Origin of the sequence: Bradyrhizobium sp. CCBAU 53421 (assembly GCF_015291625.1) — a bacterium.
Taxonomy (GTDB): Bacteria; Pseudomonadota; Alphaproteobacteria; order Rhizobiales; family Xanthobacteraceae; genus Bradyrhizobium.
Map to the genome: position 1 here is coordinate 1,249,580 of NZ_CP030047.1, position 450,081 is coordinate 1,699,660.

Annotated in this window: 430 protein-coding genes, 3 tRNA genes, 1 other RNA gene, 13 pseudogenes and 2 riboswitches (2 of these 449 only partly in view); of the genes and pseudogenes, 249 read left to right on the forward strand and 198 right to left on the reverse strand. The window is 64.8% G+C overall.

Translation table 11 applies throughout. From position 1 onward, the window contains the following. From fba to tkt, 4 genes are all read right to left on the reverse strand, one after another. Window positions 1-208, reverse strand: partial view of a class II fructose-bisphosphate aldolase gene (gene fba, locus XH92_RS05795; RefSeq protein ID WP_194458383.1) — the 5' end (the start) only. 860 nt of this gene lie to the left of the window's left edge; only the first 208 of its 1,068 coding nucleotides appear in the window; its start codon is at window positions 206-208; its stop codon lies off the left edge, out of view. 158 nt (window positions 209-366) lie between these two features. Continuing rightward, window positions 367-1,563: a phosphoglycerate kinase gene (gene pgk / locus XH92_RS05800; protein WP_194458384.1), complete on the reverse strand. Its 1,197-nt coding sequence runs from the start codon at window positions 1,561-1,563 to the stop codon at window positions 367-369. A 145-nt stretch (window positions 1,564-1,708) separates the two neighbouring features. Next, window positions 1,709-2,716, reverse strand: coding sequence for a type I glyceraldehyde-3-phosphate dehydrogenase (gene gap / locus XH92_RS05805; RefSeq protein ID WP_194458385.1), 1,008 nt, complete (start codon window positions 2,714-2,716; stop codon window positions 1,709-1,711). A gap of 163 nt (window positions 2,717-2,879) precedes the next feature. After that, window positions 2,880-4,862 carry a transketolase gene (tkt, locus tag XH92_RS05810; protein WP_194458386.1) on the reverse strand — a complete coding sequence of 661 codons (1,983 nt, stop codon included), beginning with the start codon at window positions 4,860-4,862 and terminating at the stop codon, window positions 2,880-2,882. A gap of 336 nt (window positions 4,863-5,198) precedes the next feature. Between tkt and XH92_RS05815 the strand changes: the two genes are divergently transcribed. The 6 genes from XH92_RS05815 (at window position 5,199) to XH92_RS05840 (ending at window position 8,464) form a co-directional block, all read left to right on the forward strand. After that, window positions 5,199-5,519, forward strand: coding sequence for a DUF4164 domain-containing protein (locus XH92_RS05815; RefSeq protein ID WP_194458387.1), 321 nt, complete (start codon window positions 5,199-5,201; stop codon window positions 5,517-5,519). Further along, window positions 5,516-5,899 (forward strand): cell division protein ZapA, encoded by a 384-nt coding sequence (locus XH92_RS05820; protein WP_194458388.1) that lies wholly within the window; start codon window positions 5,516-5,518, stop codon window positions 5,897-5,899. Before XH92_RS05815 ends, XH92_RS05820 begins: the two co-directional genes overlap by 4 nt. 250 nt (window positions 5,900-6,149) lie before the next feature. Next, window positions 6,150-6,310: non-coding RNA, 6S RNA (ssrS, locus tag XH92_RS05825), on the forward strand. A 199-nt stretch (window positions 6,311-6,509) separates the two neighbouring features. Beyond that, a complete protein-coding gene (locus tag XH92_RS05830) occupies window positions 6,510-7,088 on the forward strand; it encodes a 5-formyltetrahydrofolate cyclo-ligase (protein ID WP_194458389.1) in 579 nt (192 codons plus the stop codon). Window positions 7,089-7,090: 2 nt separating this feature from the next. Beyond that, entirely contained in the window at window positions 7,091-7,915 is an 825-nt protein-coding gene (locus tag XH92_RS05835) for a TIGR00282 family metallophosphoesterase (protein WP_194458390.1), read from the forward strand. 27 nt (window positions 7,916-7,942) lie between these two features. Continuing rightward, window positions 7,943-8,464 (forward strand): hypothetical protein, encoded by a 522-nt coding sequence (locus XH92_RS05840; protein WP_194458391.1) that lies wholly within the window; start codon window positions 7,943-7,945, stop codon window positions 8,462-8,464. Window positions 8,465-8,695: 231 nt separating this feature from the next. Here the strand turns inward: XH92_RS05840 and XH92_RS05845 are convergent, their stop codons facing one another. Both XH92_RS05845 and XH92_RS05850 read right to left on the reverse strand, forming a co-directional pair. After that, window positions 8,696-10,120, reverse strand: coding sequence for a methyl-accepting chemotaxis protein (locus tag XH92_RS05845; RefSeq protein WP_194458392.1), 1,425 nt, complete (start codon window positions 10,118-10,120; stop codon window positions 8,696-8,698). 231 nt (window positions 10,121-10,351) lie between these two features. Then, a complete protein-coding gene (locus XH92_RS05850) occupies window positions 10,352-12,109 on the reverse strand; it encodes a methyl-accepting chemotaxis protein (protein WP_194458393.1) in 1,758 nt (585 codons plus the stop codon). Between the two features lie 210 nt (window positions 12,110-12,319). Here XH92_RS05850 and XH92_RS05855 point away from each other — a divergent pair, with 210 nt between their 5' ends. The 8 genes from XH92_RS05855 (at window position 12,320) to XH92_RS05890 (ending at window position 18,285) form a co-directional block, all read left to right on the forward strand. Then, on the forward strand, window positions 12,320-13,066 hold the full coding sequence (locus XH92_RS05855) for a YebC/PmpR family DNA-binding transcriptional regulator (RefSeq protein WP_194458394.1): 747 nt from the start codon (window positions 12,320-12,322) through the stop codon (window positions 13,064-13,066). A gap of 180 nt (window positions 13,067-13,246) precedes the next feature. Then, a complete protein-coding gene (ruvC, locus tag XH92_RS05860) occupies window positions 13,247-13,774 on the forward strand; it encodes a crossover junction endodeoxyribonuclease RuvC (protein ID WP_194458395.1) in 528 nt (175 codons plus the stop codon). After that, entirely contained in the window at window positions 13,771-14,388 is a 618-nt protein-coding gene (gene ruvA, locus XH92_RS05865) for a Holliday junction branch migration protein RuvA (protein ID WP_176533597.1), read from the forward strand. Before ruvC ends, ruvA begins: the two co-directional genes overlap by 4 nt. Further along, window positions 14,385-15,434, forward strand: coding sequence for a Holliday junction branch migration DNA helicase RuvB (gene ruvB / locus XH92_RS05870; protein ID WP_194458396.1), 1,050 nt, complete (start codon window positions 14,385-14,387; stop codon window positions 15,432-15,434). The genes ruvA and ruvB overlap by 4 nt, the downstream gene beginning before the upstream one ends. Window positions 15,435-15,661: 227 nt before the next feature. Then, window positions 15,662-16,579 (forward strand): metallophosphoesterase, encoded by a 918-nt coding sequence (locus XH92_RS05875; RefSeq protein ID WP_194458397.1) that lies wholly within the window; start codon window positions 15,662-15,664, stop codon window positions 16,577-16,579. 74 nt (window positions 16,580-16,653) lie between these two features. Beyond that, window positions 16,654-17,103 carry a tol-pal system-associated acyl-CoA thioesterase gene (gene ybgC, locus XH92_RS05880; protein ID WP_050629733.1) on the forward strand — a complete coding sequence of 150 codons (450 nt, stop codon included), beginning with the start codon at window positions 16,654-16,656 and terminating at the stop codon, window positions 17,101-17,103. A gap of 80 nt (window positions 17,104-17,183) precedes the next feature. After that, the gene (locus tag XH92_RS05885; protein WP_194458398.1) at window positions 17,184-17,651 is read left to right on the forward strand and encodes a nuclear transport factor 2 family protein; all 468 of its coding nucleotides are present in this window, start codon (window positions 17,184-17,186) and stop codon (window positions 17,649-17,651) included. A gap of 157 nt (window positions 17,652-17,808) precedes the next feature. Further along, complete coding sequence (locus tag XH92_RS05890) at window positions 17,809-18,285, forward strand: hypothetical protein (RefSeq protein WP_194458399.1); 477 nt, start codon at window positions 17,809-17,811, stop codon at window positions 18,283-18,285. A 240-nt stretch (window positions 18,286-18,525) separates the two neighbouring features. Here XH92_RS05890 and XH92_RS05895 read toward each other — a convergent pair whose 3' ends face one another. Continuing rightward, window positions 18,526-19,170, reverse strand: a complete 645-nt coding sequence (locus XH92_RS05895; protein WP_194458400.1) for a glutathione binding-like protein — start codon at window positions 19,168-19,170, stop codon at window positions 18,526-18,528. A 99-nt stretch (window positions 19,171-19,269) separates the two neighbouring features. On the opposite strand from XH92_RS05895, the gene XH92_RS05900 reads away from it, so the two are divergent. The 4 genes from XH92_RS05900 to XH92_RS05915 all read left to right on the forward strand — a co-directional run bounded on the left by XH92_RS05900 (window position 19,270) and on the right by XH92_RS05915 (window position 21,849). Then, window positions 19,270-19,929, forward strand: a complete 660-nt coding sequence (locus XH92_RS05900) for a TetR/AcrR family transcriptional regulator (RefSeq protein WP_194458401.1) — start codon at window positions 19,270-19,272, stop codon at window positions 19,927-19,929. A gap of 91 nt (window positions 19,930-20,020) precedes the next feature. Continuing rightward, entirely contained in the window at window positions 20,021-20,668 is a 648-nt protein-coding gene (locus XH92_RS05905; RefSeq protein WP_194458402.1) for a dihydrofolate reductase family protein, read from the forward strand. 289 nt (window positions 20,669-20,957) lie between these two features. Next, window positions 20,958-21,377, forward strand: a complete 420-nt coding sequence (locus XH92_RS05910) for a helix-turn-helix transcriptional regulator (RefSeq protein WP_194458403.1) — start codon at window positions 20,958-20,960, stop codon at window positions 21,375-21,377. Continuing rightward, window positions 21,358-21,849, forward strand: a complete 492-nt coding sequence (locus XH92_RS05915) for an SRPBCC domain-containing protein (RefSeq protein WP_210345538.1) — start codon at window positions 21,358-21,360, stop codon at window positions 21,847-21,849. The genes XH92_RS05910 and XH92_RS05915 overlap by 20 nt, the downstream gene beginning before the upstream one ends. Window positions 21,850-22,029: 180 nt before the next feature. On the opposite strand, the gene XH92_RS05920 is transcribed toward XH92_RS05915, so the two are convergent. Next, window positions 22,030-22,995, reverse strand: a complete 966-nt coding sequence (locus XH92_RS05920; RefSeq protein ID WP_194458404.1) for a glyoxylate/hydroxypyruvate reductase A — start codon at window positions 22,993-22,995, stop codon at window positions 22,030-22,032. 89 nt (window positions 22,996-23,084) lie between these two features. Here XH92_RS05920 and XH92_RS05925 point away from each other — a divergent pair, with 89 nt between their 5' ends. The 6 genes from XH92_RS05925 to XH92_RS05950 all read left to right on the forward strand — a co-directional run bounded on the left by XH92_RS05925 (window position 23,085) and on the right by XH92_RS05950 (window position 27,053). Further along, window positions 23,085-23,372, forward strand: coding sequence for a hypothetical protein (locus tag XH92_RS05925; RefSeq protein ID WP_194458405.1), 288 nt, complete (start codon window positions 23,085-23,087; stop codon window positions 23,370-23,372). 156 nt (window positions 23,373-23,528) lie between these two features. Next, complete coding sequence (locus XH92_RS05930; RefSeq protein ID WP_050419610.1) at window positions 23,529-23,897, forward strand: YciI family protein; 369 nt, start codon at window positions 23,529-23,531, stop codon at window positions 23,895-23,897. Next, on the forward strand, window positions 23,894-25,171 hold the full coding sequence (locus XH92_RS05935; RefSeq protein ID WP_194458406.1) for an RNA polymerase sigma factor: 1,278 nt from the start codon (window positions 23,894-23,896) through the stop codon (window positions 25,169-25,171). Before XH92_RS05930 ends, XH92_RS05935 begins: the two co-directional genes overlap by 4 nt. A 352-nt stretch (window positions 25,172-25,523) precedes the next feature. Then, the gene (locus XH92_RS05940; protein ID WP_194458407.1) at window positions 25,524-25,934 is read left to right on the forward strand and encodes a DoxX family protein; all 411 of its coding nucleotides are present in this window, start codon (window positions 25,524-25,526) and stop codon (window positions 25,932-25,934) included. Window positions 25,935-26,027: 93 nt separating this feature from the next. Beyond that, window positions 26,028-26,564: an SRPBCC family protein gene (locus tag XH92_RS05945; protein WP_194458408.1), complete on the forward strand. Its 537-nt coding sequence runs from the start codon at window positions 26,028-26,030 to the stop codon at window positions 26,562-26,564. A gap of 78 nt (window positions 26,565-26,642) precedes the next feature. Then, complete coding sequence (locus XH92_RS05950; RefSeq protein ID WP_194458409.1) at window positions 26,643-27,053, forward strand: VOC family protein; 411 nt, start codon at window positions 26,643-26,645, stop codon at window positions 27,051-27,053. Between the two features lie 193 nt (window positions 27,054-27,246). Here the strand turns inward: XH92_RS05950 and XH92_RS05955 are convergent, their stop codons facing one another. Next, on the reverse strand, window positions 27,247-27,651 hold the full coding sequence (locus XH92_RS05955; protein WP_246788526.1) for a hypothetical protein: 405 nt from the start codon (window positions 27,649-27,651) through the stop codon (window positions 27,247-27,249). A 115-nt stretch (window positions 27,652-27,766) separates the two neighbouring features. After that, on the reverse strand, window positions 27,767-28,780 hold the full coding sequence (gene cobT / locus XH92_RS05960; protein WP_194458410.1) for a nicotinate-nucleotide--dimethylbenzimidazole phosphoribosyltransferase: 1,014 nt from the start codon (window positions 28,778-28,780) through the stop codon (window positions 27,767-27,769). Window positions 28,781-28,890: 110 nt separating this feature from the next. On the opposite strand from cobT, the gene cobS reads away from it, so the two are divergent. After that, window positions 28,891-29,643, forward strand: coding sequence for an adenosylcobinamide-GDP ribazoletransferase (cobS, locus tag XH92_RS05965; RefSeq protein ID WP_194458411.1), 753 nt, complete (start codon window positions 28,891-28,893; stop codon window positions 29,641-29,643). Window positions 29,644-29,790: 147 nt separating this feature from the next. On the opposite strand, the gene XH92_RS05970 is transcribed toward cobS, so the two are convergent. Next, window positions 29,791-30,669, reverse strand: coding sequence for a hypothetical protein (locus tag XH92_RS05970; protein WP_194458412.1), 879 nt, complete (start codon window positions 30,667-30,669; stop codon window positions 29,791-29,793). 235 nt (window positions 30,670-30,904) lie between these two features. Between XH92_RS05970 and XH92_RS05975 the strand changes: the two genes are divergently transcribed. Next, window positions 30,905-31,474 (forward strand): histidine phosphatase family protein, encoded by a 570-nt coding sequence (locus tag XH92_RS05975; protein ID WP_194458413.1) that lies wholly within the window; start codon window positions 30,905-30,907, stop codon window positions 31,472-31,474. 158 nt (window positions 31,475-31,632) lie between these two features. On the opposite strand, the gene XH92_RS05980 is transcribed toward XH92_RS05975, so the two are convergent. The 3 genes from XH92_RS05980 to XH92_RS05990 form a co-directional block, all read right to left on the reverse strand. Then, a complete protein-coding gene (locus tag XH92_RS05980) occupies window positions 31,633-32,421 on the reverse strand; it encodes an SDR family NAD(P)-dependent oxidoreductase (protein ID WP_194458414.1) in 789 nt (262 codons plus the stop codon). 190 nt (window positions 32,422-32,611) lie between these two features. Continuing rightward, window positions 32,612-32,944, reverse strand: coding sequence for a GIY-YIG nuclease family protein (locus XH92_RS05985; RefSeq protein WP_194458415.1), 333 nt, complete (start codon window positions 32,942-32,944; stop codon window positions 32,612-32,614). A gap of 240 nt (window positions 32,945-33,184) precedes the next feature. Beyond that, entirely contained in the window at window positions 33,185-34,855 is a 1,671-nt protein-coding gene (locus XH92_RS05990) for a PAS domain-containing methyl-accepting chemotaxis protein (RefSeq protein WP_194458416.1), read from the reverse strand. A gap of 489 nt (window positions 34,856-35,344) precedes the next feature. Between XH92_RS05990 and XH92_RS05995 the strand changes: the two genes are divergently transcribed. From XH92_RS05995 to XH92_RS06035, 9 genes are all read left to right on the forward strand, one after another. Continuing rightward, a complete protein-coding gene (locus XH92_RS05995; RefSeq protein ID WP_194458417.1) occupies window positions 35,345-35,998 on the forward strand; it encodes a glutathione S-transferase family protein in 654 nt (217 codons plus the stop codon). Between the two features lie 200 nt (window positions 35,999-36,198). Continuing rightward, window positions 36,199-36,570 (forward strand): nuclear transport factor 2 family protein, encoded by a 372-nt coding sequence (locus XH92_RS06000; protein ID WP_194458418.1) that lies wholly within the window; start codon window positions 36,199-36,201, stop codon window positions 36,568-36,570. Window positions 36,571-36,639: 69 nt separating this feature from the next. Continuing rightward, a complete protein-coding gene (locus XH92_RS06005) occupies window positions 36,640-37,845 on the forward strand; it encodes a serine hydrolase (RefSeq protein ID WP_194458419.1) in 1,206 nt (401 codons plus the stop codon). A 123-nt stretch (window positions 37,846-37,968) separates the two neighbouring features. Continuing rightward, window positions 37,969-38,385 carry a YciI family protein gene (locus tag XH92_RS06010; protein ID WP_194458420.1) on the forward strand — a complete coding sequence of 139 codons (417 nt, stop codon included), beginning with the start codon at window positions 37,969-37,971 and terminating at the stop codon, window positions 38,383-38,385. A 125-nt stretch (window positions 38,386-38,510) separates the two neighbouring features. Next, window positions 38,511-38,936 (forward strand): YciI family protein, encoded by a 426-nt coding sequence (locus tag XH92_RS06015; protein WP_194458421.1) that lies wholly within the window; start codon window positions 38,511-38,513, stop codon window positions 38,934-38,936. An 81-nt stretch (window positions 38,937-39,017) separates the two neighbouring features. Beyond that, window positions 39,018-39,383, forward strand: a complete 366-nt coding sequence (locus tag XH92_RS06020; protein ID WP_194458422.1) for a YciI family protein — start codon at window positions 39,018-39,020, stop codon at window positions 39,381-39,383. Window positions 39,384-39,683: 300 nt separating this feature from the next. Then, window positions 39,684-40,385: a TetR/AcrR family transcriptional regulator gene (locus XH92_RS06025; protein WP_194458423.1), complete on the forward strand. Its 702-nt coding sequence runs from the start codon at window positions 39,684-39,686 to the stop codon at window positions 40,383-40,385. A gap of 130 nt (window positions 40,386-40,515) precedes the next feature. Continuing rightward, window positions 40,516-41,007: a DUF2852 domain-containing protein gene (locus XH92_RS06030; RefSeq protein ID WP_157347849.1), complete on the forward strand. Its 492-nt coding sequence runs from the start codon at window positions 40,516-40,518 to the stop codon at window positions 41,005-41,007. Window positions 41,008-41,177: 170 nt separating this feature from the next. Further along, complete coding sequence (locus XH92_RS06035) at window positions 41,178-41,942, forward strand: serine acetyltransferase (RefSeq protein WP_194458424.1); 765 nt, start codon at window positions 41,178-41,180, stop codon at window positions 41,940-41,942. A 32-nt stretch (window positions 41,943-41,974) separates the two neighbouring features. Here XH92_RS06035 and XH92_RS06040 read toward each other — a convergent pair whose 3' ends face one another. The 3 genes from XH92_RS06040 to XH92_RS06050 all read right to left on the reverse strand — a co-directional run bounded on the left by XH92_RS06040 (window position 41,975) and on the right by XH92_RS06050 (window position 45,484). Beyond that, window positions 41,975-42,733, reverse strand: coding sequence for a haloacid dehalogenase type II (locus XH92_RS06040; protein WP_246788270.1), 759 nt, complete (start codon window positions 42,731-42,733; stop codon window positions 41,975-41,977). Window positions 42,734-43,076: 343 nt separating this feature from the next. Continuing rightward, window positions 43,077-44,150: a tartrate dehydrogenase gene (locus tag XH92_RS06045; RefSeq protein ID WP_194458425.1), complete on the reverse strand. Its 1,074-nt coding sequence runs from the start codon at window positions 44,148-44,150 to the stop codon at window positions 43,077-43,079. A 20-nt stretch (window positions 44,151-44,170) separates the two neighbouring features. Next, window positions 44,171-45,484, reverse strand: a complete 1,314-nt coding sequence (locus XH92_RS06050; protein ID WP_194458426.1) for an MFS transporter — start codon at window positions 45,482-45,484, stop codon at window positions 44,171-44,173. A 247-nt stretch (window positions 45,485-45,731) separates the two neighbouring features. Here XH92_RS06050 and XH92_RS06055 point away from each other — a divergent pair, with 247 nt between their 5' ends. The 11 genes from XH92_RS06055 to XH92_RS06105 all read left to right on the forward strand — a co-directional run bounded on the left by XH92_RS06055 (window position 45,732) and on the right by XH92_RS06105 (window position 54,516). Then, complete coding sequence (locus tag XH92_RS06055) at window positions 45,732-46,649, forward strand: LysR family transcriptional regulator (RefSeq protein ID WP_194458427.1); 918 nt, start codon at window positions 45,732-45,734, stop codon at window positions 46,647-46,649. Between the two features lie 219 nt (window positions 46,650-46,868). Continuing rightward, a complete protein-coding gene (locus XH92_RS06060) occupies window positions 46,869-47,177 on the forward strand; it encodes a hypothetical protein (protein WP_194458428.1) in 309 nt (102 codons plus the stop codon). 413 nt (window positions 47,178-47,590) lie between these two features. Next, entirely contained in the window at window positions 47,591-47,785 is a 195-nt protein-coding gene (locus tag XH92_RS06065; RefSeq protein WP_194458429.1) for a hypothetical protein, read from the forward strand. Between the two features lie 3 nt (window positions 47,786-47,788). Then, entirely contained in the window at window positions 47,789-48,547 is a 759-nt protein-coding gene (locus tag XH92_RS06070; protein WP_194458430.1) for a metal ABC transporter ATP-binding protein, read from the forward strand. 5 nt (window positions 48,548-48,552) lie between these two features. After that, entirely contained in the window at window positions 48,553-49,422 is an 870-nt protein-coding gene (locus XH92_RS06075) for a metal ABC transporter permease (protein WP_194458431.1), read from the forward strand. 5 nt (window positions 49,423-49,427) lie between these two features. Continuing rightward, window positions 49,428-50,300: a metal ABC transporter substrate-binding protein gene (locus tag XH92_RS06080; protein ID WP_194458432.1), complete on the forward strand. Its 873-nt coding sequence runs from the start codon at window positions 49,428-49,430 to the stop codon at window positions 50,298-50,300. 109 nt (window positions 50,301-50,409) lie between these two features. After that, complete coding sequence (locus XH92_RS06085; RefSeq protein ID WP_194458433.1) at window positions 50,410-51,462, forward strand: GTP-binding protein; 1,053 nt, start codon at window positions 50,410-50,412, stop codon at window positions 51,460-51,462. After that, window positions 51,462-52,481: a WD40 repeat domain-containing protein gene (locus XH92_RS06090; RefSeq protein ID WP_194458434.1), complete on the forward strand. Its 1,020-nt coding sequence runs from the start codon at window positions 51,462-51,464 to the stop codon at window positions 52,479-52,481. The genes XH92_RS06085 and XH92_RS06090 overlap by 1 nt, the downstream gene beginning before the upstream one ends. Before the next feature lie 33 nt (window positions 52,482-52,514). Next, on the forward strand, window positions 52,515-53,231 hold the full coding sequence (locus XH92_RS06095) for an MgtC/SapB family protein (protein WP_194458435.1): 717 nt from the start codon (window positions 52,515-52,517) through the stop codon (window positions 53,229-53,231). Window positions 53,232-53,312: 81 nt separating this feature from the next. Beyond that, window positions 53,313-53,645, forward strand: coding sequence for a hypothetical protein (locus XH92_RS06100; RefSeq protein ID WP_194458436.1), 333 nt, complete (start codon window positions 53,313-53,315; stop codon window positions 53,643-53,645). 130 nt (window positions 53,646-53,775) lie between these two features. Further along, the gene (locus XH92_RS06105) at window positions 53,776-54,516 is read left to right on the forward strand and encodes an acetoacetate decarboxylase (RefSeq protein WP_194458437.1); all 741 of its coding nucleotides are present in this window, start codon (window positions 53,776-53,778) and stop codon (window positions 54,514-54,516) included. A gap of 113 nt (window positions 54,517-54,629) precedes the next feature. Here the strand turns inward: XH92_RS06105 and XH92_RS06110 are convergent, their stop codons facing one another. The 6 genes from XH92_RS06110 to XH92_RS06135 all read right to left on the reverse strand — a co-directional run bounded on the left by XH92_RS06110 (window position 54,630) and on the right by XH92_RS06135 (window position 59,596). Next, on the reverse strand, window positions 54,630-56,072 hold the full coding sequence (locus tag XH92_RS06110; RefSeq protein ID WP_194458438.1) for a homospermidine synthase: 1,443 nt from the start codon (window positions 56,070-56,072) through the stop codon (window positions 54,630-54,632). Between the two features lie 40 nt (window positions 56,073-56,112). Next, the gene (locus tag XH92_RS06115) at window positions 56,113-56,502 is read right to left on the reverse strand and encodes a RidA family protein (RefSeq protein WP_194458439.1); all 390 of its coding nucleotides are present in this window, start codon (window positions 56,500-56,502) and stop codon (window positions 56,113-56,115) included. Between the two features lie 104 nt (window positions 56,503-56,606). Then, window positions 56,607-56,774, reverse strand: coding sequence for a hypothetical protein (locus tag XH92_RS06120; protein ID WP_194458440.1), 168 nt, complete (start codon window positions 56,772-56,774; stop codon window positions 56,607-56,609). Window positions 56,775-56,784: 10 nt separating this feature from the next. Beyond that, entirely contained in the window at window positions 56,785-57,402 is a 618-nt protein-coding gene (locus XH92_RS06125; protein WP_194458441.1) for a GNAT family N-acetyltransferase, read from the reverse strand. 130 nt (window positions 57,403-57,532) lie between these two features. Further along, a complete protein-coding gene (locus tag XH92_RS06130; protein WP_194458442.1) occupies window positions 57,533-58,675 on the reverse strand; it encodes a type III PLP-dependent enzyme in 1,143 nt (380 codons plus the stop codon). Between the two features lie 660 nt (window positions 58,676-59,335). Further along, on the reverse strand, window positions 59,336-59,596 hold the full coding sequence (locus tag XH92_RS06135; protein WP_371817955.1) for a hypothetical protein: 261 nt from the start codon (window positions 59,594-59,596) through the stop codon (window positions 59,336-59,338). Between the two features lie 130 nt (window positions 59,597-59,726). Between XH92_RS06135 and XH92_RS06140 the strand changes: the two genes are divergently transcribed. From XH92_RS06140 to XH92_RS06150, 3 genes are read left to right on the forward strand one after another with little or no spacing between them, the layout of a single operon-like run. After that, a complete protein-coding gene (locus XH92_RS06140; RefSeq protein WP_194458443.1) occupies window positions 59,727-61,802 on the forward strand; it encodes a M3 family metallopeptidase in 2,076 nt (691 codons plus the stop codon). Window positions 61,803-61,816: 14 nt separating this feature from the next. Beyond that, window positions 61,817-62,455: a DUF1007 family protein gene (locus XH92_RS06145; protein WP_194461131.1), complete on the forward strand. Its 639-nt coding sequence runs from the start codon at window positions 61,817-61,819 to the stop codon at window positions 62,453-62,455. Then, complete coding sequence (locus XH92_RS06150) at window positions 62,452-63,564, forward strand: nickel/cobalt transporter (protein ID WP_371817956.1); 1,113 nt, start codon at window positions 62,452-62,454, stop codon at window positions 63,562-63,564. The genes XH92_RS06145 and XH92_RS06150 overlap by 4 nt, the downstream gene beginning before the upstream one ends. Window positions 63,565-63,701: 137 nt before the next feature. On the opposite strand, the gene XH92_RS06155 is transcribed toward XH92_RS06150, so the two are convergent. Further along, window positions 63,702-64,100: an MAPEG family protein gene (locus XH92_RS06155; RefSeq protein ID WP_097676667.1), complete on the reverse strand. Its 399-nt coding sequence runs from the start codon at window positions 64,098-64,100 to the stop codon at window positions 63,702-63,704. Between the two features lie 179 nt (window positions 64,101-64,279). On the opposite strand from XH92_RS06155, the gene hemH reads away from it, so the two are divergent. The 3 genes from hemH (at window position 64,280) to XH92_RS06170 (ending at window position 66,990) form a co-directional block, all read left to right on the forward strand. Next, window positions 64,280-65,317: a ferrochelatase gene (hemH, locus tag XH92_RS06160; RefSeq protein ID WP_194458445.1), complete on the forward strand. Its 1,038-nt coding sequence runs from the start codon at window positions 64,280-64,282 to the stop codon at window positions 65,315-65,317. 183 nt (window positions 65,318-65,500) lie between these two features. Then, window positions 65,501-66,502 carry an SPFH domain-containing protein gene (locus XH92_RS06165; RefSeq protein ID WP_194458446.1) on the forward strand — a complete coding sequence of 334 codons (1,002 nt, stop codon included), beginning with the start codon at window positions 65,501-65,503 and terminating at the stop codon, window positions 66,500-66,502. A gap of 41 nt (window positions 66,503-66,543) precedes the next feature. Continuing rightward, window positions 66,544-66,990, forward strand: a complete 447-nt coding sequence (locus tag XH92_RS06170) for an NfeD family protein (protein WP_194458447.1) — start codon at window positions 66,544-66,546, stop codon at window positions 66,988-66,990. A 195-nt stretch (window positions 66,991-67,185) separates the two neighbouring features. On the opposite strand, the gene XH92_RS06175 is transcribed toward XH92_RS06170, so the two are convergent. Next, window positions 67,186-67,512: a helix-turn-helix domain-containing protein gene (locus XH92_RS06175; RefSeq protein WP_194458448.1), complete on the reverse strand. Its 327-nt coding sequence runs from the start codon at window positions 67,510-67,512 to the stop codon at window positions 67,186-67,188. Between the two features lie 104 nt (window positions 67,513-67,616). On the opposite strand from XH92_RS06175, the gene XH92_RS06180 reads away from it, so the two are divergent. Next, a complete protein-coding gene (locus XH92_RS06180; RefSeq protein ID WP_194458449.1) occupies window positions 67,617-68,156 on the forward strand; it encodes a carboxymuconolactone decarboxylase family protein in 540 nt (179 codons plus the stop codon). Window positions 68,157-68,293: 137 nt separating this feature from the next. On the opposite strand, the gene XH92_RS06185 is transcribed toward XH92_RS06180, so the two are convergent. Beyond that, window positions 68,294-69,304, reverse strand: a complete 1,011-nt coding sequence (locus XH92_RS06185) for an SIS domain-containing protein (RefSeq protein ID WP_194458450.1) — start codon at window positions 69,302-69,304, stop codon at window positions 68,294-68,296. A gap of 189 nt (window positions 69,305-69,493) precedes the next feature. Between XH92_RS06185 and XH92_RS06190 the strand changes: the two genes are divergently transcribed. After that, window positions 69,494-71,239: an outer membrane beta-barrel protein gene (locus tag XH92_RS06190; protein WP_194458451.1), complete on the forward strand. Its 1,746-nt coding sequence runs from the start codon at window positions 69,494-69,496 to the stop codon at window positions 71,237-71,239. 178 nt (window positions 71,240-71,417) lie between these two features. Here the strand turns inward: XH92_RS06190 and XH92_RS06195 are convergent, their stop codons facing one another. Both XH92_RS06195 and gltB read right to left on the reverse strand, forming a co-directional pair. After that, the gene (locus XH92_RS06195) at window positions 71,418-72,875 is read right to left on the reverse strand and encodes a glutamate synthase subunit beta (RefSeq protein WP_194458452.1); all 1,458 of its coding nucleotides are present in this window, start codon (window positions 72,873-72,875) and stop codon (window positions 71,418-71,420) included. 135 nt (window positions 72,876-73,010) lie between these two features. Further along, entirely contained in the window at window positions 73,011-77,747 is a 4,737-nt protein-coding gene (gltB, locus tag XH92_RS06200) for a glutamate synthase large subunit (RefSeq protein WP_194458453.1), read from the reverse strand. A gap of 487 nt (window positions 77,748-78,234) precedes the next feature. Between gltB and XH92_RS06205 the strand changes: the two genes are divergently transcribed. Next, window positions 78,235-79,050: a hypothetical protein gene (locus tag XH92_RS06205; protein ID WP_194458454.1), complete on the forward strand. Its 816-nt coding sequence runs from the start codon at window positions 78,235-78,237 to the stop codon at window positions 79,048-79,050. A gap of 95 nt (window positions 79,051-79,145) precedes the next feature. On the opposite strand, the gene XH92_RS06210 is transcribed toward XH92_RS06205, so the two are convergent. Beyond that, window positions 79,146-79,616, reverse strand: coding sequence for an Hsp20 family protein (locus XH92_RS06210; RefSeq protein WP_050405799.1), 471 nt, complete (start codon window positions 79,614-79,616; stop codon window positions 79,146-79,148). A 220-nt stretch (window positions 79,617-79,836) separates the two neighbouring features. On the opposite strand from XH92_RS06210, the gene XH92_RS06215 reads away from it, so the two are divergent. Beyond that, window positions 79,837-80,784, forward strand: coding sequence for an alpha/beta fold hydrolase (locus XH92_RS06215; protein ID WP_194458455.1), 948 nt, complete (start codon window positions 79,837-79,839; stop codon window positions 80,782-80,784). 27 nt (window positions 80,785-80,811) lie between these two features. On the opposite strand, the gene XH92_RS06220 is transcribed toward XH92_RS06215, so the two are convergent. Together XH92_RS06220 and XH92_RS06225 are read right to left on the reverse strand one after the other, a co-directional pair. Then, entirely contained in the window at window positions 80,812-81,471 is a 660-nt protein-coding gene (locus tag XH92_RS06220; RefSeq protein ID WP_194458456.1) for a hypothetical protein, read from the reverse strand. Window positions 81,472-81,531: 60 nt separating this feature from the next. Then, a complete protein-coding gene (locus tag XH92_RS06225; RefSeq protein ID WP_194458457.1) occupies window positions 81,532-83,331 on the reverse strand; it encodes an adenylate/guanylate cyclase domain-containing protein in 1,800 nt (599 codons plus the stop codon). A 239-nt stretch (window positions 83,332-83,570) separates the two neighbouring features. On the opposite strand from XH92_RS06225, the gene XH92_RS06230 reads away from it, so the two are divergent. Then, the gene (locus tag XH92_RS06230; protein WP_194458458.1) at window positions 83,571-84,206 is read left to right on the forward strand and encodes a LysE family translocator; all 636 of its coding nucleotides are present in this window, start codon (window positions 83,571-83,573) and stop codon (window positions 84,204-84,206) included. Window positions 84,207-84,275: 69 nt separating this feature from the next. Here XH92_RS06230 and XH92_RS06235 read toward each other — a convergent pair whose 3' ends face one another. Next, complete coding sequence (locus XH92_RS06235) at window positions 84,276-85,028, reverse strand: sulfite exporter TauE/SafE family protein (protein WP_194458459.1); 753 nt, start codon at window positions 85,026-85,028, stop codon at window positions 84,276-84,278. A 91-nt stretch (window positions 85,029-85,119) separates the two neighbouring features. Between XH92_RS06235 and XH92_RS06240 the strand changes: the two genes are divergently transcribed. Both XH92_RS06240 and XH92_RS06245 read left to right on the forward strand, forming a co-directional pair. Further along, on the forward strand, window positions 85,120-86,013 hold the full coding sequence (locus tag XH92_RS06240) for a LysR family transcriptional regulator (RefSeq protein WP_194458460.1): 894 nt from the start codon (window positions 85,120-85,122) through the stop codon (window positions 86,011-86,013). 18 nt (window positions 86,014-86,031) lie between these two features. Beyond that, entirely contained in the window at window positions 86,032-86,679 is a 648-nt protein-coding gene (locus XH92_RS06245; RefSeq protein ID WP_194458461.1) for a glutathione S-transferase family protein, read from the forward strand. On the opposite strand, the gene XH92_RS06250 is transcribed toward XH92_RS06245, so the two are convergent. The 3 genes from XH92_RS06250 to XH92_RS06260 all read right to left on the reverse strand — a co-directional run bounded on the left by XH92_RS06250 (window position 86,676) and on the right by XH92_RS06260 (window position 89,979). Continuing rightward, on the reverse strand, window positions 86,676-87,674 hold the full coding sequence (locus tag XH92_RS06250; RefSeq protein WP_371817958.1) for a tripartite tricarboxylate transporter substrate binding protein: 999 nt from the start codon (window positions 87,672-87,674) through the stop codon (window positions 86,676-86,678). The two genes, XH92_RS06245 and XH92_RS06250, sit on opposite strands and share 4 nt — an antisense overlap. A gap of 76 nt (window positions 87,675-87,750) precedes the next feature. Then, on the reverse strand, window positions 87,751-88,530 hold the full coding sequence (gene hisN / locus XH92_RS06255; RefSeq protein WP_194458463.1) for a histidinol-phosphatase: 780 nt from the start codon (window positions 88,528-88,530) through the stop codon (window positions 87,751-87,753). 561 nt (window positions 88,531-89,091) lie between these two features. Further along, window positions 89,092-89,979: an N-formylglutamate amidohydrolase gene (locus XH92_RS06260; protein ID WP_194458464.1), complete on the reverse strand. Its 888-nt coding sequence runs from the start codon at window positions 89,977-89,979 to the stop codon at window positions 89,092-89,094. Window positions 89,980-90,284: 305 nt separating this feature from the next. Between XH92_RS06260 and cpdR the strand changes: the two genes are divergently transcribed. The 4 genes from cpdR (at window position 90,285) to XH92_RS06280 (ending at window position 91,838) form a co-directional block, all read left to right on the forward strand. After that, window positions 90,285-90,644, forward strand: a complete 360-nt coding sequence (cpdR, locus tag XH92_RS06265) for a cell cycle two-component system response regulator CpdR (protein WP_016843340.1) — start codon at window positions 90,285-90,287, stop codon at window positions 90,642-90,644. Window positions 90,645-90,723: 79 nt separating this feature from the next. Then, a tRNA-Val gene (locus tag XH92_RS06270) sits at window positions 90,724-90,798 on the forward strand. 442 nt (window positions 90,799-91,240) lie between these two features. Continuing rightward, window positions 91,241-91,528 (forward strand): DUF5658 family protein, encoded by a 288-nt coding sequence (locus tag XH92_RS06275; RefSeq protein ID WP_194458465.1) that lies wholly within the window; start codon window positions 91,241-91,243, stop codon window positions 91,526-91,528. A 133-nt stretch (window positions 91,529-91,661) separates the two neighbouring features. Beyond that, on the forward strand, window positions 91,662-91,838 hold the full coding sequence (locus XH92_RS06280; RefSeq protein WP_194458466.1) for a hypothetical protein: 177 nt from the start codon (window positions 91,662-91,664) through the stop codon (window positions 91,836-91,838). A 721-nt stretch (window positions 91,839-92,559) separates the two neighbouring features. Here XH92_RS06280 and XH92_RS06285 read toward each other — a convergent pair. From XH92_RS06285 to XH92_RS06295, 3 genes are all read right to left on the reverse strand, one after another. Beyond that, window positions 92,560-93,396, reverse strand: coding sequence for a hypothetical protein (locus tag XH92_RS06285; RefSeq protein WP_194458467.1), 837 nt, complete (start codon window positions 93,394-93,396; stop codon window positions 92,560-92,562). Next, a complete protein-coding gene (locus XH92_RS06290; protein WP_194458468.1) occupies window positions 93,393-94,823 on the reverse strand; it encodes a bifunctional diguanylate cyclase/phosphodiesterase in 1,431 nt (476 codons plus the stop codon). Before XH92_RS06290 ends, XH92_RS06285 begins: the two co-directional genes overlap by 4 nt. A gap of 360 nt (window positions 94,824-95,183) precedes the next feature. Beyond that, window positions 95,184-95,615 carry a hypothetical protein gene (locus tag XH92_RS06295; RefSeq protein WP_194458469.1) on the reverse strand — a complete coding sequence of 144 codons (432 nt, stop codon included), beginning with the start codon at window positions 95,613-95,615 and terminating at the stop codon, window positions 95,184-95,186. Window positions 95,616-95,967: 352 nt separating this feature from the next. Here XH92_RS06295 and XH92_RS06300 point away from each other — a divergent pair, with 352 nt between their 5' ends. From XH92_RS06300 to XH92_RS06325, 6 genes are all read left to right on the forward strand, one after another. Then, a complete protein-coding gene (locus tag XH92_RS06300) occupies window positions 95,968-97,638 on the forward strand; it encodes a peptidoglycan-binding domain-containing protein (protein WP_194458470.1) in 1,671 nt (556 codons plus the stop codon). 161 nt (window positions 97,639-97,799) lie between these two features. Beyond that, window positions 97,800-98,234: a hypothetical protein gene (locus XH92_RS06305; protein ID WP_194458471.1), complete on the forward strand. Its 435-nt coding sequence runs from the start codon at window positions 97,800-97,802 to the stop codon at window positions 98,232-98,234. An 881-nt stretch (window positions 98,235-99,115) separates the two neighbouring features. Beyond that, complete coding sequence (locus XH92_RS06310) at window positions 99,116-100,003, forward strand: helix-turn-helix domain-containing protein (protein ID WP_246788272.1); 888 nt, start codon at window positions 99,116-99,118, stop codon at window positions 100,001-100,003. A gap of 336 nt (window positions 100,004-100,339) precedes the next feature. Next, window positions 100,340-106,066 carry a calcium-binding protein gene (locus XH92_RS06315; protein ID WP_371817959.1) on the forward strand — a complete coding sequence of 1,909 codons (5,727 nt, stop codon included), beginning with the start codon at window positions 100,340-100,342 and terminating at the stop codon, window positions 106,064-106,066. Next, window positions 106,063-106,641 (forward strand): invasion associated locus B family protein, encoded by a 579-nt coding sequence (locus tag XH92_RS06320; RefSeq protein WP_194458473.1) that lies wholly within the window; start codon window positions 106,063-106,065, stop codon window positions 106,639-106,641. The genes XH92_RS06315 and XH92_RS06320 overlap by 4 nt, the downstream gene beginning before the upstream one ends. 79 nt (window positions 106,642-106,720) lie before the next feature. Further along, window positions 106,721-107,407, forward strand: coding sequence for a hypothetical protein (locus tag XH92_RS06325; RefSeq protein ID WP_194458474.1), 687 nt, complete (start codon window positions 106,721-106,723; stop codon window positions 107,405-107,407). 31 nt (window positions 107,408-107,438) lie between these two features. Here the strand turns inward: XH92_RS06325 and XH92_RS06330 are convergent, their stop codons facing one another. Both XH92_RS06330 and XH92_RS06335 read right to left on the reverse strand, forming a co-directional pair. Continuing rightward, entirely contained in the window at window positions 107,439-108,179 is a 741-nt protein-coding gene (locus tag XH92_RS06330; RefSeq protein WP_194458475.1) for an SDR family oxidoreductase, read from the reverse strand. 51 nt (window positions 108,180-108,230) lie between these two features. Next, window positions 108,231-108,797 (reverse strand): TetR/AcrR family transcriptional regulator, encoded by a 567-nt coding sequence (locus XH92_RS06335; protein WP_194458476.1) that lies wholly within the window; start codon window positions 108,795-108,797, stop codon window positions 108,231-108,233. A 195-nt stretch (window positions 108,798-108,992) separates the two neighbouring features. On the opposite strand from XH92_RS06335, the gene XH92_RS06340 reads away from it, so the two are divergent. The 10 genes from XH92_RS06340 (at window position 108,993) to uca (ending at window position 120,949) form a co-directional block, all read left to right on the forward strand. Beyond that, on the forward strand, window positions 108,993-109,865 hold the full coding sequence (locus tag XH92_RS06340) for a helix-turn-helix domain-containing protein (protein WP_194458477.1): 873 nt from the start codon (window positions 108,993-108,995) through the stop codon (window positions 109,863-109,865). A 120-nt stretch (window positions 109,866-109,985) separates the two neighbouring features. Further along, window positions 109,986-111,182, forward strand: coding sequence for a CaiB/BaiF CoA-transferase family protein (locus XH92_RS06345; RefSeq protein WP_194458478.1), 1,197 nt, complete (start codon window positions 109,986-109,988; stop codon window positions 111,180-111,182). 64 nt (window positions 111,183-111,246) lie between these two features. Next, on the forward strand, window positions 111,247-111,990 hold the full coding sequence (locus tag XH92_RS06350; RefSeq protein WP_194458479.1) for an SDR family NAD(P)-dependent oxidoreductase: 744 nt from the start codon (window positions 111,247-111,249) through the stop codon (window positions 111,988-111,990). A 4-nt stretch (window positions 111,991-111,994) separates the two neighbouring features. Next, window positions 111,995-112,639, forward strand: coding sequence for a glutathione S-transferase family protein (locus tag XH92_RS06355; protein ID WP_194458480.1), 645 nt, complete (start codon window positions 111,995-111,997; stop codon window positions 112,637-112,639). 300 nt (window positions 112,640-112,939) lie between these two features. Beyond that, a riboswitch (guanidine-I (ykkC/yxkD leader) is annotated at window positions 112,940-113,050 on the forward strand. A gap of 78 nt (window positions 113,051-113,128) precedes the next feature. After that, window positions 113,129-114,202, forward strand: coding sequence for a putative urea ABC transporter substrate-binding protein (locus XH92_RS06360; protein ID WP_194458481.1), 1,074 nt, complete (start codon window positions 113,129-113,131; stop codon window positions 114,200-114,202). Between the two features lie 60 nt (window positions 114,203-114,262). Continuing rightward, window positions 114,263-115,081 (forward strand): ABC transporter permease, encoded by an 819-nt coding sequence (locus XH92_RS06365; RefSeq protein WP_194458482.1) that lies wholly within the window; start codon window positions 114,263-114,265, stop codon window positions 115,079-115,081. After that, window positions 115,078-115,911, forward strand: a complete 834-nt coding sequence (locus tag XH92_RS06370) for an ABC transporter ATP-binding protein (RefSeq protein WP_194458483.1) — start codon at window positions 115,078-115,080, stop codon at window positions 115,909-115,911. Before XH92_RS06365 ends, XH92_RS06370 begins: the two co-directional genes overlap by 4 nt. Next, window positions 115,908-116,753 (forward strand): urea amidolyase associated protein UAAP1, encoded by an 846-nt coding sequence (locus XH92_RS06375; RefSeq protein ID WP_194458484.1) that lies wholly within the window; start codon window positions 115,908-115,910, stop codon window positions 116,751-116,753. The genes XH92_RS06370 and XH92_RS06375 overlap by 4 nt, the downstream gene beginning before the upstream one ends. Further along, complete coding sequence (locus XH92_RS06380) at window positions 116,750-117,403, forward strand: urea amidolyase associated protein UAAP2 (RefSeq protein ID WP_194458485.1); 654 nt, start codon at window positions 116,750-116,752, stop codon at window positions 117,401-117,403. Before XH92_RS06375 ends, XH92_RS06380 begins: the two co-directional genes overlap by 4 nt. A 3-nt stretch (window positions 117,404-117,406) precedes the next feature. Continuing rightward, complete coding sequence (uca, locus tag XH92_RS06385) at window positions 117,407-120,949, forward strand: urea carboxylase (RefSeq protein WP_194458486.1); 3,543 nt, start codon at window positions 117,407-117,409, stop codon at window positions 120,947-120,949. A gap of 51 nt (window positions 120,950-121,000) precedes the next feature. Here uca and XH92_RS06390 read toward each other — a convergent pair whose 3' ends face one another. Continuing rightward, the gene (locus XH92_RS06390; protein ID WP_194458487.1) at window positions 121,001-121,618 is read right to left on the reverse strand and encodes a GNAT family N-acetyltransferase; all 618 of its coding nucleotides are present in this window, start codon (window positions 121,616-121,618) and stop codon (window positions 121,001-121,003) included. A 68-nt stretch (window positions 121,619-121,686) separates the two neighbouring features. Here XH92_RS06390 and XH92_RS06395 point away from each other — a divergent pair, with 68 nt between their 5' ends. After that, a complete protein-coding gene (locus XH92_RS06395) occupies window positions 121,687-122,601 on the forward strand; it encodes a LysR family transcriptional regulator (RefSeq protein WP_194458488.1) in 915 nt (304 codons plus the stop codon). 78 nt (window positions 122,602-122,679) lie between these two features. Here XH92_RS06395 and XH92_RS06400 read toward each other — a convergent pair whose 3' ends face one another. The 6 genes from XH92_RS06400 to XH92_RS06425 form a co-directional block, all read right to left on the reverse strand. Further along, window positions 122,680-123,375: an ABC transporter ATP-binding protein gene (locus XH92_RS06400; protein ID WP_194458489.1), complete on the reverse strand. Its 696-nt coding sequence runs from the start codon at window positions 123,373-123,375 to the stop codon at window positions 122,680-122,682. Further along, window positions 123,375-124,124: an ABC transporter ATP-binding protein gene (locus XH92_RS06405; RefSeq protein ID WP_194458490.1), complete on the reverse strand. Its 750-nt coding sequence runs from the start codon at window positions 124,122-124,124 to the stop codon at window positions 123,375-123,377. Before XH92_RS06405 ends, XH92_RS06400 begins: the two co-directional genes overlap by 1 nt. After that, window positions 124,121-125,413, reverse strand: coding sequence for a branched-chain amino acid ABC transporter permease (locus tag XH92_RS06410; protein ID WP_194458491.1), 1,293 nt, complete (start codon window positions 125,411-125,413; stop codon window positions 124,121-124,123). The genes XH92_RS06405 and XH92_RS06410 overlap by 4 nt, the downstream gene beginning before the upstream one ends. Beyond that, a complete protein-coding gene (locus XH92_RS06415) occupies window positions 125,410-126,357 on the reverse strand; it encodes a branched-chain amino acid ABC transporter permease (RefSeq protein WP_194458492.1) in 948 nt (315 codons plus the stop codon). Before XH92_RS06415 ends, XH92_RS06410 begins: the two co-directional genes overlap by 4 nt. Before the next feature lie 135 nt (window positions 126,358-126,492). Then, window positions 126,493-127,731, reverse strand: a complete 1,239-nt coding sequence (locus XH92_RS06420; protein WP_194458493.1) for a branched-chain amino acid ABC transporter substrate-binding protein — start codon at window positions 127,729-127,731, stop codon at window positions 126,493-126,495. A gap of 413 nt (window positions 127,732-128,144) precedes the next feature. Next, entirely contained in the window at window positions 128,145-129,371 is a 1,227-nt protein-coding gene (locus XH92_RS06425; protein ID WP_246788278.1) for a TetR/AcrR family transcriptional regulator, read from the reverse strand. A 121-nt stretch (window positions 129,372-129,492) separates the two neighbouring features. On the opposite strand from XH92_RS06425, the gene XH92_RS06430 reads away from it, so the two are divergent. From XH92_RS06430 to XH92_RS06455, 6 genes are all read left to right on the forward strand, one after another. Further along, complete coding sequence (locus XH92_RS06430; RefSeq protein WP_028332920.1) at window positions 129,493-130,557, forward strand: ketopantoate reductase family protein; 1,065 nt, start codon at window positions 129,493-129,495, stop codon at window positions 130,555-130,557. 520 nt (window positions 130,558-131,077) lie between these two features. Further along, entirely contained in the window at window positions 131,078-131,419 is a 342-nt protein-coding gene (locus XH92_RS06435) for an adenylate cyclase (protein WP_194458494.1), read from the forward strand. 99 nt (window positions 131,420-131,518) lie between these two features. Continuing rightward, window positions 131,519-132,868 carry an efflux RND transporter periplasmic adaptor subunit gene (locus XH92_RS06440; protein ID WP_194458495.1) on the forward strand — a complete coding sequence of 450 codons (1,350 nt, stop codon included), beginning with the start codon at window positions 131,519-131,521 and terminating at the stop codon, window positions 132,866-132,868. Window positions 132,869-132,883: 15 nt separating this feature from the next. Next, on the forward strand, window positions 132,884-133,615 hold the full coding sequence (locus XH92_RS06445) for an ABC transporter ATP-binding protein (RefSeq protein WP_194458496.1): 732 nt from the start codon (window positions 132,884-132,886) through the stop codon (window positions 133,613-133,615). After that, window positions 133,612-134,847: an ABC transporter permease gene (locus tag XH92_RS06450; protein ID WP_194458497.1), complete on the forward strand. Its 1,236-nt coding sequence runs from the start codon at window positions 133,612-133,614 to the stop codon at window positions 134,845-134,847. Before XH92_RS06445 ends, XH92_RS06450 begins: the two co-directional genes overlap by 4 nt. A 128-nt stretch (window positions 134,848-134,975) precedes the next feature. Beyond that, on the forward strand, window positions 134,976-135,170 hold the full coding sequence (locus tag XH92_RS06455; protein ID WP_194458498.1) for a hypothetical protein: 195 nt from the start codon (window positions 134,976-134,978) through the stop codon (window positions 135,168-135,170). A 271-nt stretch (window positions 135,171-135,441) separates the two neighbouring features. Here XH92_RS06455 and rnk read toward each other — a convergent pair whose 3' ends face one another. The 3 genes from rnk to XH92_RS06470 all read right to left on the reverse strand — a co-directional run bounded on the left by rnk (window position 135,442) and on the right by XH92_RS06470 (window position 137,238). Further along, window positions 135,442-135,861, reverse strand: a complete 420-nt coding sequence (rnk, locus tag XH92_RS06460; protein ID WP_246788280.1) for a nucleoside diphosphate kinase regulator — start codon at window positions 135,859-135,861, stop codon at window positions 135,442-135,444. A gap of 283 nt (window positions 135,862-136,144) precedes the next feature. Next, window positions 136,145-136,675, reverse strand: a complete 531-nt coding sequence (locus tag XH92_RS06465) for a chromate transporter (RefSeq protein ID WP_194458499.1) — start codon at window positions 136,673-136,675, stop codon at window positions 136,145-136,147. Continuing rightward, window positions 136,672-137,238: a chromate transporter gene (locus XH92_RS06470; RefSeq protein ID WP_194458500.1), complete on the reverse strand. Its 567-nt coding sequence runs from the start codon at window positions 137,236-137,238 to the stop codon at window positions 136,672-136,674. Before XH92_RS06470 ends, XH92_RS06465 begins: the two co-directional genes overlap by 4 nt. Window positions 137,239-137,351: 113 nt before the next feature. On the opposite strand from XH92_RS06470, the gene XH92_RS06475 reads away from it, so the two are divergent. Continuing rightward, a complete protein-coding gene (locus tag XH92_RS06475) occupies window positions 137,352-138,269 on the forward strand; it encodes a LysR family transcriptional regulator (protein WP_194458501.1) in 918 nt (305 codons plus the stop codon). A gap of 180 nt (window positions 138,270-138,449) precedes the next feature. Then, the gene (locus XH92_RS06480) at window positions 138,450-138,998 is read left to right on the forward strand and encodes a carboxymuconolactone decarboxylase family protein (protein ID WP_194458502.1); all 549 of its coding nucleotides are present in this window, start codon (window positions 138,450-138,452) and stop codon (window positions 138,996-138,998) included. A gap of 80 nt (window positions 138,999-139,078) precedes the next feature. Here the strand turns inward: XH92_RS06480 and XH92_RS06485 are convergent, their stop codons facing one another. Further along, window positions 139,079-140,074 carry a GlxA family transcriptional regulator gene (locus XH92_RS06485; RefSeq protein ID WP_194458503.1) on the reverse strand — a complete coding sequence of 332 codons (996 nt, stop codon included), beginning with the start codon at window positions 140,072-140,074 and terminating at the stop codon, window positions 139,079-139,081. A 64-nt stretch (window positions 140,075-140,138) separates the two neighbouring features. On the opposite strand from XH92_RS06485, the gene XH92_RS06490 reads away from it, so the two are divergent. Continuing rightward, window positions 140,139-140,849 carry a DJ-1/PfpI family protein gene (locus tag XH92_RS06490; protein WP_194458504.1) on the forward strand — a complete coding sequence of 237 codons (711 nt, stop codon included), beginning with the start codon at window positions 140,139-140,141 and terminating at the stop codon, window positions 140,847-140,849. 9 nt (window positions 140,850-140,858) lie between these two features. On the opposite strand, the gene XH92_RS06495 is transcribed toward XH92_RS06490, so the two are convergent. Then, window positions 140,859-141,338 (reverse strand): hypothetical protein, encoded by a 480-nt coding sequence (locus XH92_RS06495; protein ID WP_194458505.1) that lies wholly within the window; start codon window positions 141,336-141,338, stop codon window positions 140,859-140,861. A 234-nt stretch (window positions 141,339-141,572) separates the two neighbouring features. Between XH92_RS06495 and XH92_RS06500 the strand changes: the two genes are divergently transcribed. From XH92_RS06500 to XH92_RS06520, 5 genes are all read left to right on the forward strand, one after another. After that, on the forward strand, window positions 141,573-142,637 hold the full coding sequence (locus XH92_RS06500) for an amidohydrolase family protein (protein ID WP_194458506.1): 1,065 nt from the start codon (window positions 141,573-141,575) through the stop codon (window positions 142,635-142,637). A 9-nt stretch (window positions 142,638-142,646) separates the two neighbouring features. After that, the gene (locus XH92_RS06505; protein ID WP_194458507.1) at window positions 142,647-143,759 is read left to right on the forward strand and encodes an amidohydrolase family protein; all 1,113 of its coding nucleotides are present in this window, start codon (window positions 142,647-142,649) and stop codon (window positions 143,757-143,759) included. A 228-nt stretch (window positions 143,760-143,987) separates the two neighbouring features. Next, window positions 143,988-144,401: a Rieske (2Fe-2S) protein gene (locus XH92_RS06510; RefSeq protein ID WP_194458508.1), complete on the forward strand. Its 414-nt coding sequence runs from the start codon at window positions 143,988-143,990 to the stop codon at window positions 144,399-144,401. Window positions 144,402-144,555: 154 nt separating this feature from the next. Next, window positions 144,556-145,173, forward strand: a complete 618-nt coding sequence (locus XH92_RS06515) for a glutathione S-transferase family protein (RefSeq protein ID WP_194458509.1) — start codon at window positions 144,556-144,558, stop codon at window positions 145,171-145,173. 61 nt (window positions 145,174-145,234) lie between these two features. Continuing rightward, window positions 145,235-147,310: a pyridoxamine 5'-phosphate oxidase family protein gene (locus tag XH92_RS06520; RefSeq protein ID WP_194458510.1), complete on the forward strand. Its 2,076-nt coding sequence runs from the start codon at window positions 145,235-145,237 to the stop codon at window positions 147,308-147,310. 41 nt (window positions 147,311-147,351) lie between these two features. Here the strand turns inward: XH92_RS06520 and XH92_RS06525 are convergent, their stop codons facing one another. After that, on the reverse strand, window positions 147,352-147,708 hold the full coding sequence (locus XH92_RS06525; protein ID WP_194458511.1) for a hypothetical protein: 357 nt from the start codon (window positions 147,706-147,708) through the stop codon (window positions 147,352-147,354). Window positions 147,709-147,839: 131 nt separating this feature from the next. Further along, window positions 147,840-148,415, reverse strand: coding sequence for a TetR/AcrR family transcriptional regulator (locus XH92_RS06530; RefSeq protein ID WP_194458512.1), 576 nt, complete (start codon window positions 148,413-148,415; stop codon window positions 147,840-147,842). A 124-nt stretch (window positions 148,416-148,539) separates the two neighbouring features. Between XH92_RS06530 and XH92_RS06535 the strand changes: the two genes are divergently transcribed. Continuing rightward, a complete protein-coding gene (locus tag XH92_RS06535; RefSeq protein ID WP_194458513.1) occupies window positions 148,540-149,517 on the forward strand; it encodes a zinc-dependent alcohol dehydrogenase family protein in 978 nt (325 codons plus the stop codon). Between the two features lie 69 nt (window positions 149,518-149,586). On the opposite strand, the gene XH92_RS06540 is transcribed toward XH92_RS06535, so the two are convergent. The 3 genes from XH92_RS06540 to XH92_RS06550 all read right to left on the reverse strand — a co-directional run bounded on the left by XH92_RS06540 (window position 149,587) and on the right by XH92_RS06550 (window position 153,476). Beyond that, a complete protein-coding gene (locus XH92_RS06540; RefSeq protein ID WP_246788282.1) occupies window positions 149,587-151,587 on the reverse strand; it encodes a hypothetical protein in 2,001 nt (666 codons plus the stop codon). Window positions 151,588-151,888: 301 nt separating this feature from the next. Then, window positions 151,889-152,737: a substrate-binding domain-containing protein gene (locus XH92_RS06545; RefSeq protein ID WP_194458514.1), complete on the reverse strand. Its 849-nt coding sequence runs from the start codon at window positions 152,735-152,737 to the stop codon at window positions 151,889-151,891. Between the two features lie 40 nt (window positions 152,738-152,777). Continuing rightward, window positions 152,778-153,476, reverse strand: coding sequence for an ABC transporter permease (locus XH92_RS06550; RefSeq protein WP_194458515.1), 699 nt, complete (start codon window positions 153,474-153,476; stop codon window positions 152,778-152,780). Between the two features lie 126 nt (window positions 153,477-153,602). On the opposite strand from XH92_RS06550, the gene XH92_RS06555 reads away from it, so the two are divergent. Together XH92_RS06555 and XH92_RS06560 are read left to right on the forward strand one after the other, a co-directional pair. Further along, entirely contained in the window at window positions 153,603-154,415 is an 813-nt protein-coding gene (locus XH92_RS06555) for a uridine kinase (RefSeq protein WP_194458516.1), read from the forward strand. A gap of 14 nt (window positions 154,416-154,429) precedes the next feature. Beyond that, window positions 154,430-155,254: a molybdenum storage protein subunit alpha gene (locus XH92_RS06560; RefSeq protein ID WP_194458517.1), complete on the forward strand. Its 825-nt coding sequence runs from the start codon at window positions 154,430-154,432 to the stop codon at window positions 155,252-155,254. Between the two features lie 207 nt (window positions 155,255-155,461). Here XH92_RS06560 and XH92_RS06565 read toward each other — a convergent pair whose 3' ends face one another. Together XH92_RS06565 and XH92_RS06570 are read right to left on the reverse strand one after the other, a co-directional pair. Continuing rightward, window positions 155,462-155,842, reverse strand: a complete 381-nt coding sequence (locus XH92_RS06565; protein ID WP_246788285.1) for a hypothetical protein — start codon at window positions 155,840-155,842, stop codon at window positions 155,462-155,464. 73 nt (window positions 155,843-155,915) lie between these two features. Then, window positions 155,916-156,524: a TetR/AcrR family transcriptional regulator gene (locus XH92_RS06570; RefSeq protein ID WP_194458518.1), complete on the reverse strand. Its 609-nt coding sequence runs from the start codon at window positions 156,522-156,524 to the stop codon at window positions 155,916-155,918. A gap of 112 nt (window positions 156,525-156,636) precedes the next feature. Here XH92_RS06570 and XH92_RS06575 point away from each other — a divergent pair, with 112 nt between their 5' ends. The 8 genes from XH92_RS06575 to XH92_RS06610 all read left to right on the forward strand — a co-directional run bounded on the left by XH92_RS06575 (window position 156,637) and on the right by XH92_RS06610 (window position 163,667). Then, on the forward strand, window positions 156,637-157,332 hold the full coding sequence (locus XH92_RS06575; RefSeq protein ID WP_194458519.1) for a PspA/IM30 family protein: 696 nt from the start codon (window positions 156,637-156,639) through the stop codon (window positions 157,330-157,332). Between the two features lie 55 nt (window positions 157,333-157,387). After that, window positions 157,388-157,663: a YiaA/YiaB family inner membrane protein gene (locus XH92_RS06580; protein ID WP_194458520.1), complete on the forward strand. Its 276-nt coding sequence runs from the start codon at window positions 157,388-157,390 to the stop codon at window positions 157,661-157,663. A gap of 368 nt (window positions 157,664-158,031) precedes the next feature. Next, window positions 158,032-159,099, forward strand: a complete 1,068-nt coding sequence (locus XH92_RS06585) for a hypothetical protein (RefSeq protein ID WP_246788287.1) — start codon at window positions 158,032-158,034, stop codon at window positions 159,097-159,099. Beyond that, on the forward strand, window positions 159,096-159,971 hold the full coding sequence (locus tag XH92_RS06590) for a ThiF family adenylyltransferase (RefSeq protein ID WP_194458521.1): 876 nt from the start codon (window positions 159,096-159,098) through the stop codon (window positions 159,969-159,971). The genes XH92_RS06585 and XH92_RS06590 overlap by 4 nt, the downstream gene beginning before the upstream one ends. Then, window positions 159,968-161,167, forward strand: coding sequence for a hypothetical protein (locus tag XH92_RS06595; RefSeq protein ID WP_194458522.1), 1,200 nt, complete (start codon window positions 159,968-159,970; stop codon window positions 161,165-161,167). The genes XH92_RS06590 and XH92_RS06595 overlap by 4 nt, the downstream gene beginning before the upstream one ends. Then, window positions 161,164-162,285 carry a GNAT family N-acetyltransferase gene (locus XH92_RS06600; RefSeq protein ID WP_194458523.1) on the forward strand — a complete coding sequence of 374 codons (1,122 nt, stop codon included), beginning with the start codon at window positions 161,164-161,166 and terminating at the stop codon, window positions 162,283-162,285. The genes XH92_RS06595 and XH92_RS06600 overlap by 4 nt, the downstream gene beginning before the upstream one ends. Further along, complete coding sequence (locus XH92_RS06605; RefSeq protein ID WP_194458524.1) at window positions 162,282-163,277, forward strand: hypothetical protein; 996 nt, start codon at window positions 162,282-162,284, stop codon at window positions 163,275-163,277. Before XH92_RS06600 ends, XH92_RS06605 begins: the two co-directional genes overlap by 4 nt. A 183-nt stretch (window positions 163,278-163,460) precedes the next feature. Continuing rightward, window positions 163,461-163,667, forward strand: a complete 207-nt coding sequence (locus XH92_RS06610; RefSeq protein ID WP_035651034.1) for a hypothetical protein — start codon at window positions 163,461-163,463, stop codon at window positions 163,665-163,667. Between the two features lie 211 nt (window positions 163,668-163,878). Here the strand turns inward: XH92_RS06610 and XH92_RS06615 are convergent, their stop codons facing one another. Together XH92_RS06615 and XH92_RS06620 are read right to left on the reverse strand one after the other, a co-directional pair. Beyond that, entirely contained in the window at window positions 163,879-164,454 is a 576-nt protein-coding gene (locus XH92_RS06615; protein ID WP_194458525.1) for a DUF2478 domain-containing protein, read from the reverse strand. A gap of 90 nt (window positions 164,455-164,544) precedes the next feature. Further along, window positions 164,545-165,954: an aldehyde dehydrogenase family protein gene (locus tag XH92_RS06620; protein WP_194458526.1), complete on the reverse strand. Its 1,410-nt coding sequence runs from the start codon at window positions 165,952-165,954 to the stop codon at window positions 164,545-164,547. 177 nt (window positions 165,955-166,131) lie between these two features. Here XH92_RS06620 and XH92_RS06625 point away from each other — a divergent pair, with 177 nt between their 5' ends. Further along, complete coding sequence (locus XH92_RS06625) at window positions 166,132-166,512, forward strand: hypothetical protein (RefSeq protein WP_194458527.1); 381 nt, start codon at window positions 166,132-166,134, stop codon at window positions 166,510-166,512. 379 nt (window positions 166,513-166,891) lie between these two features. Here the strand turns inward: XH92_RS06625 and XH92_RS06630 are convergent, their stop codons facing one another. Beyond that, on the reverse strand, window positions 166,892-167,743 hold the full coding sequence (locus XH92_RS06630; RefSeq protein WP_194458528.1) for an SDR family oxidoreductase: 852 nt from the start codon (window positions 167,741-167,743) through the stop codon (window positions 166,892-166,894). Between the two features lie 193 nt (window positions 167,744-167,936). Between XH92_RS06630 and XH92_RS06635 the strand changes: the two genes are divergently transcribed. Beyond that, a complete protein-coding gene (locus tag XH92_RS06635) occupies window positions 167,937-169,433 on the forward strand; it encodes an aldehyde dehydrogenase family protein (protein ID WP_194458529.1) in 1,497 nt (498 codons plus the stop codon). A 430-nt stretch (window positions 169,434-169,863) separates the two neighbouring features. On the opposite strand, the gene XH92_RS06640 is transcribed toward XH92_RS06635, so the two are convergent. Next, complete coding sequence (locus tag XH92_RS06640) at window positions 169,864-170,247, reverse strand: winged helix-turn-helix domain-containing protein (RefSeq protein ID WP_194458530.1); 384 nt, start codon at window positions 170,245-170,247, stop codon at window positions 169,864-169,866. 102 nt (window positions 170,248-170,349) lie between these two features. Between XH92_RS06640 and XH92_RS06645 the strand changes: the two genes are divergently transcribed. Continuing rightward, window positions 170,350-171,477 (forward strand): alkene reductase, encoded by a 1,128-nt coding sequence (locus XH92_RS06645; protein ID WP_194458531.1) that lies wholly within the window; start codon window positions 170,350-170,352, stop codon window positions 171,475-171,477. Between the two features lie 223 nt (window positions 171,478-171,700). Then, window positions 171,701-172,216: a GFA family protein gene (locus tag XH92_RS06650; RefSeq protein WP_246788289.1), complete on the forward strand. Its 516-nt coding sequence runs from the start codon at window positions 171,701-171,703 to the stop codon at window positions 172,214-172,216. A 54-nt stretch (window positions 172,217-172,270) separates the two neighbouring features. Here the strand turns inward: XH92_RS06650 and XH92_RS06655 are convergent, their stop codons facing one another. Continuing rightward, window positions 172,271-173,755 carry a hypothetical protein gene (locus XH92_RS06655; protein WP_194458532.1) on the reverse strand — a complete coding sequence of 495 codons (1,485 nt, stop codon included), beginning with the start codon at window positions 173,753-173,755 and terminating at the stop codon, window positions 172,271-172,273. 305 nt (window positions 173,756-174,060) lie between these two features. On the opposite strand from XH92_RS06655, the gene XH92_RS06660 reads away from it, so the two are divergent. Beyond that, window positions 174,061-175,725, forward strand: a complete 1,665-nt coding sequence (locus XH92_RS06660) for a thiamine pyrophosphate-binding protein (protein ID WP_194458533.1) — start codon at window positions 174,061-174,063, stop codon at window positions 175,723-175,725. A 189-nt stretch (window positions 175,726-175,914) separates the two neighbouring features. Here XH92_RS06660 and XH92_RS06665 read toward each other — a convergent pair whose 3' ends face one another. Next, entirely contained in the window at window positions 175,915-177,300 is a 1,386-nt protein-coding gene (locus tag XH92_RS06665) for an LLM class flavin-dependent oxidoreductase (protein WP_194458534.1), read from the reverse strand. A 239-nt stretch (window positions 177,301-177,539) separates the two neighbouring features. Here XH92_RS06665 and XH92_RS06670 point away from each other — a divergent pair, with 239 nt between their 5' ends. The 3 genes from XH92_RS06670 (at window position 177,540) to XH92_RS06680 (ending at window position 181,445) form a co-directional block, all read left to right on the forward strand. Then, a complete protein-coding gene (locus tag XH92_RS06670) occupies window positions 177,540-178,925 on the forward strand; it encodes a M20 family metallopeptidase (RefSeq protein ID WP_194458535.1) in 1,386 nt (461 codons plus the stop codon). Window positions 178,926-179,127: 202 nt separating this feature from the next. Further along, window positions 179,128-180,414: an MFS transporter gene (locus XH92_RS06675; protein WP_194458536.1), complete on the forward strand. Its 1,287-nt coding sequence runs from the start codon at window positions 179,128-179,130 to the stop codon at window positions 180,412-180,414. A 185-nt stretch (window positions 180,415-180,599) separates the two neighbouring features. Then, a complete protein-coding gene (locus XH92_RS06680; protein WP_194458537.1) occupies window positions 180,600-181,445 on the forward strand; it encodes an IclR family transcriptional regulator in 846 nt (281 codons plus the stop codon). 203 nt (window positions 181,446-181,648) lie between these two features. On the opposite strand, the gene XH92_RS06685 is transcribed toward XH92_RS06680, so the two are convergent. The 3 genes from XH92_RS06685 to XH92_RS06695 all read right to left on the reverse strand — a co-directional run bounded on the left by XH92_RS06685 (window position 181,649) and on the right by XH92_RS06695 (window position 184,752). Beyond that, window positions 181,649-183,157: a tripartite tricarboxylate transporter permease gene (locus XH92_RS06685; RefSeq protein ID WP_194458538.1), complete on the reverse strand. Its 1,509-nt coding sequence runs from the start codon at window positions 183,155-183,157 to the stop codon at window positions 181,649-181,651. 6 nt (window positions 183,158-183,163) lie between these two features. After that, window positions 183,164-183,649 carry a tripartite tricarboxylate transporter TctB family protein gene (locus tag XH92_RS06690; protein ID WP_194458539.1) on the reverse strand — a complete coding sequence of 162 codons (486 nt, stop codon included), beginning with the start codon at window positions 183,647-183,649 and terminating at the stop codon, window positions 183,164-183,166. A gap of 152 nt (window positions 183,650-183,801) precedes the next feature. Then, the gene (locus XH92_RS06695) at window positions 183,802-184,752 is read right to left on the reverse strand and encodes a tripartite tricarboxylate transporter substrate binding protein (RefSeq protein WP_194461139.1); all 951 of its coding nucleotides are present in this window, start codon (window positions 184,750-184,752) and stop codon (window positions 183,802-183,804) included. Between the two features lie 167 nt (window positions 184,753-184,919). On the opposite strand from XH92_RS06695, the gene XH92_RS06700 reads away from it, so the two are divergent. The 8 genes from XH92_RS06700 (at window position 184,920) to XH92_RS06735 (ending at window position 190,875) form a co-directional block, all read left to right on the forward strand. Further along, window positions 184,920-185,069 (forward strand): hypothetical protein, encoded by a 150-nt coding sequence (locus XH92_RS06700; RefSeq protein ID WP_194458540.1) that lies wholly within the window; start codon window positions 184,920-184,922, stop codon window positions 185,067-185,069. An 84-nt stretch (window positions 185,070-185,153) separates the two neighbouring features. Next, the gene (locus XH92_RS06705) at window positions 185,154-185,570 is read left to right on the forward strand and encodes a hypothetical protein (protein ID WP_194458541.1); all 417 of its coding nucleotides are present in this window, start codon (window positions 185,154-185,156) and stop codon (window positions 185,568-185,570) included. Beyond that, window positions 185,567-186,430, forward strand: a complete 864-nt coding sequence (locus XH92_RS06710; RefSeq protein ID WP_210345539.1) for an alpha/beta fold hydrolase — start codon at window positions 185,567-185,569, stop codon at window positions 186,428-186,430. The genes XH92_RS06705 and XH92_RS06710 overlap by 4 nt, the downstream gene beginning before the upstream one ends. 30 nt (window positions 186,431-186,460) lie before the next feature. Then, window positions 186,461-187,378: an amino acid ABC transporter substrate-binding protein gene (locus tag XH92_RS06715; RefSeq protein ID WP_194458542.1), complete on the forward strand. Its 918-nt coding sequence runs from the start codon at window positions 186,461-186,463 to the stop codon at window positions 187,376-187,378. A gap of 151 nt (window positions 187,379-187,529) precedes the next feature. Further along, the gene (locus XH92_RS06720) at window positions 187,530-188,261 is read left to right on the forward strand and encodes an amino acid ABC transporter permease (protein ID WP_194458543.1); all 732 of its coding nucleotides are present in this window, start codon (window positions 187,530-187,532) and stop codon (window positions 188,259-188,261) included. Window positions 188,262-188,263: 2 nt separating this feature from the next. After that, window positions 188,264-188,956, forward strand: coding sequence for an amino acid ABC transporter permease (locus tag XH92_RS06725; protein ID WP_194458544.1), 693 nt, complete (start codon window positions 188,264-188,266; stop codon window positions 188,954-188,956). 69 nt (window positions 188,957-189,025) lie between these two features. After that, window positions 189,026-189,757 (forward strand): amino acid ABC transporter ATP-binding protein, encoded by a 732-nt coding sequence (locus tag XH92_RS06730; RefSeq protein WP_194458545.1) that lies wholly within the window; start codon window positions 189,026-189,028, stop codon window positions 189,755-189,757. Between the two features lie 257 nt (window positions 189,758-190,014). Continuing rightward, a complete protein-coding gene (locus tag XH92_RS06735) occupies window positions 190,015-190,875 on the forward strand; it encodes a D-amino-acid transaminase (protein ID WP_194458546.1) in 861 nt (286 codons plus the stop codon). Window positions 190,876-191,031: 156 nt separating this feature from the next. Here XH92_RS06735 and XH92_RS06740 read toward each other — a convergent pair whose 3' ends face one another. From XH92_RS06740 to XH92_RS06750, 3 genes are all read right to left on the reverse strand, one after another. Next, a complete protein-coding gene (locus XH92_RS06740; protein ID WP_194458547.1) occupies window positions 191,032-191,490 on the reverse strand; it encodes a carboxymuconolactone decarboxylase family protein in 459 nt (152 codons plus the stop codon). A 36-nt stretch (window positions 191,491-191,526) separates the two neighbouring features. Beyond that, entirely contained in the window at window positions 191,527-193,146 is a 1,620-nt protein-coding gene (locus XH92_RS06745) for an MDR family MFS transporter (RefSeq protein ID WP_194458548.1), read from the reverse strand. Window positions 193,147-193,642: 496 nt separating this feature from the next. Then, window positions 193,643-194,791, reverse strand: a complete 1,149-nt coding sequence (locus XH92_RS06750) for an HlyD family secretion protein (protein WP_194458549.1) — start codon at window positions 194,789-194,791, stop codon at window positions 193,643-193,645. A gap of 142 nt (window positions 194,792-194,933) precedes the next feature. Between XH92_RS06750 and XH92_RS06755 the strand changes: the two genes are divergently transcribed. The 4 genes from XH92_RS06755 to mctP all read left to right on the forward strand — a co-directional run bounded on the left by XH92_RS06755 (window position 194,934) and on the right by mctP (window position 198,889). Continuing rightward, a complete protein-coding gene (locus tag XH92_RS06755) occupies window positions 194,934-195,845 on the forward strand; it encodes a LysR family transcriptional regulator (protein WP_194458550.1) in 912 nt (303 codons plus the stop codon). Between the two features lie 244 nt (window positions 195,846-196,089). Beyond that, window positions 196,090-197,058 carry a tripartite tricarboxylate transporter substrate binding protein gene (locus XH92_RS06760; protein WP_194461141.1) on the forward strand — a complete coding sequence of 323 codons (969 nt, stop codon included), beginning with the start codon at window positions 196,090-196,092 and terminating at the stop codon, window positions 197,056-197,058. A gap of 144 nt (window positions 197,059-197,202) precedes the next feature. Continuing rightward, complete coding sequence (locus XH92_RS06765; protein WP_194458551.1) at window positions 197,203-197,388, forward strand: DUF3311 domain-containing protein; 186 nt, start codon at window positions 197,203-197,205, stop codon at window positions 197,386-197,388. Window positions 197,389-197,398: 10 nt separating this feature from the next. Then, complete coding sequence (gene mctP, locus XH92_RS06770) at window positions 197,399-198,889, forward strand: monocarboxylate uptake permease MctP (protein ID WP_194458552.1); 1,491 nt, start codon at window positions 197,399-197,401, stop codon at window positions 198,887-198,889. On the opposite strand, the gene XH92_RS06775 is transcribed toward mctP, so the two are convergent. Beyond that, window positions 198,860-202,504 (reverse strand): indolepyruvate ferredoxin oxidoreductase family protein, encoded by a 3,645-nt coding sequence (locus XH92_RS06775; RefSeq protein WP_194458553.1) that lies wholly within the window; start codon window positions 202,502-202,504, stop codon window positions 198,860-198,862. The genes mctP and XH92_RS06775 overlap by 30 nt on opposite strands. 156 nt (window positions 202,505-202,660) lie before the next feature. On the opposite strand from XH92_RS06775, the gene XH92_RS06780 reads away from it, so the two are divergent. Further along, a complete protein-coding gene (locus XH92_RS06780; protein WP_194458554.1) occupies window positions 202,661-203,116 on the forward strand; it encodes an Lrp/AsnC family transcriptional regulator in 456 nt (151 codons plus the stop codon). Window positions 203,117-203,259: 143 nt separating this feature from the next. Here XH92_RS06780 and XH92_RS06785 read toward each other — a convergent pair whose 3' ends face one another. Together XH92_RS06785 and XH92_RS06790 are read right to left on the reverse strand one after the other, a co-directional pair. Further along, window positions 203,260-203,784 carry a hypothetical protein gene (locus XH92_RS06785; RefSeq protein WP_246788291.1) on the reverse strand — a complete coding sequence of 175 codons (525 nt, stop codon included), beginning with the start codon at window positions 203,782-203,784 and terminating at the stop codon, window positions 203,260-203,262. 76 nt (window positions 203,785-203,860) lie between these two features. Beyond that, window positions 203,861-204,214, reverse strand: coding sequence for a hypothetical protein (locus XH92_RS06790; RefSeq protein WP_246788293.1), 354 nt, complete (start codon window positions 204,212-204,214; stop codon window positions 203,861-203,863). A 192-nt stretch (window positions 204,215-204,406) separates the two neighbouring features. Between XH92_RS06790 and XH92_RS06795 the strand changes: the two genes are divergently transcribed. Continuing rightward, window positions 204,407-205,327, forward strand: a complete 921-nt coding sequence (locus XH92_RS06795; RefSeq protein WP_194458556.1) for a LysR family transcriptional regulator — start codon at window positions 204,407-204,409, stop codon at window positions 205,325-205,327. A 301-nt stretch (window positions 205,328-205,628) separates the two neighbouring features. Here XH92_RS06795 and XH92_RS06800 read toward each other — a convergent pair whose 3' ends face one another. From XH92_RS06800 to XH92_RS06810, 3 genes are read right to left on the reverse strand one after another with little or no spacing between them, the layout of a single operon-like run. Beyond that, a complete protein-coding gene (locus XH92_RS06800) occupies window positions 205,629-206,417 on the reverse strand; it encodes a fumarylacetoacetate hydrolase family protein (RefSeq protein ID WP_194458557.1) in 789 nt (262 codons plus the stop codon). 12 nt (window positions 206,418-206,429) lie between these two features. After that, a complete protein-coding gene (locus XH92_RS06805) occupies window positions 206,430-207,794 on the reverse strand; it encodes an LLM class flavin-dependent oxidoreductase (RefSeq protein ID WP_194458558.1) in 1,365 nt (454 codons plus the stop codon). 24 nt (window positions 207,795-207,818) lie between these two features. Continuing rightward, complete coding sequence (locus XH92_RS06810; protein WP_194458559.1) at window positions 207,819-208,871, reverse strand: Ldh family oxidoreductase; 1,053 nt, start codon at window positions 208,869-208,871, stop codon at window positions 207,819-207,821. 403 nt (window positions 208,872-209,274) lie between these two features. Between XH92_RS06810 and XH92_RS06815 the strand changes: the two genes are divergently transcribed. Next, the gene (locus XH92_RS06815; protein ID WP_194458560.1) at window positions 209,275-213,393 is read left to right on the forward strand and encodes a GAF domain-containing protein; all 4,119 of its coding nucleotides are present in this window, start codon (window positions 209,275-209,277) and stop codon (window positions 213,391-213,393) included. Here XH92_RS06815 and XH92_RS06820 read toward each other — a convergent pair. From XH92_RS06820 to XH92_RS06830, 3 genes are all read right to left on the reverse strand, one after another. Then, window positions 213,367-213,708, reverse strand: coding sequence for a hypothetical protein (locus XH92_RS06820; protein ID WP_194458561.1), 342 nt, complete (start codon window positions 213,706-213,708; stop codon window positions 213,367-213,369). The two genes, XH92_RS06815 and XH92_RS06820, sit on opposite strands and share 27 nt — an antisense overlap. A 57-nt stretch (window positions 213,709-213,765) precedes the next feature. Beyond that, entirely contained in the window at window positions 213,766-214,005 is a 240-nt protein-coding gene (locus XH92_RS06825; protein ID WP_194458562.1) for a DUF2171 domain-containing protein, read from the reverse strand. A gap of 72 nt (window positions 214,006-214,077) precedes the next feature. Continuing rightward, entirely contained in the window at window positions 214,078-214,548 is a 471-nt protein-coding gene (locus tag XH92_RS06830) for a cupin domain-containing protein (protein ID WP_246788294.1), read from the reverse strand. 219 nt (window positions 214,549-214,767) lie between these two features. On the opposite strand from XH92_RS06830, the gene XH92_RS06835 reads away from it, so the two are divergent. Continuing rightward, entirely contained in the window at window positions 214,768-215,367 is a 600-nt protein-coding gene (locus XH92_RS06835; protein ID WP_194458563.1) for a DUF1080 domain-containing protein, read from the forward strand. A gap of 58 nt (window positions 215,368-215,425) precedes the next feature. On the opposite strand, the gene XH92_RS06840 is transcribed toward XH92_RS06835, so the two are convergent. From XH92_RS06840 to XH92_RS06860, 5 genes are all read right to left on the reverse strand, one after another. Next, complete coding sequence (locus tag XH92_RS06840; protein ID WP_246788295.1) at window positions 215,426-216,928, reverse strand: hypothetical protein; 1,503 nt, start codon at window positions 216,926-216,928, stop codon at window positions 215,426-215,428. 193 nt (window positions 216,929-217,121) lie between these two features. Next, the gene (locus XH92_RS06845) at window positions 217,122-218,228 is read right to left on the reverse strand and encodes a glycoside hydrolase family 5 protein (protein WP_194458564.1); all 1,107 of its coding nucleotides are present in this window, start codon (window positions 218,226-218,228) and stop codon (window positions 217,122-217,124) included. Window positions 218,229-218,562: 334 nt separating this feature from the next. After that, entirely contained in the window at window positions 218,563-219,510 is a 948-nt protein-coding gene (locus tag XH92_RS06850; RefSeq protein ID WP_194458565.1) for a DUF5996 family protein, read from the reverse strand. A gap of 171 nt (window positions 219,511-219,681) precedes the next feature. After that, window positions 219,682-220,281 (reverse strand): NAD(P)H:quinone oxidoreductase, encoded by a 600-nt coding sequence (wrbA, locus tag XH92_RS06855; protein WP_194458566.1) that lies wholly within the window; start codon window positions 220,279-220,281, stop codon window positions 219,682-219,684. An 88-nt stretch (window positions 220,282-220,369) separates the two neighbouring features. Beyond that, window positions 220,370-221,068 (reverse strand): pirin family protein, encoded by a 699-nt coding sequence (locus XH92_RS06860; RefSeq protein WP_194458567.1) that lies wholly within the window; start codon window positions 221,066-221,068, stop codon window positions 220,370-220,372. Window positions 221,069-221,195: 127 nt separating this feature from the next. Between XH92_RS06860 and XH92_RS06865 the strand changes: the two genes are divergently transcribed. From XH92_RS06865 to XH92_RS06875, 4 genes and pseudogenes are all read left to right on the forward strand, one after another. Next, entirely contained in the window at window positions 221,196-222,110 is a 915-nt protein-coding gene (locus tag XH92_RS06865) for a LysR family transcriptional regulator (protein WP_194458568.1), read from the forward strand. A gap of 193 nt (window positions 222,111-222,303) precedes the next feature. Further along, complete coding sequence (locus XH92_RS06870) at window positions 222,304-224,736, forward strand: hypothetical protein (protein ID WP_194458569.1); 2,433 nt, start codon at window positions 222,304-222,306, stop codon at window positions 224,734-224,736. Window positions 224,737-224,842: 106 nt separating this feature from the next. Then, window positions 224,843-224,944, forward strand: a pseudogene (locus tag XH92_RS42905) (tripartite tricarboxylate transporter substrate binding protein); the annotation flags it as partial. Between the two features lie 129 nt (window positions 224,945-225,073). Next, window positions 225,074-225,439 carry a hypothetical protein gene (locus XH92_RS06875; RefSeq protein ID WP_194458570.1) on the forward strand — a complete coding sequence of 122 codons (366 nt, stop codon included), beginning with the start codon at window positions 225,074-225,076 and terminating at the stop codon, window positions 225,437-225,439. Between the two features lie 3 nt (window positions 225,440-225,442). Here XH92_RS06875 and XH92_RS06880 read toward each other — a convergent pair whose 3' ends face one another. Genes XH92_RS06880 through XH92_RS06895 form a run of 4 tightly spaced genes read right to left on the reverse strand, consistent with a single transcriptional unit; the run spans window position 225,443 to window position 228,437 of the window. Then, entirely contained in the window at window positions 225,443-225,928 is a 486-nt protein-coding gene (locus XH92_RS06880) for a YbaK/EbsC family protein (RefSeq protein WP_194458571.1), read from the reverse strand. 5 nt (window positions 225,929-225,933) lie between these two features. Next, window positions 225,934-226,677, reverse strand: a complete 744-nt coding sequence (locus tag XH92_RS06885) for a haloacid dehalogenase type II (protein WP_194458572.1) — start codon at window positions 226,675-226,677, stop codon at window positions 225,934-225,936. After that, window positions 226,674-227,516 (reverse strand): dienelactone hydrolase family protein, encoded by an 843-nt coding sequence (locus XH92_RS06890; protein ID WP_194458573.1) that lies wholly within the window; start codon window positions 227,514-227,516, stop codon window positions 226,674-226,676. Before XH92_RS06890 ends, XH92_RS06885 begins: the two co-directional genes overlap by 4 nt. A gap of 36 nt (window positions 227,517-227,552) precedes the next feature. Then, window positions 227,553-228,437 (reverse strand): amidohydrolase family protein, encoded by an 885-nt coding sequence (locus XH92_RS06895; RefSeq protein ID WP_194458574.1) that lies wholly within the window; start codon window positions 228,435-228,437, stop codon window positions 227,553-227,555. A 453-nt stretch (window positions 228,438-228,890) separates the two neighbouring features. On the opposite strand from XH92_RS06895, the gene ykgO reads away from it, so the two are divergent. Beyond that, window positions 228,891-229,016, forward strand: coding sequence for a type B 50S ribosomal protein L36 (gene ykgO, locus XH92_RS06900; protein WP_002718645.1), 126 nt, complete (start codon window positions 228,891-228,893; stop codon window positions 229,014-229,016). A 162-nt stretch (window positions 229,017-229,178) separates the two neighbouring features. Further along, on the forward strand, window positions 229,179-229,769 hold the full coding sequence (locus tag XH92_RS06905) for a tetratricopeptide repeat protein (RefSeq protein ID WP_371818065.1): 591 nt from the start codon (window positions 229,179-229,181) through the stop codon (window positions 229,767-229,769). Between the two features lie 96 nt (window positions 229,770-229,865). On the opposite strand, the gene XH92_RS06910 is transcribed toward XH92_RS06905, so the two are convergent. Further along, window positions 229,866-230,042, reverse strand: coding sequence for a hypothetical protein (locus tag XH92_RS06910; protein WP_167351865.1), 177 nt, complete (start codon window positions 230,040-230,042; stop codon window positions 229,866-229,868). A gap of 371 nt (window positions 230,043-230,413) precedes the next feature. On the opposite strand from XH92_RS06910, the gene XH92_RS06915 reads away from it, so the two are divergent. After that, window positions 230,414-231,409: an alpha/beta fold hydrolase gene (locus XH92_RS06915; protein ID WP_194458576.1), complete on the forward strand. Its 996-nt coding sequence runs from the start codon at window positions 230,414-230,416 to the stop codon at window positions 231,407-231,409. 83 nt (window positions 231,410-231,492) lie between these two features. After that, window positions 231,493-233,229 (forward strand): ubiquinone-dependent pyruvate dehydrogenase, encoded by a 1,737-nt coding sequence (poxB, locus tag XH92_RS06920; RefSeq protein ID WP_194458577.1) that lies wholly within the window; start codon window positions 231,493-231,495, stop codon window positions 233,227-233,229. A gap of 105 nt (window positions 233,230-233,334) precedes the next feature. On the opposite strand, the gene cycA is transcribed toward poxB, so the two are convergent. Further along, window positions 233,335-233,727 (reverse strand): cytochrome c-550 CycA, encoded by a 393-nt coding sequence (gene cycA, locus XH92_RS06925; RefSeq protein ID WP_194458578.1) that lies wholly within the window; start codon window positions 233,725-233,727, stop codon window positions 233,335-233,337. A gap of 249 nt (window positions 233,728-233,976) precedes the next feature. Here cycA and XH92_RS06930 point away from each other — a divergent pair, with 249 nt between their 5' ends. Then, on the forward strand, window positions 233,977-235,470 hold the full coding sequence (locus XH92_RS06930) for an FAD-linked oxidase C-terminal domain-containing protein (RefSeq protein WP_194458579.1): 1,494 nt from the start codon (window positions 233,977-233,979) through the stop codon (window positions 235,468-235,470). Between the two features lie 157 nt (window positions 235,471-235,627). On the opposite strand, the gene XH92_RS06935 is transcribed toward XH92_RS06930, so the two are convergent. Further along, complete coding sequence (locus XH92_RS06935) at window positions 235,628-236,041, reverse strand: hypothetical protein (RefSeq protein ID WP_194458580.1); 414 nt, start codon at window positions 236,039-236,041, stop codon at window positions 235,628-235,630. A 365-nt stretch (window positions 236,042-236,406) separates the two neighbouring features. Here XH92_RS06935 and XH92_RS06940 point away from each other — a divergent pair, with 365 nt between their 5' ends. Then, complete coding sequence (locus XH92_RS06940; protein WP_246788296.1) at window positions 236,407-237,552, forward strand: acyltransferase; 1,146 nt, start codon at window positions 236,407-236,409, stop codon at window positions 237,550-237,552. 46 nt (window positions 237,553-237,598) lie between these two features. Here the strand turns inward: XH92_RS06940 and XH92_RS06945 are convergent, their stop codons facing one another. Then, the gene (locus XH92_RS06945; RefSeq protein WP_246788298.1) at window positions 237,599-238,084 is read right to left on the reverse strand and encodes a putative quinol monooxygenase; all 486 of its coding nucleotides are present in this window, start codon (window positions 238,082-238,084) and stop codon (window positions 237,599-237,601) included. Between the two features lie 318 nt (window positions 238,085-238,402). Here XH92_RS06945 and XH92_RS06950 point away from each other — a divergent pair, with 318 nt between their 5' ends. From XH92_RS06950 to XH92_RS06965, 4 genes are all read left to right on the forward strand, one after another. Continuing rightward, window positions 238,403-239,641: an FAD-binding protein gene (locus tag XH92_RS06950; protein WP_194458582.1), complete on the forward strand. Its 1,239-nt coding sequence runs from the start codon at window positions 238,403-238,405 to the stop codon at window positions 239,639-239,641. After that, window positions 239,638-240,954 (forward strand): glycolate oxidase subunit GlcF, encoded by a 1,317-nt coding sequence (glcF, locus tag XH92_RS06955; protein WP_194458583.1) that lies wholly within the window; start codon window positions 239,638-239,640, stop codon window positions 240,952-240,954. The genes XH92_RS06950 and glcF overlap by 4 nt, the downstream gene beginning before the upstream one ends. Window positions 240,955-241,167: 213 nt before the next feature. Further along, window positions 241,168-241,554 carry a histone gene (locus XH92_RS06960; protein ID WP_194458584.1) on the forward strand — a complete coding sequence of 129 codons (387 nt, stop codon included), beginning with the start codon at window positions 241,168-241,170 and terminating at the stop codon, window positions 241,552-241,554. Between the two features lie 382 nt (window positions 241,555-241,936). Next, window positions 241,937-242,926: a TorF family putative porin gene (locus XH92_RS06965; protein ID WP_194458585.1), complete on the forward strand. Its 990-nt coding sequence runs from the start codon at window positions 241,937-241,939 to the stop codon at window positions 242,924-242,926. 142 nt (window positions 242,927-243,068) lie between these two features. Here XH92_RS06965 and XH92_RS06970 read toward each other — a convergent pair whose 3' ends face one another. Further along, window positions 243,069-244,811 (reverse strand): ABC transporter ATP-binding protein/permease, encoded by a 1,743-nt coding sequence (locus tag XH92_RS06970; protein ID WP_194458586.1) that lies wholly within the window; start codon window positions 244,809-244,811, stop codon window positions 243,069-243,071. A 309-nt stretch (window positions 244,812-245,120) separates the two neighbouring features. On the opposite strand from XH92_RS06970, the gene XH92_RS06975 reads away from it, so the two are divergent. Both XH92_RS06975 and XH92_RS06980 read left to right on the forward strand, forming a co-directional pair. After that, window positions 245,121-246,791 carry an L-lactate permease gene (locus tag XH92_RS06975; protein ID WP_194458587.1) on the forward strand — a complete coding sequence of 557 codons (1,671 nt, stop codon included), beginning with the start codon at window positions 245,121-245,123 and terminating at the stop codon, window positions 246,789-246,791. Between the two features lie 198 nt (window positions 246,792-246,989). Next, window positions 246,990-247,406, forward strand: coding sequence for an META domain-containing protein (locus XH92_RS06980; protein WP_194461146.1), 417 nt, complete (start codon window positions 246,990-246,992; stop codon window positions 247,404-247,406). A gap of 18 nt (window positions 247,407-247,424) precedes the next feature. On the opposite strand, the gene XH92_RS06985 is transcribed toward XH92_RS06980, so the two are convergent. Next, window positions 247,425-248,051: a hypothetical protein gene (locus XH92_RS06985; RefSeq protein WP_194458588.1), complete on the reverse strand. Its 627-nt coding sequence runs from the start codon at window positions 248,049-248,051 to the stop codon at window positions 247,425-247,427. Between the two features lie 317 nt (window positions 248,052-248,368). On the opposite strand from XH92_RS06985, the gene XH92_RS06990 reads away from it, so the two are divergent. Both XH92_RS06990 and XH92_RS06995 read left to right on the forward strand, forming a co-directional pair. Continuing rightward, a complete protein-coding gene (locus XH92_RS06990; RefSeq protein ID WP_194461147.1) occupies window positions 248,369-249,007 on the forward strand; it encodes a bifunctional transcriptional activator/DNA repair enzyme AdaA in 639 nt (212 codons plus the stop codon). Next, window positions 248,959-249,426, forward strand: coding sequence for a PaaI family thioesterase (locus tag XH92_RS06995; RefSeq protein WP_194458589.1), 468 nt, complete (start codon window positions 248,959-248,961; stop codon window positions 249,424-249,426). The genes XH92_RS06990 and XH92_RS06995 overlap by 49 nt, the downstream gene beginning before the upstream one ends. 158 nt (window positions 249,427-249,584) lie before the next feature. Here the strand turns inward: XH92_RS06995 and XH92_RS07000 are convergent, their stop codons facing one another. Next, window positions 249,585-250,112, reverse strand: coding sequence for an ester cyclase (locus XH92_RS07000; RefSeq protein ID WP_194458590.1), 528 nt, complete (start codon window positions 250,110-250,112; stop codon window positions 249,585-249,587). Window positions 250,113-250,360: 248 nt separating this feature from the next. On the opposite strand from XH92_RS07000, the gene XH92_RS07005 reads away from it, so the two are divergent. Continuing rightward, window positions 250,361-250,558, forward strand: coding sequence for a hypothetical protein (locus tag XH92_RS07005; protein WP_194458591.1), 198 nt, complete (start codon window positions 250,361-250,363; stop codon window positions 250,556-250,558). 19 nt (window positions 250,559-250,577) lie between these two features. On the opposite strand, the gene XH92_RS07010 is transcribed toward XH92_RS07005, so the two are convergent. Continuing rightward, on the reverse strand, window positions 250,578-251,777 hold the full coding sequence (locus XH92_RS07010; protein ID WP_194458592.1) for a hypothetical protein: 1,200 nt from the start codon (window positions 251,775-251,777) through the stop codon (window positions 250,578-250,580). A 106-nt stretch (window positions 251,778-251,883) separates the two neighbouring features. Beyond that, window positions 251,884-252,360 (reverse strand): MarR family winged helix-turn-helix transcriptional regulator, encoded by a 477-nt coding sequence (locus XH92_RS07015; RefSeq protein ID WP_194458593.1) that lies wholly within the window; start codon window positions 252,358-252,360, stop codon window positions 251,884-251,886. Window positions 252,361-252,456: 96 nt separating this feature from the next. Here XH92_RS07015 and XH92_RS07020 point away from each other — a divergent pair, with 96 nt between their 5' ends. Continuing rightward, window positions 252,457-252,825 carry an antibiotic biosynthesis monooxygenase gene (locus XH92_RS07020; RefSeq protein WP_194458594.1) on the forward strand — a complete coding sequence of 123 codons (369 nt, stop codon included), beginning with the start codon at window positions 252,457-252,459 and terminating at the stop codon, window positions 252,823-252,825. A 47-nt stretch (window positions 252,826-252,872) separates the two neighbouring features. On the opposite strand, the gene XH92_RS07025 is transcribed toward XH92_RS07020, so the two are convergent. From XH92_RS07025 to XH92_RS07035, 3 genes are all read right to left on the reverse strand, one after another. Next, window positions 252,873-253,157 (reverse strand): hypothetical protein, encoded by a 285-nt coding sequence (locus tag XH92_RS07025; RefSeq protein ID WP_194458595.1) that lies wholly within the window; start codon window positions 253,155-253,157, stop codon window positions 252,873-252,875. A gap of 94 nt (window positions 253,158-253,251) precedes the next feature. Continuing rightward, window positions 253,252-254,886, reverse strand: a complete 1,635-nt coding sequence (gene groL / locus XH92_RS07030) for a chaperonin GroEL (protein ID WP_076864933.1) — start codon at window positions 254,884-254,886, stop codon at window positions 253,252-253,254. Window positions 254,887-255,066: 180 nt separating this feature from the next. Then, window positions 255,067-255,363 carry a co-chaperone GroES gene (locus XH92_RS07035; RefSeq protein ID WP_018269780.1) on the reverse strand — a complete coding sequence of 99 codons (297 nt, stop codon included), beginning with the start codon at window positions 255,361-255,363 and terminating at the stop codon, window positions 255,067-255,069. A 318-nt stretch (window positions 255,364-255,681) separates the two neighbouring features. Here XH92_RS07035 and XH92_RS07040 point away from each other — a divergent pair, with 318 nt between their 5' ends. Next, the gene (locus tag XH92_RS07040) at window positions 255,682-256,200 is read left to right on the forward strand and encodes a hypothetical protein (protein ID WP_194458596.1); all 519 of its coding nucleotides are present in this window, start codon (window positions 255,682-255,684) and stop codon (window positions 256,198-256,200) included. A 200-nt stretch (window positions 256,201-256,400) separates the two neighbouring features. Further along, window positions 256,401-257,161 (forward strand): annotated as a pseudogene (locus tag XH92_RS07045) (IS5 family transposase). Window positions 257,162-257,305: 144 nt separating this feature from the next. Here XH92_RS07045 and XH92_RS07050 read toward each other — a convergent pair. From XH92_RS07050 to XH92_RS07060, 3 genes are all read right to left on the reverse strand, one after another. Beyond that, window positions 257,306-257,569, reverse strand: coding sequence for a hypothetical protein (locus tag XH92_RS07050; RefSeq protein ID WP_194461148.1), 264 nt, complete (start codon window positions 257,567-257,569; stop codon window positions 257,306-257,308). A 175-nt stretch (window positions 257,570-257,744) separates the two neighbouring features. After that, on the reverse strand, window positions 257,745-258,221 hold the full coding sequence (locus XH92_RS42910) for a hypothetical protein (protein ID WP_246788300.1): 477 nt from the start codon (window positions 258,219-258,221) through the stop codon (window positions 257,745-257,747). A gap of 481 nt (window positions 258,222-258,702) precedes the next feature. Further along, window positions 258,703-259,479: a protein phosphatase CheZ gene (locus XH92_RS07060; protein ID WP_194461149.1), complete on the reverse strand. Its 777-nt coding sequence runs from the start codon at window positions 259,477-259,479 to the stop codon at window positions 258,703-258,705. A gap of 311 nt (window positions 259,480-259,790) precedes the next feature. Between XH92_RS07060 and XH92_RS07065 the strand changes: the two genes are divergently transcribed. Then, window positions 259,791-260,600, forward strand: coding sequence for a L,D-transpeptidase (locus XH92_RS07065; protein WP_194458597.1), 810 nt, complete (start codon window positions 259,791-259,793; stop codon window positions 260,598-260,600). A 224-nt stretch (window positions 260,601-260,824) separates the two neighbouring features. On the opposite strand, the gene XH92_RS07070 is transcribed toward XH92_RS07065, so the two are convergent. The 6 genes from XH92_RS07070 to XH92_RS07095 form a co-directional block, all read right to left on the reverse strand. Further along, the gene (locus tag XH92_RS07070) at window positions 260,825-261,655 is read right to left on the reverse strand and encodes a DUF2076 domain-containing protein (RefSeq protein ID WP_194458598.1); all 831 of its coding nucleotides are present in this window, start codon (window positions 261,653-261,655) and stop codon (window positions 260,825-260,827) included. Between the two features lie 136 nt (window positions 261,656-261,791). Next, window positions 261,792-262,634, reverse strand: a complete 843-nt coding sequence (locus tag XH92_RS07075; protein ID WP_194458599.1) for a ChbG/HpnK family deacetylase — start codon at window positions 262,632-262,634, stop codon at window positions 261,792-261,794. Further along, entirely contained in the window at window positions 262,631-263,677 is a 1,047-nt protein-coding gene (locus XH92_RS07080) for a glycosyltransferase family 2 protein (RefSeq protein ID WP_194458600.1), read from the reverse strand. The genes XH92_RS07075 and XH92_RS07080 overlap by 4 nt, the downstream gene beginning before the upstream one ends. Window positions 263,678-263,758: 81 nt before the next feature. Further along, window positions 263,759-264,736 carry an ATP phosphoribosyltransferase gene (gene hisG, locus XH92_RS07085; RefSeq protein ID WP_194458601.1) on the reverse strand — a complete coding sequence of 326 codons (978 nt, stop codon included), beginning with the start codon at window positions 264,734-264,736 and terminating at the stop codon, window positions 263,759-263,761. Further along, entirely contained in the window at window positions 264,733-265,893 is a 1,161-nt protein-coding gene (locus tag XH92_RS07090) for an ATP phosphoribosyltransferase regulatory subunit (protein ID WP_194458602.1), read from the reverse strand. Before XH92_RS07090 ends, hisG begins: the two co-directional genes overlap by 4 nt. Window positions 265,894-266,255: 362 nt before the next feature. Then, a complete protein-coding gene (locus tag XH92_RS07095) occupies window positions 266,256-267,053 on the reverse strand; it encodes a 16S rRNA (uracil(1498)-N(3))-methyltransferase (RefSeq protein ID WP_194458603.1) in 798 nt (265 codons plus the stop codon). 458 nt (window positions 267,054-267,511) lie between these two features. Between XH92_RS07095 and XH92_RS07100 the strand changes: the two genes are divergently transcribed. Together XH92_RS07100 and ubiA are read left to right on the forward strand one after the other, a co-directional pair. After that, window positions 267,512-268,243, forward strand: coding sequence for a hypothetical protein (locus tag XH92_RS07100; protein WP_194458604.1), 732 nt, complete (start codon window positions 267,512-267,514; stop codon window positions 268,241-268,243). A gap of 25 nt (window positions 268,244-268,268) precedes the next feature. Then, window positions 268,269-269,201, forward strand: coding sequence for a 4-hydroxybenzoate octaprenyltransferase (gene ubiA / locus XH92_RS07105; protein WP_194458605.1), 933 nt, complete (start codon window positions 268,269-268,271; stop codon window positions 269,199-269,201). A gap of 402 nt (window positions 269,202-269,603) precedes the next feature. Here ubiA and XH92_RS07110 read toward each other — a convergent pair whose 3' ends face one another. After that, window positions 269,604-270,128, reverse strand: coding sequence for a DUF6101 family protein (locus XH92_RS07110; RefSeq protein ID WP_194458606.1), 525 nt, complete (start codon window positions 270,126-270,128; stop codon window positions 269,604-269,606). Between the two features lie 276 nt (window positions 270,129-270,404). Here XH92_RS07110 and XH92_RS07115 point away from each other — a divergent pair, with 276 nt between their 5' ends. The 6 genes from XH92_RS07115 (at window position 270,405) to lpxK (ending at window position 275,990) form a co-directional block, all read left to right on the forward strand. Further along, the gene (locus XH92_RS07115; protein WP_194458607.1) at window positions 270,405-271,793 is read left to right on the forward strand and encodes a TldD/PmbA family protein; all 1,389 of its coding nucleotides are present in this window, start codon (window positions 270,405-270,407) and stop codon (window positions 271,791-271,793) included. After that, complete coding sequence (locus XH92_RS07120; RefSeq protein WP_194458608.1) at window positions 271,780-272,589, forward strand: 3'(2'),5'-bisphosphate nucleotidase CysQ; 810 nt, start codon at window positions 271,780-271,782, stop codon at window positions 272,587-272,589. Before XH92_RS07115 ends, XH92_RS07120 begins: the two co-directional genes overlap by 14 nt. A 130-nt stretch (window positions 272,590-272,719) precedes the next feature. Further along, complete coding sequence (locus XH92_RS07125; protein WP_050628541.1) at window positions 272,720-272,968, forward strand: DUF4170 domain-containing protein; 249 nt, start codon at window positions 272,720-272,722, stop codon at window positions 272,966-272,968. Continuing rightward, on the forward strand, window positions 272,965-273,678 hold the full coding sequence (locus XH92_RS07130; RefSeq protein WP_194458609.1) for a lysophospholipid acyltransferase family protein: 714 nt from the start codon (window positions 272,965-272,967) through the stop codon (window positions 273,676-273,678). Before XH92_RS07125 ends, XH92_RS07130 begins: the two co-directional genes overlap by 4 nt. Continuing rightward, a complete protein-coding gene (locus tag XH92_RS07135; protein WP_194461150.1) occupies window positions 273,641-274,975 on the forward strand; it encodes a 3-deoxy-D-manno-octulosonic acid transferase in 1,335 nt (444 codons plus the stop codon). The genes XH92_RS07130 and XH92_RS07135 overlap by 38 nt, the downstream gene beginning before the upstream one ends. Next, window positions 274,968-275,990 (forward strand): tetraacyldisaccharide 4'-kinase, encoded by a 1,023-nt coding sequence (lpxK, locus tag XH92_RS07140; RefSeq protein ID WP_194458610.1) that lies wholly within the window; start codon window positions 274,968-274,970, stop codon window positions 275,988-275,990. Before XH92_RS07135 ends, lpxK begins: the two co-directional genes overlap by 8 nt. Before the next feature lie 14 nt (window positions 275,991-276,004). Here lpxK and XH92_RS07145 read toward each other — a convergent pair whose 3' ends face one another. Further along, window positions 276,005-276,232, reverse strand: coding sequence for a DUF2093 domain-containing protein (locus tag XH92_RS07145; RefSeq protein ID WP_016848019.1), 228 nt, complete (start codon window positions 276,230-276,232; stop codon window positions 276,005-276,007). Between the two features lie 187 nt (window positions 276,233-276,419). Here XH92_RS07145 and XH92_RS07150 point away from each other — a divergent pair, with 187 nt between their 5' ends. After that, window positions 276,420-277,247, forward strand: a complete 828-nt coding sequence (locus XH92_RS07150) for a dienelactone hydrolase family protein (RefSeq protein ID WP_194458611.1) — start codon at window positions 276,420-276,422, stop codon at window positions 277,245-277,247. A gap of 55 nt (window positions 277,248-277,302) precedes the next feature. Here XH92_RS07150 and xseA read toward each other — a convergent pair whose 3' ends face one another. After that, a complete protein-coding gene (gene xseA, locus XH92_RS07155; protein ID WP_194458612.1) occupies window positions 277,303-278,925 on the reverse strand; it encodes an exodeoxyribonuclease VII large subunit in 1,623 nt (540 codons plus the stop codon). A gap of 165 nt (window positions 278,926-279,090) precedes the next feature. Between xseA and purD the strand changes: the two genes are divergently transcribed. Further along, complete coding sequence (purD, locus tag XH92_RS07160; protein WP_194458613.1) at window positions 279,091-280,368, forward strand: phosphoribosylamine--glycine ligase; 1,278 nt, start codon at window positions 279,091-279,093, stop codon at window positions 280,366-280,368. A 96-nt stretch (window positions 280,369-280,464) separates the two neighbouring features. Here purD and XH92_RS07165 read toward each other — a convergent pair whose 3' ends face one another. Next, a complete protein-coding gene (locus tag XH92_RS07165) occupies window positions 280,465-281,697 on the reverse strand; it encodes an acyl-CoA dehydrogenase family protein (protein WP_021077295.1) in 1,233 nt (410 codons plus the stop codon). A gap of 116 nt (window positions 281,698-281,813) precedes the next feature. Between XH92_RS07165 and XH92_RS07170 the strand changes: the two genes are divergently transcribed. Continuing rightward, window positions 281,814-282,719, forward strand: coding sequence for an alpha/beta fold hydrolase (locus XH92_RS07170; protein ID WP_194458614.1), 906 nt, complete (start codon window positions 281,814-281,816; stop codon window positions 282,717-282,719). Between the two features lie 222 nt (window positions 282,720-282,941). Here the strand turns inward: XH92_RS07170 and XH92_RS07175 are convergent, their stop codons facing one another. Continuing rightward, window positions 282,942-283,400 (reverse strand): nucleoside deaminase, encoded by a 459-nt coding sequence (locus XH92_RS07175; protein ID WP_035631686.1) that lies wholly within the window; start codon window positions 283,398-283,400, stop codon window positions 282,942-282,944. 127 nt (window positions 283,401-283,527) lie between these two features. Between XH92_RS07175 and XH92_RS07180 the strand changes: the two genes are divergently transcribed. The 3 genes from XH92_RS07180 (at window position 283,528) to XH92_RS07190 (ending at window position 287,051) form a co-directional block, all read left to right on the forward strand. Beyond that, entirely contained in the window at window positions 283,528-285,579 is a 2,052-nt protein-coding gene (locus XH92_RS07180; RefSeq protein WP_194458615.1) for a pseudouridine synthase, read from the forward strand. A 198-nt stretch (window positions 285,580-285,777) separates the two neighbouring features. Beyond that, entirely contained in the window at window positions 285,778-286,335 is a 558-nt protein-coding gene (gene rsmD / locus XH92_RS07185; protein WP_194458616.1) for a 16S rRNA (guanine(966)-N(2))-methyltransferase RsmD, read from the forward strand. 98 nt (window positions 286,336-286,433) lie between these two features. After that, on the forward strand, window positions 286,434-287,051 hold the full coding sequence (locus XH92_RS07190; RefSeq protein ID WP_194458617.1) for a hypothetical protein: 618 nt from the start codon (window positions 286,434-286,436) through the stop codon (window positions 287,049-287,051). A gap of 251 nt (window positions 287,052-287,302) precedes the next feature. Here XH92_RS07190 and mutL read toward each other — a convergent pair whose 3' ends face one another. Then, a complete protein-coding gene (gene mutL / locus XH92_RS07195; protein ID WP_194458618.1) occupies window positions 287,303-289,120 on the reverse strand; it encodes a DNA mismatch repair endonuclease MutL in 1,818 nt (605 codons plus the stop codon). A gap of 232 nt (window positions 289,121-289,352) precedes the next feature. Here mutL and XH92_RS07200 point away from each other — a divergent pair, with 232 nt between their 5' ends. Then, window positions 289,353-289,664, forward strand: a complete 312-nt coding sequence (locus tag XH92_RS07200; protein WP_194458619.1) for a ribbon-helix-helix domain-containing protein — start codon at window positions 289,353-289,355, stop codon at window positions 289,662-289,664. A gap of 108 nt (window positions 289,665-289,772) precedes the next feature. Beyond that, complete coding sequence (locus XH92_RS07205) at window positions 289,773-289,979, forward strand: hypothetical protein (RefSeq protein ID WP_194458620.1); 207 nt, start codon at window positions 289,773-289,775, stop codon at window positions 289,977-289,979. An 86-nt stretch (window positions 289,980-290,065) separates the two neighbouring features. Here the strand turns inward: XH92_RS07205 and XH92_RS07210 are convergent, their stop codons facing one another. From XH92_RS07210 to XH92_RS07225, 4 genes are read right to left on the reverse strand one after another with little or no spacing between them, the layout of a single operon-like run. Then, window positions 290,066-291,634: a GMC family oxidoreductase gene (locus tag XH92_RS07210; RefSeq protein ID WP_194458621.1), complete on the reverse strand. Its 1,569-nt coding sequence runs from the start codon at window positions 291,632-291,634 to the stop codon at window positions 290,066-290,068. Window positions 291,635-291,658: 24 nt separating this feature from the next. Beyond that, window positions 291,659-292,207 carry a gluconate 2-dehydrogenase subunit 3 family protein gene (locus tag XH92_RS07215; RefSeq protein ID WP_194458622.1) on the reverse strand — a complete coding sequence of 183 codons (549 nt, stop codon included), beginning with the start codon at window positions 292,205-292,207 and terminating at the stop codon, window positions 291,659-291,661. Between the two features lie 31 nt (window positions 292,208-292,238). Continuing rightward, complete coding sequence (locus tag XH92_RS07220; protein WP_194458623.1) at window positions 292,239-292,634, reverse strand: VOC family protein; 396 nt, start codon at window positions 292,632-292,634, stop codon at window positions 292,239-292,241. Then, window positions 292,635-292,955, reverse strand: coding sequence for a cytochrome c family protein (locus XH92_RS07225; protein WP_194461151.1), 321 nt, complete (start codon window positions 292,953-292,955; stop codon window positions 292,635-292,637). A 237-nt stretch (window positions 292,956-293,192) separates the two neighbouring features. Here XH92_RS07225 and XH92_RS07230 point away from each other — a divergent pair, with 237 nt between their 5' ends. Then, complete coding sequence (locus XH92_RS07230) at window positions 293,193-293,666, forward strand: hypothetical protein (protein WP_246788302.1); 474 nt, start codon at window positions 293,193-293,195, stop codon at window positions 293,664-293,666. A gap of 97 nt (window positions 293,667-293,763) precedes the next feature. On the opposite strand, the gene arfB is transcribed toward XH92_RS07230, so the two are convergent. The 8 genes from arfB to XH92_RS07270 all read right to left on the reverse strand — a co-directional run bounded on the left by arfB (window position 293,764) and on the right by XH92_RS07270 (window position 303,475). Then, window positions 293,764-294,183 carry an alternative ribosome rescue aminoacyl-tRNA hydrolase ArfB gene (gene arfB, locus XH92_RS07235; protein ID WP_194458624.1) on the reverse strand — a complete coding sequence of 140 codons (420 nt, stop codon included), beginning with the start codon at window positions 294,181-294,183 and terminating at the stop codon, window positions 293,764-293,766. Window positions 294,184-294,500: 317 nt separating this feature from the next. Continuing rightward, complete coding sequence (locus XH92_RS07240) at window positions 294,501-295,865, reverse strand: M16 family metallopeptidase (RefSeq protein WP_371817965.1); 1,365 nt, start codon at window positions 295,863-295,865, stop codon at window positions 294,501-294,503. Next, entirely contained in the window at window positions 295,862-297,253 is a 1,392-nt protein-coding gene (locus XH92_RS07245) for a pitrilysin family protein (protein WP_194458625.1), read from the reverse strand. Before XH92_RS07245 ends, XH92_RS07240 begins: the two co-directional genes overlap by 4 nt. Window positions 297,254-297,408: 155 nt before the next feature. After that, window positions 297,409-298,140, reverse strand: a complete 732-nt coding sequence (locus tag XH92_RS07250) for a hypothetical protein (protein WP_194458626.1) — start codon at window positions 298,138-298,140, stop codon at window positions 297,409-297,411. Window positions 298,141-298,240: 100 nt separating this feature from the next. Further along, the gene (lspA, locus tag XH92_RS07255) at window positions 298,241-298,762 is read right to left on the reverse strand and encodes a signal peptidase II (RefSeq protein ID WP_194458627.1); all 522 of its coding nucleotides are present in this window, start codon (window positions 298,760-298,762) and stop codon (window positions 298,241-298,243) included. Continuing rightward, a complete protein-coding gene (gene ileS, locus XH92_RS07260) occupies window positions 298,735-301,734 on the reverse strand; it encodes an isoleucine--tRNA ligase (RefSeq protein WP_194458628.1) in 3,000 nt (999 codons plus the stop codon). Before ileS ends, lspA begins: the two co-directional genes overlap by 28 nt. Before the next feature lie 212 nt (window positions 301,735-301,946). Next, window positions 301,947-302,474, reverse strand: coding sequence for a sugar O-acetyltransferase (locus XH92_RS07265; RefSeq protein ID WP_210345575.1), 528 nt, complete (start codon window positions 302,472-302,474; stop codon window positions 301,947-301,949). 17 nt (window positions 302,475-302,491) lie between these two features. After that, a complete protein-coding gene (locus XH92_RS07270; RefSeq protein ID WP_194458630.1) occupies window positions 302,492-303,475 on the reverse strand; it encodes a bifunctional riboflavin kinase/FAD synthetase in 984 nt (327 codons plus the stop codon). Between the two features lie 214 nt (window positions 303,476-303,689). On the opposite strand from XH92_RS07270, the gene XH92_RS07275 reads away from it, so the two are divergent. Beyond that, entirely contained in the window at window positions 303,690-304,085 is a 396-nt protein-coding gene (locus XH92_RS07275; RefSeq protein WP_016844467.1) for a response regulator, read from the forward strand. Window positions 304,086-304,431: 346 nt separating this feature from the next. On the opposite strand, the gene XH92_RS07280 is transcribed toward XH92_RS07275, so the two are convergent. The 7 genes from XH92_RS07280 to uvrC all read right to left on the reverse strand — a co-directional run bounded on the left by XH92_RS07280 (window position 304,432) and on the right by uvrC (window position 311,512). Beyond that, window positions 304,432-305,286, reverse strand: a complete 855-nt coding sequence (locus tag XH92_RS07280; protein WP_194458631.1) for a TIGR01459 family HAD-type hydrolase — start codon at window positions 305,284-305,286, stop codon at window positions 304,432-304,434. 15 nt (window positions 305,287-305,301) lie between these two features. Next, window positions 305,302-306,714, reverse strand: a complete 1,413-nt coding sequence (locus XH92_RS07285; RefSeq protein WP_194458632.1) for an EAL domain-containing protein — start codon at window positions 306,712-306,714, stop codon at window positions 305,302-305,304. Between the two features lie 175 nt (window positions 306,715-306,889). Further along, window positions 306,890-307,849, reverse strand: coding sequence for a 50S ribosomal protein L3 N(5)-glutamine methyltransferase (gene prmB / locus XH92_RS07290; protein ID WP_194458633.1), 960 nt, complete (start codon window positions 307,847-307,849; stop codon window positions 306,890-306,892). Then, entirely contained in the window at window positions 307,849-308,316 is a 468-nt protein-coding gene (locus tag XH92_RS07295) for a molybdenum cofactor biosynthesis protein MoaE (protein ID WP_194458634.1), read from the reverse strand. The genes prmB and XH92_RS07295 overlap by 1 nt, the downstream gene beginning before the upstream one ends. Before the next feature lie 8 nt (window positions 308,317-308,324). Continuing rightward, window positions 308,325-308,576, reverse strand: coding sequence for a molybdopterin converting factor subunit 1 (gene moaD, locus XH92_RS07300; RefSeq protein WP_194458635.1), 252 nt, complete (start codon window positions 308,574-308,576; stop codon window positions 308,325-308,327). Continuing rightward, window positions 308,573-309,187 carry a CDP-diacylglycerol--glycerol-3-phosphate 3-phosphatidyltransferase gene (gene pgsA, locus XH92_RS07305; protein ID WP_194458636.1) on the reverse strand — a complete coding sequence of 205 codons (615 nt, stop codon included), beginning with the start codon at window positions 309,185-309,187 and terminating at the stop codon, window positions 308,573-308,575. Before pgsA ends, moaD begins: the two co-directional genes overlap by 4 nt. 192 nt (window positions 309,188-309,379) lie before the next feature. Continuing rightward, window positions 309,380-311,512 carry an excinuclease ABC subunit UvrC gene (gene uvrC, locus XH92_RS07310; protein WP_194458637.1) on the reverse strand — a complete coding sequence of 711 codons (2,133 nt, stop codon included), beginning with the start codon at window positions 311,510-311,512 and terminating at the stop codon, window positions 309,380-309,382. Between the two features lie 267 nt (window positions 311,513-311,779). Here uvrC and XH92_RS07315 point away from each other — a divergent pair, with 267 nt between their 5' ends. Further along, window positions 311,780-312,403 (forward strand): outer membrane protein, encoded by a 624-nt coding sequence (locus XH92_RS07315; protein WP_194458638.1) that lies wholly within the window; start codon window positions 311,780-311,782, stop codon window positions 312,401-312,403. Between the two features lie 271 nt (window positions 312,404-312,674). On the opposite strand, the gene XH92_RS07320 is transcribed toward XH92_RS07315, so the two are convergent. The 4 genes from XH92_RS07320 to XH92_RS07335 form a co-directional block, all read right to left on the reverse strand. Continuing rightward, a complete protein-coding gene (locus XH92_RS07320; RefSeq protein WP_016844477.1) occupies window positions 312,675-312,887 on the reverse strand; it encodes a cold-shock protein in 213 nt (70 codons plus the stop codon). Window positions 312,888-313,148: 261 nt separating this feature from the next. Continuing rightward, the gene (locus XH92_RS07325) at window positions 313,149-314,009 is read right to left on the reverse strand and encodes a 23S rRNA (adenine(2030)-N(6))-methyltransferase RlmJ (RefSeq protein WP_194458639.1); all 861 of its coding nucleotides are present in this window, start codon (window positions 314,007-314,009) and stop codon (window positions 313,149-313,151) included. A 239-nt stretch (window positions 314,010-314,248) separates the two neighbouring features. Next, on the reverse strand, window positions 314,249-314,872 hold the full coding sequence (locus tag XH92_RS07330; protein WP_246788527.1) for a ribonuclease T2: 624 nt from the start codon (window positions 314,870-314,872) through the stop codon (window positions 314,249-314,251). Window positions 314,873-315,046: 174 nt separating this feature from the next. Then, complete coding sequence (locus XH92_RS07335) at window positions 315,047-315,523, reverse strand: hypothetical protein (protein ID WP_194458641.1); 477 nt, start codon at window positions 315,521-315,523, stop codon at window positions 315,047-315,049. Between the two features lie 166 nt (window positions 315,524-315,689). Between XH92_RS07335 and XH92_RS07340 the strand changes: the two genes are divergently transcribed. From XH92_RS07340 to XH92_RS07350, 3 genes are read left to right on the forward strand one after another with little or no spacing between them, the layout of a single operon-like run. Then, on the forward strand, window positions 315,690-315,989 hold the full coding sequence (locus XH92_RS07340) for a hypothetical protein (RefSeq protein WP_194458642.1): 300 nt from the start codon (window positions 315,690-315,692) through the stop codon (window positions 315,987-315,989). Window positions 315,990-316,032: 43 nt separating this feature from the next. Then, entirely contained in the window at window positions 316,033-316,563 is a 531-nt protein-coding gene (locus tag XH92_RS07345; protein WP_194458643.1) for a DUF3617 family protein, read from the forward strand. 49 nt (window positions 316,564-316,612) lie between these two features. Next, window positions 316,613-316,762, forward strand: coding sequence for a hypothetical protein (locus XH92_RS07350; RefSeq protein WP_194461717.1), 150 nt, complete (start codon window positions 316,613-316,615; stop codon window positions 316,760-316,762). Window positions 316,763-316,788: 26 nt separating this feature from the next. Here the strand turns inward: XH92_RS07350 and XH92_RS07355 are convergent, their stop codons facing one another. From XH92_RS07355 to XH92_RS07365, 3 genes are read right to left on the reverse strand one after another with little or no spacing between them, the layout of a single operon-like run. Further along, window positions 316,789-318,174, reverse strand: coding sequence for an ATP-binding protein (locus XH92_RS07355; RefSeq protein ID WP_194458644.1), 1,386 nt, complete (start codon window positions 318,172-318,174; stop codon window positions 316,789-316,791). A gap of 8 nt (window positions 318,175-318,182) precedes the next feature. Then, window positions 318,183-318,884, reverse strand: coding sequence for a response regulator (locus XH92_RS07360; protein WP_371818066.1), 702 nt, complete (start codon window positions 318,882-318,884; stop codon window positions 318,183-318,185). Window positions 318,885-318,907: 23 nt separating this feature from the next. Next, the gene (locus XH92_RS07365; RefSeq protein ID WP_092124108.1) at window positions 318,908-319,456 is read right to left on the reverse strand and encodes a MarR family winged helix-turn-helix transcriptional regulator; all 549 of its coding nucleotides are present in this window, start codon (window positions 319,454-319,456) and stop codon (window positions 318,908-318,910) included. A gap of 330 nt (window positions 319,457-319,786) precedes the next feature. On the opposite strand from XH92_RS07365, the gene XH92_RS07370 reads away from it, so the two are divergent. The 4 genes from XH92_RS07370 (at window position 319,787) to XH92_RS07385 (ending at window position 323,541) form a co-directional block, all read left to right on the forward strand. Continuing rightward, entirely contained in the window at window positions 319,787-320,866 is a 1,080-nt protein-coding gene (locus XH92_RS07370) for a branched-chain amino acid aminotransferase (RefSeq protein ID WP_194458645.1), read from the forward strand. A 271-nt stretch (window positions 320,867-321,137) separates the two neighbouring features. Continuing rightward, window positions 321,138-322,652, forward strand: coding sequence for a histidine--tRNA ligase (gene hisS, locus XH92_RS07375; RefSeq protein WP_194458646.1), 1,515 nt, complete (start codon window positions 321,138-321,140; stop codon window positions 322,650-322,652). 113 nt (window positions 322,653-322,765) lie between these two features. Then, window positions 322,766-322,969, forward strand: a complete 204-nt coding sequence (locus tag XH92_RS07380) for a tautomerase family protein (RefSeq protein WP_044538952.1) — start codon at window positions 322,766-322,768, stop codon at window positions 322,967-322,969. 161 nt (window positions 322,970-323,130) lie between these two features. Next, window positions 323,131-323,541, forward strand: a complete 411-nt coding sequence (locus tag XH92_RS07385) for a thioesterase family protein (RefSeq protein ID WP_194458647.1) — start codon at window positions 323,131-323,133, stop codon at window positions 323,539-323,541. A 177-nt stretch (window positions 323,542-323,718) separates the two neighbouring features. On the opposite strand, the gene proC is transcribed toward XH92_RS07385, so the two are convergent. After that, window positions 323,719-324,597, reverse strand: coding sequence for a pyrroline-5-carboxylate reductase (proC, locus tag XH92_RS07390; RefSeq protein WP_194461155.1), 879 nt, complete (start codon window positions 324,595-324,597; stop codon window positions 323,719-323,721). A gap of 126 nt (window positions 324,598-324,723) precedes the next feature. After that, complete coding sequence (locus XH92_RS07395) at window positions 324,724-325,224, reverse strand: YbjN domain-containing protein (protein WP_194458648.1); 501 nt, start codon at window positions 325,222-325,224, stop codon at window positions 324,724-324,726. A gap of 444 nt (window positions 325,225-325,668) precedes the next feature. Then, window positions 325,669-325,823, forward strand: a riboswitch (FMN riboswitch). A gap of 78 nt (window positions 325,824-325,901) precedes the next feature. On the opposite strand from XH92_RS07395, the gene XH92_RS07400 reads away from it, so the two are divergent. The 10 genes from XH92_RS07400 (at window position 325,902) to XH92_RS07445 (ending at window position 336,016) form a co-directional block, all read left to right on the forward strand. Beyond that, window positions 325,902-326,483 (forward strand): 6,7-dimethyl-8-ribityllumazine synthase, encoded by a 582-nt coding sequence (locus XH92_RS07400; RefSeq protein WP_194458649.1) that lies wholly within the window; start codon window positions 325,902-325,904, stop codon window positions 326,481-326,483. A 101-nt stretch (window positions 326,484-326,584) separates the two neighbouring features. After that, complete coding sequence (locus XH92_RS07405; protein WP_194458650.1) at window positions 326,585-327,781, forward strand: MHYT domain-containing protein; 1,197 nt, start codon at window positions 326,585-326,587, stop codon at window positions 327,779-327,781. 174 nt (window positions 327,782-327,955) lie between these two features. Further along, window positions 327,956-328,819 (forward strand): xanthine dehydrogenase family protein subunit M, encoded by an 864-nt coding sequence (locus XH92_RS07410; RefSeq protein WP_194458651.1) that lies wholly within the window; start codon window positions 327,956-327,958, stop codon window positions 328,817-328,819. 10 nt (window positions 328,820-328,829) lie between these two features. Beyond that, window positions 328,830-329,330, forward strand: a complete 501-nt coding sequence (locus XH92_RS07415) for a (2Fe-2S)-binding protein (RefSeq protein WP_194458652.1) — start codon at window positions 328,830-328,832, stop codon at window positions 329,328-329,330. Further along, a complete protein-coding gene (locus XH92_RS07420) occupies window positions 329,327-331,753 on the forward strand; it encodes an aerobic carbon-monoxide dehydrogenase large subunit (RefSeq protein ID WP_194458653.1) in 2,427 nt (808 codons plus the stop codon). Before XH92_RS07415 ends, XH92_RS07420 begins: the two co-directional genes overlap by 4 nt. Further along, window positions 331,750-332,622, forward strand: coding sequence for a MoxR family ATPase (locus XH92_RS07425; RefSeq protein WP_194458654.1), 873 nt, complete (start codon window positions 331,750-331,752; stop codon window positions 332,620-332,622). Before XH92_RS07420 ends, XH92_RS07425 begins: the two co-directional genes overlap by 4 nt. Next, entirely contained in the window at window positions 332,619-333,830 is a 1,212-nt protein-coding gene (locus tag XH92_RS07430; protein WP_194458655.1) for a VWA domain-containing protein, read from the forward strand. The genes XH92_RS07425 and XH92_RS07430 overlap by 4 nt, the downstream gene beginning before the upstream one ends. Continuing rightward, a complete protein-coding gene (locus tag XH92_RS07435) occupies window positions 333,830-334,663 on the forward strand; it encodes an XdhC family protein (RefSeq protein WP_194458656.1) in 834 nt (277 codons plus the stop codon). The genes XH92_RS07430 and XH92_RS07435 overlap by 1 nt, the downstream gene beginning before the upstream one ends. 8 nt (window positions 334,664-334,671) lie before the next feature. Then, the gene (locus XH92_RS07440) at window positions 334,672-335,133 is read left to right on the forward strand and encodes a carbon monoxide dehydrogenase subunit G (protein WP_194458657.1); all 462 of its coding nucleotides are present in this window, start codon (window positions 334,672-334,674) and stop codon (window positions 335,131-335,133) included. A gap of 76 nt (window positions 335,134-335,209) precedes the next feature. Continuing rightward, a complete protein-coding gene (locus XH92_RS07445) occupies window positions 335,210-336,016 on the forward strand; it encodes an SDR family NAD(P)-dependent oxidoreductase (protein ID WP_194458658.1) in 807 nt (268 codons plus the stop codon). A gap of 169 nt (window positions 336,017-336,185) precedes the next feature. On the opposite strand, the gene XH92_RS07450 is transcribed toward XH92_RS07445, so the two are convergent. The 6 genes from XH92_RS07450 to XH92_RS07475 form a co-directional block, all read right to left on the reverse strand. Next, window positions 336,186-337,139, reverse strand: a complete 954-nt coding sequence (locus XH92_RS07450; protein WP_194458659.1) for a ribose-phosphate pyrophosphokinase — start codon at window positions 337,137-337,139, stop codon at window positions 336,186-336,188. A 180-nt stretch (window positions 337,140-337,319) separates the two neighbouring features. Then, window positions 337,320-337,937 carry a hypothetical protein gene (locus tag XH92_RS07455; protein WP_194458660.1) on the reverse strand — a complete coding sequence of 206 codons (618 nt, stop codon included), beginning with the start codon at window positions 337,935-337,937 and terminating at the stop codon, window positions 337,320-337,322. Between the two features lie 121 nt (window positions 337,938-338,058). Continuing rightward, window positions 338,059-338,826, reverse strand: a complete 768-nt coding sequence (gene pgeF, locus XH92_RS07460) for a peptidoglycan editing factor PgeF (RefSeq protein ID WP_194458661.1) — start codon at window positions 338,824-338,826, stop codon at window positions 338,059-338,061. Continuing rightward, window positions 338,823-339,881, reverse strand: coding sequence for a class I SAM-dependent methyltransferase (locus tag XH92_RS07465; RefSeq protein ID WP_194461156.1), 1,059 nt, complete (start codon window positions 339,879-339,881; stop codon window positions 338,823-338,825). The genes pgeF and XH92_RS07465 overlap by 4 nt, the downstream gene beginning before the upstream one ends. 84 nt (window positions 339,882-339,965) lie before the next feature. Continuing rightward, window positions 339,966-340,808: a prolipoprotein diacylglyceryl transferase gene (gene lgt / locus XH92_RS07470; RefSeq protein ID WP_194458662.1), complete on the reverse strand. Its 843-nt coding sequence runs from the start codon at window positions 340,806-340,808 to the stop codon at window positions 339,966-339,968. Window positions 340,809-340,824: 16 nt separating this feature from the next. Further along, a complete protein-coding gene (locus XH92_RS07475) occupies window positions 340,825-341,559 on the reverse strand; it encodes a dienelactone hydrolase family protein (RefSeq protein WP_194458663.1) in 735 nt (244 codons plus the stop codon). Window positions 341,560-341,736: 177 nt separating this feature from the next. Here XH92_RS07475 and XH92_RS07480 point away from each other — a divergent pair, with 177 nt between their 5' ends. The 4 genes from XH92_RS07480 (at window position 341,737) to ychF (ending at window position 344,789) form a co-directional block, all read left to right on the forward strand. Continuing rightward, window positions 341,737-341,997, forward strand: coding sequence for an accessory factor UbiK family protein (locus XH92_RS07480; RefSeq protein ID WP_038388183.1), 261 nt, complete (start codon window positions 341,737-341,739; stop codon window positions 341,995-341,997). A 244-nt stretch (window positions 341,998-342,241) separates the two neighbouring features. Then, window positions 342,242-342,961 carry a 50S ribosomal protein L25/general stress protein Ctc gene (locus XH92_RS07485; RefSeq protein ID WP_194458664.1) on the forward strand — a complete coding sequence of 240 codons (720 nt, stop codon included), beginning with the start codon at window positions 342,242-342,244 and terminating at the stop codon, window positions 342,959-342,961. Between the two features lie 55 nt (window positions 342,962-343,016). Beyond that, window positions 343,017-343,631: an aminoacyl-tRNA hydrolase gene (gene pth / locus XH92_RS07490; RefSeq protein ID WP_194458665.1), complete on the forward strand. Its 615-nt coding sequence runs from the start codon at window positions 343,017-343,019 to the stop codon at window positions 343,629-343,631. A gap of 60 nt (window positions 343,632-343,691) precedes the next feature. Then, window positions 343,692-344,789: a redox-regulated ATPase YchF gene (ychF, locus tag XH92_RS07495; protein ID WP_194458666.1), complete on the forward strand. Its 1,098-nt coding sequence runs from the start codon at window positions 343,692-343,694 to the stop codon at window positions 344,787-344,789. 226 nt (window positions 344,790-345,015) lie between these two features. Here the strand turns inward: ychF and XH92_RS07500 are convergent, their stop codons facing one another. Next, window positions 345,016-345,291 (reverse strand): metal-sensitive transcriptional regulator, encoded by a 276-nt coding sequence (locus tag XH92_RS07500; RefSeq protein ID WP_194461157.1) that lies wholly within the window; start codon window positions 345,289-345,291, stop codon window positions 345,016-345,018. Window positions 345,292-345,356: 65 nt separating this feature from the next. Between XH92_RS07500 and XH92_RS07505 the strand changes: the two genes are divergently transcribed. Beyond that, window positions 345,357-347,810 (forward strand): heavy metal translocating P-type ATPase, encoded by a 2,454-nt coding sequence (locus XH92_RS07505; RefSeq protein ID WP_194458667.1) that lies wholly within the window; start codon window positions 345,357-345,359, stop codon window positions 347,808-347,810. Between the two features lie 175 nt (window positions 347,811-347,985). On the opposite strand, the gene XH92_RS07510 is transcribed toward XH92_RS07505, so the two are convergent. The 3 genes from XH92_RS07510 to trxB all read right to left on the reverse strand — a co-directional run bounded on the left by XH92_RS07510 (window position 347,986) and on the right by trxB (window position 351,361). Further along, window positions 347,986-348,900, reverse strand: a complete 915-nt coding sequence (locus XH92_RS07510; protein ID WP_194458668.1) for a 4-hydroxy-tetrahydrodipicolinate synthase — start codon at window positions 348,898-348,900, stop codon at window positions 347,986-347,988. 572 nt (window positions 348,901-349,472) lie between these two features. Continuing rightward, window positions 349,473-350,393 (reverse strand): LysR family transcriptional regulator, encoded by a 921-nt coding sequence (locus XH92_RS07515; RefSeq protein WP_028344089.1) that lies wholly within the window; start codon window positions 350,391-350,393, stop codon window positions 349,473-349,475. A gap of 2 nt (window positions 350,394-350,395) precedes the next feature. Next, a complete protein-coding gene (gene trxB / locus XH92_RS07520; protein ID WP_194458669.1) occupies window positions 350,396-351,361 on the reverse strand; it encodes a thioredoxin-disulfide reductase in 966 nt (321 codons plus the stop codon). A 282-nt stretch (window positions 351,362-351,643) separates the two neighbouring features. Here trxB and XH92_RS07525 point away from each other — a divergent pair, with 282 nt between their 5' ends. Beyond that, on the forward strand, window positions 351,644-352,123 hold the full coding sequence (locus XH92_RS07525) for an Lrp/AsnC family transcriptional regulator (RefSeq protein ID WP_092124130.1): 480 nt from the start codon (window positions 351,644-351,646) through the stop codon (window positions 352,121-352,123). 114 nt (window positions 352,124-352,237) lie between these two features. Here the strand turns inward: XH92_RS07525 and XH92_RS07530 are convergent, their stop codons facing one another. Next, window positions 352,238-353,443: an alpha/beta hydrolase gene (locus XH92_RS07530; protein WP_194458670.1), complete on the reverse strand. Its 1,206-nt coding sequence runs from the start codon at window positions 353,441-353,443 to the stop codon at window positions 352,238-352,240. 409 nt (window positions 353,444-353,852) lie between these two features. Here XH92_RS07530 and XH92_RS07535 point away from each other — a divergent pair, with 409 nt between their 5' ends. The 4 genes from XH92_RS07535 to XH92_RS07550 all read left to right on the forward strand — a co-directional run bounded on the left by XH92_RS07535 (window position 353,853) and on the right by XH92_RS07550 (window position 356,349). Next, the gene (locus XH92_RS07535) at window positions 353,853-354,395 is read left to right on the forward strand and encodes a GDSL-type esterase/lipase family protein (RefSeq protein WP_246788306.1); all 543 of its coding nucleotides are present in this window, start codon (window positions 353,853-353,855) and stop codon (window positions 354,393-354,395) included. 198 nt (window positions 354,396-354,593) lie between these two features. Then, window positions 354,594-355,178 (forward strand): protein-S-isoprenylcysteine O-methyltransferase, encoded by a 585-nt coding sequence (locus XH92_RS07540; protein ID WP_194458671.1) that lies wholly within the window; start codon window positions 354,594-354,596, stop codon window positions 355,176-355,178. A gap of 180 nt (window positions 355,179-355,358) precedes the next feature. Further along, window positions 355,359-355,553 (forward strand): hypothetical protein, encoded by a 195-nt coding sequence (locus tag XH92_RS07545; RefSeq protein ID WP_092126756.1) that lies wholly within the window; start codon window positions 355,359-355,361, stop codon window positions 355,551-355,553. Window positions 355,554-355,818: 265 nt separating this feature from the next. Further along, window positions 355,819-356,349, forward strand: coding sequence for a hypothetical protein (locus XH92_RS07550; protein WP_246788529.1), 531 nt, complete (start codon window positions 355,819-355,821; stop codon window positions 356,347-356,349). A gap of 220 nt (window positions 356,350-356,569) precedes the next feature. Here the strand turns inward: XH92_RS07550 and XH92_RS07555 are convergent, their stop codons facing one another. The 5 genes from XH92_RS07555 to XH92_RS07575 all read right to left on the reverse strand — a co-directional run bounded on the left by XH92_RS07555 (window position 356,570) and on the right by XH92_RS07575 (window position 362,610). Next, on the reverse strand, window positions 356,570-356,965 hold the full coding sequence (locus XH92_RS07555) for a DoxX family protein (RefSeq protein ID WP_194458672.1): 396 nt from the start codon (window positions 356,963-356,965) through the stop codon (window positions 356,570-356,572). A gap of 342 nt (window positions 356,966-357,307) precedes the next feature. Next, window positions 357,308-357,781, reverse strand: coding sequence for a transcription elongation factor GreA (greA, locus tag XH92_RS07560; RefSeq protein ID WP_089025704.1), 474 nt, complete (start codon window positions 357,779-357,781; stop codon window positions 357,308-357,310). 198 nt (window positions 357,782-357,979) lie between these two features. Further along, on the reverse strand, window positions 357,980-361,444 hold the full coding sequence (gene carB / locus XH92_RS07565) for a carbamoyl-phosphate synthase large subunit (RefSeq protein WP_194458673.1): 3,465 nt from the start codon (window positions 361,442-361,444) through the stop codon (window positions 357,980-357,982). Between the two features lie 323 nt (window positions 361,445-361,767). Next, a tRNA-OTHER gene (locus XH92_RS07570) sits at window positions 361,768-361,843 on the reverse strand. 77 nt (window positions 361,844-361,920) lie between these two features. Beyond that, window positions 361,921-362,610, reverse strand: a complete 690-nt coding sequence (locus XH92_RS07575) for a class I SAM-dependent methyltransferase (RefSeq protein ID WP_194458674.1) — start codon at window positions 362,608-362,610, stop codon at window positions 361,921-361,923. A 126-nt stretch (window positions 362,611-362,736) separates the two neighbouring features. On the opposite strand from XH92_RS07575, the gene XH92_RS07580 reads away from it, so the two are divergent. Then, window positions 362,737-363,276, forward strand: a complete 540-nt coding sequence (locus XH92_RS07580) for a Dps family protein (RefSeq protein ID WP_194458675.1) — start codon at window positions 362,737-362,739, stop codon at window positions 363,274-363,276. 170 nt (window positions 363,277-363,446) lie between these two features. Here the strand turns inward: XH92_RS07580 and XH92_RS07585 are convergent, their stop codons facing one another. The 4 genes from XH92_RS07585 to carA form a co-directional block, all read right to left on the reverse strand. Then, window positions 363,447-363,968, reverse strand: a complete 522-nt coding sequence (locus tag XH92_RS07585; protein WP_194458676.1) for a hypothetical protein — start codon at window positions 363,966-363,968, stop codon at window positions 363,447-363,449. A 72-nt stretch (window positions 363,969-364,040) separates the two neighbouring features. After that, window positions 364,041-365,138: a mandelate racemase/muconate lactonizing enzyme family protein gene (locus XH92_RS07590; protein ID WP_194458677.1), complete on the reverse strand. Its 1,098-nt coding sequence runs from the start codon at window positions 365,136-365,138 to the stop codon at window positions 364,041-364,043. Window positions 365,139-365,262: 124 nt separating this feature from the next. Beyond that, window positions 365,263-365,760: a PaaI family thioesterase gene (locus XH92_RS07595; protein WP_194458678.1), complete on the reverse strand. Its 498-nt coding sequence runs from the start codon at window positions 365,758-365,760 to the stop codon at window positions 365,263-365,265. 148 nt (window positions 365,761-365,908) lie between these two features. Next, window positions 365,909-367,102: a glutamine-hydrolyzing carbamoyl-phosphate synthase small subunit gene (carA, locus tag XH92_RS07600; RefSeq protein ID WP_194458679.1), complete on the reverse strand. Its 1,194-nt coding sequence runs from the start codon at window positions 367,100-367,102 to the stop codon at window positions 365,909-365,911. Between the two features lie 161 nt (window positions 367,103-367,263). Here carA and XH92_RS07605 point away from each other — a divergent pair, with 161 nt between their 5' ends. The 5 genes from XH92_RS07605 (at window position 367,264) to XH92_RS07625 (ending at window position 372,385) form a co-directional block, all read left to right on the forward strand. Next, a complete protein-coding gene (locus XH92_RS07605) occupies window positions 367,264-367,965 on the forward strand; it encodes an alpha/beta fold hydrolase (protein WP_194458680.1) in 702 nt (233 codons plus the stop codon). A gap of 58 nt (window positions 367,966-368,023) precedes the next feature. Beyond that, window positions 368,024-368,479, forward strand: coding sequence for a GatB/YqeY domain-containing protein (locus XH92_RS07610; RefSeq protein WP_194458681.1), 456 nt, complete (start codon window positions 368,024-368,026; stop codon window positions 368,477-368,479). A 170-nt stretch (window positions 368,480-368,649) separates the two neighbouring features. Continuing rightward, window positions 368,650-369,117, forward strand: coding sequence for a hypothetical protein (locus XH92_RS07615; RefSeq protein ID WP_194458682.1), 468 nt, complete (start codon window positions 368,650-368,652; stop codon window positions 369,115-369,117). An 80-nt stretch (window positions 369,118-369,197) separates the two neighbouring features. Continuing rightward, window positions 369,198-370,718: an FAD-dependent oxidoreductase gene (locus XH92_RS07620; RefSeq protein ID WP_194458683.1), complete on the forward strand. Its 1,521-nt coding sequence runs from the start codon at window positions 369,198-369,200 to the stop codon at window positions 370,716-370,718. A 56-nt stretch (window positions 370,719-370,774) separates the two neighbouring features. Beyond that, window positions 370,775-372,385 carry an acyl-CoA synthetase gene (locus XH92_RS07625; RefSeq protein WP_194461160.1) on the forward strand — a complete coding sequence of 537 codons (1,611 nt, stop codon included), beginning with the start codon at window positions 370,775-370,777 and terminating at the stop codon, window positions 372,383-372,385. Window positions 372,386-372,431: 46 nt separating this feature from the next. Here the strand turns inward: XH92_RS07625 and XH92_RS07630 are convergent, their stop codons facing one another. Genes XH92_RS07630 through XH92_RS07645 form a run of 4 tightly spaced genes read right to left on the reverse strand, consistent with a single transcriptional unit; the run spans window position 372,432 to window position 374,208 of the window. Beyond that, complete coding sequence (locus XH92_RS07630; protein WP_194458684.1) at window positions 372,432-372,944, reverse strand: SRPBCC family protein; 513 nt, start codon at window positions 372,942-372,944, stop codon at window positions 372,432-372,434. A 32-nt stretch (window positions 372,945-372,976) separates the two neighbouring features. Then, window positions 372,977-373,444 (reverse strand): SRPBCC family protein, encoded by a 468-nt coding sequence (locus XH92_RS07635; RefSeq protein ID WP_194458685.1) that lies wholly within the window; start codon window positions 373,442-373,444, stop codon window positions 372,977-372,979. Continuing rightward, the gene (locus XH92_RS07640; protein ID WP_194458686.1) at window positions 373,437-373,901 is read right to left on the reverse strand and encodes an SRPBCC family protein; all 465 of its coding nucleotides are present in this window, start codon (window positions 373,899-373,901) and stop codon (window positions 373,437-373,439) included. Before XH92_RS07640 ends, XH92_RS07635 begins: the two co-directional genes overlap by 8 nt. Further along, window positions 373,894-374,208, reverse strand: coding sequence for a helix-turn-helix transcriptional regulator (locus XH92_RS07645; RefSeq protein ID WP_194458687.1), 315 nt, complete (start codon window positions 374,206-374,208; stop codon window positions 373,894-373,896). Before XH92_RS07645 ends, XH92_RS07640 begins: the two co-directional genes overlap by 8 nt. A 120-nt stretch (window positions 374,209-374,328) precedes the next feature. Here XH92_RS07645 and XH92_RS07650 point away from each other — a divergent pair, with 120 nt between their 5' ends. The 3 genes from XH92_RS07650 to XH92_RS07660 all read left to right on the forward strand — a co-directional run bounded on the left by XH92_RS07650 (window position 374,329) and on the right by XH92_RS07660 (window position 377,142). Then, window positions 374,329-375,771: an LVIVD repeat-containing protein gene (locus tag XH92_RS07650; protein ID WP_194458688.1), complete on the forward strand. Its 1,443-nt coding sequence runs from the start codon at window positions 374,329-374,331 to the stop codon at window positions 375,769-375,771. A 7-nt stretch (window positions 375,772-375,778) separates the two neighbouring features. Further along, window positions 375,779-376,321: a hypothetical protein gene (locus XH92_RS07655; RefSeq protein ID WP_194458689.1), complete on the forward strand. Its 543-nt coding sequence runs from the start codon at window positions 375,779-375,781 to the stop codon at window positions 376,319-376,321. Between the two features lie 203 nt (window positions 376,322-376,524). Further along, window positions 376,525-377,142 carry a LysE family translocator gene (locus XH92_RS07660; protein WP_050426284.1) on the forward strand — a complete coding sequence of 206 codons (618 nt, stop codon included), beginning with the start codon at window positions 376,525-376,527 and terminating at the stop codon, window positions 377,140-377,142. A 29-nt stretch (window positions 377,143-377,171) separates the two neighbouring features. On the opposite strand, the gene XH92_RS07665 is transcribed toward XH92_RS07660, so the two are convergent. The 3 genes from XH92_RS07665 to XH92_RS07675 are packed head-to-tail and all read right to left on the reverse strand — an operon-like array spanning window position 377,172 to window position 381,444. Continuing rightward, the gene (locus tag XH92_RS07665; protein ID WP_194458690.1) at window positions 377,172-378,095 is read right to left on the reverse strand and encodes a xanthine dehydrogenase family protein subunit M; all 924 of its coding nucleotides are present in this window, start codon (window positions 378,093-378,095) and stop codon (window positions 377,172-377,174) included. After that, complete coding sequence (locus tag XH92_RS07670; protein WP_194458691.1) at window positions 378,092-380,773, reverse strand: molybdopterin-dependent oxidoreductase; 2,682 nt, start codon at window positions 380,771-380,773, stop codon at window positions 378,092-378,094. Before XH92_RS07670 ends, XH92_RS07665 begins: the two co-directional genes overlap by 4 nt. Continuing rightward, window positions 380,770-381,444 (reverse strand): TetR/AcrR family transcriptional regulator, encoded by a 675-nt coding sequence (locus XH92_RS07675; protein WP_194458692.1) that lies wholly within the window; start codon window positions 381,442-381,444, stop codon window positions 380,770-380,772. Before XH92_RS07675 ends, XH92_RS07670 begins: the two co-directional genes overlap by 4 nt. A gap of 192 nt (window positions 381,445-381,636) precedes the next feature. Here XH92_RS07675 and XH92_RS07680 point away from each other — a divergent pair, with 192 nt between their 5' ends. From XH92_RS07680 to XH92_RS07695, 4 genes are all read left to right on the forward strand, one after another. Continuing rightward, window positions 381,637-381,870, forward strand: coding sequence for a hypothetical protein (locus XH92_RS07680; RefSeq protein WP_097671814.1), 234 nt, complete (start codon window positions 381,637-381,639; stop codon window positions 381,868-381,870). A gap of 9 nt (window positions 381,871-381,879) precedes the next feature. After that, the gene (locus tag XH92_RS07685; RefSeq protein WP_194458693.1) at window positions 381,880-382,059 is read left to right on the forward strand and encodes a hypothetical protein; all 180 of its coding nucleotides are present in this window, start codon (window positions 381,880-381,882) and stop codon (window positions 382,057-382,059) included. 284 nt (window positions 382,060-382,343) lie between these two features. Continuing rightward, a complete protein-coding gene (locus XH92_RS07690) occupies window positions 382,344-383,432 on the forward strand; it encodes a PepSY domain-containing protein (protein ID WP_246788531.1) in 1,089 nt (362 codons plus the stop codon). A 7-nt stretch (window positions 383,433-383,439) separates the two neighbouring features. Beyond that, entirely contained in the window at window positions 383,440-383,622 is a 183-nt protein-coding gene (locus XH92_RS07695) for a hypothetical protein (RefSeq protein WP_194458695.1), read from the forward strand. Between the two features lie 34 nt (window positions 383,623-383,656). Here XH92_RS07695 and XH92_RS07700 read toward each other — a convergent pair whose 3' ends face one another. Both XH92_RS07700 and XH92_RS07705 read right to left on the reverse strand, forming a co-directional pair. Next, the gene (locus XH92_RS07700) at window positions 383,657-384,133 is read right to left on the reverse strand and encodes an MOSC domain-containing protein (protein WP_194458696.1); all 477 of its coding nucleotides are present in this window, start codon (window positions 384,131-384,133) and stop codon (window positions 383,657-383,659) included. 291 nt (window positions 384,134-384,424) lie between these two features. Beyond that, window positions 384,425-385,222: an N-formylglutamate amidohydrolase gene (locus XH92_RS07705; protein ID WP_194458697.1), complete on the reverse strand. Its 798-nt coding sequence runs from the start codon at window positions 385,220-385,222 to the stop codon at window positions 384,425-384,427. A 104-nt stretch (window positions 385,223-385,326) separates the two neighbouring features. On the opposite strand from XH92_RS07705, the gene XH92_RS07710 reads away from it, so the two are divergent. The 3 genes from XH92_RS07710 (at window position 385,327) to XH92_RS07720 (ending at window position 387,571) form a co-directional block, all read left to right on the forward strand. Further along, entirely contained in the window at window positions 385,327-386,229 is a 903-nt protein-coding gene (locus XH92_RS07710) for a transglutaminase family protein (RefSeq protein WP_194458698.1), read from the forward strand. 2 nt (window positions 386,230-386,231) lie between these two features. Continuing rightward, window positions 386,232-387,041 carry a transglutaminase family protein gene (locus tag XH92_RS07715; protein WP_194458699.1) on the forward strand — a complete coding sequence of 270 codons (810 nt, stop codon included), beginning with the start codon at window positions 386,232-386,234 and terminating at the stop codon, window positions 387,039-387,041. Window positions 387,042-387,172: 131 nt separating this feature from the next. After that, complete coding sequence (locus XH92_RS07720; RefSeq protein WP_194461161.1) at window positions 387,173-387,571, forward strand: gamma-glutamylcyclotransferase; 399 nt, start codon at window positions 387,173-387,175, stop codon at window positions 387,569-387,571. A gap of 5 nt (window positions 387,572-387,576) precedes the next feature. On the opposite strand, the gene XH92_RS07725 is transcribed toward XH92_RS07720, so the two are convergent. Further along, window positions 387,577-388,131: a chlorite dismutase family protein gene (locus tag XH92_RS07725; RefSeq protein ID WP_194458700.1), complete on the reverse strand. Its 555-nt coding sequence runs from the start codon at window positions 388,129-388,131 to the stop codon at window positions 387,577-387,579. A 210-nt stretch (window positions 388,132-388,341) separates the two neighbouring features. On the opposite strand from XH92_RS07725, the gene dnaG reads away from it, so the two are divergent. Both dnaG and rpoD read left to right on the forward strand, forming a co-directional pair. Continuing rightward, window positions 388,342-390,351, forward strand: a complete 2,010-nt coding sequence (dnaG, locus tag XH92_RS07730) for a DNA primase (RefSeq protein WP_194458701.1) — start codon at window positions 388,342-388,344, stop codon at window positions 390,349-390,351. A gap of 366 nt (window positions 390,352-390,717) precedes the next feature. Further along, entirely contained in the window at window positions 390,718-392,850 is a 2,133-nt protein-coding gene (rpoD, locus tag XH92_RS07735; RefSeq protein WP_194458702.1) for an RNA polymerase sigma factor RpoD, read from the forward strand. Window positions 392,851-393,209: 359 nt separating this feature from the next. Here the strand turns inward: rpoD and XH92_RS07740 are convergent, their stop codons facing one another. Then, on the reverse strand, window positions 393,210-393,446 hold the full coding sequence (locus XH92_RS07740) for a hypothetical protein (protein WP_194458703.1): 237 nt from the start codon (window positions 393,444-393,446) through the stop codon (window positions 393,210-393,212). A gap of 182 nt (window positions 393,447-393,628) precedes the next feature. Beyond that, a complete protein-coding gene (locus XH92_RS07745; protein ID WP_194458704.1) occupies window positions 393,629-396,448 on the reverse strand; it encodes a CHAT domain-containing protein in 2,820 nt (939 codons plus the stop codon). A gap of 521 nt (window positions 396,449-396,969) precedes the next feature. Between XH92_RS07745 and XH92_RS07750 the strand changes: the two genes are divergently transcribed. The 5 genes from XH92_RS07750 (at window position 396,970) to XH92_RS07770 (ending at window position 401,335) form a co-directional block, all read left to right on the forward strand. After that, complete coding sequence (locus XH92_RS07750) at window positions 396,970-397,380, forward strand: ester cyclase (protein WP_194458705.1); 411 nt, start codon at window positions 396,970-396,972, stop codon at window positions 397,378-397,380. Window positions 397,381-397,583: 203 nt separating this feature from the next. Continuing rightward, on the forward strand, window positions 397,584-398,477 hold the full coding sequence (locus tag XH92_RS07755) for a DUF4231 domain-containing protein (protein WP_194458706.1): 894 nt from the start codon (window positions 397,584-397,586) through the stop codon (window positions 398,475-398,477). A gap of 78 nt (window positions 398,478-398,555) precedes the next feature. After that, a complete protein-coding gene (locus XH92_RS07760; protein WP_246788308.1) occupies window positions 398,556-399,497 on the forward strand; it encodes a DUF817 domain-containing protein in 942 nt (313 codons plus the stop codon). Window positions 399,498-399,552: 55 nt separating this feature from the next. Then, complete coding sequence (locus XH92_RS07765; RefSeq protein ID WP_194458707.1) at window positions 399,553-400,359, forward strand: lytic transglycosylase domain-containing protein; 807 nt, start codon at window positions 399,553-399,555, stop codon at window positions 400,357-400,359. Window positions 400,360-400,486: 127 nt separating this feature from the next. Beyond that, complete coding sequence (locus tag XH92_RS07770) at window positions 400,487-401,335, forward strand: FRG domain-containing protein (RefSeq protein WP_194458708.1); 849 nt, start codon at window positions 400,487-400,489, stop codon at window positions 401,333-401,335. A 223-nt stretch (window positions 401,336-401,558) separates the two neighbouring features. Here the strand turns inward: XH92_RS07770 and XH92_RS07775 are convergent, their stop codons facing one another. Further along, entirely contained in the window at window positions 401,559-402,443 is an 885-nt protein-coding gene (locus tag XH92_RS07775; RefSeq protein ID WP_194458709.1) for an SDR family oxidoreductase, read from the reverse strand. A 171-nt stretch (window positions 402,444-402,614) separates the two neighbouring features. Here XH92_RS07775 and XH92_RS07780 point away from each other — a divergent pair, with 171 nt between their 5' ends. From XH92_RS07780 to XH92_RS07795, 4 genes are all read left to right on the forward strand, one after another. Next, window positions 402,615-403,016 (forward strand): response regulator, encoded by a 402-nt coding sequence (locus XH92_RS07780; RefSeq protein WP_194458710.1) that lies wholly within the window; start codon window positions 402,615-402,617, stop codon window positions 403,014-403,016. 225 nt (window positions 403,017-403,241) lie between these two features. Further along, window positions 403,242-403,853, forward strand: coding sequence for a LysE family translocator (locus XH92_RS07785; protein ID WP_194458711.1), 612 nt, complete (start codon window positions 403,242-403,244; stop codon window positions 403,851-403,853). A gap of 729 nt (window positions 403,854-404,582) precedes the next feature. Continuing rightward, window positions 404,583-405,797, forward strand: a complete 1,215-nt coding sequence (locus XH92_RS07790) for a GGDEF domain-containing protein (protein ID WP_194458712.1) — start codon at window positions 404,583-404,585, stop codon at window positions 405,795-405,797. A gap of 36 nt (window positions 405,798-405,833) precedes the next feature. Continuing rightward, on the forward strand, window positions 405,834-406,451 hold the full coding sequence (locus XH92_RS07795) for a peptidoglycan recognition family protein (RefSeq protein ID WP_194458713.1): 618 nt from the start codon (window positions 405,834-405,836) through the stop codon (window positions 406,449-406,451). A 356-nt stretch (window positions 406,452-406,807) separates the two neighbouring features. Here XH92_RS07795 and rpoH read toward each other — a convergent pair whose 3' ends face one another. Together rpoH and XH92_RS07805 are read right to left on the reverse strand one after the other, a co-directional pair. Further along, window positions 406,808-407,704: an RNA polymerase sigma factor RpoH gene (gene rpoH / locus XH92_RS07800; protein ID WP_021077401.1), complete on the reverse strand. Its 897-nt coding sequence runs from the start codon at window positions 407,702-407,704 to the stop codon at window positions 406,808-406,810. 216 nt (window positions 407,705-407,920) lie between these two features. Continuing rightward, on the reverse strand, window positions 407,921-408,901 hold the full coding sequence (locus XH92_RS07805) for an RluA family pseudouridine synthase (RefSeq protein WP_194461163.1): 981 nt from the start codon (window positions 408,899-408,901) through the stop codon (window positions 407,921-407,923). A 65-nt stretch (window positions 408,902-408,966) separates the two neighbouring features. Here XH92_RS07805 and XH92_RS07810 point away from each other — a divergent pair, with 65 nt between their 5' ends. The 3 genes from XH92_RS07810 to XH92_RS07820 all read left to right on the forward strand — a co-directional run bounded on the left by XH92_RS07810 (window position 408,967) and on the right by XH92_RS07820 (window position 411,980). After that, window positions 408,967-409,302 carry a hypothetical protein gene (locus XH92_RS07810; protein ID WP_194458714.1) on the forward strand — a complete coding sequence of 112 codons (336 nt, stop codon included), beginning with the start codon at window positions 408,967-408,969 and terminating at the stop codon, window positions 409,300-409,302. 127 nt (window positions 409,303-409,429) lie between these two features. Then, window positions 409,430-410,077, forward strand: coding sequence for a ubiquinol-cytochrome c reductase iron-sulfur subunit (locus tag XH92_RS07815; protein ID WP_194458715.1), 648 nt, complete (start codon window positions 409,430-409,432; stop codon window positions 410,075-410,077). Window positions 410,078-410,249: 172 nt separating this feature from the next. Next, complete coding sequence (locus tag XH92_RS07820) at window positions 410,250-411,980, forward strand: methanol/ethanol family PQQ-dependent dehydrogenase (protein WP_194458716.1); 1,731 nt, start codon at window positions 410,250-410,252, stop codon at window positions 411,978-411,980. 468 nt (window positions 411,981-412,448) lie between these two features. Here the strand turns inward: XH92_RS07820 and XH92_RS07825 are convergent, their stop codons facing one another. Beyond that, window positions 412,449-414,764: a molybdopterin cofactor-binding domain-containing protein gene (locus XH92_RS07825; RefSeq protein WP_194458717.1), complete on the reverse strand. Its 2,316-nt coding sequence runs from the start codon at window positions 414,762-414,764 to the stop codon at window positions 412,449-412,451. 1 nt (window position 414,765) lies between these two features. Then, window positions 414,766-415,218 (reverse strand): (2Fe-2S)-binding protein, encoded by a 453-nt coding sequence (locus XH92_RS07830; protein ID WP_092124185.1) that lies wholly within the window; start codon window positions 415,216-415,218, stop codon window positions 414,766-414,768. Between the two features lie 527 nt (window positions 415,219-415,745). Here XH92_RS07830 and XH92_RS07835 point away from each other — a divergent pair. Continuing rightward, window positions 415,746-415,820, forward strand: a tRNA-Glu gene (locus tag XH92_RS07835). An 826-nt stretch (window positions 415,821-416,646) separates the two neighbouring features. Here the strand turns inward: XH92_RS07835 and XH92_RS07840 are convergent. The 4 genes and pseudogenes from XH92_RS07840 to XH92_RS42915 all read right to left on the reverse strand — a co-directional run. Beyond that, window positions 416,647-416,952 (reverse strand): hypothetical protein, encoded by a 306-nt coding sequence (locus tag XH92_RS07840; RefSeq protein WP_194458718.1) that lies wholly within the window; start codon window positions 416,950-416,952, stop codon window positions 416,647-416,649. Between the two features lie 95 nt (window positions 416,953-417,047). Then, window positions 417,048-417,707 (reverse strand): annotated as a pseudogene (locus XH92_RS07845) (IS66 family transposase); the annotation flags it as partial. Continuing rightward, window positions 417,610-419,286, reverse strand: a complete 1,677-nt coding sequence (locus tag XH92_RS07850; protein WP_371817969.1) for a recombinase family protein — start codon at window positions 419,284-419,286, stop codon at window positions 417,610-417,612. The gene XH92_RS07850 and the pseudogene XH92_RS07845, both read right to left, overlap by 98 nt. Beyond that, a pseudogene (locus XH92_RS42915) lies at window positions 419,207-419,647 on the reverse strand (recombinase family protein); the annotation flags it as partial. The gene XH92_RS07850 and the pseudogene XH92_RS42915, both read right to left, overlap by 80 nt. A gap of 368 nt (window positions 419,648-420,015) precedes the next feature. Here XH92_RS42915 and XH92_RS07855 point away from each other — a divergent pair. From XH92_RS07855 to XH92_RS07890, 8 genes and pseudogenes are all read left to right on the forward strand, one after another. Then, window positions 420,016-420,225, forward strand: a complete 210-nt coding sequence (locus tag XH92_RS07855) for a hypothetical protein (RefSeq protein WP_194458720.1) — start codon at window positions 420,016-420,018, stop codon at window positions 420,223-420,225. Then, a pseudogene (locus XH92_RS07860) lies at window positions 420,219-420,998 on the forward strand (reverse transcriptase domain-containing protein); the annotation flags it as partial. The gene XH92_RS07855 and the pseudogene XH92_RS07860, both read left to right, overlap by 7 nt. A 130-nt stretch (window positions 420,999-421,128) precedes the next feature. Further along, window positions 421,129-421,497 (forward strand): hypothetical protein, encoded by a 369-nt coding sequence (locus XH92_RS07865; protein ID WP_246788310.1) that lies wholly within the window; start codon window positions 421,129-421,131, stop codon window positions 421,495-421,497. Between the two features lie 86 nt (window positions 421,498-421,583). Further along, window positions 421,584-421,931 carry a hypothetical protein gene (locus XH92_RS07870; protein WP_210345541.1) on the forward strand — a complete coding sequence of 116 codons (348 nt, stop codon included), beginning with the start codon at window positions 421,584-421,586 and terminating at the stop codon, window positions 421,929-421,931. Further along, window positions 421,928-422,299 (forward strand): helix-turn-helix domain-containing protein, encoded by a 372-nt coding sequence (locus XH92_RS07875; RefSeq protein WP_194458721.1) that lies wholly within the window; start codon window positions 421,928-421,930, stop codon window positions 422,297-422,299. Before XH92_RS07870 ends, XH92_RS07875 begins: the two co-directional genes overlap by 4 nt. A gap of 233 nt (window positions 422,300-422,532) precedes the next feature. Then, complete coding sequence (locus XH92_RS07880) at window positions 422,533-423,315, forward strand: ImmA/IrrE family metallo-endopeptidase (RefSeq protein ID WP_194458722.1); 783 nt, start codon at window positions 422,533-422,535, stop codon at window positions 423,313-423,315. Then, the gene (locus XH92_RS07885) at window positions 423,312-423,998 is read left to right on the forward strand and encodes a C1 family peptidase (RefSeq protein ID WP_194458723.1); all 687 of its coding nucleotides are present in this window, start codon (window positions 423,312-423,314) and stop codon (window positions 423,996-423,998) included. Before XH92_RS07880 ends, XH92_RS07885 begins: the two co-directional genes overlap by 4 nt. Further along, the gene (locus XH92_RS07890; protein ID WP_210345542.1) at window positions 423,970-424,752 is read left to right on the forward strand and encodes a hypothetical protein; all 783 of its coding nucleotides are present in this window, start codon (window positions 423,970-423,972) and stop codon (window positions 424,750-424,752) included. The genes XH92_RS07885 and XH92_RS07890 overlap by 29 nt, the downstream gene beginning before the upstream one ends. Here the strand turns inward: XH92_RS07890 and XH92_RS07895 are convergent. The 3 genes from XH92_RS07895 to XH92_RS07910 form a co-directional block, all read right to left on the reverse strand. Then, on the reverse strand, window positions 424,725-425,429 hold the full coding sequence (locus XH92_RS07895; protein WP_194458724.1) for a uracil-DNA glycosylase: 705 nt from the start codon (window positions 425,427-425,429) through the stop codon (window positions 424,725-424,727). The genes XH92_RS07890 and XH92_RS07895 overlap by 28 nt on opposite strands. After that, window positions 425,426-426,601, reverse strand: coding sequence for a nucleoside triphosphate pyrophosphohydrolase family protein (locus tag XH92_RS07900; RefSeq protein WP_194458725.1), 1,176 nt, complete (start codon window positions 426,599-426,601; stop codon window positions 425,426-425,428). Before XH92_RS07900 ends, XH92_RS07895 begins: the two co-directional genes overlap by 4 nt. A gap of 318 nt (window positions 426,602-426,919) precedes the next feature. Continuing rightward, entirely contained in the window at window positions 426,920-427,666 is a 747-nt protein-coding gene (locus XH92_RS07910) for a hypothetical protein (protein ID WP_194458727.1), read from the reverse strand. 272 nt (window positions 427,667-427,938) lie between these two features. On the opposite strand from XH92_RS07910, the pseudogene XH92_RS07915 reads away from it, so the two are divergent. Next, window positions 427,939-429,069, forward strand: a pseudogene (locus XH92_RS07915) (IS3 family transposase). 457 nt (window positions 429,070-429,526) lie between these two features. Then, window positions 429,527-430,955 (forward strand): annotated as a pseudogene (locus tag XH92_RS07920) (IS701 family transposase). Between the two features lie 98 nt (window positions 430,956-431,053). Here XH92_RS07920 and XH92_RS07925 read toward each other — a convergent pair. The 3 genes from XH92_RS07925 to XH92_RS07930 all read right to left on the reverse strand — a co-directional run bounded on the left by XH92_RS07925 (window position 431,054) and on the right by XH92_RS07930 (window position 434,471). Then, on the reverse strand, window positions 431,054-433,213 hold the full coding sequence (locus tag XH92_RS07925; RefSeq protein WP_194458728.1) for a peptidase domain-containing ABC transporter: 2,160 nt from the start codon (window positions 433,211-433,213) through the stop codon (window positions 431,054-431,056). A 279-nt stretch (window positions 433,214-433,492) separates the two neighbouring features. Next, window positions 433,493-433,627 (reverse strand): hypothetical protein, encoded by a 135-nt coding sequence (locus XH92_RS43575; RefSeq protein ID WP_256437603.1) that lies wholly within the window; start codon window positions 433,625-433,627, stop codon window positions 433,493-433,495. A 520-nt stretch (window positions 433,628-434,147) separates the two neighbouring features. Beyond that, window positions 434,148-434,471: a transposase gene (locus XH92_RS07930; RefSeq protein ID WP_194458729.1), complete on the reverse strand. Its 324-nt coding sequence runs from the start codon at window positions 434,469-434,471 to the stop codon at window positions 434,148-434,150. 176 nt (window positions 434,472-434,647) lie between these two features. Here XH92_RS07930 and XH92_RS07935 point away from each other — a divergent pair, with 176 nt between their 5' ends. Both XH92_RS07935 and XH92_RS07940 read left to right on the forward strand, forming a co-directional pair. Next, complete coding sequence (locus XH92_RS07935; RefSeq protein WP_194458730.1) at window positions 434,648-434,995, forward strand: hypothetical protein; 348 nt, start codon at window positions 434,648-434,650, stop codon at window positions 434,993-434,995. Between the two features lie 194 nt (window positions 434,996-435,189). Next, window positions 435,190-435,330, forward strand: coding sequence for a hypothetical protein (locus XH92_RS07940; protein WP_194458731.1), 141 nt, complete (start codon window positions 435,190-435,192; stop codon window positions 435,328-435,330). A 109-nt stretch (window positions 435,331-435,439) separates the two neighbouring features. Here the strand turns inward: XH92_RS07940 and XH92_RS07945 are convergent. From XH92_RS07945 to XH92_RS07955, 3 pseudogenes are all read right to left on the reverse strand, one after another. Then, window positions 435,440-436,532: pseudogene (locus tag XH92_RS07945) on the reverse strand (IS3 family transposase). Between the two features lie 79 nt (window positions 436,533-436,611). Further along, window positions 436,612-436,704: pseudogene (locus XH92_RS07950) on the reverse strand (transposase); the annotation flags it as partial. A 68-nt stretch (window positions 436,705-436,772) separates the two neighbouring features. Continuing rightward, window positions 436,773-437,638 (reverse strand): annotated as a pseudogene (locus XH92_RS07955) (IS5 family transposase); the annotation flags it as partial. A gap of 262 nt (window positions 437,639-437,900) precedes the next feature. Here XH92_RS07955 and XH92_RS07960 point away from each other — a divergent pair. The 3 genes and pseudogenes from XH92_RS07960 to XH92_RS07970 form a co-directional block, all read left to right on the forward strand. Beyond that, window positions 437,901-438,348 (forward strand): annotated as a pseudogene (locus XH92_RS07960) (ATP-binding protein); the annotation flags it as partial. 703 nt (window positions 438,349-439,051) lie between these two features. Continuing rightward, window positions 439,052-439,603, forward strand: a complete 552-nt coding sequence (locus tag XH92_RS07965; RefSeq protein WP_246788312.1) for a tyrosine-type recombinase/integrase — start codon at window positions 439,052-439,054, stop codon at window positions 439,601-439,603. A 121-nt stretch (window positions 439,604-439,724) separates the two neighbouring features. After that, a pseudogene (locus tag XH92_RS07970) lies at window positions 439,725-439,957 on the forward strand (ATP-binding protein); the annotation flags it as partial. Window positions 439,958-440,203: 246 nt separating this feature from the next. Here the strand turns inward: XH92_RS07970 and XH92_RS07975 are convergent. Further along, window positions 440,204-440,442, reverse strand: a pseudogene (locus XH92_RS07975) (IS5/IS1182 family transposase); the annotation flags it as partial. A gap of 230 nt (window positions 440,443-440,672) precedes the next feature. Then, window positions 440,673-441,551: a LysR family transcriptional regulator gene (locus XH92_RS07980; RefSeq protein ID WP_194458732.1), complete on the reverse strand. Its 879-nt coding sequence runs from the start codon at window positions 441,549-441,551 to the stop codon at window positions 440,673-440,675. A gap of 241 nt (window positions 441,552-441,792) precedes the next feature. Here XH92_RS07980 and XH92_RS07985 point away from each other — a divergent pair, with 241 nt between their 5' ends. The 3 genes from XH92_RS07985 to XH92_RS07995 all read left to right on the forward strand — a co-directional run bounded on the left by XH92_RS07985 (window position 441,793) and on the right by XH92_RS07995 (window position 446,173). Further along, a complete protein-coding gene (locus XH92_RS07985; protein WP_194458733.1) occupies window positions 441,793-442,776 on the forward strand; it encodes an ABC transporter substrate-binding protein in 984 nt (327 codons plus the stop codon). A gap of 546 nt (window positions 442,777-443,322) precedes the next feature. Continuing rightward, the gene (locus XH92_RS07990; protein WP_194458734.1) at window positions 443,323-445,011 is read left to right on the forward strand and encodes a methyl-accepting chemotaxis protein; all 1,689 of its coding nucleotides are present in this window, start codon (window positions 443,323-443,325) and stop codon (window positions 445,009-445,011) included. A gap of 139 nt (window positions 445,012-445,150) precedes the next feature. Continuing rightward, window positions 445,151-446,173, forward strand: coding sequence for a PDR/VanB family oxidoreductase (locus tag XH92_RS07995; RefSeq protein WP_194458735.1), 1,023 nt, complete (start codon window positions 445,151-445,153; stop codon window positions 446,171-446,173). Between the two features lie 416 nt (window positions 446,174-446,589). Here XH92_RS07995 and XH92_RS08000 read toward each other — a convergent pair whose 3' ends face one another. Both XH92_RS08000 and XH92_RS08005 read right to left on the reverse strand, forming a co-directional pair. Beyond that, complete coding sequence (locus tag XH92_RS08000; RefSeq protein WP_194458736.1) at window positions 446,590-447,609, reverse strand: aromatic ring-hydroxylating dioxygenase subunit alpha; 1,020 nt, start codon at window positions 447,607-447,609, stop codon at window positions 446,590-446,592. A gap of 218 nt (window positions 447,610-447,827) precedes the next feature. Further along, complete coding sequence (locus tag XH92_RS08005) at window positions 447,828-448,130, reverse strand: hypothetical protein (protein WP_194458737.1); 303 nt, start codon at window positions 448,128-448,130, stop codon at window positions 447,828-447,830. A gap of 158 nt (window positions 448,131-448,288) precedes the next feature. Here XH92_RS08005 and XH92_RS08010 point away from each other — a divergent pair, with 158 nt between their 5' ends. Together XH92_RS08010 and XH92_RS08015 are read left to right on the forward strand one after the other, a co-directional pair. Next, a complete protein-coding gene (locus XH92_RS08010; protein ID WP_194458738.1) occupies window positions 448,289-449,449 on the forward strand; it encodes a mandelate racemase/muconate lactonizing enzyme family protein in 1,161 nt (386 codons plus the stop codon). A gap of 35 nt (window positions 449,450-449,484) precedes the next feature. Further along, a protein-coding gene (locus tag XH92_RS08015; RefSeq protein WP_194458739.1) for a Xaa-Pro peptidase family protein crosses the window boundary here: on the forward strand, window positions 449,485-450,081 show its 5' portion. Its footprint extends 582 nt past the window's final position; 597 of the gene's 1,179 nt are visible here — the first part of the coding sequence; the start codon lies at window positions 449,485-449,487; its stop codon lies beyond the right edge, outside the window.

The window sequence follows — 450,081 nt, forward strand, 5'->3', positions numbered from 1 at the left end:
TGACGGCGTCCATCATGTGCTTGAGCATGACGTCGTTGGCGTAGGACCGCGCGCCGCGCGAGGCCTGGATGATGACGGGCGCATCGACCTCGGAGGCCGCCGCCATGATCGACAGCGCCTGCTCCATGTTGTTGATGTTGAAGGCAGGTACGCCGTAATCATGCTCGGCCGCGTGGTCGAGCAGTTGCCGCAACGTGATGCGAGCCATTCCATTTCTCCCTGGTGTACGTGTTCGCGGATTTGAAGCGCGATGAGCTCAGATCGATTTTCATCGCGCTTTTGCTCATTGTTTGAGCATGATCTTTTCGGAAAACCACTTCGCACTTTGCGCTAGCGCGGCCCTCCGGGTCCGGATCATGCTGTGGATCAACGGTTTTTCAGTACTTCGACGCCCGGCAGCGGCTTGCCTTCCATCCATTCAAGAAACGCGCCGCCCGCGGTCGAGACGTAGGAAAAATCACCGGCCACGCCCGCCTGGTTGAGCGCCGCGACGGTATCGCCGCCGCCGGCGACCGAGATCAGCTTCTTGGCCCGGGTGCGCTCGGCGGCATGCTTGGCCGAAACCACGGTGCCGCGGTCGAACGGCGTCAGCTCGAAGGCGCCGAGCGGTCCGTTCCAGACCAGCGTCGCGGCGTCGTCGATCGCGGCATGGATGCGCGCGATCGATTGCGGGCCGACGTCGAGGATCATGCCGTCGGCCGGGATCGCGTCGAGGCCGTAGGCATGCGACGGCGCATTGGCGGCGAACTGGTTGGCGACCACGGCGTCAACCGGCAGGATGATCGCGCAATTGGCCGCGTTGGCCTTCTCCATGATCCGCAGCGCGGTCGCGGCGAGGTCCTTTTCGGCGAGCGACTTGCCGACCGCGACGCCCTGCGCGTGCAGGAAGGTGTTGGCCATGCCGCCGCCGATCACCAGCGCGTCGACCTTGTTCACGAGGTTTTCCAACAGGTCGATCTTGGTCGAGACCTTGGCGCCGCCGATGATCGCGATGACAGGCTTGGTCGGGGCTTCCAGCGCCTTGCCGAGCGCGTCGAGCTCGGCCTGCATGGTGCGGCCGGCATAGGCCGGCAGCTTGTGGCCGAGGCCTTCGGTCGAGGCGTGCGCGCGATGCGCGGCGGAGAAGGCGTCGTTGACCCAGATGTCGCCGAGCTTTGCCAATTCAGCGACGAAGCCGGCGTCGTTCTTTTCTTCCTCCTTGTGAAAACGGGTGTTTTCCAGACAGAGGATGTCACCATCCTTGAGGGCAGCGACCGCGTTGGCTGCGGGCTCGCCGATGCAATCCTCGGCGAACGCGACCGGGCGCTTGATCACCTTCGACAGCGCCTCGGCGACCGGCTTCAGCGACTCCTTGGCGTCGCGTCCCTTGGGCCGGCCGAAATGGGCGAGCAGGATCACCTTGCCGCCCTTGTCGGAGATTTCAGTGATGGTGGGCGCGACGCGCTCGAGCCGTGTGGCGTCGGTGACGCGGCCGCCTTCCATGGGGACGTTGAGGTCGACGCGCAGCAGCACGCGCTTGCCCTTCACGTTGACGTCGTCGAGGGTGCGGAACGATTTGGTCATGAGCGTTTCCTGTGCGGCCGGACACAGCCGTCCGGCGGACGGCGTCGCTTTCGCTTGCCGATGTCGCGGCCGTTGGGGCCGCGAATGCGAGGGGCAAACACGCAGATGCCCGGCTTTGGGGGCCGGGCATCACGAACAGTCGAACTTAAATCAGCTTGCCGATCGCGACGGCGGTGTCGGCCATGCGGTTCGAGAAGCCCCACTCATTGTCGTACCAGGCCATCACGCGCACCAGCGTGCCGTTCTGCACCTTGGTCTGGTCCATGTGGAAGGTGGCCGAATGCGGATCGTGGTTGAAGTCGATCGAGACGTTCGGCGCGGTGGTAAAGCCCAGGATGCCCTTGAGCTGCTGCTCGGAGGCGCGCTTCATCGCCTCGTTGATTTCCTTGGCGTCGGTGGCGCGCTTGGCGACGATCTTGAGGTCGATCACCGAGACGTTCGGGGTCGGCACCCGGATCGAGACGCCGTCGAGCTTGCCCTTCAGCTCCGGCAGCACCAGGCCGATGGCCTTCGCCGCACCGGTCGAGGTCGGGATCATCGACATCGCCGCGGCGCGGCCGCGATAGAGGTCCTTGTGCAGGGTGTCGAGCGTCGGCTGGTCGCCGGTATAGGCGTGGATCGTGGTCATGAAGCCGGTTTCGATGCCGACCGTCTCGTTCAACACCTTGGCAACCGGCGCCAGGCAGTTGGTGGTGCAGGAGCCGTTGGAGACGACGAGCTGATCCTTGTTCAGCGTGTCATGGTTGACGCCGTAGACGATGGTGGCGTCAGCGCCATCGGCCGGGGCCGAGACCAGCACGCGCTTGGCGCCGGCGGTGAGGTGCGCGGAGGCCTTGTCCTTGGCGGTGAAGATGCCGGTGCATTCCAGCGCAATGTCGACGCCGAGGGCCTTCCACGGCAGCTTGGAGGGATCGCGCTCGGCCGAGACCTTGATCTTGTTGTCGCCGAGGCTGATCGAGTCGCCGTCGACGGTCACGGTGCCCGGAAAGCGGCCGTGCACGGAATCGAAGCGCAGCAGGTGCGCGTTGGTCTCGACCGGGCCGAGGTCGTTGATACCGACCACCTCGATGTCCTTGCGGCCGGACTCGGCGATGGCGCGCAACACATTGCGGCCGATGCGTCCAAACCCGTTGATCGCGACGCGGATTGCCATGCTGTGTCTCCTCTAAAAGCTGCTGCCGGCCCCGCGGGAGGTGTCCCACGAGGGTTTTACGGCGGAACGCCCGGTTCAGCCGGACGCGAGCGGAAAAGATGGAGCTTTGGTAATCCTTTTTCGCGGCAAGCTCAACCTTCGACCGGCGGGTGTCAGGCCAGCGTCAGACGCGCTTCAGGGCAGCGTTAACGACAGCCTCTGCAGTAATGCCGAAATGCGGGAAAAGGTCCTTCGCCGGGGCGCTGGCGCCGAATCCGTGCATGCCGATGAATTCGCCGTCATGGCCGATCACGGCATCCCAGCCCCAGCGCACCGCGGCCTCGATCGCGATCTTGACCGGAGCATTGCCGATAATGGCCTTTTGCCGCTCGGCGGGCTGCGCCAGCAGCAATTCCAGCGACGGGACTGAGACGACCCGCGTCGCGATGCCGCGTCCGGCAAGCTGCTTCTGCGCCTCGACCGCGATCTGGACTTCGGAACCGGTGGCGAACAATGACACTTTTGCGTCGCCTTGGGCGGCGACCAGCTCGTAGGCGCCGTGGCTGCACGGGTTGTCGTTCGGCGCCGTGGTGCGGAGCTGCGGCAGGTTCTGGCGGGTCAGCGCCAGCACCGTCGGGCCGTCCACGCGGTTGAGCGCGAGTTCCCAGCACTCGGCGGTCTCGACCGCGTCGCAGGGACGGAACACGCGCATGTTGGGGATCGCGCGCAGCGCGGAGAGGTGCTCGACCGGCTGGTGGGTCGGGCCGTCCTCGCCGAGGCCGATCGAGTCGTGGGTCATGACATAGACGACGCCGGTGCCCATCAGCGCCGACAGCCGCATCGCGGGGCGCGCATAATCGGTGAACACCAGGAAGGTGGCGCCGTTCGGCGCGAAGCCGCCATGCAGGAAGATGCCGTTGAGGCACGCCGCCATGCCGTGCTCGCGGATTCCGTAGTGGATGAAGCGGCCCTTCGGCGTCTTGGCGCCGAACGCCGTCGCCGACTTGGCCTTGTTGTTGTTGGAGCCGGTGAGGTCGGCGGAGCCGGCCACGAACTCCATCGGCATCGCAGCCGCAATCACCTCGATCGCAGCTTCCGACGATTTGCGGGTCGCGACGTTGAGCGGGTTTTCCAGCAGGCCCTTCTTGAAGGCGCGCAGACCCTTGGCGAGCGACTGCGGCCGCTCGTGACGGATCCGGCGCTCGAATTCGGCGCGCTTGCGGTTGCCGAGCTGCGCGAACTGCTCGTCCCATGCCTTGTGCTCGGCGGCGCCGCGGGCACCTGCCTCGCGCCAGGCCTTCAGCACGTCGTCGGGCACCGAGAACGGCTCGAGCGAGATGCCGAGCTTTTCCTTGGCGCCCTTGAGCTCAGCGGCGCCGAGCGCTTCGCCGTGCGCCTTGGCGGTGCCGGCCCTGGTCGGCGCGCCGTAACCGATCGTGGTCTTGCAGGCGATCATCGTCGGCTTGCTGGACTTCTGCGCGCGGGTGATCGCAGCGGCAATCGCCTGCGGATCATGGCCGTCGATCAATTCGGCGGCCCAGCCGGCGGACTTGAAGCGCTTCACCTGATCGACCGAGTCGGAGATCGAGGTCGGGCCGTCGATCGAGATGCCGTTGTCGTCGTACAGCACGATCATCTTGTTGAGCCGCCAGACACCGGCGAGCGCGATCGCTTCCTGCGAGATGCCTTCCATAAGGTCGCCGTCGGAGGCGAGCACATAGGTATGGTGGTTGACGATCTTCTTGCCGAACTCGGCGGCGAGCATCTTCTCGGCGAGCGCCATGCCGACCGCGGTCGCAATGCCCTGGCCGAGCGGACCGGTGGTGGTCTCGATGCCCTTGGTGTGGAAGTTCTCGGGGTGTCCCGGCGTCAGCGATCCGAGCTGGCGGAAATGCTTGAGCTGGTCGAGCGTCATGTCCTTGTTGCCGGTGAGGTACAGCAACGCATAGAGCAGCATCGAGCCGTGGCCGGCCGACAGCACGAAGCGGTCGCGATCGGGCCACGCCGTGTCGGCGGCATCGAATTTCAGAAATTTCGTGAACAGCACGGTCGCGATCTCGGCGGCGCCCATCGGCAGGCCGGGATGGCCGGAATTCGCCTTCTCGACGGCGTCCATGGCAAGGCCACGGATCGCATTGGCCATACGGGTGTGATCGACCTGCGTCATGATGAAAAGTCCGCCTGGAATGAGGAGCTGATTGCTGGACGTATCGGGGCGGGCAGCCGCGATGCGCGCGTGGGAGGCCTTACGGGTTGGAGGGTGGATTAGCACCTCAATTCCGCAAGTCCAAGGCGATGAAACGCCCCAAAACGGGGAAAAGTTGCCCAAAACGGCCCAATTTCATTGAACGGTGCATAGTTCTGCGCCGCCGTTGCGCTTCCCTCGCTTGCCACGTAAATTTCGTCCGCTAAACGCTTGCCGAACCGCCGCTTTTGCCGTGAGGCAGGCCTGTCTCCAGCAGGCTACCCAGCCGACCGACTAGAAGGGTCCACACCGCGTGTCATGAGTGATCGTCTCGCCAACGGGTCTGGCAATACCGAGGCACCGCTTGCCGATATCGATGCTGCGACAAAGCGGCTGATGGCCGCGCTCGATGCGCTGGAGAGCTCGGTCGAGCGCCGCCGCGAGGCCGACCGCGACGAGAACGAACTGGCGGCGCGGATCCAGGCGCTCGGCGCCGATCGCTCACGGCTTGCCGACGAGCTCGACGGATCGCTGGTGAAGACGCGCAAGCTCGAGCGCGTCAATCGCGACATCGCAGAAAAGCTCGACGCGGCGATCGGCACCATTCGCGCCGTGCTCGATGGCGGAGAAGGCAGATGAGCCACATCAACGTCACCATCAATGGCCGGCAATACCGGATGGCCTGCGAGGAGGGCCAGGAGGTGCGGCTGTTGAAGCTCGCGGAAAATCTCCAGCAGCGCGTCGAATCCCTGCGCGGCAAGTTCGGCGAGATCGGCGATGCCAGGCTCACCGTGATGGCGGCGCTCACCGCCTGCGACGAATTGGTCGATGCGGGCGCGCGCATCCGCAGCCTCGAGGAAGAGATCGAACAGCTGCGCAACGCCCGCACGGCCGCCACCGACCGCGCCCGCGCCACCCAGACCGCGGTCTCCAACGCGCTCAACGCCGCCGCCGAGCGGATCGAGCGCACCACGCAGGTGCTCAACCGCACCATCGGCGGCGGCATCGCGATCGGGTGATCTTGCTCCACCCTCCCCTGGAGGGGGAGGGTCGTATCGCATCGCGCGAAGCAAGATGCGATACGGGGTGGGGTGAAAGTCTCTCCACCTGTGGACCGCCCGTGTTGAGAGATCACCCCACCCCGTCTCACATTCGCTTCGCTCATTGTGAGCCGACCCTCCCCCTCCAGGGGAGGGTGAAGGGAAAGCATGAGCTCTGCGTCTTCCTTACCGCTGGCGAATTGCGACAACGATAGCTAGATTAGCCCCCGCGAAGCTGCGTCGTGCGTCAGGAGCCATATATCCCCGGGGCCTTATCGATCCTTTAGGGAACTGTCCCTGGCCGGGTCCGTGGACCCGGACATATGGTGCCCACCTACTTTCGTAGGGAACTCCGGGATCGAGTGCTTCAACGGCCTCTGCGGCTTCGCACTGATTTTTGCTGTTGCCTTGTCGTCGCGCTGCGGCGGTTTGATTAGCAGTTTCCCCGCAACGGGTCTCGTCATCGGCTCGCCCGCTGGCAGGCTCTCGCGGGGCGTCCAGTGCGCCGCGGCCTGGTCAAACGAATGCTAGCGTTTCTGGAGTGCCGGCTCGTTCGCGTTTTGCGGACGATGACAGCGGAAGATGGATCATGCACGCAGCTCCATCGAAGGCCGAGCTTCGGGCGCTTGCCCTCGCCAAGCGCGACGCGCTGAGCGATGAGCAGCGCGCGACGGCTGCCGAAGCGCTCGCCAAGCGCGGCGCGCCGTTCGAGATCACGCAAGGCATGATCATCTCGGGCTATGCGCCGATCCGCAGCGAGATCGATCCGACGCCGTTGTTGAAGAAGCTGGCGGACAAGGGTGCGCGGCTTGCGCTGCCCTGCATCAATGCGCGCGGCCAGTCGCTGACGTTCCGCAGCTGGTCGCCGCAGGACCGGCTGATGCTCGGGCCGCTCGGCATTCCCGAGCCGTCGCCGGCCGCCGCCGAGGTGCATCCCGACGTCATGCTGGTGCCGCTCGCGGCATTCGATAAGCTCGGCCACCGCATCGGCTATGGCGCCGGCTATTACGACTATACCTTTGCGCATCTGCGCAAGGCCAAGCATGTGATCGGGGTGGGGGTCGCCTTTGCTGCACAGGAAACCAAGGCCATTCCGGCGCTGTCCCACGACGTCCCGCTCGATTATGTGCTAACGGAGCGCAAGACGTTCGATTTCCGGAGTAGCTAGCCTTGCGTATTCTCTTCGTTGGTGACGTCGTCGGCAGGACCGGCCGCACCGCCATATCAGACCATCTTCCCGGCATGATCAGAGACTGGTCGCTCGATCTCGTCGTCGTCAATGGCGAGAACGCCGCCGGCGGCTTCGGCATCACCGAGGCGATCTATCAGGAGCTGCTCGATGCCGGCGCCGACGCGATCACGCTCGGCAACCACGCCTGGAATCAGAAGGAGGCGCTGGTGTTCATCGAGCGTGCGCCGCGCCTGATCCGGCCGTTGAATTTCCCGCGCCATTCGCCGGGCCGCGGCGCCACGCTGGTCGACACCAAGAGCGGCAAGCGCGCGCTGATCATCAACGCGATCGGCCGCGTCTTCATGGAGCCGTCCTCGAACGATCCGTTCAGCGCGATCGAGCGCGAGCTCGAGGCCTGCCCGTTGCGCGAGGGCTGTGACGCCATCGTGCTCGATTTCCATGCCGAGGCTACCTCCGAGAAGCAGGGCGTCGGCTTCTTCTGCGACGGCCGCGTCAGCCTCGTGGTCGGGACCCATACCCATGTGCCGACCGCCGATCATCAGGTGCTGCCCGGCGGCACTGCCTATATGAGCGATGCCGGCATGACCGGCGACTATGATTCGGTGATCGGCATGCAGAAGGAGGAGCCGCTGCAGCGCTTCCTCACCGGCATTCCTTCCGGCCGTTTCGAGCCAGCCGGAGGCGTTGCGACGCTGAGCGGCGTCGCGGTCGAGACCGACGATGCGACCGGGCTTGCGGTCAAGGTCGCGCCGGTGCGCGCCGGCGGGCGGCTCGAGCCCACCGTGCCGGGGTTTTGGACCTGATCAATATTGCGGATTGGTGATCACGATATGAGTGTCTCGGCGAAGTGGCTGAAGGGACTTATCGAGACCGAGCTTGCAACAATTGATCATGAGGCCACCGTGGCCTTCATCAGACAGCGGTTAGTCGAACCGCATGCCGTCATGAGGGACTGGGACTATGGCTCGTCAGCGCAGCAATATCCGTGCTGGACTGCATTCGAGGACCGCAGCTGGGACTTGGCGTTGGCCTATTGCAATGAAGGCCACGGTCCTCAAAGACCGTGGGGAATGGTGTCGATTAGCGAGAGTGGGCCGCTCGCATCAATAGGAATGGACACGAGCTGGCATCCTGGCTTCGTTGCCGCGTTTCTCGACAGTGGGGTCGCATCAGAATTGCCGATATGGCGTGTCTATCGACAAAATGATGATCTAACCTTCACGCCCCTTACGTCGTCTGGTGAGTGGAAGGCGGCGTGGGAGAGCCGGGATCATTTTGCAGAACACCCTAAGGAAAACCGCTTCTTCGTGTTGGACGCCCTGCGAGATCCAAATCAGTGGTTGGCGCCCTAATTCGAAGGCTGCCGAGATCAAGAAGGGCTGCGACGGATAGCTCGCTGACCTTTGATTTCGTCCTGCGGACGGCTCGAGCCCGCAGTGCCGGGGTTCGCACTATTTCGGAATAATAGAAGAGTACGTCTGAGTTGCCCGACGTGTCAAGCGCCATGCCGGGCGCCGGCAGCTGCCGGCTACTGTGCATGGGGTTGTTTTGCATTTTTTGGCAATGCCGGCCCGGGGGCTGGCCTAGCTTTGCCGGAATCCCATCCGGAATGCGCCCCAGTGGCGGCCGCCGACGATGATCGGTGACGACAGATCCTTCATCAGCACGAAATTACCGCCGCCCATGTCGCGGCGATAGGTCTGCAGAAGGAACGGCTTGGTGTTGGCCGCGACCTTGCTCACCGCGCGGTCGTTGAACAGCCGGCGGTTGCGGCAATTGGCGTTGTTCCACACCGGGTCCGGTCCCTGCGGCAGCCGGTAGTTCGGATTGTGGGTCGGCAGATAGCCGCTCCGCGCCCAGGCGACGCAGAACACGATGCGCGGATCGGTCTTCTGGATCGGATCCTGGATCGCGGGCAGCACGCGGTCGGTGAAGCTGACATAGTCGGTCAGGTATTGCTTCGGATTGGTGCCGGCGATCTCGCGATAATTCTCGTCCATCAACTGCGCGAGCGTGATCTCGCCGCGTGCGACGGCATTCTCGAACAGCTCCGAGATCTGTCTTGCGGTGTCGATCACGACGCGGATCAGCGGCGCATCGCTGGTCTCGACGCCGCTGTCGGCGATGGTCACGATCAGGCTCTCGGAGAGCTCGAGCAGCTTCGCGACGCGGCCGTCGGCGTGCTTGAGGTCGCGCGAGGAGAGGTCGACGCCCTTTGCGAGCTCGTTCAGCTCCGCGATCACGGTGTCGCAGTGACCGAGATTGGAGGTCGCGGCGCGCGCCACGCTGCCGATCTCGGCGCCGACCGATGAAAAGCCCTCCTGCACGCGCACGATGATGCTAGATATCTGCTGGGCGCCTTCGCCGGCGCTTTTCGCGCGCAGCGAGGCATCGCTGCTCTCGCCGATCAGGCTGCCGATCTGGCCGTCGAGATCGCGCACGGTGTCGGAAATCTGATGCGTCGCCTGGCGCGTTGCTTCCGCAAGGTTCTTCACCTCGCTCGCGACCACGGCAAAGCCGCGGCCGGCATCGCCGGCGCGCGCGGCCTCGATGGTGGCGTTGAGCGCCAGCAGATTGGTCTGCTTGGCGATTGCCTCGATCGAACCGGAGACCTTGGCGACCTGGCTCAGTGCGGAGCCGACCGCGGCGAGCCGCGCCTCGATCCGGCCCACCGCCGCGACGAGCTCCGCGATATGGCTGACCGCCGTCTCGACCGCGCTCCGCGATTCCGCGATCTGGCCGACCGCGGCGGATGCGGTCGTTTGCACCGCCTGCGATGCGTTGGCGATGTCGTGATTGGCCGAGACCATCGTCTCGGCGGTCTGCTGCAGATGATGGAACCGGTCCGACTGGCTGCTGACGCGGTTGGCGACCTCCTGGACGTTGCCGGCGATGTCGGCAAGCTCGACCCCGAGGCCGCCGATCCGGTCGGCAAGCTGGTCGACCAGCCGTTCGGCCAGCGTCCGGTTCGATGATGTATCCAGCACTGCAAGCTGCGCAGCCGACATGTCACGTTTCCTCCGTTACGGCAGGCCGTCGCGCCGCCGCAGCATTCCCCATTCCGATTCAAAGCGTGATTCGGGCCGCCGGTCTTGCCTGAGCGCGCAGTGCGTAGCCCGGATGCGGCGCAGCGAAATCCGGGGTTCTCGTTCGCGTGCACACTGGTCCCGGATTACGCGGAGCCTGTCATCGGGCGCGCATTCGCGCGACCCGTTGGCTGCATCCGGGCTACGAAGCGTTCAGAGCTTGTAGGCGGTGCGGAAGGCGCCCCAGTGCCGGCCGCGCACGCGGATCGGCACGTCGATCTCGCGCATCATCACGGTGGTGCCGTTGCCCATGTCGCGCGCATAGCTTTGCACCAGATAGGCGCGCTCATTGTGCGCGGCGGCGAGGCCCGCGGGATCGTTGAAGATACGACGATTGCGGCAATTGGCGGTGTTGTAGGCGACGTCGCCCGGCCGCTGCGGCTGCGAGTAGATCTTGTTGTGGACCGGCAGATAGCCGTTGCGGTCGACCGTCGCGCAGAACGCCAGGCGGTTGTCCCTGGCGAGGAATGCCTCGAGCGAGGCGGGCAGCGCGCGATCCGCCCAGTCCAGCATTCTGGTGCGGTATTGCACCGGATTGGTGCCCGGTATCTCGACATAGCCGGTGTCGAACATGTCCGCGATCGTGATCGCGCCGCCTGCCAGTCCGTCCTCGAACAGTCTGCTCAGCGCGCGGCCGGCTTCCATCGCGCGGGTGACGAGCTCGGCGTTCTCCTCGTGGATCGCCCACATCCGGTCTTCGATCTTTTCGCGCAATTCGGCGGTCGCGGCCTCGAAGCGGGCCTGGCTGCCTGCCTTGGAGCGGTCGCCGATCCTGATCCGGCAGGCGCCGATATCCCGCAAGGTCGCGCTCAGGGTCTCATGGGCCGGCAGCCTCTCGGCATCGGGCCCGCCGATCAGGATGCCGTCCATCGCGATCTCGTAGACCGGCGCGGTGACGATGCCGCGCGCGGTCGTGATCTCGATCTTGAGGCTGCAGGGCAGCCGCTCGTTCTTGCGCGGATCGCAGCGCTCGTCCTGGCGCAGCAGCACCGCGCAGCGCGCCTTCAGCTTCTGGGCGAAGGCGGTCACCGCCTTGCCGGCCTTGGCGACATTGTCGCCATGCGCGGCGGCTTCGCGCGTCGCACTGTCGATCTCGCCGGCGCTGGTGCCGACCGAGACGATGAAATGGGAGGCGGAGGCCGCGTTCTGGCCCATCTCGCCGGTGATCTGGTTCTGCTCGGCGACCGCGCCGTTGACGTTCTCGAACACCGGCCGGATCGCTTCGATCGCCTGCGAGATGCGGTGGACCGCATCCGCCGATCCGGTGGCGTCCTTCTGCAACGCCTCGATCTTGCGGGTGATCTCCTCGGTCGCGCTCTGGGTCTGCACGGCGAGCGCCTTGACCTCGGTGGCGACCACCGCAAAACCCTTGCCGGCGGCGCCGGCGCGCGCCGCCTCAATGGTCGAGTTGAGCGCGAGCAGCGTGGTCTGCCGCGCGATCTGCGCGATCAGATTGACGACGTTGCCGATCGCGGCCGAGGATTCGCGCAGGCGATCGACATTGGCGGTGGCCTCGCGCGCAGCGGCCGCGGCATCATCGGCGAGCTGGCTCGCGCTGCGCACCTGCGCGCCGATACCTTCGGCGGAATGGGTGAAGCGGTCGGCGGCCTCGGAGAACGTCGTCGCGGTACTCTGCGCGTCGCTGCTGCGGCCGGTCAGCGCGTCGGTACGGGCGCGGATGGTCGCAAGCTTGGCGGCCGTCGCCTCGGCGCCGTCGGCCACCGAGCCTGCGGCGCGCTCGAGCTGGCGGATCATCGCGCCGAGCTCGAGTTCCAGCAATTCCAGGATTTCCTTCGACGAATCCTTGGCCGAATCAGTCTCGGTCGAGACATCAGCCGCGGTTGGAACCTGCGGCGCGCCAGCGGGCGCAGCCGGCTCCGGCACTTGCTTTCGAAACAAACCGAACGCCATGGGGGCTCTATGGGGCTGTTGGAAGTTGCGGCGGGACGGGCGATCCTCGCATCCGGGCGTGAAGTCATGGTTAACAAGTGCCTCATATTCCGGCTTGCGGTAGTATTCCCCTGCCGGACGGCCCCTGCCGACCTTTGATTTTGACCGCCAGGGGCCTATAAGGCCGCGTTTTCCACCCCTGTTCAGACCCTACGCTCGAAGAGACGTCGCATGGCCGGCCATTCCCAATTCAAGAACATCATGCACCGCAAGGGCCGGCAGGATGCCCAGAAGTCGAAGCTTTTCGGCAAGCTGGCCCGCGAAATCACCGTCGCGGCCAAGCTCGGCACCCCGGACCCGGCGATGAACCCGCGGCTGCGCGCTGCCGTGGTCGCAGCCCGCGCCGAGAACATGCCCAAGGACAATATCGACCGCGCCATCAAGAAGGCCGCGGGCAATGAGGGCGAGAACTATGACGAGATCCGCTACGAGGGCTACGGCCCCGGCGGTGTCGCCGTGATCGTCGAAGCGCTGACCGACAACCGCAACCGCGCCGCCTCCGACATCCGCTCCTTCTTCACCAAGTCGGGCGGCAATCTCGGCGAAACCGGCTCGGTCGCCTTCATGTTCGACCGCACCGGCATCATCGAGTACGACGCCAAGGTCGCCTCCGACGACGCCATGCTGGACGCCGCGATCGAGGCCGGTGCCGACGATGTCGTCTCGAGCGAAGCTGGCCACGAGGTCTACGCCTCGCAGGACACCTTCCGCGAAGTGGCAAAGGCGCTGGAAGCGAAGTTCGGCGAGCCGCGCAAGGCGGCGCTGACCTGGAAGCCGCAGAACACCGTCGCGGTCGACGACGAAACCGGCGAAAAGCTGCTCAAGCTGATGGACCTGCTCAACGAGCACGACGACGTGCAGAACGTGTACGCCAATTTCGAGGTCTCCGACGCGCTGCTCGCGAAGATGGGCGGTTGACGGTTTGCTCGGCCGTCATTGCCGGGCTTGACCCGGCAATCCATCAAAAGCAAAAGCGCTTTCTTAATCGATGGATGCGCGGGTCAAGCCCGCGCATGACGACTGTAGGTGTTGTGCTTTCCCGGGTATGACCGCGCCGTTTGTGTTTCGTTCTCCCGGCGCAGGCGGTATCACTTCCCCATGACATCGCAGCCGATTCGCTCTCCCGTCCGCATCATCGGTATCGATCCGGGTCTCCGCCGCACCGGCTGGGGTGTGATCGAGACCGAGGGCAACCGTCTGGTCTATATCGGCTGCGGTTCGGTCGAGCCACCGGACGATCTGCCTCTGGCGAGCCGGCTGCTCGCGATCCATGAGGGGCTGGCCGCCGTGCTCGGCGACTACCGGCCGGCGGAAGCCGCGGTCGAGCAGACCTTTGTCAACAAGGACGGCGTTGCCACGCTGAAGCTCGGCCAGGCCCGCGGCGTCGCCATGCTGGCGCCCGCAATGTTCGGTATCTCGGTCGCCGAATACGCGCCGAACCAGGTCAAGAAGACCGTGGTCGGCGCCGGTCATGCCGAGAAGAATCAGATCCAGGTGATGCTGAAGATCCTGCTGCCGAAAGCCGAGCCGCCGTCCGCCGACGCCGCCGACGCGCTCGCGATTGCGATCACCCACGCCCATCACCGCCAGAGCACCGCGCTGCGGCTTCGGGTGGCGAACCTATGATCGGCAAGCTGAAGGGCCTGATCGATTCCTATGGCGAGGATTATGTGATCCTCGACGTCGGCGGCGTCGGTTATCAGGTGCATTGCGCGAGCCGCACCTTGCAGGCGCTGCCACAGCCGGGCGGCGCGGCGGTGCTCTCGATCGAGACCTATGTCCGCGAGGATCAAATAAAACTGTTCGGCTTCCGCTCGGATCTCGAGCGCGAATGGTTTCGCCTGCTGCAGACCGTGCAGGGCGTCGGCGCCAAGGTCGCGCTTGCGGTGCTCGGCACGTTGCCGCCGACCGATCTCGCCAACGCCATCGCGCTGCGCGACAAGGCGGCGGTGGCGCGCACGCCGGGGGTCGGGCCGAAGGTCGCCGAGCGCATCGTCAGCGAATTGAAGGACAAGGCGCCGGGCTTTGCCGACGTCGATCCGGCGGTGGTGCATCTGTCCGGCGCGATTGACAATAACCGCGCGCCGCGTCCGGTCACTGATGCGATCTCCGCGCTGGTCAATCTCGGCTACGGCCAGCCGCAGGCGGCCGCCGCCATCGCCGCCGCCTCGCGCAGTGCCGGCGAGAAGGCCGAGACCGCGCAGCTGATCCGGCTGGGCCTGAAGGAATTGTCGAAGTGAACACGCCCTCGCGCATGGTCTCGCCCGAACGCCGCTCCGACGATGTCGGCGACACTGCGCTGCGTCCGCAGTCGCTGACGGAATTCGTCGGCCAGGCCCAGGCGCGCAAGAACCTCTCGATCTTCATCGAGGCCGCCAAGAAGCGCGGCGAGGCGCTCGATCACGTGCTGTTCGTCGGTCCCCCCGGCCTCGGCAAGACCACGCTGGCGCAGATTGTCGCGCGCGAGCTCGGCGTCGGCTTCCGTGCCACCTCCGGTCCCGTGATCGCCAAGGCCGGCGACCTCGCGGCGCTGCTCACCAATCTGGAAGAGCGCGATGTGCTGTTCATCGACGAGATCCATCGCCTGAGCCCAGCGGTCGAGGAAGTGCTCTATCCCGCGATGGAGGATTTTCAGCTCGATCTGATCATCGGCGAAGGTCCCGCAGCGCGCTCGGTGAAGATCGAGCTGTCGAAATTCACCCTGGTCGGCGCGACGACGCGCGCGGGCCTGCTCACCAATCCGCTGCGCGACCGCTTCGGCATTCCGATCCGGCTCAATTTCTACACCGTGGAAGAGCTGGAGAAGATCGTCACCCGCGGCGCCCGTGTGCTCAATATCGGCATGAGCGCTGATGGCGCCAACGAGATCGCGCGCCGCGCCCGCGGCACGCCGCGGATCGCCGGGCGCCTGCTGCGCCGGGTGCGCGACTTTGCCTCCGCCGCGGATGCCGACGCCATCGATCGCGGCATCGCCGACCGGGCGCTGAGCGCGCTCGAGGTCGACAGCGCCGGGTTAGACGCGATGGACCGGCGTTATCTCTCCACCATCGCCTTGAACTATGGCGGCGGTCCGGTCGGCGTCGAGACCATGGCGGCGGCGCTGTCGGAGCCGCGCGATGCGATCGAGGACATCATCGAGCCTTATCTGATCCAGTGCGGCTATCTGCAGCGCACCCCGCGCGGCCGGCTGCTGACCTCGCACGCCTTCCGCCATCTCGGCCTCGCCGAGCCGAACCGCGATCCCTCGCAGTTCGGCCTGTTCGGCGGCAATGGCGACGAGGACTGAGGCATGATCCGGAAAAGTGCGAAGCGGTTTTCCGGAGAAGATCATGCCCAAACAAAGGTCTCGCTCTCGAAGACGTGAAGAGACGTGTTGATGCGGCGCGTCACGGCCGACGGTAACCTTGCCCGCTAACCATTGCGAAGTCTCTGCAGCTTGTCTGCACAAACGTGGCCCAATTTCGCTCCAATCAAAGGGCCTATCATGGATCAGGCATCACCGGTCACACGTCCATGATTTCACGTCGTCATTTACTACGCGGGTTCGGCGGATTGACCGCCGCCACCGCCTCGACCGCGGCCTATGGTCTGAGCGAGCCGGTCGTCCGCCTCACGCTGACGCGTTACGACCTGTCGCCGCGGCAATGGCCGGCGGACTTTCCGCTGAAGATCGTAGCGCTCGCCGACATTCACGCCTGCGATCCTTGGATGTCGCTCGATCGCATCGCCGAGATCGTCGAGCGGACCAATGGGCTGAACCCCGACATCGTCGTGCTGCTCGGCGACTATGTCGCGGGGCTGCGCCACGTCACCCGCTTCATTCCGGCATCCGAATGGGCCGCGGTGCTCAAGGACCTGAAGGCGCCGCTCGGCGTCCATGCCGTGCTCGGCAATCACGATTACTGGGAAGACAAGACGGTGCAGCGCCTTGGGCAGGGCACACCGGTCGCGCGCCGTGCGCTGGAGCGCGCGGGCATCCCGGTCTACGAGAACGACGCGGTGCGGCTCGTCAAGGACGGCCGCCCGTTCTGGCTCGCCGGTCTCGGTGACCAGCTCGCCTTTATGGCGGCGCGGCGCTATCGCGAGATCAGGCGCATCGGCGTCGACGATCTCAACGGGACGCTGGCAAAAGTCACCGATGATGCGCCGGTGATCCTGCTGGCGCACGAGCCCGACGTCGCGCTCCGCGTGTCCTCGCGCGTCGCGCTGCAGCTGTCCGGCCACACCCATGGCGGCCAGATCCGGCTGCTCGGCTGGTCGCCGGCGGTGCCGGTCAAGCACGGCATGCGGCTCGCCTATGGCCATATCAAGCTGAAATGCGACGTCGTCGTCTCCGGCGGCCTCGGCTGCAGCATCATGCCGTTCCGCCTCGGCGTGCCGCCCGAGATCGTGCAGGTGACGCTCGGCGCGAAAGGGCCGGTGGTGTCCTGACCGCGCTTGCGTGATCAAGCAATTTGCGCAAAACGATTGTCGTTCCAGTTCCGAGGGCAATCGAGGGGCCGCAATTGACCTTACCCCATATCGACGGCGCGATCCGCGATGGCCGACACCATATGCAGGTCCGTGTCTACTACGAAGACACCGATTTTTCCGGCATCGTCTACCACGCCAATTACCTGCGCTTCATGGAGCGCGGGCGCACCAATCATCTCCGGTTGATGGGCGCCGAACAGAACGCGCTGTTCGAGGAGGCGCAAGAGGAGACCGGCGGCTTCGCCTTTGTCGTGCGCTCGATGACGCTGGACTTCCTCAAGCCCGCGCGGATGGACGACATGCTCGACGTCGTGACCTGGCCGATCGCGGTGAAGGGCGCCTCCATCATGCTGGCGCAGGAGGTCAGGCGCGGCGATGACGTGCTTGTGAAGGCGCAGGTGCGCGTCGCCTTCGTCAGCGGTGGCCGTGCACAGCCGATTCCGAAGTCCATCCGCGCATTAATGAAGGCCGATCTGGCTTAACTATTGGCCGATAGGAAACGCCCCATCGACTCTGCGCGGCGCGGCGATAGATTTGCGCTCTGAACAATGAGGGATCGCCGATGTCACGCCCGCCGCTGCCGCCTTTCACCCGCGAGACCGCCGCGCAGAAGGCGCGCATGGCGGAGGATGCCTGGAATTCGCGCGACCCGGTTCGGGTTGCCGGCGCCTATACCGAGGACAGCCGCTGGCGCAATCGGTCGGAGGTGTTTGCCGGCCGCGAGGCGATCGTGGCCTTCCTGACCCGCAAATGGGAAAAGGAGCTGGAGTATCGCCTGATCAAGGATCTCTGGGCGTTCGACGGCAACCGCATCGCGGTGCGCTTCCAGTACGAATGGCACGATGCCGCCGGCAACTGGTTCCGCTCCTACGGCAACGAGCAGTGGGAGTTCGACGAGCACGGCCTGATGCGCCGGCGCGAGGCCTCGATCAACGACATCGCGATCGCGGAGAAGGACCGCCGTTTCCACTGGCCCGCGCCCGGTCCGCGTCCGGCCGATGTGCCCGGGCTGGGGCAGGAGCCATTCTAGTCGTCGTCCGGCCTTCGCCGGGACGACACATGCTAAGGTGCATAGCCCGGATTTCGCTTCGCTTCATCCGGGCTACAGAAAGCGTTTGCGGGTCTCGACGAGGACTGGTTTATGCTGGTCCGCGCTGCAACCTCACCGCTTCCGCCGGACCCACTACATGCCGATTGAACGTTCCGCCGCCATCGCGCTCGCAGGCTTCTTCTTCGCGATTGCCTTCATCGTTTTCCCGATCCAGCCAAGCGCAGCGAAAGACAAGATGCGCGGGCCCGAGACCTGGGGGCCCATATTCAGACATCAAGTCGAGAGGTGTTGGCGGAAACCTGTGCGCGCCGCGGGCGATACCGCGAGCATGAAGGCCGAGGTCATGATCGAGCTGACGCGAGAAGGCAAGCTGGATGGGCAACCCGTCTTGTCTTCGGGGAGCAATTCAGCAACGTCAGAATCGGCTCGGGCCTATCAACAGAGCGCGCTCCGAGCGATTACCGACTGCCAACCCTACACCTTGCCGGCGGAATACTACGATCAGTGGAAGAAGTTCATGCCGGTCTTTACTGATACGCCGCTCGATCGCACCGGGAAGCCTGTCAGTGGGGAGCTCGATACCCGGAAGCTCTCGATCTGCCGGGGCTGCTGACTGCGGCGTCGGGTCTGCGCTGAAGGCGAGGCGCGAGCCGGGCCGTCGTGCTTCGAGACGCGCGTTCCGCGCTCCTCAGCATGACGGGCATGAGATTGAGTGTTCAGCTAGCGTTAAGCGCGCAGATTTTCGCTCAGTCACCCCCGCGCAAAGGCTTCGCCTTTGTCGCTGGAGGTGCGAGCGGAGTGAGTCTCGAAGGGTGGACGGCCCCGCGCTCGGGGGCCGCCACTTTATTGCATCCTACGCCGCTGCCTTGTGGCGGGCGATCTCGGCCTTGTAGAGCTCGAACTCTTCCGCGACCGCTTTCGCGACCGACGGCCGGGTGCGCAGGCGCTCGTAATAGGCCTTCAGCGCCGGCCATTTCGCGAGCTCGATCGGCGGCGTCGCCATGGTCCAGTTGATCACCGTGACGAGATAGGCGTCGGCGACGCTGAAATGATCGAGCAGATAGTCGCGGCCCTTCAGGTGGTCCTCGACATAGTCGAGCCGCGAGACGTATTTCTCCAGCGCGTAGGTCTTGGCCTCCGGCGGCGCCTTCTTGTCGAGCAGCGGCAGGAACAGGCCCTTGTGCAGCTCGGTGCCGATGAAGCACAGCCATTGATGCAGCTTCGAACGCTCGGCATTCGACGCGGTGCCGAGGCCGGCCCGCGGGAACTGGTCGGCGACATATTGCAGGATCGCCGCGTTCTCGGTCAGCACGACGCCATCGTCGGTGCGCAGCGTCGGCACCAGCCCGAGCGGGTTGACCTTGTTGAAGTCGGTGCCGTCGTTGCGCACCTGTTTGGTCTTCGGATCGACCTCGAGATAATTGGCCGGCTGGCCCGCTTCGTACAGCGCGACGCGGGTCGCCATCGAGCAGGCGAGCGGCGAGAAATAAAGGTCCATGGTGCCTCCTTGGGGCGGGTCTGGCGCGGGTGTCCCGGCCATTATTGATTTTTGTACTGTCTTGGATAATATTGGTGACGTCAAGGAATTAAATGCGAAATGGTACAAAAAAGTAAGAAGCCGCCATCTGCTGCCAAGATTGACGCTCCGGTCGCACCGAAGCGGCGCGGGCGGCCGCGCGCCTACGAGCCCGACGTCGCGCTCGGCAAGGCGCTCGACCTGTTCCGCCGCGACGGCTTTGCCGCGACATCGCTCGATGATCTCAGCGCGGCGACCGGCATGAACCGGCCGAGCCTCTATGGCGCGTTCGGCGACAAGCGCGAGCTCTACATCAAGAGTTACCAGCGCTACCGCGACGACGCGCGCGCGGCGATGGTCGACATTTTCCGCGCCGACGCGCCGCTGCGCGAGCGGCTGGAGCGCATCTATCGGATCGCGCTCGACATCTATCTCTCCGGCGAGTCCGGCCCGCGCGGCTGTTTCACGGTGATGACGGCGGCGTCCGAGGCGGTGTCGGATCCGGATATCCGCGGCATGGTGGTGGAGGGCCTGACCGAGCTCGACAAGGCGTTCGGCATTTGCTTCCGCCATGCCAGGGAGCGCGGCGAGCTGCCCGAGGGGGCCGATCCGGCATCACTGGCGCATCTCGCCTCCGCCACCATCCACACCATCGCGATCCGTGCCCGCGCCCGCGTGCCGCGCGGGGAACTCGAGGCGATCGTGAAGGGCGCCATCGACGTGATGTGCCGGGCCAAATAGAAGCGGCGAAATTTCTTGCCGACCAAATGTCGGTCGCTGTTTTTCGCGTCCGTCTTCCGTAAGGTTCCTCAACTCACGGAAGCGGAATATCATGGGAAAAGTCAGGACTTCAGCATTCTCGGTCTCGATCGACGGATTTGGCGCCGCGCCACGGCAGAGCCTGCAAAATCCATTCGGCGAAGGCGGCATGGCGCTGCCAGGCTGGTTCCTCCAGACGCGAACGTTTCGCCAGACGTTCGGCCAGGATGGCGGCAGCACCGGTCTCGATGACGAGGTCGCGCGCAAATCGATGGAAAATATCGGCGCCTGGATCCTCGGGCGGAATATGTTCGGCCCGATCCGCGGGCCGTGGCCGGATCATGCCTGGAAAGGCTGGTGGGGCGACAATCCGCCGTATCACACGCCGACTTACGTGCTGACCCATCACGCGCGGCCCGACATCGAAATGGAAGGCGGCACCACGTTTCACTTCGTGACCGACGGCATTGACGCCGCGCTCGAGCGGGCGCGCGCCGTTGCGGGGGACAAGGACATCCGGGTCGGCGGCGGCGTGTCGCTGGTGCGGCAATTCCTTCAGGCGCGGCTGCTCGACGAGGTGCAACTGGCGCTGTCGCCGGTGCTGCTCGGCGCCGGCGAAAATTTGTTCGCTGGCATCGATCTGCCCGCGCTCGGCTATGCCGTCGTTTCGCATGTCGCGAGCCCGAACGCCACGCACGTCACCTTCGCGCGTAAGACTTAAAGTCAAGAACGTCAGTTCAAATTGAGCGACGGACTCTGCTTCACCTCGCCCCGCTTGCGGGGAGAGGTCGGAATGCATCGTGAGATGCATTCCGGGTGAGGGGGAGTCTCCTCAAATGCAGCTATTTCCGCATATGCGGAGGCGGCCCCTCACCCCAACCCTCTCCCCGTAAGAACGGGGAGAGGGAGCGCAACGTCACGCCTGCGTCAACGGCCGAAAATTGGCCGTTGACGCGACCGCCTTTTGGTCGTACTTAACCCAAAGGTTATTTAACCGATGAGCTAAGTACATGCCGCTCGACCCCCTCAGTTCGACCTTCGCGGCGCTGGCCGATCCGACCCGGCGCGCGATCCTGGCACGGCTCGCGTTAGGGGAGACCTCGGTGATGGAGCTGGCAAAGCCGTTCGACATGAGCCTGCCGGCGATCTCCAAGCATCTGAAGGTGCTGGAGCATGCAGGCCTGATCTCGCGCGGGCGCGAGGCGCAGTGGCGGCCGTGCCGCATCGCGCCGGACTCGTTCAAGCGAGTCGACGGCTGGCTCGGGAATTTCCGCCGTTTCTGGGACGAAAGCTTCAACCGCCTCGACGGTCTGCTCGAGGAGATGAAGGCGGAGGAGGCCGCGAAGGCCCCGCCGCGCAGCAACCGCAAGGTCAGCAACCCTAAAGTCAGAGTAACCAAGGAGAAGCAACGTGGACGCACGCGTGGATAAGACGCTGAGGATCACGACCCCATCGGATTTCGAGTTCGCCATGACGCGCCAGTTCGACGCGCCGCGGCGCTTCGTGTTCGACGCCATGACGAAGCCGGAATATCTGGTGCGCTGGCTCGGCTGCGAGCAGCTCACGATGCCGGTGTGCGAAGTGGATCTCCGAGTCGGTGGCGCCTATCGCTTCGTGTTCCGGTCGTCCGAGGGCATCGAGCATGAATTGACCGGCACCTATCGCGAGGTGGTGCGCCCGGAGCGGCTGACGTTCGGCGAAACCTTCTCGATGCCCGGCTTCACCAGCGACGAATATCTCGTCATCTCGACCTTCGTCGAGGAAGGCGGCACCACCACGCTGACCACCACCATCCGCCATCCCACCAAGGAGGCGCGTGACGGTCATCTCAATTCCGGAATCGACAAGGGCGTCGAGCCTGCCTACGACCGGCTCGCGGAGGTGGTTGCCGGGATGGGCTGAGGCCCTGGCCTCTCCACTTGTCGTCCCGGCCGAGTGCGCGCTTGCGCACGGAGCCGGGACCCATAACCACAGGACATCGTTGCTGTGCAGGATGCCTCCCCGCATGCTCCAATGAGGGGCCGCGGAGATGGGTCCCGGCCTGCGCCGGGACGACACTCTGTGTGGGGTGACGGTTCAGCGCTAATAACCCCGCTTGCGATCGACGAGATTTTCGAGCGCACCACCTTGCTCATATCGCGCGATCTGCTGCGCGACGTATTTCGATATCTCGTCGGCGTCGGTGTCGGCGGCGTTGTGCGGGGTCAGCACCACCTTCGGATGGCTCCAGAACGGGCTCGCCTCGGGCAGCGGCTCGGTCTCGAAAACGTCGAGCGAGGCGGCGCCCAGCGTGCCGTCGTCGAGCGCGCGCAGGATGTCCGCTTCGTTCTGCAATGCGCCGCGGCCGGCGTTGATGATGACCGGCGCGCCGAGCGGGCTCTCGCGGTTCAGTTTCGCGAACGCATCGCGGTTCAGCACATGCCGCGTGTCCGGCGTCAGCGGCAGCAGGCAAACCAGGATGTTGGTCGCGCGCAGGAACGCGTCCAGCCCCTCGGTGCCGTGATAGCAGGTGACGCCGTCGATCCGCTTCTCGCTGCGGCTCCAGCCGACGACGCGGAAGCCGAGCGCGCGGAGCGCCTGCGCCGAGGCCGCCCCGAGGGTGCCGAGCCCCATCACGCCGACGGTGATCGCGCTTGCCGCCCATTGATAGTCCGGCGCCCAGCGCTTCGCCCGCTGCGACTCGCGCAGATAAAGCTCCTGGCGGTGATGCATCAGCACATGCAGCACGACATATTCGGTCATGCGATCGGTGAGATCGGAGACCGAAACCCGCACCAGCGGCACGTCGGGCAGCGAGCGGTCGGCCATCAGCGCGTCGACGCCGGCGCCGAGGTTGAAGATGACGCGCAGGTTCTTGAACGCCGCGAGCTCGCCCGGCTTCGGCTTCCACACCGCGGCATAGTGCACCTCGGCGGGATCGAGCGCGCCGTCCGGCAGCAGCACCACGCGACGGTCCGGGCAGACCGAGTCGAACCGCGCCTTCCAGCGCGCCGACGACCAGTTTTCCGAGCCGCCATTGATCAGCAGCGCCAGTGCGCCCTTACCCATCCCGATACCTCCAATTTCAATGTGATTTGCGTCACAGAGCGGGTCAGACCCGCGCCTTAGTCTCCTGCCATCAACCGGGGAGAACTTCCATGCGCAAGCTGATCCTGATCGCGGCTTTCATCGCAGCCACCGCCACCACAGCGCAGGCCGGCCAGAGCCGCGGCCTCGTGCTCGCAAACGCCGACACGCCGCCTCAGGCGCAACCGGCCGTTGCGCCTGAGCCGGCCGAGGCCCAGCCGGTGCCGTCGCAAGCCCAGCCGGCAGAGGCGCCGCGGCCGCAGGCGTCGCATCCGGTGAAGCGGAGCCAGGCCAGTCGCCGTGAGAGTGACGAAGCCAAGGCGCGCCGGATCGCGGCGCGTTACGGGGTCTATTGGTGATCGCAGCATCGTCGTCACGGTGATGACCTGACGCGCGATCGTCGCGGCGTCATCTCTCGCTCCACCGCCGGCATCCGGAACCTAAATTTCTTTCGCGCGCCCTGTCGGCAGCGGGCATAATCGTTCGTTCTTGCAATGAACGGAGATGCCTTTTCGATGCTGTACGCCATCCTCTGCTATCATGACGAAGACATGGTCGGTTCCTGGAGCAAGGAGCACGACGCGTCGGTCATGCAGAAATTGTCCGTCGTGCAGGACAAGCTCGCCAAGCAGGGCAAGCTTGGTCCGGTGGCGCGGCTGTTGCCGACCACCGCGGCGACCACGCTGCGCAAGGAAAACCCGCCGCTGGTGCTCGACGGCCCGTTCGCCGAAACCAAGGAGCAGCTGCTCGGCTTCTATCTGGTCGAGGGCAAGAACCTCGACGAGGTGCTCGACATCGCGCGCGACCTCGGCGAGGCCAATCCTGGCGGCACCTATGAGATCCGCCCGGTCGGCTACTTCACCCCGGGGAGCGCCAAGACGTGAGCGTGACCGACACCGCCTGGATCGATGCCGCGCTGACGTCGGCGCGTCCCCAGGCGGTTGGCGCATTGCTGCGCTACTTCCGCAATCTCGATACCGCCGAGGAAGCCTTCCAGAACGCCTGCCTGCGGGCGCTGAAGAGCTGGCCGCAGAACGGCCCGCCGCGCGATCCCGCGGCGTGGCTGATCATGGTCGGCCGCAATGTCGCGATCGACGACATCAGGCGCAGCAAAAAGCAGGAGGCGTTGCCCGACGACGACCAGGCGATCTCCGACCTCGGCGATGCCGAGGAAGAGCTCGCCGAGCGGCTCGACGGCTCGCATTACCGTGACGACATCCTGCGGCTCTTGTTCATCTGCTGCCACAAGGACCTGCCGCCAACCCAGCAGATCGCGCTCGCGTTGCGCATCGTCTCCGGCCTGTCGGTGAAGCAGATCGCGCGCGCCTTCCTGGTCTCGGAAGCCGCGATGGAGCAGCGCATCACGCGGGCCAAGGCGCGCGTCGCCGATGCCAATGTGCCGTTCGAGACGCCGGGCGCGGTCGAGCGCAGCGAGCGGCTCGCCTCGGTCGCGGCGATGATCTATTTGATATTCAACGAGGGCTATTCGGCGAGCGGCGACACCGCCGAGATCCGCTCGCCGCTGTGCGAGGAGGCGATCCGCCTCGCCCGCCTGCTGTTGCGGCTGTTCCAGAGCGAGCCGGAGATCATGGGGTTGACGGCGCTGCTGCTGTTGCAGCACGCCCGCGCCGCGGCGCGCTTCGACGCCGATGGCCAGGTGATCCTGCTCGACGACCAGGACCGCAGCCTGTGGAACGAGAAGCTGATCGCCGAAGGTCTCGCCCTGATCGACAAGGCGATGCGCCATCGCCGCAGCGGCCCGTATCAGGTGCAGGCCGCGATCGCCGCCCTCCACGCCCGGGCGGAAAAGCCCGAGGATACCGACTGGACCCAGATCGACCTGCTTTATGGTGCGCTCGAGATCATGCAGCCGTCGCCGGTGATCACGCTCAACCGCGCCGTTGCGGTCTCCAAGGTGAAGGGGCCCGAAGCCGCGCTCGAGATGATCGAGCCGTTGGCGCCGCGGCTTGCCAGCTACTTCCATTATTTCGGCGTGCGCGGCGCCTTCCTGATGCAGCTCGGCCGCAACGAGGAGGCCCGCGTCGCCTTCGACCGCGCCATCGCGCTCGCCAATACCACCGCCGAAGCGGCCCATATCCGCATGCATATCGACCGCCTGATGCGCGACAGCCAGCCGCGCAACGTGAAGGCGAAGTAGCGGTCAGAACTTGCGTCGCTCACGTTCAGTCTGAGAGACTTCCCGGGTGAACCCCTCTCCCTAACCCTCCCCCGCAAGGGGGGAGGGAACCCTTCCGCCGGTGGCTTCCTCACGTAGGATTATCTGCGCTGAATTTTGTGAACGAGCGCGAGTGAGATGAGCACCGCAATCAGGCTCCCTCCCCCCTTGCGGGGGAGGGTGGGGAAAGGGTGGCCCCGGGCGAGGCGATCGATGTTGCGCAACCCTCGCGCAACTCTTGTCGCGCTCCCGAAAAAATCTTCACCCCCTTGTCGACCTTGCATCCCTCCGTTCGTCATAAGGCAGAGCATCACCACACCTTGGGGAGCAAGCCATGCCGACGATCGTCGACACCGAAGTCTCGAAGCCCGCCCGCATCACCGGCCGCGTCCTGAGCGGGGTGGTCGTCCTTTTCCTGCTGTTCGATGGCGCGATCAAGCTGCTGCCGTTGTCCGTCGTCACCGAGACCATGGACAAGATGGGCTACGGCGCGAGCGATACGCTGGCGCGCAGCCTCGGCATCATCACCATCGTCTGCACGCTGCTGTACTCGGTGCCGCCGACCTCGATCCTCGGCGCCATCCTGCTCACCGGCTATCTCGGCGGCGCGATCGCCTCCCATGTGCGGATCGGCAGCCCGCTGTTCACCCACACGCTGTTCGGGCTCTATCTCGGCCTGATGGTGTGGGGCGGGCTCTATCTGCGCGACGGCAATCTGCGCGCGCTGCTTCCGTTCCGCCGCTGAGCTTCTTGTTTGCCGCGTTTTCTTCACGCGAACCGGTACCCACTTCGCTTGAAAACGCTTCCGTTGTCCAAATTCATCTAGGTGGAGACTGTCATGTTCGAGACCATTGCCATCGTCGCCGTCGTCCTTGCGCTCGCGATTGCCGTCATCCTCGTCCTTGCGGCGACCAAGCCGAGCACGTTCCGCGTCACGCGTGCGACCAGCATCAACGCGCCGGCGGAGCGGATCTTTCCGTTGATCGACGATTTCCGCCTGTGGACGGTCTGGTCGCCCTACGAGAACCGGGATCCGGACATGAAGCGCACCTATGGCGGCGCCGGGCGCGGGCAGGGGGCGGTCTATGCCTGGGACGGCAACAAGAATGTCGGCACCGGCCGCATGGAGATCCTGCAGTCGTCCGCGCCGTCGAAGGTCGTCATCAAGCTCGACTTCCTCAAGCCGTTCGAGGGCCACAACACCGCCGAGTTCACAATGCTGCCGCAGGGAAATGCGACCAGCGTCACATGGACCATGTATGGTCCGGCCGTCTTCATGTCGAAGGTGATGCAGGTGTTCATGAACCTGGATCACATGATCGGCAAGGATTTCGAGGCCGGTCTCGCCAATCTGAAGAAGTTGACGGAAAAATAGCGCGTTTTCGAGCGAAGTGGTTTAACGGTTCGCGTGAAGAAAACGCGTCAGAACCAGAATCCACCCAGGGAGCATGTGATGCAGGTCAACCCCTATCTCTCCTACGACGGCAATTGCGGCGCGGCGCTGAACTTCTACCAGAAGGTTCTCGGCGCGCGGATCGAGGAAACCTTCCCTTACGGCGAGGGCAATGCGGAGATGCAGACGCCGCCCGGCTGGAAGGACAAGATCATGCACGCCCGCCTGACGATCGACGGCGAGATCATCATGGCCTCCGACGCTCCGCCCGGCCACTTCCAGAAGCCGCAAGGCTTTCACGTCGCGCTGCAGGTCGAGGATCCCACGGAGGCCGAACGCCGCTTCAAGGCGCTGTCCGAAGGCGGCACGGTCACCATGCCGTTCGGCAAGACCTTCTTCTCCAACGGCTTCGGCATGTGCGTCGATCAGTTCGGCATCCCCTGGATGGTGAACTGCCCGCAGCAGATGTAATGCCGAGCAACTGGCTGGACCGTCATCCCCGCGCAACGGCTCCGCCGTTGTCGCTGGAGGTGGCCGCTCCTTCAGCGGCCCTCGAAGGATCGACGGCCCGGCTGGTGGCCGTGCATCCTTCGAGGCTCGCTCCGCTCGCACCTCAGGATGACGGAAGCAATAGCTTGACTCGTCGAGGCCATGAAGGTCGCAACTACCGGCACCGCGGATAGATCGCGGCGAGCTCGCGGCCGCGCAGCAGCAGCAGGTGCGAGGTCAAACCGCCGCGGCGCACGATCCAGCTGCGCACCGGCGCCGGGTAGGCCTGCAGCACGGCGACGGAGGCCTCGGGCTCCGCATAGGTGCGGCCGCGCTGGTCGATCGAGCGCGCGGCGTGGAAGCCGAGCACGGCGCGCCGGGTCACGCAGATGCGGTCGCCCGGCACCATCGAGAGCACCAGCGTGCAGGCCGACAGGCACGGCCCGTCGATTACCACGCGCTCGCCGGACTCGCGCACCTTGTCGAACAATTCGATGAACGGACCGACCTGCCCGCCGGGGCTGGCGAGGATGCGGACGTCGGCTTCCGCGCCGGAGACGCCGGCAAGCAGCGCTGCCATCCCCAAGATCGTCGAGATCGTCGAGATCGTCCAGATCGCCCCGATGCGCATGCGGCGGTTCCTTCCGTTGACGTCGCTCCGGCTCAGTTACGCTAGCGCATGCGGCGAGAGTTTGTCAGCCTTTGCCGGAGACGCCGGCCTCGGCGAAGGTCGCCATGCCGCCATGACAGGCGAGCGCCGCGCGCAGCAGCAGGATCGCAACCCCTGCGCCGGAGGCTTCGCCGAGCCGCATCTCGAGATCGAGCAGCGGCGCGAACGCGAGTTCACGCAACAATTCGCGGTGACCGAGCTCGGCCGAGACATGCCCGGCGCGGCAATGCGCGAGGCTGCTCGGTTGAAGCCGTGCCAGCGGCAGCACCGCCGATGTCGCGACGAAGCCGTCGAGCAGCACCGGGATCGATCTTGCCCGCGCTGCCAGCACGGCGCCCGCGATCGCCGCGAGCTCGCGCCCGCCGAGCGCGACTGCGACGGCGAGGGGATCGTCGAGCAGGTTGCGGTGCATCTTCAGCGCGGTGTCGATCGTGGTGCGCTTGCGCAGCAGGCCGGCATCGTCGACGCCGGTGCCGCGGCCGGCCCAGCGCGCGCCGCGCCCGCCCATCAATGCCGCGCACAGCGTCGCCGCCACCGTGGTGTTGGCGATGCCCATCTCGCCGACCACCAGCAGATCGCATTGCTCGGGCACCGTGCGCCAGCCGGTGTCGAAGGCGACGAGGAAATCGGCGCCATCCATCGCCGGCGCCATCGTGAAGTCGCGGGTCGGACGCGCGAGCTCGAGCGGCTCGACGCGCAGCTCGGCCCCGGCAAGCCTTGCGATCTGGTTGATCGCAGCTCCGCCCGCGGCGAAGTTCGCGACCATCTGCGCAGTGACTTCTGAGGGAAAGGCGGAGACGCCGCGCTCGGCGATGCCGTGATTGCCGGCGAACACGGCGATCGTGACCTGGTCGAGCCGGGGGATCTCGCGCCGCTGCCAGCGCGCCAGCCAGATCGCAACCTCTTCCAGCCGGCCGAGGCTGCCCGGGGGCTTGGTCAGGTTCTGCTGGCGCAGGGTGGCCGCCGCAGCGCTCGCCTCGTCGCCTTCGGGCAGCTCGCGACAAAAGCTGCGGATGTCGTCTAGAGTATTGAACTGCATGCGATTCCCTCGTCGAGCGGGCCGCAAATAAAGCACGATCCGGAAAAGTGTGAAGCGGTTTTCCGAAAAGATCGTGCTCAAACAAAAGCTTCAAATTTCAGGCCTTCACCATGAGTCAATGGCTCGACGATCTCAGGACCGCCACCGCCTTTTTGACCCGCCTGCCGATGCCGCATCCGGACGGCGCGCGGCCGGACGGTTTTGCCCGGGCGCAGCGGCTGTTTCCGCTGGTCGGGGCGGGCATCGGGGCGGCGATCGGCCTGTTCTGCCTGCTGCTGCGGACGATCGGCGTGCCGGACCTTGCCGCGGCGGCGCTGGCGCTCGGCGCTGGCGCGCTGTTGACCGGCGCGCTGCATGAGGACGGGCTTGCCGATGTCGCCGACGGGTTCGGCGGCGGCCGCGATGTCGCCGCCAAGCTCGAAATCATGCGCGACAGCCGGCTCGGCACCTATGGTGCGCTGGCATTGGTGGTGAGCTTTGCCACCAGGCTCGCGGCACTGGCCGCGCTGCCCAACATTGTGGTGGTGCAGAGCCTGATATCGGCGCATGCGCTCGGTCGCGGCGTGCTGCCGTGGATCGCGATCAGCCTGCCATACGCGCGCAAGGATGGGCTCGCGGCCAATGCCGGCCGGCCCGATGGCACGATCGCGGCGGTCGCAGCCGGCATCGCGCTGGTGATCGCGATCCTCGTGCTGCCCTTCGGCGGCGCGTTGCTGGCGGCGATCGCGGCAGGCGCCGGCGCATTGATCATGGCGCTGCTGGCAAAACGGCAGATCGGCGGCCAGACCGGCGACGTGCTCGGCGCGGCCGAGCAGATTGCGGAGACCGCGATCCTGGTGCTGCTTGCCGCGCGCTTCGGTTAGAACTTTTCGAGCGAAGCGGAGACCGGTTCGCCTGAAGATGATGCTGACCCCACGCAACGGCCGGCGCGAAATTCCGCTACGGGCCAGAAGCTGCGCCGATCGAGGCGCTGTTGCGGGACAAGACATCGATCAGCAATGCATCGACCGTCACCATTCGTCGTAGAGCCACTCCCTGGGGATCGGCGGCCGCGCTCTTGCATATGGCGGCTGAGACGTCCGCTCGGGCTTGCGCACGCTTGGTGTCGGCGGTGTCGGCGGCGTCGGAAGCGGTAACGGCTTCGGCTCGGAGACCTTCGCCAGCGTCCGTTTCATTTCTTCCTGGCTCGCCTTGAGTTCCTCAATGGCTTTGGAGCTCGCGCGGGCCATCTGTTGCTGGTCCGCCTTGAGCTGCTCGATGCTTCGCTCCACATTTTCGAGGTTGCGGGCGATCGTTTGCAGCAGCTGCGCCTGGTCGGGAAGAGCTGCATTGGCTGTCGGCGCGGCGTCCTGCGGCGGTGCGGTCTGAACCGGGGGCGTCGCTTGGGGCGGAGCGGCGTCCGCCGCTGCGGCCTGAACGGTGGGTGGAGCGGGCTGTGCCGCAAGCGGCGGATTATCCGGGGGCAGTGATGGAGTCGAAACGAGCTGAGGCACCCAACGGGCGACAACCTGCTTGGCTCCTCTCCCATACGAGGACTGCAAAGCCAGTGCAGCGACAACGATACATGCTGCCAGCGCCAAGCCGGCGAGAGCGCGGAACACTGGCATTCGGCGCGGCGATCGCGAGCGAGTTCCGGAAGAGGTGGGGCCAGGTCCGGAAGCGGCAGGGTTGGGTCCGCCCGAAGGCGGGGCGGGTTGCGCCGGAGCCGGGGACGCGGCATCGCGCTCCATTCTCGCAAGCTGTTCACTCAAACGCGCGAGCTCTTCATTGGCGCGCGTGATCTCCTTGTGGGTTTCTGCGAGCCTTTCGTCGGCGCGCGTGGTCGGGCCATCGTTCGATTCGACTGGGTTCGGGGTGGGGGTGGAGTTCACTGGCGCTTCCCTTTCCATCCAATGTCACCCAAGCGTGCCGAGACGGTTATCCGTCAGGGTCGATCAGCCCCCAGCACTCCCGTCAGTCTTGTCCAAAAAATGGCCGGATGATAGCGGGCTTGAGGTCTCGTGATATTGGAAGGGGGACCAGCTCGTGCCGTGCACGCTAACGCATTTCCGCCTTGCCCGATAAATCAGGCATCGACTGTCCATGAGTACACGCCCCGATCAAAATGGAAGGGCTTCTGCCGCGATGGACCGCGAAACGCATCTTTGGCTGATCCGCCACGCGCCGGTCGACGGTCCGCGCGGCGTGATCCATGCGCCGAATGCGCCCGCGGATCTCGGCGATGCCACAGCCTTCGCAGCGCTAAAGGCGCGGCTGCCGGCCGGCGCTTTCGCGGTCTGTAGTTCGGCGCGGCGCACAAGCGAGACCGCAGCAAAGCTCGGCCTCACGGCAACGGAAGACGAGGCCTTTCGCGAACAGGATTTTGGCGACTGGACCGGCCGCCGCCACACCGAGATCGAGAGAAAGCTCGGCGCCGCGGCCTATCGTGCCTTCTGGCAATCGCCGGGGACCAACCGGCCGCCCGGCGGCGAAAGCTTCGCCGATCAGATCGCGCGGGCGCGGACAGGGCTGGCGCGCTTGCCGGCCGGCGACGTCGTGCTGGTCGTGCATTCCGGCACCATCCGCGCGATTCTCGCAATCGCACTCGAGCTGGCGCCGGAGCATGCGCTGCGCTTCGTCATCGATCCGCTGTCGCTGACCCGGATCGATCGGCTTGAGAATGCCTGGCGCGTCGTCGCGGTGAACGAGCGCTGATGCGTGCGCCGCTCTCGATCCGTCATCCTGAGGTGCGAGCGGAGCGAGCCTCGAAGGATGAATCGGCCCCAGTCGGGCCGTCGACCCTTCGAGGGCCGCTGAAGAAGCGGCCACCTCAGGGTGACGGTGATAGAGTGGGGTTGCTTCTACAAAAATGCTCACCCATTCCGCCGCTGGCCGCGCAGGGTCGGCAGGCCGATGCCGGCGGCGTCGAAGCCGCCGTCGACGGCGAGGATCTGGCCGGTGATGTAGCTGGCGCGATCCGAGCACAGGAAGAAGATCGCTTCCGCCAGCTCCTCCTCCAGCCCGTAGCGGTTGAGCGGGATCGCGTCGTGGTAGTCGGCGCGGATCTCCGGCGTGTGCACGGCTTTCGCCATCGCGGTCTCGACCGGCCCGGGCGCGACGCCGTTGACGCGGATGCCGAGCGAGGCGAGCTCCACCGCGAGCTGCTTGGTGAGGTGCGCGAGGCCCGCTTTGCTGGTGCCGTAGGCCGAGCGCAGCGTCGAGGCGCGCACCGCCGAGATCGAGGTGATGTTGACGATCGCGCCGCCGCCATGCTCGCGCATGACAGGCGCGGCCGCCTTGGTGCACAGGAACGGGCCGCTGAGGTTGACCGCCATGATCCGGTTCCAGTCGGCGTCCGAAGTCTCCAGCACCGGCGCGAATACGGCCGTGCCGGCGTTGTTGACCAGCGCGTCGAGCCGGCCGAACCGGTTCACGATCGCGGCAATCGCGGCTGTCACGCCAGCGGCATCGGATACGTCGCAGGTCAGCGCCAGCGTGGTGTCGGGCTGCTTCAACGCCGCGACCGCGGCGCGCAGCAATTCACCCTCGATGTCGAGCAGCGCGACGCGCCAGCCATCAGTAAGAAAGCGCTTCGCTGCGGCAAGCCCGATGCCGCGCGCGGCGCCGGTCACGAGTGCGACTTTTTGTGCGGAGGAAGTCATCGGGAGGTCCATCGGTTCGGGCAGGAAGTCCCGACCGTCTGCGACCTTTACTTTGGCGTGTCAACCGGCCCCTTTCCCCGTCACCCTGAGGTGCGAGCGGAGCGAGCCTCGAAGGGTGCACGGCCACCAGCCGGGCCGCACATCCTTCGAGGCTCAGTCAACGCCGCAAGTGCGGCGCTGACCTCGCACCTCAGGATGACGGGGAGGGATTGGTATCTGGTGCGGCGCGTGGTGCACCGCCTCGACGACGCGCCAAACGACTGACTGAACTCCAGTCTGATCGTATCAGGGCTTCCTTCTTGGCCCGGCTCCAGCCCTTGATCTTGCGTTCTGCCGCGATGCCGTCAGTGATGCGGTCGAAGTACTCCGACCAGACGAGGACAACTGGTCGCCGGTTGAAAGTGTAGCCCGGATAGGCGCCGGAATTGTGCTGTTCAATTCGCGGCGTGAGATCATCGCCCGTGGCACTGCCGACATAGAAGGAGTTGTCGGCGCAGCGAAGCATGTAGACAAAAATGCCCATCGCGATGATCCGGTGCGTTCTTGCGTTCGCCGACGATGATGCAAATCTGGCTCTGGTCAATAGCGAATAGGCGTGATCGTTCGTCGCGCTCTCTTCCCGTCACCCCCGCGCAACGGCAAAGCCTTTGCGCGGGGGTGACGGGAACGGACTTCATTTCGTGATGAAGCTCGCAAAGGTGCGTCTCGAAGGATGTACGGCCCCCAGCCCGGGCCGTCCATCCTTCGAGGATCGCACCGCTGCCTACGCTGCGAGCTCGGCGGAGGCGCGCTGCATATTGGTCGACATGTCCTGCGTGACGATGCTTTGCTCCTCGACCGCGGCGGCGGTGGAGGTGATGTATTCGTTGACGCCGGCGATGGCGGCCTTGATCTCGGACAGCGAGGTGACCACCTCGGCGGCGATCGAGTTCAGCGCATCGATCTCCGAGGAGATCGTGTCGGTCGCCTGCTTGGCCTGGTTGGCGAGGCTCTTCACCTCGGAGGCCACCACCGCGAAGCCGCGTCCGGCTTCGCCCGCCCTCGCCGATTCGATCGTGGCGTTGAGCGCGAGCAGGTTGATCTGCCCGGTGATGCTCGAAATCATCTCGACGATGCCGCTCATCGCCTGCGCCGCGGCATTGAGCTTCTGCGCCTGTCCGTCGGCAGCCTCGACGCGGCCGGTGGCGACCGCGGCGTTCTGCTTCGACTTGGTCATGGTCTCCGAGATCTCGCGGATCGAGGCACTCATCTCCTCGCTGCCGGCGGCGACCGCCTCGATCAGGCCGCGCGCGCTGTCGGCCTTCTTGCGGCCGATCGCCTGCGCGGTGATGTCGGTCGCGTATTTCACCACCTTGTAGGGCTTGCCGTTGAGGTCGAGGATCGGGTTGTAGGACGCCTGGATCCAGATCTCGCGGCCGCCCTTGGCGATGCGCTTGTATTCGGCGGCCTGGAATTCGCCGCGGTTCAGTGCGCCCCAGAAATCGCGGTAGCCCGCCGAGCTCGCCTCGACCGGCTCGACGAACATGCTGTGATGCCGACCCTGGATCTCGGCGAGCGAATAGCCCATCGCGGCGAGGAAGTTCGGGTTCGCGGTGCGGATCGTGCCGTCCATGTTGAACTCGATCACCGCCTGCGACTTGCCGATGGCGTCGATCTGGCCGTCGTTGTCGGCGGCCTTCAGCTTCTGCTGGGTGACGTCGGTGGCGAACTTGACGACCTTGAACGGCTTGCCGCGGTCGTCGAGGATCGGGTTGTAGCTGGCGAGGATCCAGATCTCCTTGCCGCCCTTGGCGAGGCGCTTGAATTCGCCGGACGCGAGCTCGCCGCGGTTCAGCCGCGCCCAGAAATCGCGATAGGCCGGATTGTCGCGGTCGGCCGGCGGCATGAAGATGCTGTGATGCTTGCCCTGGAGCTCGGCGAGCGAGTAACCCATCGCGCCGAGGAAGTTCTCGTTGGCATTGACGATGGTGCCGTCCATGTTGAACTCGATCACCGCCTGCGCCCGGCCGATCGCGGCGATCTTGCCGGCGTCTTCCATGCTGTGGATCTTCTGCGCGGTGATGTCGGTGGCGAACTTGACGACGCCGACCGGCTTGCCGTTCTTGTCCAGGATGGGGTTGTAGGAGGCCTGGATCCAGACCTCGCGGCCGCCCTTGGCAAGGCGCTTGTACTGCGCGGCCTCGAATTCGCCGCGGTTCAGCTTCGCCCAGAACGCGCGATAGTCGTGGCTGTCGCGATACGCCGGCTCGACGAACATGCTGTGGTGCTTGCCCCTGATCTCGTCGAGCGAGTAGCCCATCGCGTTCAGGAAGTTCTCGTTGGCGGTGATGATGGTGCCGTCGAGCTTGAACTCGATCACCGCCTGCGACTTGCCGATCGCTGCGGCCTGCGCCAGCGCATTGTCGATGTTTGCCTTGTTGCTGAAACTGAACATCAGGGCTCCGTGAGGGGTCAAATGAAACGGGATGGAAAAGCAGATCGCGGCAACTCACGGAAAGGTTGCAGCGAGCCGTTTAGCATCGGTAAAGCTTGCGGGCTGGCACGGACTGCATAAGGCGATGCGGCGCGGGCGCATCTATCTCAGATCGCGAAGTAATTTTTCGATGTGTACGTTATCATCCATAGTCGTGATACGACGTTCACCGTAATCTTACGGACGAAAATCGATGACGACTTTGGTCTGATGCGGATGATCGCAACGCGTCGACTTTAGCGACGCTGATAGACCTATTACGAACGTTGATATTGCTGACGGTTTCACGGATCGATTCAGCACCGCGATTCGCGCGCTCGACGAATGTTCGTCGCATCGATGGCGCTCTGCTTCCGGTGCCGGGCGCCGGCCAAAATAATCGCCACACGGGATGTCGGCAGGGCGGTCTCCGATTCGTCCTCCGGGCACTGGTTCCATGATGGAGTTCTGATGTCACTGACCTTGCATTACCACCCGCTGTCCTCCTTCTGCTGGAAGGCGCTGGTCGCGCTCTACGAGAACGGCGCGCCGTTCACGCCGAACATGGTCAATCTCGGCGATCCGGCCGAGCGCGCGGCGCTGCTTGCGCTGTGGCCGATCGGCCGCTTTCCCGTGCTGCGCGACGAGGCGCGCGGCGAGACGGTGCCTGAATCGAGTATCGTCATCGAATATCTCGACCGGCACTACCCTGGTGCCGTCAGGTTGATTCCCGACGACGCGGAGCTTGCGCTGCAGACCCGGCTGCGCGACCGCTTCCTCGATCTCTACGTCCATCTGCCGTTGCAGAAGATCGTTGGCGACCGGCTGCGTCCGGCGGACAGCAAGGATCCGCACGGCGTCGCCGAGGCGCGAGCGCAACTCCGCGCCTCCTATGCAATCCTCGACCAGCAGCTTGCGCATGGCGGCTGGATGATGGGTGAGCAGGTCTCGCTGGCCGACTGCGCCGCAGCGCCGGCGCTGTTCTACGGCAACAAGGTCGAGCCGATCGGGGAGGGACATCCACATCTGGCGGCCTATCTCGAGCGGCTGAAGGCACGGCCGTCGTTCGCGCGCGTCCTCAAGGAAGCCGAGCCCTATTTCGGCATGTTCCCCAAGGAAAGCTGAAGAGGAAAGCTGAAGAGGAAAGCTGAAGAGGAAAGCTGAAGAGGACAACTGAAAGGGAACCTGAAGCTCGATCAGGGCCCTGAAAATAAATCGTGACGCGGTGTCGCTTTCGCGCCGCCCCGTTCGTCTTCTCCCTGAAGCCCGGGTTCTGGAGCGCCGGTCGCGCCCTGGGGCCCGGGCGACATCTGTGTGGAGACGACATGGCTGCAGCTGGCAACAGGGCGGAGACTATCCGCGCGATCTTCGCCGCTTATCTCGCCAATGACCGCGCGAGCGTCGAGGCCGCCTTCGCGGAGGATTTCCGCTTCTCGACGCCCTATGGCGAGAACATCGACAAGCCGCGGTATTTCGCCGAGTGCTGGCGCGACTCGGGCTGGATCGGCCGCCACGAGATCGAGCGCATCATGGTCGACGGCGCTGAGGCCTTCGTCACCTATCGCTGCGTCGCCCGCGACGGCAAGAGCTTCCGCAACACCGAGTTCTTCGTGTTCGACGGCGACAAGGTGTCGCGCATCGACGTCTATTTCGGCCCATCACATCAGGATGGCGAACTCGTCAGGCAGGATCGATGAGGCTGCCGCGGTGATATCGCTCGATCGTCGTCGCCGGCGGGCGCGAATTCTGCGAAGGAAACCTGGAAAATGTCCATTGCAAGTGAAGTCAGCGGCCTGTCGCAGGCACGGCTCGGACGGATGCACGAGGTGCTGGCGCGCCATGTCGATGGTGGCGATGTTCCAGGCCTCGTGGCGCTGGTCAGCCGTCGCGGCGAGATCCATGCGGATGTGCTTGGACGCATGGCGGTGGGCGGGCCGCCGATGCAGCGCGACACCATCTTCCGCATCGCCTCGATGACCAAGCCGGTGACGGCGGTCGCCGCGATGATCCTTGTCGAGGAATGTCGGCTCAGGCTCGATGATTCCCTCGATCGCTGGCTGCCCGAGCTCGCCGATCGCCGCGTGTTGCGCACCATCGAGTCCGAGATCCATGACACGGTGCCGGCGAGGCGCGCGATCACGCTGCGTGACCTTCTGACCTTCCGTCTCGGGCTCGGCATGATCCCGGTGTTTCCGGCGCGTTACCCGATCCAGATGGCGATCGCGGATGCCGGCTTCGCGCCCGGGCCGGTGTTTCCGTCGTTTCCGCCGGACGAATTGCTGCGCCGTTACGGCACGCTGCCGCTGGCCTATCAGCCCGGCGAACGCTGGCTCTACGACACGGGCAGCCTGATCCTTGGCGTCCTGATCGCGCGTGTTGCCGGAACCTCGTTCGCGGACTTCCTGCAGCAGCGGATCTTCGGACCGCTCGGCATGAACGACACGGCTTTCCACGTGCCGCAGCACAAGTTGTCGCGGTTCGCGACGTGCTATGGCGGCGATCCAGCGACCGGCACGCTGAAAGTGTTCGACGAACCCGCGACCGGCAAATACGCGGCGCCGCCGGCGTTCGAGAACGGCGCTGCCGGGCTGGTGTCGACCGCGGATGATTTCAACGCTTTCGCGCAGATGCTGCTCAATGGCGGTCGGCTCGGCACCGAGCGCATCCTGTCGCGTCCCTCGGTCGAGCTGATGACCTCGAACCAGATCACGCCGGACCAAAAGCAGGGATCCGAATTCCTCCTCGGTGCGCGCGGCTGGGGTTTCGGGGTGTCGGTCGCCACCGCGCGCGACGATCTATGTGATGTGCCGGGCCGCTACGGCTGGGACGGCGGCTATGGCACCTCCTGGTATTCCGACCCGAGCGAGGCGATGACCGGAATCCTGCTGACCCAGCGCATGATGGATTCGCCGCAGCCGCCGACGGTATTCGCCGATTTCTGGACGCTCGCCTATCAGGCGATCGACGACTAGCGTGGAGCGCGCGTCAATGACCTCGGAAATAATTTCAAGCGCCGTGTCGGGATCGCAGACTCTGCATCGTCGTTCAATCGAGCGCCGGTGCTGAGATCGGCTCAGAGACAACGGAGCACGACGATGAAATTCATGGTGATCGTGAAGGCGAACAAGGATACCGAGGCCGGCGTGATGCCGAGCACCGAGATGCTCGCCGCGATGGGCAAGTTCAACGAGGAGATGGTCAAGGCCGGCGTGATGCAGGCCGGCGAGGGCTTGCATCCGACCAGCAAGGGCGCACGCGTCAAATATGCCGGCGGGCAAAGCGCCGTGAGCCGCGGACCGTTCAGTGTGAGCGGCGATCTGGTCTGCGGCTTCTGGCTGATCGAGACCAAATCGCTCGATGAAGCGATCGGCTGGATGAAGCGCGCGCCGTTCGACGATGGCTCGGAGATCGAGATCCGCCAGGTGTTCGCCGCGGAGGATTTTGGCGAGGCGCTGACGCCCGAACTGCGTGAGCAGGGTGAGCGCCTGCGCGAGCAGGTGGGAATGAAGTAGTATTCGACGGTCATTCCGGGGCGGCCCGTTGGGCCGAACCCGGAATCCCGAAGTCGTTGCACGAGATTCCGGGTTCGATGCTGCGCATCGCCCCGGAATGACATCAAACCAAAGGATGCCAACCAATGCGTTTCATGATGCTGATGATCCCGCTCGGCTACGAGTCCGCGCCGGCCAAGCTCGAGCTCGACCCGGAACGGGTCGCCGCGATGATGCGATACAATCAGGCGCTGAAGGATGCCGGCGTGCTGATCACGCTGGAAGGCCTGCATCCGCCCGCGTTGGGCGCGCGCGTCAAGTTCGACACCGGCGAGCCCATGGTGGTCGACGGCCCCTTCACCGAGGCCAAGGAAGTGATCGGCGGCTTCTGGATGATCGAGGTCGCCTCGCGCGCGGACGCGATCGCATGGGCCAAGAAGTGCCCGGCCTCCGCCAACGAGATAATCGAGATCCGCCAGGTGCAGGAGATGGCGGATTTCTCCGAGGAGGTGCAGCAGGCCGCCGCGACCTTCGAGCATCCGCAGGGCGGCTGGGGCAAGGCGCTGCGCTGAATCCAAATCGAGAACCGATGCCGTCGCAAGACGGCGTCGTGCCACCGAACGATCGTCAAACCACCACAACGGAGAAGCACGATGAGCACCAACACCTTCCTCGCGGTCTATCTCGGCGGCGGCAAGACCGGCAAGCGGATGGAAGCCTGGAACGCGCTGCCGGAAGCCGAACGGCGTGCCAAGGAGCAGCAGGGCATGGCCGCCTGGGGCGCCTGGGTCGAGAAGCACCACGACGTGATCGTCGAGATGGGCGGTCCGCTCGGCAAGACCAAGCACGTCGGGGCCGGCGGCACCGCCGACATCGCCAATCTGATGACCGGCTTCACCGTGGTGCGCGCGCCTTCGCATGAGGCGGCGGCAAAGCTGTTCGAGAACCACCCGCATTTTTCGATCTTCCCCGGCGAGGCCGTGGAGATCATGCCGGTGCTGCCGATCCCGGGGCGGTAGTCCCGCGGGGCGGGAAGGCAGGAGCATTCAGCTCCCCTTGAAAAGGGGAGGTCGCTTTGCTCGCCAGAGCAAAGCGGGTGGGGATCTGCTCTTCCGGCATATAGCGTCGCCTGCGGCTGACCCCCATCCCGTCCTTCCCCCTTTCAGGGGGAAGGGGAAGATACGGAGGCATTGGCTTGAGCCGGGCTACTCAGGTCGAGCGAGAGCAGTGTGCTTCGCGTCACCGATCCGTTAATCTTGATTGACCGCCCGCCTGGCCGCTAGTGACCTTTACTGCCGGCTCATGTAAAAGCCGTTCACATGAGCTGGCGCAAGGACCAAGGCCGCGCCGAGCGCGGCTATCATCACGGCAATCTCAAAGAGGCGTTGCTGCAGGCCGCCCTCGACCTGATCTCGAAGAAGGGGCCGGCCGGCTTCACCTTCGCCGATGCCGCGCGCATGGCCGGCGTCAGCCCCGCCGCGCCGTACCGGCACTTCCGCGACCGCGACGAACTGATCGCCAGCATCGCACAGCGCGGCTTCGAGCAGTTCGAGTCGCTGCTGACGCAGGCCTGGGACGACGGCCGCCCGGATACCGTGACGGCGTTCGAGCGGGTCGGCAAGACGTATCTCGCCTTCGCGCGCGAGGAGCCGGCGTTCTACTCCGCGATGTTCGAATCCGGCCTGCCTGTCGATTCCAATCCGACCTTGATGGCGGCGAGCGAGCGCGCCTTTGCGATCATCCGCGCCGCCGCCGAGCGGCTTGCGGCGCTGGCGCCGCCCGGCATGCCGCGCCCGCCGGCGATGATGATGGCGCTGCACATCTGGGCGATGTCGCACGGCGTCGCCTCGCTGTTCGGCCGCGGCGACGCCGCGCGGCGCAAGCTGCCGATGTCGCCGGAGGATCTGCTCGAGGCCGAAGTGCTGATCTATCTGCGCGGCCTCGGCTTCCCGACCGACCGCAGGCCGGGAACCGCGGCCGCCGACGACAAGCCGGCAGGTCCGTGGGGCAAGCCGAAATAAGGTTCAACGCCTGGCCTAAAAATAATCCGAGGGGTGCGTCATCCGCGCTGCTTGACTTTCCCGAGGGATCGGCTACCTATGTAAATGTTATTTACATTCACAACGGCGTGATGCCGTGATGGAGAAGGAAATGGCCTACACCGCTGATGTCAATCGCTGGCGCGGCCCCGTCGAAGAGCCCTACCGTCCCTACTTCTACGCGACGCCGTGGCATCCCCTGAAGATCGCCGGGATCATCCTCGGCTTCATGATCTGGTGGCCGATCGGCCTCGCCCTTCTCTTTTTCACACTCGGGAGCAGAAAAATGGCGTGTTGGAGTCACAACGACATGGATCGCTGGCAGAACAAGATGGAGCGCATGCAGGACAAGATGGAGCGGATGAAGAGCCGCATGGAGCGCCGCGGCTTCCCGTTCGGCGGCTTCGGCCCGCCCTCCAGCGGCAACCGCGCCTTCGACGAATACCGCCAGGACACGCTGCGCCGGCTCGAGGAGGAGCAGGTCGAGTTCAAGAACTTCCTCGATCGCCTGCGCCACGCCAAGGACAAGGAAGAGTTCGACGCCTTCATGGCACAGCACAAGACCCGTCCGACCCCGCCGAACGACCAGCCGCCCCAAGGCTAATTTTGAAGGCTGGCTGATCCCGCGAGGCAAGCACTGAGCCTTCAGGCGATGTGCCCCCATAGAACCTGATGGCCCCGAGCCGCCCGTTTGCGACAAGCAAGCGGGCGGTTTGCATTTTGCGGATGCCATGCCCACTCTACCGTTTGGGGTCGGGGTGATGAGGTGAAGTGATGGCGGCATCCGCGGCGGCGAGTTCTGACGATCTCTGGCTTGCGATCCGGCGCGAGGCGGAAGCTGCTGTTGTCGCCGATCCTTTTCTGGAAGCGTCGGCTGCCTTCATCCTCGATCAGGGCGATCTCGGCGGCGCGCTCGCCTTCCTGATCGGCCGGGCTATCTGCCGCGCCGAGGCCGATCGCGCGCAGTTCGTGCGGACCGCCCGCGAGGCGTTCGCCGCCGAGCCCGCGCTGGTCGATGCCGCGGCGATCGATCTCACCGCCATCGTGCGCCGCGATCCGGCGATATCAGGCCTGCTGGCGCCGCTCCTCAACTTCAAGGGCTACGTCGCGCTGCAAGCCTGGCGGGTCTCGAACTGGCTGTGGCGCCAGGATCGCCCCGATCTTGCGCTCATGATGCAAAGCGCCGCGGCGGATCAGTTGCAGATCAGCATTCACCCGTCGGCGCAAATCGGGACGGCGGTTTTCCTCGATCACGGCACCGGCATCATCATCGGCGCGCTGGCGTCGGTCGGCGACGAGGTCACGATCCTGCAGAACGTCACCATCGCGCGGCATCAGGATGACCCGCGCCACGCCCCGACGATCGGCCGTGGCGTGCTGCTCAGCGCCGGCGCTACGGTGATCGGGAATCTCTCCATCGGCGATTTCGCCAAGGTCGGCGCCGGCGCGCTGGTGACGTCGGACGTACCGGCCGGCTGCACCGCGATCGGCGTGCCGGCGCGGCTGACCAATTGTGCGGATGCGGGTACGATTTCGTGAGGTGAGCGCACCGAGCGGGTCGCGTTGGGTCGCTACGCCGGGACGAGCATGTCGGCGAGTTGGGTAAAACTGTCCGCGTGGAGGTCGATCCAGCTTTCCCGCGCCACGTCGACCTTCGCCGCCGGCCCGAACTCCAGCGGACGGGCGACGAACGCGGTGCGCATGCCGAACGCACGCGCCGCCTTCAGGTCGTATTTGTGGCAAGCGACCATCAGGATCTTGTCCGCGGGATAGCCGAGGTAGTCGACGGCGAGTTGATACACCGCGGGTGACGGCTTGTAGCTGCGCGCAAGCTCCGCGGTCAGCACGGCGTCGAACGGCAGCCTGGCGTGCTTGACCACCGCCACCACGGCGGCCATGCCGGCATTCGACAATGTCGAGGTCACGAACCGGCTGCGCAGGCGTGCAAGGCCTTCGACGCTATCGGGCCAGGCGTCGAGCTTGCTCCACACCGTGTTCAATTCGTCGCGCTCGTCCCGGGAGAATGCCTCCGAGAGGCCGTGACGATCGAGCAGCACATCCAGCGCCTCGCGATAGATGCGATCGACCCGCATCCACGGGCGCTTGCCGGCGATCACCTCGTCGAGCGCGGCGCGATAGAGATCGCGCCATTCGCTCGAGAGGCGAGCCCAGTCGAGCGCGAGTCCCTTGGCGGCATTCACGGCCTGCCCGGCTCGCAGGATCGGCTGATAGAAATCGACGCACGTCCCCTGGACGTCGAACGCGATCGCGCGGATCTCATCGCGCCATGTCGCGGCGCCAGCCGGCCGTATCCCCGTCATCGCAGCCATGATCGATAGTCCTCCAGCGGTGATGAAATGTCGTCTGGTCAGATCGGGTAGCACGGTTGGTTCCCCGGTTGTGGGTATTGGAAGCAGGCGCACCTTCGTGAGGCGGGCACCCTGGTTGGGCTCCCTCTCCCCCTGCGGGAGAGGGTGGGGAGAGGGGTGGCCCCGGGAGTGATGCGAGAGGTAGGTTCGACTACATCAACACACCTCGAACACCTGAGAGGGCCTGTCTTTCTCAATCAGCAGCGGAGCAAGCGGTACCCCTCTCCCCAACCCTCCCCCGCAAGGGGGGAGGGAGCCTGGGCAGCGTGCTCACCTCACCGACATGATGCGGCGACGCGTTCCCCTACACATTCGATCCATGGATCGCGTCGATCACCGCGTCGGTCACTTCCTTCGTCGTCGCCTTGCCGCCGACGTCGGGCGTCAGCACGCCGGCCGCGCACACCTTCTCGACCGCGGCCATCAGGCGCGCTGCGGCGTCCTTCTCGCCGAGATGCTCCAGCATCTGCGCGCCGGTCCAGAAGGTCGCGACCGGGTTGGCGATGCCCTTGCCGGTGATGTCGAAAGCCGAGCCGTGGATCGGCTCGAACATCGAGGGGAAGCGGCGCTGCGGGTCGATGTTGCCGGTCGGCGCGACGCCGAGGCTGCCGGCGAGGGCACCTGCGAGGTCGGACAGGATGTCGGCGTGCAGATTGGTCGCGACGATGGTGTCGAGGCTCTTCGGATTGAGCGTCATCCGCACCGTCATGGCGTCGACCAGCATCTTGTCCCAGGTCACGTCGGGGAATTCCGTCGCCACTTCGGCCGCGATCTCGTCCCACATCACCATGCCGTGGCGCTGCGCGTTCGACTTGGTCACCACGGTGAGGAATTTGCGCGGCCGCGACTGCGCGAGCTGGAACGCATAGCGCATGATCCGCGTCACGCCGACCCGGGTGAAGACCGCAACTTCGGTCCCGACCTCTTCCGGCAGGCCCTTGTGCGCGCGGCCGCCCATGCCGGCATATTCGCCTTCGGAATTCTCGCGCACGATCACCCAGTCGAGATCGCCGACGCCGACATTGCGCAGCGGCGAGGCGACGCCGGGCAGGATCTTGGTCGGCCGCACATTGGCGTACTGGTCAAAACCCTGGCAGATCGGCAGGCGCAGGCCCCACAGCGTGATGTGGTCGGGCACGTCGGGCGCGCCGACCGCGCCGAAATAGATCGCGTCGAAGTTCTTCAGGTCTTTGAGCCCGTCGGCCGGCATCATCACGCCGTGCTTCTTGTAATAGTCCGAGCCCCAGTCGAAGGTCTTGACGTTGAAGCTGATGTCGCCCGAGCGCTTGGCCAGCGCCTCGAGTACGCGGACACCCGCGGAGATCACTTCGGGGCCGATGCCGTCGGCGGGAATGGCGGCGATGGAATGGGTACGCATGGGTCTCTCCGGATGGGTGGTTAGCGAGTTTGCACGGGATTGGGTTGCGGTTCGGCCTGCGCCGGCGCGGCTTGCGCGCGCGACAGCAGCAGCGTGAGCACGGCCGACAGCACCAGCAGGCCGGCGACGAAATAGAGGCCGCCGTCGAAGCTGCCGGTGCGTTCCTTGATCCAGCCGATCATCGCCGGGCCGACGAAGCCGCCGAGATTGCCGATCGAGTTGATGGTGGCGATCCCGGCCGCGGCGGCCGAGCCCGACAGGAACATGGTCGGCATGCTCCACAGCGGCGGCTTCGACGAGGAGATGCCGATATTGACCAGGGTCAGGGCCGCGATCACCGCGGCAAGGCCGGTCCACAATCCGGCCAGCGCGAGGCCCGCCGCTGCCATCAGGCAGGCCAGCACCACGTGCCAGGTGCGTTCGCCGGTGCGATCCGAATGCCGCGCCCACAGCACCATCGCGATCACGGCGATGGTCGCCGGCACCGCGTTGAGGAAGCCGACCTGGATCGACGACAGGCCGAACGCCTTGATGATCTGCGGCGCCCACACGCCGAGTGTGTAGAGCCCGGCCGAGGTCCCGAAATAGACCAGCGCCAGCGCCAGCACGCGCGGATCGGCGAGGCCGCGCCAGATGCTGTGGCTCGCGGTTGAGGCCTTGCCGTCGGTCTCTGCCTTCATGGTCCTGACCAGCCAGGCGCGCTCATCGTCGGCGAGCCATCGCGCCTGCTCCGGCCGGTCGGTCAGGAAGCCGAGCACCACGAAGCCGAGCAGCACGGCCGGTATCGCCTCCAGCACGAACAGCCATTGCCAGCCCTTGAAGCCGAGCAGGCCGTCCATCTCCAGCAGCGCGCCCGAGACCGGCGAGCCGAGCACGGTCGAGAGCGGTGCCGCCGCCATGAACAGCGCGGTGACGGCGGCGCGCTGCCGCGCCGGGAACCAGTAGGAGAGGTAGAGGATGATGCCGGGGAAGAAGCCGGCTTCGGCGGCGCCGAGCAGGAAGCGCAGCACGTAGAAGCTGGTCGCGCCCTGCACGAGCGCCATCGTCGCCGAGACCAGGCCCCAGGTGATCATCACCCGCGCGATCCAGATCCGTGCGCCGATCTTGTGCAGGATGATGTTGGAGGGCACCTCGAACAGGAAGTAGCCCCAGAAGAAGATACCGGCGCCGAAACCATAGACAGTCGGCGACAGGCCGATGTCCTTGTTCATGGTCAGCGAGGCGAAGCCGATATTGACGCGATCGATGAAGGCCACGAAGTACAGCAGCATGATGAACGGCACGATGCGCAGTGAGATCTTGCGCAACACGCGCGTGCCAAGCTGGCTTTCCATGGGCTTCCTCAGGGGTTCGTCTTGTTTGTTGGGACGGCGCATGTCGCCGCGCCACCGGCAAGCCTAGAAGCCCGCGCCCTTCCGCTTCAACCCGCGCCGGTTTATACAAAAAAATGATATAATCGTTCGCCATCGCCCGTCATTGCGAGGAGCGCATGCGACGAAGCAATCCATCTTTCCACGCGTGCGGAGAGATGGATTGCTTCGCTTGCGCTCGCAATGACGGCAGGTGAGAAGGAAACCCAGCTTGGAACTGCACCAGCTTCGCTGCTTCGTGGCGGCTGCCGAGGAACTGCATTTCGGCCGCGCCGCGCAGCGCCTCCAGATGATGCCCTCGGCGCTCGGCCGCCACATCAAGCTGCTGGAGGAGGATCTCGGGGTGCGGCTGTTCGCGCGCACCACGCGCGCGGTGTCGTTGACCGAGGACGGCGCTGTGCTGCTGCGCGAGGGGCGGGCGCTACTCGGCCGCGCCGAGGCGATCGAGAACGGCTTTCGCCGCCGGCTGCGCAAGCCGCAGGCGCGGCGCTTCCGGATCGGCGCGATCGACAGCGCCGCGGCCGGCCTGTTGCCGCCGCTGCTGCGCGACCTCCGCGCCACCCATCCGGACGTTGCCGTGCAGCTGCTGGAAGAGAAGACCATCCGGCTGCTGCCGAAGCTCTTGTCCGGCGCGCTCGACCTCGCGTTCGTGCGCCCGCCGGAGCGGCCCGACCGCCGCATCGAGTTCGTCGCGCTGCTGCAGGAAACCGCGGTGGTGGCGCTCTCGCACAAGCATGCGCTGGCGCGGCGCAAGCAGATCGTGCTGCCCGACATCGCCGATCAGCCCCTGATCGTACCGGAGCGCCGCTCGCGGCCGCACAGCCACGACCTCACGACAAAACTGTTCGACGAGGCTGGGCTGACACCGCGCATCCAGGAGATCGCCGACGAGAAGCAGACCATCGTCAACATGGTCGCAGCAAGGCTCGGGGTTGCCATCGTGCCGCGCTGGACCGCGCGGATGGCGATCCCGGGCGTCCGCTTTGTGCCGCTACGCCTCAAGCGTGGCAGCGCCGCCGGCCGCCTGCCGCTCGCCGCCGCCTGGCTGAAAGGCTCCCGCGACCCCGTCCGCGACCAGGTGATCGCGGTGCTGGAGGCGAGGTTGAAGAGTTACGCGCGCGAGGCGTGACGACGCCTCGTCGCCCTGGTCCGCTTCGCTGCACCAACGACCATCTTCTTGCGCAGGTGCGGCAGATGACGCGATGGGCTAAAAGGCGTGTCCGTCCTGCAGAGGACTCGCAAAGCAAGTGTCATATTGGCCTGCTAGCGATTCCGTCGCGGCTCGTTGTGCGCTTCGCGCGCCGGAAGCCGCCCGACGCTTCGCCGGCATTCTTTGACCGGAGGGATCATGCTTCGCATCGTCACGTGTCTGACGCTTTTGATTTCCCTTCATGCGGCCGCGGCACAGGACAGGGCCCCTGGCGCTTCATCGCAGCCCTATTTGGGAGGCTCAATAACGCCGCCGACCGATCTGCCGTCCGGGATCGGCAGTTATTGCATCTACGAAAACCTCATCTTCTCGATCGGCTCGCCGATGTGCGTCGGCAAGACGAGCTACGTATGTGCTCCCGCCACAAACGACGCGGAGCTCGGTCAGCGGGGGTATTGGTCGGCAAGACCAGCCGACCCGAAACTGACCGCGCCGGTGTGCCAGTAGACTGGCTCCCCGTCCTGCGGGTGCACAAGACTCGGACAATCTATGTCGCGAGAACGTCGTGGCAGGTCCTCGGCACCGTCTGAGATTGATTTGCCCCGTCATCCTGAGGTGCGAGCGCAGCGAGTCTCGAAGGATGCGCGGCCCGGCTGGTGGCCGTCGATCCTTCGAGGCTCGCCGAAGAGGCTCGCACCTCAGGATGACGGAATTGACAGCTGCGCGCTGATGATGGGTCCCGGCCTTCGCCAGGACGACGATGGAGAGTGCACGGGTCTGCTTTCGCCCGGTGCTGACAGCCGACGGTTCCATCGGGGTGGGTTTTGGCCGGCGCAGCCCGAATCTCCCCCGGATTTGCGGATCGGCCATGAGTTCCTCGTTTGTAGACTCGCGTTATGTTATAATATAACAACTTGGTCATGGCGCATACGCACACCCACGACCACGCCCACCATGGCCACGGCCATCCCCACGGGCACAGCCACGGCCCGCACGCCCATCCGGCCCAGGCCGCGCCCTGGTCGATCCTGCGCATGCCGGTGCCGGCCCGGCTGGCCGCGGCGCTCGCGGTCTCTGCCTGCCTGTGGGGCGTCGTCTGGCTGGCGATGAGGTGAACGATGGGGTCTCCGCTGGTCACCTTCCGCGACGTCACGCTCGGCTATGACCGCCATCCGGCGGTGCACCATCTCAACGGCGCGGTCGAGGCGGGCGCGCTGCTGGCCGTGATCGGCCCGAACGGCGCCGGCAAGTCGACGCTGTTGCGCGGCATCGCCGGCGTGCTGAAGCCGCTGTCGGGCGTGATCGATCTCGACGGGCTCGAGCATCGCGACATCGCCTATCTGCCGCAGTCCGCCGACATCGACCGTACGTTCCCGATCTCGGTGTTCGATTTCGTCGGCACCGGGCTGTGGCGCGCGACCGGCTTCTTCGGCGGCATCGGCAGGGCCGCGCGTGGCAAGATCCTGGCGGCGCTGGCCGCGGTCGGCCTCAACGGCTTCGAGAACCGGCCGATCGGCACGCTGTCCGGTGGCCAGACCCAGCGCATGCTGTTCGCGCGGGTGCTGCTGCAGGACGCCCGCCTGATCGTGCTCGACGAGCCGTTCAACGCCATCGACGCCAAGACCACCGCCGATCTGCTGGCGCTGGTGAAGCGCTGGAACGGCGAGGGACGCACGGTGCTGGCGGCGCTGCACGACCTCGACATGGTGCGCAACAATTTCCCGGAAACGTTGCTGCTGGCGCGGGGCCCGGTGGAATGGGGGCCGACCGCGGAGACGCTGACGGCGGACAATCTGACGGTCGCGATGCGGATGTGTGAGGCCTTCGACGACAGCGCCGCGGCCTGCGCCGCCGATCCGCGCTCACGGGCCGCCTGACGCCGATGCTATCCGACGCGCTGATCACGCCCTTCACCGAATTCGAGTTCATGCGCCGCGCGCTGGCGGCCGTGATCGCGCTGTCGCTCGGCGGCGCGCCGATCGGCGTATTCCTGATGCTGCGGCGGATGAGCCTGGTCGGCGATGCCATGGCGCATGCGATCCTGCCGGGCGCCGCGATCGGCTTCCTGCTGTCCGGGCTCAACCTGTTCGCGATGACGACCGGGGGCCTGATCGCGGGCTTTGCGGTGGCGCTGCTCGCGGGCCTCGTCGCCCGCACCACCGAGCTGAAGGAAGATGCGTCGCTGGCGACCTTCTACCTGGTCTCGCTGGCGCTCGGCGTTACCATCGTCTCCATCAAGGGCACCAATATCGACCTGCTGCATGTGCTGTTCGGCAACATCCTCGCGATGGACGACCAGACCCTGCTGGTGATCGCGTTCAATGCCACCATCACGCTCTTGGTGCTCGCGGTGATCTATCGCCCGCTGGTGATCGAATGCGTCGATCCGGTGTTCCTGCGCACCGTGAGCCGGGCCGGCGCGCCGGCACATCTCGCCTTCCTCGCGCTGGTCGTGGTCAATCTCGTCAACGGCTTCCATGCGCTCGGCACGCTGCTCGGCGTCGGGCTGATGATCCTGCCCGCCGGCATTGCACGGTTCTGGTCGCGCGACATCACCACCATGATCTGCATCGCGGTCGCGAGCGCGATGCTGTCGGGTTATGCCGGGCTTGTGCTGTCGTACCAGACCCGGATTCCTTCCGGCCCCGCGATCATCCTGGTCGCGGCCGGGCTCTACATTGTGTCGCTGCTGTTCGGCAATGTCAGCGGCCTGGTGCGGCAGCTGTTCCCCGGCCGCCATCTCGAGGCGTGAGGACGATGCGGCGGTTGTTCGGTCTGATTTGCTTGGCACTGCTGCTGGCGGGCGGCACGGCGCGCACTCAGGAGCGTGTCAACGTCGTCGCCAGTTTCTCGATCCTCGCCGACATGGTGCGCAATGTCGGCGGCAACGACGTCGACGTGGTGGCGCTGGTCGGGCCCGACGGCGACGCGCATGTCTATGCGCCGACGCCGGCGGATGCCAAGAGAGTCGCCGATGCCAGGCTGCTGGTCATCAACGGCCTCGGCTTCGAGGGCTGGCTGCCGCGGTTGTTGCAGGCCTCCGGCAGCAAGGCGCCGGTTGTGGTGGCAACCAAGGGGATCATGCCGCGGAAGATGGGCGGCCATGACGATCCGCATGCCTGGCAATCCGTCGCCAATGCGAAGATCTATGTCGTCAATATTCGCGACGGGCTGATCGCAGCGGCGCCTGACCGGGCCGGCGTCTTCAAGGCCAATGCCGACGCCTATCTGGCCAAGCTGGAGGCGCTCGACCGCGAGGTGCATGAGGCGCTGGGACGGGTACCGGAGGCGCGGCGCAAGGTGATCTCGACCCATGGCGCCTTCGGCTATTTCGCTGATGCCTACGGGGTCACGTTCTTCTCGCCGCAGAGTGTCTCCACCGATTCCGAGCCCAGTGCGCGCGATATCGCCGCCATCATCGCCCAGATCAAGGTTGCGAAAATTCCGGCAGTTTTTCTCGAAAATATCAGCGATCCCCGCCTGGTCGAGCGGATCGCCGCCGAGACCGGCGCCAGGGTCGGCGGGACCCTGTATTCGGACAGTTTGACGGGCGAAAAGGGCCAGGCACCCACTTACATTGATATGGTCAGGCACAATATAAAGGCCCTGACCAGCGCGCTCGCCAACTAGGGCAGGGGCCTCCCTGTCTGGCTGAGCGCCGACCAGCATGATCCGGAAAAGTGGGGTCCGGTTTTCCGATAAGATCATGCTCAAACAAAGAGTTCCTTTCGGAGTTGTTATGGCTGAAGCTTCGCAAAAAATTCCTGTGACCGTGCTGACGGGCTATCTCGGCGCCGGCAAGACCACGCTGCTGAACCGCATCCTGTCGGAGAACCACGGCAAGAAATACGCCGTCATCGTCAACGAATTCGGCGAGATCGGCATCGACAACGACCTCATCATCGGCGCCGATGAGGAAGTGTTCGAGATGAACAATGGCTGCGTCTGCTGCACGGTGCGCGGCGATCTCGTCCGCATCATGGACGGGTTGATGAAGCGCAAGGGCAAGTTCGACGCCATTATCGTCGAGACCACGGGCCTTGCCGATCCGGCGCCGGTCGCGCAGACCTTCTTCGTCGACGAGGACGTGCAGAAGAACGCCCGGCTCGATGCTGTCGTGACCGTTGCCGACGCCAAATGGCTGAGCGACCGCCTCAAGGACGCGCCGGAAGCCAAGAACCAGATCGCGTTCGCCGACGTCATCGTGCTGAACAAGACCGACCTGGTCTCCAAGCCCGAACTCGCCGAGGTCGAGGCCCGCATCCGCGGCATCAATCCGTACGCAAAACTGCACCGCACCGAGCGTTGCCAGGTCGGGATCACTGACGTGCTGGAGCGCGGCGCGTTCGACCTCGACCGCATCCTTGAGATCGAGCCTGACTTCCTCGAGGCCGGCGACGATCACGACCATGACCACGATCATCATGATCATGACCATCACCACCATCATCATGATCACGACCACGGCCATGGCCTGAAGCACTATCACGACGAGGACATGCAATCGCTGTCGCTGCGCTCGGAGAAGCCGCTCGATCCGACCAAGTTCATGCCCTGGCTGCAGAACCTCGTCGCCACCGAGGGCCAGAAGATCCTGCGCTCGAAGGGCATCCTTGCCTTCACCGGCGACGACGACCGCTACGTGTTCCAGGGTGTCCACATGATGCTGGAGGGCGACCACCAGCGGAAATGGAAGGATGGCGAGAAGCGCGAAAGCCGCGTCGTGTTCATCGGTCGCGAATTGCCGGAGCAGGCGATCCGCGACGGCTTCGAGCAGTGCATCACCACGTGATGAAAGAGTTCGATCCGGGCGAGGCCCCTTCTTCCATCGTTTCGATCACCGACCGCGTCAGGCAGCTTCCGCTTGGTGCTGCGGTCGGTTCGGTGCATTTCCTCGGCGACCGCGCGTTCTTCGTCGGTGCCGAGGAGAACGTCGCGATCGCGACTATCGACGGCGAGATCACGCGGACAGAGACGCATTTCGGCGCCATCCTGTGCGCGGCCTCCGACGGCAAGCGGCTCGTCACCGGCGGTGACGACGGCAAGCTGATCGCGATCGATGCCAAGGGCGAGACCGCTGTCATTACGACCGACGCCAAGCGGCGCTGGATCGACAATGTCGCCTTGCACGGCGACGGCACCGTGGCGTGGTCGGCGGGCAAGACTGCGTTCGTGCGCAATCCCAAGGGCGAAGAGAAAACCTTCGAGGTGCCGTCGACCGTCGGCGGGCTGGCGTTTGCGCCGAAGGGCCTGCGGCTTGCGATCGCGCATTACAACGGCGTGACCTTGTGGTTCCCCAACATGGCCGCCAATCCGGAATTCCTGGAATGGGCCGGCTCGCATCTTGCCGTGATGTTCAGCCCGGACAACAAATTCCTGGTCACCGCGATGCACGAGCCGGCGATGCATGGCTGGCGGCTCGCCGACAACAGGCATATGCGGATGAGCGGCTATCCCGGCCGCGTGCGCTCGATGTCATGGAGCGTCGGCGGCAAGGGCCTCGCGACCTCGGGCGCCGACACCGTGATCGTCTGGCCGTTCACCAGCAAGGACGGCCCGATGGGCAAGGAGCCGGCGATGCTGGCGCCGATGCCGGCCCGGGTCGCGGTGGTCGCCTGCCATCCGAAGAACGACATCATGGCGGTCGGCTATGCCGACGGCACCGTGCTGATGGTTCGGCTCGAGGATGGCGCCGAGATCCTGGTGCGCCGGAATGCCGGTACCGCGGTGTCCGCGCTGGGATGGAATGCCAAGGGCACGCTGCTCGCCTTCGGAACGGAAGATGGTGACGCGGGCATCCTGGAAATGTAAGAGATCGCTGCATCCACCCGGGACTGCAGCGTTATGCGATTTCTCACCACATTCCAGCTCGCCGACTTCCTCGACACGCTGGTCAGCCTGACGTCAGCCTTTGTGCTCGGCACGCTGATCGGGGCCGAGCGGCAGTACCGGCAGCGCACCGCGGGGCTGCGCACCAATGTGCTGGTCGCGGTCGGCGCGGCCGCCTTCGTCGACCTCGCGATGCATCTTGCGGGCGCCGACGGCGCGGTGCGGGTGATCGCCTATGTGGTGTCGGGGATCGGCTTCCTCGGCGCCGGCGTCATCATGAAGCAGGGCATGGACGTGCGTGGCCTCAACACCGCGGCGACGCTGTGGGCCTCGGCCGCGGTCGGCTCCTGTGCCGGCGCCGATCTGGTTGCGCAGGCGGCGGCGCTGACCGTGTTCGTGATCGCCGGCAACACGCTGCTGCGTCCGCTGGTCAACGCCATCAACCGCATCCCGCTGAACGAGAAGGCGCTGGAGGCGACCTATTACTTCAAGCTCGCGGTGACCCCCGAGGCGTTGCCCGACATGCGCGACCGCCTGGTCGAGAAGCTCGAGGCAGCGAACTATCCGGTCGCCGATGTCAACGTGGTCGAGGCCGGCGACGACTTCCTCGAGATCGTGGCGGAGCTGGTCTCGACCGCGGTCGAACCCAACGAGCTGAATGCCGTGGTGGTCGACCTGCAGCATCAGCCCGGCGTGCGGCACGCGACCTGGGAAATCAGCACAACGGATTGACGCGAGGTTCCCGCGCGGCTGCGCTCAGGAACCATGCGTCGGCCGGATCGTTGACCTCGCTGACAATCGCGGGTGAACGAGATGGCTGCGGATCGGACCAGGCTGCGAAACGACATGCTGATCGCGTCCACATTGGTGGCGGCGGGCGTTGCGATCGCAGCGCTGTCGATACACGCGATCAACGCCGGCCCGCCGCAGGAGATGGCGCAGGCAACGCAGCCGTTGCAGGCGACGCCTACGCCGGAGCCGCAGAAGACGACAGCGCCGGCCGAGTCGAAGCCGGGCGGCGAGCGGCCCACCACGCCGGCGCCGGAGCCGGCGCGTCCCGACGCTGAGGCGCAGAAGGCCGGGGCCAAGCCGGTGCTGCCGCCGGCGCCCGCCGAGAAGACCGCGCCACCGATCGAGAAGAAGTAGCCGCGAGCCGGTCCGTCGAGGACCTGCATTGTGACGCGCATTTGACTGATGCTGCCGATTATACGGTCTCGCCTCCGCCGCCCGCGCCCGCCATAATCCCTCGTCTTGCCAACGACAGATGGGGCCTTTCATGAAGATCGAGGACGTCCGGCGCACCGCCTATTCGATGCCGCTCACCAACCCGTCGTTTCCGCCGGGGCCGTACCGGTTCTTCGACCGCGAATATTTCATCATCACCTACAAGACCGACCCCGAAGCACTTGCGGCCGTGGTGCCGGAGCCGCTCGAGGTCGCCGAGCCTGTCGTGAAGTATGAATTCATCCGCATGCCGGACTCGACCGGCTTCGGCGACTACACCGAGACCGGGCAGGTGATCCCGGTCCGCTTCAGGGGCGAGGTGGGTGCCTATACCCACGCGATGTATCTCGACGACGAGGCCCCGATCGCCGGTGGCCGCGAGCTGTGGGGATTTCCGAAGAAGCTGGCGCGGCCCAAGATCGCGGTCGAGAGCGACGTGCTGGTCGGCTCGCTGCATTACGGCTCGGTGCTCTGCGCTTCCGCCACCATGGGCTACAAGTACCGCAAGGTCGAGCACGAGACGGTCCTGAACGCGATGAAGGCGCCGAACTTCATCCTGAAGATCATCCCGCATGTCGACGGCAGCCCGCGGATCTGCGAGCTGGTGCGCTTTCATCTCGACGACATCGTGCTGAAGGAAGCCTGGACCGGCCCCGCCGCGCTCGGCCTGTTTCCGCACGCGCTATGCGACGTCGCCCGCCTGCCGGTGCGCGAGGTGGTCTCCGCGCTGCACTACAAGGCGGACCTGACGCTCGGGCTCGGCTCGGTGGCGTTCGACTATATGGCGCGGTGAACGGCTGTCATTCCGGGTCTGGCCCTTCAGGCCATCCCGGAATGACGAGAGCCAGCCCCTCTCGCCGGCTACTGTGCATGGGGTTGTTTTCGAGATTTTGCCTGGAAGGCCTCTCAGCGCACCAGGATATTCTTGAACTGCCAGGGATCGCTGGTGTCGATGTCTTCCGGGAACAGTCCCGGACGATCCGTCAGCGGGGTCCAATCGGTGTAGAAACCCTTCACCGGGCCGAGATACGGCAGCTGGATCTCCAGCAGGCGATCGAAGTCCATCTCGTCGGCTTCGACGATGCCTTCGTTCGGGTTCTCCAGCGCCCACACCATGCCGCCGAGCACGGCGGAGGTCACCTGCAGGCCGGTCGCGTTCTGATAGGGCGCGAGCTTGCGGGTCTCTTCGATGGAGAGCTGCGAGCCGTACCAGTAGGCATTGTTGTCGTGGCCGAACAGCAGCACGCCGAGCTCGTCGATGCCATCGACGATCTCGTTCTCGTCGAGGATGTGGTGCTTCTCCTGCATCCTGGCTGCGCGGCCGAACATTTCATGCAGCGACAGCACGGCATCGTCAGCCGGATGATAGGCATAATGGCAGGTCGGCCGATAGATCGCCGTGCCCGATGCGTCGCGCACCGTGAAGTAATCGGCGATCGAGATCGACTCGTTGTGGGTGACGAGGAAGCCGTACTGCGCGCCGCGAGTCGGGCACCAGGTCCGCACGCGCGTGTTGGCGCCGGGCTGCATCAGATAGATGGCCGCGCCGCAGCCGGCCTCGTGGGTATGCGCATTCTCGGGCATCCATTTTTCATGGGTGCCCCAGCCGAGTTCGGACGGCTGCACGCCTTCCGACAGGAAACCTTCCACCGACCAGGTGTTGACGAAAACATCGGGCTCCTTCGGCGACTTGGAGCGCTGGGTGTCGCGCTCGGCGATGTGGATGCCCTTGACGCCGGCCTGCCGCATCAGGTCCGCCCATTCGGCCTTGGTCTTCGGCTTGGGAGCATTGAGCTTCAGATCGGCGGCGACATTGAGCAGCGCCTGCTTGACGAAGAACGAGACCATGCCGGGATTGGCGCCGCAGCAGGAGACGGCCGTGGTCGAGCCCGCGGGACGCGCCTTCTTGGCGGCCAGCGTCACTTCTCGCAGCGCGTAATTGGAGCGCGCCTCGGGACCCTTCGAGGAATCGAAATAGAAGCCGAGCCAGGGCTCGTTGACGGTGTCGATGTAAAGCGCGCCGACCTCGTTGCAGAGCTCCATGATGTCGGTCGAGCCGGTATCGACCGACAGATTGACGCAGAAGCCCTGGCCGCCGCCTTCGGTGAGCAGCGGGGTCAGCAACTCGCGATAATTGTCCTTGGTCACGGCCTGCTGGATGAACTTGACGTTCTGCTTCTCGCAATGTGCCTTGCGGCCCTCATCCTTGGGATCGATCACGGTGACGCGCGACTTGTCGTAATCGAGATGACGCTCGATCATCGGCAATGTGCCTTTGCCGATCGAGCCGAAGCCGATCATGACAATGGGGCCGGTGATTTTCGCGTAGATCTGCGAGGAGGGGCTCATCATTTTCTCCAGGAGAGTGCCTAGCGGCGGATAGAGTGGATCAGGGGGTACGTTGCTTCGCGGTGACTTCGATCTCGACCTTCATCTCGGGCTTGTAGAGCCCCGCGACGATCAGCAGCGTTGCGGCCGGGCGGATGTCGCCGAGAACCTCGCCGCAGACCGCGAAATGGGCTTCCACGTCACTGATGTCGGTGAGGTAGTAGGTCGCACGCACGATGTCGGCCATCGCAAAGCCTCCCTCTTTCAGGGCAGCCTCGATGGTCTTGAAGCAGTTCCGTGACTGGCTCGTGACATCTGATGGCATGGTCATCATGGTGTAGTCATAGCCGGTGGTTCCGGCGACGAAGGCGAAGTCGCCATCGATTACGGCGCGGCTATAGCCCGCGGTCTTCTCGAACGGCGAGCCGGTGGAAATCAGGCGGCGGGACATCTGGGACCTCGGCTGAAATGGCTTTGCGCGGGGTTTACGGGCATTTTTAGCGCCCGCGCAACCCCTTGGAGTTTGCCCCGGGATTCTGACCCGGCGGCCGCCGGTTAGTGGGACTGCAGCGTGGTGTCCGGCGGCGACGGCGGCGTGCCGGTCCAGCGCCGGATCAGGATGTCCCTGACGATCATGACCGAGATCAGGACCAGCATGACCGTGGTGACGAGGCCGCGCCAACGCGGGCGCGCGCCATCGGTTGCGGGAAGGTGCTCCGACATGGCCGCCGCCTTACGCCGCGTGCGGCACGGCGAACGGTGCCTTCCGGTTGCGGGTTGCCTTGGTCGTTGCCTTGATCTTGGGCAGCGGTGCGCCGGACGGCGAGATCATGCCCCATGCGCCGTCAAGCGCGCCCTCGACCAGCTCGAGGCCGAGCAGCCGGTCGCGCTCGAAAGCGCCGGGCAGCGACAGCTCGCCGGTCTTGCCGGCGGAGAAGCCGAAACGGGCGTAGTAGGGCGCATCGCCGAGCAGGATCACAGCCCCATGGCCGCGGGCCTTCGCTACGGCCAGCGCGCGCTGCGTCAGCGCGGCGCCGACGCCGAGGCCGCGGCAGTCGTCATCGACGGCCAGCGGCCCCAGCATCAGCGCGCTGCGGCCCCCCGCGCTGACGTGCCACAGCCGCACGGTTCCAACCAGCCGGCCGTCCTGGCGCACGGCCGCAAGGCTCAGGCCTTGGGCGGGCGCACGTCCGTCGCGCAGGCGCTGGCAAGTGCGGGCATGGCGGTTCTCGCCAAAGCAGGCATCCAGCAGCGCTTCGCGCGCGACGACGTCCGAGGCACGCTCCGCACGGATCGCGAACGGGGCGGCTTCCCGGATGAGGGCAACGGGGGTGTTCCGTTTTGCAGTCATGGCACGTCAGTCCCCGCTTGCAACGGCATGGCGTAAGCCGCGGCAAGCGTCGTTCAGGAAAATCAAAAATGATCGGGAAGGAGCCGGCGGGGCCGGCTCCCGGTTCATCAGGCCTCGAAAAGGAGGCGGCTTAGATGTGGTAGGTCTTCAGCGGCGGAATGCCGTTGAACGCCACCGACGAATAGGTCGACGTATAGGCGCCGGTGCCTTCGATCAGCAGCTTGTCGCCGATCTCGAGCGTCACCGGGAGCGGATACGGCAGCTTCTCGTACAGCACGTCGGCGCTATCGCAGGTCGGGCCCGCGAGCACGCACGGCGTCATGTCCGCGCCGTCATGCGGCGTGCGGATGGCATAACGGATCGACTCGTCCATCGTCTCGGCGAGACCGCCGAACTTGCCGATGTCGAGATAGACCCAGCGCACCTCGTCCTCGTCGCTCTTGCGCGAGATCAGCACGACCTCGGTCTCGATCACGCCCGCATTGCCGACCATGCCGCGGCCCGGCTCGATGATCGTCTCCGGGATCTGGTTGCCGAAATGCTTGCGCAGCGCGCGGAAGATCGACCGGCCATATTGCAGAACCGGCGGAACGTCCTTGAGATACTTGGTCGGGAAGCCACCGCCCATGTTGACCATGGTGAGGTTGATCCCGCGCTCGGCGCAGTCACGGAACACGGTCGACGCCATCGCCAGCGCACGGTCCCACGCCTTCACCTTGCGCTGCTGCGAGCCGACATGGAACGAGATGCCGCACGGCTCCAGCCCAAGGCGCTTGGCGAGGTCGAGCACCTCGACCGCCATCTCCGGATCGCAGCCGAACTTGCGCGACAGCGGCCACTCGGCGCCGGCGCAATCATAGAGGATGCGGCAGAACACCCTGGCGCCGGGAGCGGCGCGCGCGACCTTCTCGACCTCGGCGGCGCAATCGACCGCGAACAGGCGAATGCCGAGCGCGAAGGCACGCGCGATGTCGCGCTCCTTCTTGATCGTGTTGCCATAGGAGATGCGGTCCGGCGTCGCACCGGCGGCCAGCGCCATCTCGATCTCCGCGACGGTCGCGGTGTCGAAGCAGGAGCCGAGCGAGGCCAGCAGCGACAGCACTTGGGGCGCAGGGTTGGCCTTCACGGCGTAGAACACGCGGCTGTCCGGCAGCGCCTTCGCGAAGGTCTGGTAGTTGTCGCGCACGACTTCGAGATCGACGACGAGGCACGGCTCGGTGTCGAGACCATCCTGGCGGCGGTTGCGCAGGAATTCCTGGATACGTTCAGTCATGGCACTCTCCAACGGCCCCAGCGACGGGATCCGCATCAACGTGACGTCGGGTCAAAGCGCTTCGGCCACATCGCGCGATGGAGGCGCGTTGAGGCCAAGAGACTCAAACCAGACTGTGCTGCCGTGGATTGGTTGGGAGAGTTTCCCGCCCGCACACCTGGCAATGAAGGACAAGCCTTTTCAGTAGCCCGCGCCGGCGTTGGACTGCCGGTAGAGACCAAAAAAGCCCGATCCGTCGTTGCTTTAAGTCGCGTCCCCCGTTGAGAGCGGGGTGCGCCGGTTCGCCTCCGGCTGCCAGTCACGGTTGCAAAGAGTGGTGAGACCTTCAACGGCATCCCTGGAGAGAGATGCTGGCCGCCTCGTGTCCTGACGGACGTAAGCGACCCTCGGTTCTTCCACCCCTTGGCGGCTGTCCGGCCTCTTGTCCGGATACCTACCGACTGACACACGACCACAGGCACGTGCGAAATTGGGCAAGGCAGGAAATAAGTCTTTTGAATTCGCGGCGCAAGAATTTTTTTGCGATAGCGACAAATTTCCCTAACGCGTGCTTGCGATCTCGTGCGCAGCAGGCGTTGAAGATGAACGGCTGTTAAGAATGACTAACGAAGCGTGTGCGTTTTAGCCCTGTGCCGCAGCGCTTTCTTGAATCGCTTCAGCTCACGCGCGACGCGTGAACGGTTCGACGCGCTGAGCTGCGCGGATGAAGGCGATCATGATCAGGACGCCGACGCCGAACAGCGTGGCCTGCAGGATGTGTGCGCCGAGATCACCGAGCCCAAGCGCGATCGCGAGTGCCCAGCCGCCGGCGAAGGCCGCGCCGAACACTTCCGCGCCGATCAGGATCGCCGCCGAGATGACGGTGATGACGCTCGGCCAGGCGATGGCGCGGTTGCCTGAGGTGGAAGGCTGCATGGTCATGAAATAGGTCCTGTTCAGGGGGCGCAATCTCTCCGAAAAGTGCCCATCTATCAAGCGCAAAAGGCCCAAAAATGCCGTATCGCGTGATATAGATTGGGCCGCATTTTCAAGGCGAAAAACGGGACATTCGATGTCAGAAACCAGCGCAGAGGCTCAAGCCAACCCCCTCCTGAAGGCGTGGCAGACGCCGCTCGAGACGCCGCCTTTCGCCGAGATCAAGCCGGAGCATTTCCTGCCCGCCTTCGAGCAGGCCTTCGCCGACCATTCGGCTGAAGTGGCTGCGATCACCCACGATCCGGCGCTGCCCGACTTCGACAACACCATCACGGCGCTGGAGCGTTCCGGCAAGCTGCTGTCGAAGGTCTCGGCCGTGTTCTACGATCTGGTCTCGGCCCATTCGAGCCCGGCGATCCTGGAGATCGACAAGGAGGTGTCGCCCCGAATGGCGCGGCACTGGAATCCGATCATGATGAACGCTGTGCTGTTTGGCCGCATCGCCATGCTGCATGAAAAGCGCGCCTCGCTCGGCCTGACCGGCGAGCAGATGCGGCTCCTGGAGCGCACCTACACCCGCTTCCGCCGCTCCGGCGCCGGGCTCGACGACGCGGCCAAGGCCCGCATGGCCGAGATCAACGAGCGCCTCGCCCATCTCGGCACCTCGTTCAGCCACCATCTGCTCGGCGACGAGCAGGAGTGGTCCATGGAGCTCGGCGAGGGCGATCGCGCCGGCCTGTCCGACACATTTGTGGCGGCGGCCAAGGCTGCGGCGGAAGAGCGCGGCATGGCCGGCAAGGCGATCGTGACGCTGTCGCGCTCCTCGGTCGAGCCGTTCCTGCAGAGCTCGTCGCGGCGCGACCTGCGCGAGAAGGTCTACAAGGCCTTCACGGCCCGCGGCGACAACGGCAACGCCAACGACAACAATGCGACCATCGTGGAGATCCTCAGGCTGCGCGAGGAGACCGCGAAGATCCTGGGCTTCCCGACCTACGCCGCCTATCGCCTCGAGGATTCCATGGCCAAGACGCCGGAGGCGGTGCGCGGCCTGCTGGAGCGGGTCTGGAAGCCGGCGCGGGCGCGGGCGCTCGCCGACCGCGATGCGCTGCAGGCGCTGATCACCGAAGAGGGCGGCAATTTCACTTTGGCGGCCTGGGACTGGCGCTACTACGCCGAGAAGCTGCGCCAGGCCAAAGCCAATTTCGACGATTCCGCGATCAAGCCGTACCTGGTGCTCGATCACATGATCGAGGCCGCGTTCGATTGCGCCACCCGCCTGTTCGGCGTCACCTTCGCCGAGCGCAAGGACGTCCCGGTGTGGCATCCGGATGTGCGGGTCTGGGAGGTCAAGGGCCGCGACGGCCAGCACAAGGCGCTGTTCTACGGCGATTACTTCGCGCGGCCGTCGAAGCGCTCCGGCGCCTGGATGACTTCACTGCGCGATCAGCAGAAGCTCGACGGCGACGTCGCGCCGCTGGTCATCAATGTCTGCAACTTCGCCAAGGGCGCCGACGGCGCGCCGTCGCTGCTGTCGCCGGACGAAGCGCGGACCCTGTTCCACGAGTTCGGCCATGGCCTGCACGGCATGCTCTCCAACGTGACCTATCCGTCGCTGTCGGGCACCTCAGTGTTCACCGACTTCGTCGAGCTGCCCTCGCAACTCTACGAGCACTGGCAGGAGCGGCCCGAGGTGCTGCAGCGCTTCGCCCGCCACTACCAGACCGGAGAGGCGCTGCCCGACGACCTGCTCAAGCGCTTCCTCGCCGCGCGCAAGTTCAACCAGGGCTTTGCCACCGTGGAGTTCGTCTCCTCGGCGCTGGTCGACCTCGAATTCCACACCCAGCCGGCGGCGGCGAGCTGGGACGTCCGCGCCTTCGAGCAGAAGGAGCTGGAGAAGATCGGTATGCCCGCCGAGATCTCGCTGCGGCACCGGCCGACCCAGTTCGGCCACATCTTCTCCGGCGACCACTATGCGTCCGGCTACTACAGCTACATGTGGTCGGAGGTGATGGACGCCGATGCGTTCGGCGCCTTCGAGGAGGCCGGCGACATCTTCGATCCCGCGACCGCCAAGCGGCTGCATGACGACATCTATTCGTCGGGCGGCTCGCGCGATCCGGAGGAGGCCTATGTCGCGTTCCGCGGCCGCGAGCCCGAGCCGGATGCGCTGCTGCGCCGGCGCGGCCTGCTCGAGACGCCTGAGGCGGCCTGACGGTGCGGCAGCCCGTGAATCGCCTGGTCGCCTGGCTCGTGCTTGCGGTGTCCGTCGCGCTCGGCACGGCGGCCGCCGAGGCCCATCCGCATGTCTGGATCGTCGCCAAAAGCGAACTGATCTACGCGCCCGACGGCACCATCACCGCGGTCCGCCACGCCTGGACCTTCGACGACATGTTCTCGACCTATGCGCTGCAGGGCATCGAGGCCAAGGTGAAGGGGACCTACAGCCGCGAGGAGCTCGCGCCGCTGGCGCAGACCAATGTCGAGTCGCTGAAGGAATACGCCTACTTCACCTTCGCCAAGGGCGACGGCAAGAAGCAGAAGTTCACCGAGCCGGTCGACTACTTCCTCGAATACAAGGATTCGGCGCTGACACTGCACTTCACCCTGCCGGTGAAGACGCCGTTCAAGGCGAGGCAGCTCGCGCTCGAAGTGTTCGACCCGACCTACTTCATCGACTTCCAGTTCGCGGAGAAGGAGCCGGTCAAGCTGGTCGGCGCCGCTACCGACTGCAAGATGCAGTTCGAGCGGCCGAATAGTGACGGCACTGCCGCCGCGCAGAAGCTCGGCGAGCAGAACTTCCTCGACGGCGGCAACGCCAATTTCGGCATGATGTTCGCCAACAAGATCACGGTGGATTGTCCATGATGCCGATCGCCTCCCGCGCGATGCGTGGCCTTGCCATGTCCGCTGCGGTCTTGGTCGCAGTCGCGGTGCTCGACGGTGCGGTTCATGCGCTGCTGGCACAGAATCCGTTCGGCGCGCCGCGCGCGGCGGAGCCGCAGGGCGGCATTGTCGGCTGGCTGTTGGCAAAGCAGTCGGAGTTCTATCGCGAGATCTCGCAGGCGATCCGCGCCGCGAAATCCGACGGTTCGGCGGTCTGGACGCTGCTCGTGATCTCGTTTGCCTACGGGATTTTCCATGCCGCCGGCCCCGGCCACGGCAAGGCGGTGATCTCGTCCTATATGGTCGCCAATCGCGAGACCGCGCGGCGCGGCATCGTGCTGTCGTTCGCCTCGGCGCTGATGCAGTCGCTGGTCGCCGTTCTGATCGTCGGGGTCTGCGCCTGGCTGCTCAACGCGACGGCGAAGACCATGTGCGGGGCGGAGAAGGCGATCGAGATCGCAAGCTACGCGCTGATCGCAGCATTCGGCGCCCGGCTGGTCTGGGTCAAGGGCGGCGGCTTCTTCCGCGCGCTGCAGGCGCCGCGGCCGGCGCTGGCGATGGCCGGCGCGCATCATCACGACCACGGCCACCATGACCACGATCACCATGGCCATGATCACCATCATCGCCACGCGCATGACGATCATGGCCATCATCATCACGGCCACGGTCACGAGCATGACGCGCAGCACGTGCATGACGAGCATTGCGGCCATTCGCACGGGCCGACGCCGGCCGAGCTCGCCGGTCCCGGCGGCTGGCGGCGCGGCCTCGGCGCGATCCTGACCGTAGGAATCCGCCCGTGCTCGGGAGCGATCCTGGTGCTGGTGTTCGCGCTGGCGCAGGGCCTGTTCTGGGCCGGTATCGCCGCGACCTTCGTGATGGGGCTCGGGACTGCCATCACCGTGGCGGCAATCGCGCTGGTCGCGGTGTCGGCGCGCGGCCTGGCCGAGCGGCTGAGTGCGGCGCGCGACGGCGGCGGCACGGTGATCATGCGTGGCCTGGAGTTCGCCGCCGCGGGCCTCGTGCTGCTGTTCGGACTCGGGCTGTTGTTCGGTTACGTCGCGGCCGAGCGGGCGACGTGCCTGTAGGGCTCCACTCTACGTGATCCGTCACCCTGAGGAGCGCGTAGCGCGTCTCGAAGGGTCGACGGCCACCGGCCGGGCCGTGCATCCTTCGAGACGCGCTACGCGCTCCTCAGGATGACGGTGAGGGAGCAAACTGACGCTCAACTCGTCAGATAGCCCCTGATCGCCGGCAGCAGGAAGATCGCGATGTTGATCGCAAAGCCGATGCTCCAGAGGATCGAGCGCAGCGTCGGGCGGTTGCCGATATAGGTGAAGACGTAGGCGATCCGCACGATCAGGAACAGCACGGCGAGCTCGTCGATCAGCCGCAGCGGGCCGACGCGGAATTCGGCGAGCAGCACGGCGAAGGCGAAGAACGGGAAGGCCTCGATGCCGTTCTGGTGGGCGCCGAGCGCCCGCGAGCGGATCGGGTCGTCGTAGAAATCCGGATCGCGAGGTTTCGAATTGTCGAAACCGCGGATGCCGGCCCATTTCACCGATACGATCGTCAGCAGCGAGAGCAGCAGCGTCCCGAAGACGCACCATTCGGCGATCGTCATGGTTCCTCCCAGAAGCGTTTTCGAGCGAAGTGGGACCCGGTTCGCGTCAAGAAAACGCGTCAAAACAAAAGCTCTGCTTCGGGACGGGAACGTAGCCAACCGGCACTCGGCTTGACAAGGTTGGAGCAACGCGCGAAGCCCAAAGCCCCCAAGCGAAGGACTTCAGGCGCAAGGCCATCATGAGCACGGTGATCCCGTTCGAGAGCGCGAAGCCTGCCGCGGCGCCGAAGCCGGAGCGCGTCGGCGTGCTGCTGGTCAATCTCGGCACGCCGGATACGGCGGATGCCGCCGGCGTGCGGGTCTATCTAAGGGAATTCCTGTCCGATCCGCGGGTGATCGAGGACCAGGGCCTGCTTTGGAAGCTGATCCTCAACGGCATCATCCTGCGCGTGCGCCCGGCCCGCAAGGCGCAGGACTATCTGAAGATCTGGAACACCGAGAAGAACGAGTCGCCGCTGAAGACCATCACGCGCTCGCAGGCCGACAAGCTGGCGGAGGCGATCGCCGATCATGACCATGTCGTGATCGACTGGGCGATGCGCTACGGCAATCCGTCGATCAAGGAGCGCATCGAGGCGCTTGCGGCACAGGGCTGCGGCCGGCTGCTGCTGGTGCCGCTCTATCCGCAATATTCGGCGGCGACGTCGGCGACCGTCTGCGACGAGGCGTTTCGCGTGCTGGCCGGCATGCGCGCGCAGCCGATCCTGCGGGTGACGCCGCCTTACTACGATGATCCTGATTACATCGAGGCGCTCGCGGTCTCGATCAACGCGCATCTCGCGACATTGCCGTTCCAGCCCGAGATCATCCTCGCCTCGTTCCACGGCATGCCGAAGGAATATGTCGACAAGGGCGATCCCTATCAGGTGCAGTGCATCGCCACGACCAACGCGCTGCGCAAGCGGCTCGGGCTCGATCCTTCGCGGCTGATCCTGACCTTCCAGTCGCGCTTCGGCAATGCCGAGTGGCTGCAGCCCTATACCGACAAGACGGTCGAGAAGCTGGCCAGGGACGGCGTGCGGCGAATGGCCGTGGTGACGCCCGGCTTCTCCGCGGATTGCCTGGAGACGTTGGAGGAAATCGCGCAGGAGAACGCCGAGATCTTCCGGCACAATGGCGGCGAGCAGTTCGCAGCCGTCCCCTGCCTCAACGACAGCGACGGCGGCATGGACGTGATCCGCCAGCTCGTGCTGCGCGAGCTTCAGGGCTGGATCTGAGAATACCGGATCTGATTGTTAACGATCGGTGACGGCGGACGCGGCTATTCGCTCGCCCCTGGTAGTCGGACAGCAGCTTCCTATGTGCTAGGGAGAACAACAGCCGGCTGAACCGGCGAAGCGGTCCTGCCGACCAATGCACGACCGCGCTGGCGACGGTCTCGCTGGGCCCTGGAGGACTTCATGACTGGCTTCGACGTTTTCGCGATCGCATTTGTTCTTCTCGTCATCGTCACGCTGTTCGCCGGGATCAAGACCGTTCCGCAGGGCTTCGACTGGACCATCGAGCGGTTCGGCAAATACACCCGCACGCTGTCGCCCGGCCTCAATCTCATCGTGCCGTATTTCGATCGCATCGGGCGCAAGATCAACATGATGGAGCAGGTGATCAACATCCCCGAGCAGGAGGTGATCACCAAGGACAACGCCACCGTCACGGTGGACGGCGTCGCCTTCTACCAGGTGTTCGATGCCGCGAAAGCGAGCTACGAGGTTGCCAATCTCAACCAGGCTATCACCGTCCTGACCATGACCAACATCCGCTCGGTGATGGGCTCGATGGATCTCGACCAGGTGCTGTCGCATCGCGACGAGATCAACGAGCGGCTGCTGCGCGTGGTCGACGCCGCGGTGTCGCCGTGGGGCGTCAAGGTCAACCGCATCGAGATCAAGGACATCGTGCCGCCGGCCGACCTCGTCGAGGCGATGGGCCGGCAGATGAAGGCCGAGCGCGTCAAGCGCGCCGACATCTTGCAAGCGGAAGGTCAGCGGCAGTCCGAGATCCTGCGCGCCGAAGGCGCCAAGCAGGGCCAGATCCTCCAGGCCGAGGGCCGCCGCGAGGCCGCCTTCCGCGACGCCGAGGCGCGCGAGCGTCTCGCCGAGGCCGAGGCCAAGGCGACCCAGATGGTGTCGGAGTCGATCGCCAAGGGCGATGTCGCCGCGCTGAACTATTTCATCGCCGACAAGTACATCAAGGCGTTCGGCCAACTCGCGGAGTCGCCGAACCAGAAGGTCCTGATGCTGCCGATCGAGACCTCGAGCGTGCTGGGCTCGCTGGCCGGCATCGGCGAGATCGCCCGCGCCACCTTCGGCGAGAGCGCGGCATCCGCCACGGCCGCGGCCCGGCGCGGCGGCTCGGTGCCGCCGGCAGGTCCCACCCCGCCGCCGCCGGTGCCGCAGCGGTAAGGGTGTGATGGCATCGCGCACGCAATGATAGAGGTCACGTCATGGCCGAGATGTTTTCGACATTGGGTACCTGGAACTGGCTGATCTTCGGCTTCATCCTGATGGCGCTGGAGCTCGCGGCGCCCGGGGTGTTCCTGTTCTGGCTCGGGCTCGCGGCGCTCCTGGTCGGCCTGCTGTCGTTCGTGTTCACACCGTCCTGGCAGATGCAGCTCCTGATGTTCGCGGTGTTCGCCGCGCTCGCGGTACCGGCGTGGCGGCATTTCGCGAAGGGAGCCACCGAGGCGAGCAAGACCAACCCGTTCCTCAACCGCCGCAACGAAGCGCTGGTCGGCCGCGAATTCACGCTGGAGAGGCCGATCGTCGATGGATCGGGCACGGTGCGGATCGACGACACGGTCTGGCGCGTCGCCGGCCCCGATGCGCCGGCCGGCAGCCGGGTGAAGGTAGTCCGCGCCGACGGCGCCAGCCTGACGGTGGCCGCGGTCTAGCCCTTATCGAGCGACGCTCTTGCTTTCACCTCTCCCCGCCTGCGGGGAGAGGTCGGATCGCATCGTCAGATGCGATCCGGGTGAGGGGGTACAGGTCCCAACGATCGGCTCGCTCGCGGAGGGAGCCCCTCACCCCAACCCTCTAAGAGCGAGCTTCGCTCGTCTCGACCCGTAAGAACGGGGAGAGGGAGAAAATTAGAGCTTGCTCCAGCGCTCGGCGAAGCGGTTGAGCGGGGTGAAGGTCTGGAACAGCTCCCGGCCGAGCGCGGTGAGGCTGTAACCATCCTCCGTCAGCTCGACGAACCCCGACTCGCGCAGCTCGGTCAACCGCGTCTGCAGGATGGTCGGTGAGGCCTCGTCGCAGGCGGTGCGCAGCGCGCGCGAGGTCAGCGCGCTCTCGCGCAGCTCCCAGACGATGCGCAAGGTCCAGCGCCGCCCCAACAGATCGAGCAGCGCCATGATCGGGCGGCCGGTCCGCGAGCCGCGGACGCCGGGTCTTGCGGTCGGAGCCTGCTGCGCCATGTCGCGAATCCCTCTTCAATATCGCTTGCGCGAATCTCTCTTGCGGCGATCGCTACAGATATTGTAGCGTTTCGCTACAGTAAATGTAGCAACGAGATCAGCCCATGTCACGCATTGCGCCACTCGATCCGCCCTACGCGGCGGACGTTCAACAGCATTTCGACCGCATCATGCGCGGAAAGCCGCCGCTGGTGCTGTTCCGCATGATGGCGGCCCATCCGCGCGCTTGGGAGAAGTTCCGCGGCGGCGGCCTGCTCGACCGCGGGCCGCTGCCGTTGCGGGAGCGCGAGATCGTGATCGACCGCACCTGCGCGCTCAACAAATGCGAATACGAATGGGGCGTACATGTCACCGCGTTCGGCGCCGCCGCCGCCCTGTCGGAGCAGCAGGTCCACGCCACCGTGCGCGGTGCGGCCGATGCCGATTGCTGGTCGCCGGCCGAACAGGCGTTGATCGCCGCGGTCGATGCGCTGCATGCGCGCGCGACGCTGGATGATGCGGAATACGCGTCCCTGTCGGCGCATTACGACGACGATCAGGTGCTGGAGATCATCCTGCTGTGCGGCTTCTACCGCACCGTCTCCTACCTCGCCAACGCGCTGGCCCTGCCGCTGGAGGCGACGGCGGCAAGATTTCCGACATAACCGTCGTCATTGCGAGGAGCGAAGCGACGAAGCAATCCATGCCTCCGCAAGAGAAGAGATGGATTGCTTCGCGGAGCCTGTCATCGGGCGCGTGTTCGCGCGACCCGTTGGCTCGCAACGACGGAGCGAAGCGTGGCCTACGCCACGCCGGCGCGCAGCAGATCGTGCAGATGGATGATGCCGACCGGCTTCTTCGCATCGGTCACGATCAGCGTCGTGATCTTCGAGGCGTTGAGCAGCTCCAGCGCTTCGCCGGCCAGCGTGTCGCGGCCGATCGTCTTCGGGGTTTTGGTCATGACCTCGTCGACCGACAGCGTCAGCAGGTCAGCGCGCGTCAGCTGCCGGCGCAAATCGCCGTCGGTGACGATGCCGGCGAGATGGCCGTGGCGGTCGACGATGCCGACGCAGCCAAAGCCCTTGGATGTCATCTCGACCAGCGCGTCCGACATCTTGGTGCCGAGCGGCTTCAGCGGCAGCGCGTCGCCGCTGTGCATGAGGTCGCGGGCATATTTCAGCAGCGCGCCGAGCTTGCCGCCCGGATGCAGCACGCTGAAATCGGTCGAGGTGAAGCCGCGGCCTTCGAGCAGCGCGATCGCCAGCGCATCGCCGAGCGCCAGCATCATCAGCGAGGAGGTGGTCGGGGCGAGATTGTGCGGGCAGGCCTCGCGGGCCTTGGGCAGCGTCAGCTGCACGTCGGCCGCCTTGCTCAGCGTCGAGTCCTTGTCGGCGGTCATCGCGATCAGCGGGATGCCGAAGCGCGCGGCGTAGGCGATCAGGTTGCGCATCTCCGGCTGCTCGCCGGACCATGACAGCGCCAGGATCGCGTCGTCGGCCGTGATCATGCCGAGATCGCCGTGGCTCGCCTCGGCGGTGTGCACGAAGAAGGCCGGCGTGCCGGTCGAGGCGAAGGTCGCGGCGATCTTGCGGCCGATATGGCCCGACTTGCCGAGCCCGGTGACGATCAGCCGGCCCCTGGCCTTGCAGATCAGCTCGGCCGCCGCCGTGAACGCCGCGCCGAGGTCGGACTTAAGTGCCGCGGAGAGCGCAGCGACGCCGCTGGCTTCAGCATCGAGGGTGCGGAGCGCCGACTGAACGGCGCCGTCATCGGGGCCGGATGATTTGGTCATCAGCGGTTTCGGTTTGGCCATTTCGGATTCCAGGGGAGGGGTTTTGCACCCGGGTGTCTCCCTTAGCACGTTCGATTCCGCGATGCGACGCGCGGCGGCGGATCCTCAACGGCTCATTAACCATAATTGTTTTAACTCCATTAACGACGTTTTTCGCCGCCCGGCGAGATGCGTACGTCAAGTGCATGAATTCGTTGGGGTATTTCCATCGTGTGGCGGCGGCCAGCAAGCGGCCCAAATCGGCGCGGACGCCTCGTTCGCGTGGTCTTGCCATGCCTTTTGCCGACTGCTCTTGCGCTGAGCGCGACGACCGGGACCGCCAACGCCCAGACCGTGACGCCCGATCTGTTCAGCCCTAACCGGCAGAGCCAGATCGTCACCCAGGACTCGCCGCTGCGCCGGACCACGGCCGATGCCATGGATCCGCTCAACGGCCTGCAGCTGCCGGACGCCGATCCAAGCCGGCGTGCCTCGTCGTCGTCATCGCCGGAGCGCGTCGGACAGGTGCCGACCTATGGCCTGCCGGCCGCCAACGGCGCCGCGACATCCGGCTATGACTCGCTCAACCGGAAGCGCCTCAAGCCGAAATATTATCCGGGCCAGGCCAAGCCGAAGCCGCCGCCGGGACCGGGCTCGCCGGTGCCCACGCCGCCGCCATTGACCGCGGCCGGGCAATTGCGGCTGTCGATCCCGCCCTCGGAGACCGCCAGCAAGCCGCCGCTGCCGCCGGCGATGGCCGGCACCATCGTCGGCCAGCCGGCGCGCAGGCGGCTCAAGCTCGACGACGATCCGTTCGGTGCGGTCGGCGATTACGCCGGCTCGTTCATGGTCAAGACCGCGGTCGAGGTGATGGCGGGCTACGACACCAATCCGGGCCGCTTGAATTCGCCGCAGGGCAAGGCGTTCTACATGGTCGCGCCGGAATTCGTCGCGATGTCGGACTGGGAGCGTCACGCCGTCGTCGCCGATCTGCGCGGCTCGTTCACCGGCTACGGCTCCCAGCTGACGCCGATTGACGGCACGCCGTTGTCGGCGCCGCTCGACATCGATCGCCCGAGCTTCACCGGCCATATCGACGGCCGCATCGATGTCAGCAAGGACACGCATCTGACGGCGCAGGCCCGCATGCTGGTCTCGACCGACAATCCCGGCAGCCCGAACGTGCAGGCCGGCCTTGCCAAATATCCGCTCTACTCCACGGTCGGCGGTACCTTCGGCATCGACCAGCATTTCAACCGCATGCAGGTCTCGCTCGGCGCCACCGTCGACCGCACCGATTATCAGTGGTCGAAGCTGACCGACGGCACCTCGTCGTCGAACGACGACCGCAACTTCTCGCAATATGGCGGCATCGGCCGCGTCAGCTACGAGCTCAACCCGGCGGTGAAGCCGTTCATCGAGGTGCAGGGCGACAGCCGCGTCCACGATCTCTTCCTCGATCGCGCCGGTTACGCGCGCGATTCATCGGGCGGCTACGCCAAGGCCGGAACCTCGTTCGAGTTCACGCGGCTATTGTTCGGCGAGGTCTCGATCGGCTATGCGATGCGCGACTATGCCGACACGCGGCTCAACCGGCTCGAGGGGCTGCTGACCACGGCCTCGCTGACCTGGACCGCGACGCCGTTGACCACGGCGAAATTCTATTCCGACACCCAGCTCGGCGAGACCACGCTGCCCGGCACCTCCGGCGTGCTGTCGCGCACCTACACCGTCGAGGTCGACCACGACTTCCGCCGCTGGCTGACCGCGATCGGCAAGTTCACCTACGGCACGCTCGAGTACAAGGGCGACAACCGCAACGACACCATCTACTCGGTGTCCGCCGACCTGATCTACAAGATGACCCGCAGCCTTTGGATCAAGGGCACCATCCGCCGCGACTGGCTGGATTCGAACCTCGCGGGACAGAGCTCGGCATCGACGGTGGTGATGCTCGGCGTGCGGGTGCAGAATTAGCGGCGAGGATGCGCAAGCCGCATCTCAATGAGGTGTCGTGCCCCGCGAAGGCGGGGCACCCGGTACGCTGCGGCCTCTCCGTTCAAGCCCTGACGTCTCTGGAATACTGGATCGCCCGCTTTCGCGGGCGATGACAGTTCGGTTTGTGATGTGCAGTCCAGCGCAACGGCCGGAGCGCTTACCCCGGCAAATCCGTCTTGCCCATCAGGAAGCTGTCGATCGAGCGCGCGCACTGGCGGCCTTCGCGGATTGCCCAGACGACCAGCGACTGGCCGCGGCGCATGTCGCCGGCGGAGAAGATTTTGGCGCGCGAGGTCTGGTAGTCGTGCAGCGAGGCGCGGACGTTGCCGCGCTGGTCGAGATCGACGCCGAGCGTCTTGAGCAGGCCCTCGTGCACCGGATGGACGAAGCCCATCGCCAGCAGCACCAGCTCGGCGTCGAGCGTGAACTCGGTGCCGGGCAGCGGCTTGAACTTGTCGTCGACCTTGACGCAATGCAGTTTTGTCACTTTGCCGTCGACGCCTTCGAACTTCGTGGTCAGCACGGCGTATTCGCGCACCGCGCCTTCGGCCTGGCTCGACGAGGTCCGCATCTTCAGCGGCCAGTTCGGCCAGGTCACGCCCTTGTTCTCGTGCTCGGGCGGCGCCGGCATGATCTCGAGCTGAGTCACCGACTTCGCGCCCTGCCGGAACGAGGTGCCGATGCAGTCCGAACCGGTGTCGCCGCCGCCGATCACGACGACATGCTTGCCGCCGGCGAGGATGTCGGCTGTGCCGTTCAGCGGCTCGCCGGAGACGCGGCGGTTCTGCTGCGGCAGGAAGTCCATCGCGAAGTGGATGCCGGCGAGGTCGCGGCCCGGGATCGGCAGGTCGCGCGGGGCTTCCGCGCCGCCGGTCAGCGCCACGGCGTCATACTGCTTGGCGAGCTCCTGCGGGTCGATCGCACCTGGCGTCGAGCCGCCCACGGCCTTGCCGTAGTGGAAGGTGACGCCCTCGGCTTCCATCTGCTGAACGCGGCGGTCGATGATGCCCTTCTCCATCTTGAAGTCGGGAATGCCGTAGCGCAGCAGGCCGCCGGCCTTGGCGAACTTCTCGTAGACATGCACCTCGTGGCCGGCGCGCGCGAGCTGCTGCGCGGCGGCGAGGCCGGCCGGGCCGGAGCCGATCACGGCGACCTTCTTGCCGGTCTTCTGCGCAGCGATCTCCGGCTTCAGCCAGCCATTGGCCCAGGCGCGGTCGACGATCGCGCATTCGATGGTCTTGATGGTGACCGGGTTGTCGTCGATGTTCAGCGTGCAGGACGCTTCGCACGGCGCCGGGCAGATGCGGCCGGTGAACTCGGGGAAATTGTTGGTCGAGTGCAGGTTGCGCGAGGCCTCTTCCCAGTTGCCCTGATAGACGAGGTCGTTGAAATCGGGGATCTGGTTGTTGACCGGGCAGCCCGGCGTGCCCGGCGCTGTCGAGCCGGTGCCGTGGCAATAGGGGATGCCGCAATTCATGCAGCGCGCGGCCTGGTCGCGCGTGTCCTTCTCGCTCAGCGGAATGACGAACTCGTTGAAGTTCTTGAGCCGCTCGGCGACCGGCTCGTACTTGCGGTCATGCCGCTCGATCTCGAGAAAACCTGTGATCTTGCCCATTGAAACCCGATGCCCCTGCATCTCAGTTGTTCCGTCATTCCGGGCTGCGCTGCGGGCGCAGACCCGGAGTCTCGTAGTGGCTTGGCGAGATTCCGTGTTCGCGCTTCGCGCGCCCCGGAATGACGCCTGGTGATATTACGCGCCGATCGCGATTTTCGGCTCGGCGTCGGCGTTGGCCTTCATTTCCTTCAGCGCGCGGCGGTACTCCACCGGCATCACCTTGCGGAATTTCGGCAGCCAGGCCTTCCATTTGGCGAGGATCTCGGCCGCCTTCTTCGAGCCGGTCAGCTTGGCGTGACGCGTGATCAGGACGTGCAGCCGCTCCACGTCGGAGTCGAGCAGATTCTGGAACACGTCGACCCGGCCATGCGCCTCGAGATCGCCGGAGTGGTGGTAGGTGTCGGCGTTGATCATCTCCTCCGACAGCACCGGCTCCAGCTCGACCATCGACAGGTTGCAGAGCTTGTCGAAGTCACCGGTCTCGTCCAGCACATAGGCGATGCCGCCGGACATGCCGGCCGCGAAGTTGCGTCCGGTCTTGCCGAGCACCACCACGATGCCGCCGGTCATGTATTCGCAGCAGTGGTCGCCGGCGCCTTCGACGACCGCGACCGCGCCGGAGTTGCGCACCGCGAAGCGCTCGCCGGCGATGCCGCGGAAGTAGCACTCGCCCGCGATCGCGCCGTACATCACGGTGTTGCCGACGATGATCGATTCCTCCGGCACGATGCCGGAGATCTTCGGCGGCTTGACGATGATGCAGCCGCCCGAGAGGCCCTTGCCGACATAGTCGTTGCCTTCACCCTCGAGCTCGAAGGTGACGCCCTTGGCGAGCCAGGCGCCGAACGCCTGTCCCGCCGTGCCCTTCAGGCCGACATGGATGGTGTCGAGCGGCAGGCCGGCATGGCCGTAGATCTTGGCCACCGCGCCCGACAGCATCGCGCCGGCGGAGCGGTCGGTGTTGTTGATCTCTTCCTCGATCTTGACCGGTGCACCGCGATCGAGCGCGGCCTGCGCCTGCTCGATCAGCCGGCGGTCGAGCACGGTTTCCAGATGGTGGTTCTGGCTTTCCGAGTGATAGATCGTCTGGCCCTTCTCCTCCTTCTGCCGCACGAACAGCTTGGAGAAGTCGAGGCCCTTGGCCTTCCAGTGCGAGACCAGCGCGGTCTGGTCCAGCATCTGGACCTGGCCGACCATCTCGTCGAACGTCTTGTAGCCGAGCTGCGCCATGATCTCGCGCACTTCCTCGGCGACGAAGAAGAAGTAGTTGATGACGTGCTCGGGCTGGCCGGTGAAGCGCTTGCGCAGCACCGGATCCTGGGTCGCAACGCCGACCGGGCAGGTGTTGAGATGGCACTTGCGCATCATGATGCAGCCTGCCGCGATCAAGGGCGCGGTGGCGAAGCCGAACTCGTCGGCCCCTAACAGCGCGCCGATCACCACGTCACGGCCGGTGCGGAAACCGCCGTCGACCTGGACCGCTATGCGGCTGCGCAGCCGCTGGCGCACCAGCGTCTGATGGGTTTCGGCAAGGCCGATCTCCCACGGCGAGCCGGCATGCTTGATCGAGGTCAGCGGCGAGGCACCGGTGCCGCCCTCGAAGCCCGCGATGGTGACATGGTCGGCGCGCGCCTTGGCGACGCCGGCGGCAACCGTGCCGACCCCGACCTCGGACACCAGCTTGACCGAGACCTGGCCGTCGGGATTGACGTTCTTGAGGTCGTAGATCAGCTGGGCGAGGTCTTCGATCGAGTAGATGTCGTGATGCGGCGGCGGCGAGATCAGGCCGACGCCCGGCGTCGAGTGCCGGACGCGCGCGATCGTCGCGTCGACCTTGTGGCCGGGCAACTGGCCGCCTTCGCCGGGCTTGGCACCCTGCGCCATCTTGATCTGCATCATGTCGGAGTTGACGAGATATTCCGTCGTCACGCCGAACCGGCCCGAGGCGACCTGCTTGATCGCCGAGCGCATCGAGTCGCCGTTGGGCAGCGGCTTGAAGCGGTCGGATTCCTCTCCGCCTTCGCCGGTGTTGGACTTGCCGCCGATCCGGTTCATCGCGATCGCGAGCGTGGTGTGCGCCTCGCGCGAGATCGAGCCGAACGACATCGCGCCAGTGGAGAACCGCTTGACGATGTCCTTGGCCGGCTCGACGTCCTCGAGCTTGACCGGCTTGCGCTTGTCGTCCTCGGCGCTCTTGATCCGGAACAGGCCGCGCAGCGTCAGCAGACGCTCGGACTGCTCGTTGAGGGTCTTGGCGAACGCCCGGTAGCGCTCCTGCGAGTTGCCGCGCACGGCATGCTGCAAGGTCGAGACCGATTCCGCGGTCCAGGCGTGGTCCTCGCCGCGGGTGCGGTAGGCATATTCGCCGCCGACATCGAGCGCGCTCTTGTAGATCTGGCCGTCACCGAACGCGTCGGTGTGGCGCCGCACGGTCTCCTCGGCGATCTCGCCGAGGCCGACGCCCTCGATCCGGGTGTGGGTGCCGGCGAAATACTTGGCGACAAAGTCCGCCTTCAGGCCGACCGCGTCGAAAATCTGCGCGCCGCAATAGGACTGGTAGGTCGAGATGCCCATCTTGGACATCACCTTGAGCAGGCCCTTGCCGATCGACTTGATGTAGCGCTTGACGATCTCGTAGTCGTCGAGCGCGCCAGGCAGCCGGTCCTTCATCGCGAGGATGGTCTCGAACGCGAGATAGGGGTTGATCGCTTCGGCGCCGTAGCCGGCGAGGCAGGCGAAGTGGTGCACTTCGCGCGGCTCACCGGATTCCACGACGAGGCCGACCGAGGTGCGCAAACCAGTGCGGATCAGATGATGATGCACGGCGGCGCAGGCCAGCAGCGACGGGATCGGAATCCGGTCGGTGCCGGTCATGCGGTCCGACAGGATGATGATGTTGATGCCTTCGCGCACCGCGCCCTCGGCGCGCGCGCACAGCTCATCGAGCACCTGCTCCATGCCCGCCGCGCCGAAGCCGGCGTGGAAGGTGGTGTCGAGCGTGCGCGACTTGAAGTGGGTCTCGGCGACGTCGGAGATCGAGCGGATCTTTTCCAGGTCCGCATCGGTCAGGATCGGCTGCCGCACTTCGAGGCGCTGGGTCGAGGCGACGCCCTGCAGGTCGAACAGGTTCGGCCGCGGCCCGATGATCGAGACGAGGCTCATCACGATCTCTTCGCGGATCGGGTCGATCGGCGGGTTGGTCACCTGCGCGAAGTTCTGCTTGAAGTAGGTGAACAGCTGCTTCGGCTTGTCCGACAGCGCCGAGATCGGCGTGTCGTTGCCCATCGAGCCGGCGGCCTCCTCACCAGTGGCCGCCATCGGCGTCATCAGGATCGCGATGTCTTCCTGGCTGTAGCCGAACGCCTGCTGGCGATCGAGCAGCGGCAGGTTGGAGCGCACGCCCTTGGCCGGCGCATCCGGTAGCTCCTCGAGCTGGATCTGGGTGCGATGCAGCCAGTCGCTGTAGGGATGGCTCTTGGCGAGGTCGGCCTTGATCTCGTCGTCGGGAATCAGGCGGCCCTGCTCGAGGTCGACGAGCAGCATCTTGCCGGGCTGCAGCCGCCACTTGGTGACGATCTGGTCCTCCGGAATCTTCAGCACGCCCATTTCGGACGCCATCACGATGCGGTCGTCCTTGGTGACGAGATAGCGCGCCGGGCGCAGGCCGTTGCGGTCGAGCGTTGCGCCGATCTTGCGGCCGTCGGTGAAGGCGATCGCGGCCGGGCCGTCCCACGGCTCCATCAGGGCGGCGTGATATTCGTAGAAGGCGCGGCGCTGCTCATCCATCAGCGGATTGCCGGCCCACGCTTCCGGAATCATCATCATGACAGCGTGCGGAAGGGAATAACCGCCCTGCACCAGGAATTCGAGCGCGTTGTCGAAGCAGGCGGTGTCGCTCTGGCCTTCATAGGAGATCGGCCACAGCCGGCTGATGTCCTTGCCGTAGAGCTCCGAATGCACGGAAGCCTGCCGCGCCGCCATCCAGTTGACGTTGCCGCGCAGCGTGTTGATCTCGCCGTTATGGGCGATCATCCGGTAGGGATGCGCCAGCGACCAGGTCGGGAAGGTGTTGGTCGAGAAGCGTTGATGCACCAGCGCCAGCGCGCTGTCGAAATCCGCTTCGTGCAGGTCGGGATAGTACTTGCCGAGCTGGTCGGCGAGGAACATGCCCTTGTAGATCACGGTGTGGCACGACAGCGAGCACGGGTAGTAGCCCGCCATGCCGCGATCGCGGCGCTGATAGATCGCCTGCGAGATCGACTTGCGCAGGATGTAGAGCCGGCGCTCGAAATCGTCCTCGGTCTTGACGACATTGTTGCGGCCGATGAAGACCTGCATGTGGTAGGGCTCGGTCGGCTTCACGGTGACGCCGAGCGAGGAATTGTCACTGGGCACATCGCGCCAGCCGAGCAGCTTGAAGCCCTCGTTCTTGATCTCGTCGGCGATGATGCTCTTGATCACGTTCCGCCACGCGGCATCGCGCGGCATGAACAGCGCGCCGATGGCGTATTCGCCGGGCTGCGGCAGCTTGAAGCCGAGCTCCGCGGTCTTGCGGGCGAAGAAGGCGTGCGGGATCTGCACCAGGATGCCGGCGCCGTCGCCGGCGCGCGGGTCGGCGCCGACGGCGCCGCGGTGCTCGAGATTGCACAGGATGCTCAGCGCGTCGGAGACGATCTGATGCGACTTCTGGCCCTTGATGTTGGCGATGAAGCCGACGCCGCAGGAGTCCTTCTCCAGGCTCGGATCAAACAGGCCTTCGGCTTCAGGACGCCATGTATGCAGCTCACGCGCGGGTTCGGCGGCTTTCGAGTCCGCGGTCGCCGACAGCATGCCTGTCACGATGGTTTCGCGCTCGAATTCCGACCCGCTCATGTGTCCTCTCCCTTGCGTAAGGGGCCTCACCGTATTTGGCGCACCTTGGACGTTGCGGCACCCACCGGGCCACCGCTCGTCCGCCGCGAGCCGCATTTTCCTAAATTCAGGCGACGGGCGTTTCAACGTCCCCTAGGGGACGGCCCTGCCTGCAGCATTCTCGGAGCCCGGGGCGCCGAGGTCCTCCTTGCGAAGGTCTCGTTGCAATCCCCATGCCGGGATGGCCTCGAAATTGAGACAGCCTTACTGTCCTAACCTCGACCTTGCCAAATTTTTGTCTATCACACAAGCGCGAGGAAGTCCTCGCCTGCATGCTGGAAACGAACGGCTCGGCGAGCCGCCGCGCCCCCGATTCGAAGCAAACACGCCGTGATCCGGCCCAAGGAGCGACCAAGGACCGCCGAATTTCAGACTGAAGTTTTGCCCCGGGCAAGCCGGCAAGAGAGAGCGGGAACGCTCCCAGGGCGGGGTAACAGGAGTTACGGCGATGAAGTTGTTCACAGGTTCGGTTGCAGCCGCCGCGCTCGCGCTCAGTGCAGCCTCGGCCCAGGCGCAGCTCGTGACATCACTCCGGATCGGTAGCCCGGCTCTCGTCAGGGTATCCGACATGGACGGGCCCTACGCCGCCATGCCCGAGGTTCCGCCGCCGCCGCGCTTTGGCCGGGTCCCCAGCCTGTTGCCGCCGGTCGAGATCTACACCGTGCTGCGCGAGAACGGCTATCTGCCGCTCGGCGCCCCCCAGCAGCGCGGCTTCGTCTACACGATCTCGGTGATCGATCAGGGCGGCGACGACGGCCGGCTGGTGATCGACGCCCGCGACGGCCACATCATCCGCTTCACCCCGGCCTATCGGCTCGGCGACAATTACGAGGAGGAGATGAGCGCGACCTACGGCCCGGTCGGCCCGATGCTGCGGCCAATCCAGGCGAGGGTGCCGCGGCCGCCGCTCCCGATCCCGCATGTCGCAAGCCGCGTGCCGAAACGCAGCCCGCTTTCGGCCAAGGCGCAGGCTCCTGCGGCGGCCCAGGCTCCTGCCCCGGCAGCCCAGGCTCCTGCTCCCGCGGCGGCCCAGGCCGCTGTCCCGCAGACAGCAGCGCCGCAGCCGGTGCCCGCCCAGGCAGCCGCACCCGCGCCAGCCGAGCAGGCGGTCGCCGCACCGAAGCCGGTCGAGGCCCAAGCAACCCAGGCCCAGGCGGCGCCGCAGGCGGTCAAGCAAGCCGAGGTCCCGACCGTCGGTCAGGCAGCTCCCCCGCCGGCGATCCTGCCGACCCAGGAGATGCCCAAGGTGCAGGGGCTGGAGTGAGCAACGTGGCTGCGTCACCACGGCAACAAAAAACGCCCCGGTTTCCCGGGGCGTTTTCGCGTCTAGCCAATATCTGCTGACGCGGGGGGCATTGCTTAGGCCGCGACCTTCGAACCGTCGACGACCTGGGGGGCCTTCTCGCCGCCGCCGATCGGAATGCTGCGGGGCTTCTTGGCCTCGGGAATCTCGCGGACGAGATCGACGTGGAGCAGGCCGTTCTCGAGCGAGGCGTTCTTCACCTGCACGAAGTCGGCAAGCTGGAAGACGCGCTCGAAGGCGCGCGAGGCGATACCGCGATAGAGCACTTCGGAGCCGTTGCCGGAGTTCTCGTTGGCGGATTTCTCGCCCTTGATCGTCAGCGTGTTCTCCTTCGCGACGATCGAAAGCTCGGCCTGCGAGAAGCCGGAGACCGCAACGCTGATCCGGTAAGCATTCTCGCCGGTGCGCTCGATGTTGTAGGGGGGATAGCCGGGGCTGCCGTCCGAGGTCACCTGATCGAGCAGGTTGAAGAGGCGGTCGAAGCCGACGGTGGAACGATAGAACGGAGTGAGGTCGTAGCTACGCATAGGGTAGTCCTCCAATGAGCGACTGTTTCAGTTACCCGCCCGCCATCGGGCCGGGCTTAGATGTGTGCAGCCTCATGTTCCGGGTCCGAAACACTGGTAGCGGCCTGCACTGAGGTGATATGGGAGGGGTCACGTCGCGTTCAAGAGGCGGAAACCGCGTCGCTTATTTCGGCGCAGGCGTCCTTGATCTCCACCCTGTCCCACCACGCCGGTCCCCTTCATGACGCTCGTCTCGATCCCCGCCAACCCGGTTCCGGACGACGTTGTCAGTGGCACCATCAAGACACCCGACGGGGCCGAGCTGCGCTTCGCGCGCTGGGCGCCGCCGCCCGGCCGCAAGGGTACGGTTTGCGTGTTCAGCGGGCGCGGCGAGATGATCGAGAAATACTTCGAGACCGTACGCGACCTGCGCGACCGCGGCTTTGCGGTGGCGATGATCGATTGGCGCGGGCAGGGCCATTCGTCGCGGCGGCTGCGCGATCCGCGCAAGGGTTACGTGCGCGACTTCGCCGACTACGAGGTCGACGTCGAGACCTTCGTGCAGCAGGTGGTGCTGCCGGACTGTCCACCACCCTATTTCGCGCTGGCGCATTCGATGGGCGGCGCGGTGATGCTGCGCCTCGCGCATGCCGGCAAGCGCTGGTTCGACCGCATGGTGCTGTCGGCGCCGATGATCGACCTGCCGCGCCGCCGCGTGTCGTTCTTTCCGAGCGCGCTGCTCAGAATCATGCGCCTCGCCGGGCAGGGCGGCCGCTACGTTCCGGGCGGCAACGACGAGTTGGTCGGCCTCGCGCCCTTCATTGGCAATCCCGTCACCAGCGACCCGGTGCGCCACGCCCGCAATGCGGCGATCCTGGAGGAAGACCCGACGCTCGGCATCGCGGCGCCGACGATCGCCTGGGCCGACACCGCGTTCACCGCGATGCGCACCTTCCGCGGCATGACGTATCCAACCGAAATCCGCCAGCCGATCCTGATGCTGGCGGCGAGCAATGACGAGGTGGTGTCGACGGCGGCGATCGAGGAGTTCGCCTATCATTTGCGCGCCGGCTCGCATCTCGTGATCGCCGGCTCCAAGCACGAGATCCTGCAGGAGCAGGACCGCTATCGCGGGCAATTCTGGGCGGCGTTCGACGCCTTCGTGCCGGGCACGCCGCTGTTCAAGTGAGCAGTCTATTGCCGTGGAGCTCGCGGCTCAGCCGTTGAGCAGCGCGACGATCCGATCGGGAAAACGCTTTTCCACGAACAGGGTCCGGACCTCGGCGACGCTGAGATAGCGGTCCTTGCCTTCGCCCTTGCCCATGATGTCGAGCAGCACCGGCCACTCGCCGAGCATCAGCAGCGGATAGTAGCAGTGCAGGATCACATAGGACGGCGGATGCTCGTCCTTGGCGCGCTGGAAGTTGGCCGCCATGAAGGTCTTGATCTCGGCGGCCGACAGCCCGCGTTCGATGCTGCCGTCGGGCGCCTTGTAGTCGCTGCCGAAGGTCGCGAGCCGCGCGATCTCGTCCTCATGCACGACGGCATACTGGTCGAGAATGCGCGAGCCGGCGCCGTGCTTGTCGAGCGGGCCGTTGCGCAGCTCGTCGAGGATCGCGCCCTGCAACAGGCTGCGCACCTGGCTGAACGGGCCGATGCCGTTGGCCATCTGCGCGACCATGAAGATCTTGGCGCCGGCGCTGAGCGCGGGCAGGCCGCTCTTGCCGGTGGCGCGGTCGATGGTTTCGGTCAGCTCCGGCAGCGGCACGATGTGGCCGCCGACATAGTTGCCGGCGACCAGCGCACGCAGGAACGGGCAGGGATTGTCAGGGGAAACCTGCGGGGCGGTCGCCGCGTTTGCAGCCGTATCGGACATCAAACCACATCCTGAAAAGCTTCAGCTTAAAAAGCATCCATTACTGGTGGATGAATTCGCTCAGGAATCAGCGGCGAATTTCGAGTTGGATGCAACCAGAGCGAGTTTGCCGAACGGGAGGCCGGCTTTCAAGAGGCCATCGCGATAGAGCGCGATGTCGGCCGGGTTCTTCCAGTGGAAATTGCGCAAGTGACGCTCGACCGTGAGGTCGGGATGGTTGGCGAGCAGCGCCTCGGCGGCCTGCGCGGCTTCGTCGGCGCGGCCGAGCTGGGCGAGCGCGGCGGCGCGCACCGCCAGGCACTGCAGATGGTTCGGGTTGAGATACAGCCCCTCGCGCGACCACGACAGCGATGCATCATATTGCCCGAGAAGATAATGGCTGAACGCGTTCAGCGCGGCCCATTGGTAGCGCGGGTCGCTGTTGCCGCGCTGGACCGCCGTCGAGAACAGCTCGACCGCCTTGCGATGGTCGCCGATCACCATATGGCAAATCCCGAGCACGCCGCGGGCGCCCATGTCGTAGGGATTGAGCTCGATCGCCCGCTTGATGGCGTCCATCGCGGCTTCGTAATGGCCCTGCATCGCATGCAGATAGGCCAGCAGCGAAAATGCGAACGAGGAGCGCGGGTCGAGCCGGACGCTGCTCTCGGCCAGGCTGACCGACGAGGCCCACAACTCGCGCGTGCTCGGAATCCAGCCGAACTGGATGCTCTGGATCTGGATCAGCGCGAGATAGGCGCGTGCGATCGACAGCGCGGGGTCGAGCTCGATCGCCTCCTTGAACAGCGCGATCGCGGTTTCGCAATCGACCTTGGTCTGGTGATAGTAGTGCGACAGACCCTTCAGGAAGCGATCCCACGCGGTCAGCTCGGCGTTCGGCGAGCGCGCCGGCGCCGAGGCCTCGGCACGGTAGATCTCCTGGGCCACCGCGGCGGAGAGGTTGGCGGTGATCTCGTCCTGCATCGCGAACAGGTCGCCCATGTCGCGGTCGTAGCGGCCGGTCCACAGCTGCTCGCCCTTCTCGGGCGCGATCAACTCGGCGGAGACGCGGATCTTGTTGCCGGCACGGCGCACCGAGCCCTGAATCAGGTAGGTCGCGTCGATCTCGCGCGCGATCAGGCGGGTCGAGACGTTCTTGCCCTTGTAGGCGAAGGTCGAGTTGCGGCTCAGCACGCGGTAGAAGGATTGCAGCGACAGCGCGTGGATCAGATCCTCGGTCAGGCCGTCGGAGAAATATTCGTCCGCGCCGCCGCTCAGATTGTCGAACGGCAGCACACCGACGATCGCGGTCCGGTATTGCCCCGGCAGATGCGGGCCGTCGTCCGGCGCCTTCTCGTGGAGATCGGATCCGGCCGGCACCCAGGTCCAGACATGGACCGGTTCGGTGATGTTCTTGAAGCGGTGCGGGCCGGCATCGAGCAGGGTGACGGCAAGCCGCCGTCCCGCCTCGGTGCGGGCCTTGTCCGACACCGCGATGCCGCCGGGCACGGCGACCGTCTCGAGGCGGACCGCGATGTTGACGTCGTCGCCGAACACCTCGTCCTCGTCGGCCATGACGTCGCCCATATGGACGCCCATCCGGAAATGCATGGCGCGGTCGGCCGGCAGATGTTCGTTGCGCTCGGCCATCAGGGTCTGCATCGCGACGGCAGCCTCGATCGCCCCGATGATGCTCGGAAATTCCAGCAGGAAGCCGTCGCCGGTGTTTTTGACGATTCGGCCGCCGTGGTTGAGGATGATCGGGTAGATCGCGCTGCGGTGCGCCTTGAACGAGGCATGCGTCCCCGCCTCGTCGACACCCATCATGCGGGAATAGCCGGCGATATCAGCGCAAAGAATGGCAGCGAGCCGTCTTTCCATCTCTCCTGTGCCCTGGAATGGCCACTTAGCCGAGGTGACCGAATCCGGTACTTACAAGACAGGCCGGGTCGGGCGGAAGCTCGGTTTACGGGCACCTATAATGCATAGTAGCAGGAATTGGCATGCGACCAACGGATCGTACAGTCCGTTTCTCTACTGAATTCGTGTGTCGCCGGGATGGCGCAGCTTGGCTGACCCTCCTTTCCGGTTCGTTACTTACATAGGTCAATGTGGGCGCAATGCTGGGAATTCACGAGCTTTGGCTGTTTGTCCTGTCCGGGCTGCTGCTCAACGTCACGCCGGGGCCGGATACCGCTTATATCATAGGGCGCACGATTCAGCACGGATGGCGCGGCGGCGCCGCTGCGGCGATCGGTATCAGCTGCGGCTGCCTGGTCCACGTCCTGGGCGCGGCGATCGGGCTGTCGGCGCTGCTGATGGCGTCGTCGACCGCGTTCCTGGCCGTCAAGCTGATCGGCGCGGCCTATCTGGTGCTGACCGGGCTGCAGATGCTGCTCTCGCGCGCCAGGCCGATCGCTGACATCGCCGGGCAGGGCGGCGAGACCTCGATCTCGCGTGTGTTCTGGCAGGGGGCGCTGACTAACATCCTCAATCCCAAGGTGGCGCTGTTCTTCCTGGCATTCCTGCCGCAATTCGTGGCGGCGGATTCGCCGCACAAGACGCTCGCCTTCCTGGTGCTCGGGCTGATCTTCATCACCGGCGGCACGCTGTGGTGCCTTGGCCTCGCGGCCTTTGCGGCGCGGGCCGCCGGCCGCATCCGGCAATCGACCGGCGTGATCGCCTGGATCAACCGTTCGCTCGGCGCACTCTTCATCTATCTCGGCGTCCGCGTCGCCATGCTGGAGGCGCGCTAGTTCTCGCCTGCGCGTTTTCGAGCGAAGTGGCTTACCGGTTCGGGTGAAGAAAACGCCTCAAACAAGAATCTAGCCGTGGATCTTGAGCAGCGCGCTGCCGGCCAGATAGATGCCGAGCAGGATCATCGCGATCAGGAACCAGCGGCGGAAAACGTCCGGTTGCATCCGGGTGCGGACCGCCTGGCCGATGAACATGCCGATGAACGATGCCACCATCGCCACCGCGCCCGGCAGCGCGGTGGCCGCGGTCAACAGGCCCGAGGCCGTGAGGTTGAAGGCGAGCGCCACGGTCGCGGTGGTGAAGAAGACGCCGAGCGCCTGCACCAGTTCGTCCCGCTCCATGCCGATCGCCTGCATGAACGGCATCGAGGGAATGACCTGGACGCCGGTTGCCGCCGAGATCAGCCCGGTGATGACGCCGACGATGCCGCCGATCCATTTCTCGTCGTGCCGCCTGACCTTGAAGTTGAATCGGCTCAGGCCGACGATCGCGTAGATCACCAGCAGCGCGCCGAGCACGACGGTGCCGTAAGCCGCGTACGGCCCGGTCAACAGCCCGGCATTGATCCAGATTCCGGCGACGGTGCCGAGCATCAGCGGCCACAGCCGCCTGAGGATGTCGCGCAGATAGGGGCCGACGAAGGTCTGCCAGATGTTGGTGACGATCGCCGGCACGATCACGATTGCAATCGCCTGACCCGGCGCCATCGTGGTCGCCAGCAGTCCCATCGCGACCGTCGGCAGACCGAGGCCGAGCGTACCCTTGACGAAGCCGGCGAGCAGGAAGGCGAAGGCGATGAAGATCAGGAGATGGTCGACCATGGCTGAACATTGACCGATCGACGCGATCGGCACAATCTGGAGGTTACGGAGTTAGCCTTCGGACGGTCCGAAGGGCGGGGCGGGAAACGTCATGCGGTTCGACCTGATCGACTTGCAATTGTTCATCGCAGTTTCGGATGCGCGCAGCATCACCCAGGGCGCGGCGCGCGCGAACATGGCGCTAGCCTCGGCCAGCGAGCGAATCAAGGGGCTCGAGGAGGCGCTCGGCGTCGCGCTGCTCAAGCGCGGCCGTCGCGGCGTCGAACTGACGGCGGCCGGCGAGAGCCTGCTCGGTCACGCGCGGATCGTGTTGCATAATGTCGAGGCTTTGCAGAGCGATCTCGCCGCTTATGCCAGCGGCGTCCGCGCCAACGTGCTGCTGCTCGCCAACACTTCGGGCCTGTCGGAGCATCTGCCGCGGGCGCTGGCGGCGTTCCTGCACGAACATCCCGATATCAGCGTCGATGTCGAGGAGCGCGAGAGCACCGATATCGCGACCGCGATCGCCAGCGGCGCCGCCGATCTCGGTTTCGCCGCCGAACACGCGCTGCCCGACAGCGTCGAGCGTTTCCTGTTCAGCGAGGACCGCCTGATGCTGGTGGCGTCGCGGCGCAGCGATCTCGGCGGCCGCCGCCAGATCGACTTCCAGGAGGTGGTCGGCCGCGATTTCGTCGGCCTCACGGCAACGTCCGCATTGCAGGTCCATATTTCGCGGCACGCGGCAAAGCTTGGGGCGCGGCTGCGCTTCCGTGCCCGCCTGCGCGGCTTCGACGCCATCTGCCAGATGGTCGCCGCCGATGTCGGCATCGCGGTGATCCCGGAAACCGCGGCGCGGCGCTGCGCGGCGGCGATGCCGATCACGACGATCAGGATCCGCGACGCCTGGGCCAACCGCCGGCTGACGATCTGTGCGCGCAGCTTCAAGGCGCTGCCGCGCGCAGCCAAGCAGCTCGTGGAATATTTGCGCGCCGAAGCGCAACGCTGACGAAGCGAGGAGAGTGCGATGCTCAGGGTCTGGGGACGGCGCAGTTCGTTCAACGTGCAGAAGGTGATGTGGCTGATCGGCGAGCTAGATCTGGCGCATGAGCACATCGATGCCGGCGGTGCGTTCGGCGGGCTCGATGCGCCGGCGTTCCTCGCGATGAACCCGCATGGCCGCGTGCCTGTCGTGAGGGACGACGACGCGACCGTCTGGGAATCCCACGCCATCCTGCGCTACCTCGCCGCGCGCCACGGCAACGGCCGCTTCTGGTCCGACGATCCAATTGTCCGGGCCCGGGTCGATGGCTGGATGGACTGGTCGCAGACCGCGTTGCAGCCGGATTTCCTCGGCGGCGTGTTCTGGGGATTTTTCCGCACCCCCGAGAACCAGCGCGACTGGCCGGCGATTCACAGGGCGCTCGCCCGTTGCGAGCAGCATTTTGCGAAACTCGAACGGCTTCTCGAAGCCACGCCGTTCCTGCTCGGCGAGACGCTGTCGCTCGCGGACATCACCGCGGGAACTTCGCTCTATCGCTATTTCGAGCTCGAGATCGCGCGACCGCCGCTGCCGGCGGTCGAGCGCTGGTATCAGGGGCTGCAGCAACGCCCGCCGTTTCGCAAGCACGTCATGATTCCGTTCGAGGAGCTGCGCGGCCGGCTCGACTACTAATCTTGCTTCGTCGTCACCACGCCGGCGTCCTGGATCACCTTCGCCCATCGCTTGATGTCGGCGGCGATGAAGTCGCGGAAATGGTCGGGCGTGTCGCCGGCCAGGGTCAGGCCTTGCTCGGCGAGTTTTGCCTTCACCGCCGGATCGGCCATTGCCTCGGTGGCGAGTTTGTTCAGCCTGGTGACGATCGCCGGCGGTGTTCCGGCGGGGGCGATCATGCCGTACCAGTTCTCGATGATCAGGTCGGGCATGCCGACTTCCGCCGTGGTCGGCACGTCGGGCGCGGTCGGGGCACGCTCGCGGGCGCCAAGCGCGATCGGCCGCAGCGAGCCTGCCTTGATCTGCGGCAGGATCACCGGCAGGTCGAGGAAGGTCATCTGCACCTGCCGACCCAGCAGGTCGTTCACCGCCGGCGCCGCGCCGCGATAGGGCACGTGGACGATGTCGATCTTCGCCGTCAGCTTGAACAATTCGCAGGCCAGGTGCGGGAGGCTGCCGGGACCGGACGAGGCGAAGTTGAGCTTGCCCGGCTGCGCCTTGGCGAGCGCGACCAACTCGCTCATGTTCTTTGCCGGTACGTCGGTGGCGACAACCAGCATTTCCGGCACGGTCGCGACCAGCGTCACCGGCGCGAGATCCTTCAGCGTGTCGTAGGCGACCTTCTCCATGCTCGGGCTGATCGCCAGCGCGCCGGCGCTCGCGATCGCAACCGTGTAGCCATCGGGCGCGGCCTTTGCGACCGCATCGGTGCCGAGCACGCCGCCCTGGCCGGCGCGGTTGTCGACGACGATCGGCTGCTTTGCGAGTTCCGACATCTTCTGCCCGATCACCCGCGCGATGATGTCGTTCGGCCCGCCGGGCGGGAACGGCACGATCAGCCGGATCGGCTTGGCCGGGAACTCCTTGGCCGGGAACTCCTGGGCCGAAGTCGCAATGGGCGCGAGAAGCAGGAGAGTGGCTGCCAGCAGCCTGTCGCACATCGTCATGTCGCCCATCCCTGACGTTTCTCGTTGCGGTCAGGATGGGCGCAGATCAATCGCCCGGCAACTCAACAAATCGGGCGAACAAAGCTCAGGCGTTGAGCAGCTTCATCGCAGCTTCATGCACGCGCGGATCTCCGGCTGCGATGATGCGGCCGCCGCTTTGCGCCGGCTTGCCGTCCCAGGTGGTGACGACGCCGCCGGCGCCGGTGACGATCGGGATCAGGCCGGCAATGTCGTAGGGTTTCAGCTCGGTCTCGATCACGAGGTCGAGATGGCCGGCCGCGAGCATGCAATAGGAGTAGCAGTCGCCGCCGTAGCGCGACAGGCGCGCCGCCTGCTCGACGCGGCCGAAGCGGGCGCGGTCATCCGGATTCATCAGCAGCGGGCTGGTGGTGAAGAGGGTCGCCTCCTTTAGTGAGGCGCAGCGCCGCACCGAGAGCCGCCGTTCGCCCGACGGTCCCGAGTAGTTCGCCGAGCCGTTGTCGCCGGAGAAGCGCTCGCCGATATAGGGCTGGTGCATCATGCCGAATACCGGCGTACCTTTATGCAGCAGCGCGATCAGCGTGCCCCAGATCGGAAAGCCGGCGATGAAGGACTTGGTGCCGTCGATCGGGTCGAGCACCCAGACATAGTCGGCGTCCTCGCGCTCATTGCCGAACTCCTCGCCGACGATACCGTGCTGAGGGAAGTTCGCCTTGATCAGCCGCCGCATCACCGCTTCCGCGGCCCGGTCGGCCTCGGTGACCGGGTCGAAATCGTTCGAACTCTTGTTGTCGACCGAGAGCGAGGTGCGGAAGAAGGGCAGGATGGTTTCGCCGGATGCGGTCGCGAGGCGGCCGATGAAGGCGGTAAAGTCGATGACCGTCACGGCATGTCCCTGAAATGCACAAACGACGCGATAGATGCGTTCTTGCCTAGCTCAATCCCATGCGGCGCGCACGATTAACGGAGTGTTATCCCAGCCTGATGACCCGGTTCCGGACTTTCGATTTGGCTTCGGATTCGAAAGCTTACCCGGCTCCCAGGCGGATCACGAAGTCGCGAGTTCTGGTATACAAGCTATGCGCTGAATGCTGTCCGCTCAGGGCTTCCCTTGTAAGATATTGATCCTACATACGGAAAGCCGCTCCTGCTGGCCTGTTGCAGTTTCGCCAGACTTTCCAACATTACCCGAGAAATGTTTCGAAAGTTCTTGCGTTTTGTGCAGCGCGGTCGCATATTGTTGCGGTGCGGTAGCGCCTCGCGCTATCGCTGCCCTCCTTGGGCGTTTCCTCCCTAGACTTGGGCCGCTTGTTCATTCAAGCGGCCCTTTTTTCTTGGGGCCGTCATTTCCGCGAGTGAACCGAGAATCCAATTCGGCGCTTGTCGCGTCGCCAGTTTGAATTCTTCGTTCATGACTTCATCTGGCACCATGGTGCCGACGATGGATTTACTCCGCTGCCGCCTGGAACGGGCCGAGATCCCCGAACGGAATCTTCGCGAGCGCATCCGCCAGCGTCGCGAAGTCGGCCGCGACCTGGGCGAAGCGCGGTCCGCGCTCGCGGTGCCGCTCATCCATATAGACCGCGCGGTTGAGCTCGATCTGCACGGTGTGCAGGCCGCTCGCCGGGTTGCCGTAATGCTCGGTGATGAAGCCGCCGGCATAGGGCTTGTTGCGGCCGATCGAATAGCCGAGCGAGCTCATGACCTCCTCGACCAGGTCGGGCAAGAGCGGTGCGCAGCTCGTGCCGTAGCGGTCGCCGATCACGACGTCGGGCCGGCGCGGCTCGTCGCGCGACACCCCAACCGAGGGCATCGAGTGGCAATCGACCACGATCACGGTGCCGAACGCCTGATGCGCCTTGTTGATCAGCCGGCGCAGCGCGCGGTGATAGGGCTTGTAGAGCACCTCGATCCGGCGCAGCGCCTCGTCGACGTCGAGCCGCTCGCGGTAGATCTCCTGGCCGTCGCCGACCACGCGCGGGATGGTACCGAGGCCGCCGGCCACCCGCATCGAGCGCGTGTTGGCAAAGCTCGGCAGCCGCCCGGTGAACATGCGCGGGTCGAGCTCATAGGGCTCGCGGTTCACGTCGACATAGGAGCGCGGGAAGTTGACCCGGATGATCGGAAAGCCGCGATCGCTCAACCCGGCGATCAGCTCGTCCATGAAGCTGTCTTCGGAGCGGCGCAGCGCCGCCACATCGATTCGCGACGCCTCGAGGAATTCGGCCGGGTAGACCGAGCCCGAATGCGGGGAATTGAAAATGATCGGCGCACGCCAGGCCTGCGGCTCAACGATCTCGAACGGGGGCGACAACTCGCCAGCAAATTCGGTCATTCCCTTGGCGCCGTCCCTTGCGTCCGCCTCGCCCCGCAGGAACTGATTCTGCCGGAAAAGCGGAGATTTATGGGCAGGCATTGTCGGTAATCGCGATCATTCTGCCAAGTGAAAAGAGTGTGGCGCGCCGTGGAACGCGTCTTAAATGCGTGAAATGCCGCACAAGGTTGATTCGACGCGTGGTTCGGTCCACAAATCGATGGTGCGCATTTGCCACTGGCTTGACGCAAATTTCACCCGAAATTTACCGTCTGTCGGGCTTACTGTTCGGACTGCTCCTCAAGCCGGATTCGACGATTCCTGCCATGCCGAAAATACTTCTCGCCGAAGACGACACCGATATGCGCCGCTTCCTGGTCAAGGCGCTCGAAAATGCCGGTTTCAAGGTCTCTCCACACGATAACGGCATGTCGGCCTACCAGCGGCTGCGCGAGGAGCCGTTCGAAATGCTGCTGACCGACATCGTGATGCCCGAGATGGACGGCATCGAGCTGGCGCGTCGTGCCTCGGAACTCGATCCCGACATCAAGATCATGTTCATCACCGGCTTCGCCGCGGTGGCCCTCAATTCCGATTCGGAGGCGCCGAAAAACGCCAAGGTGCTGGCCAAGCCAGTGCACCTCAGGGAATTGGTTAGCGAAGTGAATAAGTTGTTGGCGGCCTGATTCGCCAAAAAACCTTCACTTTGCATCCTTGCCTGCCCCGTCCGGGTCCGTTATAGGGACCCGATCCAAACATGGCTTTGGGTGCGTAGCTCAGCGGGAGAGCACTACCTTGACATGGTAGGGGTCACAGGTTCGATCCCTGTCGCACCCACCACGCTTCGCCCTGACGGGCTTCGCGTGGCGCAGCCGCGCGGAGACCTTCAGGTCGAAGCGTGTCCGGCGTAGCTTGAACGAAGTGAAAGCGAAGACGGACGACCACGCCGAAGCCCAACGGGCGAAGGCGGGCCTTTGGCCGCGAGCTTCGGCTCGGAAAGCCACGCCATGAAGGCGGGCTCCTGTTTCGCGTTCGTCGCGCGACTTTCTCCGCACACTCCGTCGTCCCCGGGACCCATACTCCGCGGCGGGTCTTGTGAACGGGACTCGTCGTTTCGGCATCACTCAACAACAACCATTCGTGGGTATGCGCGGGAGCCATGCTGAACCCAGACTGCCAGGAACTCATCCGGCCGTCCCTCGTTGCCGATCGAACCAACAATTAACGATTCGGCATTAGACAAAAGACTTTCACAGTCGGCGGTCTGTACCGAGAGGCTGAAATGAATTTCGTCAAGGTATTGCTTGTGCTCTTCGTGCTGTTGCTCGGATGCGCCGACCTCGCGACCACCAACAAGATTCTCGAGCTCGGGTTCAGTGAAGCGAATCCGTTCATGCACATGGCTCAGACATGGTTCGGAGCCTGGTGGATGATACCCAAACTGGGCCTGACGTTTGTCGTCATGGCGCTGCTCTGGCGCAGCAAGAACGTTTTCAATATCGCCCTTGTCGCGGCGTTCTGCTCCACGCCCGTCATCAATAACGTCCTCCTTATCGCGGGCACGATCTGAACTTTTCGGATACGCGCGACTTGGCATAGCGGGCCTTGTTGCTTGCCACGTCCCAATCTCGGGGAATGCCGGCAGCGCTCTCTCGGCCGGATGCAGTGTGCGCATTTCGCGGCACCGATCACGGGGATTCATTTTGACGAAGGAGCAACTCGCTCGAGACGCCGCAGATGTTTTCCGGCTGCTGCGCGCGTTTCGCTCGATCAAGGATCGAACGACGCGGGGGCGCGTGATCGAGACTGTAGAGGCAATGGCTCAAGGCGCTGCAACCGGCAAAGCACGCGACGACAAGGCCGAGAAACCCGGCGCTTGAGCGACGTGCGGTCGCTGCCGCACAGCCACCTCGGCCTCACTCACGAATTCAGAAAGAAAGACCCCAGAGCGGGAAGCGCCGGGGTCGAGTTTTCACTTGGAAGTTTTGGCGCTGTGATCAGCAGTGCCCTTGAACGCGGCACCACGCGAATGGACCGCGTCTGCACGCTACCGTCTCGCGGCGCTGTGACAACCCGCACGGCGCGCATGGGCCCAGTCGTTGCGGAGGCCAACTGGAGGCCCCGGCATGACCCATTTGAGGCATGCCATTTGTCACGAAATGAATAAGCTGTTCGGCTTCGCATCAGCCTCGCGGCCCGGCAATCCGGCGGCGGATCTCCAGTGCCACCTCGATGGCATCCCCAGATGCCAGGGCGTGGCCGGCAATGCCCCGTAGAATCACGCCCGGGCTACTACGCGTCGCATTTCCGCGTTGGTGCTGATACCCGTTGGCAGCTCGTCGACCGGTCGACGTCTCCCGCTGTATTGGAATTCACCGTGCACACCGCGCTGAGCCTGCTTTCGATCTGGCTGCTGATCAACATGTTGTTCGTCGTGGTGATGACGCCTCCCGACGACGCTCGTCGGCCTGAACCACGCGCCAACGATTGATCGTCACCCAACGGCTTCAAGGAAAGCTCGGGGGAGGTCGTCGCTCGCGCGGTGTGTGACCGATCTGGCGCTCAGCCAGGCAACGACCATCGGTCCGCAGGAAAGACCGGTCAGTGCTGCAGGCTCCTGCCACTCCAGGGTGAGGGCCGCGCCGGCGCGGCCGCGGCGCCGACCAGCGGACGCCGATTCCAGTCCAGCACGGAGTCGCTGTGCAACTGCTCGACGACCCACAGGAAATAGACCGAGGCGGGAATGCCGATCAGGTCGAACACCAGCATCGAGCCGCTGCCGTGCGTCGTGGCATCGATGAGATGGATCAAGCCGCAGCTGAAGAATACGCCGGCCAGCGCGGTCCCCGACAGCGACCAGACACCGGTCGCGAGATAGCGGCGCACCTGATGATCAGCCAGATACCAGCCGACCAGGCCGTAGGTCACGGTCACGAACACATTGGCGTAGAACGTGGCGGAGGCAACGTCGATCCAGCTGCTCGGATTTGCCGCGCGCGCGGCAAGATCGGCCGACGTGCAAAAGAACGGAACGTTTGCTCCGGGCTGAGCCATCGCCCAAGCTGCCAGCCAGCCTGCCGTGATGGCGAAGCCGCCGACCAGCAACACCGCGCGATGCGGCGAGACCGCCATCAGTCGCTCGCCCTGACCGCCTAATATCGTCTCGAACCGCAGGAACACGAAGGTGAGGCCTGCCGGCAGCCCGAGCAGGGTGACGGCGAGCATCGACCAGGTCACGCCTTCGCCCCGCAGCACCTGGAAGCCGTGCACGAGATGATGCGGGCCGCAGCTTGCAGCCATCATCGAAAATCCGATGCCGAAGCGGGACCAGCCGCGGTATCGATGCAGACTGACCGTTTCCCAGGCCGACAATAGCCCAAGGCCCGCGTAAGCCAGCCCGATCGCCAGATTGCTGAGACCGATGACGAGATACATCATCGCGAGACCGTCGCCTTGGTGCCCATGGGAGCCCCGATGTGATCAAGGAATTCGTCGATGAAATAATGATGGCCGCGGCGCACCGGTCCTTCCACGGGTTGCGCGGCGTGCAGCGCGCGTCCCGAGCTCGGATGCCAGAGTGCCTTGGTCAGCATCGGCGCGATCTGATCGGGTGCAACGGGCCGCGAAAAGAAATAGCCCTGCGCAACGTCGCAACCCATCCGGAGCAGCATTGCGGCCTGCTCGCTCCTTTCCACGCCCTCGGCGATGGTGTGCTTGCCCATCGCATAAGCGAGGCTGAGGATCGACGACACGATCGCCGTGTCGCCGGGCTCGCTGCTGAGACCGTCGATGAAGCTGCGGTCGATCTTCAACACTTCGGCCGGCATGTCGCGCAGGCGCGACAGCGATGAGTGCTCGGTGCCGAAATCGTCGATCGCGACGAACACGCCGAGCTGCCGGATCTGATCGAGCACCTGGACGACCTCCTCCGGGGCGCTCATCATGACGCTTTCGGTGATTTCGAGACACAGCGCGGTCGGATCGACATTGGTGTCGGCGAGGACCTGGCGGAGCTCCTGGATGAAGGTCGGCTCCGCGATCTCGCGGGGCGACATGTTCACGGTCATCGCCAGCGGGCAACCCGGCATCAGCCTCGTCCACTCGGTGAGCTGGCGGCAGGACTCCTGCAATACCTGCCGTCCGATCTTGACGATCAGCCCACATTCCTCGGCGACGGGGATGAAGTCGGCGGGCGAGATGATGCCGCGCTCGGGATGCCGCCAGCGCACCAGCGCCTCGACGCCGACGACGCATCCATCCTTCAGGCGCACCTGCGGCTGATACTCCACGAACAGCTGTGATTCCCGTAGCGCCGCCCGCAAGTCGGATTCGATTTGAACGCGCTTCTCGGCGCGCGCATGCAGCTCGTCGTTGAACTCAGCCAGCCGCGCACGGCCGCGGACCTTTGCCGCGTAGAGCGCGGTGTCCGCCTCGCGCAGCAATTGCTCGGCGGGCTTCGTGCCGGGCTTGCAGTGCGCGAGCCCGACGCTTGCCGAGACCACGACCTCCTTGCCGGAGAGCAGGATCGGTTCCGCCAGGGCGCTGAGGATCCGCCTGCCGAGTTCCGCTCCGGAGGAGTCCGAGGCGCGCGGATGCAGAACGACCATCTCGTCGCCGCCGAACCGGCTCGCCGTATCTTCCGGTCCAAGACAGCCCAGGATGCGCCGGGCCATTTCGGACAGCACCTTGTCGCCGCTGCTATGGCCGAGTGAATCGTTGACGAGCTTGAAGTTGTCGAGATCGACGAACAAAACCGCGATCCGCGCGCCGTCATCGGCTTCGCGCGCCAGTTCATGATCAAGCCGCTCGAGCAGCAGGCTGCGGGTCGGAAGGCCGGTCAGCTGGTCGTGAGCGGCCGTGTGCATCAGGCGTGCAATGACGCCGCGCAGGCGCTCGATCTCCGAGTTTGTTCCGAGAGATGGAACAACGGAGTCACGCTCGACGCCCGAATGTTGTTCCCTGATCGCAGTCCCGATTCGTATTGGGATATTCGGCCGCAGCCCAGCCATTCCCGTCCCCACTACCACTATAATATCCGGCGACGGTAGGCAGTTTGGAGTTTGCAAAAGGTTGCGTGAAGGCTGCTCGCGACTTTTGCGCGATAACGATTTGCAAGATGGTTACAAATCTACGACGGGCGCGCGATCCATTTGTTGCGACTTTCGTCGAGGGACCGTGGGCATGAGCGAAGCCCGCGCGCAATGCGGCGGGCTTCTGCTTGATCGTTACCAATGGTGCCAGCGATGATGCCAGCGCGGGTAGCCGCCGCGATAATACGCGTATGCCGGCCGCACCACGTGACGATAGCGGTAGCCGTAATAGCCCGGCTGGTATCCGCTGTAATATGTCGTGGTGTATCCGCCGCCCCAGCGATACGGCGCGTAGCCGTAGTCGTCATCATAGCCGTAGGCGCCGTAACCGGGCGCATAATAGGCGGGTGCGTAGCCATAGCCGTACCCGGGATAGCCATAGCCGTAGCCGTAGCCGGGGCCCCAGCCATAGGCCGACGAGGCGATGCCGCCGACCACGGCGCCGGCGATCAATCCGCCCGCGAGCGCGGGGCCGAACCCGCCGCGCGCTTCGGCGGGGGTCGGGGCCGCGACAGCGCTCACCCCAAGCCCACCGACTGTTGCAAGAACAAGGGCTGTCTTCCTCATGGGAATGCTCCTCCATCATGGTTGCTCAGCCGGTCAACGGCACTGGCGGGCATTGGTTGCTGTCGCAGTGCGTCTGCAGAAGCTGGCAACCGGTTCCCCAAGTGGGACCCGACACGGCTCACGATGACCCCGTCGCAGTTCCCCGGCACGAAATGTCGCGCCGTGCTTGTGTCGAGGAACGGCGCGGGCGGCGGCGTCGTTTTCTTGCAAGCCAGGTTCGCGGACTAGTCGCGTACGTCATGCCGCAGCTTTCGTCGGCGGTCTAGGACAGCGGCCGCGGCGGAGAGAGCACCAGCCATTGGCACCAGCTTTCGCGAACCGAACAGCCGCCAAACTTCAGGAGGAATCGGCAATGCACAGCAAGATCATCAAGAGCAAGTTTCTGCTGACGACAGCCGCGCTGCTGGCCGGCGTCAGTCTCGCATCGGCGCAGGGCATGCGCGAAGGTGGCGGCGGAAGCGTCGGCGCCGGAGCTAGCGAACGCGCGCCGTCCGCGGGCCCGTCAGCCGGACGTTCCGGCGGCGCGATGCATGAGAGTCCGGGCGCGTCGCGCAGCGAAGGCATGACGGTCGGCCGTGGCGAGGGCGGCGCACGCGAACGCGGTCGAGCTGAAGGCCAGATGGGCCGCGGCTCAGCCGAGCGCGGCGATAGCATGCGCGGCCAGACCACCGGGCAGGCCCGCGAAAGCGGCCGCGCCGAGCAGCGAGGCGGAGGACAGATTCAGCGCAGTCAGGACCGGCAGCAGCAGACCGTCGGCCAGGGCCGAAGCCAGCGCGAGCAGATGGGCCGCTCTGAGTCCCATGAACGCGGCAGCGCCACCACGCGGCAAAGCCAGCAGCAGCAAGAGAACCGCGCCAATACCGCCAACCGCAGCCAAGGCACCACGACCGGTCAGAGCACCGAGCAGCGCAAGGGCGCGAACTCGACGACCGGCCAGAGCACAAGCGCGAGACAGAACCAGAGCCCAGCAACGGGCCAGAATACGAAAGCCGGCCCGACCACCGGCGCGGCTACCCAGCCCGGCACGACGCAGGGCCAGGTCAACTCCGGCGCCAAGTCCGGGCAGATCAATTCCGGACAGACCACCGGACAGGCCAATACATCGGCCCAGACCCAGTCGAACGCCGCGGTCCAGACCCAGGCCGGGCGCATCGTGACGGCCGAGCAGCAAAGCACGATCCAGCGCTCCGTGCTGTCGGCACGCAACGCGCCGCGCATCAACGTCAACGCGATCAACTTCGCGGTCGATCCGGGCGTGGTGGTGCCGCGCAGGTTCAACGCCGTGTCGGTCTCCGCCTATCCGGCGCTGATCGATGCGTTCCCCTACTATCGCGACGACAGCTTCTTCGTCGTCGAGGATGAAGTCGTATTCCTCGATCGCGATCGACGAGTCGTCGACGTGGTCCCGGTTGGACCGCGGACGCGCTTCAGCCACCGTCACAGCAGCCATGATAGCTATGCGATGATGGACCTGAACCCGCAGCAGATCCGCGAGGTGCAGCAGGTGCTGATCGAACGCGGCTTGCTGGTCGGCGAGGCCGACGGCGTGCTCGGATCGCGGACCCGCGAGGCGTTGATCACGTTCCAGCGTCGGCAGGGCATCACGACAAGCGGCAGCGTCGACACGCGCACGGTTGCCGCATTGGGCCTGTCGGATCGGATCGGCGAGGGCGCGCGACGAGAGCCGTCGACGGTCGGCCAGGGCGGAAGACAGCAGCCTGCCGAGCAGAACGCGACCGGACCAGAGAGGGACGGACAGACCACCGGTCAGGCGAGCCCGCAGAACCAGTCGACGTCCGGCCAGGCCGAACGTCAGCCGTCGGCTCAGCCGCAGGCCCAGCAGCACAATACGACCGGCCAGGCCGCGCCGCGGAGCCAGTCCACGGTCGGACAAGGCAGCGGCAGCCAGCCGGGTGCTGGTCGGGACACCCAATCCAGCCAGCCTGACCAGAACAGCAATCCGCCATCGTCCGGTGCGGGCCAGAGCACGCAGATGCCTGCGCAAAACTCCGACCGGAAATAGGATATTGGAGTCAGAAACGGGATATTGGTGGAAGAGCCCCGCTGCAGAGCGGGGCTCTTTTCTTGAGGCATCGTGAAGGCGATCTGGCGCGTGCCTTCCGTCAGGGGGCGTGTCAAAGTGTGATCACGGCTTTGCCGGATGCGGCGGAGGGAGAAGCTGCAGTGCTCGATCATATCCTGAAGTTCATGACGCTCGGGACCATCATCGTCGGCATCACCGCGATCTACACGGCGCTGCACACCAACAACCGGCGTCTGGGAGCCGATATCTTCCTCAGATATTCCGAGCGCATCTCCGATCTGCGGCGTCGCCTGCCAACGGCGGCTTTCCATGACGAGGGCGATGGCAGCACCGTTGAGATGACGCCGGACGAGCGGCGGATCGTGCATGAAGTCATCTTCTCGATATTCGAGCTCTATGAGCTCAAGGTGCATGGCTTCGTCCCGCCGGGAATCTGGAGGATCAGGGAGCCCGACATCGAGAGGGTGCTCTCGCTGCCGGTCTTCCAGCAGGAGTTGGCGGTTGTGCACGGCAGGTTCGCGAAGCATCCGCGCTTTGCGGCATGGCTCGATGGGATCGGGCAAGGCAAGGCATAGCCGGGCGGGGGCCGATCGGAGAATGCATTCTCCGTCGCTGCCGGCTCGGCGGGCGTGTTCACCAACGAATATGATAAGCCGTTGTTACTTTCGTCATCTCGACGTTCGGATGCGAATGCCGCAGCGTGTCGCAACATGTGCGCCTCGTGTGGCGCGCGTGTTTCGTTCCCATCGATCGCATTCACGTCGCACGTGGTGGAATGCCGCATGATTAGGCAAGCGTCTTCAGGCGCGGTCAGCGCGAATCCCGTGCGCGGGATTCGCGATGTGTCATGTACCGTGCTTAAGTTGCCGCGCTCTCGTGAAATTCATTTCGTCTCAGCGCGAAGACCGGGAAAATTTTCTGAAGACTCGGCGATGATGCGTTGCCCGATCGCATCGCACGAACGCAATTTTGGATTTCTTCACGACGCGCGTTGCCGCCCCTCTGGTTCTCGCACAGATTGTTCTCTAGACCAGTCAAGCCGACTCGGTGACGGAGCTTCCGGGCCGGATCCCGTTATGACGCGACACTGATGAATGCCATGTGTGAGCCCGACTGCCGCAGGACCCATCGGCCCTATCAGGGGCCGGTGTAAGCGGCTGACGTCCGCATCCGAAAATGCCGCTTCCTTGTCCGCCTGAAATTCGCCTGCCCGCCAGCGGCCGGCGACGCAACCTTGGGAATGCGCCTCCGTTGAGACGACGTTCGTCGCGACAACCGGGGACGAAACTACATGCAAGAAGACGACAATAGGCCGGCGAGCGCAGCGAAGCTCCTGGAACAAGTTCCCTTGCCACGCGAACCCAGGAACATCAGGGACATCGTCCCGGCGGTGCCTCGGCTTTTCACGACACGGCTCTATCCGCCGTCGGAACAGTTCGAGGTATGGAAGACGCGCATGGCCTCGCTGATCGACGTGGCGCCGCCCGATGGCTACAGCCCCGGACAGGGGTTCGAGGTGGAATACCTGACCTGCAACATGGCCGACGTCGTCTTCACGTCAGGACGCGTTGCCGATCAAACATTCGCGCGCGTCGTCGAGCCCTCGCAGGGTGCGCCGGTCGATATCTGGTGGCTGTTCCGCCTGCGCTCCGGCGAAGCCCGCTTCGAAACCGCGGAGCGGCGGGTTCACGCCGGGCCAGGCGCGATGTTCCTGATCTCGCTCGATGACGACTTCCGCGGCAGCATCACCGGCTATGATGGCCTGGTGCTCGCCTTGCCGCGCCGGTCATTCGCAGACGTGGCTGATCAGCTCAACGACGCCTGCAACATTCTCCTCTCGGGCAATCTGATTGAACTGCTGTCCGACTATCTCGACAGACTCGAAACGCGCCTTGTCCTGATGTCGCCGGAGGAGTTGAGGCAAGCGGGGCGAGCGACCGCGCAGATGATCGCCGCATGCATTCAGCTGTCCTCGGATCGGCTGGAGCAGGCGCGCGGCGCGATCGAGTCGGTGCTGTTCGAGCGTGCACGTCTTTATATAGAGACGCATCTCGGCGAGTTCGACCTCACGCCGGATCGTATTGCGCAGCAATTGCGCATCTCACGTTCTGCACTCTACCGTGCATTCGAGAACGTCGGCGGCGTCGCCGGATATATCCTCCGCAAGCGGCTGCGTGCAGCACACGCAGAACTGGTCGCATCCACGGGCAGGCAGGTGCAGGAGATCGCCTATCGTCACGGTTTCAAGCTGGCGTCGGATTTCACGCGCGCGTTTCGCCGCGAGTTCGGCGTCAGTCCGCGCGAGATGCGTGAACGCGTGCGCCGCAGGTCAACTGCCGGTTGAAGATTCGTGGAATACCCCACGGTGCATCGTGCAAATCATTCAACTTGTGAGACGATCTGCGCGCTATTTGGACGGCCTGCTGAGTGACGTTGTCAAATATGTGTCTATCATTTTTGTTTATGACGACTCGGGGCAAATTGATGGGGCAGTCGAGCGGGCGCGGGATGGCGAGATGCGCTCGTTGAGTTCGACACATCATCGGTCAGGACCGGGAGGCGAGCGCAGGTTGCGCGGTCTCCATATCTCCACATGCGGTCCCACAGGACACGCATGTCGGCACAGTCCGCGGCATGGCACCCCCGACGTCTGGACCAGATGTCACAAAGGGGACGCACCATGGCGATCGCACGCAACTCAACCGAATCGCTGACGCGTCAAGGCCGCGCCGGCTTCGTCCGGAGCTGGGTCGCAATGGGCGACGCGGGCAGCCGTTCGCTGCGGCGCCGGCTGCTGGCGGTGCTGCGTCGGGCGCATCGGACACTGGGTGTGAAGCGCGATCGGCTGGGGCTTGGTTCGCTCGGCGCTGGCGGAGCGGTCGGCGCGCTGCTTGTCGCCATGGGGACCATGATCCCGCAGGCGGCGTTCGCGCAGGTTGCCATCGGCAATGGTGTTGTGAGCAACCCCGCCAATTGCACCAATCCCACCGCTGCAACCGCAGGCAGTACGGCTATGGGGTGCGGCGCCCACGCTGCCGGTGCCAATGCAACCGCCATTGGCTCTAGCACCAACGCGAATGGCCAGAACTCCCTGGCAATCGGCGATTCCAATACCGCAAACGGCGATGGTTCGGTCATCGTGGGCTATTCCAACTCCGTGAACGGCCTCAATGCGATCGGTATGGGTGTGTTCGCGAACGCGACCGGCACCAACGCCCTCGCCATAGGTGGGAATGCACATTCCACCGGGGATGGATCCTCATCTTTCGGCGTCAACACCACTGCAAATGGAGTTGGTGCCTTGGCGCTAGGCTCGACGGCGAGCGCGTCCGGTGGAGCGTCGATAGCGATTGGATTGTCCTCCGCAGCCTCATCTCCAAACGGGTCGGGCACGGCCATCGGCGTCAGCGCCAAAGCAAATGCCGGAGTTGGCGGTGGGTCTCCAATCGCCATCGGCACGAATGCCAATGCCAGCGGGACCGCGCCTGCCGGCTTCACGTTCGAGGCGGTTGCGCTCGGCACCGGTTCAACCGCCACGGGGGCTTGGTCGACCAGTGTCGGTTCAAGCGCTTCTGCAACGGCGACCGGGGCCAGCGCCTTCGGCACGTCGGCCAATGCGTCGGCCAACCAGTCCACCGCGATTGGCAACGGAGCGGCCGCCTCGGGTATTGGGGCCGTATCGATGGGGTATCTCGCAAACGCCAGTGCTGTGAACGCAATCGCCCTGGGCCAGGGCGCGGTCGCGAACCAGAACAACACGCTTGCTTTAGGCGAGGCCTCCACTGCAAAGGGTGTGAACAGCACGGCGATCGGCGGTGGGTCGCTCTCCAGCGGGTTTCAAGCGATCTCCTTGGGCATCAACGCGAATGGCGGAGCTGACAACGCAACCGCGATCGGAACAGCGGCTCAAGCCACCGGCATCACCTCACTCGCCGCCGGCAGCCAGGCGGCCGCGTCGGGCACCAGTTCCGTGGCCGCCGGCAATCTCGCCAAGGCGTCGGCGGATTTCGCCGTCGCATTGGGCAACCAAGCGCAGGCGCTGAGCACCGGCGGCTCGGTTGCAATCGGATCGGGCGCGATTGTCGGCAGCACGGCGACTGGCGGCATTGCGGTCGGCAACAATGCGGCATCCACCGGCATCAGTTCGATCGCGAACGGCGTTGGGGCCAGTGCCGCCGGCACAAGCTCGCTGGCGATAGGCACTGCCGCAAATGCGAGCGCCGCCGCCAGCACTGCGGTTGGCAACACAGCCGTTGCCAGCGGCCAAAACGCCTCCGCATTCGGGTCCGGAGCGAGCGCGGCAGGAAACAACTCTCTCGCGGCCGGCGTCAGCGCCAGCGCCAGCGGAGTCACCAGCACCGCGCTCGGCATCGGTGCCAAGGCATCGGCGGCAAGCGCCATCGCTGTCGGTAACAATGCCGCGGCCAGTTCCGCCAATGCGGTGGCCGTGGGCACCAATTCGGTGGCGACCGGCGGCCAGGCCGTCTCGATCGGCGCGAACAACACCGCCTTTGGCAACGGCGCGGTGGCGATCGGCGATCCCAGCTATGCCAGCGGCACCGGCGCCTTCACCGGCGGCGCCAACAACATCGCCAACAGCGACGGCACGGCCAGCGCCACCGCCGCCAACCAGGCCAACGGCGCAGTCGCGATCGGCAACAGCAACAAGGCGATCGGGCAGGGCTCCGTGGCGCTCGGCAATAACTCCACTGCGGGCGCCAACGGCCTTGCCGGCAATATCGCACTGGGCGACGGCGCCACGGCGGCGGCGAAATCCGGCGATGTCGCGCTCGGCTCCGGCAGCGTCACGGTTGCCGCGGTCGGCACGCCAAATGCGGTGATCAATGGCATCACCTATTCGGGCTTCGCCGGCACCACGCCGGGCTCGACGGTCAGCGTCGGGGCGGTCGGCGCGGAACGCACCATCACCAACGTCGCGGCCGGGCGGATCAGCACGTCGAGCACGGACGCCATCAACGGCTCACAGCTCTACAGTGTAGCCAACACGCTCTCGAGCCAGATCACCGCCGGCGCGATCCACGACTACAGCGTCAACAGCACGACGCCGGGAACCGACACCAACTACAACAACGCCGGAGCCACCGGCGGCAACGCGCTCGCGGCCGGCGTCAGTGCGAGCGCCGCCGGCGCGAGCAGTGTTGCGGTCGGCGCTGGCGCCGCGGCAGTGGCGTCATCCGACACGGCGCTCGGTTCGGGCGCGCGTGCCGCGTCGCTCAGCAATTCGCCGCTGACCGGGGCAATTGCCGTCGGTGCGGGGCAGGCCACCAATGACGGCGCCATCGCGATCGGCGACGGCTTCGGCGGCGGTCCGAAGGCATCCGGTCGCGACTCGGTTGCGCTCGGCACCGGTACCACCGCGTCAGGCTCCGCATCCACCGCCGTCGGCGCGGGTTCGACGGCGTCTGGCATCAGCGCCTTTGCCGGCGGTACGTCCGCGACGGCCAGCCAGGCCAATTCGCTCGCGCTCGGCGCCAATGCCAACGCCAGCAATGCCGGCGCCGTCGCGCTCGGCTCGGGCAGCGTGACGACCGCTGCGGTCGGTACCCCTAATACGGTGATCAACGGCACCACCTACAGCTTTGCCGGCACCACGCCGGCCTCGACCGTCAGCGTCGGCGCCGTCGGTGCCGAGCGTACCATCACCAACGTCGCGGCGGGACGGCTCAACAACGGCTCGACGGATGCGGTCAACGGCTCGCAGCTGTTTGCCACCAACCAGGCGGTCGACGGCCTCGCGTCCACCGTCAACAACATCAACACCGGCGGCGGCATCAAGTATTTCCACGCCAATTCGACGCTGGCCGATTCGTCTCCGGTCGGGACGAACTCGGTTGCGATCGGCCCGGTGTCGACCGCCACCGGCGCCGGCTCCGTGTCGATCGGCAACGGCGCGACCGCCGCGAATGCCAACGATATCGCGCTCGGCTCCGGCAGCCAGACCACCACGGCGGTCGGGACCCCGAATACGGTGATCAACGGCACCACCTACAGCTTCGCCGGCACGACGCCGCTCTCGACGGTCAGCGTCGGCGCGGTCGGCGCCGAGCGCACCATCACCAATGTCGCCGCCGGGCGGCTCAACAACGGCTCGACGGACGCGGTCAACGGCTCCCAGCTCTGGTCCACCAACCAGGCCGTCGACGGTCTCGCGACTACCGTCAACAACATCAACAACGGCGGCGGCATCAAGTATTTCCACGCTAACTCGACGCTGGCCGATTCGTCCGCGGCGGGGACCAACTCGGTTGCGATCGGGCCGGTGTCGACGGCGACCGGCAGCGGCTCGGTGTCGATCGGCAATGGCGCGACCGCCGCGAATGCCAATGATATCGCGCTCGGCTCGGGCAGCCAGACCACCACGGCGGTCGGCACCTCAGGCATCACCATCGGCACCACCGCCTACAGCTTCGCCGGCACGGGCCCGCTCTCGACGGTCAGCGTCGGCACGGTCGGCAACGAACGCACCATCACCAATGTCGCGGCGGGACGGATCAGCAACGGCTCGACCGATGCGATCAACGGCTCGCAGCTGTTTGCCGCCACCTCGGCGATCGACAGCCTGTCGACCATCGTCAGCAACGGGTTGACGCATTACTACAGCGTCAACGACGGTGGCACCCAGCTTGCGAACTACACCAACAACGGTGCGACCGGCGCGAATTCGATGGCCGCCGGCATCGCCGCATCGGCAACCGCCGCCAATTCCACGGCGCTCGGCTTCAACACCCAGGCCACGGTCGCCGACGGCGTCGCGATCGGCTCGGGTTCGATCTCCAACCGCGCGCTCGCGCCGGCTTCCGGCACGATCGGCGGCACCATCATCCCCTACAACACCACCGATCTCGCGCTGCTCGGCGCGGTGTCGGTCGGCAATGCGACGAGCTATCGGCAGATCACCAATGTCGCCGACGGCACCCAGTCGAGCGATGCCGTCACCGTGCGGCAGCTGACCGGCGCGTTGACCTCGTTCGCGACCACGACGACGAAATACTTCCACGCCAACTCGACGCTCGCCGACTCACTCGCGGTCGGCAACAATTCCGTCGCGGTGGGACCTGCGACCGTGGTCAATGGCGACAACGGCATCGGCATGGGGTTTGGCGCAACGGTGGCGCAGACCGCGCCCGGCGGCATCGCGATCGGTCAGAACTCGGTGTCCAACTTCGCCGACTCGATCGCGTTCGGAACCAATGCGCAGGCCAGCGGCATCCAGTCGGTGTCGATCGGCGCCGGATCCCAGACGACCAATCCGACCAGCGTTGCGCTCGGTCCGAATGCCAAGGCGACGGCGCAGGCCGGCGACGTCGCGCTCGGTGCCAATTCGACCACACAGGCGGTGGTCGCGACCAAGAACACCACGATCGGCGGCACCACCTACGCCTTCGCCGGCACGACGCCGACCTCGACCGTCAGCGTCGGCAGCGCCGGGGCGGAACGTACCGTCACCAACGTGGCCGCGGGCCAGATCAGCGCGACCTCGACGGATGCGATCAACGGCTCGCAGCTCTGGGCCACCAACACCTCGCTCGACGCTCTCTATACCACGGTCAACAACATCTCGACCGGCGGTGGCGGCGTGAAATACTTCCACGCCAACTCGACGGCGGCGGATTCCATCGCGACCGGTGCGGAGAGCGTCGCGATCGGACCGCAGTCGGTCGCAAGCGGCGCGAACGCAGTGTCGATGGGCAACGGCTCGGCCGCATCGGGCGCCAACTCGGTCGCGATCGGCGCCGGCGCCAAGGCGACTTCGGCCAACTCGCTTGCGCTCGGCGCGAACTCGACCACAACGGCCAATCTGAGCGATGCGGCCTATACGCCCGTCGTCGGCAAGAGCGTCGCGGGGGTTGCGACCGGCGAAGTGTCGGTCGGCTCGTCCGGCGCCGAACGCCGCGTCACCAATGTTGCCGCCGGCTCGGCTGCGACCGATGCGGTCAATGTCAGCCAGCTGCAGGCGGTTTCCAGCGGCTCGATCCGCTACGACACCGATGCCTCCGGCAACACCACCAACAAGGTGACGCTGAACAGCGGCAGCAGCGGACCGGTCACCATCAGCAACGTGGCGGCGGGCGTCGCCGGCACCGATGCGGTCAACGTCAATCAGCTCAACAGCGCGTTCCAGCAGCTCAACGGCCAGATCGGCGAGGTGCGGCAGGACGCCTGGCGCGCCGCGGCGATCGGCATGGCGGCCGCATCGCTGCGCTATGACGACCGGCCCGGCAAGATCAGCGCTTCGGCCGGCGGCGGCGTCTGGCGCAGCCAGGGCGCGCTCGCCTTCGGCATCGGCTACACCAGCGAGAACGGCCGGCTGCGCACCAACGCGGCGGCAACCACGGCTGGCGGCGATTGGGGCGTCAGCGCCGGCCTGAGCCTGACGCTCAATTGATCCTGACGTCGACGAGGCGGCTGGCGTGTCTGGCTCTGGCGATCTGGCTCGGCGCGGCGGCGGGCGCAAGCGCGCAAGGCGCGCCGCCGCCCGCCTATGCCGTGAAGCCGTCGGACGTCGTGGTGCCGGAAGGCGAGACGCTCGGCGAGTTCAGGCGGATGATCCAGCCGTTCAAGAACTGGACCCTGATCTGCGACGAGAGCCTGAAATCGAAGCGCCGCGTCTGCAACGTCACGCAATCGATCGTCAACGCGCAGGGCGCGGTCGCCTTCAACTGGTCGCTGATCGCGACCGCCGACGGCAAGCCGCTGATGGCGATGCGGATTCCTGCGGCCGCCGGGGTCGGCGCGCAGATCGAGCTCGCGATGGGCGATAGTCCGGACCGCATCGTCGCGCAGACCGATCGCTGCGACGCCAATTTCTGCTTTGCCACGATCGCGATCGGCAACGTGCTGAGGCGGCACATCCGCGCGGCGACGCCGTGCCTGGTGTCCTATCCGCTTCCGCAAGGCGGGCCGATCGTGCTGGAAGCGCCGCTCGACGGACTGTCCGGCGTGCTGGCGAAACTGAAATGAAGCGAGGTCGGACATGCGGATGTGGAATTCCGGCATCCGGCTCGAAACTCAAGTGCAAAGTGAAAAGGACGGATTGTCGATGCGGCGCACCCTTGGATTGATCTTTGTTGCGGTCGTCGTGGCCGCGCTCGGTGCCGCCGGCGTCGTGGTCTACGCGCAGCAAGCGCAACCTGTACCCTTGCAGCCGGCCGCACCCGCGCCGGCCAAGAAACCTGCTGCCGCCGCTGCGAAGCCGCAGCCGCACAAGTCGCAGCCGCGGCCGCAGGAGGCGCAGACGCCGGCGGCGGCCGCGGCATCCGTGCCGCCGCAGCAGGCCGGGCAGCAGCCGACCGTGTTCGACGAACATGCACGGCAGGGCAACATCGCGACCTGCGCCAATCTGTTCGGGATGCTCGGCCGCGGCATCGCGACCAACTCCAACTACACCGCGCAGTCGCAGTGGGATGCCAAGGCCGGCAATTCGCATTCGGTGCAGTCGCTGGTCGCGCTCGCGCCAAACCAGGCGCCCCCGGGCAGCGCCGCCCAGCGCGCCGCCGGCGTCGTGTTTGCCGCGCCGGTCGGGTCGTCCTGCGAAGGCAATCTGGTGCGGGTGACGCCGAGCGCGGAGAGCTGCCCGACGGTTGCGGCGGAACTCGCCAAGCTCAACGGGCAGAACGGCGCGCTCGGTGATCTCGCGACGATCGCGCTGCCGAACGGTGCGCAGGTGGTGCTGATTCCGTTCGGCAATGCCTGCGTCGCGGTGACCGCGCTGCGGGTCGCCGGATAACGCCGGTGCTCGCATACGCGAGGTTGCCCGATCAGAGAACGTAGCCGCCGTCGATGGTGATGCTGGCGCCCGTGATCAGGCTTGCGCCGCGGCCTGCCAGGAAGCAGACGGCCGAGGCGACGTCGTCCGGACTGTTCAGGCGGCGCAACGGAATCCTCTCCTTCAGCAAGTCGGCCATGCCGGCGGTCATGTCGGTTGCCGTCGGTCCCGGCTGCAGGTTGTTCACGGTGATTTGCCGCGGGGCGAGGTCGAGTGCTGCGGTCTTCACGAGTGAAGCGACCGCCGCCTTCGTCATCGCATAGGCACTGCCGCCCGCGGCGCCGGTCCTGATCGCCGTGTTGCTGCCGATCGTGATGATCCGCCCGCCGTCGCGCATGGCAGCCGCGGAGGCCTGCATCGCCAGGAACACGCCGCGAATGTTCACATTGAGCAGCAGATCGAGATCGTCGGGATTGAATGACTCGATCGATCCGAGGCGAAGTACGCCCGCATTGATGACCACGACATCAAGCCGTCCGAGCTGATCGGTGGCCTCCGCGACGGCGCGGCGGATCGCGGCGGGATCGCCGCTGTCGGCGTGGATCGCGATTGCCTTGGCTCCGGCCACGGAAATCGCGTCGCACACCTCGCGTGCCTTGTCGGGCCTGCTCACATAGGTGAGGGCGACCGAGAAGGTCTCCTGGGCAAGGCGCTGGGCGATCGCGGCGCCGATCCCCCGCGAGCCGCCGAATACGAGGGCGTTACGCGGTCTTTCCGATGTTGCGTTCGTCATTTACGTATCTCCTGTTTATTGGAATTTTTATTCCAAAATAGACCAAAAAAATTACGCGAGTGCCCGCAGCGCCAACTGTCCGAGTGCTCGCAATCGCCGATGGCCGGCGCCACCGCGGGCGGCGACCCGGATCCCCGCGAAGGATGCGTGGAGGAATTCGGTTGCGCTCGACGGGTCGATGTCGGCCGCCACATCGCCCTCTGCCTGAGCCTCGCGGATTCTCCCTACGATGGCCCTGGTCAGCGCGCGTCCCGCGCTGTCACGAATAGCCGCAAGCTCAGGCTTGCCGGTGCCGAATTCGCAGATCGAATTGACGCCGAGACACGCCTCCGCTGCGTCATCCACCACGCGCTCGACCATGACGCGGAGGCCGTCGACCGCGCGCCGCTCGCTTGCCAAGGCTGACAAATGGGCCTCGGTCTCCCGCGCGGCGTAGCGCTGCACCGCGGCGAGATAGAGCTGCCACTTGCCGCCGAACGTGTCGTAGAGGCTTTGCCGGCCGATGCCGAGCGCCCGCACCAGCATTTCCGCCGACGTGCCCTCATAGCCGTGCTCGCGGAATACGCCGATCGCGGCATCGAGCGCCTCTTCCACAATGAATTCCTTCGGTCTTGCCATTGCCTGAACATGACGGATTTGGAACGATCAGTCAAGAATGACTGATGTCGCGGTCGCGTGCGCATGCCCCGATGTCCTCCGTAACGGCCCGCTAACATCTTGGCGATCAGCCATCAAAGGGCTGGATTTCCGGCTCCGGATCGTCAATTCTGATTTGGAACTTACCATCCGTGCCATACGCGGAGGAGATGTCCCATGGAGGAAGCGCGTCCGCAGCGGTTTGTCCGCGAGGTCGGCGGTGAACTTGTGTCGTCCGTCATCGCGCGGTCGAAGCCGATCAGGGTCGAGCTGCTCAGCCGCACCTCGCGGCCGCGCATGAACTGGCACTTCCGCCAGCCCGAACTGACATTGTTCTGGTTCCGCAACGGCTGCTCGCGGTTGCAGGCCACGATCAACGGCCGCCCGGTCGAATATGAGTTCTCCAGGGTAGCCAATCTCGCGCTGTTTCCCGCCGGCACCGAGATCGAGGGCGAGTGGTCGGTCGGGCCGGCGTTCGACTATGTGGTCGTCTTCGTCGACCCGACATTCGTGCAGAGCCGCCTCAATGGCTCGATCGAAACATCGGCGATCGCGTTCGGCCATGACCAGCTCTGCCGTGGTCTCTCCGAACTTTGCCGGGAAGCGACCACGCCGGACAATCTGTTTGATCTGTTCGCCGAAGGCTGGGCCAGCCAGGCGCTGGCCCATATGGCGCGGCTGTCGCGCGGCGCGGAACCGGCAAAGCCGCCGAGCCGCGGCGGGCTGCCGGCGCTCAAGCTGCGCAGGATCGAGGCGTTCGTCCGGGCCAATCTCGGCGAGACGATCTCGTTGTCGGCATTGTCGGATGTCGCCGGCCTCAGCAAGCGACATTTCCTGCGCGCGTTCCAGGAGAGCACGGGCACCAGCCCGCATCGCTATGTGCTCGGCTTGCGCATCGAGGTCGCCAAGCGTCGCCTCAGCGACACCGATGAGAGCTTGACCAGTATCGCGCTGGCGTCGGGCTTCAGCCACGCCCAGCATTTCTCGTCGACGTTCAGGCAAGTCACGGGTGTCAGCCCGTCGGTGTTCCGGCAGCAGGGCCGGGCGTGAGTTTCGGCGCTTTTTTGCAAGTCGAGGCGCTTTCCCGCAAGCGCCGGCACACCGTCCATCGTATGCCGAGGTTGCGCGCAAGGTTTGGTCGCGTCCGCGCATTGGAGAAGGAAGCAAAGCATGCCAGGGCCATTGGCGGGAGTTCGCGTACTTGATCTGACTGGAGTCGTTTCGGGCCCGTTCGCGACGATGTTCCTGGCCGATCAGGGCGCGGATGTTCTGAAGGTCGAACCGATCGGCGGCGACATTACCCGCCGCAGCCGGGCCAATGTCGACAAGACCGGCGAGTTCTCGGCGCTGTTCATCTCGTCGAACCGCGGCAAGCGTTCGCTCTCGATCGACATGAAGACCGATGCCGGCCGGGATGTGCTCGGCAAGCTGGTGATGCAGTCCGACGTGCTGGTGCAGAATTTCCGGCCCGGCACGATGGAACGTCTCGGGCTCGGTCCGGACGAGGTACGCAGGAAGAATCCACGGCTGATCTATGTCTCGATCAGCGGCGTCGGCGAAGACGGGCCGTACGCCAAGAAGCGCGTTTACGATCCAATCGTGCAGGCGCTATCGGGTTTTTGCGATATCCAGGCGCAGCCGGTGACCAACCGTCCGCAGATGATCCGGACCATCGTGGCCGACAAGACGACAGCGGTCTACGCCGCGCAGGCGATTACGGCGGCGCTGTACGCGCGGGAAAAATCCGGCAGCGGCCAGCATATCCAGGTGGCGATGCTCGATGCGATGATCGCCTATCTCTGGCCGGAAGGCATGATGCAGTACACCGTGGTCGGGCGGGAGCAGGCGACGGCCGATCCGAACGACCGGCCCGACCTCGTGTTCCAGACCTCGGACGGCTATCTCACTTGCGGGACGATCTCCGATTCCGAGTGGCAGGGCTTCTGCAAGGCCACCGGCGATCCGGAGCTCGCCAGAGATGAACGCTTCGCCACGCCGGCGTCGCGCTCGGTCAATGCAACGGCGCGCATCAACAGGATGCAGGACTACATCGGCAGGCACACCACCGCCGAATGGCTGGCGCGGCTCGATGCGGCCGATGTGCCCTGCGCGCCGATCCTCAGACGCGGCGAGATCATTGCCAACGAGCAGGTTGTCGCCCGCGGGCTGATCGCCGAGCTCGAGCAGCCCGGCGTCGGCACCGTGCGGCAGCCCAAGCCCGCCGCACGCTTCGAGGTCGACGCCGCCGCCATCGGCGGCCCGGCCCCGCGCATCGGCCAGCATACGAGGCAGGTGCTGTCCGACCTCGGCTACGACGATGCCGCCATCGCAGAGATGATCGAGCAGAAGGCCGTGCGCGCGGTCTGAGCGGCCGCGCCACGCAACGTCACCATTGCTGAACTGAACAACCGCCGTCGGTGGGAGATGTCCTATGGCCGAGACAAACAAGACTGCTTTGCTGGTGGGCGCGGGCGATGCGATCGGCGCCGCGGTAGCGCGGCGCTTCGCCGCCGGCGGCTACACCGTCTGCATCGCGCGGCGTGATGCGGCGAAATCGAGCGCGCTGGTGGAGGAACTGACCGGCGCCGGAAGCCGGGTGCATGCGCTCAGCGTCGACGCGCGGCGCGAGAGTGAGGTGCAGGAGCTTTGCGAACGGGTCGACCGCGAGATCGGGCCGATCGAGGTCTGCCTGTTCAATGCCGGCTCGAACGTCAAGAAGGAGCTGCACGAGACCAGCGAAAAGCTGTTCTTCAAGGCCTGGGAGCTCGCCTGCTTCGCCGGCTTCCTGGTCGGGCGGGAGGCGACCCGGCACATGCTGCGGCATGGCTGCGGCACCATGCTGTTCACCGGCGCAACCGCCAGCGTGCGCGGCAGCAGCGGCTTTGCGGCCTTCGCATCCGCCAAGTTCGGACTGCGCGCGGTCGCCCAGGCGATGGCACGCGAGCTCGGGCCGAAGAACATCCACGTCGCGCATCTGTTGATCGATGCCGGCGTCGACAGCCCGGCCATCCACCAGCGGATGAAGGCCGCCACCGGCATCGATGCAGCGGCGATCCCGCCAGACACCCTGACCCGCACGTCCTCGATCGCGGAGGCCTACTGGTTCGTGCACCAGCAGAGCCGCGACGGATGGAGCCATGAACTCGACCTGCGTCCCTCGGTCGAGAAATGGTGACGCCATGCCGGAGACGCTGACGCTGTGGGGCGTGGGGACATCGCGGACGATCCGCGCCCATTGGGCGCTGCATGAGCTGGGGCTGGACTATCACTGCAAGCCGATCCTGCCGCGCTCGGGCGAGACCAAGACGCCGGAATACACCTTGCTCAATCCACGGCAGAAGATTCCCCTGCTGCAGGACGGCGACTTCACGATCGGGGAGAGTGCGGCGATCGTCGCCTATCTGGCGCGCCATTACTCCAACCCGAACATCTCGCTCGTTCCGGTCGCGGAGCGCGACTTTGCGCGCTGGCTGGAGTGGTGCTTCTTCATCGTGGCTGAGCTCGACTCGACCAGCCTCTACGTGATGCGCCGCCATGACGTCCAAGGCCTCGCCCATATCTACGGCCATGCGCCGGACGTGGTCGTGAAAGCGGCCGAGTATTTCCGCCAGCAACTCCGCCATGTCGAGGTCGCCTTGTCGGATGGGCGGCAGTATCTGATGGGCGATCAATTCACCAGCGCGGATATCCTGCTCGCGACCTGCCTGGTGTGGGCGATCGACTATGGTGTCGGGGTCTGCGAGGTCGCGACGCCTTATCTCGACCGCGTCACTGCGCGGCCGGCCTACAAGGAAAGCGTCGCGGTCAACACCGTGAAGAACTGACCGGTGACACGCATCAGAGCCTGGTCCGCGCCGGACCGCCGACATCGCATCGCGGCGTCAGGCCGTAGCGGCCATGCAATCCGCGCCAGAGGGCACTCAAGAGCTTGCGCATCCAACATCCCCCACGACGATCAGCGATCGTGGCATCCTGCTGACGTCGCCGCCGGAAGGACAGAGCCAATTCTGGGCACCCCTGCGTAGTTTTTAAGCAGAGCACTCTAACGAGCACGATGCGCTCGCCGAAAAATCTCATGAGATTCAAACGCCGGTGCTGTGGCACGCCTCGTGCATCAATGGGGCCGAGTTGGCCGCTAGGGTTCCGACCTTGAGAGACAAGGTGCTGGTCCGAGAGCAGCCGCTTGCGGGGGAGACATCCCCGCAGGTGCACGGCGGGATAAAAGCCCGGGAGACCTCGTTAGCCAAGGGATTGGCGGAGCGATGGTCTTTTCGCCAGTCCCTTTTTGTGAAGTTTCGCAAGAGGGATCGGCAATGAACAAGTTCTCTTTATTCCTTCGCTCTATTGTCATCGGCTGCGCGGTCGTGTTTGCGGCTGCGCCCGCGGCCGACGCCGCGCCGAAGAAAAGCTTCAAGGTCGCCTGGTCGATCTATGTCGGGTGGATGCCCTGGGGCTATGCGGCCGACACCGGCATCGTGAAGAAGTGGGCCGACAAATACGGCATCGCGATCGAGGTCAAGCAGTTCAACGACTACGTCGAATCGATCAACCAGTACACCGCCGGCGGCTACGACGCCGTCACCATCACCAACATGGACGCGCTGTCGATTCCTGCCGCAGGCGGCGTCGACACCACCGCGGTCGTGATGGGCGATTTCTCCAACGGCAATGACGCGGTGATCCTGAAGAACAAGTCGGATCTCGCCGCGATCAAGGGACAGACGGTCAACCTGGTCGAGTTCTCGGTGTCGCATTATCTGCTCGCCCGGGCGCTCGAGACGAGCAAATTGAGCGAGAAAGACGTCAAGGTCGTCAACACCTCGGATGCCGATATCGCGGCTGCCTACAAGACATCAGACGTCAATGCGGTCGTGACCTGGAATCCGATCGTGACCGAGATCCTCGGCTCACCCGACGCCAAGAAGGTGTTCGATTCCTCGCAGATCCCCGGCGAGATCATGGACCTGATGGTGGTGAACACCGCGGTCGCCAAGGACAATCCGGATTTCGCCAAGGCGCTGGTCGGCATCTGGTACGAGACGCTGTCCAGGATGACGGCGAACGATCCTGCGGCGAAGGCCGCCAAGGAGGCGATGGCCAAGGCCTCCGGCACCGATCTCGCCGGTTTCGACAGCCAGCTCTCGACCACTAAACTGTTCGACAAGGCAACCGACGCCGAAGCCTTCACACGCAGCAAGACTGTCGGGGCGACGATGGATCGGGTCCGCAAGTTCCTGTTCGAGAAGGACCTGCTCGGCAAGGGCGCGAAATCCGCCGACGCCGTCGGCATCGAACTCGCAGACAAGTCGGTGCTCGGCGACAAGTCCAACGTCAAGCTGCGCTTCGACCCGACCTTTATGGACGAAGCCGCCAAAGGGAAGCTTTGAGGGCAAACTCTGACGCCAAGCCTTGACGCGCCCAGCGCCATTCTCGAGCAGGAGCCGGACATGCGACTTGTGAACATACGGCCGGGACGGCAGACGCGATTCTATCTGCTCGCGCTGCCGTTCCTGTTGGTCGCAATCGCCTACTTCGCCGGCTCCAGCGCGCGGCTCGCGCAAAACCCGAACGACAAGCTGCTGCCGGCGCTGCCGAGCATGGTGCAGGCCGTCAAGCAGATGGCGTTCGAGGTCGATCCGCGCACCGGCAGCTACCTCATGCTGTCCGACACGGTCGCGAGCCTCGGGCGGCTGGGGGCGGCGCTCGCGATCTCGACGGTGGCGGCGCTCGTGCTCGGCATCGTGATCGGGCTGTTGCCGGGCGCCAACGCCTTGCTCGGGCCGTTCGTGTCGGTGACGTCGATGGTGCCGCCGCTGGCGCTGCTGCCGATCCTGTTCATCGTAATGGGGCTCGGGGAGAACTCCAAGATCGCGCTGATCGTGATCGGCACGCTGCCCTGCATGATCCGCGATCTCGCCATGAAGGTGCAGGAGCTGCCGCGCGAGCAGATCGTCAAGGCGCAGACGCTCGGCGCCTCGACCTGGCAGATCGCGCTGCGCGTCGCAATGCCGCAAACCCTGCCGCGGCTGATCGACGTGCTGCGGCTGCAGCTCGGACCGGCGTGGCTGTTCCTGATCGCGGCCGAGGCGATCGCCTCCGACTCCGGGCTCGGCTACCGGATCTTCCTGGTGCGGCGCTATCTCGCGATGGACGTGATCATCCCCTACGTCGCCTGGATCACGCTCTTAGCGTTCCTGATCGATGTCGGCTTGCGCGTCATGCAGCGCAGGCTGTTTCCCTGGTTTGCCTCGGTGAGGGCGGAATGAGCGCGATCCGGTTCGACGATGTCTGGAAGGAATACGGCGATCACATCGTGCTGGAGCGCATCACGATGGAGGTCGAGCCGCGCGCCTTCATTGCGCTGGTCGGCCCGTCCGGCTGCGGCAAGACCACGCTGCTTCGCATGCTGCTCGGCGAGGAGCAGCCGAGCCGCGGGCAGATCCTGGTCGACGGTAAGCCGCTGCCCGCCGAGCCGGATGCCGACCGCGGCGTGGTGTTCCAGCGCTACTCGGTGTTTCCGCATCTGACCGTGCTGCAGAACGTCATGCTCGGCCGCGAACTGCGCGACGCCAGATTCACGGCCCGGCTGTTCGGCGCCGCCCGGCGCGCAGCTACCGACGATGCCATGAAGCTGCTCGCCGAGGTCGGGCTCGCCGGCCAGGAGGGCAAATATCCATCCGCGCTGTCGGGCGGCATGCAGCAGCGCCTCGCGCTGGCGCAGGCGATCATGCGCGAGCCAAAAATCCTGCTGCTCGACGAGCCGTTCGGCGCGCTCGATCCGGGCATCCGCGCCGACATCCATCTGCTCATGAAGCGGCTGTGGAACGAGACCCATCTGACCGTGGTGATGGTCACGCATGACCTCAGCGAGGCCTTCGGGCTCGCAACGCGTGTGATCGCGCTGGAGCGGCAGCGCAACCGGCCCGAGGAACGCGAGCGCTACGGCGCCACGGTGTCGCGCGACCTCGAAATATTCCCACGCCGCAGCGCCGAGCTGCGGTCATCAGTTCAACCAGCTCCGATCGGGACGACCCGGTCAGGCAAGGAGCATCAGCCGGGACGGCCCGGCGCTCTCGTCTTGAAGGAGCAACCATGATCCTCACAGAGGAACAGAAGGCCGAGATCGCGGCGCATACCCGACGTTACAACGAGCTGAAGGCGGCAGGGCAAGAGCATGCGCCGCGCGCGCTGCCTCAGCCGACCTCGCGCGACGCCGCGCCGATCGCTGCCGATGCAATCATCCATCGCGAAGTGATTCCGGCCGGCTGGTACTGGACCACGCGGCTGAATCGCGGCGAGGCGCTGCGCATCGTCAATAGCTCGGGGACATCGACCGTCAGCCTGCTCGCCTGGAATGCCGCCGATCCGACCGAGCGGCTCAACCACGCCGACACCATCAAGGTGCAATGGGCGGCGCGCCTCCAGAAAGGGCGTGTGCTGCTGTCGGACATGGGGCGGGCGCTGCTCGGCATCACCGAGGACACCAGCGCCGCGCATGACGCCGTGGTCGGCGGCTCGAGCGCGGCGACCAACCTGGCGAAATACGGTGACGGCGACTTTCGCAATACGCGCGACAATTTCATCCTGGCTGCCGCCAAGCTCGGGCTCGATCGCCGCGACGTCCATCCCTGCGTCAGTTTCTTTGCACCGGTCGCCATCGATGAGGACGGCAGGTTTGTCTGGTCTGGTGCGCGCCGGCACAAGGGCGATTTCGTCGACTTGCGCGCGGAGATGGACCTGCTGATTGCGTTGTCGAACTGTCCGCATCCGCTCGATCCGGCGGAAAGCTATCCGCGGACAAGCGTGGAAGTGGTGCGCTATCGCGCAGCCAAGCTCTCGGCCGACGATTTGTGCCGCACCGCGACGGCCGAGGCGATCCGCGCCTATCAGAACAATGCGCTGTATTTCGGCGAGATGAGCGAAGGAGCCGTGCGATGACCACGCAACCGGCTCAAACCCGCGGCCGCATCGTTCTCGATGTCGAAATTCCTGCGCGCAAGCCATGGTCGGCGATCATCCGCAAAGGGCAGACGCTGCGGATCGCCGATACCCATGGCCAGCAGGCGGTCGACACGCTGTTCTATCGCGCCGACGACTACCAGGAGCGCTACAGCGGGCAGGATACATTGCGCGCGCAAGGCTCGGCCTATGTCGGGCTCGGCACCAGGATCATGTCCAATGAGGGCCGCGTGATGCTGCGTGTGACGGCCGACAGCTGCGGCCTGCACGATACCTCGGCCGGCGCCTGCTCTTGCGAGAGCAACACCGTGCGGTTTGGACATCAGACCCGCTACCAGCACGCCTGCCGCGAGAACTTTGTGATCGAGGCCGCGAAATACGGCATGTCGAAGCGCGACATCGTGCCGAATTTGAACTTCTTCATGAACGTGCCGATCGATGCCGCCGGCAATTTCACCGTGGTCGACGGCGTCTCCAAGCCCGGCGACGCCATCGAGCTGGTTGCCGAGATGGACGTGCTGTGCCTGATCTCGAACTGCCCGCAGATCAACAATCCCTGCAACGGTTTCTTCCCGACGCCGGTTCAGGTCACGATCTTCGACGTCGCGATCTTCGAGCCGGAGGCGTGAGGCATGTTCAGCAAGGTCCTGATTGCCAACCGCGGCGAGATCGCCGGGCGGATCGGCAGAACATTGCGTCGCATGGGCATCTCTTCGGTCGCGGTCTATTCCGACGCCGACCGCTTCACGCGGCCGGTGCTCGACGCCGACGAGGCGGTGCGCATCGGCCCGGCGCCCGCCGCCGAGAGCTATCTCAACGTCGATGCGATCATGGCGGCGTGCCTTGCGACCGGCGCGCAGGCGGTGCATCCCGGCTACGGCTTCCTGTCGGAGACCCGCCGCTTTGCCGAGCGGCTCGCCGAACACGGCATCAGATTCATTGGGCCGCGGCCGGAGCATCTCGACGCCTTCGGCCTCAAGCACCGCGCACGCGAGATCGCCGAGCGTAGCGGCGTGCCGCTGCTGCCCGGCTCCGGCCTGCTGGAGACCATCGACGAGGCGGTGCGCGAGGCCGAGAGGATCGGCTTTCCGGTGATGCTGAAGAGCACGGCGGGCGGCGGCGGCATCGGCATGCAGCTCTGCCACGACATGGCGACGCTGCGCGAGCGGTTCGAATCCGTGCAGCGGACGGCACGGGCAAGCTTCGGCGACGCCCGGGTGTATCTCGAGCGGTTCGTCGCGCGCGCGCGCCACATCGAGGTGCAGATCTTCGGCAACGGCAAGGGCGAGGTGATCGCGCTCGGCGAGCGCGACTGCTCGCTGCAGCGGCGCAACCAGAAGGTCTTTGAGGAGACGCCGGCGCCTGGGCTCTCCGCCGGCATCAGGTCGCGGCTGCACGCGGCCGCGGTGTCGCTCGGCAAGGCGGTGGCTTACGAATCCGCCGGCACGGTGGAGTTCATCTACGACGTCGAGCGCGAGGACTTTTACTTTCTTGAGGTGAACACCCGTCTCCAGGTCGAGCATCCCGTCACCGAACAAGTCACCGGCGTTGACCTCGTCGAATGGATGATCCGGCAGGCGGCCGGCGAGGACGTGCTTGGCCACGCGGGCGCGATCGCACCAAAGGGCGCGGCGATCGAGGTGCGGCTTTATGCCGAGAACCCGGGCGCCGGCTTTCGCCCGAGCGCGGGCCGGCTGACGCAGGTCAGCTTTTCGGGCGATGCGCGGATCGACGGCTGGATCGAGACCGGCACCGAGGTGTCGCCGTTCTACGATCCGATGCTGGCCAAGATCATCGTGTCAGCCGAGACGCGCGAGGCCGCAATCGCAAAGCTGACGCAGGCGTTGGATGACACGGTCGTCGCCGGCATCGAAGCCAATCTCGACTATCTGCGTGCGATCGCTGTGTCCGACGTGTTCCGCAGCGGGCAGGTCGCGACCAGCGTGCTCGGCGCGTTCGCCTATCGTCCCCGCACCATCGACGTCGTCGCACCCGGCGCGCAAAGCGGGGTGCAGGAACTGCCCGGCCGCTTGCATCTCTGGCATGTCGGCGTGCCGCCGAGCGGGCCGATGGACGAGCGGTCGTTCCGCCTCGCCAACCGCGTGGTGGGAAATCCGGAAGTGACGACTGCGCTGGAGCTGACCGTCAACGGACCGACCTTGCGCTTCAACACCGATGCGATCGTCGCGTTCTCGGGCGCGCGCATGAAGGCATCGCTCGACGGCGCTGAAGTCGCTTATGACGAGCCGGTCAAGATACGCGCAGGCCAGACGCTCGTGATCGGCAGCATCAAGGGCCCAGGCCAGCGCACGTATCTCGCCGTGCGTGGCGGCATCGACGTGCCCGAGATTCTCGGCTCGCGGGCGGTGTTCGCGCTCGGTGCGTTCGGTGGCCATGCGACGGGATCGCTGAAGGCCGGCGACGTGTTGCATATCGGCGCGAAGACGCAAGGCCTTGCGGCGCCGCGGCGTGCTACGGAGGACGAGCGGCCACAGCTCACATCGGCGTGGCAGATCGGCGTCGTCTATGGCCCGCACGGCGCGCCGGATTTCTTCCTCGACGACGACATCGAGGCGCTGTTCGCGTCGAGCTACGAGGTGCACTTCAACAGCGCCCGCACCGGCGTGCGGCTGATCGGGCCGAAGCCGCGCTGGGCCCGTGCCGATGGCGGCGAGGCCGGGCTGCATCCGTCGAACATCCACGACAACGCCTATGCGGTCGGCTCGATCGACTTCACCGGCGACATGCCGATCATCCTCGGCCCCGACGGACCGAGCCTCGGCGGCTTCGTCTGCCCGGCGGTCGTCGCGCGCGACGAGCTCTGGAAGGTCGGCCAGCTCCGGCCCGGCGACACCGTCCGCTTCGTGCCGGTGAAGCGCGACGATCCGGTGGCCGGCCCCACGGTGCTGCGCGCGCCCGAGCTTGGCGCGGCCATCGTCGGCCGCAACGACGACGGCCCTATCCCGGTGGTTTACCGCCGCGCCGGCGACGACAATCTCCTGGTCGAGTACGGCCCGATGGAGCTCGACATCGCGCTGCGGCTGCGCGTGCACGTGCTGGCGCAGGCACTCGAGGACGCCAAGCTCGGCGGCCTGATCGACCTCACGCCCGGCATCCGCTCGCTGCAGATTCATTATGACGGCACGGCGCTTTCGCGAACGAGGCTGCTCGATGTGCTCAGGCGGATCGAGCGCGAACTGCCTGACGTCGATGCGATGCGGGTGCCGAGCCGCACCGTGCATCTGCCGCTGTCGTGGCGCGATCCGCAGGCGGAGCTCGCAATGCGCAAGTATCAGGAGCTGGTGCGCGCGGATGCGCCATGGTGTCCGTCGAATGTCGAGTTCATTCGGCGCATCAACGGGCTCGGCAGCGAGGAGGACGTCCGCCGCATCGTGTTCGATGCGGATTACTTCGTGCTCGGCCTCGGCGACGTCTATCTCGGCGCGCCGGTCGCGACCCCGCTCGATCCGCGGCATCGCCTCGTGACCACCAAATACAACCCGGCGCGGACCTGGACGCCGGAGAACGCGGTCGGCATCGGCGGCGCCTATATGTGCATCTACGGCATGGAAGGGCCGGGCGGCTACCAGCTGTTCGGCCGCACCATCCAGGTCTGGAACACCTGGCGCACCACGCGGGTGTTCGAGCCCGGCCATCCCTGGCTGCTGCGGTTCTTCGACAAGATCCGCTTCTTCCCTGTTGACGCCGACGAACTGCTGGATGCCCGCGCCGCATTCCCGCACGGCCAATACGACATCAGGATCGAAGAGGGCGAATTCTCCTACGCCGACTACGCGAAGTCGCTGGCCGTTGCTCGGCCGTCGATTGCGGCGTTCAAGGCGACCCAGCAGGCCGCGTTCGATGCCGAGCGCCAGCGCTGGCGCGCGATGAAGCTCGACGAGACGCCGGCGGAATCGATCGATGCAGGCGTTGCTGCGACGGGCATTCCCGATGGACAGGTCGGCGCGTTCTCGGAAGTGCCGGGCAACATCTGGAAGATCCTGGTCGAGGAAGGCGCCAACGTTGCGGCCGGCGATGTGCTTGCGATCATCGAGTCGATGAAGATGGAAATCAGCGTGCACGCGCCGAGCGCGGGCAAGATTGCGTCGGTGCCGGTGAAGCCGGGGCAGACGCTGCGTGCGGGCGATGTCGTGGCGTTGATCCGGCCGGAGTAGATTCGGCCGCGTCACGAGTTTTCCGCGGCGATCTCTGCTCCCGTCATTGCGCTACGGGGGACGATCGGACGGAAGCCGACAGCGCCACGCCTCGCTGGCAAGGAGGCGGCGCTGTCGCTCGGCGGCGGCAGGCCATCCGGAGCGTATCACGCTGAGGACCGCAGCGTCGGCGGATGGTCCTTGATCGCAGGCGAAATAGGCGCGAAGCCGCCCTTCGCAGCGGAAGCCGAGGCCGGTGTAGAGCTCGAGCGTACGCCGCAGCCGCCAATCCAGATGCACCTCGGCGCGCTCGACGGCGAGCACCTCGAACGCATACCGCGTCATGAGATGCGCGACGTGGCTCATGAGCAGCGCCTCGTCCAATCGCCCGCTGCTCCAGATCGGCGCAAGCGTCGCCCGCTTCTCGTCCGGCTCGAGCGCCGCGACAGCGGTCAGGCCAATGATCTCGCCTGACCCGGCGTCCTCGATCGCGAACGCGGCCGTGTCGTTCGCGCAGCTCAGCGTGGCTGCCACGCGCGCGGCCACCGCCTGGCCGGAGCCGCAGCGATCGAGCGGCCGAAGCGTGCCGGAGTCCCCGAGCGGCTTCACCCGCGAGATCGCGGAGCCGCGGATCCTGGTCAGCAGGATGCGGTCGGTGGCCAGGGCGGCATGGCTGTCTGCGAATTGCATGCCCTATTGACGCATCGAACCAACATGCCGTCAAATGACTGGAATGGCAGTTCATATGCGGATTGGTCATGTCCCTGAATCCGAGACACGTCGACCTGTTTCGCGAGGTCGTGCGTCACAACGGAATCACCAAGGCGGCGCTGAGCCTGCGGATCGGGCAGCCCTTCGTCAGTCGCGCCATCGCGCGGCTGGAGCGCGAGATCGGCTTCGCGCTGTTCGAACGCGGGCGCGGCGGCGTCACCTTGACGCCGGAAGGCGAGATATTCCTGCATGAGGTGAAGCGCAACCAGGCCGGGCTGGAGTATCTGGCGCGTGCGGCGCGCGGCATTCGCGCGCGGGGCAGCGGAACGCTGAGGATCGCCTGCCTTCCGGCATTCACCTACTCGTTGATGCCGCGGATCGTCAGCGCCTTCTCCAGGAAGAACCCCGGCATCATGCTGTCGGTCGCCGTGCATAGCCCTGAACGGGTCTGGAGCCTGGTTGCTGCGGGCCAGTGCGATGTCGGGCTGGCGCGACCCCAATCGGGTTTTGCGGCGGTCGACGACGAATTGCTGATGACGACCGACGCCATCTGCGTGCTGCCGCGTCAGCACCGGCTGAAGTCCAAGCGATTGATCAGGCCAAAAGACCTGCACGGCGAGGCGATGATTGCGCCGGCGCCGGGCGCGCCGCATCGTACGCGCCTCGAACGCGCTTTCGAGGACGCCGGGGCCGAGGTCAGAACGGTGGCGGAGATTCAGTACAGCATGCAGCGTTGCGCCCTGGTTGCGCAGGGGCTGGGCTTCTCGATCGTCGATCCCGTCGTGGCGCGGGATTTTGCCAGCGCCCGGATCGTGCTCAAGCCGTTCACGCCGCGGTTGGAGCTCACCACCGTGCTGCTGTTTCCGTCGCAACGGCCGCGCAGCCGTCTTGCGCTCGAATTCTGCGACCTGGTTCGCGCCGAGACCGCGGAATACAGGAAGCCCGCCCGCGCGCCGGCCTGACCCGATGCGTACCGCCTCGCTCGGATGTGGTGTTGTCCCGCGACCAGCCGCCGTTGGTCACGCGCGGGGAACCCCGCCTCACACCTCGAGCCACTCCTCGCGGACGGCGGCGTTCGCCTTGAGCTGGTCGGGGGTGCCTTCGAACACGACGCGGCCGTGGCCCATGATGTAGACGCGGTTCGAGATCTTCATCGCGATCGAGAGCTTCTGTTCGACCAAGAGGATGGCGACGCCGGCTTTCGCGATCCGTGCGATCAGCTCGCCGACCTGCTGCACGATCAACGGCGCGAGGCCCTCGGTCGGCTCGTCGATCATCATCAATTCGGGATCGCCGAGCAGGGTGCGGCAAGTGGTCAGCATCTGCTTCTCGCCGCCCGACAGCACGCCGGCCGGCGTGTCGGCGCGGCGGGCGAGATTGGGGAACATGTCGAGCATCTCCTGCAGCCGCCATTTGCCGGGGCGCCGCGGGTCCTTGATGCCGAGGATCAGGTTCTGGCGCACCGTCAGGCTCGGGAAGATGTCGCGATGCTCCGGCACATAGCCGAGCCCGAGGCGGGCGATCTTGTGGCTCGGCAGGCCCACGATGTCCTTGCCCTTGAAGCGGATGGTGCCCTGCGGCGGCACCTCGCCCATGATCGCCTTGACGGTCGTCGAGCGGCCGACGCCGTTGCGCCCGAGCAGGCTCACGACCTCGCCGGCGGCGATGTCGAGATTGACACCCTGCAGGATGTGGCTCTTGCCGTAATAGGCGTGGAGATTCCTGACCTCGAGCATCAGTCGACCTCCTCGCCGAGATAGGCTTCCTTGACCTTCGGATTGCCGCGGATTTCCTCAGGAGTTCCGGAAGCGATGATGTGGCCGTAGACCAAGACCGAGATGCGGTCGGCGAGGCCGAACACCACGCTCATGTCGTGCTCGACGATGACGAGCGTGCGGCCTTCGGTGAGGCGGCGGATCAACGCGACGGCGCGCTCGGTCTCGGCGTGGCTCATGCCCGCGGTCGGCTCGTCCAGCATGATGACGTTGGCGCCGCCCGCGATCGTGATGCCGATCTCGAGCTCGCGCTGCTCGGCATAGGTGAGCAGGCCCGCCGGCACGTCGCGGCGATGACTGAGGTGGATGTCGTCGAGAATCTGCGCGGTGCGCTGCTTCACCTCGGGCAGGGCGTCGACGTTCTTCCAGAACGCGTAGCGGTGCCCGGTCGCCCACAGCACGGCGCAGCGGACGTTCTCCCACACCGTCATGCGGGCGAACACGTTGGTGACCTGGAACGAGCGCGACAGCCCGCGCCGATTGATCTCGAACGGCCGCAAGCCGGAGGTGACCTCGCCGTTCAGGCGGATCTCGCCCGAGGTCGGCTTGATGTGGCCAGAGATCAGGTTGAACGTCGTCGACTTGCCGGCGCCGTTCGGGCCGATGATGGCGTGACGCTCGCCCTTGGCAACGCTCAGGTTCAGGTCGCGGATGATCTGGACATTGCCGAAGCTTTTCTCGACGGCGTTGACTTGGATGGCAGCGGTCATGCCAGATACCCCCGATCACGGGCCACTGTCGCGGCGCGATCCCAGGCTTCGGCGACTCGCCGCCAGGTGATGCGCGCGACCAGGAAGCCGCCGACGAGCAGAACCGCAGCAGTCACCCAGGTCGTCGGCTCGGTCGCGACGAAGGGGACGCCGAGCAGATTGATCGGATCGCCGCCGGAGAAACGTGCGACGGTCTCGATGGTCAGGATGATGCCGAGCGCGAACGCCAGCGTCGGGATCGCGGCGACCAGGTAGGACGGGATCACGGTGCCGAGCGTGCCGGCGCGGAGCAGCGGGCGGTGCTTCATCAGGATGCCGGCGATGCCACCGGGTGCGAACATCACGATGCCGATGAAGATGACGCCGAAATAGAGCTGCCAGACCGAGGTGACGTTGGTCAGCCCGAGCTGCAGATAGGTGACGAGGATGGCGCCGAGGATCGGGCCGAAGAAATAGGCGGTGCCGCCGATGAACGCGGAAAACAGCACCCACGCCGATTGCACCGCGCCGAGATAGGCCGCGTTGGCGATCTCGAAATTGATCGCGGTCAGCCCGCCGGCGACGCCTGCGAAGAAGCCGGCGAACATGTAGGCGAGATAACGCACCACATGCGGATCGTAGCCGATGAACTCGACGCGCTCCGGATTGTCGCGCACCGCGTTGCAGATGCGCCCGAGCGGCGTCCTCGTCAGCGCGTACATCGCGATCGCCGAGACCAGCACCCAGAACGCGATCAAATAGTAGACCTGGATCTGCGGCCCGAAGGTCCAGCCGAACAGCGGCGTCAGCGAGGTGCGGTCGGTGGTGATGCCGGATTCGCCGCCGAACACGCTGCGCAGGATCAGCGACGACGAGGCGACCAGCTCGCCGATGCCGAGCGAGATCATCGCAAACACCGTGCCGGCGCGCTTGGTCATGACCCAGCCGACCAGCAATGCGAAGGCCATGCCACCGATGCCGCCGACCAGCGGGATCACCGGCAGCGGGATCGGCCAGTTGTGGCTCGCGACCGCATTCATGACATGCACGGCGAGGAAGCCGCCGAGGCCGTATTGCACGGCGTGTCCGAACGAGAGCAGCCCGGTTTGACCGAGCAGGATGTTGTAGGACAGCGCGAAGATAATCGCGATGCCGATCAGGCTGAACGAGGTCAGCGAGCCGCCCGAGGAGAAGATCATCGGCAGCACGATGAGCCCGATGGCTGCGAGCAGCCAGACGCCATAGAAGCCGAGCGCGCCGCCGGGCTCCTGCTTGGCAGCGGCGATCGAGGGCGTGGGAGCGTTGGTCATGACTCGCGCGTCCCCAACAGGCCCATGGGGCGGAAGATCAGGACCAGCACCAGCAGCAGATAGGGCAGGATCGGCGCGATCTGCGCGATCGTGACGTTCCAGATGTCGGTCAGCGGCGAGGGACCGAGGCTCGGATCGAGCGGGCCGAACAGGCTGGCGAGCGAGCCGTTGAGCGCGACCGCAAAGGTCTGGATCAGCCCGATCAGGAGCGAAGCGATGAAGGCGCCGGGCAGCGAGCCGAGGCCGCCGAACACGATGACGACGAACAGGATCGGGCCGAGCAGCGCGGCCATGTCGGATTGCGTCACCAGCGAGGGACCGGCGATGACGCCGGCGAGACCCGCCAGCGCGCTGCCGACGCCGAACACCAGCATGAACACGCGGCCGACATTGTGGCCGAGATGGCCGACCATGCTCGGATGGGTCAGCGCGGCCTGCACGATGAGGCCGACCCGCGTCCGCTTCAGCGTCACCAGCAGCGCGATGAAGATCACGACCGAGACGACCAGCATGAAGATCTTGTAGGCGGGGTAGTTGGTGGAGAACACCGTGAAGGCGGGGAAGTCGAGCGCCGCCGGGACCCGGTAGTCGACCGGGCTCTTGCCCCAGATCATCGAGACGATTTCCTCGATGGCGAAGGCGAGGCCGAAGGTCAGCAGCAGCTCGGCGACATGGCCATGCTTGTGGGTGTTGCGCAGGCCGTAGCGTTCGACGCCCATGCCGACCACGCCGACCAGGAGCGGTGCGATCACCAGCGCCGGCCAGAAGCCGATCCAGCGGGTGAGCTGAAAGCCGAAGAACGCGCCCAGCATGTAGAAGCTCGCATGCGCGAAGTTCAGCACGCCCATCATGCTGAAGATGACGGTGAGCCCGCTGGACAGCAGAAACAACAGCATGCCGAACAGCACGCCGTTGAGCGTCGAGATGACGATGAGCTCAGCCACGGCGCACTCGCTTGAGACTGGAACGGTTCACGTGATCAAAGACCTGTCGCTGAAATGGACTCTGGCACCACCACGCTGCCGGGAGGCGAACGCCTCCGCAACCCTGCGGTCGCGGAGGCGCCTTGCAGCAGCCGATCAGGGCCGTTTCATGTTGCAGGTGGTCGGAAGCATCGTCTTGTCGGTGTCGATCTTGGAGACGATGTGCCAGCCCCAGCCGGTGTTCTCTTCGTCGAACGGCTCCTTGGCCTTGTCGGTGAGCGAGCCGAACGAGGAGATGTAGATCGGCTGGAAGAACTGGTGGTCGTCCTTGCGCATGAAGCCGTCGCCGCCGTCGAACACGTCGAACTTCATGCCCTCGAGGGCGGCCGCGACTTTCACCGGATCGATCGAATTGGCTTTCTCTGCGGCGGCCTTGAACATCCGCATCTCGTTGACGGCGCGCGGATACCACACGGAAATGCCGGTCTTGGCGCGGAAGTCCTTCTCGAAATCCATCGCCGCCTTGTTGCCGGAGTTCGGGACGCCTTCGCTGATCTGGAACACCTGGTTCTCGAGGCCGGTCTGCTTGATCGCGGTCGGCCCACCGGCGCCGCCGGCATAGTAGGTGTACCAGTTGACCTTGAGACCGGCGTCGGCTGCGGCCTTCAGCAGTAGTGCGAAGTCCTGGCCCCAGTTGCCGGTCACGACGGTGTCGGCGCCAGAGGCCTTGATCTTGGCGATGTAGGGCGAGAAGTCGGTGACCTTGAGCATCGGGTGCAGTTCGTCGCCGACGAGCTGGATGTCCGGGCGCTTTTCGCCCAGCATCTTGCGCGCCGTTGATCGCACCGACTGGCCGAACGAGTAGTCCATGTTGATCAGATAGACCTTCTTGATGGACGCCTGGCCCTTCATGTAGTTGGTCAGCGCTTCCATCTTGATGTCCGAGTTCGCATCCCAGCGGAAGTGCCAGTAGCTGCACTTCTCGTTGGTCATGCTCGGATCGACCGCGGCGTAGTTGAAGTACAGCACTTCTTTGCCGGGGTTGCGCGAATTGTTCTTGGTGACGAAATCTTCCAGCGCCGCACCGACCGACGAGCCGTTGCCCTGGGTGATGTAGTGGATGCCGGCGTCGACCGCCTTCTGCGCCTGCACCAGGCTTTCCTGCGGATTGGTCTTGTTGTCGAGCGGGACGATCTCGACCTTGTGGCCGAGGATGCCGCCCTTGGCATTCAATTCGTCGGCGAGATACTGAAACGTCTTCAGGCCGCCTTCGCCAACGCTGGCGCCGCCGCCGGAGAGCGGATCGATATAGCCGATCTTGATGGTTTCCTGCGCGGACGCCGCGCCTCCCAACACCGTCAGCGCTGCCGCGGCGGCAACGATCAGCCTATGCATCCTGCGTTCCTCCCTTGCTCGTGTTCTGATTGATCTTAAGCGATCGAGGCCGTCTCATAACCCCAATTGCCGCGCCTTCGCAACTTTCGCTTTGAATACTGCGTCAAGTTTTAGCGGAAGGTAGTATCATGTTATAGGCTATATGGCTTCAGAATCGGTCGGCAATTGGTCGCTGTTTTGAATTGCAGGTAAACTTTTGGATGAGGCTCCGCTCGCGCGCTGGTGCATGGTTTGGAACTGACGCCGTCCGTTGTCCGACTTTCACCTCCCCTTGAAAAGAGGAGGTCGCTTTGCTCGCGAGAGCGAAGCGGGTGGGGATCGGCTCTCTCCGCTTGCAGCGTCGCTTGCGGCTGACCCCCATCCCGATCTTCCCCCTTTCAGGGGGAAGGAGAAGGCTGAGCCACCGTCGCGGCTCAGGCCGGATGCCGGCGCGGCTTGAGGCCCGCGAGAAACAACCGCGCGAAATGATCGGCGATCTCTGCCGGCGACCAGTCGCGCCGGGTCTTGAACCAGATCGGATACCAGTGGCCCATTCCGGTCAGGATGCGCTCGGCGAAATAGGTATCGATGCGGCGGAAGCGGCCCTCGTCGATCCAGCGCTGATAGCTGTTCTGGTCCTGCCGGATCGTCGCCAGCACGTCTCCGACATAGGCTTTGCGGTCGGCGTCGTTGAGGTAGTTGATGTTGTGGTAGGTCGCCTTCGGGCCGCACGGCGTGTCGTGCAGCATCAGCAGCAAGCGGATCCTCTGCACGATGTGATCGAATGCGCCGAGGCTGTGCTCCTGCAGGTGCTCGCGAATGCTGACCTCGCCGGCCAGCCCGCGCCGCAGGCAAGCCAGCAACAGGCTCTCCTTTTCACTGAAGTGATAGTAGATGCCGGCGCGGGTCATGCCCGCGTCCACGGCGATGCTTTCGAGCGACGTGCCCGACGCGCCCCTGCGGTTGAAGCTGTCGGAGGCAATCGAAAGCATCCTGTCGAACTTTGCGGCCCGCTTGTTCAGCGCCGCGCGCGACTCCAGGAATGGGGCAAGGCTGAGCGGTTTGGGCATCTCGGGGATCGCGATCTCGCGCCGGTAAACGCCGTGCGTGATGATGTCGTCGATGGCATCGATCGCCTGCTGGCGGGTGTAGTAGTCGCGTTCGGACAGCCAGAACGGCACCCAGTCCAGGATCGAGATCAGCGCGACGGCCGTGAGCAGCGGTTCGTCGCAGGCGATCGAGCCGTCGGCCACGCCCCGCTGCAGAATGTCCGCAAGCCACGCGGCATTCTGCCAGCGTTTGGCGTGAACCTCGCTGCTGTAGGGCGCAGCCAGCGCATCGATGTCGGTGAACAGGATCATGCGCTGGCTTTCCGGCCGCAGCCTGCCGCGCACGAAGCGCCTGACGATCTCGAGCCCGTCGATGCCGGGCTCGGCGGCCGCCTCGATCTCGTGCCGATAGATCGCAAGGCCGCGCAGATAGCAGTGGAAGATCAGATCTTCCTTGTCGCGGAAATAATGGTACAGCGCGCCGGGCACGGCCCGAACCGATGCCGCGACCTGCTCCATCGTCACGTTCGCATAGGAGTGGCGGGCAAACAGCCGGGAAGCTGAGACGAGGATTTCTTCAGCCCGATCCGTCGGGTCGGCGGCGACTTGCAAGCTCGAATGCCCTTCCTGATCGCGGAACGAAGTCCGCCCGGGAGATAATCCCCTTGGCAGCCGCTTGTCGATCTGCGATAGACGCTGGTATACCATACACCAGTAGCCTTTTGGAGAGATCATGGCGCGCAACATTCTGATCCTTGGAGCTTCCTACGGCTCCCTGCTGGGGACCAAGCTTCTGATGGCGGGGCACAACGTGTCCCTGGTGTGCCGCAAGAACACCGCTGACCTGATCAACCGCGAAGGCACCGAGGTGCGGATCAAGCTGCGGGACGAGAAGGAGCATCGCTCGATCTTCTCGCGCGACCTGCCGGGCAAGCTCGACGCCGTTACGCCCGCCGATGTCGACGTGTCGCGCTACGACATGGTCGGGCTTGCGATGCAGGAGCCGCAATACACCAACCACACGGTTCGCGTGCTGATGATCAAGATCGCGGCAGCGAAGCTGCCCTGCCTCTCGATCATGAACATGCCGCCGCTGCCGTATTTGAAGCGGATCCCCGCGCTCGCCGGCATGGACCTCGAGGAGGCCTACACCAACGCGCAGGTCTGGGAGCGCTTCGAGCCCGGCCTCGTCACGCTGTGCTCGCCCGATCCGCAGGCGTTCCGTCCGCCGGAGGAGAAGGCCAACGTGCTGCATGTCGGCCTGCCGACCAACTTCAAGGCCTCCGCCTTCGCCGACGACAAGCATAACAAGGTGCTGCGCGAGCTCGAAGCCGACATCGACGCGGTGACGCTCGACGGTCAGGACGTTCCGGTGAAGCTGAAAGTGTTCGATTCGCTGTTCGTGCCGCTGGCCAAATGGTCGATGCTGCTGACCGGCAATTATCGCTGCATCACGCCGACGGAGCCGCAATCGATCCGTGACGCCGTGCACGGCGATCTGACGCGCTCGCAGGCGATCTATGACCATGTCGACGGCATCGCGCGCAAGCTCGGCGCCGATCCTGCCGACCAGGTGCCGTTCGCGAAATACGCCAAGGCGGCGGAAAGCCTGCTCAAGCCGTCATCGGCGGCCCGCGCGGTCGCGGCCGGCGCGCCGTTCATCGAGCGCGTCGATCTGCTGGTGAAGCTGATCTCGCACCAGCTCGGCACGCCGAGCGCCGAGATCGACCGCACCGTCGAGACCGTCGACCAGAAGCTGAACGAGAAGATCGTGCAGGGCGGCTCCGGCGCGGAGTGACGCAGACCGCGTCAGTTTGAGCGAGACACACGCGGCGCGGTTCGAACGCGTCGCCGCGACGATCAAGCGACGGCATGCTTGCACCCGGGATCATGATGCGATGACTGTCGTCGCATCATGATCCCATTTCCTTATCTCGCGCATGCGCCTCCTGTGATCCCGACGGCCACGCCGCTCGGTGCCCGCAGCGCGCACGGCGTTCATTGGCGCCGACACTTCCCCAACCACGGGTGAGTTTTCTCCGAACGTCACATCGCAAGTGACGAATGGGTTAGTTTGTGACGGATAAGTCAGGTTTGGCGTCGTCGTGTCGTGATAGGATGACATTGCTGACGGTGGCGAACGCAGGGAGGGAGGTAACCCGAAAAATCCGGATCGTTCGGAAATAATCGCGGCTCCGCAGGGTTGATTAGCAGTTAGGCTCCAGCGGGACGACAATAACATAGGTTAAGCTCCCGCTTTCCGTCGGAACTCCCCGCGCAGTACTTTTAATGCGCAACACCTGAAAGGGAGTGCACAGATGAAACGCATGACAGCCTCGCTTGCCATTGGCGCTTGCCTGCTGCTTGCATCGGCGGGTGTCGCGCTTGCCGCCAATCCCCACCCATCTACGACCAGCGGCAAGGGACAACCTGGTTCGAACAACGGCGTCGCATGCAACACTGGTAGCGTCGGTGGCGGGCCGGGCGGATCGGCGAACGGCGGTGGTTCCCCGTTCAACCCCACTCCGACGACACCGAACGGGATCGTATATGCCGGAAACCCGGGGAATCCGACGGCGCAGCCTGGAGGCGTCGGCAATCCCGATCATGCCGTCTCCCAGTACGACGTTGCCTGCTTCCAGGCGTCACAAATGCCGTAGCGCGGGCGCGACAGGTTTGAATTGACCATCCGTTCCGGCGCCGCCGGAAGCTGACGGCGCCGACGACGGGTCGAAAGCTTGATACGGGATCACAGCCACATGCGCTTGCTCGTGGCGGCTCTGCTTTGCGCTTTGGTTCTCGGGCTCGGCTATACCTACGGTTTGGACAAGCCGGAGCCGACATATCTCACCGCGCCCGTAGAACGCGGCAACGTCTCAACTCTTGTCAAGGCGAGTGGAACCGTCGAGGCCGTCATCAGCGTCGACGTGAGCTCGCAGCTCTCGGGGCGAGTTGCAGAGGTCTTCGTCAATTTCAACGACGCCATCAAGGCCGGCCAGCCGATCGCGCAGCTCGATCAGGAGATCTTTTCCGCACGCGTCAATGAAGCGAAGGCCGCGCTTCGGGTAGCGAACGCGGCGACACAGGTGACGAAGGCCGCGCTGGAGCGCGCAATCGTCGCGGTTGCGAATGCGCACACGGCCAGGAAACAGGCGGAGGCACAGTCGACGTCGATCAGGGCGCGACAGGATGAACTGGAGCGGGATTTTCAGCGCAAGTCCGAGCTGATGCGCACCGGCAGCGGCACCGAGCGTGACCTGGGTCAGGCGCGCGCTCAGCGCGATGCCGGGGCGGGCGAGCTGCGTGCTTCTCTCGAGCAGATCGAGATGAAGGCGCAGGCCATTGCGATTGCCGATGCCGAGAGAAACATGGCCGAAGCCAATCTCGCGAATGCGCAGGCCGTCGCCGAGCAGAGACAGGCGGTGCTCGAGCAGGCGCGGGTTGACCTCGATCGCACCGTGCTTCGCGCACCGATCGACGGACTCATCATCAAGCGGGACGTCAACCCGGGTCAAACCGTCGCCGTCAGCCTTGAGGCGAAGACGCTTTTCAAGATCGCCAACGATCTGCGCCAGATGGAGGTGCACGGAAAGGTCGACGAGGCCGACGTCGGACAGTTGAAAGTCGGGCAAACGGCCCTGTTCACGGTAGATGCCTTTCCGGATCGAACGTTCACCGGACGGGTCTTGCAGATCCGCAAGTCACCCGAGGTCGTGCAGAACGTCGTCACCTATACGACGATCGTCTCCACGTCGAATCCGGACCTTCTGCTGCTGCCGGGAATGACCGCGCAACTTCGGATCGTGGTCAGCGATACCGGCGAGGTGCTCAAGATTCCCGGTCAGGCGCTGCGCTTCCGGCCGATGGAGGCCGGTTCTCGATCCGCAGGTCAGGGGCAGGCCGAGGCGGCTTCGTTGAAGGCAGTCGCAACCGTCTGGCTCGTCGGTGATGACGGACAACCCAAGCCGATTGCCGTCAAGCTGGGCGCGACCGATGACAATGGGGCAGAGCTCCTGGAAGGTTCGCTCGTGGAGGGCCAGCGCCTGATCATCGGGGTCGCCGATGCGCAAACCGTCGGACGCGCGTTCGGCATTCGTCTCGGGTTCTGAGACCGGATTTTCAAGATGCAGCCTCTGGTCCGAACCATTGCTCTCGCCAAACAATATCCGTCCGGAGAAGCGGTCGTCTCTGCGATATCCAACGTGTCGCTCTCGATTGCGGTTGGCGAATTCGTCGCGATCCGCGGCCGCTCGGGCTCCGGGAAGTCGACCCTGATGAACTTGCTAGGTCTGCTCGATCGGCCCGACTCCGGCGAGTATGTCCTGAAAGGACAAGACGTCGCAGAATTGAGCGAGGACGCGCGCGCGGCCATCAGGAGCCGTGACATCGGCTTCGTGTTCCAATTGCCGACGCTTCTGCCGCGATCCACGGCGTTGGAAAATGTCGAGCTGCCTCTGGTGTACGCATCCGTAACGCGCCAGATGCGCCGCCGCCGGGCGATGGATGCACTCGCGCGCGTGGGTCTGGCGACGCGCGGTCATCATTGGCCGAACCAGCTTTCGGGCGGAGAGCAGCAGCGGGTCGTGATCGCCCGCGCGATCGTCAACAATCCCGCCTTCATCCTGGCCGATGAGCCGACCGGTTCGCTGGACAGCAGCACGAGCGAGGAGATCCTGTCCCTGTTCGACGGGCTGCACCGCGACGGCCACACCCTCGTCGTGGTGACGCATGCCAACGAGGTGGCCGGTCGAGCACAGCGCCAGATCACCTTGCATGACGGACGGATCGTCCATGACGAGCGGGCGGCCGGCGAACAGTCGCAGCCGAGCGCCCGCGACCCGGAAACTCATCCATGAGCCCCGTGGAGAATCTGCGCATTGCGACCCGCGCGCTTCGCGCCAACAAATTGCGTAGCGCGTTGACCGCCCTCGGAATCATCGTCGGCGTCGCGGCGGTGGTCTGCATGGTGTCCGTGGGAGCAGGCGCACAGGCCGAGGTCTCGGAGAAGATTCGCACGCTGGGCGCCAACCTCCTGCTGGTCCTGCCCGGAGCGAGGAATTCCGGAGGAGCGCGACTCGAGTCCGGAACACAGCCCACCTTGACCGAAGAGGACGCCACCGCGATCCGCCGCGAGCTGGCCAACGTGCAAGTCGCAGCCCCCTTGCTGTCGCGATCGATGCCGCTGGTCGCGCTGAACAGGAATTGGAAGACGCTGGTGGCCGGAATAAATGCCGACTATCTGATTGCGCGCGAATGGCAGGTGATCGAAGGACGAGCGTTCAATGGCGACGAGACCGTGTCAGCCGCCAAGGTCGCCATCGTGGGGGCGGTGATCGTCGACGAACTGTTTGACGGGCGCACAAGCGTCGGCGGTTCGATTCGAATTGGCAACGTGCCCTTCACGGTGATTGGCGTTCTCGACAAGAAGGGATTGGGCGCAGCCGGACGCAGCCAGGACGACGTCGTGTTCATTCCCCTGTCGACGGCAAAAAGTCGCGTGCTCGGCGCCGTGCACGGCACCACGCGCGAAGCCCTGGATTTCATTTCGGTCAAGCTGGCCGACGCGAGCGTGCGACCGGAGGCCCAGCGCGAGATCGAGGAACTGCTCCGGCAGCGCCACCGCATTCGCCACGATGCTTCCAGTGATTTCAGGATAGAAAATCCGGCCGACGTGCTGACCGCACGCGGTGCCGCGGTACGGACTCTCGGGATTCTTCTGATCGCGGTGGCTGCGGTTTCGCTGGTGGTCGGCGGCATCAGCATCATGAACATCATGCTGGTGTCGGTGACCGAACGGACCCGTGAAATCGGGCTGCGCATGGCGGTCGGGGCCAACCGGCGCGACATCCGCTGGCAGTTCCTGATTGAAGCCTTGATTCTCGCGCTGATCGGAGGCGCCGCGGGAGCTGTCCTGGGAGCGGTCGCGGCTGTCGCGATCGCATGGAATGCCGGCTGGCCGGTGCTCATCAGCCCGTGGGCCATCATGATCGCCTGCGGATTCGCAGGTCTCGTCGGTGTCTCGTTCGGGCTCTATCCGGCGCAGAAGGCCGCGCGGCTCGATCCGATCGCGGCGTTGCGATTTGAATAGAAGTGGGCCGGCGCCGCCGTCTTGCCATGCATCGGCGATCGGCAAGGTGCGCAATCGCGGACGCCGGAAGCATGGCTCGGCCAGTCCGGCTGAGATAGGCTTACGCAGTTGCGGTTGGAGCCAAGCACATGCCGAACAAATCGCTGCCTCTCCTTGCAATCTATGGCGACCTCGACCGTGCGCGCGACATCATGCGCGCCTGGCGGCCGCTCGACCACCTTTCTCCTGATGACGCCGAGATCGTCGTGAAGGCGATCGCCGAAGGCATCGCGCGCGGCCGCCGGCACGGGCTCGAGATGGGGCAGTGCCATCTGGCGGCGTGAGCTAAACGCTCGGCAATATCGCCAGCACGTGACGTGAGCACGCCGGTTAGGCTCCCTCTCCCCTTGCGGGAGAGGGTGGGGAGAGGGGTGGCCCCGGGCGAGATGATCGATATTCGCGGTGCTATCGCAACATTGCTTGTTTGCCGTTCGTCGCTCGTTTGAGAGGGCACGTCGTGTGGCACCCCTCTCCCCACCCTCCCCCGCAAGGGGGGAGGGAGCCCTTCCGCCGGTGGCTCCATCCCATCGATCGGTCGCCCCCTCGAAACGACCGCTAGCTCTGCTGCTTCACGGCCAGAATCGTCACCGCGCGCGTCTGGTGGCTCGGCGTCTGGAAATCGATGGTCTGGCCGACCGACAATCCGATCAGCGCGGCGCCGACCGGCGTCAGCACCGAGATACGCCGGAGCGCGATGTCGGCTTCGTGCGGGTACACCAGCACGACTTCCCTGACATCGCCGGTCTCGTCGTCACGGTAGCGGACGCGCGAGCCCATGCGGACCACGTCGGGCAGTTCGGAATCGTCGGCGACGACCCGGGCCCGGTCGGTTTCGCGCGCGAGGAACTGGGCCACGCGCGGAAACACCGCCATGCTGGAATCGGCTAGCGCGCTGAGGCGCTGCGCCTCGCTCGCGGTGATCACGATCGGCGGCAATGCAGGCGCGGTGAAGTCGTTCTGAATGGTTCGGGTCATGTCGGATGATCTTTGCGGTTGATCGCAGGCGCGGCGACGCCGGCGCGCGCTTGTCTCGCGCGATGCGGCCGGACGAATGATTTTGATGGTGTTATGAATTGACGACGTCGTGAATCCGGACGGCGCGCGATCGCCGGCCGGCTAATTGCCTGCGTGCAGACGTCCAGCGCGCAGTCCGAGGCGCGCAATGCGGGTGTCGATGCTCAACATGTCGATCATGGCACTATCAACATAGCCGCTGATCACGCCGCATCCATTGCGGCGAAAGCGCGCATGCGCCGCCTCACGGCTGGCCGATGCCGGTGAGGCCGAGCACCGCGCCGGCGGCAAGCGCTAGCAGCGGATGGATGCGGGTCGTCGTGGTGGCGATCGCGACGCCGGCCGCGATCAGGATGGTGCCCCAGCCCGAGACCGAGGCATGGGTAATGACGATGGCGCTGGCGGTGACGAGGCCGGCGGTGACCGGAACCAGGCCGGCCTGCACCGTGCGGCGCCACGGCCGGTCCTTGAAGCGTTCCCAGAGCCGGAGCGCGAAGCCGGTGACCAGCGACGACGGCCCGAACTTGGCGAGCGAGGTCACCAGCACGCCCGAGAAGCCCGCGACATGCCAGCCCACCAGCGGCACCACCATCATGTTCGGCCCGGGCGCGGCCTGCGCCAGCGCGAACAGCGCGCCGAATTCCTGCGCCGTCATCCAGTGATTGACGTCGACGACCTGGCGCTGCATCTCCGGCAGGATGGTGTTGCCGCCGCCGAAGGCGAGCAGCGAGAGCTCGGCGAAGATCAGCGCGAGCGTGACCAGGGTTGCGGTCATGACGCCTGCCTCAACCGGAGGACAATGCTGAGCGGAGCCAGCGTCAACAGCGTCGGCAGTAGCGGCAATCGGAACACCGCGATCGCGAGCACGCACAGCGCACCGATGACGAGGCCGAGCACGTCGCGTCGCAACGGCCAGGCGATCTTGATTGCGGTCGAGATCAACAGCCCGGCGGCCGCGGCGGCGAGGCCGCCGAATAGATGGCGCACCACCGGGTCGTCGGCGAAGCGGCCATAGATCACGCCGAGGCCGATCACAACCGCGGTCGGCACCGCGATCAGGCCGAGGATCGAGGCGAACGCGCCGGGAATACCGCGAAACTTCAAGCCCACCGCCACCGACATGTTGATGATGTTGCCGCCGGGCAGGAACTGGCAGAGCCCGAGCAAATCGGTGAACTCGGCGCCGGAAAGCCAGCGGCGCTTCTCCACCATCATGTGGCGCGCCAGCGGCAGCACGCCGCCGAAGCCGGTCAGCCCGAGGATGAAGAAGCCCGTGAACAACTCGCCGACATCAGGTGCGACATGCTTGGTGGTCTGTGCGGCGGGTATGGCGTCCATCGGCGGGCGGCTCCGGTTCATTCGCTGTTGAGTCTACATTAGTTGGCCACGTGCCAAATTTCCAATATATGGATAAGGGAATTCGCATATCTATTGCATATGGGTTTGTTTCGATGATCGAGCTGCGCCATCTCCGCTATGCCGTCGCGGTGGCCGAAGAGGGCCATATCACCCGCGCCGCCGCGCGGCTTGGCATCCAGCAGCCGCCGCTCAGCCAGCAGATCCGCGCGCTGGAAGCCGCGATCGACGCGCCGCTGTTCCGCCGGCAGCCGCGCGGCGTCGAGCTGACCGCCGCCGGCCGTGCCTTCGTCGGCAAGGCGCGCGCGATCCTGCGCGACGCCGAGCTTGCGGTGGAAGCCGCGCGCCGCGCGAGCCGCGGCCAGGAAGGCCAGCTGGCGATCGGCTTCACCTCATCGGCCGCCTTCCATCCGTTCGTCACCGGGGTGATGCGCGAAATGCGCGAGCGCGCCCCGGCGATCACGTTGTCGCTCGAGGAGGCCTCGACCGGCGAGCTGATCGAGGCCGTCGAGGCCGACCGCCTCGATGCCGCATTCGTGCGTTCGCCGAGCGAGAGGCTGGAAAACCTCACGATCACCCATCTGCTCGACGAGGAGATGGTGGTGGCGTTGCCCGACCATCATCCGCGTGCCCGCAAGAACACGCGGCGGCGGATCTCATTGGCCTTGCTCGCCGACGAGCCCTTGATCCTCTACCGCCGCCCGACCGGTCCGGGCCTCTACGACAGCATCATCGCCGCCTGCCGTGCCGCGGGGTTCAGCCCGAAAGTGGCGCAGGAGGCGACGCGGATGGTGTCGACGCTGAGCCTGGTCGCGGCCGGGCTCGGCATTTCGATCGTGCCCGAATCGATGGCGCGGCTGGAAACCGCAGGCGTGTCCTATCTTCGCCTCGACCGCGCCGCGGGCCTGGTCGCGCCGCTCGCGCTGGCGCGCAAGAAGGGACCTGCCGGCGGCACGCTCGGCCGCCTGCTCGCCATCGTGACGCGGCGGGTGAAGGATCGCGCTGGCGTTTGAGGGACGTAGCTGAACGTTCCGCTGCCGCCTGTGGCGCGGAATGTGGGGAGTTTGGCGAACGCGCGCGTCCCGGCGCGGCTAGATCATTCGCATCGGACCCCGATGCCCGCGTATCGATCGCAACGGCTCAGTTGCATCCGGCGGCCTCGGGTTCAATCACCACAGTGAAAGGCAGTTTCAATGGCACGTTTTCCTGTCCATACGCTCGACTCCGCCCCTGAAGCCTCGAAGCCTGCCCTGCGCGAGGTCGAGGCGCGGTTTGGCATGATCCCGAACCTTGCGGCGACGATGGCGACGTCACCGGTGCTGATCCAGAGCTTCATCGGCATCTTCGACAAGGTTCACGGCGGCAGCTTCACCGAGCAGCAGATCCAGACCGTGCTGCTCACCGATGCGGTGACCAATGGCTGCACCTGGGCGGTCGCCCTGCATTCCGCGCTCGGCCTGCAGGCCGGCCTCGATCCCACCGATGTCGATGCGATGCGTGCGGGCCGCTCGCCTGCCGACAAGACCCTCGGCGCACTCTCGACGCTGGCGAGGTCTCTGATCGAAAAGCGCGGGCGGCTCGACGACGAGGAGATCGAACGGTTTCTGGCGGCCGGGTTCTACAAGGACCTCGTGCTGGAAGTGATTGCCATCGTGGCGGCATCGACCATCACGAACTACACGGGCAGCGTGACCAATCCGCCGCTGGAGGCGGGATTGCAGGACCATGCCTGGAAGGGCTGACCCGACCTCGGCCGACCGTGAATGACAACGTGCCGGCCGCAAGGCCGGCGCGCCTCCGATCGTCGCATCGTGAACCCGCTCTAGCCCGCAAATCTGGCGCGATAGTCCTGCGGCGTGGTCGACAGCACGCGCAGGAAGCTGCGACGCATCGTCTCCTCCGACCCGAAGCCGCAGCGCTGCGAGATCCGCTTGATCGGCAATCGCGTCTCCGACAGCAGGTGCCGGGCGCCCTCGACCCGTAGCCGCTCGATTGCGCGGGCCGGCGTCAACCCGGTCGCGTCGGCGTAGTGCCGGCTGAAGCTGCGCTCGCTCATGCCGGCCTGTCTCGCCAGCGTCGCAAGCGAGAGGTCGTCGGCGAGATGGCCGCTGATCCAGTCATGCAGCGTGCCGAACCTGTCGTCGGTCGTTTGCAGCGACAGGATTTCGCTGAACTGCGCCTGTCCGCCCGGCCGCTTGAAGAACACGACGAGATAGCGGGCGACGGCAAGCGCCGCTGCGCGGCCGAGGTCTTCCTCCAACAATGCCAGCGCGAGATCGATGCCGGAGGTGACGCCGGCCGACGTCCAGAACGATCCGTCGCGCACGAAGATCGGGTCGGGTTCGACGCGAACAGCGGGAAAGCGCTCGGCGAGTTCTGAACAGAATTGCCAATGGGTCACGGCACGACGGCCATCGAGAACCCCCGATGCCGCGAGCAGGAACGCGCCGGTGCAGACCGATGCGGTGCGGCGTGCCTGCCCGGCGCGTCCGCGCACCCAGTCTACCAAGCCGGCATCGGCCGCCGCAGCGTTGACGCCGTCGCCGCCAGGAACAACCAGCGTGTCGACCGCGGTGCCGATCGCGGGCAGCGGATGCACCGCGATTCCGACGCCGGCCGATGCCTCGATCGTCGGGCCATCCTTGGCGACGACGCGGACCTCATAGGGCTCGGCGTTGCCTGCCCTGGCCGCCAGCGCGTTGGCGGACGCGAACACCTGCAATGGCCCGGTGACGTCGAGCAATTGCACCGCCGGGTAAGCCAGCACTTCGATCAGGCGGCGGCCTTTTGGCGAGAAACGTGGGCTGGTTGGCGTCATCGCCGAAGCGTGCCGCGCTAGATTCGCTTTGTCCATAGTTCAAGCGAAGTTTGAGGGAAGTTCGATGATTGCTCATGATGTCCACTTGCGGATCGGATCACTGCTGTTCGAAGGCGTCGATCAAATCGATTTGACCGGACCGTTCGAGGTGTTGTCGCGGATTCCGAATTCGACCTACCGCATCTACGGCAAGACCGCCGAGCCCGTCCGCGACATCAAGGGATTGCGGCTGACACCGGATGCGACGCTGGCCGAAGCGCCGCCGCTCGATGTGCTGCATGTGCCGGGCGGCTTCGGTCAGCAAGCGTTGATGGAGGACGCGGAAGTGCTCGGCTGGATCAGCCGGCAGGCGGCAGGGGCGTGCCGCATCTTCTCGGTCTGCACGGGCGCGCTGATCTGCGGCGCGGCGGGCCTTCTGCGGGGGCGCAGGGCGACGACACATTGGGCGTCGTTTCATCTGCTGCCGTTCTTCGGCGCAACTCCTGTCAACGAGCGCGTGGTGGTGGACGGAAGCTTTGTCTTTGCCGCCGGAGTCACGTCAGGCATCGATGGCGCATTGCGGCTCGCGGCTGAATTGCGGGGCGACGATGCCGCGCGCGCGATCCAGCTCTATATGGTGTATGCGCCGGAGCCGCCGTTCGACAGCGGCACACCGGAGACCGCGCCACCCGAAATCCTGCAGCAGTCGCGCGAGGCCGTGCGCGCGATCACGGCGCAGCGGGAGGAGACCGCGCGGCGGGTGGCCGCCAGGCTCGGCGTCGTCGTTGGAGCTTGAGCCCCTGGGCTAATTTCCCGGTTCAAATGTGCAGTCGGCGCCGCCGCCGGCCTTGTCCTTGATCACCTTGGGATCGAGCGTGCAGGACAGTTTCGACAGTGCCTCGTAGATCGTGCCCGCGGCGCCGTCGCCGGGAACGCCGGCCAGCGCCACGGTCGCGTAGATCGCGTTGGCTTCGCCGCCCTTCACGGTGTGGGTCTTGCTGCCGAAGGTCAGCGCGCAGGAGCGCGAGGTGATGTCGACATTGCTGGCGCGGCAGACCACCTTGTCGGCGGTGACGGTGATCTTCCTGGTGATGCGGACGTTGCTGTCGCCGCCAAAGAACGCGGCGACTGCCTTCTTCTCCCTGGCCGGCAGCGAGGAATAGGGCGCCACCACGCCGGCGAGCGCCAGCGCGACCGAGCCGGACGTGGTCGCAGGCGCGGCCCATGCGGCGGACGAGGCCAGCGACAATGAACATGCGAGGATCGTCAATCGGCCAAGCCCCATTCCCGTCTCCTGTATTCGCGCTTTCCGCGGCGCGAAATCGCTAGCATGTCCGGCGGCGCGCATGGGTGATGCCGTTCACATGCCATCCCGCAACTTCGCGTGAGGCGCGGATGCGCGTACAGGGCAGGGCGGCCCCGCGTGGACCCGCTTGCGCGATCGCGCCATCGGCGGCACAGTCCAATCCGCGGCAGCGATGCCGCCAACAATGAAGACCAAGACAGTTCGAGGAACGCCATGGCGGCCACGCGCATCGACTGCGACATCCATCCCGCGGTGGGAGGAACGCGCACCACGCTGCTGCCTTATCTCAGCGATCACTGGAAGGAACAGGTGGTCAGCCGCGCCATCGACGGGCTCGACCTCAATTCCTATCCGCCGTCGATGCCGCTGTCCGGCCGCGCCGACTGGCGGCCGGCCGACGGCAGCAAGCCCGGCAGCGATCTCGCCATGGTGCAGCGCGGCGCGTTCGACCAGCTCGGCGCCAGCCACGCCATCTGCAATGTCGTCTACGGCGCGCAGGCGGTGTTCGATCCCTACATGGCGGCGGACTTCTGCAAGGCGATCAACGACTGGATCGCAGCCGAATGGCTCGCGAAGGACACGCGGCTGCGCGCCTCGATCGTGGTGCCGATCCAGGCGCCGGATCTCGCGATCGAGGAGATCGAGCGCAGGGCCGGCGACAACCGCTTCGTCTCGGTGCTGGTGCCCTCGCAGAACGAGACGCTGCTCGGGCGGCGGCATTATTGGCCGATCTATCAGGCCGCGGAGAAATACAGGCTGCCGATCGCGATCCACGCCGGCAGCGCTTATCGCGGCGCGCCGAGCTCGATCGGCTGGCCGTCCTATCGCTACGAATACTATCTCGCCGAAGCGCAGGCGTTCCAGGCGCAGACGCTCAGCCTGATCTATGAGGGCGTGTTCGGGAAGTATCCGGGATTGACCGTCGTGCTGATGGAGTCGGGCGTCAGCTGGCTGCCGGCCTTCATGTGGCGCGCCAACAAGACCTGGCGCGGCGTGCGCGTCGAGGTGCCGTGGGTGGAGCGCGAGCCGGCCGCGATCATCCGCGAGCATTTCCGCGTCACCATGCAGCCGTTCGACGCGCCGCTGGATGCAACGGGTGTCGCCGACATCATCGACCAGATCGGCTCCGACAAGATGTTCCTGTTTGCATCCGACTATCCGCATTGGCAGTTCGACGGCGACGATCCGGTCCCGCGATATCTGCCGAAGAGCCTCGTCAAGAGGATGAGCGAGGACAACCCGTTGGAAACCTTCCCGCGTCTGAAATTGGACTCTTAGGAGGATCGCATGAGTGATGTCATCGACCGCCCGATGCTCGATCAGGAGAAGACCGCGGCGACGCGGCTCAAGATCATCGACTGCGACATCCATCCGAGCATTCATGCGCACAGCGACCTCAACGAGTTCCTGCCGAAGCGCTGGCAGCAGCATCTGAAGGAATATGGCAGCCATCTGCGCACGCCCTATATCGGCACCACGCCGTATCCGCGCTCCTCGCCGCTGATCGCGCGGCGCGACGCCTGGCCGCCGACCGGCGGCGTGCCCGGCTCCGATCTCGATTTCATGCGCAAGCAGCATCTCGATCCGTTCGATGTCGAGTTCGGCATCCTGCAGGTGCTCGACCTCTTCATCTTCTCGCAGCAGAACCTGGAATTCGGCGCCGCGATCCAGCGCGCCATCAACGACTGGCAGCTTGCGTTCTGGGCGCATCGCGATCCGCGCCTGAAGGCCTCGATCCTGGTCGGGCAGGACGGTTCCGACCTCGGTCTCGCCGAAATCGAGCGCTGCGCGAAAACCGGCGAGTACATTCAGATCAACGTCTCGCCGCGGGCCAACGAACCGCTCGGCCGCCGCCGCTACTGGCCGATCTACGAGCGCGCGCAGGAGCTCGACCTGCCGCTCGGCATCCATGTCGGCGGCTATGGCGGGCACGCGCCGACCGGCGGCGGCTGGCCGTCCTATTATTGCGAGGAGCATCAGTCGAACGCCCACACGGTGGCCTCGAATCTCACCAGCCTTGTGCTGGAAGGCGTTCCGGAGCGCTTCCCGAAACTGAAGATCGTGTTCATCGAGGGCGGCTTCGGCTGGATCCCGGCGACGATGTGGCGGATGGACCAGCATTTCGAGCGCTTCCGCAGCGAGGTGCCGCATCTGAAGCGCAGGCCGAGCGAATATGTGAAGCAGCATTTCTGGTTCACGACCCAGCCGATCGACGAGCCGGATGAAGCCAGGCATCTGCGCCAGCTGATCGAATGGGTCGGCATCGACCGGCTGCTGTTCTCGTCGGACTATCCGCATTGGGACTATGACGACGCGCGCTACGCCTTCAAGACGCCGCTGACGGAGGCCGAGCGGCGCAAGATCTTCAACAGCAACGCCCGCGCGGTCTACAAGTTTTAGGGGTACAGATGAATTTGCTCCGCGCTCCGCTTGACCTCGCCCCGCGCGCGGGGAGAGGTCGGAATGCATCGCTAGATGCATTCCGGGTGAGGGGGAGTCTCCGCGAACGCAGCTATCACCGCATATGCGGAGACAGCCCCTCACCCCAACCCTCTCCCCGTAAGAACGGGGCGAGGGAGCGCAGCGCCGCCGCTATTCGACCTACTCTCATCACGCGCTAGGATTGCAATGGCCCGTCACATCGTCGCGCGCACCAGCGAAATCCCTGCCGGCGGCAACAAGGTGTTCGGCCTCGAGGGCCGCGACATCGTCGTGTTCCACGTCAATGGCGAGTTCTTCGCGCTGCTCAATCGCTGTCCGCATGAGGGCGCGCCGCTGGAGAAGGCGGCCTGCGTCGCGCGCCTGACCTCGCCGGAGCCCGGCATCTATCACCGCGATCGCGTCGGCGAGATGCTGCGCTGTCCGTGGCACGGCTGGGAGTTCGACATCCGCAATGGCCAGTCCTGGTTCGATCCGAACCGATTCAGGATCCGCTCCTATCCGGTCGCGGTCGAGAGCGGCGCCGAGTTGCAGAAGGGGCCGTATGTCGCCGAGACGTTTCCGGTGCACATCGAAGACAATTACGTGATCGTCGAGGTGTAAGGGCTATCCCGTTGGCCCGGACGTGACCGAGATCGTATTATTGCAATATCTTCAATAATGAAGTTCCATCGGCGATAATTATAATATCTGCTGCAATGCGCCACCTTGAGGTCGCGGCCGGGATAACCCCGTCCACCACATCAGGAACGGCACCATGAAGCTCTTTCACTTTGCCCTCTCCGGCCACGCGCATCGCGCGCGCCTGTTTTTGTCCCTGCTCGGCATTCCGCACGAACTGGTCGACGTCGACCTCAAGTCCGCCGCGCAGAAGCGGCCGGAATTTCTCGCGCTTAACCCGTTCGGCCAGGTGCCGGTGCTCGACGATGACGGCATCATCATCCCCGACTCCAACGCGATCCTGGTCTATCTCGCGACCAAGCTCGGCCGCACCGACTGGCTGCCGCAGGATGCAAAGGGCGCTGCCGCGGTCCAGCGCTGGCTGTCGGTCGCCGCCGGCGATCTCGCGTTTGGGCCCGCTGCGGCCCGTCTCATCACCGTGTTCGGCGCAAAGCACAATCCGGACGACGTGATCGCGCGAGCGCACGTCCTGCTGAAGCGGCTCGAAGCCCATCTCGCCGGTCGCGACTGGCTGGTCGGTACCGCGCCGACAATCGCCGATGTCGCGCTCTACAGCTATCTGTCGAGCGCGCCGGAAGGCAACGTCGATCTCTCCGCCTACCCGCGCGTCAACGCGTTCCTGCGCCGCATCGAGGCGCTGCCGGGCTTCGTGCCCTTTGCCAAGACTGCTGCCGGTCTGGCGGCGGCTGCGTGAGATGTCGACCGGGCGTGCCTTCGGGCACGCCCGTCCAATCCCGTGAAGGGAGCGCGATGAGATGAGCGACAGGCGAACCAAGAGCAAGCTCGCGACCTGGCATGAAGGCGAGATGGCGATCCAGCAGAAGGTCGGCGTCGCCGAGAAGATGGCGGCGGTCGGCCAGCGCGCGGTGCGGGATTTCATGCCCGACCAGCATCGCGATTTCTTCGCGCAGATTCCCTTCATCGTGGTCGGCAGCGTGGACCAACGCGGAGACGTGTGGGCCTCGTTGCTGGCCGGCCGGCCCGGCTTCATCTCATCGCCGACGCCGCGCAGCCTCGAGATCGATGCGCGGCCCGACCCCAGCGATCCCGTGGGTGAAGGCATGCGCGAGGGCGATGCGATCGCGTTGCTGGGTATCGAATTGCACACGCGGCGCCGCAACCGTGCCAACGGGCTGCTGCGTGCATCGTCGGGCAGGGCGCTCAGCTTCGAACTCGACCAGAGTTTTGGCAATTGTCCGCAATACATCCAGCTGCGCGATTTCGCCTTCGTGCGCGAGCCGAATGAACCGTTCACGGGAGAGATCGAGTACGGCACGACGCTCGACCAGGCCGCACGCGAGATGATCGCTGCTGCCGATACGTTCTTCGTGGCGTCCTATGCCGAGCGCGAGGATCGACGCCAGGTCGACGTCTCGCATCGCGGCGGCAAGGCCGGTTTCGTTCGCGTCGCCGCCGACGGCACGCTGACGATCCCCGATTTCGCCGGCAATCTGTTCTTCAACACGCTCGGCAACATCTTCGTCAACGGCAAGGCCGGGCTGCTGCTCGTCGATTTCGAAACCGGCGACATGCTGCAGTTGACCGGCGATGCCGAGGTGATGCTGGACTCGCCGGAGATCGCGGCGTTTCATGGCGCCGAACGGCTGTGGAGCTTCCGCGTCCGCCGCATGGTGCGCCGGCGCGGCGCGCTGCCGCTGCGCTGGGCATTCCGCGCCGAAGGCTGGTCGCCGAATGCGCTGATGACCGGCGACTGGGCGCAGGCCGCCGACCGGCTCCGCGCCGCCGAGCGCGCGACGCAGTGGCGGCCGTTCAAGGTGACTCGCATCGTCGACGAGAGCCGCTCGATCCGGTCGTTTCATCTGCAGCCGGACGATGGCGCAGGGCGGCTGCCGCATCAGGCCGGACAACATCTACCGATCCGCGTCACATTGCCCGGCGCCGACAAGCCGGTCATTCGTACCTACACATTGTCGGTCGCGCCATCGGACGGCATGTACCGCATCAGCGTGAAGCGCGACGGGCCGGTGTCGCAGCATCTCCACGACACGATCCATGTCGGCGACATCATCGAGGCGCGGGCGCCGGGCGGCGGCTTCACCATCGATGCGCGCGAGAAGCGGCCCGCGGTACTGCTTGCCGGTGGCGTCGGCATCACGCCGATGCTCGCGATGCTGCGTCACGTGGTCTATGAGGGGCTGCGCACCCGCGGCATCCGGCCGACCTTCCTGTTCCAGGCTGCGCATGCCAGGGCCGATCGTGCGTTCGGCGGCGAATTGCAGCAACTGGCCGATGCGGCCGGCGGCGCTGTCCGCATCACCCGCGTGCTCAGTGATGTCGATGGCGCCGAGCAGGGTACCGACTACGACGCCGCAGGGCGGATCGACATGGCGCTGCTGTCGCGCGTCCTGCCGTTCAACGACTACGACTTCTATCTGTGCGGGCCGCCGCAGTTCACCCAGTCGCTCTATGACGCGCTGCGCGGCTACAACATCGCCGATGACAGGATTCACGCCGAGGCGTTCGGTCCGTCGTCGCTGCTGCGGAAGCCGGACATGGTCACGGCGGCGCCGCCGCGCCGGCCGGCTGCGACCGCGCCGGTCCCGGTCGCCTTCACCGCTTCGATGAAGGAAGCGCGCTGGACGCCGGAGCAGGGAACGCTGCTCGAGCTGGCGGAAGCGCGCGGCCTCAGCCCCGCGTTCAGTTGCCGGGAGGGCAATTGCGGAAGCTGTCGAGCCCGATTGCTGGCAGGCGCCGTGACTTATCTGAAGGAGCCGACCGCCGAGGTCGCCGATGATGAGGTGCTGATCTGCTGCGCGGTGCCGGCGAAGCCGAAGGCCGATGGCGAGGATCGCATCCAGCTGGATCTCTGATCGACACCGCGCACCGGCGCGCGCGGCGTCCTCGCTGACGCTCAGCCCATGCTGCCCGGCATGAAGCAACGCGGCCGCGGATGACCATTCAGGTAATACGGCCAGACCATGGTGTGGCCGGCGCGGTTCGGTCCGGAGACGACGGCCTCATCGGGAACGTCGACCCACTCACCCTCCAGGCGCACGCGGTAGTGGCCGTCCTTGGTGTCCCAATCGGCGTCGTCGACACGCGTCGCGTCAGTGCCGTCGCAGCAGGGCCCTTTGCCGCTATGCAGGCTCTCATACCAGCCGTTTAACTCGGGATGATCGTGATCATGGGCCTGGGCTGGGCCGATCGCCGTTATCGACAGCAGGGCGGTAAGTGCAGTGAGCGTCGCGCGCCAAAACGATGTGTTCATCTGGTTCCCAGTTCCGGGCGCCCATGTAGGCCAATCCGGAAGTGGTCACCGAGTTCCTTAGATCAATAGGATGATGAAAATCATGTAATCACATTCGTGAGAGGACGCGAGGCCCGATCGGAAGACCAAACTCAGGCCAGCAGGCCCATCACCTGGTCGATCACGGCCTTCACCTGTTTCGAATCCGGCCGTTGATGCGCCAGCGCCAGCAGTCCGGCATGCACCACCATGATGGTGTGCGCGGTGACGTCGGGGTCGAAGCCCTTCCTGAACTGGGCGCGGTCGGCGCGCAGCCGCGCGCGCAACAGCTCCTCGAGCCGCCGGTTGTAGCGTTCGATGCTCTTGCGGAGGTCGGCCTGGTCGAGCGAGCCGTCGGTCGCTGAATTGATCGACAGGCAGCCGCGCTGTCCCTTCTCGCCCGAGCAATATGGGATGAAGCCGGTGAGCCACTGCCTGATCGCCTCACGGGCGGGCACGGGCTGGGCCAGGGTGCGCTCGGCCCAGCCCAGAATGCCGTCGTGATAGCGGTCGAGCACTTTCAGAAACAGCGCGTTCTTGTCGCCGAAGGCCGCATAGAGGCTGGGCTTGGCGACGCCGCTCGCGGCCGTGATCTCGTCGAGCGAGGTCGCCTGGAAACCCTTCCGCCAGAATACCTGACGAGCGATTTCCAGGACGTCGTCCGGATCGAAGCTGCGTGGCCTTGCCATAGAGCCTTTTTATGTACTCCCGGGTCGGATGTGAAGCCTTCACCTTGCCGTGAAGGCAATTGGAGCCATTGACGTCATCCCGATTCTGTACTTAGTAGTACATAACGAAATCGGGAGATGTGCCATGAAGGCGGTTCAGGTCGTTGCGTTCGGACGTGCCCAGGATGTGGTCAAGCTCAACGAGGTGCCCGACGTCGGCAGTCCGGGTCCCAATGAGGTCGTGGTCGCGGTGGAGGCTGCGCCGATCAACAATTCGGATTTCATGATCATCGCCGGGCGCTACGGCTATCTGCCGACGCCGCCGGCCACGCTCGGGATCGAGGGCGTCGGGCGGGTGGTCGCCGCGGGCCCGGAGGTGAAGAACCTGAAGGTCGGCGATCGCACATTGATCCCGTTCACGGTCCCGACCTGGACCGAGCGCGTCAAGTTCACCGCGTCATGGCAGCGCCCGCTGCCCGACAATGCGGACGTCCAGCAACTCTCGATGATCGGCGTCAATCCGGCGACCGCCTATCTGCTGCTGACCGATTTCGTGAAGATCCCGCACGGCGGCTGGGTGATCCAGAACGGCGCCAATTCGGCGACGGCGCGCGCGGTGATCGCGGTTGCCAAGTCGCTGGGGTTGAAGACGGTCAACGTCGTCCGGCGCGAGGAGGTGGTCGACGAGGTCAAGGCGGCCGGCGGCGATATCGTGCTGGTCGACGGACCGGATCTCGCCAAGCGCGTCTCCAGGGAGACCGGCGGGGCACCGATCCTGCTGGCGCTCGACGTCGTCGGCGGCACGTCCGCCTTGAACCTGATGAATTGCCTGGCGCCGAAGGCGGTGCTCGTGATCTACAGCGCGATGAGCGGGCAGCCGTTCTCGGGCTCGGCGTTGAGCGTGATCTTCAAGGAAGTGTCGGTGCGCGGCTTCTGGCTCGGCCATTGGGGCAAGACCGCAACCGACGAAACGCTGGCCAGGATGTACGGCCATCTGGTGCCGATGGTCGCATCGGGCGCGATCAGCGCGCCCGTCGTCGGGAGCTATGGCCTCGCGGATTTTTCGCAGGCGATCGCGCAGGCCTCGGCCTTCAAAGGCAAGGTCATCCTCACGCCGGGCTAGGCGTCTACCCGGGCAGTTGGCGGCGTGACACGGCGATGCCGTGTCCGCCACCGGATCGCGACGGGGCAGCTAGACGATGGTCGTAAGCGTGAATGCGTGCCAGGAGCCCCAGTCGATGCCGTCGAACGCGCGCACATACATCGTCTCGGTGCCGGTGGCGGCGCCACCGCGGACCCAGACGTCATCGACGTTAGCGGCGCTGACGTCGATGACGGTGGCGGCCGGCCAGTGCGAATTCCCGGAGGTCCAGAAATAGCCGCTGTTGGCGCCGCTGCCGCCATCCCAGAACTGATATTCGCTCGCGGGATTGCCGTCGGCGTCGGAGTAGGACAACAGGTTGCTGACCTGGCTCCACTCGTTGATGTGCAGGGTCTGATCGTTGATCGAGGCGATCGGCGCGTGGTTGGGCAGCGAGGTCAGGGTGAAGCTGTCCCAATTGCTCCAGGCGGTCCCGTCGAACGCACGCACATACATGGTTTCGGAACCGCCGGCGGTGCCGCCTTGCACCCAGACACTGGACAGATCGGACGCGGCCACGTCGATCACCGTGCCGGCTGCCCAGTGTGAATTGGAGGGCGTCCAGAAATAGGCGCTGTTCGCGGCCGCGCCGCCGTCCCAGAACTGGTATTTGGTGATCGCATCGCCGTCGGCGTCGGATGCCGTCGTCCAGTTGACGATCTGTGCCCACTGCGCGGCGTTCAGCGAATGATCGCTGATCGTAACCGTCGGGGGCGTGTTGGTGGACGTCACGGTAAAGGGGTCCCAACTGCCCCACGCGGTGCCATCGAACGCCCTGACCCACATGGTCTCGGAGCCGGTCGCCGAGCCGCCCTGAAGCCAGAGGCTGTCCAGATCGGACGCCGAAACGTCGATCACGGTGTTCGCATCCCAGTGGGAATTGGTCGGCGTCCAGAAATACGCGCTGGTCGCGCCCGTGCCGCTGTCCCAGAACTGATACTTCGTGATCGTATCGCCCTCGGCATCGCTGGTGCTGAGCCAGGCCTCCGGCTTGACCCATTGATTGACGTGAACCGACTGGTCGTTGATGGTCGCGACCGGCGGCGTGTTGACCGTCGACGTCAGCGTGAAAGTATCCCAATTGCTCCACGTGGTGCCGTCGAACCCCCGGACCCACATCGTCTCCGATCCGGTCGCCGAGCCGCCCTGGATCCAGACATTGGCGAGATCGGCGGCCGAAACGTCGATCACGGTGTTGGCATCCCAGTGGGAATTGGTCGGAGTCCAGAAATAGGCGCTGGTCGCGGCCGTGCCGCTGTCCCAGAACTGGTATTTCGTGATCGCATCGTTATCGGCATCCGACGTCGTCAACCAGTTGCCGACGGTGACCCACTGGCCCATGTGCACGGAATGATCGCCGATCGTCACGACGGGCGGCGAATTCGTCGACGTCAGCGCGAAGCTATCCCAGTTGCTCCAGTCCGTTCCGTCGAACGCCCTAACCCACATGGTCTCGGAGCCGGTCGTCGAGCCGCCCTTGATCCAGACATTGGCGAGGTCGGCGGCCGAAACGTCGATCGTCGTGTTGGCGGCCCAGTGCGTATTGGTCGGCGTCCAGAAATAGGCGCTGGTGTCGGACGTTCCGCTGTCCCAGAACTGGTACTTGGTCGCGGCATCGCCGTTGGCGTCGGAATAGTTCAGCCAGTTCGTGACCTGCGCCCATGTGTTGGTGTGCAGCTGCTGGTCGTTGATCGTGGCAACGGGAGGCGTGTTTGGAATCGTCGTGAAGGTGAACGAGGTCCAGTTGCTCCAGTCGGTTCCGTCGAACGCTCTCACCCACATGGTCTCGGAGCCGCCGATCGAACCGGCACGCAGCCACACATCGGAGAGGTCGGACGCTGCAACATCGATGACGGTGTTGGCATCCCAATGGCTGTTGGTTGGAGTCCAGAAATAGCCGCTGGTCGCGGCGGAGCCGCTGTCAAAGAACTCAAAGCTCTGCGCGGGATTGCCGTCGGCGTCGACATAGGTCAGCCAGGGCTGCATCTTTTGCCACTGATTGTACAGCAGGCTGTGGTTACCGATCGTGACGACCGGTGGGGTATTGGCCATGGTTTGCGTCCTCGTGGTGCGCCGGTCGAAGCCGGCAAATGTTCAAGGTGCAAGGCAATCAACTTCGTGCCCGCGAAGCGGGCTCGTCTTGCTGCGGCGTCATTGGGCTGAGAGCAGCGATCAAAAAAGCAGCCAGTATCAAAATCACGATCGCAGAATTTGAGTGCCTCATCTATGACGGGGGTCACACCCGTCCGCCACGCGGAGTGCGACAAAACGTCCTACATCTCGCGTTCTGCCCCTGCGGTGGGTCAGGCCCGGCGCGTGCTTACGGAACGCGACCGGGCCGCTCCTTGTCTGCTCAGGCATTGGGATCGTTCGCGTTGGGATAGAACAGCTGCTGGCCATTGATCTTGTAGCCGGCGATCGCGTTCTGTCCTTCCGGTGAAATCAGAAAGTCGATGAAGCGCTGGCCGGCTTCCTTCTTGACCGCGGGATGCTTGGCTGGATTTACCAGCATCACCCCGTACTGGTTGAACAGCCGCTTGTCGCTTTCAACCAGGACCGCCAGCTCGCCGCGATTTTGGAACGCCAGCCAAGTGCCGCGGTCGGACAGCACGTAGGCGTTTGACGCCGAGGCCATGTTCAGTGCCGCACCCATGCCCTGGCCGATTTCCTTGTACCACGAGCCGCGGTCGTTCACGATGTCGATGCCGGCCTCCTTCCAAAGCTTCAGCTCGGCAATATGGGTGCCGGAATGATCGCCGCGGGAGACGAACGGCACGGCTCTGGTCTTGATGGTCTGCAGCGCCGCGACGACATCCTTGCCCTTGATGCCTGCCGGATCGTCCTTCGGACCGATGACGACGAAGTCGTTATACATCACGGGATAGCGCTTCACGCCAAATCCCTCCGCAAGGAACTTCTCCTCGGCCGATTTGGCGTGAACGAACACCACATCAGCATCGCCGCGGCGTGCCGTGTCGAGCGCCTGACCGGTGCCCTGCGCCAGCACCTTCACCTCGACGCCCGTCTTCTGCTTGACGATCGGGATGAGGTAGCTGAACAGCCCGGAGTCCTGGGTGGAGGTCGTCGACGCCACGACAATTGACTGATCTTCCGCCCGACCCGGATCGATGAAGGTCTCTGCACTGAGCGCGGCAAGCGCGATGATTGCGAGGATGCGCAGTGAGCCGAACCAGTGCTTCATGTGAGCGATCTCCCTTGGAACTACGACATTGTTTGGCGCCTCAGCGACCGGTCAGGATGCGTCCGATCAAAAAGCTCAACGCGCTCACGGTCATCGAGAGGATGACGAGGATGATGCCGAGCGCAAGCGCGAGGCTCAACTCTCCCTTGCTCGTCTCCAATGCGATGGCAGTCGTCATGGTGCGTGTATAGCCGCGCACATTGCCGCCGACGATGATGATTGCGCCGACCTCGGCGATCGCCCTGCCGAAAGCAGCGAGAAACGCGGTCAATAGCCCGTCGCGTCCGATGGCCATCAGCGGCCAGGTGGCACGCAGGCGCGAGGCGCCGTCGACGAGAAGGGCATCGCCGTAACGGGCCCAGACACCCACCATCATCCGGTGCACCAGCGCAATGACGATGGGAATGCCGAGAATCGCCTGCGCGATCACCATGGCGGTTGGCGTGAACAAGATCCCGAGCGCTCCCAACGGTCCCGATCGGGATAGCAGGAGGTAAACAGCAAGTCCCACCACGACCGGCGGCAACCCCAAGAGCGCATTGACGGCAACGATCAACGCAACTCTGCCCCGGATCCGGTAGATGGCCAGCGCCGTCCCCAACGGCGCCCCGATCGCGAACGCAACGAGGCTCGCCGTCAGGCTGACGCCAAGCGACAGGCCGACGATCTGGCGTAGTTCCGGATCAAAATGGCCGATAAGGCTGGCAGCCATACCCAGCGCTTGGGCAAAATCATTCATGGCCTCTTACTAAGCCAGACCTTGGCAAATAAGCAAAATCATCGAGCTCTTGAGACCCGCCCCGCTTCCCGCTACCAGTGCGACCCGGACGCAATGCCGGGCGCATTGGAGATAAGGACGTTTCTCATGGCGAACACGACGGCGGAGCTTCAATCGCTCCTGATGCAGCGGTCGCTGACCGATCCGCAGCTTTTGGCGACGGCGGAGGCAGCGCCGAACTTCCGGATCCTGCCGGATGCCGCGGTGATCAAGATCGGCGGCCAGAGCGTGATCGACCGCGGCCGCGCCGCCGTCTATCCGCTGGTCGACGAGATCGTCGCCGCCCGCAAGGTGCACAAGATGCTGATCGGGACCGGCGCGGGCACCCGCGCCCGGCATCTCTACTCGATCGCGGCCGGACTTCGGCTGCCTGCCGGCGTGCTCTCGCAGCTCGGCGCCTCGGTTGCCGATCAGAACGCGGTGATGCTCGGCCAGCTGCTCGCCAAGCACGGCATCTCCGCGGTCAGCGGCGCCGGCCTCTCGGCCGTGCCGCTCTATCTCGCCGAGGTGAACGCCGTGATCTTCAGCGGCATGCCGCCTTACGGCCTGTGGATGCGGCCTGCGGCCGAGGGCACGATCCCGCCCTACCGCACCGACGCCGGATGCTTCCTGGTCGCCGAACAATTCGGCTGCAAGTCGATGATCTATGTGAAGGACGAGAACGGCCTCTACACCGCGAACCCGAAGACCTCGAAGGGCGCCACCTTCATTCCGAAGATCTCGGTCGCCGAGATGAAGGCGAAGGGATTGCAGGATTCGATCCTCGAATTCCCGGTGCTCGATCTGCTCGCCACCGCGCGCCATGTCCGCCAGGTGCAGGTCGTCAATGGCCTCGTCCCCGGCAATCTCACCCGCGCGCTCGCGGGCGAGCACGTCGGCACCATCATCACCGCGAGTTGAAGAGAGACACGACCATGGATGACACCATCAAGCACGTCGCTTCGCCGCTCGCGCGCCAGACCCTGCTCGATAGCGATCTCACCCGTCCCGTCGCCGGCGGACGCCCGATTCCCCTGCTGCCCTGGGTGCAGGTGGTGAAGATCGGCGGCCGCTCCATCATGGATCGCGGCCATGAGGCGATCCTGCCTGTTGTCGACGAGCTGCGCTCGCTGCTGCCCGAGCACCGCATGTTGATCCTGACCGGCGCCGGCATCCGCGCCCGCCATCTCTACAGTGTCGGCCTCGATCTCGGACTGCCGGTCGGCTCGCTGCAGCCGCTCGCGGCCAGCGAAGCCGGGCAGAACGGCCACATTCTCGGCTGCCTGCTGGCGCCGGAGGGCGTGTCCTATATCGAGCACCCGACCATCGCGAGCCAGCTTGCGATCCATCTCTCCGCAGCCCGCGCGGTCGTCGGCAGCGCCTTCCCGCCGTATCACCATCATGAATTCCCGGTCTCGCGCATCCCGTTGCACCGCGCCGACACCGGTGCGTTCCTGATCGCCGATGCGCTCGGCGCGGCTGGTCTCACCATCGTCGAGGACGTCGACGGCGTGTACAGCGACGATCCGAATGGTCCCAACGGCAAGAAGGCCGAGCTGCTGCGCGAGACGAGCTTCGCCGATCTTGCCAAGCTGAAGGGGACGCTGCCGTTCGATCCCGCGCTGCTCGAGGTGATGGCCAATGCGCGCCATATCGAGCGGGTGCAGGTCGTGAACGGCCTGGTCCCGGGCCGGCTCACCGCGGCGCTGCGCGGCCAGCATGTCGGATCGATCATCCACACCGGCGCGCGGCCGGCGTAAATCGAGCGGTCGACTTCACCTCGCCCCGCGTGCGGGGAGAGGTCGGAACGCATCGCTAGATGCGCTCCGGGTGAGGGGGACTCTCCGCAAACGCAGCTGTCACCGTATGCGCGGAGGCAGCCCCTCACCCCAACCCTCTCCCCATAAGAACGGGGAGAGGGAGCATAACGCCGACGCTAGTCGAGCCAATCTCGTCGTCGCGGGCGGCTACTTGATCGTCGCGTGCACCGTGATGACCGAGGTGCCGGAAGCTTTCGGCCCTTGACCCGTCGCCTTGATGGCAAACGTATCGCTGCCTTTGTACTTGGCCTTCGCCCTGTATTCGAAGGTCGATGCGTTGATCTTCTTCAGTTTGCCGTAGGCCGGCTTCTGCGAGATCGCCGAGTCCGTCACGGTGCCGCGGATTCCGATCGGGATCTGGCAGCTCTCGCCGGATGCGAGGTCGATATCGCCGGTCGAATTCTCGCCCCAATCCGCCAGCGTCACCGACATCGAGCATTCTGGCGTGGGCTGCGCTGAAGATGCCGGCGTGACGTTTGATGCTGCAAGGATGAGCGCCACTGCGGCGACCACGATACTCGTTTTCATGCAAGGCCCACGGCTTGAGGTTTTCGGCGCAGGAATCCTGCAACGTGGCAGCGGGGTAGGCAAGTCGGATCCCTTACTCCTTCTTCGCCGTCAGCCCATCGACCATCGCGCGCGTCAAGGTCGAGATCTCGCTGCGTAGCGCGCCGATCGGCACCGCGATCAGCTTGTGCTCGAGGCCGAGCGCGACCATGCCATGCACGGCGGAGAACAGGCTGCGCGCGGTGACGCCGAGCTGCGCCGGCGTGCGCTGCGGAAACAACGCGGCGAGCGGCTTGTAGATGTGGCGGAACAATTCCATCTGCTCGGTGATCGCCCATTCCGGCACCGGCTTGTCGGGCTGCATGCGATGCTCGAACAGCGCGCGCCACAGCTCGAGATTGTCGGCGGCGAAGTCGCAATAGGCGACCGCGATCCGCACCAGCATCTCGCGCGGCGCCGCCGCGCCGCCGATCTCGGCCAGCGACAGTGAGGCATCGAGCCGCGCCAGCGTGCGCGAGCCGACGCGCAGGATCAGCTCGTCGACATCCTCGACCAGATTGTAGACGCCGCCATTGGCGACCCCGATTTCCTGGGCCAGCTCGCGGGTTTTCAGGCCACCGAGACCCTTTGCCGCAATCGCCCGTTCCGCCGCCTCGATCAGCGCTTCGCGCAGTTTTGCACGTCGTTCCAATGCCTTGGACATATTTCACCTGTCGTTAACCATATGCTTGAGCGTCGCTCAAATAATTCTTGAGCAATGCTCAGTATGTGGTACAAGAGATTCATGAGCGATGCTCATAACAGGGAGCGATGAAATGTTCAAAACTGTTTTGACGATTTTCCGCGGCAGCGTGGCGGCAGCCGAGGAGGAACTGCAAGATCGGACCGCGCTGGTCGTCCTCGACCAGCAGATGCGCGATGCCGCCGCCGCGGTCGACCGCTCGAAGCGGACCCTGGCGCTCGCCATTGCCGGCGACGCGCAGGAGGGCCGGCGGCTCGAGGCGACCAATGCCCGGATCGCCGATCTCGAGGTGCGCGCGTCGGCCGCGCTCGACGGCGGCCGGGAGGACCTCGCTCGCGAAGCCGCCCAGGCGATCGCCAATCTCGAGGCCGAACGCGACGCCGCAATGACCGCGCGTACGCTGTTCGCCACCGAGATCACCCGGCTGAAGCGCCACGTCGCCAATGCCGAGGCGCGCATCGCCGAGCTCGATCGCGGCCGGCGCCTCGCCCGTGCCTCGGAAGCCGTGCGTTCGCTGCGCCGGAGCGGCATCGAGGCGGCGCGGCCCTACGAAACGACGCTGCCGGAAGCCGAAGCGACGCTGAAGCGGCTGCGCGAGCGGCAGATGGAAGCCCAGGCGGCCGATGACGCGCTGTTCGAGATCGACACCGCCTCGGGACCGGTCGTCATCGCCGAGAAGCTCGCCGAGCAGGGCTTTGGCCCGCGCATGAAGTCGACGGCCGACGATGTGCTGGCGCGGCTGAAAGCCAGGCGCGCGCCCGCAGCCTGAACCTCAAGCCTGCAACTGAACCGTCATCAAACCAATCATCATCAAGGAGACGACCATGAACCAGACGATCCAACCCCACAGCGGCAGCTGGGTTGCCTTCACCTACGCGTCCTTCGCAGCTTCCGCCTTCCTCGTCGCCATCGGCGTGTTCTTCCTGCCGATCAGCATCTGGATGCAGGGCTATCTCACGATGGGCATCGTGATGCTGGTCCAGACCTGCATCACGCTGACCAAGACGGTGCGCGACAATTACGAGAGCAGCAAGTTCGTCAACCGCATCGAGGATGCCAAGGCCGAGCGCCTGCTGATGGAAGTCTCCAAGGCGGGGTGAGGCGGAGTCAACGGGACGCGGCGGGTGCTTTCACCCGCCGCTTTTGAGACGCTTTGCGCCGATCGGGTCCCGTCATCCTGAGGTGCGAGCCTCTTCGGCGAGCCTCGAAGGATGCACGGCCCGGCCGGTGGCCGTCGACCCTTCGAGGCTCGCTCCGCTCGCACCTCAGGGTGACGGAGAAGGAGCACGCACTTTGCCGCCACGAGCTTCACTTCTCGCAATGACGGCGTGGATGGACCGTAGGCCTCTTACCACCAACTTGTTCCGTTTCCGGAACGCCTTGTTTACCCTGCGGCGAACAGCGTCAGGTTGCGCTCATGGCTCCTTAACAGGGGTGAGTGCAGAGATCGCGGCCGAGGGACAGAGAAATGGCGTCCACCGACAATCCACCGCCGGCTTCGCGCGGCAGCAGGAGCCTGGCCAAGAATCTCGGCAAGGCGCGCGCGGCCCTTGACGGCCTGCGCAGCCATGGCGGCTTCTGGCTGAAGGCGCTGTCACAGCCGACCATCGATCTCACCTTGCGTACCCAGGCCGGCCAGCGCACCCGCATCGTGGAATCGCCGGGCCTGTCGCTGCCGAAGGACGAGCTCGACGCGCTGATCGAGCAGCTGCGCATCGTTGCCGCCAAGACGCTGCCCGAGGAGAGCCTGAGCTATGGCATCTTCTCCGGGGAGCCGGAGCGCCTGTCGCGCGCCGTTGTCACTTTGATCTCCGAGGAAGAGACCGGCCGGCCGATCGCCTTCAACGCGCTATCGGTGATGGACGTGCCGCTCGACGGCGAGCCCGCTGAAGTCACCCATCTCGGCCTCGTCATGGTCGATCCCGACGTGCGCGGGCAGGGGCTGTCCTGGGTGCTGTACGGCCTCACAGCGCTGGTGCTGTTCGCCCGCGATGGCCTGCGGCCGAAATGGATCTCCAACGTCACCCAGGTGCCGGCGGTGGTCGGCATGGTCAGCGACACCTTCTCGGACGTGTTTCCGTCGCCGCTGCCGGGCGCGCGGCAGAGCTTTGCGCATCTGCAGCTCGCGCGCGGCATCATGGCAAAGCATCGCGCGGTGTTCGGCGTCGGCGAGGAGGCTGGCTTCGACGAGGCTCGCTCGGTCATCACCAATGCCTATACCGGCGGCTCGGATGCGCTGAAGAAGACCTTCGGGATCGCGCCGAAGCATCGCAACGCCGTCTACAACGATTTTTGCGAGCGCGAGCTGGATTACGGCCGCGGCGACGACGTCTTGCAGATCGGCCGCGTCGATCTGGCCGGTGCGCGCCGTTATCTGATGAGCGAGGTGCCGTCGGGCTCGCTGCCGGCATTGCTCGCAGCATCCGCGATGCTGGCGCTGCAGCGGCTGGTGCTGCCGGTGGTCTATTGGATGGACGACACCCGTGCCTTCGGCACCTTGCGGCCGCGCAGGCAGGACAACGGGATCGCGCGATGAATTTCGATTACTACTCCTTCACCGGCCGCAACATCGGCTTCATCGATGAACACGAGCAGCAGCTGCTGCGCCAGGCGCGGGTGTTCGTCTGCGGCGTCGGTGGCATGGGCGGCGCCGCCTTCATGGCGCTGGCGCGGGCCGGCGTCGGCAAGTTCGTGATCGCCGACATCGATCGCTTCGAGGTCTCCAACCTCAATCGCCAGGTGTTCGCCTTCGCCGATGAGGTCGGGCGCGAGAAGGCGGCGGTCGCCGCCGAAGCCGCCAAACGCATCAACCCCACCATCGAGGTCGAGGTGCTCGGCGAGAACTGGACCAGTGAGCTCGCCGGCATTGCCGAACGCTGCCCGGTCATCGTCAACGGCATGGACGATATCGCCGCCGGCGTGCATCTTTACCGGACCGCCAAACGCGCCGATGCGACCGTGATCGACGCCTACATGTCGCCGCTGCCGTCGGTGATCGTGGTGCGTCCGCACGACCCGCGGCCCGAGCAGCGGCTCGGATTTCCGACGCTGGCCAAGGACTGGACCGACATCACCGAGGACGACCGCCGCGCGGCGATGCGTGCCGAGATCGAGCACGTGATGCTGCACTCCTCCTCGCGCAACTATGTCGACCTCGCGATCGCAGGCGAAGTCGCGGCCGGCCGCCGCAGCCGGATGTCGTTCGCGCCGATGGTGATCTCGACCGGCATGCTTATGGCCTATGAGGCGGTCGCGCTGATCCTCGGTCGGACCTCCGGCACCGATTGCCGCGGCTGGTTCCTCAACCCGCATCGGCCGGCGATCGAGAAGCCACGCAATGCGCTGGTGGCCGCCCTGATGCGCCCGCTGGTGCGGCGGGCGATCGATCAACTGACGGGCGTCGCATGACCTCCGGGGTGATCGCCGATTCCATCGTCAATCTCTGCGGCGCCATCGGCGTCGCGGTGGCGATGATGACGTTCTACCGGCGCGATCCCAAAAGCCCTTTGACCCGCCGCCTGCTGCTCGCGCTTGGCGTGATCGCGATCCTGTTCCTCGACCGTGGGCTTGCGTGGTGGAGCGGAAGCTTTGTGCTCGATCGCCTCTCGGTGATCCCGGCCGCGCTGATCCCGCTCGGCGCGCTTGTTGTCACCGAAGGCATCCTGCGGCGGCATGCGCCGCGCGCGGTCAAGATCGCGGCGCTCGCCGGCGGCATCGTGCTCGGCCTCGGCGGCCTGTTCGGACTGCAGCGCTTTGCGATGCCCTATGCGGTCGCGCTGGCGCTATTCCAGCTGATTGGTTTCGGCACCTGCGCGCTGCTGCTGGCGGCGCGCGACCGTGCCTCGCTGATGGCCTCGGAAAACCGCAGCATCGGCCGTATGGCGGTCGGCGCGCTGGTGGTGATCCCGTTCATCCTCACCGATTTCCGCACGCTATTCCCCCACATCCCGGTCCGGCTCGGCGCGTTGGGTGCGCTGCTGACGGTGACCGTGATGCTGATCGCCGGCGGCGGCGCCGAGACCCGCCGCCATGGGCTGGCGATGATGGCGCTGCGGCTGATCTCCTCTGGCCTGCTCGGCCTCGCCGCCGCGTTCATGGCGTCCGATGTCGACGCCGCGCAGATGGTCCGGTTCGTCGCGGTCGCGATCGCCGGCGTGCTGACCATCGGCCTGATGACCGACGCGCTGCGGGCGCTGTTCGAATCGCAGGAGCCCGGCGTGCTCAATTCGGTCGCTGCGTCGCCGGCGCGGACGCGGGAGCAGTTGATCGCCGAGCTTGCGCGGCATCCGATCTTCGAGAGCGCGCGGCGTTTTCGCGAAGACGAGCTCGTATCTTACGATCCGCCGCTGCTGCGCGACTTCCTGTCGATGAGGCGCGTGCTGCGCCGCTCCGAGGCGCCGTGGGGGCTGGCGCCGACCGACCCCGCCGCCGAGCGCATGGTTTCGCTGATGTCGGCCAACAGCGCCTCCCATGTCATCGTGCTCGCGCACGACCCGCTGGACATCATCGTGCTCGCCGTGCCGGTGACCGCGGCCGATCCCGCCACCGAAACCGCGCTGGCGCTGGTGCGGCGGCTGCTGGCGCTGACCCCGGAGGCCAAATGACGCTTGAGATCCGGGAGGGCGACCGCAGGGCGGCGTTCGACGCCGCACTCAATGCCTATGGGCGCGACAGCCTCTACGTGCCGCCGCTGTGGAGCGATTTCGACCGGATGTTCGATGCCGCGAAGAACCCGTTCATCACCGAAGGCCACGGCCGCTATGCGTTATTTTCCGCGCATCGCGACGGCCGCCCGGTCGGCCGCATCGCCGCCTCGATCCACGATGCCTCGAACCGCAAGCACGGCACCCGTCACGGCGCGTTCGGCTTCTTCGACTGCATCGACGACGTCGAGGTCGCCGATGCGTTGCTGCGCGCCGCCGAGCAGTGGCTGTCCACACGCGGCATGAGCCGCGTCGCCGGCAATTTCAATCTGACGGCGATGCAGCAGATCGGCGTGATGACCGACGGCTTCGACCATGCGCCGTTCACCGACATGATGTGGTCGCCGCCGCACATCGCGCAGCATCTCGAACGCGCCGGCTACACCGCGACCTTCCCGATGACGACGTTCGAGATCGCGCTCGACGGCGGCAAGCCGGAGCAGCTGCTCGGCGACAAGCAGCGCGCGGTGCTGGCCGATCCGGATTTCGTATGGCAGCCGATAAAGCGCTCCGCCTTCAAGGTGCGGCTGGAGGATGCGCGGCTTATCCTCAATGACGGCTTTGCCGACAATCCGATGTTCGTGCCGCCGACCGCCGCCGAATATCTGTTCCAGGCCGGCGACATGATGTGGATCATCGACAAGCGGATATCGACAGTGGTCTATCACCGCGGCCGCCCGGCTGGTGCGATCATCGCGATCCCGGACCTCAACCCGTTGATCAAGGCGATCGGCGGGCGGATCGGACTATCGGCGCCGTTCAAATTCGTGCAGCACCGCATGCTGAACACGCGCGCGGTGCTGATCTATCAGTCGGTCTGCCGCGACTTGCACAATCGCGGCCTCAACGGCGCCATGCTGTACCGCACCGCGCTGGCGCTGCAAGAGGCTGGTTACCGCACGCTCGGCGGCACCTGGATATCAGACATCAACGCTCCGTCGCTGCGCCAGGTCGAGAAGGCCGGCGCCACGCCGCTGCACCGGCTGCATCTGTTCACCAAGCGGCTGGCCGCGGCATGAGCGAGCTGACGCCGGATTTGCTGCACGAGCTGGTCGCCGAGGCGCGGCTGGCGCCGAGCGTCCACAACATCCAGCCGACCCGCTGGCGCCTGCTCGGCGACGGGCGGCTGGCGCTGGTCGACGACACCACCGTGCGCGCGCCGGTCGCGGATCCCGCGGGACATGATGTTCTGGTCTCGCACGGTGCGGCGCTGGAGGGCATGAGCCTTGCGCTCAACCGCCGCGGCCTCGCCATCACGGCCATGACCACGATTGAGCAGCCGCTGTCGCCGCAATTCGCCGCGCTTTGCAGCTTTGCGATCAGGCAAGGTGTCGCGCCCGATCCGCTGGCCGGCCATGTGACGCACCGCATGTCGTGGCGCGGCAGGTTCGAGGCGTCGCCGGACGATGCCGCGCCGCTGGTCCAGCTTGCCGTCGCGCGTGACGATTTGATCTGCATCGGCGACCGCCGGACGATTGCCGATATCGCCGGCTGGGCCGACCAGGCCGAGTTCTCCTTTGTCCGCGGCGATGACTATCGGGCCGAGCTGCTTGAATGGATGCGGCTGGCGCCCAGCCATCCGCACTACCTGCTTGATGGTCTCAATCGCGACGCGCTCGCCATGAGCGCGGTCGAGGCGACCGCCGCCCGCTACGTGCTCGGCAGCCTGTTCAAGCCGCTCGATCGCCTCGGCCTCGCCGCATCGCTGCTGTCAGACGGCGCCAAGACCGTTTCGGCCGCGGCGATCGTCCTGTTCTGCCGTCCGGTCGGTGAGGATCCACTCACGACGGGGCGGCATTTCTACCGCGGCTGGCTGGAGATCGATCGCGCCGGTTTCGCGGCCTGTCCGATCTCGGCGCTGGCCGATCACCCTGACTTCAACGATCGGCTGCGAAAGCTCGGCAGGATTGGTGCCGACCTGCGCCTCGTCAACGTGTTCCGCGTTGGCCGGCCGTCAAAGCCGCTGAAACCGCGGCATTTCCGGCTGCCGGTCGACCGGCTCATTGTCTGAAAAATAAGCTGCAATCCCCGCTGTCAAAGCTTCACGCGGTCGTGCTATGACGCGGCCCGCCAGAGCCTTTCCGTTCCGATTGAATCGGAACGGGCTCTTGCTTCTAGTTTTGACGCGTTTTCTTCACGCGAACCGGTACCCACTTCGCTCGAAAACGTTCTAACCAAACGACCGGTGGAGATGATGTCGAAGCAATCGCTGCGCGAGGAGGCTGAGCGCCTGATCCGCGAGACCATGGAAAAGCGGAACCTGGTCATCAAGCAGGGCACGACCCGGATCGAGGCGGTCTGCGGCAAATGCGGCGCGCCGAACCGGGTGCAGGCGGAAAAGGGGCAGACCCGTGTCAAGTTCACCTGCAAGAACTGCGACCACAAGCAGGAAACGCTGTAGGCGGAGCCGTAGCCTGTAGGGTGGAGCTCGCCAACTCATCCTGCGATTCTGCATGTCCCGTCATCCTGAGGAGCGCGTAGCGCGTCTCGAAGGATCGACGGCCACCAGCCGGGCCGTTCATCCTTCGAGACGCCGCTTCGCGGCTCCTCAGGATGACGGTGATAGTGCGGAGAACGGATTGGCCGAGCGCTAACCCATCCTACGAAGCCCCTTACTTGAGCACTTCGCACACCGTGGTGTGATCCGGCGCGATCCGGGCCGCGGTTCGCAGCGAGACGTTGCGCCACCAGGCGTCCAGCGCGTGGCGGTCGCAGGCGAGCTTCACGCTCATGCCGCCGGCGAACTTGATCCAGTCGGCAAAGCTCGCGCGTGACACCGCGATCACGACGGGAATATCGGCGTCGAGCGCCCGCTCGATCAGGAAGCCAAGGCCCTTGCCGTCGCGTTCCCGCTTGCCGAAGCGGTTGACGATGACGAGATCGGCGCCGCCAGCGAGCGCGTCGACGACGCGGACGCCGGCGTCCCGCAGCCGCGACAGATCGAGCTTGCAGCCGGTTGCACCAGAACTTGTAGTACTTGGAGCCGGCGGCTGCGCCAGCAGCAGCGTCTCGCCGCTGTGCACCAGCACCGCCGACAGGCTGGAGTCAGCGCATTGGCCTGATTGCACCATGCCGACCACGCGTGTGCCGCGCGCCTTCAGGCCGTCGGCGAAGTCGCGCAGGATCGTGTCGGGATCGTCGTTGTCGTCATGGACCAGGGCAGCAAGGTCGCATTGGGCGTCGAACATGATGGGCTCTGTTCGTTGTGGAGGAGGGAAGCGGCCGCGGCGCCAAGGGGCGCCAAGGGTGCCAAGGCGTCGCGGCCGCATGTTGCCGGATCAGGCGGCCGGCGGGCCGTTGATGATCTGCAGCTGGGTGAATTCGGCGAGGCCTTCCTCGGCGAATTCGGTGCCGATGCCAGACTGCTTGGCGCCGCCGAACGGAATGTTCGGGGCCATGTCGAGGTGCTTGTTGATCCACACCGTGCCCGCCTCGATCCGGGTCGCGATTTCATGCGCCCGCTTGATGTCCGACGACCACACCGAGGCGCCGAGGCCGTAGGTCGTGGCGTTGGCGCGGCGGATCACGTCGTCCTTGTCGGAATACTTGATCACGGGCAGCACCGGGCCGAACTGCTCCTCGTCGACCAGCTTGGAGCCTTCCTTGATGTCGCGCACGATGGTCGGCTCGATGAAATAGCCGGGACGGTCCATCGCGGCGCCGCCGGCGATCACGTTGCCGTTCTTGCGGGCGTCGTCGAGGAACGCCTTCACCTTCTCGTACTGCATCTTGTTCTGCAGCGGCCCGAGCTTGGTGCCCTGCTTGGAGCCGTCATCGACCACGGTGTTCTTCGCGATCGCGACCAGCTCGTTGCAGATCTCGTCATAGACGGATTCGTGCACATAGAGCCGCTTGATGGCGAGGCAGACCTGGCCGGAGTTCTGGAACGCGCCCTCGAAGATGCCGGGCGCGACTTTCTTCGGATCGACGTCGTCGAGCACGATGCCGGCGTCGTTGCCGCCGAGCTCGAGCGTGATCCGCTTCAACGTCTGCGATGCGCTCGCCATCACCTTCTGTCCGGTCGCGGTCGAACCGGTGAAGGAGATCTTGCGGATGTCGGGATGCTTGGTCATGTGATCGCCGAGATCGTTGGCGTCGGCGATGAAGTTCAGCACGCCCTTCGGCAGGATGTCCTTGACCAGCTCGGCAAAGCGCAGCGAGGCCAGCGGCGTGGTGGGCGCAGGCTTCACCACCAGCGTGTTGCCGGCGAGCAGCGCCGACGGCAACTTGAACGCCAGGATCAAAAGCGGATAGTTCCAGGGAATGATCGCGCCGACCACGCCGAGCGGGCGGCGATAGGCCTCGACCTTGCGGTCGCCGGAATTCTCGACCACGCGCATCGGCAGGTCGAGCGAGCCGAGATAGCGGAAGAAGCCCGCCATGCCCATCACTTCGCCGGTGGCATCCGCGAGCGGCTTGCCCTGTTCGCTGGTCAGGATGTGGGCGAGCTCGTTGGTGTTGGCCTCGATCGCCTCGGCCATCTTGATGATGAGCTTGCGGCGCTCTTCCATCGGCGTGGCGGCCCAGGCCGGGTAGGCGGCCTTCGCGGCGGCGACGGCCTTGTCGAGCTGCTCCTTGGAGGCGCGGGGGCATTGCGCCACCACCTCTTCGGTCGCCGGATTGAGCACCGGCATAGTCTGGTCGCCGGGTACCATCTTGCCGTCGATGAGAAGCTTGTAATCACTCATAGGCTTTGCGCTCCCTGGTCAAACGGGCCCTTCGCGGGCCTCGCTATATCCAGACATATATCACGGTTATGGTGGGCGGGCCACGGCCAAAGATGGCCGCCCAATAACGGCTGGACGGCGGCGGGCCACGCGATATATCCTTACGAATATAACGAAGAAATGATCTGGAGTGCCGGTATGCAGATCGAAACCCAGGAGCTCACCACCTGCGAAGTCGCGCCCGACGGCTGCGCCATTTCGCTGGGATTCGTCGACGGCAAGGGTGAGCCCGCAACCATCCGCCTGTCGATCAACCAGGTCGGCGCGCTGGTGATGACGCTGCCCGGGTTGATCAGCAAGGCGCTGCAGACCCGTTTCGGCGACCAGAGTCTGCGCTACGCCTATCCGCTGGATTCATGGGTGCTCGAGCAGTCGACCGATCCGGCCCACGGCATGATGACGCTCAAGACCTCGGACGGCTTCAGCGTCTGTTTCTCGATCCCGCGCGCCCAGCAGAGCGAGCTCGGCGAGGCGCTGGTGGCGCAGCCGGCGACAAAGGTGCAGGTGCGGGCGAATTAAAGGTGCGTAGGGTGGGTTAGCCGAAGGCGTAACCCACCATTTGTGCCGCGGCGGGAGAAGAGGTGGGTTACGCTCGGCCAACCCACGCTCCGGACTATCACCGTCATCCCCGCGCAAAGGCTTCGCCTTTGTCGCTGGAGGAGCGCGCTCTTGCGCGCGTCTCGAAGGATGAATCGGCCCTAGTCGGGCCGTCGACCCTTCGAGACGCGCTTCGCGCTCCTCAGGGTGACGGGATAAATAGCCGCATGGGTGGAGCTGTGCTCCACCCATCCTACGCGTCCTCCACGTCATTGCGAGCGAAGCGAAGCAATCCATCCTTCCGCGTATGCGGCGCCATGGATTGCTTCGTCGCTTCGCTCCTCGCAATGACAGGCGGTGTTCACTTCCCCTTCACGAACGCCGCGAACGCATCGCCGAAATCCGGGTGCCAGCGCGACAGCGGCGGGCGGTTCTCGACGATGTCGCCGGCGGCCCACAGGATACGGCGCTCGTCGAGCGCGCGCGGCACGTCGTTGTCGGGGCAGAGGATATAGAAATCGCCCGCGGCGAGGTGCTCGATCATGAAGTCGACGGTCTGCTCCGCCGTCCAGGCGCCGGCCGGCTTTTCGGTGCGGCCGCGCGCGGTCAGTCCGGTGAAGACAAAGCCCGGGATCAACAGATGCGCTGAAATCCTGCAGCCGTCGGTGTTGCGCAGCTCGTGCTGCAGCGCCTCGGTGAACGCCTTCACGCCGGCCTTGGAGACGTTGTAGGCGGGATCGCCCGGCGGCGTGGTGATGCCCTGCTTGGAGCCGGTGTTGATGATCAGTCCCGGCTTGCCGCGCTTGATCATGTTGGGCGCGAACGCCTGCGTGCCGTTGATCACGCCCCACAGATTGACGCCAAGGATGCGCTGCCAATTGTCCGCCGGCCCGAACATCGCGCTGCCGGGCTGGATGCCGGCATTGTTCATCAGGATGTCGGTGCCGCCGAACCTCGAAGCGACGGCGGCCTCGAGGCTTGCGACTTCATCGGGACGGCTGACATCGACCGCAGCCGTCATGATGTCGGCCGCGCCGCCCGGCGCCGCAGATGACAGTTTTGCGGCGGCCGCCTTCAGCCTGTCATCGCCGAGATCGGCGATGCAGACCTTCATGCCGGCTTCGGCAAACCGTGTCGCTGCGGCAAGCCCGATGCCGGAGGCGCCGCCGGTGATCACGGCAACATGATTGGCTGATATCACGGGATGGGGCATCGTCGCTCTCATTTGTGGCTGAGTTGGAAAATCAGTATATCGCACCTGGCCTGCACGCAGGCGCATGGGAGGTTTTCATGCGCGCCACCCTCGACAACGCTTGCCTCGCTTTACGGTTTCGCGGCCGCGCTGTAGAATCGTCGATATAACGCTTCCAAAAGACCTCAGCCGACATTTTACAGGGAGTGCAAACATGGCTGTTTCGCAAGCTATTCCGATTACGCGCCATCCTTATGCCGATGGCTCCTACAAGAAGATGCTGATCGACGGCAAATGGGTCGACGCCGCCTCCGGCAAGAAATTCGAAACCCACAACCCCGCCACCGGTGAGCTGCTCGCCTCTGTCGCCGAGGGCGATGCCGAGGACATCAACCGTGCGGTTGCGGCGGCGCGCCGCGCCTTCGAAGGGCCGTGGAGCAAGGTGAAGCCGTTCGAGCGGCAGAACATGCTGCTCAAGCTCGCCGAACTGGTCGAGGCCAATTTCGAGGAACTGTCCCAGCTCGACACGCTCGACATGGGCGCGCCGATCAGCCGCACCCGCGGCAACAAGCTGCGCGCGCTCGGCATGTTGCGCTACTATGCAGGCCAGGCCACCGCGATCCACGGCGAGACCATCGATAACTCGCTGCCCGGCGAGATCTTCTCCTACACGCTGAAGGAGCCGATTGGCGTGGTCGGCGCCATCATCCCATGGAACGGGCCGTTGACCGCCTCGATCTGGAAGATCGGTCCCGCGATCGCGACCGGCTGCACCGTGGTGCTGAAGCCGGCCGAGGAATCGCCGCTGACCTCGCTGCGCATCGGCGAGCTCTGCATGGAGGCCGGCATTCCGCCCGGCGTCGTCAACGTCGTGCCGGGCTATGGCGAGACCGCGGGCGCCGCGCTCGCCTCGCATCCCGATGTCGACAAGGTCGCCTTCACCGGCTCGCACGTCACGGGTCAATCGATCATCCGTGCCTCGGCCGGCAACCTCAAGCGGGTCTCGCTCGAGCTCGGCGGCAAGTCGCCGGACATCGTGTTCGCCGATGCCGATCTCGACGCGGCGGTGCCGGGCGCTGCGATGGCGGTGTTCGCCAACTCCGGCCAGATCTGCAGCGCCGGCACGCGGCTGTTCGTCGAGCAGAAGGTCTATGACGAATTCGTCGGTCGTGTCGCCGAGTTCGGCAAGAAGCTGCGGGTCGGCAACGGCCTCGACCCCAACACCCAGATCGGGCCGTTGGTGTCGCAGCAGCAGATGGATCGCGTCTCAGGCTATCTCGACATCGGCCAGAAGGAAGGCGCCAAGGCGCTGGCCGGCGGCGGCCGCCTCACCGAGGGCGCGCTGTCGAAGGGCTATTTCGTGCAGCCGACCGTGTTTGCCAATGTGCAGGACAACATGCGCATCGCGCAGGAGGAGATCTTCGGCCCGGTGATCTCGGCGATCTCGTTCAAGGACCCGGAGGAGCTGATCAAGCGCGCCAACGCCACCACCTTCGGCCTCGGCTCGGGCGTCTGGACCACCAATGTCAGCAAGGCGCACCAGGTCGCCAAGGCGCTGCGAGCCGGCTCGGTCTGGGTCAATTGCTACCAGGCCATGGACCCGGCGGTGCCGTTCGGCGGCTACAAGATGAGCGGCTACGGCCGCGAGTCCGGCAAGCAGCACGTCGAGGAATATCTCAACGTCAAGGCAGTCTGGATCAAGACGGGCTAGGCGGTGCTTCCTGCCTCTCGCCGCCTGCGGCGGGCAATCGCATATGGCATTGTAGTCATCCTTCGAGACGCCCGCCGTTGGCGGGCTCTTCAAGATGACGGGGTGATTGCTCAGCTTCCTCAGTGTCATCACCCGCGCATGCGGGTGATCCAGTATTCCAGAGACCGCAGTGCTTGAGCCGAAGGGCCGCGGCGTACTGGATCGCCCGGTCCATGTGCGCAATTGCGCACAGGCCGGGCGATGACGGTGGTGAAAGAGGAGATAGCCTCTCCTCACCTCAACGTCTGCATGATTTCGGAATATTAGAAATATACCCTTGAGTTGCCCGACGTGTCAAGTGACTTTGTCGGACGCCGGCCGCCGCCGGCTACTGTGCATGGGGTTGTTTTCGATATTTTCGTAATGCGCCCCGTGACGGCCGCCCGTCCGCTTACCGTCCCGCGGCCCTCTTCGGCTTGCCGATGTCGCTGCGCAGCGCCTCGAGATCCTTGCGCACGGCGGTCGCCGCATCGCGCTCGATCTTGCGGTAGCGCGCCACCAAGGAGAGGCCGAACGGGGTCAGCACCGCGCCGCCGCCGTTCTTGCCGCCGGTCTGGCGCTCCACCGCGGCCTGCCGGCAGATGCGGTTGATCTCGTCGACCAGGTCCCAGGCGCGCTTGTAGCTCATGTCCATGGCGCGGCCGGCGGCGGAGATCGAGCCGCATTCCTTGATCTGCTCGAGCAGCAGGATCTTGCCCGGCCCGATACGGTCTTCGGCATCGAGATCGATGCGGACGCTCAATGAGGGGAGCGATGTGGCGCTCTGTTTCGACATGGCAAGCCTGCTTGTCTGTTCGCTAGATTGCCACTACCTGCTTTTGCGAACAAGATGAACCCGTGACATAACGGGACATCACAAAGAATAATCGGGGTAGGCATGAGTTCTCCATCGCTGTTTTCGCCGCTCAAGGTCGGTCCCTATGAGCTGAAGCACCGCGTCGTGATGGCGCCGCTGACGCGGATGCGGGCGGCGCGGCCGAGCCTCGCGCCGCGGCCGATGAACGCGGAATATTATGCGCAGCGCGCCACACAAGGCGGCCTCTTGATCGCGGAAGCCTCGCCGGTGGTCGCGACCGGCTTCGGCAATCCCGGCGTCCCCGGCATCTACAGCGAGGCCCAGATCGCGGGCTGGCGCGAGGTGGTGGATGCCGTGCACGCCAGGGGCGGGCTGATCTTCCTGCAGCTCTGGCACGTCGGCCGGGTCTCGCATTCCTCGTTCCAGCCGGATGGCGCGCTGCCGGTGGCGCCGTCGGCGGTCGCGATCCCCTCCGAGTTCAAGTGCATGACGGCGGACGGCAAGGTGGTCGATTACGAGACGCCGCGTGCGCTCGAGATCGGCGAGGTCGCCCTGATGGTCGAGGCCTACCGGCAGGGCGCCAAGAACGCGCTCGCCGCCGGCTTCGACGGCGTCGAGATTCATGGCGCCAACGGCTATCTGATCGAGCAGTTCCTGCAATCGCGCAGCAACCTGCGCACCGACCAGTATGGCGGCTCGATCGAGAACCGCGTCCGCTTCCTGCTGGAGGTGACGCAGGCGGTGACCGAGGTGTGGGGCGCCAACCGCGTCGGCGTGCGGCTCTCGCCCTACGGCATCGCCAATGGCAGCGGCGAGGCCGACCCGATGCCGCTCTACAGCCATGCCATCAAAGCGCTGGACAAGTTCGGGCTCGCCTATCTGCATTTCATCGAGCCGCGCGCCTCGGGCACCGGCCGCGCCGAGGTCGACTGGCAGAACGTGCCGTCCGCGATGGTGCTGTACCGTCCGATGTGGAGCGGCGTGCTGATCACGGCCGGCAATTTCGTCAGCGATAGCGCGCAGAGCGCGGTCGCGGAAGGCCATGCCGATGCGATCGCGTTCGGCCGTTACTTCATCTCCAACCCGGACCTGCCGCGCCGCCTGCAACGCGGCTATCCGCTGACCAAGTACAATCGCGCGACCTTCTATGCCGGCGAGGAGAAGGGTTACACGGATTATCCCGTGCACGACGAACTGGCGCAGGCGTAAGTCTTCGTGGCTTCGTAGCCCGGATGAAGCGCAGCGCAATCCGGGGCTCATGCATCGGCGGATCAACCGTTCCCGGATTTCGCTTCGCTGCATCCGGGCTACGATAGTCTCTCTCCGTCATTGCGAGCGAAGCGAAGCAATCCATATCTCCTGGTATGCGGAGGGATGGCTTGCTTCGTCGCTTCGCTCCTCGCAATGACGCTGAGCAATGGAGCGTCCCCCAATGTTTCCGGACGACGAGTTCGAGCTAACCAAAAAGCCAAAACCCGTGGCGCTGGCGAAGCCCGCGGCCGGCCAGTGCCTGTGCGGCAAAGTGCGGTTCGAGATCGACGTGCCGGCGCGCTGGGCCTGGCACGACCACACTGCCGCGAGCCGCCGCGCGCATGGCGCTGTCTACGCGACCTATGTCGGCAGCTGGAAGAAGCGCTTCCGCATCACGCAAGGCGAACGCGAGCTCTCGCGCTACGAGGATGCCGCGACCAAGACCGCGCGCAGCTTCTGCGCCAATTGCGGCACGCCCGTCATCTATGAGCGTGCGCGGTCGCCGCACATGGTGAACATCCCGCGCGCGCTGTTTTCGGGGCGCACCGGCCGGCAGCCGCTCTACCACATCGCGATCGAGGAATTGCAGGAGTGGGCCTACACCGGCGAGCCGCTGGTGCCGCTGAAGGGCTATCCCGGCGTGGTCTGGCAGCGTTCGAAAAGGAAGAAGCGCAGCGAGCGCGAGGGGATGTTCTAGGCAGTTTCGGTTTTGATTGAATCGCGGGGCCGGGCGAGGCGCACCGGCGCGGCGTCAGTGCTTCACGTAGATGACCTCTTCCGATCCCGCGTATTCCTCGGTCCATCCCTTCTTGTCGACGAGGTATCTTTTCAGCGGTTCGTGCGCCTTCACCCAGAGTACCGTGTCGATCTTGTACTTGGCGAGCACCGTATCCCAGGCGGTCTCGTCGATCTCCCATTTGATCAGGCTGAAATAGTCGCGCAGCAGCTCGTCAGGATAGGCGGTGGCGGACCGGCCGTCGATGAACACCGGCACCGTACCTCGTGTGTAGAAGATCAGGAGCCCACCGACGTTCCAGTGGTTGAGCAGCCGTGCATGCGGAAAATGGGTCTGAAGATAACGCGCATCCTGCTCCGAGAGCAGCTGCGGCATCGCGAGCGCCGGTCTGACGACCATCAGCGTCAGCGGCAGCGCGCACATTCCGACTATGCCGGCAACCAGGAGCGAGCTCTGGACCTTGAGATCGTTCAGTTGCTTAGGCAGCAGCCGGTCGATGTGAAGCGCCAGCGGCACCGTTGCGAACATGAAGAAGAACGACATGTACCGGTACTGATAGAATCCGAGCAGCAGGAACAGCCAGGACAGCAGCCGCGCCTCCAGCGGAGCCGGCGACGAAGCCGGGTGGCGGAGCTCGAACGCGGCAAAGATGGCGATGTAGACGATGCCGGGAATGCTGCCGGGCACGGTGAAGTTCGCCGAGTAGGGCCACCACTCGGTGATGTGCGCCTGCGCGAAGTGGCCGAGCGTCGTCGTGACGCCGTCATAGATGTGCCAGCCGAGCGGATTGATCAGGATTGCAACAAGGCAGCCGGCGGCCGCGAAACCATAGGTCCTGACGCCTGCCCAGTCCCGCCTGAGCAAGCACGCCGCGCCGAAAATGCCGATGATGAAAAGCCCGAGCACGAAGCCGCCATGCAGATTGGCCCAAAGCACCATCATCACCGGCAGCAGGAACCATCGCCTTCTCTTCAGGCACTCTGCGTAGAAAACGACGCAGAACAACATGGTCGGGGTGTTCGGCGAAGCGGCGAGATAGGAATTCGGCGCGGTCACGAACGCCGGGTAGAGCAGGCACGCGGCGAGAACGGAAATACAAACCGCAAGTGTCGAAGCGTCGCTGCGCAGGCAGATCGATGTCAGATATCCGGCGATGACGGCGCCGCATGCAACGACCGCCAATGTGAGGCCGGTGTATCCCGTGTATTGAAACACCACGCTGGCGATCACGTCCCAGAGCCAGGACAAATTGTACCATTGCCGGTCGCCGAGGGTGAATGACCAGGGATCCTGGAAGGGCACCTTGCCGCGCTCCCTGATCAGGTCTCCGGCGGCGAGGTGCCATCCGAGATCGAGGTGGCCGAGCAGGAGCGGCCCGTTCGCCAGGTAGTACACGGACGTGACGGCGATCAGGAAGACATAGAGTCCCGGCTTGTCGAGCCGGATCGTTCCTGGTCGTCCAACCGGCTTGGTTCCGTTCCAGGCCGCCAGCGCGTCCATGACTGAGTCCCCGCGATCGAAGCGAGCCATCTGCGGGCCCTGCATGCTTTCCGTTTGCCTGGTGGATGCAAACCATCGTTGCTTTAGGGCACGCTCGCTAAAGTAGCGTTAAAGTCGGCGGCGCAATTCGATGGCTCCCGTTGAGGGACCGGCCGACGCAGCGACGTGACGCGCGCGTGCCCTGGAGAGCCAGGCGCGCGCCAGCGGAATGCGGCCATGACCGGCCGCTCGATTGCTCCGAAAGCGCAAGTTTGGTCATCTCCTCTCGTCCCGTCGGCCAACGCGCTGGCAGGCCTGGAGGGAACATGAAGAATCGCATTACCGGCCGCTCCGCATTCCTGGCGCTGCTGAAGGATGAGGGCGTCACGCACCTGTTCGGCAATCCCGGCACCACCGAATTGCCGATCATGCATGCGCTGAAGGATCATCCCGACCTCACCTATGTGATGGCGATGCAGGAGAGCCTGGTGGTCGCGATGGCCGACGGCTTCAGCCGCGCGTCCGGCAAGCTGGTCGCCTGCAACGTGCATGTCGCGCCCGGTCTCGGTAACGCGATGGGCTCGCTCTACAATGCAAGCTTCACCGGCACGCCGTTGATCCTCACCGCCGGCCAGCAGGAGCAGGGCCACGGCCTGACCGAGCCGGTGCTCTATGGCCCGCTGGTGCAGATGGCCACTCCCTTGGTGAAATGGGCGGTCGAGGTGACGCGGCTCGAAGACCTGCCGCGCATCGTGCGCCGCGCCGCCAAGATCGCGACCACGCCGCCCACCGGACCGGTGTTCATCTCGCTGCCCGGCGACATCCTCAATGCGGAAGCCGGGATCGAGCTCGGCCGCTCCACCCGGGTCGACACCCGAGTCCGGCCATCCGAGGAGTCGTTGAAGGCGCTGGCCGCGCGCATCCTGAAGGCCGGGCGTCCGGTGATCGTCGTCGGCGACGAGATCGTCAAAAGCGATGCCCTGCGCGAGGCTGCCGACCTCGCCGAGACGCTGGGCTGCCCGGCCTGGCAATCGCCGACGCCCTATGGCTCGCATTTCCTCTCCGAAAGCCCGAGCTTCATGGGCGCGATCGCGCGGCTGCAGAAGGTCGCCCGCGATGTGCTGGCGCCCCATGACCTCCTGATCGCGCTCGGCGGCGATCCGCTGCGGATGTCGGTCTATAGCGAGGTCGATCCGCTGCCGGACGGGCTCTCGATCGTACAGGTCGGCCTGGTCGACAGCGATCTCGCCAGGAACTACGGCGCCGAGATCGCGGTGAAAGCCGACGTCAAGGAGACGCTGCGCGCGCTGGTCCCGGCATTGAAGGAGCTCGGCGGAGGCGCGCTGGAGACGCGCGCGAAGCAGGGGCTCGCTGCGCTATCGACGAAAAACTGGGCGGCGAAGCGCAAGGCGCTGGTCGAGCAGATCTCGAAGGCGAGCCAGAAATCGCCGATCGATCCGGACTGGCTGGCGCTGCAGGTCGTGGAGGCGATGCCCGACAACGCGATCCTGGTCGATGAAGGCCTGACCTCGTCGCGGCAGATCCTCGCGCTGCGGGCGCATCGCGACCGCTACGGCTATCACGCGCTCGCCTCCGGCGGCATCGGCTGGGGCCTGCCGGCCGCAGTCGGCGTCAGCCTTGCCAATCCGCAACGCCCGGTGGTGTGCTATTCCGGCGACGGCTCGTCGATGTATTCGATCCAGTCGCTGTGGACCGCCGCCAACCACAAGCTGCCGCTGACCTTCGTCATCGTCAACAATGGCGGCTACCGCATCATCAAGCAGCGCCTGCTCGCCTTCCATGGCGACGACAATTATGTCGGCATGGATTTCGTCGACCCGCCGGTCGATTTCACCGGCGTCGCCCGCTCGCTCGGGCTCGAGGCGATCAAGGTGACGGATCCGCAGGAGCTGAAGGGTGTGATGACGTCGGCGTTCAGTCGGCCCGGTGCGAAGTTGATCGAGGTGATGGTGAGCAATTCGGTGAATTGAGCGGTTGCGTTCAATCCCTCACCGTCACCCCCGCGCAAAGGCTTCGCCTTTGTCGCTGGAGGAGCGCGAAGCGCGTCTCGAAGGTCGACGGCCCGGCTGGTGGCCGTGCATCCTTCGAGGCTCGCTCCGCTCGCACCTCCAGCGACAAAGGCGAAGCCTTTGCGCGGGGATGACGGGACCGGGTGCCGTCTACTCCACCGTCGCGCTCGGCTTCACCCGGTAGCGGCTCGCTGGATGCGTTGCATCGAGCCTCGCCCGTCCCGCGCCGAACAGCTTCTCCCGCAGGGTGCCCTTGGCATATTCCCGCTTGTAGCGGCCGCGCTTGACGAGCTCCGGCACCAGCATGTCGGCGATGTCCTCGAAATCGCCCGGCGAGATCGCAAAGGCGACGTTGAGGCCGTCGACGTCGGTGTCCTCGAACCATTGCTCGATCTTGTCGGCGACCTGCTCGGGCGAACCGACCACCACGGGGCCGGCGCCGCCGATGCCGACATGCTCGGCGACCTCGCGCACGGTCCAGACCCGATCGGGGTCGGCGCGGGTGACGTTGTCCATCGCGGAGCGGCCGGCGTCGTTCTGCACGTGCCGCACCTCCTGGTCGAGAGAGTAGGTCGAGAAGTCGACGCCGGTCCAGCCCGACATCAGCGCCAGCGCGCCCTCATGGCTGATATGGCTGCGATACTCGGCGTATTTCGCCTTCGCTTCGGCTTCGGTCGGCGCCACCACGACGCACATCATGGAGAACATCAGGATCTCGGCTGCGTTGCGGCCTTTCTCGGCGGCGAGCTCGCGGATCGCCGAGACCCGCGGGCCGATCACCTTGGCCGACGGCCCCGACATGAAGACGCATTCGGCGTGCTCGGCGGCGAACTGCCGGCCGCGCGGCGAGGTGCCGGCCTGGTAGAGCACCGGCGTGCGCTGCGGCGACGGCTCGGACAGATGGATCGCGTTGAGCCGGTAGTTGCTGCCGTCGTGCTGCACCCGATGCACCTTCGCAGGATCCGTGAAGATGCCGCGCGCGACGTCGCGGATCGCGGCGTCGTCCTCCCAGCTGCCTTCCCAGAGCTTGTAGACCAGCTCCATATATTCGTCGGCGAGCTCGTAGCGGTCGTCATGCGCGGTCTGCTTGTCCTTGCCGGCACCGCGCGCCGCGGAATCGAGATAGCCGGTCACCACGTTCCAGCCGACCCGGCCGCCGGTGAGGTGATCGAGCGTCGACATCCGCCGCGCGAACGGGTAGGGCGGCTCGAAGGACAGATTGCTGGTGACGCCGAAGCCGAGATTTTCCGTCACCGCGGCCATCGCCGGGATCAGCATCAGCGGCTCGTTGGCAGGGGTCTGGGCCGCGTTGCGCAGCGCCGCATCTGGATTGCCGGCATAGACGTCGTAGACGCCGAGCACGTCGGCGAGGAACAGGCCGTCGAACCGGCCGCGCTCCAGCGTCTTCGCCAGATCGGTCCAGTAGGACAGCTTGTTGTAGTCCTTGGTGCGGTCCCGCGGATGGGTCCACAGCCCCGGCGACTGATGCGCCACGCAGTTCATGGCAAAGGCGTTGAGCCGGACTTGTTTTGTCATTGTCGAAACCTTGGTCGAAACCTTGAGCGCCGCTTCGAATGTGGCCCGGGCGAATGCCGGGCGTCCTGCAGCAACTTGTTGCGACTTCCCACGTTTTGGCAAGGCCCCCGTCGCGATTCACACCCTTCCGGTGGCGCGCCGATCCCGATAGGTTGCCGGCCTCCAGAAGCATGATCGGGGCGCAAGGCGTCGCGTTCCGGTGGGATCATGCCAAGACGCGACCTGACGAAGGAACAATCATGGCGACACGGGCCGACGCAATCGCAAACGTGCGAGAGCATTTTCAATCGGGACAGTTCCTGAAGGAGCTGGACCGCAGGGTCGGCTACCAGACCGAGAGCCTGAATGCCGACAAGGCCGATGCGCTGCGCGCCTATCTGGTTGAGAATCTGCAGCCGGCCTTCGCCGAGCTCGATTTCAAGACCCGGCTGATCGAATCGCCGACCGGCCGCGGGCCCTATCTGATCGCCGACTACCAGGAGGACGCCGCGCGCCCGACCGTGCTGACCTATGGCCACGGCGACGTCGTCGACGGCATGGTCGGCGAATGGCGCGACGGGCTCAATCCCTGGCAGACCACGGTCAAGGGCGAGCGCGTCTATGGCCGCGGCACCGCCGACAACAAGGGCCAGCATTCGATCAACATGGCCGCACTGCGCGCGGTGAAACAGGCGCGCGGCGGCAAGCTCGGCTTCAACGCCAAATTCATCATCGAGACCGGCGAGGAGATCGGCTCGCCCGATCTGCGCGAGGTCTGCGAGGCGCATCGCGAGGAGCTGAAGGCCGATCTGTTCATCGCCTCGGACGGGCCGCGGCTGTCGGCGGAGCGGCCGACCATCTTCCTCGGCTGCCGCGGCGGCAACCGCATCCATCTCGACGTCAATCTGCGCGAGGGCGGCAACCATTCCGGCAATTGGGGCGGTGTGCTGGCCAATCCCGCGACCATTCTGGTCAACGCGATCGCAAGCCTGGTCGACGGCAAGGGCCGCATGAAGCTCGAGATCCTGAAACCCCCGCCGATCTCCAACCGCGTCCGCGCCGCGCTCGCCGACGTCGAGATCAAGCCGACGGCGGACGAGCCTCAGCTGGCGGAGGATTGGGGCGAGGAGGGCCTGACCGCAGCCGAGCGGCTCTATGCCTGGAACACGCTGGAAGTGCTGGCGATGTCGTCGGGCAATATCGACAAACCCGCCAATGCAATTCCGGGCAGGGCCAACGCGGTGCTGCAGCTGCGCTTCGTCGTCGGCACGAAATATCTCGAAGTGATCGACGGGGTGCGCGAGCATCTGCACAAGAACGGCTTTCCGATGGTCGAGGTCTCCGGCGCGCAGCGTTTCGGCGCCTCGCGCACCGACATGGACAGCCCTTGGATCGACTGGGCGGCGAACTCGATCCGCACCACCACCGGCAAGGCGCCGGCGGTGCTGCCGAACTTCGGCGGCTCGCTGCCGAACGATGTGTTCTCCGAGGGCCTCGGTCTGCCGACGATCTGGGTGCCGCATTCCTATCCGGGCTGCTCGCAGCACGCGCCCGACGAGCACATCCTGCTGCCGGTGACCGAGGAGGCGCTGACCATCATGGCCGGCCTGTTCTGGGATCTCGGCGAGGCGAAGCACAAGGGGTGAGGAGCTAAGCGCGCATTTTCCCCGTCATCCTGAGGAGCCGCGCAGCGGCGTCTCGAAGGATCGACGGCCACCGGCGGGGCCGTGCATCCTTCGAGGCTCGCTCCGCTCGCACCTCAGGATGACGGGGAAGACGTGGATGGCTGAGACAAGCTCGGCCATGATGAGTTGAAAGATTAGTGCCTGACACGGCCAAGGAAATCTAATGACACTATCAACTTCGGCCGACGCTCAGCACGCAGCCACGGTCGACAAGAAAAACATCACCCGCCTGATCGTCGCGACCTCGGTCGGCAATGCGCTCGAATGGTACGACATCTCGGTCTACGCCTATTTCGCGGTCTACCTCTCCAAGGCGTTCTTCCCGGCCAATGATCCGACCACCTCGCTGCTGCTCACCTTCGGCAGTTTCGGCCTGTCGTTTCTGATCCGCCCGATCGGCGGCATCGTGCTCGGCGCCTATGCGGACCGGCACGGCCGCAAGGCCTCGCTGATGCTGTCGATCGTGCTGATGACAGCAGGCACGCTGGTGCTGGCGCTGATGCCGACCTTCGAGACGATCGGCATCCTGGCGCCGATCGCGGTGATGGCGGCGCGGCTGGTGCAGGGTTTCTCCGCCGGCGGCGAGTTCGGCTCCTCGACCGCGTTCCTGGTCGAGCACATGCCGGAGCGGCGCGGCTTCGTGGCGAGCTGGCAGTTCGCGAGTCAGGGTGTCAGCGGCCTGCTCGGCGCGGGCTTCGGTGCGCTGCTGACCTCGACAATGAGCCCGGAGGACCTGCAATCCTGGGGCTGGCGGCTGCCGTTCCTGTTCGGCGTGCTGATCGGCCCGGTCGGCATCTACATCCGCAACCATGTCGATGACGCGACGCCGCCGCCGGCGACGAAGCAGGAATCGCCGGTCAGGGAAGTGTTCGCGCGGCAGAAGCTCGCCACGCTGCTCGCGATCGGCGCGCTCGCGGTGTCGACCGCCGTCAACTATTTGATCGTCTACATGCCGACTTATGTGGTGAAGACGCTCAACCTGCCGCCGACGGTCGGCTTCATGGCGGCGCTGGTCGCGCAAACCGCCGTGGCGCTGCTGGCGCCGATCGCGGGCCTCGTCTCCGACAAGATCGGACGCACCACGCACATGATCCTGTTCGCGCTGCTGCTGCTGGTGTCGATCTTCCCGGCGTTCCTGCTGCTCACCGGCAGGCCGACGCCGCCCATCATCCTGATCGGCGTGCTGTGGCTCGGCGTCCTCAAGTCGCTGTATTACGGGCCGCTTGCCGCGCTGATGTCGGAACTGTTTCCGCCGGCGACGCGTGCGACCGGGCTCGGTCTCAGCTACAATATCGGCGTCACGGTGTTCGGCGGCATGGGGCCGGCGATCATGACCTGGATGGGCGGCTTTGCGCCGATTGGCGAACTTGCGCCGGGTTACTATCTCACCGCCGTCTGCATCCTCAGCCTCGCTGCGCTGTTCACGATCCGCAGGATGCGGTTGGCCTGATTTCGCGAAACGAAATTCAGATATCCCGCCTGCTGCAAAGCAGCGAAATTGTCGAAATCATAGTTTCATCTGACGAAAGTATACGGTGTCCGGCGTACGTCATCCGTCCTAGGATGATGGCGCCGGGCAACGTCCCTCGTCGTGCTCGGCTCAGGATCCGGAATCGAGGCAAGGAAGACCAGGGCATGAACGCCTCCACGACTGCGACCGCACGGACCAGCCGCAAGAGGCCATCGCCGGAGGCGGGCCAACCCGACAAGTTCAACGCGATCCAGAAGGTGTGCGCGATCCTGCGCGTGCTGGCGCAGCGCTCGCCGCTGCGGCTGACCGACATCGCCGACACCACCTCGCTGAACAAGGCGACTGCGCTGCGCATCCTCAACTCGCTGATCGAGGAAGGTTTCGTCAGTCGCGTCGCGGGCGCCAAGACCTATGAGCTCGGCCAGGAGGCACGGGTGATGGCGGTCGGCGCGCGCCGCTCGGTCGACATCGCCGAGCTGGCGCAGCCGAGCCTGCTGCGGCTGTCGGAGCGCTCCGCGGATACGGCGCTGCTGTCGGTGCGCTCCGGGGTCGAGGCCCTCTATCTGGCGCGCTCGGTCGGCAGCCATCCGCTGCAGCCGAACTATCTGCAGATCGGCAGCCGCCGTCCGCTCGGGGTCGGCGCCGGCGCGCTGGCGCTTTTGGTCTGGCTGCCGGATGCCGAGATCGAGGCCGTGATCGAGGTGATCGTGCCGCGGCTGGCGAAATCGCCGCGCATCACGCCAAAGTTCCTGCGCGAGCGGATCGCCGTGGCGCGCAAGGCCGGCCACACCGTGCTGCTCGATGCCGCATTCCCAGGCATGGGCGGCGTCGGCGTTCCGGTCCGCGACGATGCCGGCGAGGTGGTCGCCGCGCTCTCGATCGGCGCCGCCACCGACCGCATCCGCCGCCGCGAAAGCGAGCTCGCCGACATGCTGAAGAAGGAAGCCCAGGTCCTGGCCCGCGCGATGGCGCAGGCGCCGAAGAACGGGCGGCCGCCGAAGACGGGGTGAAATGGTGCGGCGGTCTTCTTCGCCTCTCCCCGCGCGCGGGGAGAGGCCGCAACGCATCGTCAGATGCGTTGCGGGTGAGGGGGAGCTTCCGCAAATGCCGCTGTGAGCACGTATGCGGAGGCAGCCCCTTACCCTAACCCTCTCCCCGTAAAGAACGGGGAGAGGGAGCACCAGCAGCGACGCGGCTTAATTCGGGCTCGCTCCTAAGCCCCCTCATCCAGCGCCACCAGTTCGCGCTTCCTGCGCAGCGACGGCAGCAGCGGGCCGATCAGCAGCACCAGCGCGAAGGCGAGGCAGATCGCCGAGATCGGCCGCTCCACGAAGGTCATGAGGTCGCCCTGCGAGAGGATCAGCGACTTGCGCAGATTGTTCTCCAGCATCGGCCCGAGCACGAAGGCGAGCACCAGCGGCGCCGGCTCGTAGCCGAGCTTGCGCATGAAATAGCCGATCACGCCGAAGGCGATCATGACATGGACGTCGAACACGTTGTTGCTGGAGCAGTAGACGCCGATGATCGTGAACAGGATGATCAGCGGGAACAGCACATTGTAGGGCAGCCGCAGCAGCTGCACCCACATGCCGATCATCGGCAGGTTGAGCACCAGCAGCATCAGATTGCCGATATACATGCTGGCGACGATGCCCCAGAACAGCGTCGGGTTCTGCGAGATCATCAGCGGTCCCGGCTGCAGGCCGTGGATCACGAAGGCGCCGAGCAGCAGCGCCATCACCACGTTCGGCGGGATGCCGAGCGTCATCAGCGGAATGAAGGCGCCGCCGGCGGCGGAATTGTTGGCCGATTCCGGCCCCGCGACACCCTCGATCGCGCCATGGCCGAACCGCTCCGGATGCTTCGACAGCCGCTTCTCTAGCGCGTAGGACGCGAACGACGCCACCACCGCGCCGCCGCCGGGCAGGATGCCGAGGAAGAAGCCGAGCACGGTGCCGCGCGCCACCGGACCTGCGCTGGCCTTCCAGTCCTCCTTGCTTGGCAGCAACTGGCTGATCTTTGTCTTGATGATGTCGCGCTTGATCGCCTGCTCGGTGTTGAGCAGCACCTCGGCGACGCCGAACAGGCCCATCACCACAGGCACGAGGCCGATGCCGTCGATCAGCTCGATGCGGCCGAAGGTCAGCCGCGATTGCGCGGTGATGCTGTCGAGCCCGACCAGGCCGAGCACGACGCCGATGCAGGCCATCAACAGCGCCTTGGCCATCGAGCCTTGGGTGAGGAAGGTCAGCACCACGAGGCCGAGCACCATCAGGCTGAAATATTCGGCCGGCCCGAACGCGATCGCGACGCTGGCGAGCGAGGGCGCCACCAGCATCAGCGCGATCAGCGCGAAGGTGCCGGCGATGAACGAGCCGAACGCGGAGATGCCGAGCGCGGGGCCGGCGCGGCCCTGCTTGGCCATCTGGTGGCCGTCGATGCAGGTGACGACGGAGGCCGCTTCGCCGGGGATGTTGACCAGGATCGAGGTGGTCGAGCCGCCATACATCGAGCCGTAATAGATGCCGGCCATCATGATGATGCCGGACTCCGGCGTGCCCGACAGTGTCACCGGCAGCAATAGCGACATCGCCGAGATCGGGCCGATGCCGGGCAGCACGCCGACCAGCGTACCGATGAAGACGCCGATGAAGCAATAGAGGAGGTTGACCGGCAGCAGCGCGACGCCGAGGCCGTGGGCGACGTTGATAAGAGTATCCATGGGCGTTCAACCGATCTCGAACACGCCGCTCGGCAACTGGATCGCGAGCAGGTGCTTCAGCACCCACCACATTCCGAGCGGGGCAAGGATGGACAGCGGGATCGCCAGCGACCAACGCACCGGATCGATCACGCGCAGCAGCAACAGCATCAACGGGATCGCCGACAACAGGAAGCCCAGCGGCTCCAGCGCAAAGGCGAACGCGGCGAGGCAGACGATGACCAGCACCGGCTTGCCCCAGCGCGCATTCTCCCAGCGCGAGGCGAAGGTCGGGCCGCCCTCGGTGACCGCCGTGACCATGATCGAGATCGCGAACACGCACATCAGGATGCCGGTGTAGAACAGCACGTAGCCGGAGCCGGGATCGTTGATGGTGCCGAGCTTGAGCTTCAAGCCGGACCAGATCACGAAGGCGCCAAGGGCGAGCCCGATCAGGCCGCCCCAGAGCTCGGAGTTGTTGAGGCGGAATTTGACGTTGGTTTGATTTGTCATGGAGGTGCTCGCTCTTAATTCACCGTCACCCTGAGGTGGCGGCGCGAAGCGACGCCCTCGAAGGGCGACGGTGCCCCGCTCCATCCTTCGAGGCGAGCCGCAAGCGCGGCTCGCACCTCAGGATGACGCCGGTGGTTGTGGCGGATTGTGTCCTACTTCTTCGCCAGCCCGAGCGTGTCGATCACCTTGCGCTCGGACTCGGTGACCTCGACCACGAACTTCTTGTAGTCCTCGGTGTTCTTGTAGTTCGGCACCATGTCGTATTTGGCGAGCGTCGCGATCACGGCGGGGTCCTCGATCGCCTTCTTGAAGGCGTCGTGCAGCTTGGCGACGATCTTGGGATCCATGCCCTTGGGGCCCGCGATGCCGAACGGCGAGTCATAGACCATGGGATAGCCGAGCTCCTTGAGCGTCGGCACGTCGGGATAGTTCGGCGAGCGCGCGCCGGTCCACACCATTAAGAGCCGGAGCTTGCCGGCGTCGACCAGCGGTCGCCAGCCGGTGGAATCGGCCTGCAGCATGGTGTGCTGGCCGAGCACCGCGGCGTTGGTCTCGGCGCCGCCCTTGAACGGCACCTGGGTCAGCTTGATCCCGCCGGCCATCAGGGCGATCTGCTCCATGCCGATATGCAGCGAGGTGCCGGTGCCCGGCGTCGCATAGGTCACCTTGCCGGGATTCTTCTTGGCGAAATCGACCACGTCCTGCCAGGTCTTGAACTGCGACTCCACGTTGGTGGTGACACCGAAGGTGTAGCCGGTGAGGTGGACGATATAGGAGAAATCCTTCGCCGGATCCCACGACACCTCCTGCATCAAGGGCAGGCGGAACACGGTGATCGGAATCTGCGCGATGGTGTAGCCGTCGGGCTTGGCGCCGGCGGCCATGGTTGCGGGGCCGACGGTGCCACCGCCTCCCGCCTTGTTGTCGACCGCGATCGGCTGGCCCAGCACCTTTGAGGCGCTCTCGGCGATCGCGCGCATCGAGATGTCGGTCGAGCCGCCCGCCGGCCATGGCACGATCAGCGTGATCGGCTTGGTCGGGTACTCCTGCGCTTGCGCTGCTGCTGCTGACACCAGCATGCCGGCAGCGGCGAGCAGGACCATCAAGCGATTGCTCTGCGACATTCTCGAATTCTCCCTTGCGATCGCGTTGCGTTCGCGACCCCGTTCTGTCCGGTGTTGGCATCGATCGTCCCTGCCACAGCAGGGACGCAGCGCATTGGACAGAACAGGGCAGGCAACGGAAGAGCTAATCCGCCGTGAAGCCGCGCATGCGACAATTGGTCTGCCGCATCGTGCCGAGCCGCGGAATTATTGCCGCCTTTGGTCTGATGCGATTGGCGGCGTTTGGCAGCATGGCGGGTGGTCCACCGGTTGGCGGCGAGACCCGGAAGCTGGGTTTAATCAAGCGATTAATCTGAGGAACCCAAGGGTATCAGTGCCTTGCGAGAACAGGCGGTTGCCGTCATCATGCCGCCGCCTGCCGCAGGAAACCTGTCCGTCTGATGACGCCCTCGCTTGACGCCACCGACGACGCCGTCATCAGCGCGTTTGCCGGCCTTCCCGCATTGCTCGACCAGGCTCCCGGGCTGGTCGCGCGGGGGCGGCTGCTCGATTGCGACTGCCTGCTCGGCCCGGTGGCGCGGCCGTTTCACGCCGCGATCCGCGCTGGGCGCATCGTCGAGCTCGTGCCCGCGCCGGTGCTGATGCGCTCGTGGCGCTTTGCCTATCGCGCGACGCCGCAGGCCTGGGCGGCCTACTGGCAGGCCGAGCCGAAACCCGGCTGGCACGATCTGTTGGCGCTGACCAAGCGCGGCGAGGCGGTGCTGGAAGGCGATCTGCATCCCTTCATGGCGCATCTGCAATACTTCAAGGACCTGCTGGCACTGCCGCGGCAGCATTTCGCGGCGGCCGTGTCATGAGCGGCACTGTCATGCACGGCCATATCGAGCCGATGGTCGGCCGCTACGTCCACGTCGAGATCGGCGGCGAGCTACACCGGATCTATTTCGAGGAGAACGGCAAGGGCATTCCGCTGGTCTGCTTGCACACCGCGGGATCAGACGCGCGGCAGTGGCGGCATCTGCTCGCGGACGCGCAATTTGCCGAAAATTTCCGCGTCATTGCCTTCGATATGCCCTGGCATGGCAAGTCGAATCCGCCGAAAAGCTGGACCGGCGATGAATACCAACTCACCACCATCAGATACACCGAGACCATCCGCGCCTTCTGCCGTGCGTTGCGGCTGGAGAAGCCCGTCGTGATGGGTTGCTCGATCGGCGGCCGCATCGTGCTCAACCTTGCGATCGAACATGCCGCCGAGTTCCGCGCGCTGATCGGGCTCGAGGCTGCGGCTTTCCAGGCGCCGTGGTATGACACCGACTGGCTGAACCGCGCGGACGTTCACGGCGGCGAGGTCTGCGCTGCGCTGGTGTCGGGACTGGTTGCGCCGCAAAGTCCTGAAGCTGCGCGGATGGAAACGCTGTGGGCCTACAAGCAGGGCGGTCCCGGCGTGTTCAAGGGCGACCTGTATTTCTACCGTGTCGACGGCGACCTGCGCGGCCGGGTCGCGTCAATCGATACTAAAGTATGCAAGCTCTATCTCCTCACGGGCGAGTATGATTTCTCCTGCACGCCCGAGGACACGAGGCGGACGGCAGCGGCTATAGGGGGCGCCAGCGTCACGATCATGGAGAAGCTCGGTCATTTTCCGATGAGCGAGAATCCGGACCAGTTTCGCCGCTACATCGCACCCGTCCTCGCCGACATTCTCATGCAGTAAATCGACCGTTTCCACGCAAGGAGTAGACGTATGACACGCAAATATCTGATCGGCTTCGCGCTCGCCGCCGCGCTCGGCGCGAGCGGGGCGCAGGCCGAGGAGCTGACGGGAACCCTGAAGAACATCAAGGACACCGGCGCGATCACGCTCGGCTATCGCGATTCCTCGATCCCGTTCTCCTACCTCGACGACAACCAGAAGCCGGTCGGCTACGCGATGGACATCTGCTACAAGATCGTCGACGCCGTGAAGAAGGAGCTGAAGCTCGACAAGCTCGAGGTCAAGCTCAACCCGGTGACCTCGGCGACGCGAATTCCGCTGATGGCCAACGGCACCGTCGACCTCGAATGCGGCTCGACCACCAACAATGCCGAGCGCCAGAAGCAGGTCTCCTTCACCAACTCGCACTTCCTGACCGCGAGCCGCTACGTCACCAAGAAGGCGAACAAGATCAACTCGATCGACGACCTGAAGGGCAAGACGGTGGTTTCGACCGCCGGCACCACCAACATCAAGCAGCTCACCGAGGCCAACCTCGCGCGCGGGCTGAGCGTCAATATCATCCCGGCCAAGGATCATGCCGAGGCCTTCCTGATGGTCGAGACCGATCGCGCGGTCGCCTTCGTGATGGACGACATCCTGCTCGCGAGCCTCGTCGCCGGCTCGAAGTCGCCGGACGACTACGTGATCTCCAAGGACGCGTTCTCCAAGCCGGAGCCGTACGGCATCATGCTGCGCAAGGATGACGCGCCGTTCAAGAAGGTCGTCGACGCTGCCACCGCGGCGCTCTACACCAGCGGCGAGGGCCAGAAGATCTATGACAAGTGGTTCACCCAGAAGATCCCGCCGAAGGGCCTCAATCTCAACTCGCCGGCCGGACCGGAGATGAAGAAGCAGTTTGCCAAGCCGTCGGATTCGCCCGACCCGGATGCGTATCTGGTGAACTGATCTCAGGTTGCACATGACCCGTCGCCGTTCGGCGGCGGGTCCCGAAACCAAGCGTGTCCGGCCATTTTGGAGGAGAATGGCCGGACATTTGCATAGACGCCGCGCGTGATGTCGGCGTAATGCGTGATCGGCGCGAGAGCGCGGGGGACCCGTGAACTACAATTGGAACTGGCACATCTTTCTCGAGCCGAACCCGATGGGGACCGGCACCTATCTCGACCTGTTGCTGTCGGGACTGGTGGTCACCGTCAAGGTATCGGTGCTCGCCTGGATCATCGCGCTGGTCACGGGCTCGGTGATTGGCGTGTTGCGCACGCTGCCGTCGCGGACGGCGTCATGGATCGGCTTCTGCTGGGTCGAGTTCTTCCGCAACATGCCGCTCCTGGTGCAGCTATTCCTGTGGTTCTTCGTGCTGCCCGAGCTGCTGCCGAAATCCGCAGGGCTGTGGCTGAAGCAGATGCCGAACGCGCCGTTCTGGACCGCTGCGATCGGCGTCGGCCTCTTCATGTCGGCGCGCGTCGCCGTGCAGTTGCAGGCCGGCATCACCTCGCTGCCGCGCGGCCAGAAGCAGGCTTCGACCGCACTCGGCCTCACCACGGTGCAGACCTATCGCTACGTGCTGCTGCCGATGGCGTTCCGCATCATCCTGCCGCCGCTGACCTCCGAATTCCTCAACACCATCAAGAACAGCGCGGTCGCCATCACCATCGGCCTGATCGAGCTGACCGGCCAGGCGCGCTCGATGCAGGAATTCTCGTTCCAGGTGTTCGAGGCGTTCACCGCGGCGACCGTGCTCTATCTTCTCCTCAATTTCGTCGTGGTCACCGCGATGCGCTTCCTCGAGCGCTACGTCGCGATCCCCGGCTACATCACGGGCAAATGACGATGCTCGGCAATTTCGATTTCGACGTCATCCGCCGCGCGTTGCCCTATCTGTTCCTGGAGGGCATGCGCTTCACGCTGACCTTGACGGCGCTCGCCGCGTTCGGCGGCCTCGTGTTCGGCACCCTGATCGCCCTGATGCGATTGTCGAGCTACAAGGTGCTCGGGCGCATCGCCGGCTTCTATGTCGACTTCATCCGCTCGCTGCCGCTGGTGCTGGTGATCTTCTGGTTCTACTTCCTGGTACCCTACATCGGGCAGTGGCTGACCGGCGCGTCGCGGCCGATCACGGTCGGCGCCTTCGCCTCCTCGCTGATCACCTTCATCGCATTCGAGGCGGCCTATTTCTCCGAGATCATGCGCGCCGGCATCCAGTCGATCTCGAAGGGCCAGCCGGCCGCGGCCAGCGCGCTCGGCCTGACCTACGCGCAGTCGATGCGCTACGTCGTGCTGCCGCAGGCGTTCCGCAACATGCTGCCGGTGCTGCTGACGCAGACCATCGTGCTGTTCCAGGACACCTCGCTGGTCTACGTGCTGTCGATCCCGGATTTCCTCGGCGCCGCCAGCAAGGTCGCGCAGCGCGACGGCCGCCTGGTCGAAATGTATCTGTTCGCCGCGCTGGTCTACTTCGTCATTTCCTGTGTCGCGTCCTTTGGCGTCCGCCGCCTGCAGGCGCGGATTGCCATTGTTCGCTAAGGCATGACCCGGAAAAGTGGGAACCGGTTTTCCGACAAGGTCATGCCTAAACAAAAAAGCTGAGCCATCATGATCGAGATCAATCACGTCAATAAGTGGTACGGGCCGACCTTCCAGGTGCTGAAGGACTGCACCACCAGCGTCGCCAAGGGCGAGGTGGTGGTGGTCTGCGGGCCGTCCGGCTCGGGCAAGTCGACCCTGATCAAATGCGTCAACGCGCTGGAGCCGATCCAGGGCGGCGACATCACGCTCGACGGCGTCAAGGTCAACGACCCCAAGACCAATTTGCCGAAGCTGCGCTCCCGCGTCGGCATGGTGTTCCAGCATTTCGAGCTGTTCCCGCATTTGCGCATCGTCGACAATCTTTGCCTCGCGCAGGAGAAGGTGCTGGGCCGCAAGCATGACGACGCCATGGCCAAGGGCATGAAGCTCTTGGAGCGCGTCGGGCTGAAGGACCACGCCAAGAAGTTTCCCGCCGAATTGTCCGGCGGCCAGCAGCAGCGCGTCGCGATCGCCCGCGCGCTGGCGATGGACCCGATCGCGATGCTGTTCGACGAGCCGACCTCGGCGCTCGACCCCGAGATGATCAGCGAGGTGCTCGACGTCATGGTCGACCTCGCCCGCGAGGGCATGACCATGATGGTGGTGACCCATGAAATGGGCTTTGCCAACAAGGTCGCCGACCGCGTCATCTTCATGGACCGCGGCGAGATCGTCGAGGACGCCAAGAAGGCCGACTTCTTCGGCACCCCGCGCAGCGACCGCGCGCAGAAGTTCTTGTCGAAGATCTTGCAGCACTGACGGGGCGCACCAGCCAGACCCGTCATCCTGAGGAGCCGCGAAGCGGCGTCTCGAAGGATGCGCGGCCACCAGCCGGGCCGTCGACCCTTCGAGACGCGCGCAACGGCGCGCTCCTCCAGCGACAAAGGCGAAGCCTTTGCGCGGGGGTGACGGTAGTGGATTTGCGCAGTTCACGGGCGCCCGGCGGGAGGCTTTATCCCCGTCAACAATTTGCGTATACGAAGGCCTGAAACCCCTTCGTCCGCAGGAGAACTCGCGTGGAAAAGATCGCTTACGTCAACGGCTCGTTCGTGCCGCACTCGGAGGCCAAGGTCTCGGTGTTTGACCGCGGATTCCTGTTCGCCGACGGCATCTACGAGGTGGCGGCGGTGCTCGAGGGCAAGCTGATCGACAACGCCTCGCATTTGGCGCGGCTCAAGCGTTCGGTCGGCGAAATCCAGCTCGCGCTCCCCGAGACGCTGGAGCGGATCGAGGAGATCCAGAAGGAGCTGGTCAAGCGCAACGACCTCGTCAACGGCATGGTCTATCTCGAGGTCACCCGCGGCGCCGACAAGGGGCGCGACTTCGCCTTCCCGAAGGCTGACGTCAAGCCGACCCTTGTGATGTTCACCTCGGAAAAGGACATCATCAACGCGCCGTCGGCCAAGACCGGCATCAACGTGATCACGGTGCCGGACATCCGCTGGGAGCGGCGCGACATCAAGAGCGTGGCGCTCTTGGCGCAGGTGCTGGCCAAGCAGGCCGCGGCCGCGGCCGGCGCCGGCGAGGCCTGGATGATCGAGGACGGCAAGATCACCGAGGGTGGCTCGTCGTCGTCCTTCATCGTGACCCAGGACGGCGTCATCGTGACCCGGCAGAACGGCAACGCGATCCTGCCCGGCTGCACCCGCAAGGCGGTGGTCAAGCTCGCCGAGGAGCGCCAGCTTCGCATCGAGGAGCGCGCCTTCACGGTCGAGGAAGCGCTCGCCGCCAAGGAAGCCTTCATCACCAGCGCCTCGGTGTTCGTGCAGGGCGTGGTCGCGATCGACGGCAAGCAGGTCGGCAGCGGCAAGGTCGGCCCGATCACCGACCGCCTGCGCGAGATCTACGTCGAGTTCGCCCGCGCGACCGCGGTTTAAGGCACTCGCGCCACGCTCCGCGCTGTCATCGTCCGGCTCGACCGGGCGATCCAGTATTCCAGAGACCGCGGTGCTTGAGCCGAAACGCCGCGGCGTACTGGATGCCCCGCATGAAGCGGGGCATGACAGCGGAATATATGGCGGACAGTATCGCCCTCACGCCGCGACCTTCACCTTCACCGGATGCACCGCGCGGAAACCGATCGCGATCCGGTTCCAGGCGTTGATGGCGCCGATCAGCGTGGTCAGGTTGACCAGCTCGCTGTCGGTGAACTGCGCGCGCACCGCCTCGTAGTCGGCGTCGGGCGCATGCGTCTCTGCAACCAGCGTCAGCGCTTCGGTCCAGGCCAGCGCCGCGCGCTCGCGCTCGCTGTAGAGCGGGGATTCGCGCCAGGCGTTGAGCAGATAGAGCCGCTGCTCGGTCTCGCCATGCTTGCGGGCGTCCTCGGTGTGCATGTTGATGCAGTAGGCGCAGCCGTTGATCTGCGAGGCGCGGGTCTTGACCAGCTCGATTAGCGATTGCTCGAGACCACTCGCCGTGATCTGGCCTTCGACCGCAACCAGCGCTTTGATGGTCTCGGGGGCGGCCTGGTAGAAGTTCATGCGGGGTTTCATGGTCATTCTCCTTGGTTATGGGTTCGGTAAAAAGAGCTAGTGTGCACCGCCGCCGCCAGCGAGCTGGCCCGGCTTCTTCAGGAACAGCGCCGCCACCAGTGCGATGATCAGCGCCACGCCGAGCAGATAGAAGGTGTCGCTGAAGGCGAGGATGTAGGCCTGCTTCTGCACAACCCTGCCGACCGCCGCGATCGCGCGGTGGGTGGCGTCGGCCTGATCGGCGACGCCGTGGTTCAGGAAATACTGGGTCAATCCCTCAATCCGCGTTCGGGTCGCCTGTTCCAGCATCGAGACCGACTGCATCAGCACGTTGGAGTGATACTGCTCGCGCTTGGTCAGCAGCGTCTGCAGCCCGGCGATGCCGATGGCGCCGCCAAGGTTGCGCATCATGTTGAACAACGCCGACGCCGATCCGGCATTCTCCGCCTCAATCCCGGCCGTCGCAACCGCCGACAGCGGCGCGAATGCCAGCGCCTGACCGACGGCGCGGACCACGTTCGGCCAGAGCAACTGATCGGCCGCATAGTCGTTGGTCATGTAGATGTTCATGAAGTTGGAGCCGGCGAACAGCGCAAATCCGACGCCGATCACGATGCGGGGGTCGAAGCGCTGCATCAGCTTCGGCACCAGCGGGATCAGCACGAGCTGCGGCAGGCCGGTCCAGGCCAGCACCATGCCGATCTGCTCGGCGTTGTAGCCCTGGATGCGCGCCAGATACTGCGGCAGGATGAACACCGAGCCGTACAGCGCGATGCCGAGCAGGAAATTGGCCAGCATGCCGAAGCCGAAATTGCGGCGGGCGAGCAGGCGCAGATTGAGCAGCGGCTTCTCGACGGTGAATTCGACGATCAGGAAGGCGATCAGCGCCACGGCCGCGATCACCGACAGGCGCAGGATGAAGGGCGAGCCGAACCAGTCGTCCTTGTTGCCCTCTTCCAGCACCGTCTGCAGCGCGGCAAGACCGATCGCCATGGTGATGATGCCGAGCCAATCGCCCTGGCGGATCAGCGACAGCTTCATCGGGCTCGGATCGAGCGAGACATACAGCATCGCAATCATCACGGCGCCGGGCACCAGGTTGACATAGAAGATGTACTGCCAGCCCCAGTTCTCGGTGAGATAGCCGCCGATGGTCGGGCCGATCGCCGGCGCGAACGTCGCCGACAGCGCGAACAGCGCCAGCCCGATCGGCTGCTTCGCCTTCGGCAGCAGCGTGATGATCAGCGTGAATGCCATCGGGATCAGCACGCCGCCGGTGAAGCCCTGCACGGTGCGCAGCGCGATCATCTGCGGCAGGTCCTGCGCCAGCGCACAGGCGCCCGAGAACACCAGGAACAGGAACGCATTGGTGAGCAGGTAGATGCGCACCGAGAACACCTGGGCGAGCCAGCCGGACAGCGGGATCACCACGATCTCGGCGATCAGATACGAGGTCGAGATCCAGCCGCCGTCATCGATGCCCGCGCCGATGCCGCCTTGAATGTCGGCCAGCGAGGCATTGACGATCTGGATGTTGAGCACCGCCATGAACGCGCCGAGCGTGGCGCCGACCACCGCGACCCATGTCCGGGTCGGGACCGCTGGTGTCGCTGGCTTTGCGGGTTTGGCGAGATCGGCAGCGTTGGCTGTATCGGCTGTGGGCTGGAGCGCGGTCATCGGGGTCGTCCTTGCTTGCCCGCACAACATGTATTAGGCGGCCGCTTTCGATAATCCGGGAAAGGCTGGAAGGATTGTCCGGCCGAAGTTGATAATCACGTGGCTGCCACTGCGGCCGCGCGCTACGGCCAGCGGCTCGACGTTGCGTCGGTCTGCGTGATGTTGAGTAGTGAGGTGAGCACACCTCTCAGGCTCCCTCCCCCCTTGCGGGGGAGGGTGGGGAGAGGGGTGGCTCCGGGCCCTGACGTCGGAGATTTATGCAAGCCACTTCGGATACTGACGTGCGCGTCACTCTCGACATCGGCGTCATCGCAGACCAACAGGCTTCAGTGCAAGGTCGCCCCTCTCCCCAACCCTCCCCCGCAAGGGGGGAGGGAGCCCTTCCGCCGGTGTGCTCGGAGCGAAGGAGAAGAGGTTGGACGAAGGCACAGCAAAACGCGATCGACCACCGATGCGGTGATCAATCGCGTCAAGCCAGTGGAAGCAATGTTTGGCGCTAGCCGCCGTTCGGCCGTGTCGCCGACGCCAGCCGTCGCTTCTCCTCGCGCTCGGCCAGCACGGTCGCCTTGGTGTTGACGGTCGGGATCGCCGACATGCCCGGCCGCAAGAGGCCGGTGAGGCTCTGATCGTCGAGCACGATCTTGACCGGCACGCGCTGCACGATCTTGGTGAAGTTGCCGGTGGCGTTGTCGGGCGGCAGCAGCGCGAATTCGAGGCCGCTGGCCGGCGAGAGGCTGTCGACATGGCCCTTCAGCGTGGTGCCGTGAAAACTGTCGACGGTGAGCTCGACCGGCTGGCCGTTGCGCACATGGGTCAGCTGCGTCTCCTTGAAATTGGCGACCACATAGACCGCATCGAGCGGCACCACCGCCATCAGCTGCGTGCCGGCCTGCACATATTGGCCGACGCGGAGCGTGCGGGCGCCGACCGTGCCGTCGACCGGCGCAGTGATCTGTGCGTAGGACAGGTTCAACTCGGCCTGCTGCTCGACCGCGCGCGCGCGGTCGGCCTGCGCGACGGCCTGGGCGCGCTGCGTGGTCAGCACGTCGACCTTGCGCTGCGCCGCCGACAGCGCCGACTTCGCGTGCTGCAACTGCGCCGTATTGCTGCGCAGCGCCGCGTCGGTCTGCTGGGCGCGCTGAATGGTGCCGGAGCCGGACTTCATCAGCCCGTCGTAGCGGCTCTGCTCCTCCTGGGCGAATTTCAGATTGGCCTCGGCGGCGGTGACGTCGGCGGTGCTCTGGTCGATGATCGGTTGCTGCAATTCGAGCTGGGCATCGAGATTACGCACCGAGGCATCGGCCGCGCTGACGTCGGCCTTGGCCTGACCGAGCGCGGTGCGGTAGTCGCGGTCGTCGATCTCGGCCAGCAGCTGGCCGGCCTTCACGGCCTGGTTGTCGGTGACCAGCACGCGGGCGATGTAGCCTGACACTTTCGGCGCGATGATCGTGGAGTCCGCCTTCACATAGGCGTCGTCGGTCGATTCGAGATAGCGGCCGGTAGTGACGTAGTCGTAGCCAAAGTCGGCAGCGACGGCGACGCCGAGCACGGCGGCGAGACCGAGCGCCACCCGCTTGATCATCTTCCGGGACGGACGCAGGCCGATTTTTGTAGTTTCTTCAGGGATATAGGTCGTGGTCGACATGATCGTCTCCTGGCCGAACATTCGCGTCCTTCCAGCAAGGGCGCCGGGTACGCCCCTTAGATGCAATGTCCCGCCCGCTGTGATAATCCCGATAAAACTGGAAGCATTATCAAGCCAGCGCTGATAATCCGGACCTTGCCGTATGGATCGCCTGACCAGTTTGACCGCCTTCGTCCGGGTCGTGGATTCCGGCGGCTTTTCCGCGGCCGGCCGCAAGCTCAACATGTCCACGACCATGGTGAGCAATCACGTCCAGTCGCTGGAGGACCGGCTCGGTGCCCGGCTGCTCAACCGCACCACGCGCAAGGTCAGCCTGACCGAGGTCGGCCAGGCCTATTACGACCGCTGTGTCCAGATCCTCGCCGACATCGAGCAGGCCGATGAGGTCGCGGGCGCGCAGCAATCGGTGCCGCGCGGCACGCTGCGCATCTTCACCAACACTCATCTGGTCCAATTCCTGTCGTCGACGGTGACCGAGTTCCTCGCGACCTATCCCGAGGTCAAGATCGACCTGATGATCGGCGAACGCTCGGCCGACCTGCTCGACGAGAATTTCGATCTCGCCGTGCAGATGATCCAGCCGCGCGATTCCGCGCTGATCGTGCGCCGTATCGCCACCTGGCGGCACGTGCTGTGCTGCTCGCACGACTACGTCCAGGCGCACGGCAAGCCAACGCTGCTCGCCGACCTCACGAGCCGCAATTGCGTTCGCCACATCAACTACCCGTTCGGGGATGAGTGGCACTTCGTCGACCGCAAAGGCGCGCCGGCCGCGGTGAAGGTGGCGGGCAATCTCGTCTCCAACAGCGGCGAGACGTTGAAGCTCGCGGCGCTCGCCGGCGTCGGCGTGTTCCTCGCGGCGGGCTTCCTGGTCCGCGACGAACTCGAATCGGGGAAGCTGGTCCGGCTGCTGCCGGAGTATCGGCCGGTCGAACTCACCATGAACGCGATCTACCCGCACCGCCATCACCTCTCGGCGAAGGTGCGCGTCTTCATCGATCTCCTGGTGCATCACGCCACCGAGCAGCAGAAGCTGATCAATCCGTATTCGTGATGAACGTGGAAAGAACTGCGCACGCAAATCTATCTCCGTCATCCTGAGGAGCGCGCACTTGCGCGCGTCTCGAAGGATCGACGGCCCGGTTGTGGCCGTGCATCCTTCGAGACGCGCTACGCGCTCCTCAGGATGACGGGACTGGGCAGCGCAGCGCTTCCTTCCGCGTCATGACCACCCGGCATCCCTTGCATGGCGTCGGCGTGTATGAAGGTCGCCTCATCTGTCGCGAGGGCCGTTGACGATGTTGCGATACCTGACCGCCATCCTGTTCGCGATCGCAGCAAACGTGCTGCTGCAGGCACCGGCGCGCGCCTTCTATCCCGATCATATCGTCAAGATCGTGGTGCCGTTCGCGCCGGGCGGCGGCACCGATGTCGTGGCGCGCACGCTGGCGCAGGAGATGCAGAAGGATCTCGGCGTCACCGTCATCATCGAGAACAAGCCGGGGGCGGGCACCATCATCGGCACGCAAAGCGTCGCGGCGAGCCCGGCCGACGGCTACACGCTGCTGATGGCGACCTTCGCCAACGCGGTCAACCCGAGCCTTTACCGCAAGCTGCCCTACGATGCGCACAGGGATTTTGTGCCGGTGGCGCTGGTGGCGCGCTCGTTCAATGTCGTCGTGGTCAATCCTGCTTCGCCGATCAAGTCGATCGCCGATCTGATCGCGGCTGCGAAGGCCGATCCGGAAAAACTGTCCTACGGGACTTATGGCACCGGCACCTCGGCGCACCTGGCCGGTGAATTGTTCAAGCACATGGCTTCCGTCAACCTCACCACCGTGCCCTACAAGGGCGCAGCACCCGCGATCACCGACCTCTTGGGCGGCCAGATCCAGGTGATGTTCACGACGGTCGCAAGCTGTGCCTCGCTGGTCGAGGCCGGGCAGCTGCGCGCGATCGGCGTGACCTCGGCCGAGCGTTCGGCGTCATTTCCGCAATTGCCGACGGTCTCCGAAGCCGGCGTGCCGGGCTACGCCGCGGAATCCTGGTACGGCCTTTACGCACCTGCGAACACGCCGCCCGACGTCATCGATCGCCTCAACAAATCCGCGGCCAAGGCTGTGCAGGCGGAGGCCTTCAGGAAGCTCAGCGTCAATGAGGGGCTCGTGATGGTGGCACAGCCCCCGGCCGAGCTCGACCGCTACTTCACGGCTGAGGAGGGGCGCTGGCGCAAGGTGATCCAGGACGCCGGCATCAAGGCCGAATAGGCCGCGAGCCCCAGCGATCACATCTTTTTGCATCGCCATGCCGTAACTGTGATTCTAGACGCAACGAATGGTTCCTGGGGTCGTTGATGACGGGACGCCGGCACCCCCGCCGGTTTGGATCACACCCCGGGCTGGGAGAGAGCCATGTGGATTCTGTTGCTGCTGCCGTTCATCGGCTTGCTGTGGGTGCCGTTCTATAATTTCCTCGAACCTTCGCTGTTCGGCTTTCCGTTCTTCTACTGGTACCAGCTCGCCTGGGTGCCGATCTCCTCGCTCTTGATCTGGCTGGTCTATCGCAGCCGGCAGCCTGACGCCGACGAGCAGCGGTGAGGGGAGAGCCATGACCGATCATATCGCCTGGGTGGCGCTCTCCGTCTTCATCTTTTTCTTCGCCCTCGTCACCGTGATGGGCTTCTTCGCCGCGCGCTGGAAATCCGGCCCGGTCAGCGAGCATCTCGACGAATGGGGCCTCGGCGGCCGCCAGTTCGGCACCTGGATCACCTGGTTCCTGGTCGGCGGCGATTTCTACACCGCCTACACCGTGATCGCGGTGCCGGCGTTGGTCTACGCGGTCGGCGCCTACGGCTTCTTCGCGCTGCCCTACACCATCATCGTCTATCCCTTCGTGTTCGCCGTGATGCCGGTGCTGTGGAAGAAGGCGCATGCCAACGGCTACGTCACCGCCGCGGATGTCGTCCACGGTGCCTATGGCTCGCGTAGCCTCGAGCTCGCGGTGGCGCTGACCGGCCTGGTCGCGACCATGCCCTATATCGCGTTGCAGCTGATCGGCATGGAGGTCGTGATCAAGGCGATGGGGCTATCGGGCGAACTGCCGATCATCGCCGCCTTCGTGATCCTTGCGCTCTATACCTATAGTTCCGGCCTGCGTGCGCCGGCATTGATCGCCTTCGTCAAGGACATCATGATCTACATCGTGGTGCTGACGGCCGTGGTCGTGGTGCCCTCGAAGCTCGGTGGCTATGGCGCGGTGTTCTCGGCGGCCAACGACGCCTTCACGGCGAAGGGCGGCGCCACCGGGCTGACGCTGAAGCCCGCTCAGTATCTGCCTTATGCGACGCTGGCGCTCGGCTCGGCGCTCGCCGCCTTCATGTATCCGCACACGCTGACCGGCATCTTCGCCTCGAAGTCGGCCGATACCATCCGCAAGAATGCGATCCTGCTGCCGGCATATACGCTGCTGCTCGGCCTGATCGCGCTGCTCGGCTACATGGCCTATGCCGCCGGCATCAAGGTGACGTCGCCGAACGATGTGGTGCCGATGCTGTTCAAGACGCTGTTCCCGGAATGGTTCGCGGGTTTTGCGTTCGCGGCAATCGCGATCGGCGCGTTGGTGCCGGCGGCCGTGATGAGCATCGGCGCCGCCAATCTGTTCACCCGCAATGTCTGGAAGTCCTACGTCAATCCGGATATCTCGCATGCCGGTGAGGCGTCGGTGGCGAAGATCACCTCGCTGGTGGTCAAGGTCGGCGCGCTCGCCTTCATCCTGTTCCTGCCGACGCAGTTTGCGCTCGATCTCCAGCTGCTCGGCGGCCTCTGGATCGTGCAGACGCTGCCGGCGCTGGTGTTCGGCCTGTTCACCACCTGGTTCCGTGCCGAGGGGCTGCTGCTCGGCTGGGCGGTCGGCATCGGCTGGGGCAGCTGGACGGCGTGGAGCAACGGGCTGAAGCCGCTCGCCAGCATCTCGCTCGGCGATGCCACCTACACCTTCTATGTTGGCCTCGGTGCGCTGCTGCTCAACATCGTGGTGGCGGTGATTGCGACCGTCGTGGTCGGCCTGATCTCACCCGCCAAGCGCGGCGCGGCGGCCTGAGCCGTCGCGCGTATCTGACGGGGCGGAGGTAAGTTGCGCGGTCAGCCGCGCCACCTCCGCCTTGGTCCTGTCGATCGCGGCGTCCTTGACCGGCCCATAGCCGCGGATCTCCATCGGCGCCTTTGCGATGGCTGTGAGATCGGGCAGCCGCGCGGCATCGAGCTTGTCGAGCATGGTCTCGATCAGCGTTTCGTACCAGGTGATCAGCTCGCGCTCGGCACGCCGCTCCGCGGTGTAGCCGAACACGTCGAACGGCGTGCCGCGCAGTCCCTTGAGCCGCGCCAGCAAGCGGAGCGGCGTCTGGATCCACTGGCCGAACGCGCGCTTGCGTGGCCGGCCGCGCGCATCCCGCCGCGCCGGCAGCAGCGGCGGCGCGAGATGGTACTGCACCGTGAAATCGCCATCGAACTCGCGCTTGAGGGTTTCGAGGAAGCCGGTCTGCATATGCAGCCGCGCCACCTCGTATTCATCCTTGTAGGCCATCAGCTTGAACAGCGACCGCGCCACGGCGTCGGTGAGAGGGAGCTCGGTCTTATCGCGCGCTCCGTCCGCCTCTCCCGCTTGCGGAGGAGGCCGTAACGCATCGCCAGATGCGTTACGGGTGGGGGCTCTCTCCGCGATAGGACTCGTGGAGAAACCCCCACCCCAACCCTCCCCCGCAAGCGGGAGAGGGGGCGCACCTTCTTCGCGGGCGCCGCCGAGCGCGGCCTCGGCGCGGCGGACGCGATCGACAGTCGCACGGTAGCGTGCGGCATAGGCCTCGTTCTGATACTCCCGGAGGAAATCGGCACGACGCGCGATCATCTGCTCCAGCGTCTCCGGCGCGCTGGCATCAGCGTTCTCAGCCTTAGGCAAAAACTCCGGGTCGGCGAAGGCGAGCCGGCCCCAGGCGAACGCCTGCCTGTTGCGCTCCACCGCGACGCCGTTGAGCTCGATCGCGCGCGTCAGCCCCTCCAGCGACACCGGCACCAGGCCCTGCTGCCAGGCGAAGCCGAGCATCATGATGTTGGCGTACACGCTGTCGCCGAGCAGCCGCTCAGCCAGCACATTGGCGTCGATGGTGGTGAGGTTGCCGGGTCCGATCACCCGCTCGATGGCGCGCAAGCGAACCGGCGAGGCGAGGTCGGCATCGCGGAATCGCACCACGTCGCCGGTCGGCATCTCCGCGATGTTGACCGCGGCGCGCATGCCCTTGCGATAGGTGCCGGACGCTTTGGCCGACGAGCTCACCACGAGATCGCAGCCGATCAGCGCGTCCGCCGCGCCCTGGTCGATCCGCACCTGGTGAAGTGCGGCGGGCTCGGCCGCCAGTCGCAGGAAGCTCAGCACCGGACCGAATTTCTGCGCGAAGCCGGTGAAGTCGAGCACCGAGACGCCGCGGCCCTCGAGGTGTGCGGCCATCGCGATCAGCGCGCCGACCGTGATGACGCCGGTGCCGCCGACGCCGGTGACCAGCAGATCGTAGGGCTTGTCGAGCGGCGCGAGCTCCGGCGCCGGAAGCGCCGCCGCGCGCGCCAGCGGATCGACCGCGCTTGCGCTCTTCGCGCGGCGCTTGCCGCCCTCGATGGTGACAAAACTCGGGCAGAAGCCGTTGAGGCAGGAAAAATCCTTGTTGCAGGTCGAGAGGTTGATCTTGCGCTTGCGGCCGAACGGCGTCTCCTTGGGCTCGACGCTGAGGCAATTCGATTCCACCGAACAGTCGCCGCAGCCTTCGCAGACGAGATCGTTGATGTAAGCAAAGCGGGCAGGATCGGTGATCGTGCCGCGCTTGCGCCGCCGCCGCTTCTCGGTGGCGCAGGTCTGCTGATAGATCAGCACGGTGACGCCTGGAATTTCGCGCAACTCGCGCTGCACGGCGTCCATCTCCTCGCGCGGATGGATCGTGACGCCCACCGGCAGGTCCGCCGGCGAGAACTGCGCGGGATCATCCGACACCAGTGCAATCCGCGCGACGCCTTCGGCCCGAACGATGTGCGCGATCGCCTGCACGCTGACCGGGCCGTCGACCGGCTGGCCGCCGGTCATCGCCACCGCGTCGTTGAACAGGATCTTGTAGGTGATGTTGGCCTTGGCCGCGATCGCCTGCCGGATGGCCATCGAGCCGGAGTGATAGTAGGTGCCTTCGCCGAGGTTCTGGAACACGTGGCTGTTGCCGGTGAATTTCGACGACGCCGCCCAGTTGACACCTTCGCCGCCCATCTGGATCAGCGACGAGGTTTCGCGGTCCATCCAGCTCGCCATGAAATGGCAGCCGATGCCGGCCAGCGCTTTGGAGCCCTCAGGCACTTTGGTCGAGGTGTTGTGCGGGCAGCCCGAGCAGAAATACGGCGTGCGGGTCGCGCCGGGCACTGCGATCGTGCGATCCTGCTCGGGCCTGAGCGCGGCGACGCGGCGAGCCAGTTGCAGCTCCGGAAACATCGGATCGAGCCGCCGCGCCAGCACGTCGGCCAGCATCCGTGGCGACAATTCGCCGGTCCAGGAGATCAGCCGCGCGCCGCTCTCGTCGTGCTTGCCGACCATCCGCTCCGGCTTGGAGCCGGGATAGTCGTAGAAATATTCCTTGAACTGGCTCTCGATGATGCCGCGTTTCTCCTCGACCACCAGGATCTCGCGCTTGCCCTTCACGAACTCCATCGCATCATGCAGCGCGAGCGGCCACACCATGCCGACCTTGTAGATGTCGATGCCGAAGCGGCGGCAGGCGGCTTCGTCCAGTCCCACCAGCCGCAACGCCTCCATCAGATCGAGATGCGCCTTGCCCGTGGTGACGATGCCGTAGGTCGCATCCCCGATGTCGTAGATGCGGCGGTCGATCGGATTGGCTTTTGCAAAAGCGTAGACGGCGTGCTTCTTGGCTTCCAGCCGCTCCTCGATCTGTGGGCCCGGCAGATCCGGCCAGCGATAATGCAGGCCGCCCGGTGGCGGCACGAAATCCGGCTGCACGAACACCCGCGGCGGCTGCAGCTCGACCGATGCGCCTGACTCCACGATCTCCGAGATCGCCTTGAAGCCGACCCACATGCCGCTGAAGCGACTCAGCGCGTAGCCGTATTCGCCGAACGCGAGATACTCGCCGACATCGGCCGGATGCAACGTCGGCATGAACCAGCTCATGAACGCGACATCGGATTGATGCGGCATCGAGGATGACACGCAGCCATGATCGTCGCCGGCGACCACAAGCACGCCGCCATGCGGCGAGGAGCCATAGGCATTGCCGTGCTTCAGCGCATCGCCGGAGCGATCGACGCCGGGGCCCTTGCCGTACCACAACCCGAACACGCCATCGACCTCGCGGTCCCGCTGCGTTTCGACCTGCTGCGAGCCGAGCACGGCGGTTGCCGCGAGGTCCTCGTTGACCGCGGGCAGGAATTCGATGCGGCTCTCCTTCAGCCGCTCGCTGATCTTCCACAGTTCGAGATCGACGCCGCCGAGCGGCGAGCCGCGATAGCCGGAGATGAAGCCCGCGGTGTTGAGGCCGCTCGCGCGGTCGCGCCTGATCTGATCGAGCGCGATGCGCACGATTGCTTGCGTGCCGGTGAGGAAGACGCGGCCGCGTTCGCGGCTATAGCGTTCGGAGAGCTGGTAGGCGTCGAGCAACGGCATCTGGCCCATGACTGACCCCCCGTGGAATCACGCTGTCTGATCGCACGAGGGTATGCCTGTGGGCCTGGTAGGTCTTACCTATCTGTTCATTCGTAGGGCCAGAATCGGCACGATATTGCTACAGTTGGCGCAATTTGGTAAAATCTACCAAATTGGAGCCGCGCAATGGTCGAAGAGCAGGACGAAAAAATCCTCGCCGAACTGCAAAGGGATGGCCGCGCCACCAACCAGCAGCTCGCGGAAACGGTGGGGATGTCGACCTCGGCGTGCTGGCGCCGGGTCCGCGCGCTGGAGGAGTCCGGCGTCATTTCAGGCTACTCGGCGCTGGTGGCGCGCGAGCAGGCGGGCTTTGCCACCTCGGCGATCCTGCACGTCTCGCTGGAGCGGCACGACGTCAAATTCGTCGACGAGTTCGTCGCGCGGGTGATGCAGCGCCGCGAGGTGCTGGAATGCTTCGCGACAACGGGCGACGCCGACTATCATCTGCGCGTCGTCGTGCGCGACATGGATGCGTACAATAGATTCCTCGACGAGTTCATGTTCCGGATTCCCGGCATTCGGCATGTCCGCACCAACGTGATCCTGAAGGAGATCAAGACCGGCGTGGCGCTGCCGTTTTAGGGTGATGTGGTCCGACGACGATGTGGAGCCGTGGGTTCAACCTTTTGTCCCGTCACCCTGAGGAGGCCGCGTAGCGGCCGTCTCGAAGGGCGAACGGCCACCAGCCGGGCCGTGCATCCTTCGAGGCTCGCTCCGCTCGCACCTCAGGATGACGGTCCTTGCACATGTTCCACCGACTTCGTCCGCATCAGCAGCATGAACACCATCACATGGCTGACCAGCAGCAGCGGCACGTAAAGCGCCGGAATATAGATGCCGGCGCCGAACAGGCCGGGATCCGCGTTCTTCGTCGCGCCCATGTAATAGGCGTTGAGAAGGTCCAGCGTGCCCCAGATGTTGAAGAGCCAGACGATCGGAATGGCGATCGGCCAGCGCCACGACAGTGCCGCCATCGCGAGCAGCGCGAGAGCTGCGGCGGTCAGATCGCCCCAGCCGACCGCGCCGGCGAACACCGGGTTCACCTCCGGCGACACGAAGCCTGTGACCATGAAGTTCATCCCGAGAAACCGGAAGGCATGGAACGCCGCAAGCAGCCGGAGCGCATTATGCCGCGGCATCGTGCGGAGCGCCGGCCAGACATAGGTGACGGCCACGACGGCACTTGTCAGAAATGCTCCGGCGACGCTGAGCAGGAATGGAATGTTGAGACTGACTGGCACGGCCGGCATCCTCTGTTTGTCGACCCGGAGGGAGAGGTCGAACCCGTCGATCAGGTTCGACCTCGGAGGGCTCACGGCTTGACGCTTAAGGCTTGGCGAGCAGCAGGCGCAGCGGCAGCAGCGGGCCGACCGCGATGTAGTCGTGGTCCATGATGTCGAGCTTGGACAACGGCAGCCCCTCCATGATCGCGTGCGCCTCGGATGTATCCTTGGCATCGAGCAGGAAGACGACGCCGCGGCCATCGGAACGCGCATACCATTCGCGCACCTTGCCGTTGAGATAGAGCTGCACGGTCTGCCGGATTTCATCCGGCATCACGGCCATCACCTGGTCGCGGGTGACGCCGGCCTTGACGGTCAGGATCACGATCACGCCGGTGGTGATGGTGGAGGGGGCTTGTGCCTGTGTTTGGGCCTGGGCAAGCGAGGGAGCGGTCATGGCGGTTGAGCCTGTCAAAGTGAGGGTGAGGGCAAGGAGGGTGTGACGGATCGTTTTCATCGGTCGCAGGTCTCCGTTCACGACTGTCGTCGTGATGTCGCTTGGAGCAGCGCGCCTTGCGGTACGGCTGCCTGTGGCTCCGATGTAGGCCGGCTTCCCGTGCGCGACTATTCGCGATAATGTTGACGGGCCATGAAGCAGAACTTCACAGTCAGGCAGGGCGCGCTCGACGGTGTCGAGGCGTTCCTGGCCGTCGCCCAGCACCGCAGTTTCCGTCGCGCGGCAACCGAGCTCGCCGTCACGCCGTCGGCGATCAGTCAGGCGGTGCGCGCGCTCGAGGCGCGGCTCGGCGCCGTGCTGTTCATCCGCACCACCCGCAGCGTCGGCCTCACCGAGGCCGGCGAACGATTTTTGGCACGCGCACGGCCGGCGTTCGAGGAGCTGGTCGCCGCCAGCGGCGCTGCGCGCGAGCTCGGGCAGAAGCCGGCCGGGCTGTTGCGTCTCACCGTGCCGCGCTCGGTGGTGCCGATCCTGCTGGAGCCGCTGATCGCCTCGTTCTGCAAGGCCTATCCCGAGATCGAGGTCGAGCTCGCCGCAAGCGAGGAGCTGGTCGATCTCGCCGCCGGCGGTTTCGATGCCGGCATCCGGATGGGTCAGTTCATCAACCCCGACATGGTCGCGGTGCGCCTGACCAAGCCGTTTCCGTTCGCCGTCGTCGGCAGCCCGGATTATCTCGCGCGCCGCGGCCGGCCGAAGCGCCCGGACGATCTGCGGGCGCATGCGTGCCTCAGGCTGCGGCGATCGAACGGCGGGCTCGCGCCGTGGTCGCTGAACGACAACGGCCGCTCGATCGAGCTTGCCGTCACCGGCTCCTTCATCGGCCATGACTTCCCCACACTGGTCGGCGCGGCGGTCGAGGGCGTCGGACTGGCGCAAGTGCCGGCGCCGCTGATATCAGGCCTCGCAAAGGAGAAGAAGCTCGTCCGCGTGCTGGATGCATTCGCGCCGACGACGCCCGGTGTGTTTCTCTACTATCCCGGCCACCGCCAGATCATGCCAAAGCTGCGCGCGTTCATCGGTCACGTGAAGAGCAAGTCGGCGGCGGGGCGCTGACGACACTGCGGTCAAGGACGCGAAGCCGTATTCCCATCTTCAACTGTCATCGCCCGGCTTGACCGGGCGATCCAGTACGCCGCGGCTTCTCGGCTTAAGTACGACCGTCTCTGGAATACTGGATCACCCGCATGCGCGGGTGATGACACCGCGTTGCTGGACATCTTGAATTGCGAACCATCCCCACTGGCCTTCTTCGGGACGACGATTGGAGGGACGTGCGACCAACCTTATCCACGTCATCCCCTCGCAAAGGCGAAGCCTTTGCGCGGGGATGACGGGTCAAGGGCTGCACGCGCCTTCACGCCTTCTCCTTCACGAACCTATTCCGCAGCGTGCCAATCCCCGTGATGTCGATCTCCACCACGTCACCGTCCTTCAGGTCCGGCGAGGCGCCGTCGGTGCCCATCCAGATCACGTCGCCGGGCGACAGCGTGAAGTATTTCGACAGCTCGACGAGGAAGGGCACGATGCCGAAGATCATCTCGTTGGTGCGGAAGCGGCCGGTCTCCTTGCCGTTGACGCGGATCGCGGTCTCCATGCGGTCGAGATCGATATCGGTCTCGATCCACGGACCCATCGGCTTGAAGGTGTCGGCGTTCTTGGCGCGCCACAGTCCGCGGTCGGCCTTCTGCCAGCTGCGCTCGGAGACGTCGTTGCCGATGGTGTAGCCAAACACGCAGTCCATTGCGTTGGCTTCGGTCAGGTGCTTGGCTTTCTTGCCGATCACGACGACGAGCTCGCCCTCGTAATGGATCTTCTCGGTCGCGCCCGCCGGGATGATGACGTCCTCGTCATGGGCGATCAGCGCGTTCTGCGCGCGGTAGCCGATCTCGGGACGATCAGGCACGTTCGGCACGGTGCCGGCTTTATCGGCGGCCTCCTTGAGATGTTTCAGATAGTTCAGCCCGACGCAGTAGAAGGTGCGCGGGATCAGCGGCAGCTCGATCTTGACGTCCTTCAGGGCGTGGGTCTTCGCAGTCTTGGTCCACTCACCGAACGGATCGCCGTTCACGGCCGTGACGGTGTCGCCCTCGACGAGGCCCCAAGATGCGGTGGTGCCTGCGGCGGTGAATTTCAGCCAGCGCATGATGATGTCCTTCTATTCCGCGGCCTGCGCGCGGGTCTTCCAGGCGCCCGCAGCCGGGCGCTTCAGTCCGAGGTTTTCGCGCAGCGTCGTGCCAGCGTAGTCCTTGTGGAACAGGCCGCGCTTCTGCAGTTCGGGCACCACGTGATTGACGAAGTCGGCGTAGGAGCCCGGCACATAGCTCGCCGCGACGACGAAGCCGTCGCAGCCGCGGCCCTCGAACATTTCCTCCAGCCGGTCGGCGATCTCCTTCGGGCCACCGACCATCGCGTCCTGCACCTGGCCGCGGCCGGAGAAGGTGATGAAGTCGCGGGTCGAGGGATTGGTCTTGCCCGAGGTGCGCAGCACGCCGTCGCGGATGCCGAGCATGCCTTGCATGCCCTGCAGTTCCTCCGTGGTCAGCGGTTCGTCGATCCCCTTGGCGCCGAAATCGAAGTTGAGGCCTTCGGCGAGCAGCGACAGTGCGTCGATCTCCAGCGGCAGCTTCTGGATCACCGCCATCCGGTCCTCGGCCTCGGCCTTGGTCGCGCCGGTGACCGGCGTGATCAGGTTGCAGAGAAACATCTGGTCGGGATCGCGTCCGGACTTGGTGGCTTCGCCCCGGATCGCGTCATAGCCCTGCTTGGCGTTGGCGAGGTTGCGCGCCGCGGTGAAGATCACCTCGCCCCAGCGCCCGGCAAAGCGCTGGCCGCGGCCGGAGGCGCCGGCCTGGATCACGACCGGATGGCCCTGCGCCGAGCGCGGCACCGTGAACGGTCCGCGCGAGGTGAAGAACTGGCCCTTGTGATCGAGCCGCTTCACCTTGGTCGGATCGGCGAAGCGGCCGCTCTTCTTGTCGATCACCAGCGAGCCGTCCTCCCAGGCGTCCCAGTGGCCGAGCACCACCTCCATGAACTCGTCGGCGCGGTCGTAGCGGAGATCGTGCTCGAGATGCTGCGCGCGGCCCATGTTGAGCGCTTCGCCGTCATTGACCGAGGTCACCACGTTCCAGGCGGCGCGGCCGCCCGTCATCAAATCGAGAGTGGCGAAGCGGCGCGCGACGTCGAACGGCTCGAAATAGGTGGTCGACGCGGTCGAGGCGAGGCCGAGCTTGGTGGTGACCATGCCCATCGTCGTCAGCACCACGATCGGGTCCATCTTCACGCAGCGGATGCCGTATTCGACGGTGTGGGCGTGATCGTTGCCATAGCGATCGGGCATTGCGAGGCGATCGTCGAAGAATGCCATGTGGAACTTGCCGCGCTCCAGGATACGCGCGATCTCCTGGTAATAGTCCGCCGACATCGAATCGTCGCGCGACTCCGGGTGACGCCAGGAGCTTGGCAGGTTGGTGCAGTTCTGCGCCTGCAAAAAGCCAACCAGCGCCATTTGCCGTGTCATGTCGTTCTCCTGTACCTGAATGCGTCAGCGAAGGTCGAGGGCGTCGGTCAGCTTGTAGTCGGCGGCGAGCGCCTTGAGCTTGTCCCAGGTCGTATCCTCGATCTCGATGCCGTCCTTGCGCCGCTGCTGCTCGCGGATGAATTCGACCTCGCCCGGATAGAACACGCCGCGGCTCCCTTCCGAAGGCGGCGTCGATTTCAGGTAGCGGGCGAAATCGGCGACCTCCTTCTTGAACTCCTGCAATGGGCGGAACGCCGCGACGTTGAACACCGCCATGAAGCAGCCGTCGTTGTGCCGCCCGGTCGGCTCGACGCCGAAGCCCAAGCCCGTGAGCAGGCCGCACAGCACCTCGACCATCGCGGCAAGGCCGGAGCCTTTGTAGCCCTCGCTGCCCCCGAGCGGCAGCAGCGCGCCGCCCTTGCGGTAGTCCTTCGGATCGGTGGTGTCGCGTCCCTCGGCATCGATGATCCAGCCCTTCGGGATGCTCTCGCCGCGCGCCACCGCGAGCTGGATCTTGCCGGCGGCGACCGCCGAGGTCGCCATGTCCAAATAGAACGGCGCCTCGAGATCGGAGGGCACCGCGATCGAGAGCGGGTTGGTGCCGAGCCGGGCCTCGCGGCCGCCGAACGGCGCGACATGCTTCGGCGAGCGGCCGGAATCCGCGGCCGCGATCCCGATCATGCCTTCGCGCATCGCCATCATCGGGTAATGCGCGAGCCGGCCGACATGGCTCTGCCGGAACACGGTGCAGGCCGCGACGTTGGCGGTCTTCGCCTTGTTGATGGTCATCTCCATCGCCTTGGCGTTGACGTGGAAGCCGAACCCCCAATGACCGTCGATCACGGTCGTGGTCGGCGTCTCCTGCACGATGGTCCATTTCGCGCCGGGGACGATATGGCCAGCTTTGATGCGGTCGATATAGGTCGGGATCGCGATCACGCCGTGGGAGTCATGGCCGGCGAGGTTGGCGTTGACGCAGCCGGAGGCGACTGCGCTCGCCTCCTCCTCCGATGCGCCGGCGCCCCGGAGCAGCGCCGCGCCGATGCGCGTGAGACGGTCGGCCTGGACGATCGGCATGGGATTTTCCTCGCGGTCCGCCCGCATGATGCGCGGGTCTTGCTTGCTGTTATCGGGCTCATGCTCTCAAAGCGTCGAGGTGCGAGCAAGGGCAGAAAATCCGGTCCGCCATACCGCCAGCAGGGTGCTCCCGGCGATGTTTTCACTGAGTGGAACGGGCGCGGTCACGATGCGGAATTTGGTTGCTCCGGCGGCGCGGGCGGGCGTCCCATCCGGGGCTCGGCGCCCCTCCGCCTCAGGCTGGCACACAGGCGCCCGTATTATCCCGGAAAACGGCGTTCCGGATTCGTCAGCCGTTTACTTTGTCTCACAACTTGCCGGATACGCTAACCACCACTTAGGCGTATCGCGGGCAATGTTTCCCACCAGATTGGAGGGGTTGGCCCGGGGGCCTTCAGGAATCGTGCAGTCGAGCATCGGGCGTACATTCGCGGCGTTGAGTGCCACCAACGAAGCGATCCTGTACGCGAAATCACCAGAAGAATTGTACGGAAAGGTCTGCGAAGCCGCGTTCTCGAGCGGGAGCTTCCTGGCCGCGACCGTCTTTTTGCTGCAGCCGGATACCGGCCGGCTGATATTCGCGGCCGGTTGCGGCGACGATGTCGCGCGCCTGCGCAGCATCAGGATCTCCGCCCTCGCCAATACGCCGGAAGGGGAGGGCGTCGCCGGCCGCGCGTTCCGCGATCAGAGCGCCAGCGTCAGCAACGACTATGTCAACGATGCCCGTTCGGCGGCCTGGCGCAGCGGCCTCGCGGCGGCCGGCGTCGGCGCGGCGGCGGCGATGCCGCTGGTCTGCAACGGGCGCAGCGTCGGCGTCTTCATGGTGACCCGGCGCGAGGTCAACTCGCTCGGTGAGGAGATCGTGGCGCTGCTGGAGCGCATGGCGGCGAACGTGTCCTACGCGCTCGACAATTTCGACCATGAGGCGTCGCGCAAGAGCGGTGAGCGGGCGATGCGCCGGCTCAACCGCATGTTCGGCGCCATCAGCGCAACCAACGAGGCGATCCTTCGCGCCAAGACCGAGCACGATCTCTATCAGCGGGTCTGCGATGCCGCGGTGTTCAGCGGAAAATCCTTCGCGACCGTGGTGCTGCTGGCCGAGCCCGACACGCACTGGCTCGAACCCGTCGCCGGCACCGGCGAGGCGCTCGACCTGATCACGCAGACGCGCTTTTCGACCAACCCGGACAATCTCTACGGCAAGGGGATCTGCGGCGAAGCGTTCCGGACCCAGCAGCCGTGCGTCGAGCATGACATTCCGATATCGGCGGGCGCCTCCCAGACGGAAGCCGGTGGCGGCGGCATGATGGCCTGCGTCGCGCTGCCGCTCACCCGGTTCGGCAGGAGCATCGGCGTCCTGATCTTTTTCATCGGCAACTCCTGGGCGGGCGACGAAGAGATCATCGCGCTCTTGGCGGGCATCGCCGAGAACGTCTCGGTTGCGCTCGACACGTTCGGCCGCGCCACCGAGAAGGCCAGGGCCGATGCCGAGCGCGAGCGATTGTCGCGGATGTTCGCGGCGCTGAGCGCGACCAACGAGGCGATCATGCGCGCGCGGTCGCGGCTCGAGATGTTCGAGCTGGTCTGCGCCGCGGCGGCGCATGGCGGCGGGTTCAACTCGACCAGCATCCTGATCGCCAAACCCGGCGACGACTTCCTCGAGATGATGGCAGTCGCGGGGCCGACCGCGGAGAACGCGCGCCGCCTCAACGTCTCGCGCAGCGAGGCGCGTCCCGAAGGGCGCGGTGTCTGCGGCCGGGCGTTCCGCTCCCGGCGCGCCTGCATCAACAACGATTTTCTCGGCGACGTCGCCAACAACCCGTTCCGCGACGTCATCGACCGCGAGGATGCGCGATCGGGTGCGGCGTTTCCCTTGATCGTCGACGACGAGCCGGTCGGCGTGATGCTGTTCATCTCCGCCAAGCGCAACACTTTCTCGGCCGAGTTTGCCGAGCTGCTGCAGCGGCTCGCCGACAACGTCTCCTATTCGCTCGGCAGCTTCGATCGCGCCGACGAGAAGGCGCGAACCGAGGAGCAGAAGGAGCGGCTGCGGCGGATGTTCGCGGCGTTGAGCGCGACCAACGAGGCGATCATGCGGGCGAAGTCCCGCAGCGAGCTGTTCGATCTGGTCTGCGATGCCGCGGCGGTCGGCGGTCAGTTCATCTCGGCCACCATCCGCCTGGTGCGCCCGGGCGAGGCCTTCCTGGAGAACGTCGCTGCTTCCGGCCCCGACCGGGTGCGGGCCCGCGAGGTCCAGTTGTCGGCCGACGCGACGCGTCCGGAGGGGCAGACGCTGACCGGCGTTGCGATCCGCACCCGCAGGCCGTGCATCAGCAACGATTATCTCAGCGACTTCAGCCCTGAATCGCATGTCTATCCGATCGTGCGCGACAGCGGCAGCAAGTCCGGCGCGGCGCTGCCGCTGCTCAAGAACGGCGAGGCGATCGGCGCGCTGGTGTTCCTCTCCAGCGAATTCGGCACCTTCAGCCCGGAGATGATGGCGCTGTTGCAGCGGCTCGCCGAGAACGTCTCGTTCGCGCTGGCCAACTTCGACCGCGCCGACGAGAAGGCGCGGGCCGACGAGCAGAAGGAGCGGCTGTCGCGGATGTTCGCGGCGCTGAGCGCGACCAATGAGGCGATCATGCGGGCGAAGTCCCGCGCCGAGCTCTATCAACTGGTCTGCGAGGCGGCGGCGACCGGCGGTAAATTCACCTCGACCACCATCGCGCTGGCACAGCCGGGCAGCGACTTTCTGCGCATCGTCGCGATCGCGGGCCCGGCGGCCGAGGGCGCCAGTCAGGTGACGCTCTCGACCAGCGAGGCGCACCCCGAGGGGCGTGGCGCCTGCGGCCGGGCGTTCCGGTCCGGCAAGGCCTGCATCATCAACGACTATTTCGCCGATACCGAGACCGCCGCTTTCCATGAGCGCGCTCGCCTCGATGGCACGCAGTCCGGTGCTTCGTTTCCGCTGATCGTCAGCGGCGAGGTCGTCGGCGTCATGATCTTCGTCGCGATCGAGAAGGATACGTTCACGCCGGAGTTCGCCGAGCTGCTGCAGCGGCTCGCCGACAATCTGGCGTTCGCGCTCGAAAGCTTCGATCGCGCCGACGAGAAGCACAAGGCCGACGAGCGCATCGAATATCTCGCCTCGCATGACAGCCTGACCAATCTGCCGAACCGCGAGACCTTCAACGAGATGCTGCGTCACGCGATCTCGGCGGCGGACCGCCACCGCCGGCAGCTCGCGGTGCTGTTCATCGATCTGGATCGATTCAAGGTGATCAACGATTCGCTCGGCCACGACGCCGGCGACATGCTGCTGGTGGCGATCGCCGAGCGGCTGCGCGGATCGTTGCGCGCGAGCGACGTGGTGGCACGGCTCGGCGGCGACGAGTTCGTGGTCATCTTGGAGGACACCGCCGAACGTCACGACGTCGAGCGCATCGCCGGCGATCTCTTGATTTCACTCAGCCAGCCGATGCAGCTCAGCGGGCACGAGTGCCACACCACGGCCTCGATCGGCATCGCGACGTATCCGACCGACGGGTCCGACGTGCAGACGCTCACCAAGAATGCCGACATGGCAATGTATCTCGCCAAGGAGGACGGCAAGAATGGCTTCCGCTTCTTCTCCAACGAAGTCAGGGCGCAATCGATCGAGCGGCTGACGATGGAGAGCGCGTTGCGTCGTGCGCTGGAGCGCGACCAGTTCTCGCTCGACTATCAGCCCAAGGTCGATATGGCGAGCGGTGAGATCAGCGGCGTCGAGGCGCTGCTGCGCTGGACCCATCCCGAGCTCGGCAAGGTCTCGCCGGGGCAGTTCATTCCGCTCGCCGAGGAGATCGGGCTGATCGTTCCGATCGGCCGCTGGGTGCTCAAGGAAGCCTGCGCGCAGAACATGGCGTGGCAGCACCGCGGCCTCAAGGCGGTGACGATGGCGGTCAACCTTTCGCCGCGGCAGTTCGGCGATCCGAACCTGCTCGACGATATCGACGAGGCGCTCGCCGCGAGCGGCATGCCGCCGGCGCTGCTGCAGCTCGAGGTCACCGAAAGCATGGTGATGCGCAACGTGACGCGCGCCGTCCGCGTGCTCGACGCGATCCAGACCCGCGGCATTCGGCTGGCGATCGACGATTTCGGCACCGGCTATTCGTCGATGTCGCTGATGAAGCAGTTCCCGATCGACACCATCAAGATCGATCGCTCCTTCGTGCGCGACCTGCCTGACGATTCCGAGGACGTCGCGATCGCGCAGGCGATCATCTCGATGGGCAAGGCGCTCGGCATGACCATCGTGGCCGAGGGCGTCGAGACCTCCGAGCAGCAGGAGTTCCTGCGCGCGCATGCCTGCGACGAGATGCAGGGCTTCCTATTCTCGAGGCCACTGCCGCCGCGCGACCTGGCCGAATTGCTGTCGAAGAGGTCGCCGGTGCGGACGTCACCGCCATTGCAGCCGTCGCTGGACGACGAGGCGATCGGCGAGGCCGGATCGGATCTAGGGCGGAAACGCGCTGTCGTCTGACGGCTGCACGGGCAGGTCGCGGACGTCCGAATCGGTCGATGCGATCAGGCGCGAGAAATCATAGGGCCAGGATGGTGTCGCCTGGCCGGCCAAGGTCTGGCGCAGCGCCACCGACGCCTCGGCAAAGCTCGCCCCATCGGGCAGGCGGAACCGGCGGCACCAATTCGACGGCAGCGGTTCGGCGGCATCGCGCATCTCGAACGCCGGTCCCCACCACCATGCCGGCGCCGGCGGCCGTTCCGCTTCGGCAATGGCGCGCCAGCGCGCGAACTCGTCGGCGATGCGGGCAAATTGCAGCTTGGCGGCGGGATGCATCGAAGGCCCTTCCTCAAGGCCGGGATGATAGCATCGCACGGACCTCGCGCAACGCGGCTATTGGCGGCCGTGCTGCCAATGCGCCGTGACGTCGGAGCCCGATTTGTTGAGGTGGACGTGCTGGTCGACATGATCGACCCACGACAGCGGAATGAAATGGTGGTGCTGACCGTCGGGCGAGCTCTGCTTGGTCAGCTTGATCTTGTCGGTGCCTTCCATGTGGTCGACCTTGCCGACCGTCTTCTTGTCCGACGAGATCACGTCCATATGTTCCCGAATGTCGGCAGCCGTTGTCATGCGTTATCTCCTCGTCATGATGATGAGGGGATCAAACGCCTCGCGGACGCGAAGGTTGCTAGCCGCGTCCGGCTACTTCTGTTCCACCTCGGTCGCGGTGGCCGGGCCTTCGCCCATGATCAGCAGCACAGCGTCCTCGTCCTTGGCGCCGTCCCAATGCACCTGCTTGCCGAAATGGGTGACGAAGCTTCCGGCCGGCATCGCCACGGTGCCGTGATCGGGATCGAATTTCGGACCCGAGCCGACCCACCAGGTGCCCTTGAGCACGACGATATAGCGATCGTTCGGATGGAAGTGCGGACGGCTGAAGTGATTGCCCTTGGTCCATTTGGTGTAGACCATGTAGAAGCCGGGCTTCGAGGGATCCCCGACCACCACGGCATTCTGCGCGCCGCGCGCGTCGACCGGGCTCCAGGGAATCTGGTCCGGCAGCTTGTAGGTGACGGCGGCCGGATTGAGCTCCGCCGCGGAGCTGACGCTCAGCGTGCAGGCGAGGGCCAGCGGCATCATCAGGTATCGCCAGGACCGGTTCGACGCCGTCATCGTATTCTCCCAAGTCGGTTCGTTCGGGCGACTGCCGCGCCCGTATGCCGCATGATGCTAATCGCTCTCGCTTCCGCCGGACAAGACGCGCTCGCGCATGTCTGCTCTCAAGATTGCGGCATCGGGCCGTGACACAACGCAGTTGCAATATGAAAAACGCATTTACGCCGCGACAGACGATGATAGGTTGCGCGCCAACCAAAAGACGGGAGGATAACCTTGAAGAAGCAACTGTCGATCCTGGCGGCGGGACTTGTGATCGGTGCGGCCGCGCTGCAATTCTCCACCACCGCATCGGGCGATGACGGCTGGGTCACGCTGCTCGACAGCTCCAGGAAGGGCGATTGGGACGAGGTCGGCAAGGCCAATTGGGCCATGAAGGACGGCGCGCTGGTTGCCGACAAGCTCGACGGCAAGGATCTCTCCTATCTCGTCAGCAAGACCCAATACAAGGATTTCCAGATCAGGGCGGAGTTCTGGACCGACGAGGACGCCAACAGCGGCGTCTTCATCCGCTGCGAAGGCAACAAGGTGATCGACTCCAAGGTCTGCTACGAGGTCAACATCTTCGACAAGCGGCCGGACCCGACCTACGGCACCGGCGCGATCGTCGACGTCGCCAAGGTCGATCCGATGCCGAAGGCGGCGGGCAAGTGGAACGTCTACGAGATCACCGCGCAGGGGCCGCATTTCGTCGTGACGCTGAACGGCCAGAAGACCGTCGACGCGCAGGACACCAAGCACGCCAGCGGCTACATCGCGCTCCAATATGGTTCGGGCGTGGTCAAGTTCCGCAAGGTGCAGATCAAGGCGCTCTGACGGCGCTGGTTGAGCGAAGCCCGGTCGCAGCGCGGCCGGGCTTTGTCGTGGCCGTGCGCTAACGGGCGGAGGCTGCCCGACCGTCGTCTTGCGTGCGCAAATGATGGCCGAGCACGAGCCCGGTCAGGCACAACAACAGCCCGAGCGCCGGCGGCGCGAAAAGCGCTTCCTCCTGGAAGATGCCGTTCACCAGCACGACCATCGTGCCGAACGCAGCGAGCCCCTGGATGAGAATTCCGGACGAGGCGTAGAGGCGCCAGGCCTTCAGCGCCATCGCAAAGAAGAAGCCGAGCGGCACCACCGCGCCGATCCCCATCTGATAGAGCAGGACGCCCACGGCGCTCTCCACCGCGCCGTCCATCGTGCCGGCCGCTTGCGCGGCGTTCCAGTCGATCGAGAAGTAGCCTTCGGAGAGATTGCCGCCGACGCCGAGGCCGCGGCCGATCGGGTTCTGCCGGAATCCGTCCCAACCGCCCATGAAGCCGATCACGTGAAAATCGCCGATCTGCAGTCCGATATGGATGGCCGCGATGGCGTATCCCACGAGCCCGACCAGCGCGACGGCAAGGGTGATGGTGGCGCCGAACAGCCAGGTTGCCGTCCAGGCCAGGGCTACGAAGATGACCAGGATGAGCGCGCCCTTCACGCTGCAGAAGATCAGCAGCGGGATCGCGGCCAGCGCCAGCCAGCGATATCCGACCGCGAACAGGAACAGGATGGAGAAGGCGATCCCGTAGCCGAAGCTGATCGGGCTCATATTCGGTCCGAAGATGCGCAGGATCGACGACAGTCCGAGATCCTCGAACAGCGGGCTGTTGAGGAAGCTGAAGCGGAAGCGGTCGATCAGATCGACCGGGACGTTGCCGGTCTGGCGCATCTCGGCTTCCCAGGAACCGGAGCGGGTCGCCTTCAGCTCGTCGAAGTGCCAGAACGTGTAGCCGTTGGTAATGGTAAGCCAGAAATCGCGAAACAGCAGTTCGACATAACCGCAGACGATCAAGAGCACGCCGACGGTCACCAGGAACGGCGTGATGCGAATCTCGAAGGTTGCGGCGGTCAGCAACGACAGCTGAAACAGGAACAGCGGAAACGCGATGTTGCGCAGATAGACGAGCGCCGCATGCGCGTCCTGCGTGGCGCCGAGCAGGAAATACACGCCGACCACCGCGAGGGTCATCAGCCCCCATGTCATGATACGGTCGATCTCGGGCGAATGCTTGCGCTCGCGCAGCATGTACAGCGCGAGCGTCACCAGCCACATCACCGCGCAGATCAGGAAATTGTAGCCCTTGACGAAATCCATCTCCTGCTCGGTCGTCATGTAGGACGACAGGATCGAGACGAACAGATTCTGGAAGAAGATGATGAAGACGGCGATCGACGGCGCGTAGGCCGGCGCCGCGAGCACGATGGCGCAGCCGATCAGGCTCTCGACGACGATCGCAAGCCCCGCGTTGGCCGCCTGCATGAGCGGCGCGAATGCGATCGAAGCGACGGCGATGCCGAGCGCGGGAACGAGGTCGCCGGCCAACAGCGGCCGCGGGGCTATGTCTGCTCGCACAGGCTCTGACCTAAATGACCGGATGGGTGGCGTGCCACACCCGCATCGTCGATCTAGCCGCGCATTGTGTAAGAACCGGTTAACCAGATCGGCTAAAGCGCGATGAGATTGGGTTGAAACGCCATCGCGCTTTAGCTTGTTGTTTGAGCATGATCTTTTCGGAAAACCGCTTCGCACTTTTCCGGATCATGCTCTAGCGCGTCCCGAGCAGCGCCTTCAGCACGTCGCGGTCGGCCTTGCCGGTGCCGGCGTCGGCCAGGCCAAAGCCCTGCGATAGTTCCCAATGGGTCCAGCCCCAGCACTGCTGCCGGGCATAGGCCGTGACGTCGGCCAGCCAGCGCAACCGGCTGTCGCGCGGCGCGCCGGCCTTGAGCACCCCGAACTCATTGATGATGATCGGACGTGAATACTGCCGCTGCCAGGCAACCGCCGGCTCGAGCCATTGGTCGATGCCGCGGCCCGGGATGGCGCGGTCGACCATCGCAAGTGCCCTGGGCTCGTTCAGCGCGGTCAGCTGTTCCCGTAGCTGTTGAACCCTGGGATCGTCCGCGCGGGCCGGATAGGGCAATCCGACGACGTCGTGCAGCGGCTCGTTCGGATCCCAATGGGCCTGATGGGTGAACACCATCGGATCGTAGAAGTGGATGGCATAGACGACGTTCGGGTCGTCGAGCGGCGTGAAGCCCGGCAGCGAGTCCGCCCGCTGCCAGTTGACCGGACCCGTGATCAGCGTGGTCTGCGGCAACAATTGGCGAATGAAGCCGGCCAGCTCCCGAACCTCGCCTTGCCATTGCGCGGCATCGACCTCGGGCTCGTTCAGCAGTTCCGCGAAGACCCGATCGGAGGGATAGCGCTGCATGACCCGCGCGAGCGCGGTCCAGGCGCTCTTCATTTCGGCCATTGCGCCCGGCGGATCGTCCTTGTGCAGCGCGTTGAAGTACCGCCCCGAATGCAGGTCAATCGACACCGAATAGCCAAGCCCGAGGAGGGTCTTCAGCGCGGCATCGACGGTTTGCAGGCGGCTGTCGATCTCCGCCTTGGTGGCAAAGCGCGGCATGACGAAGTCGGCTGGCACCGGCAGCCGGATGTGGGTCAGGCCGGCCTTGCGCAACTCGAGGAGCAGGCCGCGCGGCGGCGCCGCCCGCGGATCGGCGACCCAGCCGTCGGCATTGACGCCGCGTGATAAGGCCTCGATCCGGTCAGCCGGAACGCCTTCGATCAGCGTGGGGCAGGCCCGCGCGGCGGCGCAGAGCAGAATGGACGCGCCAACCGCGAGGGCAAGGATCGATCGCCGCGTCATGAACGATCAACGTGCGACGGTTGTCGCGGGAGCGTGACGGGTTGCGGGGCGCTCACGAATATACTGCCTGTTGTGTTCGGGCCGGCAGCGGTCGCCGGCCGTCGTCCGAAAGATAGCTCGGCCAAGCAACGATGCGGTAAAGACGTAACACGAAAATTTAACTTATGCGCCTTCGCCGACTGTCCACGAGAATTACAAACGAAGCGTTTGGTCGCGACCGCGCCGTGCTGGCGCTGCGTCACGATCCGACACTCTCCGCACGACTGAAGCAGGCGCTCGGCAAGGCGATGCCGTCGTGCGATCAGGATTGAGCCGCCGGTGCGGCGCGCCGGAGCTAGATCCCTCGGACCACGCCCGCCCGGCCCGGTGCGCATTCCAGCGCAGCGCGGTCCCAGTTCGCGTTGATGGCCGCGGCCTCATAGCTCGATTGCAGGAATTCGAGCAGCGCCTTGTCTGGATCTGCAGCCATCCGCACGGCATCGTAGGGCAGGATGAATTCGCCGAGGGCCTCGCTGAAGAACGCAGCATCGGGCCGCACCGGCGTGCTGCGATAGCCCGCGGGCTCCGGATAGGCGTAGGAATAGAATGCGGGATAGTCGATCGCGCCGCCGCCCGGCCAGAAGCCGGCGCTGCTGACCTCGTGCGAATAGGCTTCGTGCGCCACCTCGTCGGGCAAATGGGGCACGCCGCCAGGATGCCGCGGTGCCGTTCTGCCGGAAAACCGCGTCACCGCGAGATCGAAGCTGCCCCAGAAGAAATGCACCGGGCTCGCCTTGCCGAGGAATCCGGTCCGGAATTGCTTGAACACGCGGTCGCAGTTCACAAGGATCTGGTGAAACCGGCGCACGGCATCGGCGTCGTACGACGCGTGCTGCGTATCCTGCGAAAAGCGGATCGGGTCGGCGACCTCGTTCGGTATCTCGTCAATGGCGACGTCGATGCCGAGGTCCTTCAGATTGGTCATAACCGCCGCATAGAAGCTCGCGACCGATTGACCGGCAAGGGCGAACTGCCGTTCGGTGCCGTCGCTGGTCGAGATGCGTAGCACGTGATCGATCAAATCGAAGTCGATCTGGAACGTGCGGTCGCCGTCGGGAATCGGTGAGGTCGTCAGCCCGCGCGCCGTGACATAGAGCGTGACGTGCCAAGAGTGATTGAGCCAAGGCGATTTCGTAAGCCGGATCTTGCCCGCGATCTGGGTGAAGAGCTGGAGCGTGGCACAGCTGTCGCGCCACGCCGCGGTCGGCAGTTCCGGCCAGCGGGTCTTCTGTGTGATGGTCATGACAAATCTCCGGGCTGCGCTGACAAGGTGCCTTGCGGCATACCACGTAAGTGGTCCCGATGATGTCGGGAACTGGCGCTGCCAAAACAGCGGATAGGGCGGCAATCGTCAGGGAATGCCGCCCTGTTGCGCAACAATCGGCCGGAAACCCAGCCGGCTTCACCGTGAAGCTCAGCCGTGCAATTTCTTGGCGGTCTCCGCGATCGCGCGGCCCTGGTAGCGCGCGCCGGCGAGTTCGTTCTCGCTCGGCTGACGGCTGCCGTCGCCGCCGGTGATCGTGGTGGCGCCGTAGGGCGCACCGCCGGTGACCTCGTCGAGTTTCATCTGTCCGGCAAAACCGTAGTTCAGGCCGACCACCGTCAGGCCGAAGTGCAAGAGGTTGGTGATGATCGAGAACAGCGTGGTCTCCTGGCCGCCATGCTGGGTCGCGCTGGAGGTGAAGGCGCCGCCGACCTTGCCGTTCAGCGCGCCCCTGGCCCAGAGGCCGCCGGCCTGGTCGAGGAAGTTGGCCATCTGCGAGGACATGCGGCCGAAACGGGTGCCGGTGCCGACGATGATCGCATCATAATTGGCGAGATCGTCGATCTTGGCGATCGGCGCCGCCTGGTCGAGCTTGTAGTATGAGGCCTTGGCGACTTCGGCCGGCACCAGCTCGGGCACGCGCTTGATATCGACGGTGGCGCCGGTTTCGCGCGCGCCTTCCGCGACGGCATTCGCCATCGCCTCGATGTGACCGTAAGCGGAGTAATAGAGAACGAGAACCTTGGCCATGATGGCCTCCTTTAGGGTTGAGGTAGGGGGAGATGATCTGGGAGGAGCATGCGCGAACGACTGTCCGCGCATGCAGGGTGTGTGGTGATCAGGCCGCGTCGACCAGCACGAGCTCGGCATCCTCGAGCGCGGTGATCTTCAGCTTGGCTTCATCGCGGATCGCGGCGCCATCGCGTGCATTGACGCGCACGCCGTTGACCTCGATGCTGCCGGCCGCCGGCACCAGATAGAGGTGTCGGGCCTTGTCGGGAGCATATTCCGCGCTCTCGCCGGCCTTCAGCGTGGTGGCGAGCACCCGCGCATTGGCGCGGATCGGCAGCGCGTCGTTGTCGCCGTCGATGCCGGAGGCGATGGTGACGAGCTTGCCCGAGCGGTCCGCCTTCGGGAACGGCTTCGAGCCCCAGGTCGGCTGGCCGCCCTTGGTGGTCGGCTCGATCCAGATCTGGAAAATCTTGGTCTTGGCCGGTTCCAGATTGTACTCGGAGTGACGGATGCCGCTGCCGGCACTCATCACCTGCACGTCGCCGGCCTCGGTGCGTCCCTTGTTGCCGAGCGAGTCCTGGTGCGTGATCGCGCCTTCGCGCACATAGGTGATGATCTCCATGTTGGCATGCGGATGCGCCGGGAAGCCGGAGTTGGGCGCGATCTCGTCGTCGTTCCACACCCGCAGCGCGCCGTGGCTGACATTGGCGGGATCGTAGTAGCTCGCGAACGAGAAGTGGTGCTTGGCCTTCAGCCAGCCGTGGTCGGCGCCGCCGAGCGTTGCGAATGGTTTCAGTTCGATCATGGGTTACTCCGTTCGATGCGTTGGTTTTCGATCTCGTTGACCCCTTGGATATGCCGCCGGCCGTGGTATAGAAATAGAAACTATTGAAACTCATTGTTTCCAAACTGAGCAATCAGGATAGCTGCCCATGTCGAAACTGCCGGACTTCGAGGCGCTCGCGATCTTCGCAAAAGTCGTGGAATTGCGGTCGTTTGCGGCGGCCGCGACCGAGCTCTCGCTGTCCAAGGCGACGGTCTCGAAGGCGGTCAGCCGGCTGGAGGAGCGGCTCGGCGCGCGGCTGTTCAACCGCACCTCGCGGCGGCTGGCGATGACCGATGCCGGTCAGAAATTGTCGGAGCGCGCCGCGCGGCTGTTGGCCGATGGCGAGGCCGCCGAGAACGAGGCGCTGGCGCAATCGACCACGCCACGCGGCCTGGTGCGGTTCGCCGTGCCGATGAGCTTCGGCATCAAGACCGTGGCGCCGCTGCTGCCGGAATTCATGGAGGCCTATCCGGAGGTCGCGATCGATCTGCATTTGAGCGACGCGACTGTCGATCTGATCGGCGAAGGTTTTGATGCCGGCCTGCGCATCGCGCGGCTGCCGGATTCCTCGCTGATCGCGCGGCGGCTGTGCGGCATGCCGCGCTACACGGTGGCGGCGCCGTCCTATCTGAAGCGCTACGGCCGGCCGACCCATCCGATGCATCTCGCCGAGCACAAATGCTTCGGCTACGCCTATCTCTCGACCCAGGGCGTCTGGCACTACACCAACGCGTCAGGCGAGCAGGCGAGCGTGCGTCCCGCCGGCCAGTTGCGCGTCAACAATGGCGAGGCCGTGATGCCCGCGCTGCTCGCCGGCCTCGGCATCGCCGATCTGCCCGACTTCATCGTCGGCGATGCGATCGCACGCGGCGAGGTCGAGGTGATCCTGAAGGGCTGGAAGCAGCCCGAGGGCGCCGTGCATCTCGTCACGCCGCCCGGCGGCCCGCGTCCCGCGCGCGTCGAGGTGCTGGCGGATTTCCTCGCCAGCCATTTCGCCAAAGGCCGCGGCCAGCGGAAATAGCGGGCCGCGCTCACCGGAAATAGTGGTGGGCGGCTCACACGCAGACACCGCAGGCTGCGTGACCCGTCACATTCATGTCATCCCTTTTAAATTGTATAAGTTGTGTGAACTAACCCACGATCGTGGGCTGCAGCGATCGTCTATTTCTGCGTCCTGAACCTGTTGCCGCCAAGCGCATTTTCGGAGGAACCAGATGATTGACCTGACCAAGCACGATTTCACGTCATTGTCGGTGAAGGACCTGCTCGATGCCCGCGAGGCCTATCACGTGCATCTGGCCCATCTGCAATCGGTCTATGCCACGGCGATCGGCCGCTATCTGATCCGGGACAGCGACCGCAACGCGACCGAACGGCGGCACCATTCCAAGCCGCAGGCGCTCGGACCGCGCACGCTGTTCAATTCGTCGGTCAAGGACTGGTCGTGGCCCTGCATCCTCGTCTTTGTCCGGGACTGGATGAAACGCTCCGAGCTGAAGAACCATCCGGAGAAGCAGGACCAGCTGGTGCCGCCGTTCCTGTATCTGCCGGACGGGCGCGTCGTGCCGACCTGCGTCGTCAAGGTCGACCCGAACGAAAACAGCCCCGGCGTCGTCGATCCGCCGGTGTTCAAGAGCGATCTGGTCGGCGGCGGCTTTCCGGTCCAGACCATGATCCAGGGCAAGATCCATCGCGGCTCGATCGGCTGTCTCGTCACCAATGGCGAGACCGTGTTTGCACTCTCGAATCGCCACGTGGTCGGCGCGGCCGGGCGCGAGATCTACGCCGGCTTCAAGAACACCGATCGCCGTCTCGGCGTCAGCGATGCACTGCAACTCGGCAAGCGCGCCTTCAGTGACGTTTATCCCGGCTGGCCCGGCGCGCGCGTGGTGGCCAATCTCGATGCCGGATTGATCCGCGTCGACGACGTCAAGGGCTGGACCGCACAGGTCTACGGCGTCGGCCAGGTCGGCGACGTCGTCGATCTCAATGTCGGCACCTTCCGCCTCGAGGTCATCAACCAGCCGCTGATCGCCTTCGGCGCCACCAGCGGATTGATGAAGGGCAAGATCATCGGGCTGTTCTATCGCTACAAGACCGTCGGCGGCATGGAATATGTCAGCGATTTCGTGATCGGTCCGCGCGACGGCGACACGCCGCTCAACAACTATCCCGGCGATTCCGGCACGGTCTGGTTTCTCGACGATCCCGATGCGAAGAGGAACGCCGGCGGCGCGCGCATCCTCAGCCCCGTGGCGCTGGAATGGGGCGGCCAGGAATTGTTCGGATCGGGCGGTAAGGTTCCGATGCAGGTCGCGCTCGGCATCTGCATGGCGACGCTGTGCCGCGAGCTCGATGTCGAATTGATCGGCGACTGGAATGCCGGCCACACCGAGTATTGGGGCGAATGGGGACACGTCAAGATCGGCGCCTACGCGACCGGCCTGATCGATGCGAAGCTGCCCAAGCTCTCGGCCATGATGGACGCCAATTCCGACAATATCGGCCTCGACGACAAGCTGCTCCAAGATCTCAAGCCATACCAGCGCGGCGCATTCGCGCCGCTGGCCGACGTCGCCGACCTGGTCTGGCGCTTCACCCGCCACACCGACGAGAGCAACCATTTCGCCGACATGGACAAGCCGGGCAAGGACGGCAAGACGCTGCTGGATCTTTGTGCCGAGTCGACGCGTAACGTCGATCCGAAAGTCTGGAACGACTATTACGAAGGGATCGGCGAGGACCGGCGCGGCGCGTTGCCGTTCCGGGTCTGGCAGATATTCGACGAGATGGTCGAGTACGCCGCCGCCAACAAGAAGCTCGAATTCGTCTGCGCCGCGGGAATCGTCGCGCATTACATCGGCGATGCCTGCCAGCCGCTGCACATCTCGCAATTCCACCATGGCCTCGATCCGAACGACAAGGCGCACGCCAAGGTGCACAGCGTGTACGAGACCACGATGATCGGCCGCCACGGCAAGGATCTCATCAAGATGATCCCGGATGCGCGGACCAGCGACGTCGCGGAGATCGCTGCGGGCGGCACGCCGACCGGCCGTGACGCTGCCGTTGCCGTGGTGGCGCTGATGCAGCGCACCGTGAAGCGGCTGCCGCCGATGACGATCGTCAACCTGTTCAACTCGCATATGGGGAGCGGCCAGGTCGACGTGATGTGGTCGAAGCTGAAGGATGCCACAGCGGCCTGCATGCAGGACGGCGCCAAGACGCTGGCGCGAGTCTGGGAAGCCGCCTGGCGTGCAGGTGCCGGTGAGGATCGCGGGCAGGGCGGCAAGTTCGATCAGGACAGTTTGAGCAAGCTCTATAACGACCCGAGCTTCCTTCCGGCATATCAGCTCCAGCAGCTCACGCTCGACGCCGATGACCACATCGTTCCGGTCGGCGGAGGCGCACGTCGCCGCAGTGCGTCGACGGCGCGGCGCGCGAGCCCGCCAGCAGCCAAGAAGGCGGCGAAGAAGCCAGCCAGGAATACGGCCAGGAGAGCGGTCAAGGAGGCCGGGGCCCGCAAGCGTCCGGCCGCGGCCGCTCCGGTCCGACGCGCAGCCGCCAGCAAGAAGACCGCGACCAAGCGCGGCGCGGCCAGGAAGCGGCCAGCCGGAAAGGCGCGCAAGGCGGGGCGCAAGCGCTAGATGAGTTTACGTCGAAACGGGTAACTGACTCCGTTTCACCTCTCCCCGCACGCGGGGAGAGGTCGGAACGCGTCGTAAGATGCGTTCCGGATGAGGGGGAGTCTCCAGCCCGGTCGCCTATCTGGACGCGCCGGAGTTTTCAAAATTTGTTGCAGACGACAGCAGGCGCTTGATCGCGGTGGTGAAGAAGATCGGCAAGGTCGAGTAGGGAACCTGGGTTCACATTTAGTTGTCCGCGCGAACGATCCTTGGCCGCATTCATTTGCCAGCATCGAGAAAATTGCCACGCGGAACCAGCGCGTGTGCGGATCACTCACCTTGAACAAGGGCACTGGGCATGCAGACGCAGCGGATTGTCCTGAGCTTAGCGATCGCGATCGGCGGCGTTGCCGCGGCAACGTCCGCGTCGGCGCAGGAATATCGCGGAACATGGGAACAGCAGATGGCGTGTACGCCCGACGTGATGCGCCTGTGCAGCGATCAGATTCCCGACACCAACCGGATCGTCGCCTGTCTGCGGCAGAACACGGCGCTGCTCGGCAGTTCCTGCCGCGCGGTGTTCGAGTCGAATGCGCAACAACAGGCGCAAACGCAGGGACGCGGGCCGCAGCCGCAGACGATGCAGCGGCCGCGCGCGCCGCAGCAGATGCGTCCGGCCCCGGTTGCGCCGCCGCGGCCGGCGCCTGACGACGACGAAGACTAATCTCTAGGAACCGACTTCTGCCTGAGACCTGACCTCGCAGACATCGACCCATTCGGCGGCGGTCAATTCCGCCATCCGGTCGGGCGTGATGCGCACCGCGCTGTGGGTCGAGCCCGCGGCCGGCACCACGATGTCGAATGCCTTCAGCGACACATCGCAATAGACCGGCAGCGGCGTCTTCAGCCCGAACGGGCAGACGCCGCCGACCTCGTGGCCGGTGATGTCGGCGACCTCGTCGAGGCCGAGCATCTTCGGCTTGCCGCCGAACGCCGCCTTCACCTTCTTGTTGTCCATCCGCGACGTCCCGGCGGCGACGATCAGCACCACGCGATCGCCGACCCGCAGGCTCAGCGTCTTGGCGATCCGCGCCGGCTCGACGCCATAGGCCTCCGCGGCCAGCGCGACGGTCGCAGAACTCACAGCGGATTCGATCACGGAGATTTCGGGCGCCTTCTCGGCGAAGAAGGCGCGGACGGACTCGAGGCTCATACTGTTCAGGACCTTGCAGACACCAAAGCGGGAAGCTCGGAGAGGCCGCGGATCCGGTGATCGGGCACGACGCCGAGTTCGTCCATCTGGGTACGCAATGCCCAAAACATCGTCAATGGGGCGACCGTCTCGCTCTCGACGCAGGCCAGCGCCATCGCTTCCGGTGTCACCCGTTCGATCCAGGCGACATTGAGGCCAAACGCCTTGGCGCCGCAGGCGTCCCACGGATTGGAGGAGATGAACAGCACCTGCGCGGGCGGCACTTTCAGCACCTCCTCGATCAGCGTGTAGGCCTCGGGCGCCGGCTTGAACACCTTGTGCGCATCGACGCTGATGGTCGCATCGAGCAGGCGATCGAGTCCCGAATTGCGCACCAGCGCATTCAGCATGTCGGGGCTGCCGTTGGAGAGGATCGCGAGCTTCTTGTCCTTCATCGCCTCGAGCGCCGCGACGGCGTCCGGATACAGCGCAAGATGCTGATACTTGTCGATGATGCGCGTAAAGGTCGCTTCGTCATATTGCAGGCCGAGGCTGCGCAGCGTGTAGGCGAGGGAGTCGCGGGTCGCGGTGGCGAAATCCTGGTAGCGCCGCATCAGCGTGCGCAGCCAGGAATATTCGAGCTGCTTGATGCGCCAGATCTGGGTGATGATGTCGCCATAGCCGGGGAATGCATCCTCGGTGATTTCGGCCACCGACTGCACGTCATAGAGCGTGCCATAGGCGTCGAAGACGATTGCTTTGATGGTCATTGGGTTTTCTCTTGTCCGCCAATGGTCGCATACAGGAATTTCCTGAGGTCGTCGACGGATTGGTCCCGGGCCGCCGCGTTGAATTCTAGGTGATGACCGAGCAACTGCGCCGGCGTGCGATATTGCGGCACGTCAAAATCGTGATGGGCGCCGGGGTAGACGATCAACTCGATCGGATAGCCAAGGCCGTGCTGCCGCGAGATGCCGTCATCGTCACGGCCTTCCGCCAGGTTCCGGCACTCCCGCGCCGGCGTCCAGTCGTCGAGTTCGCCGACCATGATCAGGGTCGGCACGGTCATGTCGCCCTTGATGCCGAGGCAGCGCGGATAGAAGGCGACGGCGGCGCGGAATTTTTCCGCCGCGTTGACCTCGATCGCGCCGCGCTCGACCGAGAGCAGCGCAAGCCATCCGCCTTGCGAAAAGCCGATCACGGCAATGCGTGTCGGATCGACCAGGGATTGCCGGGTCAGGAAGCTCAGCGCGCGATAGGCGTCGTGAACCGTTGCGGCCGGGACACCGCCGGTGCAGGTGTCGCTGATGCCGCGCGGGCCGAACCGGTCCACGGTGAGCGTGACATAGCCCCAGGCCGCGAGCCGTTTGCCCCAGCGCTCATCGAGTTCTCGCCATTGCCCGCTGCAGCCGTGCAGCAACACCACGGCGGGCAGGAGACCCGGTCGCTCCGGCCGCCGCAACAGGCCCTGCAGTGGCTGCGCGTTGCTGAGCGGGCTTTCGAACTCGACCAGCGCGGAAGGCGCTTCGGCGGCCGTCGCAGGCTTGCCGCCCGCGCTCCCGACCAGGAGCACGGCGAGGAGGATGGCAAGTCCGGCCCGGTTCGTCATCGGCCGCCCCGCAAGCGTGCGGCCGATGATACTCCCTTAAATGCCCAAAATCTTCCGCGCGTTGGCCTTCAGGACCTTGGGGCGTATCTCCTCGCGGATGTCGAGTTTTGCAAAGTCGGCGAGCCAGCGGTCCGGCGTGATGACCGGCCAGTCCGAGCCGAACAGCATCTTGTCCTGCAGGATCGAGTTGATGTAGCGCACCAGGATCGGCGGGAAATATTTCGGCGACCAGCCGGACAGGTCGATATAGACGTTCGGCTTGTGGGTCGCGACCGACAGCGCCTCTTCCTGCCAGGGGAAGGAGGGATGCGCGAGGATGATCTTGAGGTCGGGAAAATCGGCCGCGACGTCATCCATGTACATCGGGTTGGAATATTTCAGCCGCATCCCCATGCCGCCCGGCATGCCGGAGCCGACGCCGGTCTGGCCGGTGTGGAACAGCGCGATCGCGCCGCCGTCATTGATCGCCTCATAGAGCGGATAGGCCATGCGGTCGTTGGCGTAGAAGCCCTGCATGGTCGGATGGAATTTGAAGCCGCGCACGCCGTAGTCCTCGATCAGCCTGCGCGCCTCGCGGACGCCGAGCTTGCCCTTGTGCGGGTCGATCGAGACGAACGGGATCAAGACGTCGAGATGATCGGAGGCGATCTCCAGCATCTCCTCATTCTTGTAACGGCGGAAGCCGGTCTCGCGTTCGGCGTCGACCGGGAAGATCACCGCGGCGATGTTCTTGGCGCGGTAGTAGGCCGCGGTCTCCGGCACGGTCGGCGGATGCTTGTGCGGTGACTTGAAGTAGTCGGCCATCTGCGCCTGGAAATCGTCATAGCCGTCGTCGCCATGCATGCCGCACGGCTCCTCGGCATGGGTGTGGATGTCGATCGCTGCGACCTTTTCGATGTCAGGCAGTTTGAGCTTGGGCATTCGGCTTCCCCGGCGGCGTGTATGTTGGTGATGGAAAATAATTATATGATATAACGATTTTCGCAAGCGGTCTGAATTGCTGGGAGACGGCGGGCCGCCCGGGCTCGGTCCGTCCGCGACGTCGGTTGAGCACGATTCGCCGGCACTGAAGCCATCGTCAGGGGGCGATGGCGGGACGGAGCCTCATTGCGGATATCGTGCCGGTGGGCGTTTCCGAAGTGATCTCAATGGCGTGGCGGGGCGACCGAACCAGGTTCCAGGCCCCGATACGGCCGAAAATCGGCCCGTCTCGGTTGACATTTAACGGTCCGATGGCTTAGAACCCGGCCGTCCCGCGCGGCTGGCCGCTTGTCGGGATAATCCCATTTCGCCAACGATTGGCTTTTTGCCGAATATTGGCATTGATCAGGTACGGCCTCCAACACGGGCCTTTCGAAGTAACAGGATTGTCCCATGAAGGTCCGTAACTCGCTCAAGTCGCTGCGCGGCCGCCATCGCAACAACCGTCTGGTCCGTCGCAAGGGCCGCGTCTACGTGATCAACAAGGTCCAGCGCCGCTTCAAGGCGCGCCAGGGTTGATCCGGCGCGGATCGGCGGTCCGATCCGATCCATCCTTCACAGGTCTTTGACGCCGTGCTGCTTTGCAGCGCGGCGTTGTGCGTCTAGACTTCGACCATGGGATTCAACTTCCTTGGACCTGGCAACCGCGGGCCGGCGATCCTGATCGCAGCTCTTCTGGCCATGCCTGTCGCGGCCGCCGCGCAGGACGATCCGCGGGTGGTGCCGCCGCCGAAGGCGCAGAAGAAACTGCCGGAAGCCCCCACCAAGCTGCCGAAGGTTCCGGCCGATCGCACCCGCGGGCTGGATTTCCTGTTCGGCGCGCTGAAGGCTGCGCCCGATGAGGACAGCGCCCGCCATGTCGAGGCGCGGATTTGGGCGCTGTGGCTGCAAACCCCGAGTGATACAGCGGCGCTGTTGATGGTGCGCGCCAAGGCTGCGCTCGACGCCCAGAATATCGAGGTGGCGCTGAAACTGCTGGACGCGGTGATCAAGCTCCGGCCCGACTACGTCGAGGCCTGGAATCGGCGCGCGACGATCTACTATCTCAAGAACGATTACGTCCGTTCGCTGGGAGATCTGCAGCAGGTGTTGACCCGTGAGCCCCGCCATTTCGGCGCGCTGGCGGGTGTCGGCATGATCATGCAGGACATGGGCGACGACAAGCGCGCGCTCGACGCCTTCCGCAAGGCGCTGGCTGTCGATCCCTACCTCGAGAAGGTGCCGCAGATCGTCAAGCAGCTGACCGAGAAGGTCGAAGGCCGCGACATCTGATTGCGTGCGATTGACGCGATCGCGATCCGATGGACGCGAGGGGGCACGTGGCTCGCGAGCTTGGTGCTTGCTCGCGATACGGTCCGGCGCAGGAGACTAGTGCAGGAACTTGCCGCGGGACGCGCTGTCCTGGGCGACGGCAGCGTAGAATTGCTGAAGCTCCGCCTCAAGGTGCTCATTCACGAGCAACAGTGCCTTCAAGGCGCCGCGCAGGTCGCCATTGCAACTCGCCACGATCTGGTCGATGGCCGCATCGCTAGGGTCGGAAATCATGGTACTCCTCCGATTACTTCCCGTTGAACTCGTCGTGCGGACGCGGGTTCCTGTGGATACAGTGTACAAGTCAAAAGGCATCCCGGGCACGTCCCGGTTTGGATGAAGCCTCGCGTCTGATGGCGAAATTGCCACCGGCAATCTATGGAATTACTAATGACGGTGGGATGAACCCGCTATCCACAGGCTGGGCGTGCTGTGGACAACTCCGCGCCCCTGCGCGAGCCGGGAAATCGACAATTGGCTTTCCGAACAAGAGCATGCCCAAGCAGGGGCCAAATCCGGTGCCGGGCGAAACCTGATTTCGGCGACCTCGTAGTTTTCGGGTGGCCAAGATCCTTCAGCTACCCAAGCTCCTTCGGACCTCCTCCATGTTGACCGCGATCATCGTGTTGGCGGCCGCCGGGCTGGCGCTGGCCTTGGTGTCGGCTTTGGCGACGCAGATCGGCGCGGTGCTGATCCAGCGTGCCTTTCCGCCTCGGGGCCGCATGATCGATGTGGCCGGTGCGCGGCTGCATGTGGTCGAGCTCGGCCCGCGCGATGCCGCAGGGCCGCCGGTCGTGATGCTGCATGGCGCAAGCTCCAACCTGTGCGCGATGCAGCCGCTCGGCGATCGCATTGCCAAAACGCGTCGGGTGATCCTGATCGACCGGCCGGGCCATGGCTGGAGCACGCGCGAGCGCGCTGAGGATTCGACGCCCGCGATCCAGGGCCGCATGATCGTGGAGGCGCTGGGCAAGATCGGCGTCAGCAGGGCGATCGTGGTTGCGCATTCCTGGGCCGGCGCGCTCGGCCTGCGTATCGCGCTCGATTTTCCCGATCGCGTCGCTGGCCTCGTGCTGCTGGCCCCTGTCGCCTATCCGTGGAAGGGCGGCGCCGGCCGCTATAACGACGTGATCTCGACGCCGCTGATCGGCCCGTTGCTTGCGCACACCATCACGCTGCCGCTCGGTTACCTCGTCGCCAATTCGGGCGCGCGCGGCGTGTTCGCGCCGCAGCCGATGCCGGACGATTTTATCAGCGACAGCGCGACATCGCTCCTGTTGCGCCCGCGTGAGTTCATCGCCAATGCGCACGACCTCGTCACGCTGAAGGCCGCCGTGGTCGAGCAGGCGCCGCGCTATGCCGAGATCAGGGCGCCGGTCATCGTCATCTCGGGCGACGTCGACAAGACGGTCACGACCGGCATCCATTCGCGGCCGCTTGCCGCCACGGCGCCGAACGCGAAGCTCATCCTGCTGCCCGGCGTCGGCCACATGGTGCAATACGCCGCGCCCGATCTTGTGGCGTCCGAGATCGAGGCGATGGCCGGCAAGCTGGTTCAACCGGCAGCAACAGCGGACAAGACCGTCCCCGCGAATCTGTGATCCGGTGAGGCTTGCGCGGTTGCATCCTGCCGAACATCATGCTGCCGCGCGGTTCTACAGATCTCACCCAAAGGACGAGCCCCATGCGGATCGACAACATCGCCGACCTCATCGCCGAAACCCTTGCCCAGGCCGGCGTGAAGCGCATCTACGGTGTCGTCGGCGACAGTCTCAACGGCTTGACCGAGGCGTTGCGCAAGCGCGGCACCATCGATTGGCTGCATGTGCGCCACGAGGAGGTGGCGGCCTTCGCCGCTGCCGCCGAATCCCAGATCACCGGTGACCTCGCGGTGTGCGCGGGCTCCTGCGGCCCGGGCAATCTGCATCTCATCAACGGCCTGTTCGACGCGCATCGCAGCCGCACGCCGGTGCTGGCAATCGCGGCGCAGATCCCCTCCGCCGAAATCGGCGGTGGCTATTTCCAGGAGACCCATCCGCAGGACCTGTTCCGCGAATGCAGCCATTATTGCGAGCTGGTGTCAGATCCGGCGCAATTGCCTTACATGCTGGAGAACGCGATCCGCGCCGCGGTCGGTAAGCGCGGCGTCGCAGTCTTGGTGCTGCCGGGCGACGTCGCGATGCGGACGGCGCCGAAGCGCGACATCGCGCCGAATGCCGGCCTGCTGCCGCCGGTGCCGGTGGTGCGTCCGGCCGACGCCGAACTGAACGCGCTGGCCGCGCTGCTCAATGGCGCGCGGCGCGTCACGCTGTTCTGCGGCCGCGGCTGCGCCGGCGCGCATGACGGCCTGCTCAAGCTTGCCGAGGCGCTGAAAAGCCCGATCGTGCACGCGCTTGGCGGCAAGGAGTATGTCGAATACGACAATCCCTACGACGTCGGCATGACCGGCTTCATCGGCTTCTCCTCCGGCTATGCCGCGATGCACGGCTGCGACGTGCTGCTGATGCTCGGCACCGACTTTCCCTACAAGCAGTTCTTCCCGACCGGCATCAACATCGCGCAGGTCGATATCCGCCCCGAAAATCTCGGCCGCCGCTGCAAGCTCGATCTCGGCATCGTCGGCGACGTCGGCGAGACCATCGCCGCGCTGCTGCCAAAGCTCAACCCGAAGAGCGAGCGCAAATTCCTCGACGCCAGCCTCGCGCATTACAAGGACGCCCGCGCCGGGCTCGACGATCTCGCTCGCGGCAAGCCGGGTCAAAAGCCGATCCATCCGCAATATCTGGCGCGCCTGCTCAGCGAGCAGGCGAGCGAGGATGCGGTGTTCACCGCCGACGTCGGCACGCCGACGATCTGGGCCGCGCGCTATCTGAAAATGAATGGCCGCCGCCGGCTGGTCGGCTCCTGGGTGCACGGCTCGATGGCCAATGCGATGGCGCATGCGATCGGCGCGCAGGCGGCGCAGCCGGGACGACAGGTGGTGTCGATGTCCGGCGACGGCGGCTTTGCCATGCTGATGGGCGATCTGATCACGCTGACCCAGGCCAAGCTGCCGGTGAAGGTCGTGATCTTCAACAACAGCGTGCTCGGCTTCGTCGCGCTGGAGATGAAGGCCGCCGGCTTCATCGAGACCGGGGTCGATCTGAAGAATCCGGATTTCGCGGCGATGGCCCGCGCCATGGGCCTTCACGGCGTCAGGGTGGAGGATCCCGGCGAGCTCGAGGGCGCGATCCGCGACGTTTTCGCGCATGATGGCCCGGCCGTGCTCGACGTCGTAACCGCGACACAGGAATTATCGATGCCGCCGACCATTACGCTGGAGCAGGTGAAGGGCTTCAGCCTGTGGGTGCTGCGCGCCGTGATGAGCGGGCGCGGCGACGAGGTGGTCGATCTCGCCAAGACCAATCTGTTGCCGCGCTGACCGCGGCGGCGCAAATCAGAAAGCCGGAAGGGGATGGCGATTCAGGAAACGCCATCCCCTTCCAGTGTCCGCCCTGGCAGGGCGGACGGCGTCCGATACCGCCGATTACTTCTGCTTGCCGTCCTTGTCGAACGACGACACGTAGGCCCACAGATTGTTGGCCTCGGTCTCGTTCTTGATGCCGGCGAAGGCCATCTTGGTGCCGGGGATCTTGGCCTTCGGATCCTTGATGTATTCGAGGAACTGATCCTTGTTCCAGGTGATGCCGGAGTTCTTGTTGGCATCGGAATAATTGTAGTCCGGCGCGGTGCCGGAGTGGCGGCCGTCGAGGCCGTTGAGCTCGGGTCCGACCTTGTTCTTGGCACCTTCGCCGATCGCATGGCAGGCGAGGCATTTGTTGAACGAGGTCTTGCCGGCGGCTGCATCCTGCGCCAGCGCGGAGGATGCGGAGGCCAGCGATGTGACGACCGCCAGCGCGCTCAAGGTCTTTAGGTTCATGGGGTTCTCTTCGTTTCGTCCCGGGGGGCAGTGATCGTTTGTGGCATGTCCGGCTTGGACAGGACAAGCCACGAAACTTTGACAGGTTTCATGGCCGCCCGCTTGTCCGAGAGAGAACTCGTCCTTGCCGGGCGGGACAATGGGACCTTCGGCCGGGCGACCGAAACAAGGCGACTGAAACAGGTGCAGACCTGATTGATTTGTCGTAACAAATTGGCAAAGCGCAAGCAGCGCTCCGAGGGAACAGCGATGTCCATCATGATGCCGGCGGCCGACCAGGCCGTCCTCGCCCGCCGCGCCGAAATCGTCGCCGCCTTGCGCGCAATCGTCCCGGGCGAGGGCGTGATCGACAGTGCGGCCGAGATGCTGGCCTATGAATCCGACGGCCTGACCGCCTATCGGCAGCCGCCGATGGTCGTGGTGCTGCCCGATACCAGCGAGCAGGTCGCGAAGGTGCTCAAATATTGCCAACAGCAGGGCATCAAGGTGGTGCCGCGCGGCTCCGGCACCTCGCTGTCCGGCGGCGCGCTGCCGCTTGCGGATGCCGTGCTGCTCGGGCTCGGCAAGTTCAAGCGGATTCGCGAGATCGACTTCGACAACCGCGTGGTGGTCACCGAGCCCGGCGTCACCAACCTTGCGATCAGCCAGGCGGTCGCCCATGCCGGCTTCTATTACGCGCCCGATCCGTCGTCGCAGATCGCCTGCTCGATCGGCGGCAATGTCGCGGAGAATTCCGGCGGCGTGCACTGCCTGAAATACGGCATGACCACCAACAACGTGCTGGGCTGCGAGATCGTGCTGATGAGCGGCGAGATCCTGCGCATCGGCGGCAAGTCGGCCGAGAATGCCGGCTACGATCTGATGGGGATCATCACCGGCTCGGAGGGGTTGCTCGGCGTGATCACCGAGATCACGGTGCGCATCTTGCAGAAGCCGGAGACGGCGCGCGCGCTGATGGTCGGTTTCGCTGAGGTCGAGGCAGCCGGCGAATGCGTGGCCGCGATCATCGGCGCCGGCATCATTCCGGGCGGCATGGAGATGATGGACAGGCCGGCGATCCACGCCGCGGAAGCCTTCGTCCATGCCGGCTATCCGCTCGATGTCGAGGCGCTGCTGATCATCGAGCTCGACGGTCCGCAGGTCGAGGTCGACGAATTGATCAAGCGGGTCGAGGCGATCGCACAAGGCTGCGGCTCGACCTCGTGCCAGATCTCGACCTCGGAGGCCGAGCGCAACCTGTTCTGGGCCGGCCGCAAGGCGGCATTCCCGGCGGTCGGGCGCATCTCGCCGGACTATCTCTGCATGGACGGCACCATCCCGCGCGGCGCGTTGCCGAAGGCGCTGGCGCGGATCCGCGAGCTCTCGGAGAAATACGGCCTCGGCGTCGCCAACGTGTTCCACGCCGGCGACGGCAATCTTCACCCCTTGATCCTCTACGATGCCAACAAGCCGGGCGAGATCGAGAAGGCGGAAGCGTTCGGCGCCGACATCCTGCGCTGCTGCGTCGAGCTCGGCGGCGTGCTGACCGGTGAGCATGGCGTCGGCATCGAGAAGCGCGACCTGATGCCGGAGATGTTCACCGAGATCGACCTCAACCAGCAGCAGCGGCTGAAATGCGCGTTCGATGCGGCGGGCCTGCTCAACCCCGGCAAGGTGTTTCCCACCCTGCACCGTTGCGCCGAGCTCGGCCGCGTCCATGTCCACGCCGGCAAGCTGGCTTTCCCGGATATCCCGCGGTTCTAGTGTCCCAAATCCGAAGTTCGCATCATTTGCCGCGCCTTCGGAGCGAACTTCGGATTCGATAAGGACACTAGCAAACTTATGATTCTAGTGTGCTTTATGAATGCGAAGTTCGTGAAAGCGGCTGCCGCGAAATCGCACGAACTTCGCATTCAGCACACTAGTACCGTCTCACCAGGCCGCCTGCCGCGCTGGCATCGCCATATGCGGCGCAGGCCCGTTCGGGGTCCGCTATCAAGTCCGCCCGGACTCGCTTGAAGGTCTTGCCGGCAGCTTCGGACACCTCGGGGCGGAATTTGCGCGGATCGTAGTCATCGCCATCGTTGGCCTTGATGGCCGCGTCAAAGGCGCTGATCATGGCCATGGCGGCGTCGGGGCTGCCGAGAAGCCGCGCGCCGAGCTGAACGCCGCCGGCACCGTCGGCCTCATAGCCGGTGCATCGTTGCTCGAGCACCGCGGCCGCGGTGACGAGCTGCTCCAGGAACGTCGCCTCGGCGTCGGTGAGCATTGCGGCGCGCGCCTGGCCCGCCAGGATCATCGCGAGCAGCGCGATCGCTGTCGGTTTGATGTTCATTGTGGCGGTTCTCCTGCGGCTGTTGAGCCGCGATCAAAATCACCGATCGTCGAATAAGGGTCGTGCCGACTCTTTAGGGCATCTGGCGCCACGTCAGCTATTGGCCCCAAGGTCAACAGGCATCGTTGTCGGCCGCAAGGGGCGATCGGGAATTTGTCGGCGCACACGCCGGCGCCTCGTCGATCGATACATTTCGACCGATCGCGCTAGCCGGCCGATAACCTTAACCGGTGCTTGACGCGACGGCCGTGGCAGGCCGCCGGCGCTGCCGTTGCGCGTCGCTGCAATTGCGGCGGCCAACGTTTACACGGCCTTCAACTGTTCCTCGGTATTTTCCCAAGATGCACGTCTTCGGCAACACATCGATGCCCAGCCTGGCTGATCAGCTGGCGCTTTCGCGCAATCGGCCCGCAGGTTTCGACTACATGCGGATCGTGCTGGCGGTATCGATCATCTGCCTGCACAGCCTGAACGTGACGCTCGGGCTTGGCCGGGCGCTGGAAATCCTAGGCTCGTTCCGCATCGGCATCGCGATGATCCTCGCGCTGTTCTTTGCCCTGAGCGGCTTCCTGGTGACGGCGAGCCTGCAGCGGTGCAAGAGCCTGATTTCCTTCCTCGGCCTGCGCGTGCTTCGGATCGGACCCGCGCTCGCGGTCGAGACGACGCTGTCGGCCGTCATCATCGGCTCGCTGTTCACCGAACTGCCACTGGCGCAGTATGTCGTCGACCCGACCTTCCACGCCTATTTCCTCAATATCGTCGGCGACATCCATTACGAGCTGCCGGGCGTCTTCGCCCACAATCCGCTGCCGGACCTGGTGAATGCCCAGCTCTGGACGGTGCCCTATGAACTGTGGTGCTACGTCGTGCTGGCGCTGCTCGCGGTGACCACGATCTGCTTCAACAGGGTGGCCTACCTTGTGTTCCTGGTGATCGTTCAGGTCGCCCTGGTGAGCTACGACGTCTATCGTTGGGAGGAGGTGCCGATCCAGCTTCGACCGCATCTTCTGGTGTTCTGCTTCCTTGCCGGTGTCGGCTTCTACCTCTGGCGCGACAAGGTGCCCTTCAATCGGACGGCCTGCCTGCTGGCGCTGGTGGCGTGTGCCGCCGGCATGGCCACCGGACGCGGCGACGCGCTGGCTCCGGTGCCGGCCGCCTATGTGGCGTGCTATCTCGGCCTGATGAATCCGCGGCGGAGCTGGATCGTCTCGTCGGGCGATTACTCCTACGGGCTCTATCTCTATGGGTTCGTTATCCAGCAGTGCGTTGCCGCGTTCGGCCCGCCGGTTCAGTACTGGTATCTGAATATCCTGATCAGCCTGCCGCTCGCCTTCGGCGTCGCCGTCGCGTCCTGGCATCTGGTCGAGAAACATGCGCTGCGGCTCCGCGGCCATGTCGAGACGTTCGAGGCCGCGGTGTTGTCGCGGATTTCGATCGTCGGCTTCTGGCGCAAATCGCCCGAGCGGGTCGAGCTGCGCGCAACGCTCGGCAACGGCAGCGCATCGATCTGATCCGCGCTCGCGGGAAGGATGGGCATCCTCCCCGCGGCGCCGTCACTCACAGCAGCGTGTATTGCGTCCGTTCGCGCTTGGCGAGCAGCGGCAGCGCCTGCTCCGCGATGTAGGTCTTGAAGTAGGCGCTCTCCGCATGCGCCTTGAACGCCGCTTCGTCCTGGAACAATTCGTAGAACAGGAATTGCGCCGGATTGTCCTTGCCGCGGCCGATCAGGAACAGCTTGGTGCCGGGGTCCTTCTGCGCCTCGGGCAGGAAGCTGTCGAGAATTGCCGCGACCTTGTCGGCCTGTCCTTCCTTGGCTTCCCATTGCGCCACGACCAGAAGGCCTGACGTGTTGATCGCATCGCTGATCGTTCGCGTGCTCATCGCATAGTGCTTCATATGCATTCCTCCGTTGCTTTGCTCCGATCGGGCTTGCGATCCGGCGAAGGGCGAGACGCCGGCGATCGTCATGATCGCGGCGAACGAGCCGATGGCCGATCGCCGGGTGAGCATCATCGCCGTGGTCGTGAGTTCCGAACGCTTCATGATCGCCTCCAGATGATTTGCGCCAACCGTCTTGCCGGCCGAACCGCGAGGCGACAGATAGTGGATCGTGCCGCGCACTCGGTTAGGCGGCGGTCGAAGTGTCGATGTCGTGAAAATGGTTCGACATTGGTCGAAGTGTTGCGTCTCCGCCTGCACAGGACGCGCGATGTGGCCAAAACCTCGAGCCGGGTGGCCCGACCGCCGTTCCCACCACTGTCGGGGGCGGCAGGCCCCGCTTTCGGGCCATTCCGTCGGCGTTTGCGACGGTCGGGTTCGTCGCATTTGATCTCGGAGCCAAATTTCGTTACCGACTAGCGCGTGGAAACGCTCAAAGTCAGAGACATCAAGGACGTCGAAGAGGTGGTGCGCGCCGCTGTCGCCAGCGAGCAGCCGCTCGAGGTCATTGGTCACGGATCGAAACGCGCCATCGGCCATCCGATGGCGACCAATGCGGTGCTCGACGTCTCGGTGCTGAACGCGGTCAGTTCCTATGAGCCGAACGAGCTGATCATCACCGTGCAGGCCGGCGCGCCGCTCGCCGACGTACAATCCCTGATCGACGCCAAGAACCAGCAATTCGCCTTCGAGCCGATGGACACGTCCGTGCTGCTTGGCGGCGCGGGAGCCGGCACGATCGGCGGCATGGTCGGCGCCGGCCTGGCCGGTCCGCGCCGCATCAAGGCCGGCGGCGCCCGGGACCATCTGCTCGGGGCGCACGCCGTGTCCGGGTTCGGCGACAGCTTCAAGACCGGCGGGCGGGTGGTGAAGAACGTCACCGGCTACGACCTCTGCAAGCTGCTCACCGGTTCCTGGGGCACGCTCGCGGTCATGACCGAGGTGACGCTCAAGGTCATGCCGAAGCCGGAGGCGGAACGCACGCTGGTGCTGCGCGGTCTCGACGACATCGCCGCCAACAAGGCGATGACGGCGGCGCTGGGTTCGCCCTTCGACGTCTCGGGTGCGGCGCATCTGTCGGGCTCGGCATTGCGGTCCGGCACCGGCGCGCTCGCCGGCCTCGCAGCCTCCGGCCAGGCGGTCACGCTGGTGCGGCTTGAAGGCATTTCGGCGTCGGCGGCACATCGGGCGGCTTCGCTCAGCCAGGCGCTGTCGTCCTATGGAACGGTCGACAGCCTCGCTGACGACGCCTCGGTCGCGGCCTGGGGCGCGCTGCGCGACGTGGCGCCGTTCGCGGCGAACGGCACGCTCGGAGCCTGGCCGGTGTGGCGCATCGTTTGCCCGCCGGCCTCGGGCGGTGCGCTCGGTCAGGCGCTGGCGCGCTTAACCGGGGGCGACGTGATCTACGATTGGGGTGGCGGATTGATCTGGGCCGCGGTGCCGCAGAGCGCCGACGCGCAGGCCGCGCTGGTCCGCGGCCAGGTCGAGGCGATCGGCGGGCACGCCACCCTGATCCGCGCCACCGAGGATGTGCGCCGTGCGGTCGATGTGTTCCAGCCGCAGCCGGCCGGGCTTGCCGCACTCGGCGAACGGGTGCGGGCGAGTTTCGATCCGAGGTCGGTCCTCAACCGCGGCCGGATGATGCGAGGCGGGGCTGCATGAAGACCGAGTTTACCCTGGCGCAGCTCGCCGATCCCGACATCAAGGAAGCCGACAAGATCCTGCGCGCCTGCGTGCATTGCGGCTTCTGCACCGCGACCTGTCCGACCTACGTGCTGCTCGGCGACGAGCTCGATAGCCCGCGCGGCCGCATCTACCTGATCAAGGAGATGCTGGAGAAGGACAAGCCGCCGACGGCTGAGGTGGTCAAGCATATCGATCGCTGCCTGTCGTGCCTCGCCTGCATGACCACCTGTCCGTCGGGCGTGAACTACATGCACCTCGTCGACCAGGCCCGGGTCCGGATCGAGCGGGATTACCGGCGTCCGCTGACCGAGCGGCTGCTGCGGTCGGTGCTCGCCTTCGTGCTGCCGCGGCCGGGCCTGTTCCGGATCAGCATGATCCTGGCCGGGCTCGCCCGTCCGTTCACGGCGCTGCTGCCGACGCCGTCGGTCGGCGCATCGAGCCCCGGCCTGCTGCGGCGGATCAAGGCGATGCTGGCGCTGGCGCCGCGCGGCCTGCCGCGGCCGGGCCCGGCTGCGGGAACCGTGTTTGCGCCGATCGGTCGGCGTCGCGGCCGCGTCGCGCTGCTGCAGGGCTGCGCCCAGCAGGTGCTGGCGCCACGCATCAATCAGGCCGCGATCAACGTCCTGACCCGGCACGGCGTCGAGGTGGTGTTGGTCAGGGACGAGCAATGCTGCGGCGCCCTGACCCATCACATGGGACAGGACGACGACGCGCTGGCGCGCGCGCGCGCCAACGTCACGGTGTGGCAAAGGGAAGCGGACAGAGAAGGGCTCGACGCCATTCTGGTGACGACCTCGGGCTGTGGGACAGTCGTCAAGGACTACGGCTACCTGCTGCGCGAGGACAAAACGTTCGCCGAGCCTGCCAAGCGAATCTCGGCGCTGGCAAAGGATATCACCGAGTATCTCGCTGACCTCGAGCTCGCGCCTTCAACGCAGAAAGGCGACATCACCGTCGCCTATCACTCGGCTTGTTCGTTGCAGCATGGACAGAAAATCACTCAACTTCCGAAAGAATTGCTTTCCAAGAATGGATTCGTGGTGAAAGATGTGCCTGAGAGCCATTTGTGTTGCGGTTCGGCGGGGACCTACAACATTCTCCAGCCCGACATTGCGAGCAGATTGCGCGATCGCAAGGTCGCCAATATCGCGCTTGTCAAACCGGACATGATCGCTGCGGGCAATATTGGCTGCATGGTTCAGATTGCCGGCGGTACGTCAGTTCCTGTGGTGCACACGATTGAGCTTCTCGATTGGGCGACAGGAGGTCCCCGGCCAGGATTGAATTGATCGACTGCCACTCGAGCATGATCCGGACCCCAGCCTTGCCCTGACGCAAACTGAAGGACCGGCGCTTCCCTGCCACAGACGCGAAGCGATCGCGCGGCCATCATGCCCGACAAGCGAAGTGGAGGGTGCCTCTCCCCGAGGTGCGGCCAACGACCGGCAAGCGATCACTTCAATACGCGGTGGACTCAAATCAGCGGCAACAGGAGGACCACGATGGCGAAGGCGAAGAAGGCAAAGAAAAGCAAGAAGGCCAAAAAGGCCAAGAAGGCGGTGGCGGCGAAGAAGAAGTCCGCGAAGAAGTCGGCCAAGAAGGCTGCGAAGAAGTCCGCAAAGAAATCGGCGAAGAAGTCGGCCAAGAAGGCCGCCAAGAAGACCGCCAAGAAAGCTGCGAAGAAGGCTGCTCCGAAGAAGGCCGCGAAGCCGGCCGCGAAGAAAGCCGCCAAGAAGAGCGCTCCGAAGAAGGCCGCCGCGCCGAAGCCGGCCGCCCCGGTCGCAGCTCCCCCGGCGCCCGAGCCTGCGCCGCAGCCGGCCCCGAGCTGGGCCACGCCGAGCAACGAGCCGGCGCCGAGCTGGGGCACCTCCGAGGGCGAGCACCACTAACCGAACCTAGTGTCGGTTCACCTGATCGAAGCCGCAGCGGACGCCGCTGCGGCTTTTTCGTATCGGCAGTCCGTAATTTTGCGGAGACGCGATTCGCGTCGATGCCGGCCGCAGCATGTCGAACTGTTGCTAGAATCCGATTTTGCGTGCCGCTCAACCGGCGCGGGAGCCATGAGTCTTGTGGTGCAAATGCAACACCCGCCGACCAACATGTGGCGATGCTGCCAGAACGCCTAAAAAGTCGGCAGATGCATGTCTTTTCGCCTTCACGGTACCGTGCACGGGCCTCAGATTGAGCCCACGCGATTTAGTCGCAGTCCGTTATCGCGCGCCCTGGGGGCCACCGGAGCTGGGCTGTCTGGAAAAGTAGATGGGGATCGTCATGAAGAAACTGGCTTTGTTAGCAACGGCGCTAGCAATGATTTCGAGCACGGCAATGGCAGCTGACATGGCGGTGAAGGCCGTCAAGGCGCCGCCGCCGGCTCCCTTCGATCCCTGGGACATCGCCTTCGGTGCCGGCATCGTTAGCGACTACATCTTCCGCGGCGTCACCCAGTCGAACCACAATCCGTCGGTCACCGCCTATTTCGAGCCGCGCTATAACGTCAACAAGGACCTGCAGCTCTACATCGGCACCTCGACCGAGAGCATCTCCTTCGCCAATCGCGCCGCGGCCGAAGTCGACGTCTACGGCGGTATCCGCCCGACCTTCGGCGCCTTCGCCTTCGACATCGGTGTCTGGGGTTACCTGTATCCGGGTGGAACCTGCTACTTCGGTGCGCCGTTCGACACCGCCGGCAAGGCCGTGGGTGCCGAGTGCGCCCTCAATTTCCTGCCGAACGGCAACGTCATGAAGAAGGACGTCTCGTTCTTCGAAGTCTATGGCAAGGCGACCTGGACCATCAACGACAACTGGGCGTTCACCATCAACGAATACTACTCGCCCAACTTCCTCAACACCGGCGCCTGGGGCAACTACTCCTCGATCATCGGCAAGTACACTGCGCCCAGCACCGTGTTCGGCACCAGCGGCGTCGGCATGTATGTGTCGGGTGAGTTCGGCCGGCAGTGGCTCGGCACCTCCGACAGCTTCTACGGCGTTCCTGCGTTCCCGAACGGCATCAAGTATGCCGACTACAACACCTGGAACATTGGCATCGGCTTCACCTACAAGGTGTTCACGCTCGATCTGCGCTACTCCGACACCGACCTGTCGAAGGGCAATTGCAGCGCCTTCACCAGCGACTATACCGCGGGCGGCACCAACAACGTGACCCCGATCAACCCGCTCGGCACCGGCTCCAACTGGTGCGGCGCGGCCGGTATCGCCAAGCTCTCGGTCGACCTGACCGCGATGTCCAACCTGAAGTAATTTCCTCTCCCGAGGATCGCAGGGGGCGGCAGAGCAATCTGCCGCCCCCTTTGTTTTGTGGACGGCGCGTGCCGGTGGCGCCGGCTGCCGTTGGCTTGGCATCAGCCGCAGGCCGTGACCGCGGCTGATGCCGTAACCCCACTTACGACGCGGCGGCCTCGACCTTGTCACGCAAGCTGAAGCGGTCGCCGTCGCGGACCAGCGAAACGTTGCGCTGGTGGAAGGCGTCGAGCGTTGTGCGGTGGCCGATCGAAACCACCGTGGTGCCGGGCAGCTTCTCGGCGATCAGCCGGTACAGCGCGGCTTCCGACGGCTCGTCGAGTGAGGCCGTCGCCTCGTCGAGGAACAGGAATTTCGGTGCATGCAGCAGCGCGCGGGCGATGCCGAGCCGCTGCTGCTCGCCGAGCGACAGCATCCGGTTCCAGTGCGCTTCTTCCTGGAGCCGCGTCGCGAGCTGGGGCAATCCGACGGCGGTGAGGACCTCACGGACCCGCCCAGCATCGTAGCTCGCAGCCTGGCCAGGATAGACCACCGCGTCATGCAGCGAGCCGATCGGCAGATAGGGACGTTGCGGCAGCATCATCAGGCTGGCATTGGCGGGAACCTGGACCGCGCCGCGGCCGAACGGCCAGATGCCGGCCACCGCGCGGAACAGCGTCGACTTGCCGGCGCCGGAGGGGCCGGTGACCAGTGTGCGTTCATTGTCGCGAACGCTGAAGCCGTCGGCCGCGAGCAGCGGCTTGCCGTCCGGCAGGGTGACCAGGAGATCGTCGAGATCGATGGTGTCGCCGCCTGAAGGTTTGACGTGGATGATGTCCTGCCGCTGCGCGAGCGCATCGCCACCGCGGATCGAGTTCTCGAAGCCATCGAGACGCGCGACCACCGATTGCCATTCGGCCAGCGTCCGGTAGGCCGTGATGAAGAACGACAGCGAATCCTGCACGCTGCTGAAGGCGGAGGCGGTCTGCATCATGCCGCCGAGCTGGATCTTGTTGGCGAAATAGGCCGGTGCGATCAGCACGTAGGGGAAGATCACGGCGGCTTGCGAATAGGTCGCGGTGAACGCGGTCAGCTTCTTGGTTCGCTGCATGATGTCGAGCCAGTTTCCGACCACGAAACCGAAGCGATCGAGCAATCGCGTGCGCTCGGCCGGTTCGCCGTGCAGCAGTGCGATCTGCTCGGCGTTCTCGCGGGTGCGGACCAGGTTGAAGCGGAAATCGGCCTCGAACCGCTGCTGCCGGAAGTTGAGGTCGACCAGCGGCCTGCCGATCACATGGGTCAGGACCGTTCCGAGGATCGCGTAGACCAGCGCGCCCAGCACCAGATAGCCGGGAATCGCGATGTCCTTGCCGAACAGATGCAGCGGCGCCTGATTGGACAGGCCCCACAGGATGAACACGAAGGATGCAAGCGTCACCACGGCGCTCAGCAAGCCGATCCCGAGCGTCAGGGTCTGTTCGACGAAGCGCTGGGTGTCGTCGGCGATACGCTGGTCGGGGTTGTCGGCGGCATCGCCGAGCAACTGCATACGATAGTGGTTGGCATCGTGCAGCCAGCCGCCCAGATAACGCGTGGTCATCCAGCGCCGCCAGCGAATCTGCAGCCATTGATTGAGATAGAGCTGGTAGACCTTCAGGCCGATCCAGAATGCCGCGAGCACGCAGAAATAACCGATCTGATAGGTGAAGACCGCCTGATCACGCTCCTGCAGCGCGTTGTAGAAAACATTGTTCCATCGGTTGAACAGCACGGTCAGAAAGACGCTGGCAAGCTCGATGATCACCACCGCAGCCAGAAGTCCGCGGCCTGCCCATTTGTCGTCGGAGTTGAAATAGGGCGAGGCGATGCGCCACACCGTCGCGAGTGTCGAGCGAATGTTTTTCACAGATTATCGTCTCCGGGGAAGCGGCCGCAACGGCCTGAAGAATCGGGACAATCGCAGTGCACCTCGACTAAAGTCGTAGGTCTGGCATGCAAGCGTTGGCTTGTCCCGGCGATCGAGTCAACCCTAGCATGACGACAACGGCGAGGGGCGGGGGACCTTCGATTTTTCGCGAGGATGTGAGCGATCCTTACCGATCGTTCATTCGCGAGCCGGGGCTGCAGTTTTTCCGACGGACTCCCGCAATCGCACCAGCGCGCCTGCCTGCATTGAGGCCGGGGCGCTGCATAAGAATGTGGGAAGGACCCCGAGATGAACACCTGGAATCAAATCTACAATCCGCTGAACAATGCGGGACTGTCGACGCTGGCGGCCGCCATTCCCGTGGTCACGCTGCTGGTCCTGATCGCCAGCGGCAGGGTGAAGGCGCATATCGCGGCGATCATCGCCGTGATCGTGACCAACCTGATCACGATCTTCGTGTTCACGATGCCGGCCGGCATGTCGATCCGCGCATCGATCCTCGGCATCGTCACCGGGTTCTTCCCGATCGGCTGGATCGTGCTCAACGTCATCTTCCTCTACCAGGTCACGGTGAGGTGCGGGAAGTTCGAGCTGTTGAAGCGCGCGGTCGGCGGCGTCACCGAGGATCGCCGCCTGCAACTGCTCCTGATCGCGTTCTCGTTCGGCGCCTTCTTCGAGGGCGCCTCGGGCTTCGGCACGCCGGTCGCGATCACCGGTGCGGTGCTGATCGGGCTCGGCTTCTCGCCGCTCGCAGCCTCCGGCCTGTCGCTGATCGCGAACACGGCGCCGGTCGCCTACGGCGCGCTCGGCACGCCGATCCAGGGCCTCGCCTCGGTCACCGGGCTCGATCCCTACATCCTCGGCGCCATGGTCGGCCGGCAGCTGCCGCTGTTCTCGCTGATCGTGCCATTCTGGGTGGTGTGGGCTTTTGCCGGCTGGCGCGGCATGAAGGAGATCTGGCCGGCGATCCTGGTCACTGGCGTGTCGTTCGCGGTCCCGCAATTCGTGATCTCGAACTACATCAATCCATGGATCGTCGACATCGGTGCCTCGCTGATCTCGATGGGCATGCTGATCCTGTTCCTCAAGATCTGGCAGCCGCGGCAGCTCTGGCTGTCGCCGGCGCTGCGCGGCCGCGATGAATCGGCAGCGACGATGCAGGCCGCTCCGCCGCTCGACAAGACGCCGCTGACCCAGAGCGAATTGTGGAGCGCGCTGCTGCCGTGGATCATCGTCTGCATCCTGATGCTGATCTGGGGCAACGGCGCCTTCAAGACCTGGGCGAATGCCAACTTCACCTGGAACTATGCGGTGCCCGAACTCGACAAGCTGATCTTCAAGGTGCCGCCGGTGGCCGCCAAGCCGACGGCGGAAGGCGCCGTGTTCAGCTTCACCTATCTGTCGTTCACCGGCACCGGCATGCTGATCGCCGCGATCATCTCGGGTCTGTTGATGGGCTTCTCGCCGGCGAAGCTGATCGCCGAATATGGCCGCACCATCCGCCTCTGCGCGATCTCGCTGATCACGATCTCGGCGATGCTGGCGATCGGCACGCTGACCCGGCTGTCCGGCGTCGACGCCACGCTCGGCCTCGCCTTCGCGGCGACCGGCGTGCTCTATCCCTTCTTCGGCACCTTGCTCGGCTGGCTCGGCGTGGCGCTGACCGGATCGGATACCGCCTCGAACGTGCTGTTTGGCAATCTGCAGAAGATCACCTCCGAGCAACTCGGCCTGCCGCCGGTCCTGATGGCGGCGGCGAACTCCTCGGGCGGCGTGATGGGCAAGATGATCGATGCGCAATCGATCGTGGTCGCCTCCACCGCGACCAACTGGTACGGCCACGAGGGATCGATCCTGCGCTACGTGTTCCTGCACTCGATCGTGCTGGCGTGCCTGGTCGGTCTGTTCGTGACCTTGCAGGCCTATGTCTTTCCGTTCACGGCGATGGTTCTGAAATAAAGAGGCGAGGCGTCGCCCAAACGAAGATTCCCGCGGGCGCGAGCCCGCGGGGATTTGCTTTTCAAGCGCTTTTTCTCGCGCCGTCATTCTGGCCAATCGCGGCCTCGTCCCCTACAAGGGCGGCGTCAGAGCATGATCCGGAAAAGTGGAAGCCGGTTTTCCGAATAGATCATGCTCAAAAGCGATCCTGGGAATGGCATGATCTCGATGAAGCGGATTCTGAACGGCGGCATGGCCGCGTTGGCGCTGGTTGCAACCGCTGTTGCCGCGAGGCCCGCGCAGGCCCAGGAAGAATTCCCGTTCGGCTTCGTGATGACGCTCGATGCCGCCCGCATGCCGGGGTCCAAGCGGATTCCCTCGATCGAGGTCGGCGACAACGGCGAGGTGATCCTCGAACTGTGGTGCGACGGCGGCAAGGGCCAGTTCTCGGTTGCCGGCGGCACCATCGTGTTCGTTCCCGGCGCGATGGAGAACCGCACCTGCACGCCGGACCGGGCGCAGGCCGACAAGGATCTGCTCGCAGCGCTCGGCGACATGACGAGCTGGAAACGTCAGGGCGATCAGGTCACGTTCATCGGCAGCAAGCAGCTGCGTTTCGTGATCAACAGCAACTGATACATCGAGCGCAGCCGCTCAGGGCGTCGCCACCAATCCGCTCGCGGTGGCGACGATCCAGCGATTGCCCCAGCGCACGATGGAATCGACCCGGCCGAGGCCAGGGACGACGTCGCCGCGTGCGGCCATCTTGACGCCTTCCGGCCCCTCCAGCACGGCGGTGCCGTCGCGGACTTCGACCACCGACCATCCGGGGATCGTGCTCGGACGCGTCTCCGGTCCCGCTGCCAGCTGCGGCTTCGACCCGAGTGCGGTGGCCTGCGCACCGAGCGTGGTGGGCGCGGCCCCCAGCACTTGCGGGCGTGGATTGGCGATGGTCTTGGGAATGCTGCCGGTGACGACGGGGTCGGCGTTGGACGCGGTCCGGCGCGGGCTCTCGCTCTTTCGGCTCGGCGGCGCCTCCGCGATGTGCGGGACCGGCGCTTCCTTCTGGGCCACCGGGACCGGGGCCGGAGCTATCAAGTCGTGCCAGTTGGCACCGCCGGTCCATCCCAGCACGAAGCTTGCGGCCAGCGCGGTCGCTGCCAACAGCGCGGTGCCGATCCGGTCGGCGAACGGCTCCCGCAGCAGCAAAGCGGCGTCTTGATTCTCGCCTGAGACGTCCCAGAGGTCCGCCGTCTGCGCCGGCGAATGACCCTCCGTCACATCCGTTGGCCAGATGCTCCCAGGACTGATCGGCTCGCGGTCTTGCATGGCGTGACCTGTGTTCGGTGACGCAAAGGATGATCCTCGAAACTAAATCGAGCCTTAATTTTCGGTGACCGAACTGCGGCAGCACGAAGTCTTTTGGTCGCAGGCCCCGTAAATTGACGGAGCGGCGAGCGAAGCGATGCCGTCCCAGCGAACAAGCGTGCGACGGAGCGCCGAGGGGCGTCACGCCGCCCTGCATGCAGCGGTCGTTTCCGGACGCCGTCACCGCAAACCGGGTCGTCGCGGCGAGCTTGCGTCGCTATATTGGTTGCATGCTCGATTTCGCCGCACAATATGCCGCCTTTCAGCGCCGCGACCCGGCCTGGGACGGCATCGTGTTCGTCGCGGTCAGGACCACGGGCGTGTATTGCCGTCCGGTGTGCCGGGCGCGCACGCCGCTCGCCCGCAATGTGCGGTTCTATGGCAGCGCCGCGTCGGCCGAGCGCGCCGGTTACCGGCCCTGCCTGCGCTGCCGTCCCGAAGCGGCGCCGTTCTGCCCGGCATGGAAGGGCACCAGGACCACGGTCGAGCGCGCGCTGGCGCTGATCGAAGCGGGCGCGCTCGACCACGACACCGTCGCCGCGCTGGCCGACCGGCTCGGCATCGGCGCGCGGCATCTGTCGCGTCTGTTCGCCGAGCATCTCGATGCCTCGCCGCTGCAGGTCGCGCTCTCGCTGCGTGTGCAGCGGGCCAAGCGCCTGATCGACGGCAGTAATCTCCCAATCCGTCTGGTGGCGCAGCGCGCCGGCTTCTCCAGCGCTCGGCGCATGAACGCCGCATTCGCAAGGCTCTACGGCCGCTCGCCTGTCTCGCTGCGACGGAAGCGGCCGCCAACCTCATCAAGCAATGATGGAGATCAGCAATGGCCAAGAGCTACGGCACCGTCAGCGCCGAACAGAAACTCAAGATGAGCGGTCTCGCATTCGTCCAGGGGCTCGCCTCAGGTGCGTTGCCGCTCAACACCATCGCGCGGACGCTCGGCTATGACGTCACCGAGGCCGAGCACGGCCGCGTCGTCGTCACGCTGCTGCCGACGGATGCGCATCTCAATCCGGCCGGCACCGTGCATGGCGGTCTCACCGCAACGCTGCTCGACAGCTGCATGGGACTTGCGGTGCAGTCGACGCTCGACGCCGGCACCAGCCAGACCACGCTCGAATTCAAGATCTCGCTGGTGCGGCCGATCACGCCGGACACCGGTCCGATCCGGGCCGAGGGCCGTGTGCTCAATTGCGGCCGCCGCATCGGCACCGCGGAAGGTAGGGTCACCGACGACAAGGGGCGGCTGCTCGCGCACGGCACGACGACCTGCCTGATCTTTCCGGCTTGATGCCGAACGTCGTGCAATATTGGAATGCCTCCAGCGCGACGCCGGATTGGAGGCCTTCAAGTTCACTGAGCCGGTCAATTGGGCTACCCGAACGCGCAAGAACCGCGTTCGGAGAGTCTCATGCGATCGCCGACGGAGTCACGCTATCCGGCCTGCGTTCAGCGCGGGCCTTCCGGATATCCCGGCATGTTGTTCCAGCCGGCCGGCAGCTCGCCGCCCGGCCGCGCCGCGCTGCCGGCGTGTTCGGGCAGGCGGATGAGGCCGAGTTGCAGCATGGCGGTGATCGCATCTTCTTGCCCCAGCTCCTCGGCAATCCGTCCGTCCTGCACGCGCAGCACGGTGGTGCCGGCGAATGTCATCTTGCGTCCGGAGGCCGCGGGCAGCGAGCCGAGCCGGAAGTCGCTGAACGCAGGACCGGTGTGGGTGCCGCCGCCTTCCCAGCGGCCGACAACGAGGTTGCCTTCCGCGATGAGATCGCCGACGCCCCGGAAATCGAGATCCGGAAACGCTTCGCGAAATTCGGTCATGAACTTCATGACGGCGGCGCGGCCCTTCTTCGGCTCGTGCATCGGGTAATGCACGACAATGTCCGCCGTTGCGAGCTCGTTGATGATGCGCGGATTCCAGGGGCTGCCCCAGAACTCCTTGAACCAGCGGCCGACCACGGCCTTGTTTTGCTCCGACATCCCTTCGTCTCCATTTGCGCGTTGCCGGCATCTCGACCGGCGTTGTCTCGATGCGCGCAGTGAACATTTGGAGGCGTGCCTCGCACCACCCGATTCCAGATCAGGTGCGCGATGGCATTCGAGATGGGATTCCGCTTTGCCGATATGGCGTTTAGCACCGCTTCTCGAGCGTCGTTGCGCAATCGGAAAGCGGGTGGTTCGCGCAACGCGCGCGCGACATGGTTTGCACCGACACACAGGAGAACATCATGCGCAACTTCGATGCGATCGCCGCGTTGCGCGGCGAGGGATTTCGTCCCGAGCTGCGGGCGCTGCTCGATCGCGTTGCGATCGAGCCTCGTTTCGAATTGTTCGTCAGAAGCGACGGGATGCTTCAGTCCGGTCCGGACGCAGTTCCCGAGATGGCGCGCGACAACGTGGTGCCGCTGAAGACGAGGGCAGCCTGAATCGGGAGGACCCCCGGCTTCAGTGCCACACCGACTTGTCAGCGTCCCAGCGCTGGCCCTTGAGTTCCTTGAGCAGCGCGTCGATCGCGCCGTTGTCGTCCTTGGCCTCGCTGCCTTCCTCGTCGCTGCTGGAATCGTCGGAGAGGTTGAGCTTGGCGCCGGCGCTGTCGTCCGACGTCGAGACGGTGGGGCTCGAGACCCACAGCATCAATTTGTCCGAGCTGCCGGGTTTGTCAGGCGAGACGAGGGCGGTGACCTCGTAATTCTGGGTGAGGCCGAGCGCTGGGTAGATCGCGCTCGGCCGCTTCAGCACCAGCTTGAGCTTGCCGGTGTTCGCGTTCCAGGTCGCTGAGGCCGGCTTTGCCGCAAGCGTCTTCGCCAGCACATTGGAAATCGCAGTCGCGAGCTTGTCCTTGTTGATCTTGTCGCCGTCGCGCCAGTCGGCGGCGGCGAAACGGATGGTGCGGTCCATCTCCACCACGCCGCTGGTCCAGCCGGCCGCCGTCACGCCGGGCGCCGATTTCGCCTTGGCGAGCAGCGCGCTGGCGTGCTCGGGATCGACGGTGAGGTTGATGGTCTGCTCACCGGAGCGCATCGCGTCGCAGGTCACCGCGAGGCTGGAGGTGCCTACCTCGACGGCCTCGCCCTTCAGGCTCTTGAGGAAGTCGGCAGCCGCATCGAGCTTGACCCGCACGCCGATCGATTCCGGCGAGACGTCGGTAAAATCCTTCGGCTGCGGCGTGATGCCGTCCTCGGTGGCCTGGTTATCCTGGAATTCCTTCTCGCTGAGATCGGAATTGTCGGTCGAGGCGACCTCGGTCACGGTCTGGCCGATCGTGATCTGGCCGCGGAACTCAAAGCTGTCGCCGGTCTGCTTGCGGTTCAGCTTGATCGTGATCGGCTGCTTGTCGGCGACGCTCTGGGTGGTGCCGGTGAGCGTCTGGCCGTTGATGGTCAGGTTCGCGACGAAGCGGTCCTTGCGGTCGGAACTCTTGTCGGCGGGATAGCAGAGGTCGAGCACGGCCGCGGTCACGGTCTTGCCCTGGCGGGTTTCCTTCAGCACGACGTCGGCATTGCCGTCCATCAGGCCATCGATCGCGGTGAAATAGCGCGTCTCGGGGCCGTTCGACGGCGCCGGCTTGGTTTGCAGCTTCATCTGGGCGAGGGCAGGTGCCGAGACGACGGCAACACCGAGCAGCAGGAGCGGGAGCGCGCGCATACGATAAGTCCTCGAAGGGGCAGAATCGGTTCCGTCGTAACTAGCAAACCCCCGTGTCATTGCCAAAAAAGAAGGCCGCCTAACGGCGGCGCTTCCATAATCGCTGTCATGCGCGTTCGTCAGGTTCCTGGCCGTTCTCCAGCCTGCCGCGCAGCGTGCTGACGACGCGGCTCACGGTTTCGATGTCCTTCACCGCCAGCCCGTCGGCGAGGCCGTTCACCCAGGGCAGCTGCAGGCGCATCGCCGCGTCGAAGCTTTGCCGCCCCTTCTCGGTCAGCACCACGAGCTGGGCGCGGCGGTGATGCGGGTTGGTCTCGAATGTGACGAGCCCGTCCCTTTGCAGGTCGTTGACGATCCGCTGCACGTTCTGTCTGGCAGCGCCGAGGTCGCGCGCCAGCCACGCCACCGGTTGCGGGCGCTCGGTGGTGACGATGGCGCCGAGGATCTGCCAGCGCGCGCTGGTCAGACCGAGTCCCGCCACCATCCGGTCGCCAGCGGTGAACAGCAGGCTGTTGAGCCTGAACAGGTCAAGAATCAGGCTGCTGAGGGCCTCGCCGGCCGGCGTGCGCTTGGTCTGCGGCATTTGTCACCATAAGTTTATATTGACATCATGATGTCAATGTACTATGTATCGATCTGATCGAAATGACATCATAGTACCAAATTAACGGAGTCAGCCATGCCGCAGATGCGTCCCCTCGACCCCGCATTCCCGATCGACCGCCAGCTCGCCGTCGAAGCCAGCAACGTCGTGCTCGTCAACCTCTTCACGCTGGACAAGGCCGACGAGAACACCTTCCTCAAGGCCTGGCAGGCCGACGCCGCCATCATGAAGCGGCAGCCCGGCTTCATCTCGACCCAGCTGCACCGCGCGCTCGGCGACAGCCCGGCCTATCTGAATTACGCGGTATGGGAATCGACCGCGGCGTTCCGGGCAGCTTTTGCAAACCCCGAGTTCAGGGCCAAGCTCGCGGCCTATCCGGATTCGGCGGTCGCCTCGCCGCATCTGTTTCAGAAGGTGGCGGTGCCGGACGTCTGCGTGGCGTAGCAGGCTGCCGGATTTATGGGCTCGTTGCAGTCAAGGATCGCCCAACCCTAGATCATCATCAGAACGCCCAGCGTGGCGAGAGCGGTAAGGAACGATATGTCCAGAAATCGCAGCGGCGCCTTTGGACGGTGACCGGTCGAGCCAGCAACGAAGTAGTAGACGCAATAGCCTGCGGCGAGCACGACAAACGTCAACGTTTGCTTGAACCAGAACGTCAAGATGACCGCGAGATCATCGATGCTGTCTTGGGCATAGGCGCCCAGCGCGAGCACCGCGCCGATCGCGTAGAACAGCACAAGCGTTGACGTCAGGGATTGGGCGTCGCGGGACATCGGATGATCCTTACAACTCGATCGTGATCAAATCGCAAAAAAGAAGGCCGCCCGGAGGCGGCCTTCGATCTCGATCGTGATGTGACGACGGGGCTTAGAAGCCGCCCATACCGCCCATGCCGCCGCCCGGCATCGCCGGGGCCGCGTCCTTCGGCACTTCGGCGACCATGGCTTCGGTGGTCACCAGCAGGCCGGCCACCGAGGAGGCGTCCTGCAGAGCGGTGCGCACCACCTTGGCGGGGTCGATGATGCCCTTGTCGACCATGTCGACATAGTCCTCGGTCTGGGCATCGAAGCCGAACGTCTCCGACTTGTTCTCGAGGATCTTGCCGACCACGATCGAGCCCTCGACACCGGCGTTCTCCGAGATCTGGCGAACCGGAGCTTCGAGCGCCTTGAGCACGATGTTGATGCCGGCCTGGACGTCGGCATTGGGGTTGGTGAGACGGCCGACCGCCTTCTTGGCGCGCAGCAGCGCGACGCCGCCGCCGGGCACGATGCCTTCCTGCACCGCGGCGCGGGTCGCATTCAGCGCGTCCTCGACACGGTCCTTCTTCTCCTTGACCTCGACCTCGGTCGCGCCGCCGACCTTGATCACGGCAACGCCGCCGGCGAGCTTGGCAAGGCGCTCCTGCAGCTTCTCACGGTCGTAGTCCGAGGTGGTCTCCTCGATCTGCGCCTTGATCTGGCCGACACGGGCGTCGATGTCCTTCTTCTTGCCGGCGCCCTTGACGATCGTGGTGTTCTCCTTGTCGATCACGATCTTGCCGGCGCGGCCGAGCATGTTGACCGTGACGTTCTCGAGCTTCATGCCGAGGTCGTCGGAGATCAGCTGACCGCCGGTCAGGATCGCGATGTCCTCCAGCATCGCCTTGCGGCGATCGCCGAAGCCCGGCGCCTTGACGGCGGCAACCTTGAGGCCGCCGCGCAGGCGGTTGACCACCAGCGTCGCCAGCGCCTCGCCCTCGACGTCCTCGGCGAGGATCAGGAGCGGACGGCCCGACTGCACCACGGCTTCCAGCACCGGCAGCATCGACTGCAGGCCGGACAGCTTCTTCTCGTGCAGCAGGATGTAGGCATCCTCGAGCTCGGCGGTCATCTTCTCGGCGTTGGTGATAAAGTAGGGGCTGAGATAGCCGCGGTCGAACTTCATGCCCTCGACGATGTCGACCTCGGTCTCGAGCGACTTGTTCTCCTCGACGGTGATGACGCCCTCGTTGCCGACCTTCTGCATCGCCTGCGCGATCATCTTGCCGATGGCGGCATCGCCATTGGCCGAGATGGTGCCGACCTGGGCGACTTCGGATGAGGAGGCGACCGGCTTGGCGCGCTTCTCGATGTCCTTGATCACGGCGGCAACCGCAGTGTCGATGCCGCGCTTGAGGTCCATCGGGTTCATGCCGGCGGCGACCGACTTGGCGCCCTCGCGGACGATGGCCTGCGCCAGTACGGTCGCGGTGGTGGTGCCGTCACCGGCGGTGTCGTTGGTCTTGGAGGCGACCTCGCGCAGCATCTGCGCGCCCATGTTCTCGAACTTGTCGTCGAGCTCGATCTCCTTGGCGACGGTGACGCCGTCCTTGGTGATGCGGGGAGCACCGAAGCTCTTCTCGATGACGACGTTGCGGCCCTTCGGGCCAAGCGTCACCTTCACGGCATTGGCGAGCACGTCGACACCGCGCAGCATGCGGTCGCGGGCGTCTCCGGCGAATTTTACGTCCTTGGCAGCCATTGATTTGAACTCCTGGAATGTTTGTGAATTGCTTGCCGTCTGTTGACGCTCGTCATCGCCGGGCTTGACCCGGCGATCCATCGCCTTCGTATTCGTAAGAGTCTTTGGAAGCGTGATGGATGCCCGGGTCAAGCCCGGGCATGACAGCGGAGGGCACGGCGGCCCCCGGAGTTCATGGCCCTACGCCAGCACACCCATGATGTCGGACTCCTTCATGATCAGGAGCTCCTGGTTGTCGAGCTTGACCTCGGTGCCCGACCACTTGCCGAACAGCACGCGGTCGCCGACCTTGAGGTCGATCGGGATCAGCTTGCCGGCTTCGTCGCGGCCACCCGGGCCGACGGCGACGATCTCGCCCTGCGACGGCTTCTCCTTGGCCGAGTCCGGAATGATGATGCCGCCTTTGGACTTCTCCTCGGCATCGATACGCTTGACCACGACGCGGTCATGCAGTGGGCGGAAGGTGGATTTAGCCATGACGTTCCCTCTTGGAGGCTCGGTTTCAGGTCCGGTTCATCGAGACCGGCGTTGAATGCCGGCCCGGTCGGCGCCAGGCAGGACGCCCGACGCATTTAGCAATCGTGGTGCAAGAGTGCTAATTGTGGGCCGGGAAATATGGCTTGGCGCAGTTTCTGTCAAGCAAACGGGTTAAGGCCTTGGTGAGGCCAATATAGGATGGTGGACCAGAAACCAAATCGTAGCGATGACGTAATTTTGTCAGACGTCATTGCTCCGCCTTAAGTTTTACGCTTGGCTGCAGGACGGGTGCGGCCGGGACATTGTCGGGGGATGCATATGATCAGGTCACTCAACGCGCGATTGGTCGCACGGTTCGCGGCTGTTTCGGCGCTGACGACACTTTTGGGGGCGTGCGGTGGCATGAGCCTGCCGTCGCTGTCGTCGAACCCCGAGCCAGGGCCGGTTGAACCGGGAGTGGCCCCGGAGATGCCGGCGAGCATCCGCCCCGACGAGATCGTCGGCCGCTGGGGTCTCGCCTCGTTCCAGAATCCCGCTGACCGCGCCCGCACCGAGGCCGCCGCGCGCGGCCAGTGCAAGCAGCCTTATGTGATCGGCGCCGGCCAGAACGGCGGCGTCATCATGCATCTGGCCGATCAGGCCACCCCGCAGGAACTGCGGCTGAAGGGTTCCCCGAGCGGCAAGAACTATATCGGCCCGCCCGGACCTGTGCCCGGCGAGCAGGACCGCGAGATCATCTCGTTCGACGGCCGGGTCCTGATCACGCGCTTCGTCGACAAGGACGCCGCCACCCGCTACGGCAACATGGTCTATGTCCGCTGCGCCCCGAGGGCGTAACAGCGCGGCGTTCGTTTATCCGCGGCTAGGGCCACATCGGCAGTTCGCCTCTCCCCTTGTGGGAGAGGCCGGATTGCATCGCCAGATGCAAGCCGGGTGAGGGGTCTCTTTCCGCGAGGCCTAGGACCGATCGACATTCAGGATTCCCAAGCGGTTTGATCGCTGATTCATAGAGTTCCGTGATTCGAGACACGGAGCAGATGGTGGCGGCGAAACGATATGAGCTGACGGAGGCGCAATGGGCGAGGGTTGCGCCACTGCTGCCGGGGAAAGCCGGCGACCCGGGACGGACGGCTGCGGACAATCGACTGTTCGTCAACGGATGTTTGTGGGTCTTGCGATCGGGCGCACACTGGAGCGACCTGCCGGAACGGTACGGCAAGTGGAAAACGGTGCATCAGCGCTTCAGCCGCTGGTGCCATGCCGGCGTCTGGGAGCGCGTGTTCGCTGCTCTGACCGCCGATCGCGACAACCAGTATCTGATGATCGACAGCACCATCGTTCGCGCCCACCAGCAGGCGACGAGCGGAAAAGGGGGGCCAAAGATCAGGCGCTGGGGCGTTCCCGAGGCGGACTGACCACCAAGATCCACATGCTGGCTGATGCGCTCGGCCGTCCGCTCCGCTTCATCGTCACGGCTGGGCAAGTTAATGACATCACCCAGGCGCCCGCACTGCTCCACGGCCAGAGCGGCGATGCCGTGCTCGCCGACAAGGCCTATGACAGCAACGCCTTGCGTGCGATCATCGCGGAAATCGGCGCAACGGCGGTGATCCCGTCAAACCGCACCCGCAAGATCATCATTCCGCACGACGCCGACGCCTACAAACAGCGCAACCGCATCGAGCGCTGCTTTTGCCAGCTCAAACACTTCCGACGCTTGGCAACCCGTTATGACAGGCGATCTGACAACTTTACTGGCTTCATCCATCTCGCAGCCGCAATGATCTGGATGCAATGAATGTCGATCGGCCCTAGATCAATCGCCCAAACAAAAACGCCGGCCTGAGGGCCGACGCTTTTCGTCTGTGCATCAACGAACCTCAGGGAGCACGGATCTGGCTTGCCGTGCGCACCCAATCGTCGTGACTTGCAAAGACCTGCTCTATCGCCGCACGCCAACCCGATTGACGCCGCCATTCAGGTTGCCGCCGGCGTTATGACGGACCGCAGCCCGCGCCACCGGACGAGGTCTGAGCACGACGCCTGCCCTCGCCACGCAGCCGTGCGGATAACCAACGTACTGGCAGTAGACGACGGCCTTGGCCGGCGCCGGAGCGAGCGCGACACCTGCTGCCGCCAACAAGAGGCTGGTCGCAATGCCCGCAACTGTCACCGACTTGGTCGAGAGAATGTTCGTCCGATGCATGGTGATCCTCTTCATCGCAGCCGAACCGACAAATGATGGCGCCGGTTCAGGTACGGCTGAACATATCAACGGCGAGGGATCGGCGATGTTGACGTAGATCAACGCCGGGCGCTCTGCTTCATATGAAAGAGGGCGGCTCATTGAGCCGCCCTCTTTCCGTGTCGCTGCGCGGGTCTCACTGGCAGACGTAAGTGTGGCCGTCGGCCATCTTCGTCATCGTGCCGGGCTCGCAGCCAATGCCATTGGCTGCCTTGTAGTCCGTCCATCCGGCATATCCGTAATACGGGCTGACCCCATGGTAGGCTCGTGCCGGATAGTAAGGCTGGCCAAAGTGGGGATCGGTCTGCGCGGCGTATGCATCGGTCCAGTTATTCGTGCCCCAGCCATAGACCGGCGCAGTGGCGGCTGCCGTGGCGACCGCGGCCGTGGCGGCGATCCCCGCGCCGACGCCGTACCCGTAGGCGGCGCGCCGGGTGTGACGACGCGCAACGCCCGCGGCGCTCACGGGCGTGAGCGGTCGGCCCACGCGCGCCTGGGCACTTTCGACCGACGCTGAAACGCCGCCCTGCTCGGACCAGGTGATGGAGAACAGTGTCGCACAAGCGAAAGTCGAGAGAGCAATTGCAGTATTTCTGACAATTCTTCGCGTCATGTTTGATCTCCAGTGTTGAGTAGTCCAGTGGCTCCCCCCAATCAGTGATCCCTCAACAAGCCGCAGGTATCAGCGCGGAAGAAACCCGCCGCGCATCGTCACGGTTTCAATGACGGCCGCGCCCGAGCGAAATCTGCTCGCTCTCGGATGCGCGCAACGAGTGGCCGGCAAACCTGGACTGTGTGCTGTCTGGAAATACGAAGCCCCGCTCGGGGCGACCGGATTCACTCCGGAAGTCCGATGCAACCGGCACCCAATCTTGGCTCCCGGCACACGCATGACAATTTCCCTCACGCACAGTATGCGCCCGCGACAGCGGACCTGCCAGCAAATTTCCAGATGTCACAATTGGCACAAACTGCATGCGGTCGAGACGAAGGTTCTGACAACTCTGTCTGGTGATTCCTCACGGGGTTGGACCATCGCCCAAACAAAAACGCCGGCCCGAAGGCCGGCGTTTTTCGTTTCGATCCGACAAATTTCAGTTGAACATCGCGTCGATGTCGTCCTGCGAGGCATGGCCGGCGTCGCCGTCGAGCTTCGGGCCGTTGAGCAGGCGGGCATCGCCCTCGCGGGTGTCGACGATCGGCGGGACGTGGGTCTTGATCGCGTCGACGCCGCCCCAGATGTTCATCATCTCGTTGATGTGCTGTTCGATGAACTTCATCGTCTGCATCACCTTGCTGATGCGTTGGCCGGTGAGGTCCTGGAAGTTGCAGGCCTCGAAGATCGAGACCACGCGCTCCTGAATATCTTCGCTGAGCCGCTTCTGCTGGTCGGGCGTGACGTTGTTCGCGAGCGCCGTCGCGGCCTGGTCGATCGCTTCCACCGCTTCGAGGATCTGCTGGGTGGCCTGTTCGGTGCCGCCGACCACGGCGCCGAGCTCGCCATTGACCTTGGCCATCTCCTCGCCGTTGAAGCTCTTGCCGTGCAGCACGGCGATCTCGCGCTTGGTGCGGCTGATCGCGTCGTGGATCAGGTCGAGCTCGACCTTGAGCTTCTCGCACTGTTCGACCTGCGCGCGGTAGGTCTCGAGCAGCGCGTGCGTTTCGGCGACTTCGCGGGCGACGGCGGCATCGACGCTGTCGCCGGTGCGCTGCGCCGGCGCTGCGGCCATCTGGGCGCGGATCGAGCGAAGCTCCGCCATGATCTCCCGATGCATCGGACCGAGGTCGGCGCCGCCAGTCACTTCCGGCTCCGGCATCACGACTTCACCCATGGCCTGCTCGACACGAAAACGCTTGCGCTTCACTGACATGATTTTCATTCCCGCCCCTTTTACTGAAGTCCGTTCTAGCGAGAGGTGATTTAACGTCAGGTTCACGCGGGAACAGTTTGCGCCGATGGCGCGCAACCGCCGCGCTACCGTCGGTTAACCATGTCGCTGCGGCATTCACGCAAAATAAACGCTGTCGGGCAAAACCGCGCGCCATTGCCGACGTGGTGAATCGAAACGGCCGATCCGTTTACCAAACCGATGCGGTTTTCATTGCTTATTGACCACGTGCAACGGCGCAAGTCGGCGCCCTCGCGCATCACGTCACGACGAAACCAGTACAGAGTACGTCGATGTTCAGGAAAACCACGCTTGCGCTGCTCGCCGGCGCCTCTTCTCTTATTGCCGTTCCCCATCATGCCATGGCGATCGACGCGTCGGCTCAGCCCGAGCCCACCGTGATCTACGCCAACCAGGGCGCGCCGCAGCCGCCGATGCGCACCGCCTATGTGCAGCCGCAACGCTCCAACATGGGCGGCGGCTTCATCGAATTCCTGTTCGGCGATGCGCCATCGTCGCAAGGGTATTCGCGAGAGCCGATGTATCAGCAGCAGCCGGCCTATTACGGCAACCGTCAGGGGCTGCCGCCGATGGATCCGCAGCAGCAGATGATCCGTCAGCAGGAGGAGGCCGCCGGCGATCCGACGCAGCGTCCGTTCGATCCGAGATACGAAAAACAGCTGGTCGATTACAGCGGCAAGGAAGGCGCCGGCACCATCGTCGTCGATACGCCGAACAAGTTCCTCTATCTGGTGCAGGGTGACGGCCGCGCGCTGCGCTACGGCATCGGCGTCGGACGTCCCGGCTTCACCTGGGCCGGAGTCAAGACGATCTCGGCGAAGAAGGAATGGCCGGCCTGGACACCGCCGCCGGAAATGCTGGCGCGCCGTCCCGATCTGCCGCGGCACATGGAAGGCGGCCCGGAGAATCCGCTCGGCGCCCGCGCGATGTATCTGGGATCCTCGCTCTATCGCATCCACGGCTCCAACGAGCCCTGGACGATCGGCACCAACGTCTCGTCCGGCTGCATCCGGATGCGCAACGAGGACGTGATCGATCTCTACGGCCGCGTCAATGTCGGCGCCAAGGTCGTGGTGATGTGAGAAGGGCGCGTCAACCTCCCCTTGAAAAGGGGAGGTCGCTTTGCTCGACAGAGCAAAGCGGGTGGGGATCCTGTCTCTCCACTGGCATGGCCGCGTGTGGCTGACCCCCATCCCGACCTTCCCCCTTTCAGGGGGAAGGAGAAGAGCTTCATCCGGGCAACGGATTGGTCAAAATCAAAACGGCCGCTCGATCGGAGCGGCCGTTGTCGTATCAGCGATCGCGTTTACGCGTAATCGCCGTTGTCGTCGCCGCCGTTGTCGTTGTCGTCGAAGTCGTCGGCGTCTTGATCATCGTCACTGTCCCGGTCGGCCTGCGCCTGGTCGAACGCGCCGGCGCGAGAGCCGCTGTCGCGGTTGGAGCCGACATCGTTGATCCCCGCGTCACGCGCGAGGTCGCTCGACGACTGGTCGCCGCCCCAGGGGCGCGAACCGCCGCCGAGGCCGCCGGCATCGGCCAGCGACTGATGGCTGCCGCCACCCATCATGCCGCGGATGCTGGAGAGTAAGAGACCGCCGCCGACCACGCCGGCTGCGGCCGCAGCCGCCGTGCCGAGGAACGAGCCGCCGCCGCCACCGGGCGCGCCGCCGCCGAAGGCCGGGGGCTGCGGGCCGCCATAGGGCTGACCGTACTGGGGCTGGCCGTATTGCTGCGGCGGCTGGCCATAACCGCCCGCCTGCTGCATCGCCTGGCCCGAGTTCCAGACCGGGCGGCTGCCGCCAACATCCGGCGGGCGCACCGGCGGCACCGAGCCGTGCGGCTGCTGCTGGCCCTGTCCGAAGATCGCATCGCGCATCGAATCGAGGAAACCGCCGCCCTGCTGCTGCGCTCCTTGCTGCTGGCCGACCGCGGCCTCGAGCTGCTGGATCCGGTCATGGGCGCGCTTCAGCGCCTCGTCCTGCACCAGCGCTGTCTGCACCAGCGCATAAACCGCATTCGGCGCGCTGCGCAGGCCCTGCATGATCGCGGACATGGCCTCGCTGTCGCGCGGGGCATTCTCCAGCTTGGCGAGCCGGTCGAAGAGATCGTCGATCAATTGGCGTTCTTGCGGTGTCATGGCGTTCTCCATCGCGTCGATCGAATCGGCGCGTCCGAGATGTAGGACGGGCTTTGTGGCGCAAGGAGTGGGGGCCCGAATTAAATTTATGTATGCGACAATACGACCGGACGAACCTTGTCAGGCCGATGTAACTTTATTCGAGTGTAACTTTGTTCAGGGCCAGCAGAGCGGGGAAATCGTCGCCCGCGAGATAGGCATGCTCGGTTTGGCGCTGCGTCGTCAGCGGATCGAGGCTCTTCAGAGTTTCATCGACGAAACCGGGATGGCACATCACCAGCCCGTCCTCGGGCAGGCCGTCGAGAAAGCCGCGCATCAAGCCTGCGAAATCGTTCTCGCGTGTAAAGTCATAGGCGCCGGCGAAGGCCGGGTTGAAGCGCAGGCCCGACCGCTGGGCCTTGATCCGAAATTGCGTGCTGAGCACGTTCAGCACCAAGGCCTTCGGCGCCGTGAGCTGGCGCGCCAGCGGACCTTCGCGGCCGCACTGCCGCACCCAGGCGTCCGGCGCGCGCTCCTTCACGGCGCGCAGGAACCCGTCGCGCACCTGCGGGAACAGCTGCGCGTGCTGGTGGCCGTCGACGAAATCCGGCGCGCGGCCGAACAGATCGTGGAAGGCGTCGAGCTGCGCCAGCACCTCGGCATGGACCAGTTCGGCGTCGAGCCGGTGCATCAGCCCGGCGCGCAACAGCCGCGGGAAGGGCAGGAACATGTCGCCGTCGAGCGGGCGGAAATGCATCGTCAGCGGCCGGAATGGCGCGGTCAACGTCACATGCAGTCCGATCGCGCAGCGCGGGCTTTTCGCCACCGAGGCCTGCAATGCAGCCGCAGCTTCACGGCCGATCGCCGGCGTCACCATCATCACCGACGTCGCGTTGAGGCGGCCGCGTTCGATCAGATCGCGGATTGCGCGGTTGACGCCATCACTCAAGCCATAGTCGTCAGCACACAGCCAGATCCGGCGCGGCGTATCCGTGTTCATTCGGCGGCGGTCCGCTCGGTCGCGCCCTGCGCCGCGCCGCCATCGGCGTGCTTCTCGGTGTGCTCGGCGACGAAGTAGATCGGGCGCGCCTTCAGCTCGGAGAGGATCTTGCCGATATATTCGCCAACGATCCCGATCATGATCAGCTGCACGCCACCGATCGTCATCATGCCGATCATCAGCGACGGATAGCCGGGGACCTGCTTGCCGGTGGTCAGCACCTCCCACAGGATCGAGAGGCCGAACAGGAACGCCGCGCCGGCGAGCAGCGCGCCGAGCAGGCTGGCGAAGCGCAGCGGCGCCACCGAGAACGAGGTCAGGCCCTCGATCGAGAGGCCGATCAGCCGGCCGGCGTTGAAGGTGGTGACGCCATGCGCGCGCGGCGCCGGCTCGTAGTCGACGCGGATCTGCTTGAAGCCGATCCAGCTGGCGAGGCCCTTGAAGAAGCGGTTGCGCTCCGGCAATTGCCGCAGGGCCGCGGCCGCGCGCGGCGACAGCAGGCGGAAGTCGCCGGCATCCTCGGGAATCTGCTGCCGCGCACCCCAGTTGATCAGCGCGTAGAAGCCGCGCACGGCAAGCCGGCGCGCCGCCGATTCATTGTCGCGATGCGCTTTCGCCGTGTAGACCACGTCGTAGCCGTCGTCGATCCAGTGCGCGACCAGCTGCTCCACCAGGGTCGGCGGATGCTGGCCGTCGCCATCCATGAACAGCACCGCGCCGCGGCGGGCGTGGTCGAGGCCGGCCATCAGCGCCGCCTCCTTGCCGAAATTGCGCGACAGCGACACCACCTGCAGGTCGAGCCCATCGGCGGGCAGGCCGCGCGCGATCGCCAGCGTATTGTCCGCGCTGCCGTCGTCGACATAGACCACTTCGCAGTTGAGCCCGTAACGGGCGCGCAGTGACTTCGCGAGGTCGATCAGCCGTTGGTGCAGCGCCACAAGCCCGGCGGCCTCGTTGTAGACGGGCACGACGATGGACAGACCCTGTGCGGCGGCGGTCTTGGCGGTCGTGGTCAGGCTGGAAACGTCAGAGCCCAGCATCATCGGTCAGGTTCCAGAAAATATCCCTTGAATAGAATATGGTACCGACGGCCGGCTGTCGCCAACATGAACGGCGCGGCCGGCTCATTGTCGCAGGAACGCCTCGAGCTTGGCGAACAGCGGGTTCTCGCGGTCGAACACGTAGTCCAGCGACACCACCGACACGGTTTCGGCGCCGTGCTCGCGCAGGAAGCTGCCGAGCGCGTAAAGCTTGCCCGGTGGGCAGTGCAGCGTAAGCATGCCGGACGAGGTCGGTCCCCCGAACGGGGCGACCACGCCGAAACGGGTATGTGCCTCCGACAGCAGCGCGTCGTTGCAGCCGGCGAAGCGGGTGCGGACCTCGCGGTACTTGGCTGCGCGGGCGCGCGCGGCGATGTGGTCGAGGATGACGCGCGCGGTCTCGCGGGCGCCGGTCGACCAGTCGGCATCCCGCGACGCAACGAGGTTGGCCTGGCTGCGCAGCATCACGCCGTCGTCGAGCACCTTGAGCCCGTTGGCGGCGAGCGTCGCGCCTGTCGTCGTGATGTCGACGATCAGCTCGGCGGTGCCGGCCGCGGGCGCGCCTTCGGTGGCGCCGGCGCTTTCGACGATGCGGTAGTCGCCGACGCCGTGCCTTGCGAAGAAGCCGCGCGTCAGGTTGATGTATTTGGTCGCAACCCGCATGCGGTGGTTGTGCTGCTCGCGGAAGCCCGATGCGACGTCGTCGAGGTCGGCCATGGTGCGGACGTCGATCCAGGCCTGCGGCACCGCGACCACGACATTGGCATAGCCGAAGCCGAGGCCCTCGATCATCAGCACGCGCTTGTCGGGATCCGGAATGCTCTCGCGCACCAGGTCCTCGCCGGTGACGCCGAGATGCACCGCGCCGCGCGCCAGATTGGCAGCGATCTCGCTCGCCGACAGATAGGCGATCTCGACATTGTCGACGCCGGCGATGGTGCCGCGATAGTCGCGGGCGCCGCCGGCCTTCGACAAGGTCAGCCCGGCGCGGGCGAAGAAGCTTTCGGCATTTTCCTGCAGGCGTCCCTTGGAGGGAACGGCGACGACGAAGGGCGTGCTCATTGGGCACCTCCGCCGGCCTTGCCATGCCGAGTCATCGCCTCGATCCAGACCGAGAAGCCGACCGCGGGGATCGGGCTCGCCGCGCCGAGCTGCGACATCAGCCCGTCATAGCGGCCGCCCGCGACCAGCGGCTCACTGCCGTTGCCCCTGGCGTGCAGCTCGAACTCGAAGCCGGTGTAATAGTCGAGGCCGCGGCCGAACGCGGTCGAGAACCGCGTCTTGCGGATGTCGATGCCGCGCGCGGCCATGAAGCCGACCCGGCTCTCCAGCTGGTCGATCGCGGCCGTGAGGTTCAGCTTCGCGTCGGCGGCGAGCGCGCGCAGCTGCGCCACCGCGTCGTCGGGATCGCCAGATATGGCGAGGAAGCGCTTGATGGTGGCGACCGCATCGCGCGGCAGTGCGCCGCCTTTCAGCGTCGACTGCTCGAGGAAACGGTCGGCGATCTCCGCCACAGTGCGTCCGCCGACATTGGTGGTGCCGGCGATCGACATCAGGTCGGTGACCAGCGCCAGCGCCGCCTTGCGGTCGGAGCCGGCCAGCGCCGCGAGCACGCCCTCGTATTCGTTGCGGCCCGGCGCGGTGGCCAAGGTCAGCTGCTCGATGTCGTCGGTCAGCGAAACCTTGCGGTTGAAATCCTTGATCAGCCGGCGCCGCCACACGGGATAGAGCTCGAGCGCATCGATCAGCGCGTTGAACAGCGCGACGTCGCCGGTGCGGATCTCGACGTCCTTCAACCCGAACGCGGTGGTCGCCTCTAGCGCCAGCGCCAGCATCTCGGCGTCGGCCGCGGCGCGGTCCTGCCGCCCGAAGGATTCGATGCCAGCCTGCAAGAACTGGCTCGGCGCACCGCCGCGATAGCGGAACACCGGACCGAGATAGCTGAAGCCGGCCGGCTGGCCGGCACGCGGCGAGGCGAGGTAGTCGCGCGCCACCGGGATCGTCAGATCCGGGCGCAGACAGAGCTCATCGCCGCTCGGGTCGGTCGTCAGATACAGGCTCTTGCGGATGTCCTCGCCGGACAGGTCGAGGAACGGCTCGGCCGGCTGCAGGATCGCGGGCTCGGACCTGGCGTAGCCAGCCTGCGCGAACGAGGCCAGCAGCGCATCTGCCCATGAGGCGGATCCGGCGGCAGGTCGTGGTGCGGCAGCTTCGCTCATCTCGACGTCCAATTTGTCCCGAAATCGGGTTCCGGAGCAGGTTCCGTGGGTGGTGTTTGCGGAGCCCTTAGCATGGCCGATCCATGGTTTCGACAGGGATTAGCCAAGTGGCTTAATGATTGGGTTCGTTAACGATTTTACGACGGCTTGGCTAGGGCCGGGCCCGCTGAATTGCGAGTGAGGTGAGCACGCCTCTCAGACTCCCTCCCCCCTTGCGGGGGAGGCTTGGGGAGAGGGGTAAGCCCCGGGCTGCAGCGGTCGAGATAGCTTCGGCTCCGTGCAATCCAGCTCTGGCAACGCGCACGTCGCAAGTGTGAATCCGTGCGAACCGTCACGCGGCGGAGCAAGCGGCAGCCCTCTCCCTAACCCTCCCCCGCAAGGGGGGAGGGAACCCTACCGCCGGTACGTCCATCACTACCCTTCCAATCTCCCAGCGCCGCCTGCACCAGCGCCAGCGCGGCGACGGCGGCGGTGTCGGCGCGCAGGATGCGCGGGCCGAGTGCGAGACGGAGGATGCTGGGCTGGCGCAGCAGCAGCGTGCGCTCCTCCTCGGCAAAGCCGCCCTCGGGACCGATCAGCACGTCGATTCCGGCGTCCGCGGCTTTCGCCGCCTGCAGCGCCTGCACCGGGTTCGCAACCTCGGCCGCCTCGTCGCAGAACACCAGCAGCCGTGCCGGATCGCGCCCCGTCAGGAAGCGCTCGAGCGGGAGGGGCTCGGCGACCTCGGCAAGCGAGATGATGCCGCATTGCTCGGCGGCCTCGACCACATTGGCGCGCATCCGCTCGCCATTGACCCGCGACACCTGGGTAAAACGTGTCAGCACCGGCACCAGCCGCGCCGCGCCCATTTCGACCGCCTTCTGCACCATATAGTCGAGCCGCGCGTGCTTCAGCGGCGCGAACACGTAGGTGACGTCGGGCAGGCGGTCCTGCGTGCGGGTCTGCGCTGCGATCGTCAGCGTGTCGGCCCGCTTGCGGCCGGAAATCGCCGCGCGCCATTCGCCGTCGCGGCCGTTGAACACCAGCACGGTGTCGCCGGCGCCAAGCCGCAGCACGTTGCCGAGATAGTTGCTCTGGTCGCGTTCGAGCGGAACGATTGCGCCGGCACCGAGCGGGGCATCGACGAAGAGGCGGGGGCTGCGAAAATCGTGGTCAGGCATGTCCTTACGTTCCTGAGACGGTTCTTCAGTGCTGCGTGGAGCGTTTACCAAGCCGAGCGACACCGTAATCGCGCGGACTCGTCAGGAACTGGCCGGCCAAGGTAGTAAGGACGCGTCGATACATTGCTTCTGTCACCAAGTCATTTTTTCCAGTCCGGGGGGTCGCTTGCACGCGGCCCCTTTTGTTTTTCAGTCGGTGCGGGACCGCAAAATTCAAACCGGTGCGTCACCGAAAATCCCGTTCAGGCAGATTTGATGGTTGTTTTTTACCGCCGTTCGTAGCCTAAGGGCTTAGAATCGGGGCACAATTTAATGTGGCCGGTGTGGCCCTACGCCGCGCTGTCGCCCAAATCCACGGGTTGTTAAGGGCTCACAGGAATCGTAAAACGCCCCCAAATTCGTTGCTTCGTTTTGTTGCGCTGGGGTTGCCTGGACCTTTTGCCGGAGAAACACCCTCGATGATCCGCCGACTGATCGTGCTGACCGTTGCCGCGACCGCCCTGTCCGCGGGGCACGCTGCCGCCCAGAGCGCATTTCCGGCGCCGCTGCCCAATCAAGGGAAGGCCGGCACCGCCTCGGATCCCGCTTTCCCGCCGGTCAATGGTATGCGTCCAAGCCAGGCTGGTACCGCTTCGGATCCCGCGTTCCCGCCGGTCAACGGCGCGCCGGCGGCCAGGGTCGGCGCCACGCCGTCGGCCTTTCCGAGCAATGGTGCAGCGCCGATCGCAGGCGGCGGTCTGTCGTCGCCGCCGCCCCCGCCGGGGGCCGGCGGTGGCCCCGGTGACGCCTGCATGAAGGATTTCGTCCCGCTGCGCGAGGAGACCGAGAAGCGCGGCAAGGCGATCAAGGCGGCGAGCGACCGCCACGCCAGTCCCCAGGAGGCCTGCAAGCTGATCGGCAATTACAGCCAGGCCGAAGTCAAGATGATCAAATACGTCGACACCAACGCGTCGAAGTGCGGAATCCCGCCGCAGATCTCCACCCAGCTCAAGGACGGCCACAAGAATACCGAAGCGCTGCTGAAGAAGGTCTGCAACGTCGCGGAGCAGGCGGCGGCGCAGCCGCGCGGGCCCGCGGGGCCGTCGCTGAGCGACGTGCTCGGCTCATCCGCCTCGCTGCCGGAAGCGACGCCGACCAAGAAGGGCGGCAGCACCTTCGATACGCTGAACGGCAACGTTCTCACCCGATAAGGGTCCGTCCGATGATTGACCGCAGATGAGTGACGTTTCCGCCCGCGTTGCCGACTCGACAGGCAACTGGGTGGATACCCATGCGCCGGTCTGGTCGCGGCCCTATCTGCGGCTTGCGCGCTACGACCGGCCGATCGGCTCCTGGCTGCTCTTGATGCCATGCTGGTGGTCGGCGGCGCTCGCCGCCGGCGTCGCGCATGATGTCCGCTCGCTGCCGCTCGTCGTCCTGCTGTTCTTGATCGGCGCCTTCGTGATGCGCGGCGCGGGCTGCACCTGGAACGACATCACCGATCGCGATCTCGACGCGAAGGTCGAGCGCACCCGGTCGCGGCCGATCCCGGCCGGGCAGGTGTCGGTGACGCAGGCCGTGGTGTTCATGGTGCTGCAGGCGCTGATCGGGCTTGCCGTGCTTTTGCAGTTCAACCGCTTCGCTGTCATGACCGGCATCGCCTCGCTCGTGATCGTCGCGATCTACCCGTTCATGAAGCGGATCACCTGGTGGCCGCAGGTCGTGCTCGGCCTCGCGTTTTCCTACGGCGCGCTGATGGGATTTGCGGTGACCTTGGAGCGCATCGATCCGGCCGCGATCGCGCTTTACGCCGGATCGATCGCCTGGGTGATCGCCTACGACACCATCTATGCCCACCAGGACGCCGAGGATGATGCGCTGATCGGCGTCAAATCCACCGCGCGCCTGTTCGGCGCACGCACCCATCTGGCGCTTATGATTTTCTACGGCCTCGCCGTGCTGCTGATCGGCGTGGCGTTCGCGCTTGCGGGCGCGCGCTGGCCGGCGTGGATCGGGCTAGCGGCGTTCGCGTTGCATCTCGCCTGGCAGGTCCGCCGGCTCGACACCAGCGATCCCGCACTCTGTCTGCGCATCTTCAAGTCCAACCGCGACGCCGGCTTCATCCTGTTCGCGAGCCTGATCGTCGATGCGGTGCTGCGCGCGGGGTGACGACGCTCTCGTCATTCCGGGGCTCGCGCCAAGTGGCGCGCCCCGGAATGACGGAGAGATGTTGCGAGAATGCGAAGCTGCGTCCCACCACAACTGTCATCGCCCGGCTCGACCGGGCGATCCAGTACGCCGCGGCTTCTCGATTCAAGCATCGGCGTCTCTGGAATACTGGATCGCCCGGTCGAGGCCGGGCGATGACACCGCGTGGTGTGAGACGATGAATCGAAACCCATCCTCATCGTCGTCCCTGCGAAAGCAGGGACCCATAACCACAAATGGTTATCGGTTGTCGATGCCGGAACGACGAGTCCCTTCAACAACGAAAGCTGCGGCGTATGGGTCCCTGCTTTCGCAGGGACGACAGCGGTTGTGAGGCGAGCTGTGTACGAAGAAACGATAAAACTAATCCCGCGCGATGATCTCGCGCTCGTCGCGATGCACGGTGGTGCCGTTGAGGCTGACGCCGGCGCGGCGGCGGACCAGGAATTTCGGGCGGCGCGCGCGGACCGCGTTGCGGCGGCGGCGGCGCGGGGCGGGCTGGCGCGGCGCCGGCTCGGTCAGTTGCGGCAGACGGAAGATGTCGCTCCACATCTGCCAGGCGGAGCTGATCTCCTCGGCATCCGAACCGCTGCCGAGCGGAATGCTGAGCGCGGGATCGCGGTGAACCAGCACCAGCATCTGCGCGTCGTCGATGCCGCGCAGCGCGACGCCGAGGAAATCGCTGACGCGAACGTTGACCGCCATCCGCATGCCGAGAACCGCGCGGCGCAGCACGACATGTTCGCGATGAAGCTCGACCTGCCGCATGCCGCCATCCGCGCGCGCATCCTGCGCGTGGAAGCTGAGCGGAAGGGAAAGAGGGTCGAGCCGTAGTGCGCGGCTCGACCCGGCGGAATTGATTCCGCTTGTTGGTGTTTGACGCCTCAAAGCCTTAGTCTCCCCGCCGGGATTATGTTCCCGGTCGATGTGTGAGAGCCTAGCCGAGCGATCGCCGTTTCGGCTTAAAAAGCCTGGTTAATCCCTCCTCACCTCGTGCCATGATTGACAAGAGGTTGGCCCGCATGATTGACGAAGCCTTGCGCCGATCACTCAAATCTTTGTTGCTCGCCGGTGCAAAGTGCTTGAAATCCCTGTGAATCCGGCACATCTGGTTAGGTCTGTCGACGCCATTCCGGGCCCCCCTCAATCCGCAGGAATTCGTTCGTGAACTCTTCACCATCTGCATCGCGACACGGCGATACCTCCGATCTGTTCGACCAGTCCGGCCTCAGCGATCTCGCGCAGCGGCTGGTCGAAGCCGCAAAACGCGCCGGCGCCGATGCGGCCGATGCCATCGCGGTGCGCGGCGTCTCGCAAGGCGTCGAAGTGCGTGACGGCCGCGTCGAGGAAACCGAGCGTTCCGAAGGCGATGATGTCGGCCTCAGGGTGTTCGTCGGCCAACGCCAGGCGGTGGTGTCGACCAATGACGTCAGCGGCGACGAGATTGCGAAGCTCGCCGAGCGGGCGGTCGCGATGGCCCGCGTCGCGCCGGACGACAAATATGTCGGCCTCGCCGATCCCGCGCTGCTCGCGCATGATTTTCCCGATCTCGATCTGCTCGACCGCACCGTCCCGACCACGGCCGAGCTCGAGCAGCGCGCCATCGAAGCGGAAGCTGCCGCGCTCGCGGTCAAGGGCGTCACCAAGTCCGGCGGTGCGTCGGCCTCGACCGGGATCGGCGGCATGGTGCTGGTGACGTCGACCGGCTTCCACGGCTCCTATCTTCGTTCCAGCCACGGCATCTCGACGACCGCGATTTCCGGTGAGGGCACCGGCATGGAGCGCGACTATGATTTCACCAGCGCGCCGCATGCCTCCGATCTCGATTCCCCCACGACCGTTGGCCGCAAGGCCGGCGAGCGCGCGGTGGCGCGGGGAAATCCGCGCAAGGTCGAGACCTGCAAGGTGCCCGTGGTGTTCGATCCGCGCGTGGCCGGCTCGATTGTCGGCCATCTGGTCGGCGCCATCAACGGCGCCTCGATCGCGCGCAAGACCAGCTTCCTGAAGGACAAGCTCGGCGAGCAGCTGTTCTCCAGGGATATCCGCATCATCGACGATCCCCTGCGCGTGCGCGGCCTGCGCTCGCAGACCTTCGATGCCGAAGGCGTCAAGGTGAAGAAGATCGCGCTGATCGACGAGGGCGTGCTGACCACCTGGGTGCTGGATTCGGCGACCGCGCGCGAGCTTGGCCTGGTCACGACCGGGCATGCGCATCGCGGCGTGTCGTCCTCGCCGTCGCCCGGAACGTATAATCTGCATCTCGAGCCGGGTGCGGTGACGCCGAAGGAGCTGATCTCCGACATCAAGCAGGGCTTCTATGTCACCGACCTGATCGGCTCCGGGGTCAACGGCGTGACCGGGGATTACAGCCGCGGCGCGTCCGGCTTCTGGATCGAGAATGGCGAGATCACCTATCCGGTCAGCGAAGTGACCATCGCCGGACACCTGCTGCCAATGTTCAAGTCGCTGGTCGCCGCCAACGATCTGGAGTTCCGCTACGGCGTCAATTCACCGACCTTGCGTATCGAGGGCCTGACGCTTGGCGGACGCTGATACGGACGATTGGACCAAGGCGCGCGATGCCGCCTTGCTGACCAAGACAGTGCAGGAGGCGGGCCGGCTCGGCCTGTCGATGTTCCGCACCGAGTTGAAGAACTGGATCAAGGGCGCGTCCTCGCCGGTCTCCGAGGCCGACATCGCAGTCAACGACCTCCTGGAGCAGCAGCTGCGTTCGGCAACGCCTGCCTATGGCTGGCTGTCGGAGGAAAGCGCCGACGACGCGAGCAGGCTCGGCAAGCGCTTCACCTGGATCGTCGATCCGATCGACGGCACCCGCGCCTATCTCGCCGGCCGCGAGGACTGGTGCGTCAGTGTGGCGCTGGTTGAAAACGCATCGCCGGTGCTCGCGGCGGTGTATGCGCCGGTGACCGAGGAATTCTTCTTCGCCGCCCGCGGCCAGGGCGCCACCCTGAACGACAGCGGCGTGCACGCGACCACAGGCACCGATTTCAATTTTCCCCGCATGGCCGGACCGAAGCCGCTGGTGCAGCGGCTCAGCCCGACGTCGGACGAGATCACGTTGTTTCCGCGGATCGGATCGCTGGCGCTGCGGCTGTGCCGTGTAGCACAAGGTCGACTTGACGCCGCCTTTGCGGGCGGGCAAAGCCGCGACTGGGATCTTGCCGCCGCGAATTTGATCGTGCAGGAAGCGGGTGGTAAGATGACCGCGCTCTCGGGGGAAGCGATTGAGTACAATCGCCGGGAGGTGACGCATGGGGTGCTGGTGGCAGCAGGACGCGAACGTCATGCACGCATTGTCGAGCATTTTCGCAACCGTCCATTGCCGTAAGGCCCCGCCGATCCGCGCCGCGTTTCCGATCGTGACGAACGGACCTGTTACGACAGACCTGTGACGACCAGACTTGTGACGATCAAGACTTCACTTCTTTGCCGGGCATCTCGTTAGGAAAACCACCATCATGTCAGACAATGCCCAGCCGCAGCTGCTTCACCTCGTTATCGGCGGCGAGTTGACCGATCTCGAGCACAACACCTTCAAGAATCTGGACGAAGTCGAGATCGTCGGGGTCTACCCGAACTATGCGACCGCCTATGCGGCCTGGAAGGCGAAGGCGCAGGCGACCGTGGACAACGCCCAGATGCGCTATTTCGTCGTTCACCTCCACCGGTTGCTCGATCCCGAGCAGGACACAAAGCATTCCCATTGAAACGACTTCTTCGCGATCTGCTGCGCAGCGGCTTCGTGCAGCGCGCGCTGGGTGTGCTTGCGGCCGAGTATCTGCGGCTGGTGTGGTACACCAACCGCTTCATCTATCAGCCGCATGACGTCTACGAGATCGTCGAGCCCCTGATGCCGGCGATCTTCGTGTTCTGGCACGGCCAGCACTTCATGACGCCGTTCATCAAGACCAAGGACAGCTACCGCGCCAAGGTCTTGATCTCCCGCCACCGCGACGGCGAGTTCAACGCGCTTGCGGTCGAGCGGCTCGGCATCGGCACGATCAGGGGTTCCGGCGACCATTCCGGCGCGTTCCATCGCAAGGGCGGCGTCGGCGCCTTCCTGGAGATGGTCCGGGCGCTGGAAGACGGCTGCAACATGGCCACTACCGCCGACGTGCCGAAGCGGGCGCGGGTGGCGGGCCTCGGGGCCATCATGCTGGCGCGGGAAACCGGCCGGCCGATCATCCCCTTTGCGATGGTCACCAGCCGATTCATCCGGTTGAAAAACTGGGATTCCACGACCATCAATTTGCCATTCGGGCGCGGCGCAGTGGTAGGTATTGAGCCGGTCTATGTGCCGCCCGATGCCGATGCCGCGACGATGGAAAAGCTTCGGCAGCACGTGGAGAACCTGCTCAACGAAGCGACCCGGCGTGCCTATGCAGCCGTCGGCCGGCCGGAGGCAACGCTTGGCTAGCTCGCTACCGATGACGTTGCGTGTCTACCGCAAGCTGTCGTCCGCGATGGTGCCGCTGGCGCCTGCCCTGATCAAGCGGCGGCTCAAGCTCGGCAAGGAAGACCCCGAGCGGGTCGGCGAGCGGCGCGGCGTCAGCGCCGATACCAGGCCGCAGGGGCCGCTGGTGTGGATCCACGGCGCCAGCGTCGGCGAGGTGCTGGCGGCCGTGGGGCTGATCGAGCGGCTGCGCGCACTCAATCTGCGCATCCTGCTGACCTCAGGCACGGTGACCTCGGCCGCGATCGTGGCCAAGCGCTTTCCGCCCGACGTGATCCATCAATACGTGCCGTACGACTCGCCGCGCTACGTCGCGCGCTTCCTCGACCACTGGCATCCGTCGCTGGCGCTGTTCATCGAGTCCGACCTGTGGCCGAACCTGATCCTGTCGAGTGCCGCGCGGCGGCTGCCGATGGTCTTGATCAACGGGCGGATGTCGCAGCGCTCGTTCCCGCGCTGGCGCCGGGTCTCCAACACCATCGGGGCGCTGCTCGGCCGGTTCGACATCTGCCTCGCGCAGTCGAAGATCGATGCCGAACGCTTTGCCGCGCTGGGCAGCCCCAATGTCATGGTCACCGGCAACCTCAAGCTCGACGTCGCGGCGCCGCCGGCCGATCCGGCCAAGCTGGAGCGGCTGATGTCGGTGACGCGCGGCCGCGCGATCGTGGTCGCCGCATCCACCCATCCGGGTGAGGAAGAGCTTCTGATCGAGGCACACAAATCGCTCGCCGGATACTTCCCCGGGCTGCTCACGGTGATCGTGCCGCGGCATGCCGCGCGCGGCGAGGCGGTGGCGCGGCTGGTGACGGAAGCAGGGCTGCGCCCCGGGCTGCGCTCGCATGAGGAGCTGCCGGTCGCGACAACCGATATCTACGTCGCCGACACGATGGGCGAGCTCGGCCTGTTCTATCGCCTGGCGCCGATCGTGTTCATGGGTGGCTCGCTGGTCGCGCATGGCGGCCAGAATCCGATCGAGGCGATCAAGCTCGGCGCTGCGATCGTGCACGGCCCGCACGTCTTCAATTTCACCGACGTTTACGAGGCGCTCGATCGTGCCGGCGGCGCGCGCCGCGCCGACGATCTGGAAGCGCTGGTCAAGCAGCTCGGCCAGTTCCTCGCCAACCCCGTGGCGCGCGATACGTCGGTGGTCGCCTCCGAGCGCGTCGTCGAGCAGCTCGGGGGTGCGCTGGACCGCACCGTGACCGCTCTCGAGCCCTATCTGTTGCAGTTGCAGCTCGAGATGGGAGCCGCCAATGCGTGAGCCGGCCTTTTGGCACCGGCCATCGTCTTGGACATCGCAATTGCTCCGACCGCTTGCCGCACTCTACGGCGCGGTGGCCGCGCGGCGGATGCAGCACTCCGGCGTCGACGCCGGCATTCCCGTGATCTGCGTCGGCAATTACCATGTCGGCGGCGCCGGCAAGACGCCGACGGTGCTGGCGCTGGCAAAGCTGCTGCGCGAGCTCGACGAGCGGCCGGTGGTGCTCAGCCGCGGCTATGGCGGCAGGCTTGCCGGGCCGGTCAAGGTCGATCGCGGCAGCCACACGGCGGCCGATATCGGCGACGAACCGCTGATGATGGCGGAGAGCTTGCCGGTCGTGGTGTCGCGCGACCGTGCCGCGGGCTTGGCGCTGGCGCGCGCGCAGAATGCGAGCGTGATCCTGATGGATGACGGCTTCCAGAACCCATCCGTGATGAAGGATTGCTGCCTGATCGTGATCGACGGGATGCGTGGCGTCGGCAATGCTCGCGTCATTCCGGCAGGCCCGCTGCGTGCGCCCTTATCGCCGCAGCTCGCGAAGACAGATGCGTTGATTGTGGTCGGCGATGGCCATGCGGCACGGACGATCGAAATCGAGGTCGAGTCACGCGGCAAGCCCGTGCTTGCAGCCTATCTCAAGCCGGCGGATGCTTCGGTTGCTGAACTGCGCGGTAAACGCGTGCTGGCATTTGCCGGGATCGGCGATCCCGCGCGGTTCTTCAAGACGCTGCAGGCAAATGGCGTCGAGATCGTCAAAAGCCGCGCTTTCGCTGATCACCACCCGTTCTCAGAGAAAGATATTCAGGACCTGTTCTCGGAAGCCATGCGGGAACAGCTGATACCGGTGACGACCGAGAAGGATTTGGCGCGGATACGCGGTGGCGAAGGCATGCTGCCCTGGGTCCAGGGAGTTGTCCCGTTCGCGGTGACGATGCAGTTCGAAGAGCCCGATACGCTGCGGCGCTTCGTGAGCGATCAGTTGTTCAAGGCAAGGGAGCGGAGGCTGGGCAAATGAGCCCGGCCTTGAGCCTAGGCCTGCGGCTTGAGCACGCCCGGATGGTGGCGCTGCAGCACGGCGGTCGGGGTGGCGTAGGCCTCCTGCAGGTCGACGCTCCAGTACTTCAGCTCGTCGAGCGGAATCCGGACGTCGGTGATGGCACAGCGCACAAAGGTGCCGGGCGAGATCACGCGGAAATCGCCGTCGAGATATTGCACCTGCGCTTCGCCATGGCCCGAGGGACCGAACTTGTTCAGCACGTTTGAGCTCTCCGCCTTGCCTCGAACGAGGCCACCTTAAATGTTCATGAAGCCGTCTATCACAGATAGGGTGTCATGTCCGCCCGTTAAACCACCGACTTGTGATGATTTGGCGGCGGACCCGCATGGTAGCGTTGCGCGCATGGTCCGCTGTGTTGGCAGCGCCATAACGAGCCGGCCGGATCGGATGCGCCTCACGTCAGTTTTCATGTGCCTCGGCATGCTTGCCGGGCCGGCTGCGGCGGCGCCGCTTCCGGCCCCGCACCAGGTCGAGATTGCCGAAGGCAATGTCACGCTGCACGCGCAGCTCTACCGGCCGGATGGCGATGGCCCGTTCCCGACGGTGATCGCGCTGCATGGCTGCGGCGGTCTTGCCGGCCGTTCCGAGGCCGTGCTGCCGCGCTATCGCGACTGGGCCGAGCAATTGCTCACGTCCGGCCATGCGGTGCTGCTGCCGGATAGCTACGGATCGCGCGAGCTGGGCCCGCAGTGCCGCATCCGGGAGCACCAGGTCCAGACCCGCCGCGCGCGGGTTGCGGACATCAATGCCGCGCGGCAGTGGCTGGTACAGCAGAAATGGGTCGCCAAGAGCCGCATCAGCCTGATCGGCTGGGGCAATGGTGCGGCCGCCTTGTTGTGGGCGGTACGGCCGCAGATGTGGTCGCGCAACCTCGAGCCGGATTTCCGTTCCGCGATCGCGTTCTATCCGGATTGCCGCACCTCGTTCGGCCTCGGCTGGAGCGCGCGGGTGCCGACGCTGGTCTTGATCGGCGCGCGCGATGATGTGACGTCATCGTCGGCCTGCCACCAGATGGTCGACGGCGCGCGCGGCCGCAGTGCGCTGGCGCGGATCGTGGTCTACCCCGAGGCCTATCACGATTTCGACCGCGCCAACCTGCCGCTGCATGCGGTCGCGGCCTCGGATGCCGATATGGCGGAGCGCGGTCACATCGGCACCGATACCGACGCGCGCAAGGATGCGCAGAAGCAAGTCGCGGAGTGGCTGTCGCGCTAAAGCATGATCCGGAAATGTGCGCAGCGGTTTTCCGAGGAGATCATGCTCAAACAAATCAGAACAGGCTGCCCTGATCGACCGGCTTGGTGACGCGCTTCGGCGCCGCCGGTTTCGTTTCACGCGGCTGCGGCTTCGGCTGGCTCTCGGGCGTTGCCGTCGCCGCAGGCTGGTCGGCATTCGTGGTGGCGGCGACGCGGCCGTCGGCGAACTCGATCGACAGGTTGGCGTTCGGGCCGACCGCCGCGGCGGAATGGATCGCGTGTCCCTGTGCGTCGCGCACCAGCGCGAAGCCGCGCGCCAGCACGCCGCGATAGGACAGCGCCGACAGCAGCTGGCTGCGATGGGCGACCCGTGCCTCGAGCCGCTGCAGCGTCGTCTTGAGCGCGCGGCGGGCGCGCTCGGCGAGGCGGTGGGTGCGCTCGAGATCGCGCGCGATCGCGTTGCGCTGTGCCTTCGCATTGGCGAGCTTCGAGGCCTTGAGCCGGATCTCGAGCCCGCTGAAGCGTTCCTGCCGGCGATGCAACAGCGTGCGCGCCGACAGCGCGACGCGCTCGCCAGACACCGTGAGCCGCTGCCGCGCATGCGCGATCTGGCCACGCAGCACGCCGATGGTGAGGCGCGAGCTCGACGCGGCAAAGCGGCGGAAATGCGCGTGCGTGTTGGCTTTCAGCCCGCGCGGCAGCCCGGCTGCGAGATGATCGAGCCGCTGCCGCGGGATCGCCAGCAGTTCGTTCGCCGCCGGCAGCGCCCGCGCCGCGGCACGCAGCTCCGTGCGGCGCGCCTCCTGGGCGCGCTGCCAGCACACCATGGTGCGGCGGGCGAGCGCCTGGACCTCGACGAACAGCTCGCTGCGCACCGGCACCGCCATCTCGGCGGCGGCGGTCGGCGTCGGCGCGCGCTTGTCGGCGACGAAGTCGATCAGCGTGATGTCGGTCTCGTGGCCGACCGCCGAGATCAGCGGAATGTGGCTCTCGGCCGCGGCGCGGACCACGATCTCCTCGTTGAACGACCACAGATCCTCCAGCGAGCCGCCGCCGCGTGCAACGATCAGGAGGTCGGGCCGCGGGATCCTGCCGCCCTCCGGCAGCGCGTTGAAGCCGCGGATCGCGGCCGCGACCTGTTCGGCCGAGCCATCGCCCTGCACCTTGACCGGCCAGACCAGCACGCGGCGGGGGAAGCGGTCCTCGAGCCGATGCAGGATGTCGCGGATCACCGCGCCGGTCGGCGAAGTGACGACGCCGATCACCTCGGGCAGCCAGGGCAACAGCTGCTTGCGGGCCTCGTCGAACAGGCCCTCGGCCGCGAGCTTCTTCTTGCGCTCCTCCATCAGCGCCATCAGCGCGCCGACACCGGCCGGCTCCAGCGAATCGATGACGATCTGGTACTTCGAGGAGTTCGGATAGGTGGTCAGCTTGCCGGTGGCGATGACCTCGAGGCCCTCCTGCGGCTTGAAGCGCATGCGGGCGTGGGCGAACTTCCAGATCACCGCCTCGATCTTGGCGCTCTCGTCCTTGAGGGCGAAATAGCAGTGGCCGGAGGAGTGCGGGCCGCGAAAGCCGGATATCTCGCCGCGGACGCGGACATGGCCGAACCGGTCCTCCACCGTCCGCTTCAGGGCGGAGGAGAGTTCCGAGACGGTGAATTCGGGCGCGTTGACGAGATTCGGAGCAGCGGTCATCTGAGCTATAGAATCGGGGTTTTCGACCCCGTGTGCAAGGTCCGGCCGCCGCGTTTCAGGCGCCGAATCACATATCCACATCTGATCGAACCGCGTGTTGCCGCGGTCGGGGAGCGTGCTAAACCGGACGAAACGGCGTTACAACCCCTCTGATCGGCGACACAGATGAACATCCTCCTGCTCGGTTCCGGTGGCCGCGAACATGCGCTGGCGTGGAAGATCGCCGCATCCCCGCTGGTGACGAAACTCTGGTGCGCGCCGGGCAATGCCGGGATCGCGCGCGAGGCCGAGTGCATCGCGCTCGACGTCGCCGACCATGCCGCGGTGATCGAGTTCTGCCGGCGTAACGCGGTCGATCTCGTGGTGGTCGGCCCGGAGACGCCGCTCGCCGCAGGGATCGTCGACGATCTTGCCGCTGATGGCATCAAGGCGTTCGGGCCGAGCAAAGCGGCCGCGCAGCTCGAGGGCTCCAAGGGCTTCACCAAGGACCTCTGCAGCGAGTTCAACATTCCGACCGGCGCCTATCGCCGCTTCGACAATGCGAAGGATGCGGTGGCCTATGTCCGCGCCCAGGGCGCGCCGATCGTGGTCAAGGCCGACGGGCTCGCCGCCGGCAAGGGCGTCGTGGTGGCGCAGACGCTGTCGGAAGCGGAAGCCGCGATCGCGATGATGTTCGAGGGCGCATTCGGCTCGGCCGGCGCCGAGGTCGTGATCGAGGAATTCCTCTCCGGCCGCGAGATCAGCTTCTTTGCGCTGTGCGACGGCGAGACCGCGATTCCGCTGGCCTCGGCGCAGGACCACAAGCGGGTGTTCGATCACGACAAGGGACCGAACACCGGCGGCATGGGCGCCTATTCGCCGACGCCGTTCGTGACCCCTGAGGTCCACGACCAGATCATGGCCCGGATCATCCTGCCGACGGTTGCGGGGATGAAGAGCCGCGGCACGCCGTTCAAGGGCGTGCTCTATGCCGGCGTGATGCTGACCGCGCAGGGCCCAAAGCTGTTCGAGTACAATGTCCGCTTCGGCGATCCCGAGTGCCAGGTGCTGATGCTGCGGATGATGTCGGACATCGTGCCGGCGCTGCTCGCCTCGATCGACGGGCAATTGAGGAATTTCGACCTGCGCTGGTACCCGGACCCGGCGCTGACGGTGGTGATGGCGGCCAAGGGTTATCCCGGCGACTACATCAAGGGCACCCGGATCGACGGCCTCGACGACGCCGCCGAGGTCGAGGGTGTCGAGATCTTCCACGCCGGCACGGTCGCGAAGGACGGCGCCATCCTCGCCAACGGCGGGCGGGTGCTGAACGTCTGCGCGCTGGGCAAGACGGTCACCGAGGCGCGCGACCGAGCCTATCAGGCCGTCGATCGCATCAAATGGCCGGAGGGATTCTGCCGCCGCGACATCGCCTGGCAGGCGGTGGAACAGGAACGGGGCTAGCGCCACGTCATTGCGAGGAGCGAAGCGACGAAGCAATCCATCCATCCCCGTGTGGAGAAGTGGATTGCTTCGCTTCGCTCGCAATGACGGTGGAAGTTACAACAAATCGCCGCCCGCCGCGCTCGCGGTGGTGCCGTGCTCGCGGAACGCCTTGATGACGTTCTTGCCGATCTTCCACTTGTGCACCTCGTCCGGGCCATCGACCAGCCGCTGCGAGCGCACCTGGGTGTACCATTTCGCCAGCGGCGTATCCTGGCTGAAGCCGAGCGCGCCGTGCAGCTGGATCGCGGTGTCGATCACCTTGTGCACCATATGGGCGTGGAAGATCTTGGCGATCGAGTTTTCCTGGCGGATGTCGAGGCCCTTCTCCGCCTTGTAGGCGATGTGCAGCAGCATCAGCCGGCCGATATAGAGCTCGCTGGCGCAGTCGGCGAGCATGAACTGCACCGCCTGCCGGTCCGCCAGCAGCTGGCCGAAGGTCGAGCGCTTGGTGACGTGGGCGGCCGCCATGTCGAGCGCGCGCTGCGCCTTGGCGACATTGTGCATGCCGTGGCGCAGCCGGCCATAGGCGAGGCGGTGCTGGCCCATGTTGAAGCCGTTGCCCTCGCCGCCGAGCAGATTGTCGGCCGGCACCTTCAGGTCCTTGATCTCGATCTCGGAGTGGCCGCCGTGGATCACGTCGTCATGCGGGCCTTCGATCGCCATGTTGGCGACGTTGCGCTTGATGCGGTAGCCGGGGTTGGGCAGCTCGACAATGAACGTCGAATACTGCTTGTGGCGCGGCGCGTTCGGATCGGTCTTCGCCATGACCAGCGCGAGATCGGCGACGCTCGCCGACGAGGAGAACCATTTCTCGCCGTTGAGGATGTAGTTCTCGTTGCCGTCCTTCACGGCTGTGGTCTGCATGCCGGTGGCATCGGCGCCGGCGGCCTTCTCGGTCATCGAGAAGCAGATCCGCTTCTCGCCGTTCAAGAGGGGCTTGAGGAATTTCTCCTTCTGATACTCGGTGCCGTGCGCCAGGATCGTCATCATCGAGGCGTCGTCCGGCCCTTGCGTGTTCATCGAGAGCGCGCCGAGCATGCTCTCGCCGAGCTCCATCTGCACCAGCGCGTTCGCCAGCGGGCCGAGTCCCATACCGCCATACTCCTTGGGCACGAAGGGGCACCACAGGCCCTGCGCACGGGCCTTCTTCCGCAGCGGCGCCAGCACCTCGGCGAGCGGCTTGGTGTCGAGTTCCTTTTCCGCCGGAATGCACTCGTCGTGCACGAATTTGCGCACCTTCTCGCGGATCGCCTTGGCCTCGGCGGGAATCTCAAAATCGATCGACATGGCACTTCCTCGTTTCGTGTTGTTGTTGGCAGGACCTCAGGATGGCATAAACCAGGCCAGCGGCAACGCCGAACAAAGTTTGAAGCGCGGGCGCTCGCGACCGGAAGGAGCTACCGATGCCTGATCTCGCCGATCTTTTTCCCGGCTATGAGTCGAAATGGATCAACACCGCGCAGGGCCGCATCTTCGCCCGCGTCGGCGGCAAGGGCCCGCCGCTGCTGTTGCTGCACGGCTTCTCCTCGACCCATGTGATGTGGCACACGGTCGCGCCGAAGCTTGATGACAAGTTCACGCTGATCATCGCCGACCTGCCGGGCTATGGCTGGTCCGACATGCCTGATAGCGACAAGGATCATACGCCCTACACCAAGCGGGCCTGGGCGAAGACCATGGTCGAGGCGATGGAGCAGCTCGGCCATGTGCATTTCGCGCTCGCCGGCCACGACCGGGGCGGCCGGGTGTCGTACCGCCTCGCACTCGATCATCCCGGCCGGCTGTCGAAGCTCGCAGTGCTCGATATCGCGCCGACCTATGATTACTGGCAGAAGCTCAATCGCCTCTCGGCGCTGAAGATCTATCATTGGGCGTTCTTGGCGCAGCCCTATCCGCTGCCGGAGACGCTGATCTCCAACAACGGCGAATTCTTCCTCAAGGAGAAGATGGCGAGCCAGACCAGGACCAAGACGCTGGAGGCGATCGATCCGCGCGCGCTCGCGCATTACCTTGCGCCGTTCCGCGATCCCGCCCGCATCCACGCGATGTGCGAGGACTACCGCGCCGGCGCCTATGCCGATTACGAGATCGACAAGGCCGATGTCGATGCGGGCAGGAAGATCACGATTCCGATGCTGGCACTGTGGGGCGATGCCGGCGTTGCCAGCGCGGCAACGACGCCGCTCGACACCTGGAAGAACTGGGCCACCAACGTCAGCGGCGCGCCGGTGCCGTCGGGGCATTTCCTGCCCGAGGAGGCGCCGGACGCGACGGCGAAGCTGCTGCGCGAGTTTTTCCTGGCGGCTTGATGCAGTTTTTGCCCGTCATCCTGAGGTGCGAGCGGAGCGAGCCTCGAAGGATGAATCGGCCCGGCTGGTGGCCGTGCATCCTTCGAGGCTCGCAAGGGCTCGCACCTCAGGATGACGGGTTCAAGATCTTGCGTAGCCCGGATGGAGCGAAGCGAAATCCGGGACTGTCTCCGCGGAGAAAGCTCCCGGATTGCGCTGCGCTTCATCCGGGCTACGGATCCGTTACCGCCGCTCCCTGAAGAACTCGCGCAAGAGGCGCGCGGACTCGGTCTCGCCGACTGCGCCATAGACCTCCGGGACGTGGTGGCAGGTCGGCTGCGCGAAGAACCGCACGCCGGACTCGACTGCGCCGCCCTTGGGGTCGGCGGCGCCGTAGTACAGCCGGCGGATCCGCGCGAACGAGATCGCGCCGGCGCACATGGTGCAGGGCTCCAGCGTCACGTAGAGGTCGCAGTCGACCAGCCGTTCGGTGCCGATCGCCTCTGCCGCCTGCCGGATCGCCAGGATCTCGGCATGGGCGGTGGGGTCGCGGTCGGTCAGGGTGCGGTTGCCGGCGGTGGCGATCACCTCGTAGCCGCGCACGATCACGCATCCGATTGGAACTTCGCCAGCTTTTCCGGCATTTTCGGCGGTTTTCAGCGCCAAATCCATGAAAGAAGGGGCAGACATGCCTCGTATCATCGGAAGAAACCTGCTAGTAGCGTCGCCTTCAGCAGAAGTGGATGCCGGTTTTGCGCCAGTCGCGCCCTGATGGCGCGCGTATCGCCGGTTGCCCTGCGCCCAATTGAACCTCCAGGCGAGAACATTCATGCCCCGCGACAGCGACAAAAACAACGATTCCCGCGGCCGGCGGGACCGGGGCGGCCCCGGGAAGGGGCGGCCCAGTGGCTCCCGCGGATCGGACAAGCCGTTCGGCAAGCGCGGTTTCGGCGGCAAAGGTGGTGATCGCGACAAGCGCTCGTTCGGCGACAAGGGCGAGGGCCGCTCGTTCCGCCGCCGTGAGGATGGCGATGCGCCGCGCCGCGACTATGGCGACCGGCCGCGCTTCAAGCGGGATGACCGTGCCGGCGAGGGTGGCGGCAAGCGTCCGTTCAAGCCGCGCGGCGAGCGCCGGGATTTTGAGGCAGGCGATCGGCCGCAGCGCGGCGAGCGCCAGGGTGAGCGTGGTGGCTTTCGTTCGGAGGGCCGGTCATCTGATCGCAAGTTCGGTGAGAAGCGATCCTATGGCGATCGCGAGAAGCGTCCCTACACGCCGCGCGGCGAGCGCGATGGCGAGAAGCGTTCCTTTGCCCCGCGCGGCGAGCGCGCCGAGCGCAAGTTCGACGACCGGAAGTTTTCGCGCGGCGATCGCGACAAGGCCTCGTTCCGCGACAAGGGCGAGGGCCGTCCGTTCCGCCGCCGCGAGGATGGCGATGCACCGCGCCGCGATTTCGGCGATCGGCCGCGCTTCAAGCGCGACCGCGACTTCGAAGGCCGCGACCGCAGCGACGAGAAGCCATGGCAGAAGCGCGACCGCAAACCGCGCGAAGATCGTGGCGGTGACGAGCGTCCGCGCTTCTCGCGGTCGCGCGATGATCGCGGTGGCGATGAACGTCCGCGGTTCTCCCGGTCTCGCGACGATCGTGAGCAGGGTGATCGTCCGAAATTCAGCCGTCCGCGCTGGGGTCGTGACGATGATGGTGGCCGCGACAACCGCCGGCGCGAGCGCCCGGAAGGCCGCACCGACTGGCAGGAGCATCCGCGCAGCGAGGGCCGCTTCTCCGACCGGCCGCGCCGCGACAATGAGGACGACAGCAGGATCTTCACGAAGCGCCCGGCCTTCGGTGGCCGCGGCGCTTATCGCGAACGCTCCTACGACGATCGCCGCGAGCGTCCCGAGCCAAAGCCGAAGAAGACAGGCGAACGCATTGCCAAAGTGCTGGCGCGCGCCGGCCTCGCCTCGCGCCGCGATGCCGAGGAGATCGTCACCCAGGGGCGCGTCACCGTCAACGGGCGGGTGATCAACTCGCCGGCGCTCGATATCACCGACAACGATGTCGTGGCGGTCGACGGCAAGCCGTTGCCGCCGCGCGAGCGGACGCGGCTGTTCATGTACCACAAGCCGCGCGGGCTGATGACGACGCATGCCGATCCCGAGGGGCGGCCGACCGTGTTCGACAATCTGCCCGAGGGTCTGCCGCGGCTGATCTCGATCGGCCGGCTCGATTTCAACACCGAGGGCCTGTTGCTGCTGACCAATGATGGCGGGCTGGCGCGAACGCTGGAGCATCCCGACACCGGCTGGCTGCGGCGCTACCGGGTACGCGCGCATGGCGAAGTGACGCAAGCGCAGCTCGATCAACTCAAGGACGGCGTCGAGGTCGACGGCGTCAAATACGGGCCGATCGACGCGACGCTGGAGCGTGACCAGAGCTCCAACGTCTGGGTGGTGTTCGCGATCCGCGAGGGCAAGAACCGCGAGGTGCGCAACGTGATGGCGCATCTCGGGCTCGAGGTGAACCGGCTGATCCGGATCTCCTACGGCCCCTTCCAGCTCGGTGAGCTCGAGGAGGGCAAGGTCGAGGAAGTCAAGACGCGGGTGCTGCGCGAGCAGCTCGGCGAGAAGATCGCCAAGATCGCGGGTGCCGACTTCACGCGGCCGGAGCAGCGTGACGCCGCCGTCGACGATGCGCCCGCCAGGAAGCCGAAGGCCAAGCGCGAAACCATCAACGATCGCAAGGGCCGCCGCGTGCTGGTGCAGCGCACCGGCAGCGAGGAAGCGCGCGCCCGCAACGAGGACGAGGCCAACGGCTACGGCCCGCCGCGCCGTCCCAAGCGCGGCTATCACGGCAAGCGCGATCTCAAGCCGCGCGACGAGTAAGGCGGTCGCGATGGGGCGCGCGTTTCTTGCCGCGGTGGTTGCCGAGCGGCACACTGTGCTCCCTTCCCCCTTGTGGGGAAGGGTTGGGGAAGGGGGTGCCGCTTGCTCCGACTTCCCGTGTGGCAGCCCCCTCCCTAGCCCTCCCCCACAAGGGGGGAGGGAACGCACCGTGCGTGCGGCAAACGTGCGAGCTCTGTAATGCGTGTCGTCGGGGGCAGGCTGAAGGGCCGCAATCTCGCTTCGCCGTCGGGCCGCGAGATCAGGCCGACTGCGGATCGGTTGCGCGAGTCCGTGTTCAACATCCTCGTCCACGCCTACGACAATCCGATTGAGGACGCGCGCGTGCTCGATCTGTTTGCCGGCACCGGTGCGCTCGGCATCGAGGCGGCCTCGCGCGGCGCCAGGTTCACGCTGTTCGTCGACAACGGCGCCGAGGCGCGGGCGCTGCTGCGCAACAATGTCGAGTCGCTCGGCCTTGGCGGAACGACCAAGGTCTATCGCCGCGATGCCACGGATCTCGGACCGGCGCATCCGGTCGAGCCGTTCTCGCTGGTGTTTCTCGATCCGCCCTACGGCAAGGGGCTTGCCGACAAGGCGCTGGCCTCGCTGCGCGACGGCGGCTGGCTGACCCCGGGCGCGTTGCTCGTGGTGGAGGAGGCGAAGGCCGCTTCGTTCGCGGCGCCCGAAGGCTTCGAGGAGCTCGAGCGGCGCGCCTATGACGACACGGAGTTCGTGTTTCTTCGCGAAAAAGTGTAGGGCGCATTGGCGTCAGGGCGCTCCGCCGACCTTATGGCGGCGCACGGATTCGGCTAATCCACCGGACGAAGTTTCATCGCCATTCGCGGGGGCGAGCCATGGCCGACACTCTTGCCGCGCTGGCCGGTCAGCTGGAGACGCGTGTCAAGGCGTTGCGCAGCGCGGGCGATGACGCGGCGCTGCTGGCGGCCGCGCGCGATGCCGCCGACCAGATCGAGCGCCGTCGCGGCGCACAGGATGATGACGAGCGTGACGCGCTCAAGATCGTGCAGCGGATGACGTTCAACGCCGCGGCCGATTGCTGGCCGGGCTGGAGCGTTTCGGGCATGCCGGTCAAGTCGGATCATCTGCTGGCGGCGCGCGAGCTTGCTGAGCGTTCGCTGGACCTCGTGCAGGAGCTGGGGTTCGGGCCGTTGCGGCTGGGCACGGGCGCCTGGCTGGTGGGGGCCTTCGACCTGGCGCTTGGCCGCTATCTCGAGGCGATCGACATCTTTCGTGGTGTGCGTCGGCATTACGTCGACGCAAGCGCGCCCGGCCTGGTGCTGCTGACGGATGGCTATATCGCGATCGCGCAGCAACTTGCCAGGGGGCAGGCCAGCGGTGAAGATTTCGATCAGGTCTGCAAGCGGATCGCCGCAGGCAGGTTCGAGCACGGCGACGAATGGATTGCACAGTTGCGCACGGCGTTGCACGCGTTCGCGCGCAAGAATTCGTAGCCAGAATTCGTAGGCGTAGAGCGACTTGTCCGCCGTAGCTCGAAGAGCGAAGGCGGAAGCGAAACCCGTCCATACGGCTAAGGCGATACCGAGTTCGTGTTCCTTCGAGGCGTGACATTGCCACTTGTTGTGCTGTCATCACCCGCGCATGCGGGTGATCCAGTACGCCGAGGCCTCTCGTTCGATCACAACAGCCGCGACGTACTGGATCGCCTGGTCGAGCCGGGCGATGACAGTTGTGTGTGCGGCGGTCATCTTCGCCCGAACAGCTTCTCGATATCGCTCAGCTTCAATTCGACATAGGTCGGGCGGCCGTGGTTGCACTGGCCGGAGTTCGGCGTGTCTTCCATCTCGCGCAGCAGCGCGTTCATCTCTTCGGGCTTGAGGCGTCTGCCGGCGCGGACCGAGCCGTGGCAGGCCATGGTGGCGGCGACATGCATCAGTCGGCGCTCCAGCGGCAATGCCTCATCCCACTCGGCCATGTGCTCGGCGAGGTCGCGCAGCAGGCCGGCCGCATTGGTCCTGCCGAGCAGCGAGGGCGTCTCGCGCACGGCGACCGCGCCGGGGCCGAACGACTCGATCGCGAGACCGAACGAGGCCAGCTCCTCGGCGCGATCGAGCAGTTTTTCGACGGTCGCCTCATCGAGCTCGACGATCTCCGGGATCAACAGGATCTGCCGCTGCACGCCGTTCTTCGCCAGCGAGGCCTTCAGTCTCTCATAGACGATGCGCTCATGCGCCGCGTGCTGGTCCACCACGATCAGGCCGTCGCGGGTTTGCGAGACGATGTAGGTCTCGTGGATCTGGGTGCGCGCGGCGCCCAGCGGACGGTCGAGCAGATCGGGCGCGGGCGCGGCCTCGAAGCGGACATCGGCGGTCGGCGTGCCGACGTCGAAGGCGGCCTGTCCGGGCTCGGCGAAAGCGGTCGCCGCCGCGCTCTCGAAGCCGCGCGTCGGACCAGCCGGATAGGACGGCGAAGCGCGCCAGTCCCAATTGCCCGGGCGCGGCGCCGTGAAGGCGGGACGGAACGCTTGCAGCGTCGCGCCGTCGGCGGTGTTGGCCGCGGTGCGTCTGCCCTCGCGCGCGAGGCCATCTTTCAGCGCGTGCACGATCAACGCGCGGACCAGGCCGGCATTGCGGAAGCGCACCTCGGTCTTGGCCGGATGCACATTGGCGTCGACCTCCTGCGGATCGCAGGTCACGAACAGCGCCACGACGGGATGGCGGTCGCGCGGCAGATAGTCGGAATAGGCCGCGCGCACCGCGCCAAGGATCAGCTTGTCGCGCACCGGGCGGCCGTTGACGAACAGATATTGCCCGAGCGCATTGGCGCGGGTCAGCGACGGCGCGGCGGCAAAGCCCTCGACCACGACGCCCTCGCGCTCGGCGCGCACGTCGATTGCGCTGGCGCGGAAGTCGGCGCCGAGGATATCGCCGAGCCGCGTCAGCCGGCCGGCCGCGCCGGGCAGCGCGGCGGCCCAGGTGACCGGCGCGCGCTCTTCACCGGCCAGCGTGAAGGCGATGTCGGGGCGCGCCATGCCGAGGCGGCGCACCACTTCGCGGATCGCCTCCGCTTCGGTGCGGTCGGTCTTGAGGAATTTCAGCCGCGCCGGCGTCGCGTAGAACAGTTCGTTGACCTCGACGCGGGTGCCCTGGCCGAGCGCGGCCGGCATGATCTCCGATTTCTCGCCGCCCTCGACCGCCAGCGACCAGGCATGCGGTTCGCCGGCATGGCGCGTGGTGATGCCGAGCTTTGCCACCGCGCCGATCGACGGCAGCGCCTCGCCGCGGAACCCGAGCGTGCGGATGCGCAACAGGTCTTCGTCATCGAGTTTGGAGGTGGCGTGGCGGTCGACCGCAAGCGCGAGGTCTGACCGCGTCATGCCGCCGCCGTCGTCGGTGATGCCGATCCGGCGCCGCCCGCCGCCGTCGGTGAAAACGTCGATCCGGCTGGCGCCGGCGTCGATCGCGTTCTCGACCAGTTCCTTGACGACGCTCGCAGGACGTTCGACCACTTCGCCGGCGGCGATGCGGTTGACGAGCTGTTCGGGAAGCTGGCGGACGGGCATGGATGACGCGATCGGACAGGGATTCGAGGTTCGGCGGCATTGTAGTCGGCTCGCCGGCCAAATGCATTGGCCGGCCGGCGAATGGCTGCCTTTAGCTGGGGATGGAGCCGGCCTATCGCCTTGAAGACACTCAACTTCGCGTGCGTGCGGGCTACGTCCTACGTGGCGATTGTGACGCCGCACGCGCGGGTATATCGTTTAGAAAAATTATAATCCGATCGGGAGGATAGCCATGTGCCATTTATTCTCGCACCAGCCGCAGCGCAATTACGAATCGCAGACCCGGTCGCTGCGGATCGGCGGTCATTGCACCTCGATCCGGCTGGAAATGTCGTTCTGGGACACGCTGGAGGAGATCGCCGCCAAGGAGGGGATGAGCGTCGCCAAGTTCGTCACCACGCTCTATGGCGAAGTCCTCAACCATCACGGCGAGGTCAATAATTTCGCATCGCTGTTGCGCTGCTGCTGCTTGATCTATCGCTCGCAGAGCGCAGTTTCGGTCACCGAATTCCAGCGCCAGCCCATCCTCGACGCCGCCGAATAGACGTCACTTGAACAGTCCCTCGTCGCCCGCGGCCGCAGTGCCAGAACTCATCACCGTGTTGGATCGCCTGGCGGCCTTGCTGCGTGAGACAGGTGGAGTTCGCATTGGGTGGATTGGGTGGAAAAATCCCGCCGCGAGATTGCAAACAGCGATTTTCATGGCATCGAGCGGCTATTGGGTGCCTACGGCGGGACGGGCTCGTTTAGTGATCTGGTGCTATCATCATCGTCCGACGACGAGCTGGATCGGCTTCGAACCCGAGCGAGGGAGTTGGCAATCCTGATCAGAGACAACGCCGATATCAGCGGCGCATAGTTTTGGATCTTTCAAAGGCAAAAAGAAAGGCGGCCTTGTCCTGTTGGGCAAGGCCGCTTCAGTGAGAGGGGAATTGTATTTTCTTGCTAGATCTCCTTGCGCTGCATCGCGCCGGCGATCGTGTCGGCCTGCCGGATCGCCAGCGACACGATCGTCAGCGTCGGATTGCAGGCCGCGCCTGAGGTGAACTGGCTGCCGTCGGAGACGAACAGGTTCTTGATGTCGTGGGTCTGGCCGAACTTGTTGACCACGCCGTCGCGCGGCTTCTCGCTCATCCGGTTGGTGCCCATGTTGTGGGTCGAGGGATAGGGCGGCGTCGGGTAGGTCACGGTGGCGCCGACCGCCTCATAGACCGCGGAGCCCTGCTTGTAGGCGTGATCGCGCATCGCGACATCGTTCGGATGATCGTCGAAATGCACGCTCGCGACCGGCATGCCGAACTTGTCCTTCTCTTTCGGGTCGAGCGTGATGCGGTTGGTCTCCTGCGGCATGTCCTCGCCGACCAGCCACATGCCGGCCATCCGCGGATAGCCCTCCATCGCCGACGTGAAGGTGCGTCCCCACGCGCCGGGATTGAGGAACGCGGCCATGAAGGGCAGGCCGAGTGACAGCGTCTCCATCTCGTAGCCGCCGACGAAGCCGCGCTTCGGGTTGTTGGCGGCCTCGTCGCGGATGATGCCGGCCATCGTGGTGCCGCGATACATGTGCACCGACTTCTCGAAGGTCGCATACACGCTGCCGGTCATGTGCCGCATGTAGTTGCGTCCGACCTGGCCGGACGAGTTGGCGAGGCCATCCGGGAACATGCTGGAGGCGCTGTTGAGCAGCAGGCGCGGGCTCTCGATCGAGTTGCCGGCGACCGCGACGACGCGGGCCTTCTGGCGCTGCATCGCGCCAGTCGTATCGGCATAGACGACGCCGGTGACCTTGCCGGACGCGTCGTGCTCGATCTTGATCACCATGCTGCCGGGGCGCACCTCGAGATTGCCGGTGGCTTCGCCCTTCGGGATCTCGGTGTACAGCGTCGACCATTTGGCGCCGGACTTGCAGCCCTGGAAGCAGAAGCCGATCTGCTGGCAGGAGCCGCGGCCGTCGCGCGGCTCGCTGTTGATCGCCATCCGCCCGGTGTGCACCTCCTTGTAGCCGAGCTTCTTGGCACCGGCTTCCAGCACCTTGAAGTTATTGTTGCCGGGGAGTCCGGGAATGCCGTTGGTGCGGGTGACGCCCATCTTGTTCTCGGCCTTGGCGTAATAGGGCTCCATCTCGGCGAGCGTGATCGGCCAGTCCAGGAGGTTGGCGCCGGGGATGTTGCCGTAAGCCGACTTGATCTTGAACTCGTGCTCATCGAAGCGCAGCGAGGCGCCGGCCCAGTGCACGGTGGAGCCGCCGACCGCCTTCACGATCCAGGCCGGAATGTTCGGGAAGTCCTTGTGCACCCGCCAGCTTCCCGACGTCGTGCGCATGTCCGACCAGGCCAGTTGCCCGAAGCTGTCCCATTCATCGTTGATGAAATCCTGGTTCTCGATGCGCGGGCCGGCTTCGAGGATCACGACCTTGACGCCCTTCTGCGCCAGTTCATTGCCGAGCGTTCCGCCGCCGGCACCGGAGCCGACGATCACCACAACGCCGCTGTCATTCAGATCGAATTTTGCCATTGTTTCCTCCTGGGCGTTGTCCGTTCAGGCCTTCGGCAGCCAGTCGATGTCGGCGAAGCCGCGCTTGATGTAACCGCCATGCTCGGCGGAGGAGCCCTCGTAGCCGAACCGCGGCCAGACCTCCTTGTTGTTGTAGAGCGAGGCGATGAGATCGCCGCGGATCTTCTGGAAGAACGCGCTTGTCTCGATCTGCTGCAGCAGCGCGACGCGATCGTTCTCCCAGGCGATCTGGGCATAGGGCATGTTGTGGCGGTCATTGGCCGCCTGATCGAGCCGGGTTACGCCCTCGTTGATCAGCGCTTTGACCGCCGGATCCTTGGCGGCCTTGTCATCCCACGGCTTGACCGCCGTGATGTAGTAGCTGTCGCCGAGGAAATCGTGCGGATAGATGTCGCGCGCCATCTTCAGCAATGTCTTCATGGTGGCCGGCGTCAGCGTGCCCGCCTCATCGGCCCACGCATCGGTGATGCCAAGCCCGGTCGATGTCGCGATCGCGACTGCGGGTGCGGTGGCGGCCGCGCCCTTGAGAAACACACGCCGGTCATATTTGCTGCGTCGATCGATTTCTCTCATGGTTTCCTCCGTAATTTATTTTCTAGTTGGATTAGCCGAAGCGCCCGCCGCGCTGGATCACCTCGATCTTGTAGCCGTCGGGATCGGAGACGAAGAAGAAGCGCGCCAGCGTCTTGCCGTCATGCTTGAAGTCGCGCAGTGGCCCGGGCGACAGTTTCTCCTTCTCGAAACGCGCATGCTCGGCATCGACGTCATCGACGACGACGGCGAGATGGCCGTAGCCGTCGCCGAGCGCATAGGGTTCCTTGCGGTCGAAATTGACCGTGAGCTCGACCTCGAACGGCGAGGAGGGATGGCGCAGATAGATCAGCGCGAAATCGCCAAATCTCAGATTGTCCGCGATCTCGAGCCCGAAGGCGCGGTGATAGAAGTCGAGCGCCTTGGCCTCGTCGAACACGCGGATCATCGAATGCACGGGTTTCGCCATTCAGTTCAGCTCCTTCAGATAGGCGATGATCAGGGCGCGGGTTTCGGGCCTCGCCTGCCGATAGGCCATCACGGCGCCGGGGATCACCTCTTGTGGATTGGTCAGCCAGGCATCGAGCCTCGTGTCGTCCCAGACGAAGTCAGCCTTGGCGAAGCCCGCGGAATATTTGAAGCCGTCGGCTTGACCAGCATGGCGGCCGACGATCTTGGACAGCGACGGTCCCTGCCGGACGGGATCCGATGTGTTGGTGGTGTGGCAGGTCGCGCATTGCTGCTTGAACAGCGTCGCCCCGTCGGGCGGCTTGGCGGCGGGCAGGGGCATCTGCGCAGCCGTCATTTGCACTGCAAACATCGCGCTGCAAAATCCCAGCGCCAACGTCCACCTTGCCGTCCATTTGGCGCGCAGCTTTGTCATATACATCACCGCCTCTGTGCGATGACTGTAGGAGGCCGAAATCGGCCGTTGGTAGTAGCGGGCTGTTTCACAGCAGAACAAAGCTGGGCGACGATCTGGCGCGGAACCGGTCGCTGCCGCATATGCGGACGACAAATCCGCAAAATGACCGCGAAATCCCTGCACGATCACCACACGACGCAGCTTGCATTGCGTGTGCGCCGTTTGCGGAAAATTCAGTCTCGCGCGATGGGGTTCAGGATCGGCGCTGCAAACGGCGCACGACCCGCGCCGCTCCGTCCATCGTCAATCAAAGTCCAGGAGAAATGGATGACGTTTGCAAAAACCAGCGTGCTCGCCCTTGCCATCTCGGCCGCGATGGCCGGTCCCGTCCTGGCTCAGGGGACGGCTGCACCGGGCACCCAGCTTCGCGGCGGTGCAGCGGGCACAGGAACGGTGCAGCAAGGTGGCGGCATGTCCGGCAGCGGCGATGAGGAAATGGCGGCGCAGCCGACTTCGCCGACGCAAAAGAGCGGTGCCACTGCCAAGTCCAAGGGAACGGTCGGCAGCAGCAGCGGCCACGCGACGACACCGAAGTCCGGTGGTTCCGAGATGGCGCCTGGAACCAAGAAGTACTGAGCAGTCTCGGTTCTGATCAATCAGAACCAGAGTTCTGGCTGCTTGCTCTAACGGGTTTTCTTCGCGCGAACCGGCATCCGCTTCGCGCGAAGACGCTCTAATCGTCGAACCGGCGCGTGCCGCGGCCGGCCTTGACATCGCTGCGGCGTTTCTTGCCTTCGAGCCGGCGTTGCTTGGAGCCGAGCGTCGGCTTGGTCGGCCGCCGCGGTGTCGGCCGCACCATCGCTTCCTTCAGCATCTCGAGCAGCCGCTCGATCGCGTCGGCGCGATTGCGCTCCTGGGTGCGAAACCGAAATGCCTGGATCACGATCACGCCGTCCTTGGTCATGCGGCTGCCGGCAAGCCGCGCCAGCCGCTGCGCGGCATCCGGCGGCAGCACGATCTTCATCGTGTCGAAGCGGAGCTGGGCTGCGGTCGAGACCTTGTTGACGTTCTGCCCGCCCGGACCGGAGGCGCGGACAAAGACGATCTCAATGTCGTTCTCGTCGATCGTAAGGTCGCGGGACACCCGCAGCATGACATCACCCGGCGGAGGGAAGAATCGGCGGCCGCAGGATAGCGGGTTTGGCTGTGCTTGGGTGGCGTTGATGCAGTGTTCGTTGCGTCTGCGTTCGGAGTTCGCGGCCACCCCTCTCCCCACCCTCCCCCAGAAGGGGGGAGGGAGCCCATCCGCCTGTGCTTCCCTTACGCTATCTCAAACCTCTCAAACGCCTGTTATGACGCGATGTGAGGTGAGCACGCCTCTCAGGCTCCCTCCCCCCTTGCGGGGGAGGGTGGGGAGAGGGGTGGCCACAACGGTGGTGTATGAAAGAAGCGGACGCGCGCCGAACCGCCTCAGTTCGCCTTCGGCGGCGCCGAGACCGGCTGCGCGGCGGCTTGCGGGGCGCGGCCGACGATCACGGTGAGCAGGCCGTTGCCCCACAACCGTTTTGAGACCCGCTTGACGTCGTCGAGCGTCACCGCATCGACGATGGCGCTGCGCTTCTCGATATAGTCGATCGGCAGCTTGTCGAGCTGGTATTGCAGCATCGCCTGCGCGAGCTTGGAGGAGGTGTCGAGCGCCAGCATCTGCGAGCCCTTCAGATAGGACTTCGCCTCGTCGAGCTCTTGCTGCGTCGGACCTTGCTCGGCGATGCGGCGGATCTCCGCATCGATCGCATCGACGGTCTCGCCGGCGCGGTCGGCGCGGGTGCCGGTGTTGCCGATGAACAGCGCGGAGTGATCCATCCACAGCAGCGCGTCATAGATCGAGTAGGCCAGCCCGCGCTTCTCGCGCACTTCCTTGTACAGCCGCGACGACAGCCCGCCGCCGCCGAGAATGTGGTTCACCACATAGGCGGCCATGAAATCCGGATCGTGCCTGTTGATGCCGGGGCCGCCGAAGGTGACGACGGTCTGCGGCACGTCGAGCGGGACGAAGGCGCGCTGCGGCGGCTTGGTCGCCACGACGTCGGGGATCGGCGTCAGTTCGGCCTTGGCCGGCAGGCCGCCAAAAGTCTTGTCCAGCAGCTTGCCGAGCGTATCGGCATCGACGTCGCCGACCACGGCGATCCGTAGCGTATCCTTGGCGATGATGCGGCGGACATAGTCCTTCAGATCGGCGATCTCGATGGTCGGCACGCTCTCCAGCGTCCCGGTCGCCGTCCTGCCATAGGGATGATCGCCGAAGGCGAGCTCGAGGAACTTGCGCCCGGACAGCGAGGACGGATTGGTCGATTCGCGGCGCAGGTTCGAGATCACCTGGGCGCGGATGCGTTCGACGTCCTTCGGCTCGAACCGCGGCGAAGCCAGCGCCATCCGCAGCAGGTCGTAGGCCTCGTCCTTGTTGTCCTTGAGCATGCGCAGCGAGCCGCGGAACTGATCGCGGTTGGACTGGAAGCTGAGCTCGATGGCGCGGCGCTCGAGCCGCTCATGATAGGTCTTGGAATCGAGATCGCCGGAGCCCTCGTCGAGCAGGTCGGCGACCAGATTGCCGACGCCGGGCTTGCCGGGCGGATCCTGGCTGGCGCCGCCGCCGAAGGAATATTCCATCGCGATCAGCGGCACGGTCGCGTCCTGCACGAACCACGCCTCGATGCCGCCGGGCGACACCAGCCGCTGGATCTTGGCCGCGGCCTGCGAGGGCACTGAGGACAGCGTCAGCATCGCGGCGCAGGCGCCGCCGATCAGCGCCGCGCGGCGGGTAATGAAATAGGTCACGAGCGCTTCTCCTCGCGTTTCGGCGCAGTATCCTTGATCAGATAGCCGGTCACCGACCGCTTCTTGTCGAGCCAGGTGGCGGCAGCAGCGCGCACCTGCTCGGCGGTGACGGCGCGGATACGTTCCGGCCAGCTCCTGATGTCGTCGATGCTGAGCCCGGTGGTCAGCGCGCCGCCATACCAGCGCGCCAGCGTCGCCTGGTTGTCCTGGGCGTAGATCGCCTCCGCGATGAGCTGGGTCTTGACCCGCTCGAGATCCTCGGCGCGCGCGGGGTTCTGCGCGAGATCGGCGATCACCTTGTCGATCGCGTCCTCGATCTGCGCGAACTCGACGCCCGGCTTCGGCGTCACCGAGATCGAGTACTGCGACGGGTCGAGCGCGGTGCCCTGATAGCCGGCGCCGGTCGAGATCGCGAGGCCCTTGTCGATCACCAGCGAGCGATAGAGGTAGGAGTTGGCGCCGCCGCCCATCAATTGCGCGAGCACATCGAGCGCCTGGCTCTCGCCCGCCGCCGCCGTGGTCGCCGAGGGCACCAGATAATAGCGGCGCAGGCTCGGCTGCTCGACGCGGGGATCCGACAGCGTCACGGTGCGCGGTGCGGCCGGGGTCGGCTCCTGCGGCCGGACGCGCTTCTCGGGGATCGCGCGTTGCGCCGGAATCGGGCCGAAATTCTTCTCGACCAGCGGGCGGATATCCTTGACGTCGACGTCGCCGGCGATGACCAGGATCGCGTTGTTCGGCGCATAGAAGCGGCGGTAGAAGGCGAGCGCATCCTCACGGTCGAGCTTCTCGATCTCCTGGTGCCAGCCGATCACCGGCCGGCCGTAGGGATGGTTGAGATAGAGCGCGGCCATGATCTGCTCGGTGAGCCTTGCATCCGGGTTGTTGGCGACCCGCATGTTGAACTCCTCGAGCACGACGTCGCGCTCGGGCAGCACGTTCTCGTCCTTCAGGATCAGGCCGGTCATGCGGTCGGCCTCGAACTCCATCATGGTGGGCAGCTGCTCGCGCGGCACGCGCTGGAAGTAGCCGGTGTAGTCGTTGGAGGTGAAGGCGTTCTCGTTGCCGCCGACGCGCAGCACGGTCTGCGAGAACTCGCCGGCCGGGTGCTTGGCGGTGCCCTTGAACATCAGATGCTCGAGGAAATGCGCGAGGCCGGATTTGCCGGGCGTCTCGTCGGCGGAGCCGACCTTGTACCAGATCATCTGCGTCACCACCGGTGTGCGGTGATCGGGGATCACCACGACCTGCAGGCCGTTGTCGAGCGTGAAGCTCGCGGGGCGTTCCGAGGTGACGGTGGTCTGGGCGCGGAGGCCGGTGCCCGACAGCGGGATCGTTGAGACAAACGCGGCAGCGAACAGGGCAATCGATCGGCGTGAGGGCATCATGATCCTTATGGAAGCCTGGACGGACTGCCGGGCATGAAAGACGCCATCGTACACGGTGCAGTCCGTGCCAGTCGTCACGAAGCGGAGAGACGGACGTCCCCCCGCATTAAGCTTTGCTCATGCCGGCCCCAGGCAGACCAGAAGCAGACCAGGCGTCACTGAATCGGTTTTCCGGTCATGACGTCGTACTGGCCCTCGTTCACCTTCGGCGCCATCGGTCCGGTGCCGTAGGCAAAGCCCGAGGACGGGGTCTGGTAACCTGGCGGCGGCTCGGTCAGCGAGTCTCGGGTCGGCTCACCCTTGAACGGCTTGGACTCGCTGCTGTTTCCCTTGAACATGCCGAGCAGGCCGCCGGTGTAACCGAGCTGGCTCGGCATCAGCGACGGATTGGTGTTCGAACCCGGCTCAAGCGGCTCCTTGCGTCCCTCGGTGGCAGTCTGCTGCTTGCGGCCCGCCTCGATCTCGGCCGGCGTCAACGCCACCGCCGACTCCCACGGCTCTTTCTTGACTTCCTTCTTGCGCGCGGCGATCGCAGCCTTGCGTGCCGCGATATCAGGGTCCTTCGGCCAGTTCGGCGCGTTGACCTGGGCGGCCGAGGCGGGCGGCGGCAGGTCGAGCTTCGGCGGCACCACCAGCGGCGAGCGCTCGCGATAATCGATGCCCTTGCTGGCGGCACTCTTGGCGCCGAGCCCGGTCATCAGATTGTCGATGATCCGCTCTTCGAAGGTCAGGCCGTCATCGCCGTCATCTTCATCGTCGCCGGCGCGAACCGGGCCCGCTGCCATCACGAGGCCGATCCCGGCCGCAACGAACGCCAGGCGCAGGCCGCGCATCAGCGGCAGGGAGGACGTCTCGATCAGGTAAAAGCGGGCTTTGGTGCTGCGCATCGCGCTATCCCCATTTCAAAATTCGCCAAAGCGATCACTGGCTTAGCGCTCAGTTCCGCTGGGTGCAGGTCGGCCGCCGACCGGCTCGTATCGGCCGGGATCAGGGCGCTTTTACGGCGGGGGTCCCCATGATGGAATCATACAATAGGGCCGCCACACCAGCAACGATCGCCACATCGGCAAGGTTGAATACGTACCAATTGAAGGTTTTTCCCCCGATCTCGACATGAAACAGGGCAAAATCGACCACCGCGCCATAGGCGAAGCGGTCGATGCCGTTCCCGATGGCTCCGCCGATGATCAGGCCGAGCGACACCGTCGCGAGCCAGGTCCGCGACCGCGCCATCCAGATCGCCAGCGCGATCACGGCGGCGGCCTTGATCACCATCAGCAGGATCTGGGCCGATGGGGTCTCGCTCTGAAACCAGCCGAAGCTGATGCCGGGATTCCAGGCCAGCACCAGGTCGAAAAACGGCGTCACCTCGACCGCGCCGCGATGGGCGATGCCGAAGACATAGAGCAGCCAGAGCTTGGAGGCCTGGTCGGCGATCAGGGTGACGACCGCCGCCAGCACGCCGGCGCGAACGGGAGGGCTCAAGCCGTGACCCCCAGCGCCTTCCATTCGCGCAGCGCTTGCGCGTCGCGCGGCGAGACGTCGGGATATTCGGGATCCGCGCCGACCGTCGGGAGGATCTTCCACGAGCGCGCGCATTTGATGCCGACGGCCTTCTCGACCATCACGGCGACGCCGGGCACGGCATCCAGGCGGAACGCCGTGGCCGGGGCCTCGCCCTCGCGCACCTCGTAGTTCGAGGTGATGCAGACCTCGGCGAGATCGATGTCGAACAGCGTTGCCATCGTCTCGCGGTCGGCGATGTAGATCACCGGCGACGCCTCGAGCGACGAGCCGATCCGCTTGGCCGCGCGCTCGAGCTCGAGCGCGCCGGTGACGACGCGGCGGACGTTGCGGATCGTCTCCCACTTTGCGGCGAGGGCATCGTCGCGGAATTGCTCGAGACCTTCGGGGAACAGCGTCAGATGCACCGAGGGCTCGGCGTGCGGCCGGTACATCCGCCAGGCTTCGTCGGTGGTGAAGCTCAGGATCGGCGCCAGCCATTTCAGGATCGCGTCGCAGAGCAGGTCGATCGTGGTCAGCGCCGCCTTGCGTGCCACCGAGGATGGCGGGTCGCAATACAGCGTGTCCTTGCGGATGTCGAAGTAGAACGCCGACAGCTCGGAGTTCATGAAGGCGGCGAGCGTTGCGACCACGGTCTTGTAGTCGAACGCGGCGTAGGCCGCGCGGATGGTCTCGGTGTGGCCGGCCAGTTCGTGCAGCATCAGCCGCTCGAGCTCGGGCATCTCGGCGAAGGCGACCTTCTCGCTCGGCTTGAAGTGATGCAGCGTGCCGAGCATCCAGCGGATCGAGTTGCGCAGCTTGCGATAGGTCTCGATGGTATTCTTCAGGATCTCCGGCCCGATGCGCTGGTCGTCGGCGTAATCGGTGGCGCAGACCCACAGGCGCAGGATATCCGCACCCGAATCCTTGATCACCTTCTGCGGCTCGACCGTGTTGCCGAGCGACTTCGACATCTTGCGGCCGTTCTCGTCGAGCGTGAAGCCGTGGGTGAGCACGATGTCATACGGCGCGCGCCCGCGCGTGCCGGCGCTCTCCAGCAGCGACGAGTGGAACCAGCCGCGATGCTGGTCGCTTCCTTCGAGATACATCACGGTGTCATTGCCGCCATCGACCTTGCGGACGATGTTGCCGAGCTGCGGGAAGTTCTGGCGGTCTTCCAGCACGAAGGCATGGGTCGAGCCGGAATCGAACCAGACGTCGCAGATGTCGTCGACCTTCTTCCAGTTTTCCGATGCGCGGCTCCCGAGGAAGCGCTCGCGGGCGCCATCCATGTACCAGGCGTCGGCGCCTTCCTCCATGAACGCCTCGGTGATGCGCTGGTTGACGACCTCGTCCTGCAGGATCTCGGCCGAGCCGTCGCTGTTCTCGCGCACGAAAACCGCGATCGGCACGCCCCAGGCGCGCTGGCGCGAGATCACCCAGTCCGGCCGGTTGGCGATCATGCCGTTGATGCGGTTCTCGCCGGCCGGCGGCACCCATTGGGTGACCGAGATCGCCTGCAGCGCGCGGGCGCGCAGCGTGTCGCCCTTCTTGGCGTGGCCGTTCTCCGCGATGTCCTTGTCCATCGCGATGAACCATTGCGGCGTGTTGCGGAAGATCACCGGCTTCTTGGAGCGCCAGGAATGCGGATACTGGTGCTTGAGGCGGCCGCGTGCCAGCAGCTTGCCGGCCTCGATCAGAGCCTTGATGACAGCTTCGTTGGCGTCGCCCTTCTCGCCCTTGTCGTTGAGCACGCGCTTGCCGGTGAAGCCCGGCGCCTGCGCGGTGTAGGCGCCGTTCTCGTCGACGGTGTAGGGGATCGCAGTCGGGATGCCGCGCGCATCGAGCTCGCGGGTGTTGGCCGTCCAGACGTCGAAGTCCTCGCGGCCGTGGCTCGGTGCGGTGTGCACGAAGCCGGTGCCGGTGTCGTCGGTGACATGTTCGCCGGCGAGCAGCGGCACGGTGAATTCGTAGCCGCCGCCAAAGCCGCGCAGCGGATGGGCGCATTCCACCGCGTCCAGCGTGTCGCCGGGAATATCGCGGACCTTCTCATAGGAGGTGACGCGCGCCTGCTTGAACACCTCCGCGGCGAGCGCATCGGCCAGGATCAGGAGATCGCCGGTCTTCGCCCAATTGTCGGCGGGCGCATCGGTCACCTTGTAGAGGCCGTAGGCGATCTTCGGCGAGAACGAGATCGCGCGGTTGCCGGGCAGCGTCCACGGCGTGGTGGTCCAGATCACGACCGAGGCATTGGCCAGCGCGCCATGCGCCGGCGAGGTGACCGGAAATTTCACCCACACCATGTCGGAAGTGTAGTCCTCGTATTCGACCTCGGCTTCGGCCAGCGCGGTCTTCTCCACCACGCTCCACATCACCGGCTTGGAGCCGCGATACAGCGTGCCGTTGGCGGCGAACTTCATCAGCTCGCGGGCGATCTGCGCTTCGGCCGGATAGCTCATCGTCTGGTAGGGATGGTCCCAGTCGCCGATGATGCCGAGCCGCTTGAACTCCTCGCGCTGTACGTTGATCCAGTGCGTCGCATAGGCGCGGCATTCCCTGCGGAACGCGACCATCGCGGCGGAGTCGCGGAAGTCGGGCTTCGGCTTGCCCTTGGAGCGGTAGTTCTCCTCCTCGATCTTCCATTCGATCGGCAGGCCGTGGCAGTCCCAGCCCGGCACGTAGTTGGAGTCGAAGCCGAGCATCTGCTGGCTCTTGGTCACGACGTCCTTGAGGATCTTGTTCAGCGCATGGCCGATATGGATGTTGCCGTTGGCGTAGGGCGGCCCGTCATGCAGCACGAATTTGGCGCGGCGCTCGGCTGCCCGGCGAAGCCTGTCGTAGAGGCCGATGTCGTTCCAGTATTTCAGGATTTCCGGCTCGCGCTGGGGCAAGCCGGCGCGCATCGGGAATTCCGTCTGCGGCAGGTAAAGGGTCTTGGAATAGTCGTTAGCGTCGGTCTTTTGCGGCTTGTCGGACATGAAGGCTCTGATTTGGCAGGTGCGGGCGCGGATACGCGATCAATCGCGGGTGAAAACGGCGAAAGTCCCGGTCTTGCGCCGAGCCTTCAGGCTCAGGCGGAAGCCGGGCCGCTAATCCGTATGATGCGCCGCGAAAACATGGGGTTTCCATAGCAGCCAAGCGGGGAAATCGCAAAGCCCCCGCCACCTTAAATCCGTCCAAGCCAGGGCCCCTAAACCGGCCGCCGCCGGGCCGGATTTCCCGCCACGATCGTGCCCGGAGCGACGTCCCGCGTCACCACGCTGCCGGCCCCGACCAGGGCGCCGTCGCCGACCGTGACCCCGGGCAGGATGATGGCACCGCCGCCAATCCAGACGTCGCTACCGATCCGGATCGGGCGGCCGAATTCCAGCCCGGCGCGCCGGGTTTCGGCATCGCGTGGGTGGTCGGCGGTATAGATCTGCACCGCGGGCCCGATCTGGGTGCGATCCCCGATTGTGACCTCGACGACGTCGAGGATCACGCAATTGAAGTTGAGGAACACGCCGTCGCCGAGGCTGATATTGCTGCCGTAATCGCAGAAGAACGGCGGGCGGATCACGGCGTCCTTGCCGACCTTGCGGAAGCGTGCGGAGAGCTGTGCGTGCAGCTCGGCCGCGGACGAGGCGCCTGACGAATTGTAGCGCGCCATCCAATGTTCCGCCGCGGTGTGGTCGGCGGCGAGCTCCGCATCCGGGCGATAGAGCTCGCCCGCCAGCATTTTCTCTTTCTCTGTCTTCAACCAATCACTCCGAGCCGCGGGAACGCGTCCGGCGCTGCGGCAAGGTGCGCGCGCGCCTTGGCGCTGTCGTCATCCATCTGGCGTATCAACGCCTCGATGGTGTCGAATTTCAGCTCTTCGCGAATGAAACCGATGAATGCGACATCGAGGACCGCATCGTAGAGATCGCCCTTGAAGTCGAACAGGAATACTTCGAGCAGCGGCGCGCCGTTGTCGAAGGTCGGGCGGCGGCCGAAGCTGGCGACGCCATCGAACCGCACCTTGTCGTTGCCCTGAGCCTTGCCGACCCGCACCGCATAGATGCCGTGCTTCAAGCCGCAATGCTTGTCGAGGCGGATGTTGGCGGTGGGGTAACCGAGGTCGCGGCCGCGCTTCTCGCCATGGATCACCTTGCCGGTGACGAACCATGGTCCGCCCAGCATCGTGGTGGCTTCGTCGACCTGGCCTTCGGCGAGCGCCATGCGGATGGCGCTGGAGGAGACCGGACGCTCCTCGATGTCGACATGGGCCTGGACATCGACCTCGATGCCGAGTCGCGGCGCCTCGCTGACGAGCAGGCTCGGCGAGCCGACCCGACCCTTGCCGAAATGGAAGTCGTAGCCGACCGCGATCCCGCTGATGCCGAGCCGGCCGATCAGGTCATGGTGAATGAAATCCTGCGCCGTGGTGCCGGCGCGCGCCTTGTCGAAGGTCATGACGACGGCGCCGGCGAGGCCGGTGGCCGCGAGCAGCCGCAGCTTGTTGGTCTCGTCCGTGAGGCGGAATTGCGGGGTGTTCGGGCTGAAGAAACTGCGCGGATGCGGTTCGAAGGTCACGGCGAGCGCGGGCACGCCGCGCGTCTTGCCCATCGCCAGCGCCGCGCCGATCACGGCGCGGTGACCAAGATGGACGCCGTCGAAATTTCCCATCGCGACTACGGCGCCCTTCGGAATGGTGCTTTCGGGGGTGTTGTCGCGGATAACGGTAAAGCCGGTGCTCATGTCAGGGATTCTTCAAGGATTCTTAAGCATGATTGTTGCGGGCCGGACCGTGACGCGGCGGCGGCGTGGAAGTCAAGCTTAGCGAAAATCGCGTCAAATCCGTAACAATCCGGATTCAGCCGGTTAACGCGCTGTTTAACGGCTGCTGTTAGTCGTTGGCGGAAAGCTGCGTTCGTGCAGAAGCCAAGTTGCGTCAGGTGTTTTGGGGGGAAAGATGGCGGTTGATTTGTCCATGCCGGTTCTGGTGGTTGATGATTACAGCACCATGATCCGCATCATCCGGAATCTTCTCAAGCAGCTTGGATTCGAGAATATCGACGACGCCTCCGACGGCTCTGCGGCGCTCAACAAGATGCGCGGCAAGAAGTATGGCCTGGTGATTTCCGACTGGAACATGGAGCCGATGACCGGCTACGATTTGCTCAAGGAAGTCCGCGCCGACCCCAATCTTGCGACCACGCCCTTCATCATGATCACGGCGGAATCCAAGACCGAGAACGTGATCGCGGCCAAGAAGGCCGGCGTGAACAACTACATCGTCAAGCCGTTCAATGCGGCGACGCTGAAGACCAAGATCGAGGCGGTCTTCCCGGACATGGCGACGGCGTAAGCGCCGTTCATCGCATCACGATTCATCCTCATCTCATAGCGCGTCAGCGAATGACCAGCGTCGCGTCACCCTGAGGAGCCGCGAAGCGGCGTCTCGAAGGGTCGACGGCCCGGCTGGTGGCCGTGCATCCTTCGAGACGCGCGCAAGAGCGCGCTCCTCAGGATGACGGGACTAAAGCATGATGCGATTGCGCGATTTCGGAATTTTGGAAAAATATTCCTGAGTTGCCCGACGTGTCAAGTCGCCCGGTCGACCATCAGCCGCCCCCGGCTACTGTGCATGGGGTTGTTTTCGATATTTTGGCGGCGCGCCCCTGCGACGGGCCGCTTGCGGGCGCAGTGGGTCCCTACCACTTCAGCTCACGCATCAGCGCGCGCGGCGGATGGCCGAACAATTCCTTGATCGAGGCCGCATCGAGCTGCTCGATGCCCTCGAACTGCTCGGAATGGATGCCGCGGGTGACGAACAAAAGATCGATGCCGAAGCCGTGGGCGCCGGTGAGATCGGTGCGCACGGAATCGCCGATCGCGAGCACGCGGCTGAGTTCGGTCGGACGCCCGCGGCGCTCGGCGGCCAGCGCCATCGCGCGCTCGTAGATCGGCCGGTGCGGCTTGCCGTAGAACACCGCCTCGCCACCGAGCTCGCGATAGAGCTCGGCAACCGCGCCGGCGCAGTAGATCAGCCGGTCGCCGCGCTCGACCACGATATCAGGATTGGCGCAGACCAGCGTCAGCTTGCGTTCGAGCGCCTTGAGCAGCGTGTCGCGATAATCCTCGGCGGATTCGGTCTCGTCGTCGAACAGGCCGGTGCAGATGATGTAGTCGGCCTGCTCCAGCGGCACCAAGGTGGCGTCGAGGCCGCGATGGATCGAGCTGTCGCGCTCCGGACCGATCCAGAAGATCTTCTGACCGGGATGATCTGCCACGAAATGGCGCGTCAGGTCGCCCGAGGAGACGATCGCGTCATAGGTCTCGTCGGCGACGCCGAGCTTGCGCAGCTGGCGCTGCACGGAATCGGCCGGCCGCGGCGCGTTGGTGATCAGGATGACGGTGCCGCCCTGCTGGCGGAACGTGTGCAGCGCCTCGCAGGCCTCGGGAAAGGATTCGAGCCCGTTGTGCACCACGCCCCAGATGTCCGACAGCACGACGTCGACGTCGCCGGTGAGGTCGCGCAGCCGCTCGACGAAACGCAGCGATGTCATGATGCGAACCGCGGGTTAATTCGGCCCGAGCGCCCGGCGCGCCAGCGCGGCGTTGCCGGTTGCGCGTGGCGGTGCTGCGGGGCTGGAGACGGGTGCGGAAGTGCTGGCGCCATTGAAGTCCTGGGGCTTGGTCTGCGGAGTATCGGCGGTAGCAGATGCCCCTTCCGGCCGCAACGGCCGCGGCGGCGCGAACAGGAAGCCCTGGCCGAACCGGACGTCGTAGTCGAGCAGGTCGACCACCGAGCGCTCGCCCTCGATCCGTTCGGCGATCAGGTCGATGCCGTAGCGGCCGAGCAGGTCGGACAGATCGGAGGGATCGATATCTGACGTCGCGCTCTGCCTCGCGTCGAGCAGCAGCGCGGCCGGCACCTTGATGAAGCGGACGCCGCGATCGGCGAGCTCGCGCGGCTCGAGGCGGAGATCGGTGACGTGGTCGATCGAGAACCGGTAGCCGCGCTGCGACAGCGCCGCCAGATTCTCGCTTTCGACCGGGCCGAGATTGCGGAAGGTCGCCTGCTTGAACTCGAGCACGAAGGAGGGCGCCAGCGCGCGGTTGGCCTCGAGGAAGTCGAGACACTGGGTGAAGTGCTGCGGGCTGGACAGCGTCGCCGCCGAGACGTTGCAGAACACGCCGACATCCTTGCTGCGGATCATCAGGCGGCGCAGCACCTGGACGCAGCGAAGCATCACCATGTGGTCGATGCGGCCGATCAGGCCGCCGACCTCGGCCGCCTCGATGAAATCTTCGGCGGCAAGCACCTGGTCGCGCTCGTCGCGCAGCCGCGTCACCGCCTCGTAGTAGCGCACCTTGCGCTGCGGCAGCGTCACCATCGGCTGCAGGTAGATGTCGAGGCGGTTCTCGTCGATGGCGTGCCTGATCGCGCCGATGAGCTGGGTCTGGCTGCGCGAGATCGGTGATGGCGGCGCAGGTGGCGGCGTGGGCGCAAACACGGCGGTCGGTGCCGGCGCGGCCGGTTGCAGCAGATCGTCGCGCGGCGAGGCGACCGGCTGCGCCACCGGAGCTGCCGCCAGCAGGTCCTCATGATGAGCGACGGATGCCGCAAGCTGCCGCACCAGCCCGCCGAGTTCGTTGATCTCGCCGGCCATGCCCTGGATCCGGTCGGCGCCGGTGGAGTTCGCCGAGGCGACGCGGCCTTCGACCGCGGCCAGCCGGCGGCCGAATTCGGCGACCTGGCGGGCGAGGTCGGCGGTGCCGCGCGACAGATCCGCGATCTGGCCGCCGACATCGCTGCGGTCGCGGAGCCGCATCGAGACGGCGTTGTAGAGGATCAGGCAGGTGAGGGCGGTGAGCGCCACGATCGCCGATTCCGATCCGCTGATGCCAGCCACCGAATACAGCACGAAGCCGAGCGAGGCTGCGACCAGCACCATGCAGATGGCGATGAAGATCGTCGAAATGCGAATCATGTCGCGCGCCCGCGCCCTCTCTCCGAACGTCCCCGGAGCGCTAGCTTAGCACCATTGTTGATTCGACGGGCCTGCGATCTTCGGAACCGGCTGGAACTGCACACGATTTTCGCTTCACCCAGGCTGGCTTTCGCCGGGCTCCGTCATCGCCCGGAGCCGGCCGCGGGTGCGCCGGTCAGAGGTCGGCGGCGGCGATCCAGAACACCTCGCCCTCGGAGTCCTCGGTGTCGAGCCAGAGCAGCGGCAGGTTGGGATAGGCGGCCTCGAGATTGTCGCGGCCGCGGCCGATCTCGCAGAGCAGCCCGCCATGCGGGGTCAGATGCTGCCTCGCCTCATCGAGCAGGCGGCGGACGATATCGAGCCCGTCGGCGCCGCCGTCGAACGCGATCTTTGGCTCGGCGCGGCACTCGCGCGGCAGCGCGGCCATGCCTCTAGCATCGACATAGGGCGGGTTCGAGATGATCAGATCGTAGTGCCGGTTGCCGAGCGGCTTGAACAGGTCGCCGCGATGGAGCGTTAGGCGGTCGTCGAGGCCGTGATCGGCGACGTTGCGCGCGGCGACCTCGAGCGCATCCTTTGAAATATCCACTGCGTCGACCGCGGCATTGGCGAAATGCCGTGCGGCCAGGATCGCAAGGCAGCCGGATCCGGTGCAGAGGTCGAGCACGCTTTCGACCTCGGCGGGATCGCCGATCAGCGAGGTGCCGTCCTCGTCGCCGCCGAAATGCGAATCCAGCAATTCGCCGATGAAGGAGCGTGGCACGATGGTGCGCTCGTCGACATAGAACGGGAGGCCGCGCATATAGACCTTGTTGACGAGATAGGCGGCCGGCTTTCGCGTTGCGATCCGCCGCTCGATTAGGTCGAGGATCTGCTTGCCCTCGGCCACGGTGACCCGCGCGGTCGCGAAATTCTCGAACTGGTCGGGATGCAGATGCAGCGTCTCTGAGATCAGGAACGCGGCCTCGGCCACCGGATCGGTGGTGCCGTGCGCGAACACCAGCTTCGCCGCGTTGAAGCGGCTGACCGCGTAGCGCAGGAAATCGAACAGGGTGTGGAGCTCGCCGGCGCCGACCTTGGGCGCTTTCGGCGCGGCAGGGCTGCGCCTGGCCGGCACTTTGCTGCGCTTGGCCATCAGGATTTGGTCCAGCGCGCGGCGGCCGCGTCGTCATGGTCGCGCGCCTCGATCCAGCTCGTGCCGCGCGCGCTCTCCTCACGCTTCCAGAACGGAGCGTTGGTCTTGAGATAGTCCATCAGGAACTCGGCTGCCTCGAACGCGGCCTGCCGGTGCGCCGAGGCGGTCACGACCAGCACGATGTTCTCGCCCGGCGCGATGCGGCCAAAGCGATGGATGATGGTGAGCCCCTGTAACGGCCAGCGCGCCAGCGCCTCGTCGGCGTGGCGTCCGATCTCGGCTTCCGCCATGCCAGGGTAATGTTCGAGCGTCAGCGCGGCAATCGGCTCACCCTGTTCGCTGCCGCGGCAGATGCCGCTGAAGCTGACCACGGCGCCGACATCGGTGCGGCCCTTGCTTAAGGCCGCGATCTCCTGCGCGACGTCGAAGTCGGCTTGCTGGATACGGATGGTCGCTGCAACGGTCATGGATAGATTTAGCCGCCGGTCATCGGCGGAAAGAACGCGATCTCGCGGGCGCCGATGATTGCCGCATCCTGCTTGACATGGGCGTGGTCGATCGCGGCGCGGATCACGGTCGGCTTCTCGAAGGCGTGGGCGTAGCCGTCGTCGCGCGCGGCAAGCCAGCCGATCAGCTCGCCGACGGTGCGCACCTCGGCCGGCGGCTCGACGATCTCTTCGGCCTTGCCGATGCGCTCACGCACCCAGGCGAAATATTTCAGCTTCATCCCTCATCCTCCTTGATGAGGTGATGGATGCCGGCCCGGAAGTAATCCCAGCCGGTGTAGATCGTGAAGATCGCCGACATCCAGAGCAGCACGATGCCGATCAAAGTGGTCGCCGGAAACACCTGCTCACCCGCCTCGCCAGCGATCAGGAAGCCGATCGCCACCAGCTGGATCGTGGTCTTCCATTTTGCGAGCTTGGTGACGGGCACGCTGACCCTGAGCCCCGCGAGATATTCGCGCAGGCCCGAGACCAGGATCTCGCGGCACAGGATCACGATCGCGGCCCACAGCGTCCAGCCATGGATCGAGTTGTCGGCGGCCAGCATCAGCAGGCTGGAGGCGACCAAAAGCTTGTCGGCGATCGGATCGAGCATCCGGCCGAAGGCGGACTGCTGGTCCCACATCCGGGCGTAATAGCCGTCGAGATAGTCGGTGATCCCTGCCGCGATGAACACGGCCAGCGCCACCCAGCGCAGCCACAGCGGGCCGTCCAGGATCGACTGCCAGTAGACGCAGCCGATCACCACCGGGATCGCGGCGATCCGGGCGTAGGTCAGGATATTCGGGAGGGACAAGGTCTTGGTCTGTCCCCGGGTCGTCGCGATGTTCATCCGTTCTACCAATACCGCTGAAGCGAGAAGGTCAACCGTGCGGGCGCCAAAGCGCGGCGAGATTACGCTGAATCGTCATGGCGCCTTAGCCCCTTGTTTATGCATGCTCTTTTCGGAACGTTGCTTCCCATTTTTCCGCATCATGCCCTAGATGCCCTGTCGCAGGCGACGCCCTGATGACTCGCCTTTGGTTTAACCCGGCTGGGCGTGGAAAAACTCGAAAATCTTGCGGGCGCTCTCGGCGCTGACGCCGGGAACCTTGCCGAGGTCGGCGATCGAGGCCCGCTCGATCTCCTTGAGCGTTCCGAAGTGGTGCAGCAAGGCACGTTTGCGCGACGGGCCGATGCCCGGGATCTCCTGCAGGCCGGCCTCGCGGATGTCCTTTTTGCGCAGCTTGCGGTGCGAGCCGATCACGAAGCGGTGCGCCTCGTCGCGCAGCCGCTGGATGAAATAGAGCACCGGGTCGCGCGGCTCCAGCTTGATGGCCTCGCGGTCCGGCATGAACAGGGTTTCGCGCCCGGCGTCGCGCTCCGGCCCCTTGGCCACCGCCATCAGCGAGACCTGGGTCAGTCCGAGATTGGTGAAAATCTCCCGGACCGCGTTGAGCTGGCCGCGGCCGCCGTCGATGATGACGAGGTCGGGCCATTGCGGGAACGATTCGTCGTCCGCCTTGTCGTTGTCCTTCGCCTTTGCAGTGTCCTTGGCAGTCTCGCCCTCCGGCGGCTTCAGCAGCCGCTTGAAGCGGCGCTCCAGCACCTCGCGCATCATGCCGTAATCGTCGCCGGGCGTCAGCCCTTCGGACTTGATGTTGAACTTGCGGTACTGGTTCTTCATGAACCCGTCTGGTCCCGCCACGATCATCGCGCCGACCGCGTTGGTGCCCTGGATGTGGCTGTTGTCGTAGACCTCGATGCGCTTCGGCGTGTGGGGAAGGCCGAGCGTCGTGACCATGCCCTCCAGCAGCCGGCTTTGCGTCGCGGTGTCGGCGAGCTTGCGGCCGAGCGCCTCGCGCGCGTTGGTGAGCGCGTGGCCGATCAGCTCCTTCTTCTCGCCCCGCTTGGGCACGGAGACCTCGACCTTGGATCCGGCCTTCACCGACAGCGCGTCGGCGAGCAACGCGCTCTCCTCGATCTCGTGCGACAGCAGGATCAGTTTCGGCGGCGGCTTGTCGTCGTAGAATTGCGCGAGGAACGAGGACAGCACCTCCTCGGGCGTGAAGGTCTTCTCCGCGCGCGGGAAGTAGGCGCGATTGCCCCAGTTCTGGCCGGTGCGGAAGAAGAACACCTCGACGCAAGAATAGCCGCCTTCCTGGTGGATCGCGAACACGTCGGCCTCTTCGACCGTGCGCGGGTTGATGCCCTGCTGCGACTGGATCGCCGACAGCGCCGCAAGGCGGTCGCGGTACAGTGCCGCGGTCTCGAATTCGAGCTCGCCGGAGGCCTTCTCCATCTCGGCCGCGAGCAACTCCTTTACCGCGTGGCTGCGGCCGGACAGGAATTCGGTCGCCTCGCGCACCAGCTCGCTATAGCCGGGGAAATCGATCTCGCGCGTGCAGGGGCCGGCACAGCGCTTGATCTGATAGAGCAGGCAGGGCCGGGTGCGGCTTTCGAAGAAGCCGTCGGTGCAGGAGCGGATCAGGAACGCGCGCTGCAGCGCCGTGATGGTGCGGTTGACCGCGCCGGCGTTGGCGAACGGGCCGAAATAGCGGCCCGGCCGCGACTGCGCCCCGCGATGCTTGAGGATCTGCGGCGCCCAATGGTCGCCTGATATCAGGATATAGGGGAACGACTTGTCGTCGCGCAGCTGCACGTTGAAGCGCGGGCGGAGCTGCTTGATCAGATTGGCTTCGAGCAGCAGCGCCTCGGTCTCGGTCATGGTCGAGACGATCTCGACATGCGTGGTCGCTGCGATCATGCGCAGGATGCGCGCCGGCAGCGGTGCGTTGGCCCGCGCATAGGACGACAGCCGCTTTTTGACGTTCTTCGCCTTGCCGACATAGAGCACGTCGTTCGTGGCGTTGAGCATGCGGTAGACGCCCGGCGAGGTCGGGGCGAGGCGGACCGCGTTCTCGATCGCCTCATGCCCGATCGAGAGCGTTCCCTCGGCAACCGCCTCGGCGGTCTCCTCCGGAGCCTCGGGCAGACGTGCCTCGTCGTCCTCCTCGGCGGCGGAGCTTTCGGGATCGACGTCGCTCGTGTCGAGCGTCAGGTCGTCTTGCGGCAGGTCGGACTTTGAACCGCGCCGTGGCTTGGAGGCCGCCTTGGAATCAGCCTCGGAATCGGCCTTGGGGGCCGGCGTCGGACGGTCGGGAGAATCGTGAACCATGGGCCGTAAATTAAGCGCTCGGGCGACCGGTCGCCAGCGTTGGCGGCGCTGGAAAACAACCCCGATTGCAGGAGCTTACCGGCCCAGCGCGGCCGCCGGGGCGGGCAGGTAACACATTGTTAAGATTGATGAGCGGGCCGGTAACCGGGCTTAACAGCCCTTTAACTTAAAACTCTCGATAAACCTTAGCGAAAAAAGTGGAGTTCCGTAACCACGCCGGCCCTTGGGGACCAGCGGGCTGCGGCAGTTGCGTGGTGGAGAGTAGCTATGACCCGGTTTGTTGCGCGTGCGCTGGCACTGATCGTCGCAGGCTGGACGACCTCGGCCGCGTCGGCCGACCTCAACTACGGCTCGCCCTATACCGTCTATCAGCCGCTCAATGCCTATAGCTGGGCCGGCCCCTATCTCGGCGGCAACGTCGGCTATGGCTGGGGTTCGGTCGAGAACAATCCGACCAAGCCGTCCGGCTTCGTCGGCGGCGTGCAGGCCGGCTACAACTTCCAGAACGGTTCTCCCTGGGTGTTCGGCATCGAGGCCGATATCCAGGGCACCACCGCGGACGACCGGTTCGCGCCGTGGAAATTCTCCAACCCGTGGTTCGGCACGGTGCGCGGCCGCGCCGGCTATGCGGTCAACAACGTGCTGTTCTACGCGACCGGCGGTCTCGCCTTCGGCGAGCTGCGCGGCGAGACGTTCGGCATCACGGAGTCGCACACCAACGCGGGCTTCACCGTCGGCGCCGGCGCCGAGATGGGCTTTGCCCCGAACTGGAGCGCCAAGATCGAGTATCTCTACGTCGATCTCGCCAACAGCAACTTCACGATCACCGGCGGCGCGTCGAACGGCTACAGCTTCAGCCTGGTTCGCGCCGGCATCAACTATCACTTCTGAGAACAAGAAGACGTCGGGCATCAACTCCCGGCTGCGCCCTGCGCGGCCGGGTTTTTCTTTGCGCTGATCGCATGGACATGTCGCATGGCAGCGTGCGCCGCAGCGTCCGCGGATCCAGCCGGTGAGCCGCACGCATCGGATATGCGGGCATCGTCAATCGCGTCCGCACCATGCAGATGATCATGCAGCGAGCGCGAGCCACGCGCCCGGCAATCAACTCACACGCAACGCTTCATTCGCCGTTCACGACGAGCCACGCACCGCGCGCTCGTCATGAAACCACCAGGTTGACCGCCTTCGGGCCCTTGCCCTTCTTGTCGGGTTCAACCTCGAACGTAATGCGCTGTCCTTCAGTCAGGTCCTTCAATCCTGCGCGTTCGACAGCTGTGATGTGAACGAACACATCGCGGCCGCCATCGTCAGGCTTGATGAAGCCATAGCCACGCTCTCCGTTGAAGAACTTGACTGTCCCAGTCATGGCCATCGGGAAACTCCTCCCCCGTATTGCTCCACCGCTACGCGCACGCCGCGTAGCGGTTGACCGACATTCGCTTGTCGGAAGCTTGGCCACCTGAACAGGCCGGCGTCACGCCGCCGGTCTGCCTGGATTTTATTTCGGCCTTGTCACTCCGCCGCAACCATTCGCGGAAGCGGAACGTAAAGCCAGTCGTAACAGGATGAGCATAATACGGTTCCGCGCGCGTTGCCTATGCTCAAAATTGAACTTTTCAGTGGGAGCTACCGATCAAGGTTTAGGCGCCTCGAGTCTGAAGCGTGCCGCGCCGCCTTGACCGAGCGGCTTCTCGAGTTCGGGCAGGATGATCTTCAGCTCGCCGGACAGCGTCCACGGCGGATTCACTATCAAAAGGCCGGTGGAAACGAGGCCGGCGCCTGTTTCTTGCGGCGCCACACTGAATTCCAAACGCAAGCATTTGCCTGCGGGTCGACTGCCTGCTGCAGCAGCAGCCACGCTGCGCGCGAGTTCATCGGTAGCTCTCCGGGTTTTTACGGGGTACCACAAAAGATATGCGCCGGTCGGCCACTTCGTAAACGCTTCCGTAAAAGCACTGGCCAGCCGCTCGAACTCGTCCTTCGCTTCGAATGGCGGATCGATCAGCACCAGGCCGCGCCGCTCGTTCGGCGGCACGAACGCGGGCAGCGCCATCCAGCCGTCGAGATCGACGACGCGCGCCTGCGCATCGCGTCGCAATGCATCGATCAAGTGCTTGCGCGCTGTCGGCTCTATCTCGCAGGCAGTGAGGCGATCTTGCGGACGCAGCAGCGCCCGCGCGATCAACGGCGAGCCTGGATAGGCTTTCAGCTCGCCTCGCGGATTGAATGCCCTGACGATATCGAGATAGGGCGCGATCAGCGGCAACGCCTTGTCGGAGAGCCGCGCCTGCATCAGCCGCGCGATGCCGGTGAGCCATTCGCTGCCGCGCTGCGCTTCGCTCGAGGTCAGATCATAGAGGCCGGCGCCGGCGTGGGTGTCGATGACGCGGAACGGCGCCTGCTTCTCCTGCAGGTAGGTGAGCATCCGCACCAGCACGATGTGCTTGATGACGTCGGCAAAGCTGCCAGCATGAAAGGCGTGACGGTAGTTCATGTAATGATCGCGCTGCGCTCCAGATGGAGCACATGTTGTACTTCGTCATGCCCGGCCTGTCCCGGCCTTCGCTAAAGCTTCGGCGGGTTGACGGCTGACCCCGGTGAAGGCCCGGGTGAGGTCCTGGCGTAGCCGGCCCCCGGGCATCTGCGCGTTATCTCGCTTGTTGCACGACGTCGGCGGCCGGATCTTGCGCGACGACGTGCGGCGCACGTCTGCCCGGCTCCAACGCGGCGGCTTCAGCCGCCGCGGACCGGCGGCATCACCACCTGATCGCGGCGGCAGGCGCGGCGATCGATTTCCTCGCAAGAACGGAATTGCAGATCCTTGCTGAGGCAGATCCGCACCTCGCTGAGCCGCTTGCTGTCGCAGGTCACCGAGATCGCGGAGTTGCTGAGCCCCGGATTGGCCTTGATGAACGCCGTCTCCAGCTCGTCGGGCGCGATCGTCTTCGGCTCCGACAATTGCAGGAATTCGTCGGGGATCTTCACCGCGGCGCGGGCCTTGCGGATGGCTTCGAAATAGCCGCGCTCGCCGAGCCCTGAGCAGGTGCCGTGCTTGTCCCACTCGTTGTAGATCAGCCCTGGCGCCGGCATCAGGTCGAGCATCGAGGTCATGATGTTGCGGGCGAGGCGGGGCGAGGGGCGCTGGCAGTATTCCGGAAAGCCCCGCTCATATTGCGGCCACAGCCCGTGCACCACGAACGAGTACGGCCGTCCGCCGCACTGGGCCTGCGTGCCGCGCCCGTTGTTGCCGCGCTCGCTCGCCGCCTCGCAGAACGAGGGCGACCACGACAGCGACAGCACATAGAAATCGAACTCACCCGGCGCATTCTGCCGGCGATCCTGGGCCGAAGCCCCCATCGCACCACACAGGACAAACGCAGCTGAAATCAGAAATCGGGAAATTGTGACCAACCAAGGCATCAAACGCTCCCCCTTACGACCGCCCGGACCCTAACAGTCCGCGGGAACATTTCAAGAACAAAAACGCCGCCGTATGGACGGCGGCGCTTGCGTCAGCGATCTGGTTGGCGATCAGGGCCGGGCGGCTTTGCAGGACGGATTGTAGGCCCAGTTGCGGTCGAGCCCGGCGACGCACCATTCGACGCCCTGGTTGAAGCCGGCAAAGCCGCCGTCCTCGACGATCGAATAGTGCACCTTGCGCACCTTGCCATCGCTCAGCAGCGCATCGCCCGAGCAATAGCGGCGCGGAATATTGTCGGACTGCCAGGGGCGGAACGCGGTTTCGTGAATCCGGCTGAACCCGGTGATGACGAGCGGCGAATTCCAGAAGGTGGCTTCCTTCTCGTGGAATTGATCGCTGATGGCCGCCAGGGCCTTCTCGCAGGGCGCCACGTTGCCGTCATAACGCGGGCCGGACAGCCAGAAATTCAGTTCGAACGGATTGGCCGCCTGGGCGGTGCCCCCGAAAGCCAGCGTGCCGACCACGAGGGCGGCGGCGAGGCCGAGCGTGCGGCCGAGTTTATTGCGGGAGTTGAACAGGTTGCGCATGGGAATCCACCCGATGATCCGATGCGGCGGACGGTGCCGTGAAGCCCCGGCAAGGTCAAGTGCAGCGCGGCAACACCTGCGGAGAAGTCCACCTCTACCAGCCCGCTCGTTCTTTTCACGGTCGCCGGCGCACTCTATGTTGGTCGCCAGCGAAATGGAGTCTGCGATGCGAAGGAAATTGGCCGCGTGCCTGGTTGCCGTTAGCGGGATGCTGGCCGTTGGTCCGGCGCAAGCCGACTGGATGCAGCCAGTGCCGCCGTTCAAGGGCAATGATACCGGCGGTATCATCGCCTATACGCTGGCGGCCCAGACCGACGCCCGGCAGCTCGCCGTCGATCACTGCGCCTCTTACGGCAAGGTCGCCAAGTTCCTTGCGGTGCAGCGCTACCCGGGTGGCTACATCTCGTTCGCCTGCCGCTGGGTGCCCTATGGTTCGGCCCAGAGGCCGGTGCGCACGCTCTACTGAGCGCGTTCCAAATTCTTCGATCGTTCAGCCGGGAGCTCACCGCATGACCCGACAGCTTGCCTTGCTTGGTTCTGCTGTTTGCCTTGTCCTGTCCAGCGGCGCCGCGAGCGCCGTCGACCTTCCGATCCGCAAGGCCGGTCTGTGGGAGATGAAGATGGTGCGCACCGGCGGTCCGATGCCGGAAATCACCATGCAGCACTGCACCGACGAGACCACCGACAAGGAGATGAGCGCGGCGGCCTCGCCGATGGCCAAGGAAGTCTGCTCCAAGCAGGACATCCAGAAGACCGCGACCGGCTATGTCAGCGACAGCGTGTGCAGCGTCGCCGGCATGTCGATGCAGAGCCACGCCGAGATCGTCGGCGATTTCAATTCCGCCTACACGGTCAAGAGCACCTCGCATGCCGAGGGCGGCGCGGCCGGCTCCCGCGACACCACGATGACCATCGAGGCGAAATGGCTCGGCGCCTGCAAGAGCGACCAGAAGCCCGGCGACATCATCATGCCAGGCGGCATGAAGATGAACGTCAAGGACATGGAAAAGCTGAAGGGCCTGCTGCCCAAGCAGAAGTAAGAGCGCGGCGCATTCGCTCGCCGCCGCGGCGCTTGACCGACTGAGAGTGATGCTTGCCTCGGTGATCGATTACGATCTGGGCAAGCTCGACCGGCGCTTGCTCGGCGCCACCGCGCGCGTGAACGCGACCAATCTGTTCGACACCCGTTACCAGACGTGTCAGGCGGCTATTGCTATGCCGGCGAACGGCGTCAGATGATCGGGACCTTGTCTTACCGCTGGTAGCTACACCGGCACCCGCACCGTCGCGCGCAGGCCGCCCATCGGGCTTTCGCCGAGCATGATGTCGCCGCCATGCGAGCGGGCGATGTCGCGGGCGATCGCAAGTCCAAGGCCGCTGCCGCCTTCGTCCTGGTTGCGGGCGTCGTCGAGCCGCAGGAAGGGCTTGAACACTTCCTCGCGCATGTCGGGCGGGATGCCGGGGCCATCGTCGTCGACCGTGACGTTGAGATAGCGGTGGTCGCGCTGGCCGGTGATCGAGATCGTGTTGGCGTGGCGCGCCGCGTTGGAGACGAGGTTGGCGAGGCAGCGCTTGAACGAGGCCGGTTTCACCGTGACGACGGGCAGGCCGTGGAACGCGACGGTCGCGGTGTGGCCGTGGCGTTCGGCGTCGCTGCGCAGCTCCTCCAGCGCCATTGCCATGTCGGTCGGCTGCGCGACCTCGCCGGAATCGCCGCGCGCGAAGGCAAGGTAGTCCTCGAGCATCATCGACATCTCGTCGACGTCCTTGCGCATGGCGTCGATCTCGGGGCCTTCGCCGATCAGGGCGAGCTCGAGCTTGAAGCGGGTCAGGATGGTGCGCAGATCATGCGACACGCCGGCGAGCATCGCGGTGCGCTGCTCGATCGAACGCTCGACGCGCGCCTTCATCTCGATGAAGGCCTGCGCCGCGCGCCGCACTTCGCGCGCGCCGCGCGGCCGGAAGTTCGGCGCCTCGCGGCCCTTGCCAAAACTTTCGGCGGCGTCGGCGAGCCGCAGGATCGGCTTGATCTGGTTGCGCAGGAACAGCACGGCGACGATCAGCAGGATGGTCGAGGTGCCGAGCATCCAGAAGATGAAGATCTCCGAATTGGAGGCGTAGGCCGCGCTGCGCTGCGCGAAGATACGCATCACGGAATCGTCGAGCTGGACGCGGATCTCGACCAGGTTGGACTTGCCGACGGTGTCGATCCAGAACGGACGGCTGATCTGGCGGCCGAGCTGCACCGACAGCGTCTGGTCGAGCAACGAGAAGAACGGCTTCGGTCCCGGCGGCGGCATGTCGCCGGCGGGGAGGAAGTCGACCACGAGCTGCAGCTTCTGGGCGATGCCGCGCAGGTGCGCGCGGTCCTTGTCCTGCGGATAGGTCTTGTAGACGTCGATCAGCGCGGCGATGTCGGACACCACCGCAGCCGACAGGCGCCGCGTCACCGTGTTCCAGTGCCGCTCCATGAACACGAACGCCACCACGGTCTGCAGGATCACCATCGGCACGATCATGATCAGCAGCGCGCGGGCGTAGAGGCCGGTCGGCATCCAGCTCTTGAACGCGTTGCCCATCCAGCCGTTCGCCTTCGAGACGCGCTGCGAGGCGTTCTTGATCAGGGTCAGGCCGGTGTCGAGCGTGCTCATGCTGGATCTTACGGCGAGGCCACCAGGCGATAGCCGATGCCGCGTACCGCCTGCAGGAACAGCGGATTGGCGGGATCGTGCTCGATCTTGCGGCGCAGGCGGTTGATCTGCACGTCGACCGCGCGCTCGTTGACGGTGCCGCCGCTGGTCAGTTCGCCGCGCGGCACGGTCTCGCCGGGCGCGCTCGCCAGGATGCGCAGCATCTCGCGCTCGCGGTCGGTGAGATGGATGATCTCCTCGCCCTGGCGAAGCTCGCTGCGCTCGAGATGGAAGATGTAGGGGCCGAACGCGATCTGCTCGACCACAGTGACTTGCGGCGGCGCGGTGCGCTTGAGGATATTGCCGATACGCAGCACCAGCTCGCGCGGCTCGAACGGCTTGGCGACATAGTCGTCGGCGCCGATCTGCAGGCCCTCGATGCGGGCTTCCGCCTCATGGCGGGCGGTCAGCATGATGATCGGCACCGTCGAGGAGCTGCGGATGAAGCGGGCGAGGTCGAAGCCGTTCTCGCCGGGCATCATCACGTCGAGGATGAGCAGGTCGAAATGCAGCCCGAGCAGCTTGGCGCGCGCGTCGGTGGCGCTCATGGCCGTGGTGACGCGATAGCCTTCGCCGCAGAGAAACCGCGACAACAGGTCGCGAATGCGCCGGTCGTCGTCGACCAGCAGGAGATGCGGCGCATCGTCGGCCGGTTCGACCGGCGTGCGCATCAGGGTTGCAGCCTGCACCAGGTTCACTCCCTTGTTTTTCTGCCGCCGCCGAAGATCGCTTCGAGCACCTTGTCGGGATCGTCGCGGTCGATCATCGCGCGGAGGAATTGGCGAACCGTCTCGACGCCGGCCGGATCGATGCCGGCGATGGCGCGGTTGATGCGGTCGGTCTGCAACCCCGCGAGCTTGGCGACCAGTGCCTCGCCCTTCGGCGTCGCGTAGAGCAGGCGCTGCCGGCGGTCATTGTTGCCGGTCTTCTGCACGATGTAGCCTTCGTCCAAGAGCTGCTTGAGCACGCGTCCGAGCGATTGCTTGGTGATGCGCAGGACGTCGAGCAGGTCGGCGACCTTCAGGCCGGGATAGCGGGTGACGAAGTGGATGACGCGGTGGTGGGCGCGGCCGAAGCCGAACGCCTCCAGTTCCTGGTCGGCATCGCCGACAAAGTCGCGGTAGGCGAAGAACAAGAGCTCGATGATGTCCCAGCGCAGGTCGCGGCCGCCCGCCGCAGGAGCGTGGTCATCTCCCTGCGAATCGGGCTTGGCAGCCATGCCTGAGAAATTTATGTCAGTCATATTGACGTATCTTGGGTTCAATGTTACAAAACTGCCTGTCACGACGAAACATTAGGTCGTTTCGTCCCCGACAGCGTTTGAGGCGGCCTGAAAAAGCCAGTGTGGCGGTTTGGGCCGCAAATTGGACTACCGTGCGATTGTCGAGCGGCATTTCGGCAAACATACTGGACTTCAGCACTCCGCAAAAGCATGTCTCAACGGCATGTTGGCGATGGAAACCGGCCGGGTTGCCGGCGGTGGTGAAGTTCGTACCAGCCGAGCCTGACGGCTCCGGGGGAAACAGGCTGGCGCCCGGTATGGCGCCGGTTCCGACAGCGGAAAGCAAGAAAAATGACTTTGAAATTCGACATCCAGCCTGCGCCGAACGCCACGTCCGACAAGGATCGCGCGGCGAAGCTCGTGGACCCGGGCTTCGGCCGCGTCTTTACCGACCACATGGCGATCGTCCGCTACAGCCAGGGCAAGGGCTGGCACAGCGCCCGCGTCGAGGCCCGCGCGAATTTCCCGCTCGATCCGGCCGGCGCGGTGCTGCACTACGCCCAGGAGATTTTCGAAGGTCTCAAGGCCTACAGGCGCGACGATGGCGGCGTGAACCTGTTCCGCCCCGACGCGAATGCCCGTCGCTTTCACGATTCGGCCGAGCGCATGGCGATGGCGCCGCTGCCCGAGGATTTGTTCATCGAGGCGGTCGAACAGCTGGTGCGGATCGATCGCGCCTGGATCCCGGGCGGCGAGGGCAGTCTCTATTTGCGGCCGTTCATGATCGCGAGCGAGGTCTTCCTCGGCGTGAAGCCGTCGGCGGAATACATCTTCTCGGTCATCGCTTCGCCGGTCGGCTCCTATTTCAAGGGCGGCCCCGCCCCGGTGTCGATCTGGGTGTCGGAGAATTACACGCGCGCCGCGATCGGCGGCACCGGCGCCGTGAAGTGCGGCGGCAACTATGCCGCAAGCCTGCGCGCGCAGGCGGAGGCGATCGAGCGCGGCTGCGATCAGGTCGTGTTCCTCGATGCGGTCGAGCGCCGCTACATCGAGGAGCTCGGCGGCATGAACATCTTCTTCGCATTCGACGACGGCTCGCTGCTGACGCCGCCGCTCGGCACCATCCTGCCCGGCATCACACGCGACTCGATCATCGCGCTTGCCAAGGATGCCGGCACGCGCGTGCGCGAGGAGCCCTACACGATCCAGCAGTGGCGTGCCGATGCCGCCAGCGGCAAGCTGAAAGAGGCGTTCGCCTGCGGCACCGCGGCCGTCATCTCGCCGATCGGCAAGGTGTGCTCGGCGAGCGGCGACTTCCAGATCAGCGGCGGCGTGGCCGGCCCGGTCGCGATGGGCCTGCGCAAGAAGCTGGTCGACATCCAGTACGGTCGCACCAACGATCCGCATAACTGGATCAGGAACGTCGCGTAAGGTCGGCACCCTGTTTCGCGCCCTTGCCCCGCTCTTGCGGGGTCGAGACAAGCGAAGCTTGCTCTTAGAGGGTGGGGTGAGGGGCCGCTTCAACATCAAAACTCGCGGAGAGTCCCCCTCACCCGGAACGCATCTGACGATGCGTTCCGACCTCTTCCCGCAAGCGGGGCGAGGTGAGCGGGGCCGGGCCGCTTGCCGCCCGCGGCGTTGACTGGTAACTCGGCGTCACCTTTGTAAGCTGTCACAGCCTACAAACCTTGCAGCGCATGATATGGCCGAGAAACCCAAAAAACCCCAGAAACTGAAGGCGCGCCTGCCGCGCGGGCTGGAAGATCGCGGCCCGGCCGCGATCAATGCCACTCGGGCGATGGTCGAGAATATCCGCGCGGTCTACGAGCTCTACGGCTTCGAGCCGGTGGAGACGCCGGCGATGGAATATACCGACGCGCTCGGCAAATTCCTGCCCGACCAGGACCGTCCCAACGAGGGCGTGTTCTCGTTCCAGGACGATGACGAGCAGTGGATCTCGCTGCGCTACGACCTGACCGCGCCGCTGGCGCGCTATGTCGCGGAGAATTTCGACGCGCTGCCGAAGCCGTACCGGTCGTATCGTTTCGGCTACGTCTTCCGCAACGAGAAGCCGGGCCCGGGCCGCTTCCGCCAGTTCATGCAGTTCGACGCCGACACGGTCGGCTCGGCGACGCCGGCGGCCGACGCCGAGATCTGCATGATGGCGGCCGACACGATGGAAGCGCTCGGCATTCCGCGCGGCTCCTATGTCGTGAAGGTGAACAACCGCAAGGTGCTCGACGGCGTGCTCGAGGCGATCGGTCTCGGCGGCGAGGTCAATGCAGGTCGCAGGCTCACGGTGCTGCGCGCGATCGACAAGCTCGACAAGTTTCCGGCCGACGAGGTGCGCAAGCTGCTTGGTCCCGGACGATGGGACGGCGGCGAAGAAGGCAAGGGCGATTTTACCAAGGGCGCCGAGCTGAGCCCGGCGGATGCCGATATCGTGCTGGCCGTCACGCAGCAGCGCGCGGATTGGCGAGAGGCCATCGCTGCGGCCGAGACCTACCTGGCGAAGAGTGAAGTCGGTCAGGCCGGCGTGAGCGAGCTCGAAGAGATCGCCAAGCTGGTCGCGGCATCCGGCTATGGCGCGGATCGCATCCGCATCGATCCCACCGTCGTTCGCGGCCTCGAATATTACACCGGCCCGGTCTATGAGGTTGAGCTGCTGCTCGACACCAAGGACGAGAAGGGCCGCCCGGTGCGGTTCGGCTCGGTCGGCGGCGGCGGCCGCTACGATGGCCTCGTCTCGCGCTTCCGCGGCGAGCCGGTGCCGGCGACCGGCTTCTCGATCGGCGTCTCGCGCCTGCAGGCCGCGCTGACGATGCTCGGCCAGCTCGACACGCAGGCCGAATTCGGGCCCGTCGTCGTCACCGTGTTCGATCGCGACCGCGTCGCCGACTACCAGAAGATGGTGGCGCAGCTGCGCCAGGCCGGCATTCGCGCCGAGCTTTATCTCGGCAATCCGAAGAACATGGGCAACCAGCTCAAATATGCCGACCGCCGCAACTCACCTTGCGTGATCATCCAGGGCTCGGATGAGAAGGCGCGCGGCGAGGTGCAGATCAAGGACCTGATCGAGGGCGCAAAGGCGGCAGCTGCGATCGCGTCCAATCAGGAATGGCGCGAAACACGTCCGGCCCAGTTCTCTTGCTCCGAAGCCGATCTGGTCGCCAAGGTCCGCGAGGTGCTCGCGCGGCATGAGGTGAACTGGAGATAGCTGGTTTGTCATGCGCGGGCTTGACCCGCGCAGCCATCTTCAAAAAGATGCCGCGCCTGCCAGGCTGGCGGATGACCGGCTTGCGCGTCAACAACAACCAGGGAGTTATTCCAATGCCCGAGATCACCGTGAGCATGGCCGCCGGCCGCACCGACGAACAGAAGGCCGGCATGATGCGCGACATCACCCAGGCGCTGGTGAAGAACCTCGGCGTCGATGCCGATGCCGTCGTGATCCAGATCAACGAAGCACCGTTGCATCACAAGATGAAGGGCGGCAAGACCTTCGTCGAGCGCGCCGCTGCGGCGAAGAAATAATCACATTCACTTCGTCGTCCCTGCGAAAGCAGGGACCCATAACCACCGATACTTGTTGTTGTGCTCGCTGGGAGCTCCAGCCTTCCTAACATCAGATATTCGTAGGTATGGGTCCCGGGTCGCGCTTCGCTTGCCCGGGACGACAGTCTTTTCGAGGCCACATGGACGCACGCGACTTCATCAAGATCGGCATGAGCGCCGAGCGCACGCTGGTGGTGCCGCCGGAGCGCACGGTCGGTCACTTCGTGCCGGGCATGCCGATGGTCTATGCGACGCCGATGATGATCCTCGAGATGGAGATGGCGTCGGGCGATGCCATCCGCGGCGCGCTGCAGCCCGGCTGGGTCACGGTCGGCACCGAGGTCGATATCCGCCATCTCGCGGCAGCGCTCGTCGGCGCCACGGTGCGGACCACCGCAAAGGTGATCGCGGTCGAGCGCCGCGTGATCCGCTTCGAGGTCGAAGCCTTCGAGGGCGCGCGCAAGCTCGGCGAAGGCCGCCACGCCCGCGGCCTGATCAATGTCGAGAGTTTTAATAAGCGGCTGGCGGTGACGTCGGGGCAAGCGCAGTAGGTGAAGATGTCGGCGCGGCCGAATCCGCTTGCTCGGGCGTCATCCTGAGGAGCGCGCAGCGCGTCTCGAAGGATGGGCCACGGGCCGTGCACCCTTCGAGGCTCGCTTTCGCTCGCACCTCCAGCGACAAAGGCGAAGCCTTTGCGCGGGGGTGACGGGCAGAGACCGTACTCCTAGCTACTTCGCCAATTCCTTCGAGCGCCTCGTCGCGGCGGCGATCGCGCGGGTCATCAGTGGCTGCATGCCGTCGTTCGCCATCAGCACCTCGAGCGCGGCCGCTGTGGTGCCGCCGGGCGAGGTGACATTCTGCCGCAACGTCGCCGACGCAAGATCCGAGCGATGCAGCAACTCGCCGGAGCCGGCGACGGTCGCGCGCGCCAGCGTGGTCGCGAGGTGCTCAGGCAGGCCTGCCGCGACGCCGGCGCGAGCCAGCTCCTCGGCGAGCAGGAAGACATAGGCCGGGCCGGAGCCGGAGACCGCGGTCACCGCGTCCATCAGGCTCTCATCGTCGACCCATTCGACCAGTCCGGTTGCTTTCAGCAGCGCATCGGTCATCGCGCGCTGTGCGGCGGTGACGCGCTTCGACGGCACCGCGACCGTGATGCCGCGGCCGATCGCCGCCGGCGTGTTCGGCATCGCGCGCACCACCGCGCCGCCGACCACCTCTTCCAGCGCCGATATCGTCGTGCCGGCCATGATCGAGACCACGAGCGTCGACGGACCGACCAGCGCCTTCAGCGCGGCGCCGGCATCGCGGAACGATTGCGGCTTCACCGCGACGACCAGCGTGTCGACCGTGCCGAGCTCCGTCGCCTGCGGATTGAGCCGCACGCCCCTGGCGGCAAGCGCGGAGATCTCGGGCGAAAGATGCGGATCGATCACTGCGACATGCGGGGGCGAGAGGCCCTGCGCGAGCCAGCCGGTCAGCATGGCGCCGCCCATCTTGCCCGCGCCCGCAAGCGCGATGGTGCCGGTGACATCTTTCAGTGGGCTGTTTGTCGTGCTCACAGGTGGCTCCGCAAACTCTGTGTCGTCCCTGCGAAAGCAGGGACCCATAACCACAGGCGGTTCTAGTGGAGCGAGAGGCAGGCCACAAGCAGGTTGGGCAATTACTGCCGTCACGGAGTATAGGTCCCTGCTTTTGCAGGGACGACACCGGGGGGTGTGGAAAGGTCGCGAGCCTTACGCCTCGCCCTCGGTGTCGAACATCGCGGCGGCCATCGCCTCGGAGGTCGATTTGCCGGCCCAGACCACGAACTGGAATGCCGGATAGTAGCGCTCGCAGGCATGGATCGCGTTGACCACCATGGCCTCGCATTGCGCGGTGGAGGCGGTGAGGCCGCCGGGCAGCACCAGCGCCTGGCGATGCATCACCATGCCGGTGTGGGTCCACAGATCGAAATGGCCGACCCACAATTGCTCGTTGATCGCGGCGACCAGCCGCTGCACCTCGGCGCGGCGCGCCTGCGGCATCTTCATGTCGAAGGCGCAGGCGAGATGCAGCGCCTCGATCTCTCCCATCCAGGTGAAGGAGAGCTGATAATCGATCCAGTCTCCCTTGGAGACGATCGTCACCTCGTCTTCGCCGGAACGTTCGAACGCCCAGTTGTTGTCGGTGGCGATATCCTCGACCACCGCAAGCGGGTTGTTCCGGGAATCGATAATGCTTTCGAGGAGGGACATGCCGTCTCGGACCTTGTTCTTATGATCGCTTGATACGCACACGGAAGCCGGCACTTGCGACATACTGCGTCGTGGCCGAGTGCAGTTCCTGATGCGGGCTTCCGGATGCCCCTGGACCTGACGCCGATGAAGTGATGTGATTTGCGGAATCCGCGCAACTGCACGCCGAGTCCGTCCACAGCCAAAGCGCGCATCGTCCACAGCTGATCTCCGCCACACTTGTGATTTGGCGAACAAATCGGAATCTAACCGTTCGCGTAACGATTTATTAACCATTTGCCGGCGCTTCGCCGCACGCGTGAATCGGCCTTTCCGGCGCTCACATCACACTGCAAGAGCCGCGGCGCGCTCATGGGGACATGCCGTTTCCCCATGCCAAAGGTCCTTGCCGAGCTGTCGCGGTTTGGTCATATTTCGGGTCAGGCACGTCCATCCCGGGCGTGCCGATGTTCTCAGGGCGGGGTGAAAATCCCCACCGGCGGTAAAGGGCGATGAGCCCAAGCCCGCGAGCGCCTTCCTCCGCGAAGCCGGGAGAAGGGTCAGCAGATTCGGTGCAATTCCGAAGCCGACGGTTACAGTCCGGATGAAAGAGAACGGTTGCGGCAGCCAACGCGATTTTCGCGCGGGCTCGTGTCGTTGTCCGTGTGCCCTGATTCTGGTCCTGAAAGAGGAAAGCCATGAATCAGATGTTGCAAGACCAAGACGTTCAAGCTTCTCAAGTCCACACCTCCCAAGCAGAAAATGCGCCCGATACGCCGGCCATGCCGCCGGTGCCGGAGCATCCGCATTTCGCGAAGCCGCAGCGCGTTGCCTTCGTGCAATCGTCCTGGCATCGCGATGTGGTGGAGGAGTGCCGCATCTCCTTCCTGAAGGAGATCGAGGCGCGCCACATCACCAATGTCGACGTGTTCGAGGTGCCGGGCTCGTTCGAGATCCCGCTGCATGCGCAACTGCTGGCGAAGACCCGCCGCTACACCGCGATCGTCGCGGCCGGGCTCGTCGTCGATGGCGGCATCTACCGCCATGAATTCGTCGCCGATACCGTGATCAAGGCGCTGATGGACGTGCAGTTGCGCACCGAGGTGCCGGTGTTCTCGGCGGTGCTGACGCCGCAGCAATTCCACGAGACCGAGGTGCACTACGAGTTCTTCCGCAAGCACTTCGTGATCAAGGGGATCGAGGTCGCGGAAGCCTGCGCCAACACGCTGCTCAGCCTGGAACGGCTGCGTGGTCAGGTCGCGGCGGGAATACCCGGTTAGCGCCGGCCTTCCAATCGTCTGATTGTCATTCCCACCGCCGTATCTATAAAGTCGGCGGTGGGAGGAGGCCTCGCCGTGACGACGGCCCGGCCGAGACGATCATGTTCGAAGGACACGATCCCTATCTCGTCGCGCTCTCGGTGGTGATCGCGATTCTGGGAGGTTACACCGGGTTCGGCCTGGCTGCGCGCATCCGCGGCAGACCGGATTCCGGTCATCGCTTGTTGCTCGCGAGTGCAGCATTCTTCCTCGCGGTTGGCATCTGGACGATGCATTTTGTCGGCATGCTTGCCGCGCCCTTGCCGGTTGGCGCCGTCTATCTCGTGTTGCCGACCATCATTTCCTTTCTGATATGTGCGCTGGTAGTTGGCATTTCGCTGTTCTTTGTCAGCATCGGTGAACCGTCGATGCTTCGTGTTGCTTCGTCGGCCGTGTTGCTGGGGCTTGGCATTGTCAGCATGCACTATGTCGGCATGCACGGGCTGTCCGGTGACTTCGCAATGACGCATGCTCCGGGAATGGTCGTGCTCTCGGTCGTGATCGCGATCGCCGCGGCCTATGGCGGGTTGCGCGCGTTCCTGGCGCGACGCGGCGGCGTGCAGTTGATGTTGAGTGCGGTTGCCTTCGGCGTTGCCGTCTCCGGAATGCACTACACGGCAATGGCCGGCATGCAGATTGCTCCATCTGAGGGCGAAGCCCACCACCGCATGGAGGGATTGGTGGCGTCGTCGCAGATGCTGTCACTGGTCGTGACCTTGCTCTGCTTTGTGATCGCCGCAGGCTTCCTGCTGTCGTTGGTGCCCGACCCGCGGAAGCGGGCGGCGGCAACCACGGACCCCGTCGGGGCAGGCTTCGAACCGGTCGAAGCGGCCGCTGGCGGCATTGTCGAGGCCGACCCGCCGCTTCGGCCGACGCCGTTGGGCGGAATTGGCCAGCCCCCGCGCGCGGCGCCGGTGCCCCGGCTGCCTGTCGAGGGAGCAGACGGTACCCATTTCATCGATGCCGCCGAAGTTCGCAGCGTGAGGGCGGATGCCCACTACACAAAGGTGCACGATGGGACCCGGGAGCGAATGTGTCCCTGGTCGATCTCGGAAGCCGAGGCGCTGCTCGATCCTCGCCTGTTTCTGCGGGTGCACCGCAGCCATATCGTGGCAATTCCCCATGTCGCCATTGTCCGGAAAGAGGGTGACGGGGCGGTCTTGGAACTGGACGGTCCGTCTCCACACTTGGTTCCGGTGAGTCGGGCCAAAATCGCCGAGGTCAAGGCCCGACTCGGGCTCGTTCGCCGCACGGCCTGAGCTCCTCTCTTACGGATAGGGAGCAGCACCTGACGCATTTCGTGCGCGTCACGCGGCATTTCGTGCGAATTTTCAACTCCCGTGCTGCGCTTATTGCGGGCGAATCCGCCCCCAGCCAGCCTCCCTCCAACGTTCGCGGGTACCGCAAGGCCGCAGGACGACATGGAGGAAATGATGATTCCCGGTTCGTTCAGCTATCACCGGCCGGCCACATTGGCCGACGCAGTGAAACTGCTCTCGACGCTTGGCGACGAAGTTCGTCCGCTAGCCGGCGGCCACAGCCTCGTCCCGATGATGAAGCTTCGGCTGGCTACTCCGGAGCACCTGGTCGACCTGCACGGGATTGCCGACCTCAAGGGCATTCGGCGCGACGGCAGCAAGGTGTTGATCGGGGCCATGACCACCCAGCACGACTTGCTTGCTTCCGATGAGGTCGCCAAATCCATCCCCATTCTGCACGAAGCAGCGCTTTTGATCGCCGATCCCCAGGTCCGGTATCGCGGCACCGTGGGCGGCAATGTCGCCAATGGTGATCCCGGCAACGACATGCCGGCGCTGATGATGACGCTCGGCGCGATCTACCATCTCGAGGGGCTCGATGGCGGGCGAGAGATTGCGGCCGCCGAATATTATCAGGGCGCCTATTTCACGGCGATCGAGCCCGGCGAGTTGCTGGCCTCGATATCCATCCCGATCCCCCCGGCCGGCCATGGTTACGCTTATGAGAAGCTGAAGCGGAAGGTCGGAGACTACGCGACCGCCGCCGCGGCTGTGGTGCTCACGATGTCCGGCGGCAAGGTCGCGACCTGCACGATCGGGCTCACCAATCTCTCGGAAACTCCTCTGTTGGCCGACGCTGCTGCCAAGGCGGTCATCGGTAGCAGCCTTGATGCCGCCACGCTCAAGAAGGCCGCGGCGGCCGCGGAAGCGATCATGGCGCCGGCTGCGGACGCGCGGGGCCCGGTCGAATACCGCACGCATGTCGGCGGCATCATGGTGACGCGTGCGTTGCAGCGCGCTGCCGCAAGCGCGGCCTGAGGAGGGGCAAATGGCAAAGACCCATATCACGATGCAGGTGAATGGCACCGAGGTCGAAGGTCTCGTCGAGCCGCGCACGCTGCTGGTGCACTTCATCCGCGAGAATCTGCAGATGACCGGCACGCATATCGGCTGCGAGACCACGCATTGCGGCGCCTGCACGGTCGATATCGACGGCATGTCGGTGAAATCCTGCACCATGTTCGCGGTCCAGGCCAACGGCTCCGACATCACCACGATCGAGGGCATGGCCAATCCCGACGGCTCGCTGTCGGCGCTGCAGGAAGGCTTCCGCATGATGCACGGTCTGCAATGCGGCTTCTGCACACCCGGAATGATCATGCGCGCGCAACGGCTGCTGAAGGAGAATCCATCGCCGACCGAGCAGGAAATCCGGATGGGAATCTCCGGCAATATCTGCCGCTGCACGGGCTACCAGAACATCGTCAAAGCCATTCAATACGCCGCCGCCAAGCTCAACGGCGTGGAATTCCGGGAGGCCGCAGAATGAACGATATGACTCCCACGCGGGAACAACGCACGGCCGCGCTCGAAGGAATGGGCTGCAAGCGCAAGCGCGTCGAAGACATCCGCTTCACGCAAGGAAAGGGCAACTACGTCGACGACGTAAAGCTGCCGGGTATGCTGCATGGCGACTTCGTCCGCTCGCCGCATCCGCATGCGCGCGTCAGGTCGATCGATGATTCAGAGGCATTGAAGGTGCCGGGCGTGCTCGCGGTCATCACCGCCGAGACACTGAAGACCGTCAACCTCGCCTGGATGCCGACCTTGGCGGGCGACGTGCAGATGGTGCTGGCCGACGGCAAGGTGCTGTTCCAGAACCAGGAGGTGGCGTTCGTCGTCGCGACGGACCGCTATGCCGCCGATGACGGCATCAACAAGGTCAAGGTCGAGTACGAACCGCTGCCGCCGCTGGTCGACCCGTTCAAGTCGATGGATCAGGATGCGCCGGTGCTGCGTGAAGATCTCGCCGGCAAGACCATCGGTGCCCATGGCACGCGCAAGCACTATAATCATATCTTCGAGTGGACCGTCGGCGACAAGGAATTGACGGATGCCGCCTTCAAGAAGGCCGAGGTGACGATCAAGGAGATGATCTCCTATCATCGCACCCATCCGTCGCCGCTCGAGACCTGCCAGTGCGTCTGCTCGTTCGACAAGGTCAAGGGCGAACTGACGATCTGGGGCACCTTCCAGGCGCCGCATGTGATCCGTACCGTCGTGGCGCTGATCGCCAAGCTGCCGGAGCAGAAGATCCACGTGATCGCGCCTGACATCGGCGGCGGTTTCGGCAACAAGGTGGGCGCTTATCCCGGTTACATCTGCGCCGCAGTTGCGTCCATCGTCACCGGCAAGCCGGTGAAATGGGTCGAGGATCGCATCGAGAACCTGACCGCGACTTCATTCGCCCGCGACTACCACATGACGACCGAGATTGCCGCGACCAAGGAGGGCAAGGTTACCGGCCTGCGCGTCCACGTGCTGGCCGATCACGGCGCCTTCGATGCCTGCGCCGACCCGTCGAAATGGCCGGCCGGCTTCTTCAATATCGTCACCGGATCATACGACTTCCCGACCGCGCATCTTGCGGTCGACGGCGTCTACACCAACAAGGCGCCGGGCGGCGTTGCCTATCGCTGCTCGTTCCGTGTCACGGAGGCCGCTTACTGCATCGAGCGTGCGATGGATATTCTGGCCCAGAAGCTCGGCATGGATCCGGCCGAACTGCGCTTGAAGAACTTCATCAAGCCGGAGCAGTTTCCGTACCACTCCGCGCTCGGTTGGGAATACGATTCCGGCGATTACGGCACCGCCATGCGGAAGGCGATGGAGACGGTGAAATACGCCGAGCTCCGCAAGGAGCAGGAGCAGATGCGTGCCGCCTTCAAGCGCGGCGAGACCCGCGAGATCATGGGCATCGGCGTGTCGTTCTTCACCGAGATCGTCGGCGCCGGCCCGTCGAAGAATTGCGACATCCTGGGCATTGCGATGTTCGACTCCTGCGAAATCCGGATGCATCCGACCGGTGCGGGCATCGCGCGGATGGGTACCAAGAGCCAGGGCCAGGGACACGAGACGACCTGGGCACAGATCATCGCTACCGAGATCGGTATTCCCGCCGACAACATCATGGTCGAGGAAGGCAACACGGACACGGCGCCGTATGGCCTCGGCACCTATGGCTCGCGTTCGACGCCGGTCGCCGGCGCCGCGATTGCGATGGCCGCGCGAAAGATCAGGGCCAAGGCGCAGATGATCGCGGCCTACAAACTCGAGGTTCACGAGGACGATCTCGAATGGGACATCGACGGCTTCCGCGTCAAGGGTCTGCCCGAGAAGTTCATGTCGATGAAGGATATCTGCTGGGCGGCGTACAATTCGGTGCCGCCCGGAATGGAGCCGGGATTGGAAGCGGTCAGCTATTACGATCCGCCGAACATGACCTATCCGTTCGGCGCCTACATCTGCGTGATGACCATCGATGTCGATACAGGTGTCTACAAGGTCAGGCGCTTCTATGCGCTCGATGATTGCGGCACCCGGATCAACCCGATGATCATCGAGGGCCAGGTACATGGCGGCCTCACCGAGGCGTTCGCCATCGCGATGGGCCAGGAAATTCGCTACGACGCCGAAGGCAATGTCGTCACCGGCTCGTTCATGGATTTCTTCATGCCGACCGCGGTCGAGACTCCGCATTGGGAAACGGATTTCACGGTCACCCCGTCGCCGCATCATCCGATCGGTGCCAAGGGTGTCGGCGAGAGCCCGAATGTCGGCGGCGTGCCGGCGTTTTCCAACGCGGTCAACGATGCGTTTTCATTCCTCGGCTCGACCCACATCCAGATGCCGCATGATTTCTGGCGGAACTGGGTGGCGGCGAAGAGCCTCGGCGTGTTCGCTTCGGCATGAAGACCCGTGACGAGATCGCGCGCGCTCTTGGCGACGCCGGCTATGTCGCCGACGGCGAGCTCGCGGTTGCGATCGCGCTCATGCAACAGCTGCGGCGTCCGCTTCTCCTGGAGGGCGAGGCGGGCGTCGGCAAGACCGAGGTGGCCAAGGCTCTCGCCACCGTTCACGGCACGGAGTTGATTCGCCTGCAGTGTTACGAAGGGCTCGACCAGTCGGCGGCACTCTACGAGTGGAACTACCAGCGGCAGTTGCTGTCGATCCAGGCGCACCGCGGCGCCGACGCGGATGCGGTCGAGGATCAGATCTTCTCCGAGAAATATCTCCTCGAGCGGCCGTTGCTTGCAGCGATCCGCCGCGAAAGGTCGCCGGTGTTGCTGATCGACGAGATCGATCGTGCGGACGACGAGTTCGAGGCGTTTCTGCTGGAGTTGTTGTCCGACTTCCAGGTTTCGATTCCCGAGCTCGGTACGATCAAGGCGATCGCGATCCCTCACGTCGTGCTGACGTCAAACGGCACGCGCGAGCTCTCGGATGCACTGCGCCGCCGCTGTCTCTATCACTATGTCGACTATCCCGATGTCGACCGCGAGGCGCGCATCATCACAGCGCGCGTCGCGGGCATCAGTGCTTCGTTGGCGCTGCAGATCGCCCGCATGGTCGAGAGCGTCCGGAAGGAAGAACTGCGCAAGGTGCCCGGCGTCGCCGAGACGCTGGATTGGGCCGCTGCACTGATTGGGCTCGATGTGAAGGATTTGCACGATGCGCCCGAGACGGTGCACGAGACCCTGATGTGCCTGCTCAAGACGCAGGAAGACAAGGCGCGGGTCTCGCGCGAGGTCACGCAACGTTTGCTCGGGAGGGTCGCATGAGTTGCTGCGGCGCATCGCCCGACATCAATGACGTTCGCGAGGTGTCCCGTCTCGTCTCGCGCAAGCTCGCGGCCTTTCTGCGGACCCTGCGCGACAACGGCTTCGCCGTCGGGCTTGCCGAGGGGCACGATGCCGCCGCCCTGATGGGGACGGGCTACGCGGCGCGGCCGGGCCTGCTGCGCTCGGCGCTCAAGCATCTGTTTTCGACCCGCAAGGCCGATTGGGACAAGTTCGACGGAATTTTTGATGCGTTCTGGCTCGGCAAGCGGGCGCGGTCACGCTCAATCACGACTGGCGCAGCCAAGCCTGCGAATAATCCCTCACTGAAGAGTTTGCTTAACCAGTCCGCGGAGACGAGAACCAGCGCCGAGACGGCAATGGATCAGGTTCCATCGGTCGACGGAGCCGAAAATGAGCGCTCCGGTGAGGGGCGCATGGAAGGAGCTTCGGGCGCCGACAATATCGCCGAAGTGGATTTTCGTAACCTGGCCGACCCGCAGCAGGTGGAGCTGGCCCATCTTGCCGCAGCGCGATTGGCGCGCGCCATGCAGATGCGGCTGACACGGCGGGAGCTGGCCCGCCGCCGCGGCCATCGTCTGGATTTGCGCCGTACGATTCATCGCAACGTCAGCCACGGCGGTGTGGCGATCAGCCTGGTGAAGCGGCAGCGCAAGCCGAAGCCATTGCGCTTGGTGCTCCTGCTCGATGCGTCGGGCTCGATGAGCATGTATACGGGCGTCTTCCTGCGCTTCATTCACGGCGTGCTCGACGAGTTCCGCGAAGCCGAGGCGTTCCTGTTCCACACGCGGTTGGCTCACGTCTCGGACGCGATGAAAGAGCGCGATCCTGGCCGCGCGCTTGATCGGCTCTCGATCATGGCGCAAGGCGCGGGCGGCGGCACCAGGATCGGCGAGAGCCTGCAGACCTTCAATCGCTGGCACGCCGCGCGCGTGATCCATTCGCGCACCTGCGTGATGATCGTCTCCGACGGTTATGAGACCGGCGATGCGGCGCTGCTCGGTCGCGAGATGGCTGCCCTCGGCCGCCGCTGCCGCCGCGTCGCCTGGCTCAACCCGATGATGGGATGGCAGGGCTACACGCCGGAAGCCCGCGGCATCAAGGCGGCGCTGCCGCATGTCGATCTCTATGCGCCGGCTAACACGCTGGCGAGCTTGATGGCGCTCGAGCCCTATCTGGCGAGGTTGTGATGGGTGTGCATGTCGAGATCATGGATCTGGTCGCGCAGATGAAGGCCGCTGAGCAGGCCTTCGTGCTGGCGACTGTCGTCCGCACGGTCTCCGTGACCGCCGCCAAGGCGGGGGCCAAGGCGATCATCCGTCCGGACGGCACGATCGTGGCGGGATGGATCGGCGGAGGTTGCGCCAGAGGGGCGGTCCTGAAGGCGGCGCGGGAGGCGCTGATCGACGGCGAGCCGCGCATGGTCTCGGTGCAGCCGGAGAATTTGCTTGCAGAGCTCGGCGTTGTCGCTGGCGAGAGCAGGGACGGTGTGCGCTTCGCCTCGAATATGTGTCCGAGCAAGGGGACGATGGATATCTTCGTGGAGCCGGTCTTGCCGCATCCCTCGCTGGTCATCCTTGGCGCAAGTCCCGTTGCGCTATCGCTCGCAGCTCAAGCGCGCCAACTCGGCTATCACGTGACGCTCGCGGCGCCCGCATCCGATCTTGCCGCCGAACCCGATGCCGACGTGGTCGTCGATGGCTTGCAGCCGGGCGATCTCAACAAGGCAGCTCGCTTCGTCGTGGTGTCGACGCAAGGCAAGGGTGACGAGGCTGCGCTGAAGTCGGCGATCGAGATTGACGCTGCCTACCACGCCTTCGTCGGCAGCAAGCGCAAGATGGCCGCGCTACGCGACAAGCTGATTGCCGACGGTCTCGAGGTTGCCGGGATCGATCGCGTGAAGGCGCCGGCCGGGCTCGATCTCGGTGCCATCACGCCGGAGGAGATCGCAATGTCGATCCTCGCCGAAATCACCATCACGCGTCGCCGCGGCCAGCGTGCCGCCGCCAATACAGGAAGGTAAGCCGCAAGATGCAGATGAACGACAGCCAGCGTATCCCGGCCTCAAAGGAGAAGGTGTGGGCCGCGCTCAACGATCCCGAGATTCTGAGACGGTGCATTCCCGGCTGTCAGTCGCTCGAGATGGCCTCTCCGACCGAGATGACCGCCACCATCGTCTTGAGGGTGGGACCGGTGAAGGCGACCTTCGGCGGTAAAGTGACGCTATCCGAACTTGATCCTCCGAACAGCTACCGGATCTCCGGCGAGGGTTCCGGCGGCATCGCCGGCTTTGCCAAGGGCGGCGCCTTCGTCACGCTGGCATCGGAAGGGCCGGACGTAACCGTTCTGACCTATGCGGTTGAAGCGCAAATCGGCGGCAAGCTGGCGCAGCTCGGCGGCCGGTTGATTGATTCCACCGCGAGGAAGCTTGCCGGCGAGTTCTTCAAATCGTTCGGTGAGGTCGTAGGCCAAGCGGCGACAGCTGGCGTCTGAGCTGGCGGCCTTGGTCTGACCGCACCTTCGGCTAAGCTGTCCGGTGACAAAAACACCGGATGGGAGTGATCGGATCATGACCAAGGAAGGCTCTTCCGACTGGCTCGGCCTGTCGGGCCGCGTTGCCGTCGTCACCGGCGGAGGCGGCGGCATCGGCCGCGCCACCGCCGTCAGCTTCGCGTGCGCCGGCGCCAGGGTCGCCGCGCTCGATCGCGACGAGCGCTCCCTGGCGGAGACCAAGGCAAAGCTTCGCGAGTTCGGCGACGGTCATCTCGTCGCAAGCTGCGACACGACCAGCGAGGACAATGTCGCGGCGGCCGCTGACGCCGTCGCGCGCGCGCTTGGTCCGTGCGACATCCTCGTCAACACCGCCGCCGTGTTGCGCCCCGGCGGGCTCGACACGCTGCCGCTCGCCGAATGGAATGCGGTGCTGGCGATCAACCTCACCGGCTACTTCATCTGCGCGCAGGCGTTCGGCCGCCAGATGCGCAAGGCCGGACGCGGCAGCCTCATCCACGTCGCCTCGATCGCCGCCAGCAATGCGCAGGGGCAGAGCGGCGCCTACAGCGTCAGCAAGGCCGCCGTCGTCATGCTCTCGCAGCAGCTCGCCGCCGAATGGGGGCCGCACGGCATCCGCAGCAATGTCGTCAGCCCCGGCCTCGTCGTGACGCCGATGAGCCAGGCGTTTTACGACACGCCAGGGGTCACCGAGCGGCGCACCGCGGTGGTGCCGATGCGCCGGATCGGCGCGCCGCAGGACATGGCGGATGCGACCCTGTTCCTGGCGAGCGACAGGTCGTCATATGTCAATGGTGAGGAGATCATCGTCGATGGCGGCTATGCGCGGACGCTGATGAGCCACGTGCCTCGGCCGGGGTTCTAGCGGGGATGGTGCCACATATCCGCTGTCGTCCCGGGCAAGCGAAGCGCGACCCGGGACCCATAACCACCAATGCCAATTGTTGCGAACGCTGGGTCCACAGCTGCGAGCCGTAACGCAATCCTGTGGTTATGGGTCCCTGCTTTCGCGGGGACGACAGCAAATATCGAACCTAATCGAACAGGCTGGAGACCGACTCTTCCGCCGCGGTGCGGCCGATCGCTTCGGCGATCAGGCCGGCGATCGAGATCTGGCGGATGTTCGGCGCCTTGTTGACGGCTTCGGTCGGCAGGATCGAGTCGGTGATGACCAGCTCCCTCAGCCGCGACGAGGCAATCCTCGCGGCGGCGCCGCCCGACAGCACGCCGTGGGTGATGTAGGCCGAGACCTCCTTGGCGCCGTGCGCGATCAGCGCGTCGGCCGCATTCACCAGCGTGCCGCCGGAATCGACGATATCGTCGACCAGGATGCAATTGTAGCCGGCGACGTCGCCGATCACGTTCATCACCTCGGACTCGCCGGGGCGCTCGCGGCGCTTGTCGACGATCGCAAGCGGCGTGTTGATGCGCTTGGCGAGGCCGCGGGCACGTGCCACGCCGCCAACGTCGGGCGACACCACCATCACCTTGGCGAGGTCGAACTTCTCCCTGATGTCGCGCACCATCAGCGGCGCCGCGAACAAATTGTCGGTCGGGATGTCGAAGAAGCCCTGGATCTGGCCGGCATGCAGGTCGAGCGTCATGACGCGGTCGACGCCGGCATGGGCGATCAGATTGGCGACGAGCTTGGCCGAGATCGGCGTACGCGAGCCGGACCTGCGATCCTGCCTGGCGTAGCCGAAATAGGGCACCACCGCGGTGATGCGGCGCGCCGAGGAGCGGCGCAGCGCGTCGGTGATGATCAAAAGCTCCATCAAATTGTCGTTGGCCGGAAACGACGTCGACTGCAGGATGAACATGTCCGAGCCGCGGACGTTCTCCTGGATCTCGACGAAGATCTCCATGTCGGCGAAGCGCCGGACCACGGCCTTGGTCAATTCGATGCCAAGACCCTTGGCGATCTCCTGCGCCAGCGCAGGATTGGAGTTGCCGGCGACGAGCTTGATTGATCCGTTCTTTGCCGACATCGATGCTTCCCCCCGCGCCTTGCTGGATACGACGTTCAGCATCTCAAGTCCTTACAGAACCGGCGGGTTTTCGGTGCGCGAGGGAATATCAGGCAGGCGGCTCGGATGGCAACCCATTAGGCCGCCTTCGCCGCGGTTTTCCTGGGCAAAAAACGCCTTTCCCCGGGAGATTCCGGGGTGTTAGTTGGCGGAATAGCTCAGCGCCACGGTTTCGGGGGCGGCGGCCGGGGCGCTCACCATCGCCGGCCCGCGGAGCTGCGGTGCCGGGGCGGGCGCCGGGCCATCGGCCGGGCCGCCATTGATCATGCTGGACAGGCCGCTGAGGCCGGCCTGGGCGATCTTGCGCAGCACCAGATCGTCGGCGGCCGCCCAGGCGTCGCGGCCGGCCTTGCCGGCGGGCTCCTCGCCGGACAGTCGCAGCGCGCGTTGCTGGTTGCTGTCGTAGACGTCCCATACCCACGCGATCATGGTGCGGCCGCGCACGACCTGCGCCGACAGATAGCTGCGGACGCGATAGGCCGCGGTGCCCTCGCGCGACACGATCGACAGGCTGCGCAGCTTGGATTCGCTGTCGAGCACACCGACCATGCGGTCGAACACCTGGGGCGGCGGGCCGTCGATCGATTCGAACGCGACGGTTGCGCCGCCACTCGCGGGCGTCGCCATCGCGTAGGAGTCGGCGACGTTGCCGCCGGCCGCGCAGCCGCCAAGCGCGCACGCAATCGCCAGCCATGTGGCTGCGAGCGCAGCACGCACGACTGTCCCAGTTTGAAACTGGTGGTTTGACGCTTCCCTCATTGCGTCCTGCGATATCGTTAAAACGGCTTAACGTCTAGGGCAGGACGGCCACAGCCCTTAACCGACCGGCAGGTCACGGACGGTGCGGGTCAGGATCAAATTCCTTGGTCGGCCGCCGGCGTCAGCCTTCCAGCGCGATGGCGTGCACGAGGCGGCCGTAGTCGGCTTCCTTGCGGTGCACCGAGCGGCGGTAGCTGAAGCAGCGCTCGTCGGAATAGGTGTCGATGCCGAGATCGTCGATCATCAGCACGCCGGCATTTTCCAGCCGCATCCGGATGAAGCCGGCGAGATCGAACATCGCATGGCCGTCGCGTTCGGCCGGCATGAAGAACATGCCGTTCTCGGCATCCGCCTCGATGAAGCGTTCGACGAATTCGTTGCCGACCTCGTAGGATTCCTTGCGGATCAGCGGACCGATGGCGGCGACGATGCCGCCGCGCTCGGCGCCGAGTTTCTCCATCGCGGCGATGGTGGATTCCAGCACGCCGGTCAGCGCGCCCTTCCAGCCGGCATGCGCCGCTCCGATCACCCGCGCGTTGGGGTCGACGAACAGGATCGGACCGCAGTCGGCGGTCGTGACCGAGATCGCAAGCCCTTCGGTGCGCGTGACGAGCGCGTCCGCCTTCGGGCGCGCCGCGCCGTTCCACGGGCTGTCCACGACGACGACGTCGGGCGAGTGCACCTGATGCACGCTGATCAGGTGGTCGAGCGGCACGCCCAGCCGCTCGGCCATCCGCCGCCGGTTCTCCGCGACCCTGGCCGGATCGTCCTTTGAGCCGAGCCCGCCATTGAGGCCGGCATAGACCCCCTCGGAGACGCCGCCCTCGCGCGAGAAGAAGGCATGACGCAGGCTTGGTATGGCCGACAGCAGCGGTGATCCCAATGTCATTGTTCGGTCTCGTCAGGCTGATCGCTGAGGCCGGCGATCGAGGTGAGGCGCGGGTCGGAGATCGCCATGACCTTGAACATCGAGCCCATCCCGCCGCGTCCGGAATCCGTCAGGCGTCTCAGCGCAGCAGCGACATCGGCGGAGACCTCGGGCGAGGCTTTCGCCATCAGTCCGGCGGCGCGGGCCTCGACGCCGAGGCGCTTGAGGAAGTCGCCCTGCGTCGCCGGTCCGTGGACGCGCGCGCCGACATCCTCGGCGGCCCGCGCCAAAGCCTGGAAATCGACATGCGCGGTGACGTCGGCCTGCCCCGGGTTCTTCAGCGGGTCGGCGAAGCTGTGGCGTGCGATCGCCTGGAAGGTGTCGCCGGCGTCGCTGCGCAAGTGGCCGTAATCGATGATCAAAGCGGCGCCGTCCTGATCGCGCAGGCGCGTCGCCAGCTTCATGATCTCATTGTCGGGCCGCCATTCGAACACCGCACCTAACGGGGCGGCGCGCACCAGCGGCGGCAGCAGCACCTCGAAATGCGGCGTCGGCTCGGCGGCAGGGGCGAAATACAAATTGCCATTGGCATCCATCCCGACCGTGCGCTCGTGCCAGCCGGTCTCGCGCCGGACCATCTGGTGGATCGGCAGCACGTCGAAATATTCGTTGGCGAGGATCACCGCCGGTCCCTCGGGCACGTCGTCGATGTTGTCGTGCCAGGTGATGTTGCGCACGCCGGTCAGCGTCGCGTACTGCTTCTCGCGCAGTACCGGGTTGACCTCGACGAGGTGGATGCTGAGCGACTGGTAGAGCGGCGGCAGCACGCGCAGCGCACGCAGCGCGTCCGACATCATGGTGCCGCGGCCGGGCCCGAGCTCGATCAGGCGGAACGTCTCCGGCGAGCCGATCGCGCGCCAGATCGAGGCGCTCCACAGCCCGAGCAGTTCGCCGAACATCTGGCTGACCTCGGGCGCCGTGGTGAAATCGCCCTCGCGGCCGAGCGGATCGCGCGACAGATAGTAGCCGTGCTGCGGATGCATCAGGCACAGTTCCATGTAGCGCCAGACCGGCATCGGCCCGGACAGCTTGATCAGCTTCCTGATCTCATCCAGCAGCGGGGAGGGTTCGCTCACGGACTTCCTTGGATTGCACTTGCGCTACGTTGAACTCGGCGCTGTCCCGTTCGCCCTGCGGCGGATGGCGGCCGTGATGATGATAGCGCCTACAATAATCATTGGCACCGACAGCAGCATCCCCATGGTCAATCCGCCCCACAGGAATCCGAGCTGAGGATCGGGCTCCCTGAAATGCTCGCCGATGATCCGGGCGATGCCGTAGATCGTGATGAAGCTGCCGAGGATCAGCCCCGGCCGCTTGAGCGCGCCCATCCGGATCATGATCGCCAGCGCCGTGAACAGCACGATGCCCTCGAGGCCTGCTTCGTAGAGCTGGCTCGGATGGCGCGGCAGCGGGCCGCCATTGGGGAAGATCATGGCCCAGGGCAGGCTCGGATCGGCGTGGCGGCCCCACAATTCGCTGTTGATGAAATTGGCGAGCCGGCCGAGGAACAGCCCGATCGGCGCGACCGCGGTGGTGATGTCGCCGAGCGACAGGATCGGGATGCTGTTGCGGCGGGCAAACAGCATCACCGCGGCGACGCAGCCGAGGAAGCCGCCGTGGAACGACATGCCGCCCTTCCACAGTTCCAGGATCTCGGACGGGTGCGCCATGAAGAAGGGCAGGTTGTAGAACAGCACGTAGCCGGTGCGGCCGCCGACGATGATTCCGATGGTGACCCAAAGGATGAAATCGTCGAGCTGCGGCAGCGTGATCGGCGCCGGGCCGCCCCACAGCCGCTCCTTCTTGATCAGCGAGCGGGCATAGATCCAGCCCAGCACGATGCCGACGATGTAGGCCAGCGCGTACCAGCGGATCACGATCGGCCCGAGCGCGAGCGCGACGGGGTTGAACACCGGAAAGTCGATCAGCAGGAACGGCATCGTGTGTCTTGAGGCTCTAGCTCACGAGGTTGCGGCGGTAGAGCGCCAGCAGCCGCTCCCAGTGACGTTCGGCGGCGTCGCGGTCATAGACCGGGCGCTTGGGGAACGCAAAGCCGTGATGGGTGCCGGGATAGATCTCGACCTCGTTGTTCGATCCCTTCATGCCGGCCTTTACCTGCTCGATGATCTCCGCCGGGGCGTAGATATCGGTCTCGGCGCAGGCGAAATAGAGTTCGGCCTTGGTCTTTTGCGCGGCAAGATGCGGGCTGTCGGGCTGGTCGGTCGCCAGATGCGTGCCGTAGACCGAGGCGGCGGCCTTGACGCGATCGCCGAAATGGGTCGCCGCGTTCACCGCGTAGCGGCCGCTCATGCAATAGCCGACGGTGCCGATGATCCTGGTGTTGGCCGCCTTCTGGGTCTCGGCATAGGCGAGCAGGCCCTTGGTGTCTTCCATGACCAGCGGGATGTTGAGCGAGTGCATCAGCTCGAACATCCGCTTGCGCTCGGGCGATTCCGGATCGGGATTGATCGGGCCGAGCTCCATCACGCCGGCCCGGTAATACATATTGGGCAGCATCACATAATAGCCCGAGGTGCCGAGCCGGCGCGCCATGTCGCGCAGCTCCTCGCGGATCGCCGGCGCATCCATGTAGAAGATGACGACCGGGAACGGGCCGCCGCGCTCGGGATGGGTGATGAAGGTGGTGGTCTTGCCGTCCTTGGTCGGGATCTCGACGGTCTCTTCGATCATGGCGTTTCTGCTCGCGTTATGTGTGCGATTTCTGTTGTGAGTTCATACGATTGCAAGGAAACCGGAGCATGACAAGGCAAGCCGCCGGAGGCCTGCCATTCGCGGCGCACTTGAACCGGATGGCTGACATCGCCATTGTCTTTTGCGCAATCCAGTGAACGTGGAGAGTTTTGCGAGATGACCCAGACCAGCAACCGGTTTTTCGATGAGATCGGCCGTCTGATGAACGACGCTGCAGGCGCCGCCCAAGGCGTCAAGCGCGAGGTCGACACGGTCATGCGCAACCAGGCCGAACGCATCCTGCGCGACCTCGACGTGGTCAAGCGCGAGGAATTCGATGCGGTCAAGGACATGGCCCGCCTGGCGCGCGAGGAGAACGAGGCGCTGAAGGCAAGGATCGCCGCGCTGGAAGCCAAGCTGGGCGGTTCGGCGGGCTGATGGAGCGAAGCGAAATCCGGGACCACTGCCTCCGCGGGGCCGGCCCCGGATTGCGCTTCGCTCCATCCGGGCTACGCCCCTCCTCGGTAACCCAAGAAAAATCCCTTCATTTCCTTGTCATTTCGGCCCTTTGGCGCTAAAAGCCGGCCACGTCCGCGGCCCCCGCACCCCTGGAGGCTTGCTGTGGACCTGAGCATGGGCCGCGCTGCGGCCTTTAACTTTTTAAATACAAGGACTTAACGCTATGGCGACCGTCAAGGAATTGAAGGCGACCGCGCGTCCGAAGAGCGGCAAGGGGGCCGCCCGGGCAGAGCGTCGCGCCGGGAGAGTTCCCGGAGTGATCTATGGAGACAACCAGCCCCCGGTGACCATCTCGGTCGACGATCGTGAACTGCGCCAGCGCATCCTGGCGGGCCGGTTCCTCACCACGCTGTTCGACATCGATATCGAGGGCAAGAAGCATCGCGTGATTCCGCGCGACTACCACCTCGACCCGGTGAAGGACTTCCCGCTCCATGTCGACTTCATGCGGCTCGGCGAAGGCGCGACCATCCGCGTCAGCGTGCCGCTTCACATCGTGAACGGTGAAAGTTCGCCGGGCGTCAAGCGGGGCGGCACCGTGAACATCGTCACCCACGCGCTCGATCTCGAGTGCTCGGTCGACAACATTCCGCAATACATCGAGGCCGACGTCGGCGCGCTGGAGATCAGCTACTCGCTGCATCTCTCCGACGTCAAGCTGCCCACGGGCGTGAAGTCGCTGACCCGCGAGGACGCGACGCTGGTCACCATCGTGCCGCCGTCCGGCTACGCCGAAGAGCAGAAGGCCGCGGCTGCGGCGGCTGCCGGTGGCGCTGCTCCGGCCGCGGGTGCTGCGGCTCCGGCCGCGGCGGCTCCGGCTGCGGGTGCTGCGGCTCCGGCCGCGGCTGCCAAGGCCCCCGCTGGCGGCGACAAGAAGAAGTAATCGATCAGGTCGGCGCGCGATTGTCTGATGGCGCGCCGACATGGGATGCCGCGCCATGCGCCTTTTTGTCGGTCTCGGTAATCCCGGCGCGAAATACGCCAGCAACCGGCACAATATCGGTTTCCTGGCGGTCGACGAGATTGCACGGCGTCATGGTTTCGCACCATGGCGCCGTCGCTTTCAGGGCGAGACCTCCGAAGGCATCGTCGATCGTGAGAAGGTCGTGCTGCTGAAGCCGACCACCTACATGAACGAGTCCGGGCGCGCGGTGCAGGAAGCGGCGAACTTCTTCAAGCTCGCTCCGTCAGACATCACCGTGTTCCAGGACGAGCTCGAACTGCCGCCTGCCAAGGTGCGGGTCAAGGTCGGCGGTGGGATCGCCGGCCACAACGGGCTGCGCTCGATCTCCGCGCATATCGGCAACGAATATCGGCGGGTACGGCTCGGGATCGGTCATCCCGGGGTCAAGGAGCTCGTGCACAGCCACGTGCTGTCGGACTTCGCCAAGAGCGACCGGGCGTGGGTGGAGGCCTTGTGCCAGGCCGTCGCCGACAATGCCGGCCTGCTGGCCGCGGGGCACGACGCCTCGTTTGCCAACAAGGTGCATCTGACGATGCAGGCCAAGGGATTTTTCGACAAGGGCGGGAATGGCGGCGAGGAGCCGGCCTGACCTCGCTTGATCGTCGTCGGCAAGAGGCCGCCATGACGAACCAGAGATATTGAGGAAGACATGGGATTCAAATGCGGGATCGTCGGACTGCCGAACGTCGGCAAGTCGACGCTGTTCAATGCGCTGACCGAGACGGCGGCCGCCCAGGCGGCGAACTATCCGTTCTGCACCATCGAGCCGAATGTCGGCGAGGTGGCGGTGCCCGATCCGCGGCTCGACAAGCTGTCGGTAGTTGCAAAGTCGGCGCAGATCATCCCGACCCGGCTGACCTTCGTCGACATCGCGGGACTTGTCCGCGGCGCGTCGCAGGGCGAAGGCCTCGGCAACCAGTTCCTCGCCAACATCCGCGAGGTCGACGCCATCGCCCATGTGGTGCGCTGCTTCGAGGACTCCGACATCACCCATGTCGAGGGCAAGATCGCGCCGCTCGCCGACATCGAGACCATCGAGACCGAGCTGATGCTGTCCGACCTCGACAGCCTCGAGAAGCGCGTCGACAATCTGTCGAAGAAGGCCAAGGGCAACGACAAGGAAGCCAAGGAGCAGCTCGAGCTCGTCAACCGCGCGCTGGTGCTGCTGCGCGACGGCAAGCCGGCGCGTGCGCTGGAACGCAAGCCGGAGGAGGAGCGTGCGTTCCGCATGCTCGGGCTGCTGACCTCCAAGCCCGTGCTCTATGTCTGCAACGTCGAGGAAGGCTCGGCCAAGGACGGCAACAATTTCTCCAAGGCGGTGTTCGAGCGCGCCAAGGAGGAGGGCGCGGTCGCAGTGGTGATCTCGGCCAAGATCGAATCCGAGATCGCGACGCTGTCACGTGAGGAGCGTACCGATTTCCTGGAGACGCTGGGCCTCGAAGAAGCCGGGCTCGATCGCTTGATCCGCGCCGGCTATCGGCTGCTCGACCTCATCACCTATTTCACCGTCGGCCCGAAGGAAGCCCGCGCCTGGACCATCGACCGCGGCACCAAGGCACCTGCCGCCGCCGGCGTGATCCATACCGATTTCGAGAAGGGCTTCATCCGCGCCGAGACCATCGCGTACGAGGATTACATCGCCGGCAACGGCGAAGCCGGCGCGCGCGATGCCGGCAAGCTGCGGCTCGAAGGCAAGGACTACGTCGTCGCTGACGGCGACGTCATGCATTTCAGGTTCAATACCTGAGCGCGCCGTTCAGCGGCGCATGAAGCTGTGGCGAATTAAGCACCGCTCTTTTCCCCACGTCGTCCCGGGCAAGCGAAGCGCGACCCGGGACCCATAACCACAGGGCGCAGTTATTTCGCGACGTTGTGGGCCCCAGCTCGCTCTAGCAACGACTGCCTGTGGTTATGGGTTCCTGCTTTCGCAGGGACGACACTGAATGTGCGGACAGGGCGCAGCTAAGAGCGTTCTACCTATCCGCACGCCCGATCACATCCATCAGCTCGGCGATCTTGCGCCGCTGGTCGGCCTTGTCGCCGGACGAGATCGCATGCTCGACGCAATGCGCGACGTGGTCGCGCAGCACCTCTTCCTCGACGCGGCGCAGTGCGGCGCGCGCGGCGGCGATCTGCGTCACCACGTCGATGCAATAGCGGTCTTCGTCGACCATGGCGGCCAAGCCGCGGATCTGACCCTCGATCCGTTTGAGCCGTTTCAAACAGGATGTCTTGACCTCGTCTCTCATAAGTCTCATATACCCCCCTAGGGTATACAAATCAAGAGGCCGGGATACCGGCCGGGAAGAGTTTCGTGGCACACGCAGAGCACGACCATTCGCACGCGGATCATCACCATCATGGCGCGGCCGCGCATTCCTGCTGCGGCGGCAAGCACGGTCACGACACCACTCCGGCCGAGGCGGCGTTCGCGATCGATCCGGTCTGCGGCATGAAGGTCAACCCGGCGACCGCCAAGCATCGCTTCAGCTACCACGGCGAGGAGTATCTGTTCTGCAGCGGCCGCTGCCGCGAGCGCTTCGAGGCCGAGCCGGAGAAGTATCTCCAGCCGCGCGAGGCGGAGCCGCCGATGCCGGCCGGCACGATCTACACCTGCCCGATGCATCCCGAGGTGCGCCAGGTCGGTCCCGGCAGCTGCCCGATCTGCGGCATGGCGCTGGAGCCCGAGCAGATCTCGCTCGACGACGGGCCGGATCCCGAATTGATCGATATGACGAGGCGGTTCTGGATCGGTCTCGCGCTGACCCTGCCGGTGTTCGTGCTCGAGATGGGCAGCCATCTCGGGCTGATGCATCTGGTGCCGCAGGGCTGGTCGAACTGGATCTCGCTCGTGCTGGCGACGCCGGTCGTGCTGTGGGCCGGCGCGCCGTTCTTCGTGCGCGGCTGGCAGTCGCTTGGGCTTGATCCCGAAAAGTGGCTTTCCGGTTTTCGGGTCAGATCAAGCCCCACTGAAAAGCGCACCCGCAATCTCAACATGTTCACGCTGATCGCGATGGGCGTTGGCGTTGCCTATGTCTACAGCGTGGTCGCGACGCTCGCGCCGCAGCTGTTTCCGCCGGCGTTCCGCGACATGCATGGCTCGGTCGCGGTGTATTTCGAGGCGGCGGCCGTGATCACCGTGCTGGTGCTGCTTGGGCAGGTGCTGGAGTTGCGCGCCCGCGCGCAGACCTCGGGCGCGATCCGCGCGCTGCTCGGTCTTGCGCCCAAGACCGCGCGGCGCATCACCGATCACGGCGACGAGGACATCGACATCGACGCGATCAAGGTCGGCGATCGTCTGCGCGTGCGCCCGGGCGAGAAGGTTCCGGTCGACGGCGTCGTCATCGAGGGCAGCGCGGTCATCGACGAATCCATGGTGACGGGTGAATCTATGCCGGTCACGAAGGCGGAAGGTGCGAGCGTGATCGGCGGCACGGTCAACCAGAGCGGCGGCCTCGTGATGCGCGCCGAGAAGGTCGGTCGCGACACCATGCTGTCGCGGATCGTCGACATGGTGGCAAAGGCGCAGCGCTCGCGCGCGCCGATCCAGCGGCTCGCCGACCGCGTCGCCGGCTGGTTCGTGCCGGCGGTGATCGCCGCCGCCGTGCTCGCCTTCATCGCCTGGACGGTGTTCGGCCCCGAGCCGCGCCTGACCTTTGCGCTGGTTGCCGCCGTCACGGTGCTGATCATCGCCTGTCCGTGCGCGCTGGGACTGGCGACGCCAATGTCGATCATGGTCGGCGTCGGCCGCGGCGCGCATTCCGGCATCCTGATCCGTGATGCGCAGGCGTTGGAGCGGATGGAGGCGATCGACACGCTTGTCATCGACAAGACCGGCACGCTCACCGAGGGCAAACCGAAGGTCGTGCGCATCATTGCCGCCGAAGGCGTCGACGAGAATGACCTGCTGCGCCTTGCTGCCAGTGTCGAGCAGGGCAGCGAGCATCCGCTGGCGCAGGCGATCATCGCGGCGGCCAGGGAGCGCAAGCTGGCATCCACCGCCGTCAGCAATTTTGCCTCGCCCTCCGGCAAGGGCGCGACCGGCACGGTCGAGGGCAAGCAGGTTGCGCTCGGCAATGCCGTGCTGATGGGTGAGTTGAAGATCACAACGTCGGCGCTGGACCAGGCGGCCGAAGCGGCACGGCGCGACGGCGCGACCGCGATCTATGTCGCGGTCGATGGCCATATCGCCGGCGTGATCGCGATCGCCGATCCGGTCAAGCCGTCGGCGGCCAGCGCGCTGCAGGCGCTGCGCACCGAGGGCCTGCGCATCGTGATGTTGACCGGCGACAACGAAACCACCGCGCGCGCGGTGGCGAAGACGCTTCGTATCGACGATGTCGAGGCCGGCGTGCTGCCGGAGCGCAAGAGCGAGGTCGTGCAGCGGCTGCGCGGCGAGGGCCGCACCGTCGCGATGGCGGGCGACGGCGTCAACGACGCGCCGGCGCTCGCTGCGGCCGATGTCGGCATCGCGATGGGCGGTGGCACCGATGTCGCGATCGAAAGCGCCGGCATCACGCTGCTGACCGGCGACCTGATGGGTCTCGTCCGGGCGCGGCGACTGTCGGTCGCGACCATGCGCAACATCCGCCAGAACCTGGCGTTCGCCTTCGTCTACAACGCCGCCGGCGTGCCGATCGCGGCCGGCGTGCTGTATCCGCTGTTCGGCATCCTGCTGTCGCCGATGGTCGGCGCGGCCGCGATGGCGCTGTCCTCGGTCAGCGTGATCGGCAACGCGCTCAGGCTGTCGAGGGTGAAGCTGGATTGAGCTTTCTTACCTCGCCCCGCTTGCGGGGAGAGGTCGGCGCGTAGCGCCGGGTGAGGGGACTCTCCACGAGTCCATCTCTTGCCGTGTATTGCGGAAACAGCCCCTCACCCCGACCCTCTAAGAGCAAGCTTCGCTTGTCTCGACCCCGTAAGAACGGGGGGAGGGAGAAGAGCGATCACGCCGGCAGCAGAAGCTGCGCGCGGCGCTCCCTCTCGGCATCGAGCCAGGTCGCGAGATCCTCGCTCACCTCGACCATCGGCAGCCGCACCTCGGGGCTGTCGATCAGTCCCTGCCGCCACAGCCAGTGCTTGGCCGGCGCAGGGCTCGGTTCGGCGAACAGCAGCCGGGTCAGGCCGACGACGCTCTGCCACGCGGCCAGCGCCGCGTCGCGCTTGCCCTGCTTCAGCAGCGTGCGGATCGAAGCGAACGTGTCGGTCTCCAGATGCGCGGAGAGCAGGATGGCGCCGTCGGCGCCATCCGACAGCGCATCGAAGGTCTGCGCATCCTCGCCGGTCAGCACGCGGAAGCCGGCAGGCCGCCGGTTGAGGAAATCGATCGACTGCGCGCGGTCGGCGCAGCAATCCTTCATGCCTGCGATGTTGGGATGCTCCGCGAGCGCCAGCAGCGTCTCGTTGGTCAGGTTGACCGCCGTGCGATAGGGAATGTTGTAGAGCACGATCGGCCACGATGCGTGATCGGCCAGCGCGTTGAAGTGCCGCACCAGCCCGCGCTGCGAGGGTCTGATGTAATAGGGGCTCGCGATCAGATAGCCGTTGATCGGCCAGTCGGCCGTGTCGTCCAGCGTCTCCTTCATCCTGGCGGTGGAGGCGCCGGAGAGCCCGAGGCAGACCGGCAAATGGCGGGAGTTGGCACTGAGCTCGTCGAGCACGACGCTGACCAGCCCCTCAAGCTCGTTGGTGCCGAGCGCCATGCCTTCTCCGGAGGTTGCACCGAGGATGAAGCCGTCGACAGGGCCGCCGGCATAGTGCCGCACGAGGCGGCGCAGCGAGGTGACGTCGAGTTCGCCGTCGCGGAACGGCGTGATCAGGGGCAGCCAGAGGCCCTGCAATTGCTGGTGAAGCTGAGTCATGTTCCATCTCCTTGAGAAGGCAAAGCCGGAGACGGGACCAATAAAAAACCCCGTCCAGGCGGCGGGGTTTCGGGATCGGTTTGAATGCGAAGGTGATCTTATCGCGCGCGATCTCGTGTCCCCGGGAGGGGAGCTTTTTTCGACGACAGAACGGCGCGCGAAGTCGTGATCATGGGCCAATGATGCTGCGCTGCGAGGTTGTTGTCAATGCACATGCTGACCGTGACGTGCGGCACGCTCGCGCGTGACATCGAGATGAAAGGACTTGGAGGTGATAAAGACTTGGAGGTGAACAGACTTGCGGATGAAAAAAAGCCGGGCTCGAGTGAGCCCGGCTTAAGGTATTGGCCACGTGAGGCCGACACAATCACCTTCCAAGAGGGATTACTGAACTTCCGCGCCACTGGAGGAGGGGGACATATGCGCGACGCGAACGCTCAGCGTGTGAGCACTATGATCCCCATCGACGGCATGCAGCAACTATCCAGGTCGCATGTCAGTCATGCGGAGATTCAGGGGCCTCTTGGGGCAGCGCCGAAGGCCTATAAACCAGTCCTATAAGGTCGGCTTAATCAGGACGGCCAGCGCTGCGCCTTGCTCACGACGAAGTCGCGGAACACCTGCACTCGGGCTACCGTCTTCAGCTCTTCCGGATAGACGAAGTAGGTGTCGAGCGCGATCGAGTCGGACTCGCCGAACAGCTGCACGAGGTTGTTCTGTTCGACCAGATAGTCCGGCAGCGCGGCGATGCCGAGGCCCTGCTGGCAGGCGCGCACGAGGCCGAGGATGTTGTTGACCTTGAAGTAGGGTTCGCGCGGACCGGAGCCGTTGCGACCGGCATCGATCAACCAGCTGCGGTTCTGCAGATGCGGTGGCACCTGCGAGTCGCCGAGCATGATGATGCGGTGCGAGTCGAGATCATCCAGCGTCCGCGGCGTGCCGAAGCGCTTGATGTATTCCGGCGAGCAATAGGCGTGGAAGCCGATCGAGAACAGCTTGCGCTGGATCAGGTCGGGCTGGGTCGGCTTGCGGGTGCGGATCGCAACATCCGCTTCGCGCATCGACAAATCGAGATCCTCGTCGGTGACGATCAGCGATATCCGGATGTCCGGGTAAAGCGCGGTGAATTCGTCGAGCCGCGGGATCAGCCAGTTGATGCCGAGCGCCGGCGGCGTTGTGATCTTGAGGTCGCCGCTCGGCCGCTCGCGGCTGTCGGTGAGCTTGGCGCGCGCCGCCTGCAACTGCATGAACACGTCATGTGCGGTGCGGAACAGCAGGTCGCCCTGCTCGGTGAGGATCAGGCCGCGGGCGTGGCGGTGAAACAGCGAGACCGAGAGCTCCTGCTCCAGCGCGCTGACCTGGCGGGAGACCGCCGATTGCGACAGGCCGAGCTGCTCGCCGGCATGGGTGAAGCTGCCAGCCTCCGCCGCTGCGTGAAAGACCTTCAGCTTGTCCCAGTCCATGTCCGTAAATCCGTCGCGAGATCGTGCCATGATTATTCCGCCGCTGCGCGGTCGCTCGCGCGAAGAGCTATGAAGCGTTCGGCCTCGAGCGCCGCCATGCAGCCGAGACCGGCGGCGGTGACCGCCTGCCGAAAGGTTTCATCCGCCACGTCGCCCGCGGCGAACAGGCCGGGCATCGAGGTCGCGGTGGAGTTCGGCGCCACCTCGACATAGCCCGACGGTTTCAGCTTGATCTGGCCTTTGACGAGCTCCGTCGCCGGCGCATGGCCGATCGCGATGAAGACGCCGTCGGTCTTGAGGTCGGTCAGCGCGCCGGTCCTGACGTTCTTCAGGCGCACATGGGTGACCTTGTTCGGGCTCTCCGTACCGCAGATCTCGTCGATCGCGGAATCCCACACCACCTTGATCTTGGGATGCTTGAACAGTCGCTCCTGCAGGATGCGCTCGGCACGGAAGTGATCGCGGCGATGCACGATGGTGACCTGCGAGGCATGATTGGTCAGGTACAGCGCTTCCTCGACCGCGGTGTTGCCGCCGCCGACCACCACGACTTCCTTGCCGCGGTAGAAGAAGCCGTCGCAGGTCGCGCAGGCCGATACGCCGCCGCCCTGGAACTTTTCTTCCGAGGGCAGTCCGAGCCAGCGCGCCTGGGCGCCGGTGGCGAGGATCACGGTTTCTGCGAGATAGACGTCGCCGGAATCGCAGGTCAGGCGAAACGGGCGCTGGCCGAGTTCCAGCTTGTTGACGAGATCGGTGACGATCTTGGTGCCGACATGCGCCGCCTGCTTCTCCATCTGCTCCATCAGCCAGGGGCCCTGGATCACATCGGCGAAGCCCGGATAGTTCTCGACGTCGGTGGTGATGGTGAGCTGCCCGCCCGGCTGGATGCCCTGGATCAGGATCGGTTCGAGCATCGCGCGTGCCGCGTAGATCGCTGCGGTGTAACCGGCGGGGCCGGACCCGATGATGACGACCTTGGCGTGGACAGGCGCGGGCATTAGCTGATCCCTCTCTGCTGGGGACTTTGACGGGGACTTGTGTGGGAAGCACCCCGGAAGCGGGTCACGGCGGTGCTAAAAGTGTCAAATCCAAGTCTAGGATATCTGGGAAGCTATGCAAGATTTGCAATCCATGGCAGCGATTTTTCCCCGGAACTGAAGTCACATTCGCGAAATCATGCGCTGCACGCGCAATAAAATTGCGCAACGCTGGCTGGCTGCGCTATGAGAGTTGCCGGCAGACCTGCCTAGCCTTCCAAACCCTTAGGGAACCCAAGTCGCGTGTCGAAGAACCTTGACGAGATCGACCTCAAAATCCTCGCCGAGATCCAGGCCGATGGCCGAATCACCAATGTGGAACTCGCCAAACGCGTCGGAATCTCGCCGCCGCCCTGCCTGCGCAGGGTCCGGGCGCTGGAGGAGGAAGGTTACATCCAGGGATACCGCGGCCTGCTCGACCCGCGCCGCCTCGGCTACGACGTCACCGTGTTCGCCTCGGTGCATCTGTCGAGCCAGGCCGACGCCGATCTGCGCGCCTTCGAGAATTTCGTGCGCGCCGAGCCCCTGGTGCGGGAATGCTGGATGCTGTCGGGCGAAGTCGATTTCATCCTCAAATGCGTCGCCCCCGACATGGCGACCTTCCAGGATTTCGTCACCCACCTGACCGCCGCACCGCATGTGCGCAACGTCAGGACCTCACTGGTGCTGCACAATTCGAAATACGAAGCCGCGGTGCCGCTGGATCTCAAGGCTGCCGGATAGCGCGCGGCGGCGCGTCATTTCGGGGCGATGCGCCGGCATCGAACCAGGGTGCGCAACTACGCGTCTGACGTCTGGTGTCAACGCGCTATGGTTTGAGCTTGGTGAAGGGTCTTCTCAGCAACCTCGGGCTGTCATCACCGAACCGTTTGCCTCGAATAGTCCAACAGCCCCGGACGGTGAAGTCGCGACGTTGAACGCGAGCGGGCCGCAAGTAATCATGCAATAGTCGTAAACCGAGCGCCGGTCGTTTCCCATCAAGAACTGATAGTGCATCTGCATAAAGTCGAATCGGTGACGTCTGAAGCGGACCGGATCTATCATTGAATGTATCTGGACACGCCGAATCTTCGGGCGCCCGTCTGAATGGTCTCGACCGATACGTTTCAGCGTGACGGGGTCGAAGCGATAGAAACTGATTGCGTCGTCTCGTGCCTGGTATTCGACCCAGTCAATGGCCGTCGTTCCGGCTACCAGTTGTGCCGCTTCCCGTATTTGGTTGCCCATCGGGTGCAATGAGAATTTAGGGATGGTGGCGCCTACCGTGAGGATGCATAGCTTCGGTCCGTGCGTTGCAAGCAGAGGATCCAGCTTTAGCGCGCGCGCGACCGCTGCTACTGAGAGCGCAGCGCCGAGGGAATGGCCGACGATCAGAATTTCATCGACTTCTGCGGCCCGAGCTGTGTTTGCGATCAGCGCCGCAAAATCGTCGAGTCGTTTATCAATTTCACTTCTTCGCCCGTAAAGAAACTGGTGGGAAAAAATAGCGTCATCGAGAATGTGATTTATCCGACGCTTGGGTCCAATCCAGAGCACCGAGCCGATGAAGATGGCAAATGCTAGAACAATGCCAAGCGGCAATTGCCCGACCCAGGATGTAGCGGGCACTAGCCTAACGACCAGATATGATAGCCCGACGCTGCAAAATGCGATCAACAGCAAACAGCAGTATGGAAAGAGGAAAAAGAGAGCATATTTCCAGCTTGCGATCGCATATCTGAAGACTGTTCCGGTCAAGATGAAATCGAAGAGCGCGACCGCGGACTGAACCAGCCGAGGCACCAGCCTGACCCCGGAATCGCGCCGGATGAGATCATCCCAGCGCAGCATCTCAAGGGTGATGTAGGTCTTCCAGTTTGGTCCCCATGCTTCCAAGTTGCATGAAGCATTAATTGCGGATGCGTTCGAGATTTCCGATAGCCGTGAAGAAGCGCCCCAAATCTCATCAAGGCTCGACAGCGAGCGGCGCAAGCGTTCAACCTGCCTTTCCGGAGTGATTGGATCGTAACCACCAATGTGGAAGACGTGCCGTCGTTGAATCATCTAGCAACTCGAAATCTGCATGGAAGCCAGTGGCCACCCATTCTGGGAAATGGAATAGACACTCTACTAGGGAACTCGCACGACGTTGATCCCGAATCCTTGGTGAACCTGACATGGATGAGGCGGATCCCGCCCTATTAAATTACCACTCCATCCGCGATGGTGGCACTCATTGAGATTGGCCATGATCAAAAAAGTGCAGCGATCGGATCCGCTGGCATGCGCCCACGACAACGCCAGAGCTCTTCGACCCCGGTGTTGCCGAAGCTTCCTCCAATTCTAGCAAGACGCCTAACAGACAGTTCGATGGCGGCGTTTGACGCACCAACTGAGGCCGGACGTTGCGTCTCTGCTGGAGCCCGGTGTCGGTGTATATTTATCCTTGGCACTTTAGCCGGTGAGGCAGCTGGTGACGACGTTCAGGAAATGCTCAATCGCCATAGCTGTGTGTGTGCTGGCGACCGTGTGCGCCGGCTTCACAAAGCCTGTTCGCGTCGTGGCGGTCGGCGCCAGCAACACGCAAGGCTGGTACGTTGGAAAGCAGGGCGCTTACCCAGCCAAGTTGGAATCCCTGCTGAGAGAGAAGGGCGTCAATGCGAACGTCGTCAATGCGGGCGTTCCCTTCGATACTACAGCCGGCATGCTCAAGCGCATTGATCGCGATGTGCCAACGGGAACCGACATCGTAATCTTGCAGCCTGGAGGCAACGACAGGCGTTTCCTGGTTACGATGGAGCAGCGGGCGGCCAACATCGCCGCGATGGAGCGGCGGTTGCGTGATCGCGCCATCAAAGTGATCGTGTACGACGAAACGATTCCTCCGCAGTATTACGCTTTTGACTTCATTCACCTCACGGCTGACGGCCATGCTTTCATTGCGTCGCAGTTACTCCCGCGAGTGTTGGCGATGATAGACGGGAGAGCCATCCCGGCCTCGCCGCAGGCGAGATAGAGCCCAGCGACGCCTCCGCCTTGGATTCGAGCGGTCGCACGGCCAACTTATCAGTGGAAACGACCTGCAAGCCCTGTATGATTGTTTCATGTTGGTCGGTGGATTTGTTTCGGTCAAATCTCAGACGCTTGCTAAGAACGGCGCCCTTTCGATGGTCGGCAGAGGAGACGCGCCAGCGAAACGAGCCCTTGGCCCACGATGACGCCTGACATTGCCAAGTTCGTGTTTATCATGATGGCGGTCGGTTGGTATCTCATCCGCTACAGGTACGCGCGTCGTGCTCGCCGTGAAAAGGTCTTGCGGAGCGCCCGGGGTGCTCGCGAAAACACCCTGCTGCTGATATCGCTCACCGGTCTCGGCATTGTGCCGTTCGTCTACATCGCAACGGCCGCACCTCATTTCGCATCGTACGTCTTCCGGCCGGCTCAAGCCTGGCTGGGCGTTTTCGTGGCGGTTGCGGCGCTGATCATGTTCCGGCTGACCCATCGAGCTCTTGGTCGGAATTGGTCAATAAGTCTCGACGTGAGGGAAAATCACCACCTGATCACAGATGGAATCTATCGAAAAATTCGGCACCCCATGTATTCCGCATTCTGGCTTTGGGCTGTCGCCCAGGCATTGCTCTTGCCGAATTTGGTGGCCGGTTTCGCTGGCCTGATCGGGTTTGGGACGTTGTTTTTCGGCCGGGTTGCCAGAGAAGAACAGATGATGCTGGAAACATTCGGCGACGAGTATCGCGTGTATATGGCACGGACCGGACGCATTATGCCGAGGCTGTTCTGAGCCGGCGATACGAGGTCGGTCTCGCCGGCCCCTGCACGCAAAGCGATCATTCCGTGTCGTTTTTGCCACATCTGGCAAAGAAAGGACCGTCCGAGCGTAAGCTTTGGTACAGCGTTAATTGCGCCGTAGCCGTCAGGCGGTATGGTGCTCAGACTCAAGCGGTCCATCTCGGAGATCACGATGTTGAAATTTCTGGTTGCTGGAGTTGCTACATTCGGTTTCATGGCTGTAGCCAGTGCGGCTGACCTTCCTCGTCCGCAGCCGGTCGCCGAGCAGGCTCCGATTGGCAAGATGCCAATTGGCAAGTATCCGGTTGGCAAATATCCGGTCGGCAAGACCCCGGTTGGAAAAGCTCCGATCGTAACGAAGGGCTAGATCGAGGATCGTCCGGACAAACGCGCTTCTTCAGCCTTTTGATGAAGGCGCTGTTCGGGGGTGAAGTTTTGCCCTGAGTGAGGGTCTGAAGGTGCCGAAATCGAATCGGAAACGGGGCGGCCTTCGGCTGCTTGCCGGAATTGGTATCGTCATGGCTTCCGCGACTTTGGAAGCCGGCATCAGTCATGCGCAGCAATTGGCTGCCCAGACCGATCAAGCCCCGCTGCAGCAGGATAAGCCGCGTAAGCCGTTGTCAAGGTCCGTCATGGCAACGGCCGTTGTTGGACCGAGTGCTTCTGTTTCTGGAGCAGACGTCAAGCCGGCGCGAAGGTCTGTAGCCAAAGGGCCGTATTACGTGGACTTTCGTGCCCGCACGGCAGCTTCTTACGGGCACGCCTTCGTTTGGTACGGCAAGACAAGCGAGAAGATGGTCGACGTTGCGGGGCTGCACCCGGCGGGCGACGTCCTGCCTTATGTGCTGGGACATCTGACGTGGGTGCCCTCCGAGACGGGAGCAAGCTACGGCGACCTGGACGTACAGTATTTGACGGCCAGCTATCGCGTGTATTTGAGCGAGGCCGACGCGAAAAAGGTCTTTGCGTATATCAAGCATCTTCAGGCGACCTCGCCTCTCTGGAACGCCGAAACTACCAATTGCACGGCTTTTATTGGTCGCATAGCGAGCTTCATGGGTTTGAAGACCCCATTTCATTTGCAGAAGCCCGAGGATTACGTAAACCAGTTGAGAGACATGAACGGCGGGCGCCAAACGGTGCAGCTTGTGTCTGATCCTTAGTTCTCCCGCAACTGGGCAAGGCCGTTATCGCGTACAGGCTGGTCGCATTGGAGCAGGCATCCCGTGCGAACGTGTAAGCTTTTTCGTGTTGGTTCCATCACGCACAGTGTCCTCAGGCTCTCCTGACTACTTTCGCACTGTTCGACAGATTGCCGCTGTAGTTGCGGCGTAGCCGCGAAGAACCCGTCCCAACCGAGCGGGACGGGTCCCAGCGATGTTGTTACCTCTTCCCCATTGCAGCATCGACGCTGATCGGGCCTGGGCCCGAGGTCGCGAGATACAGGCAGGCAAAGCAGAACGCGATCGCCAGACTGCCGTTGTTGAGCAGCGGATAGAAGCCTTTTGGGAAGTGGCCGATGAAGTAGGCGAAAGCCATTTCACCCGCCAGGATGAAGGCCACGATCCGTGAAAACAGGCCGATCATCAGCAGTCCGCCCAAAATCAGCTCGAGCGTGCCGGCAGCTCCGATCAACGAAAACAGTTCGACCTTCTCGAACATTGTCCCGGGCGGGAATTTGAGAAGCTTGGCGACGCCGAACTGAAACAGCAGCAGTCCGGTGATGAACCGGAACAGGCTGAGCGCCACCGGCTGAAACTTGGATAACATCTGGTCCATTGTCATTTACCCCCTGTTTGACACACTGGAACGTTGCACGAAGCAGAAGCACACGGTGTCCGCCACCGGAGCGTGATGTCAACACCTCGCGCCTGGAATCATTCCTCGCGCGATGGCAGGTGAGAGACAACGCGGCGGTGACACGGTGACGCGCAGTGATGCGTGTTGCGACGCAATCGTCAGCCCGAACTCCGTCCCCCGACATGATTATACTGCATAAGCATGTCACGGCCTGCCTAGTCTGGACCGCGGCGCCTCTCCACTCACATTGCCGTCAGAGTGCGGGCATAAAAAAAGCCGCGTGCAACACGCGGCTTTTCTGCACCAGTCACGTCAAGGTAACTACCGCCACTCGACCTTGGTGATCTCGTAGGCCTTGGCGCCGCCCGGCGCCATCACTTCAACGGTGGTGCCCTTCTTCTTGCCGATCAGCGCGCGCGCGAGCGGCGAGGTGATGGAGATGCGGCCCTTCTTGGCGTCGGCCTCGACCTCGCCGACGATCTGCCACACCGCCTTCTTCTCGGTGTCCTCATCGATCAGCGTCACGGTCGCGCCGAACTTGATGGTGTCGCCGGACAGTTTCGAAATGTCGATGATGTCGGCGCGCGCGAGCTTGTCCTCGAGCTCCGCGATGCGGCCCTCGTTGTGCGACTGCTCTTCCTTGGCAGCGTGATACTCGGCGTTCTCCGAGAGATCGCCGTGCGAGCGCGCTTCCGCAATGTGTTCGATGATGCGCGGACGATCCTCCGACTGGCGTCGCTTCAACTCGTCCGTCAGCGCGGCGTATCCGCCCGCGGTCATCGGAACCTTATCCATCATCTTCGTCCTTCATCGTGCGCGCCCGGCGGCCGTGCACGAAATATCCAGTTCAGCTAACGCAGGAATCAGGGCGCCAACGCGCCCGGAAGCCCAGTGATATTCGGCCCCGCTAAGGGCCGTGACAACATCCAATCGCGCGGTGAGTTCCAGCCATTCGGCTAATTGACCGCTTCGGGCCTTCAACCCGGGCAGCGATCAGCTTTCGGAAAAGTAACTCTGAAGCGTGCGGACCTCAAGGTCCCCGTCCCGATAGGCCCGGATCCCCCGTGCGGCCGCCACCGCGCCTGAAAGAGTGGTGTAATATGGCACTTTATGCAAGAGGGCAGCCCGCCGCAGCGAGCGGCTGTCGGCCAGTGCCTGCGGACCTTCGGTGGTATTGAAGACCAGCTGGACGTCGCCATTGGTGATGGCGTCGACGATGTGCGGACGGCCTTCGAGCACCTTGTTCACCTTTTCCGTCGGCACGCCGTTGTCGCTGAGATAGCGTTGCGTGCCCGAGGTCGCCATCACCTTGAAGCCGAGCGAGTGCAACAGCCGCACCGCATCCGCGATGCGCATCTTGTCGTCGCCGCGCACCGAGACGAATACCGTGCCCTGCCGCGGCACGCGCGTGCCGCCGCCGAGCTGGCTCTTTGCGAACGCGACCTCGAAGGAGCGGTCGATGCCCATCACTTCGCCGGTCGAACGCATCTCCGGTCCGAGCACGGTGTCGACGCCGGGGAAGCGCGCGAACGGGAACACCGATTCCTTCACGCCGACATGCTCGAGCTTCTTCTTCTTCAGCTTGAAATCGGCGAGCTTCTCGCCGGCCATGATCCGCGCCGCGATCTTGGCGACCGGGGTGCCGATCACCTTGGCGACGAACGGCACGGTGCGGGATGCGCGCGGGTTGACCTCGAGCACGTAGATCTCGCCGTCCTTGATGGCGTACTGCACGTTCATCAGGCCGACGACGTCGAGGCCGAGCGCGAGCTCGCGGGTCTGCCGCTCCAGCTCCTCGATGGTCGCCGCGTCGAGTGAATGCGGCGGCAGCGAGCAGGCGGAGTCGCCGGAGTGGATGCCGGCCTCCTCGATGTGCTCCATGATGCCGACGATGAAGGTGTCCTTGCCGTCGGAGAGGCAGTCGACGTCGACTTCGGTCGCATCCGACAGATAGCGGTCGAACAGCAGCGGGTTCTTGCCGAGCACGGTGTTGATCTGCCCGGTCTTGTCGTTCGGGTAGCGTGCCTTGACGTCGGCAGGCACCAGCTCGGGCAGGGTGCCGAGCAGATAATCGTTGAGCTGGGTCTCCTCGCGGATGATCTGCATCGCGCGGCCGCCGAGCACGTAGGACGGGCGCACCACGAGCGGCAGGTCGAGATCGGCGGCGACCAGGCGGGCCTGCTCGACCGAATAGGCGATGCCGTTCTTCGGCTGCTTGAGGCGCAGCTTGTCGAGCACGCGCTTGAAGCGGTCGCGGTCCTCGGCGAGATCGATCGCGTCAGGCGAGGTGCCGAGGATCGGCACTTCGGCGGCTTCCAGCGCGCGGGCGAGCTTCAGCGGGGTCTGGCCGCCGAACTGCACGATCACGCCGTGCAGCGTGCCGTTCTTGCGCTCGGTCGCGACGATCTCCAGCACGTCTTCGGCGGTGAGCGGTTCGAAATACAGCCGGTTGGCGGTGTCATAGTCGGTCGACACCGTTTCCGGGTTGCAGTTGACCATGATGGTCTCGTAGCCGGCGTCCTCGAGCGCGAAGCAGGCGTGGCAGCAGCAATAGTCGAACTCGATGCCCTGGCCGATGCGGTTCGGCCCGCCGCCGAGGATGATCACCTTCTTGCGGTCGGACGGCGCGCTCTCGTCGGCAAGCTCGCCCGCGAACGGCCGTTCATAGGTCGAATACATGTAGGCGGTGGGCGAAGCGAACTCCGCCGCGCAGGTGTCGATGCGCTTGAACACCGGGCGCACCCCGAGCGCGTGGCGCTTCGCGGTGATGTCGGCTTCGGTGGTGTCGGTGAGCACGGCGAGCCGCGCATCCGAGAAGCCCATCGCCTTCAGCATCCGCATGCCGAACGCGTTCGGCGGCAGGCCGTTGCTGCGGACCTTGCCCTCCATCTCGACGATGGCGCGCATCTCCGCCAGGAACCAGGGGTCGATCTTGCAGGAGTTGAAGATCTCCTCGTCGGTCCAGCCGAGCCGCATCGCCTGCGCGACCTGCAGGATGCGGTTCGGCGTCGGCGTGCCGAGCGCGGCGCGGATCGCGTTCTTGTCGTCGCCGCGGCCGAGCCCTTCGATCTCGATTTCGTCGAGGCCGGTCAGGCCGGTCTCGAGCCCGCGCAGGGCCTTCTGCAGGCTCTCCTGGAAGGTGCGGCCGATCGCCATCACTTCGCCGACCGACTTCATCGACGTGGTCAGCGTGGAGGAGGCGCCGGGGAATTTCTCGAATGCGAAGCGCGGAATCTTCGTGACGACGTAATCGATGGTCGGCTCGAACGAGGCGGGGGTGGCGCCGCCGGTGATGTCGTTGGCGATCTCATCGAGCGTGTAGCCGACCGCGAGCTTGGCCGCGACCTTGGCGATCGGGAAGCCGGTGGCTTTCGACGCCAGCGCCGACGAGCGCGACACACGCGGATTCATCTCGATCACGACCATGCGGCCGTCGACCGGGTTGATGCCGAACTGGACGTTGGAGCCGCCGGTCTCGACCCCGATCTCGCGCAGCACCGCCAGCGAGGCGTCGCGCATGACCTGGTATTCCTTGTCGGTCAACGTCAGGGCCGGCGCGATGGTGATGGAATCGCCGGTATGCACGCCCATCGGATCGAGGTTCTCGATCGAGCAGATGATGATGCAATTGTCCTTCTTGTCGCGCACCACCTCCATCTCGTACTCTTTCCAGCCGAGCACGCTTTCCTCGATCAAGACCTCGTTGGTCGGCGAGGCGTCGAGCCCGCGCTCGATGATGTCGAGGAATTCTTCCTTGTTGTAGGCGATGCCGCCGCCGGTGCCGCCCATGGTGAAGGAGGGGCGGATGATCGCGGGCAAGCCAATCTCCGACAGCGCCATCAGCGCCTCGCCGAAGGCGTGCTCCTGGTAGCGCTTGCGGCGCTCGTTCTCGCCCAACGTCCACTGCCGCTCGAGCTCTTCCAGCGCCGCGCCGGACAGCTTCTCCCGCTCGGCAAGATATTTGTCGCGGTAGGACTTCTTCAGCGCCGAGGCGTTGGCGAGCCGCGACTTGGGCGTCTCCAGCCCGATCTTGGTCATGGCCTCGCGGAACAGCTGGCGGTCCTCGGCCTTGTCGATGGCGTCAGCGGTGGCGCCGATCATCTCGACGTCGAACTTGTCGAGCGTGCCCTGACGGCGCAGCGACAGCGCGCAGTTCAGCGCGGTCTGGCCGCCCATGGTCGGCAACAGCGCGAAGCCGCCCGGGATGACGTAGCGCTCCTTCTCGATGATCTTGCCGACGATCTCGGGCGTGATCGGTTCGATATAGGTGGCGTCCGCCAGTTCCGGATCGGTCATGATGGTGGCCGGATTGGAATTGACGAGGACGACGCGGTAACCCTCTTCCTTCAGAGCCTTGACCGCCTGCGTGCCGGAATAGTCGAATTCGCAGGCTTGGCCGATCACGATGGGACCGGCGCCGATGATCAGGATGGTGGAGATGTCGGTTCTTTTGGGCATCAGCTCTCGCGGACTGGAATTTGGGCACAAAAAAAGGGCGCGCTTCCCGCGCGTCCCTCGAGCCATGCGCTACATTTTGTAGCGCCGGAAGCGCGATCCCTCGCGCGCGGGTGGTCTTTAGACCAGTTTCCGCACCCGCGAAACCCCCAAAAGCGCCCAATCAAGCGCGATTCTGGGGGAAATTCCTCATTCGACGTATGCTCGGTTGGGGGTGCTCGTGTGGGGGAGGGATCTACCGGCCCGGCTTCGCCCTGCGGGCTACGCCGCGGCAGCCTTCGCCACGAGACGGCTTGCCGAGCCGAAGCTGCGTGAGCAGCGAAGGCTGGAGGCCCGGCCTGGATTTGAACCAGGATAAACAGTGTTGCACCACTGCCGCGTCGACGCTTCCGCCACCGGGCCGAGCGGATCATTGCTGATTATTTCAGCCGCCGCTACGTTTACTTTTGGTTAACCCTAATATCTTGCACAACCTTCGGTCAGTGGTGCGCCACGAATGTCATCCGCCACGGATTGTGCCCGATGTTGCGCGGCGCGCGCGTGGCGTCAAAGCCGGCGGCGGCGAGCTTCGCGATCATCTCGTCCTCGCGATAGCGCTGCAGCCCGATCCTGGTGCGCAACTGCCGGTAATCGGACAATGCGGTCGAGGCGAGCCCGATCAACGCATCGCGCAGGAAGCCATGGGTCGCCGCAAAGCGCAGCAGCGCGATGACGTCCCTCGCCATGCCGATTTCGGGCCGCAGGATATCGCCGAGCACGAAGCGGCCCGACGGCTTCAGCAGGCGGTGGATCACGTCGAATGCGGCGTCGAGCTCCTGCGGCGTCATGTATTGCGCAACCGAGTTCATCACCACGAGGTCGATCGAATCAGCCGCCATGTTCTTCAGCTCATCGAGCGAGCGGACGCGGATCCTGGTGTCGGACGCAAAGCGCGCGACCAGGCGGCCGCGCACGCCGGGCGCCGGCTCCGCCAGATAGAGCTGGGCGCAGGCATTGGCGACCTTCGCCGCCGACAGCGCCTCACCGCAGGCATAATCCAGCACCACGGCGTCGGGCGAGGGGATGTAGCCGATGATGTCGTTTGCGATGACCTGGAAATGCAGGTCGCGGTGCAGTCGGCTCGCATAGATCGTATGCGTGGAATCGTAATAGTCGATCCATTCATCCATCGCGTTTCGTATCCGGCAGAACGGGTCCCTGACTTCCAGGAACAGGTGGGCTGATGATGCGTTAGCGGTCCGGCGGCCAATGTTCAATGCGCCGAAATACGGGGGTTCCTAACAGGAAGGTCCAACGTGAGCAAAGCCAACAGTAACACCAAGACCGACAAGATATCGCCCGATCTCGGCACGCCGAGTGATCTGCCGCAATCGGCGGTGGATTCGATCTCGGCCTCGCTCAACACGCTTCTGGCCGACGCCTTCGCGCTTTACCTGAAGACCAAGAATTTTCACTGGCACGTCAGCGGCCGGCATTTCCATGATTACCATTTGTTGCTGGACGAGCAGTCGGACGCGATCTTCGCGACGACCGACCAGCTCGCCGAGCGGGTGCGCAAGCTCGGCGGCGCGACGCTGCGGTCGATCGGCGACATCGCCAGGCACCAGACCATCAAGGACAATGACGAGGCTTATGTCCCGCCGCGCGAAATGCTGCGCGAGCTGATGGAAGACAACAAGCACATCGCGGCGGCGATGCGCAAGGCGCACAAGCTCGCCGACGACCACGAGGATTCCGGCACCGCCGGCCTGCTCGAAACCTTCATCGACGAAACCGAGCGCCGCACCTGGTTCCTGTTCGAGGCAAGCCGCCAGGAAGGCAGCAACGCGGCTTGACTTTCACCCTCTCCCCTTGTGGGAGAGGGTGGCTTCGGTGCGGTTAGCATCGAAGCCGGGTGAGGGGTCTCTATCCGCGGATGCAGACCCCTCATCCGGCTCGCATCTGCCGATGCGCGCCACCTTCTCCCACAAGGGGAGAAGGGAAGCAGGCAGCATCGCCTGAACCACTATCGCTTCCAAAGCCGCACCAGCGGCCCATCCTTGCCCATCACCGGATCGGTCGTGGGAATCGCAACCAGCGGGATCGTCTTCAACGCCTTGACGTGGTTCTCCGGCGTCGGCCGTTGCAGGTCCATCGGCGGGCCCGGCGGATAGGCGCCGACCACGCTGAAGTCGCCGCTCGCCGACAGGCATTGATGCCCGGTGCCGGCCGGCAGGATCGCGACGTCGCCGGCGGCGATCTCGAGCGCACGCCCGCGCGCGCCGCCGAACTGCACGCGCGCGCTGCCGCGGGCGACGCCCAGCACCTCGTGCACGGTGGCGTGGTAATGCGCGAAGTCGTAGACGCCGTTGCGCCACATCGCGCCCCAGCCGTTGTCGCCGAACAGTCGTTCGATCGTGGCCTCGGGATTTTTGCCGACGTCGACCGTGCCCTTGTAGACCAGGAACGGCATCGGATTGTTCGGCACCAGGCCGTCGTCCTGAAAGACGAAGGTCAGCGGTTCGGCATCGGGATTCACGACCGGCATGGCGGCTCTCCAGCGTTGCGAGCAGCGATGATATCAGGACAGACCAAGCCGTCGGTCCGGTAACCGTTCCCGCTAGATCCTGAACTTCAGCACCTCGTCCTTGAATCTGAGCCCGTGCCCCGGCCGCTCCGGCGCGGTGATCATGCCGTTGGCGATCTCCGGCGGGTCGACCCAGAGGTCGTCGATCAGAGCCATGTTCTCGCACCAGATGCCGTTCGGGATCGAGGCCAGCAGATGCACATTGAGTTCGGGGAACAGATGCGGCGCGATGGTGATGCCGAACGTGTCCGCGAGCGCCGCGATCTTGCGCAGGTCGGTCATGCCGCCGCGCATCGGGTCGGGTTGCAGGATCGGCAGGCAGGGGTTGAGGAAGAACGGCCGCAGATCGTAGCGCGTGAAATGGGTCTCGCCGCCGACGACGCGCATGTCGAGCGCCGCCGCGATGCGCTGGTAGCCGGCGAAATCATCGGCCGGCACCGGCTCTTCCAGCCAGTAGATATCGTACTTCTCGAACTTGCGTCCCATCTCGATGGCGACATCGGCGCTCCAGCCCATGTTGACGTCGATCATGATGTCGATGTCGGGCCCGAGCGCCTCGCGCATGCGGCGCACATTGTCGAGGTCCTGCGCCGGCGTGTGCACATGCGCGACCTGCATCTTGATCGCCTTGTAGCCCTGCTTCACGAAATGCAGCGCCTTCTCGATCATCCCGTCGCCGCCGGCGCCACGGAAGCAGCCGGAACCGTAGACCGGGATCTCCGAGCGATAGTGTCCCCACAGCCGGTGCAGCGGCAGGGCGGCGCGCTTTCCCACCGCATCCCACAGCGCGATGTCGAGCGCCGACATTGCCATCGCGGCGATGCCGCCGCGGCCATAGGTCATCGTCGCCGTCCACAGATCGCGCCAGATCGCCTCGATCGCGGTGGCGTCCTTGCCGATGACGCGCGGGATGATGCACTCGTCGAGACAGGCCGCGATCGCTTTCATCGCTGGGCGGAACACGAACAGATAGCCCATGCCGGTGATGCCGCCGGATGTCTCGACGTCGCAGATCAGGATGTCGCGCGTCTCGCCGAGCGCTGCGCCCTTCAGCCAGCGGTCGTCGGCCCAGGGCAGCCGCAGCATGGTGACGCGGATGTCGCGGATGGTCATGTCTGGATTGGCTGTCATCGGGCGTTCCCTTGATTTACCGGATCATGTTGCCTGATCTCGGACGGGGAAACTCAATCACAGAGCGCTGCCGCCAATCCAGCGCGCTTCGTCATGGCTCCAATGCGCCAGGACGCGGTCGCCTTCAGGCGTTCTTGGGGAGCTCGAACACCATGCAGGTCGTGGTCGCGTGCGCGATCAGCTTGCCGTTTTGATCGGTGATGCGGCCTTCGGCGGTTGCGGCGCGGCGGCCGGCGTTGAGCACCCGGCCCTCGGTGCGGATCTTGCCGGTGTCCTGGCTCATGCCGCGGACGAAGGAGATCTTGAACTCCAGTGTGGTGTAGCCCGACCCTTTCGGCAGTGTGGTCTGCACCGCGAGCGCCATCGCGGAATCGAGCAGGATCGCGACATAGCCGCCGTGCACCGAGCCGATCGGATTGTAGTGGCGCAGGCCGGGGACGCTGTGGATCACCACATGGCCCGGCTCGGCGGTGCAGTCGAACGGCTCGACGTTCTCCATGATCGGCGGCTCCGGCAGGGTGCGGGCGAAGATGCCGCGCACGAAGTCGAGCCCGGGCATCGACGCCATCAGCTCAAGTGAGGAGACGCCGTAGGTCGGCTTCGGGGCGGTGCTGTCGGTCATGTCGGGCAATCCTGCTGCGTGATGATCGTCATCATATGACGAGTAGCTTGGCGGCGTCGGCCCATGCAAGGCGTGACAAAAGATCATGCCCGGACCAGGTGGTCCGGGCATGCGGTATTCCATGAAAGGCTGCGCTTAACGCCGCGATCTACGCGGCCTGCTTCTTCTTGCGCATCAGATCGGCAAACCGCTGGAACAGATAATGCGAGTCGCGCGGGCCGGGCGAGGCTTCGGGGTGGTACTGCACCGAGAACACCGGCTTGCCCTCGAGCGCGATGCCGCAATTGGAGCCGTCGAACAGCGAGATATGGGTCTGGGTCGCGCCGGCGGGCAGCGTCGTCTGGTCGACCGCGAAGCCGTGGTTCATCGAGGTGATCTCGACCTTGCCGGTGGTCTCGTCCTTGACCGGATGGTTCGCGCCGTGATGGCCCTGATGCATCTTCATGGTTTTGGCGCCGACCGCGAGGCCGAGCATCTGATGGCCGAGGCAGATGCCGAAGGTCGGCGTCCCCGAAGCGATCACCTTCTGGATAACGGGCACGGCGTATTTGCCGGTCGCGGCGGGATCGCCGGGGCCGTTCGACAGGAACACGCCGTCCGGCTTCATCGCCAGGATGTCTTCGGCCGCCGTCGTCGCCGGCACCACGGTCACCTTGGCGCCGACGCCGGCGAGCAGGCGCAGGATGTTGCGCTTGATGCCGTAGTCGATCGCGACCACGTTGAACTCCGGTGCGGTCTGCTGGCCGAAACCCTTGCCCCACACCCAGGGGGTCTCATCCCAGGTGAAGCGCTGGCCGGACGTGACCATCGGCACCAGATCCATGCCCTCGAGGCCGGGCCATTCGCGGGCCTCCTCCTTCAGGGCGTGCAGGTCGAACTCGCCGCTCCTGGAATGCGCGATTACCGCATTGGGCATGCCCTTGGAGCGGATCAGCGCGGTCAGCGCGCGGGTGTCGATGCCGGAGAGGCCGATGATGCCGCGGGCCTTCAACCACTGGTCGAGGTGGCGGGTGGCACGGTAATTCGAGGGATCCGTGATCGCCGAGCGCAGGATCACGCCGCGCGCGCCGGGCGTCGCGGCCATGTTCACCGTCTCGATGTCTTCCTCGTTGGTACCGACATTGCCGATATGCGGGAAGGTGAAGGTGATGATCTGGCCGGCATAGGACGGATCGGTGAGGATCTCCTCATAGCCGGTCATCGCGGTGTTGAAGCAGACCTCGCCGACGGCGTGGCCTTCCGCGCCGAGACCGAAGCCTTCCAGCACGGTACCATCGGCGAGCACAAGGAGCGCGGTCGGTTTGTGGTCCGGCCAGGCGGGAGCGTTTTCGGGGGTTGTCATGAGCCCTTTAAATAGTCGCCGCACCCTGCGGCGTCAAAGCGAAAGGGCGCGGATTCACACGGCAATGTTCGCCGATTTGACAGGCCGGAACGGCCTTTTAATCTAAAGTTCCTTGAAGCGGCCGTTTGCTTGCCGAAAATGACCCGGTCCGGAGCTCTCGCATGGACAACACGATGCCGATCCTGCTCGTCCCGGGCCTCATCTGCTCGCCGCGGATTTTTGCCCCGGTCATTCCGGCGCTGTGGCGCTGCGGGCCGGTCACGGTCGCCAACCATGTCAGGGACGACAACATGGGGGCGATCGCCCGCCGGATCCTGGCCGAGGCGCCGCCGCGCTTTGCGCTCGCCGGGCACTCGATGGGCGGCTACATCGCCTTCGAGATCATGCGGCAGGCACCGGAGCGGGTCGCGAAACTGGCGCTGATGAGCACTCAGGCGAGGCCTGATACGCCGGAAGCAACCGCGCGCCGCCGCGGCATGATCGAGCGTGCCAGAACCGGTCAGTACCGGAGCGTGGTCGACGAGCTGTTTCCGGGCTTCGTGCATCCGTCGCGGCAGGGCGATGCAGGCCTGCGTCAGGCCGTTTATGACATGAGCGAAGACGTCGGCGCCGAGGCCTTCATCCGCCAGCAAAACGCCGTGCTCAGCCGGCCGGATTCGCGGCCGAGCATGGCCTGGATCAAATGCCCCACTTTGGTGCTGACGTCGGATACCGACAACACCGTGCCGAACGCGTTGTCGGACGAGATGGCCAACGGCATTCCCGGGGCAAAACTCGTCGTGGTCCCCAATTGCGGTCACCTGCCGCAGCTGGAGCAGCCGCAGGCCTGCGCCGACGCGCTGGTCGCGTGGCTGCGAAACTAGGTTGTCCAGCCGCTGCAAACTGCCTACATGACAGAATTACAGTTTTAAGGACATCAGGATGCTGCGCGACGACATCAACACTGCGGTCAAGGAGGCCATGAAGGCGAAGGACGAGCGCAAGCTCTCCACGCTGCGCATGGTCAATTCGACCATCAAGAACGCCGACATCGACGCGCGCGGGCAGGGCAAGCCGCCACTCTCCGATGCCGATCTGCTCGGCCTGCTGCAGAAGATGATCAAGCAGCGCCAGGAATCGGTCGAGCTCTACGACAAGGGCGGCCGCGCCGAGCTCGCCGCCCAGGAGCGCGAGGAGATCGCCGTGATCTCCGCCTACCTGCCGAAGCAGATGTCCGACGACGACGTGAAGGCCGCGATCTCAGCCATCATCGCCGAGACGGGCGCTGCCGGGATCAAGGACATGGGCAAGGTGATCGGCGCGCTGAAGGCGAAATACGCCGGCCAGATGGATTTCGGCAAGGCCAGCGGCCTGGTGAAGGCGGCGCTGTCGTCTTGATTTCGTAGCCCGGATGCAGCCAACGGGTCGCGCGAACGCGCGCCCGGTGACAGGCTCCACGAAATCCGGGCAAGTCTATCCGTTCGGCGAGGCGTCCCGGATCACGCTTCGCATCATCCGGGCTACGCATGACCCGCCTGTTAGGGTTAGGATAACAGCGGAGGCTTCCGGTGTTTCGTGTCGCGGCGGACAGTCTGGAGGCCTACCTCGCGTTCGATCCCGGCCGAACCGCGGATCTCGAACAAGTCCATGCGGTGATGCGAAAGGCCGCGCCTTCGCTCAAGCGGCACTTTCATGCTGGCACGCCGGCCGGCGAGGCCGGCATGCGCATGAACTTGATCGGCTACGGTCAGTTTCGCTACGCGATCAAGTCCGGCAAGACGGCGGTCTGGCCCGTGATCGGGCTGGCGCTGCAGAAGAACTACATCAGCATCTATGTCGCGGTGACCCGTAACGGCAAGCCGCTGGTGTCCTGCTATGCCGGCACGCTCGGCGAATTGCGGGCGGGCAGCAACAATTTCAGCTTCGAGGCGTTTGTTAACCTGAAAGCGCCCGCGGTTGCGGCGCTGTTCGCCGAGGCCGCCGATATCTTCAAGGCGGATCAGGAGAACCCGGTTCGCTACATGCAGGGAAGCTGACATCGGCTTGCCGAAAACGGCAGAGCCTCGTGAAAATGTCGCCCTCGAGGTGGAAGTCCTGGATAAACTGGAGACAGGCCATGGCCGATCAGCAAGCTCCTTCCGGTCCGGATCTGACACAAGGCGTGGCACTCTCGGACTTCCCGGGCACGATGTTGCTCGGCCATGTCGGCGACGAGGACGTGCTGCTGGTACGCTCGGGCGCGGATATCTTCGCCATCGACGCGCATTGCAGCCACTACCATGGCCCGCTCGCCGACGGCCTGGTCGAGGGCGAGACCGTCCATTGCCCCTGGCACCACGCCTGCTTTGATATTCGCACCGGTGAAGCCATCGCTGCGCCCGCCTTTGGCGCGCTCGCCGTCTGGAAGGTCGAGCGCAACGGCGATCGCATCATCGTGCGCGAGAAGCGCGAGCAGCCGAAACCCCGGATCAAGGGCCCGGTCGATGCGCCCGGCAGGATCGTGATTGTCGGCGGAGGCGCGGCGGGGTTTGCTGCCGCGGACATGCTGCGGCGGCAGGACTATCGCGGCAGCATCGTCATGCTGAGCGGGGAGGCCACACCGCCGGTGGATCGGCCGAACCTGTCGAAGGATTTCCTCGCCGGCAGCGCACCGGAAGACTGGCTGCCGCTGAAGCCAGATAGCTTCTACACCGACGCGGCGATCGATCTCAGGCTCCGGACCGAGGTCAAGTCGATCGACACCGGGCGCCGTAATGTTGTGCTCTCCGGCGGTGACGCCGTGCCCTATGACCGGCTGCTGCTGGCGACAGGCGCCGAGCCGATGCGGCTGCCGATCCCGGGCGAGGGCCAGCCCCACGTTCACGTGTTGCGCACGCTCGACGATTGCCGGGCGATTATCGCCTCGGCCGATGGCGCGCGCCGCGCGGTCGTGATCGGTGCGAGCTTCATCGGGCTCGAGGTTGCGGCCTCGCTGCGCGCGAGGGAGATCGAGGTCCACGTGGTCGGGCTGGAACAGCGGCCGCTGGAGCGCGTGCTCGGGCCTGAGATGGGCGATTTCGTCCGCGCGCTGCACGAGGAGCATGGCGTCGTCTTCCATCTCGGCGACACCGTGACCGCAATCGAGGGCAAGCGGGCGCACCTCAAGAGCGGGCCCGTACTCGATGCCGATCTCGTCGTGCTCGGTGTCGGCGTGAAGCCGCGGCTGGCGCTGGCGGAGGCCGCCGGGCTCGCCATCGATCGCGGCGTGAAAGTCGACGCCTACCTCGAGGCCAGCGCTCCCGGCGTCTACGCGGCTGGCGATATCGCGCGCTGGCCCGATCCGCACAGCGGCGAGAATATCCGGGTCGAGCACTGGGTGGTGGCCGAGCGCCAGGGTCAGACCGCCGCACGGAATATGCTTGGGCAGCGCGAAGTGTTCGATGCGGTGCCGTTCTTCTGGAGCCAGCATTACGACGTGCCGATCAACTATGTCGGCCATGCCGAGCAGTGGGATGAGATCGCGGTGGACGGCAGCATCGCCGGCCGGGATTGCCTGCTCCGCTACAAGCGCGGCGGGCGCGTGCTGGCGGTCGCATCGATCTATCGCGACATCGACAGCCTCAAGGCCGAGGTCGCGATGCAGCGGGCGGCAGCCTGACCGCTTTCCTGCAAGGAGGGGTTTGTGGTCCGACGGCGATGGTCTACTCTGTAGCCATGCTTCAGGAAGCCGAGACCTACGACGAGCTCTACCGCAACTTCCGCTGGGACATTCCGGCGCACTTCAACATGGTGACCGCGTGCTGCGACCGCCATGCCGACGGCACCGGCCGGCTTGCGCTGATCTATGTCGACGAGGATGGCGGCACCACGCGCACCTCGTTCGACGAGGTCGCCGACGCCTCGCGCCGCTTCGCCAATGTCTTGACCTCTGACGGCCTGGTGCGCGGCGACCGCGTCGCGGTGTTCCTGCCGCAATCGCTCGAATTGCCGGTCGCGCATCTCGCGGCATTCCGTGCGGCGCTGATCTCGATCCCGCTGTTCGCGCTGTTCGGCGAGGACGCGCTCGAATTCCGCCTGTCGAACTCGGCGGCGAAGGCCGTCATCACCGATGAGGCCGGCTGGGAGAAGATCGCAAAGATCCGCGATCGCCTGCCCGAGCTGAAGAGCGTTTACATCGTCGGCGACAAGACGCCGGCGGGCACCAAACCGTTCTGGAGCGCGATCAAGGCGGCGTCTCCGGAATTCACCACCGTCGATACCTCGGCCGACGATCCCGCACTGATCATCTACACTTCGGGCACGACAGGCAATCCGAAGGGCGCGCTGCATGCGCATCGCGTCGTGCTCGGCCATCTGCCCAATGTCGAGATGTGCCACAACTTCCTGCCGAGGCCAGGCGACCTGATGTGGACGCCGGCCGACTGGGCCTGGATCGGCGGGCTGATCAACGGCCTGTTCGCGTTCTGGTATCACGGCATTCCGATGGTCGGCCACCGCGCCCGCAAGTTCGAGCCGCAGGCGGCGATGCAGATGATGGCCGAGCTTGGCATCCGCAACGTATTCCTGCCGCCGACCGCGCTGAAGCTGATGCGGCAGGCCGATGTAAAGAATGCCGGCGTCAGGCTGCGCAGCATCTTCACCGGCGGCGAGTCGCTCGGCGGCGAATTGCTCGGCTGGGTGCGCGAGACCTTCGGCATCGACGCTCATGAGGTGTTCGGCCAGACCGAATGCAATCTCGTGATCGGCAGCAACTCCAATCTGTTTCCGATCCGTCCGGGCTCGATGGGCCGCGCCACGCCGGGCTTCGACGTCCGAATCGTCAACGACAAGGGCGAGGAGATGCCGCGCGGCCAACGCGGCATCATCGGCGTGCGCCAGCCGTGTTCTTGCACCATGCTCGAGTACTGGCGCAATCCGGAGGCGACCGCGAAAAAATATGCCGGCGAATTCCTCCTGACCGGCGATCTCGGCGTCCAGGATGAGGACGGCTATTTCTGGTACGTCAGCCGCGAGGACGATGTCATCACCACCGCCGGCTATCGCGTCGGGCCGTCCGAGATCGAGCACACGCTGATGAAGCATCCGGCGGTGGCGATGTCGGCGGTGGTCGGCATTCCCGATCCGATCCGCACCGAATCGATCAAGGCCTGGATCGTGCTGCGGCCGGGCCATGCGCCGAGCGACGCTTTGGCGCGCGAGATCCAGGAGTTCGTCAAGGTGCAGCTCGCCGCCCACGAATATCCACGCTTCGTGCAGTTCGCCGACAGCCTGCCGATGACGGCGACGGGTAAGGTACTGCGGCGCGAGTTGAGGGCGCTGGGCTAACCTCCACTGTCGTCCCGGCCTTCGCCGGGACGACGGTGGAGTATGTTCACGGCATCGGAATCCCCAATTCCTTCAGCGCGGCCAGCATGCGCGCTGGCGGCTGCATCGGGATCACCATGGCCTTGCCGGTTTCCATGAGGCTCTTCAGGCTGGAGAGGATCGCCGGCCAGCCGGTGCGGCCACCGGACAGGATGTCGTCGCTGATCGGGCGGTCATGCGATTGCAGCAAGGTCAGCTTCACCCCGTCGCCGGCCGGCTCGATCTCCCAGGTGACGAGCGTCGGCCCGAGTTTTTCGACCAGCTGCGGCCAGTTGACGTTGAAGGTGACGGTCAGCCGCCTCAAGGGATCGCACTCGATCACCTCGCCGGAGATGTGCAGCGCGCCGTCGGGCGTGCGCACGATGTAGGCGCCGCCGGTCCGAAGATCGACCTCGACCGCGTTGCCGGAGAAATACTGCCTGCTGAGTTCGGCATTCGTCAGTGCCTGCCATACCTTCTCGGGTGTCGAGGCGATGTAGATCGCGTAGACGATCGCCGGTTTGAATTTCTCGATGTTCATGTCTGTCCGCGTCCGTCGATAGATTTTCATTGTCATTCGAAGCCGTCGATCCCGAGCGCGACAGGCGGGATCGTGAACGCCTTGCCGGTCTCGAGCAGGCTCTTGAGCCCGGACAGGATCGCCGGCCAGCCCTTGGAGATGCCGTCGAGCAGCTTGCTGCCGACGCCGAAGCCCTCATGGGTCACGGTCAGCTTCACGATCTGGCCGAACGGCTCGATCGTGAATACGACTTTCGTTGCCGGTTCCTTGCGCATTTCAGGGTCGGCCTCGTGCTTGAACGTGTAGGCGAGGCGTCGCGGCCGGTCGGCCTCGAGGATCTCGCCGGTGTCGGTGGTCTTGCCGCTCATCACCAGCGCGAGCGGCGAGCCGACCTTCCAGTCCGATTTCAGCTCGGTGTCGAACCAGTACTGCCGCGTGAATGCGCTCGATGTCAGCGCATCCCAAAGCTTGTCCGGCGTGGTCTCGATGTAGGTGACGTAGACGAATTCGGGCTTACGCATGGTAGGCCTCCCTGGCGCCGCTGGTGAGCAGGTCGGCCGGCAATTCGCGTCCGGTCTCCAGGAAGCTCTTCAGGCTTGCAATCACCATCGGCCAGCCGCCGGAGATGTCGCGCAGCGTCTTCGGACCGAGATTGTCGTGCGTCATGGTCAGCTTGACCACTCCGCCGTGGGGTTCGATGTCGAAGGTCACGCGTGAGATCCCCTCGCGCTCGACGCCTTCCTTCACGACGTCCCAGCTGTAAGCGAGCCTCTTGGGTGGATCGGCGATCAGCACCTCGCCCTGCACCGCGCGGCGGCCATCCTTGGTGAGATGGTAAGGCGAGCCGACCTTCCAGTCCGAACTGATGCGATAGCCGAACCAGAACCGTTCGGTGAACTCGCTCGATGTCAGCGCATGCCACAGCTTGTCGGCCGTGGTCTCGATATAGGTGACGTAGACGTAGTCCGGCTTACTCATCACGCTTCTCCAATTGTTTCTTCAATTCGCTGAGCGCGGCGAGTTTCCCGCGCTCGAACTTCCTGATCCACCGCTCGCCGATCTGATGGATCGGAACCGGGTTGAGGTAGTGCAGCTTCTCGCGGCCATGCTTGATCGTGGTGACGAGGTTGGCCTCCTCGAGAATCACAAGGTGCTTGGTGACGGCCTGACGCGTCATGTCGAGGCCTTCGCAGAGCTCGCCGAGCGTCTGCCCGTTCTGATCGTGAAGCCGGTCAAGCAGCGTCCGCCGTGAGGCATCCGCCAGCGCTTTGAAGACTTCATCCATGGGTTGGATAATAGGCAACCAAATGGTTGCATGTCAAGAGCGTGTGTTTGGGCGCCGGTATCGCCGTGCTAGCGTTCCGCGCAGCCAACGCAGATTGGTGTGGAACTCGGGGTGGTGCGCATGGATGGTCGCGTTACGGCGGTTTGCTGCACGCTTCTTCTTGTCCTGCTCGCGAATGCTGCGAGCGCGCAGCAGCCGATGATCGGCGACCCGCCCGAAGCCTCCAACATGCGGCTGGTCGGAACCAGCGATTTGCAGGCGCGCAGTGCCTATCAGCCGACCATCCATCACCAGGGCGACAAATGGATCGCCTATATCGGCCATCACGGCGGCACCGACGACATTCCCGATCCGGTCAATCCGATGACCGGCAAGGCCGAGCCGAACGGCACTTCGATCGTCGACGTCACCGATCCCGTGCATCCGAAATATCTGCGGCACATTCCCGGGCAGGAAGGCAAATACGAATCCGGCGGCGCGCAGATGGTGCGGATCTGCGACGGCAAGGATCTGCCGAAGGGCGATCGCGACGCGGTCTACATGCTGCGCACCTTCGGCAGCGAGGCGCATGAGATCTGGAACGTTGCCGATCCCGCCAATCCCGTGCTCGTCACCCGGATCGGTGGGCTGAAGGACACGCACAAGAATTTTTGGGAATGCGAGACCGGCATCGCCTACCTGGTGTCGGGCGCTCCGGACTGGCGTACGCGGCGCATGACGCAAATCTATGATCTCTCCGATCCCGCGCAGCCGAAGAAGATCAGGGATTTCGGCCTGCCCGGGCAGGAGCCGGGCGCGACCGGTGCGGTGCCGACCGAACTGCATGGGCCGATCTCGACCGGGTCGCAGGGCAACCGCGTCTATTTCGGCTACGGCACCGACAAAGGCGGCTTCCTGCAAATCGTCGATCGCGACAGGCTCCTCAACGGGCCGAAAGAGCCGACGCCGGACAATCTGAAATTTCCGGAGATCGCGCGGATGCCGCTGTCGGCGATGAACGGCGCGCACACGGTGTTTCCGATGCCGGACATGCCGATCGCGGAGTTCGTCCATGACAAGGACGGCAAGACCCGTGACATCGTGATGATCGTCGACGAGGCGATCCAGAACGAATGCGGCGAGGCGCGGCAGATGGTGTGGTTCGCCGACGTCACCACCGAAGCGCGGCCGATGATGATTTCGAGCTACACCGTGCCCGAGGCCTCCGGCGCGTTCTGCGCGCGCGGTGGCCGGTTCGGCTCGCATTCGTCGAACGAGAGCATGGCGCCGGTCTATTACAAGAAGCTGGCCTTCATCGCCTTCTTCAACGCCGGCGTCCGCGCGCTCGACATCCGTGATCCCTATCACCCGAGGGAAGTCGGCTATTTCATTCCCTCCATCACCGCGGCGACCGACAAGCGCTGCGTCACCATCGACGGCACGGACCGCTGCAAGGTTGCGATCCAGACCAACAACGTCGAGACCGATGAGCGCGGCTACATCTATGCGGTCGACCGCGCCAACACCGGCTTGCATATCCTCGAACTGACCGGCGCAGCGCGCGCCATCGCCGGTCTGCCGTGAGCGAGCGATGATGCGCTCGTGGCCGATCATCGCGGCGATGTTCCTGGCGCTCGGCGGCCTGTCCGCCGTGGCCGGATACGAGATGGCGCCGCCATTGGCCGCGCAGTGGCGCGAGATCGCCTGGCCGTTCCCGCGCGACGGCTGGCCCGCCGGCCGCGCCTTCCGCTGCGGCGCCGCGGAGTGCGGCGCTGAGGTCGAGGTCTATCTCAGGCCAAAGCTCGGCTTCTGCAATTGCGACAGCGGCGTCGCCGATGACGACGAGGTCGATCGCGTTTCCGACGTCGACATGATCAGCGCGCGCTTTGTGGCGCCGAAGGCGGGAGAGGGAGTGCGCGTGGCGGATATGCCGGGGCGGATCAGGGCGTATGACGTCGAGACGTTCAAAGGAAAGCGCACTGCGATCGGCATCGCAGTGTCGCATCGTTGCGATCTCATGGCCGTGGCGGCGCAGGGTGGTGGAGATGCGGCACGCGTGCGGCAAGCGACGTTGAAATTTCTGGAGACGCGAGAGATCAGGACGTGGGTGGCGACAGCCATGGAAGGCCGTTGATCTGCCCGTCTCTCGCATACGAAAACGGTGTCGTCACCCGCGAAAGCGGGTGACCCAGTATTCCAGAGGCGCTGATGTTCAGCTGACAGGCCGCGGCGTACTGGATACCCCGCTTTCGCGGGGTATGACAGAGATGAGCAGGAGCCGCTTCCTCTTCGCCCGTCCTATGTGCATAATTCAGTTTCAATGTCAGTGAGCCCCCGATGTCCCTGCAAGCCTATTTCGCCTTCGTCGCCGCCTGCATTGCGCTGGCGCTGCTGCCTGGTCCGATCGTCACGATGGTGATCGCCAACGGGCTGCGCTACGGCACGCGCGCCGCGCTCACCAACGTGCTGGGCGCGCAGGTCGGCCTCGCCATCGTGATCGGCATCGTCGCGGTCGGACTGACCTCGCTGATGGCGACGATGGGCTACTGGTTCAACTGGGTGCGCTTCGCCGGTGCCGCCTACCTGGTCTGGCTCGGCATCAAGCTGATCCGCTCGCCGGTCGAAGGTGTCGGCACCGACGACAAGCCGCCGCCGCCGCGCGGCGGGTTCTTCCTGCAGGGCTTTCTGGTGCTGCTCTCGAACCCGAAGGTGCTGGTGTTCTTCGGCGCCTTCATTCCGCAGTTCATGGACATGGACAAGCCGCATCTGCCGCAGGTGGCGCTGCTCGGCGTCACCTTCATGGCGACCGCGGTGCTGACCGACGCCGCCTACGCGCTGGCGGCCGGCCGCGCCCGCAAATTTTTCTCCAAGGAGCGCACGCGGCTGATGTCGCGCATCTCAGGCGGCTTCATGATCGGCGGCGGCATCTGGCTGGCGCTGACCCGGGCCCGCTGAGCCTGTGCGCCGGAACGGTCGCCTGCACGTTACGCGGCGATCCGTTCGACGACGTCACGCACCAGGCCCGTCAGCAGGTCGAGCTTGTATCCGGTCATCGGCAGCGGCCTGGCCCCCGATGTTGCCAGCTCGGCGGCTTGCGCGATGGTCGGTGCCTTGGCGGGCTTTCCCTCCAGCGCGGCAGCGCTTGCCGCAAGACGCAGCGGGACCGGGGCGATACCGCCGGCGGTGATGTGGACCTCGCGAAACACGCCGCCTTCCATCACGGCCCGCACGCAGATCTCGACCAGCGGCCATTCCGCATGCGTCCGGCTGATCGCGCGCTTGTACAGCGCGCGCTCGCCGGCCAGCGGAGCAGGGAGCTCGATCCGCTCGATCCGTTCGCCCGGTGCGAGCAGATTGTCGGCGGTGCCGTTGCTGCCGTCGCCGAGCAGATCGGTGACCGACAGTCCGCTGCGCCGGTCCGTGACGATCTTCGCATCATAGGCCAGCAGCGCCATCGCCATGGTCGAGGGATGCGGCGCCACGCAGGGGCCGAGATCGAACGCGACGTGATAGAGATGATTGCCGGATCGCGCCGGACAGTCGGAGCCGCCCTTCTTGAGGCAGCCGATCTGCGGATTGCGGAAATACCAGCAGCGCGAGCGCTGCGCGAGGTTGCCGCCGAGCGTCGCCATGTGCCGGATCTGCGGCGTGGCAAGACCCTGCGCGGCAGCAGTGATGCCGGGATAGGCCTGGGCGAGCCGCGCGTCGGATGCGATCGCGGCGATCGCGGTCAGCGCGCCGATGCGCGCAGCGCCGTCCGCGCCCCATGTAATCCCGATCGTATCGGGGCTGGCGGTGAGATCGATGATCGATCCGCACGACAGGCCGCTGCGGCGGCGCTCCGACAGGTCGGTGCCGGCGGCACGGAATTCAGGCGCGGTTAATACTTCTGCGGTTGCGACGCTCATGCGGCATCCCTCCCTTTCAGCGCGGCGACGATGCGGTCGGGCCGGATCGGAATCTCGGTGAGGCGGACGCCGATCGCGTCGTGGATCGCGTTCGCGACCGCGGCCGAGGTCGGCACCGTCGACGCCTCGCCGATGCCGACGCTGTTGCCGAGCACATGATCGAATCCGGCTTCGTCGAAATGGACATCGATCTCGGGCGTGTCGGCGATCCCGGGGATGCGGTAATCCTCCATTCCCGCGGTCAGCACGTCGCCGCTGGTCGGGTCGAGCTCGCGCGCCTCGTAGAGCGCGTAGCCGAGGCCCTGGATCACCGCGCCGCAGGCCTGGCTGTGCGCCAGCGCGGGCGCTGCGATCTTGCCGACCGCGATGCCGGTATGCACGTTGAGCACGCGGACATGGCCGAGCCAGGTGTCGACTTCAACCTCGATCACCTGCACCGAGCTCGGTACGCCGGCGCCGACCGCGATGTTCGAGAAGCGGCGCATCATCCAGCCGAACACCATGCCCATCAGGCCGACCTCGCGTAGTGGCGAGCGGATGCCGGGCGCGGTGTTCTTGCCGTCCTCGCCGCGCGTCTCCGCGACAGCGATGTCGGGCGAGCGCGCGATCAGCTCGCGCCAGGGCGCGTTCGAGCCGGGCGCGGGCTTTCTTGTTGCCTGTTCGAGGATCGCGGCCTTCAGTTTCCGCACCGCCTGCAGCGTCGGCGGCATCACCGAGGCGGTGACGCGGCTGCCGCCGGAGCCGGGTCCCTCGGGCAGCGACGAATCGCCGATCCGCACGTCGATGTCGGCAGGCTCGAGATCGAACTCGCGCGCGATCGTATCGGCGAGCACGCTGCGGGTGCCGGTGCCGATGTCCTGCGTCGCGGTGCTGGCGACGACGCGGCCGCTCTTGACCGCGACCTCGACCTTCACGTTGGGCTGCCAGAGATAGAGCCAGTAACCGGTCGCCACGCCGATGCCGCGGCGATAGCGGCCGTTCTGCTGCGGCTTGCGATTGCGCCAGATTTCGAGCCCGGAGGCCCAGTCGTACAGCCGCTGACGGTTGGGATCGGGATCCCACTTCTTGCGCAACGCGATCGGATCGACCTTGAGCCGCAGCGCCGCCTCGTCGATCGCCTGCTCGACCGCGAATGCCATCGGCGGACCGCCGGGGCCGCGGAAGGCGGCGCCGGGCGGCAGGTTGCTGATGACGTCGAAATCCGAAAGGTCCTTCGCCTCGGCTGGATAGATCAGCCGCGCCAGGCCCGCGATGGTCGAATTGGTCGCAGCGCCCGTATCGGCATGCGCGGTGACGGAGAGGGCCTTCAAAGCGCCTTGCTCGGAGGGGAGCAGCGCGACCTTCAGCTCCGCGGCCGGCCGATAGCCGGCGACCGAGAGCTCTTCCTGCCGATCGTAGGCGACCCGCACCGGCGCCTTCGCCTCGCGCGCGAGCTCGATCGCGGCGATGGTCTCGGTGCCGAGGCTCGCCTTCGATCCGAAGCCGCCGCCGACGTGATCGGCGATCACGCGGACCTTGTCGTGATCGAGCTTGTAGCGCTTTGCGATCTGCTCCTTGAGGTGAAACACTTGCTGGGTCGATGCGTGCAGTGTCAGCCGGTCGCCGTCGAAGCGCGCCACCGCGGCGTGCGGCTCGAGGCACGCATGCTGTTGCGTGGCAGTGCGGAAGGTGGCTTCGACCAGCAGCTTGTTGTTGGCCTGGCGCGCCTCCTCAACCCAGTTGCGGGCCTTCTTGGCGCGGGTCGAGAACACCGCGGTCGGCCCGCGGATGTTCTGCTTCCAAGGCGCCGGCCCGCCGGCCGCCTCCGAGACGTTGCCGGCGCGCTTACGGCTCGCTTTGTCGAACACCACAGGCGCGCCGTCCTTGCGTCCGGCATCGAGCCCGACCACCGCGGGCAGCTTCTCGTAGGTCAGCTTGATCGCGGTCAGCGCGACCAGCGCCGTCTTGCGGTCCTTTGCGGCGACCGCCGCGATCGGTTCGCCGACATAGCGCACGATCCGGTCGTCGCCGATCAGCGACACCGCGGCAACGCCGGCGAGCGCACGCGCCGGCGCCAGATCGAGCGCGGTGATGCGGGCATGCGCCTCGCGCGAGCGCAGGATCAGGCCTTCGAGCTGGCCGTCATGGTTGACGTCGACGGTGTATTTCGCGGCGCCCGTCACCTTGTCGCGCGCCTCGACGCGAGGTGCTGCGACATTGTCGCCGTCGAAGCGGCCGGCGCAGGCATCGGCCACCGCGCGGAAGATCCCGTCATAGGCGCCGCAGCGGCAGAGATGGCCGGACAGCGCCGCGCCGATCTCCTCGCGGGACGGTACCGCCGTTCCCCTGGTCGCGCGCCAGCGGTCGCAGAACGCGGTCGCTTCCACGATGAAGCCCGGGGTGCAGAAGCCGCATTGCAGGGCATCGTGCGCCATGAACGCCTTCTGCACCGGATGCAGCCTGGCGGCGCCGATGCCTTCCACCGTCGTCACGGCCTTGCCGGCCGCGGCCTGCGCCGGCATCAGGCAGCTTGCGACCGGCGCGCCGTCGACCAGCACCGTGCAGGCGCCGCAAACGCCGGCGCCGCAGACGAGCTTGGTGCCGGTGAGCTTGAGCTGGTCGCGCACGATGTCGATCAAGAGCGCATCGGGATCATCGGGCAGGGATTCGACGCGGCCGTTGACGGTCGTCGTGGTCATGACTGTCCTCCAGTTGTCCTGCGTGTCGGCTTTCTTGCGGTCGCCGCCTTCTTGACGGGCGGCTGTTGTGATTTCGACGAGGACTTTGGCAAGGCGCCGGCGCAGAGCGTGCGCACCATGATCGCCATGTCCTTCAGGAACGCGTCCGACGGCTGCATCGCCGGATATTGCGACTTCGCTGCGTACATCGACATCTCGACCAGCCGCGCGAATTCCGCCGGCGAGAGGTCCTGCGGCAGCGCAAGCTGCTGCTTGCGCACGACTCGCAAGATGGTCTCAATCATGCGCTCCGCATAGCGTGCGGCGTAGGTCTGGTAGAGGTCGCGCGCGTGCACGAGGTGCTCGGAATACAGTTCCTCGAGATGCGGCGAGCCGTCCAGCGAGGCGATCATGGTCGACATCCGCGCGGTCATGCCCGCGGCAAGGATGTCGCCGAGATTTCCGCCCGCGCTCTCCGCCTCGGTAACGGCCGTCTCCTCGGCCGCGATCGCGGACTCATGCACGCGCTCGATCACGGCGCGGAACAGCGCTTCCTTGGACTCGAAGTGATGATAGAGCGCCTGCCGCGTCAGGCCGGCGGCTTCCGCGACCTGCTCGATCGAGGAGCGACGAAAGCCGTGCCGGCGGAACACCAGCATGGTGGCATCGAGAATGCGGGTTTTCGGTCCCATTTGACGATTTTGACAAGTTCAGGAGAACTGTCAAATCGCGATTTGGTGAGGGCGGCGCCGCGCCCCGGCGGCGGCCGTCTCGCCTGTGTGAGCCACGTCACGGATCGCCGCGCGCCGGCTGCGTAATGCTTCGTCATGCAAGGGCGAGCCTGATCGCCCCGAGCTTGCGAGGATACGCAGATGGCCCAGGACATGACACAGGTCTATTTCCACTGCTCGAATACGCGCGGCGTGCTGATGGATCGCCGCGGCACCTCGGTGACCAGCCTCGCCGAGGCCTGCGAGGCGGCGACCCGCATGATGCGCTCGCTGGTCGCAACGGTCAGTCTGGAGGACTGGCGCGACTGGGCCGTGCATGTCAGCGACGAGGACGGCGAGGAGATCGTCATCCTGCCCTTCGCATTCGTTCTCGGCAAACCGCACTGAGCGCGAGCCATGCTGTCGCTGAAGTCATCATGGACGCTTCTCCGCAGTGGCCTGAACGCGATCAACACCGGCTGGCGGAATTTGATCGCGCGAATGCGCGATCCCTACCGGCCCGAACTGCATTACATGCGCGGGCCTGGTCCCAAATGGCGTGCCAAGCATCTCGTCCACGCCGTGTCGGCCGGTTGAGCGCTGCGATCCCATTTAGAACGATCCTAAGCAGCCGCGCCGAAAATCGGGACGCATCGTCGCAGGTCCCGGACGCGCTCGTTGCGGGTCCGCAACACGATCAACGATAAGTCCAACACTGGACGGGTTCTAATCGTCGCGCGACGGCGCGCATCCTTCACCGTGTTAGTGACGACAGCAATGGAGACTCCGGAAATCAGGTAGCGAAGTTGACTGCGACGACCAAATCCCTGCGGCGATGGGGCGCCGTCCACAAATGGACCAGCCTGATCTGCACGTTGTTCATGCTGCTGCTCTGCATCACCGGCCTGCCGCTGATCTTCCACGACGAGATCGACGATCTCCTGCACAGTTCGGTCAAGCCGGCCGAGGCGCCCGCAGGCACGCCGCCGGCCAATCTCGATCGTCTGCTCGCCAACGCGCTGGCGCGGGCGCCGGGCAAGGTGCCTCATTTCCTGATCTGGGATCGCGACGAACCTGGCGCGATGTGGGTCAGCGTCGGCCCGACCATCGACGCCGATCCGACCAACAACCTCCTGATCCGGATGGACACTCATACCGGCGCCTATCTGGATTCCCCCGACGTGACCGGCCGCTTCACCTACATCATGCTGAAGCTGCACACCGACATGTTCGCAGGGCTACCCGGCAAACTGTTCCTCGGATTGATGGGGATCCTGTTCTGCGTCGCGATCATCTCCGGCATCGTCGTCTATGCGCCGTCGATGCGGAAGCTGCGCTTCGGTGCCTATCGTGCGCAGCGGACCCGCGTCGTGCGCTGGCTCGACGTCCACAATCTCGCCGGCATCCTGCTGGTGGCCTGGACGCTGGTGGTCGGCTTCACCGGGGTCATCAACACCTGGGCCGATCTCGTGCTCAAGATGTGGCAGTTCGGCCAGCTCGCCGAAATGACCGCGCAGTACAAGGACCGGCCGGTGCCATCGAAACTGACCTCGCTGAACGGCGCCGTCGAGGTGGCCCGGCATGCGGTGCCCGGCATGACGCCGAGCTTCGTCGCGTTCCCGGGCACGACCTTCAGCAGCAGGAGCCACTGCGCGGTGTTCCTGCGCGGCGATACGCCGCTGACCTCGCGGCTGCTGAAGCCCGCGCTGATCGATGCGGAAACCGGCAAGCTGACCGACACCCGTGACATGCCCTGGTATGTGACGACGCTGTTCGTCTCGCAGCCGCTGCATTTCGGCGACTATGGCGGCATGCCGCTCAAGATCGTCTGGGCGCTGCTCGACATCCTGACCATCTTCATCCTCATCACCGGCGTTTACTTGTGGATGCGCCGGCGCAAGGCGGGCGTGAGTCAGGAGCGCGCCATCGCCAACGCCGCCTCGATCGACAACCCCGCGCTCACGACGTGACATCAGCATGGTCGTACATCGTTCATTGACCCAGATCTTCGTCGCCCCGCTCGTCATCGCGATCCTGAGCACGGTGGGATTGATCGGCGCACTGGTCGGCGACGGCTGGTGGGATGCCGTCTCCTGGGCGGCGCTTGGCCTGCCGGTGCTGCTCTACCTGCTGTTCATCTGGCGGCGCCGACCGAATTGAGCGGACGCGAGCGCGCGGCTCTGGCCAGGGGCAATCAATCCGCTTGAACGAGATCGCCGATCGAAATAGTTCCGTCCGAGAGGACTTCGGCCCGCACGCCGCCCGTATCGCGATAAGCTTCCGCAAATCCGATCTTGCCTGCGACTGCGGATGGAATGTGGCATGGCTTGGTTGGTTCGGAGCCGCGTAGGCGCACGGCGCCGATGCGGAATTCCTTGCCCAGCAAACCATAAACGTCGACGCCTTCCACGACGATGTTCCGTCGCGTTTCATGCATTTCGAAGGGGGTAAGCCCGCGCCGGGCCAATTCTCCATTTGAGGCTTCGATGGCTTCGATGGTGATCAGGGAAACATGGCGCGCTGCCACGCGCGCCAATTTCGAGTAAGAGCCCTCGCCACGTTCGTATCGATCCCCTTCCAATCCCCGACCAGCAAAAGCCCGCACTGACGAGCACGTCTGCATCGGCTGTCCAATAGCAGGGGAGACAAAAAGACTGACAACGCTCGCCATGGGCTGACCTCGCATTGCTGTCTTGCCGAATTTCAATCGACACTGGATTGAGTTAGGAGCATAGGGCCCGTCCACACGGTAGGCAAATGGTATCGCGAAGCCGCCAAGTTCAGTCGACCGGTGGCGTGCGTTATTCCACGAGCGGGCTTCCCCCTTCCGCTCTTGGCCGTTCGCTCGGCCCTTCGCGACATCTTGCGGCGCCGCGCGACTCGGCCGTTAACGAGCGAAGCGGGTATGCATCGGCGCGTCACGCCACCAAATTTGTCGTGGGTACACGAGCTGGCACGCGCCCTAGACCAGCGCTTCCGCGCGCAGCGCGGTCTCGATCTCGCCGAGGATGCGCGCCAGCCGCTCGGCCCACGCGGTCTCACCGGCCTGGTCGGAGATCAGGTCCTGGCGGATCTCGATGCCGGAATTCATCAGGCCGCGCTGCTCGGCATGCACCGGGATCGTGTAGTCGGTCTCGTCGCTGACTGCATAAGGCTCGTTGTCGCCGACCACGAGATCGCCCTCGGCGCGCAGATGCTTCAGCAGCAACGGCGGCAGCGCCTTGTCGTGGTGATAGAGCGTACCGATGTGCCAGGGACGCGCGATGCCGGCATATACCGGCGTGAAGCTGTGCAGCGAGACCAGCACCGTCGGTATGCCCTGGCGCGCGCGTTCGTCGATGATCGCGTCGATGCGCCGATGATAGGGATCGAAGATCTGCGCGCGGCGCATCTCGGCGGCTTCGCGCGAGAGACCCTCATTGCCGGGAACGGTGGTGGCCTCGCTGATCAGCGGGACCGAGCTTGCGACATGCGGCGGGCGATTGCAGTCGATCACGAGCCGCGAGTAGCGCTGCGCGATCAGGTGCGCGCCGAGCCGGTCGGAGAGCTTCGTTGCGACGCCGGCGATGCCGATGTCCCAGGCGATGTGCCGGACGAGCTCGCTTTCGGGCAAGCCGAGATCGCCGAGCGGCGAGGGAATCAGCCTGCCGTAGTGATCGCAGGTGAGCAGGAACGGTGAGCGGCTGTCGGCATTATGTTCAAGAACCGGTGAAGCGTCGGTGCTTGCGAGCAGGAATGATGGACCACCGCCGTAATTCAAGGGCCTTTTTCCTCAACTTTGCCTATTCAAGCGGCATGCTGGTTTGGAATCGAGCAGCTTTATCTATAGATTATGCGGCTCGAAATCACGATGATTGTTTGAAGATGCCGCTCCTGACTATCCATCACAAGACCGTTTATCGCTACAAGCGCCCGGTGGCGTTCGGCGAACACCGCATCATGCTGCGTCCCCGCGATGGCCATGATCTGCGCGTGCTCGACAGCGCGCTCGCGATCGATCCGCAGCCGATGTCGCTGCGCTGGATCCACGACGTGTTCGGCAACAGCGTGGCGATCGCCACCTTCGACGAGCGCGCCGACACGCTGTCCTTTGTCTCGACCGCGACGGTGGAGCACAATGCGGCCGATACGTTCGCGCTGACGCCGGATGACGCCGCCTACTTCTATCCGTTCCTCTACGATGATGAGGAATTCCCCGATCTGCAGCAGTTCATCACGCCGCAATATGGCGACCCGAACGGCGAACTGTCGGCCTGGGCGCGGCGCTTCCTCGACGTCGAGGCGCCGACGCTGACGTTCAAGATCCTGAGCGACATGACGCATGGCATTCGCGAGGCGTTCAGCTATCGCAAGCGCTACGAGCAGGGCACGCAGCATCCACTCGACACGCTGCGGACCAAGTCCGGCACCTGCCGCGACTATGCGCTGTTCATGATCGAGGCGCTGCGCCGGCTCGGCATCGCCGCGCGCTTCGTCTCCGGCTATCTCGCGATGCCCCCGGGCAGCGCGCATGGCTATGTCGGCGGCGGCTCGACCCATGCCTGGGTGCAGGTCTATCTGCCGAGCGCGGGCTGGATCGAGTTCGACCCGACCAACGGCATCGTCGGCACGCGCGACCTGATCCGCGTCGCGGTGGCGCGCGATCCGCGCCAGGCGATCCCGCTGCATGGTGTCTATCTCGGCGCCGCGGATGCCTATCTCGGCATGGATGTCGACATCAAGGTCGTCTCGGTCGGCGAGAGTGCGGCGGAGCGGGAGACGGCCTGACGATGCAGATCAGGGTCGGCTTCGAGATCACCTACACGGCGGCGCAGCCGACCCCGATGGTGATCATGTTGTCGATCCATCCGTCGCGCTACGCCGACATCGTCGGCACCGAGAGCATTTCCGCCGAGCCTGATGTCCCGATCGGCCTCTATCGCGACGGCTTCGGCAATGTATGCGGGCGTCTCGTTGCCCCCAGCGGTGGCGTCACCTTTCATGGCAGCGCGCTGGTGCGCGATTCCGGATTGCCCGACATCGTCAACCCGGCGGCGCAACAGATTCCGATCGAGCAGCTGCCCGACGACATGCTGCTCTATCTGATGCCGAGCCGTTATTGCGAAACCGACAAGCTGACCGACGTCGCCTGGTCGCTGTTCGGCAACACCCAGCCGGGCTGGGCGCGGGTGCAGGCCATCACCGATTTCGTGCACCACCATGTGACGTTCGGCTACCAGCACGCCCATCACATGAAGTCGGCGCACGACGTCTATGAGAGCCGCGCCGGCGTCTGCCGCGACTTCGCGCATCTCGCGCTCACCTTCTGCCGCTGCATGGGCATTCCGGCGCGCTACTGCACCGGCTATCTCGGCGACATCGGTGTGCCGCCGGATCCCGCGCCGATGGATTTTTCGGGCTGGTTCGAAGTCTATCTGTCGGGCCAGTGGTACACCTTCGATGCCCGCCACAATGTGCCGCGGATCGGCCGCATCCTGATGGCGACCGGCCGCGACGCCGCCGACGTCGCGCTCACTACGAGCTTTGGCCGCATGACGCTGACGAAGTTCGTCGTGGTGACCGACGAGGTGGCGGCCTAGCGTGCCTCGGGTTTTTCTGTCATTCCGGGGCGATGCGCAGCATCGAACCCGGAATCTCGAGATTCCCCGATGCGCAAATTGCGCATCTGTGGTCTGGTCCTTCGGACCATCCCGGAATGACAAGTGAGTCCATGATCTCCGATCTTCTCTTCGTCTACGGCACGCTGATGCGCGGCTTCGACCATCCGATGGCGAAGCTGCTGGCGGGCAATGCCGAATTCCTCGGGCCGGCGCAGTGCCGTGGCCGCCTCTATCTGGTGAAGCATTATCCGGGCCTCGTTGTGTCGGACGATCCCGCCGACATCGTGCATGGTGAGCTGTTCCGCCTGCGCGAGCGCGAGGCCATGCTGCGTGAATTCGACATGTACGAGGCCTGCGGTGAAGGCTTTCCGCCGCCGACCGAATATCTCCGCGAGATGCTCGAGGTCACGCGCGCCGACGGCAGCGTGAGCGAGGCGTGGACCTATCTCTACAACTGGCCAGTCACCGAGCTGTCGCGGATCGCATCAGGAAAATTTCTGGAGCACTGACGGCTTCAAATTTCCCTAACCACGCGGATGTCGACCTCGCGCTCGACGAAGCTCCATTCTTCGGTCGCGCGCAGCATGGCGACCAGTTCGTCGAACAGGGCGACATGGTCGGGGGCGAATTCGAACCAGGTCAGGAAGTCGAAGGGCATGCCGAGGTCGCGGGCGTGAAACAGCTGGCGGGCGATTGCGGGGAGGAATTTCAGGGTGCCGGCGATGTGGTGCGATTTGTCCTCGAAGATGTCGCGGCGCTGCTCCTGCGTCAGCTCCCACCACGCCGCGGATTTCCTGATCGGGATCAGCGCCGCGTGCGTTGCCTCGCTGCGGCCGAGCCCGGCCTGCGCGGCCAACAGCTTCTCGCGCTCTTCCTTCTCGGTGTAGCGCAAATGGCTGGCGACGCCGGCGAGCCGCCAGGAGGTCTGCGCCGGCAGCAGCGGCAGCGCGATCGATTCGCTCGCCACGATCGACAGTGCCGCGACCTTCGGCAGCGTCTCGCCCTTCACCCGCGTGATGGACGTGACCTGCCAGCCGCCGCTCTGTCCGCCTCTGAATGTCGTGAACATGGCCTATCCAATCCCGGAAGCGGGAAGGGGGCAAGCTTGCTGAAACGGCTCTCCACCGTGGATTTGGGGGTAGCCCGCTCGACGAAGCCGTGACGGACCAAGCCTGTGAATAGCCCGGAAAAGCCCCACATTGTTCGGCATGCCCTGGCGTGCCGCTATATGGCTAACCGGTTGTCCGCGATTCGCCGCCCGAGCCCAGAATCCTAACTGATGCGTTTCACGCCCCAATTCCTCGAAGAGCTGCGCGCCCGGCTTCCGGTCTCGGAAGTCGTGGGCAAGCGCGTCAAGCTGAAGAAGGCCGGGCGGGAGTGGAAGGGGCTGTCGCCGTTCCAGCAGGAGAAGACCCCCTCGTTCACGGTCAACGACCAGAAGGGGTTTTACCACGACTTCTCCTCCGGCCAGCACGGCAACATCTTCGACTTCGTGATGCAGACCGAGGGCGTCAGCTTCCCGGAGGCGGTGGAGCGGCTGGCGTCGATGGCGGGCATGGCCGTGCCGGCGGCGAGCCCGGATGCGGCGCGGCACGAGCAGCGCCGGCGCACCCTGCACGACGTGATGGAACTTGCGACCAAGTTCTTCGCCGACACGCTGGCCTCGCGCCACGGCGCCAAGGCGCGCGGCTATCTCGCCGACCGCAGCATCTCGCCGGCGACCCAGTTCCAGTTCCGGATGGGCTATGCACCGCCGGATCGCTTCGCCCTGAAGGAGCATCTCGGCGCGCAGGGCATCTCGACCGAGGACATGGTGGAGGCGGGGCTCCTGGTGTCCGGCGAGGACAAGCCGGTGCCGTTCGATCGCTTCCGCGACCGCGTCATGTTCCCGATCACGGATGGCCGCGGCCGCGTCATCGCGTTCGGCGGCCGCGCGCTGGAGAAGGACGTTCCGGCAAAATACCTGAACTCGCCGGAAACCACGCTGTTTCACAAGGGCGACAATCTCTACAACCTGTTCACCGCGCGCCAGGCCGCGCATGACGGCGCGCAGCTGATCGTCGTCGAGGGCTATGTCGACGTCATCGCGATGGTCACCTCGGGCTTCCCCGGCGCCGTCGCGCCGCTCGGCACCGCGCTGACCGAGAACCAGCTCGGCCTGCTCTGGAAGATGGTGGACGAGCCGATCCTCTGCTTCGACGGCGACCGCGCCGGGCAGAAGGCCGCCTATCGCGCGGCCGATATCGCCTTGCCGCAGCTCAAGCCGGGAAAGAGCCTGCGTATCGCGCTGCTGCCGGAAGGGCAGGACCCCGACGATCTCGCCCGCTCCGGCGGCCGCGGCGCGATCGAGGAGGTGATCTCGGCGGCGCGTCCGCTCGCCGACCTGATCTGGTCGCGCGAGATCGAGGGCGGCAATTTCGATACGCCCGAACGCCGTGCCGCGCTGGAGGCGCGGATCGGCGAACTCACCAACGGCATCCGCGACGAGGTGGTGCGCCGCTATTACCGGCAGGATTTGCAGGAGCGGCTGCAACGCAACTTTGCCCCGGAGGGCGGACGTGGCGGTTACGGCCGCGGCGGCTATAACAGGGGCAATTTCGGCGGCGGCCGCGGCGGCGAATCACCCCGCCCGTTTACCCCCCGGGGACCCGCGCAGGGCGGGCGGTTCGGCGCCAAAGGCGGCGGCGCCCCCGGGATTCTACGGGGGCCCTATCAGGCCGCGAGCCCCCAGCTCGCCAACAGTCCGATCATGCGTGGCCAGCGCAGCGCGATCTCGCGCCGCGAGGCCTTGATCCTGCAATCCCTGATCAACCACCCCTGGCTGCTGCACGACCATCTCGAGGAGGTCGCAGCCCTCGAACTCGCCCACCCCGAGGCCCACAAGCTCAGGGCCGCCGTCATCGCGGCCTTTGCCCACGACCATCACCATTCCCCGGACGCCGAGGAGCAGGCCGAGAAGATGCGCGCCGACCTGGAAGCGGGCGGATTATTGCCGATTCTTCAAAGGGTTGAGCGAGCGATCACAACCCAGGCGGTGTGGGGGGCGCAGATCGGCGCCGCGCGCGAGGACGTTTTATCGACCTGGCGTCAACTCGTTGCCTTGCATCAGAAAACCCACGCCTTACTTAGGGAAAGAAAAGATGCGGAAGCGGCCTTGGCTGAAGACTCCAGCGAGGCCAATCTGGCATGGTTGCAGGATATCCAGGCCCGAATGGCAGAAGCCGACGGGACCGAAGCCCTGATTGAAGGGTTCGGCGAATTATCGGGCCGGTTCCAGCGTAATGTCTGATAACAAAAATGCTGCGGACGGCGCTGGTCGCACCCGCAAAAAGACTCGCCAAATCCATGGTTTGGCTGCAAAAACAGGGTTAAGCGAAACTTAATAGCTACCGTAGCATTTTCAGGCGAAGTGGTTCCCGGTTCGCCGTCAGAAAATGCGTCAGATATAAGTCTGCCGCGTCTTCCGATCGTAAAACCGGTATCCACTTTTACGGAAGACGCGACCGGCTATTGCAGATTGGAAACCGTCGAGACGGATGACAGGGGTGGCGAGATTTTGCGCCGCCCTTTGTGCGTCGAGAGAGTAAATCTAGATTTCGTGCGGATGCGCGTGCGTGGCGCCATTTTGCATGACCGCGTTTCGGGAGCTTAGTGAATGGCCACCAAGGCAAAGACGCTGCAGGTTAAGGACAAGGAAAAGGACGACAAGGCAGCGGATGCTCCTGAGAAGGATTCCGCTGACGCGCCGTCGCCGTTGCTCGACCTGTCGGATGCCGCGGTGAAGAAGATGATCAAGCAGGCCAAGAAGCGCGGCTTCGTGACCTTCGATCAGCTCAACGAAGTTTTGCCTTCCGACACGACCTCGCCCGAACAGATCGAAGACATCATGTCGATGCTCTCGGACATGGGCATCAACGTCACCGAGGCGGATGACTCTGAAGGCGAGGACGAGAAGGACGACGGCGACGACGAGACCGATAACGAGCTCGTCGAGGTCACGCAGAAGGCCGTCACCGAGGTCAAGAAGTCGGAGCCGGGCGAGCGCACCGACGATCCCGTGCGCATGTATCTGCGCGAGATGGGCACCGTCGAGCTGCTGTCGCGCGAAGGCGAAATCGCCATTGCAAAGCGCATCGAGGCCGGCCGCGAGGCGATGATCGCGGGCCTCTGCGAAAGCCCGCTGACCTTCCAGGCCATCATCATCTGGCGCGACGAGCTCAACGAAGGCAAGATCTTCCTTCGCGACATCATCGATCTCGAAGCGACCTATGCCGGTCCGGAGTCGAAGGGCGGCATCAATCCGAACCTGATCGGCAACAACGGCGCCGAGGGCGCCGCCACTGAGGCCAATGGCAACGGCGCTGATGCGGCCGCGCCGGCCCATGTCGCGCCGCCCGCAGCGCCGCCGTCGCCGACCCCGTTCCGCGCCGCGCCCGCCGGTGGCGAAGCCGGCGGCGAGGAGAAGGATCCCGGCGAGGCCGCGGCCGAAGCCGACATGGACGACGACGAGTTCGAGAACCAGATGTCGCTCGCCGCCATCGAGGCCGAGCTGAAGCCGAAGGTGGTCGAGACCTTCGACAAGATCGCATCCGAGTACAAGAAGCTGCGCCGCCTGCAGGAGCAGGACATCGCCAACCAGCTGCAGAGCGAGTCGCTGTCGCCCTCGCAGGAGCGCAAGTACAAGAAGCTGAAGGACGAGATCATCGTCGAGGTGAAGTCGCTGCGCCTCAACCAGGCCCGCATCGATTCACTGGTCGAGCAGCTCTACGACATCAACAAGAAGCTGGTCTCGTTCGAGGGCCGCCTGCTGCGCCTCGGCGACAGCCACGGCGTCGCGCGCGAGGACTTTTTGCGCAACTATCAGGGGTCCGAACTCGACCCCCGCTGGCTCAACCGTGTCTCGAAGCTGTCGGCCAAGGGCTGGAAGAACTTCGTCCATCACGAGAAGGACCGCATCAAGGACCTGCGCCACGAGATCCAGTCGCTGGCGGCGCTCACCGGGCTCGAGATCGGCGAATTCCGCAAGATCGTGCACGGCGTGCAGAAGGGCGAGCGCGAGGCCCGTCAGGCCAAGAAGGAGATGGTGGAAGCCAACCTCCGTCTCGTGATCTCTATCGCCAAGAAGTACACCAACCGCGGCCTGCAATTCCTCGACCTGATCCAGGAAGGCAATATCGGCCTGATGAAGGCGGTCGATAAGTTCGAGTATCGCCGCGGCTACAAGTTCTCGACCTACGCCACCTGGTGGATCCGGCAGGCGATCACCCGCTCGATCGCCGACCAGGCCCGCACCATCCGTATCCCCGTGCACATGATCGAGACGATCAACAAGATCGTCCGCACCTCGCGCCAGATGCTGAACGAGATCGGCCGCGAGCCGACCCCGGAAGAGCTCGCCGAGAAGCTCGGCATGCCCTTGGAGAAGGTCCGCAAGGTCCTGAAGATCGCCAAGGAGCCGCTGTCGCTCGAAACGCCTGTGGGTGACGAAGAGGATTCGCATCTCGGCGATTTCATCGAGGACAAGAACGCGATCCTGCCGATCGACGCCGCGATCCAGTCGAACCTGCGCGAGACCACGACGCGCGTGCTGGCCTCGCTCACCCCGCGCGAGGAGCGCGTGCTGCGCATGCGCTTCGGCATCGGCATGAACACCGACCACACGCTGGAAGAAGTCGGCCAGCAGTTCTCGGTGACGAGAGAGCGCATCCGCCAGATCGAAGCCAAGGCGCTGCGCAAGCTGAAGCACCCGTCAAGGTCGCGGAAGCTGCGGAGCTTCCTGGATAACTAATTCTGACGGTATCCATCGAAACAAGAACGGCGGGCCCAGGCCCGCCGTTTTCATTTGCAGAGATCCCGCAAAATTCAAGCGCCGGCGCCCGGGGCTACCCCTCTCCCCAACCCTCCCCCACAAGGGGGGAGGGAGCCTGAAAAGCGTGCTCACATGACATCACATCGCATGATGCGTTTCGTAACTCGCGCGAAGCCTGGAGATTGATGGCCGAGTGAGTGAGGCACCGGCGGAAGGGCTCCCTCCCCCCTTGTGGGGGAGGGGCGGGGAGAGGGGTGCCGCTTGCTCCGATGCTGACGGAGTACGGAAACAGCACGCTCAGCGAATATGCTTTTGATGCAGCGACCGGCTCGCGCGCGCTACTTCTTCTTCGCCCCGACGCGTTCGATGGACTTGATCTCGAGCGGCGGGCGGCCGCCCTTTTCGGCGATCTCGCGGTCCTGCTCGCGCAGGAAGGCGCGCACCGGCTCGTCGCCGTCGAGGCCGCCCAGCAGCTCCGAGGGCACGCGGCGATTGGAGCGCTGCGAGCCGTCTTCATAGAAGACGTTGAAAAAGGCGAATTCGCCTTTGGGATTGGTCCCGGGCTTTTTCGGCATGCGCGGCTTGTCCCCGATCGGGCCGCCGCTGTCAAAGCAAATCGGCTGCGTGCCCGCGCCGGTCTGCCCTGCGCAATCCTGCGGCGAAGGCTCTTGCGATGCGATCGGACGTAATCCGGCGACGTGTCAAGATGACAACGGCCTGCGAGATGTCCACCGTTCTCTTGCGTCCGGTGTCCGCCTCACCCCTCGAACAGCACGAACGCCGCCCACACGCTCGCGTCCCTCGCTCCCGCGACCTTGCCGTCGCGCGCATCGCGCCTGGTCTGGCGCAGCGCGTCCGAATAGGTCAGGCCCTCTGCGAGGTGCTCGTAGAAGCGCACGGTGAAGTTCGCGGTGCCTTCGTCGGCGACCGGCCACAGCGTCAAGAGCGCGCGGCGGGCGCCGGCGATGCCGAGTGCGGTCGGCAGGCCGCGCAGGCCGCTGACAAAACTCTCGTCGCCGCGGCCGGTCTCGCAGGCCGACAGCACCAGCAGATCGAGCCCGGACAGGTCCCAGTCCATCACCTCGAAGGCATAGAGATAGCCGTCCTTCTCGTCACGCAGCGGCCACCTGCTGTCACCGGCGCCGGACAGCACGATGCCGCTCTGCCAGAGCGTGTCGAGGCCGGACGCCGTGCTGTCGTGATAGAAGCCGTGGGTCGCCAGGTGCGCGATGCGGGCCTTGCCGATCGCCTCGCGCAGCACGCTTTCGCTGACGCCGCGCCCGGTCAGCATCTCGACCGGCGCGCCGCGGGCGCGGGCGAGTTTTGCGATCGCCTCGATCTCGGTCTTGGTGCCGGGCAGCGGCATCGGCCCCGGCTCGCCATATTCGATGCCGCCGGCGAGCAGCATCGCGCCTTGCTTGTCGAGTTTCTCCCGCGCATGGATCGCGATCAGCGCGTCGGGGCTGGTCAGCATCCGGATCGTGGTGCGGTCCTCCAGCAGGCCTCCGTCGGCGCCGGGCAGCAGCGCGAACGGCACGGCAAACAGGAATCCATCCGGCACCACATAGAGCGTGGTCTTGTCCTTCAGCAGCGGCTCCAGCGGCGCGAGCAGCCGCGCGCGCAGATTCTGGAAGCGGCCCTTGACGTCGGGCGCCTTGTCGTCACGCGCCTTGCCGTCGGAATCAGCCACGCTCGCCCGCGTCGTCCGCAACCGCGCGATCTCGGTGCGCACGCCGGTGTCGACCATCCGGCCGGGATCGCCGAGATCGACCACGCGCGGCTCGCTCGTTGCGGTCTCGACGATGGCGTAGAGCACGGTCGCCGCCAGCGGCTCCTTGGACTGGCGATCCGCCTTCCATTGCCGCGTGATGAAGTAGTTGACGACGGCTTCCTGCGGCCCGAGCAACTGCGCGGGGCGGATCGGATCCTGCGGCAGCTTGAAGCCGATCGCATCGAGCCGCTTGGAGAGTGCCTTCTCGGCCGCGTCCTGCCGCTGCCACACCGATCGCGCCCAGTCGTCGATATTGCCCGACGAGAACAGCTCCTGCTTCTCGCCGTTGAGCCGGAGCGCGGTGCGCAGCAGCGCCGCGGTCTCCTCGTCCTTGCCGGCCATCTGGGTCTCGAGCTGACGCAGCGCGGTGGCATCGCCGCCGCCGAGCGTCTTCCAGCGCAGCACCGCGGCGGCAAAGGCCGGCTGGGCCACCGATGATCCAGCCCCGGTCGCGAAGCGGCCGAACGCGAACAGCAGATGATCTGCATGGGCGCGGATCGCTTCCGCGACGGCGCGATCGCCGGCGGTGCCGACCTCGCGCTTCATCCAGTCGAACATCTCGCGGTCGAGCGCGGTGAACGCGCGCACGGCGCGGTTCGGATCGGTTGCGATCAGCGCCTCCGCGATGCCGAGCTTGATCTCGAAACTGAGTGGATGCTGCGCGGTGAAGGCGCGGGTCGAGATCGCTAGCGCGGTCTCGCGCAGCCGCATGCCCGCATCTCGTTCGCCGCGCCGCTCGCGCTGGCCGGCAGCCAGCACCGCGGCCTTGATGCGCAGGAAATCCGCAAAGTTCTCTTCATTGGCGACGATCGCCTCCAGCCGCGCCAGGTCGGCCGGCGATATCGCGACATCGCCTGCGGCGAGCATGTCGGTGTAGAACAGCCAGGCATCGGCCTGGCCGGCGAAGCTCGGATCCTTCGGCGCGAGCACGGTCGCGATCGCGCGATGCCGGCGGAAATAGCGCCGGGCATCGTCGAAGCGGCCGAGGTTGAGGAAATCCTGTCCGGCGTTGTTGACCGTCACCAGCGTGTTGAGATGGTTCTCGCCGTAATGCTTGGCGCGCTTCTCGATCGCGAACAGGTCGAGCTCGAGCGCTTTCGCCGACGCGCCGATCTCGCGCAGCATGTCGGCATAATTGTTGGCGAGCTTCCAGGTGGTGCGGTGGTCGGGCCCCAGCGCCTTCTCCGACCGCTCGAAATTGTGCCGGCCCAGATTCGTCGCCGACGCCGCCGAGCCGTTGGCCGACAGCGCGACCGCGAGCTTGTCATTGGCGATCAGCGATTCCTCGGAGCCTTCGCCCCAATAGGCGTTGAAGGCCGCGATCGCCTTCATGTAGAGCGGCACGGCCTCGGCGATCCTGGCGTGGTCGGATATCAGGATCGCGTACATCAGGAGCACGTCGGCGTTGCCGGGCGGCGATTGCGCGGCCGCCTTGCCCTTAAACGCGCGGACGAACAGCTTTTCGGCGAGATCGTCGCGTTTGACCGCGCGCAACGCGGCGGTCGCGTCGAAATATTGCTCCATGACGAACTGCGCGTCGTCGAGCTTGTCTGCCGCATCCAGTGCTGCAAGCAGCTCGGCATAGCCGGCGTCGATCTTGCCGCCGCGGGTCAGCGCGACGGCGTTCTTGATCTGCGCGGTGACCGCCTGCGTGCCGCTGGCGCCTGGCGCGGGCGCACGCTTGGCGGAAGAATTCTGCGCGACGGCGGTGTCGATCGGTCCGGTCAGAACGGTGCCGAATGCGAGGATGATACCGAGCCATGCGGCGGCCCTGCGCGCGCGAGCGAAACCCCCGGTGATCTTCATCGGTAACGCATCCTCATCGTGCAGTCCGTCATCGGATCGCTTTCCCCGCACCTGACGGCTTCGTCACAACAGGCTCACGACGCTTTAGCGGCGTGCCTTTGCATGAACAAGACAGGGCGACCGGTTGCACGTGGCGCGGAGCCGGCGAGCCGAATTCGTGCTTCTTGGTCGCAGCCGGCGCCGCCGGCGTTCACGCAGTGAGCCCCGAATTGCTCCCGCTCCATGCCGGCCGGGTGCCGTGCGGCATCGTGCATGCCACCGGCATCACCGGGCCATCGGACGATGTTACCGCCGGCATGCGGACCGCTTGTGCCATTCGCATCAGGCGGGCTTCAGGGACGACAATCCGCGCGCAGTGCGCCGCACTTTCCCGGCGACCACCTTTCGCTTCGGAACAGAAACGCGCGCGGGCCGAAAGCGGAAATGGATTCTGACCATCGTCACTTGCGCCATCCCGTCCGATTCGCGTATGAGGCGCATCCTTTGCTTTCTACAACTTTTCTTTTTGAAGGCCGCCGCCGATGTCCAACGCCACCCTCGACGCCAACAAGGCGCTCGTGCTTGCGCATTACGACGCCGTGACCAACCGTCTCAATCCCGATGCGATCCGCGTGCAGCTGGCGTCCGACTTCTTCGATCATGCCCTGGGTAAACGGATGAGCGCGGACGAGGTGATCGCGCACGCGGCGGCGATGCACGAGACCTTCGCCGATCTCTCGGCGGTGGCGGAATGCCTGGTGGCCGAGCGCGACATCGTCGCCGGCCGCTTCGTCTGGCGCGGCCGGCACCGCAGCCCGTGGCGCGGCATTGCGCCGACCGGCCGCCACGTCGAATTCCGCAGCATGACGTTCTGGCGGATTCACGACGGCAAGATCTCCGAGCGCTGGGCCGAGATCGACTTTGTCGACCTGGAGCGCCAGCTCAAGGACTGAGGTCCGGCAATCTCCCTGTCCTGTTGCGAGACACCGCGGCCCGTTCGACCCGGGAGGATCGTTGGCGTGCGTTGCCTGCGTCGGCGATTTCGCGTCGCGGTCGTCTTGACCGCAGGTTGTGATTTGATAAAAATAAACTTTTGGATTGCTCGATGATATTTGGCAGCGGGCACGGATTTGCCCGTGTCCCGAGGATATTTGCGATGGCCATATTGGAAACGATTGCGAACCGCCAGTCGCAGTGGTCCGAGACTGCAAACCAGCTGAAATCGACCATCGACCGGGCGCGTTGGTCGGTGTTCGCGCTGTCGTCGCTCGGTGCGGTGCTGGCCGCGGTGGCGAGCCAGTTGCCGGACAACACGACCGCGCCGCGCAGCACGGCTGCGATCGCAGGCGCCGTGAGCCTTGCGCTTGCGACGTTCTTCACCCAGCGGCTGCTGGGTACCGACCGGATCTCGGCCTGGGTGCGCGTGCGCGCGATCTCGGAGCGCCTGAAGCGGGAGGCCTATCGCTTTGCCGCGGGCGCGGCGCCTTACAACGATCCGGCCAAGGCCGACGCGCTGCTGGACGAGGAAGGGCGCAAGATCGAGGCCGATGGCGAAGACCTGCTGCCGCAGCTGGTGCGCACCGCGACGCAGGGGTCGTTGCCGCGCCAGAGCCTGCAACAGGAGCAATACATCAAGCAGCGCGTGCAGGGGCACATCGACTGGTTCACGAAGAGGGCCGGCAGCAATCAAGCCGTTGTCGTGCGGCTGCGGCGCGTCGAATTCGCGCTCGCCGCGCTGGCAACCCTGCTGACCGCGGTTGCCGGCGTGGCAGCCAAGCCCGTGATCGCGGGTGTTCCGTTCGACATTGTCGCCTTCACCGCGGTGCTGACCACGCTCGGCGGCGCGGTGCTCGCCCACATCGAAGCCTCGCGCTACGATTTCCTGGTCACCACCTTTCGCGCCGCGGCGCGGCGGCTCGAGGACTGCACCAACCGGCCACGCCCGTCATGGTCTGACTTCGTCAACGAATGCGAGAACATCCTGGCGACCGAGAACACGTCCTGGATCGCCAAGTTCACCGGCAAGCCCGAGGCGACGTCGAGCCCGTGAGAGCACGGCGCGCGGTCTGAGCAAAATCTGCACATCTCCGCCGCGCTACGACCGTGATCCGCCGCCATCGTCCGCGGCGTGCATCACAGGCTGACACCGACCGGACCGATCGCGAGCGCTGCCGCCAACTGGCCGCCGCTACGACGCTTCATCGCCACCGAGCATCGCGTCGGCCTGTTCATGGCGCAGCGCCGCTCGACCGCGGGGCTTTACGAATTCCTGCGCTTCGGCGTGAAACAGGCCTGGGCCTGCCTGTTCGGCGGCATCGCGGTGGCGCTGATGATCGTCACCTGGCGCTTCTATCCGCTGGACGCTGTGCTAGCGCGCTACGACTTCCTGTTTCTCTGCATGCTCGCCGTCCAGGCCGCGCTATTGGCAGGAAAGCTCGAGACATGGGAGGAGGCCAGGATCATCCTGATCTATCATGTCGTCGGGACAGTGATGGAGCTGTTCAAGACCCATGTCGGCTCCTGGATCTATCCGGAGCCCAGCATCTTCCGTATCGGCGGCGTGCCGCTGTTCTCGGGCTTCATGTATTCCTGCATCGGCAGCTACATCTGCCGCTGCTGGCGGCTGTTCGACTTCCGCTTCTCGCAGCATCCGCGCCGCCGCAGCTTAATTGCGCTCAGCATCGCGATCTATGTCAACTTCTTCAGCCACCACTACGTCATTGATTTGCGCTGGCTGCTGTTCGCCTGGGCGATCTGGCTGTTCGGCCGCACCCGCATCCATTTCAAGGTCTGGACCACCTACCGTTCAATGCCGCTGCTGCTCGGCCTCGTGCTGGTGTCGCTGTTCATCTGGTTCACCGAGAACATCGGCACCTTCACCAGGACCTGGCTCTACCCCTCGCAGCGGCTCGGCTGGTCGATGGTCGGAATCGACAAGCTCGGGTCGTGGTTTTTGCTGCTGATCATCAGCTACACGCTGGTCAGCCTGGTCAATGCGCCGCGGAGGTGGGTCGATGTGCGGCGGCGTGACGCCGAGATCGTCGGTAAGATGTCGCTGCCGACACTTTGACTGCCTCGTTTGCTCCGTGGCATGATCGGCCATTCGAAGCAGGAGGGATGTTTGCATGCTCAGGTGTCGTTTGGCGGTTGTGTTCGGCGCCTTGCTGCTTGCCACCCCCTCCTATGCCGCCCGCTGCGGCGGCAGTTTTCCCGGCTTCGTTCAGTCGTTCTCGCAGGAGGCGGCTAGCGCCGGCATCCAGCAAGACGTGATCTCCGCGGCGCTCGGCGGGGTGCAGCAGGATGGCGGGGTGCTCGCCTTCGACCGGCGGCAGCGCTACACCTTCAACAAGACCTTCGAGCAGTATGTCGCAACCCGCGTCGGCTCCGGGCGCATCAATGGCGGCCGCGCGATGTTGCAGCGGCACGCGGCACTGCTCTCGAAGATCGAGCAGCAATACGGCGTGCCGCGCCAGATCCTGGTCGCAATCTGGGGACTGGAGACCGATTTCGGCAAGGGCGACATGGGCAAGCTGCCGGTGTTTCGCGTGCTCGCCACGCTGGCGCATGATTGCCGCCGCACCGACCTGTTCCAGGGCGAACTGCTCGCCGCGCTCAAGATCGTGCAGCGCGGCGACCTTCGTCTGAATGACATGATCGGCGCCTATGCCGGCGAGATCGGGCAGACCCAATTCCTGCCGTCGTCCTACATCAAGTACGGCGTCGATTTCGACGGCGACGGCCATGTCGATCTGCGCCACTCGGTCGCCGACGTGCTGGCCTCGACCGCGAACTTGCTGCACTCCAACGGCTTCAAGATGGGCGCGCCCTATGGCGAGGGCAGCGCGAATTTCGAGGCGATGCGCGAGTGGAACAGGGCGGTGATCTATCGCAAGACCATCGGGTACTTTGCCGATCAGCTTGTGGGGCGGTGAGGGCGGTTTTCGTGTCTGCCGTCATTGCGAGCGAAGCGAAGCAATCCATCCTTCAACATATGCGGGACGATGGATTGCTTCGTCGCTCCGCTCCTCGCAATGACGGCTGACATAGCCGGGTAATGCCATGGAAACCATCGGCAGCCAAAAAATCTGGTCGTTCTTCGACCGCCGCGGGTGCCAGGTCGCGAAGAACTCGGCGGTGCGGGAGGGGCCGGGACATCGCGTCGGCTCCTATCTCGAGCTCGCGACCAAGATCGCCGAGCTGCAATTCCTCAACCGCGACCATGTGCTGCTGTTTCGCGGCCAGGGCGCCGATTTCAGGAACGTCAAGCGCAACTCGTCGCTGAAGCCGACGCTGTTCCGCGCCGGGCGCGGCAATCCGGATCGCGAGACGCTGGCATCGCGGTTCGCGGCGCTGGCCCGCGCCGAGCAGATCCTGATTGCGGACTACGCCAAGGCAAAGCTGCTCGGGCTGGAGCGGCTGAAGCGGCACCGCATTCTGCGCTGGTCGATCCTGCAGCATTACGAGGTCTGCACCACGCCGCTGCTCGACGTCACCCATTCGATCCGCATCGCCGCCTCGTTCGCTTCGCTCGCGGAGACCGGCACTGCGTTCCTCTATGTGCTGGGGGTGCCGAACCTCAGCGGCGCGATCACCGCGAGCGCCGAAGCCGGCCTGCAGATCGTGCGGCTCTCCAGCGTCTGCCCGCCCGCGGCGGTGCGGCCACATATCCAGGAGGGCTATCTGCTCGGCGAATATCCTGAGATGTCCGGCACCGAGCAGAAGGAAAACTACTTCCCCTACGAGATGGATTTCGGCCGGCGGCTGGTCGCAAAATTCTCGTTCGCGCCGGCGTCGTTCTGGAAGAACGACAATTTCCCGCAGGTGACGAGGAGCGCGCTCTATCCATCGGAGAGAAGCGATCCGCTGTTCCACCTGGCGCTCGGGGTGAAGAAGCAGTTGGGCGGGTGATCAGGCTTCGCAGCGTAGATTGCGCCAATCTTATCCTCAATGACAGCTGTCATCGCCCGGCCTGTGCGCAATTGCGCACATGGACCGGGCGATCCAATACACCGCGGCCGCTCGGTTCAAGCACAGACGCCTCTGGAATACTGGATCACCCGCTTTCGCGGGTGATGACACCTGATTAGCCCGCGACGTCGCGTATTGAACGGGCCCTCGCAACGCCGCGCCTTCAACCCGCCCTGGCCGCGTCGCGCGCGATCCGTCGCGCTGCCGTCTTTTCCATCATCCGCTGCATCACCTTCCAGTAGGTCCCGGGGCGGAAGCGTTGCAGCAGGTCCATGAAGTGGGCGTCCTTGCCGATCAGGATGCGCGGCTGGTTTTTCTCGATGCCGGTGATGATGCGCTGCGCGGCTGCGGTCGGCGTGGTCCGGGCCAGCGCGTCGAAGCGCTCGATCGATTCCGAGCGCCGGGCGTTGTCGGTGACGCCGCTGCCGGTGCGCGAGTTGCGCGCAATGTTGGTGGCGACGCCGCCGGGATGCACGACCGAAAGCCGGACCGGACTGCCCGCCACTGCAAGCTCGTGGCGCAGGCTTTCCGAGAAGCCGCGCACCGCGAACTTGGCCGCGCAATAGGCGCTCTGGCCGGGCGGGGCGAGGATGCCGAAGATCGAGGAGATGTTGACGATATGCGCCTCGCGCTGCCGCGACAACAGCGGCAGGAAGGCACGGGTGCCGTGCACCACGCCCCAGAAATTGATGTTGAACAGCCACTCCATCTGGGTCTGCTCGATCTCGCCGAATTCGCCGAGCAGCGCGACGCCGGCATTGTTGACGACGATGTTGAGCCCGGGATGGGCGGCGCCGGCGGCCTCGGCAAACGCCGTGATCTGGCCGGGCTCGCTGACATCGAGCCGATGCACCGTGACCTTGCGCGGGCTGACCTTGGCGATCTCGATCGCCTTGGCGATCTCGGCGGCGGCGGCCTGCAGGCCGGCCTCGTCGCGGTCGGCGATCGCCACATCGCAGCCGCGCAGCGCCAGTTCATGCGCGAGCGCGCGGCCGATGCCGCTGGCGGCCCCGGTCACGGCGGCGGCGGATCCAGAGATCGCGGTCATGTCGGGTCAGCTCCACTGAAAAGGTGTTGGATGAAAAGGGTGTCGGACATGTTGTACGGGAACACGGCGGGTTTCCCCACTTTTCTCAAATTGGAACTGAACCATCCAGTGATTTTAGACATTTAGTCTGTGTTCGCTTGGATAATTGCGATCAACAAGGGAGGTTCAGCCATGGGACAGTCGAGGCCCTATCGTGCGAAAGCCCTGGTTGTCGAAGATGACCCGATGCAGCGCGAGATGATCGAGCTGCTGCTGGAGGAGAGCGAGTTCGAGGTGATCTCGTGCGAGAGCGCGGAGGCCGCAGAACTGGTGCTGCAGGGCAACGGCGACAATGTCGTGCTGATGATGACCGATGTCGAGCTGGCCGGGAACATGACCGGCGTCGAGCTTGCCCATGCCGCGAAGAAATACAAACCCGATCTCGATGTGATCGTGACCTCGGGCAAGCCGCTGCGGCAGCGCCTGCCGGACGGCACCCTGTTCTGGTCGAAACCCTGGGCGCCGCTGGACGTGATCCGGGTCGCCGAGATGAAGGCGTCGGAGCTGTCGGGTGGCGGGCCGCGCAGATCGTGACCAGGCAAGGGTCCTCCTGACGCGGCAAGGGTCCGCGTAACGGAGTTGTCAGCGCGGCCGACGGGCGACCGGCCGTTGGCTGCTTCCGCCTGCCCGGGCAGCGTGATATTGGCGGCACCGATCCCGAGGCGTGCAAGGATGCATTTCCGCGCATGCTGGACTATCTGAAGCAGCATCTGGAATGATGTTGCCCTCCATGACGTGCTCCCTCCTCAAGGATTTGAGATGACCTGGTCCTTCCTGCTGACCACCCTGATCGTGGTCGCTTCCCCCGGCACCGGCGTGCTCTATACGCTGGCGGTGGCGCTGACCCGCGGCTCGCGCGCGAGCGTGGCGGCGGCGTTCGGCTGCACGCTCGGGATCGTGCCGCAGATGATCGCGGCGATGCTCGGCCTTGCCGCCATCCTGCACACCAGCGCCATGGCGTTCGCGGCGCTGAAATGGGGCGGTGTGCTCTATCTGCTCTATATGGCCTGGCAGGCGCTGCGCGAGCGCGGCGCGCTCGCCGTCGATACCGAGATCAAGCCGCGCTCGAGCGGGCGGGTGATCGTGACCGCGATCCTGATCAACATCCTCAATCCGAAGCTGTCGATCTTCTTCCTGGCCTTCCTGCCGCAGTTCATCGCCGTCGACGAACCGCACCCGCTGACGCGGATGGTCGAGCTCAGCTTCGTCTTCATGGCGATGACCTTCGCGGTGTTCGCGGTCTACGGGCTGTTCGCGGCCTCGGTGCGCGACCGTGTCATCACCCGGCCGAAGGTGATGGCCTGGCTGCGGCGCAGCTTTGCCGCGGGCTTTGCCCTGCTCGGCGCCAAGCTCGCCTTCGCGGAGCGCTGACCCGCGCTCGCTCGCGGCTTGCTGCAGGCAATAAAAAAGCAGGCCTTGCGCCTGCTGCCTTGCGTCCCTGCCTGGGTAGATCGGGTGCCCGGGCAGGGCAGGAGCCGCTACCCGGGCCAGAAATTGATTACTTCTTGGCGGCCTTCTTCTTGGTGGCCTTTTTCGCCTTCGCCTTCTTCGCCTTCTTCGCTTTCTTAGCCATAGTATCCTCTCAGGGTTTCATGGATTGAACGCGACTCCGAGGCATGCTTGGCGGAGGGCCAGCCTCGCAACATCCTCAGTATCAAACTCAGCAGATTCGGAGGCTGCTGCCGCGTGCTGTCACTGCGCTGTCATCGTGTTATCCACAGCTGTTACGTGTTTTTGCCAGTTTTTCGCCGGCGTGCGCGTGTCGCGCGTCGCGTCGTCGTCGCATCCGTCATGCTTAACGACGCGCAAACGGCCGGTACGCGGCTCTTCATCAATTCAAAACCACAGCTCGAATTGGCGCATGGCGGGTGACGGTCCGTTAAGCGCCGCGGCCGCATCCTGTCCCGTAAGGCAACGGGGATTGCCATTGGGAGAAACGCCCGAAGCATGATCCGGAAAAGTGCGAAGCGGTTTTCCGAAAAGGTCATGCGCAAACAAAGGGCTAAAGCGCGATGACGATTCGACCAGATCTCATCGCGCTTTAGGGGCGGACGGTCATTTCAGGAGAGGCGAGGCCGATACGGGTCTCGAACAGGGGCGATGTTGAGCGTTCCGACGCTTTGGACGGTGTTCATTATCAATTTTCTCGCGCTCGGCCTGATCTGGGCCTATGTCGCGCGCAGCTATCCAGCTTTCGGCGCGGCGCGGTTCTGGACCGCGTCCGCCTTCACAGCCTCCACTGGGGCCGCCTGCGCGATGCTCCGCGTGATGATGACGGACTCGCTGCTGCCGCTGCTTGCGGCGGGGACGCTGATGGTGTTCGCCGCCGGCCTTGCCGCGATGGGCATCGAGCGCTTCTACGGCAAGCCGGTCGGCTGGCGCAGCACCGCGCTGTCCACCGCGCTCGCCTTCGCCGGCCTCGGCGTCTTCATCTTTGCCTACGACAGCATGCCGATGCGCATCCTGGTCTACACCACAGCCCAGGTCATGCCGCTTGCGCTGACGCTGAAGCTGTTGCTGTCGCCGGAGAACGGCCGGGTCAGTCCGGGCGCGCGGCTCGCCGGCATCGTCGCCTCGGTGCTGATCGGCATCTATGCGCTGCGCCTCGTCGGCGCCGTGCTGCAGCCCGGCGAGTTCAGCTTCGTCCGCTTCAATGCGGGCCAGTCGCTGGTGATCCTGCTGATGGTGTTCCTGTCGATGGCGCTCAATTTCGGCTTCCTGCTGATGGCGATCGACCGGCTGCGCAACGAGGTCGCCGACCTCGCGCTGCTCGACGATCTCACCGGCGTCGGCAACCGCCGCCATCTGTTGCAGCGGCTGACCGAGGAATGCGCGCGCTCCGACCGCAACGGCGAGGCGTTCGCGCTGCTGGTGATCGACCTCGACGGCTTCAAGGGGATCAACGACACCCATGGCCACGCCGCCGGCGATGCCTGCCTGCAGCACTTCACGCTGATGGCGCAGACGAGGCTCCGCCCGGGCGACATGCTGGCCCGCACCGGCGGCGACGAGTTCTGCATCGTGCTGCCGTCCTCGACGCTGCGCGAGGGCGCCATGATCGCCCGCCGCGTGCTGGAGGTCTGCCGCGCCGATGCCGAGCAGTGCACCGGCCGTGACATTCCGATCGCGGTCTCGATCGGCATCGCGCAGTGGACCCGCGAGATCGGCATGCATCCCGACCGCCTGATCGCCGCCGCCGACCACGCGCTCTACGACGCCAAGAAGGGCGGCAAGAACGGCTATGCGACCTATGAGCCGAAGCTGCCGCCCGAGATGGTCGATCTGGTGGAGGCGAGCCTGCGCAAGCGCGCCTGAGCGTGCTAGAGCAGCGCGAGACCGGATCCTTCCGCAATGATGCCCCGCCTGCTCACCGCGCTGTTTGTAATCGTGCTGTCCTCCGCGGTATTAGCCGAAACTGATCTCGCTGTCATCGCGCGATCGCAGGGCACGCCCGAGATTCCCGGATTGAAGATGGTGTGGCTGTCGCCCTGGGGCGACGTCGCCAGATCGCATCCCTGGCGCAACATCATCGTGCACCAGACCGAAGGCCCGGCCGGCTCGGCGCGAAATGGCGCCGCCGAGCAGCACAAGAACCCGACCCGCCGCGGCGTGATGGTCTGGGTCGAGACCGACGGCACGGTCTATTGGGCGGTCGCCGACAATCTGGTCCCGACCCATACCGATGGCGCCGACCGCAACGACAACAAGTACATCGACAACAGCAAGACCTATCGCCAGGTCAACAAGGATACGTCTATCGGCGTCGAGTTCGCCGGCAATTATCCTGACGTCACCAAGGGCCCGACCGGTGCGCAGATCGCGGCCTGGCGCGTGCTGGTCAAGGTGCTGCGCGCGCGCTACGGGATTCCGCTGGAGCGGGTCTATGCCCACAACTGGATCGACTTCAAGGACGCCCGCTATTGCGAAGGCTGCGCGCTCGCGACCATGGCGCGGGAGTGGGGCGAGTAGGGCGAATGGTCGTCGTGCGTGGACGCTCGGCCCAGCACGCACGCGTCGTCGCCCGGCTTGCCGCCTCCGCTAAAGCTACGGCGAGCAAGAGGGAATGTCTCGGCGAAGCCTTGGCGTAGCCGGGACCGGGCGATCCAGTATTCCAGAGGCAGCAGTTATGACGCGCCTCGCTCGACCGCCGCGGCGTCCTGGCGTTGGTGAGCAAGCTTCGTAGGATGGGTGGAGCGAAGCGATACCCATCAACCTCGTGCCGCGCGGCCAGATGATGGGCATCGCTGCGCTCCCCCCATCCTACGGCCAACAAAAAAGCCGGCGTTGCCGCCGGCTTTCGTGTCTGTTGGCTCTTCGCCGCGCGATTAGTGCGCGGCTTCGAGTGCAGCTTCCTGCCGGGCGATCGTGCCCTTGACGGCCGACTGCACCTTCTCGAACGCGCGGACCTCGATCTGCCGCACGCGCTCGCGCGACACGCCGAACTCGGCGGCGAGGTCTTCCAGCGTCATCGGCTCATCGGCCAGACGCCGCGCCTCGAAGATGCGGCGTTCGCGTGGGTTGAGCACGCCGATCGCGCCGTTCAGGGCCTGGCGGCGATGATCGAACTCCTCGCTCTCGGCCATCAGGGCTTCGGCGTTGGGCGAGTTGTCGACCAGCCAGTCCTGCCATTCGCCGGCTTCGCCGTCGTCGCGGATCGGAGCGTTGAGCGACGCGTCACCGCCGAGGCGGCGGTTCATGTCGACCACGTCCTGATCGGTCACGCCGAGGCGCTTGGCAATCAGCTTGACCTGGTCGGGGTGGAGATCACCCTCTTCCAGGGCCGAGATCTTGCTCTTGGCCTTGCGCAGGTTGAAGAAGAGCTTCTTCTGGTTCGCGGTGGTGCCCATCTTCACGAGCGACCAGGAACGCAGAATGTACTCTTGTATTGACGCCTTGATCCACCACATGGCGTAAGTGGCGAGACGGAAGCCCTTCTCGGGCTCGAATCGCTTCACCGCCTGCATCAGGCCGACATTGCCTTCCGAGACGACCTCGGAAATCGGCAAGCCGTAGCCGCGATAGCCCATGGCGATCTTGGCCACGAGCCTGAGATGGCTGGTGACGAGCTTATGCGCCGCGTCGCGATCGTCATGCTCGCGCCAACGCTTGGCGAGCATGTATTCCTGCTGGGGTTCCAGCATGGGGAACTTGCGGATCTCGGCGAGGTAACGTGAAAGGCCGGATTCTCCATTGAGGACCGGCAACGTAGCTGTACGGGCCATTTGAGCGCCCTCCAGTGGTTCAGACCCCCGATAGCGGCGGGCCCGGCAGGTGACCGCTGGGTTAAAGCCGGCCATGCTGCGATGTTCCGCGCTGGATATTCAGCGCAGGTGCAACATACACCAAACTGTCCGTGATAGGGAAGGATTGCTGACGTCACGTCCCCGTGTGGCAGGTATAACCTGTTGTCATAACGTCGCTTTTCCGGGAGGGGTGCGTCATACCGCCGCTGCCAGGGCCCGTTGCAGGAGAAGCAAATCCTCCGGCAGGGGCGACTCCCAGCGTAAAAGTTCCCCGGTCCTTGGGTGCTCCAGAGCCAGCAGATAGGCGTGGAGGGCCTGCCGGTCGAGCGCGGTAAGTGCGTGCTTACCTTCCGGCCCGAGATGGCCGGCCTTGGTTTTGAAGTGCGGGCCGTAAACGCTGTCGCCCATTAAGGGATGGCCGAGATGGGCGAGGTGGACGCGGATCTGGTGGGTCCGGCCGGTCTCGAGCTGGCAGGCCAGCAGCGAGGCGACCGGCTTGCCGTCGCGGCCGGCAAAGCTCGAGAGCACCTCGAAATGGGTGATCGCCTCGCGGCCGCCCTGGCGCACGGCCATCTTCTCGCGGGCATGCGGGTGGCGGTCGATCGGTGCATCGATGGTGCCGTGCGGCCGGTTCGGCACGCCCCAGGCGAACGCCATGTAGCCGCGCTCCATCGGGCCGGTGCGGCCATGGTCGGCGAACTGCGCGGTCAGCGACTGATGGGCGTGGTCGTTCTTGGCCACCACCATCAGGCCCGTGGTGTCCTTGTCGAGCCGGTGCACGATGCCCGGCCGCTTGACCCCGCCGATGCCGGACAGGCTCGAGCCGCAATGCGCGATCAGCGCGTTGACCAGCGTTCCCGTGGCGTGGCCGGCCGCGGGATGCACCACGAGGCCCCTGGGCTTGTCGATGACGATGATGTCGTCGTCCTCGAACACGATATCGAGCGCGATGTCCTCGCCCTTGGGCTCGGCGGGCGCGGCCTCCGGCACGTCGATTATGATCGTATCGCCCTTGGCGACATGATAAGCGGGGTCGCGGACGACGGCGTCCTTGACGGTCACGGAACCGGCGAGGATCAGCGCCTTCAGGCGGGACCGCGACAGCTCCGGAGTGCGCTGCGCGAGCACGCGGTCGAGCCGGGCCGAGCCCTCGTCGCCCGCGACGATGACCTCCAGTTTATGACCGCCATTCGAAGAGACCTGATTCAAATCGACCTGTGGCAAAGATATAGAGCCTTGTGATGACCGACACCGCTGTGACCGAACCGACCCCCGACCAGGCCGCGCTGATCGCGCGGGTGCGGCGCATGATGCTGATCGCGGGCCTGACCTCGGCATTGGCCGTGGCCGTCGTGTTGATTGCCATCGGCTACCGCCTTTATCGCAGCGAGGGAAGCCCCGTTTCCGTATCCGACGTCACTGCTGCGCTGCCGAAAGGCGCGCGCATCGTCTCGACCGGCGTCGCCGGCGAGCGATTGATCCTCACGCTTGATGTGGGCGGTGCAACAGAGATCCGCACATTTGATGCAAAGACGCTGAAACCTGCCGGCAGGCTGAGCTTCGTCAACGAGCCCTGATCGAAGCGATCGCGAACCCGCGAACGTCGATCAACCAAAAGCTGCAGCATGTTTTTTGCGCATGCGTTCGCGCATCGAGAAGGCGTGCCGCCATCTTTTCGGCCGAGTTGCACGTTCAGCTTGCGCCATGTCGGAGTCCAACCGCAGCGCTTCCGTCGAACAGAGAGTTGAATCCGATGCATCGGGTTCGTGCGCCGACCCGACGCGTCGCGCGTTGCTGACGGCACTGGCGGGATGCGCCTGTCTCGCCGCGATCGAGCCCGCAGCCGCCGATGACGACGAACAACCCGGCGCCAGTGAGCGGCCGCAAAAGGCCGACGTGCTGGTGCGCGCCGAAGGCGACAAGGCCGGCCAGGTCATCAAGTCGGATGATCTGACCTTGGGCGGACCGCCCATTCGCGCCTGGCCGCAGGATCCCAAAACTTCCGTCGTCCGCAAAGGCTCGCGGCTGAACGAGGTCGTGCTGGTCAAGCTTGATCCGAGCGAACTCGACGATGCCACGCGCGCCCGCGCCCCCGACGGCATCGTCTGCTACTCGGTCATCTGCACGCATGCCGGATGTCCGATCACCGCCTGGTTGAAGCAAGAGCAGGGCGACAAGAACGTCCTGAAATGTCTCTGTCACAACTCCGAATACGATCCGCGGCAGAATGCGCAGGTCGTGTTCGGGCCGGCGCCACGTCGCCTCGCGGCATTGCCGCTGACGGTTGCCGACGGCGCGATCACGGTCGCAGCGCCATTTGTCGGAAAGGTGGGTGCTCAGCAGGGAGGATGAGGCCACATCGGGATTTCTGCATGACCTGAAGCATGATCCGGAAAAGTGTGTCGCGGTTTTCCGAAAAGATCATGCTTAAGACAAAGCATGTCCGGAAAAGTGCGAAGCGGTTTTCCGAAATGATTATGCGCAAGACTGAAAAAATCAAAACAGAGCAGGGAGGTAGCATCTCATGACAAGCAAGCAGTGGTTACTGTCGAGTTGTGTCGCATTCACGTGCCTCATTTCGACCTATGCCGTCGCGGGGCCGATCGAAAACTACAGTTCGGTGACCTCGGCGCGTCTCGAAAATCCCGAACCCGGCAACTGGATGCTGTATCGCCGGACCTATGACGGGCAGGGCTATAGTCCGCTCAACCAGATCAACACCTCCAACGTCAAGGACCTCAAGCCGGTCTGGACTTTCTCGACCGGCGTCATCGAGGGCCATGAGGCCCCGCCGATCGTCAACAACGGCGTGATGTTCGCCGCGACCCCAATGGGGCAGGTGATCGCGCTCGACGCCAAGACCGGCGAGGAGTACTGGCGCTACAAGCGGCAGCTTCCCGACGATCTGTTCCAGCTGCATCCGACCAGCCGTGGCGTCGGCCTGTGGCAGGACAAGGTCTACTTCGCCACCACCGACGACCATGTCGTCGCGCTCGACGCCAAGACCGGCAAGGTGGTCTGGGACACCAAGGTCCAGGACTACAAGAAGGGTCAGTACCTGACGCTGATGCCGCTGGTGGTCGACGGCAAAGTGATCGTCGGCGGCTCCGGCGGCGAATTCGGCGTGCGCGGCTATGTCGTCGCCTTCGACGCCGACAGCGGCAAGGAGCTCTGGCGCACCTTCACCATCCCGGCCGAAGGCGAACCGGGACACGAGACCTGGAGCGGTGACGACTGGAAGTCGGGCGGTGGATCGGCCTGGATGACCGGCACCTATGACAAGGACAACAAGACGATCCTCTGGGGCATCGGCAACGCCGCGCCGTGGCCGGGCTCGGCGCACGCCGGCGACAACCTCTACACCAGCTCGGTGATCGGCCTCGATCCCGAGACGGGCAAGATCAAGAAGCACTTCCAGTATCACCAGAACGATTCCTGGGACTGGGACGAGGTCGATGCGCCGATGCTGGTCGACCTGCAGCGTGACGGACGTTCGTTCAAGAGCCTGATCCATCCGGGACGCGACGCGATCTTCTGGGTGCTCGAGAACAAGCCCGACAAGATCAACTACGTGTCCGGCTGGCCGTTCGTGAAGACCAATGTCTGGAAGGGCATCGAGGCCGAGACCGGCCGGCCGATCGTCGACCCCGAGCACAAGCCGGTGCTCGGCAAGCGGGTCGAGTTCTGCCCGTCGCTGTGGGGCGGCAAGGATTGGCCGTCGGCGGCGTACAGCCAGAGCACCAAGCTGGTCTACGTTCCCGCCAACGAGAACTTCTGCGGCGGCTTCACCGGCGAGAAGCAGCCGCTGGTGCCCGGCCAGCTCTGGCTCGGCACCAAGCCGGAGGACATCGGGCTGACGCCGGCGCCGAACGCCGATCATTTCGGCGAGCTGCAGGCGTGGGATCCGGCCACCGGCAAGAAGGTCTGGCAGCACGACTTCAAGACCTCGCAGCTGTTCGGCTCGGTGACGGCGACCGCGGGCGACCTGGTTCTCGCCGGCGGCACCAACGACCGGATGTTCCGCATCTTCAACGCCAAGACCGGCGAGCTGTTGTGGGAGCAGAAGACCAACTCCGGCATCATGGCGATGCCGATGTCCTATGAGGTCGATGGAACGCAATACATCGCGGTTCAGTCGGGCTGGGGCGTCGACGCGCAGCGCATCCAGGATGCACTGGCCGGCAAGGTCAAGGGCTTCGAGAACAACGTCCCGCAAGGCGGCGTGATCTGGGTGTTCGCGCTCGACAAGAAGTAAGCGCGCGAGAAGAGCTTCGGTTCTGATTGGATCCAGCACCGAAGCTCCAGATTGGGGTTCTGACGCGTTTTCTCCACGCGAGAACGCTCTCAACCGACAGGGGGCGATGCGATCGGGAAGCGGCTGGTTGGGGAGACCGCCGCTTCCCGGTCCGCTTGCAGCATGCACAGCAATAGCGGAGCAAGTTCCGGTTTGACCGCCGCACAACTTGTTCGGTGTCGTCACCCGCGCAGGCGGTGATCCAGTACTCCAGAGACGTCCGTGCTTGAGCCGACAGGCTGCGGCGTACTGGATCGCCCGGTTCATGTGCGCAATTGCGCACAGGCCGGGCGATGACAGTTGAGGGTGGGACAGAGCTTCGCATTTGGACGCCGGTCCGAACCCGCAATGACGATGTAGTGCCTGGAAAGCAAAAACGCCCGCGAAGATCGCGGGCGTTTCTCTCATTCGTCTAACGCTCTATGAGCCTCACGTCTCCAGCTGCTTGCCGATCGGAAGCGCGCGGATGCGCTTTCCGGTGGCGGCGAAGATCGCATTGCTCAGCGCCGGTGCGAACGGCGGCACGCCGGGTTCGCCGACGCCGCTCGGCGGGGTGTCCGCGCCGGGCGGTACGATGTAGACATTGGTGATCGCAGGCGACTCGTCCATCCGGATCACCGGGAAGTCGTCGAAATTGCCCTGCTGCACCTTGCCGTCCTTGAAGCTGATCTCGCCGTATTTGGCGAGGCTCAGCCCCATGATCGCAGCGCCCTCGATCTGCGAGGCGATCCGTTCCGGATTGACGTATGTGCCGCAATCGATCGCGGTGTCGACCCGCGGCACTGAGAACTTGCCCTTGTCGTCAACAGCCACCTCGACGATGGTCGCGATGTAGCTGACGAACGAGCGGTGCACCGCGATGCCGAGGCCGTGGCCCTTCGGCACGGTGCGGCCCCATTCGCCCTTTTCCGCAACCAGCTCGACCACCTTGCGCAAGCGCGCGGTGTCGATCGGGTAGCTGTCATAGGGCTCGCCGTAGTTCCAGGGATCCTTCACCGAGGACAGGTTGACGATCCGCGGGCTTCCGATCAGCTCCAGCAGCATCTCCTTCTGGTCGCGGCCCGTCGCATGCGCGATCTCTCCGACCATCGATTGCACCGCGAAGGCGCGCGGGATGTTGGAGACCGAGCGGAACCAGCCGATCCGCGTCATCGCGGCCGCTTCCGGATTCTCGCATTGCAGGTTGGCGATCTCGAACGGGTTGTCGATCAGGCCCATGCCGAGCTCGAACGGTGCTTCGTGATTGGCGCCGGCGGCGAAGGTCGAAGCGATGGTCGGCGCCACGCTACGGTGCCGCCACGCAATCACCTTGCCGCTCTTGTCGAGACCGGCCTCGATCCGTTCCACCGAGACCGTGTGCAGGAAGTCGTGATGCACGTCGTCCTCACGGGTCCATTGCACCTTGACCGGCGCGCCGAGTTCCTTCGACAGCAAGGCCGCCTCCAGCGCGAAGTCGCATTTCGACTTGCGGCCGAAGCCGCCGCCGAGCAGCGTCACGTTGACGGTCACATTGTCCTCGGGAATGCCGAGCGTCTTGGCGACATCCTCGCGGGTGCCGCCGGGGCTCTGCACCGGCGCCCAGATCGTGGCCTTGTCGCCCTTGACGTCGGCAACCGCGACCGGCGGCTCCATGCTGACATGGGCGAGATGCGGCAGATAATATTCACCGACAATGACCTTGTCGGCGCTCTTCAGCGCCGCATCGACATCGCCTTCCTTGCGCACCACGAGGCCGGGTTTTCGCGCGGCCTCTTCCAGCGAAGCACGATAGGTGACGGAGTCGTATTTGGCGTTGGCGCCGTCATCCCAGACGATCTTGAGCTGGTCGCGGCCCTTGATCGCGGCTCCCGTGTTGCGCGCGATCACGGCCACGCCGCCGAGCGGCTGGAACTTGGACGGCCACGGCCAGCCCTTGACCTCCATCACCTTCTCGACGCCGGGCACCTTCATCGCAGCAGCGTCATCGAACGACTTGACCTTGCCGCCGGTGACCGGCGGACGGGCGATCACCGCGTATTTCAGCCCGGGCAGGCGGATATCGGCGCCGTAATGCGCCTTGCCCGTGGTGATGTCGTGCAGGTCGACGATCGAGACCTGGCCCTTGCCGAGATAGCGGAAGTCCTTCGGGTCCTTCAGCTTGAGGCCCTTGATATCAGGCACCGGCTCCTTGGCGGCATCGGCGGCGAGATCGCCGAAGCCGATCTTGCGTCCGCTCGCGCTGTGCACGACCTCGTGGTTCTGCGCCTTCACCTCGCTCGCCGGCACGCCCCATTTCTTGGCGGCGGCGGCTTCCAGCATCGAACGCGCCGAGGCGCCGATCTGGCGCATCGGGATCAGATAGTGCCGCGTAGAGCGCGAGCCGTCGGTATCCTGGTTGCCGAACTTGACCTCGTCGCCATGCGCCTGCTGGACATGGACGCGCGACCAGTCGGCTTCCATTTCCTCGGCAACGATCAAGGGCAGGCTGGTGCGGACGCCGGTGCCCATCTCGGAGCGGTGCGCCAGGATGGTGACGACACCGTCGGGGGCGATCGCGACGAACACGCGTGGATCGACCACGACGCCGTGCGGCATCTTGCCGGCGCCGGTCTCATAGGCGAAAGCCTGGCGCGTCATCACGGGCGCGGCGAGCACGAAAGAGCCGGCGATGCCGAGACCCTTGAGGATGCTGCGGCGCGACACGTTCTCGACCCTCACGTGCTTCTCGAAGCCGCGAAGCCTGTTCGGATTGGTGATGATATTCATGTCACACCCCCGTCGATGCGAGATGCACGGCATTCTCGATCCGCTGATAGCAGCCGCAGCGGCAGATATTGCCCGACATGGCTTCGCGGATCTGGTCGTGATTGGGCTTCGGGTTCTGGTCCAGCAGCGCAGCCGCCTGCATGATCTGGCCGGCCTGGCAGTAGCCGCATTGCGGAACATTGACCTGGCGCCATGCCTTCTGCACCGGATGGTCGCCGGTCGGGTGCAGCCCCTCGATGGTGGTGACCTCGCGCCCGGCGACGTCGGAGACCGAGGTGATGCAGGCGCGCACCGCCTCCTTGTCGATGATCACGGTGCAGGCGCCGCACAGGGCCTGGCCGCAGCCGAACTTGGTGCCGGTGAGGCCGGCTTCGTCACGCAGATACCACAGCAGCGAAAGATCCGGGTCGCCGTCCCAATTCTGTTCCTGGCCGTTGATTTTTAGTTTGATCATGGTCTGTCCTCGCTCTGCTTAAGCTATTGACCGGGTGCGGCGCGAGGTGCGGAACGTCTTCCATGGCCTGCGGCCGCGCTGATGTTTGTTTTTGCCAAGATATTCGTGAGCCAAATTGCCGTGCGCCAAGGTCTCGCGCTTTGTTCCAAGCACTCCTCTCGCTTCTCGAGCGCCTTGCCCGGCGCAGCATGGTGAAGGGCTGCGATGTTAGCAGAGGAAGGCGCGCGGTGACTTCACAGGCAGGTGTTTACAGAATGGTGTTTTGCATTTGCGGTTTGTCAAAAGCAGGGCCGTGCACGATGCAGAGATGACATCCGGAGGTGGCCGTCATGCAATCGGCGCGGCCGCATCGCTGGTCCGTGCGGGTGCGGCGCGCTGCGGCCCCTCGGGCGCAGGGGCGTTCCCGGGCTGCTTCCGTGCCGAAACCGCGGGCACGGGACGTAAAGCATGGATGACAAAATTCCCACCGCAATGCACAAGCCATCTTGCGGCAGGGCGATTTCAAGGCTATTGCCTTCCCTCTCAACGCTCCCTTCGTCTAGCGGTTAGGACGCGGCCCTCTCAAGGCTGAAACAGGGGTTCGATTCCCCTAGGGAGCGCCAGGAAATTCAATGACTTAGATTCATTCGACAAAATTCGTCGAATATCCGTTGAATAAGCATGGGCGAACGTTGGCGAACCCCGGAGCCGCCATTTCCAGCACCCGAGTGCGTTGCTGCGAAGGGCTGACTGACCGATCCGCGCGAGTGGGCCGACGTCCTGGCGAAAGTCATCCATCGATGGCGTCTACGTTGGAGACGAGCTTCCGATCTCAGACTTTGAGAGAGCTCGGTTCAACGACCTCTGCAACGTGTTTCTTCCTTCAGGGAAGCTCCTCCTACTTCGACACGATTGCGGTGTATGCCGGTTGCGAGCCTATCGTTTCTTCGTTCCCGGTCCTTTGCACGACGCCCACTTCCTAGGTCGCACGCGATCTGAAATTCCCCTTTTCCTGTTTCTACTCGGGCCTTTGCTTCGACGCCACGAACAAACAATCCCTAAGCTTCGACGCGAGGATCGCTTTCGACGAGACGAAGCGAAACTGACCGAAGAAAACGCCAACGCCGGTGATGGCAAGCAAGTCAACGCGTCGCCGAACGAGCGAAGACCAAAATGCTGTTTCGGCAGCCAAGTATTTTACTCGTTTATCAAGCTGTGTCCGAATCGCCGCGGCAGGCCGCCGACAGATGGCCCCTAACCCCCAGTGAAGTCGCACCCGTGTATGCGGACCTTGGGACAGCGATGCCTTAGGAAATGTGCGAAGCGCGCGTCGTCCTCGTGTGTCAGAACACGAGTTCGTCCTTCTCCAACGACAACAGGCGCCATCCCCTCTAATCGGTCTTACAGCAAAACAAACAGAAACTGGATGGCGAACCGTCCGCTCCGCAATCAAGCAGTTTCTGTCGTTCGCTCCATTCCACTCTTGCTAGATTCAGCAGACATGCAACTCTGACTTTGGCCCCGCGGGGTCACATGCGCCGCGGCGATCGCTGTTTCAACTTCAAGGTTGAAGTCGGTCAGGCTTTCGAGGCCGAAGTCAGTGAAGGCGGGGATCTGCTGATCGTCGGGCCCGTAGACCCAGAGGCAACCGTCTTCCGGCTCCATGTCGACATAGACCTCCCACAGCAGTTCGGCGTTCTCGCCGAGCATTTCGGCAGCGAGCGGGAGGGTGTAAACTCGGGTGATCGCAGCCACGGTCAGGCCGCCAGTCTGGCGTCGGATGGGGCGCGCCAGTTCCAGGGAAGAAGCTCGTCAATGCGATTGGCTGCGTGGTCGCTGATCGGATCCGGTTCGTAGAGTTTGTCAAAGCCGGCACAGGCGTCGGCGTGCAGGAAGCCGGATGCAGGCGCCAGAATGGCTTGAGCGTGCTCACCTTTGCGGTCAGGCGAGTAGCGATAGTAGGCCGCCGGTGGATTGGGCGAGCCCCAGGTGCCTTCATTGCGCACAACGACCCATAGCCGGCCGCTTTTGGTGCGCCCGCGTCCGGGATCCTGAACCGGGATCGGCGTGTCGTCGGCATGGATGGTCGGGCCGGCGCGAGCGTAGTCGCCGATGCGCTCAGCTACCGGCGCCATCATCCATGCAGCCCGTCCGACCCAATCGGCCAGGGTCGATCGATCCAGGTCGACGCCCTCGCGCGCGTAGATTCCGGACTGTCGGTTCAAAGGCAGGTGGTCGCAATATTTGGAGACCAGCACATGGGCGATCAACTTTTGGCCGGGCCTGCCGCGCTCGATAGGCAGGCTTGGCATCGTCGGCTGCGTAATGGCCTCGCAGTCCCGGCAGCTCAGTTTCGGCCGCACATGCACGATGACCTTGAAGTGTAATGGTACATATTCCAGCACCTCCCGCTCATCGTCGCTGATCCTGCGCAACCGCTCGGAGCCGCAGGCCGGGCAGGCGCAAACCCCGCCGTGGGTGATGATCTCGCGCGGCAGGTGATCGGGCATCGTTGAGGCAGCGATGCAGAGTAGAGGGTGCGATCCCGAGAGCGCGTGCTGCTTTCTCTATCGTCATGCACTCGCCGTCCTGCACTTGCTGTTTCGGCTCGAAGCACGGGATCTCCCAGTGCGTCCGCAGGCTCGACACACGATTTGCCGTAAACGACAGTCCTGTGGCCGTTGTACGGCCTTGGCGATTGAGGATGCCGGCGATCTTGGTGTCGGGATAATGTGCAGCCAGTCGCCGCAGCAGATCGATCGTATCGTCGGCGGTGCGGATCGGCGATGGATGCGAGTGCGGCAATGGGACATTAACTTCACTGAAGAGACCGCCGCGCCAACGCAGCGTCAGGTGAGCGCTGTATTTATCGCGCTCGACTCTCAAGGTGACATCGTCGAGCAGCGTGCGGAGCAATTCCTTGCGATCGCGATCGCTCGTCGTGGGAGCGAACCAGATACGCTTGAGGTCTTTACCGAGTGCAAGGATCGCGTCGCGTTCGTCGTGCGTAAGCGAGCGCGGTCGGGCATGTTCGCGGTCCGAGAGTTCGGATTCGGCAGTCTTCAGTTCCAGCAAAGCGCTTTCCCATTCTGCTTCGAGACCACGCGCGACAAGTCTATTCTCCGGGTCCACAGCGCGATAGCGTCGCTCGGCGCGCCGCGCGTTGTAGCGCGCACGCTCGACGTCGCGACGGAACTGCGCGAGAGTCGTCTCGTGATCGGCGTCGAATTGCTCGATCGCCTGGAGCGAGGCTTCCAGGCCTGCGGGCTCGAGAGCCGCAAGGAACGCTTCGACGACAGCCGCATCGATCTGCACACCGCCGATGTTGAGGCAGTACTCGCCCCGGCCGTTGACGATGTTCTTGCCGGCGCAGTGATATCCGGGCGCCGAGAACCGGCCGCTGTAGTGTACGGCCAGGCGCCGACCGCAGTGTCCGCATACGGCGAGGCCTTGCAGGAGTGCTGCGCCTTCTCTCACGGCGCCCCCGCTCTGGTGCGGTCGAGGACGGATATTCTGCGCCAGGCGCTTCTGGTTCGCCTCGAAGGTATTCCAATCGATGTATCCGGCATGATGGTCACGAATGAACACCGGCCACTGCTCGCGATCGCGTTGTCTGATGCGCTTTCGGATTCGACCGCCCGCATCGAGATAGCATGTCTGCTGGGTGCGGCCATACACATAAACGCCGGCATAGAACGGGTTGGTGAGGACCTGGTGGATCTTTGTGTAAGTGGGGGCGACCCAGCGGAGATCGACAAGGCCGTTGGAGTGCAGCGGAAAGCGCAGGCCTTTGTGAGCGGAACCACAGCCACACGCGTCGTGCCGAGCCGAATTCGGCAAAGCGGTCGAAGACCGCATGGATCGCGGCTTGCACCGACTCGTCAGGATGCAACAGCACCTCCCCGTCGGCGTCGCCCCGTACCAGACCCACCGGCAGCCCGCGGTGCAGCTCCCCGCGTGCGGCCTTGTTGCGGATGCCACCGAGCAGCCGCGCACGCAGCACATGCAGCTCTGCCTCTGACATCGTACCTTTGAGCCCGAGCACCAGGCGGTCATTGAACAAGCCCGGATGATAAATCCCATCTCCATCACCGATGAGCGTGTGGGTCAGGCCACATAGATCGAGCAGACGGTACCAATCAGCATTATTGCGCGCTAGTCGCGAGACTTCCAAGCCGAGCACGATGCCCACCTGGCCGAGGCCGACCTCCGCGGTCATACGCGCGAAGCCGGTGCGCTCGGAAAGGCCGGAACCGGAAATACCGAGGTCCTCATCGATGACCTTCACCTGATCGCGTCGCCAACCAAGCCGCGCGGCGCGTTCGGCTAACTCGTACTGACGGGCAGTGGACTCGCGATTATGCTCGACCTGCGTCGTACTGGACTGACGCACGTAAACGATTGCGCATCGGCGTAGGTGCTCAGCGGTGATCTTGCTCAGTTCGTTCATCGTTGTGATCTCCGGCAGTGGCGATTGCTCGGGCGATTAGTCGGGCGAGTCGCAGCACGAGATGTGCGCGCTGCTCTTTATCGAGGGCCTCCCATACGGGTACGGCACCGTGCTGAGGTGGTGGGTCGAGCAAGCTTAGCTGCTGCATGGCTGTCCTCCGATTCCGGTGGCAGGACAGTATGCGCGGCATCCGATTGCCGCAGCAAAGCGTCGACGATCGTCCGGGCGTGCAGCAACTCGGCGTGGGAAGCCAGGAATGCCGCTTGAGCTAATTGCGGGCTTGCATGCGGTAAATGTTGTGCGATAGCCAGATCTGTCCACGCGGCCGGTACAAGGGCACGGGTACCATCGGGCAGTACAAGCGTCAGATGAAGTTCGCCGCGTCGATGACACCAGCCAAGCACATTGAGCGCAGATCCCTCAAAGGGATGGCGCGACCGAACGATGGTTACCTGATCGGGATAGTCGTCGAGATGATGAGCGCGGTGGTGGGTAGTCTGTCGAGTAGTCTTTCGGGAGTCTCGATCATGATCGGGTCCTCCGGTTTGTCGAACATCGAGTCGGTGATCCGCGCCTGATCAGCTTGATCCGGCGCTGGTTGAAAGCGGGTGTCTTGGAAGACGGAGCGGTGCATCCGAGCGAACAAGGAACGCCACAAGGCGGATCGATCAGTGTGCTTTTGAGCAACCTCTACCTTCATTACGTTCTCGACCTCTGGTTCGAACGCGTGGTGAAGGGCCGGTTGCGGGGCGAAGCCCGACTGGTGCGCTATATCGACGACTTTGTGATCTGCTTCCAATATCGATCGGACGCCATCCGCGTACAGGAGGCCTTGCGTCTTCGGTTGGGGAAGTTCGGCCTCACTCTAGAGCCGACCAAGACCAAGTTGGTCGAGTTTGGTCGGTTCGCGCAAAGACACGCGGGCAAACGCGGCAGAAACCGCCCGGAAACAATCTACTTTCTGGGTCTAACGCTCTATTGCCCGCGAAACCAAAGAGGCAACTTCAAGGTTGGGATGCGTACCGAGAAATCTCGGCTAAAGCGCAGCCTTATGTCTCTGCAGGAGCTGATGCGGCGAATACGGCATTACAAGATCAGTGACCAGGCCGATGAAATCAACGTCGTCCTGCGCGGCCACTATGGCTATTACGGCGTCGCCGGAAATCTCCGGAGCCTCGTAAAAGTTTATCGGGCCGTGGAGCGTTACTGGCGCGGAATGCTGCGCAGCCGCAGCTGGGCAGGCCGACGCCTCACTTGGGACGCCTTCAACCAAATCAAAGAACGGACACCGTTGCTGAAGCCTAAGCTGCGCCTCCCTTATCGGGAGCTGCAGGCGCTAGCAGTGCTGTGAACCAACTGTCGAAGAGCGTCGGTGCGGGAAATCCGCACGCCACGTTCTGTGGGAACCGGGGGCGGGCGACCGCCTCCGGTGACCCGGTGGCGAGCTCAAGAAGCCATGCCGGCTCGGTGAGGGCACTGACGTGAAAACGTCAGCAACAGTGAGGCCCCGCAAAGGCTACCGCTTCAAGGCTCGTCTCTACCATCCACCCCGCTGTCGTGAAAACCTTGCGCCATCGCCTTCCGCTTCCGCGCCAGCGCATGGACTTTTGCTCCTTCTCCCGGGGCGCCAACGCATCGTGCTAGGGGTGGATGGAAAACACCACTTCTCCGAGAATGGCCATCCGTCGTTGAAGATCTATGGTGACATGGTATCGGCTGACCGCGAGTTGCGCCTCGCCGGTTATGAGGTCTACCGATTCGGAGCGAATGAGCTGGTCGGCGAGGGCGCCGAACTGAGGATCACCGATTTCTTCGAAAAGCTTTTCCGCCTGCATCGCGTCGGGCGCTGACCGCGCTCCTCCACCGAAGGCACGAAACCCTTGCATGTCGGAAAATCAGACATTATATTCGCTGCGGGTCCTAGAAAGACACAGAGATGGTAACAACCACCACGCTCGCTCCGCCGCCCGTCAAGATTGCGCCGTTCCCCTTGGCCGCCGTCGAGGCGAAATTGCGCGACGAATTGGTCGAGGCTGTGAAGATCGAGGCGTCGATTAGGGGCATGGCCCTGCCCGCGGCACCTGCAGATATCGCCAAAGCATCCGTTCACGTGGACTCGTTGGTGGTCGTTTCAATCCTGTGCGCAGTCGAACCGATTGTCGGGTTCGAACTGCCTGAGAGCGTCGTCCGCGCAGGCGGCTACATGTCCGTCGAGGGCGCACTCGGCCAGCTACTGCCCCGTTTGGAGAAAGAGTGGACGAAGAAGAAAGGAGCGAAATCATGACCGATCTCGCAGTTCATCAGGATAACGATGACGAAGCGCGCCGGCTTCTCGGCGATCGGCTCCGTGAAGCTCGCAAGTACCTCGGTCTCAAGCAGGAGGAGGTCGCAACTTATTTGAAGATCCCGCGAACCGCCCTGACGGATATTGAGAACGGTCTACGCCGCGTCGAGGCGATCGAACTCGCCCGGCTTGCAAAGTTGTACCGTCAGCCGGTGGGCTATTTCACTGGAGAAGACGCTGCGGCGAGCCTGCCAATCGATGTGGCCCACTTGGCGCGCAAGGCGGCCGACCTGTCGGAGCAGGACCGCACCGAGCTCGGACGTTTCGCCGAATACCTGCGCGCTCGCTCGCGCGCCGCGCAAGGCTAACCGATGGTGGCTGCGGATTATCCGAGCGCGGTTCGCGCTGGCACGATGGCTGCGGCGCGGCTCCATCGGCAACTTGACCTGCGTCAGCAGATCGAGGCGGCCGGGGGAACGTCGATGTTTTCGCAGCCATCCATTCCGTAGATTTGCCCCTGCTCGTGCGACCCCTGCAAGGCCTCCTCGGTGCTTATCTGAGCGATCCTGTACCTGGTGTGCTCGTCACGACACAGCGTCCGATGAGCATTCAACGGTTCACTGCGGCGCATGAGCTCGGACATTTCCGCCTCCAGCATCAGCCCAGTCTCGATGACGAAAGCATTCTGCGACGGATGCCCTTGCAAGCGCAGCCGACCGGCGACTTTCAGGAGGTTGAGGCCGACGCGTTCGCTGTCGAGTTCATGATGCCGCGCTGGCTCGTCGCTTGGCATGCGACTCGTCAGGGCTGGACCGTTCCCGATTTTCGCCGACCGAGTGCGGTCTACCAGCTCTCGTTGCGAATCGGCGCGAGTTATGAGGCGACTTGCTGGACGCTCGCCCGCCACAGATTCATCCAGGCGACGCAGGCCCGGGAACTCCTTCAGACCAAACCGCGTGAGATGAAAGTCGCCCTGCTCGAGGCCTATCAGCCGCAGGACTACAGGGGAGACGTCTGGCTGCTCACCGAGCGCGACGCAGGTGCGCGCATCGACGGGAGCCGCAACGATCTGTTTGTTCTCCGGCTCGAAGAACATAGCGGCGGAGGCTATCTCTGGGATATCGATCAGCTCAAAGAGAGTGGGTTCGCCGTCGTGCGCGATGACCTGCAGGCGATTGACGCCGACGGCGTCGGCGGCCCCGTCATCCGGCGCGTGACTGCAACGCCACCGGACACTTATCGCGGACGGCTCGCGATCGACGAACGTCGACCATGGGATCCTGATCCGCCTCTTGCGACTCTTGCCGTGGACCTCGATCTCACCGGCCCTGAGCAAGAGGGGCTTTCCCGCGCCGAACGGCGGAGGCTGCTTGAGGCGGCATGAGCGACATTACGATTTCGGTCGATCTGCGGGCTTCTTTCGGCGCCGCCCGCAATCAAGGGGCGCGCCCTACCTGCCTTGCCTTCGCGGCGAGCGATGCACATGCCTCTCTACGTGAGGGCTGGGTGCCGTTGTCCTGCGAATATGCCTTCTATCAGGCGCAACGGCGCGCCGGCCGGGCGCCGGACACCGGCGCGCTCCTTTCTTCGATGCTGGAGGCGCTTCACAAGGATGGGCAACCCGTAGAGAGCGGCTGGCCCTATTTATCCGCAACACCCGCAGATGCGGCGTCATGGGTGCCGCCGCGTGAGCTCGGCAAACTGTTCGGCCGCAATGGCGCCGTCGCTACCCACTCGATCGACCACGTCATCCAGGAATTGGACCAAGGGCGCCCGGTGATCGTTCTGACGATGCTGTCGCGCGCCTTCTATCAGCGCAACCCTCAGGGTGTCGTCGATCCATCGCCCGGCGAGCAATCCGAGCCCGACCGGCGCCACGCGGTGGTGGCGGTTGGGCATGGGAAGGTCGACGGCCAGCGTGCCGTGTTGGTGCGCAATAGTTGGGGGCCGACCTGGGGCGATGCGGGCTACGGCTGGCTTACGGAGCGGTTCCTTGGGCCACGCATTTATGCGGCCGCAATCTTGTTGGAGGACGTCGATGTACTTGCCGATCCCGTCGCAGCCTGACTGCGCGAGCGCCTGGCGCGAAGCCGTGCGCGCCGTCGATGCCCGACCGGGCCACTCGGCCTACAATGTGATCATCGACATTGCAGATCCGATCGCCCATGCAACGCTGGCGGATGCCCGAGTCGCGGTGGTCGACGAGTTCTTATCTAACTGCGACAAATCGGTGGAGACGGTGGCGAACACCATTTTTCCGGCCGGCCTCTATCGCCGCTATGGCGCTCCCGCCTTCTTCGATGTTTTCCGCGACAATGTTCTGAAGAAAGTTCGGCGAAGCGAACGTTGGTCCGGATACTATTTCGAGCGCATGATTCAATTTCCGGTGGCCGAGGGTGACGCGCCCAATCAGCTTTGGGATATCGTTGCGCGCCTGAAGAACGAGGACGTGCGAGCCCTGAACAAATTCGAGCTGTCGCTATTCGATCCTGTCCGGGATGTCGATAATTCGCCTTATGGCGGACAGTGCCTCAGTTTTATGAGCTTCAAGGTCATACCTGGCACGGAAAAAACACTGACTTTGACCGTGATGTATCGCAATCACTTTTATATTGAAAAGCTGTTGGGCAACCTGATTGGACTTGGCCGCCTAATGGACTTTGTCGCTGATGAGGCCGACCTCAAGGTTGGCGCGCTCACCGTCATTTCCACCCATGCCGAAATCGACCACCCGCGCCGCAACGGAAAGGCTGCTAGCCGGTCCGACATTACTGCGATGATCGCAGAGTTCGATCAGGCAGCGGCCCCTCTCGCGGCTTGAGGAAAGAATGGAAGCTCGAGCGTCTGTCGATCGTCATCGGCGGCTGCGAGACCGTAGATGTGATTGACACCCGAGATGAACTCAGCTTGGCCGCCGTAACTTGGATGGCGGACGATCTCGACCGTTGTATCGAGGCCGTTCAGCGCCATGCCGGCATCGCGGCCGATTGCCACGATCCGGCGCGGCTTGATCATCGCAATGAGAGCCGTGAGCAATGGCCACGTGGCTTCGCGCTCGGCCCTGGTGTGGCAACGGTTTGAGAAGGGGTCATCGGCCTCGTGCGGATGAAGAGGAAAGATATTCCACAAGACGGCGGGCTCTCCGATTCGAGTCAGCACGCTCCAGACGATGGCGGCGGTCCGCTCCGCGACCACAGGACCTCTTGTTGCACGATCCAGTGCTATGCCGCCCATCAGCGCCGCCGCGTGGCTCAAATGAACCTCGTCCGTCAGCGGCACGCCCGTTCTGCGGCCGCCGCGGTAGCCCAGATCGCGGGCGATCCAGATCGTATCGACATGAGCGGTCAGGGCCGCGTCCAAGCACCGCACGAGATTGCGCCGCCGGATGCGCGCTGCATCCGCGCGATCATACGTCGCGCAACAATCGGCGTAAGGGTTGAACACCGAAGGAAGGCGGGTTTCAGCAAGGGCTTGGGCGAACGACTTCGGCGTCTTCAAGGTAGTGTCTCGATGGTTAGGCGACGGTTATTCGTATCGATGTGAAGACGCCCGCGCCGATGCTCGCGCAGAAAGCGGAAAGCGGCATAGCCCTGCAAGATCGCGTCCTCCCAAAGCCACAGCGGAATTCGTTCGGCCTCGTATCCAGCAACGAACTGGCGGACATGCTTCAGCATGTCGAACGGCAGTTCGCCTGACTTCACGTTGGCGAAGAGGTCTAGCGCGAGCGCTTGCCCGAAGATCCACGTGGCGACGCCCTCTTCGATGAGAGTGGCGCGCGCGCCATCCTGAGCCTCGTCGATCTTGGGGTCGCTTTTCCGCTTGAGGCGGAAAAGGCTGCGGATGACGGGCGACCACGTCAAGACAGCTACATAAGCGTAATGGAAAACATCGTGAAAGCGATAGTCATCGGCTGTCATGGCGTTATCTGTCAAACGATCGCCGACGTTCAGGCCATTGCAACGCTGGCACACATAAGTCTGGCCTCGAACATTACGCTCAGAAACGTCGACATAGAGATCGCGAGGCAACTGTTCTTCGGGTTCGGCAGATTCGTCGAGAGGCGCGGGATATGATCGTCGGCGCGGCCAACGATCGAAGATCTTGCTCAAATTCTTGACCGCAGCCGCCTCGAGCGTGACGCCCGCCTCGTTTGCAGCTTGAATCAACGTGCGCATGATCGCGACAAGGCGACCGGCCAACGCCGACTGGTTGTCGGCCAGACGGCCTGCTTCGTGATCGGTCACGAGCAAGCCGACTTCACCCGCCAATTGGAGGAGCGTCTTCTCAAAGGTCGGAGTGGGCTCCAACCGGCGCGTCATTATTGCAGGCTGTAGAGAGGCGAATGAAAGTGCGGCGTCGGGCGCACGCTGCCAGTCGGCATACCCTCGATTCAGATTCCCGGCGATCTCTCCGAGAGACAATCCACCTCGCGCGGCGACCGCCGTGAGATACCAAAGAACGTCGCCCAGTTCCTCGACTACGGCGCCGGCGTAGCCGAGGTATGAAGCTCGGTCTCGCTGTTTCTTCTTGACCTCGCTGAGGAGGCTGCCCGTCTCACCAAACAGGCCGAGCAACGGAAATGTGAGCGAACCACGGTCACTGCGCAGGTCAGTGGTCAACGCTTGCGAGGCATAGTCCTCGACGGTAAGCGGGGAAAATTCGTCCGTCATGCTGTCCGCTTCTTTCGACGGTCGGAGATTGCCTTGTCCGGTACGGTCACGCCATATGCCTTTAACGCGCGGAGGACCACCACCCGAATGGGTTCGCGCGTTTCCGCAGCCCGAATGCAAAGGTGGTGTTTCGTGACCGCCGGCACCTGAATCTGCAGATACTCGTCCGTCTCGTCGGAGGGGCGCGCCGCCTTCATGAAATCACTATATCATGTATTTCATGAAACCACTATATAATGAAATCGGAGCATTCGCAGACGGCATTGTCGCCACGACTGCGGACCTAGCGGACATGCCGCATCGTCACATTCACCGAAATCATGCGGGGTCGCGACGGGCCCTATCTCGAGGCGGATAGCCTCGTTCTCGTCCATTAGCCGGTAGCGCTTTATCTGCCAAGCACCGTCGCGGCCTTTGCCACTCCATTCCGTCCCAAGTATCCCTGATCAGCTGGAGCTTCTTCAAGGCTTGCTCAATGGCCTGCTGCTGAGCCGGGGCAGAGTGCGTGTTGTCGAGGCGGGCGGTGTCCGCGACTATGGCCAAGCTCCTGCCGGCTGATCGGATATACAATCTTTTGCCTGCCACGGCTGGCTGTAAGATTGGAACAGCCTTTGCCAGGTGGGCGGCCCAGCCGTCGAGCATCAATTTGACGCTGGTGCTCGGTGCGCCCGAATCCCAACATTGATGCGAGACTCTTATGCTGGCCACCTTGTTGTCCTTGAGCAGGAAGGGATAGCTGCGGAAGCCGCTCGCGCGCGTGTCAAAGTAGATGGTTCTCGACGCTTCGAGTCGGGCATTGCCGCTGTTCGGGTTGGTCTTGATCCGGAGGTCGGGATAGGCTTTCCCAACGATCTGGGCGTAGCCATCAAAGAAGCTCATCACCGCTTCGACCGGGACCGGCTCGTAAGGGCTACTGGCACGCCCGATGGCAGTTTCCACCGCCGCTCGATCATCCTCATGGACGAGTGGCCGGAGGGCTTCGTATGGCAAAGCGCCATCGAAATCGTCTACGAGACGAGAACCGCTGATGTAAATCGAAGGCGAAATCAGGAGGGTGGCGACCAAGGGCGCGACCCCATGAGCGATGTGGGCGTCCCGAGAAATCCGATACCCTTGCGGCTGATCCCGCGTGAATCCCGCGTCAATTTTGTTTCCGATCAGCACCGGGGCTTGGAGCCTCTTCCCACGCCACAGGTGCAGAACGAGATCGGCGGTGCCGTAGGTGTTTCTGTGCGGACCTGCTGGCGAACTGAGCCGGCTCCGCAAATTTGAACAGGGCGATAAGTGGAGTTTCTGCCTGACAGCGGGCACGCTGAGCCTGCGAATCAGGAGAGATCATGAGCAGGCCACCGCGCTGGAACCACTCACCGGCCTTCAAGGCGAAGGTGGCGCTGGCCGCCGTCAAGGGCGATCGCACGATAGCCCAGTTGGCGGAGCATTTCGACGTTCATCCCAATCAGATTACGGCCTGGAAATCGCAGCTTGAGGGCAGCGCCTCCGATATTTTCGGACCGGGAGGTGGGACACCGGCCACGCCCGCCATCGACGTGAAGTCGTTGCACGCCAAGATCGGAGAGTTGACGCTGGAGAACGATTTTTTAGAAGGAGCGCTCACCAAGGCGGGATTGCTGAGCGCAAAGCGATGATCGACCGTGAGCACGATCTGTCGATCACGAAGCAGGCAGAGGTTTTGAAGATCAGCCGCGGCAGCGTGTATTATCTGCCGCGTCCAGTTTCTTCAGCCGACCTCGAGATCATGCAGCGTCTCGATCGGCTGCACCTGGAGTATCCCTTCGCCGGTTCGCGTATGTTGCGAGGCCTGCTGGCTTTGCAGGGGTGCAAGATCGGCCGTCGGCACGTGAAGACGCTGATGCGGCGGATGGGGATAGAAGCGCTTTATCGCCGTCCACGGACGACAAAGCCCGAGCCGGGCCATAAGATCTACCCGTACCTGCTGCGCGGGATGGAGATCACGCGGCCGAACCAGGTGTGGGCGATGGACATCACCTACATCCCGATGGCGCGCGGCTTCGTCTATCTGGCGGTTGTGCTCGACTGGTTCAGCCGCCGCGTGTTGTCGTGGCGCGTATCGATCCCATGGAGGCGGCATTCTGCGTCGAGACGCTTCAGGATGCCCTGGCTCGTCACGGCAAGCCGGATGTCTTCAACACGGATCAGGGCTCGCAGTTCACCGGATAGGCCTTTATCGGCGTACTCGCCGACAATGGCATTGCGATCAGCATGGACGGCAAGGGAGCCTGGCGGGACGACGTGTTCGTCGAACGGCTATGGCGCAGCGTCAAATACGAGGAGGTCTATCTGCGAGCCTACGAAACCGTTGCTGACACGCGACGTCGATTGGTCAGTATCTAGACTTTTACAATGGTCGTCGGCCTCATTCGAGCCTTGACGACCGCACTCCGGATCAAGCCTACTTCGATCTTCCGCCGCTCCGCGCGGCGGCCTAACCCCGGCAGACGCTCCACTTATCGACGCGGAGATTCTGTTCAGACAACCGGGACCAGCTCAGGGATCGATGGCCGCTACCGTCCGCTCTGATGTAAACGTTGGTATGTAGTGGACCGCTCGCCGAGAGCGATTAGCGTTTTTGGAAACTGTGAGAGCCATTACCAAGCCGCTGATCTATTTCCGAACGCCACTCGGCTGAAACCATCTCGCGGTCGCGCCGTTGCAGCGAGATCGGCAACGGCGTTGTTTCTGCTAATGTAGATCGGTGTTAGTTGCGTCCGCCAGCGCGCTGGCCGCTGTGTTGCCGTCAAGTAGAGTAATTTCGCTTGATCGCTCTAAAGGTCGATGCGCAACGGCACCGGTTCGCGAGCGCCTGACCTAGTCTGACTGAGTTACAAAACCGCCGGCCAGAATCAGTGATTGTTGAAGCATGGACCATCAGCCGATGAGGCCGACATGAGCGGGCGTGGCGCCAAGACGGGCGAGAAGCGATTTGCGGCATATTTGGAAGGGCTTGCCAGTGTTATCGGTCATGCTGATCGGAAGGCGCCGCTGCGCGACTATTGCGTCGGCCCGATGGCTTGTGGCGGTTGCAAGAGCGTGGAGCCGATGGCGGCGGTGACAGCTCCGGAACGGACGGCCGCCCAGCATCAATCGCTGCTGTATTTCGTCGGCAGCGGCGCCTGGTCGGATGAGAAGGTGCTGGGCAAGGTACGCGAGATGGTCCTGCCAGCGATTGAACGCCCGGGCCCCATCGAAGCCTGGATCATCGACGTCACCGGATTTCCCAAGCAGAGCGACATTCGGTTGGAGTGGCACGGCAATATTGCGGGCAGCTCGGCAAGCAGGATAATTGCCAGGTAGCGGTGTCGCTGTCGATTGCCAACCACCACGCCAGCCTGCCTATCGCCTTTATCTTCCGAAGGAATGGACTGAGGACCGCGATCGGCGGCGCAAGGTTGGCATTCCTGCCGAAGTCGGCTTTCTGACCAAGCCGGTGATCGCGCTGGAGCAGTTGCGGTGGGCCTGTGCGAGCGGCCTTCCGCGCGTTGTCGTGCTGATGGACGCGGGCTATGGCAACAACAGCGACCTGCGCACGGAGATCACGGCGCTGGGATTGACCTATGTGGCGGGTCTTCTGCCGAGCACAACGGTATGGGCGCCCGGCACCGGTCCCTTGCCGCCGAAGCCATGGTCAGGCCGCGGCCGTCCACCGAAACTGGTGCGCCGCAACCGTCAGCATCAGCCGGCCGCCGTCAAGGCGTTCGCGATCGGCCTGCCGGCCAAAGTTTGTCGCACCATCACATGGCGGCAAGGAACGAACGAAAAGCTGACCTCGCGCTTTGCTCGCGTGCGGGTCCGTGCCGCGCATCGTGATTATTGGCAAACCACCCCGCGATTGGAGGAATGGTTGCTGATTGAATGGCCGAAAGGCGAGGACCAGCCTACCAAATACTGGCTCTCGACATTGCCGGAGGATGTGGCATTCCGATCTCTCGTCGAGACGGCTAAATTGCGCTGGCGCATCGAACGCGACTATCAGGACCTCAAGCAGGAGGTTGGGCTCGGACACTTCGAGGGACGCGGCTGGCGCGGCTTTCATCATCACGCAACGATGTGCATTGCGGCCTACGGATTCCTGATCTCGGAGCGGGAGACGATTCCCCCCTCAGGCGCTTAGCGCACCCCGCCGATCCCGCTCGCTCGCGTTCCCGCAGATTACGGACCCCGTGAATCTGCCGCTGCGGACCCATCGTCACATGCCAAATTCGATCGCGACGATGCGACGACGGCTCGAACATGGGCTCGTCCGAACGCTGTCGAGATGTCCTTGTTGTGCGATCCAGTTCGACCACTACACAGATCATCGTTTGTGACGCAGTAAGATTAGCAGGCTGTTGGCAATTCTCGCGCCAGACGGCGGTGAGAAGCATCGACCGGAAGCCAGAGCTCCCGAACAGTTGCGCCCTTTCGCACGAACCATCAGCTGCAGCTTTCTTCGGTCTGACTCTGCCAGAATCGAGCATAAGCGCTTTCGGTCAATAGATCAGTATGCCTCCCTTCCGCAACTATCCGCCCCCTCTCCAAGAGGACTATCTTGTCAGCGCGACGGATGGTGTTAAGCCGGTGAGAGATCACTACGATGGTCTTGCCGGCCCGGAGCAGATTCTCGAGGAGCCGGTGCACAGCGGCTTCGGCAATTGAGTCGAGAGAGGCGGTAGGTTCGTCCAGGATCAGGATTTCCGGATTCCTGTATAGAACTCGTGCCAACGAAAGAAGCTGTTTCTCGCCGCCAGACAACTTTACGCCACTTTCCCCGAGGTTGGCCTTGAATCCTCCGGGCCAATGCTCGATGGCCTCGCGCAACCCAGTTTGGTCGCATACTTTTATGATACTCTCGAGCTCCGGTTCGAGCTCGCCGAGTGCGATGTTCTCAATCACCGAGCCCAAGAATACATCTGTTGATTGCGGAACCACGCCGACAAGCTTACGCAGCGATACAGCCGAGAAGTCCTTGAGATCATGGGAGCCGATTCGGATACAGCCCCCTTCAAGCGGGTAGACGTTCTGTAGCAGCGCTGCAAGGGAACTCTTGCCCGAGCCGCTTTCCCCCACCACCGCCGTCATCGCGCCTCTCCGGAACGTGACGCTGAGACCTTGAAAAAGATTGGGTTGGGCACCATAACGAAATGTGACATTTTCAAGGCAAATATCACCAGGGGTGACATTTGTGGCATCAGCGCTGCCGTCACGTGCCGGCTCAAGGTCGAAAATCTCAAAGAGTCGATCCGCCGCGATGACAGCGTCCTGGACCGATCTGTTAACTTGGATCAGGCTCGCGACCGGGCGGGCGATGAAGGCGAACAACGAATAGCACGAAAGAAGTTCCCCCGGCGTGACGGTCTGATCCAGGACAAGTCTGGTACCGCACCACATCAGCAGGATCGTAAACAGACTTGAAACAAACGTGGACGCATTGTCTCCAATGATCGAAATAAGGGCGGCACTGTAGACCGACTGTAGCGTGTTAGCGAGGCGGTTCTCCATCTTGAGACGTGCGCTCTTCTCCATCCCGAATGTTTTGATCGTAGAAACAGCTCCGATCGATTCCACCAATTGCGCCTGCAGATCGGCGGCATTCTCCATTGTCGCGCGGTTGCGCTTGCTATTCAGCCGATTAGTCGTCCAATATATCAGCGCATATAGTGGAATTGAGATCGCCGCAACCACAGTGATCTTCCACGAATAGAGGAGCATCAACCCGAACGAGAATAGTATAACCAAAATGTTGACGAACATGGTAATGCAGGTTTGGTTCAGGAAACTCCTGATTTTCACCGCGTCGTTCATCCGCGAAACGAGTTCTCCCACTCGCATGCTATCGAAGAAATTCTGGGATAGCCTTAGGATGTGAGTATAGTAGTTGCCGATCAAGCTCGCATCGATTTTCTGCCCAGTTTGTAAGATGAGCCGGCTTCTAAGCAGACTGATTAAGATTTGTGGCACCAGGATCAGCAGCATTACAAAGGTCATGACGTTGAGCAAGTTGCGGTCGCCCGACGTAATCACATGATCGACGGTTTTCTGGACGTAAATGGGCGTCGAGAGGCCGAGAATGGTGGTTACCAGTGCGCCGACCAGAGCCTGTGCCAGCGCAACCTTGTGTGGGGCAAGCAGCTTGGCGAAACGAACAAGAGTTGAGGTAGTCTCATCGCGACGTTTGAACGTGTCTGACGGAACCAGAAGCACCATGACGCCGGTCCATTGCCGCTTGAATTCTTCGTGCGATAGCCGTCGGATTTCACCAAACGCAGGGTCCATGACAGTGACCCTCCTCACGTCGACTGCTTGGATTACGACGAAGTGGTGCAGCACTTCTTTGACGATCACATGCGCGATAGCCGGTTTGGGTATCTTGTGTAAGCTGTTGAAGTCGCCCCTGACGCCCTTCGCAATGAAGCCTAGCTTCTGAGCCGCGTTCAAAAGACCTGACACCGTAGTACCAGACTGGTCGGTCGAGGCATATTGGCGGATCCGAGACAATGGCAACTTGCAGCCGTAGTGGGCTGCAACAGAAGCAAGGCTGACCGCCCCACAATCCATCATATCGCGCTGCTTCAACTTGGTGGTTTGGCACGACATAGGTTTCACATACTCTTGGCATGAATAGTTGGCGGGTAAACAAGAGGGGGCCGAGCCAATCATCGAGCTCAGTTTGAGCAGCTGCAGCGGAGTGCGCTCAGAAGGACGCGGGCTCACTATTTCACATCTATCATGACGCTGGCATCGCCAGGCGCAAATTAGCGGCAGCACTCCCGCGGCAGTTAGCGCGAGAGGGTTGCGTTCGTACGAAAGTAGCTCTGGGGTAAGCCGGTCCGCGGCTGCGCCGCGGACCGGCTAAAAATACAGTTACAAGCGCTCCTAGAAGGAGTCCGGTACGCAATACCAATTCTCTTCTTCCGGATCCCAAACACACACAGGGCCGTCCTGACCTCCGGCAGCGGCGCACGCTTCTTCGAAGGTCAGTTCGGTCACGTCATAATCTGAGATATTCATATTTGCTTCCTTTCGTTGAGGCGTCCGCTTCCGCTGACGCGAACTTGAAGATTCAAATTGCGTGCCACGCGCGCAGAGAAGCTGGCAATAAGCGACTCTGCGTCTTCAGAGCTGCGCTACAATGTGCTGCAGACCGCGCGAACAGGGGCGAAGCGGTGCGTCAGCGTGCCAGGCGGCCACATTGCGGAGACAAGCAAACGGCGTGCTTTCATACCTTGTGCAGATTGACTGCTCGTGCGAGCGGCGGCTTCCGAACGGCAATGTCATGAACTCGACGCAACTGATCAAGATCGGACGCGGAGCGCTTAGTGACGACGATGGCGCGAGATGATCGGATCGAACTCGCCATCGTGTATAATGAAAAGCTCGCCGGGCTTGACGCCAAGTCTAAAGCAATTGCTCCTCCTCGATGGGCAGTTGAGGATTGCGGCCTTCGCGCCGCTGTCTTTTAAGGTCAGCTTCACTGCTTCCGCCGGGGCAGCGGCAGCTGAAATGGACCCCGATTTTGGGACCACGTGCTTTAGTTGGAAGTGGCTGCTCCGTTTGATAGACGGAGCACATGATGACGACGAAGAAGGAGACGCAAGATCGACCCGGCACTAAAGGCAAAGATCGCACCGGAAGCGGTGCGGGAGCACGATCCGATGTCGTAAGCGCTCGGCGTGAGCCCGAGATAGGATCCCAATTGCTGTCGGTTGGCGAAGGTTCGTCCGAAAATCTCCCGGGCGAGGATCGCCGCGCTTGCCGCGCGGATGCCACGCAATTGAAGCAGCATGCCGCGTTTGCGTTCGACCATCGCATCTTGGGCGTCGGCGGTGTCGCGCTCGGCTTCGATCTCGCGCAATTGCCTCTCGACGGGCTCGAGACGGGCGTATTCGCGTTCAAGTTCGGCCCGAAGCCGAGCGGCCAGCGGGCGCCCCTCGCCGGTGCGCAGTTGCGAAAATCGATGCGCGTACGTCGCAGGCCCGGCACGACGCCCCGAACGCCCTGCGCAAAGAGAAGACCTTTGATGCGGTTGATATGGGCGGTGCGCTCGCGCACCAATCGTTGGCGTTCCCGATGCGAGCGGCGCGCGTCCTCTTCCTCGACGCTCGGCACCTTGACGACGGCGCAGACATGCTGGTCGCCGCGATCCAGCGCGATCAGGGCACGCACCAGCATCGGCACGTCGATCCGGTCCGTCTTGACGCGCGCGCGCGGCGGTTGACCTGGAGACTGGCTGGATCGAGTACGACGGCAGTCGAGGCCTTCACCCGCCAACGCCCACGCCAACAAAAAGCCATCATAGCCCGCCTCGTAGCAGAGCCCGCTGCGGCGGCGCGCAATCTCATGACGAGGCCGGCGAAGGAGCCACCGGCAATCCGGTGAAGGCTTGGTTGCGCTTTACCCGGGAGCAAGATGACCCAGGTTTTCTTGCTCAGCTCGATAGCCGCATAGACCGTTGGCGTCGGATCGCTGTAAAATTGATCGAACATGGTTGCTCTCCCTGTGAGAAACACCGCCGAGTTAAACTCCCCGTCGGGTTGCGCTCATCGTATCTTTTTAGCGCGGAGGTCCGGAAGATGAGCACGCCGGATCGTCGTGGAATGCTCGATCGCGCCGACATGGCGCTGTCGATCCGCCAGCAATGCATGTTGCTTGGCATCGCGCGCTCTGGGATCTACCGGCGCCACGGCCGGCCAACGGCAACGACCTTGCGCTGATGCGGCGCTGACCTGCCACTGAATTTTCATCCAGTGGCAGTTAGAGTCTGCGGTGTTTTGCAGCGAGGCCGAAGTTTGGACCACCCAGAACTAGAGTTTTGCGCCTTTGTCACGTGGGCGGGCTGGTTGCGCCGACGTGGTTTTGCAGCAAAATCGGCGGTCGATTGCCGATCGCGCCATGGGGCCGTTCTTCGTTAAAGTATCTGCGCCAAGTCTCCACTTTTTTGCTGGGCGTCCGCAAGAGACAGGAACCAGTGGGCGTTGAGGCATTCGGCCCCGAAGCGGCCGTTGAAGGCCTCGATAAATGCATTGTCGGTTGGCTTGCCTGGCCGCGAGAAGTCCAGCGTGACGCCGCGCTGGTAGGTCCACAGGTCAAGATCGCGCGACACAAACTCTCTGCCCTGATCGACCCGGATCGTCGCCGCGAAGCCCACTTCCTTGCAGGCCCTTTCCAGTATCTCCACGACGTCGCTGCCGCGGAAGGTGAACCGTGGCTGCAGCGCCGGCGAGAAGCGGGAGAAGGTATCGATGATCGTAAGCACGCGCAGCTTGTGTCCCGTCGCCAACCGGTCATGGACGAAGTCCATCGCCAGGTCTCGTTCGACCGCGTGGCCGGCCTGCGGTCATTCGCGCAGCTTGGCCTTGACCCGGCGCTTCGGCGTTTTGTTGCGCAATTGCAGGCCCAATTCGCGGTAGATGCGGCCTGTCTTGTTCTGACCATGGCTCCAACCCTCGCGGCGGAGCAGGACGATAGCCGTAACGAACACGGACATGACAGATCTCCCTGATCTTCTGTTCGAGAGCAGCCTGGCCGGAGCGACGGGACTTGTAGTGGTACGTCGAGCGGTCGAACTCGAGAGCGTCACAGGCCCTGCGGATCGACACCTGCCACTCGTCACAGACCTCGTCGACCAGCTTGCGCTTCCGGCCAGGCTTCATAGCTTTCGGCGGATCACGTCCTGCAGCATCTCCTTGTCGAGCGACAGGTCCGCCGCCAGCTTCTTCAGCTTGCCGTTTTCGTCCTCGAGCTGCTTCAGCCGGCGCATCTCGGTCGGCAGCAGCTCGTCATACTTCTTCTTCCAGTTGAAATAGGTCGCCTGGCTGATCCCGGCCTTGCGGCAGATCTGCGCCACCGCAACCCCGTCACTGCCCTGCTTGAGGATGAACGCCTTCTGGGCGTCCGAAAACCTCGAGGCCTTCATCGTCCGTCGCTCCTCCCAGCCGAGGGCATTCGGCAGCGAAAAACTCTAGTCCAAAAACGGCCCAGTTTGCCGGCCTCAGATCACCGCGCTTGGAGATCCGGCCAGTGCGATAACGTCTTGGTGTCAAGCCGAGATAGGCGCCGACGTCGGCGGAGTGTCGGAAGCGAGTGGCGTCGTCGATGTTAGTCCGCCGTGAAGAACGCGGACGAGCGCTGATTTAAGCGATGTTTTGAGCCGGACAGTTTCGGCGAGCGCCCGGATGATGGCAGGCAAGAGTTCTGCGAGCCATCGCAGGAGCAGGCCGAAGTTGTAGCCGGCCGCTGCGAGGACGGCGTTGATACAGTCGCCGACGCGGCCTTTGAGATAGTTGCGGTCCATGCGGTGCTCGGCCTTGACGTGACCGATGACGGGCTCGACAGCCGCACGACGCTTCATCTCGCGCCGGATGGAAGCCGTGACGCGACGGACCTAGCCCGAGATCCAGACCCTGAACTGGTGCGGATGGTTGTGGCCGCGGTACCCTTTGTCGACATGGATGCGGCGAGCCTCCACGCCGGTGAGCTTCTCCATGTCGGCGACCACGGGGCCGAGCGTGTGCCCGTCGAAGGGATTGCCGTGCAGCGCCTTGGCATGGAGCACGAACTGTCCGCCCTTCGGGGACGTCACGGGGGTGGCGATACTGACCTTGCAGCCGAACTCGTAAGGCGCGCGGGCTTTCCCCTTGCCGATGCACTCAACCTCCAGCGCATGTAACGCATAGACCTTGGGGCCGCGCTGATGCTGATCCTGGGTGCGCACCGCTGCGTCAGTTCAAGCAGCGGGCCGAAGCGAGCTTCCAGCGCCGCATCGCCATCAATCTTGCGGCGGATGTCGCGGATGATCCGGCCAAGCCGCGTCCGCAGGAACTTGAGCTGGCGCGGGCGCGTTTGGTGGGCGTGGGTATAGCGGCCGACCATGATGGCGGCGCGCTTCGCCAGGCGCAGATAGCTCTGGCGCAGCGGCACACGATTGCGCTTGGCAAGCTCAACGAGCTTGGTGATGGCCCGATACATCAGCCGCGCGTCGGTCGGATGCGCAACGGCATTGGGCTGCACCGTGGTATGTGCGCCATGACGGCGCGAAGAAGGAGGTTGAATATGTAGACCATCTTCCGAGCAGCCTTGCTGCGCAAGAGATGAGGGCAGGTCCCTCGGACTCGGATTGCAGGATCAGAGTCCAAACCGCCAACGCGCGCACCTATGGCTCGGTCAAGTCGATCCTCGCCAACAATCTCGATCGGCGTCCTGCTCACCAGCGCTCCGCGGACGATGCGCCGATCCTTCATGCCAACATCCGTGGACCGCGCTACTACAATTAGGAGACCCTCCCTTGCTCACTCATCCGACCTTCGACCGCCTCAACGCCCTCGGCCTGCACGGCATGGCCAAGGCTTTCGCCGACATCGAAGCCACCGGCGAGGCCGCAAGCCTCGGTCACGCCGAATGGCTTGCGCTGCTGCTCGAACGTGAAGCCTCGCTGCGCTACGACAAGCGACGTCGACTACCGCACCCCGCGCGGTCTTGACCGCCCGCTGTTCGCCAGCTTCGTCGAGGGCCGCTGGATCGACGACCGCGTCAATCTCCTGATTTGCGGCCCGGCCGGCGTCGGCAAGAGCTGGCTCGCCTCGGCGCTCGGCCACAAGGCCTGTCGCGACAATCGCTCCGTGCTCTACCAACGTGTCCCGCGCCTGTTCGACGACCTGGCGCTCGCACGCGGCGACGGCCGCCATCCGCGCCTGTTGCGCGCCCTCGGCCGCGTCAATCTGCTGATCCTTGATTTATGTGGAGCGCACAGTGATGTGGAGCCGTATCGATCTCCCCGCTATTAACAGCCGCTTCGACCGTTCCTACTCAACATAACTGACGACGGTAGCGTGGTTCTCCCAACCATCCAACGGGGGCAACCATGCTCGAACACTTATTTCGGAAGGTTCACCGTGCTACACGGGATCGCCCAATGGCGCTTTGTTGGAAGATTTCGCCGCTTGGCTCATCTCGGCTGGATACGCCCGACCCATAGCCTGCCGCCACGTACGAGGGCTAAAGGAAGCCCTCGATCGGATGGGCGCGGCGCGGCTTGATTGCGATACCGGCGTTTCAGAGAGGTTTTTCTCGCAAGCATTTTCTTCTACGTCATTGCAAGGCACTCGATGCGCCGTTGTACGCTTTCTCACCGTGAGAAGACTGCTCGTCAGGGAACCGGCGCCAGACCCGTTCTCATCGCTTCTTGATCGCTACAAACGGCATCTATCGGAGGTGCGTGGCCTTTCCAGCGCGACGCTGAACAGCACATCGCAACTTTCTTGCAACCGAACAGCCCGCCCATCTAGCCGAGCTGCAGCGCGTGCTAGGCGTACCGTTCAAAGGCGGCGCGCGTAGCAAGCCGATCGAATACCTTGAGCCGCAGGAAGTCGAAGCGTTGCTCAAATCGATCGATCGCTCCACGGAACGGGTAAGCGCGACTATGCCCTGTTCGCACTGATGCTCAATACGGGTGCCCGTGTTCAGGAGATACTCGATCTGCGCCCGTGCGACATCCGCACTGATCCTCCTCATCAAGTCCGGCTGCGCGGCAAAGGCGGCAAAATGCGATTGTGTCCAATTTGGCTGCAAACCGCACGGCTTCTGCAGGACCTCTCGAACAGTGCTGCTCATTCAGAGGGCGGCGACTCTCCGCTGTTCGTGAACCGCCAGGGCAACAAGTTGACCCGCTTTGGCGTTCGTTACCTGCTCAAGAAGCACATCACGGCCGGAGCCAGTGCAACCCGCACGCTGCAGGAGAAGCGGATCCATCCCCATTCCTTGCGGCATACGACCGCCATCTTTCTCCTGAAGGCGGGAGTCGACTTCGCGACCATCAGCCAATGGCTCGGGCATTCGTCGCTGAACACTACCATGACCTATGCAAGGGCGGACATCGATCTAAAACGCCAGGCGCTAATGCAGGTGTTCCCTGAGATCCTCGCACCGCCTCGTGCCGGGCACGTCTCCTCTGCGGCGATCAACATCGTTGATTGGCTGAAGAGGCTATGACCTACAGGTAAATTATGTGGAGTTGGCGGCTGTCAAAAACCGGACCGGCGCCGATTGTCGACCCTCAACTCCACATCACTGTGCGCTCCACATAAATCGAGTCACGTTGAGCTCAACGTGACTCGATGACTGGGGCCTCGCTCCGCTCGACGCCGGCGCCCGCCACGATCTTCTGGATATCCTGGAGGATCGCTACGGTCGCCGTTCCACCCTCGTCACCAGCCAGCTCCCCGTGGATACATGGCACGTCCGACTTACGCTGATGCCGTGCTCGATCGCCTCGTTCACAACGCCCACCGGCTCGACCCCACCGGCGAGAGCCTGCGCCGAACCCTGCCATCCACCCGACCGTAACGCTGTGGACATGCCGCTGCGCTTGGACAACGCAACCGCGTTGCCCACATGCCCACAGCAACCGCAGACGAAAAAACAGGTTCAAGCCGCGATTCCAGATTGACCACGCAGCTTGACCGATGCCAGAGAACCAACCGGCCAGAACGCCTCGCCACCGGGCGAGATCAAATCGGAGAGGTGGGCGACATCGTCTCGGAATCAACGGGCGATTTCAGATCGGTGCACCTGTGCGACTTCGTCGGAATCCGCACACAGCACCTCATCCGACAGGTTGTGCATGTGCTTCAGGATGACAGGCCGGCGACAAGCCGCGTCGGCAGCCCCGGTTGCCCCGGACCGGTTTGGCACACCGAACCAAAGCGGTCATCCAGAAACTTCCAGTCGATCAGAGCCGCCAACCGCACCAGCGGGTGGCCCATGTCGATGATTTGATCAAGCGCCGGAAGCAACAGGTCTTTCCGGCGATCATCCAGCGGTTTGCTCATCGCCGTCCCCTATGCCGATAACCCGCCGTTAGGGAATCACGAATCGCTGCGAAAGCAAAATCTCAAAACGCAAGAAACCGCGGCCCAACAACCGGCTTTCCTGCAAAATTGAATACTTTATTGAGACACCTTCTGCTTACCCATCAGGCCGATCCGACGATTTTCGGAAAGGATCAGGCTCAAACAAGGAGCCAAAGCGCGGTAACGATTCCACCGGGTCTCGTTGCGCCCTAGCTCGAATTGCGTCGTCGATGGGCAACGTCGAGAATGAGAGTTCGCAACCACTGCTGCCCGGGATCCCTATCCTGCGAGACCCGCCATTGCAGCACATCGGTCATCAAAGGGAGGGATATCGGGGCCTCCACTTTCCTGATCGGCAGGGTGGCCGCCGCGCGCTCAGCCAGGTCTGCGGGGATGAGCGCGAGAAATCGGGTCCCGATAATGGCTTCCGGGAGCAGCGTGAAGCTTGGTGCAGTTATCCCGGCCTGCGGAGCCCGGCCAAATTGCTTGAAGAACCATGCCTCGATGAAGGTCGTTCGCTCGCTATACGCCTGTGCGTGGCGCATCTCGAGAAACTCGTCGAGCGTCAAGCTGTCCCCGACACTTTCGTTGTCTTTCCATACGATACAAACGTAGTTGATCGAAGGGAGGGCGGAGAACGGACAATCCTCCAGCATGAAACGATCCGGAACGATCAGGAAATCGATCTCAGTACGGAAAAACCGGGTGCTTGGACCTTGATAAAAAATGTCCACTGAGGGCGCGATCGCCCGCAGCTCGGCGAGGATATCAATGATCAGGGTCGCCCAGACATAGTCGGAGCAGGCGATTGTAAACTGTCGCTCGGACGTCGCTGGATCAAACGAGCTTCGCATTGACATAAGCTTTTCCGTTTCGGCCAGAATCGTCCGGAGCGGCCCTGCCAATTCCTCCGCGAGAGGTGTGAGGGCCATTCGGCGCCCGTTCCGAATCAGCAACTCGTCTTCGAAGTGCGCGCGTAGCCTCGATAGAATTCCGCTCGTTGCCGACTGGCTCAGAAACAATCGCTCGGCCGCGCGCGATATGTTTTGATGGGTCAAGATCGCGTCCAACGCGACGAGCAGGTTCATGTCCAGGTGCCGAAACCGCATGGTTGTTCTCTTCGGGGTTTCCATGGTCTGCTGGGGGATCCTCTCCCTCCCTGGCGCGAATGTACCTGACGCTGTCCGGCCGTCGCCACATTTGCGCGCACGGGTGCGCAAGCCGCTTGACATTGCGTTTTCGTGATCACAATATGAGATCAAAATGAGGTGAGCAAGTGCTGTGCGACGGCCTGGACGGCCACGCGCAGCCATCAGCGAGGAGGGGTTCGTGCCGAAGCTTCGCAAACTTCTTGGGCTTTTTGCGGTTTCGATTGCCGCCTCGTTCGTGACGACGCCGGCGTCGGCACTGGACACCGTGAACGTCAGGTTCAGCTGGAAGCTCAAGGGGGAATACGGATTCTTCTACCTGGGTAAAGAGAGGGGCCTTTACCAGAAGAAGGGAATCGACGTCGTCCTGGGAGAAGGCGCTGGTGCACAGGCTGCGCTCGGAGGACTCGTCAAGGGCAATGAAGACGTCGTGATTGTCCCGGCGATATTTGCAATCTCGGCGATCGAGAAAGGAATGCCTGTTAAGCTCGCGGCGATTTACCAGGAGCGAGCGCCGTTCGTCTTGATCTCATGGCCCGACAAGGCGGTGACAACGCCCGCCCAGATGGAAGGCAAGTCGCTGGCCGTCTCCGTCGGTGACCCCGCCACGACCTACCTCGATGTTTTTTGCTCGATCAACAAGATAAACTGCGACAAGATAAACAAGGTTCAAGTCGATCCGCAGTTGAAATTTCCTCAGTTCATGCAAAAGCGCGTCGATCTCATCAGCGTCTATACGAACGTTGACCTGCCCATCGTCGAAGAACGCGCTGGCACGAAATTTCCCACGTTGGAATTGCCGAAATTCGGTCTCAACGTTCCCGGGCTGGCCGTCGTGGTGAGTAACAAGGGGATTGCCGAGAAATCCGAGGCGCTCAAGCGGTTCCTCTCGGCGAGCGAAGAGGCGATCGAGCTGACGAAGTCGGACCCTGCTGCAGCGACGGCGGCGCTGAAGAAAGCCTGGAGTGCATCGCCGTCCGACGAATTGATCAAGGCGCAGGTCGTTGCAACGTCGGAAACGCTGACATCCGAAAAGGGGCGGCCGCTTGGCTGGATCAGCGACAAGACCATTTCGGACGCGTTGAAACTGATGTCGACCACGGAGCAGATCGACGCTAACAAGCCAACGACGGACTTCTATACCAATGACTTGCTGAAAAAGTAGGTCGAGCCAAGTGTCCAGCGGAGCTGACATGCCATCGTCCGCTGCCGGCTCGCTGACCCGATCGATCTCTGCGTCGGTGTCATACACCGATGCCAGGCGTCGCGGATCGCTGCGCGGATTTCGTCCGTCGGTGTGACCTCCCGGATTCTGCGGCACGCGTAAGTGCAGGGAGGCGCCCTTGGCTATCGTCGAGCTGGGCCCGCGCGTCTTCCGGCCAAGGCAGGCGGACACCGACGCACGCGCGCCGGGCCCGAATGACCGAGCGGCAGGCCGCATCGACCAGACCATCCGGGAGCGGGATGATGCGCGGTCGAAGCCGTCCGGCCACAGACGCACTGCATCCCTCCCCGCTTGCGGGGGAGTTCGGATCGCATCTCGAGATGCGATTCGGGTGGAGGCTCTCTCCACCATACGACTCACGAAGAGACCCTCCACGTCGGTTCTGCTCCGCATGCGGGGGAGGGAACACAGTCCCGATGCCGCTCAAACCTCATCCCACCCCGCTCCGGTCGCCTGGGCTGACTTCGTCCGCCAGCAAGAGCAGAAATGGCTCGCATGTTTGGATCTCTCCGCATCTCCACCAAACTCCTGATCATCGTTTTCTTGTCGATCATCGGCATGATCGGCACTGCCGGCATCGGCCTGTCAACCCTCAAGGACACCTTGCTCAGGGATAGGATGGCCAAGGTGAAGGAACTGGTTCTGCTGGCGCGCACGGCGATCGAAGCCGATTATCAGGCGGCGCGCGCGGCGGGTCTGTCGGAGCAGGAGGCTCGTGAACGATCCAAGACACTGCTGCGCTCGTTACACTACGACAATGACAACCGGTTCTACGCTGCGACCAAGGCAGGGATCCTCGAGGTGCATCCGAAGCAAGCCCTCGAGGGCAAGGATATGATGCAAACGAAAGATGCGAACGGTGTCTATTTCTTTCGTGATGCAGTCGCAGCCGCCGATCGGGGCGGTGGTTTCGTCACCTTCAGCTTCCCGCGCCCCGGGGGCAGCGAGCCAGTGCCGACCCTGACTTATGCGACCGAAGTTCCGACCCACGGCTGGGTTCTAACCAGCGCTCTCTATATCGACGACATCGATCAAATCTTCTGGTCCGAGGCGCGACGCCTCGGAAGCGTCGTCTGCGTCATCCTTTCGCTCGTGGTTGGAGTTTCCCTCCTGATCAGCCGCAACGTGGCCAACCCTCTCGCCGGCATGACGACGGCGATGCTCGAACTCTCGAACGGGAAGACTGGGGTGACAATTCCCGCCCAGAGCAGAAAGGACGAGATCGGCGCGATGGCCAGATCTGTCCAGGTCTTCAAGGAGAGCATGAATGAGACAATTGGCTTGCGTCAGGCTCAGGACGATTTGAGACGGCAGAGCGAAGCCGAGAAGAAGCGGCTCATCAGCAAGATGGCCGATGAATTCGAAAGCGATGTCCGAAGATCGCTCGATACGCTCGCCAAAGCTGCCCGCGAGATGCAGGTCACGTCGGAGCGCATGTCGACCAACTCTGAGGAGGCGACCGAACAGGCGACAACCGTCGCGGCCGCCGCAGAGCAGACCTCGGCCAATGTGCAGACGGTCGCTGCCGCAACGGAGCAGCTGTCCGCATCCGTTCATGAGATCGGGCGCCAGGTGAATCAGTCAACTGCGATTGCCGCGCGGGCCATGGATGAAGCGAAGCGCACGAACGAGGTCGTGCAAGGGTTGTCGGCTGCAGCGCAGAGGATCGGCGACGTCGTGAAATTGATCACCAATATCGCCGGTCAGACCGACCTGCTGGCCCTTAACGCGACCATCGAGGCCGCGCGCGCGGGTGACGCCGGCAGCGGCTTCGCTGTGGTGGCGAGCGAGGTAAAGTCGCTCGCCGGCCAGACGGCGAAGGCGACCGAGGCAATATCCGCGCAGATACAGGCCATGCAAGGGGCGACCAACGATGCAGTCAAGGCGATCGAGGGTATTGGTCACACGATCGTCTCAATCAACGAGATTACGGTAGCAATTGCCGCGGCCATTCAGCAGCAAGGCCTCGCGACGGGGCAGATCGCGCGCAACGTCCAGGAGGCGGCACGCGGTACCAACCAGGTGTCCGACAACATCGTCCGCGTCAATCGAATGGCGGGAGAAACCGGGGCCGCAGCGCAGCTCGTGTTCCGGTCGGCCGAACAGCTCAGCAAGCAGTCTGCAGGCTTGCTTGCTGACGTGGAGCGCCTCGTCGCCGATATTCGGGATGCATAGGCTGCGGTCTCTGTGGCTTCCCGACCAAGTTTACGGCGGGCCGTCGTGTTTTCGTAGAACTATCGACTTGGCCGATAGCTCAGCTCCAGGAAACCGATTTCCGCGTCGTCGTGGAATTGAATAGCATCCAGCCCTTGATATGCGGCTGTCCGGTAGCGGGTTTGTCGCTCTTCGCATCTATCAGGCTGTTGAAGCGATGGTCGATCCAGAACATACGATGGACGTGAGGATCCGCAGGATCCATTACGTCGCCACCGAGATCGTGAGCATCGAGCTCGAACCCGCAACGCCGAATGAATTGCCGAGCGCGTCTGCCGGATCGCATGTCGATGTCCATGTCTCGGACAGGATTATTCGCCAATACTCGGTTTGCAATGATCCCGCTCGCTCGGGCTACTACAGACTTGCTATCCTCAACGATCCCCACTCGCGAGGGGGATCCAGAACGATTCATGAAACGTTTCGTGAGGGAATGATCGTCAAGATCGGACGGCCGCGCAACAAATTCGAGCTTGTTGAGGATGGCGGGCGCGCGATTCTTCTCGCGGGGGGGATTGGGATCACCCCGCTGCTCTCGATGGCTTACAGGCTTCAGGCGATCGGCGGCGACTTCGACTTCCACTTGTGCGTTCGTACGCTGGATCGTGCGCCCTTCATCAACGAAATTTCGGCTGCTCCGTTTGCAAAGCGATTTCGGCTTCATGTTGACGAGGGGCCGGCAGACCAGCGATTTCAGCCAGAGCGCGATCTGAACGCGGTTTGCTCGAGAACAAGTGTCTACATCTGCGGCCCAAAGGGCTTTATCGACTTTGCCGTGTCCGCCGCGAGAAAAGCGGGTTGTCGTGAGGACAGGATTCATACCGAGAGCTTTTCCGCCGGCGAGGTCAAGGGCGGCGACGCGTTTACGGTTGTCGCGTCACGCAGCGGCCAGAGATTTGTTGTGCCCTGTGAAAAGTCGATCGCGTCGGTCCTTGAGGAAAATGGAGTAGCCGTCGAGCTCTCGTGCGAGCAGGGAATTTGCGGTACTTGTTTGACAAAGGTTCTGAAGGGGCGGCCCGAGCACCGGGATTCGTTTCAGACGGACGTGGAGAAGAATAGGAACGACAGGGTTGCGATCTGTTGTTCCCGCTCGTTGTCCGACGAGCTGGTTCTCGACATATAGCGGTGTCCCGCGTGGGCGCCCAACTCGACGCACATGCGTCGGACCTCTCATCACCACTTGGGTAAGTAGCCGGCTTCCCGCCAGTCTGGAGAAATCCGGTCGAAGCGTCGCGTCACATTGGTCCTAGCAGCAGTTCCTTGGAGAATCCTCGACGAGCGCGCACATGGTGTGAGCCGGCGCTAGCACGTACCCGACCGGGACTGCGGAGGGCGGCGCCGGTCTCGTGGCCCGGCTCCGAACATTGCCGGTGCATCAATGCCCGGAATATTCTCTCGCGGGACGCCGAAAAAAATGGCCGCCGGTGTGAAGCGGCGGCCAAGTTTAGGGAGAGACGGCAGACGCCCGGTCTGCCAGCGGAACCGTTCATGACGCCGGCAGCCTTAGAAGCTCGGCAGTCCGGCGATCGATCTTAGCAATTAGGGTTGCTCGGCGCGGAGCTGGGCCTCCACGATCCGCCGTGCCCTGACTGCCGGGCCGTCGGTCTGTAGAAGAACCGGCTTCAGCGACATCAAGTCCTGGGTGTTCACCCTGCGCTGTTGAGCTTCGATAACCGGCTTGTCCTCGTCGTCGAAGACCGCCACGCCGACCCTCAGCAGCTCCTCGCTGAGCTCATCCTCATCCTGACGGAAATCGCGGGACATGGCCCAGAAGTAGTGCGTCGTCGTTTCGGTTTCTGGCGTGAGCAGATGTGAGGTCGGAATCGAAAGTCCTTCTTCCGGCGGCCTGCCGACGCCCGTCATGCCTACGTCAAGCAGGAGGAGGGACGGTGCGTTCCACCGCATGAAGTTGCGATGGTCGCCCCGTTGATCCTTTGGATACCCCAGCATCTGAAAATACTTGTTCGGAAATTGGTTGGGGCGCGAGAATCTTGCCCAGACCTCATTGAGTTGCGGGTCCTTCTCGGCCTCGAACTTCGGCGGCCCCTCGGCATTCTTGAACATCGGGTGAATGTACTGCCCGTGGCTCAAATCGAGCAGATTGTCGGAAATCAGTTGATAGTTCGCCTTGACGTGGAGATAGCTGCTGGCCGTACGAAACTTCGGGTTAGTCAAAACGCTGAAGTCGGCGATCAGGGACTCGTCGGCCTTGCTCGCGTCGCCGAGCCAAAGCCACGCTACATCGTACTTTTCGACGACCTTGTAGCTCTTGACCTTGGCCGCCCTCGGGATGGCGCCATCGCCATGCGGATTAAGCGTACATGCGCCGCTCGAATCGAAGCACAGACCATGATAGCCGCATTCGACGATGTCGCCCTTGAGCTTCCCGAGATGCAGCGGGACAAAGCGGTGCGGGCACCGATCGGTGAGAGCGGCGATATCGCCCGCTTCCGTGCGGTAGAAGACGATGTTCTCGTTGGCGATCGTGCGTGGCAGCAAGCTACGTGTGATTTCGCGCGACCATGCAGCGGCGTACCAGGTGTTCTGGATGAATGACATGGGCTCCTCTTCTCTCCGTTCGACGGCTGTCGGAGGAAATTCCCACCATTAGAGTCTTTTTAAAAATCCGCGTTTCCAATGCGACATATCGGGATTTCCGATAGTTGCTGATTGAACGGGCTATTCGTTATCCCCGCTCTAGTCAGAGGGGGAGGGGATCGGCGCGCCGACGGGGTTAGCGTGATGGGTCACGCAATGAGTGTGTGAGCTGCAGCGCTCTAGCTGTTCTCATCCATTTCAAAGACGTGTCGCTCGAACCGTTCCACCAGCGTATGCATTGCCTGGCGTGCTTGAGTAAACGCCTCCGAGCCTGCGCGAGCGGCCATATCGGCCTCGTATGCGGCGAGGGAGGGAAATCTGCACTCCCACCGGACGTCAGGCCCGCTTCCCTCGCGACGGACAAGGATCTCGCCGGGCTCCAGGCCGAGTTCGCGCCGGATCGCGGTTGCCTTGCGGCGCTGTTGAAGCACCGCCGGCGCCTTACCTTCCTTCGCAAAGTAGTTGGTTGCTTCGACGATCAATTCTTCCTCCTCCTAGGACCCGCGAGCCCAAACCACAAACCCGCCGTCTCGACCCTTGACTTTGCGCTTCATGATCATAAAATGTGATCACGTTTGATGATTGCGACACTGTACTGCAAAACCGAGCTGAAATGCAAAACGAAAAAAGGCAGACCCTTTTGCCCACGATCAAATCCGTCGAAACGCTGATTGTCCAACTGCCGACCCGGCGCGAGCACAAATGGGCAGGTCTGACCGAGGTGATCGGCCGATACGTCGTCGTCAAGATGATCGACAGCGACGGCCGCGTCGGTTGGGGCGAGGCGCCGGCGCTCAAGGATTGGGGTGGCGAGTTCGGCCGCTACTTCGGCGAATCCGCGCTGATCACGCGAGCAGTCATCGATAACTATCTCGCGCCAGCGATCGTCGGCGTCGAACTCGGCAATATCGCCGAGCTGCATGCGCGAATGGACGCCGTCATCAGGGGCTATCCCTATTCCAAGGCCGCTGTCGAGTTCGCTGCCTACGATCTCGCTGGTCGCTGGCTCGGAGTACCGGTGCATACCCTGCTCGGCGGAAAGGCGCGCGATCGGGTGCCGGTGACGCATTCGATCGGCTTGATCTCGATCGAGGAGGCTCGCGCCGAAGTTACCAAGCTCGTCCAGGAGGGCGTGCGCACCATCAAGGTGAAGATCGGAGTTGAACCGGATCGCGACGTTGCGATGGTCGACGCCGTGCGCGAGGTCGCGGGTAGCGCGGTCGAGATCTGCGTGGACGCCAACGAGGGTTACAAGACGCCCGGCGAGGCCGTTCAGATCGTTCGCCGGATGGAGAAGAACCGACTGAAATATGTCGAGCAGCCGGTTATGGGCATAGAGCGCATCGCCGAGGTCGGTCGCCGCATCGATCCGCCCGTCATGGCCGACGAGTCGGCCTGGAATGCCCATGATGCGATCCAGATCATTCGATCCGGCGGCATCCAGATCGTGTCCATCTATACGACCAAGGCCGGTGGTCTCTACAAGGCCATGGAGGTCGGCGCGGTGTGCCGGGCCGCCGGCATCATCTGCAACGTCAACGGCTCGATCGAGACCGGCGTCGGCAATCTCGCCAATGTCCAGCTTGCCGCGGCCTCACCCTCCGTGACCCTGTCCTGCGTCATTCCGATTTCGACGCCGGCCGAGTTTCAGCACGGTCAGGTCGCCGGCATCTACTACCGGGATGACCTGCTCGTCGAGCCGATTAAGGTCGTCGACGGCGCAATCGTCGTTCCGTCCGGACCGGGGATGGGCATCGAGGTCGACCAGAAGAAAATCGAAAAGTACCGCGTGCGAGACTAAGCACGCAGCATAAAAGTTGAAAAAAGGGAGCAGTCATGCGGGCAGAAATTGTCGCGAAACAAGTCAAATCAATGTCTCAGCATGGGCTGGATGCCATCATCTGCTCTTCGCCTGAAAACTTTTCATATACGGCGGGGTTCGTCGTCCCCTCGCAGCCGCTCATCCGTCACCGCCATGCGATGACCATCGTTACCGCCGACGGCCGCACGGCATTGTTCGGCGTTGATATGGAGGCGTCGACGATCAAGCGTCGCCAGCCGGACGTGCCGACCCGCATTTGGGCGGAGTTTTCGGACGATCCAATGCTGGTGCTCGCCGACCAACTTGCAGGGCTCGGGCTTGGCCAGGCCCGCATCGGGCTCGAAATGGACTACCTGCCGGCGGGCGACTTCGCCCGTCTGCTGGCGGCCATGCCCGCCGCGAAGTTCGAGCGCGCCGAGCCGATCCTGGCGCGGTTGCGTCAAATCAAGACCTCGGACGAGATTGCGCTTTTGCGCAAGCTTTCCCGCATTGCCGACCAGGCGATTACCGACACGCTTGCCGTGGTCGACGAGGGAAATTCGGAGATGGACATTGCCGGCCACCTGACCCGCAATGTCTATTCGCTGGGGGTCGACCACTTCAAGCTGATG

Coding starts and splice junctions, on each gene's coding strand:
- XH92_RS07650 (WP_194458688.1), top strand. CDS start 374,329: ATGGATGGTCGCGTTACGGCGGTTTGCTGCACGCTTCTTCTTGTCCTG.
- XH92_RS07645 (WP_194458687.1), bottom strand. CDS start 374,208: ATGGATGAAGTCTTCAAAGCGCTGGCGGATGCCTCACGGCGGACGCTG.
- XH92_RS06710 (WP_210345539.1), top strand. CDS start 185,567: ATGAGCGGCACTGTCATGCACGGCCATATCGAGCCGATGGTCGGCCGC.
- XH92_RS05850 (WP_194458393.1), bottom strand. CDS start 12,109: ATGGCGTTCGGTTTGTTTCGAAAGCAAGTGCCGGAGCCGGCTGCGCCC.
- wrbA (WP_194458566.1), bottom strand. CDS start 220,281: ATGGCCAAGGTTCTCGTTCTCTATTACTCCGCTTACGGTCACATCGAG.
- XH92_RS06870 (WP_194458569.1), top strand. CDS start 222,304: ATGATTGACCTGACCAAGCACGATTTCACGTCATTGTCGGTGAAGGAC.
- XH92_RS06760 (WP_194461141.1), top strand. CDS start 196,090: ATGTTGCGATACCTGACCGCCATCCTGTTCGCGATCGCAGCAAACGTG.
- XH92_RS06915 (WP_194458576.1), top strand. CDS start 230,414: ATGTTGACCGCGATCATCGTGTTGGCGGCCGCCGGGCTGGCGCTGGCC.
- XH92_RS06655 (WP_194458532.1), bottom strand. CDS start 173,755: ATGGACGCGCTGGCGGCCTGGAACGGAACCAAGCCGGTTGGACGACCA.
- arfB (WP_194458624.1), bottom strand. CDS start 294,183: ATGCTGCGGGTGTCCCGCGACCTTACGATCGACGAGAACGACATTGAG.
- XH92_RS07135 (WP_194461150.1), top strand. CDS start 273,641: ATGCAGCCGTCGGCCGGCCGGAGGCAACGCTTGGCTAGCTCGCTACCG.
- gap (WP_194458385.1), bottom strand. CDS start 2,716: ATGGCAATCCGCGTCGCGATCAACGGGTTTGGACGCATCGGCCGCAAT.
- XH92_RS07515 (WP_028344089.1), bottom strand. CDS start 350,393: ATGGCACGATCTCGCGACGGATTTACGGACATGGACTGGGACAAGCTG.
- XH92_RS07210 (WP_194458621.1), bottom strand. CDS start 291,634: ATGGCAAAATTCGATCTGAATGACAGCGGCGTTGTGGTGATCGTCGGC.
- XH92_RS07995 (WP_194458735.1), top strand. CDS start 445,151: ATGCGGCTGTCCGGTAGCGGGTTTGTCGCTCTTCGCATCTATCAGGCT.
- XH92_RS06165 (WP_194458446.1), top strand. CDS start 65,501: ATGACTGGCTTCGACGTTTTCGCGATCGCATTTGTTCTTCTCGTCATC.
- XH92_RS06030 (WP_157347849.1), top strand. CDS start 40,516: ATGGCCTACACCGCTGATGTCAATCGCTGGCGCGGCCCCGTCGAAGAG.
- proC (WP_194461155.1), bottom strand. CDS start 324,597: ATGGGTCCCTGCTTTCGCAGGGACGACACAGAGTTTGCGGAGCCACCT.
- XH92_RS06455 (WP_194458498.1), top strand. CDS start 134,976: ATGCCGAACAAATCGCTGCCTCTCCTTGCAATCTATGGCGACCTCGAC.
- XH92_RS07475 (WP_194458663.1), bottom strand. CDS start 341,559: ATGATCGAAGAGACCGTCGAGATCCCGACCAAGGACGGCAAGACCACC.
- XH92_RS06105 (WP_194458437.1), top strand. CDS start 53,776: ATGAAGATCGAGGACGTCCGGCGCACCGCCTATTCGATGCCGCTCACC.
- hemH (WP_194458445.1), top strand. CDS start 64,280: ATGAGCACGGTGATCCCGTTCGAGAGCGCGAAGCCTGCCGCGGCGCCG.
- XH92_RS06390 (WP_194458487.1), bottom strand. CDS start 121,618: ATGCAATTCGCAGACAGCCATGCCGCCCTGGCCACCGACCGCATCCTG.
- XH92_RS07020 (WP_194458594.1), top strand. CDS start 252,457: ATGCCGCAGATGCGTCCCCTCGACCCCGCATTCCCGATCGACCGCCAG.
- XH92_RS06800 (WP_194458557.1), bottom strand. CDS start 206,417: ATGCGCTGGCTGAAATTCACCGCCGCAGGCACCACCGCATCTTGGGGC.
- XH92_RS06755 (WP_194458550.1), top strand. CDS start 194,934: ATGGATCGCCTGACCAGTTTGACCGCCTTCGTCCGGGTCGTGGATTCC.
- XH92_RS06450 (WP_194458497.1), top strand. CDS start 133,612: ATGAGCCCCGTGGAGAATCTGCGCATTGCGACCCGCGCGCTTCGCGCC.
- XH92_RS06880 (WP_194458571.1), bottom strand. CDS start 225,928: ATGAGCCTCGAGTCCGTCCGCGCCTTCTTCGCCGAGAAGGCGCCCGAA.
- XH92_RS07380 (WP_044538952.1), top strand. CDS start 322,766: ATGCCCGAGATCACCGTGAGCATGGCCGCCGGCCGCACCGACGAACAG.
- XH92_RS07610 (WP_194458681.1), top strand. CDS start 368,024: ATGCTGCGCGACGACATCAACACTGCGGTCAAGGAGGCCATGAAGGCG.
- greA (WP_089025704.1), bottom strand. CDS start 357,781: ATGGATAAGGTTCCGATGACCGCGGGCGGATACGCCGCGCTGACGGAC.
- gltB (WP_194458453.1), bottom strand. CDS start 77,747: ATGAGCGGGTCGGAATTCGAGCGCGAAACCATCGTGACAGGCATGCTG.
- XH92_RS06015 (WP_194458421.1), top strand. CDS start 38,511: ATGCGTTTCATGATGCTGATGATCCCGCTCGGCTACGAGTCCGCGCCG.
- XH92_RS07035 (WP_018269780.1), bottom strand. CDS start 255,363: ATGGCTAAATCCACCTTCCGCCCACTGCATGACCGCGTCGTGGTCAAG.
- XH92_RS06225 (WP_194458457.1), bottom strand. CDS start 83,331: ATGGAAAGACGGCTCGCTGCCATTCTTTGCGCTGATATCGCCGGCTAT.
- XH92_RS06285 (WP_194458467.1), bottom strand. CDS start 93,396: ATGATGTATCTCGTCATCGGTCTCAGCAATCTGGCGATCGGGCTGGCT.
- XH92_RS07270 (WP_194458630.1), bottom strand. CDS start 303,475: ATGAGCACCGGCTTTACCGTTATCCGCGACAACACCCCCGAAAGCACC.
- XH92_RS06080 (WP_194458432.1), top strand. CDS start 49,428: ATGCGGCGGTTGTTCGGTCTGATTTGCTTGGCACTGCTGCTGGCGGGC.
- XH92_RS07360 (WP_371818066.1), bottom strand. CDS start 318,884: ATGCGCACGCCGGTCGAACCGGCCGACGATGCGCCGCATCTCCTGCTG.
- ruvA (WP_176533597.1), top strand. CDS start 13,771: ATGATCGGCAAGCTGAAGGGCCTGATCGATTCCTATGGCGAGGATTAT.
- XH92_RS07345 (WP_194458643.1), top strand. CDS start 316,033: ATGACCCGACAGCTTGCCTTGCTTGGTTCTGCTGTTTGCCTTGTCCTG.
- XH92_RS06350 (WP_194458479.1), top strand. CDS start 111,247: ATGGCCGAGACAAACAAGACTGCTTTGCTGGTGGGCGCGGGCGATGCG.
- XH92_RS07500 (WP_194461157.1), bottom strand. CDS start 345,291: ATGAGAGACGAGGTCAAGACATCCTGTTTGAAACGGCTCAAACGGATC.
- XH92_RS06790 (WP_246788293.1), bottom strand. CDS start 204,214: ATGACCGCTCCCTCGCTTGCCCAGGCCCAAACACAGGCACAAGCCCCC.
- XH92_RS06825 (WP_194458562.1), bottom strand. CDS start 214,005: ATGACAACGGCTGCCGACATTCGGGAACATATGGACGTGATCTCGTCG.
- XH92_RS06680 (WP_194458537.1), top strand. CDS start 180,600: ATGAACGCCTCCACGACTGCGACCGCACGGACCAGCCGCAAGAGGCCA.
- XH92_RS07620 (WP_194458683.1), top strand. CDS start 369,198: ATGGCCGATCAGCAAGCTCCTTCCGGTCCGGATCTGACACAAGGCGTG.
- XH92_RS06775 (WP_194458553.1), bottom strand. CDS start 202,504: ATGGGCCAGATGCCGTTGCTCGACGCCTACCAGCTCTCCGAACGCTAT.
- XH92_RS06065 (WP_194458429.1), top strand. CDS start 47,591: ATGGCGCATACGCACACCCACGACCACGCCCACCATGGCCACGGCCAT.
- XH92_RS07890 (WP_210345542.1), top strand. CDS start 423,970: ATGTACTTGCCGATCCCGTCGCAGCCTGACTGCGCGAGCGCCTGGCGC.
- XH92_RS07775 (WP_194458709.1), bottom strand. CDS start 402,443: ATGACCGCGATCTCTGGATCCGCCGCCGCCGTGACCGGGGCCGCCAGC.
- XH92_RS07220 (WP_194458623.1), bottom strand. CDS start 292,634: ATGGCGAAACCCGTGCATTCGATGATCCGCGTGTTCGACGAGGCCAAG.
- XH92_RS07590 (WP_194458677.1), bottom strand. CDS start 365,138: ATGACAGCCAATCCAGACATGACCATCCGCGACATCCGCGTCACCATG.
- XH92_RS07215 (WP_194458622.1), bottom strand. CDS start 292,207: ATGAGAGAAATCGATCGACGCAGCAAATATGACCGGCGTGTGTTTCTC.
- XH92_RS06640 (WP_194458530.1), bottom strand. CDS start 170,247: ATGTCGAAACAGAGCGCCACATCGCTCCCCTCATTGAGCGTCCGCATC.
- mctP (WP_194458552.1), top strand. CDS start 197,399: ATGACCGATCATATCGCCTGGGTGGCGCTCTCCGTCTTCATCTTTTTC.
- XH92_RS05885 (WP_194458398.1), top strand. CDS start 17,184: ATGTCACGCCCGCCGCTGCCGCCTTTCACCCGCGAGACCGCCGCGCAG.
- XH92_RS07965 (WP_246788312.1), top strand. CDS start 439,052: ATGCTCAATACGGGTGCCCGTGTTCAGGAGATACTCGATCTGCGCCCG.
- pth (WP_194458665.1), top strand. CDS start 343,017: ATGCGCCTTTTTGTCGGTCTCGGTAATCCCGGCGCGAAATACGCCAGC.
- ychF (WP_194458666.1), top strand. CDS start 343,692: ATGGGATTCAAATGCGGGATCGTCGGACTGCCGAACGTCGGCAAGTCG.
- XH92_RS07790 (WP_194458712.1), top strand. CDS start 404,583: ATGTTGAGCGTTCCGACGCTTTGGACGGTGTTCATTATCAATTTTCTC.
- XH92_RS06355 (WP_194458480.1), top strand. CDS start 111,995: ATGCCGGAGACGCTGACGCTGTGGGGCGTGGGGACATCGCGGACGATC.
- XH92_RS06085 (WP_194458433.1), top strand. CDS start 50,410: ATGGCTGAAGCTTCGCAAAAAATTCCTGTGACCGTGCTGACGGGCTAT.
- XH92_RS05985 (WP_194458415.1), bottom strand. CDS start 32,944: ATGGGCATTTTTGTCTACATGCTTCGCTGCGCCGACAACTCCTTCTAT.
- uca (WP_194458486.1), top strand. CDS start 117,407: ATGTTCAGCAAGGTCCTGATTGCCAACCGCGGCGAGATCGCCGGGCGG.
- XH92_RS07855 (WP_194458720.1), top strand. CDS start 420,016: ATGAAGTTCGCCGCGTCGATGACACCAGCCAAGCACATTGAGCGCAGA.
- XH92_RS06765 (WP_194458551.1), top strand. CDS start 197,203: ATGTGGATTCTGTTGCTGCTGCCGTTCATCGGCTTGCTGTGGGTGCCG.
- XH92_RS06905 (WP_371818065.1), top strand. CDS start 229,179: ATGCCTGTCGCGGCCGCCGCGCAGGACGATCCGCGGGTGGTGCCGCCG.
- XH92_RS06940 (WP_246788296.1), top strand. CDS start 236,407: ATGCCCAGCCTGGCTGATCAGCTGGCGCTTTCGCGCAATCGGCCCGCA.
- XH92_RS05995 (WP_194458417.1), top strand. CDS start 35,345: ATGTCACTGACCTTGCATTACCACCCGCTGTCCTCCTTCTGCTGGAAG.
- XH92_RS06700 (WP_194458540.1), top strand. CDS start 184,920: ATGCGACAATTGGTCTGCCGCATCGTGCCGAGCCGCGGAATTATTGCC.
- XH92_RS07685 (WP_194458693.1), top strand. CDS start 381,880: ATGCTGTCGCTGAAGTCATCATGGACGCTTCTCCGCAGTGGCCTGAAC.
- XH92_RS06695 (WP_194461139.1), bottom strand. CDS start 184,752: ATGGTCCTGCTCGCCGCTGCCGGCATGCTGGTGTCAGCAGCAGCAGCG.
- xseA (WP_194458612.1), bottom strand. CDS start 278,925: ATGACCGCTGCTCCGAATCTCGTCAACGCGCCCGAATTCACCGTCTCG.
- XH92_RS07010 (WP_194458592.1), bottom strand. CDS start 251,777: ATGCGCGCGCTCCCGCTCCTGCTGCTCGGTGTTGCCGTCGTCTCGGCA.
- XH92_RS05945 (WP_194458408.1), top strand. CDS start 26,028: ATGTTCGAGACCATTGCCATCGTCGCCGTCGTCCTTGCGCTCGCGATT.
- XH92_RS06750 (WP_194458549.1), bottom strand. CDS start 194,791: ATGTCGACCACGACCTATATCCCTGAAGAAACTACAAAAATCGGCCTG.
- XH92_RS06830 (WP_246788294.1), bottom strand. CDS start 214,548: ATGACGGCGTCGAACCGGTCCTGGCGATACCTGATGATGCCGCTGGCC.
- XH92_RS05815 (WP_194458387.1), top strand. CDS start 5,199: ATGAGTGATCGTCTCGCCAACGGGTCTGGCAATACCGAGGCACCGCTT.
- XH92_RS07755 (WP_194458706.1), top strand. CDS start 397,584: ATGGCCATATTGGAAACGATTGCGAACCGCCAGTCGCAGTGGTCCGAG.
- XH92_RS07695 (WP_194458695.1), top strand. CDS start 383,440: ATGGTCGTACATCGTTCATTGACCCAGATCTTCGTCGCCCCGCTCGTC.
- XH92_RS06520 (WP_194458510.1), top strand. CDS start 145,235: ATGAGCGACAGGCGAACCAAGAGCAAGCTCGCGACCTGGCATGAAGGC.
- XH92_RS06230 (WP_194458458.1), top strand. CDS start 83,571: ATGCTGGGAATTCACGAGCTTTGGCTGTTTGTCCTGTCCGGGCTGCTG.
- XH92_RS07630 (WP_194458684.1), bottom strand. CDS start 372,944: ATGAACATCGAGAAATTCAAACCGGCGATCGTCTACGCGATCTACATC.
- XH92_RS06615 (WP_194458525.1), bottom strand. CDS start 164,454: ATGTTCGACGCCCAATGCGACCTTGCTGCCCTGGTCCATGACGACAAC.
- XH92_RS07095 (WP_194458603.1), bottom strand. CDS start 267,053: ATGCCTGACCACGATTTTCGCAGCCCCCGCCTCTTCGTCGATGCCCCG.
- XH92_RS07340 (WP_194458642.1), top strand. CDS start 315,690: ATGCGAAGGAAATTGGCCGCGTGCCTGGTTGCCGTTAGCGGGATGCTG.
- XH92_RS06360 (WP_194458481.1), top strand. CDS start 113,129: ATGAACAAGTTCTCTTTATTCCTTCGCTCTATTGTCATCGGCTGCGCG.
- XH92_RS06205 (WP_194458454.1), top strand. CDS start 78,235: ATGAAGTTGTTCACAGGTTCGGTTGCAGCCGCCGCGCTCGCGCTCAGT.
- XH92_RS06035 (WP_194458424.1), top strand. CDS start 41,178: ATGGCGGCATCCGCGGCGGCGAGTTCTGACGATCTCTGGCTTGCGATC.
- XH92_RS06570 (WP_194458518.1), bottom strand. CDS start 156,524: ATGTCCAAGGCATTGGAACGACGTGCAAAACTGCGCGAAGCGCTGATC.
- XH92_RS06075 (WP_194458431.1), top strand. CDS start 48,553: ATGCTATCCGACGCGCTGATCACGCCCTTCACCGAATTCGAGTTCATG.
- XH92_RS07245 (WP_194458625.1), bottom strand. CDS start 297,253: ATGATGCCCTCACGCCGATCGATTGCCCTGTTCGCTGCCGCGTTTGTC.
- pgk (WP_194458384.1), bottom strand. CDS start 1,563: ATGACCAAATCGTTCCGCACCCTCGACGACGTCAACGTGAAGGGCAAG.
- XH92_RS06565 (WP_246788285.1), bottom strand. CDS start 155,842: ATGAAAACGAGTATCGTGGTCGCCGCAGTGGCGCTCATCCTTGCAGCA.
- XH92_RS06195 (WP_194458452.1), bottom strand. CDS start 72,875: ATGGGCAAGATCACAGGTTTTCTCGAGATCGAGCGGCATGACCGCAAG.
- XH92_RS06860 (WP_194458567.1), bottom strand. CDS start 221,068: ATGATCGAACTGAAACCATTCGCAACGCTCGGCGGCGCCGACCACGGC.
- XH92_RS06810 (WP_194458559.1), bottom strand. CDS start 208,871: ATGCCGATCGTCCAGGCCGACCGTCTCACGCGCATCGGCGCGGCGCTG.
- XH92_RS06530 (WP_194458512.1), bottom strand. CDS start 148,415: ATGGCAAGGCCACGCAGCTTCGATCCGGACGACGTCCTGGAAATCGCT.
- XH92_RS06715 (WP_194458542.1), top strand. CDS start 186,461: ATGACACGCAAATATCTGATCGGCTTCGCGCTCGCCGCCGCGCTCGGC.
- XH92_RS07710 (WP_194458698.1), top strand. CDS start 385,327: ATGCCGCTCCTGACTATCCATCACAAGACCGTTTATCGCTACAAGCGC.
- XH92_RS06515 (WP_194458509.1), top strand. CDS start 144,556: ATGAAGCTCTTTCACTTTGCCCTCTCCGGCCACGCGCATCGCGCGCGC.
- XH92_RS06625 (WP_194458527.1), top strand. CDS start 166,132: ATGCAGATCGAAACCCAGGAGCTCACCACCTGCGAAGTCGCGCCCGAC.
- XH92_RS07625 (WP_194461160.1), top strand. CDS start 370,775: ATGCTTCAGGAAGCCGAGACCTACGACGAGCTCTACCGCAACTTCCGC.
- XH92_RS06185 (WP_194458450.1), bottom strand. CDS start 69,304: ATGGCCAAACCGAAACCGCTGATGACCAAATCATCCGGCCCCGATGAC.
- XH92_RS06210 (WP_050405799.1), bottom strand. CDS start 79,616: ATGCGTAGCTACGACCTCACTCCGTTCTATCGTTCCACCGTCGGCTTC.
- XH92_RS06475 (WP_194458501.1), top strand. CDS start 137,352: ATGATCGAGCTGCGCCATCTCCGCTATGCCGTCGCGGTGGCCGAAGAG.
- rpoH (WP_021077401.1), bottom strand. CDS start 407,704: ATGGCCCGTACAGCTACGTTGCCGGTCCTCAATGGAGAATCCGGCCTT.
- XH92_RS06675 (WP_194458536.1), top strand. CDS start 179,128: ATGACACTATCAACTTCGGCCGACGCTCAGCACGCAGCCACGGTCGAC.
- XH92_RS06645 (WP_194458531.1), top strand. CDS start 170,350: ATGAGTTCTCCATCGCTGTTTTCGCCGCTCAAGGTCGGTCCCTATGAG.
- XH92_RS06060 (WP_194458428.1), top strand. CDS start 46,869: ATGCTTCGCATCGTCACGTGTCTGACGCTTTTGATTTCCCTTCATGCG.
- XH92_RS06665 (WP_194458534.1), bottom strand. CDS start 177,300: ATGACAAAACAAGTCCGGCTCAACGCCTTTGCCATGAACTGCGTGGCG.
- XH92_RS07825 (WP_194458717.1), bottom strand. CDS start 414,764: ATGAATATCATCACCAATCCGAACAGGCTTCGCGGCTTCGAGAAGCAC.
- lpxK (WP_194458610.1), top strand. CDS start 274,968: ATGCGTGAGCCGGCCTTTTGGCACCGGCCATCGTCTTGGACATCGCAA.
- XH92_RS06365 (WP_194458482.1), top strand. CDS start 114,263: ATGCGACTTGTGAACATACGGCCGGGACGGCAGACGCGATTCTATCTG.
- XH92_RS06480 (WP_194458502.1), top strand. CDS start 138,450: ATGGCACGTTTTCCTGTCCATACGCTCGACTCCGCCCCTGAAGCCTCG.
- ruvC (WP_194458395.1), top strand. CDS start 13,247: ATGACATCGCAGCCGATTCGCTCTCCCGTCCGCATCATCGGTATCGAT.
- XH92_RS07170 (WP_194458614.1), top strand. CDS start 281,814: ATGCCTGATCTCGCCGATCTTTTTCCCGGCTATGAGTCGAAATGGATC.
- XH92_RS06910 (WP_167351865.1), bottom strand. CDS start 230,042: ATGATTTCCGACCCTAGCGATGCGGCCATCGACCAGATCGTGGCGAGT.
- XH92_RS06600 (WP_194458523.1), top strand. CDS start 161,164: ATGACGCTTGAGATCCGGGAGGGCGACCGCAGGGCGGCGTTCGACGCC.
- carB (WP_194458673.1), bottom strand. CDS start 361,444: ATGCCCAAAAGAACCGACATCTCCACCATCCTGATCATCGGCGCCGGT.
- XH92_RS07745 (WP_194458704.1), bottom strand. CDS start 396,448: ATGAAGATCACCGGGGGTTTCGCTCGCGCGCGCAGGGCCGCCGCATGG.
- XH92_RS07545 (WP_092126756.1), top strand. CDS start 355,359: ATGTTGAAATTTCTGGTTGCTGGAGTTGCTACATTCGGTTTCATGGCT.
- XH92_RS07700 (WP_194458696.1), bottom strand. CDS start 384,133: ATGGCGAGCGTTGTCAGTCTTTTTGTCTCCCCTGCTATTGGACAGCCG.
- XH92_RS07815 (WP_194458715.1), top strand. CDS start 409,430: ATGTCGGAGTCCAACCGCAGCGCTTCCGTCGAACAGAGAGTTGAATCC.
- XH92_RS07230 (WP_246788302.1), top strand. CDS start 293,193: ATGACCGCGAAATCCCTGCACGATCACCACACGACGCAGCTTGCATTG.
- XH92_RS07880 (WP_194458722.1), top strand. CDS start 422,533: ATGAGCATTCAACGGTTCACTGCGGCGCATGAGCTCGGACATTTCCGC.
- XH92_RS06865 (WP_194458568.1), top strand. CDS start 221,196: ATGTCGAAACTGCCGGACTTCGAGGCGCTCGCGATCTTCGCAAAAGTC.
- XH92_RS06965 (WP_194458585.1), top strand. CDS start 241,937: ATGAAGAAACTGGCTTTGTTAGCAACGGCGCTAGCAATGATTTCGAGC.
- XH92_RS07450 (WP_194458659.1), bottom strand. CDS start 337,139: ATGTCGGCAAAGAACGGATCAATCAAGCTCGTCGCCGGCAACTCCAAT.
- XH92_RS06435 (WP_194458494.1), top strand. CDS start 131,078: ATGAAACGCATGACAGCCTCGCTTGCCATTGGCGCTTGCCTGCTGCTT.
- XH92_RS07655 (WP_194458689.1), top strand. CDS start 375,779: ATGATGCGCTCGTGGCCGATCATCGCGGCGATGTTCCTGGCGCTCGGC.
- XH92_RS07285 (WP_194458632.1), bottom strand. CDS start 306,714: ATGATTCGCATTTCGACGATCTTCATCGCCATCTGCATGGTGCTGGTC.
- hisG (WP_194458601.1), bottom strand. CDS start 264,736: ATGAGCACGCCCTTCGTCGTCGCCGTTCCCTCCAAGGGACGCCTGCAG.
- XH92_RS06725 (WP_194458544.1), top strand. CDS start 188,264: ATGCTCGGCAATTTCGATTTCGACGTCATCCGCCGCGCGTTGCCCTAT.
- XH92_RS05975 (WP_194458413.1), top strand. CDS start 30,905: ATGGACCGCGAAACGCATCTTTGGCTGATCCGCCACGCGCCGGTCGAC.
- XH92_RS06170 (WP_194458447.1), top strand. CDS start 66,544: ATGGCCGAGATGTTTTCGACATTGGGTACCTGGAACTGGCTGATCTTC.
- XH92_RS07750 (WP_194458705.1), top strand. CDS start 396,970: ATGTCCAACGCCACCCTCGACGCCAACAAGGCGCTCGTGCTTGCGCAT.
- XH92_RS07680 (WP_097671814.1), top strand. CDS start 381,637: ATGACACAGGTCTATTTCCACTGCTCGAATACGCGCGGCGTGCTGATG.
- XH92_RS06805 (WP_194458558.1), bottom strand. CDS start 207,794: ATGACACGGCAAATGGCGCTGGTTGGCTTTTTGCAGGCGCAGAACTGC.
- ykgO (WP_002718645.1), top strand. CDS start 228,891: ATGAAGGTCCGTAACTCGCTCAAGTCGCTGCGCGGCCGCCATCGCAAC.
- XH92_RS06125 (WP_194458441.1), bottom strand. CDS start 57,402: ATGACTGCAAAACGGAACACCCCCGTTGCCCTCATCCGGGAAGCCGCC.
- XH92_RS07420 (WP_194458653.1), top strand. CDS start 329,327: ATGAACGATATGACTCCCACGCGGGAACAACGCACGGCCGCGCTCGAA.
- ubiA (WP_194458605.1), top strand. CDS start 268,269: ATGAGTGACGTTTCCGCCCGCGTTGCCGACTCGACAGGCAACTGGGTG.
- XH92_RS07810 (WP_194458714.1), top strand. CDS start 408,967: ATGACCGACACCGCTGTGACCGAACCGACCCCCGACCAGGCCGCGCTG.
- XH92_RS06850 (WP_194458565.1), bottom strand. CDS start 219,510: ATGACCATCACACAGAAGACCCGCTGGCCGGAACTGCCGACCGCGGCG.
- XH92_RS06535 (WP_194458513.1), top strand. CDS start 148,540: ATGAAGGCGGTTCAGGTCGTTGCGTTCGGACGTGCCCAGGATGTGGTC.
- XH92_RS06245 (WP_194458461.1), top strand. CDS start 86,032: ATGCTCAGGGTCTGGGGACGGCGCAGTTCGTTCAACGTGCAGAAGGTG.
- XH92_RS06875 (WP_194458570.1), top strand. CDS start 225,074: ATGCAGACGCAGCGGATTGTCCTGAGCTTAGCGATCGCGATCGGCGGC.
- XH92_RS06540 (WP_246788282.1), bottom strand. CDS start 151,587: ATGGCCAATACCCCACCGGTCGTCACGATCGGTAACCACAGCCTGCTG.
- XH92_RS06550 (WP_194458515.1), bottom strand. CDS start 153,476: ATGAATGATTTTGCCCAAGCGCTGGGTATGGCTGCCAGCCTTATCGGC.
- XH92_RS06470 (WP_194458500.1), bottom strand. CDS start 137,238: ATGGACGCCATACCCGCCGCACAGACCACCAAGCATGTCGCACCTGAT.
- dnaG (WP_194458701.1), top strand. CDS start 388,342: ATGCGTTTCACGCCCCAATTCCTCGAAGAGCTGCGCGCCCGGCTTCCG.
- XH92_RS05820 (WP_194458388.1), top strand. CDS start 5,516: ATGAGCCACATCAACGTCACCATCAATGGCCGGCAATACCGGATGGCC.
- XH92_RS06220 (WP_194458456.1), bottom strand. CDS start 81,471: ATGTCCGATACGGCTGCAAACGCGGCGACCGCCCCGCAGGTTTCCCCT.
- lspA (WP_194458627.1), bottom strand. CDS start 298,762: ATGGAAGGCGCTGGGGGTCACGGCTTGAGCCCTCCCGTTCGCGCCGGC.
- XH92_RS06275 (WP_194458465.1), top strand. CDS start 91,241: ATGAATTTCGTCAAGGTATTGCTTGTGCTCTTCGTGCTGTTGCTCGGA.
- XH92_RS06335 (WP_194458476.1), bottom strand. CDS start 108,797: ATGGCAAGACCGAAGGAATTCATTGTGGAAGAGGCGCTCGATGCCGCG.
- XH92_RS06590 (WP_194458521.1), top strand. CDS start 159,096: ATGAATTTCGATTACTACTCCTTCACCGGCCGCAACATCGGCTTCATC.
- XH92_RS07180 (WP_194458615.1), top strand. CDS start 283,528: ATGCCCCGCGACAGCGACAAAAACAACGATTCCCGCGGCCGGCGGGAC.
- XH92_RS07660 (WP_050426284.1), top strand. CDS start 376,525: ATGTCCCTGCAAGCCTATTTCGCCTTCGTCGCCGCCTGCATTGCGCTG.
- XH92_RS06290 (WP_194458468.1), bottom strand. CDS start 94,823: ATGCACACGGCCGCTCACGACCAGCTGACCGGCCTTCCGACCCGCAGC.
- XH92_RS06820 (WP_194458561.1), bottom strand. CDS start 213,708: ATGCATCCCGCCGCCAAGCTGCAATTTGCCCGCATCGCCGACGAGTTC.
- XH92_RS06545 (WP_194458514.1), bottom strand. CDS start 152,737: ATGAAGCACTGGTTCGGCTCACTGCGCATCCTCGCAATCATCGCGCTT.
- XH92_RS07410 (WP_194458651.1), top strand. CDS start 327,956: ATGATTCCCGGTTCGTTCAGCTATCACCGGCCGGCCACATTGGCCGAC.
- XH92_RS06795 (WP_194458556.1), top strand. CDS start 204,407: ATGAAGCAGAACTTCACAGTCAGGCAGGGCGCGCTCGACGGTGTCGAG.
- uvrC (WP_194458637.1), bottom strand. CDS start 311,512: ATGGTTCACGATTCTCCCGACCGTCCGACGCCGGCCCCCAAGGCCGAT.
- XH92_RS07820 (WP_194458716.1), top strand. CDS start 410,250: ATGACAAGCAAGCAGTGGTTACTGTCGAGTTGTGTCGCATTCACGTGC.
- XH92_RS07440 (WP_194458657.1), top strand. CDS start 334,672: ATGCAGATGAACGACAGCCAGCGTATCCCGGCCTCAAAGGAGAAGGTG.
- XH92_RS05890 (WP_194458399.1), top strand. CDS start 17,809: ATGCCGATTGAACGTTCCGCCGCCATCGCGCTCGCAGGCTTCTTCTTC.
- XH92_RS07125 (WP_050628541.1), top strand. CDS start 272,720: ATGTCAGACAATGCCCAGCCGCAGCTGCTTCACCTCGTTATCGGCGGC.
- XH92_RS07405 (WP_194458650.1), top strand. CDS start 326,585: ATGTTCGAAGGACACGATCCCTATCTCGTCGCGCTCTCGGTGGTGATC.
- XH92_RS06510 (WP_194458508.1), top strand. CDS start 143,988: ATGGCCCGTCACATCGTCGCGCGCACCAGCGAAATCCCTGCCGGCGGC.
- XH92_RS07025 (WP_194458595.1), bottom strand. CDS start 253,157: ATGTCCCGCGACGCCCAATCCCTGACGTCAACGCTTGTGCTGTTCTAC.
- XH92_RS07715 (WP_194458699.1), top strand. CDS start 386,232: ATGCAGATCAGGGTCGGCTTCGAGATCACCTACACGGCGGCGCAGCCG.
- XH92_RS06980 (WP_194461146.1), top strand. CDS start 246,990: ATGATCTCGATGAAGCGGATTCTGAACGGCGGCATGGCCGCGTTGGCG.
- hisS (WP_194458646.1), top strand. CDS start 321,138: ATGGCCGAGAAACCCAAAAAACCCCAGAAACTGAAGGCGCGCCTGCCG.
- XH92_RS06705 (WP_194458541.1), top strand. CDS start 185,154: ATGACGCCCTCGCTTGACGCCACCGACGACGCCGTCATCAGCGCGTTT.
- XH92_RS06605 (WP_194458524.1), top strand. CDS start 162,282: ATGAGCGAGCTGACGCCGGATTTGCTGCACGAGCTGGTCGCCGAGGCG.
- XH92_RS06660 (WP_194458533.1), top strand. CDS start 174,061: ATGAAGAATCGCATTACCGGCCGCTCCGCATTCCTGGCGCTGCTGAAG.
- XH92_RS06505 (WP_194458507.1), top strand. CDS start 142,647: ATGAGTGATGTCATCGACCGCCCGATGCTCGATCAGGAGAAGACCGCG.
- XH92_RS07040 (WP_194458596.1), top strand. CDS start 255,682: ATGATCAGGTCACTCAACGCGCGATTGGTCGCACGGTTCGCGGCTGTT.
- XH92_RS07075 (WP_194458599.1), bottom strand. CDS start 262,634: ATGAACACGGATACGCCGCGCCGGATCTGGCTGTGTGCTGACGACTAT.
- XH92_RS07175 (WP_035631686.1), bottom strand. CDS start 283,400: ATGATACGAGGCATGTCTGCCCCTTCTTTCATGGATTTGGCGCTGAAA.
- XH92_RS06045 (WP_194458425.1), bottom strand. CDS start 44,150: ATGCGTACCCATTCCATCGCCGCCATTCCCGCCGACGGCATCGGCCCC.
- XH92_RS06340 (WP_194458477.1), top strand. CDS start 108,993: ATGGAGGAAGCGCGTCCGCAGCGGTTTGTCCGCGAGGTCGGCGGTGAA.
- pgeF (WP_194458661.1), bottom strand. CDS start 338,826: ATGACATTGGGATCACCGCTGCTGTCGGCCATACCAAGCCTGCGTCAT.
- XH92_RS06500 (WP_194458506.1), top strand. CDS start 141,573: ATGGCGGCCACGCGCATCGACTGCGACATCCATCCCGCGGTGGGAGGA.
- XH92_RS05905 (WP_194458402.1), top strand. CDS start 20,021: ATGGGAAAAGTCAGGACTTCAGCATTCTCGGTCTCGATCGACGGATTT.
- XH92_RS07875 (WP_194458721.1), top strand. CDS start 421,928: ATGACCGATCTCGCAGTTCATCAGGATAACGATGACGAAGCGCGCCGG.
- XH92_RS06000 (WP_194458418.1), top strand. CDS start 36,199: ATGGCTGCAGCTGGCAACAGGGCGGAGACTATCCGCGCGATCTTCGCC.
- XH92_RS07435 (WP_194458656.1), top strand. CDS start 333,830: ATGGGTGTGCATGTCGAGATCATGGATCTGGTCGCGCAGATGAAGGCC.
- XH92_RS06235 (WP_194458459.1), bottom strand. CDS start 85,028: ATGGTCGACCATCTCCTGATCTTCATCGCCTTCGCCTTCCTGCTCGCC.
- XH92_RS05830 (WP_194458389.1), top strand. CDS start 6,510: ATGCACGCAGCTCCATCGAAGGCCGAGCTTCGGGCGCTTGCCCTCGCC.
- XH92_RS43575 (WP_256437603.1), bottom strand. CDS start 433,627: ATGAATATCTCAGATTATGACGTGACCGAACTGACCTTCGAAGAAGCG.
- XH92_RS07670 (WP_194458691.1), bottom strand. CDS start 380,773: ATGACCACGACGACCGTCAACGGCCGCGTCGAATCCCTGCCCGATGAT.
- XH92_RS07100 (WP_194458604.1), top strand. CDS start 267,512: ATGATCCGCCGACTGATCGTGCTGACCGTTGCCGCGACCGCCCTGTCC.
- XH92_RS07925 (WP_194458728.1), bottom strand. CDS start 433,213: ATGTCGTGCCAAACCACCAAGTTGAAGCAGCGCGATATGATGGATTGT.
- XH92_RS06070 (WP_194458430.1), top strand. CDS start 47,789: ATGGGGTCTCCGCTGGTCACCTTCCGCGACGTCACGCTCGGCTATGAC.
- XH92_RS07050 (WP_194461148.1), bottom strand. CDS start 257,569: ATGCATCGGACGAACATTCTCTCGACCAAGTCGGTGACAGTTGCGGGC.
- XH92_RS06020 (WP_194458422.1), top strand. CDS start 39,018: ATGAGCACCAACACCTTCCTCGCGGTCTATCTCGGCGGCGGCAAGACC.
- XH92_RS06495 (WP_194458505.1), bottom strand. CDS start 141,338: ATGGGGCTTGGCCGATTGACGATCCTCGCATGTTCATTGTCGCTGGCC.
- XH92_RS06745 (WP_194458548.1), bottom strand. CDS start 193,146: ATGACCGCGCTCCAGCCCACAGCCGATACAGCCAACGCTGCCGATCTC.
- XH92_RS07510 (WP_194458668.1), bottom strand. CDS start 348,900: ATGACTCAGCTTCACCAGCAATTGCAGGGCCTCTGGCTGCCCCTGATC.
- XH92_RS05895 (WP_194458400.1), bottom strand. CDS start 19,170: ATGGACCTTTATTTCTCGCCGCTCGCCTGCTCGATGGCGACCCGCGTC.
- XH92_RS06095 (WP_194458435.1), top strand. CDS start 52,515: ATGCGATTTCTCACCACATTCCAGCTCGCCGACTTCCTCGACACGCTG.
- XH92_RS06780 (WP_194458554.1), top strand. CDS start 202,661: ATGGTCGAAGAGCAGGACGAAAAAATCCTCGCCGAACTGCAAAGGGAT.
- XH92_RS06995 (WP_194458589.1), top strand. CDS start 248,959: ATGGCCAAGAGCTACGGCACCGTCAGCGCCGAACAGAAACTCAAGATG.
- XH92_RS06990 (WP_194461147.1), top strand. CDS start 248,369: ATGCTCGATTTCGCCGCACAATATGCCGCCTTTCAGCGCCGCGACCCG.
- XH92_RS06040 (WP_246788270.1), bottom strand. CDS start 42,733: ATGGCTGCGATGACGGGGATACGGCCGGCTGGCGCCGCGACATGGCGC.
- XH92_RS06895 (WP_194458574.1), bottom strand. CDS start 228,437: ATGCCCAAGCTCAAACTGCCTGACATCGAAAAGGTCGCAGCGATCGAC.
- XH92_RS08000 (WP_194458736.1), bottom strand. CDS start 447,609: ATGTCATTCATCCAGAACACCTGGTACGCCGCTGCATGGTCGCGCGAA.
- XH92_RS06630 (WP_194458528.1), bottom strand. CDS start 167,743: ATGCCCCATCCCGTGATATCAGCCAATCATGTTGCCGTGATCACCGGC.
- XH92_RS06295 (WP_194458469.1), bottom strand. CDS start 95,615: ATGAGGAAGACAGCCCTTGTTCTTGCAACAGTCGGTGGGCTTGGGGTG.
- XH92_RS07765 (WP_194458707.1), top strand. CDS start 399,553: ATGCTCAGGTGTCGTTTGGCGGTTGTGTTCGGCGCCTTGCTGCTTGCC.
- XH92_RS06430 (WP_028332920.1), top strand. CDS start 129,493: ATGGCGCGCAACATTCTGATCCTTGGAGCTTCCTACGGCTCCCTGCTG.
- XH92_RS05990 (WP_194458416.1), bottom strand. CDS start 34,855: ATGTTCAGTTTCAGCAACAAGGCAAACATCGACAATGCGCTGGCGCAG.
- XH92_RS06740 (WP_194458547.1), bottom strand. CDS start 191,490: ATGAAACCCCGCATGAACTTCTACCAGGCCGCCCCCGAGACCATCAAA.
- XH92_RS06485 (WP_194458503.1), bottom strand. CDS start 140,074: ATGACGCCAACCAGCCCACGTTTCTCGCCAAAAGGCCGCCGCCTGATC.
- XH92_RS06370 (WP_194458483.1), top strand. CDS start 115,078: ATGAGCGCGATCCGGTTCGACGATGTCTGGAAGGAATACGGCGATCAC.
- groL (WP_076864933.1), bottom strand. CDS start 254,886: ATGGCTGCCAAGGACGTAAAATTCGCCGGAGACGCCCGCGACCGCATG.
- XH92_RS06310 (WP_246788272.1), top strand. CDS start 99,116: ATGGCCTCGCTGATCGACGTGGCGCCGCCCGATGGCTACAGCCCCGGA.
- XH92_RS06440 (WP_194458495.1), top strand. CDS start 131,519: ATGCGCTTGCTCGTGGCGGCTCTGCTTTGCGCTTTGGTTCTCGGGCTC.
- XH92_RS05955 (WP_246788526.1), bottom strand. CDS start 27,651: ATGGCAGCGCTGCTTGCCGGCGTCTCCGGCGCGGAAGCCGACGTCCGC.
- XH92_RS07990 (WP_194458734.1), top strand. CDS start 443,323: ATGGCTCGCATGTTTGGATCTCTCCGCATCTCCACCAAACTCCTGATC.
- XH92_RS07485 (WP_194458664.1), top strand. CDS start 342,242: ATGGCGACCGTCAAGGAATTGAAGGCGACCGCGCGTCCGAAGAGCGGC.
- XH92_RS07575 (WP_194458674.1), bottom strand. CDS start 362,610: ATGGATGAATGGATCGACTATTACGATTCCACGCATACGATCTATGCG.
- XH92_RS07190 (WP_194458617.1), top strand. CDS start 286,434: ATGGCCGACACTCTTGCCGCGCTGGCCGGTCAGCTGGAGACGCGTGTC.
- XH92_RS07480 (WP_038388183.1), top strand. CDS start 341,737: ATGACCCAGACCAGCAACCGGTTTTTCGATGAGATCGGCCGTCTGATG.
- XH92_RS06240 (WP_194458460.1), top strand. CDS start 85,120: ATGCGGTTCGACCTGATCGACTTGCAATTGTTCATCGCAGTTTCGGAT.
- XH92_RS07585 (WP_194458676.1), bottom strand. CDS start 363,968: ATGCCGGTCGTGAATCCCGATGCCGAACCGCTGACCTTCGTCTTTCAG.
- XH92_RS06135 (WP_371817955.1), bottom strand. CDS start 59,596: ATGACCATGCAGCCTTCCACCTCAGGCAACCGCGCCATCGCCTGGCCG.
- XH92_RS07275 (WP_016844467.1), top strand. CDS start 303,690: ATGGCGGTTGATTTGTCCATGCCGGTTCTGGTGGTTGATGATTACAGC.
- XH92_RS07090 (WP_194458602.1), bottom strand. CDS start 265,893: ATGAGCGAAGCTGCCGCACCACGACCTGCCGCCGGATCCGCCTCATGG.
- XH92_RS06845 (WP_194458564.1), bottom strand. CDS start 218,228: ATGACGCGGCGATCGATCCTTGCCCTCGCGGTTGGCGCGTCCATTCTG.
- XH92_RS07330 (WP_246788527.1), bottom strand. CDS start 314,872: ATGGGGGCTTCGGCCCAGGATCGCCGGCAGAATGCGCCGGGTGAGTTC.
- XH92_RS06730 (WP_194458545.1), top strand. CDS start 189,026: ATGATCGAGATCAATCACGTCAATAAGTGGTACGGGCCGACCTTCCAG.
- XH92_RS06010 (WP_194458420.1), top strand. CDS start 37,969: ATGAAATTCATGGTGATCGTGAAGGCGAACAAGGATACCGAGGCCGGC.
- XH92_RS06960 (WP_194458584.1), top strand. CDS start 241,168: ATGGCGAAGGCGAAGAAGGCAAAGAAAAGCAAGAAGGCCAAAAAGGCC.
- XH92_RS06345 (WP_194458478.1), top strand. CDS start 109,986: ATGCCAGGGCCATTGGCGGGAGTTCGCGTACTTGATCTGACTGGAGTC.
- XH92_RS06885 (WP_194458572.1), bottom strand. CDS start 226,677: ATGACCATCAAAGCAATCGTCTTCGACGCCTATGGCACGCTCTATGAC.
- XH92_RS07940 (WP_194458731.1), top strand. CDS start 435,190: ATGAGCACGCCGGATCGTCGTGGAATGCTCGATCGCGCCGACATGGCG.
- XH92_RS07725 (WP_194458700.1), bottom strand. CDS start 388,131: ATGTTCACGACATTCAGAGGCGGACAGAGCGGCGGCTGGCAGGTCACG.
- XH92_RS07530 (WP_194458670.1), bottom strand. CDS start 353,443: ATGATTCAACGACGGCACGTCTTCCACATTGGTGGTTACGATCCAATC.
- XH92_RS07935 (WP_194458730.1), top strand. CDS start 434,648: ATGGGCGGTGCGCTCGCGCACCAATCGTTGGCGTTCCCGATGCGAGCG.
- XH92_RS06670 (WP_194458535.1), top strand. CDS start 177,540: ATGGCGACACGGGCCGACGCAATCGCAAACGTGCGAGAGCATTTTCAA.
- XH92_RS06090 (WP_194458434.1), top strand. CDS start 51,462: ATGAAAGAGTTCGATCCGGGCGAGGCCCCTTCTTCCATCGTTTCGATC.
- XH92_RS05875 (WP_194458397.1), top strand. CDS start 15,662: ATGATTTCACGTCGTCATTTACTACGCGGGTTCGGCGGATTGACCGCC.
- XH92_RS06785 (WP_246788291.1), bottom strand. CDS start 203,784: ATGCCGGCCGTGCCAGTCAGTCTCAACATTCCATTCCTGCTCAGCGTC.
- XH92_RS07795 (WP_194458713.1), top strand. CDS start 405,834: ATGATGCCCCGCCTGCTCACCGCGCTGTTTGTAATCGTGCTGTCCTCC.
- XH92_RS06690 (WP_194458539.1), bottom strand. CDS start 183,649: ATGACAAATCAAACCAACGTCAAATTCCGCCTCAACAACTCCGAGCTC.
- XH92_RS06595 (WP_194458522.1), top strand. CDS start 159,968: ATGACCTCCGGGGTGATCGCCGATTCCATCGTCAATCTCTGCGGCGCC.
- XH92_RS07060 (WP_194461149.1), bottom strand. CDS start 259,479: ATGTCAGTGAAGCGCAAGCGTTTTCGTGTCGAGCAGGCCATGGGTGAA.
- XH92_RS05910 (WP_194458403.1), top strand. CDS start 20,958: ATGCCGCTCGACCCCCTCAGTTCGACCTTCGCGGCGCTGGCCGATCCG.
- XH92_RS06890 (WP_194458573.1), bottom strand. CDS start 227,516: ATGACGAACCGGGCCGGACTTGCCATCCTCCTCGCCGTGCTCCTGGTC.
- XH92_RS06155 (WP_097676667.1), bottom strand. CDS start 64,100: ATGACGATCGCCGAATGGTGCGTCTTCGGGACGCTGCTGCTCTCGCTG.
- XH92_RS07005 (WP_194458591.1), top strand. CDS start 250,361: ATGCGCAACTTCGATGCGATCGCCGCGTTGCGCGGCGAGGGATTTCGT.
- XH92_RS07830 (WP_092124185.1), bottom strand. CDS start 415,218: ATGATCAAACTAAAAATCAACGGCCAGGAACAGAATTGGGACGGCGAC.
- cycA (WP_194458578.1), bottom strand. CDS start 233,727: ATGAACCTAAAGACCTTGAGCGCGCTGGCGGTCGTCACATCGCTGGCC.
- XH92_RS07350 (WP_194461717.1), top strand. CDS start 316,613: ATGCTTGCCTCGGTGATCGATTACGATCTGGGCAAGCTCGACCGGCGC.
- cpdR (WP_016843340.1), top strand. CDS start 90,285: ATGCCGAAAATACTTCTCGCCGAAGACGACACCGATATGCGCCGCTTC.
- XH92_RS07550 (WP_246788529.1), top strand. CDS start 355,819: ATGGCAACGGCCGTTGTTGGACCGAGTGCTTCTGTTTCTGGAGCAGAC.
- XH92_RS07595 (WP_194458678.1), bottom strand. CDS start 365,760: ATGACCGACAGCACCGCCCCGAAGCCGACCTACGGCGTCTCCTCACTT.
- XH92_RS07780 (WP_194458710.1), top strand. CDS start 402,615: ATGGGACAGTCGAGGCCCTATCGTGCGAAAGCCCTGGTTGTCGAAGAT.
- XH92_RS07665 (WP_194458690.1), bottom strand. CDS start 378,095: ATGAGCGTCGCAACCGCAGAAGTATTAACCGCGCCTGAATTCCGTGCC.
- XH92_RS05920 (WP_194458404.1), bottom strand. CDS start 22,995: ATGGGTAAGGGCGCACTGGCGCTGCTGATCAATGGCGGCTCGGAAAAC.
- XH92_RS07200 (WP_194458619.1), top strand. CDS start 289,353: ATGTGCCATTTATTCTCGCACCAGCCGCAGCGCAATTACGAATCGCAG.
- XH92_RS07540 (WP_194458671.1), top strand. CDS start 354,594: ATGACGCCTGACATTGCCAAGTTCGTGTTTATCATGATGGCGGTCGGT.
- XH92_RS07280 (WP_194458631.1), bottom strand. CDS start 305,286: ATGACATCGCTGCGTTTCGTCGAGCGGCTGCGCGACCTCACCGGCGAC.
- XH92_RS06410 (WP_194458491.1), bottom strand. CDS start 125,413: ATGACCAACGCTCCCACGCCCTCGATCGCCGCTGCCAAGCAGGAGCCC.
- XH92_RS07740 (WP_194458703.1), bottom strand. CDS start 393,446: ATGCCGAAAAAGCCCGGGACCAATCCCAAAGGCGAATTCGCCTTTTTC.
- XH92_RS05925 (WP_194458405.1), top strand. CDS start 23,085: ATGCGCAAGCTGATCCTGATCGCGGCTTTCATCGCAGCCACCGCCACC.
- XH92_RS06120 (WP_194458440.1), bottom strand. CDS start 56,774: ATGTCGGAGCACCTTCCCGCAACCGATGGCGCGCGCCCGCGTTGGCGC.
- XH92_RS06115 (WP_194458439.1), bottom strand. CDS start 56,502: ATGTCCCGCCGCCTGATTTCCACCGGCTCGCCGTTCGAGAAGACCGCG.
- XH92_RS07415 (WP_194458652.1), top strand. CDS start 328,830: ATGGCAAAGACCCATATCACGATGCAGGTGAATGGCACCGAGGTCGAA.
- XH92_RS06330 (WP_194458475.1), bottom strand. CDS start 108,179: ATGACGAACGCAACATCGGAAAGACCGCGTAACGCCCTCGTATTCGGC.
- carA (WP_194458679.1), bottom strand. CDS start 367,102: ATGACAACCCCCGAAAACGCTCCCGCCTGGCCGGACCACAAACCGACC.
- XH92_RS05980 (WP_194458414.1), bottom strand. CDS start 32,421: ATGACTTCCTCCGCACAAAAAGTCGCACTCGTGACCGGCGCCGCGCGC.
- XH92_RS07165 (WP_021077295.1), bottom strand. CDS start 281,697: ATGTCGATCGATTTTGAGATTCCCGCCGAGGCCAAGGCGATCCGCGAG.
- XH92_RS07370 (WP_194458645.1), top strand. CDS start 319,787: ATGACTTTGAAATTCGACATCCAGCCTGCGCCGAACGCCACGTCCGAC.
- XH92_RS06375 (WP_194458484.1), top strand. CDS start 115,908: ATGATCCTCACAGAGGAACAGAAGGCCGAGATCGCGGCGCATACCCGA.
- XH92_RS07355 (WP_194458644.1), bottom strand. CDS start 318,174: ATGAGCACGCTCGACACCGGCCTGACCCTGATCAAGAACGCCTCGCAG.
- moaD (WP_194458635.1), bottom strand. CDS start 308,576: ATGAAGCTGAAATATTTCGCCTGGGTGCGTGAGCGCATCGGCAAGGCC.
- XH92_RS06555 (WP_194458516.1), top strand. CDS start 153,603: ATGGCGAACACGACGGCGGAGCTTCAATCGCTCCTGATGCAGCGGTCG.
- tkt (WP_194458386.1), bottom strand. CDS start 4,862: ATGACGCAGGTCGATCACACCCGTATGGCCAATGCGATCCGTGGCCTT.
- trxB (WP_194458669.1), bottom strand. CDS start 351,361: ATGCCCGCGCCTGTCCACGCCAAGGTCGTCATCATCGGGTCCGGCCCC.
- XH92_RS07080 (WP_194458600.1), bottom strand. CDS start 263,677: ATGATGCTGGGCTCTGACGTTTCCAGCCTGACCACGACCGCCAAGACC.
- XH92_RS07640 (WP_194458686.1), bottom strand. CDS start 373,901: ATGAGTAAGCCGGACTACGTCTACGTCACCTATATCGAGACCACGGCC.
- XH92_RS06585 (WP_246788287.1), top strand. CDS start 158,032: ATGGCGTCCACCGACAATCCACCGCCGGCTTCGCGCGGCAGCAGGAGC.
- XH92_RS07250 (WP_194458626.1), bottom strand. CDS start 298,140: ATGCGCAGCACCAAAGCCCGCTTTTACCTGATCGAGACGTCCTCCCTG.
- XH92_RS06580 (WP_194458520.1), top strand. CDS start 157,388: ATGAACCAGACGATCCAACCCCACAGCGGCAGCTGGGTTGCCTTCACC.
- XH92_RS06005 (WP_194458419.1), top strand. CDS start 36,640: ATGTCCATTGCAAGTGAAGTCAGCGGCCTGTCGCAGGCACGGCTCGGA.
- XH92_RS07385 (WP_194458647.1), top strand. CDS start 323,131: ATGGACGCACGCGACTTCATCAAGATCGGCATGAGCGCCGAGCGCACG.
- XH92_RS06405 (WP_194458490.1), bottom strand. CDS start 124,124: ATGACCGCTGCCATCCAAGTCAACGCCGTCGAGAAAAGCTTCGGCAAT.
- ileS (WP_194458628.1), bottom strand. CDS start 301,734: ATGTCCGACAAGCCGCAAAAGACCGACGCTAACGACTATTCCAAGACC.
- XH92_RS07690 (WP_246788531.1), top strand. CDS start 382,344: ATGCTGCTGCTCTGCATCACCGGCCTGCCGCTGATCTTCCACGACGAG.
- XH92_RS06260 (WP_194458464.1), bottom strand. CDS start 89,979: ATGACCGAATTTGCTGGCGAGTTGTCGCCCCCGTTCGAGATCGTTGAG.
- XH92_RS06610 (WP_035651034.1), top strand. CDS start 163,461: ATGTCGAAGCAATCGCTGCGCGAGGAGGCTGAGCGCCTGATCCGCGAG.
- XH92_RS06325 (WP_194458474.1), top strand. CDS start 106,721: ATGCGGCGCACCCTTGGATTGATCTTTGTTGCGGTCGTCGTGGCCGCG.
- XH92_RS06575 (WP_194458519.1), top strand. CDS start 156,637: ATGTTCAAAACTGTTTTGACGATTTTCCGCGGCAGCGTGGCGGCAGCC.
- prmB (WP_194458633.1), bottom strand. CDS start 307,849: ATGGCCAAGCGCAGCAAAGTGCCGGCCAGGCGCAGCCCTGCCGCGCCG.
- XH92_RS07395 (WP_194458648.1), bottom strand. CDS start 325,224: ATGTCCCTCCTCGAAAGCATTATCGATTCCCGGAACAACCCGCTTGCG.
- XH92_RS06445 (WP_194458496.1), top strand. CDS start 132,884: ATGCAGCCTCTGGTCCGAACCATTGCTCTCGCCAAACAATATCCGTCC.
- XH92_RS07720 (WP_194461161.1), top strand. CDS start 387,173: ATGATCTCCGATCTTCTCTTCGTCTACGGCACGCTGATGCGCGGCTTC.
- XH92_RS06250 (WP_371817958.1), bottom strand. CDS start 87,674: ATGGGCGACATGACGATGTGCGACAGGCTGCTGGCAGCCACTCTCCTG.
- cobT (WP_194458410.1), bottom strand. CDS start 28,780: ATGCAGTTCAATACTCTAGACGACATCCGCAGCTTTTGTCGCGAGCTG.
- XH92_RS06525 (WP_194458511.1), bottom strand. CDS start 147,708: ATGAACACATCGTTTTGGCGCGCGACGCTCACTGCACTTACCGCCCTG.
- XH92_RS06110 (WP_194458438.1), bottom strand. CDS start 56,072: ATGAGCCCCTCCTCGCAGATCTACGCGAAAATCACCGGCCCCATTGTC.
- XH92_RS06945 (WP_246788298.1), bottom strand. CDS start 238,084: ATGAAGCGTTCGGAACTCACGACCACGGCGATGATGCTCACCCGGCGA.
- XH92_RS07900 (WP_194458725.1), bottom strand. CDS start 426,601: ATGACGGACGAATTTTCCCCGCTTACCGTCGAGGACTATGCCTCGCAA.
- XH92_RS06650 (WP_246788289.1), top strand. CDS start 171,701: ATGTTTCCGGACGACGAGTTCGAGCTAACCAAAAAGCCAAAACCCGTG.
- XH92_RS07400 (WP_194458649.1), top strand. CDS start 325,902: ATGAATCAGATGTTGCAAGACCAAGACGTTCAAGCTTCTCAAGTCCAC.
- XH92_RS07605 (WP_194458680.1), top strand. CDS start 367,264: ATGGACAACACGATGCCGATCCTGCTCGTCCCGGGCCTCATCTGCTCG.
- XH92_RS05900 (WP_194458401.1), top strand. CDS start 19,270: ATGGTACAAAAAAGTAAGAAGCCGCCATCTGCTGCCAAGATTGACGCT.
- XH92_RS07430 (WP_194458655.1), top strand. CDS start 332,619: ATGAGTTGCTGCGGCGCATCGCCCGACATCAATGACGTTCGCGAGGTG.
- XH92_RS06215 (WP_194458455.1), top strand. CDS start 79,837: ATGACGCTCGTCTCGATCCCCGCCAACCCGGTTCCGGACGACGTTGTC.
- poxB (WP_194458577.1), top strand. CDS start 231,493: ATGCGGATCGACAACATCGCCGACCTCATCGCCGAAACCCTTGCCCAG.
- XH92_RS05950 (WP_194458409.1), top strand. CDS start 26,643: ATGCAGGTCAACCCCTATCTCTCCTACGACGGCAATTGCGGCGCGGCG.
- XH92_RS06975 (WP_194458587.1), top strand. CDS start 245,121: ATGAACACCTGGAATCAAATCTACAATCCGCTGAACAATGCGGGACTG.
- XH92_RS05840 (WP_194458391.1), top strand. CDS start 7,943: ATGAGTGTCTCGGCGAAGTGGCTGAAGGGACTTATCGAGACCGAGCTT.
- XH92_RS07315 (WP_194458638.1), top strand. CDS start 311,780: ATGACCCGGTTTGTTGCGCGTGCGCTGGCACTGATCGTCGCAGGCTGG.
- XH92_RS07980 (WP_194458732.1), bottom strand. CDS start 441,551: ATGAACCTGCTCGTCGCGTTGGACGCGATCTTGACCCATCAAAACATA.
- XH92_RS06400 (WP_194458489.1), bottom strand. CDS start 123,375: ATGCTCGAGGTCAGGAATCTCCACGCCTATTACGGCAAGAGCCACATC.
- XH92_RS07070 (WP_194458598.1), bottom strand. CDS start 261,655: ATGACACCGCAAGAACGCCAATTGATCGACGATCTCTTCGACCGGCTC.
- XH92_RS07785 (WP_194458711.1), top strand. CDS start 403,242: ATGACCTGGTCCTTCCTGCTGACCACCCTGATCGTGGTCGCTTCCCCC.
- XH92_RS06050 (WP_194458426.1), bottom strand. CDS start 45,484: ATGGAAAGCCAGCTTGGCACGCGCGTGTTGCGCAAGATCTCACTGCGC.
- XH92_RS06490 (WP_194458504.1), top strand. CDS start 140,139: ATGATTGCTCATGATGTCCACTTGCGGATCGGATCACTGCTGTTCGAA.
- XH92_RS06560 (WP_194458517.1), top strand. CDS start 154,430: ATGGATGACACCATCAAGCACGTCGCTTCGCCGCTCGCGCGCCAGACC.
- XH92_RS06395 (WP_194458488.1), top strand. CDS start 121,687: ATGTCCCTGAATCCGAGACACGTCGACCTGTTTCGCGAGGTCGTGCGT.
- XH92_RS42910 (WP_246788300.1), bottom strand. CDS start 258,221: ATGACGCGAAGAATTGTCAGAAATACTGCAATTGCTCTCTCGACTTTC.
- XH92_RS06635 (WP_194458529.1), top strand. CDS start 167,937: ATGGCTGTTTCGCAAGCTATTCCGATTACGCGCCATCCTTATGCCGAT.
- XH92_RS06300 (WP_194458470.1), top strand. CDS start 95,968: ATGCACAGCAAGATCATCAAGAGCAAGTTTCTGCTGACGACAGCCGCG.
- XH92_RS05855 (WP_194458394.1), top strand. CDS start 12,320: ATGGCCGGCCATTCCCAATTCAAGAACATCATGCACCGCAAGGGCCGG.
- rpoD (WP_194458702.1), top strand. CDS start 390,718: ATGGCCACCAAGGCAAAGACGCTGCAGGTTAAGGACAAGGAAAAGGAC.
- XH92_RS07870 (WP_210345541.1), top strand. CDS start 421,584: ATGGTAACAACCACCACGCTCGCTCCGCCGCCCGTCAAGATTGCGCCG.
- XH92_RS07325 (WP_194458639.1), bottom strand. CDS start 314,009: ATGAACTACCGTCACGCCTTTCATGCTGGCAGCTTTGCCGACGTCATC.
- XH92_RS06140 (WP_194458443.1), top strand. CDS start 59,727: ATGTCAGAAACCAGCGCAGAGGCTCAAGCCAACCCCCTCCTGAAGGCG.
- XH92_RS07015 (WP_194458593.1), bottom strand. CDS start 252,360: ATGCCGCAGACCAAGCGCACGCCGGCCGGCGAGGCCCTCAGCAGCCTG.
- XH92_RS07635 (WP_194458685.1), bottom strand. CDS start 373,444: ATGCGTAAGCCCGAATTCGTCTACGTCACCTACATCGAGACCACGCCG.
- XH92_RS07000 (WP_194458590.1), bottom strand. CDS start 250,112: ATGTCGGAGCAAAACAAGGCCGTGGTCGGCCGCTGGTTCAAGGAGTTC.
- XH92_RS07555 (WP_194458672.1), bottom strand. CDS start 356,965: ATGGACCAGATGTTATCCAAGTTTCAGCCGGTGGCGCTCAGCCTGTTC.
- cobS (WP_194458411.1), top strand. CDS start 28,891: ATGAGTCAATGGCTCGACGATCTCAGGACCGCCACCGCCTTTTTGACC.
- XH92_RS07320 (WP_016844477.1), bottom strand. CDS start 312,887: ATGGCCATGACTGGGACAGTCAAGTTCTTCAACGGAGAGCGTGGCTAT.
- XH92_RS06935 (WP_194458580.1), bottom strand. CDS start 236,041: ATGAACATCAAACCGACAGCGATCGCGCTGCTCGCGATGATCCTGGCG.
- XH92_RS06930 (WP_194458579.1), top strand. CDS start 233,977: ATGTCCATCATGATGCCGGCGGCCGACCAGGCCGTCCTCGCCCGCCGC.
- XH92_RS06150 (WP_371817956.1), top strand. CDS start 62,452: ATGATGCCGATCGCCTCCCGCGCGATGCGTGGCCTTGCCATGTCCGCT.
- rnk (WP_246788280.1), bottom strand. CDS start 135,861: ATGACCCGAACCATTCAGAACGACTTCACCGCGCCTGCATTGCCGCCG.
- XH92_RS05940 (WP_194458407.1), top strand. CDS start 25,524: ATGCCGACGATCGTCGACACCGAAGTCTCGAAGCCCGCCCGCATCACC.
- XH92_RS07885 (WP_194458723.1), top strand. CDS start 423,312: ATGAGCGACATTACGATTTCGGTCGATCTGCGGGCTTCTTTCGGCGCC.
- purD (WP_194458613.1), top strand. CDS start 279,091: ATGAACATCCTCCTGCTCGGTTCCGGTGGCCGCGAACATGCGCTGGCG.
- XH92_RS07335 (WP_194458641.1), bottom strand. CDS start 315,523: ATGCGCAACCTGTTCAACTCCCGCAATAAACTCGGCCGCACGCTCGGC.
- XH92_RS07455 (WP_194458660.1), bottom strand. CDS start 337,937: ATGAGGGAAGCGTCAAACCACCAGTTTCAAACTGGGACAGTCGTGCGT.
- XH92_RS07150 (WP_194458611.1), top strand. CDS start 276,420: ATGCGCCTCACGTCAGTTTTCATGTGCCTCGGCATGCTTGCCGGGCCG.
- XH92_RS06380 (WP_194458485.1), top strand. CDS start 116,750: ATGACCACGCAACCGGCTCAAACCCGCGGCCGCATCGTTCTCGATGTC.
- XH92_RS05970 (WP_194458412.1), bottom strand. CDS start 30,669: ATGGAAAGGGAAGCGCCAGTGAACTCCACCCCCACCCCGAACCCAGTC.
- XH92_RS07465 (WP_194461156.1), bottom strand. CDS start 339,881: ATGCCGGTCTGGCGCTACATGGAACTGTGCCTGATGCATCCGCAGCAC.
- XH92_RS06025 (WP_194458423.1), top strand. CDS start 39,684: ATGAGCTGGCGCAAGGACCAAGGCCGCGCCGAGCGCGGCTATCATCAC.
- XH92_RS05930 (WP_050419610.1), top strand. CDS start 23,529: ATGCTGTACGCCATCCTCTGCTATCATGACGAAGACATGGTCGGTTCC.
- XH92_RS07295 (WP_194458634.1), bottom strand. CDS start 308,316: ATGACCGTTGCAGCGACCATCCGTATCCAGCAAGCCGACTTCGACGTC.
- XH92_RS06465 (WP_194458499.1), bottom strand. CDS start 136,675: ATGACCGCAACCCTGGTCACGCTCGCGCTGATCTTCGCCGAGCTCTCG.
- XH92_RS07065 (WP_194458597.1), top strand. CDS start 259,791: ATGTTCAGGAAAACCACGCTTGCGCTGCTCGCCGGCGCCTCTTCTCTT.
- XH92_RS05845 (WP_194458392.1), bottom strand. CDS start 10,120: ATGTCGGCTGCGCAGCTTGCAGTGCTGGATACATCATCGAACCGGACG.
- XH92_RS07365 (WP_092124108.1), bottom strand. CDS start 319,456: ATGACTGACATAAATTTCTCAGGCATGGCTGCCAAGCCCGATTCGCAG.
- XH92_RS06130 (WP_194458442.1), bottom strand. CDS start 58,675: ATGACTGAACGTATCCAGGAATTCCTGCGCAACCGCCGCCAGGATGGT.
- lgt (WP_194458662.1), bottom strand. CDS start 340,808: ATGCCGTTCCTGCTGATCGACTTTCCGGTGTTCAACCCCGTCGCGCTC.
- glcF (WP_194458583.1), top strand. CDS start 239,638: ATGAAGACCGAGTTTACCCTGGCGCAGCTCGCCGATCCCGACATCAAG.
- XH92_RS06315 (WP_371817959.1), top strand. CDS start 100,340: ATGGCGATCGCACGCAACTCAACCGAATCGCTGACGCGTCAAGGCCGC.
- mutL (WP_194458618.1), bottom strand. CDS start 289,120: ATGCCCGTCCGCCAGCTTCCCGAACAGCTCGTCAACCGCATCGCCGCC.
- XH92_RS07850 (WP_371817969.1), bottom strand. CDS start 419,286: ATGGAGATGGGATTTATCATCCGGGCTTGTTCAATGACCGCCTGGTGC.
- XH92_RS07425 (WP_194458654.1), top strand. CDS start 331,750: ATGAAGACCCGTGACGAGATCGCGCGCGCTCTTGGCGACGCCGGCTAT.
- XH92_RS07770 (WP_194458708.1), top strand. CDS start 400,487: ATGGAAACCATCGGCAGCCAAAAAATCTGGTCGTTCTTCGACCGCCGC.
- XH92_RS07225 (WP_194461151.1), bottom strand. CDS start 292,955: ATGCCCCTGCCCGCCGCCAAGCCGCCCGACGGGGCGACGCTGTTCAAG.
- XH92_RS07675 (WP_194458692.1), bottom strand. CDS start 381,444: ATGGGACCGAAAACCCGCATTCTCGATGCCACCATGCTGGTGTTCCGC.
- XH92_RS06175 (WP_194458448.1), bottom strand. CDS start 67,512: ATGGCGCAGCAGGCTCCGACCGCAAGACCCGGCGTCCGCGGCTCGCGG.
- XH92_RS06685 (WP_194458538.1), bottom strand. CDS start 183,157: ATGGATACTCTTATCAACGTCGCCCACGGCCTCGGCGTCGCGCTGCTG.
- rsmD (WP_194458616.1), top strand. CDS start 285,778: ATGCGTGTCGTCGGGGGCAGGCTGAAGGGCCGCAATCTCGCTTCGCCG.
- XH92_RS06180 (WP_194458449.1), top strand. CDS start 67,617: ATGTCACGCATTGCGCCACTCGATCCGCCCTACGCGGCGGACGTTCAA.
- XH92_RS06100 (WP_194458436.1), top strand. CDS start 53,313: ATGGCTGCGGATCGGACCAGGCTGCGAAACGACATGCTGATCGCGTCC.
- XH92_RS06420 (WP_194458493.1), bottom strand. CDS start 127,731: ATGCATAGGCTGATCGTTGCCGCCGCGGCAGCGCTGACGGTGTTGGGA.
- XH92_RS07445 (WP_194458658.1), top strand. CDS start 335,210: ATGACCAAGGAAGGCTCTTCCGACTGGCTCGGCCTGTCGGGCCGCGTT.
- pgsA (WP_194458636.1), bottom strand. CDS start 309,187: ATGAACATCGCGACGACCCGGGGACAGACCAAGACCTTGTCCCTCCCG.
- XH92_RS07265 (WP_210345575.1), bottom strand. CDS start 302,474: ATGCTGGCGGGCGAGCTCTATCGCCCGGATGCGGAGCTCGCCGCCGAC.
- XH92_RS06620 (WP_194458526.1), bottom strand. CDS start 165,954: ATGAGTGATTACAAGCTTCTCATCGACGGCAAGATGGTACCCGGCGAC.